This is a genomic window from Methylobacterium indicum (assembly GCF_017347565.1).
Classification (GTDB): Bacteria; Pseudomonadota; Alphaproteobacteria; order Rhizobiales; family Beijerinckiaceae; genus Methylobacterium; species Methylobacterium indicum.
This window is the reverse complement of sequence record NZ_AP024145.1, coordinates 1,962,726-2,414,258: the sequence shown is the minus strand read 5'-3', so window position 1 is coordinate 2,414,258 and position 451,533 is coordinate 1,962,726. Positions and strand designations below refer to the sequence as shown.

Below are 451,533 nucleotides of genomic sequence, written 5' to 3'. Positions count from 1 at the left end.
TTCACCTCCGGCATGTCTCCTTTCGCCGCCCTGGTGTTCTCGTTCCTGTCGTTCATCGTGGCGGTGCCCTCGGCCATCAAGGTGTTCAACTGGACCGGCACGCTCTATCGCGGCCAGGTCGGGTTCGAATCGCCGATGCTCTATGCCCTCGGCTTCGTCGGGCTGTTCACGCTGGGCGGCCTCACCGGCCTGTTCCTCGCCTCGATCCCGATCGACGTCCACGTCCAGGACACCTACTTCGTCGTGGCCCACTTCCACTACATCATGGTCGGCGCCTCGGTCTCGGCCTATTTCGGCGGCCTGCACTTCTGGTGGCCGAAGATCACCGGCCGGACCTACCCCGAGACCTGGGCCCGGTTCGCCGCGATCCTGATGTTCTTCGGCTTCAACCTGACCTTCTTCCCGCAATTCGTCGCCGGCTATCTCGGGATGCCGCGGCGCTACCACGTCTACCCGCCGGAATTCCAGATCTGGAACGTACTCTCCTCCGCCGGCGCCGCCGTGCTCGCCGTGGCCTACCTGATGCCGCTCGGCTACCTGACCTGGTCTCTGCTGTTCGGGAAGCGCGCCACGAACAACCCGTGGGACGCGAGCGGGCTCGAATGGCGCACCACCTCGCCGCCACCACGGCAGAACTTCTTCGGCTCTCCTCAGGTTCAGGGCGGGCCGTACAATTACCATCCGGAAGGCGTCGCCCCGGTCCACGACCAGCCGCGGCTTCCCTCGCAGGGGTCGCTGACATGAGCGGCGCCGACGTCGAGGCCCGCCTTCGGGAACCGTGGAGTGACTTGGAGACCGATGACGCGACAGCCTTCGCGCGCCAGCGCGACGGCGCCACCTTGGGGATCTGGGTCTTCCTGGCGAGCGAAGTGCTGTTCTTCGGGGCCCTGTTCCTGACCTACACGGCGGCCCGGCTCGCCAACCAAGAGGCCTTCGCGGCCGCCGGCCGCGAGACCAACATCATCTACGGCACCCTCAACACCGCGATCTTGCTCACCAGCAGCCTCACCATGGCGGTCGCCTCGCAAGCCGCCGAGAAAGGGCTGTTCCGCCGCCTGACGCTCGGGTGCCTCGCGGCCACCGCGGCGCTCGGCCTCGCCTTCCTTGTCGTCAAGGGCTTCGAGTATCGCGAGGACATCGAGAAGCATCTGGTGCCGGGCGCGCATTTCGCGCTGAGCCAGGCTCCGGCCCAAATCTTTTTCGGCTTCTACTGGCTCGTCACGGTGGTGCACGCGATCCACCTCAGCATCGGCATCGCCCTGGTGACGCGCCTCACGATCAAGGGCTGGCGCGACGCCGACTTCCTGAAAGAGAACCCGCAGGTCGAGGTGACGGCCCTCTACTGGCACCTTGTCGACGTGGTGTGGATTTTCCTTTATCCGATGCTCTATCTGCCAGGACGGTCGGGATGAGCGCTGAGACCGAATCGTCGAGCACCGAGACTCCCGGCACCCTGTGGCTCCGCAACCTGTGGGTCTGGACCGCCCTGATGGCGCTCCTGGCCTTCAGCGCCTGGGCCGCCTACTGGCCGTACGGACGCATCGACACCGCCGTTGGGTTCGGGATCGCCGGTGCCAAGACGGCGCTCGTCGCCCTGGTCTTCATGCGCCTGAAGCACGCCAGCGGTCTCGTGCGCGTCGTCGCCGCCTGCGGCCTGTTCTGGGCCGCGATCCTGTTCACCTTGACGCTCGCCGACGTGCTGAGCCGGATGGTGAACCGGTGATGTCGTCGCGCCTCCGCGTCAGTGCCGGTCTCGAACGGTGTGTTCGCTTCTCGCCGTTTCCGCGCTGCCGCCCGTCAGCCCTGCCGTTTCCGTCGCTTCTCGACGTCGTGGGGGCTCGGATCGGGCTTGTCCGTCACGGTCATGTGCGGCCGGGCCGGCGGCCCGCCACGCCGCTGCTCCGCCTTTCGCGAGCGTTCTTCCCGTGCCTTCTCGTCAAGTGGCGTGCCGTCGTGATGCGTCTCTGTCATGGGACCTCCTTCGAGGACAATCCCGTAGCGGCTCGATAGTTCAGCAGCGCGCAAGTGCGCAATCGACGTAATTTTCGACCGATCATCATCGATGTGATCCTATGTCTACGCCGCAATCGATCTTTGCTGCTACGCGGGTTTGTCTCGCTGTCCCGAACCCCCTTCAGCGGGGCCGGCGGGCCGGGTCTCCAATCGAAGGGAACGCCCCGGCCCGCCGTTCCGACGCCACCAGCTGAACGATCGAGAGCACACCACCACAAGGATCGAGCAGCTAAGCGTCGAAGCGAAGGGTCCAGACGGGGCCGTCGCGGCGTACAGGCCGGCCTACATCCGCTCCTTGATGCCGGACCGCACCAGCCACCAGTTCACCGGATAGCTCGTGAGGAAGCCGGCGATCATCGCGCCCTGCATGGCAAACCAGAACTCGGCCGTGTTCACCGGCGCGCGGTGCCCGAGGAGGTGCTCGAACACATAGAACTGCGCGAAGGCCATGAAGCCGTACATGCCGACCTGCCAGGCGACCAGCGAGGCGGTATCGGCCTTGAGCGCCGCGATGATCCCTTCGCCCGGCGAGAGATCGCGCATCGGCACGATGGCGGAGTACTGAAACACGATCCCGAGCCCGAAGGCGAACAGGAAGTCGAGGATCCAGACGGCATACATCTTCTCGGAGAAGAGCGATTGCCAGCCGAACCAGACAGCCGCCGCCGGCACCAGGAAGGCCAGCCACTCGGCGGCGACGTCTCCCAGCATGCAGCCGCTTCCGCAATGCAGCGCGCCCTTGCCGACCATCACCGGGAAGGGCGTCTCGGTCTTACTTGAAGGCGTCTCGTGCCGCGCCTGCGCCGCGTGATGCGCCGCCATGCTCGCCAGCCGGCCGTAGCGAAAATACGTCCAGACGACCGCCACGGTGCCGAACAGCGCCGTAACCGGCCAGACGACGTTCATGACGGTCATGTGCTGCGGGTGCCGGATCACGTCGATGGAGACGATCAGCGCGCAGGCCGCCCCGACCAGCAGGGCGGCGAGGGAGAGGGCATCGAGCCAGGCTGGAAACACGCGAGCCCTTTCGGTGGTCAGGGGCGCAACGGAAGGCCGCTGTCCTTGTTCCGAAGCACGAACAACACCAGTCGGCGACTGTTGTCGCCTGCGAGGCCGCCATGGAACGCTCCTCCGTGGCGCGCCCGCCGAGAGACGCGAGTCGCGGAGGAGTCATGAGCGCCGAACCCGCCTCGAACCTGCTGCGCCGGCCCGGTCCGCCGGATCCCGTCCCCGATAGCGATCCGCCGAAGGCGTTCGACCCGCGCTTCACCGAAGTGGTTCGGCCCCAGGCCCGCCTCGTCTCGCTCTACGATCAGGCGGTCTTCAGCGAGGGACCGGTCTGGTGGCCCGCCCGGAACATCCTGGTGTGGTCGGACATCGAGGGCCGTCGCGTGCTCGGCTGGCATCCGGACGGTTGCGTGCGGGTCGTAATCGACGCGGCGCCCTTCATCAACGGCAACACGGTCGACCGGAACGGCGACCTGATCCACTGCGAGCACGGCAACCGTCGCCTGTCCCGCACCACGCCTGACGGACGCTCGTCGCCTGTGGTCGAGACCTACGAGGGTCGACGCTTCAACGCGCCGAACGACGTGGTCTGCGCCGCCGACGGCGCCTTGTGGTTCACCGACCCGGCCTACGGCCTGCGGCTACCCAGGCAGGGTGCGCTGGCAGAATCGGATCTCGGGCACCACAGCGTCTACCGGTTCGACCCGGGCACGGGCCGCGTGCGGCGGATCGTCGATCTCGGCCAGCCGAACGGGCTCGCCTTCGCGCCGGACGAGCGCACGCTCTATGTCAGCGACACCTCGCGCACCGAGGGCGGCGACGAGCACTCCATCCATGCCTACCCGGTGGGCAGCGATCACAGTCTCGGCGAGCCGCGCATCTTTGCCGAGATCGAGCCCGGCGTACCCGACGGCTTTCGCGTCGACCACCGTGGATGGATCTGGACGAGTTCCGGGTCCGGGGTGCAGGTCTTCTCGGCGGATGGCCACCGGCTCGGGCTGATCCCGACACCACAGACGTGCTCGAATTGCTGCTTCGGCCCGGGCGAACGGCGGCTGTTCATCACCGCGCAGGCGCATCTCTACGCCGTCGATCTCGCTGGCGGCTGAGGCGGATTCCGGAACGGCCCGTGCAGGCTGGATACACCTGACACGAGCCGGAAACATCTTGGCCAGGAACATCCCCAGAGTATGCCGGTTGGCCCAGCGACCGAGGCAATGCCCAAAGGACATGGGTCCAAGGGGCATGGTGAAGAGCCGCCGCCGCATCTGCCACAGGACCCGGATCGTGTCCGCGATGCCGCACGGCTTACGAGGAGCAGCCATGGCCGACGCCGTCGCCGATTTCTTCTGGAAGCGTCTCGCCGAGTGGGGGGTGAAGACGATCTTCGGCTACCCGGGCGATGGCATCAACGGCCTGCTCGGCGCGCTCCAGCGCAACGACCTGCCGTTCGAGTTCATCCAGGTCCGCCACGAGGAGATGGCGGCCTTCATGGCCACCGCCTACGCCAAGTTCACCGGCGAGGTCGGCGTCTGCCTCGCCACCTCCGGCCCCGGGGCGACGCACCTGCTGACGGGCATGTACGACGCCTATTCCGACCACGTGCCGCTGCTCGCCATCGCCGGCCAGCAGGCGCGCAACGTCAACGGCGCCCACTACCAGCAGGAACTCGACCTCACGAGCGTCTACAAGGACGTCTCGGCCTACGTGCAGCAGGCCGCCTCCCCGGCCGCGGTGCGCCACATCGTCGACCGGGCGATGCGCATCGCCAAGGCCGAGCGCAAGGTCGCAGCCATCATCCTACCGAACGACCTACAGGACGTTCCCTACGAGGCCCCGATCCGCAAGCACGGCAATACCTTCTCCGGCGTCGGCTGGACCGCCCCGAAGATCGTGCCGTTCGAGGCCGACCTGAAGCGCGCCGCCGACGTGCTGAACGCCGGCGAGAAGGTCGCGATCCTGGTCGGCGCCGGGGCCCTCCACGCCACAGACGAGGTGATCGCGGTCGCCAACAAGCTCCAGGCGGGTGTCGCCAAGGCGCTGCTCGGCAAGGCGGCCGTGCCGGACGACCTCCCCTTCGTCACCGGCACGATCGGGCTTCTCGGATCGAAGCCCTCCTCCAACATGATGGCCGAGTGCGACACCCTGCTGATGATCGGCTCGGGCTTCCCCTGGGCCGAGTTCCTCCCCGAGGAGGGCCAGGCGCGCGGCGTGCAGATCGACCTCGCGCCCGAGATGCTGTCCCTGCGCTATCCCATGGAGGTGCCGCTCCAGGGCGAGTCGGCCGAGACCCTGCGCGCGCTGCTGCCGCTCCTGGAGCAGAAGCCGGAGGGCGGCTCCTGGCGGGCAGGCATCGAGAGCGGCGTCGCCTCCTGGTGGAAGGAGGCCGAGGACCGGGCGATGGCCAAGGCCAACCCGGTCAACCCGCAGCGGGTGACCTGGGAACTCTCGCCGCGGATGCCCGACCGGGTGATCGTCACCTCGGATTCCGGCTCCTGCGCCAACTGGTACGCTCGCGACCTGAAGATGCGGTGCGGCCAGATGTGCTCGCTCTCGGGCGGGCTCGCCTCGATGGGCGCGGCGGTGCCCTACGCCATCGCCGCCAAGGTGGCGCATCCCGACAGGCCGGTGATCGCGCTGGTCGGGGATGGCGCGATGCAGATGAACAACATGGCCGAGCTGATCACGGTGTCGAAGTACATGCACCGCTGGCCGAACAAGACCTGGATCTGCTGCGTCTTCAACAACGAGGACCTGAACCAGGTGACCTGGGAGCAGCGGGTGATGGAGGGCAATCCGAAATTCGAGGCGAGCCAGACGATCCCGAACGTGCCTTACCACCAGTTCGCCGAGATGATCGGGCTGCGCGGCATCTTCGTCGACGACCCCGCGCGCATGGGCACGGCCTGGGACGAGGCGCTGGCGAGCCCGGTGCCGGTCGTGCTGGAGGTGAAGACCGACCCGGAGGTGCCGCCGCTGCCGCCGTTCTTCACCTTCGAGCAGGTGAAGAACTACATGTCGATGCTGGGCAAGGGCGACCCGAAGGAGCGCCACCTGCTCGTCGATACGGCCCGACAGGTGCTGAGCTCGGTCCTGCCCGGCAGCAAGTCGTAAGATCCGGCCCGGGTCACGACCATGCGCGACGATCCGATCATCCGGACGGTTCGGGCACGGGCCTACACCGTTCCCACCGACGCGCCCGAGGCCGACGGGACCTATGCCTGGGACAGGACGACGATCGTCGTCGTCCATATCGAGGCCGGGGGCGAGACCGGCCTCGGCTACAGCTACACCGATGCCAGCGCCGCGTCCCTGATTGAGCGGACGCTGGCATCGCGGCTCGCCGGCCTCTCAGTCTTCGACATCTCGCGGGCCAACGACATTCTTTGGGGCACGGTGCGCAACATCGGCCGCTCCGGCCTGGCGGCGAGCGCGATCTCGGCCCTAGACACCGCCCTGTGGGACCTGAAGGCGCGCCTCCTCGGGCTGCCGCTGGCGACGCTGTTCGGCCGGGTCCGGGAGCGCGCCGAGATCTACGGCAGCGGCGGCTTCACCGCTTACGACGACCGGCACCTCTGCGAGCAGTTCGGGGCTTTCGTCGCGCGCGACGGCTGCCGGGCGGTGAAGATGAAGATCGGGAGCGAGCCGGAGCGCGATCCCGCCCGGATGGCAGCGGCGAAGGGAGTGATCGGTTCCGCGGCGCTGTTCATCGACGCCAACGGCGCCTTCACGGCGAAGCGCGCGCTGGCGATGGCGCGGGCCGCCGAACGTTTTAGCGTGGCGTGGTTCGAGGAGCCGGTGACCAGCGACGATCCCCAGGGGATGGCCGCGGTTCGCGCCGCGGCTCCGGCCGGCATGGAAGTCGCCGCGGGCGAGTACGCCTACACCCTGGACGCCATGCAGCGGCTGCTGACGTCCGGCGCGGTCGACGTGGCGCAGGCGGACGTCACCCGCTGCGGCGGCTATAGCGGCTTCCTGAAGATGACGACGCTCTGCGAGGCGGCGCACACTGATCTCTCCGGTCACTGCGCCCCTGCCCTGCACATGCCCGTCGCGGTGGCAGCGCCCCGCTTCCGGCACCTCGAATGGTTCCACGACCACGTCCGCATCGAGCGGATGCTGTTCGACGGAGCGCCGGTGCCGCGGGACGGCGCGATCGCCCCCGACCTGACCCGGCCGGGCCACGGTCTCACCCTGAAGTCGACGGTCGCCGATGCCTACGCTGCCTGATAGGGCCCCCTGCCCGCCCGAGCGCCGGCACGGCGGCCCCGGGACGATCCTGAAGCGGCGCGTCGCCCCGGTACGGGTCGAGGCGGTACTCCATCCGGTCGTTGTCCTCGCGGCGGTCGCGGCCGGCGCCGGCCTGCTGACCTGGTTCGCCGCCGGGCGCTCGAAGCGCCTCGGGCCGGCCCCGTCGGAGGGGCGCCGCTACGCCCCGCGCGGCAGCGCCGTGACCGCGAGCGCCGCGCAGCGCCTCAATCACGCCTCTTCGATGCTCGCCGCCTCGGTGCTGTTCGATTCCGGCCTTGAGCATTACCGCGGCCAGTTCTTCAACCGGGCGATGTACACGCCGGTCATCGTGTCGAGCGTCACACTCGCCTCGTCGCTGCACGGCGCCGGCGACACCGATCCCGGCAGTTCCCAGGTCCGGCACGCGGCGCAGGCACTCGCCGGCCTCACCGGGCTGATCGGCTTCTGCTTCCACGCCTACAATGTCGGCAAGCGCGAGGGCGGGTACTCCCTCCAGAACCTATTCTACGCGGCCCCGATCGGCGCCCCGATGGCGCTGACGCTGGCTGGGCTGCTCGGCCTCGCCGCCGAGCGCGTGCGCGACGCCGATCCCGACAAGCCCCGGCTCGGCGGCTGGCCAGCTGGGCGGATGCTGGCGCTCGCCACCGCCGGCATGCTCGTCGGCACGACCCTGGAGGCCGGGCTGCTGCATTTCCGCGGCGCCTTCCAGAATCCGGCGATGCTCGTCCCCGTCACCCTGCCGCCGCTCGCCGCCGCGCTCCTCGTCCGCGCTGCCGGGCAGCCGGAGGGCGCGAGCCAGGTCGGTGCCAAGTGGGGGATGTGGGCGGTCTCGTCCATGGGCGTCGGCGGCGTCGCCTTCCACGCCTACGGCGTCGCCCGGATGATGGGCGGCTGGGACAATTGGCGCCAGAACCTGATCGACGGGCCGCCGCTGCCGGCTCCGCCCTCCTTCTCCGGCGTGGCGCTCGGGGGCCTCGCCGCCCTCGAACTCATCGAGCGCCGCCGTTTTCGCCTCTGACCCGAGGTCCGCATGCGACCGAGACAAGACCTGTACCCAGGCTACGACGTGCTCGCGAAGCGCGAGAGCCCATCCTGGAATGCCAAGACCCGGGCCGTCCTCGACGAGCGGCTCGCAATCGGGCCGGAGACGCACCGCTTCTTCGACGAGGCCGAGTGGCCGACGATGAAAGCCATTGCTACACGCATCGTGCCGCAGCCGGCCGACCGGACGACGCCGGTCCCGGTCGCGGCGCTCGTCGACCACAAGCTCGCGATCGGCGAGCATGACGGCTACCGCGATGCGGCGATGCCGGACGAGCGCGAGGCGTGGCGGCAAGGCCTGCGGGCGCTCGACGCCGAGGCGCGGGCGCGGTTCGGCGCACGCTTCCACCAACTCGGCGCCTGGGCGCAGGACCAGCTTCTGAGGCTCGCCGAGGCGGGCGGGCTCATGGACCCGGCGTGGCAGGGCATGCCGTCGAAGCTGTTCTTCAAGCATCGCATCCTCGGCGACGTGGTGAAGGCCTACTACGCCCACCCGACCGCCTGGAACGAGATCGGCTGGGGCGGCCCGGCGAGCCCGCGGGGCTACGTGCGGATGGATTTCGACCGCCGCGATCCCTGGGAGGCCGCCGAGGCGAAGCCCGGCCGCGAGGATGAGGCGTACGCGGAGAACCTCCGGGTCGGCGATTGAGGACGAGGTCACGGACATGCGCATCCCCGGCCTCGGCAACGCCGCCGACAACCCGAAGCACGGCACGCCCGGCGACGATCCCGAGCATCATCCCCGCGCCCGTGACGGCCGTGCCCCGAACGTCATGCGGATCGGCGAATGGGTGCCGATGCGCCAGCACCGCGACACGGACGAGGTCGATTTCGCGATCGTCGGCACCGGCGCGGGCGGCGGCACGCTGGCCTGCCGGCTCGCCGAGTACGGCTTCTCGGTCGTGGCCTTCGATGCCGGCCCGTATTTCCGACCATTGGAGGACTTCGCGTCGGACGAGAGCCACCAATCCAAGCTCTATTGGACCGACGAGCGCGTCGTCGACGGCGAGAACCCGCTGCAGATGGGCTCGAACAATTCCGGCAAGGCGGTCGGCGGCTCGACCGTGCATTACGCCATGGTCGCGCTGCGCTTCCGGCCGGACTGGTTCAAGGCGCGCACGCTGATGGGCTACGGCGCCGACTGGCCGATCGACTGGCGCGAGATGTGGCACTACTACGATCAGGTCGAGGACGACCTGAAGATCTCGGGGCCGGTCACCTATCCGTGGGGACCGCATCGCCGCCGCTATCATCGCCGCGCGCACGAAATGAACGCCGCCGCCAAGGTGCTGGCCCGCGGCGCCGAGGCGATGGGCATCGATTGGACGCCGACGCCGCTCGCCACGCTCTCGGCCCCGCGGGGGGACGCGCCGCCCTGCGTCTATCGCGGGTTCTGCACGCTCGGCTGCTCGACCAACGCCAAGCAGAGCGTGCTCGTCACCTACCTGCCCCGCGCCCTGAAAGCGGGCGCCGAGATCCGCGACCTCGCCATGGTGGGGCGGATCGAGACCAGGAACGGGCGCGCCACCGGCGTGCATTACCACCGCGAGGGCCGCTGGCGGTTCCAGCGAGCGAGGAACGTCGTGGTAGCGGGCTACGCCATCGAGACGCCGCGGCTGCTCCTGATGTCGGCCACCCCCGAATTCCCGGACGGGCTCGCCAATTCCTCAGGCCTCGTCGGCCGGAACCTGACGGTCCAGGGCAACCAGGCGGTCTGGGGCGTCTTCGACGAGGAGATCCGCAGCTACAAGGGACCGCCTTCGCTGGCCATCTCCGAGCACTGGAACTACGACGACAAGGGCAGCGGCCCCTTCGCGAAAGACTTCTTCGGCGGTTACTCCTACATGAGCCAGGGCCCGCTGCCGCAGCTCTGGGCCAGCACGCAGGCCTCGGCGCACGGCCTGTGGGGCGAGGCGCTGGTCGCCGAGATGCAGCGCTACAACCATGTCGCCGGCTTGAAGGTCGTGTCCGAGTACATGCCGCAGGAGCGCAACCGGGTGACGCTCTCGGACGTCAAGGACCGGTACGGGCTGCCCGTCGCCCGTATCACCTATTCGTGGTGCGACAACGACAAGGCGCTCAACCGGCACGCGCTGAAATTCCTGCGCCAAGCGCTTGAGGCCGCCGGCGGGCGCGAGGTCTGGGACCAGGGCGACGATACCTGCCACCTCAACGGCACCGCCCGGATGGGCGATGACCCGAGCACCTCCGTGGTCGATGCCGATTGCCGCTCCTGGGACATCCCGAACCTGTGGGTTTGCGACGGTTCGGTCTTCCCGACGGTGGGCGGGGTCAATCCATCGCTGACGATCCAGGCAGTCGCCCTGCGCACGGCAGACCGGATCTTCGCAACCCGGAGTGCGTGACGGCAGCATTCGTGCCGACATCGTGCCGCGCCAACGCCGACGGGCTCGACGGGCTTGAAGCGCGGCCGACATCTCGTCACCGAGGATGACCGATGTCGGAGACTGCGCTCGACCCATCGCGTCTCATGCTGGAACGCTTCGGACCTCGGACGTGCCGTCGGCTGGGCGCTCACGTTGCGTCGCCCTCCGGCAAGTCCTTCAGCGTCCGACGCGCGACGGCGCCCAGGGTGAGGCCTTGGACGATGATGGTGAACAGGACGACCGCGTAGGTCGCGGCCAGCACCACGGACTTGGCGTCGCTCTCCGGCAACGACAGCGCCAGGGCCACGGAGATGCCGCCGCGCACCCCGGCCCATGTCAGGAACGGCACGTTGCGAGGGCTGAGATGGCCGCCCCACCGGAACGCCAGAAGCGGCGCGGACACGGCGACGAGGCGGGCGACGAGGACGATGGGCACGGCGCAGGCGGCGAGCATGAGCCCGCTCGCCTGGAAGCGCAGAACCAGCACCTCCAGGCCGATGAGCAGGAACAGAACCGAGTTCAGCACCTCGTCGATGAGCGTCCAGAGCGACTCGACGTAGCCCTGCGTGCGCTCGCTCATCGCGTCGCGCGGCGCGCGATCGCCCACCAGCAGCCCGGCCGCGACGACCGCGAGCGGGCCGCTGGCATGCAGCTTCTGGGCGAGCGCGTAAGTGCCGGCGACCAGCGCCAGGGTGATCAGCACCTCGACGGGGAAGTCGTCGATGGCCCGCATGGCCCGGTAGGCGAGGTAGCCGGTCACGACACCAAGCAGCAGGCCGCCACCCGCCTCCTGCAGGAGGAGCTTGGCAACGCCGCCGGCGGTCGTCGCCTCTCCGCCGGAGCCGGCTGCGAAGGCGACGAGCACCGTGAACAGCACGATGCCGATGCCGTCGTTGAACAGGGCCTCGCCCTGCATCTCGATCTCCAGGGCCTCGGGGACCCGCACGTTCTTGAGGGTCGCCAGCACCGCCACCGGGTCAGTCGGGCTGATCAGGGCGCCGAACACCAGCGCCCAGGCGAGGGGTAGCGGCTGGCCGAGCGCGCTCGCCGCCACCCAGAAGGCGCCGCCGACGACGGCGGTGGAGATGAGGGTGCCGACGAGCGCCAGCGTCGCAACGGCCCCTGCCCGGTTGCGCAGGGCCCCGAGGTCGAGGCTCATGGCACCGGCAAACAGCAGGAAGGCCAGCATGCCGTCCATCACCACTTTGGTGAAGTCAACCTGCCCGAGCACGCGGGTGAGGTCCTCGTAGAGGTGCTGCTCGGGGAAGGCGATGTCGAGGACGACGAGGGCGACCGAGGCGGCGAGGCCCATGACGAGCAGGCCGACGGAATGCGGCAGATGCAGCAGCTTCCGGTTGAGCCAACCGAACAGGGCCGAGAGCGTCAGCAGCAGGGCCGCGAGATCGAGGATGGAGATCACGGTCGTCCCCTGACGAAGAGCGGTCAAGTGGCCGCCGCGGGCTCGCCGAAGGTCAGCGCCTATCCCGCGGCAGGTGCTTCAGCGGGTCGGTCCGGCCCCCATCGTCCTTGCCTTGCACGGAGCCCTCGAACCGCATCACGTCCGTGGACGCCTGGATCGCGCTCGGAGGCGCCACTTGGCCGGTGGCCCGGTCGCGCGGCCCGGCATTGCTCTCGACCGTCGACGTGCCCGGGGGCAGGGTCCCGGCGGTCGGCTGGTCGATGGCGCTGGCTGCCGATTGAGCTACCGCCCGACCGACCGTGACGGTCGTCGCGCCGAGACCGGCGACGGCGCCGACGAGGAGGGTGGCGATGCTCCGCATGCGGCGGACACGTCGGTGGTCGGTCATCGGTTCGCGGAACTCCCGGTCGGATACCCGCGCTCGGGCCCGTCGTCCAGCAAGCCCCTCGCGTGGCCTTGGTTCCTGACCGGGCCCGGTGCCATCCGCACAGGCCGTGTCACAGCCGGCACCGGGCGAAAATCCGAGGCGACGAGATGCATGGCGCCGCCCGTCGGGCCATGCTGCCCCCGACGATGGTCGAATCCCCCTGAACGCATTCGGGCCTCGGGCGTTGCCGAGCGCGATCCGAAGTTCGCACGGACGTATCCTGGCCCCGTCACCCGAATGATCGGGTGCCCCTATCCAGGCCGGACCGAAGGAGCATCACCTTGCAGAAGACCATCCTCGCATCGGCGTTTCTCGCCGGCCTCGGCTTGGCCGCGTCCGCCCTGCCGTCCGCGGCGCTGCCCGTGAGCACCACCGGCGTGGCGCCCACGGCCAACGCCGATGTCGTGCAGGTGCGCATGAACCGGCGCTACCGGATGCGGCAGGGCTCCGCCAGCCGCGGCAACGCCGGAATGCCGTCGCGGGGCGCCCGGGGGCAGCAATACGGCGGGACGAGCGGCGGCCCGCGCCGCTGACGGCACGTGATGGGGGCTCCTCGCCCCGCGGGTGACAACGCGCCGCCGTGGGGCATCACCGCCTCCGGCGGCTTTTCCTTGGGATGGGAGCAGAAATGATCTTCGCGGAAGCCCTCGGACGCCTCGAAGGGCTGGGTCGGTCGGCGGCGGCACTGCTGCCGGGGCTCGCCGTCGCTCTCGTTCTGTTCGGCCTCGGCCTCCTCGTTGACCGCCTGGTGCGCGCTGCCGTGCGCCGGGCGGCGTCGATGCGCGACGCCTCGCCGGGATCGGCCGCGGTACTCGGGCGCATCGCCGGGGGGATGACCATCCTGGTGTCGTTCCTGGTCGCCGCCTCGGTGGCCTTCCCGTCGGTCTCGGCCGCCGACCTGTTCAACCTGCTCGGCATCGGCGGCGTCGCCATCGGTTTCGCCTTCCGCGATGTGCTTCAGAACCTGCTCGCCGGCATCCTGATCCTGCTGACACGGCCCTTCGTCATCGGCGACCAGATCCGCGCCGGCTCCCACGAGGGCACGGTCGAGGACGTCTGGGTGCGCGCCACGGTGCTGCGCACCTACGACAACCAGCGGGTGCTGATCCCGAACGCCACCCTGTTCGTCGACAAGATCACGGTCATCACCGCGCACGACAAGCGCCGCCTCGCCTTCCCGCTCACCATCGGCAACGGCGACGACATCCGCGAGGCGCGCCGCGTCATCGTCGAGGCACTCAAGGGCACCGCGGGCGTGCTGGCCGACCCGCCGCCCGAGGCCCTGGTCACGGGCCTGGGTGCGGCGGGCGTCGACATGACGGCCCGGCTGTGGATCGACCCGCCCCGGCGGCGCGACGCGGTCGACGCCCTCGACCACGCCATCGCCAACGTGAAGGACGCGCTCATCGCGGCCGGCATCGACCTGCCGTACCCGACCAGCCAGGTGCTGTTCCACGACCAGACCGAGGAGACCGACGGCGACCGGGCCCACCAGCGCGAGGGCTGGCCCGCCGGCCGGAATCCCCCGCGAGCGCGCTGGCAGGCCGCGCGGGAGCGGAAGGAGGCCGACGAGGAGGAACGTGCGTAAAGACCCGCCTCAATCGGCGCCCTCGTCGGGGATGTTGAGGCCGGTGCCGCAGGCCTTGCAATGCACGGCGTCGGTCTCATGCCGCTGCAGGCCGCAGGTCGGGCACGGGAAGCGCACCTTGTACGGCCGGAACAGCACCTGGGCGAGGCGCAGGAACAGCGTCACCCCGCAGATCATCACCACGACCGAGACGAGGCGACCGCTGGTCCCCTGCAGGGTGACGTCGCCGTAGCCGGTCGTCGTCAGCGACGTGACCGTGAAGTAGAGCGCGTCGACGTAGTTGCCGATGGCGGGATTGCGCCCGTGCTGCGTGGCGAAGACGATCCCGGTCATCACGAACACGAACACAGCGAGGTTCACCGCCGCGATGATCACCTCCTCGTTGCGCCGGAAGAACGAGAAGTCGGCTCGCAGGCGGTCGAGCAACTGGTAGGTGCGCAGCAACCGCAGGATGCGCAGGAAGCCCGCGCCCTCGCCGACGATGGGCGCGAGGAACGACGCGATGGCGGCGAGGTCGGCCCAGGTGGTCGGGCGCAGGAACTCGCGGCCCGGCCGCGGGCAGATGGCGAGCCGGGATAAAATGTCCGCGGTCACCGCCGCCCCGATCAGGACGTCGACGCCCTCGACCAGCGGCTCCCGGGGCATGAACGAGGAGACGACGATGAACAGGAGCGTGGCGAGGTCGAAGGCGAGCAAGCCGTAGCGGAAGCGGTGGGGACGGTCGCTGTCGCCCTCGTAGAGGGTCCGAAGCCTCTCAGTCAGGTCTGTCATGTCAGGATGCGGTCGCTCGCGGGGTTCCGAGGCGAAACCTGTACCGTGAACAAGGCGACGGCAATCTGAACGGTGCCTCGGCCTAAAGCATGCCTCGTGAGCCTTAGGACGAAAAGGTCGTCGGCTTTGCCTTGCGAGAGTCTGTCCACGACCCAACTCGGACATTTGAGTTCCCACGTCGCAGCGGTCGGAATTGAACGAAAAGCGGCCCTTTGGCGATGCATCAGCAGCCTCTTCGAAACTCATGGGTTGGCACCTCGGCGACCGGCTCAGGCATCAGTGCTGGGTCTCGGGAAAGAAGATCCCCTCGACGAGAAATTTGCCTCGTGCACAATTATGTTACGCCTCAGTCAAAAACGATTTCTGCATAAGCTACTTAGAATTCAATGATAAACTGAAGCCAAGGTGTCATTTGTGATATCAATGGCATAATTTATGTGGGATAGTGCTCTTATCATTAGCGATCGCCACAGGTGCTAATGGCCGGGAGAGACATGTGCTTCCACCTGCAACGCAAGGGGAAGCCATGACAGCTACACCCCATTCCGCATCAATACTCCTGCGCAAGCTTGAGCGTTTCGGAACGTTCTCTGAGGTGGAGCGCCGCGCCATCACGGAACTTCCTGTGACCATCCGGTCATTAGGCGCAGGTCAGGATATCGTGCGCGATCACGAACGGCAGTCGCACTGCTGTCTGATGCTTGACGGATGGGCCAGTCGATATCAAGTGTGCAGCAGAGGTAAGCGCCAGATTTTCTCATTTCATATTCCGGGTGATCTGACAGATTATCAGAGCTTACATCTACCAGCTAATGACTATAGTGTATGCACCCTGACATCCGCCATAGTGGCCTTTATACCACATGAGCGATTGCATGAACTGATATCTATATTTCCCCAGATTGCAGTAGCGCTTTGGCGTGACGCCCACGTAGATGCTGCGATTTCCCGTTCGTGGTTGGTCGGCATGGGCGTTCGCACAGCCTGCGAAGCGCTCGCACACCTGTTATGCGAACTTTATGTTAAATTGGAAGCCGCTGGATTGGCAGCAAATCTCCGATATCACCTTCCAATCACGCAGGGGGTATTGGCAGATGCTCTTGGCCTTTCAAATGTGCATGTAAATCGTGTGCTTTCAGAATTAAGAACAAGGGGGATTTTTACCTTGAGTAATCATGTTTTACAAATCCATAATTGGAATGATCTAACTCGGTACTGCGATTTCGATCCGTCTTATCTTCATCTAGTGCCACAAATAGCGGAAGCGTGACCAAGTCTTAAATTGCGAAATCCTGGACGGATTGCCGGACTGTCTGCTTCCGCTTTCAATCCGGGCATTCGTCCAGCGGCTTGCGAATTTCTGCTATCCACCCCAAGCAGACGGCCCAGCCCAGCAGCGGAAAAGTGACGACTGCGTGGTCCGAGCGTCACGTCGATGATGAGGCTCGCGGCAACGCCGCGAGTGGTTAAACCTGCCGTCGTACAGCCACGATCGCATTCGAGCCTCGGCGAGGCTCTTGGGGTTGGAGCGGCGCATGTCGGACAATCAGCGAGAAACGCTTCGCCAAGAAGCGTTGGCCGAGATCGCGCTCCTCGACACTCCGCCAGAACGCGAGTTCGACGTGCTGGCGAAGCTCGCGCAACGCATGCTTGGCACAGGCATGTCATCGATCACGCTGGTCGATCCGGAAAGGCAGTGGTTCAAGGCGCGATGCGGACCGCTAGCACCCGAAACGCCGCGGGCAGGGGCGTTCTGCCCTATCGTGGTGGAAACCGAAGTACCGCTCACCGTGGCCGATGCCCGTCTCGACCCACGCTTCGCCGAAAGCCCGTTCGTCACAGGAGCACCACACATCCGCTACTACGCGGGTGTCCCGGTTCGTGTCCGGCGGCCTACTGGTGACGTGGTGACAATCGGCACGCTCTGCGTGCTCGACGAACGGCCGCGCGAGCCGTCGCCGGCCGATCTGGAAGTCTTGGAGGAACTGGCCTGCCTCGCCGAAGCTCTGATCGAAGCGCGAGCCGTCGCCCTTCGCGCGGCAAGGACCACTGAAGAGCACCGTCTGACCGTTGAGAGGCTGGAGCGCGAACGTCGCCAGTTCAAGCAGGCCGAGCGTATGGCCGAAATGGGGTCTTACCGGTACGATATCGAGAAGCAGTCTACTGCTTGGTCGGACGGTGTCTTCGCCATCCATGAACATCCCGTCAGCAGTGGCGTGCCGAACGAAAAAATCATGGACCATTTTCCTGAACCCGACCGCACCAGATTCATCGCCGCGGTGATGCGCACGATGGATACAGGCGAGCCGTTCGAGATGGATGCCGACTTCGTAACTGCAAAAGGCAACGCACGGCGGGTGCGATGCTCCTGTGAGATCGAGTTGGCCAAGGGTAGGCCCGTCGCCCTCATCGGCCTGATCCAGGACATCACCGACCGGCACAGCCTGGAACAGCGTCTGCGCTACCAAGCCCGCACCGACGACCTGACCCAACTTGCCAACCGAGTCGAGTTTCACCGCGTTCTCGATGCACGGCTGCGCGAGGCACGCACTGCGGACGACGACGTGGCAGTGCTTCTGATTGACCTCGACGGCTTCAAGGGCGTCAACGATACCCTCGGCCATGCAGCGGGCGACGCAGTATTGCGACAGGTCGCCGACCGGCTGCGCGCGTCATGCGATAGCCGATCCTTTCCAGCGCGGCTGGGTGGCGACGAGTTCGCGGTCCTGATGTCGGCCGATTTCGATCGCATTGGACTTGACCGGAAGGTGCAGCGGCTCCTGCACGACCTTGAGATCGTTGTAGACGGACATGGTCATATCGCCCGAGTGACGGGGACAATCGGTATCGCGTGGTCGAGAGCGGCTGGGCAGGACCGCGATATGCTCCTGCGTCAGGCCGATGCCGCGCTCTACGCCGCCAAACGCAACCGGAAGGGAACGGCGCAGACCTACCGGGTTGATGGGAACCACCGGCAGGCTAGTTGAACGTGCCCTCGGATGACCGGGAATCGATGCTTCATGACCCAGGCTGAACCAGCGAACTTCTCAGCATCCGCGGATGGATGATGGATAGGCAGCCAAGGGTCCACTTCCCACGCTCGAACGCCATTCTGTTGGTCAAGCTGTTCGAGTTTTGACCTTGGCAGTGCTGGTTGTGCCAGCCGCGCTTCAGTGCGATAGCGTGCACGAGGGTGCGCGGTCCATCTGTCGGACCGGCAGGACGAGCGCTGGTCGGGCCGCCAGTGCCGGAGACCCGCGCCCGTGCCATCCTCCTCGCATGCCGCACCGCGGCTTCGCCGCCGTCCCCTGTCGGCCCTACGCGACATGCTCGTCAGCGAGGCCGGTGGCGGGCTCGTCCTGATGGCATCCGCGGCGCTCGCGCTGGTGGTAGCCAACTCGCCGCTGGCGGACACCTACTTCACCGCGCTCAAGGCCTATCTCGGCCCGCTCTCGGTGCTGCACTGGATCAACGACGCCCTGATGGCGGTGTTCTTCCTGCTCGTCGGGCTGGAGATCAAGCGCGAGGTGCTCGACGGGCGCCTGCGCACCTGGCCCGACCGGGTGCTGCCGGGATTGGCCGCCCTGGGCGGGATGGCCGCTCCGGCCCTCGTCTACGTCGCCGTGAACTGGTCCTCGCCCGAGACGCTGCGGGGCTGGGCGATCCCGGCGGCCACCGACATCGCCTTCGCGCTCGGCGTGCTGGCGCTGCTGGGCTCGCGGGTGCCGGTCTCGCTCAAGGTGTTCCTGACGGCGCTCGCCATCATCGACGACCTCGGTGCGGTGCTCATCATCGCGGTGTTCTACACCGCCGACCTGTCGCCCCCGATGCTGGGCGGGGCCGCAGTGACGTTCGCGGTACTGTACGGGCTGAACAAGGCCGGCGTGGCCAAGCTCTGGCCCTACCTGCTGCTCGGCGTCGTGCTCTGGGTCTTCGTGCTGAAGTCGGGCGTGCACGCGACGGTGGCCGGCGTGCTGCTCGCCATGACGATCCCGTTGCGGCTGAGCGTGGGCAAGCCGGACGACCCCACCTCGCCGCTGCACATTCTCGAACACGCGGTCCATCCCTGGTCGGCCTACCTGATCCTGCCGGTCTTCGGCTTCGCGAACGCGGGCGTGTCGCTCGTCGGGTTCACCCCGCACATACTGCTCGATCAGGTGACACTCGGGGTGGCGCTCGGCCTGTTCATCGGCAAGCAGGCCGGCGTGTTCGGCCTCGTGCTGGCCGCGGTGCGGCTCGGGCTGGCGCAGCGTCCGGCCCACGCGACCTGGGCGCAGGTCTACGGGGTCTCCCTGCTTTGCGGGGTCGGCTTCACCATGAGCCTGTTCATCGGCCTGCTCGCCTTCGCGGACGCGCCAGCCCTGGAGGCCGAGGTCAAGATCGGCGTTCTCGCCGGTTCCGTCGCCTGCATGATCGCCGGGGCGCTCGTCCTCCTGATCGCCGCCCTGAGGGAACGCCGCGCGCGGCCGGTCCCGGCCTGAGCCGAGCGGGCCGATTCGGGAAAGGGGAGCGGCCGGTGCGTGTTGACCCTCGACACCTCGCCAGACCTCCCGGGAGCCGGACCCGCTCATGCCTCTCGACGCCACCACCCTCTCGTTGACGGACATCCTGCTGCGACTTGGCGCGGCCACGGCCTGCGGCCTGGCACTCGGCTTCGAGCGGGAGCGCAAGGGCAAGGATGCCGGCATCCGCACCCATGCGCTCGTCGCCCTGAGCTCCGCAGTCATCACCACCTCGGCGCTGAGCCTCTACGCCGACGTGCAGGCCCGCGGCGGCGACGCCGATCCTCTGCGCGTCATCCAGGGGCTTGCGCAGGCCATCGGCTTCATCGCCGCCGGTACGATCTTCGTCGCCAAGGGCGACGCCGAGCGGACCGTCCGGAACCTCACGACGGCCGCCAGCGTCTGGCTCGCGGCCTCGGCCGGCATCGTGGCCGGCGCGGCGCAGTTCACGCTGCTTGCCGTGGCGATGGGCTTCGGGCTGGCCATCCTGGTGCTGATCACCGCGCTCAAGCGGTTCGGTCTCGCGCGGGCGGAAGCGGAGGAGTGAGAGCGATGTCGGTCGACGGGACGGTGCCACCCGCTCGGGTCCGGGCGGCGGAACGAGGGGATCGCCGGTGAGGGCGAGGATACGGGCCTGGATCGAGTTCCTGGGCGACCAGTTCTGGCTACGGCCGGCGCTGGTCGTGCTCGCCTGCATCGGCTTGGCGCAGGGCGCGATCTGGCTGGAGACCGCCCGCATCGCCGGGTACGACCCGTCCTCCCCGGACGCCAGCTGGGGCTGGGCCGGTGGTGCCGAGGGAGCCCGGGCCCTGCTCAGCGCGGTGGCGTCGTCTACCATCGGGGTTGCGGGCACCACCTTCTCCATCACCATCGCGGCACTGACCCTGGCCTCGAACCAGATGGGGCCGCGGCTCCTGCGCAACTTCGTGCGCGACGCTCGCAACCAACTCGTGCTCGGCGTCTTCCTCGGCACCTTCGCCTACGCGCTGATGGTGCTGCGCACGGTGCGCACCGTCCAGGAGGAGACCTTCGTCCCGCACCTCGCCATCTCGGGCGCTGTGCTGCTGGCGCTGGTCTGCCTCGGAACGCTGGTCTGGTTCGTCCACCACGTCGCCACCAGCATCAACGTCGAGACGGTAGTCGATGCCGTCCATCGCGACCTGTGCAGGGCGGTCGAGGCGCGGACCCGCGACGAGGCCGATAGCCAGCCGCCGGTGGGGTCGCCGCGCGGCGCCCCGGTCGCGCCGGCGGAGGGCGGATACCTGCAGGCGGTCGATACGGAGGGGCTCGCCGACTGGGCGCACGAGCACCGCATCGTCCTCGCCCTGCGGGTGAGGCCGGGCGATTTCGTGCCGAGGGGATTCCCGGTCGTCGTGCCGTCCGCGGGCGTCGAGGGCACCGGCGATGCGGTGGCCCGCTCGCTCACCTTCGGACGCCGCCCGGCGGCGCTGCAGGACCTGGAATACTCGGTGCGGCAGCTCGTCGAGATCGCGGTGCGGGCGCTGTCGCCCGGCATCAACGACCCGATGACGGCGGGGAGCGTGCTCGACCATCTGGGGGACGCCCTGTGCCGCATCGCCCCGCGCCACCTGCCCACCAGCGCCGTCGCCCGCGAGGGCCGCGTCGTGCTCGTCCATCCGGTGACCGATTACGACGGGCTTTGCGACGCGATGTTCCACATGATCCGCCAGAACGCCGCCGGGTCGGTGCATGTGCTCGCCCGGATGCTCGACGTGCTGGCTCGGGTCGCGGAGGTCGAACGGCTGACCTCGCGACTGGCGGAGCTCGGACGCCATGCCGACCTCGTGCTCGCCGCCGCGCGGCGGGACGTCTCCGACCCGAGCGACCTCGCCGACCTGGAGGAGCGGCACGCCCGTTTCGTTCGGGTGTGCGCCGGGATCGGACCGGGCTGATCCCCACGACCACGACCAAGCCCGCTCCAGCCATCGCCGGGCGGGTCGGTGATGGGCGGAGGCCGGACCCCGGTGCCGCGAGGCGATGAGGATGCCGCTACCGCAGGGCGAGCGCGTCGAACCAGCCATGGGCGGCGCCGTAGCGGATGATCTCCGCCCGGGTCTTCAGCCCGAGCTTCTCGGCGGCCCGCGCCTTGTAGGTCTCGACCGACTTCACGCTGACGTCGATGCGCCGCGCGATCTCCTTATTGCTGAACCCTTGCGCGATGAGCCGCAAGGTCTCGGTCTCGCGCGGGCTCAGCGGCTCGCGCCCCTCCGCCATGCCCGGGCGCCCGTCCGCCCCGGAGGGCTCCGCCAGGGCGTGGCCGGCGATCGAGGGGTCGAGATAGACGCCTCCGGAGGCCACGGCCCGGACCGCGCGGAGCAGGTCGTCGGCCGCCGAGCGCTTGAGGAGGTACCCGCGCGCACCGGCCCTCATCAGTGGCTGCACGTAGGCGGCATCCTCGTGGACCGTCAGCACCAGCACCCGGGTCCCCGGGCACTCGCCCGTCACCCGCTCCGTCAGTTCGAGGCCGTTCAGGCCGGGCATCGAGACGTCGACCACGGCGATGTCGGGCGCGATGGTGCGGATCATCGGCAGCGCCTCGCCGCCGTCGGTGGCCTCGCCGACGAGTTCGATCTCGGGGTCGGCGTTGAGGAGCGCCCGGATGCCCGCGAGGACTACGGGATGGTCGTCGGCAAGGACGACGCGGATACGATCCATGACGGCTCCTCTCGTGCGTCAGGCGGCCGGCGCCACCGGGATGCGGACGAAGAGCGTGGTGCCGACGCCCGGGGAGGTTTCCAGGGCGAGCGTGCCGCCCAGTAGGGTCAAACGCTCGCGGATGCCCGAAAGGCCAAGCCGCGGCTCGGCCGGCCTGCGCCCGTCGGACGGGGAGGTGCCGGAGGCGGGCTCGCAACCGACGCCGTCATCCTCGATGATCACCTGGACCTCGTCCGGGCGGTGGTCGAGACAGACGCTGACGGTGGCCGCCCGCGCGTGCTTCAGGACGTTGGTGAATGCCTCCTGCACGATCCGGTAGATCGCACTCTCGACGGCCGCCGGCAGGCGCGACGCCTTGCCGATGATTTCCAGGTCGGACCGGATGCCGTGGCGCTGGCTCCATTCGCGCAGGAGCGTCGCCAGCGCCTCGCGCAGGCCGAGGTCGTCGAGGGCGGTCGGGCGCAGGTCGACGGCGGCGCGGTGGATGTCGCGCCCGACCTCGCCGGCGAGCCGCTGCAGCCACTCGATCTGCCGTCCGGCTTCGGTCGAGGTCCCATCCGCGGCGAGCAGCCGTTCCAGCCCCTTGAGGCCGAGCGACAGGCCGGTCACCGTCTGCCCGACCTGGTCGTGCAGTTCGCGGGCGATCCGGCGCTGCTCGTTCTCCTGCGCTTCGCCGAGGCGGCGCAGCAGGTCGAGGCGCTCCGCCTCGGCGCGTTTGCGTGGCCCGACATCCGAGACGACGCCGTAGACGAGGTCGGCGGGGTCATTCTTCCGAAGCCGGGGCGCACGCCCGGTCAAGCGCACCCACCGCGGCTCCGGGCTCCGTTGCGAGACCCGGAACTCCACGTCGAGGGGCACGCCCTCGGCGAGGCTTCGCCGCAGTTCCGTGACCAACCGCTCGCGGTCGGCGGCGTCGACCGCCAGCAGGGCGATGTCGGCATCCGCCGTCATCTCGCGCCCCTCCGGCACCTGCGCCTCCCAGCCCAGGAGCTCGGCGGCGCGTCGGGAGGCCGTCACGGTCTCCTCCACCGTATCCCATCGCAAGGTGCCGAGTTCCGCCGCCTCGGCGGCGACCGCGCCCTGCTCCTCGCTCGACCGCAGGGCGAGGGCGAAGCGCGCCTGTTCGCCCGCCCGGCGCTGGGCCATGTCGTGGCCGACAAGGGCGACCAGCGCGAGGCCGAGGCCGATGCTGAGCACGCTGCCGCCGGCCAGCACGAGGTAGGAGCGCGAGACCGGCGCGTTCAGCGTGGCGGCCGGCAGGCCGAAATGCACCGACCAACCGCCCGTCTCCGTCAGCGTGCGGTAGACGACCTCGACGTCCGGTCCCTCCAAGGTGGAACCGGTGTAGAAGCCCTGCGGCGCCCGCCGGATGGCGGCCCGCAGGGCGGCGTTGGCCGGGTGGCCGAGTTCCTCCGCCTCGGCCCGGGTGCGGGCGATGGTGTTGCCCTGCGCGTCCACGATGGTCCCGACCCAGCCCTCTGGCGCGCCCGCATCGCGGAGGATCGAGCTGACCGCGTTCGTCGCGAGGCCGACCGAGAGGACGTGGCGGAGCGTTCCGTCGCGGACGACCGGGACCCGCAGCGCAACGAGGCGCTTGCCCGAGATCCGTCCGACCGGTCCGATCCCGCCGACCACCGGCCACTTCGTCCGTACCACCGCGTCGAAGCTCACGCGGTCGGCGGTGGGGCCGAGCTCGTCGTCGAGGGAGCGGAGTAGGTTGACGACCTGGGCCCCGTCAGGGCCGGCGAGCTCGACAGTCTCCCAGAGCGGGTGCTCCTGCCTCAGACGCTCGGCCTCGGCGTAGAAGGCGGCGAGGTCCGGCCGGTCCAGGCTCGCCGAGGCAGCCTCGGCCCGGAGGACCGCGACCTGGGTCGCGATGTCGGAGGCGACGCGCTCGGCGACGCGGGCCGCGCTCGCCACCGCGGCGCTGCGGGTCAGCCCGCGCTGCTGCTGCGCCATGAGCGTCGCTACCCAACCGCTGAGGAGCAACACCGGGATGGCGGCCGCCACGGCGAGCGCGACGACGGTGCGTCCATTTCCACGATGGATCTCGGGGCGGCCGGCGTCGCCGTCGTCAAGCCTTGGGATCATACAGGGGCTATCGGGTGGGCTCGTTCGCGGCAGTCGTCCCGGTCGAGGAAGCGGGCCTTTCCGCGTCGGGACCATCGGCCGAGATCGTCGCATCCTGCAAGGGCGCCCCGGCCGAGGGCGCCTGGACCGTCTCTGGGTCGGTCGGTGCGCCCGGGCCGGTCAGGGCCTGCCCATCGCCGAGCAGGCGCCGGCCCGACGCGATGACCTGGAGGATCTGGCGGTCGCCCCCTGCGGCCATCGTAGTCCGCTGCAGGTGCCGTAGCCGTTCGATGAGGTTCGGCGGCGCCGCCGCAGGGTCCTGCAGGCCTGCCTCGACCAGGGTGGTCACCACCCGTTCCAGGCGACTGAGGGTCCGGCCCTCGACACAGTGGGTTCGCTTCCGTCCCATCGCCCTCTCCGCTGCCGTCCGGACCGGCGCCGAAGCCCCGCAGGCTCGAGGGCGACGTCCACGATTTAGATCGAGGTCGGGTTGGCCGCCGCGTCCCGGGTCGTGCGGCTCCGGGACGCGACTGCCGGATGGGTGACCCGCTCGGCGAAATCCCAGGTCGAACCGTCGTAGCCCTCGTACCAGGCCCGGCGCTCGCGGGAATCCAACGGGTAGTTGCAGGCATCCCGCGGGCGCCCGAGGGCCCTGGCGCGCGCGCCCTGCTTGATGATGTCCATGATCATCGCCGCTCTTTCCGCTGTCTCGATGTTGATGACGCAGTTCAGAGTAGCGTCCGGATCCTGGCAGGCGACAAGAGGTTTCGCTGAGCCTCGCCGTTCTCACCGACGCCTGTAAGGTTCATCCCGACAGGACCCGCGCGTGGAAGTTCTTGAGCGTGGCTCCGCGGTCACGGAGCCACGCGCGACGATCAGGTGTTCCGGTTGTACTTGAACTCGGGTGCGTTCTTGAGGGCGTCCTTGTCGGTGTCGACCATCGCCTTGAGCTTGCCGTCCGTCTTGTGCAGGAAGATCGACGAGGGGTCGACCACCACGTAGCGCTCGCCCATGCCGAGGAAGCCGCCGACGCTGACGACGACGCCGGTGACCGTCTTGCCGTTGTCGATGACGAGGTCCTCGATCTCCCCGACGGTTTCGTTCTTGTTATTGTAGAGGTTCTTACCGACGAGCCTGGACGAGGTCACCTCGGCTGGCTTGGCGGTGACGAACTTGATCTTGGCGGTCGCGGTGTCGGCCATGGTCATGCCGCCCGTGTTGCCGGCCGGGGCCGGCATCGCGGCGCCGGCCGGCGGCGACGTCATCGGTGCGGTCTGAGCACCGGCGGGCGGCTGCGCCGCCTTGTCCTGGGCGAGCGCGGGGCCGGCGAGCAGGGCAGCGGCGAGGGTGGTCGCGAGAAGCGTCTTCATGGGTTCGCCTCGGTCATGTGGGAAGGGAGCTCCCGGCGGGACGGGACCGCCAGGATCCGGGTGCGGGTCCGATGGACGAAGGGACTCAGTAGCCGCAGCTGCAGGCGGGCTGGCCGTAGCCGTACCCGTAGCCCACCGGGGCGTAGCGGTAGCCGTATCCGTAGCCGCCGTAATAGGCAGGCCTGGCTGCGGCCGCGGCGAGGCCGAGACCAAGGCCGGCCGCCAGCCCGAGGCCGCGATGGCCGCGACGGTACCCATAGCCGTAGCGTCCGTAGGGGCGCCCATAGCCGTACCGGGCCTGCGAGAGGCCGTAGCGGCGGTACCCGCCGAAGCGCCGGGTGTGGGGGCGCAAGCCGATCGAACGGTGCCCGCGGAAACCGTGGCGGAGCCCGCCGTGATGGCCGACGAAGCCGCCATGGTGGAAGCCGTGCCCATGGCTGCGCCCGAAGGGCCGGGCCTCGCTCGCTGACGAGAACAGCATCAGGCTCGATGCGGCCGCGAGGGCCAGTGCGAGACGTTTCATCGGTTTCAACTCCGTGATGGTGGTGGCTGACCCTTGCGGGCCACGACCGTGACGGGTTCGACGGGGTGGCCTGTGGCTTGGCCCGCGGGTGGCAGGGTTCTCTCGCGCCGGTCCCTGCAGCGACCGAGCTCGGTGCCTCGGTCTCCCCGCTCACCGAGTGATCTGTGGCGCCGGGGGTGGAGGCGCAGTCGGAGAAGACCGCAATCCTGTCGGGACAAACCTGACACGCCCCTGGACGCGCCTTCGCGGGCGGCTTGCGCCGACCGGGTTGGTTTACGAAAGCTTAGGCTCGAACCTCCGACCCTTGCTGCGCCAAGGCACGGTCGGCGGTTCCGGGTCCGCCTCAGCCACCGAGACGGGAAAGCGACATGAAGAAGGCCATCGTTCGGACGGCGCGGTTCGCTTGGGGCGGCTGGGCGGGGCCAGGCCCCGTGGCCGGAACGGCCGACGCATCGGTCCCCACCCTCCCGACGGACGGGTCGATCGAGGATTGGGCACGCCTCGGCGGCGGCCTGGCCTCGACCCATCCCGATCTTCTGTCCGGCCATGGCGGCACCGCCACGGATGAGTACGGCACCGGATATCCCGGTCATGTCGTGCCGCCATCACCCTGACGCCGGCTCGGTCTCGTCGGTCCTGCAGGCCCCGTCGACCTGTCGACGAGGGCGGCGCGGGCCGAGCGCGCTGCCGCATGCTCAAGGCCGCTGCTGCCCGCATCTGCCGGAATGTTCGCCGGGACCTCATCGGCGGAAGGTGTTGCATCCGAGGCGGAACGCTGCCGTCATGACTGGCACGACTTCCGGACGATGACGCCCGGCGCTTGTCTCAGGGGAAGAGAAACATCCCGCGATGCGAAGACGGAGTATTTCCGCTCCACTCCCAGTCGAGTTCCGAGCTGACATCGACGAGATATGACGCGATCCGTCGGAGCGCCCCGGGATCCCGGCCGGCGACCGTGAACCCGATCCCGGGGGAATGTCCCCCGTGGCGGCGCAGCACCGACTCCGCCATCAGCGCGACCTCACGCTCTGCCTGAGCCGTCAGGACGCGCAGGCCTGCCGGCGTAGCCAGCGTCACCTCGTAGTCGAAAGCAACCGTCACGGATCAATCTCGTCGGCGCAGCGGTCCGGGACTGCCCCGGATCGAAGGCCCGGTAACGGTCGAAGTCCGGATATCGATCCATTGTCGCCCACCGCGCTCAAACTACAGCCTAGCCCGACAAGACCCTGTGGCGGGCCGTTGAACCTTAAATTCCCTGTCATTCAGGAACGTCGGGTGGGCCTCGTTCGTCCTTTTCGACCGGGCAGGACCTTCGGCCTGCTTCATCCGGCATGATGCTCACCCAAGGTTCCCCATGACCCGCTCGATCCCGTCCCTTGCGTTCGGACTTTTGCTCGTCTCGACGGTCCTGTCGCCCGCGCTGGCCCGTGATGCCGCCCTCGCCCAGGCCACGGGGACCGCCCCCTCGGCCAGCCAGATCCTCGCCCGCGTTCAGGTCGCCCAGGCCGACCGGACCGCACCCGCGGCGGACCCACAGGCCTCGGGAGCGCGGACCGACGGCGTCCGCCAGTCCTCCCAGACCCAGGTCGGCAGCCGCCAGCCGACCGGCGCCTTCCCGACGAACGAGATCAGCCGTCAGCCGGTCATCGACCTCGGCGCCGGCGAGGACGGGATGAAGAAGGACGTCGCCGCCCTGCAGCAGACGCTCACCGAGCTGCAGCAACTCCAGCTCCAGACCAAACAGGCGCACTGGAACGCGTCCGGCACGCTGTACTACCCGCTGCACCTCCTTCTTCAGGAGCACTACGAGGGGCTATCGAAATATGCCGACACCATCGCGGAGCGGCTGCTCGCCGTCGGCGCCTCGGCGGACGGGCGGGCCAACACCATCGTGAGGACGTCGGGCGTCCCGGAAATCCCGGGCGGCTTCCTCGACGACGCCCAGATCCTCGCCTGGTTCACCAACGCCTACAAGCGCGTCGGGGAGGAGGTGAACGCCGCGATCAAGGCGACCGAAAAGGTCGACCCGACCACCTCCAACCTGCTCCAGGAAGTCGAGCACGGCATCGCAAAGTACCAGTGGCAGATGCGCGCTCAGCTCCAGCGCACCGGCACCGATCCGAATACCGGGTGGGACCTCAACGACAACAAGCCCGTCGACCTCCAGGGACAACCGGGCACGGGCCAGAGCCCGAACCCGGGGCAGAGCAAGCCGTGACGAAGCCCCCGGACCGTCGCGCCGCCGGCCCGTCCCTTCCGTTGGCCGTGGCCCTGCTTCATGCTGCCGTGACACGGATGCATCATGACACGCGGCGCGATGCGGTTTCCCGCGCCTGCCCCCGGAGATCCCGACCCCGATGCGCCCCGTCCACGCCGAGAGGCACCTCATCGACCGTATCGGCTGGCTGCGCGCCGCCGTGCTCGGGGCCAATGACGGTCTCGTCTCGACCGCCAGCCTGATCGTGGGCGTCGCCGCCTCCGCGGCCGGGACCGGGGATGTCCTGGTCGCCGGCTGTGCCGGGCTCGTGGCCGGCGCGATGTCGATGGCGGCGGGAGAATACGTCTCGGTCAGTTCCCAGGCCGATACCGAGCAAGCCGACCTCGCTCGCGAGCGCCGGGAACTCGCCGACGATCCAGCGGCCGAGACGGAGGAACTGGCGCGGATCTACGTCGACCGCGGGCTCGACCACGCGTTGGCGGTGCAGGTCGCCGAGCAGCTCATGGCCAAGGATGCCCTCGGCGCCCATGCCCGCGATGAACTCGGCCTCTCGGATTTCACCACGGCCCGGCCGGTCCAGGCCGCCCTGACCTCGGCCGCCACCTTCTCGGCGGGGGCGGCGCTGCCGCTCCTCGTGGCGGTCGTCTCGCCGGCGAACCTCGCCGTCTACACCGTGTCGGGCGCCTCGCTCGTCTTCCTGGCCGTCCTCGGTGCCCTCGGTGCGCGCGCCGGCGGAGCGGCAGTGCCGAAGGCGACGGCGCGTGTCGCCTTCTGGGGTGCCCTCGCCATGGCGGTCACCGCCGGCATCGGGAGCTTGGTCGGCAAGGCCGTGTGAGGCGACGTGGCACGCAGTCGACGGGCTGTGTCGTCCAGCAAAGGACCGGTCCGATCTCGGTTGCGCTCATCGGAACCGGCACGCCGGGGATGTCCCGTCGGGAGGTAGGACGCGGGCGGGGCTTCGGCGGTCGTCAGGCCGGCTCGACCACCCCGCCGGCCTTCTCAAGCGCGGCGAAGCCCCCGGCGACGTGAGCAACCGGAGCAAGCCCCATCTCCTGGAGCGCCTTGGCGGCGAGCGCCGAGCGATTGCCCGAGGCGCAGTAGAGGATCAGGCTCCGGCCGCCCCCGAGCTCGGCCTTGTGGGTCGGGCTCGCCGGGTCGGCCTGGAATTCTAGCACGCCGCGCGGCACGTGGACCGCGCCGGCGATCCGGCCGGTCTTGGCCAGTTCCTCGCTCTCGCGCACGTCGATGAGCACCGTATCCGTCCGGGCGAGGCGGGCCAGCGCCTCCTCGGCCGACAGGGTCGTCACCTCGCGGCTGGCCTCGGCCACCAGGTCCTTGGCGCTCTTCGTCGTCATGCTCGCCTCCATCGCTCGCCCCATGCCGCGCCCTCGACGGCGTCGCGCGGGGTCTTCGGGTAACGCCGACCGTCCGCTTCGGGCCCGGTCACGCGCCTCGCGCCTCAGGACGGACGCCGCCACGGCCGGCGTCTCGATCGGTTGCGGGTTCGGGCACGAGGCGGACCAGCAGCATGCCGGCGACCATGGCGGCCACGAAGGTCGCGGCCTGGTCCGGCGCCACCGTCAGGAGGGTGAGGGCCGGCCCCGGGCACAGGCCGGCGAGGCCCCAGCCGAGGCCGAAGATTGCGGCGCCGGCGACCAGGGGCAGGTCGAGGTCGCGCCGGGTCGGGATCTCCAGCCTGGGCGCGAGGAGCGGCCGGCTGCGCCGCCGCGCCGCCAGGGTGCCCAGGGCCGAGACCGCGACGGCTCCCGCCATCACGAAGGCGAGGCTCGGGTCCCAGTGGCCGGCGAGGTCGAGGAAACCGAGGACCTTGGCCGGGTCGCTCATCCCGGAGACGAGGAGGCCGAGGCCGAACAGGAGGCCGGCGGCGAAGGCGGAGACGGTTCTCACGGCTCAGGCTCCGATCAGGTGACAGGTGACGAGGACGGTGAGGATGGCCACAGTCATGAAGGTGACGGTCGCGGCCATCGAGCGGGGCGACAGGCGGCCGAGGCCGCAGACGCCGTGGCCGCTGGTGCAGCCGGAGCCGAGGCGCGAACCGAACCCGACCAGCAGGCCCGCCACCGCCAGGAGGGGGAGCGAGGCGCCGACCGTCACGGCAGGCAGGCGCGCGACGAGGCCGTAGGCCAGCGGCGCCAGGACGAGACCCGCGAGGAAGGCGACCCGCCAGCCGGTCTCGCGCGAGGGCGCGGCCAGAAGCCCGCCGAGGATGCCGCTGATGCCGGCGATGCGCCCGTTGAGAATGAGGAACAGGGCGGCGGAGGTGCCGATCATGGCGCCGCCGATGAGGGCGCTGACAGGCGTGAAGCCATCCATCGTGGTCGCTCCCGAGCGTCGGTCCGGGCGATGCCCGGATGCTTCGCGGAGGACGCCGTCCCCCGCGAAGTCATAACATTAGGCGATACTCAATTAGCATATCCTAATGCTTTGGCAAGAGCGGCTGCGGCTCTCCGGCCTGGAAGGCGTGCGCCGGTGCGCGAGCGGCGCTCATCCACCCTCGGTGCCGGATCAAGGGTGGATGTAGGAGAAGCCCATGCCCTGCAGGCGCGCCAGTTCGGCGACGCCGCTCGGCACCACGTCGTCCTCGGTCACGCCGTAGAGCGTCCCGCGGTCGATCCTGCGCTCCCGCAGGGTGTTGGCGCAGACCAGGAACCGGACGCCCATCGCCTTGAGGGCGTCGATCCGCCCGGCGAGGTCTTTGTCGGTCGCGGCCGCCTGGAACAGCGCGACCCCGTCGCCGTGGCTCACCACGCGGATCTCGACATGCGTCCGGCCGACGGCCTCGACGTGGTTGCGCAGGTTGCCGAGCAGGCGCCGGACATAGGCGGGGCCGTCGGGGCCGCCGTCGTTGTGGTAGACGACCTTCTGGTCGGCGTAGTACCCGGCGGGCGCCTCCGAGCCGGCCTGGACCGGCCCCGCGCCCAGGGCTGCGAGGACGATCGCGAGCACCAGCCCCTTAAAGACCTTCATCATTCGCCACTCCCTCTGGTATCGGCGCTTCCGTGGCCTCGCGCGACAGGCCGTCGAGCCCGGCATGATCGAGACCGTCATCCGGTTGCAGCCCGGCGGGCACGCCCCGCCCGAGGCTGCCGGTCGTCACCGGCCCGGCCGGCCGCGCCGCATGGGCGGTGCCCCGCGATCCCAGCACCACGACCCTGGTGCCGGTGGGCACGCGGCGATGCAGGTCGATGACGTCTTGGTTCAGCATGCGGATGCATCCCGAGGAGACCGCCTCGCCAATGCTCCACGGCTCCGTCGTGCCGTGGATGCGGTAGAGCGTGTCCTTGCCGTCTTTGAACAGGTAGAGCGCCCGCGCGCCGAGCGGGTTCCTCGCCCCGCCCGGCATGCCGCCGGCCCAGCGCCCGTTCCGCTCCGGGTCGCGCCGGAGCATGTCGGGGGTCGGCGTCCAGCGCGGCCACGACGCCTTGCGGGCGACCGTGGCCTCGCCGGTGAACTCGAAGCCGGCCTTGCCGACGCCGACCCCGTAGCGCATCGCCTTGCCGCCCTCCATCACGAGGTAGAGGAAGCGCCGCTGGGGGTCGACCACCAGGGTGCCGGGCGGCTCCCGCGTCGGGTACGCGACGACCTGGCGGACGTTGCGGGCCTTGAGGTCGTGCGGGTCGACCGCCTCGACGGGAAAGGGCTCGTCGGTGATCGCCGCGTAGCGGCGCGACACGTCAGGGGGCACCTGCGGCCGGGCCTCCGCGACCGGGCCTTGTGCCCCCATCGAGGTGGTGCAGGCGCCGAGCATGGCGGCGAGCGCGACCGGCGCCGGGAGACGGAGGAGCCGCCGCCTCACGAACGGCCTCCGTTGGGGGCCTTGGCGCGGGCCTGGGCGGCCGCCTGCCGGAAGCCGTCGTAGTCGAGGGCCGCCGCGACTTTCAGCTGGCCGATCAGGAAGACCGGCGTCCCCTGCAGGCCCAGCGCATCGGCCTGGTCGAGGTTGCGCTGGAGCAGGGCCGCGATCTCGGCCCGATGCGCCGTCGCGTCCTCGTCCAGGCGGGCCATGTCGATGCCCGCGGCGGCCACCGCGTCCCGCATCCGCTCCTTGGGGATCTTGCGGCCCGGAATGGCCATGAGGGCGCGGTGCACGATGTCGTAGCGGTCCTGGTAGCGCGCCGCGAGGGCGAGCTGGGCGCCGTAGACCGAGGCGTCGCCGAGGATCGGCCAGTCCTTGTGGACGAGGCGGATGCGCCCGTCCGTCTTCACCAAGCGGAGTAGGTCGGGCTCGGCCTTCTTGCAGAACGGGCAGTTGTAATCGAGGAAGGCGACGATGGTCAGGTCGCCCTTCGGGTTGCCGGAGACCGGCGCCTCGGGGTCGTTGAGGATCGCGTTCGTGTCGATCCCTTGGGCGAAGGCCACCTCGGTCCGCAGACCGGGCGAGAGCAGGGCGGGCGCGAGCGTGGCGGCGGGCAGAAGGGCGAGCAGGGTCCTGCGGTCCATGACAATCTCCATGGCTGGTGGTGGGTCGAAGGGGCGGATCAGGCGCCGACGAGGGCGAGGCGGCGCGTCAGGTCCTCGACCGTGAGCTCGCCCTCGGTGCGGGCTTCGCGGACCTCGCCGCCGTCGGGGCGCAGCAGGATCAGGGTCGGCGGTCCGACGACCGCGAAACGCTGCATCAGGGCGCGGGCGTCGGTGTCGTCCCGCGTGACGTCGGCCCGGATGACCGAGACGGATCGCAGCCGCTCGCGGATGCCTGCATCGGCCATGACGGTCCGCTCGTTCGTCCGGCAGACCGTGCACCACGCGGCGGCGAATTCGACGAGCGCCGGCTTGCCCTCGGCCCGCGCCGCCGCGAGGGCCGCCTCGAGCGCCGGGACGGAGGTGATCGTCCGGGCCTCCGCGACGCGAACCTCCTGCCCTTGGCCGAGGCCGGCGAGCGGCCGCAGCGGGTCTGTCCCGCCCGAAGCGGCGCCGACGAGGAGGGCGCAGCCATAGGTCACCGCGACGATGCCGGCGGTCTTCGCGAGACGGGACGCGACCCCGACCCCGATCGGGTCGAAGGCGCCGACGAACACGCCGGTGCCGACCGCCAGCAGGCCCCAGAGCGCGAGCGTCGCCTCGGGCGGTGCGAGGCGGGACACCATGGTAACCGCCAGGCCGAGGAAGACGACGCCGAAGGCCTGCTTGGCGGCGACGAGCCAGGGGCCGGAGCGCGGCAGTATCCCCGCCCCGAACGTGCCGACCAGGATCAGCGGCAGGCCCATGCCGAGGCCGAGCGCGAACAGGGCGGCGGCGCCGCGGGCCACGTCCCCGGTCCGGGCGACGTACAGGAGGGCCGCGGCGAGCGGCGGGGTCACGCAGGGGCCGACGATCAGCGCGGAGGTGAAACCCAGGATTGCGGCACCGCCGAGCGCACCGAACCGGCGTCCGCTCAGGCGGGACAGGCGGGCGGCGACGCCCGAAGGCAGCGCGAGGTCGAACGCGCCGAACATCGACAGGGCCAGCGCGGCGAAGGCCGCGGCGAGCAGCCCGAGGGCCGCGGGCGTCTGGAGCGCGACCTGAAGGTTGCGTCCGGACCAGGACGCCGCCACGCCGAGCGTCCCGTAGGCCAGCGCCATCGCGAGCACGTAGGTGCCGGACAGGACGAAGCCGCGCCCGGCCGAGAGACGCTCCCCGGAGCGGGCCAGCATGCCGGCCAGCACCGGCACCATCGGCAGCACGCACGGGGTGAAGGCCAGGAGCAGGCCGAGCCCGAGGAAGGTCGCGAGGACCCCCGCGAGCGGGCCCGCGAGCCATCCGCTCCCCGCCCCGGGGGGCTCCGCCGGCGCGGGCGCATCGGCAGGGGGAACCGCCGTCACGGCCGCGCTCTCCGGGCCGGGCGCGGGCACCGCGACGACCCGGGTGACCGGCGGGTAGCAGATGCCCTTCTCGGCGCAGCCCTGGTAGGTGACGCGCAGGCCCGCTACCCCGGCGAGTGACGCGGCCGGCACGACGGCTTCGGCCGTGCCGTGGTAGATCTCGGTCGGCCCGAAATTCGGGTCGTCCTTGGTCTCGCCGGGCGTCGTGCGCAGGGGAAGCTCGCGTCCGTCGGCATCGGCGGCGGCGAGCTTGTCGCGGTAGAGGTAGGTGCCGGGGGCGATGGTCCAGCGCAGGCGCAGCGACAGGTCGGCGTCGCGGGTCGCCGCGAGGGTGAACGGCATCGGCCGTGCGGCCGGCTCGCCGCACTGCCCCGGCGACCACAAGGCGGATCCTGCCCAGAGCAGGGCGGCGAGGACGAGGTGGGCGAGAATGGTCGGCATCGGCGGGGCCCGGGTTCGGATCGGCCCGCCGCAGGTCGAAAACGCACCTTAAGCCAGGCTTAAGGTCAGGCCGGAGGATGCGGGGCGGGACGGAGGGACACGCATGCGCATCCTCGTCGTCGAGGACGACACCATTCTGGCGGACGGGCTCCGGGCGGGCCTGAGCCTCGGCGGGGCGACCGTCGATTGCGTCGCGACCTGTGCCGATGCCGAGGCGGCGCTCGCCACGAGCACCTTTTCGGCGGTCGTCCTCGACCTGATGCTGCCCGACGGCTCCGGCCTCGGCGTGCTGCGCGGCCTGCGGCGTCGGGCGGACCGGACGCCCGTCGTCCTGCTGACCGCCCGCGACGCGGTGGCCGACCGGATCGCCGGGCTCGATGGCGGCGCCGACGACTACCTCGGCAAGCCCTTCGACCTCGACGAACTCTCGGCCCGCATCCGCGCCGTCGTCCGGCGGGCTTCGGGGCGGGCGGCGGGTATCCTGGAGCATGGCGGCATCCGGCTCGATCCCGGCAGCCTTGCCGTCACCGTCCACGGGACGCCCGTCATCATCTCCCGGCGCGAGGTCATGGTGCTGGCGGCCCTGATGGAGCGCCCCGACGTGCTGCGCTCGAAGGCGGAGCTGGAAGAGCGCCTCTACGGCTGGCAGGAGGAGGTCGCGAGCAATGCGGTCGAGGTCCACGTGCACAACCTGCGCGCCAAGATCGGCCGGCACGCCATCGAGACGGTGCGCGGCCTCGGCTATCGCATGAGGGCCCTGGCATGAGGTCGCTTCGCGTCAGGCTGTTCACCATCCTGCTCCTCGCCACCGGCCTGATCTGGCTCAGCGCGGTCGCCTGGATCTATCTCGGCTCGAAGCGCGAGGTGGAGCAGGTCCTCGACAACCGCCTGCAGGAAGCGGCCCGCATGGTCGGCTCCCTGGTCGGCGCGATCGGCGGCACGGGTCCCGGCGAGGCGCCCGGCGCCATCCCGGCGCCGATGTCGTACGAGCGGCAGCTCTCCTGCCAGATCTGGTCCCTCGACGGCCGGATGGTCGCACGGTCGAGCGGAGCCCCCGAGCGGCGCCTGACCGACGCCCCGGCCGGCTTCTCGCAGCGCGAGGTCGACGGCGAGGCCTGGCGGGTCTTCACGCTGGAGGATGCCGGCAAGGGCGTGCGCGTGATGGTCGGCGACCGGCTCGGCCTGCGCGAGCGCCTCGTCACCGACCTCATCATGGGCCTCGTTGCTCCCACGCTCCTGGTGGTGCCGCTGCTCGGGATGCTGATCTGGGCGAGCCTCGGGCGGGGTCTGCGCCCGTTGCGGCGGATGGCGCGCGACCTCGCGGGACGCGACGCCGACGACATGAGCGCCATCGACGCCGGACGCGCCCCCGCGGAGGTGCGTCCCCTGGCCGACGCCCTCAACGGACTCTTCCTCAAGGTCGAAGCGGCCCGCCGGCACGAACGGGAGGTGACGGCGTTCGCCGCGCACGAGCTGCGCACCCCGCTCGCCGGCCTCAAGCTCCAGGCCCAGGTCGCCATGGCCGCCACCGACCCGGACGTGGCGAAGGCGGCCTTGCGCCAGATCCTGGCGGCCGTCGACCGGACCACCCGCCTCGTCCGCCAGCTGCTCGACGCCGCCCGGCTCGATGCTGCGGGAGAAACGCCGCCCCTCGCGGAGGTCGATGTCGGCGCGCTGGTGGCCGAGACCGTGGACGGCATGCGGACGCCGACCGGCGTGCGAACCCAGATCGATCCTGGGCTTCGCGGCTACAGGCTGCTGGCCGACCCGGAGGGCTTGCGTCTCGCCGTCCGGAACCTGCACGAGAACGCCGTGCAGCACATGCAGACCGGCACGGTGGCCTGGAGCGTGCGGCCGGATGGCGGGGGCATCGTCGTTCGCGACGAGGGACCGGGCATTCCCGAGGACGAGCTGCCCCACGTCACGACACGGTTCTTCCGGGGGCGCCACAAGAGCGCGACGGGAAGCGGCCTCGGCCTTGCCATCGCCGAGATGGCGTCCCGCCGGAGCGGCCTGAGCCTTCGGCTGCGCAACCGGACGGATCGTCCCGGCATCGAGGCGGAGATCGCCCGGGGCTGAAGCCGATCAATCGAGATCCGGGCAGAAGATGTCCTTGAGGGTCGCCAGCACGCGCGCAGCCCGGGGGTCTTCGAGCCGGTAGTAGATCGACTGGCTCTCGCGCCGGAACGCGACGAGCCCGTCCTCGCGCAGCTTGGCGAGATGCTGCGACAGGGCCGACTGGCTGAGCTCGACTTCCCCGGCGAGGCTGGTCACGTCCATCTCGCCGCGGGCGACCAGCAGGCACAGGATCAGCAAGCGCTTCTCGTTGGCGAGCAGGCGGAGCAGGCGGGCTGCATCGGCGGCCTTGTCCTGGAACCGTGTCAGGTCGGTCGGTGTCGGCGCGTCCATCGGCTCCTGTCCCGGACTGTCGGATTCCGGTTTTTTAGCTTCCCCTAATATAGCGCCGTGGGACGTATCTGTCTCCCTCCCGACCGCGCCGAGGCCACGAGCGTCGCCGGAATGCCCCGGTCCCCTGCAGCCGCCCGTTCCGCGATTTGAGGCGACTGGACCGACGGGTGAGGCCGCCGTCAAGTCTCCCGATGTTCGAGACGTCAGGCAGAGCGAAGCAGCCAGCGGAGCGGCAAGGCGATCGCCGTCAGGCTGGCGACGCCGAGCGACCAGAGCAGGAGAAACCATCCGAGCCGGCGCAGGCCCGGGGCCCCCTGCGGGAGGCGGCCGGTGCGGTCCCGGGCGCCTCCCGTCGTGGTGTCGGGGTCGGCGCGCATCAATGGTACCCCGCTCCGGCCGTCACCTTGCCGCGGAACAGCCAGTAGACGTAGGCCGTGTAAGCCAGCACCAGCGGCACCAGCACCGCTGCCCCGTAGAGCAGGAAGGCCTGCGACTTCGGATGGGTCGCCGCCTGCCAGATCGTGATGTCCGGCGGCACGATGTACGGCCACATGCTGATCCCGAGCCCGACATAGGACAGCAGGAAGATCCCGAGCGCGCAGAGGAACGGCATGACCTCCTCCCGCCGCTCCAGGGCTACGGCGAAGCGCCAGGCCAGGAGGCCGACGAGCACCGGCACCGGGGCGCCGACCGCCATGCCCGGCAGGCCGAGCCAGCGCTCGCGGAACGGCGCACTCACCGCGAGCATGGTCGCCGAGACCACCGCGATGGCGACGAGGGTGGCGAGCCCGAGGGGCCGGGCGAGCGCGTAGGCGCGCCGCTGCAGGTCGCCTTCGGTCTTCCAGATGAGCCAGCAGGCGCCGAGAAGGCCATAGCCGACGACGAGGGCGAACCCGGTCAGGAGCGAGAACGGCGTCAGCCAGTCCCACCAGCCGCCCGCATAGGCGCGGCCCTCGACCCGGATCCCCTGCACGAAGGCGCCGAGCGCGATGCCCTGGCAGAACGCCGCGACGTAGCTGCCCCAGGAGAAGGCCCGGTCCCAGGCGCGCTGCCCGCGCGGCGTGACGACCCGGAACCGCATCTCGAAGGCGACGCCGCGGAACACGAGGGCCAGCAGCATCAGGATCAGCGGCATGTAGAGGGCCGGCAGGATGGTGACGTAGGCGAGCGGGAAGGCCGCGAACAGCCCGCCGCCGCCGAGCACCAGCCAGGTCTCGTTCCCGTCCCAGACCGGGGCGACCGAGTTCACCATCACGTCCCGGTCGACCTTGTGGGGCAGCGCCGGGAACAGGATACCGATGCCGAGGTCGAACCCGTCCATCGCCACGTAGAGGAACACCGCCGTCGCGATCAGGACGGCCCAGATCAGGGTGAGGTCGACGCTCATCGGATCCTCCTCATTCGGCCGGCATCGGACGGGGATCGGCGGCGAGCGCCGGGGCGGGGGTGATGCCGGCGGTCCGCACCGGCTGGCCGACCGGCGGTCCCGGCTCGTGCGGGCGCGGCGCCTGGTTGAAGAGGTGCATCAGGTACCAGATGCCGGCCCCGAACACCGCGAAGTAGACGACCGCGAAGGCGGCGAGCGAGGTCGCCACCGCGGGCGCGGCGACCGGAGACAGGCTGTCGGCGGTCCGCAGCAGGCCGTAGACCGTGAAGGGCTGGCGGCCGGCCTCCGTCACCACCCAGCCGGCGGTGACCGCGACGAGCCCCGAGGGCCCCATCGCCACCGCGAAGCGGTGCAGCCAGGGCGTCTCGTAGAGCCGGTCCTTCCAGCGCAGGTAGAGCGACCACAGGCCGAGGCCGATCATCAGGAGGCCGAGGCCGACCATGACCCGGAAGGCCCAGAACACCAGCGGCAGGTTGGTCGGCCAGGTGTCGCGCGGCAAAGCCTTGAGGCCCGTCACCTCGGCATCGAGGTCGTGGGCGAGGTAGAGGCTGGCGAGACCGGGGATCCCGATCTGCCACCTGGTCGATCCACTCTCGGCATCGGGCCAGCCGAAGAGGATCGAGGGGGCCCGGCGCTCGCTCTCGAAATGCCCCTCCATCGCCGCCACCTTGGCCGGCTGATGGTGATAGGTATTGCCGCCATGCAGGTCGCCGAGGACGAGCTGTACTGGGGCGACGAAAGCCGCCATCCACATCGCCATCGAGAACATCAGCCGGGCGCGGGGATTGAAGCGGTCGCGCAGTAGGTGCCAGGCGCCGACCGCGCCGACGATCATCGCGGTCGTCAGGTAGGCGGCGGTGACGGTATGGGCGAAGCGGTAGGGGAAGGACGGGTTGAAGATCACCGCCCACCAGCTCTCGGGCACGAAGCGGCCATCGGCGTCGAGGACGTGGCCGGCCGGGGTCTGCATCCAGGAATTGGCGGACAGGATCCAGAAGGCCGAGAGCAGCGTGCCGCCGGCCACGAGCGCGGTAGCGAGGAAGTGCAGGCGCCGCCCCACCCGCTCGAGCCCGAACAGCATCACCCCGAGGAAGCCGGCTTCGAGGAAGAAGGCGGTGAGCACCTCGTAGCCGAGGAGCGGGCCCAGCACCGGCGCGGTCTTGTCCGAGAAGACCGACCAGTTGGTGCCGAACTGGTAGCTCATCACCAGCCCCGAGACGACGCCCATGGCGAAGGCGACGGCGAAGATCTTGAGCCAGTAGCGGTAGATGTCGAGGTAGACGTCCCGGCCGGTGGCGAGCCAGAACGCCTCCAGCACGGCGAGGTAGCTCGCCAGCCCGATGGTGAAGGCCGGGAACAGGAAGTGCCAGACGACTGTGAAGGCGAACTGGCTGCGGGCGAGGTCGAGTGCGCTCGGGAGATGGTCGGCCAGCATGGGATCGATCCGAGGGGACAAGCCGGGAGAAGGGGCCGGATCCGAAGGTGGGCCGGCCCTTTGCGAGGCGACGCGACCTTCCTCGACCCTCGCCGCACCCCTGTCAATCCACGTTTCGCGGCGTAATCTGTTACAAAATATGAAACCACATATTGACGTTCCAACCGCTCGGCGGCAGTTGGTCGTTCAGCGCCCTAACCATGCCCGTCGGAGCCTCGCTTCATGACCGCCGAAACCGACGCTCCTCCCCTTCCGCCGCCATCCTGCCCGCCGATCATCGGGGACGTCGCGCCGAATTTCCGGGCCCGCACCACCTTGGGCCCTCGCACCCTCGCGTCCTACCGGGGCCGCTGGCTGGTGTTCTTCTCGCACCCGGCCGATTTCACCCCGGTCTGCACCAGCGAGTTCGTCGCCTTCGCCGAGGCCCATGCGGCGTTCCAGGCGCTCGATTGCGAACTCCTGGCCCTCTCCGTCGACAGCCTGTCCTCGCATCTCGCCTGGGTCCACAGCATCGCGCAGCGTTTCGGCGTCGCGATCCCGTTTCCCATCGTCGAGGACCCGACGATGGGCATCGCCCGAGCCTACGGGATGCTGCCTTCGGGTGCGACCTCCAGCGCCACGGTGCGGACGACCTTCGTCATCGATCCGGACGGCATCGTGCGCGCCCTCGTCGCCTATCCGCTCAGCGTCGGGCGCAGCGTCGCCGAACTCCTGCGCCTGGTGAAGGCGCTCCAGACCTGCGATGCGGCGGAGGTCTCGACGCCGGAGGGGTGGCAGCCCGGCGAACCGGTCCTGGCCAATCCGCCGGTCACCGCCGACGGCCTCGCGGAGGCCGGAGCGAACGGAACCGATTGGTATTATCGACTGGGCAGCGTCTGATGGGGCCCGGCACCGACGAGGCGAACGCCGCCCGGATCGCGGACCTACTCAAGGTGGCGGCCAATCCCAACCGGCTGCGCATCCTGTATCTGCTCGCCGAAGGCGAATGCGCGGTCTCGGAGGTCGAGCAGCGGCTCGGCATCCGCCAGCCGACCCTGTCGCAGCAGCTCGGCGAGTTGCGAAACGCCGAGGTCGTGGCCACCCGGCGCGAGCACAAGGTCGTCTTCTACAGCCTGAGCGATCCGCGGATGCGCGCCCTGCTGGAGGCGCTCGACGACATCCTGATCGCCGAGCGCCCACGGCGGGCCCCGTCCCGTTCTCCGGACGCGCGGCTGCGCGCCCTCGGGCAGGCCGCCCAATTCGCGAAGGTCGGCGACGAGCCCTGAGCACCGGCCCCTCGCCGGAGGCCGCAACCGCCCCGACGACCGGGCTAGGGCCTGCGGGAAGCGGCCCCAGCTTTCCGGGGGGGGCTCAGGCCGCCCGCCTGCCGGCTCCCTGCGGCCCGGGACGAGGCGTTGCCATCCACTCGCGGCCCTTCAGCATCGCCTTCCAGTAGATCGGCGGCAGCATTCGCTCCTTGAGGAGCCAGGCCATGTGGCTGGGCTTCGTCCCGTCGATGAGCCAGGCCGGAAAGCTCGGCAGCAGCTTGCCGCCATAGCCGAACTCGGCGAGCAGGATCTTGCCGCGCTCGACCGTCAACGGACACGAGCCGTAGCCGTCATAGGCGACCTCGTCTCCGCGCAGGTATCCCATGTCGAGGAGCAGGTTGTGGGCCAACACGGGAGCCTGCTTGCGGGCCGCCGCGGCGGTCTTGGCGTTCGGGGCATTGGTGACGTCGCCGAGCGCGTAGATCCCGGGATGGCGCGCGTGGCGCAGGCTCGCCGGATCGACCTCGACCCAGCCGCCGGCATCGACGAGCGGTGAGGCCCTCACGAAGTTCGGTGCCCGCTGCGGGGGAACGACGTGGATCATGTCGAAGTCGGTCTCGACCGTCTCGGTTCCGCCATCGCCGGTCGTGCGAGTGAACCAGGCGCGACGGCCCGGGCCATCGATCCGCGTCAGCCTGTGCTGGAAATGGAGCTGCGCGTCGTAGCGCGTGACATACTCCATCAACGGCGCGACGTAGTCCTTGACGCCGAACAGGACCGCGCCCGCATTGTAGAACGCAATGTCGATGTCCTTGAGCCGTCTCTGGCGCAGCCAGTGATCGGCGGACAGATACATCGCCTTCTGCGGCGCGCCCGCGCATTTGATCGGCATCGGCGGCTGCGTGAACACGGCGCGGCCGGTGCGCAGGTTCTGCACCAGATCCCAGGTATAGGGAGCAAGATCGTAGCGGTAGTTCGAGGTCACGCCGTTCCGCCCGAGCGTCTCGGGGAGGCCCTCGATGCCCGCCCAGTCGAGACTGAGGCCCGGCGCCACGACGAGGCGGTCGTAGCGGACCACCCGGCAGCCCTCCAGGACGACGGCCTTGCGCTCCGGCTCGAAAGCCGCCACGGCCGCCTTGATCCAGCGCACGCCCGCCGGGATCAGCGAGGCCATGGTCCTGGCCGTCTCGGCCGGCGAGAAGATGCCGCCGCCGACCATCGTCCAGCCCGGCTGGTAGTAATGCATGTCGGCGGGGTCGATCAGCGCGATGTCGAGGTCGGGCTTGCGCGCCTTGAGGCTCGCCGCCGCCGCGATGCCGCCGGCCCCGCCACCGACGACGACGACGCTGTGGAAGAGGTCGGCGGCGTCCCCGGGGGCCCGGCCGCCCGTGGCGACGCGCCGGACCGCTCCGGTCATGTCGTAGCCCGCCGCCTCGGCCGCCGAGAGGATGTCCGGCAGCGGCCGCCCGCGGGCCGCTTCGCTGAGCGACCACAGCGTCGTCGAGCGGGTGCCTGTCCGGCAATAGGCGAGAACGGGCCCGGGCAGGCCGGCCAGCAGCACGCCGAAGGCGGCCGCATCGCCGTCCGAGACCCGGCCCGACACGACCGGCAGATAGCGGGCCTCGATCCCAGCTGCGCGCGCCGCCGCCTCGATCTCTGGAAAACCCGGCTGGTCCGCTCCCTCCCCATCGGGCCGGTTGCAGATGACCGACCGGAACCCGGCCCGTGCCAGGGCCGCCAGGTCGGCGGGCCGGATCTGGCCGGCGACCGACAGGTCGGGGGCGAGACGCTTGACGTTCATCACCACGCTCCTTGGTATATAAATATATATTTTGATGTCGCATAATCATCAAAACGCATATTGACAACGCGGTCAAGCGGCGCGATGTGTCTGCCATCAAGCCGGTTCGGCATCATTATATATAGTTTGCAATCTATATCCCGGATGCACGGCCGTGCCTGCGTCGGGCTTCGCGGAGGAGAGACGTCCATGAGCGCATTGCCTGCCCTCCTGTCCGGCTCAGGGGTCGGCTTCACCCTCGGCCTGATCGGCGGGGGCGGCTCGATCCTCGCGACGCCCCTCCTGCTCTACGCCGTCGGCGTCGCGCAGCCGCATCTCGCCATCGGCACCGGGGCGCTGGCGGTGGCCGCCAACGCCTTCCTGACGCTCGCGGGGCATGCCCGGGCCGGCAACGTGCGGTGGCGCTGCGCCCTGGTCTTCGCCCTTATCGGCATCCTTGGCGCCTTCATCGGCTCCTCGCTCGGCAAGGCGGTGGACGGGCAGCGCCTGCTGTTCCTGTTCGCGCTCCTGATGGTCGTCGTCGGCCTTCACATGCTGCGCGGCCGGCGCGGGACGGGCGGCACCGCCGAGCCGGTCGGATGCGGGCCGGTGCCGAGCCGCACGGTGGTCGGTGTCGCCTTTGGGGTCGGGATGCTGTCGGGCTTCTTCGGCATCGGCGGCGGCTTCCTGATCGTCCCGGGCCTGGTTTTCGCCACCGGCATGCCGCTCATCACCGCGGTCGGCACCTCGCTCTTCGCTGTGGGTGCGTTCGGCCTCGCCACGGCGCTCAACTACGCCCTGTCGGGAATGGTCGACTGGGTCGTCGCCGGGCAGTTCATCGCCGGGGGGCTGGTCGGGGGCTTTCTCGGCATGCGGCTCGCCAACCGGCTCGCCGGCTTCAAGGGCGCTCTCAACACGGTGTTCGCCACCGTCATCTTCGCGGTTGCCGGATACATGCTCTACCGCAACGCCGGCGCCTTCGCGGCGACGCCGTGACCGGGAACGCGGCCAGGCAGTCGGTGCCACGCCTGGTCGGGCTCCTCCCCGGCACCGTTCGGGAGACCATGATGAACGTCAATATCGGAACCCTGGACCGCATCCTCCGCCTAGTCGCCGGCCTCCTGCTCGCTGGGATCGGCGCAGCCATGGCCTCCGGCGGATGGGCGATCGCCGCCTTGGCCATCGGCGCCGTGATGATCCTGACCGCTGTCGTCGGGTTCTGTCCCGCCTATACGCTGCTCGGTATCGACACGCGCAGCCGCCGCCCTCGCGCCTCCTGATCAACGCCTCTCGCATTCGGAGACATGCCATGTCTGCCTCGACCCAGTCCGAGCCGATCATCCGCGCCTTCTTTGACGAGCCCACCAACACGGTGAGCTACATCGTCGCCGACCCCGAGACTCGGCAGGCCGCCTTCATCGATCCCGTGCTCGACTACGACCACAATAGCGGCAGCGTCGACACCCGCTCAGTCGAGGCGATGCTGAAAGCCGCCGACGAGGCCGGCTACACCGTGGTCTGGACGCTCGAGACCCACGCCCATGCCGATCACCTCTCGGGTTCCCCCTACGTGAAGGCGAAGACGGGTGCAAAAATCGGCATTGGCGAGCATATCCGTGAGGTCCAGAAGATATTCCGGCCGGTCTTCAACGCCGTCGACCTCAAGACCGACGGCAGCGACTTCGACCACCTCTTCGTCGATGGCGAGACCTTCGCGATCGGCAACCTCGCCGTCGAGGTGATGTACACGCCGGGCCATACTCCGGCCGACATCTGCTACCGGATCGACCACCACGTCTTCGTCGGCGACACCCTGTTCATGCCCGATTTCGGCACCGCCCGGGCGGACTTTCCCGGTGGCGACGTGCATGCGCTCTACCGTTCGATCCGTCGCCTGCTGTCGCTGCCGCCCAAGACGGTCCTTCACATGTGCCACGACTACAAGGCGCCCGGGCGGGACGCCTATGCCTGGGAGACGACGGTGGCCGCGCAACGGGCCGGCAATGTCCACGTCAAAGAGGGTGTGAGCGAGGAGGCGTTCACGGCGATGCGCACGGCACGCGACGCCACCCTGGCCGCGCCCCGGCTGCTGCTCCCCTCGATCCAGGTCAACATCCGGGCCGGCAAGTTCCCGCCCGCCGAGGCCAACGGCGTGCGCTACCTCACCATCCCCGTTACCTTAAGAGGTGGCGCAGGCATCGGCCTGTGATGGCGGAGGCCCCCTCGGGAAGAGCTTCGCAAATTACAGGATGCGAATGCCGCCACTTACGTTTCGCCGGGCCTATGGGCCCATGGCCGGGGGGGGCGGGCCCGGCGGCCGCCGCGGGCCGGACGGGCCGACGCAGGGCGGCAGGAAGGGCCGCGATCGCGGCCCCTGCGGGCGCGGTGGTGGTGGCGGGGCAGGCCCTGGGTGCCGTGATGGCCCCGCCCCGATCGAGGGGGCGGCCGCATGGCCGGGGTCGGGCGTCGCCTCGGCCGTCCACCACGTGCCCCGCTACATCACCTCCCCCGGGTTCGAGGTTGCCGCCCTGCGCTGGCTCACTCCCGTGGCACCGTGGCGTCGGCATCTGTTAGCCCGTCGAGGGTGCGGCCCGACCCGTCACGCGTTCTAGATCAAAGCCAGGGCGGAGAGCAGGGCCCACCAAGCGACCTGGAAGGCGATGTGGAGGGCCTGGTCCTGGCTGTAGGTCGGGAGGCCCGCGCACTTGGCGGCATCGATCCCGGCATGGGCGACGACCCCACCGGGGAGGTTTCCGTAAGCGTTGCGGTGATGCCCTGCGTCAGCAGGAGGTTGCGCCAGTTGGACACGAGGATCCGGTTCTGCGCCAGGCCAACGTCGCCGGGACGGCGGATCTGGGGACCGTCGCCCATCTCATATTTGAGGACGATGCTCTGGGACGGCTTCGTGTGGAAGTCGGCAGAGACCACGTCGCCAATTCTGGTCAAGGCGCGGGTGTAGCCGAAGGCCCGCGACATCCATGGCGTCGGGTTCGAGAAGGCTCGGTCGATCCCCGAGGTCGCATCCACGGAAGCGCTCTTGGCGACCTCGGAGGCAGTCCAAGCGCAGGCGCGGCGGTAGCGGTCGAGGGACGCCTCGGAGATGAACGCGTCCTGCCAGGCGGCCACGGCGTCGCACACGTCGGTGAGGAGGTCGATGCTCATGGGGCGACGGTAGGACCCGTTCCGTCACCCCTTCCAGGCCACGGGGTCATGAACGAGAGAGAGGCCCGCACCGGTTCGCCGGGGCGGGCTCCTGAACCGCGGGCGTGTCCCGGTCAGCCCTACGGCACCCCGGAAAAACGGAGGGCCCCGAGATCGCTCTCGGAGCCCTACAACGTGTGGTGCACGTGTCCTCGGCCCTTCGCCAGGTGACAGTATTCTAGGACACCCGCCCGCCCGTCACAAGGGCGATTGGGTCACCAGCCCTGCTTCATGCGGCGATACTGGTTTTCCGAGGTCGAGGCGGAAAGGAAGGCGGCGGCCGGCGAGTAGGCAGGAGGACGGCGCCGCTTGACCGGAGGGGAGTAACAGTCGGGCACCTTCACGTCCTCGCAACCGCCGAAGGGGATGACGAGACGGCCCCAGAACTTGTCCTCAAGGATCGTCACCCCGACCCCCGGGGAGAACTCGATGGAGGTCGAGATCGACGAGTTCCGACGGATGCGGGGCGTAGGGAACGGGATCACGCGGTCCTCGGCCGGTGGGGTCGGGGTCTGAGCCACGGCCCGATCCGGGGTCTGAGCCGGGGGCGGGGCTTCGCCCCCGATAAAGCGTCCCGAAGACCGAACTGCCGGGATAGCGGACTTCCGGGGGGCGACGGCGGGTGCCGGGGTCTCGACGGCGGCCTCAGCCGCCGCCGCCTTCATCGCCTCGATCGCCCACGTCCGCCCGCGCCCGGTGGAGGCCTGGATCGCCGCCACCGCCTCGGCGAGGCTCTTCCCCTCGGCCCTCAGCGCGAGGCCCTGGCGACCGGCCGCGAGCTTCGCATCGGCTCGATCCGAGCGCGGCACCGCGCCGTCGCGAGCCCTCTTGGCCGCCTTGCGCTCGACCGCGGTCAGCGCGACGGCCTTGCCGGGGCGGAGGATCCTCAGGCCAGCCGCGTTCGCCTCGGCCTCGGTCACGCCGAGGATGTCGGCCATCCGGGATCCGCTGTAGTGATAGAGCGGGTTCCAGGCGCGATCGCCGTGCTCGATGGTCTCACCGGCCTCGTGGCGCTTCTGGCGACGGCCGAGCGTCCCAAGGCAGTCGAGGGCCTCGACTGTGGTCAGGCCGGCCAGCGGTGCGAGCAGCTCAGCCCACGTCTCGGGCGAGCCACCCTTGGCCTGGGCGTACGCGTTGGCGGTCAGGAACGTCCAAGCGTGCCGCTGCCCGATGGCGATCCGTCCGCGGTGCTCACGCAGGCGGAGGAGCTCGCCGAGCCGCGTCTCCCACGAGGCGATCTTGCCGGCATAGGCACGGGCCGCGGGCGGCTTGTTCGAATTCGCAGGGGCCGGCATCGAGGCCTTCTCAGCCAACCTCGCACGGAATGCGGCCCCGGTGAGCGGCAGGACCGCGTCGGCGAGCGCGTCGAGCCGGCAGCGCTGGATGTCCTCGATTGCGGACGGCCACGCCCTCCTGCACAGGGTGCCCGACTTCGGGTTCACGGATCCCCAGATCCGGAGAATGCGGGTCGCGTCCTGCGTCCCACGATCCAGGCCTGCGTCGCGGAAGGTCCGCCACATCGGAGCGAGGCGGGCCTCCTGCGCGTCGCGGTCGGGATCGGCGCGGCGGCGGGCGGGCACCGAGCCATCGGCGTTCAGCGTCGGGCCGTAGAGCGCGTCGAGGATCTTGCGCAGCTTCGGCGCGGCACGCCCAGGCAGGGCCTCGCAAATCCACACGGCATGAAGGCCGCGGCCCGAGGCGGTCCAATACGAGGGAGCCGGCAGACCCGCCGCCGCGATCGCCGCGGCGAGGAGGACGCGCAGGTCCTCGATCGGCAGGTCACGGTAGGGCAGCGCCTGCCCGCGTGCGTCCTCGGCGTAGGGATCGAACTCCAGCCAGACGTGACCCACGGCGGCGAGGAGCGAGCCCGACCGGTGGCGCATGAAGCGGTTCATCGACGCGAACTGCATGCCCTGGAGCTCGGCTCGGCCGAGGGCATGCCGGCAGTCGTAGGAGGCCTCTCGGTACGCGCCGCCCTGCTTGGTCGCCAAGACGAACACGCCGTCTCTGCCGCGCGGGTGAAGCAGAGCGATGTGCTCTCGCATCTCGCCGAGGTCCGCGACGGGACCGGCGGGCAGCGCGGCGAGGCGTGCCCTGAGCGTCGGATCGTCGAGGAAGGCAGGGCGGACTGCGGGCATGGACCTGGCGTGAAACTGAAGGGACATCCGCGGGCACCACACCGCGAATACCCACAGGTTACCCCCGACCTTGGCCAACTCCAAATGGCCCAGCCCCACGGCTGCCCTCCATGGGGCCTGCGCTACGGTGACGCTATCCCCGAGGTGTCGCGGGCCCGGCCCCTGAGGCCTCGGGAGCGTGCGAATCGGTACGCGCGCGCGAGGGCGACCGTGCCCCTGACGGCGAGGGGAACGACTGCGACCCGCATGCCTCCCCAAATCAGTCGACCCGCCTGAGGCTCTCCTGACCACCACAGGAGATCCCGCCGTGTCCGCAGTCCCCGCCGTCAAGCCGGCCTCGCCCCCGCCGCCCTGCTGCGAGCACGACCACTCGGACGGCGTGAGGGCCAAGGTGACCCTGCATGCGATCCGCAGGTACGGCGACAGGATCCTCGGACTGGAGGAGACCCTCGAAGGCCTGGACGACGCCGAGGCGGTGGACGCCATGGTGGGGATGCGCCTCGACGTCCCGGCGATCCGCGAGTGGCTCTCCTTCTATGGGGGCGTGGGCAAGCGGCATGGGGCCGTAGGCGTCTGCCGGGACGGCGTCGGGCTGGTTCTGCAGGGCGGCCGGGTCGTCACGGTCATCTCGAAGCGCGGGGAGCGCCGCCACCGCGCGTGACCTGGAACGCGTGACGGGCGACGCGGGAGGCTCCGAGCGTCCGGCCGCGTGAGGCGGCCCTGCCCGCAGGCCTCCCGTGTACCGCGCCACCGCCACCTTCCGCGAGCTTCACGACGACGGCTTCATTGCCGCCGTGGCGATCGATCCGCCCGCCGAGCCTACCCTGACCGTACGCCTGTCCGACGGCTCGACCCGGCAGTGCCCGGCAACCGGCCAGCGCTTCGCCGCCCTGCTCGCCGAGCTCAAGGCGCAGCAGGACGCCATCCCGCTGCCCGCGGTCACGGGGCGATCCCTCATCGTCGACGAGCTCGACACCACGAAGGCCGCTCCCAATGGGTAAGCTCCCCGCCGCCTACGCCTGGCTCGCCGCCGAGACCGCCCCGCGCGTCCTCGTCGAGGCCCTCGCCCTGTTCGAGACCAAGGAGACGCCCGGCGCCGCCTCCAACCCCGCGATCCTCGCCTGGGCGAAGGAGGTTGGCGTCGGCCGCGACTACGTGAATGACGGCATCGCATGGTGCGGGCTGTTTTCGCCACGGTGACGAAGCGCGCCGGCTTCGATCCGGTCGCCAACCCATTGTGGGCCCGCAACTGGGGCTCCTGGGGTCAGAAGGCCGACAAGCCGAGCCTCGGCGACATCCTCGTGTTCGAGCGCGCCGGCGGCGGCGGCCATAACGGCCTGTACGTCGGCGAGGACGCCACCGCCTACCACGTGCTCGGGGGCAACCAGAGCGACCAGGTCTCCATCACGCGGATCCTGAAGTCCCGCTGCCTCGCGGTCCGCCGCTGCCCTTGGAAGCTCGCCCAACCCGCCAACGTCTGCCCGGTCCGGCTCGCCGCCGGCGGCGCCCTCTCGACGAACGAGGCCTGAGCCGTGACCGAGCTCCTCGGCCTCTTGGGATCCGGGCTCGGTCCCGCCGGCATCGTCGCCGCCCTCGTGGCCGCGACCGTCGCTGCGTGGGTCTACCTCGGGAAGGCCGGGGCGCTCGCCGTCGGGCTCGGGGGGCTGCTCATCGTCGCCTACGTCGCCGGATCGCACAGGCGACCGCCGCGGCGGACCTCACGACCGCGAGGGCGGCCGCCGCACGCGCCACGGCCGCCCTCGCCGAGGAGCGCCGGCAGGTCCTCGCAGCCGCCGGGATCGCCGCGGCCGACGCCAGCCGCGCGCAGGCCGCGGAGGATCAGGCCGCGGAGGCCGCCTCGCGGATCCGGGACCTGGAAACCGCGCTCGCGGCCAACCCGGCCGGCGACTGCGCCACGGCCGACGACGCCCGCCGGCTCAGGGGGCTGTGATGCGCATCGCCGCCGCCCTCTCGATCGCAGTCCTCGGCATCGCCCTCGGCGGGTGCCCGAGGGAGGCCCCCGACCTCGCCGCCCTGCCGGCGATCCCCCAGCCGCCCGCGGATCTCGCCGCGTGCTTCGCCCGCACCTTCCCGGAGATACTGGACCGCGCCTTCGGTCGCGCCGAGGCCGTCCGGATCATCGCCAACGCCAAGCACCTCGATCGCGCCAAGACAGCTTGCGGCGAGCGTGCCCTCACATGGATCGACGGCGTCCGCGCCGCCTACGGGAGACACTGACGTGGACGCCGTTCTCACCACCCTCATGGGCGACGCGAAGCCGATCGGCCTCGTCGCCATGCTCGTCGCCGGGCTCGTCTTCGCCTACCCCTGGATCCGGAAGAGCTTCCGCGAGATCTCGGACGCCGAGGCCATCCGGGTCGCCTCCGACGCCTTGCGGAAGGAGCTCGGCGAGCTCCTCGACAAGGAGCAGGCCAAGGTCGCGACCCTCACCGCAAGCCTGGACGAGGCCTCGACCCAGGTCCGCGCTCTGCGGGACGAGAATGGGGGGCTCAAGGCCGACATCGCCTCCCTGCGCCGTGAGGTCCGCGCCATGCTGCGGATGTGCACCTCGATGCGGTCCGCGATGCAGAGGGCGGTCGACACCGGCGACTGCAGCCCCCTGCGCCTCTGGCTGGAGCTCAACCCGGCCGAGGAGCAGGTCGACGCGCGGCCGGCAGCGTGAGCCCCGAGCTCATCGCCTTGCTGGCCGTCGCGGCCTGCCTCGCCCCGCCCACCGAGCCTGCCCGCCCGGACCCCGCGCTGGGGGCCGCGATCGCGGCCCTTCTGGGTGCGCCCGTCCCGGCAGGACCGACCCGAGCCGACGTCGCCGCGGCGATCGCGGCCGTCACACCTCATCACCGGAGATCCCGCCCGTGACCGTCACGCTGGCCGCCTGGTGCCTGCCGCTCGCCGCGAGCCTCATCCTGTTCGCCTGGGCGCTCCTCACGCCGGCCAGCGGGACGTGGGATTTCGCGCCCGTGTTCCGGCTCGCCGGAGCCGTCGTCGGGTCGCTCGTGGCCTGGCTCGTGTGGGCGCTCCTTCGGTGACCCCGGAGGTCCAGGCCGTCCTCTCGGCCGCGGCCCGGGCTCGGACGGCCGATCCCGAGCCCCGGCTCGACGGGATCTGACCTCGCAGCGGGGCCGGATCCACGCCGGCCCCGCCCCTGCATCGAAACGATACCGAAGCCGCGTTCGATTGCATCAAGCGGAAAACATGAGCAATTCCAACGGCGGCCCCAGGATGCCATCCCCCGAGGCCGAGGCGATCGCCTCCCTTGGGCAGGCGATGTACGGCTCAAGGTGGCAGGCCGAGCTCGCGGCCGACATTGGGGAGAACGTCCGCACGGTCCGGTTCTGGCTCGCCGGCGAGCGCACCCCGCCGGCGATCGCCCTGAAGCGCACCAGGCTCGCGGCGCAGCGGCAGGTCGCCCGGATCCAGCGCGTCCTAGCCCAGCAGGAGCCCCCGGCGGCCTAGCGGACCTGGCGGATGAGGACGGCCCTGCCGTTCGCCGGGCATCCCTGCAGCCAAATCTGGAGGTAGGGCGAGAGGCCACGCGTCGCGAGGACGAACCGGCCGGGCACGGCGACGTCATCGGCTCGCCCTTCGACGAAGCCGACCTCGGCCGGCGCGGTCCCCCGGTACGTGAAGAGCTCGTCCGGCTTGCGCGGATCCGACGTGTCGAGGCAGCTGAGGCTCCATCGCACGCCGCCGGTCCCGGGCTCCCAGCGGAGCCACGCCTTCCGCCCCTGCCCGTCGTCCAGGGATGTGACGAAGGCGGCCGCGGCGGGGACGGACGCCCCGATGAGGAGGGCGGCCGCGAGGATGGTGCTGCGCATCGTCAGAGCTCCAGTATCAGGCCAGGGTCGAAGGCGGGGTTCTCCAGCTCCTGGACCCAGACCCCATCCCGGCGCCGGTGGGAGGTGTCGTGACCCCTCGGGTTCGCGATGATCCTCGTCCGGCCAACTGTGTAGTCGACGCTCCGGTGGATGTGGCCGTGTATCCACAGGTCCGGCGCATGCGGTCCTTCGAGTATATCGGTCAAATCCGAAGCATAGGCGGCATCGATCATCTCGCGAACCTCCCCGTGCAACAACGACCGCGGATGCGGGGCGTGGTGGGTGACGACGATGCGGGGCCCGTCCCACGGCTCCGCCAGGGCGCGCTCGATCCGCCCCCGGTGCTGCAGGTGGAGCGCCTCGGCCGCGAGCGGCCTGAAGGGCGCGGGAGTCCCCCGGGCATCGCGGCCCTGGATCAGCCGATGGTCCCGCATACCGCCTTGGCGATCCCCTGCAGTAGAGAGCGCCATGGATCGGTTGCCGGTGATCCGGTAGTCAGTCCACAGGGTCGCACCGATGACCTGGATGCCCTCGAAGCTGACGGCCTGCCCGCAGTCGAGCATGCGAATACCCGCGATGATCGAGGCTTCACGCGCGGCTGCGATCTCGTCGGGGAGCCTAGTCCTCCAGAAATCGTGGTTGCCCGGGACGTAGACCGTGCCCCGGGCGCGAGGGACGACGTTTTCGGCGAGCCACGGGATCGCCCGTCGGCACAGGCCGTCGGCGACGTCGCCGGCGACGAGCGCGAGGTCGCAGGTCAGCCCCGCCGGGGGCGTCCAGGGGGACGCGTCGACGTGGAGGTCAGACAAGATCCAGATCCGCATGCCCACCTCCCTCAGATCGCTGCGCCCGTGCACTTCAGGCACCGGGACCGCATCCAGCCCCTGATCTCGATGATCTCTCCAGGCGCTCCGCATTTCTCGCAGATGAAACCTGACAGAAAGTCAACGCAATCGATGTGTTCTTCAATGTCGGACGAGAATTCGCTCGTCGAGATCTGCCACCTAAGCGTGCCGTACTTCTCCTTGATCTCGTGCGTGGTGATCTTCACGCCGCCCGAGAACTGCGTCAGGTAGTCGGCCGCGCCCGCGAGAAGCCATGACCACCCGGGGCCGACGGCCGGGAGCCCGGAGACCAGGTCGGGGTAGCCGCGGTGCAGCCGCATCGCCCAATCGACCGGGCAGAGCGGCATCCCGGTGCTCCAGCGCAGCGCCAGCGTCCGCGCGAGGATGTTGAGGACCGTGCTCGCGCGGGGATGGTAGAAGCCGTCGTTGTCCTGGGTCTTGACGTCCAAGGCGCGCGACGACGTCCACTCGATCATGGGGCCCAAGCCAGTTGGGGAGATCCTCTCGATCTGGATAGTCTTGGCGAAGCGGTTCTCGCTCAGGGCGCGGCCCGCGATGCTGTAGAACTCGTCATCGATCACAGGTCGTCTCCCACAGGAAGAGGCAAGAAGCAGAGGGCCAGCGCCTCCGCCTCGCGGGCCATCTGAAGGGCCTCCACCGGCGACAGGCGCCCGGCGGCGGCGAGGCGACCGATGCGGACGACCCTGGCCCGGCAGCCCCGGCCGACGAGCGCGCAGACCCGGCCGGCCTCCCACGTGGCCTGGATCCTGGCTGCGATCGCATCAAGAGTGTCGCGCTCCATCGAGGCCTCCATCAGTGCCGGGGGGCCAGGCGGTCGCGCCCGGCGACCAGGGTCTCCACGAGCCTCCTGAGAGGGCGGAGGCTCCCGCCCTTCCAGTGCCGCGCCAGGAGGGCGAGCTCGTCCTCGTCGAGGTCCGGCACCCACGCCTCGTCCAGGCCCCGTTCGGCGCGGATCTCGGCGACGAGGTTCGCCGCCACGATCGGCAGGTGCTCCGGCCGGGGGGACGGGACTTCAAGGATCCTCAGGCGGTCCCGGAGGGGGCCCGGGACGCCATCCAGAGTATTCGCGGTGACGATGAAGCTCACGGCCGACAGGTTCACGTTGGCCTCGATGAACGTGTCGAAGATCTGCCTGGCGCTCTCCCGCTCCAGGAACGGCAGCAAGGCGTCTTGGAGCGAGCCGTTCCTGCGGTCAGGCGACGACTTCTCGATCTCGTCGATCCCGACGACGAAATTCGCGACGCCCTCTGCCAGTGCGGTCTGGAGCGGGATTGACCCCCTGCCGGTCGACCATTGCCTGGACGTGGACCCGAACGAACCGTCGGCCGCCCCGGCGGCGTTGTAGACGCGCAGCGCCAGGCCGAGGCCCTGCGCGACCGCGCGGATCGCCGCCGTCTTGCCGGTGCCGGGGCGGCTGACGAACGCGGTCGGCCGGATCCGGGCGTACGGCGCGCCGACGAGGTCCTGCGCCAGCACCTCGAACACGGGCCGCAGCCAGGGGGCCCGGGCCGCGCCAGCCTCCGCGAACGCGTGCGGGTCGGGCGCCGGGAGGAGCGGCAGCGGCTTGTTCTCGATCCGCTCGAACTCGGCGCGCGGGCTGTCCCGCCGGTCCCGCGTCGACTTGGCCGGCTCGGGCAGGTGCGCGAGCGATGGGACAACGACGAGCCCCGGCGCCGGCCGGGAAGCCAGGGCCGACGGCCGCGCAGCGTCGAGGATCGCCCCGAGCGTCGGCAGGTCCTCGTCCAGGCCCGGGAGGTCACCCGCCCGCGCCATGTCGCTTGCCGACGCCCCGGCGCCCCCGCGCAGGATCGCGTCCTCGTCGGAGATCATCTCCTCCGCCTTCGCGATTGCTGCGAACGATCTCGCGAAAGTCATCGCTTGCAGGTCGAATGCTGTCAGCCTGTCAAACAACGGCCTTGGCTTGTACTTGACGTCCGAAAGGTCTTCCTGCGCGTCACTCGCCCACAGCAGAGCTGCCCTCAGCGCGAGCCAACCTCGCCCGACGTCGGAGCCGCGCAGGTACGTCCAAGCGACGTCCAGGCTTCGGGCCGAGATGCGAGCCGCAGCCTCGGCCGATCCGAGGGCCGCGGCGTGGTACGGCAGCAGCCTGGCGGCTTCGAAGAGCGCCGTGGGCAGCCCGTCGGGCAAGCCCTCTCGGTTGCAGGCCGCGAGCAGCGCCCGCTCGGCCCGGGTCGCGGTGGCCGCGCTCGGCTTCGTGATCGCCGCCTGCAGGGCGTGCTTGCACTCGCCCGGCAGCCCGTCGCGTCGGGCCAGCGGTCGCAGGACGGCGTCCATGTCCACCATGGCGTCCCACTGCATGTGCTCGCCCCCGAACACGCGATTGATCGCGGCGAGGGGCGCTCTCGGCTCTCGGGGGCCGGCGACGAGGACGGGGTTGAGGATCAGCGCGCGGATCTCCGCGGCCGCCTTGTAGGCAGTGCTCGACATCGGGGGCACTCTCTGAAACGGGGACGCAGCGAGGCGCGCCGAGCGGGTGGCTCAGGCGGCGGCGGTCGGTTTCCGTTTCAGCGAGGCAAGCATCGGCGGGGGCTTTCCCGTTCGAGTGGACGCCCAACCTGCCGGCGATCGGGCGCCCCGGCAAGCGGCCTCTCTCCGACTGGTGAACTTTTCCCTGGCCGGATTGCCGATTTTCGGAAACAGAATAAGACACTTGGGCGGATCTGTCTTAATCCGTTTCCGAAATCCCTGGACCCTCCTGGCGATCCCTCTCGACGAGGTCCTCCCCGGGGCCGGGCGGCTGCCCCTCCAATTCGTCTATCGAGGCGTCCAGGCGACCTCGCTCGGCGAGGAGCTCCTCCAGCCGGGCGTCCAACTCGGCGAGCGACTTCCGCATTCGCCTGAGCGTTCCCTGCCGGACCTGCTCCCTCAGCTCGCTCATGCCGCCCTCCGTGAGGGAGGCATCCTCGGGCCGGCCGGGGCCCGGGGCAAGCCCGGGCGGGTGCGGATGGCTAAGGCTTCTCGTCCCGTATCCCGATTTCGCGATCGTAATCCCCGTAGAACACCTCGACCGCGTTCTCGATATACCGCTTGACGACCTGCTTGTCCTTGAACTTTGCCGCATATCGCGAGACCGCGATCAGAGCTTCCGCGAGCTCCTCGCCGTCGTCCGCGCTTGAAACGTAGGCGATGATCGCGAGGACCCGGGGCGGCAGGAGGGCCTTCGCGACCCTGTCCCGCTGGACGGTGCGGCGGTTGAGCGCGAAGATCTCCCCGATCGACGAGTTCCAGGAGTGCCCCCACAGGCGTTCGCAGGCGTCCTCCATCGCCTGGAAGATCGCGGGCCCGACCTCCTCCCTGTCTAGGGGCGTCGCCTTGTCCCCGTCCACCATGAAGGCGCCTCGCCGGTCGTCGAGGGCGAGGGCGTGCCAGTCGTCGTCCTCGTCCCTCCTCACGATCCCGATCGGCATGAGGCCCATGCCCTCCCAGTCCCGGTCGCCGTCCGGGAACGCGAAGTTGTCCTGGTGCATCATCCTGGCCTCCATCTCACGCGTCCTCGTCGGCGAGGGCGAGCGAGGGATCCGCGGCCTCGCCTTCGACGGCGACCCACGAGCGCGAGAACGGCTGGTTCGCGAACAGCGCCGCGATGCCGGTTTGCGCCTTGAGCCGGATGAGCTCGTCCGCCGTCAGCCCGAGCTGGCGGGCGATGGCCTGATCAGATTGGCCGAGGTTGACGAGCTTCACCACCATCTCGCTCATGAGATCCACCTGATGCTTGCCGCGGGCGCGGTTGTGACGGACGGTCGAGGCCATGCGCGCCGCTAGCGGCTTGTCGATCCCTACGACCGGCAGATACCCATGGACGCGCTCGCGCACATCCGCCTTCTCCTTGCCGACCCGGTGCCGGTGGAAGCCGTCGACGACGACGGCAGCCTCGCCGGCGAGGAACGTGACGATCGGCTGCGTGTAGCCGTCCTCTTTGATCGAGCGGTGCAGCAGCGCCATCTCAGGCGAGGCGACCTTGTTGGGGTTGTACTCGTTCGCCGTCACCCGGTCGTTCGGGATCCACGTCACGAGGTCCACCGGCTCGGACCGGAACGGGGAAACCTCGTGCAGCGCCCGGCGGGCGGCGTTGAGGGCCTCGATCTTCTCGGCCAGCGGGAGCGCCGAGATCTCGGCGGCGAGGGCGGCGGAAAGGGTTTCGATGCGGGTCATCACAGGAGTTCCATCCACTTGGCGAGCGAGGCCCGCGGATCCTTCACGGTGGTGTCGATGGTCAGGTTGCCCTCGTGGTCGTTGAGGAGGAGCGCCCGGCACTGCGAGCGCGCCACGTTCTCCGCCTCGGGCTGCCGAGCGAAGCGGGTACGGAACTTCCCTACGTCGACCGGCAAGGTGCCGAGGAGGAATTCGCGATAGGCGCGCCAGGTCTTGTAGGCCTTGGGCCGCGTGAGGGTCTGGTAGACCGATTGCTCCCCGGCGTAGAGCGCGGCCGCGTGGACACCGGCGATGCGGCGCTGCAGGGCCTCGAACGTGTCGTGCTCGAACTCCTGGAGGGTCGAGAGGCTGTGGAAGGCCTGCTCGTGGATCAGGTTCGAGACACGCATCTCCTGGATGCCGTGCCCCTTGGCCCACATCCAGTCGTATGCCCGGTTGTAGGGGACGCCGAACTTGCCGAGGTAGGTCCAGATGTCCTCGAACGTGAAGTCGTAGAGCGGATAAAGCTTCACGGCCGCGCCCTTGGTCCGGCTTGACCACGGCACGCCGGGGACCGCCTCGTGCTTCGTGACGGCGCGGTACCGGTTGAGCGCCTCCTCGGCCCGCAGGCCGACGAGGAAGCAGGTGTCGGCGCCGCACTGCGCCTCGATCCACTCGAAGAAGGCGTGGAACCGGTCGGGCGCGCCGGGAGCCTCGTGGATCGCGTCCGCCTCCTTCGGGCGCATCCACTCCGCGCCGGGCTCCCACGCGTGCAGCCAGGCCTCCTCGAAGGACGTGGCGTTGGTCATCTTCAGGGGCACCTGGTACCAGGCCGGCAGGACCCCCGGCAGGCCCATGATGTGGCGGACGTGCTCGATGGTGGCGGCATACTCCGCCTCCTGATCGAGGAAGAAGGCGGTCACGTTCGTGCCCCGGCGCAGGGCCTCACGGCGGGCGGCGTCGAGCAGCACGGTGCTATCCTTGCCGCCCGAGATCGAGACGACGACCGTCGGGTAGGTGTCGAAGATCCAGGCCATGCGCTCTTCGAGGGCGGCGTCGACCGTCTTGGGGAGGTACATCTTACGCGGCATGGCGGACCTCCAGCAGGGCGGCGGTGAGGGCGGAGATGGCGCCGGTCTCCCGGCCCCACCGGTCGTGGAGGAAGGCGTCGACGCGGGTGTCGCCCCGCACGTCGGTGACCGTCGCGTCCCGGCGCATCGCCGCCTTGACGTCGAGCGCGAGGTAGCTCTTCACGATTGGCGCCTCGGCGTAGACGAGATGGTCGAACCCGCCGAGGTCGTCGCGCTCGACCGCAAGGGAGAACGAGGTCGCGACCGCGTCGCGAGCTCCGGCCTTCGCCAGGGCCTTGCCGAGACGATCGGCATAGGAGCCCAGGTTCGTCAGCACCAGTGCCCGGCCCGGCAGGCCACGGACGTGGGAGACGACGGCGCCCGTGCGCGACTTGAAGGCGTGGGCGTGGTCGGCGAGCCGGGTGACGATCTTCGTCGGGTTCGTGTGCTCGGCGAACAGCGCCGCCTTCCGCTCAGCGTAGCCGGCGTGCTCCCCGGCGTCGGACACCACGTCCAGGGCTGACCGAGAAGCCAGCAGGGCCGAGCCGTCGCAGGTCGTCACCGGCGCGATCTTGCGGGCGACGACAGCCGGGTCGTGCGCCGACACCGTCTCGCCGTCAGGCCCCTGCTCCAGGTTGTTCTCCCGAAACGCATACCAGTGCGCGTAGCCGAGGATCCCGCGGTCGAGGTAGCTGTAGGGCGTGTAGACGAACTCCATGCCAAGGGTCAGCGGGACGACGTCCACGAGGCACCGGTGGCCGCAGAGCTTCGACAGCCTCTGCAGGTTCACGAACTTGCCCGAGGAGATCTTCGGGTAGCGGGCGACGCCTTCCATCACGAGGGCAGTGTCCGGGCCCGCCATGCTGTTGAGGGTCAGCCAGGTGTCCCGGTCCTCCAGGCGCTCGAACGGGACGACGAGGGCGCGGGGCGCGATCCACGTGGCCCGGGCGGCGTAGGCCTCCGGGCAGACATAGGCGACCTGGCGGGCGCCGCAGGCAGCCAGGAATCCCTCGACGGCCCGGCGCCGGGAGGCGGCGTCGGGGGAGATGTGGGCGCTGACCATCTCAGGCGACTTTCGGGAGCTTGCGCTCCAGGACGACGTAGGAGCCGCGCTTGGCGACCTGCTTCAGCCCCTTGTCGGCGTAGAGCCCGGCCGAGGCGGGGGCGCAGACCACGCGGATGACGCGGGCCAGGGAGACCATGTCGAGGCGCTTCTCGACGAGGGCCTCGGCGATGCCGCGGGAGCGGAACTCCGGGATCACGAACAGCGAGCAGAGCTCGGACACGCCGTTGCGGTGCGGGATGATGCCGGCGAACCCGACGACGCGGCCGGCCTCGTCCCTTGCCAGGAGCCACACCTTGCTCGGCAAATCCTTCAGGTACGGGAGCTCGCGGCGCACGGCCCCGTCCATGAAGAACGGGCCGATGTCGGCATAGAAGTCTCGCGTGCGCCCGGCAGGGGCGACGACCTCGATTGCGATCGATTTCGACATGACGGTCTCCAGCAGAGCGGCCCATGCCTGCCCCTGCATGTCTACTAATGTGGGACATCGACCGGCTTCCGTCAAGGGAGCTAGAGCGTCATGACGAGCTCCCGGATGCGATTGCGCATGCCCTTCCGCTTGCATGCGTCAAGCTCATCCCGGAATGCGGTGAGGGTGGCGCCCTTGCTCTCCACGGCGGAGATGATCCGGCGATCGATACCACAGTCAACTGCGACGTCGAGGTACGTACAGGGGCGATTTTGTCCTATCCGGTGGATGCGATCCTCCGCCTGCGCCCTCTCCGAATACTTGAAGCTGGTGCTGTAGAAGATGGCGTGACTGGCCTCGACGAGCGTCAAGCCGTGTCCTCCGGATTGCTGAGTGGCGACAAGAAAGCGCGCCTCCCGGCGCCAGGCATCGATCTCACGGTTGCGCGCCCGCTCGTCGAGGCCCCCGTGGAACTCCCGGCACGAATCGGTGCCGTATGAATCCCGGATCGCGCGCGCGAGGTCGCCGAGGCCCTGCCGGTACTTCGTCCAGACGACGACCTTCTCGCCCTCCGGGATCCGCTCGATGGCATCGATCAAGCCGTCGATGCGGCGGTGCGGGACAGGGCACCCGCCGGCGAAGCCGCAGGCGATCGCTTGGAGGCGCGAGAACAGCCGGAAGATTGCGATGTGCGGACTATCGTACAGCCCCTCGTCGGCGAGGACCTCCTCCTTGGCGGTCCGCGCCGCCTCCATCTGCTCCAGCGTCTGCGGGACCCAGCGTTGCTCGTAGAGCTTTCCCGGCAGGTCCAGGCACTCGTCCTTACGGATCTGGTAGACGTAGGGCGCGATTTTGGCGGCGAGGTAGCCGGTGTTGTGGGAGCGAATGATCCTTCCTGTGACCCGGCCCGTCTTGCGGTCGGTATCGTATTCGAGGTGGTTGTTGGCGAAGGACCAGAACGAGTTGTATCCGAGGATCTTTGGGCTGAGAAACGACATCTGCGCGTAGAGATCGACGACGCCCTGCGTGAATGGCGTGCCGGTCAGCACCGCGCGGTACCGAGCCCGGCGCGACATGTCCGTGATCCGCCGGGTCCGCGTCGAGTGCGGCCCCTTGATGAATGTGCTCTCGTCCACCGCGACGAACGTTCGCTCGTCGAGGAGGGCGTCTAAGGCGGAGACCACGCGCACGCTCGATGACAGGCTCTCGATGCCGACGACGTACCAGGGCCTGTCGAGCGGGATGGTCTCCGCGTCGGTCTTGTCGTCGAACACGTACACGTCGTCCTCGCCGCATGTCGTGTGCTTGAGGATCTCTTTCCGCACGGTCTCCTTGATCGAGACCGGGCAGAACCAGACCACCCGGTCGATCTTGGCCCGCCGCCGCGCGGCGAGCTCGATGAGGCACCGGGATTTCCCAGTGCCCATCTCCGCGAAGAGGCCCCCCACACGGGAGGGCAGGAGCTTCGCGACGGCGTCCGCCTGGTGCGGCAGGAGCTCAGTCGTGGTCGACCAGGGCATCGTGCAGGCTCACGACCTCGGGAGCGGCGAGGTGGGCGGGGGCGCTTCCCCGGCGCGTCGTCTCGGCCTTCCGGCTGGCCTTGGCGTCGACGACGAGACCTCGCTCGCGCCGCTCCAGTACCTCGGCCGCCCTGGCCTCGGCCCCTGTCGTGAGGCGGAAGCCGTGCGCCTCGGCGAAGTCGAGGACCTCGTCGCGGGACGTCGCCGGGACCGTGCACGCCTTGCCCCTGTACGACGCGCCCTTCAGACCCCGGAACTCGCGGTAGAAATCCTCGCCGCGCCCCCACGTCAGCCGGAACCGGCCCTTGTGCTCGCCATCGGTGACGAGGCTGACCCAGCGGCGGTGCTCGGGCTCGTAGGACCGGTCGATCGCCTTGGCGCGGGCCTCGGGGTCGTGGAGCGCAACGACGATCCCCGCCGCCACAAGCTCGTGTGCCGTCTCGGCGAGGCGGTCGATGGCCGCCCCCATCATCGCCGGCTGGTACGTGCGGCACCAGCAGCGGGCCGCCGGGTCCCAGCGATAGCCGAGGTCCTTCACGAGGGCGTTGAACGCCTCGGACCGCTCATCGTAGCTCGCCTTGATCAGGCCGTCCCGGAACGAGAGCTCGGCGATCGTCTCCGACACCGGGACGGCCGGGCGGAGCGTCGCCTCCGTCATGGCCTCGTGCTCGGCCGCCGCCTCCGCCTTGCCCTCCGGAGACAGGGCACGGTCCTCCGCAGCGATGCGCTCGACGACGGCGCGCAGCCGCGCGTCCATCGCGTCTTCCCGCCCGTCGATCCAGAACCGTGCGTCTGTCTCGGCCCGCATCGCATCGATGGCGCGATCGACCGCCGGTTTGCCGACGTCGCGGATGAGGACCGCCATGGCGACGGCGTCGGCGTTGTAGCCGAAGGCGTCGCCAACCAGGGACCGGATCCATCGCGCGCTCTGCACGAGCTGATCGATCCGACGGAGCGTCGAGTTCCGAAGCCCATTCGCCCAAGCGACCTGCTTCTCGGTGCCCTCAAGCGCGGGCAGCCCGGCCGCCGCCGCGGAGGCGGCCGTCTCGCGATTGTCGCATTCGCGGCAGGTCCAGCCGCGCTCGACCAGTTTTTTCGCCCGGTAGTCGGCGTCCCGGCGGTTGTTGCCTTGCACGTCCATCTCGCCCGCGCACCCTTCGGTCGCGCAGCTGATCGTCGTCCTCGCCATTTCAGGTCTGCCCTTGGGAACCCCGGTGGCCCATGCCGACCGGAATTGACGGCCCCCATCGAGGCGCCCCACGGAGGCGCCTCGATGGGGGCCGGGGCGCACGCGCCCCGACCGGATCGGTCGTCGTTTAGGAGCGGGCGAACCCGGCGACGTAGCGGCGCAGCGCCATGGGGGCCGGGCGGTCCCGCACGATCTCGCGCTCGTACCAGTCCCAGTCCCTCAGCGCGTCGTCTTCGAGGTAGACGCCACGCGCGAGGCAGTTGCAGATCCAGGATAGACGCTGCGGGGAGATGCCGGCGGCACGCAGGCGCCCGAGGTTCTCCCGGCGCTCGGCCTCCTCGCGCTCGTCTCTGGCGACGCCGACGGCGGCGAGCCTGGCGCGGAACGCCCTGGTGTCAACGAGGTGCGCCTGGTGCTGCGCCGTCGTCTGCCGGAGGGCGTGAAGCACCCGTCCGATAGAGTAGGTTCCGTCGAGCTCGCCCTGGGCGCAGTCGACGACCTTGACGCGGATCGTCGGGCGACCCGACTGGTCGCGCCCCGCGTATTCGGCCAGGCTCACCCTGACGTCGCCGCGCATCTCCTGGATCGCCAGGGCGACCTCATCGTCGGTCACCGTCTCGGCGCGTTTGTCCGCCAGCAAAAATACTGTGCCGCTCATCATGGCAGTCGGTCTCCCCGGTACGGAGCGGCCCATGCCGCCTCTCGTGTCCGATTAAGTGAGGCACCGCCGCCCTACCTTCAAGGGGCGAAATGCAGCGTGGTTAACGTGGCGAGCCAGGGCTTGGCTCTGTCAACGCGGGATGAGAGCCTGGCCTCTCACGCCCGCCCGAGCGTCGAATTCGGGCGGCGCGGACGGCAAGCGTGCAGAAAAGTCCGCCCGAGTTCCGCCCGAACAGCAAAAAGCCCCGGACGGGAAGTCCAGGGCCTCGGCTCTAAGTGCCTGTTCAGGCAGAAGGATTTTGGTAGCGGAGGAGGGATTTGAACCCCCGACACAAGGATTATGATTCCTCTGCTCTGACCAACTGAGCTACTCCGCCCCGCTGCGGCCGGTCCGTGTGCGCCGCTGCGATGGCCGCGGTATAGGGGGAGGCCGGCGGGGCTGTCAAGGAACCGTCGCAGGCCTTTTTGCGCCGCGCCATCCTGGGCGCGGCGCGCGGGGATCAGAGGGTGTCGCCCAGGATCTCGGCGACCTGGGGGATGTCCTTGTCGCCGCGGCCCGAGAGGTTGACGACCATCAGGTGGTCGCGCGGCAGGCTCGGGGCGAGCTCGGCGACCTTGGCCAGCGCGTGGGCGGGCTCGAGGGCCGGGATGATGCCCTCCATCAGCGAGCAGAGCCGGAAGGCCTCCAGGGTCTCGGTATCGGTCGCCGACAGGTAGGTGACGCGGCCCATCTCGTGCAGCCAGGCATGCTCGGGGCCGATGCCCGGATAGTCGAGGCCGGCGGAGATCGAGTGGGCGTCGGCGATCTGGCCGTCGCCGTCCATCAGCAGGTAGGTGCGGTTGCCGTGCAGCACGCCGGGCTTGCCGCCGGTGAGGGACGCCGCATGCAGGCCGCTCGAGACGCCGTGGCCGGCCGCCTCGACGCCGTAGATCGCGACCTCGCGGTCGTCGAGGAAGGGGTGGAACAGCCCCATCGCGTTCGAGCCGCCGCCGATGCAGGCGACGAGCGAATCCGGCAGCCGGCCTTCCATCTCCAGCATCTGCGCCTTGGTCTCGGTGCCGATGATCGACTGGAAGTCGCGCACCATCGCCGGGTAGGGATGCGGCCCCGCCACCGTGCCGATGCAGTAGAAGGTGTCGGCGACGTTGGTGACCCAGTCGCGCAGGGCCTCGTTCATCGCGTCCTTGAGGGTGCGGGTACCGGATTCGACCGGCACCACCTCGGCGCCGAGCATCTTCATCCGGAAGACGTTCGGCTTCTGCCGCTCGACGTCGACCGCGCCCATGTAGACGACGCATTTGAGGCCGAAGCGGGCGCAGAGGGTCGCGGTGGCGACGCCGTGCTGGCCCGCTCCCGTCTCGGCGATGATCCGCGGCTTGCCCATGCGCCGGGCGAGCATGATCTGGCCCAGGACGTTGTTCACCTTGTGCGAGCCGGTGTGATTCAGCTCCTCGCGCTTGAAGTAGATCTTGGCGCCGCCGAGGTGCTGGGACAGGCGCTCCGCGTAATAGAGCGGGCTCGGCCGACCAACGTAATGGGTGAGGTAGCCGTTCATTTCGGCCTGGAAGGCCGGGTCGGCCTTGGCGGCGGCGTAGGCCTGCTCAAGGGCGAGGATGTTCGGCATCAGGGTCTCGGCCACGAAACGGCCGCCGAAGATGCCGAAGCGGCCGCGCTCGTCGGGGCCGGTGCGGAACGAGTTCGGATTCTGGGGAGCGGTCACGGCGGGAGCTCTGCCTCTGGACGGGATCGTGAAAAAAATGTGTCGGCGGGGCTTACGCCCTTCGCGCCGCAGGGGCAATTTCCGGCGCGGTCGCACCCCCGACGGCACGGGCGGCGGACCCGTCCGCGCCTGCGACGGCTCTGGCGGCCGCCACGAAGGCGGCGATGCGCTCCGGGTCCTTGCGGCCGGGCGCGGTCTCGACCCCCGACGACACGTCGACCGCCTGGGCGGCCGTCATTGCCACGGCGTCGGCCACCGTCTCGGGCGTCAGGCCGCCCGACAGCATGAACGGGTCGGTCCGGCCGGCCCCGGCGAGCAGCGACCAGTCGAAGGCGTGGCCGTTGCCCCCGGGCAGGACCGCGCCGGGCGCCGGCTTGGCGTCGAAGAGCAGCCGGTCGGCGACGCTGCGGTAGGGGGCGGCGCGGGCGAGATCGTCGGCGGTGGCGATGCCGAGCGCCTTCATCACCGGCAACCCGGTCCGGGCGCGCAACTCCGCCACCCGCTCCGGGGGTTCGCTGCCGTGGAGCTGGAGCCAGTCGGGGCGGAACGCCGCCACCACCGCCGCGACGAGGGCGTCGTCGGGATCGACCAGCAGCACCACCCGCTCTGTCCGGCCGAGGGCCTGGCGCGACAGGGCGGCGCCGTGGTCGAGGTCGACGTGGCGCGGGCTCCTGGGAAAATGGACGAGGCCGATCTGGTCGGCCCCGGCCGCGATGGCGGCCTCGAGCGTCTCGGGCGTGCCGAGACCACAGATCTTGACGAGGAAGGGTGCGGGCGACATGGGCCGTTTATAGGGCGTCGGATGCCGGACCGCACGGGTTTCGCGGCTCAAGCCGACGGCGTCAGGCTCTCCCAGACCGCGATGGCCGCAGCCAGATCCTCGATCGCGGCCCCGACCGACTTGAACACCGTGATCTCGTCCGGTCCCTGCCGCCCGGGCGCCTCGCCCCGGCACAGTGAGGCGAGGTCGCCCGTCACCGCCTCGGGCGTCAGCGCGCCGGCGGCGATCGCCACCGCCACGTCGCCGCCCTTCTTGAGGGCGTCGGGCGTGTCGACGTAGAGCGGCCCGCGCCGCAGGGCGGCGTCGTCGGCCTCGCGCATCGCCGGCGTGAAGGCGCCGACGAGGTCGAGATGGGTGCCCGGCCGCAGCCAGTCGCCCCGCACCAGCGGTTCGGTCGACAAGGTGGCGCAGGAGACGAGATCCGCCTCCCCCACCGCGGATGCCAGGTCGGTCACCGGCTCGGCGTCGAACCCCTCGGCGGCGAGCGTCGCGGCGAGCTGCGCCGCGCCCTCCGGCCGGCGGTTCCAGATTGCGACGTGGCGGATCGGCCGTGCGGCGGCATGTGCCCGCACCAGGAACGGCGCGAGGGCACCCGCCCCCACCATCACCATCCGGGCCGCGTCGGGTCGGGCGAGGTGGCGGGCGGCCAGCGCAGAGGCGGCGGCGGTGCGCCACAGGGTCAGGCGGGCGCCGTCGAGGAGGGCGAGCGGCCGGCCGTCGCGGCCGCCGCAGAGCAGGACCCCGCCCTGGATCGTGTCGAGGCCGTTCGCACGGTTGCCCGGGAACAGGGTCAGGATCTTGATGCCGACATAATCGAGCGTCCAGGCCGGCATCAGCAGCAGCGAGGCGCCGTCGGGGGCGGTCTCGATCGCGTGATGGTGGCGCGTCGGCACCGTGGCGCCGGCCCGGAAGGCGGCGGCGAGGGCATCGGCCAGGCGGGCGTGGTCGAGCGCCGCGTCGATCTCGCCCTCGCCGATCCACCGCATGGTCAGGCGCGGCCGACCGGGGCCGGCAGGGCGGTGCGGCCGATCGTGGCGGGGGCCGGCGCGGCCTGGCGCAGGCGCTCGGCCTCGTGGCGCAGGCGGGCGAGCTCGCGGCCCTTGGCGCGGCGGTCGCGGCGGTTGTCGCCCTGGCCGAGCCAGGAGCCGACACCGCCGACCACGATGCCGAGCGCCACCGCGGCGAAGATCAGCGCGTAGAGCGGCATCGCCATGCTGAAGGCCGGCGTGCCGTTGGTGAACGGATCGAAGGACAGCATCACCGGCTGGCGGTTGGCCACCGCCAGCAGCACGACCACGATCGCGATGGGCAGCAGGATCAGGCCCTTGAGGAAGCGGATCATCGGGAAACCCGGTCTTTCGTCGGTGATGCGGGAGGGGATCGGGACCGCCGGACGGAGTCCCGCGGAGGAAATTGTAACGCGCGGGCGCGCGGGCGCCAGGGTCGCGGCGTCCGCCTTCAGCTCAAGGCGGCCTCGGCCCGGCTCGGCTCGTCGGCGCCGATCCCGGCGGCGTTCAGGCGCAGGCGCATCTCCTTGCCGGTCTTGAAGACCGGGATCGCCTTCTCGGCCACCGCCACGGCGGCGCCGGTGCGCGGGTTGCGGCCCCGCCGCGCCTCCCGCCGCTTGACCGAGAAGGCGCCGAAGCCCCGCAGCTCGACCCGGTCGCCCCGCGCCAGGGCGTCGGCGATCGTGTCGAGGATCGCGTTGACGATGTTCTCGACGTCGCGCTGGTAGAGGTGCGGGTTCTGCTCGGCGATCTTGAGGACCAGCTCTGACTTGATCATGGAGTATCGTCTCGACTGAGGCGGGGCCGGCCGGGGATGCGTGGGGCGGATGCGTCTCGCGGGGAGGCGGGTCGGCGCCTTACGGGCGCCAGACCGCGAGCAGCCCGCCCTGGGTCAGGGCGGCGGTCTCGGGGGCGGCCTGCCGCAGCCGGGCGGCCAGATCGTCGTAGCCGAGGAGGCCGGCGCCGAAGGCGGCGGCCGAGAACAGGCCGAAGCGGTTGTCGGAGCGCGGTTTCCAGTCCCGCACCGGCAGGTTCTTGGCCACGCCCTTCTCGCGCTCGAGCCAGGCGACGGCCTGGCGCTCGCTGCCGGTCTCGTCGATCAGGCCGAGGGGCACGCTCTGGCGCCCGCTGAAGACCCGGCCGTCCGCCACCGCCTTGAGCTGGTCGGGATTCATCTTGCGGCGCTCGGCCACCAGGTCCTTGAACCAGCCGAAGGTGTCGCCGACGATCGCCTGAAGGGCCTCGCGGGCGGCCGGCGGGGTCGGGTGGAAGCCGCTCGGCTCGGCCTTGAGCGGCGAGGACTTCACCTCCTCGACCTTCACCCCGACCTTGTCGAGGAGGCCGGACACCTCGGGATACTGGAACAGCACGCCGATCGAGCCGACGAGGGAGGTCTCGCGGGCGACGATGTGGTCGGCGGCGATCGCCGTGATGTAGGCCCCCGAGGCCGCCGTGCCGTCCACGAAGGCGACGATCGGCTTCTTCTCGGCGAGCGCGCGGAGATTGCGAAACAGCTCTTCCGAGCCGGTGGTGGTGCCGCCCGGCGAGTTGATCGAGACGACGACGCCCGAGACCGCGCTCGACTCACCGACGCGCTTCATCAGCTCGCGGGTCTTCTCGCTGCCGGCGATGAAGCCGTCGATGCTGATGCGGGCGATCTGCGGCGTGACGGCGGAGAACCCCGTGCCCCCGGCCGCCCGCCAGCCGACGGCGCCGGCGGCGACGATCAGCGCCCCGATCCCGACCGCGCGCCAGACAGACAGCTTCCGGCGCAAGGAACGCCGGTCGAGGAGAAGTTCAGCATCGATGGCCATGCGGCGCCCGTATCCTGGTCCGACCTCCGGGTGCGCCCGTCCGGCAGGGGCGTCCCCTGCAAGTCCTTGGCGCACCTCGCTCCCGGCGTGTTCTACCCCCGCCCGTCGCGCAGCGGCAAGACCGGTTTGGGGCCATCCCCCTCCCCGATCGGGAGAATACGGATACGAGAACGCCCGCGCGGAGGGGTCTCTCCGCGCGGGCGTCCGGATCGTGGAGGGGTGCCCGGGCCTTCGCGGCCCGGGCGGATCCCTTACTTCTTGTCGGCCTGGCGGGCCTTGAGGGCCGCGCCGAGGATGTCGCCGAGCGAGGCGCCCGAATCGGCGGAGCCGAACTGGGCGATCGCCTCCTTCTCCTCGGCCATCTCGAGGGCCTTGATGGAGAGCTGGACGCGGCGGGCCTTGCGGTCGAACTGCGTCACGCGGGCGTCGAGCTTCTCGCCGGCGGCGAAGCGCTCGGGGCGCTGGTCGTTGCGCTCGCGGGCGAGGTCCGCGCGGCGGATGAAGGCCTGGAGATCGGAATCGACGATCTTGACCTCGATGCCCGAGTCCTTGACCTCGAGCACCTCGCAGGTGACGACCTGGTTCTTGCGGATGCCGTCACCGGCATCGGCGAAGGGGTCGCCGGCGAGCTGCTTGATGCCAAGCGAGATGCGCTCCTTCTCGACGTCGACGTCGAGAACCTGGGCGCGCACCACGTCGCCCTTCTTGAACTCGTCGATGACCTGCTCGCCCGGACGGTTCCAGTCGAGGTCCGAGAGGTGGACCATGCCGTCGACGTCGCCCTCGAGGCCAATGAACAGACCGAACTCGGTCTTGTTCTTGACCTCGCCCTCGACCTCGGTGCCGGCAGGGTGCTTCTCGGAGAAGGCCTCCCACGGGTTCTGCAGGGTCTGCTTGAGACCGAGCGAGATGCGGCGCTTGACCGGATCGACTTCCAGGATCTGGACCTCGACCTCCTGGGAGGTGGAGACGATCTTGCCCGGATGGACGTTCTTCTTGGTCCAGCTCATCTCCGAGACGTGGATCAGGCCCTCGATCCCCGGCTCCAGCTCCACGAAGGCGCCGTAATCGGTGATGTTGGTCACGCGGCCCTTGAGCTTGGCGTCGACCGGGTAGCGGGCGGCGATGCCCTCCCACGGATCGGCGAGCAGCTGCTTGATGCCGAGCGAGATGCGGTGCGTCTCGTGGTTGATCTTGATGATCTTGACCTTGACGGTCTGACCGATGTTGACCACCTCGGACGGGTGGTTGACGCGACGCCATGCCATGTCGGTGACGTGCAGCAGGCCGTCGATGCCGCCGAGGTCGACGAACGCACCGTACTCGGTGATGTTCTTGACCACGCCGTCGATGACCTGACCCTCTTCGAGGTTGGCCACCAGCTCGGAGCGCTGTTCGGCCCGGCTCTCCTCGAGCACGGTGCGGCGCGACACCACGATGTTGCCGCGGCGGCGGTCCATCTTGAGGATCTGGAACGGCTGCGGCGTGCCCATCAGCGGGGTGACGTCGCGGACCGGACGGATGTCGACCTGCGAGCGCGGCAGGAACGCCACGGCGCCGTCGAGGTCGACGGTGTAGCCGCCCTTGACCTGGTTGAAGATCGTGCCGCTGACGCGCTCGTTGTTCTCGAACGCCTTCTCGAGCTTGACCCAGCTCTCCTCGCGGCGCGCCTTGTCGCGCGAGATGACGGCTTCGCCGAGGGCGTTCTCGATGCGGTCGACGTAGACCTCGACCTCGTCGCCGACGCCGATCGGCTGGTCACGGCCGGGGCCCGTGAACTCCTTGAGGGCGACGCGGCCCTCGGTCTTCGCCCCGATGTCGATGACGGCGACGTCCTTCTCGATCGCCACCACGCGGCCCTTGACCACGGAACCTTCCGTGATCTCGTGCTCGCGGAACGACTCTTCCAGAAGGGCGGCGAAATCTTCGCGGCTCGACGAGGCGCCTTGCAAACCTGCGGACATCTATGCTCCTTTTCGCCCCGCTCTCTCCGAGGGGACGGCGCCGGCGGCTCGTATCGACGGGCCGCTTCCGCCCGCCGGAGTCCCAAAGCGGCCCCGCCTCGGGGCTTCTCCAGAACCGCCGCCCCCGAAACGGGAAGCGGGCCGGCGCGTGATCGACGGGCAGAAACGTGTGCTCCGAAGGTCCCGGCCGGGGCGCGGTGCGGACGGGCGAGGGCCCGGCACGCGGCATCCCGGCATGGGACGACCGGAGTTGCGGCCGATACACGAAAACGGAACTCGCGGCAAGGCGTTGCAGCGGCCCGGCGCGGCAACCTGACGGTGAACTGGCGGCTTGCCGACACGCGGGGGTCCGGGTTACCCATCCCTAGCCTTAAATCATTCTCATGTTCGGGCGTGGTGCGGGGCTCCGACGATCGGCTCGCGGGACGTGTCCCGGGGCGGCGACGTCCACGATGCATGAATGCACGCCGCATGCACGGCGTGAGGGAGGAGAGCGGCGCCGTCCGGTCCGGGGGGCCGGGGCGCCGAGACCGCAATCGACGAGAGGGAGGTGGCGCCGCGACCGGAAGCGTGTCCGCGGGGCGCCGGAAGAGCCTCCCGAAGCCGGAGGGCGACGATGATCAAGCTCAACGTGAACGGGGAGGAGCGCCGCTTCGACGGCGACCCCGAGATGCCGCTGCTGTGGTACCTGCGGGACGAGCTCGGCCTGACGGGCACCAAGTTCGGCTGCGGCGTCGCGGCCTGCGGCGCCTGTACCATCCATGTCGGCGGCACCGCGATGCGGGCCTGCCAAACCCCGGTCTCGGCCGCCGACGGCCAGCCGGTGGTGACGATCGAGGGCCTGTCGCCGGACGGCAATCACCCGGTCCAGGCGGCCTGGCGCGAGCTGAACGTGGCGCAGTGCGGCTACTGCCAGACCGGGCAGATCATGCAGGCGGCGGCCCTCCTCAAGGAGACCCCGAAGCCGACCGATGCCGACATCGACAACCAGATGAGCGGCAACCTGTGTCGCTGCGGCACCTATCCGCGCATCCGCGCCGCCATCAAGCAGGCGGCGGGGCTGACCCCGAAGGCCGGCCAGGGAGATCGCCTGTGATTCACGACCTCTCCTCCTTCCTCAAATCCGCCCCGGCCGACGAGCCGGAATCCGCGATCGACAAGGTCTCGCCCGGCCAGCTCAGCCGCCGCGGCCTCATCGCCGGGGCCGGCGCCCTGGTGCTCGCCCTGTCGCTGAAGCCGCAAGGCGCGCTCGCCGCCGATCCGCCGAAATTCGGCGCCGACGGCATGCCGCATGGCTGGCGCGACGACCCGACCCTGTTCGTGGCGATCGGGCCCGACGGCACCGTGACGGTGACCTGCACCCGCTCGGAGATGGGCCAGGGCGTGCGCACCTCGGTGGCCTTCGTGGTCGCCGACGAGCTCGATGCCGACTGGGCCAAGGTCAAGGTCGCCCAGGCGCACGGCGACGAGGAGCGCTTCGGCAACCAGGACACCGACGGCTCCCGCTCGCTCCGGCACTTCTTCATGCCGCTGCGCCGCGCCGGCGCCGCCGCGCGCGCCATGCTGGTCGCGGCCGCCGCCAAGCAGTGGAACGTCCCGGCCTCCGAGGTGACGACGGAGAACCACGCCCTCGTTCACGCCAAGTCCGGCCGCCGGATCGGCTTCGGCGAGGTCGCGCAGGCCGCGGCCTCCATGCCGGTGCCCGACCGCGCGACGGTGACGCTCAAGGACCCGTCGGCCTTCCGCTACATCGGCAAGGGCCGCGTCGGCCTCATCGATAATGTCGGCATCACCACCGGCAAGGCGCAGTACGGGCTCGACACCCGCGTCGAGGGGATGCTCTACGCCGTCGTCGCCCGGCCGCCGGTCTTCGGCGGCAAGGTCAAGAGCTTCGACGAAGCCGCTGCCATGAAGGTGCCGGGCGTCGTCAAGGTCGTGACCATCGATCCGCCGGCCCCGCCCTACGAGTTCATGCCGACCGGCGGCGTCGCGGTCATCGCCCGCAACACCTGGGCGGCGATCAAGGGCCGCGAGGCCTTGAACGCCTCCTTCGAGGACGGGCCGAACGCGAGTTACGACTCCGACGCCTACCGGGCCACCCTGGAACAGGCCGTGCGTAAGCCCGGCAAGGTGGTGCGCCAGGAAGGCGACGTCGACGCGGCAATGAAGAAGGCGGCCAAGCGCCTTGAGGCCGAGTACTACATCCCCCACCTCGTCCAGGCCCCGATGGAGCCGCCGGCCGCGACCGTCAGGATCGCCAAGGACGGCACGATCGAGGCGTGGGGCTGCGTGCAGTCGCCCCAGGCCGCCCGCGACCGGATCGCCAAGCGCCTCGGCGTCGACCCGAAGACCGTCACGGTGAACGTGACGCTGCTCGGCGGCGGCTTCGGCCGCAAGTCGAAGCCCGACTACTTCGTCGAGGCGGCGCTCTGCTCGAAGGCGATGGACGGCGCCCCGGTCAAGATGACCTGGACCCGCGAGGACGACCTCCACAACGGCTACTACCACACGGTCTCGGTGGAGCGGCTGGAGGCCGGCCTCGACGACAAGGGCATGCCGATCGCCTGGCTGCACCGCAGCGCGGCCCCGACCATCGGCTCGACCTTCGTGGCCGGCGCCAACGAGCAGATCCCGATCGAGCTCGGGATGGGCCTCGTCAACGTGCCGTTCGCCATCCCCAACATGCGGATGGAGAACCCGCCGGCCGACGCCCATGTCCGCATCGGCTGGTTCCGCTCGGTGTCGAACATCCCGCGGGCCTTCGCGGTGCAGTCCTTCATCGACGAGCTGGCCCAGATGGCCGGCCGCGACCCGAAGGACTACCTCCTCGACGTGATCGGCCCGGCCCGGATCATCGATCCGGTCAAGATCGGCGATGCCTGGAACTACGGCGAGGATCCCTCGCGCTATCCCATCGATACCGGGCGCCTGCGCAACGTGATCGAGGCGGTGGCCAAGGGCGCCGGCTGGGGCCGCAAGGTGGACAAGGGCCGCGGGCTGGGCATCGCGGCGCATTACAGCTTCGTGACCTACACGGCGGCCGTGGCGGAGGTCTCGGTCGGGCCGAAGGGCGAGGTCACCGTCGAACGGGTCGACATCGCCATCGACAGCGGCCAGCAGGTCAACCCGGAGCGGGTGCGCTCGCAGCTCGAGGGCGCGGTGGTGATGGGCATGGGCCTCGCGCTCACCGCCCAGATCACCTTCAAGAACGGCCGCGCCGTCCAGGACAACTACGACACCTACGAGCTGACCCGGATCAACGAGGCGCCCAAGATCATCAACGTGCACCTCGTACAGGGTGGGTCCTGGGACAAGCCGCTCGGCGGCGTCGGCGAGCCCGGCGTGCCGCCGGTGGCGCCGGCCATCGCCAACGCGATCTTCGCGGCGACCGGCCGGCGCATCCGCCAGCTGCCGATGCGCGACAAGCTGAGTGCGTGAGCCGAGATTCCGCGGGGCGTTCAGCCCCGCGGATCTCGACGAGACGAGGGGCCGCCTCCCGCCGGGGGCGGCCCCTTTTTTCTGAGCCGTCTCTTACTTTCGCCGGAACCCCCGCCCCCGGGCCGGTGTTCGCGGACCGAAGCCCTTCGCGCCAAGGTTCGGGAACGGGCGCGATTCAACGACAGGGAGAGACGCCATGAAGCTCATCCTCGCCGCCGGCCTCATCGCCGGTCTCGCCGGTCCGGCCTTCGCCGGCGCCTGCGGCACCGAGATCTCCTCCCTGGAGCCGCGCCTCGACGCGAAGGGCCGCGAGACCATCGCGGCCTCGAGCGGCGGCAAGGAGGTGGCGTCGCGCCGCGAGGCCCAGGCCGAGGCGGCGACCGAGAAAGGCACCAGCCCCTCCGCGCTCCCGAAGGGCCCCGCCCCGGGCTCGGCCGAGACGCAGGCCACCGCCGAGGTCGCCAAGGCGAGCGGCGGCGGCACCGGCGTGATGGAGGCCCGCGCCAGCCTCAACCGCGCCCGCGAGCTCGACAAGAAGGGCGACGAGGCCGGGTGCATGAAGGCGGTGTCGGACGCCAGGGAGCAGATGGACAAGTCGTGACCCGCGGCCCGCTTTCATCCCTCTCGTGAGGTGAGGCAGCGCACATCGCGGGACGCGGCCGCAGGGTTCGCCCCTGGTCTGCTGCGCTGCACCACCCACATCCCACCCGCATCGCCCGGCCCTTGAAGCCGGGCTCGATCCGGAGATTGTCCTTCCGTGCCTTCCCTGTTCGACCCGATCCAGCTCGGCGCCATCCAGGCGCCGAACCGCATCCTGATGGCGCCGCTGACCCGCGGCCGCGCCTCGCGGACCCACGTCCCAACCCCGATCATGGCGGAGTATTACCGCCAGCGCGCCGGCGCCGGCCTGATCATCAGCGAAGCCACCGGCATCTCGCAGGAAGGCACCGGCTGGCCCTTCGCGCCGGGCCTGTGGGCGCCGGAGCAGGTCGAGGCCTGGAAGCCGGTGGTCGCCGCGGTCCACGAGGCCGGCGGGCGCATCGTCGCCCAGCTCTGGCACATGGGCCGGGTGGTCCATCCGGACTTCCTCGGCGGGCAGGCGCCGGTCTCGGCCTCCGCCACCACGGCGCCCGACCAGGCCCACACCTACGAGGGCAAGAAGCCCTATGCCGAGGCGCGGCCCCTGCGCGAGGACGAGATCCCGCGGCTGCTCGCCGACTACGCCAAGGCCGCTCGCAACGCGATCGAGGCCGGGTTCGACGGGGTGCAGATCCACGCCGCGAACGGCTACCTGATCGACCAGTTCCTGCGTTCGGGCACCAACCTGCGCCAGGACCGCTACGGCGGCCCGGTCGAGAACCGCATACGGCTGCTGTCCGAGGTCGCCCGCACCGTCGCCGATACGGTCGGGGCCGACCGCACCGGCGTGCGCCTGTCGCCGAACGAGCCGATCCAGGGTGTCGACGATCCCGAGCCCGAGACCCTGTTCCCGGCCGCCGCCGCCGCGCTCTCGCAGATCGGCGTCGCCTTCCTCGAACTGCGCGAGCCCGGCCCGAACGGCACCTTCGGCAAGGCCGCCCGCCCGGCCGTGGCGCCCGCGATCAAGGCCGCCTTCCGGGGCCCGCTGGTGCTGAACTCCGACTACGATGGTCCGAAGGCGCAGGCCGCCCTCGACGAGGGCCGCGCCGACGCGATCGCCTTCGGCCGCACCTTCATCGCCAATCCGGACCTGCCGGAGCGGATCGCCAAGGGCGCGCCCCTCAACAAGGACAACTACAAGACCTGGTACAGCCAGGGCCCCGAGGGCTACATCGACTATCCGACCCTCGACGCCGCCTGACGGCCTTCCCTCCACGCTCGCCGCCGCCCTGACGGCGGCGTGCCTTCGATCGCCGCCTGACACGGCGGATTGCCCTGGATCGCCGCCTGACGGCGGCCTGCCCGGATCATGGCGCGCACGAGGCCCGGCCGCGTGCACCGCACCATGATCCGGCTTGACGCGCGGTCCCGCGTTTGCGACGCCGCTCGGCGCCTGCCCACCACCGGGCAGGCGCCGTCCGCCGGATCGGACGGGCGGCATCATCGCGGCACGCGGAGTCGATGCGCATGAGCAACCCGGGCAACACTCCCGCCAGCTCCCAGGAGCCCAAGCAGCTCCTCCACCTCGTGTTCGGGGGCGAGCTGACCGACCTCGACAGCGTCACCTTCCGCGACCTCTCGAAGCTCGACGTGGTCGGCATCTTCCCCGACTATGCCAGCGCCGCCATGGCCTGGAAGGCCAAGGCCCAGCAGACGGTCGACAGCGCGCAGACGCGCTACTTCATCGTGCATCTGCACAAGCTTCTGCAGCCCTGAAGCGAATTTCCGCCGCCAGGTATGACGTCCCCGCGCATGTGAAACGCGGGGACTTGTGAAACGCGGGGACTTGCGCATTCCGGCGCACATGAAAGCATTGTGACGATATCCCGGCGCTGGTAAGAGCCTCGCCCGTCACACATGAGAGCATCGCCGCGCGAGGGGCCCGCAATCGCGCGCCGCGCGATGCGATCCCCTCCCCTCGCACCGGCGCGCGCGGTTCCCCAAGGGCATCGTGCGGCAGCGCCGGGGCTCTCGGCGCGGGCCACGATGGAAGCACGATGAAATCCTCGATCAAGATCGTCGCCGGCAATGCGAGCCGCCCGCTGGCCGAGGCGATCGCGGCCTATCTCGAAAAGCCGCTGGCGGTCTGCTCCGTGCGCCGCTTCGCCGACATGGAGATCTTCGTCGAGCTCCAGGAGAACGTGCGCGGCGAGGACGTGTACATCGTCCAATCGACCTCGTTCCCGGCGAACGATCACCTGATGGAACTTCTCATCATGATCGACGCGGCGCGGCGCTCCTCGGCGCGGCGCATCACGGCGGTGATTCCGTATTTCGGCTATGCCCGCCAGGACCGGCGCACCTCGGGCCGGACCCCGATCTCGGCCAAGCTAGTGGCCAACCTCATCACCGAGGCCGGCGCCGACCGGGTGATGACCCTCGACCTGCATGCCGGCCAGATCCAGGGCTTCTTCGACATCCCGACCGACAACCTGTTCGCCGCGCCCGTGATGGTGCGCGACATCAAGGAGCGGCTCGACCCCGCCGACATGATGGTGGTGTCGCCCGACGTCGGCGGCGTGGTGCGGGCCCGCGCGCTCGCCAAGCGCATCGACGCACCGCTCGCCATCGTCGACAAGCGCCGCGACCGGCCGGGCGAATCCGAGGTGATGAACATCATCGGCGAGGTCGAGGGCCGCTCCTGCATCCTCGTCGACGACATCGTCGATTCCGGCGGCACCCTCGTCAACGCCGCCGAGGCGCTGCTCGCCAAGGGCGCCAAGGACGTCTCGGCCTACATCACCCACGGCGTGCTCTCGGGGGGCGCGGTGTCGCGCATCGCCTCCTCGAAGCTCAAGGAGCTGGTGATCACCGACTCGATCCAGCCGACCGCCGCGGTCAAGCTCGCCCGCAACATCCGGGTCGTCACCATCGCGCCGCTCCTCGGCGAAGCGATCGGGCGCACCGCCGACGAGTCGAGCGTGTCGAGCCTGTTCGCCTGATCGCGCCGCGACGCCCGCCGGCCTCGTCCGGCGGGCGCAAGATGATCCGGACCCGAAAGCCGGTCCGAATGCCCGCACGTCCCCCGCGAAACCGGTTTGCACCGGGCCGGCGACGCGCCTATATATCGGACGATTCCCTCACAGCGTGAGACAGGCCGTCCCGATCATCCCGGGACGCCGGCGGGGCCGAAAGGCTCCGCCCCGGGCGCCCTGTCGCCGCCGAGGGGCCCGTGTCGCAAGGCCGCTTCCCGAGTAGCGGCCGCCGCGCTTCCGCCGGGCGGGAGCGCCCCGAGGAGGTGTGTATGTCCCAGGGTCCGTTGATGCCGAAGGCGACGGCCGTCTGGCTCGTCGAGAACACGTCGCTGTCCTTCGATCAGATCGCCGATTTCTGCAAGCTCCACCCCCTCGAGGTGAAGGGCATCGCCGACGGCGAGGTGGCGGCCGGCATCAAGGGCCTCGACCCGGTCTCGACCGGCCAGCTCACCCGCGAGGAGATCGAGCGGGCGCAGACCAATCCGAACCACCGCATGAAGGTGGCGGTGTCCAAGGTGAAGCTGCCAGAGGTGAAGCGCACCAAGGGCCCTCGCTATACCCCGCTGTCGCGGCGCCAGGACCGGCCGAACGCCATCCTGTGGCTGCTGCGCAACCACCCGGAGCTGAAGGATGCCCAGGTGATGCGCCTCGTCGGCACCACCAAGTCGACGATCCAGCAGATCCGCGAGCGCACCCACTGGAATTCCGGCTCGCTGCAGCCGATGGATCCGGTGACCCTCGGCCTGTGCTCGCAGATCGACCTCGACTTCGAGGTCCAGCGCTCCGCCAAGGACCGCCCGCTGGTCGATCCCGCCGAGGGCGGCGCTACCCTGATGCCGCCCGAGTTGTCGGTGCTGCCCGAGCCCGAGGATCACGACGAGCGTCGCCCCGGCCGCGGCGACGAGCGCCTCGACGCCGATTCGGTCTTCGCCCGCCTCAAGCCGATGCGCAAGGGCGAGCAGGACGAGGACGACGACGAGTATTGAGCGGCGGACCGGCAGCCTTTCGAGGCGAACGCGAGGCGTCCGCGCCCGAACCCTCCCCCCGCGGGGGGAGGGTTCGGGTGTGAGCCTTCGGAGCCGGTCAGCTCTCGAACAGCGACCCCTGCACGGCGCCCTCCACGGGCGCCTTTTTCGTCTCCGCCGCCGGCTCCTTGCGCTTGGCCGCCCGACGCGGCGCCGGGCGCGCCGGCAACGGCGGGGTCTCGGGGGCGGCTGCTCCCTCCACCGCAGCCGCCACCCGCCCGTCGGCGAACTCCACCGTGAGGCGGCCCGCCACCCGCGCGGCTTTTGCCGAGCCGACCGGCGTGCCGGCGGGATCGAGCACCAGCGCGTAGCCGCGGGCCAGCACCGAGCGGTAGTTGAGGCTGGAAAACAGGGCGGTCGCCCGCGACAGGCGCCCGGCGAGGCGCTCCAGCCCCTGCCCCGGCGCCCGGTCGAGCCGGCGCGACAGCCCGTTCAGCCGCTCGCCCTGCACCGCCAGCACGCGCTCCAGGGCGTGGCGCGGGCGGTGGTCGATCGCCGCCAGCCGCTCGCGGGCCCGCGCCAGCCGCAGGGAGGGCGGGTTGCGGGCGAGCCCCTGGAGCGCCCGGTTGAGGCGGCCTTGCGCGTCGCGCGCATTGGCGGCGAGCGCGGGCGCCAGGCGGGCCTCCGCGAGGTCGAGGCGCTGGCGCTTCTGGGCCAGCAGCGCCTCCGGGCCCGGCAGGGCCCGGGCGAGGCCGCGCAACTCGCCCCGGCGCTGGTCGACGAGGCGCGACAGGGCGCCGGCATGGCGCCGGCTCAGGGAATCGAGATCGGCGAGCAGCTCGTGCAGCACCGGCACCGCCATCTCGGCGGCCCCGGTCGGGGTCGGGGCGCGCCGGTCGGCGGCGTGGTCGATCAGCGTGACGTCGGTCTCGTGCCCGACGGCGGAGATCAGCGGGATCGTGCTGGCGGCGGCGGCCCGCACCACGATCTCCTCGTTGAAGCACCACAGGTCCTCGATCGAGCCGCCGCCGCGGGCGACGATCAGGACGTCCGGCCGCGGGATCGCGCCGCCGGGTTCGAGCGCGTTGAAGCCGTGGATCGCCGCCGCGATCTCCTCCGCGGCGCCCTCTCCCTGCACCCGCACCGGCCAGACCAGGACGGGGCGCGGGAAGCGGTCGGCCAGCCGATGCAGGATGTCGCGGATCACCGCGCCGGTCGGCGAGGTGACGACGCCGACGACCGTGGGCAGGTACGGCACCGGCCGCTTGCGGGCGGCGTCGAACAGCCCTTCGGCGGCCAGCAGCCGGCGGCGCTCCTCCAGGAGCGCCATCCAGGCCCCGGCCCCGGCGGGCTCCAGCGAATCGACCACGATCTGATAGGCGGACTTGCCCGGATAGGTCGTGATCCGCCCGGTGACCACGACCTCCAGGCCCTCCTTGGGCTTGTGGCGCAGCCGCAGCATCGTGCCCTTCCAGATCACGGCATCGATCTTGGCGCCGCCGTCCTTGAGGCTGAAATAGGCGTGGCCGGAGCCGTGCGGGCCGCGATAGCCCGAGATCTCGCCCTTGAGGCGCACATGCCCGAACGCATCCTCGAGGGTGCGCTTGAGGGCGGTCGCCAGTTCGGTGACCGACCATTCGGGCACGTTGGCGATCGGGGCGGAGAAGGCGGAGGCGGACATCGGGCGGGACGCTAGCGGCTTGGCCCGAGTCGCGGAAGGCCGCCCCGCCGCTTGCGGCCGTCCAGTGTCCCCCGCGCATCAGTCCCGGTTGCCGCGCCGCGCCCGCACCCCTAAACGTCTCGCGCTAAGACTGACCTTCCGTTCCGGGACCGGCGATGCGCGACCAGCACCCCCTCACCCTCCTGCTGATCGGCTCCGGCGGGCGCGAGCACGCGCTCGCCTGGAAGCTCGCCCAGAGCCCGCTCTGCCGGCGCCTGCTCATCGCCCCCGGCAACCCCGGTACGGCCGCCCACGGCACCAACCTGTCCCTCGACGTCACCGACCACGCCGCGGTGATCGCGGCCTGCCGGCAGGAGGGCGTCGATTTCGTCGTCGTCGGCCCCGAGGCGCCCCTGGTGGCGGGCCTCGTCGACGCGCTCTCGGAGGCCGGGATCCGGGCCTTCGGCCCGAACGCGGCCGCGGCCCAGCTCGAAGGCTCGAAGGCCTTCACCAAGGAACTCTGCCGGGACTTCGCGATCCCGACCGCCGCCTTCGCGCGCTTCCGCGCGGTCGAGCCGGCGCTCGCTCATCTCCGTGCCGGCCGCATTCCGGTCGTCGTCAAGGCCGATGGCCTTGCCGCCGGCAAGGGCGTGGTGGTGGCCGAGACGCTGGAACAAGCGGAGGCCGCGGTCGAAAACATGCTCGGCGGCGGGATGGGCGCCGCCGGCGCCGAGGTGGTGATCGAGGCGTGCATGGTCGGCGAGGAGGCGAGCCTGTTCGCGCTGTGCGACGGCACCCGCGCCGTGCTGCTCGGCACCGCGCAGGACCACAAGCGCGTCCACGACGGCGACCTCGGCCCGAATACCGGCGGCATGGGCGCCTACTCGCCCGCCCCCGTCCTGACGCCGGAGCTCGAAGCCGAGGTGATGGAGCGGATCATCCGCCCGACCCTCGACGGCATGCGGGCGCGGGGTACGCCGTTCTCGGGCATCCTCTACGCCGGCCTGATGCTGACGGACGAGGGCCCGATGCTGATCGAGTACAACACCCGCTTCGGCGATCCCGAATGCGAGGTGCTGATGCCGCGCCTCGCCTCCGATCTGGTGCCGCTGCTGCTCGCGGCCGCCGAGGGCGACCTCTCGGGCGTCGTGCCGGAGTGGCGCGACGAGGTAGCGCTGACCGTCATCATGGCCGCCCCCGGCTATCCCGGCACCGTCGCCAAGGGTTCGGAGATCCGCGGGCTCGCGCAGGCCGAGGCGGCCGGCGCCCTGGTGTTCCAGGCCGGCACGAAGCGCGACGGCGCGCGGCTCGTCGCCGATGGCGGCCGGGTGCTGGCGGTGACGGCGCTGGGCCGCGACGTGCGGGAGGCGCAGAGCCGGGCCTACGCGGCCCTCGACAGGATCGACTGGCCGGAGGGGTTTTGCCGCCGCGACATCGGCTGGCGCGCGGTGGCCCGCGAGACCTGAGCCTTCCTCGTGCGTTAGCCCCGACGAGGGCCCGTGTCCCGGCGCGGGCCCGACGACCCTTGGGGAGCGCCCGATGCCCGCCGACCTGTTTCCCGGCTTCACCTCGCACTGGATCGACCTGCCCGACGGGCGCTTCTTCGCCCGGGCCGGCGGCGCCGAGGGCGCGCCGCCGCTCGTGCTGCTGCACGGCTTTCCCCAGACCCATGCCTGCTGGCACCGGATCGCCCCGGCGCTCGCCCGCACCCACCGGGTGATCTGCCTCGACCTCAAGGGCTACGGCTGGTCGGCGGCGCCGAAGGGCGATCCCGCCCACCAGGACTATTCCAAGCGCCAGATGGGCCGCGAGGTGGTGGCGGTGATGGAGCGGCTGGGCCATGTCCGCTTCGGGCTCGTCGGCCACGACCGCGGCGCCCGGGTCGGCTACCGCCTCGCCCTCGACGAGCCGGGCCGCATCGACCGCCTCGCCCTCCTCGACATCGTGCCGACGGTCTCGCAATGGCGGACGATGGAGCGGGAGCCCGACGCCTACCCGCATTGGCGCTTCCTGGCGCAACCCGCGCCCATCCCCGAGACGGAGATCGGCAAGGCGCCGATCCCCTACTACGAGGACCTGCTGCGCCTCTGGACAGGCTCCGGCACCCTCGACGCCTTCTCGCCCGGCGCCCTCGACCTCTACCGCCAGAGCTGGAACGTGCCCGAGCGCATCCACGCCAGCTGCGAGGATTATCGCGCCGGGGCCGGACCCGACCGGGCCGCCGACGAGGCCGATCTCGCCGAAGGACGACGCCTCGCCGGTCCTCTCCTGGTCCTGGTCGCCGACCGTTTCGTCGGCAGGAACGGCCTCGACCCGGTGCGCCAGGCCTGGACCGGCACCTTCGCGCCGGAGGACACGACCTTCGAGATCGTCCCCTCGGGCCATTTCGTCGCCGAGGAGAATCCGGGGGCGACGCTGCCGCTCCTGGAGCGGTTCTTCGGCGCGTGATCTGCGAGGCGACACGGTATGGGAGGACGCGCGGGTTTTTCCTCTCCCCGCGGGCGGTCGGCGGTAGGGCTGTCCGGGAAGAAAATAGAGCGGCTCCCCTCTCCCGTGTGGGAGAGGGGCCGGGGGATCGAAGATCCCGCGTGAGGGTGACACGCTTCCGAGTCAGGCTCTGACCGTCCCGCTGTCAGCACGACGTTCAGTGCTTGGATAAGAACCGTATCTCCCTCGCGCGATCTTCGATCGCCCCTACCCCTCTCTCACACGGGAGAGGGGATCCCGCGCTTGATTTTTGAAGGGCTTTTCCCCGAACAGCCCTTTGCCACCGGGAAGAGGCGAGAACCCGCGCCGATCTCGTGCTGTAGTCGGGCGTCCCGTCCCGCCCCAGACCCGCGCCGGGCGGATGACCGCTCCCCGCCCGGGACCGTAGCGGGCGCGCGGCCCCTGCGGCACAACCCGGGCGGGCGGATGATCGCATTCGCCCGGGGGAAACATCCGTGGGTCTGATCTACGCGCTCGGCGCCTTCCTGAGCTGGGGCCTCGTCGTCCCGGTTCACTTCCGCCTGCTCGACGGGGTGCCGGCCTGGGGCATCCTCGCCCACCGCATTCTCTGGTCGAGCGTGTTCGTGACCCTGCTGCTCGTCGGTCTGCGGCTGATGCGGCGGGGGCCGGTGATCGGCTTCCAGCGCCGCCACCTCTTCCTGCTGCTCTCCGCCCTGATCGTCGCGGGCAACTGGTCGTTGTACCTGTGGGCGGTGCAGAACGGCCGGATGCTCGACGCGAGCCTGGGCTACTTCATCAACCCCCTCGTCAACGTCGCGCTCGGCGCCCTGGTCCTGCGCGAATCCCTGCGTCCGCTCCAGCTCGCCGCGGTGGCGCTCGCGGCCATCGGCGTCGTCGCGGCGGTGGTGGCGGCGGGCGCGCTGCCCTGGATCGCGCTCGCGCTCGCGGTCAGCTTCGCGGTCTATGCCCTGATCCGCAAGCTGGTGCCGATCGACCCGATCCTCGGGCTCGGCGCCGAGACCTTCGCGCTCCTGCCGCTGGCGCTCGCCTACCTCGCCCTCACCCCGACGCCGCCCGGGCTCGGGACCGGGCAATGGCTGCTCCTGATGCTCACCGGCGTCACCACGGCCGTCCCGCTGATGTGGTTCGCGGCCGCCGCCTCGCGTCTCAAGCTCTCGACCATCGGCCTGCTGCAATACCTCTCGCCGTCCTGCCTGCTGGGCCTGAGCGTGCTGGTCTACGGCGAGTCCCTCCCGCTCTCCCGGGTGCTGGTCTTCGGGCTGATCTGGGCGGGACTGGCGCTCTACGCGCTCGACGCGGCGCGCCCACGCCGCGTGGTCGCGCCGGCTCCCGAGAACAGGCCAGCCTGACGCAAGCCTCACCGGTCAAGCTTCCCCCGTCCAACCATAATCGCCGGGCTTTGTCGCCTCACGCGACGAATCGGCGGGGGCCGCGATGATCCTGGGCGATGTGAATGTGGGCGACGTGCACCTGGGTGACGCGAACCTGGACGACGTGAAGACGAGGGGCGGGACGGGGCCCCATCCGGTCTGGCTGGTGGTCGGGCCCTGGGCGATGTTCGCCGTGGTGGTGGGCGGCTTCCTCGCCCGCTGGTGGCCGTGACCGGCAGCCGCCGCGGCGGGACCCGATGCAGGCCGGAGACCGGACAATCCGGGGCACGGGAGCAGCGCCCGATCGCGGTGCAACCGGGCGCCGCTCCAGATCTCCGATTTCAAGGCTCGAGGCGACCGCTCTACGTGAGCATCTGCAGGTCGCCATCCACCGCCAGCGCCTGGCCCGAGATGGTCTTGCCGCGCGCCGAGGCGAGGAACAGGATCTGGTCGGCGAGCTGGCGGGCCGTGACGTAATCCTTGATCGAGGCCGCCGCGAAGGCCGCGCTCTCCATCTCGGAGAAGCTGATCCCGCGCTGCTGCGCCTTGGCCTCCAGCACCCGGCGTTGGCGGTCGCCGGCGACGATGCCGGGGAGCACCGCGTTGACCCGGATGCCGTCAGGCCCGAGCTCCCGCGACAGCGACTTGGTGAAGCCGATCACCGCCCATTTCGCCGCCGCGTAGGGCGTGCGCAGCGGGAAGCCGAAGCGGCCCGCCGCCGAGGACAGGTTGACGATCGACGGGTTGGCGCTCCGGCGCAGCTGCGGCACCGCCAGGCGCACGCAGTTGAACTGCCCGGTGATGCAGATGTCGAGGGTGCGGTCCCAGTCCTCCGGGTTGATCTCCTCGACACGGCCCGTCGGCCCGGCGATGCCGGCATTGTTGACGAGGCAATCGAGGCCGCCGAGCGCCGCGTCGGCTTCCGCGAACAGCCGGGCGACGTCCTCGCGCGCGGCGACGTCGGCATGGGTGCCGGTGATCCCCGTCGGCAGGGCCGCCAGGGCGTCGCGGTCGACGTCGCAGATATGGACCTGCGCGCCCTCCTCCCGGAAGGCCTGCGCCACCTCGAGCCCGATGCCGCCGGCCCCCGCGGTGACCAGCACCTTCAGGCCGCCCAGTCCCATCTCCATGATGATCCTCCGTTGTGGGGCGCCGGGCTCAGGAGGCCAGGCGACCGGTCGCTTCGATGAAGGCGGCGCTGCCGGCGATGTCGGCGGCGAGCGCGGCGCGGGCGCCCTCGGGGTCTCCCGTCGCGAGGGCTGCCACGAGGCGCGCGTGGTGCGCCTCGGCCCCGCCCTCGGCGAGGCGGCGGGGCGAGGAGCGCATGTCGAGGTTGAGCACCGGGCCGATGCGCAGCCACAGCCCCTCGATGATCGCGACGAGCGAGGGCAGGCCGCCGGCGGCATAGACGGCGAAGTGCAGGTCGCGGTTCGCCCGCATCGCCCGCTCCAGATCGGGCGCGTCGGCCCGGACCTCGCTGCGGAACGCCGCGTCGTGGGCCCGGATCGCCGCGAGGTCGCCTGGTCCGCAGGCCTGGGCGGCCTCTGCCGCCGCGAATCCTTCGACGGCGATCCGCACCCGGGTCAGCTCCCGGAATTTTTTGAGCGTGATCACCGGCACCCGGACCGCGCGATTCGGCAGCACCTCCAGCGCCTCGTCGGCGACGAGGCGCGACACCGCCTCGCGGGCCGGCATCATCGAGGTGCCGAGCCGCTCCGCCACCGTGCGCAGGGACAGCCGCTCGCCGGGCGCCAGCTCGCCGGCGATCAGGAGATCGCGCAGCGCGTCGTAGACCTGGGTGCCCAGTGTGATCCGCCCGGGAGGCGGGAGAGCCTCCGGGTCGGGCCGAGCGCGCGCCTCCACGGCAGCGCCATGCAAGTCCCGCCTCTGCAAGCGCGGACCTCCTCCCTGCGTTTCCCTCCGGCGCTCCGGCGGCTTCAAGACCGTCTCGACAGGCGCGCCGTTTGATGCCAGCCTAAGTGTGATCACAGATCACGGCAACCCAAACGACCGTGATCGATCTCGGGCAGGATACGCACCATGACGCAGGGCTTCACCCCCACGCGCCACGCGATCACGCGCCGCCGCCTCGTGCAGGGCGGTCTCGCGGTCGGCGCCACGCTCGCGATGCCGGGCCTCGTGCGGGCGCAAGGCGCGCAGCCGATCCGCATCGGCCACCTCACGCCGCGCACCGGCTTCCTCGGGCCGCTCGGCGAATACGCCGTGATGGCGGCACAGCTCGCCGTCGAGGAGATCAACGCCGCCGGCGGCATCGACGGCCGCAAGGTCGAGCTGCTGACCGAAGACTCGGTCAACCCCCAGACCGCGTCGAGCAAGGCCGAGCGCTACATCGAGCGCGACAAGGTCGCGGCGATCGTCGGCGAGATCTCGTCGGCCTCGGCCCTCGCCATCGGCCAGGTCGCGCAGCGGGGCAAGACGATCTTCCTCAATACCGGCGCCAACTCGGACGCCCTGCGCGGCCAGGATTGCAAGCGCTACATGTTCCACGTCGAGGGTGCGAACTCGATGTACGTCAAGGCGGTCGGCCGCTCCTTGACCGAGCAGGGCCTCGTCAAGGGCAAGCGCTGGTACTCGCTTACCGCCGATTACGCCTTCGGCCACGACCTCCTGCGGGTCGCCAAGGGGTTCATGCAGGGGAACGGCGGCACCTTCGCGGCCGACGAATTGGTGCCGACCGACGCCACCGATTTTTCCGCCTACCTGATCAAGATCCGGCAGGCGAAGCCCGACCTCGTGATCTCGAACCTCGCCGGCAACCAGATCACCAATTTCCTCAAGCAATACGCCGAGTACGGCCTGCCCTTCCCGGTCGCCGGCTTCGGCTTCGACACGGCTTTGGCCTGGGGCGCCGGCCCCGGCAACTTCGCCGGCACCTGGCCGTGCCTGTGGCACCACAAGATCGATACGCCGTCGTCCAAGGCCTTCGTCGCCGCCTTCACCAAGAAATACGGCAAGCCGCCGGAGAACCAGGCCTGGGGCGACTACAACGCGGTCAAGATCGTCGCCAAGGCGATGGCCGATACCCGCTCCACCGAGGGGCCGAAGCTGGTCTCGTATCTGGAGGGCGGCGCCAAGTTCGACGTGCAGAAGCCCCGCCCCGGCTATTTCCGCGCCCGCGACCACCAGTTCATCAGCGAGATGTACGCGATCACCGCACTCCCCGCCGACAAGGTGAAGAACAAGTGGGACCTCTTCACCTCGACCCCGGCGATCCCGGGACCCAACGAGGACATGGAAGTGCTGGCGCCGACGGAGGAAGAGGCGGCGTGCCGGATGGAGGGGTGACCTCTGCCGTTGCACCGAGGCTGGCAAGGTAAGACGCACCTCCCCTCTCCCGTGTGGGAGAGGGGCTGGGGGTGAGGGTGCTACGGGACTGAGTCGGGCTCGAACTGCCGTGCTGGCAGCTCAACGCCCAACGTCTCATTCGGAAGCGTGTCACCCTCACCCCTACCCCTCTCCCACACGGGAGAGGGGATCCCGCGATCTCTGTCGAAGCGGGTGGCGATCTGAAAATGACGCGAGTCCTTTTGAATCGGAACTAACCCCGTGCTCCTCCTCACCCTCGCCGTCGAGCAGGTCGTGAACGGCCTGTTCCTGGGCGCGATCTACCTGCTGATCGCGCTCGGCCTGTCGCTGATCTTCAGCTTGGGCGGCATCGTCAATCTGGCCCACGGCGCGTTCTACGCGATCGGCGCCTACCTGACGATCCTGCTCTCGCCCGCACTCGGCTTCGGCGGCTCCCTCGTCGTCGCGCCCGTCCTCGTCGCGGTGATCGGCCTCCTGGTCGAGCGGTTCCTCTTCCGGCGCTTCTACCGCTCCGACCCGATCCTCTCGCTGCTCCTCACCTTCGGCCTCGCCATGGTGGCCGAGCAGGCCTTGCGGATGATCTTCGGAGCGCCGCCCCTGCCCTATGCGATCCCGCAGACCCTGCGCGGACAGGTCTTCCTCGGCGACTTCGTGCTGTCGCGCTACCGGCTCACCATCGTGGCGGCGGTGGTCGTGGCGGTGGCGGGCGTGTGGGTCCTGCTCCAGCGCACCACCTTCGGGCGGGTGGTCCGGGCGGGCGTCCAGAACCCCGACATGGTGGCGGCGCTCGGCATCTCGCTGAAACCCTACATGGCGACCGTGGTGGGCCTGAGCGTCGGCCTCGCGGCGCTGGCCGGGGTGATGCTGGCGCCGATCTCCGGCGTGCATCCGGCGATGGGCGCCGAGGTGCTCACCGGCGCCTTTGTGGTGGTGGTGATCGGCGGGCTCGGCTCGTTCTGGGGCGTGGTGCTCGCCGCCCTCATCGTCGGCATCGTCCGCGGCCTGATGGTGCTGGTCTATCCCGGTTTCGCCGAGGCCGCGATCTACGCCCTGATGGCGGTCATCCTGCTCGTGCGGCCCCGCGGCCTGCTCGGCGAGCGCATCCTGCGGTTCGAGTGACGACCATGACCGATCGCAGCGAGAGACTGACCCTGCCGCTGATGGCGCTCGCCCTCGTGGCCCTGCCGCTCGGCCTGTCGGCGCTGGGCCTCACCCTCACCTCGGCCACCGACGTGGTGGTGTTCGCGGTGGCCTGCCTGGGCCTCAACATCCTGGTCGGGCAGACCGGCCTCGTCTCCTTCGGCCACGGCGCCTTCTTCGGTCTCGGCGCCTACGCGGCGGCGATCGGCCAGCGCCAGCTCTTCCCCGGCACCCTGCTGCCGCCGGTCCTGTTCGCCCTCGTCGTGGTGGCTCTCGTCGCCGCGCTCCTCGGCCTGCTGATCCTGCGGCGGCGCGGCGTCTACTTCTCGCTGCTGACGCTCGCGCTCTCCGCCCTCTCCTTCACGGTGGCGTTCCGCTGGACCGCGCTCACCGGCGGCGAGAGCGGCTATGGCGGCGTCGAGCGGACGCGTGTCCTCGGGCTCGACCTCGACGAGGCCTGGACCTGGTACGGACTCGTGGCCCTCGTCGGGTTCGTGGTGGTCTACGGGCTCGCGCGCTTCCGCCGCTCCACGCTCGGCACCGTGCTCGAGGCGATCCGCGAGAACGAGCAGCGGGCGCGCTTCCTCGGCTATCCGACCAAGCGCTACAAGCTCGCCGCCTTCACGGTCTCGGCCACCGTGACGGGGCTCGCCGGCACGTTGAGCGTCTTCACCCACCGCTTCGCCTCGGCCGAACCGCTCGGCACCGCCTTCTCGGGCGAATTGCTCGCCATGGTGGTGATCGGCGGCATGCGGGGCTTTGCCGGGCCGGCGATCGGCGCCCTGTTCTTCATCCTGTTTCGCGAGATGCTGTCGATCTGGACCGCGAACTGGCTGTTCTGGTTCGGCCTCCTGTTCGTCGGCTTCATCCTGTTCTCGCCCGACGGGCTCGTCGGCATCGGCCGGCGCGTGTGGCGCATGGTGCGCCCGCCCGCCACCGAGGATGCCGCGATGGCGGGCCGCAAGGCCGGGCTGCCGGAGAACCTGCCGGCCTTCCTGCGGCCGGAGGGGATCGTGGACGGCGTGATCCTGGCAGCACGCGGCATCGCCAAGCGCTTCGGCGGCCTCAAGGCGGTGGACGGCGTCACCATCGTGGTGCGCGACCGGACGCTGCATGCCCTGATCGGCCCCAACGGCGCCGGCAAGACCACCGCCTTCAACCTGATCTCCGGGATGTACAAGCCCGATTCCGGCACCGTGACCCTCGCCGACCGGTCGATCGCGGGCTTCGCGCCGGAGCGGATCTGCGAGGCCGGGATCGGCCGCTCGTTCCAGATCACCAACCTGTTTCCGGCCCTCACCGTCGAGGACAACATCCGGCTCGCCGTGCAGGGGCGGCGGCCCGGCCGGTTCGACCCGTGGCGCGACGCCCGGACCGACCGGGAGGTGGCGGCCGAGACCGCCGAGATCCTGCGCTGGCTCGGCCTCGCGGGGTTGGAGCGGGCGGAGGCCGGCTCGCTCTCCTATGGCGGCCAGCGCCTCCTCGACATGGGGGTGGCTCTGGCCACCAAGCCCCGGGTGCTGCTCCTCGACGAGCCGCTGGCCGGCCTCGCGGCAGCCGAGCGCACCCGCATCGGCGACATCATCAAGCGGGTCTCGACCGAGGTCCCGGTCCTGATGGTCGAGCACGACATCGACCGGGTCTTCCAGATCGCCGACGCCGTGACGGTGATGAACGAGGGCACGGTGCTGGTCGACGGCACGGTCGAGGATGCCCGCACCTCGCCGCGCGTGCAGGAGGTCTATATCGGCTCCGGCACCGCCGCGATGGCGGCGCGGGCCCGGCCGAGCGCCGCCGAGCCGCAGGTGCTGCTGTCGCTTCAGGGTGTCGACACCTTCTACGGCAAGAGCCACATCCTCTCGGGCGTCACCTTCGACGTGCATGCCCACGAGATCGTGGCGCTCCTCGGCCGCAACGGCGCCGGCAAGTCGACCTGCCTCAAGACCATCACGGGGCTCGCCCCCCACGCCGCCGGGCATCTCCGGCTCGGGGACGACATCCTCGACGGCCGCTCGGCGGCCTCCATCGCCCGGGCCGGCATCGGCTACGTGCCGCAGGGCCGCGGGCTCTTCGCCGGGATGAGCGTCGCCGAGAACCTGGAACTCGGCCGGCTCAAGCGCCGCACCGGCAACGGCGTGCACTGGGACGAGGAGCGGGTGCTCTCGTACTTCCCGCGCCTGCGCGAGCGCTGGCGCACCCCCGCCGACTACCTGTCGGGCGGCGAGCAGCAGATGGTGGCGGTGGCCCGCGCGCTCTCCGGCGACGTGCGGGTGCTGCTCCTCGACGAGCCGTTCGAGGGGCTGGCCCCGGCGGTGGTCGAGAGCCTGTTCGAGACCTTCGATGCCTTACGCCGCGAGGTCGCGATCGTCATCGTCGACCACAACCTCGACCTCGCGCTCGCCCTCTCCGACCGCACCGTGGCCCTGGAGCGGGGGCGCGTGATGCATGCCGGGCCCTCGCAGGCCCTGCGCGACGATCTTAGCCTTCGCCGTCAGGTGCTGTGGCTGTGAGTTCTTGTCTATGATCCGCCCCGAGGGAGAGTCGCCAACAATGCCGACCGTCGCAATCGTCGGGGCCGGGCTGATCGGCCGGTCCTGGGCCGTGGTCTTCGCCCGGTCCGGCTTCACCGTCCGCCTGACCGACATTCACCACGCGGCGCTCGACGCCGCGCCGGGGCATATCGCGGAGGCCCTGCGCCAGCTCGAGATCCACGGCCTCGTGGCGGACATCCCGGCGATCCTCGCCCGGATCCGGACCTGCCCGACCCTCGCCGAGGCGGTGGAAGGGGTCGACCTCGTGCAGGAGAACGGCCCCGAGACGGTGGAGGCCAAGCGCGCGCTCTTTGCCGAGCTCGACGCGCTGTGCGGGCCCGACACGATCCTCGCCTCGTCGACCTCGGCCATCGTCGCCTCGCTGTTCACCGAGGGGCTGGCGGGGCGGGCCCGCTGCCTCGTCGGCCACCCGGTCAACCCGCCCCATCTCGTGCCGGTGGTGGAACTCTGCGGCGCGCCCTGGACCGATCCGGCCGTGATCGAGCGCGCCCGCGCCCTCTACGAGGCCGCCGGCCAGGCGCCGGTGACGGTGAACCGGGAGGTCGAGGGCTTCGTGCTCAACCGCCTCCAGGGCGCCCTGCTCTCGGAGGCCTTCCGCCTCGTCGCCGAGGGCGTGGTGAGCCCCGCCGACCTCGACCGGACGGTGGCCGAGGGGTTGGGCCTGCGCTGGTCCTTCCTCGGCCCCTTCGCCACCATCGATCTCAACGCGCCGGGCGGCGTCGCCGATTACGCCGCGCGCTATGGCGGCTTCTACGGCCGGCTCGCCGCCGATCCGGCCCCCGCCTCGGTGTGGTCGCCCGAGAGCGCCGCCCGCATCAATGCCGCCTGGGGCGGCGGCCCCGATCCCGCTTCACCGGCGGAGCGCAGCCGCCGCCGCGACGCGCGCCTCGCGGCGCTCATGGCGCACAAGCGCGCCCAATCCTAGGAGGAATTCCCATGGCCAAACGGAAAGTCGTCATCACCTGCGCCGTCACCGGCGCGATCCACACCCCCTCGATGTCGCCGCACCTGCCGGTGACTCCCGACGAGATCGCCGAGGCCGCGATCGGCGCGGCGGAAGCCGGCGCGGCGATCGTCCACCTGCACGCCCGCGATCCGAAGACCGGCAAGCCCGACCAGTCGCCGGAGGCCTTCGAGCCGTTCCTGAAGGTCATCAAGCAGCGCTCGAACTGCGTGGTGAATCTCACCACCGGCGGCGCGCCGACGATGGGCATCGACGAGCGCCTCGGGCCCGCAGCCCATTTCAAGCCGGAGGTCGCCTCGCTCAACATGGGGTCGATGAATTTCGGCCTCTACCCGATGCTGGAGCGTTTCAAGACCTTCCAGCACGACTGGGAGCAGCCCTACCTGGAGGGCTCGCGCGACCGGATCTTCAAGAACACCTTCGCCGACATCGAGCACATCCTGACCACCTGCGCCGAGAACGGCACCCGGTTCGAGGTCGAGTGCTACGATATCGGCCATCTCTACACGCTGTCCCACTTCGCCGATCGCGGCGTGATCAAGCCGCCCTTCTTCGTCCAGAGCGTGTTCGGCATCCTCGGCGGCATCGGCCAGCACCCGGAGGACGTCCAGCACATGAAGCGCACCGCCGACCGGCTGTTCGGCGCCGATTACCGCTGGTCGGTGCTGGGGGCGGGCCGCAACCAGATGACCATCGCCGCCCAGGCGATCGCGCTCGGCGGCAACGTCCGGGTGGGGCTGGAGGATTCGCTGTGGATCGGGCCGGGTCGGATGGCCGAGTCGAACGCCCAGCAGGTCTTGAAGGCGCGCCAGATCATCGAGGGCCTGGGGCTCGACGTCGCGACGCCGGACGATGCGCGGGAGATTCTTGGATTGAAGGGCGGGGATCGGGTGAATTTCTAGCCACCGCTCCCGCATTTTGATTCTCACCTCCGGCTATTGGAGCACCGCACCGATAGCCGGAGTGGGGCGACCTGCGTGATGGCGCGGAGGATTCGTCGACCGGGCGTTCCCCTGCCCGGCCGCCGACCGGGCGGTGGTGGCCGAAGCCCAACGCCATGACTACCGTTTTCGATCGCCCCGAGAGAGCGGCGCGGTCACCCTGGTCCGAGATCGCAAGGGCTTTGGACGGTGCCCGGACGATCGTCTCGCTCCGACATGCGAGCGGTCTTCAGATCATCGGCTTGCCGCCGGTCACCGCCACCGTGGCACCCGAGACGTAGCTCGCCTCCTCGCTCGCCAGCATCACGTAGACGGGCGCGAGCTCGACCGGCTGGCCGGGGCGCTTCATCGGCACCTGGGAGCCGAACTGGCGCACCTTCTCCTCGGGCATGGTCGAGGGGATCAGCGGCGTCCAGACCGGGCCGGGGGCGACGCAGTTCACCCGGATCTCCTTCTCGGCGAGCAACTGGGCCAGCCCGCCGGTGAAGTTCTGGATCGCCCCCTTGGTGGTGGCGTAGGCGAGCAATTGCGGGCTCGGCGCGTCGGCGTTGATCGACGTCGTGTTGATGATCGCCGCGCCCGGCCGCATGTGCGGCACCGCCGCCTTCGTCAGGTAGAACATCGCGTGGATGTTGGTGCGGAAGGTGACGTCCCACTCCTCGTCGCTCAGCTCCTCGATCGAAGACACGCTGGCCTGATGGGCGGCGTTGTTGACCAGCACGTCGACCCGCCCGAACGCCGCCACCGCCTTCTCGACGATGGCGCGGCAATGGGCCGGGTCCTTGATGTCGCCCGGAACCAGTACCGCTCGGCGGCCGGCGGATTCGACGAGCTTGGCGGTCTCGCGGGCATCCTCGTGCTCGTCGTAATAGGCGATCAGCACGTCGGCTCCCTCGCGGGCGAAGGCCAGCGCCACCGCCTTGCCGATGCCGCTGTCGCCACCGGTGATGATTGCCTTGCGGTCGGCAAGCCGCCCCGAGCCTCGGTAGCGGGTCTCGCCGTAATCCGGCCTTGGATCCATGTCGGCATCGCGGCCCGGCATCGGGATCGGCTTCTGGCGCCCGAACGGGGGCTTCGGGAAATCGGTCATCGTCGGGCTCCGTCAGGTCCGGGAACGTCCAGCCAACTGGTGGGGAGTATCAGTGTTCCGGTCCCGCGCCTGCCTCGTGCACGAGCATCTTGCCCAATGGGCAACCAAGTCGGGGGAGCGGCGTTTCCGGTGTCCCTGATGGATGGCCTCACACGCCCCCGGAGACCACGATGCTGACCCGTTTCCTCGCCACCGCCGGCGCCCTCGCCCTCACCACCGGCCTTGCCCTGGCCCAGACCACGGCCCCGACCGCCCCGACGGCGCCGGGCACCGCCCCGATGGCCACGACCGCCGCGCCCGATGCGACGAAGGACATGAAGGAGTGGCAGGCCGTCAAGCTCGCCAAGATCAGCCTGGCCGACGCCATCGCTACCGCCGAGAAGAAGGACGGCAACGGCCGCGCCATCGACGCCGACTTCGAGAAGGCCGACAGCAAGAACCCGATGCACTGGTCGATCAAGGTCGTCTATCCGGACGGCAAGCTGGTCGAGCACGGCATCAACGCCGAGACCGGCGCGCTCTACAAGAGCGAGAACCAGCCGATCGAGCGCTACTTCACCCGCCTGAAGGTCGCCGACTTCAACAACGCCAAGGTCTCGCTGAAGGACGCCCTGGCGATCGCCGAGAAGCAGGCCGGCGGCGGCAAGGCCTACGAGGCCGAGGTCGAGCGCGAAGGCTCGGCCGTCGCCTACGAGATCAAGGTGGCGCTGGCCGACAAGGAGCAGGAAGTGAAGGTCGGGCCGGACGGTCAGATCATGAAGGACTAAACGGATCGGTCTCGGCGCCCCGGCCCAGCGACGGGGCGCCGGCCTGTCCCGAGGCCGTCGCGCCGCAGCCGTGAAGGTGGGTGCGACGGCCCCCCGGCCCCCATGCTAGGAAGCCGCAACGGCCCTGAAGGGCCGAAGGGCCAAGGGGGAAATCATGAGCGTCTTCTTCGGCGAGAGCCATCGCCGCCTTCAGGACGAGCATGGCACGCGCCGCCTCGCCGACCGGCTGGAAGCGCACGCGCACGACGCCTTCGAGGCACCCGAGCGCGACTTCATCGCCGGCGCCACGATGGTCTTCCTCAGCACCGTCGACGGCAACGGCCAGCCCACCGTGTCCTACAAGGGCGGCCCCCCGGGCTTCGTGCGCATCACCGGCCCGAGCGAACTGGTCCTTCCGAGCTACGACGGGAACGGCATGTTCCTGACCCTCGGCAATCTCGGGCAGAATCCCCGCATCGGCCTGCTGTTCATCGATTTCGAGAACCCGCACCGCCTGCGGCTGCACGGTACCGCGGCGCTCGCCGACGATCCCGACCTGCTCGCGCTCTATCCCGGCGCCGACCACGTCGTGCGGGTCTCGGTCGAAAGAATCTTCGTCAATTGCGGCCGCTACATCCACCGGAGCCGGGCCACCGAGCTGTCGCCCCACCTGCCCGACGCGGACGGGCGCCAGCCCTTCCCGGCCTGGAAGCGGATCGACCTCTTCGAGGGGGCCCTGCCGGCGGGCGACGAGCAAAAGGTCGCCCGCACGGGCGGGACGATCCCGCTCGAGGCCTATCGCGGCGAGGCCGATCCGGGCTGAGGCGTCAGGCTCCGCCGACGACGCTGCCGCCGGCCTCGGCAAGCGCCCCCTCGCGCAGCTCGAGACCCAGGAACCGGCCCGGATCGACCGGGCCCGGCAGGATGAGCTTGCGCGGCGGCAGCACCCGGAAGCCGAAGCGGGCGTAGTAGGGCGCGTCGCCGACCAGGATGACGAGGCCGTGCCCGCCCTCGCGCGCCGCATCGAGGGAGGCGCGCATCAGGGCGCCGCCGATGCCGCGGCTGCCGAAGGCCGGATCGACGGTGAGCGGCCCGAGCACCAGGAGCGGGCTCGATCCCGCCCGGGCCGGCGAGACCCGGATCGAGCCGACGAGCAGCGTGCCGACGAGGGCGGTGAACGAGAGGTCGGGGAGGTGGGGCACGCCCTCGCGCAGCCGGAAGGCGGTGCGGGCGTAGCGGCCGGGGCCGAAGGCGCGCTCGTGCAGGCGCTCGATGGCGTCGCTGTCGCGCGGGGATTCGGGCCGGATGACGAGGGGAAGCGTGGTCACGGGCACACTCTGGGCGGGGCGTCGATGAGGAAGGGCGGATCGGTCAGCCGATCCGTCGTCGCGCCTCTGCCCTCGGGGCCATCGTTCTCACTCCTGGCGAGCGGCGCGCCCGCGGCGGGCGCATCGCCCGCGGGGGCGCCATAGCAGCGCTTTCCTGTGAGTGCAAACCGCCGGTGGCATGCCGCTCGCATGCCACAAGCCTGCAAGCGCTTGCCTTGAGGGTCGCCTTGCGGGTTAGCTGCGTGTGGGAACGCCTCAACGGTCCGGGAACGACGCCACAATGACAATCAGGTCTGCTCTCGCCCTCGTCCTCTCGCTCGCCCTCGGCACCGCCGGGGCGGCCAGGGCCGACGACACGGTGCCGGAGACGGTGCGGATCGCCACCGAGGGGGCCTATGCGCCCTACAACTTCACCAAGCCCGACGGCACCCTCGACGGCTACGAGATCGAGCTCGGCCGCGAGATCTGCGCCCGCGCCAAGCTGAAATGCGAGTTCGTGGCCCAGGACTGGGACGGCGTGGTGCCGGGCCTCAACGCCAAGAAGTTCGACGCCATCATGTCGGGCATGACCATCACCGATGCCCGTCTGAAGGTGGTGGATTTCACCAAGCCCTATAGCGGCGATTCCTCGGGCTTCGCCGTCGACCGCAACGGGCCGCTCGCCAAGCTTCCCCTGGGCGGCCAGAAGTTCAGCCTGACGAACGAGGCCGAGGCGCAGAAGGCCCTCGATACGATCAAGCCGCTCCTCAAGGGCAAGACCGTCGGCGTCCAGGTCTCGACCATCCACGCCGCCTTCATGGACAAGTACCTCAAGGGCACCGTCGAGGTGCGCGAGTACAAGACCACCGAGCAGCACGACCTCGACCTCGCCGCCGGCCGCATCGACGCGATCTTCGCCAACGACGCGCCGCTCCGGGCCACCGCCGAGAAGCCGGAATTCGCCGGCACGGTGATGCTGGCCGGTCCCCGCTTTCGCGGCGGCATCCTCGGCCGCGGCGTGGCGATGGGCCTGCGCAAGGGCGAGGCGAAGCTGAAGGCCAAGCTCGACGAGGGCATCGACGCGGTGATCGCCGACGGCACCCTGAAGAAGCTCTCGCTCAAGTGGTTCAAGGCCGATATGACCCCGCAGGGCTGAGGGTGCGGTCCGCGTGAGCGCCTTCACCCTTCTCGGCTTCGGCCCCGGCGGCTGGGGCGGCGCGCTGCTCGTCGCCGCCGGCACCACCCTGGGCCTCGCCCTGTGCGGCTTCCTCCTCGGGGCCGTGCTCGGTGGCCTCGCCGCGAGCGCCAAGCTCTCCGGCCTCCTGCCCCTGCGGGCGCTCGCCGAGGGCTACACCACGCTCCTGCGCGGCGTGCCGGACCTGCTCGTCATCTACCTGATGTATTTCGGCGGCAGCGCGGCCCTCGGCGTGGTCGGGGGCTGGTTCGGCGCCGAGGGCTTCATCGGCGTGCCGGCCTTCGGGGTCGGCGTGGTGGCGCTCGGGGTGATCTCCGGCGCCTACCAGGCGGAGGTCTTCCGCGGCGCCTACCTCGCCCTCGACCGCGGGCAGATCGAGGCGGCCCGGGCGGTGGGCATGCATCGCGGGCTGATCCTGCGCCGGGTCGTGGCGCCGCTCGTCGCCCGCGACGCCCTGCCCGGCCTCGGCAACGTCTGGCAGATCCTGCTCAAGGATTCGGCCCTGGTCTCGGTCACGGGCCTCGTCGAGCTGCTGCGCCAGGCCCAGGTCGGCGCCGGCTCGACCCGCCAGCCCTTCACCTTCTACCTCGCGGCCGGCGCCCTCTATCTGGCCATCACCTCGCTCTCGACCTGGGGTTTTTCCCGGGCCGAATCCCATGCGAGACGGGGGACCCGATGATCGACGTCGCGTTCCTCGATGCCACCGTCCGGACGCTGCTCGGCGGCGTGCCCCTCACCTTGAGCCTCACCGCCGGCTCGGTGGCGCTCGGCGGCGTGCTGGCGGCTCTCGCCGCCTGGGGCCGGCTCTCGGGCATCGTCCCGCTCGACTGGATCGCCCGGCTCTACATCTTCGTGTTCCGCGGCACGCCGCTGCTCGTGCAGATCTTCCTGATCTATTACGGGCTCGGCCAGTTCCGGCCGGCGCTCCAGGCCTGGGGCCTGTGGACCTTCTTCCGCGAGCCGTATTGGTGCGCGCTGCTGGCGCTGGCGTTGAATACCGGCGCCTATACGGCCGAGATTTTTCGGGGTGCGGTCCTCTCCGTGCCCTACGGGGCCCTGGTGGCGGGGCGGGCCTGCGGCATGCCGCGCCTCCTGCTGTTTCGCCGGGTCACCCTGCCGCTCGCGACCCGCCAGGCCCTGCCGGCCTACGGCAACGAGGTGATCTCGGTGGTCAAGGCGACCTCGCTCGCCTCCACCATCACGCTGATGGAGATCACCGGCCTCGCCCAGAAGCTCATTGCCCAGAGCTTCCGGGCGCTCGAGGTCTTCGTCTGCGCCGGCGCCTTCTACCTCGCCCTCACCTTCGTGATCATCGGCGCCTTACGGCTCGCCGAGGCCTGGCTGTCGCCGGACCTGCGCCCGCGACCGGCAGCCCGCCCCGCCTGACCCCGGACCCGACCATGCTCGCCCCCTCCCCCATCCGTCCCGAGGCCGTCGCGGTCCGCGACCTGCACAAGCATTTCGGCCAGCTCGAAGTCCTGCGCGGCGTCTCGCTCTCGGCCCGCGAGGGCGAGGTGGTGGCGATCCTCGGCTCGTCCGGCTCCGGCAAGTCGACGTTGCTCCGCTGCATCAACCTGCTGGAGGTGCCGGAGGCCGGCGAGGTCGTGGTCGGCGACGAGGCGGTGGCCTGGCGCGCCCGCCGCGGCGGCCGGGTACCGGCGGATACCCGACAGGTCGACCGCATCCGCGCCCGGGTCGGCATGGTCTTCCAGAGCTTCAATCTCTGGTCGCATCGCACGGTGCTGGAGAACGTGATCGAGGCGCCGGTCCACGTCCTGGGGCGCAACAAGGCGGACTGCATCGCCGAGGCCGAGGGATTGCTCGCCAAGGTCGGCATCGCCGACAAGCGCGACCATTACCCCGCCCACCTCTCCGGCGGCCAGCAGCAGCGCGCCGCCATCGCCCGGGCGCTGGCCATGCACCCCCGCGTCCTGCTCTTCGACGAGCCGACCTCCGCCCTCGATCCCGAGCGGGTCGCCGAGGTGCTGCGGGTGATGCGGGCGCTCGCCGAGGAGGGCCGCACCATGCTGGTCGTCACCCACGAGATGGCGTTCGCCCGCGACGTCGCCCACCGGGTCGTCTTCCTGCACGAGGGACGGATCCTGGAGGACGGCCCCTCCGAGCAGGTGTTTTCCGCGCCGACATCGGACAGGTTCCGGCAGTTCCTGGCCCGGGGGGAGTGAGCCGGCGCCGGATGCGCCCTCAGCGCGCGGCGAGGTCCCGGCGCAGGGTCGGCAGGCCGATGCCGGCGGCGTCGAAGCCGCCATCCACCGCCAGGGTCTGGCCGGTGACGTAGCTCGCGCGCGCGCCGCACAGGTACACGATGGCGTCGGCGATCTCGCGCTCCAACCCGTAGCGGTTGAGCGGCACCGCGTCGTGGTAGTCGGCCCGGATCGCCGCGCTGTGGACCTTCTTGGCCATCGCGGTGTCGACGGGGCCCGGCGCCACGGCGTTCACCCGGATGCCGAGATGCGCGAGCTCGACTGCCTGCTGCTTCGTGAGGTGCTTGAGCGCCGCCTTGCTGGTGCCGTAGGCGACCCGCAGGGTCGAGGCGCGCTGGCCCGAGATCGACGTGATGTTGACGATCGCCCCGCCGCCGCCCCGCGCCATCACGGGGGCGGCCGCCTGCACGCACAGGAACGGGCCGGTCAGGTTGACGGCGAGCACCCGGGCCCACTCGGCCGGGGTGGTGTCGAGGAGCGGCTTGAACACCGCGGTGCCGGCATTGTTGACCAGCGCGTCGAGGCGGCCGAACCGGGCCTCGACGGCCGCCACCGCCGCCGCGACGGCCTCCGGGTCGGCGACGTCGCCGGTGAGCGCGAGGGTGTCGTCCGGCCGGGCGATCTCGGCGACGGCCGCCTCCTGGGCCGGGCCGTCGATGTCGAGCAGCGCGACGCGCCAGCCCTCATCCAGGAAGAGCCGCGCCGCCGAAAGCCCGATGCCCCGCGCCGCTCCGGTGACCAGGGCCACCCGGCCCGCGCCCGTCCCGCTCACGCCCGTCATGCCGCGTCCTCCTGCGTTTTTGTGCTCCGTGCATCGCGGCAGGAGCCCGGGAGGTCAAGCCGGATCGGGGTTGGCCGCGTTGCGCGCCATGAAGGTCTCCGCCGAGCCAGCCGCGGCATCGACGAAGATCACGTCGGTCGGCGCACGGCGCGGCGTGTCGACGGACAGGAAGACCACCGGCTCCTCGATCAGCCGCGGCAGGGCGTGGATGACGCCGCGCTCGAAGAACAGGAGCTGGCCCGGCCCGAACTCGGCCTCGTCCGAGGCGTCGCCGATCCAGAACGTGCCGCGGCCCGAGAGCACGTAGAGGTACTCGTCGCACCCCTCGTGGTAATGCGCCGGCGTCGGCCGGTAGACGCGAAACACCCGCGCGCTCGCCGCCGGGCGGTCGGTCAGGTAGGTGTCGACCAGCATCGTGGCGGCGCTCGCCGGCAGGGCGTCGGCGATCGCCTGGACGTCGAAGCGGCCCCGGGTCGGCGGTACGGTCGGATCGGGCTCGGCCATCGCGAAACTCCCTTTGTCGATCGGGACGTGCCTTGCGGGGCGCCGCGCTCCCGGCACCCTGGGCATCGTTCGACAGCTAGGGCGGTTCGGCTGCTCCCGCGAGAGGTCGCCCACCCGGCCGATCCGTCGCGGGCAATTTTTATGCGAGCCTTATAATAAGACCTTGACGACGCGACCCCGACGGCTACCCTCACCGACAAGTCGCCGCCAAAAGGCGAAGCTGACACGAGAGGGAGGATAATGGATGTCGCCATCCATGTCGCGCCTTGACGCCGGGACGGCTACGCCATGCCGTCGATGAAACCGTCTCTCGATTGCCGGACGCCCGCGCTCAGCGTGGCCTTTGCTGTGTTGCTGGGCTGTATCCCGGCCCTGGCTGGCGAGATCGACGTGCTGCACGCCTCCGTCGCCCCCACCGAGAAGGTCGGGTCCGACGTCCCCCTGCACCTGACGGTGATGAACCGCGCCGCCGAGGCCGATTCGCTGCTGCGCTTCCGCTGCCCGTTCGCGAATTTCAGCGAGCGCGTGACCGTCGACAAGGGCGGCGAGGGTCCGCCCTCCAAGCGTCCGATCCAGGCCATCGCCCTCAAGGCCTCCGGCGAGACCGCGCTGACGCCCGAGGGCATGCACGTGATGCTGCTGCAGACCCGCCAGCCGCTGGTCGCCGGCGAGCGCTTCACCTGCTCGGCGAGCTTCCGCAAGGCCGGCTCGGTCGAGGTGCCGGTCGAGGTCCGCGCCGCGAAATAGGATTTATTTCTTAAACGAATACGCCGGTCGCGAGGCTGCCCGCGTCGCGGCGACATATCCCAAAAGACGGCGGCCCGGAGGAGACCCCCATGACGACGTCCCGGACGGTGCGGCGCATCCTTGCCGCGACCTCTCTCGCCGCCCTGACGGCCGGCGCCGCGCCCCTCGCCCCGGCGCTCGCCGCCGATGGCGGCGTCACGCAGGAGCGCCTGCTCAATGCCGACAAGGAAGAGGGCAACTGGATCCAGCACCACAAGAACTTCGCCGGCCACCGCTACTCGACGCTGAACCAGATCAACAAGGACAACGTCAAGAACCTCAAGGTCGCCTGGACGATGGCGCTCGGCGGCATCGAGTCCGGCGGCATCTGGAGCCACGGCGGGCTCGAAGGCACGCCGATCGTCGAGAACGGCATGATGTACGTCACCGACGGGTGGGGCTCGGTCTACAAGATCGACACCCGCGGCGGCGAGGGCAAGCTCCTCTGGAAGATGGACCCGAAGACCGACCGCGAATGGGCCGGCGCGGTCGCCTGCTGCGGCGTCAACAACCGCGGCGTCGCGCTCTGGGGCGACCTCGTGGTCAGCCACACCCTCGACGGGCGCCTGATCGCCACCAACAAGGAGACCGGCCAGGTCGCCTGGCAGCGCCAGGTCGCCGATCCCGACAAGGGCGAGACCATCACCGGCGCTCCGCTGATCGTGAAGGGCATGGCGATCTCCGGCGTCGGCGGCGCCGAGTACGGCATCCGCGGCTGGATCGCCGCCACCGACCTGAAGACCGAGAAGGAGGTCTGGCGCACCCACACCATCCCGGGCAAGGGCGAGCCGGGCTCCGAGACCTGGAAGGGCCCGAACAACGCCGCCGTCAGCGGCGGCGGCTCGACCTGGGTGACCGGCACCTACGATCCCGAGACCGACACGATCGTCTGGGGCGTCGGCAATCCGGGCCCGGACTGGGACAACGCCTACCGGCCGGGCGACAACCTCTACACCGACTCGACACTGGCGCTCGATGCGACGACCGGCAAGATCAAGTGGCACTTCCAGCACACGCCGAACGACCCTTACGACTATGACAGCGTGTCGGAGAACCTGCTGGTCGACGCCAACGGCCGCAAGCTCGCCATCGAGGCCGACCGCAACGGCCACGCCTACGCGGTCGACCGCACCAACGGCCAGTTCGTCTGGGCGACGCCCTTCGTCAAGAAGGTGACCTGGACCAAGGGCATCAACCCCGATACCGGCAAGCCGTTCGAGTACGACCCGACCAAGGACGTGCAGCGCTACAACCCGGCGGCGACTCCGAGCGCCGAGAACAAGAACGCCGATTTCTGCCCGGGCAACATGGGCGGCAAGAACTGGCCACCGACCGCCTACAACCCGAACCTGCAATACTGGTACATCCCGGTCATCGAGAGCTGCAACCGCGTCACCCACGAGGCGATGACGCAGGCCAACCTGAAACCCCGCGAGTTCTTCACCGGCGGCGGGCCGAGCCAGCCGTTCCGGATCACCGGCAGCGTGACGGCGATCGACGTGAAGACCGGCAAGGTCGCCGGCAAGCACGAGACCCAGTTCCCGCTGCTCGGCGGCATGCTGGCCACGCCCGACCTCGTCTTCACCGGCGAGCCGGGCGGCGGGGTGATGGCGCTCGACGCCAAGAGCCTCGACAAGCTGTGGGAGTTCCGCACCGGCAGCGGCGTCAACGCCCCCCCGATGACCTTCACGGTCGACGGCAAGCAGTACGTCGCCATCCTGGTCGGCCTCGGCGGCGCCTGGGACAAGTGGTTCATCGATTCGACCCCGGAGCTGAAGAACATCCAGACCGGCTCGATGCTCTACGTCTTCGCGCTCTGAAGCGAGATCCTTCCAGGCGGGGCGCAGCGGCGCCCCGCCGCGCACGAGGTTTTGACGGATGCGGAAATCGATGCTGCCGGTGGTGCTCGCCGGCCTCGCGCTCGCCTCTCCGGCCTGGGCGCAGGGCGCCCGGACCGCCGCGGGCGAGGGCGATCTCGCGGTGTTCAAGAAGGCCTGCTCGGGTTGCCACAAATGGCATGGCGGCGGTGGCGGCGGCTATGGCGGCGACGCGCTGTCGCTGCGCAAGACGCAGCTCGACAAGGACCAGGTCGCCGAGGTGGTGCGCTGCGGCCGGCCCGGGACCGGCATGCCCTACCACCTGCGCGGCGCCTACGATTCGGTGAAGTGCTACGACTCGCTCAAGGCCGACATGGCCGGCAACATGCCGCCGGAGACGGCGGTTTTCTTACGCCCGGCGGAGATCGACGCGGTGGCGACCTACGTCGCGACCCAGCTCAAGGGCAAGGGCGATCCGACCTTCGAGGAATGCACCGCCTTCTTCGGCACCACCTCCCGGGCCTGCGACGTCTACCGCAAGAAGGAGGGCTCCGATGCGCCGACCGTCTCGCACTGACCTGGCAATCCTCGCCGCCCTCTTCTGCGCCGGCCCGGCCCTGGCCGCCGGCCCGGAGGCGGCGGACCTGCGCGACATCAGGGTCGGGATGCCGGTCTCGGAGATCGCATCCGGGAGCTACGGCGACCTCGCCTGCCGCGAGGGTCCGGCCAGGAGCCTTAATGGCTGGACCGATTGGCGCGCCTGCCCGGCCGATGCGAAGGGGCTGCACGCCATCGGCTTCGCGTATGCCGACGGCACCACGCGCAACGGCACCCGCGTCGCCGGCCATCCGGCCCGCCTCACGCTCCTCGTCGGGGACGACGCCCGGGTGGACGGTCTGGTGATCGAGACCGACGACGCGGTGCCGCTCTACCTGCGCAAGAAGGGCCACCTCCTCGGTCTCCAGGCCCGCAGCCACTGGGGCGACGACGGCTGGACCTGCGCCGAGGGCAAGCCCACCGGCGACGAGACGCCGCTCGGCGAGACCTTCGTCAAGGAGGAGTGCCGCAAGGCGCTCGGCCCCAAGAGCGTGACGGTCACCCGCGACCTCTACGGCCACCAGGGCGCCGACCCGCGCGCCTTCATCAGCCGAACCCGGATCGTGGTGGCGGCGACGAAGTAGAGCGGGCGGGAGCCGGTCCTCCCGCCCCGAAACCTGACGGTTCGACAACACCCGCTTCAGCCCTGGTTCAACGCCACGGCGCGACAGTGGCGACATGCCGGCGGTGACCACCGCCCGAGCGTTGCCCCGCTGAAGAGTCGCCCGCCATGTCCGCGCGCTCCCTGATTCTCGCTACCCTGGCGCTCCTCGCCCTCGCGGGCCCGGTCGCCGCGGCCGATCTCGACGACGATCCGCCGCCGCGCTTCGAAGGCCGGGGCGAGTGGCGCCCGACCCCGCCGCCGCCTCCCGAGCCGCCCCGCTTCGAGAGCCGAGGCGAGTGGCGCCCGGCGCCCCCTCCTCCGCCGCGCTTCGCGCAGGGGCCGGGACCGTGCCGGGTCTTCGTCAAGCGCCGCATCGATCCGGATGGCGAGGAGGTCGTGCGCCGGATCCGGGTCTGCGACGAAGGCCCCGGATACCGGGAGGGCGGCTATCGCGACGGCTCGCGCTGGGGCGGCCCGCCGCCCTGGCACCGCCACCGGCACTGGGACGACGAGCCCGGCCCCGGACGCTGGTAGACCGTTCACCCGACGATCGGGATCTCGTTCCCGATCGTCACCTCGCTGCGATCGATCCGGCACGTGAAGGCGTGCGCGCCCACCCCGGCGTCCCGGGCGCGCCGGAACGCGGCGGCGAAGCCGGGATCGAGGTCGCCGGCCACCGCGAAGCGCTCGGCCCGCATCTGCACCACCCAGATCACCAGGGCGCGCCCGCCGAGCCGCACCACCTCGGCGAGCTCGTCCATGTGGCGGGCGCTGCGGGCGGCGACGCAGTCCGGGAACTCGGCGAGGCCGGGCTCCCGCATCAGGTGGCAGTTCTTGACCTCGACGTGGATCGGGCCGTCCGCGTCGCCGGCGAGGAAGTCGACCCGGCTCGCCTTGCCGTAGGGCACCTCCGCCCGCCAGGAGGTCGCGCCGGCGAGCGGCGGGAGGCGCCCCTCGTGAAAAGCCTCCGCCACCAGGGCATTCGGGCGGGCGGTGTTGATGCCGATCCATTGCGGTCCGCCCGGCAGGTCCGCCTCGACCAGCTCCCACGACCAGGCGAGCTTGCGGGCCGGGTTGGTCGAGGCCGAGAGCAGCACCGGCCGGCCGGGCGCGACGAGCCCGAGCATCGCACCCGGATTGGCGCAATGCGCGGTCACGAGGCGGCCGTCGGACAGTTCGACGTCGGCGAGGAAGCGCTTGTAGCGGCGCACCAGCCGCCCCTCGGTCAGCGGGCCGGGGAAACGCATCGGATCGCGTGCATGGGCGAGGAGATTCCGGTGGACATGCCCGGCGCTTAACCCGGTGGGCGCCGGGGTGTCACGCTTGAGCCCCGCGAGGCGCCGCGATAAGGCGGGCGTAACCCTGTGGCCGTCGCCGGGCGGCGGGCCGTCGAGAGAGCCTCCGAGATGTCTGACGCCAGCCCCGCCCCGGTCACCGCCGCCATCCTGGTGATCGGCGACGAGATCCTGTCCGGACGCACCAAGGACAAGAATATCGGCTACATCGCCGAGTACCTGACCAATTCCGGCATCGACCTGCGCGAGGTGCGGGTGGTGCCCGACGTTGCCGAGGAGATCGTGGCGGCGGTGAACGCGCTTCGCGGCCGCTACACCTACCTGTTCACGACCGGTGGGATCGGCCCGACCCACGACGACATCACGGCCGATTGCGTCGCGCAGGCCGTCGGCGTCGGGATCGACGTCGATCCGCGGGCGAAGGCGATGCTGCTCGAGCGGATCAAGCCCGAGGACCTGAACGAGGCCCGCCTGCGCATGGCCCGGATCCCGTTCGGGGCCGAGCTGATCGAGAACCCGATCTCGAAGGCGCCGGGCTTCATGATCGAGAACGTGATCGTGATGGCGGGCGTACCCTCGATCATGCAGGCGATGATGGATTCGGTCGCCCCGCGGCTGAAGACCGGCGCGCGGGTGACCGCCGAGACGATCGAGGCCGGCAACCTGCCGGAGGGCGGCTACGCCGAGGGGCTCGCCGTCATCGCCAAGGCGCATCCGGGCGTCTCGATCGGCTCCTACCCGTCGATGACGCCTGCGGGCTTTCGCAACCAGATCGTGGTGCGCGGCCGCGAGCCCGAGGCGCTGGCCGCCGCGCGCACCGAGATCGAGGCGCTGCTGGCGCGCCTCCAAGCAGAGCGGACCTGAGAGACACAATGGCTGCCCCGAGCGACAAGGCGTTTCCCGTTTCCTGGGACCAGTTCCACCGCGATGCCCGGGCCCTGGCCTGGCGGCTTGCCGGCGCCGGCCCGTTCGAGGCCATCGTGTGCATCACCCGCGGCGGGCTGGTGCCGGCCGCGATCGTGGCGCGCGAGCTCGGCATCCGGCTCATCGAGACCGTGTGCGTGGCGAGCTACCACGACTACCAGGAGCAGGGATCGCTCCAGGTGCTCAAGGACGTGGCGCCGAGCATCCGCGCCATCGGCGACGGCTCGGGCCGCGGCGTGCTCGTCCTCGACGACCTGACCGACACCGGCAAGACTGCCCAGGTGGTCCGCGCCATGCTGCCGGACGCGCACTTCGCCACGGTCTACGCCAAGCCCGCCGGCCGGCCCCTGATCGACACCTTCGTGACGGAGGTGAGCCAGGACACCTGGATCTACTTCCCGTGGGACATGGGCCTGTCCTACCAGGCGCCGATCCAGCCGGGAACCTCCGGTTAAGCTCACCGACCGGTGAACGCGAATGTTCGCTTTCACCGGATCAGTTGAGCGGGGTCTTGGTCCTGTCGCCGCGCCGGTCTTTCCGGCGGCCGATTCGATAAAATTGCGCGGATCGATTTCAGCGCGGGCCAGCAGGTCGGGCGGCACTCTCCTTCCTAACGAAGGGGATGGCTCAGATGACCACGGGTTTCGGGCGCAACGTGAAGCGGGTTCTGGTCGGCGCGGCCCTCGTCGCGGCGGCCTCGTGCGGGGCCGCCTCGGCCCAGACCCTGGCCGCCCTGCCGGTGCCGAGCGTCGGCGCCCCCGAGCTCGGCCATGCCCGGCCGATCGTCGGCTGGATCGAGTTCTGCGCCCGCTACGCCTCGGAATGCGCCGTGGATGCGAGCGAGCCGGCGCAGGTCACCCTGACCCCGCGGCTGTGGCAGACGGTCACGACCGTCAACCGCCAGGTCAACACCTCGCTCCGCGCCGTCACCGACCAGGAGCACTGGGGCGTGCCCGACCGCTGGGACCTCGCCGAGGATGGCTCGGGCGATTGCGAGGACTTCCAGCTCCTCAAGCGCAAGCTCCTGGCCCAGGCCGGCCTGCCCCGCCGCGCCATGCGCATGACCGTCGTCATCGACGAGAAGGGCGAGGGCCACGCCGTCCTGATGCTTCGCACCGACCGCGGCGACTTCGTCCTCGACAACAAGACCAGCGCCGTGCTCCCCTGGCACAAGACCGGCTACACCTACATCAAGCGCGAATCTCAGGACGCCACCGCCTGGGTGTCCCTCGGCGGCGCCACCGCCCCGACCGTCACCGCCAACCGCTGAGCTGGCGAATCACCGAAAAAATTCTGCGTTCCGAATTGGAACCAAAGTGCGGCAGGACCGTTTACCAGGGTTTAAATTTTTCGGTTGAGCCCCGCCCGGCCCCGTGGCAGCTTGGATGCAAGAACCAAGCTCAACGAAGCGATGGGGCAATGCGGGCAGTGTTGGACGGCCTGGGCCGGGCGAGCCATGTCGATTTCCGGATCGACCGCCAGGGCCTCCTGATGCGCGGCGCCCGTGCGGCGCAGCTCGGACTTCTCGGTGCCCTGCTGCTCGTCGGCGGTGCCACCACCCAGGGTCAGACCCAGACCCTCGCGGCCCTGCCCGATGCCAGCGCGGCGATCGAGCGCGGCGGTTCCGCCAAGCCGGTCAGCGCCTGGAACGACTTCTGCAACCGCTATCCGGCGGAATGCGCCGTCGATCTCAAGGAGCCGACGACGCTGGCGATGACGCCGGCCCTATGGCGTACGCTCACCGCCGTGAACCGTCGGGTCAATGGCCGCATCCGCCCGATGATCGACCAGGACCATTGGGGCGTGGTCGACCGCTGGGATTTCCCCGACGACGGCATGGGCGATTGCGAGGATTACCAACTGCTCAAGCGCCGCATGCTGGTCGAGCGCGGCATCGCCCGCCGGGCCCTGCGCATGACCGTCGTCATCGACGAGATCGGCGAAGGCCACGCCGTTCTGATGGTCCGCACCGACCGGGGCGACTACATCCTCGACAACAAGACCAACGCGATCCTGCCCTGGCAGCGCACCGGCTACACCTACGTGAAGCGCGAGGGCCAGGACGGCCTCGCCTGGGTGGCGCTGAACGGCGTCGCCTCGCCGGTCACCACCGCGAATCGCTGACGGCCGGCTTCGACCACCCGGTCAGGCCCGGCGCAGAACCTCCTCGGCGAGGTGGCCCCACTCCGCCTGCAGCTTGCGGACGTGGGCCGGCGCCCGGCGCAGCCGCTCCCGAATCTCCCCGGCGATCCGGCGCGCCTCGTCGGGCCGGTCCGCGGCGGCGAGGACGGCCGCGAGCCGGGCCCGCGCCTCGTAGCTGTCGTGGTGCCGCGAGATCGTCTCGAAGGCGTCGCACGCCTCGGCGGTGCGGCCGACGGCCGCGAGCGCCCGGGCCCGGAGCAGCTCCGCGCGGGCGCTGCCGTAATCGGGTTCCCGTTGCTGGAGCGCTTCGAGAACCGCCAGCGCCTCGGTGGGCCGGCCCAGTTCGAGATCGGCCTCGGCCCGTCCGAGATGGAAGAGCGGCTCGTCGCCGTTCGGCCGGCGCAGGATCTCGTCGTACTGCTCCCTCGCCTCCTGCCACCGGCCGAGCACCGCGCATTCCTCGGCGAGGGCGGCCCGATTGGCGACCGTATCGACGTCGAGGAGCTGTTGGCGCAGGGCCCGGTAGGTCTTCTCGGGGTTCACCTGCCGGGCGATCCTGCGCCCCGCGACGCGGGCGCGTGGCGAGCCGAGCAGCTCCGGCAGGACCTCGATCAGCAGGTAGGCGATGCCGCCCAGCGGCGGCAGGAAGATCACGATCCAGCCCCAGGGAGAAAAGCGCCCGGTCCTGGCGGCATGGACCGCGAGACCGACGGTGAAGCACAGGGTGAGAAAGGCGATCGGCATCGTGCGCGTCCCGGAACCGCGAGATCACGAACGAAGTGGGACCTTGCTTCCCTTGGGTCAAGAATGGGACGTCGGCACACCGATGGGTCGGGCCCGGCGTCAGGCACCCGAGACGAGATGCGCGAGGTCGAGCACGACCCGGCCGGAGACCAGGCTCCAGCCGCAGGCGAGCATCGTCGCCAGCATCACGAACGGGATCGGGCGCCCTTCCACCCGCCGGCCCCGCACGGTGTTGCGCAGGATGATGAACGGGGCCCCGAAGGCCAGGAGCGGCAGGGAGGCTACCGCCACGAGGCCGCCCTTCGCCAGGAGCCCGAAGCTCGCCCGCCGCGCCGTCGCCCACTCGAAGGCGCTCGCCAGCAGGCCCGCGAAGGCAAGGCCGAGCACCAGCGTCTGGATGTTCTCGAGGGCAGAGGGCGAGAGGTTCATGGATCGTTAAATCCCCGGTGGCGTGGTTGTCCCACCCTGCGCCAGTCGCGATTTTCGGTTATGGTTAATATTGAGTTATCCACAGATCTCTTTGCGGCGTCCTAATGTGGGACTTGCGCCGGCATCGCGATCGTGGGGCGCGGAAATCGGGTGAGGCCCGATGCGGCGGTAAGCAGCGGTTAAGGACAGTGGCCGAACGTTCGCGAGAGCCCCGTCCGGGGGCATCGTTCGAACGAATCGGAGGCGGGCGCCATGGGGCCTGCACTGAGCGCCGCGACGGCGGGTCTGGATCGCGACGGCGCGCGGCCGGGCCGGGCGTTTCCGGAACGGCACGGCGCGCGTCACGCCGCTCCCCGCGCCCTCGTCCATCTCGACCGCCCCTTGATGCTCGGGGCCGTCCTCGGCCTGGCCGGCGCCCTCGCGCTCACCGGGCTCGCGGCGGCCTGGCTCGCGCGCCCGTCCAAGCCGGCCGGCCCGGTGGTCGTGGGCATGCTGGCGCCCCGGCCGGTAGTGCTGCCGGCGGCGTGGTTCGTGCGGCCGGGCGCCGGCGCCGAGACCGGGGGCGACCGCATCGACCTCGCCATTCCATGGAGCGATTTGACCGGCGGCGCCCTGCCCGGCCTGATGCGGGTGACCGCGACCCGCGCGCCGGAGACCGAGGCGCCGCTGAGCCCGGCCCGGCGCTACGCCCGCTTCCTCACCGCGGAAGCGCAGCCGCTGCCCGAGGGGCTGATGCGCCGGCGCTTCCGCGCCGGGACGCCGTTCGAGGGCGAGGATCTCTACCTCGCCGAGGGCGAGGGCGGCCGGTTCGCGGCGCGTTGCGCCACCGGCCCCAGCCCGGAGCCGGAGGCCGCCTGCCTCAGCGAGGTGCGGATCGGCGCGCTGAGCCTGCGCCTGCGCTTCGCGGCCGAACGGCTCCCGTCCTGGAGCGCCGGCCTCGCCGGGCTGGAGCGGCTGTTCGGCTCCGAGCCCTGACGGGCCCTGGACGGGGCCCGCGCGTCCAAGGACTACTCGTCCAAGAACTACTCGTCCGAAAACTACTCGTCCAAGTCGGTGTCGAGGATCGCCATCGAGAAGTTGAACGAGCGGTCGCCGTCCTCGTCGTCGACCGACAGGACCCCGACGAACTCCTCGCCGATATAGACCTCGGCCGAGTCCGTCTTCTTGGGACGGGCGACCAGACGGATGTTGTGGTTCGCGAAGGTCCGGCGAAGGTAGCCTTCGACCTTCGTCATCTCGGTCTTGTTCACGCTGGCCTCTTCAGGTGCTTGCAGTCGGCGTCCGCGCCCGGAGCGATCCGGCGCGGCTGCGTTCCGCCTTGATCGAGGATCCCGAAGCCGCGGGCCGGGCTCGGGACACGACAACGCCTCCTCCCCGCCGGGCGTGCCGCGGGGGCGGTGCAGGGGCGGTAGGCCCCCGCCTTGCCACGACGGGACCGGGCGGGCAAGGCGGCGCGGCGATGACCCGGTCAGATCCCGTCCATCAGGTGGATGAACTGGTCCATCGCGCGGGCCGGATCCGAGCAACCGGCCGAGCCGACGACGCGGGCGGGCACCCCCACCACGGTGGTGCAGGGCGGTACCGCCTGGAGCACGACCGAGCCCGCGGCGACCCGCGCGCAGGCGCCGACCTCGATATTGCCGAGGATCTTGGCACCGGCGCCGATCATCACGCCGTGGCGGATCTTCGGGTGCCGGTCGCCCCCCTGCTTGCCGGTGCCGCCGAGCGTCACGTCGTGCAGCATCGAGACCTCGTCCTCGATCACCGCGGTCGAGCCGACGACGAGGCCGGTGGCGTGGTCGAGGAAGATGCCGCGGCCGATCCGGGCTGCCGGGTGGATGTCGGTCTGGAAGACCTCGGAGGAGCGGCTCTGGAGGTAGAGCGCGAGGTCGCGCCGGCCGCGGGTCCAGAGCCAATGGCTCAGGCGGTGGGCCTGGATGGCGTGGAAACCCTTGAAGTACAGGACCGGCTCGATCGCCCGGCCGGCGGCCGGGTCGCGGTCGATCACCGCGCCGATATCGGCCCGGAAGGCCTGGCCGATGCCGGGATCGTCCGCCACCGCCTCGCCGAAGCTCTGGGCGATCAGGTCGGCGGTGAGCGCCGGGTGGCCGAGCCGCGAGGCGACCCGGTGCGCCACCGCCGATTCGAGGGTGGCGTGGTTCAGCACGCTGGCGAACAGGAACGAGGCGAGGCGCGGTTCGTCGCGCATCACCGTCTCGGCCTCCTGGCGCAACCGCCACCAGACCGGGTCGACGGTGCCGGCGACCGGATCGGCGGCGGTGATGGCGGGACTGGACGACAAGGGCCTTCTCCGAAGCTGCGGGGGCAGGGCGAACGAGTCTCGCGCCCGCCGCTCCGATGCGCGACGATCTTCTCTCCGATAGCCTGGAGAGGCCGGCCCGGTTCATCAAGCCCCTGCGACGCAGGCCCGCCCCTCAATCGCCGTCGGGACGGAAGACGTAGCCGAGGCCGCGCACGGTCCGGATGAAGCGCGGATGAGCCGGATCGGGCTCGACCTTCTTGCGGATCCGGTTGATCCGCACGTCGATCGCCCGGTCGAAGGCCTCCGGGTCGCGGGCATCCGCGAGGTCGAGCAGCCGCTCGCGAGTCAGCACCCGCCGGGGATTGTCGAGGAACGCCTTGAGCAGGGCGCATTCCGAGCGGGTCAGGATCTGCTCGGATCCGGTCTCGTCGCGCAGCCGCAGGGTCTCGGTGTCGACCGTCACCCGGCCGAAGCGCAGGCCGCTGGCGGGCCGGGGCGGCTCGGGAGGGGCCGTGCGCGCCTGCGCTGCCCGGCGCAGCACCGAGCGGATGCGGGCCACCAGCTCGCGCAATTCGCAGGGCTTGGGGAGGTAATCGTCGGCGCCGAGCTCGAGGCCGACCACCCGGTCGATCGGACTCGCGGTCGCGGTGAGCATGATGATGGGCACGCTCGACCGGCCCTTGAGGTCGCGCACGATCGAGAGACCGTCCTCCTCCGGCATGTTGAGGTCGAGGACGATCAGGTCCGGCGTCACCTCGTCGAGGCGCCGCCGCAACGCGCGGCCGCCGTCGCACAGGCTGACCTCGAAGCCGTGCATCCGCAGGTAGTCGCCCACCATCGCCCGGGCATCGGCCTCGTCGTCCACCACCACGACGTGGGAAACGGGGCCCGTCACGGCGCCACCCATCGACGGCGGGCCACCCCCTTCGCGCCGCGCCACTCCCTCATCCCGCGCCCCCGTGCCGGAGCGGCGCCGACAGGCGGGCGCCGCCCGCCGACAATGCCGTGCCGGGCGCCGTCCGTCCACGGACTGTGCGGCAACAGTCCGGAGGGGCAGTGAGGAGTGTCAATCCAAGAGGATCAGTCCAAAAAACTCAGTCCATGAGGGCGGCGAGCCGTCCGGCGATCCGGGCCCGGGCGGCGGGCGAAAGGGCGCCGGGCGCCTCGGCCTCGATCAGGGCGGCGATCTCGGCGCGGCTCGGGCCGCGGGAGCGCGACGCCTGCAGCAGGGTGTCGAGGGCGGCGAGATCGTTCCGCCAGGGCGCGTCGTCGGACAGTGGAACGGCGCGGGCGCCGGTTCGTCCCGGGACAACGTGAAGCATCGTCTGTCTCCCTCTTCCGCGGGCGGGACGCTTATCGACGCGCTCTGCTGCCCGGATACCGGTCCGTTCCGGATGGCCGAAGCGTCGCCCGTGCGATGTGCTCTCGCGCACAGGGCGGACCGCCGCGTACTCCGTCCGTCGCGGGTCCAGCGGCCGCGTCCCGTCCGGTGTGTCGACCGCGATCTTGCCGGGACACTCCGGCCCGGCCAGGATACCGGCCCGACGACTTGCGGACTGCCGCCGCTGTCGCGGACTGGTCTACGGACGGTCGATGAGCGACGACGACACCCTCTTCCTCCTGCCGGACGACGAACCCGGCGAGGATCTGCCCGCCGCGCCCTGGCCGGTGCTCCTGGTGGACGACGACCCGGCGGTGCACGAAGGCACCCGCTTCGCGCTGTCCGGCTACAGCCTCGACGGGGCGCGGCTCGATCTCGTCTCCGCCTATTCCGCGTCCGAGGCCCGGACCCTGCTGGCGTCCCGGCCCGGCATGGCGGTGATCCTGCTCGATGTGGTGATGGAGACGGACGATGCGGGCCTGCGGCTCGTCGACCACATCCGGCACGAACTGAAAGACGAGACCGTGCGCATCATCCTGCGCACCGGCCAGCCCGGCCAGGCGCCGGAGCGGCGCGTCATCGTCGATTACGACATCAACGACTACAAGGCGAAGACCGAACTCACCGCCGACAAGCTGTTCACCAGCCTGACCGCGGCCCTGCGGGCCTACCAGCAGCTCAAGCGCCTGGAGGAGACGCGGCGCGGGCTCGAGATCATCATCGACGCGGCCCCGATGCTGCTCGACTACAAGTCGATGCAGCGCCTGGCCGAGGGCGTTCTGACCCAGGTCGCCTCGCTGCTCAACGCGACCTGCGCCGGCATCCTGGTGCTGCGCGAGCAGGCCGGGCCGCAGGACGCGCTCAGCGTGCTCGCCGGTTCGGGCTGCTACCAACACCTCGTCGGGACGGATGCGGGGCGTCCCCTCGACGACGACGTGCGGGTGATCGTGGCCGGTGCCCTCGCGGAGCGGCGCCACACCTTCGGCGACCAGTGGTCGACGCTCTACGTCCACACCGCGAGCGGCAGCGAGATCGTCGCCCTGCTCAAGACCGACCGCCCGCTCTCGGAGACCGACCGCGCCCTGATCGGGCTGTTCACCTCGCGCCTCTCCGTCGCCTTCGACAACGTGATCCTCTACGAGCAATTGCAGCGGGCCAATGTCGGACTGGAGCAGCGCGTGGTGGAGCGCACCGGCGAATTGATGCGCGCCAACCGCCGTCTCGCCATGCAGCGCTCGGACCTGCGCCGGGCCAACCAGCTCAAGACCGAGATCCTGGGCACGGTCGCCCACGACCTGAAGAACCCGCTCGCCGTCATCCTGGGCCGGGCCGAGATGCTGCGCGACATGATCGAGGCGCAACCGCAGCCGATCGAGGCGATGCACGCCCAGATCGGGCATATCCGCGAGACGGCGCGCCGCCTCACCGGCATGATCGAGACCCTGATCGCCGATGCGATGAACGACGCCCACGACATCGCGGTGCGGCGCGAGCCGATCGACGTCGCGGCCCTCGCCCGGGAGGTGTCGCAGGCCAACGCGCCGCTGGCCGAGACCAAGGGGCAGAGCCTGCGCTCCGAGATCCCCGCCTCCCTGATGCTGCACGGCGATGCCGAGCGGCTGCGCGAGGCGATGGACAACCTGATCTCGAACGCCATCAAGTACTCGCCGCCCGGCGGCGAGATCACCGTCACGGTGGCCCGCGACGGAACCGAGACGGTCTACGCCGTGCGCGACCGCGGCCCCGGCCTGTCGCCGGAGGATCTCGGACGCCTGTTCGGCCGCTTCCAGCGCCTCTCGGCCAAGCCCACCGGCGGCGAGGGCTCGACGGGCCTCGGCCTCTCGATCGTCAAGCGCATCGCCGAGCTGCATGGCGGGCGGGCCACCGCCGAGATGCATGGGGAGGAGCCGGGATCGACCTTCGCGATCCGCCTACCGAACGGCGACGGCGAGGCGGTGTAAGCGGACTGCGTCGATCGACGGCCGAGGAGTCGTCGAGGTGGTAGTCGTCGAGCTGGTACCTGGCACGCGCCGCCCTACCCCGCGTCGCTCGCGCCCAGCCCCTGCTCGTGCGGATCCGTCACCGCGTCCGGGATCGGGCTGCGCGCCTTCGGGGTGACCTCCAGGGCAGTGAGCGCCAGCGGATCGAGGCCGTGGTCGCCGTCCGCGCAGTAGGCCACGAGCTGCTCGCGCATGCGCGGGGTCCAGAACGCCACGATGTGCTTGTGGATGCCCGCGACCGCCTCGTCGTCCGGATAGGAGCGGAAGAAGGCGGCGATCTGGTTCGCCATGCGGACGAGTTTTTCGGCGGGATCGGCGGCGCTCATCGGGAAACACTCACGCGTTGGTCAGGCGCTCGGGGGCGGTGAACAGGGTGACGGTGTCGTGGCGGGCGATCGCCGCCAGGGTGAGGCCGTGGAGCGCGGCGCGCTCGACGGCGAGCGAGGTCGGGGCGGAGATCGCCACCAGGATCGCGGCGCCGAAGCTCGCGGCCTTCTCGACCATCTCGAACGAGCACCGGCTGGTGATGACGAGGAAGCCCGCGGCCGGATCGGTGCCCGCCCGCAGGAGCGCGCCGATCAGCTTGTCGAGAGCGTTGTGGCGCCCGACATCCTCGCGCACCGCCAGGACGGCGCCGTCGCGGTCGGCCCAGGCGGCGGCATGGACCGCCCGGGTCTCGCGCCCGAGCACCTGGAGGTCATCGAGAGCCTGGAGCGCCCGTTCGACCGCGGACAGCCGGACCGTGACGCCGTCCGCCGCGCGCCGCTCGGCGCGGGGAATGTCCTTCAGGTCGTCAATGCCGCAGACGCCGCAGCCGGTGCGGCCCGACAGAGCCCGCTTGCGGGCGAGGTGCTCGCGCAGCCGCCCGGGGGCGAGATCGACGACGAGGCGAAGGCCCCCTTCGCCGTCCTCGACTGCGGCGCCCCGGATCTCGTCGGCTCGCGCCACGATGCCCTCGGTCAGGCTGAAGCCGTAGGCGAAGTCTTCCAGGTCGGCCGGCGTCGTCATCATGACGGCGTAGGGCACGTCGCCGTAGATCACGTTCACCGGCATCTCGACGGCGAGCGGGCGCATCCCGTCCCGCTCCTCGCCGCGCCCGTAGGCGACGACGCGGGTCGGGACGGTGGCGCTCGTCGCGACGCCGCTACTCGGCGGCATCGAGGGTTTGGGCGATGCGGGTGAGGGAGATGTCTTCCTCATAGAACCGGGCCTGCCAATCGGAGGGCCGGTTCGTACGCCGCACCTGCACCGCCGTCACCTTGTATTCCGGGCAGTTGGTGGCCCAGTCCGAATAGTCGGTGGTGATGACGTTGGCGCCCGTCTTGGCATGGTGGAAGGTGGTGTAGACCACCCCCGGCTGCATCCGCTCGGTGACCCGGGCCTTGAGGGCGATGTCGCCCGACCGGCTCTCGAGGCTGATGAGGTCGCCGTCGACGATGCCGCGGCTCTCGGCGTCGAAGGGATGGATCTCCAGCACGTCCTCCGGGTGCCACAGCGAGTTCGCGGTGCGCCGGGTCTGCGCCCCGACATTGTACTGCGACAGGATGCGGCCGGTGGTGAGGATGAGCGGGAACTTGCGCGTCGTGCGCTCGTCGGAAGCCACGAACTCGGTGAGCATGAACCGGCCGAGGCCGCGCACGAAGCGGTCGACATGCATCATCGGCGTGCCCTGCGGCGCCTTGTCGTTGCAGGGCCACTGGATCGAGCCGAGCTCCTCGAGCTTGGCGTAGGACACGCCGGCGAAGCTCGGGGTGAGCGACGCGATCTCGTCCATGATCTGCGACGGATGCGTATAGTCCATCTTGTAGCCGAGCGCGTTGGCGAGCAGCACCGTGCCCTCCCAGTCGCCGTAGCCGCCCATCGGCGCCATCACCTGGCGCACCCGGCTGATCCGCCGCTCCGCGTTGGTGAAGGTGCCGTCCTTCTCCAGGAACGAGGCGCCCGGCAGGAAGACGTGGGCGTATTTCGCCGTCTCGTTCAGGAACAGGTCCTGGACGACGATGCACTCCATCGCCCTGAGGCCGGCGGTGACGTGGTGCGTGTCGGGGTCGGACTGGGCGATGTCCTCGCCCTGGATGTAGAGGCCCTTGAACGTGCCGGCGACGGCCTCGTCCAGCATGTTGGTGATGCGCAGGCCCGGATTCGGCGAGAGCTGGGCGCCCCACAGCGCCTCGAAGGTCTCGCGGGTCGCGTCGTCCGAGACGTGGCGGTAGCCGGTGAGCTCGTGCGGGAACGAGCCCATGTCGCAGGAGCCCTGGACGTTGTTCTGGCCCCGCAGCGGGTTCACGCCGGCGCCCGGCTTGCCGATGTTGCCGGTGGCCATGGCGAGGTTCGCCATGCCCATCACCATGGTCGAGCCCTGGCTGTGCTCGGTGACGCCGAGCCCGTAATAGATCGCCGCGGCGCCGCCCTTGGCGTAGAGCCGGGCGGCGGCCCGCACCTCGGCCGGGTCGCAGCCGGTCAGCTCCTGCACCGCTTCCGGCGCGTGGCGCTCGTCGGCGATGAAGCGGGCCCAGATCTCGAAGTCCTTGAGGTCGCAGCGCTCGCGGACATAAGCCTCGTCGATCAGCCCCTCGGTGACGATGACATGGGCCAGCGCGTTGACGAGGGCGACGTTGGAGCCCGGCTTCACCGGCAGGTGATGGGTCGCCTTGATGTGGGGAGACTTGACGAGGTCGATCCGGCGCGGGTCGGCGACGATGAGCTTGGCGCCCTGGCGCAGGCGCTTCTTCATCCGCGAGCCGAAGACCGGGTGGCCGTCGGTCGGGTTGGCGCCGATCACCAGGATCACGTCGGCATCCTCGACCGACTTGAAGTCCTGGGTCCCGGCCGACGTGCCGAGCGTCGACATCAGGCCGTAGCCGGTCGGCGAGTGGCAGACCCGGGCGCAGGTATCGACGTTGTTGTTGCCGAAGCCCGCGCGGACCAGCTTCTGGACGAGGTAGGCCTCCTCGTTGGTGCAGCGCGACGAGGTGATGCCGCCGATCGAGTCACGCCCGTACTGGGCCTGGATCCGCTTGAACGCGGAGGCCGCGTGCTGGATCGCCTCCTCCCAGGACACCTCGCGCCAGGGATCGGTGATCTTGTCACGCACCATCGGCTTGGTGATGCGGTCCTGGTGGGTGGCGTAGCCGTAGGCGAAGCGGCCCTTGACGCAGGAATGGCCCTCGTTGGCCTTGCCGTCCTTGTAGGGCACCATGCGGACGATCCGGTCGCCCTGCATCTCGGCCTTGAAGGCGCAGCCGACGCCGCAATAGGCGCAGGTCGTGACCTTGGAATGCTCGGGCTGGCCCATCGCGATGACGGACTTCTCCTGGAGCGTCGCCGTCGGGCAGGCCTGCACGCAGGCGCCGCAGGACACGCATTCGGAGTTGAAGAAGTCGGTCGGCCCGGCCGCCACCCGCGAATCGAAGCCGCGACCGGCGATGGTCAGCGCGAAGGTGCCCTGCACCTCCTCGCAGGCGCGGACGCAGCGGTTGCAGACGATGCACTTCGACGGGTCGTAGGCGAAGTACGGGTTCGACTCGTCCTTCGGGAGATACAGCTCGGAATTCTTCGAGACGTGGTTGGCGCCGTCGTAGCCGTAGCGCACCTCGCGCAGGCCCACCGTGCCGGCCTGGGTCTGCAGCTCGCAATCGCCGTTCGCCGAGCAGGTCAGGCAGTCGAGCGGGTGGTCGGAGATGTAGAGCTCCATCACCCCCTTGCGCAGGCGCGCGAGCTTGTCGCTCTGGGTGTGCACCACCATGCCGTTCTCGGCCGGCGTCGTGCAGGAGGCCGGCGTGCCGCGCCGCCCGTCGATCTCGACGAGGCAGAGGCGGCAGGAGCCGAACGGCTCGAGGGAGTCGGTGGCGCAGAGCTTCGGGATCTGCGTCCCGGCATGCATCGCCGCCGCCATCACCGAGGTGCCGGCGGGCACGGTCACGGATTGGCCGTCGATCGTCAGCGTCACCGACTGGTCGGAGACGCGGATCGGGGTGCCGTAGTCGATTTCCTTGATGAGGGCCATCGGACGCGTCCTCACTCGGCAGCCAGCGGCAGCTTGGCGCCGCGGCCGGAAAAATCTTCCGGGAAATGGGTGAGCGCGCTCATCACCGGGACGGGCGTGAGCCCGCCCATGGCGCAGAGCGAACCGTCGGTCATGACCTCGCAGAGGTCGGTGACGAGGGCGAGGTTTTCGCGCGGCGACTCGCCGGCGAGCACCTTGTCGATCGTCTCCATGCCGCGCACCGCGCCGATGCGGCAGGGGGTGCACTTGCCGCAGGACTCGGCGGCGCAGAACTCGAAGGCGAAGCGGGCCTGGCGGGCGAGGTCGACGGTGTCGTCGAACACCACGATGCCGCCGTGGCCGAGCAGGCCCTTCTTGGCCGCGAAGGCCTCGTAGTCGAGGGGCGTGTCGAGGAGCGATTCGGGGAAGTAGGCCCCGAGCGGCCCGCCGACCTGCACGGCGCGGAGCGGCCGGCCCGAGGCGGTGCCGCCGCCAAACTCCTCGATCACCTCGCGGAGCGTGAGGCCGAAGGCGGTCTCGATCAGGCCGCCGCGCTTCACGTTGCCGGCGAGCTGAATCGGCAGGGTGCCGAGCGAACGGCCCATGCCGTAGGCGGCGTAGGCCGGGCCGCCATGCTCCAGGATCCACGGCACGGCGGCGAAGGACAGCACGTTGTTGACCAGCGTCGGCTGGCCGAACAGGCCCTTGAGCGCCGGGATCGGGGGCTTGGCCCGCACGAGGCCGCGCTTGCCCTCCAGGCTCTCCAGCAGCGAGGTCTCCTCGCCGCAGATATAGGCGCCGGCCCCGAGCCGTGCTTCGAGGTGGAAGGCGTGGCCGGAGCCCATCACGTCCGCGCCGAGATACCCGGCACGCTCGGCCGCCGCGATGGCGGTTTCCAGCGCCGCGAAGGCGTGCGGGTACTCGGACCGGCAATAGATGTAGCCGCGGGTGGCACCCACCGCGACCGCCGCGATCGTCATGCCCTCGATGAGGGTGAGCGGATCGCCCTCCATCAGCATCCGGTCGGCGAAGGTGCCGGAATCGCCCTCGTCGGCGTTGCAGACCACGTATTTCTGCGGCGCTTGCGCCAGCATCACCGTGTTCCACTTGATGCCGGTCGGGAAGCCGGCGCCCCCGCGACCGCGCAAGCCCGAGGCCTTCACCGCCTCGACGGTGCCGGCCGGACCGGCCGCGAGCGCCGCCTCGAGGCCGCGATAGCCGCCATGCGCCCGATAGGACTCGACCGAGGCCGGATCGATCACGCCGCAGCGGCCGAAGGTCAGGCGCTGCTGGCGGGCGAAATACGGCTGGTCCTCCGGCCGGCCGATGCGCAGGCGATGCGCCCCGCCCTCCGGCAATCCGGCATCGAGCAGGGATTCGACGTCGCCGGGCCGTACCGGGCCGTAGGCGATGCGCCCCTCCGGCGTCTCGACCTCGAGCATCGGCTCGAGCCACAGCATGCCGCGCGAGCCGGTCCGGACCAGGGTGACGTCGAGGCCGCGAGCCTGGGCCGAGCGCTGGAGCGCCCTGGCGACGCGATCCGCACCGAGCGCGAGGCTGGCGGCGTCCTTGGGGAGATAGAGGGTGATGCTCACGCGGCCCGCTCCGTCAGCGCATCCGCCAGGGTGTCGAGATCGAGGCGGCCGACGGGCTCGCCATCGACGAGGGCGGCGGGGCCGCAGGCGCAGAGCCCGAGGCAGAAGACCGGCTCGACCGTCACTTGCCCGTCCCGGGTCGTGCCGTGCCAGGCGACGTCGTAGCGGCGCAGCACGTCCTCGTGGAGCGCATCGGCGCCGACCGCCTGGCAGGCCTCGGCCCGGCACAGCTTCACGGTGTGGCGGCCCGCCGGCTCCTTGCGGAAGTCGTGGTAGAAGGTGAGGCAGCCATGCACCTCGGCCCGCGACAGGTTCAGCGCCTCGGCGATCAGCGGCACCGCGGCGCCGTCGACGTAGCCGAACGTCTCCTGGAGCGCGTGCAGGATCGGCAGGGTCGCGCCTTCGCGGTGGGCGTGTTCGGCGATGATCCCGGTCGCCCGGTCGGCGTCCCAGGGTTCGTATCCCGGCATGGTTTCCAGCCCAGATCGTTGTCGTTCTAATCTCCAACCTGATCCCCGCCCGACGGAGAATCAATCGTGCGGTTCGGTGGTCCGACAAGGAATTTTTGTTGAACGCGGCCGCAGCGACATCGTTTCGCCGAATGACGACAGACGCGGACGTTGCGCCGGACTGCGCGGGTACAACTTTCAAGACATTGGGACAGCGTCGGTTTTCGGCCGTTCACGGCCTGCCGGCGGTATGGGTCGAGAGGATCTCACAACGCCGCCACTTCGGCGGCCAGGTCCGGGGCGATCGTCCGCGCCTCGGCCAGGAAGGCGGCGACGAGGGGGGTCATCGGATCGCGCTCGGGCACCACGAGGCCGATCGTGTGGCTGACGTCGGGGTCGGTGATCGGCACCGCCCGGACCCGCTCGGTCAGCCGGAAGGTCTCGGCGAGGGCCGCCGGCATGATGCTCGCCCATTTGGCGGTGCGCACATGGGTGACGAGCACGATCATCGAGTTCGATTCGAGCAGCGGTGCCGGCTCGGCCCCGGCGGCGCGCAGGTGGCGGTCGATGATGCGGCGGTTCTGCATCGCCGGGGTGAGCAGGCAGAGCGGGATGCGCCCGACCTCAGCCCAGGTCACGCTCGCCCGCCCGCCATAGATCCCGTCCGCCGCGGTGAGCAGCCGGTAATGCTCGCGGTAGAGCGGCAGCGCGGTGACGCGTCCCAGCGGCTCGTCCTCGATGTAGGTGAGGCCGGCATCGAGCTCGAGATTGGCGATCTGCCGGACGATCTCGTGGGAGGTCGAGGATTGCACCGAGAACCGGACCGCCGGGTGGCGGGCGCGGAACGGCGTGGTCAGCGCCGCGACCATCGGGGTCGCGGTCGGCACCGCCGCCATCCGGAGCGTGCCCGAGAGGCCGCGCCGCAAGGCCGCCACCTCCTGGCGCATGGCGCGGGCGTCGCCGACGATGCGCCGCGCCCAGTCGAGCACCCGCTCGCCCTCCGGCGTGAAGCCCTGGAAGCGCGAGCCGCGTTGCACCAGAAGCACACCGAGGCGTTCCTCGAGTTGCTTGACCCCCGCCGAGAGGGTCTGCTGCGACACCCCGCAGGCCTGGGCGGCCCGGCCGAAATGCTGCTCCCGGGCCAGTGCCAGGATGAATTCGAGACGGTCGATCATCGGAAAATCGCGGTTCTGCCGGCCGATGCGGCTGGGCGCCGGAGGTCATCCAGACGGGCACGGCGGGATCGCGCACGTTTCGCGGAATCATTCGAGCATCACGACGAATGTCCAGTGCCTACAGGCGAATTCCCGGCGTCGATGCGACGCCAACGCCGTTGCGCTTGCGGCGGCATTGTGGTGAGAGACGGCATCCGGGTCTCGGCCGGTTTCCGGCCGCAGGGCAGCGGGCCGGCATCGCGCGGCCGAAACGAGGACGGCGCTCCGCCCCGCGGGCAGCCGTTGCCGGCAGACAGCCTGTTGGGGAGCATCGAGGGCACCATGGGGATGGCGAGGGCGCAGATACGGCCGACTTCGGGCCGGGGCATCGGGGGACGCGCCGCGGCGCTGGCGACGACCGGGCTCCTCGGGCTCGCGGCGACGGCCACGGCCGCCAGCGCGGCCGGCATAGGCCAGCCGGTGCCGTGGCAGATGGACCTGCAGCGGCCGGTGACCGAGGTGGCGACGGAAATCTACAATTTCCACCACCTCCTGAACTGGATCATGCTCGGCGTCGTCCTGTTCGTGCTCGCCCTGCTGATCGCGGTGGTGGTCAAGTTCAACGAGAAGAAGAACCCGACCCCGTCGCGCACCACCCACAACACGATGCTGGAGGTCGCCTGGACGATCGTCCCGGTGCTGATCCTGGTGGCGATCGCGATCCCGTCCTTCCGGGTGCTGCGCACCCAGCTCTCCGACCCGAAGGCCGACCTGATGGTCAAGGTCATCGGGCATGCCTGGTACTGGTCCTACGAGTACCCGGAGGCCGTCGGCGGCTTCAAGTTCGACGCCAACCTGCTCGAGGGCGAGGACCAGGAGAAGTCCGGCCAGCCCAAGCTCCTCGCCACCGACAACGAGATGGTGGTGCCGGTGAACAAGATCGTGAAGATCCAGGTCACCGCGGCCGACGTGATGCATTCCTGGGCGATGCCGTCCTTCGGCTTCAAGATCGACGCGATCCCCGGGCGCCTCAACCAGTTCTGGTTCAAGGCGGACCGCGAAGGCACCTATCACGGCCAGTGCTCCGAGCTGTGCGGCCAGCGCCACGCCTACATGCCGATCACCGTGAAGGTGGTGAGCGACCAGGCCTTCCAGGCCTGGACCGCCGAGGCCAAGACCAAGTTCGCCCGCACCGACGGCGGCGCCAAGTTCGCCGAGGCCAACCGGTAAGCTTCGCGGGCGCGCGGTCACGCGCGCCGACCTCATGACGCGGGACGCCGCCGGCGGCGCGCCCCGCACCTCCCGACAGACCGACCGAGACATACCTCGAAGAGGCTGACCATGGCTCAAGCCGTCACGGCAGGGCACGACCACGCCCACGACCATACCCCACCGTTCTTCCAGCGCTGGTTCAACTCGACCAACCACAAGGACATCGGCACGCTCTACCTGCTGTTCGCCTTCTCGGCGGGCATCGTCGGCGCGTTCCTGTCCTTCGGCATCCGGATGGAGATGGAGGCCCCCGGGCTCCAGTACTTCTCCAACCCGCAGACCTACAACGTGTTCGTGACCGGACACGGCCTCATCATGGTGTTCTTCATGGTGATGCCGGCGCTGATCGGCGGCTTCGGCAACTGGTTCGTGCCGCTGATGATCGGGGCGCCCGACATGGCGTTCCCGCGCATGAACAACATCTCGTTCTGGCTGACGGTCGCGGGCTTCATGAGCCTCGTCTGCTCGCTGTTCGTCGAGGGCGCCCCGGGCGCCACCGGCGCCGGCACCGGCTGGACCGTCTACCCGCCGCTCTCCACCGCCGGCCATCCCGGCCCGGCCGTCGACTTCGCGATCTTCGCCCTGCACCTGTCGGGCGCCGGCTCGATCCTCGGCGCGATCAACTTCATCACCACCATCCTGAACATGCGCGCGCCGGGCATGACCCTGCACAAGATGCCGCTGTTCGCCTGGTCGATGCTGGTGACCGCGTTCCTGCTGCTCCTGTCGCTTCCGGTGCTCGCCGGCGCGATCACGATGCTGCTGACCGACCGCAACTTCGGCACGACCTTCTTCGATCCGGCCGGCGGCGGCGACCCGATCCTGTACCAGCACCTGTTCTGGTTCTTCGGCCACCCCGAAGTCTACATCATGATCCTGCCGGCCTTCGGCATCGTCTCCCACATCATCTCGACCTTCTCGCGCAAGCCGGTCTTCGGCTACCTCGCGATGGCCTACGCGATGGTGGCGATCGGCGTCGTCGGCTTCGTGGTGTGGGCGCACCACATGTACACCGTGGGCCTGACGCTCCAGACCCAGTCCTACTTCGTGTTCGCCACCATGGTGATCGCGGTTCCCACCGGCGTGAAGATCTTCTCCTGGATCGCCACGATGTGGGGCGGCTCGATCCGCTTCACCGCCGCCATGCACTGGGCCGTCGGCTTCGTGTTCCTGTTCACCGTCGGCGGCGTCACCGGCGTGATCCTGGCCAACGCCGCCGTCGACCGCTACCTGCACGACACCTACTACGTCGTCGCGCACTTCCACTACGTGCTGTCGCTCGGCGCGGTGTTCATCATCTTCGCCGGTGTCTACTACTGGTTCCCGAAGATGACCGGCCGCATCATCCCCGAATGGGCCGGCAAGCTGCACTTCTGGCTCGCCTTCATCGGCGCCAACGTGCTGTTCTTCCCGATGCACTTCCTCGGTCTGGCCGGCATGCCGCGTCGCTATGCCGACTACCCGGAGGCCTTCGCGGGCTGGCATTGGGTGGCGACCATGGGCGGCCACATCTTCGCGCTCGGCATGGTCGTGTTCGTGATCGGCGTGGTGCTCGCCTTCCGCTCCAAGGAGCGGGCCGCGGACAACCCGTGGGGCGAGGGTGCCACCACCCTCGAGTGGACCCTGTCCTCGCCCCCGCCCTTCCACCAGTACGAGACCCTGCCGGTGATCGTGGACGAGCCGTCCCACGCCCACTGACCGAGACGAGAGGGGGCCGCCCGTAGGCGGCCCCCGCTCTTCCCCCGAGCGCCCGCGAGCGGGCGTTCCGGCGAGGAGCGCGACACCTCAGAACCCCTTCAGACGATGGCCGCGACACCCAGCATGACCACCCTGTCGAACACCGCGATTCCCGACCGTCCCTTCGTCGAGGCCAGCACCTCCGGCGGCGAGGTCGCGGATTACTTCGCGCTCCTGAAGCCGCGGGTGATGGCGCTGGTGATCTTCACCGCCCTCGTCGGCATGACGGTGTCGCCCTCGCACGTGAACCCGGTGATCGGGGCGATCTCGCTGCTGATGATCGCCGTCGGGGCCGGCGCCTCGGGCTGCCTCAACATGTGGTGGGACGCCGACGTCGACGCGGTGATGACCCGCACCCGCACCCGGCCGATCCCGGCCGGGCGGATCCAGCCGGGCGAGGCCCTGTCCTTCGGGCTCACCCTCTCGGTCGGCTCGGTGCTGGTGCTCGGGCTCGCGGCGAACTGGCTGTCGGCCGGGCTTCTCGCCTTCACCATCGTGTTCTACGCCGTCATCTACTCGATGTGGCTGAAGCGCTCGACGGCGCAGAACATCGTGATCGGCGGCGCCGCCGGCGCCCTGCCGCCGATGATCGGCCAGGCCGTCGTCACCGGCTCGATCGGGATCGAGGGCACGGTCCTGTTCCTGATCATCTTCATCTGGACCCCACCGCATTTCTGGGCGCTGGCGCTGGTCAAGGCCGGCGAGTATGCCCGCGCCGGCATCCCGATGATGCCGAACACGGCGGGCCCCGATTCGACCCGCCGCCAGATCCTCGCCTATTCGGTGCTGCTCGCGCCGCTCGGCCTCGCCCCGGTCTTCCTCGGCTTCGGCGGCCTGATCTACGGTCTCGTCGGCCTCGTCGGCGGCCTGGCGATGGTGGGGCTGAGCGTCCAGGTGCTGCGCCGGCGCGAGGGCGAGGCGGCCAACAAGGCGGCCATGAGCCTGTTCGGCTTCTCGATCCTCTACCTGTTCCTGCTCTTCTCCGCCCTGCTGGCGGAGCAGGGCCTCGGGCTGTTCCGGCCGGTCCTCGGCTGAAAGCGCCCTCCCCTCAGGTCGACCCGGTGATGAGTACGGTGCCCCAGCAACTGACCCCCGAAGAGATCCAGCGCCGACGCAAGCGCTCCGTCGCCATCGCGATGGTGCTCGCCGCCCTGGTGCTGATCTTCTACGTGCTGACGATCGCCAAGCTCGGCCCCCAGGTCCTCAACCGGCCGCTGTGACGCGAGGAGGCGACCCGCCATGACCGACCCCCGCATCGCCGATCCGCGCTCGCGCCAGCGGCAGGCCCGCAATACGGCGCTCGCCTGCCTCGGCATCGTGGTCGGCATGACGGCGCTCGCCTTCGCGTTCGTGCCGCTCTACGACCTCTTCTGCAAGGCGACCGGCTTCGACGGCACGCCGCTGCGGGGTGCGGCCGCCTCCGGCCCGGTGAGCCAGGACAAGATGGTGGTGCATTTCGACACCAACGTCGCGCCCGGCCTCCCCTGGCGCTTCGTGGCGGAGAGCCCCCAGGTGGAGGCGCAGCTCGGCGCCACCCAGACGGTGTTCTTCCGGGTCACCAATACCGGCACCACGCCGAGCACCGGCATCGCCACCTTCAACCTGCAGCCGGCGCTGACCGGCAGCTACTTCGTCAAGGTGCAGTGCTTCTGCTTCAACGAGCAGACGCTGAAGCCCGGCGAGACCATGGACTTCCCGGTGGTGTTCTACGTCGAGCCCGGCATCAAGGCCGATTCGAACACGCGCGACCTCACCGAGATGACGTTGTCCTACACCTACTTCGCGTCGAAGAACGGCCAGCCGCAGGCCGCGCTTGCGACGCCGACGGGGACCCGCGCCAATTGATGGGGCTGGGCCAATTGACGAGGTGACAATCGCGGCGGGGCGGCTTTAAAGCGTGACCGTACGAGGCCGGCGTCGAATCCGCCGGCAGCGGGCCCGCCCCGCGCGAGAACGAGATCCACGGCCGGCGCGGGGCGCGACCGGTCCGAGACGATAGGCAGGAGACCCGACACGATGGCCGAGGCGCACGGGAAGCACCACGACTACCACCTCGTCAATCCGAGCCCGTGGCCGCTCGTCGGCTCGATGAGCGGCTTCGTGATGACGTCGGGCGCCGTTCTGTGGATGAAGAGCCTGACGATCGCGAACCTCGCGCTCGGGCCCTACATCTTCTTCGCCGGCCTGATCGGCATCCTCTACACCATGCTCAGCTGGTGGCGGGACGTCGCGCACGAGGCCAATACCGGCGACCATACCCGCGTGGTGCAGCTCTCGCACCGCTACGGCATGATCATGTTCATCGCCTCCGAGGTGATGTTCTTCGTCGCCTGGTTCTGGGCCTATTTCGAGGCGGCGCTCTACACCTCCGACCCGATCCAGGCCTCGCGCGTCGAGTTCACCGGGGGCCTGTGGCCGCCGAAGGGCGTCGAGGCGTTCGATCCCTGGCACCTGCCGCTGCTCAACACCCTGATCCTGCTCACCTCGGGCACCACGATCACCTGGGCGCACCACGCGCTGCTGAACAACGACCGCAAGGGGATGAAGTACGGCCTCTGGCTGACCATCGCCCTCGGCGTCCTGTTCTCCTTCGTCCAGGCCTACGAGTACGGCCACGCCCATTTCGGATTCTCGGGCAGCATCTACTCGGCCACCTTCTTCATGGCGACCGGGTTCCACGGCGCCCACGTCATCATCGGCACGATCTTCCTCGCGGTCTGCCTCTACCGTCTCTATCTCGGCCAGTTCACCGCCAAGCAGCACCTCGGCTTCGAGTTCGCCGCCTGGTACTGGCACTTCGTCGACGTGGTGTGGCTGTTCCTGTTCGCCGCCATCTACGTCTGGGGTTCGGGCGTCGGGCACGCCGCCGCGCATTGATCCGTGACGCATCCGCGTCGGGAACATGAGAGGGCGGCGCAAGCCGCCCTTTTTCTTATGGCGCGCAGGGTCCAGATCGGGTCCATCGCGCGGACCATCTCGAGGAGCAGGGCCATGGAATCCAACCGCACCGTCGATTCACCGGCGACCGTGGGTCTCCGCGGCCGCTGCCCGCGCTGCGGCGAGGGGCACCTGTTCAAGGGCTTCCTCAGCTTCCGTCCCTCCTGCGAGATCTGCGGCCTCGATTACCGCTTCATCGATTCTGCCGACGGGCCGGCCTTCTTCGTGATGTCGATCGTCGGCATCGTCGTGGTGGCGCTGGCGATGTGGGTCGAGTTCGCCTACGAGCCGCCGATGTGGGTCCATGCCGCGCTCTGGGTCCCGCTCTCGATCGGCCTGAGCCTGATCCTGGTCCGCCCGCTCAAGGGCATGATGGCGGCGCTGCAATATTCCAACAAGGCCGCGGAGGGACGCTTCCGGTGACGGCGCCCGCCCCTGGGGCCGGCGCGGCGGAGCGGCGCGCGGCCCTGCGCGACCTCGTGGCGCCGGCCCTCGCCAGCCTCGTCTGCTTGGCCATCCTGATCGGTCTCGGGGTCTGGCAGCTCGAGCGCAAGGCCTGGAAGGAAGCCTTGATCGACCGGATCGTCGCCCGCTCGCGGATCGATCCGCCCGCCCCCCTTCCGGCCTTCGACGCCTTCGATCCGGCGCGGGACGAGTTCGAGCGGGTGCGGGTCCACGGCCGGTTCCTGAACGACAAGGAGACGCTGGTCCACGGCCTCGCGCCCGGCGACACGCCGGGTCGGGCGCTCCAGGGCTATTACGTGATCACGCCGCTGCGCCTCGACGACGGTCGCATCGTGCTCGTCAATCGCGGCTTCGTGCCGACCGAGCTCAAGGAGGTCGCCCGCCGGGCCGCCGGTCAGGTCGAGGGCGAGGCCACCGTCACCGGCATGCTGCGCCAGAGCGAGGTGCGGGCGATGTTCGTGCCCGCGCCGAACCCGCAGACCGGCGAGTGGTTCAACCGCGACGTGCCGGGCATCGCCGCCGCCAAGGGGCTCGCCACGGCCGGGCCGTCGGGTGTCGCCCCCTACCTGATCGAGGCCGACCAGACGCCCAATCCCGGCGGCTGGCCGAAGGGCGGGCAGCTCCGGGTCGACCTGCCGAACAACCACCTGCAATACGCCTTCACCTGGTTCGGCCTCGCGCTCTGCCTCGTCGGCGTCTTCACCGCCTTCGCCCTGCGGCGGCTGCGCGGTGAAACCGGCAACGGGGAGACCGGGGAGAACCCCGCTTCCGCCACCGCGACCCCGCCCCGTCCTTAAAACAGCCGCGTTGTCGATGTCCGGCTGGGTCAAGTCCGGTTCAGGCCGCCGGGCGCGTCCTGCCCCCGGCCCTCCCCGGCTCTCTGGTCATCGATGAACGCGATCCTCATCAAGCTGTTCGCCACGGCCCTGACGCTGAGCCAGGTCACCACCCGGCCGGACGCGATCCGCACGCAGTTCGATCCGGCCAAGGACGGGCCGGAGGTGGTGCAGCTCCTGCGCGACGGCTGCGCCCACATGCGCAAGGCCTTCGACATCGAGGACATCAACCTCGACGACCTGATCTCGACCGCGATGGAGGACCCCAAGGCGGTCGCCGGCGAGTCGAAGCTCCTGCACGGCCTCGACATCGGCGAGCTCAACACGAGCTACAAGCAGTTCTGCAAGGGCGAGAACCCGGCGAACTCGCCCTTCGTGGCGCGGGACGTGATCGAGTTCTACAACAAGGCGGTCACCGACCTGCCGGACGCCAACGCCCTCAAGACCCTGCGGCTGCCCGGCGCCACCACGATCCTCGACGAGCGCGGCAAGCGCTTCTCCGAGACCTTCGAGCCGAACGGCCGGCGCATCGCGGTGCCGATCGGCGAGGTCCCGGCGCTGGTCCAGAAGGCGTTCATCGCGGCCGAGGACAAGCGCTTCCTCACCCATCACGGCATCGACGAGCGCGGGGTGATCCGCGCGTTCATCGGCAATCTCGCCTCGCCGGGCCGGCCCCAGGGCGGCTCGACGATCACCCAGCAGGTGGTCAAGAATCTCTCGGTCGGCGACGACGTCACCTACGAGCGCAAGATCCGCGAGATGATCGTCGCGGCCCGCGCCGAGCGGGTGATGACGAAACCCGAGATCCTCGGCCTCTACCTCAACGGGATCTATCTCGGCCGCGGCGCCTACGGCGTCGAGATGGCGGCGCGCAGCTATTTCGGCAAATCCGTGCGCGACCTGAGCGTCGCCGAGGCGGCTCTGCTCGGCGGCATGCCGAAGGGCCCGAACTTCTACAATCCCGACCGCTATCCCGAGCGGGCGCGGGAGCGCCGCGCCTACGTGCTCACCCGCATGAAGGAAGAGGGCGCGATCACCGAGGCCGAGATGAATACGGCGCTCGCCGCGCCCCTCGGCCTCGCCCCCCTGGAGCGCCTGCGCCAGGATGCCGGTTTCCACTTCGTCGATCACCTGACCCGCGAGGCGCGCACGCTCGCCGGCCTCGATTCGCTGACCGCCGGTGCCTACACGGTACGCTCGACCCTCAATGCCGGCCTCCAGGAGGCCACCGAGGGCATCCTGCAGGAGAGCCTGTCGCGCTACGAGGCCTCCACGGGCCGCGCCCGCTACGAGGGACCGGAGGCGAATCTCGCCGACGCGGTGCGCCGCATCGAGGCCGCGGCGCCCGCCCCCGAGCCGGCGCCCGCTCCTGCTCCGGAGCCCGCGCCGAAGGGCAGGAAGGGGTCGAGGCAGGCGAAGGCGGTCAAGCCCCCCGGCCCGAAGCCCGCCTGGCAGCGGGCCCTCGAGACCGCGCGCCTGTCGCTCTACGACGTGCACTGGCCGGCGGCCGTGGTGCTCTCCACCGGCGGCCAGGCCGGCATGCGCGTCGGCCTCGCCGACGGGCGGGTCGCGAGCCTGAACCCGGGCGCCGCCCGCGGCCGGCTCAGCCCCTACGACGTGGTGCGGGTCAAGCTCTCGGAGGGCAAGGGCGCTCCCCGCGCCGACCTGCGCATCCGCCCGCAGGTCCAGGGCGCGGTGCTGGTCATGGAGAACCGTACCGGGCGCATCCTCGCCATGGCGGGCGGCTTCTCCTATCCGCTGAGCCAGCTCAACCGGGTGACCCAGAGCGTGCGCCAGCCCGGCTCGACGCTCAAGCCCGTCACCTACCTCGCCGCGCTCAATGCCGGCCTCCAGCCCAACACCCTGGTGATGGATGCCCGCGTGACCCTGCCGCCGATCGGCGGAGTGGGCGATTCGTGGTCGCCGAAGAACTACGAGGGCGGTGGCTCCGGCCCCACCACCCTGCGGCGCGGCCTCGAACACTCGAAGAACCTCGTCACCGCCCAGCTCCTCAAGGGCGGCATCGCCGAGAAGGCCCCGGCGAGCCTCCAGAAGGTCTGCGACATCGCGCTGGAGGCCCAGCTCTACGCCGAGTGCGAGCGCTACTATCCCTTCGTGCTCGGGGCCCAGCCGGTGCGGATGATCGACCTCGCGGCCTTCTACGCGGCGATCGCCAACGAGGGCCAGCGCCCCTCGCCCTACGGGCTCGAGAGCGTGACCCAGGGCGAGAAGGTGCTCTACCAGCATGCCGACCGGCCGCCGGCGCGCATCGGCTCGGCCGACCGGGTGGCGTTCTACCAGCTGAAGAGCCTGCTCCAGGGCGTGACCCAGCGCGGCACCGCGGCGGCGCTCGCCCGGTTCTCGCCCTTCGTCGCCGGCAAGACCGGTACCTCGGAGGACGAGAACGACGCCTGGTTCTCCGGCTTCACCAACGAAATCACCATCGTGGCCTGGGTCGGCTACGACAATGCCGACGGAAAGCGCCGGACGCTCGGCCGCGGTCAGACCGGCGGCCATCTCGGGGTGCCCATCTTCGCCCAGGTGCTCCAGGCCGCCTGGGCCAACGGGGTGGCCAAGACGCCGCTCTCGGGCCCGAGCCCGGAGGCCAAGCCCCTGATCGCCGATGCGGCGATCGACCTGCGCTCGGGCAACCGGGTGTCCGGCGGCGGCTTCATCGAGCATTTCCGCCTCTCGGTCGACGGGCGCCTCGCCGATACCCGCTTCCGCCTCGTGCCGCAGGAGCAGATCTACGCGATGCGGCCCGACGGCGACCAGGACGGCGACGCGATGGAGGGGGGGCTCCCTGGCGAGAATCCGGGCCGCGCCCCCGACGAGGCGCCGGATTCCGACCGCTTCGACCCGTTCGGCAACCTGTTCGGCCAGCCCGAGCCGCGTCCCTATATCCGGCGCGCCCAGCCGATCCAGCCGCCCGATCCGGTCTGGCCCGGCGCCCGCAGCCGCTCGCCCTTCGGCGACGACGACGAGTATGTCCGCCGGCCGCGCCGGCGCGATCCCGACTACCCGTTCGGCGACGACCCGACCTACTGACCCTCAGACAGGACCTACCCCCGTGCGTGACAGCCTCACGGCGCGCCTGCGCCCCGTTCCGCTCGTGCTCGCCGCGGCGCTCGCGGCCTCCCCCGCCCTCGCCGAGTACCGCACCAAGGACGTGCCGGCGGTGACCGGGCTCGACCCGGGGACGATCGCCCCGAACACGATCGCCTTCACCGATCACCGCGACAATCCGGCGAGCCCGGAGAGCGGCCTCGTGCCGTTCACCGAATGGGGCAAGCGCAGCCCGGCCCAGAAGGCCCTGCTCTCCCCTCACCCGGCCTATGTCGAGCCGGATTACGTGCAGACCGTGAACGGGGTGGCCAAGCCCCGGCACGAGGCCTTGAAGGTCTACGTCGCCGAGGCGCGGTTCATCGTGCCGCGCCCGGCCGACCGGATCGACCTCAAGCGCTTCGCCACGATCCCGTTCGTGTCGCGGATGGACCCGGCGATCAAGCACAAGCCCCTGAGCCCCGCGGACGCCACCCCGACCAAGGACCCGGCCGCCGCCTTCGCCCGCCGGCCCGACCGGCCGTGGTGCGAGGCGCCCGACACGACCTGCATCGAGTCGCGCTACGATCTCGAGGGCAAGCTGCCGCTCGGCGTGAAGCTCGCCAACAAGCTCGAGGACGGCGCCAAGAAGATCGCGGAGTTCGTCTCGTTCCAGAGCGAGCTGCGGGTCCTCCCGCCCGACGAGGCCGCCAAGCTCGTCCAGCTCACCAAGATCGAGGCGCCGGTGGCCGGCGCGATGGAGCAGAACATCTTTTGGGTCAACCAGATCCTGCGGTTCGGCAAGTTCCTGGCGGTACTCCAGCCGGTGGCGAACGACCCGAACAGGACGGTGGTCACCGCCTACATGACGCTCGGCATCAAGGCGGACGTGCTCGACCGCAAGAAGGAGTACGAACGGGTCCCTGTGCTGCGCAACCTGCTGCCGGCCCAGGTGCTGATGGGCAATTCCTCGTTCAACACCGGCACTTCGATCAGCGCCGGCCTGCCGACCTACGCCCGCAACCGCATCGCCGCCTTCGCGGACGCGCTGGCGAAGGAGTGAGGCGGGGGGCGCCGGTAGGGTGGCCGGTCCGGTGACGGCCGCGACCTCGGGCTGAATTCTCCCAGCCTCCGACGGATCGGGCGCCTCCGGGGCGGTCCCGGCATCGCCGGGCCGCCGCATCCGACGGCGAACGCGCATCACTGTCGCGTTCGCCGGACCCGGTGATGCCCGAATCGTCGGACGGCGGTCCGCGAGCGGCTCCTCCGACGGGATCGCGCGGGAACGCAGCTTTCCCGTCCCGCCGGGTGCGATGCGTCGACGGGCCAATGGGCGACGCCCCGACGGGCAACAGCGCCAATCGGCCATCGGCCTACCACTTACGGCTTGTCTGCGTTGGCGACGGGCCAAATCGTACGTCTTTTGATATTACTTGACTGTTAAATCCTGATATTTCGCCCGCTATTCACCGTCTTTGCAAGACTTTAACCAAAAATTAACTAATTTGGGCAATAGATCGAGTCGGGTAGGAGACTAATATCGTGACGAACATGCTTGCCGTTCATGCGTGCGCTACGAGGGATCAGGCTTTCATGAGCCCGATGGACCACTGCACCGTTTCCCGCTTTTTCCTCGATCTCGAAGGAAAGGATACGACCATCTCCGACGAGGATGGTGTCGAAGCGCAAGATGTCGATTATGTCGTCGCGGAAATCCAGGCAGTGATTGGCGAGAAGGATAGCGTATCCTTTATCGATCCCCAAGAGTGCTGGAATATTGCGATCCGTAACGAGAGTGGGATGATCGTCAAACGTATTCCGATCATAAAATAGTTCAATATAACATACATATGAAAGATTTTATTAAACAATACAATAATCACCATGATCTTCCATCGACATAGCTCGTCGTTGCGTCGCGCCAGTGCCGTATCCGCGGTGCGATACGGGCAACGATCGTCGCGATGACATGGCGATCCACGGACGGACACGGCGGCGGCCTGCCGACGAAGATCTGGTCTGTCCACCGGCTTGCAGCATCAACCTCAGGCAGGCCGGCTCGTGCGGGCGGAGGGATGCGGTGCCGCGAGGGGAGCGGGCTCCGATTTGAAGAGACCGGCAGGCCGGATCGATCATGCCGGATCGATCTCCCTGGCGCCGCGGCCACCGACGAGGTGTCGCCCGACGCAGGAATCGGACGTATCCGCAGCTGGGCCCGGCCCTTTCAGCCTGCCTGGGCGGAGCCGGACGATCGTAAGGGGCGGCTGGACGGTTCGTTGGATCGGTGCCCCGGTGACGGGCCGGGCGGATATCCTCGACGCGCGCTGTCGCGCGATACCCCGTCGGGTGATCGTGAGGAAGCGGGCTGTGCGCGTTCCGCTTCAGCCCGTCGCCGCCATCTCGGTCGCCTTGAAGGCGAGCTCGGTGCGATTGCGGGCATTGAGCTTCTTCATGACGTTGCGGATGTGCACCTTCACGGTGCTTTCGCACATGTTGAGTTCATAGGCGATGATCTTGTTGGGCTTGCCCATTCGGATCCCCTCGATGACGGCGACCTGCTTGGCCGTGAAGTTGTCCTGCCAGCAGGCATCCGGGGGGCGCGCGATCTCGGGATCCTTGGCGCCGAACAGGCAGTTGGGCGGAATGTAGACTTCTCCCGACAGGACCAGCCGCATCGCCGCGACGACCTGGCTCACGGTCGAGGCGGTCGGGACGTAGCCGCGGGCGCCGTGCTCGATCGTCGCCATCATCGACTTCAGGCTGCCGACCGGCGAGATCACGATGACCTGCGTCGCCCCGACTTGGTGGAGGCCGTCGAGCATGCGGCGCCGTTCCTCGATCGTCCGGTCGCAGTACAGCAGGACCAGGGCCACGGCCGGCCGATCCTCGGTCTGGCGCCAGGCTTCGACACTGGAGAGACAGATCACGCGAAATCCCGCCATCGCCAGACGAAGTGCAAGGCATTCCCGCTCGAGTGCCCGTCCGTCGATCAGCAGGATTGGCGTCCCGGCGCCCGGGTCGCCGGCGCTGAAAGTGCCCTCGGGGGAGTTCCAGGCAACTCCGTGGGCGGCTCCATCAGCCATTTCCGCTCTCCATGCGACTAGACTGTTCGGATTATGCGGTACGATCCTGCTGCCGTGAAGTGGTAATTTTCCGACATAGACTGCTGAGGCAGCTTGATCTGGATTTATCCAGGACCGAGTGAGAGCGGTGATTAAGTCAAATTAACTCATGATCAGCAATTCCTAGATACGATACTTGTCAGAATTGATGCGAATCGGCACGCTGACGTCACGTATCGCGCCAGCATGTATGTAACGATCCAGAAACATTGGGAAAAAAGACTGCATTTATTAGTTCGAAATTTACATTCTGGTCCGGACGCCTCGGTCGAGCATCCCTATCTACACTCAAGAAGATCTACGGGGAAAATAAAAGGCACCTCCATATTTGGTAAAATTGTATCATGGATAGGAAATACTGACCCTATTCATGTAAATATGGCATCAATTATTTTGATAATCAGATGTCGAAGCGGCATAAGGCCATCCTGAAAAGACAGGAAAATCTTCTTCATAAGTCAATCGAAGAATACATAGATGCAAGTTTATCCCGGCACCGTCCGGTCTATCGCCCGTCGTCGCATCAGTCGCGAGTGCATGCGACCATGCGACGCAAGTCGTGGAAGCGCAGTCCCGTACCAGCATGACGTGCCGAAGTGGTCGAAAGTTCCCGCTCCACTCCGTCCACGGGGGCATCGGCGGACGGTTTTCACAACCAGTGTTTTTATATGTTTCGCATAATGGTTGCATGATTGCTCGGGGTGGGCGTGCTGGTCCGTCCCGCGCGATCCTTCACTGGGACGTTCGGCCGGGGATCGTGGCGGTCTCCCCGTTCACCTGGGGCAAATCCCGCGATCGTTCGGGCCGTCGTCTCTACGACCGCTGTGTCGGTGCTGCGCGCATCTGCGGGTTACCCTCGAGCCGCGCGGTCTCAAGCCACGCGGTCTCTCGGGGCCGCAGTGCGCTGGTCGCCGATGCGCGGGTCGGGTTGCATCGATCGCGGATGGCGCTGGCGCCGATCGCACCGGCGGCGCTCCTGATGTCCGGCCAGGGAGGCGCGCCGGCTCGACGGACATGGCGCCTCGCGGCAAGGCTTCGTCGCAGCGCCGCTCCTCGGGGACCGGCAAAGCCGAGCCGAGTTCGGGTTTCGCAGCCGTCGCCAACTCGCCGGAGACGCCGAGGGGCGCGGGCGGCCCGAGAGTCTCGGGCCGCCCGGACGATCGCTCCTGGACCCGTGCCCGATCGCGTTGCAACGGGCGCTGAGGTCTAGAGCGCTTCACGATCGCGTTGCCATCGCGAAGCTCTCTAAGTCTTTGTTTTGCCGCATTTTCCGACGAACTGGCGTCCACTTCGTCGGAAAATGCTCTAGATCTCCAAATCAGACGGAAATTTCCCCGACGAAGCGGTCCCCGCTCGGTCGGACAAGGCTCTAGACGACGAGGATGTCGGACGCCGCGAGGGTCGTCGCCTTGGCGAAGGCGGTGATCTCGACCGCCCCCGTGCTTCCGGTGCCGTCCGCGTCCCAGGACAGGATCCGGGTCGTCGCGTCGTAGAGGAACTGCCCGTGATCTCCGGTGGTCGCCACTTTGCCGGAGACCAGCCAGTCCGCCGCCAGGGCGCCGGGAGCCACGCCGCCGAATCCGGAGCCCGTGATCCCGATCTTGTCGCCCTGGCTGCGGGCGAAGTCGGTGATCAGGTCGGCGCCCTCGCCGGGGGCGGAGAACAGAAAAAGGTCGGCCCCCTGCCCGCCCGTGAGCGTGTCGCGGCCGAGTCCGCCCGACAGGGTGTCGTTGCCGGCGCCGGTGACCAGGACGTTGTCGAGCCCGTTGCCCGTCGCCCGGAACGCCGCCGTGCCCGAATAGGTGAGCTTCTCGACGAACGGGGCCGCGGCGAGGTCGTAGGCGGTCAGGCCCGTCTTGATCTGGATCGTGTCGATGCCGCCGGCATCGCCGCTCGTCGGATCGCCCGGGATGCGGAATTCCGAGACGGTGTCGCCGGACGCGTCGAGGATGTAGGTGTCGTTGCCGGCCCCGCCCACCAAGAGGTCGTTGCCGGTGCCGCCGTCGAGAGTGTCGTCGCCGGTGCCGCCGACGATCAGGTTGTTCGAGGCGTTGCCCGTCCCCTTGAAGGCGCCGGTCCCGGTGAAGATCAGGTCCTCGACCTCCGTCGCGAGCTTGTAGGTCGCGAGCGCCGTCTGCACCGTGTCGTGGCCACCCCCCGCGGCCTCCGTCACGGTGTCGCCGATCCGCACCACGTAGACGTCGTCGCCCGCCCCGCCGCGCAGGGAATCCTTCACGAGGTCGTCGCCCCCGTCGAGCCGGTCGGCCCCGGCGCCCCCCGTGATGGTGTTGGCCAGCTCGTTGCCGGTGCCGGTGAACGCGCCGGTGCCGGTATAGGTCAGGTTCTCGACGTTGCTGCCGGTCAACAGGACGTAGCTCGCCAGGGCGGTCTTGATCGTGTCGGTGCCCGCATCGGCCTCCTCGATCACGACGTCGCCCGCATCGTCGACGAGATAGGTGTCGTTGCCGAGGCCCCCCCGCATCGTGTCGTGGCCGAGGCCGCCGTCGAGGATGTTGTTGCGGGCGTTGCCGACCAGCAGGTTGTCGACGGCGTTGCCGGTGGCGTTGGAGGCGGTACCGACCAAAATCAAGGCTTCGAGATGGGCGCCGAGGGTGAAACTGACGCTGCTCTCGACGGTGTCGAAGCCGCCGTTCGGCCCCTCCACCGGCAGGTCGCGGGCGTTGTCGACGATGTAGCGGTCGTCGCCGAGCCCCCCGGTCATCGTGTCGGCCCCGGCGAGCCCGTCGAGGACGTCGTTCTCGGTCGTGCCCGTCAGCGCGTCGGCCGACGGCGTGCCGGTGACGGTGAGGCCGCCGACGTCCTCGATCGCGATGGTGAGCGCCTTGGCGAAGACGTGCCCGGCGGCGTCGGTGACCCGCACGGTGACGGTCCGGGTCGGGGTCGCCTCGTAGTCGAGGGCGGCGCCGGGGGCCACCACGAGGTCGGCGCCGCGCAGCGCGAAGGCGCCGCCGGAATCGTCGTCGAGGGCGAAGGTGAAGAGGTCGCCGGCATCCGGGTCCACGGCCGACAGGGTGCCGACCGGGGTCTCGCCGGGGCTGTTCTCGGCCACCGCCGCGTGGCTGAGGGCGAGGTCGGTCGGGGCGCTGCCGAGCGGGACCAGGATGCTGCCGTCGGCGAATTTCAGGACCTCGACGCCGACGAGGGTGTCGGTGCCCTCGTCGCCGTCCGAGGCGTCGATGTCGGTGATCGAGGCGCGCCCCGCGCTCAAGGTGAGCCGGTAGCCGGATTTCAGCCCGGCGAAGACCGCCGTGTCGGTGCCGAGGCCGCCGTCGATCAGGTCGTTGCCGAGGCCGCCGGTCAGGCTGTCGTTGCCGAGCCCGCCGAGGAGGGTGTCGTTGCCCGCGTCCCCCTTCAGGGAGTTGTTGCCGTCGTTGCCGGTGATCGCGTTCGCCAGCTCGTTGCCGAAGCCGGCGATATCCGCGGAGCCGGTGAGGATCAGGTTCTCGACGTTGCTCTTGAGGGTGAAGGTCACCGGGCTGACGACGGTGTCGATGCCCTCGTTCGCCTTCTCGATCACGAGGTCGCCGGTGAGGCCGACCGCCGTGGTGTCGACGTAGTAGGTATCGTTGCCCGCGCCTCCTTCCAGCCGGTCGGAGCCCGCACCGCCGTCGAGGACGTCGTCGCCCGCGCCGCCCTTGATCCAGTCGTCGAGGGCACCGCCGTAGACCGTGTCGTTGCCCGCCCCGGCATCGAAGGCGCGGGCCGGGTCGAATCCGGCGGCGGCCGCCGCCGCCGTGGTCCCGGCGAGCCGGACGACGTCGTCGCCGAGCTGGCCGTCGTACTGCGTGCCGTCGAGGTAGTCGCCCGCCCGCACGGTCGAGAAGTCGATGGTGTCGGCGCTGTTGATGAACAGGCCGTTGGGAATGTTGACGATGTAGGTCCCGTCGAGGAACTTCAGCACCTCGACGTTGTGGAGGAGGTCGGTGCCCTCGTCGGTGCCGTCGGCGACGTTGAGATCCGTGATGGTGACGGTGCCGCCGACATCGCTGATCCGGTAATCCGCCATCCGCCCGGCATAGAGCGCGGTGTCGCGCCCGAGCCCGCCGTCGAGGGTGTCGTTGCCGAGCCCGCCCCGCATCTGGTCGTCGCCCCCCATGCCGATGAGGACGTCGTCCCCCGCATTGGCGTTGAGGATGTTGGCGGCGTCGTTGCCGGTCAGGACGTTGGCGAGCTCGTTGCCGGTCCCGTTGATCGCGTCGGGGCCGACGAGCGTCAGGTTCTCCACGTTGCTCTTGAGGGTGAAGGTCACCGTGCTGATCACGGTGTCGATGCCCTCGTTCGGCTTCTCGACCACGAGGTCGCCGGTGGTGCCGACCGCCGTGGTGTCGACGTAGTAGGTGTCGTTGCCCAGCCCCCCTTCCATCCGGTCGGAGCCGCCGCCGCCGTTGATGATGTCGTTGCCGGCCCCGCCCCGGATCGTGTCGTTCAGGCTGCCGCCGATGACGACGTCGTCGCCCGCCCCGGCATCGAAGATCGCCGTGACGTCGTAGCCGGCGGCCTGGGCGGCCGCGGCGTCCTTGGGCAGGTAGACCTCGTCGTTGCCGGCAAGCGCGGCGTAGAGCGAGGTCGGGGCGTAGGTGCCGGCCGTGATGGTGGCGAAGTCGGCGAAGTCGTCGCTGCCGGAGAAGAGCGGCGGCAGGCCGGTGCCCTTGGTGTCGTAGATCCGGTCGGAGAAGCTCAGGAACTCGAAGCCGTCGAGGAAATCCGTCCCGTCGTCGCCGTTGGCCGGGTTGAGGTCGCGCACCGTGGCGGTGGTGCCCGAGATGACGATGCTGTAGTCCGAGAAGGCCCCGGCGAAGACCGCGGTGTCGATGCCGCCCCCGCCATACAGCACGTCGTTGCCCGCGCCGCCGATGACGAGGTCGTCGCCGGCATCGGCCCAGATCTCGTCGTTGCCGGCCCCGCCGGCGATCGTGTCCTCGCCGTCGCCGCCCGAGATGACGTCGTCGTCCTCGCCGCCGTCGATGCTGTCGTTGCCGGCGTCGCCCCGGATGAGGTCGATCCCCGCCCCGCCCACGATCGTGTCGGCGCCCCCGCCCCCGAGGAGCACGTCACTGCCGGCCCCGCCCACCAGGCTGTCGGCCCCGTCCTGGCCGCGCAGCTCGTCGCGGCCCGAGCCGCCGGTGAGCGTGCCGCTGCCGGTCTTCACCGTGCGGGAGACGTCGATGCCCTGCAGGGCCAGGGCGGCCTCGAGCAGGCGGTCGGCCGCCATCACCCGCGAGGCGCCCGAGAGGTGGATGCCATCCTCGATGGTGTTGAGGTCGGTGGTGATCGCCCCGATCTCGACGCCCGCCATGGCGTCGGCGACCTGATGCTGGGCGAGGCGGACCGCGTCGTACTTGCCGTCGTTGCTGCCGCGGGGGCCGAGCTCCTGGATCAGCACCCGGTCGACGCCGAAATCGCCCAGCACCCGGGTCATGAAGGTCGTCAGCGCCTGGGCGTAGGCGGCGGTGCCGATGCCCCCCGAGGCGTCGGTCTCGCCCTGCGCCCACAGGACGACCTCCGCCGACCCGCCGACGGCCGACAGCAGCGACAGCGCCTTGCTGTAGAGCGAGCCCGCCGAGGTATCGAGCCAGTAGCCGTTGCCCTTGTCGGCCTCCCGGGTCAGCGCGGTGCCGCCCTTGGCGGCGGCGACGATCAGCACCGGCACGCCGGTCGCGGCGGCGTAGGAATTGGCGAAATAGGTCGAGGCGCCGCCGTCGATCTGCGGGCTGATCGAGCCGTCCGCCTCCATCATGTAGGTGCTGGCATTGCCGTCCGGCACCGCGGTCGGGGTGTTGAACCAGCGCTCGATGTTCGACTGGCCGATGGTGAACACCACGGCGCCGACCGCCAGCCGGTCCGACCTCACCGTCGATCCGGTCTGGATCTGGACGGTGTAGCCGTCGCCCTGCGGGATGTCCCGCAGGGTGCCGCCGGCGGTCCAGTCGATGACGACGTTGCCGTTCGCGTCGAGGATGCGGGCGCGGTCGCCCGTGAAGGCCAGGTTGCCCGTGGTGCCGTCGCGCTGAACGAAGATCATGATCCGAGCCTTCCTGACGACGGCTGTCGGTTCGCGCCGTCTGGTTCCATCCCGTCCGGCCCGCTCCCCGCGGGCCGGGTCGTTCGCCGGATCCGGCCCGCCGGGGCGGGCCGGGGCCCCGTCACCGCAGGTGGTCGCGGATGCCGAGGACGATGAGCAGGGCGGTGAGCCAGGCCAGCAGGGCGAAGCCGGCGACCAGCGCGATGGCGGCCGGGCGGCTCGGATACTGCGCGCTCTCGGCCAGGGCCGGGCGGGCGAAGGTGGCGAGGTAGACCTGCTGCCGGTCGGCGAGGCTGCGGGCGCTGCGCAGGGCCTCGACCGCGACGCCGTAGCTCTTCTCGGCGAAGCCCTGCTCGGCCTCGAGCGCGGCGTAGCGGGAGACGAGGCTGCCCATGTCGGTGCCCTCGCCGCCGCCCTCGCGCCGGCCCTCGGCCTCGACCAGGCGCAGCTGCCGCTCGGTCGCCTTGATGCGGCTCGTGAGGGCCTGGAGCACCGGGGCGTTCGGCTGCAGGGCGCTCGCGAGCGCGGTCGCCTCGGCCTGCATCGAGGATAGGTCGGAGCGCAGCTTCGCCAGGAGGTCGGCGTTGCTGGTGGCGAGCCTGACCGGGTCGAAGGTCCCCTCCTGCCGGCGGAAGTCGCCCAGCGCCTTCCGGGCATTCCCGAGCCGGGCTTCGGCCCGGACGAGCTCCGCCTCGGCAAAGCGCACGAAGTCGCGCCGGCCGCGCTCGGTCATCTCGTTGGCGAGGCGTTCCGAGCCTTCGAGCACCGCCTCGGCGAGGCGGACGCTGTCCTGCGCGGTGTAGGCCCGCACCTTGACGGTCAGGATGCCGGTCGAGAGGTCGTAGCGCGACACCACCACCGAGCGCCAATGGTTGACCAGCGCCTCGACCGGGGCCTTCGGGTCGAACCGGGACCAGAAGTCGGCGGCGGGATCCGAGAAGATCCGGCGCAGGTCGAGCTGGCGGTCGATCTCGTCGACGAACTGCCGGGTGGTCACGTAGTCGGCGAGGATGAACGAGTCGGTGTTGCCCGCCACCGCGTTCGGCGGGCCGTTGACCACGTTGATGGCGTCGTGGCCGGTGTTGCGCTCGACGGCGCGCACCGCGAACTTGACCTCGGAGACGTACTGGTCGCTCGCGAGGAACAGGTAGTAGATCGCCGCGGCCAGTACCGGCAGGGCCACCATCACCAGGAACGAGGCGACCACGCCGCGCCGTCCCCGCCGCCGCGCCCGCCGCCGCTCCTCGAGCCGGGCGGCGGCCTCGCCCGACAGGGGCGGGATCGGGGCCGGCATCGGCAGGACGGCCGGCGCCTCGGCGACCCGCAGCAGGCCCGGTGCCTCGGCGCCGGACTCGCCCCCCCTCGCCTCGCCGCCCTTGACCTCGCGGAGCCGCGGCCGGCGCTCGGCCGGCTCCTCCTCGTCCTCGGGATCGAGGGGCGCGATCCCGGCCGGGACCGGCCGGCGCTGCTTGAGGACGCTGAGCAGCGGCGAGATCCGCGGGCCAGCCTGTCGTGACGGGTCGCTCATGACACCTCCGCCATCCGCAGCCCGGATCCCTCGATCTCGGTGCGGTAGATCTGATTCTGGTAGACGGCGATCGCGTCCTCGATCCGGTCGAACATCAGGATCCGGCCGCCGTCGAGGATCGCCCCCCGGTCGCAATACTGGCGGATCATCTTGACGTTGTTCGAGGTCATGATGATCCGCGCCGCGCGCCGGCGCTCGGCGAAGAGCTGGTTGCACTTGCGCTTGAACTCGACGTCCCCGGCCGCCGTGACCTCGTCCACCAGGTAGACGTCGAAATCGATCGCCATGCAGAGGCTGAAGTACAGCCGCGCCCGCATCCCGTTGGAATAGTTGCGCATCGGCTCGTCGAGGTAGACGCCGAGCTCGGCGAAGTCGTCGACGAAATCGACCACCCGGCCGACCTCCTCGCCGTAGGCCCGGGCGATGAAGGCGACGTTCTCGCGCCCGGTCATCATGGTGCTGACGCCGATGGAATGGCCGACCGGGAACGACACCCGGGCGTCGCGGTAGATCCGCCCGCGATCGGGCAGCTCCGAGCCCGCCAGCATCCGCATCAGGGCGGTCTTGCCCGAACCGTTCCGGCCGAGGATGCCGAGGTTCATGTCGGTGGGCAGGCCCCCGTCGAACCCGTGCAGGATGCGCTTGAGGCCGAGCGCCGTGCGGTAGCTCTTCGAGACGTCGTCGAACAGGATCATATCGCCTCCGCCTTCCTGCGGCCCAGCCGCTCCAGGGCGAGGCCGAGCACGAACGCGACGACGGCGCACTGGACGAGGTAGGCCTTGTCCAGGGTGACGGCGCCGTAGGACGGGTAGAAGGACATCCGCACCCACTCGATGCCGTGGACCAGCGGATTCCAGACCAGGAAGCGCTGCGCCGTCGCCGGCACCTGGTCGACGAGGTAGAAGATGCCGGAGGACAGGTAGAGCGGCCGGGTGACGATGCCGAAGACGTTGTGCCAGGATTGCAGCAGCGCACTCATCGTCGCGTTGATCATCCCGACCCCGACGGCGAGCAGGAACAGCGCGCCGATGGCGCCGCAGAGCGAGCCGAGGTCGTCCGGCCAGGGGCCGAAGCCGATGGCGACGAGCAGCGCGATCAGGATGCTCGAGACCACGAGCCAGGTCGCGCCTTCGAGGAGCGCGCGGGCGATCAGGATGTCGAGATGCGTCACCACCGGCACGTTGAGGAGCGGCCGGTCGGAGGTGAAGGCCGAGACGAGGCGGGAGGAGACCTTGCTCCAGAGGAAGAACGGCAGCAGCCCGGTCATGAAGAACAGGGCCATGCTGCCGCCCAGGGGCGAGCGCCGGCCCAGGGCGTAGTGCACGAGCGAGAGGCCGACCGCGTGGGCGATGGGCTCGATCAGGACCCACAGGTAGCCGAGCCGCGTGCGTCCGAAGCGGATATGGGTGTCGCGCAGGATCAGGGCGCCGACGACTTCGGCCTGGAGCCTCAGGGCGTCGCGCATGCCGGAGGCGGGCGGGGTGGGCCGGGAATCGGCAGGCAGGGAACGGGCGGGCATGGTGGGGGTCGTCGCTCCTCGTCCGTCCGGCGGCTCACGGCCGCGCTTCGGTGAGCTGGGTGGAGGAGAAGGGGCCTTGGACGGCCCCCTGCGCCGCCCCCTGCGGGCTCCAGGGACGGGCGGCGGAGGGGACGGCCTCGGCCGGGGGCGGCGGGAGCTGGCCCCGCCCGGCCATCACCACCCGGACGATGTCGCCGGGCGCGACCGGGGCGGTCTCGGCCACCGCGCGCTCGCGCATCCGGTCGCCCTCGCGGCGCAGGATGGCGTAGGCGGGCTGCGCCTCGCCGGTGCGCCGCGCCACCTCCCCGGTCGCGTGCTCGACGACCCGGCCGTTGCTGGCGATCTTCTGGCGCACCTGCTCGAGGTTGCCCTGCGCCTCCTTGATCTGGTCGAGGATCTCGGTGCGCCGCGTGGTCTTCAGCTCGACGGCGGTCTGCTCGGCGCGGGTGACGTCCTGCGCGTTCTTGAGCATGTCGGAGTGGAGCTGGCGCTTCTTGCCCTCCGCCTCCGCGAGGCGCGATTCGATCGGGAACAGGACCGGCCGGCGCGACAGGCCGCGGGAGACGAGGTCGGTCTGGTCCTCGAGTTCCTTCTTCGCCACGGCGATCTGCCGGTCGATCGCGGCGGACTGCCCCTCGATCGCCTTGTTCTGGTTCTCCGCCAGGACCTTGATCTGCTGCTGGTTGGCGACCGCCGCGGCGAGCGCCGCCTGGCGCTGCTTCAAAAACTTGGTCTCGTCGGCCATCGCCCGCACGACCCCCGGGTCGCCCTTGCGGGCCGCGAGCTCGTCGGGGAGCGCGACCGCGTCCCGGCCGGCGAGCTCGGCCTCGAGCCGGGCGATCCGCGCGAGCAGGATGTCGCGGTTGACCGCCTGGACGGCGGTGTCGCCGGTGGCGCTCATCAGGTCGCGCTGGTAGCGGCCGAGCTCCATGTCGGGCCGCCGGTAGAGCCCGCCGGCGATGCTCAGCGCATGCAAGACCGTCATCCCGGGGCGGAACGGATAGCTGCCCGGCCGGTCGACCACCCCGACGATGTAGAACGGCCGGTACTCGATGATCTCGACCGAGGCGCTCGGCGCCGTGAGCGTGCCGAACTTGCCCTGGAACAGGGCGGCGATCGCCGCGCCCAGCTCCGCGGTGCTGCGCCCTTCCGCCGGCACGTCGCCGACCATCGGCAGCGAGACGCGGCCGTCCGTGTCGATCGCGAAGGTGCCGTCGAGCCTTGTCTGGAAGTCGCCCCCGGGCGAGGCCCACGACTGGCTTCCCCCCGGGGCGGGCGGCGCCGCCGACCATTGCGAGACCGTGACCCGCACCTTGTCGGCCGGCCCGAGGGCATAGGGTTCGGCGGCGCCGGCCGCATCGGGGACGGTGCCCGCGCACAGGGCCGCGAGGCACGAAGCCGCGAGGGCCGTGGCTCGGAGAGGGGCGCGGAGCGGCATCGGGCATCCCTTTTGGTTCTGGCGGCAGGATTCCGTGGGCGCGCCCCATCGGCGCGCCGTCCGAAGGCGCGGGGCCTTCCCGGAGCCGTGTCGATTGTCTGATGCTTGGGATCCGATCGTTTCGTCTTCGGCGACGAGGCGAAGACTGTCGGATGATTGAGCCGGATGGTGGAAGCGAGGCGTTGCGCGGGCAATATGACCAAACGAGGTAGCCGGTGCGCGCCTCAGGGCAGGTCGGCGTCGAAGACGATGCCGCTGTCGTGCAGGGCCTGTCCGCATCCCGTCGCCATCGCCGGGTGAAGCTGGAACCGGGCGCTGCCGCCGCCCGGCAGGTCGAGCATCAGGACGACGAGGCGGTGGTCCCGCACCAGCCCGGTGCGCCAGGCGGCGACGGGCAGGTCGCAGGGCTCCACGGTCCCCTCGCCGTCCGGGGCGACGGCGAGCCGGACGCTCGCGGCCAGCAGAGCGCGTCCCAGGAGGGCCGCCTGCTCGCCCGAGATCGGGACCGGGATGCTCTTCGTGGCGATCTCGAGCCGCAGGCGCAGCGCGCCGTTCTCGATCTCGACCCGGTAGTCGATCGGCGTCGCGGCGGCCGGTGGCGTCTCCGACATGGCGGCTCCTGTCCTGATGGTCGCCGGGGTCCGGGCGCCGCGGCGGCATCCCCCGCGCGGGTCCGGCCGGCCCCTCGACCGCTCCCACGGCGCAGCCTGCCCCGCCCGGCCGGTCGACGGGAACACGCCTCTCGGCCGGGGCGGCGTCGCGAATGGCCGATGCCGTTACGCCTTTCGGGCTCGCCGGGCCCCGAAAGGCGAGGTCGCCCCGGCGCGGCCAGCGTGGCGATATGGCGGGGCAGGAGACGGCCGGGAGGCGGGACCGAGACCTCGAGGCCGCATCCCTTCCGCTCTCCTGCGACGCCTCGAGCCCGGTGCCCGGGCCTCCAGAAAGGATCTCGCAGGTGCGCATCCTCGTCACCGGCACCGCCGGCTTCATCGGCTTCCACGTCGCCAAGCGCCTGCTCGCCGGGCACGAGGTCGTCGGCGTCGACGGCATGACGCCGTACTACGACGTGAGCTACAAGCGCCGCCGCCACGCCAGCCTGCTCCAGTCCCCCGGCTTCACCGCCCACGAGACGATGCTCGAGGACGTCGAGGTCCTGGGCCGGATCTGGGAGGAGACCGCGCCCGACGTGGTGATCCACCTCGCCGCGCAGGCGGGCGTCCGCTACAGCCTCGAGAACCCGCGCAGCTACGTCGAGTCGAACCTCGTCGGGACCTTCAACATCCTGGAGCTGGCGCGCCGGATGCCGCCCCGGCACCTGCTGCTGGCCTCGACCAGCTCGGTCTACGGCGCGGCCGACAAGGTCCCGTTCTCCGAGACCGACCGCGCCGACGAGCCGATGACGCTCTACGCCGCCACCAAGAAGGCGACCGAGCTGATGGCGCATTCCTACGCCCACCTGTTCGGGATCCCGACCACCGCCTTCCGGTTCTTCACCGTCTACGGCCCGTTCGGCCGGCCCGACATGGCCCTGTTCAAGTTCGTCGACGCCCTGCTCAAGGGGCGGCCGATCGACATCTACAACCATGGCCGGATGGAGCGCGACTTCACCTATATCGACGACCTCGTCGAGGGGATCGTCCGTCTCGTCGACACGCCCCCGGTCCTCGGCGAGGCCGGGCGCCACGAGGGCGACACGCTGTCCCCGGTCGCGCCCTACCGGACGGTCAATATCGGCAATTCCGATCCCGTGCCGCTGATGCGCTTCGTCGAGGCGATCGAGGACGCGGTCGGCCGCAAGGGCCGGCACAACTACCTCGACATGCAGCCCGGCGACGTGCCCCGCACCTTCGCCGACACGCGCCTCCTGCGCAGTCTCACCGGCTACCAGCCCTCGACGCCGGTCCGCGAGGGCGTCGGCCGCTTCGTCGGCTGGTACCGCGACTATCACGGGGTCTGATCCGGGCGGCGTCGCCCGCTCTCGAACCCCTCCCCCTCCCTCTCCCCCCTCCCGACCCTGACCCCTGGAGACCGGGATGCTCGACGCGAGAGCCGACCTGAGCCGATCCGCCCCACCCGCCGGCCTCCCCGCCCGGCCGGGCGCGGTTCCAGCGCCGCTCCGCTCCGATCCGGTGAGCGCGGCGGTCCGGCTCGGCCTGCGGGCGGGCCGGGGCGGAGCGCCGGCCGAGGCCGCCCTGCTCGCCCGCGCCGCCGGGGTCGCGGCGCTCGCCCGCGGCAGCGGCGAGGCCGAGATGGCCCTCAAGATGATGCTGCGGCTCGTCGCCGACCATCCGGGCAGCGAGCGCCTCCAGGTCCTGGCCGCCCGGATGGTCGAAACCGAGGCCCAGGCGGCGGGCCCGCTGGCCCTGCACGGAGCCGCCGGCGCCGGGGCGGCCGCGGTCTGGGACGGCCTGCACGAGCGCTTTCCCGACGCCGTCGAGCCGTTCCGCCTGTCCCTGCGCTGGACGATGCGCCGGACCGGCCGCGAGGCGGCCCTGCGCGCCCTGCGGGACCGCTTCCCCGCCCCGCCCGACGAGGCGGCCGCGCTCCTTCTCTACGCCTGGGGCCAGGACGAGCTGCGGGCCCATGCCGAGGCGGATGCGGCCTTCGTGCGCCTTCTCGCGCTCCACCCGCGCGAGGATGTCTGCCTGCACTTCGCCCAATCGCTGCTCCGGCGCGGCGAGGTCTGGCGCGCCTGCGCGGTGCTGCAGGACGGGATCGCCCGGCTGGGCGCCGGCCCGCGCCTGGCGCGCCTCGCCGGCGAGGCGGAGGCCGAGCGGGCGCGGCTCGCGCGCCTCGCCCCCCGCGCCCGGTCGGGCCGCGCCGCCGACGCGGTCCTCACCGAGCTCTTCGGACGCATCGGGCCCGAGCGCCGCGCCCCGCGGCGGACCCGCCGCGCCGGCCGGGTGATGATGGTCACCGGCTCCCTCGGCGCGGGGGGCGCCGAGCGGCAATTCGCCCTCACCGCCCGGGAGCTGCAGGGGGCCTTCGCGCGCGGGGCGCGGATCGGCGGCGTCGCGGTGGCCGGGCCGGTCGAGGTCGTGTGCCGCTCCCTCTCGGCGCGGCCCGGCGGCGACTTCTTCGCCCCCGACCTGCGCGCCGCCGGGGTGCCGATCCACGAATTCGCCGTCGCTCCCCCCGAGGCCGGCCTCGCCGGGGTGCCGGCACTGGCCGGCCTCGACGGAGCCCTGCGCTTCCTGCCCGAGCCGATGGTCGAGGGGGCGACGCGGCTGTCCGGGCTGCTGCGGGCGGCCCGGCCCGACGTGGTCCAGATCTGGCAGGACGGCAGCGTCTATGCGGCCGGCCTCGCCGCCGTGCTGGCGGGGGTGCCGCGCATCGTCCTCAACGTGCGCAGCCTGCCGCCGGTCGACCGGCCGGAGCGATTCAAGCCCGAATACGAGGTTCTCTACCGGGCTCTGCTCGCCGCCCCCGGGGTGCGGCTGACCGCCAATTCCCACGCCGCGGCGAGGCGCTACGCGGACTGGCTCGGCGTGCCGGCGCGGCGCATCCGGGTGATCTACAACGGCGTCGATCCCCTGCCGGAGGACGGCGCCCCGGACGACGAGGCCCTGGCCGCGCGCTTCCGGGCGGCGACGGGCGAGAGCGACTTCACCCTCGGCACGGTCATGCGCCTCGATGAGAACAAGCGCCCGCTCCTGTGGCTGGAGGTCGCCGCGCGGCTCCTGCGCCGCGCGCCCCGGGCGCGTTTCGTGATCGTCGGCGACGGCCCGCTGCGGGAGGCCTGCCAGGCCCGGGCGCGCCAGCTCGGCATCGCCCAGCGGGTCCTGTTCGTCGGCCGCTCGCACCGGGTCGGGTTCTGGCTCAGGCAGATGGAGGCCTTCCTGCTCCTCTCCCTCGTCGAGGGCCTGCCCAACGTCCTCGTCGAGGCGCAGGGCGCGGGCCTGCCGGTGATCACCACCGATGCCGGCGGCGCCGCCGAGACGATCCGGCCCGCCACGACCGGCCTCCTGCTGCCCGGAGGCCCCGACCTCGACCCGGAGGCGGTCGCCGGCGCGATCGCCTCCCTGCGCGCCGACCCCGCCCGCCGCGCCGCGATGGGCACGGCCGCCCGCCTGTGGGCGCGGGAGACGTTCTCGGTCGAAGCGATGCTGGCCCGGACGGTGCGGACGTTCACGGCGTGATCCCGACCTGCGCACCGACACCCGGCTCGCACGCCGCACGATCGTCGGATGCCGCCCGTTACACCGAGTGCCGAGAGGGAAGGGAAACGGGATGGCCGATCCGTCGAAGTCGCCACGCTGCCGAACCGCCGTCGTTCAATGGTGGTCGCAGCATGATCGACGGTCTCTTGTTTATCGTGCGCAACATAGATGCCCTCGATAAAATCAAGTTAGAAATAAAATGACGTGTTGATCTGCGATGCTTTGCGTGTCGCGGGGAGCTGACCTATAGAGATGCGGCGCAGCCGCACCTGCTCGAACGGACGCTCCACGCCCTTGTCGGTTCCCATCGATCCTCTGTGCGACGGAGAAGCCGAGCGGTCAGCGGCCCTTCATGCCTACAGGCTGCTCGACGCCCCGCGCGAGCAGGATTTCGACGACATCGCCCATATGGCCTCGCGGGTCTGCGAGGCCCCGATGGCGGTCGTGAATCTCGTCGACACCCGCCGGCAGTTCTTCCTGGCCGAGGTCGGGCTCGGGGTGCGCGAAACGCCGCTCGACACGTCGTTCTGCGGCCACGCGATCCTCGAAGAGGACGTTCTCGTCGTCCCGGATGCCCGCCGCGATCCCCGCTTCGACGGGAACCCGCTCGTCCATGGCACGGCGGGCCTGCAATTCTACGCCGGCGCGGTGCTGAAGACCCCCGACGGTCAGCCCGTCGGGACGATGTGCGTGCTCGATACCAAGCCGCGCCAGCTCACTGCGCTGCAGATCGACATGCTGCGCTTCCTCGCCCGCCAGGCGATGACGCAGATGGAGCTGCGGCGGTCCCTCGCCGTGCGGGACCGTCTCCTCGTCGAGGCCCGCGCCGCGGAGGCCCGCCGCCGGGATCTCGCCCACGAGATGGCGCATCGGATGAAGAACCTGCTCTCCATGGTCCAGGCCGTCGCGACGCAGACGCTGCGGCAATCGACCTCGATGGAGGAAGGACGGCTCGCGATCTCGCAGCGCCTGACGGCCCTGGCCCGGGCGCAGGACATCCTGATCCTGTCGGATTACGAGGAAGCGACGATCTGCGAGGTCGTCGCCGCCACGATCGCCCCCCACCAGACGGCCGACCGGCGCATCCGCTTATGCGGCCCGGACATGCTGCTGACCTCGCAGCAGGCGCTCGGCCTGTCCCTGGCCATCCACGAACTCGCGACCAACGCGGCGAAGTACGGCGCCCTCTCGAACGGCAGCGGCACGGTCGACGTCGGCTGGACGAACGAGCATGGCACCTTCGTGTTCGACTGGATCGAGCGCGGCGGCCCCGCCGTCGCGGCACCGCAACGACGCGGCTTCGGCTCGAAACTCATCGAGCGGATCGTGGCATCCTACTTCAACGGGGAGGGCCGCATCGACTTCGCCCCGGGTGGAATCGCGTTCAGGCTGGTCGGGAAGCCGGATGCCCGTCCGGTGGGCCGCGTGAAGGCCGGCGATCCGTGATGGGGCAGTCTTCCCGGCATTCGCATTTCGCCGTCCTGATCGTCGAGGACGATGCCCTCGGCCGCGCGGAAGCGGTCGACCTGTGCGAGGAAGCCGGTTTCACGACCCACGAGGCTCGCGATGCCGACGAGGCGCTTCTGCAACTCGAACGCCATCCCGAGATCCGCGTCCTGTTCACGGATATCGAGATGCCCGGCACGATGGACGGATTGACGCTGGCCCACGGCATGCAGGGTCGCCGCCCTCCCCTCTCCATCATCGTCACGTCGGGACGCATCATGGTGGCTGAGAAGGACCTGCCCCGGAACGGCCTGTTCGTCGCCAAGCCCTACCCGCCGGACGCGATCCTTCGTGCCCTCCACGACATCGCCGCCGGCCTGGGCGACGAGGCGGGGCGATAGACCCCGCGGCGGCGTCCCTCACCGGCATGCCTGCGGCCATGCCGCCGTCGCTCCCTGCGGCCCGGCGATCCGCAGGAGGCAGGTGGCGAGGGCCTCGGGGCCCTTGTCGGAGACCCGCAGCACCGCCCCGGCCTGGATCGGGACCGCGCGGGCGATCTCGGGCCGGTTCTCGACCACCCGGATGTTGCCGACCGTGACGTTGTCGCCCGCGGCCACGACCCCGTCGGCCTCGTGCCCGCCGCCGGTCGAGGCGCGGACCACCGAGATCGGCCCGGCGCCGATCCGGCCGGCCCGGTCCGGGTTGACGAAGATGTTGCCCTCCGCGACCAGCACGCCGCCGGTGCCGGTGGCCGAGCCGTAGACGGCGCTGTCGGCCCCGTTGGAATAGGCGGTCGGGCTCAGCGCGAACAGGTTGTTGGTCAGGTGGACGGCGGCGTTCGAGACCACCTTGGGGTGGCGCTGGCTCGTGCCCGCAAAGACGTTGCCGGCGACCGTGACGAGGACCCGGGGCTCCATGACGTCGCCGAGATGCGCGAGCGGGTCGGCGCAGCCCTCCGCCGCCGCGTCCTTGTAGCAGGTCAGCGTGCCGATCAGCATGACCTTGTTGTGCTGTGCGAAGTGGTTGAACGCGACGGTCGCCCGGGCGCCGGAGGCGAAGCGCTCCTTGCGCACGATGTCGACGCAGCCGTCGCCGCAGCGGTGGAAGGCGTTGTGCAGGATCGCGACCTGGTCGAACTGGTCGGTGAGCGCGATGGCGTCGCCGGTCTTGTCGGCCTTGTCGTCGTAGGCGTCCTTGGTGAAGGTCAGGCCGCTGACGATGACGTTGCGTGCATCGGTCAGCGTCAGCTGCGTCGTGCGCGGCGCCGCCGTGAGGGTGATCCCGCCGCAGCCCCCGTCGAGGGTGGTGTCGGAGGGCAGGTGCAGGCCGGCCTCGAGGTGCAGGGTTCCGGTCAGGCCCGGCGCGAAGGCGATCCAGCCCCCGCCTTGGCGCGCCGCCTCGACGGCCCAGCGCAGTGTGCCCTCCGGGCTCGGCCGGCTGCGCGAGGCCTTGGCGTCGTCGAGGCGCGTCACCGTGTAGAGGCGCCGGCCGAGCCCACCGGTGGTGCCGGCGGCGGCGCCCTGGATCATGGCCGGCAGGGGGCTCTCCGTCACGCGCCCGTCGGCGCCCGTCCGCGCCGTGGCCGCGCAGGCCGGCGGGGCGCGGTCGGCCGCCTCCCGGGCGGCCGCGAGGAAGCGGTCGGGCGGGACCGGCGACTGGGCCGCCCGCGCGTCGGACGCGAGGAAGGCGGCGAAGGGCGCGGCGAGCCCGAGCAGCGCAGCAGCGGCCAGCGGGAGCGACGGGATCGGGCGGCGGGAGATCGGGGCCGGCATCGCGCGGGGTTCCTTTCAGGTCTGGCGAGCGCTCGCATCCGCCAGCCTAGCGGAGCGGTCCTCCAGCTCCGCCCGTCCGTGCGGGCACGGACTCTCCCCCAGCCGACGGGGCCTCCCCCTTTCGGCAGCCTCGCGGCTACGCCTTTCGGCCCCGTCCGCCGCCCCGCCTGCCCCCGCCTACTGATAATGGGCAGTTTGATCGCACCGGACCTCAAAAATACGTTCGATGACAGTAAAGGATCCGTAAATCGGCATCGACTGATTTAGATTTGATCTGGATCTGAGGAGTGCGGCTTTGTCCCAGAAAGATATCGTCTACACCACGATCGGCACCTGCCGCGTGGCCGAGCCGTTGGGAGCAGCCGTGCAGATCCGCCATCTGCGGCGCAACACCACCAACATCTACGGGTTCATCCATACCGCCCGCGAGGCGTTGCAGCAGATCGACTACCTCGACGGGCGCGAGATCCCGGCCGAGCTCGGCCGTTTCCTGTCGCAGGACGGCGTGCTCATGCGCAGCCCGCGCCCGCGCACCGACGTCTTCGTGGTCGAGATCTCCTCGGCCAAGGAGATCGTGTTCGACCAGTGGCTGCTCCAGATCAATCACCTGGAGAAGAACTTTCGCGATCGGCCCGGGCTGATCGACGCCTTCTTCCGGCTGAAGGGCGAGCGCGACCCCGACCTCCGCCTGCAGCGGCTCTCGGCGCTGCCCGGCTTCGCGCAGGTCGACGACCTCGAGCGGCGCATTCTCCTCGAGGGTTACGTGCGCACCACCACCCGCGACGAGCTCGAGGCCGAGATGGCCGAGATCGTCGCGCGGCTGAAGCCGACCCCGGTGGTGTTCGTCAACCACATCAACGTGCCGGATGCGCAGGGGCACCCGATCGAGAGCCGCGCCCGCCTGTGCGGCTGGGTGCAGGAGATCTGCGCCGAGGCCGGCTATCCGAATTTCGACCCGACCCCTCACGTGACGGCGCATGGCCAGGCGCGGGCTCTCGCCGAGGCGGGCCGCGACCTCAACCACTACGAGGCGTCGTTCAAGCCGGTCCTCGGCGGCATCCTGGTCGACGAGGTACTGGCCCCGCTCCTCGGCCGCGCGGCGGCCGCCGGCCGCGTGACGCTCGACATCCTGTCCTCCACGCCGGTCCAGGCCCCGGCCGGGCAGTTTCCGTCCGGGTCCGCCGTGCCGGCCCAGATGGCGCCGGCCCAGATCGTGGCCGGTCTCAACGAGGCGAAGAAGCGCATCGCCGACGGCGATCTCGACGAGGCCGAGGTGATCCTGCACGGGCTCGCCGCCGAGGACGGCCGACACGCGGGCCTGCACACCCTGCTCGGCACCGTCGCGTTCCACCGCGGCGACACCACGGCGGCGACGGCCGAGTTCCGCGAGGCGGTCGAGCTCGACCCGGCGGCGCTGGAGCCCCGCGCGATGCTGGTCAAGAGCGCCCTGCGGATGGGCAAGGTCGAGGAGGCCTGCAGCATCGCCGCCGACCTGGTGCGGCGCTCGCCCGACGACCTGCGCATCCTCCTCGTCTCGGCCAAGGCGATGATGCGCGGCAGGTTCTTTCCCGAGGCGATCGCGATCTGGCGCCGCATCGCGCTGATTCGGCCGGAACTGGTGCTGCCGCTGATCGAGACCGCGCGCTGCGAGATGAAGGCGCGCAACTTCGAGGCGGCGCTCGCGGCCGCCGACGAGGCGCTGGCCCGCGACGCCCAGGAGGCCGGCGCCCTCGTCATCAAGGCCGACGCCCTGCTCAAGCTGCGCCGGATGCGCGAGCTGGCCGCGGTCTCCCTCGACCTCGCGGGGATCGAGCCGAAGGCCGCGATGGCGGCGATCCCCGCCCTGATCTCGGCCCGCTACCCCGAGGAGGCCGCCGCCATCGTCGCCACCGCCCGCGACACCGGCGAGGTCGATATCGATGCGGTGATGCGCGCGGCCCTGATCCGCACCCTCGAGCAGCGCGGCAAGGTGGCGAGCGAGCGCGAGGACACCCCGGCGGCGGCCGCCGCCTGGAAGGCGATCCTGCTGATCGATCCCGACAGCGCCCGCGCCGCGCAAGGCCTGCGCCGGCTGTTCAGCCCGCTCATCGCCGCCGCCCGCGCCCGCGCCGCCGAGGGCGACGTGCCGGGCGCCGTGGCGGCCTACGAGGCCGCCCTGGCGATCCAGGGCGACAACGTCCGCATCCTGCGCGAGCTGGCGCTCACCCACGACAAGGCCGGGCAGTGGCTGCGGGCGAGCCAGCGCTGGGCCCAGCTCGCCCGGCTCTCGCCCGACACGACCGATTACGAGAAGCGAGCCGGCCGGGCCGCGATGCGGGCCGAGCGCTACGACCTCGCGGTGCGGATCTACCACGAGCTCGACGCGGCGGGCGACGAGCAGGGAGCGAGGCTCCTCACCTCCGCCCTGCGCCGCCTGGTGCGGGCGATGCGCGAGGATTTCGCCGCCGGGCACCTCGAGGTCGCCGCCTTCAAGGCCGCGATCGTCCTCGAGGTCTCGCCCGGGAGCGAGGTCGGCCAGCGCACCTTCCGGCGCGTGATGTCGAGCTATTCGCGCCGGCTGCGCGAGGCCGTGGCGACCGAGGACGCGGCGCTCCAGGAGGAGATCTGCCGCAAGATGCTGGAGCTGGAGCCGAACCGCCCCGACGCCCTGAAGGTGCTCTCGCGGCTCTACCGGACGGCGAAGCGTCACCGCGACGGCATCGAGGTGCTCCAGCGCCTGACCGAGATCGAGCCCGACGACACCCGCCACTGGGTGAAGCTCGCCCGCTCGTGCCGGGCGATCCGGCTCTACGACCGGGGCGTGCCCGCGGCCCTGCGGGCGCTCGAGATCGAGCCGGGCGATGCCGCCACGGTGAGCCTCCTCAGCGACATGCTCAACCGCCAGGCCGCGGCCTGACGCCGGACGGCGCGCCCGCCTCTGCCCGGGCGCGCCTCCCCTCCTCCCGCCCTCCCTCTCGTCTCGCCAAGGAACGACACGCGATGCCTGGCCTCGCCGGAATCCTGCTGACGGGCGACGGTGCGCTGTGCGGCGACGACCTGCGGGCCGCCGCGCGGGTGCGGGCCGGTCTGGCGCGCGGGGGACGCGGCACCGGCATCCTGCGCCAGGCCCGCGCGCTCCTGCTGGGAGAAATCCCGGCCGGCCCCGCCGCGCTGGGCGGCGCGGCGCTGGGGGTGGTCCTGGCCGGCCGGATCGACAACGCCCGGGCGCTGCGCGACGAGCTCGCCGGCCGCGGCGAGAGGCCCGACGAAACCGACCAGGCCGGGCTCCTCCGGCTCGCCTATCGGCGCTGGGGCACGGAGGTCGCGGCCCGGCTGGAGGGCCGCTTCGCCTTCGCGATCCACGACGCCGCCGACGGGACCCTCCTGTGCGGGCGCGACCGCTTCGGCGTCGAGCCGCTGCACTACGCGGTCCTGCGCGACCGCGTCGTCTTCGCCTCCGACCTCTCCGCGCTCCTGTCCTGGCCCGGGATGCGGCGCGTCCCCGATGCCGACGTACTCGCCCACTACCTCGCCTTCGGCTTCTGCCCGGTCGAGCGGTCGCCCCTGAAGGGCGTGCTGCGCCTGCCGCCCGGCCACTGGCTCCGGGCCGGACCCGGCGCCGCGCTCCGCTGCGAGCGCTACTGGTCGCTCCCCGCCCCGGGGCCGGGCCGGCGCCCGGCGGCGCCCGGCGAGGCGGCGGTCCGGCTGCGCGCCCGCCTCGCGGACATCGCCGCCCGGGCCGTGGCGGATTCTCCCTCCGTCGCGGTGCTCGCCACCGGGGACGCCGCATCCGCGGCCCTGGCCGGCGCCGTCGCCCGGGCGGCAGGGGCGGCCGGGCGGGACGGGATCGCCGTGCTGGGCCTCGGCCCGGCGCCCCGCGGGGTGCCGCACTGGTGCGAGGTCACCCCGACGGCGGCGGCCGCCGCCGATGCGCTCAGCACGATCCCGCTCGGCGGCGAACTCGTGGCCGACCCCGACCTGCTCGGGCTCCACGCCCTGCTGGCGGCGGCCTGGGACCGGGCCGGGCATGGTCTCGTCGCCACGGGAGGGCCTGAGCTGTTCCTCGACCGGCCGCGCTACGCCGCCTTCGAGGCGGCGGTGAAGCGCCGGCGGGACGGGCGGATCCAGCCCGCGGTCCGGCAGGGGTTCCACGCCACGATGCCGTTCGTGCGCGACCTCTACGGCGACATCGTCGGCGTCGCCAGCGACGCCCAGCGCCTCGCCCTGTGCGGTCCGGCGCTGATCGGCTCGCTGCTGTTCTCCCCCGTCGACGATCTCGGCACCTCGCTGGAGCGGGCGGACGAGTCCAGCGCCCGCGACCTCGCCGCCCGGCTCGACCTCACCCACGGGGCGCCGCGCCTGCTCGCCGGGCTCGAGGCCGCGCGCCTGCGCGACGGGCCGGCCCTGGACGCGCCGTTCCTCGGGCGGGACTTCGCGGAATGGTGCCTGTCCGTGCCGGCCGAGCAACGGACCGGCAGCTGGACCCGGCCGGGGCTCCTCCAGGCGGCCATTCCGGAGGCCAGCGCCGCGGCGATGCCGCCGGCCGCCGGTTGCCTCGACCACTGGCTGCGCACGAGCCTGCGCGAGCTGCTGGAGGACACGGTGGCAAGCAGCGCCTTCCGCGGCCGCGGCCTCTTCCGGATGTCCTGGGTCGATCGCCTGGTCGCGCTCCATCTCGACGGCAAGCAGGCGGGGGGAACCCTGATCTGGACCCTGCTCTGCCTGGAGACCTGGTTCGCCGGCGTGATCGACGCCGCCCCGCCGCTGCGGGTCGAATGCGGCCTGGACCCCGCGGGCGACGCGCATCTCGCCCAGGGAGCCGCCGCATGATCCCGGCCCGCGACCACCCGCCGGTCCCGACCGCGCCCGGGCGCCGGCGCGCCGGCGTCAAGGACCGTGCCGGCCCCTCGACCGCTCCGCGCGCCGGTGCCGCGACTCCCCGACCCGACCCCGCGGCGGAACGTGCCCTGGCCCTGGAGAATGCCGGCGACCGCCACGGCGCCGGCCTGATCTGGCTCGAGGTCGCGGCCTCGGCGGGGCCCGCGACGCTGCGGCGCTACGGGGTCCATCGCCGCCTGGCCAAGGCCGCCGAGGCGCGGGGCGACCGCGTTCAGGCGACGGTGCTGCTCGAGCGCCACCTCGCCCTGGCGCCCCGGGATGCCGGCGCCGCCGAGCGCCTGCTCAAGCTTCGCCTCGCCGCGGCCGCGCCCGGCGAGGAGGCCGAGGCCTACGCCGCCCACGTCGCCCGCTTCGGCGAGACGGCCGCCGCCCTCGTCCTGCGGGCGACGCGGATCGAGGCACCGCACGATCCCGACGCGGCGCTGGCGACCCTGGCGACGGTCGAGGCGCGGTGGCTCGACGCCGACGGCACCCGGCTGCGCCTCGCCGGGGCCTACGAGCGCCTTGGCGATCCGGCCCGGGCGCTCGCCCTCCTCGACGGGGTGCGCGGGCCGGAGGCCGCCTCGCCGCAGGCCGTCAAGACCCGGCTGCGCCTGGCCCAGGCGGTCGGCGAGTCGAAGGACCACAGCGCCGCCCTCGCCCGGCGCCTGATCGAGGCCGAGCCGGACGTGGCCGCCCATCACGCGCTCCTCGGCCGCACCCTGAAGCGGTTCAACGACTGGGCCGGCGCCGCCGCCGCCTTCGAGGCGGCGCTCGCCCTCGATCCCGGCGATCTCGCGCATTGGGAGGGCGCCCTCAGGGCGCTCGGCGCCCTGGAGCGCGACGAGCGCATCGCCGAGCTCACCGCCAGGGCGCGCCGGGTCTTCGGGGCCGGCGGCGGCGAGGGCCTGCTGGCGCTCGCCCGCATCGAGCTCGCCGGGGGCGATGCCCGGGAGGCGATCGGCGTCGCCCGCCGGGCCCTCGCCCACCCGATCCTGCGCACCAGGACCCGCCCCGTCCTGGCCGAGGCGCTCATGGAGGTCGGCGCCTACGCGGAGGCCTGGACGCACCTCGCCGCCTCCCTGGAGGCGCCGGACGCCGAGGCGGACCTGCAGCGGGCGGCGGCCCGTTGCGCAGCGGCCTTCGCGGTCGGCGCGCCGGCCGGCGGCGCGCTCCCGGTCTTCCCCGGGGCCCTCTTTCTGCGTGCGCTCGGGAGCCCGCCGCCCCGCCCGCTGCTGACGCCGACCGACACCGTGATGCTGGTCTCCTCCTCGCTCGGCGCCGGCGGGGCCGAGCGCCAGGTCGCCCTCACGGCGGCCGGGGTGTCCCGGGCCCGGGGCGGGACCGGGCGCACCGTCCTCGTCGGCCTCGATCTCACCCCCGCCCGCGGCCGCTCGATGATGCGCAGCCTCGCCGAGACCGAGTTCCTGACCATCGAGGACCTCGCGCATGTCAACGAGGCGCAGGTGTTCCGCACCCTGGCGGCGGAGGAGCCGGCCCTGCGCGAGACCCTGCGGCTGATCGGCTCGTTCCCGCGCAACCTCTCCCGCGACATCCTCAAGCTCTTCGACAGCTTCCGCCGCCACCGCCCGTCCTGCGTCCACCTGTGGCAGGACGGGGTCATCTCCACCGGCGCCGTCGCGGCGGTGCTGGCGGGCGTGCCGGCGATCGTCTGCTCCATGCGCAACGTCGTGGCCGGCGAGGGCGACCGGCGCCGCTACCGGGCCTATCTCGCCACGATGTACCGGGCGCTGGCCGAGCGGCCGGAGGTGCGCTTCACCGCCAATTCGGCGGCCGGCGCCCGGGACTACGAGGCCTGGCTCGGCTTCGAGCCCGGCCGCATCCGGGTGCTGCGCAACGGCGTCGACGTCGCGAGCATCCGCGCCCGGGCGCCGGCCGGCGCCCGCGAGGCGGTGCGGGCGCGCCTGAACCTGCCCGAGGGGGCGCTCCTGATCGGCGGGGTCTTCCGCCTCGCCCCGGCCAAGCGGCCGCATCTGTGGCTCGACGTCGTGGCGCGGATCGCGGGCGCCGACCCGCGGGTCCACGGCGTCATCGTCGGCGACGGCGCCCTGCGGGCCGAGCTGCAGGAGGCGATCGACGCCCGGGGCCTCTCGGGGCGCATCACGCTCGCCGGCCGCCAGAGCCCGGTCGAGCCCTGGATGGCGGCGATGGACGTCCTGCTCCTCGCCTCCGAGGTCGAGGGATTGCCCAACGTCCTCCTGGAGGCCGAATCCCTCGGCGTGCCGGTGGTCACCACCGAGGCCGGCGGCTCGGGCGAGGCCCTGCTCCAGGGCGTCACCGGGATGCTGGTCAAGGACGACGCGCCCGAGACCCTCGCGGCCGCCCTCGTCTCGGTCGTGCGCGCCAAGAGCCTGCGCCACCGCGCCCGCGTCGGCGCCCCCGTCTTCATCGAGCAGCGCTTCGGCATCGAGCGGATGATCCGCGAGACGCTGGCCGTGTTCGGCGAAACCGACCCCACCCGCGGGGATGCCGCCCGCATCAGGAGTGCGTCATGAAGATCGCGATCATCGGTTCCGGCTATGTCGGCCTCGTCTCGGGGGCGTGCTTCGCCGATTTCGGCCACGACGTGACCTGCGTCGACAAGGATCCGCGCAAGATCGCGGCCCTGAACGAGGGGCGGATCCCGATCTACGAGCCCGGCCTCGACGCCCTGGTGGCGAGCAACGTCCGCTGGGGCCGGCTCACCTTCACCACCGAGATCGGCCCGGCGGTGCGGGACGCCGACGCGGTGTTCATCGCGGTCGGCACCCCGTCGCGGCGCGGCGACGGCTTCGCCGACATGACCTACGTCTTCGGGGCCGCCCGGGACATCGCCCGCAACCTCGCCGGCTACACCGTGGTGGTGACCAAGTCGACGGTGCCGGTCGGCACCGGCGACGAGGTCGAGCGGATCATCCGCGAGGCCAACCCGGAGGCCGAGGTCGACGTCGTGTCGAACCCCGAATTCCTGCGCGAGGGCGCGGCGATCGAGGACTTCAAGCGGCCCGACCGCATCGTCATCGGCCTCGACGACCCGCGGGCCGACGCGGTGATGCGGGAGATCTATCGCCCGCTCTACCTCAACCAGGCGCCGATCCTGGTCACCGGCCGGCGCACCGCCGAGCTGACCAAGTATGCCGGCAATGCGTTCCTCGCCACCAAGATCACCTTCATCAACGAGATCGCCGATCTCTGCGAGCAGGTCGGCGCCGACGTGCAGGAGGTCGCCCGCGGCATCGGCCTCGACAACCGCATCGGGGCGAAGTTCCTGCATGCCGGCCCGGGCTATGGCGGCTCCTGCTTCCCGAAGGACACGCTGGCGCTGGTCAAGACCGCCCAGGATGCGGGCAGCCCGGTGCGGCTCGTCGAGACGGTGGTGGCGGTCAACGACCAGAGGAAGCGCGCCATGGCCCGCAAGGTGATCACCGCCTGCGGCGGTTCGGTGCGGGGCAAGCGGATCGCGGTGCTGGGCCTGACCTTCAAGCCGAATACCGACGACATGCGCGACGCCCCGTCCCTGTCGATCATCACCGGGCTCCAGGATGCCGGCGCCACGGTGACGGCCTACGACCCGGAGGGTATCGAGCAGGCCCGTCCGCTCCTCGCCGACGTGGACTACGCCGCCGACGCCTATGCCTGCGCGGAGGGCGCCCACGCGGTGGTGATCGTGACCGAGTGGAACGCCTTCCGGGCCCTCGACCTCGAGCGGATGGGCGCCCTCATGGCCGCCCGGGTCATGGTCGACCTGCGCAACGTCTACGGGCCCGAGGAGGCGACGCGGTACGGGTTCCGCTATCTCGGCGTCGGCCGCCGGCGCGCGGCGGCGACCGCTCCCGCCGCTCCCGCCCGGGAGAGCGTCGATGCTTGACCACGGTCGGCACGACATCGCCATCGAGGCCGGGCCGTCCGACGGGACGGCCCCCACCCTCGCCCCCGCCCGGGCCCGGGCGGGGGCACCGGCCCATGGCCGCCGGATCGCGGTGATCGGCCTCGGCTATGTCGGCCTGCCGGTGGCGGTGGCCTTCGCGGCCTCCGGGGCCCCGACGGTCGGCTTCGACATCGATGCCGGCCGGATCGCCGAATTGCGGCGGGGCCGCGACCGCTGCGGCGCCGTCGACCGGCGCGCCCTGCGGGAGGCGCCCCTGCGCCTCACCGCCCGGCCGGAGGTCCTGCGGGGCGCCGACTTCTTCGTCGTCGCGGTGCCGACGCCGATCGACGCGGCCTGCCGGCCGGATCTCGGGGCGCTCCTCGCCGCCTCGGCCTGCGTCGGCGCCGCGCTCCGTCCGGGTGCGATCGTGGTCTACGAATCGACGGTCTATCCGGGCGCGACCGAGGAGGATTGCGTGCCGGTGCTCGAGGCCGCCTCCGGCCTCGTCTGCGGGCGCGACTTCACGGTCGGCTACAGCCCCGAGCGGATCAATCCGGGCGACGTCGTCCACACCTTCGAGGCGGTCGCCAAGGTGGTGGCCGGGCAGGACGCCCGCACCCTCGACGTCGTGGCGGAGGTCTACGGCTCGGTGGTGAGCGCGGGCGTCCACCGCGCCCCCTCGATCCGGGTCGCCGAGGCCGCCAAGGTGATCGAGAACACGCAGCGCGACCTCAACATCGCGCTGATGAACGAGCTCGCCATCATCTGCCACCGGCTGGCGATCGACACCGCCGACGTGCTGGAGGCCGCCCGCACCAAGTGGAACTTCCTGCCCTTCACTCCGGGGCTCGTCGGCGGCCACTGCATCGGGGTCGATCCCTACTACCTGACCCACCGGGCGCAGCGCTGCGACTACCACCCGGAGGTGATCCTCGCCGGGCGGCGCATCAACGACCGGATGGCCGAGCACGTCGCCCGCGAATGCATCCAGCGCCTCGCCGCCCGCGGCATCGCCCGGCCGCGCGTCACGGTGCTGGGCCTCACCTTCAAGGAGAACGTCCCGGACCTGCGCAATTCCAAGGTCGCCGACCTCGTCGAGACCCTGCGCCGGCACGGCTGCGAGGTGCGCGTCCACGATCCCCTCGCCGATCCGGCGGCGGCCGAGCACGAATACGGCATCGCGCTCCAGCCCCTCGACGGCCTGCGGGACGCCGACGCCGTCGTCCTGGCGGTCGCCCACCAGGCCTACCTCTCGGCCGGCTGGGACCTCGTGCGGGGCTGCCTGCGCGACGGGACCGGCCTCGTCCTCGACGTCCGCTCCAGCCTCGACCGCGCCACCCGGCCCGAGGGGATCGTCCTGTGGCGGCTGTGACGGTCCCGGGCCTCGCCCGGACCGAGGCGGCGCGGCTCCCGTACCCGGCCCGGCCTCCCGTCTGAGCGGGCCCGTACCGCCTGCCGGCCCGGGACGCCTCCGCCAGAGAAGCCTCCACGAGAGGCCTCCGCGAGAGGCCTCCACGAGAAACCTTCACGAGAAGAAACGCCGAGGGACCTCCACCATGATCGAGCCGTTGAGTGTCACCGCCCTCGGCAGCTGCCGGGTCGTCAACCCGATGCGCCTCGCGACGCAGAACGGCCAGGCCCGGCTCTGCAACGGCGACGTCTACGGCTACGTCCACACCGCCCGCGAGGTGCTCCAGCTCCTCGACATCCGCGACGGCCTGGACCTGCCGGACGGGCTCGTGCCCTACCTCGCCGGGAGCCGTGCCCTGCCGTTCCCCGCCCGCGACCTGCGGGCCGCGGCGAGCGCGCCCGGCGCCTACCTGGTCGAGATCTCCTCGCTCAAGACGGTCGTGCTCGGCGAGTGGGTGCTCCAGCTCAACTACTTCGCCGAGCGGTTCCGCACCGCGCCGGAGGTCCTGCGGACCTTCCTCGCCGCGGCTTTGCCCGAGCAGCGCGACGTCCGCGCGGCCGAGCTCGCCCGCCTGCCCGCCTACCATGCCCTCGCGCCCTTCGACCGCCATGTCCTCGCCGAGGCCTTCATCCTGGCGACGACGCGCCAGGATCTCGAGCGCGACGTCCTGGCGATCGCCGGGCGCCTCGCCCGGCCGACGGTGTTCGTGACCCACTGCAACATCCCGGACGCGCGCGGGCTCGAGATCGAGAGCCGCGCCCGGATCGCGGACTGGCTGCAGGAGATCGGCGTCCGGCACGGGCTGCCGGTCTACGACCCGACCCTGAGGGTCCTGGCCTTCGGCATCACCGCCGCGATGGCCGAGGGCGGCGAGAGCCGGGCGCACTACACGCCGGAATTCGAGGCGGTGCTGACCGAGGACCTCCTGTGGGCGCTCTGTCGCGCCGCGGAGGCGGGCCCGGCGCCGGAGACGCGCGCGGCGCCCCCGGTGCCGCAGCCGCGCATGCCCCCGCTGCCGGAGGCGAGCGCCGGCTCGACGCGGGCCGGGGCCGCGGCCCTGCTCCAGGTCGGGGACCTGCCCGGCGCGGCCGCCCTCGCCCGGGCCGCGATCGCGGCCGAGCCCGCGGGCGGCGCGGGGCTGGCGGTGCTGGCCCAGATCGCCATGCGCCGGGGCGATCCCGCCGCGGCCCTGGATTTCGCCGGCCAGGCCCGCGCCGCGGCCCCGTCCGATTCCGCCGCCATCGCGGTCGCCGCCAAGGCTCTGACCAAGCTCAAGCGGTTCGAGGAGGCGGCCGCGGCCTGGCGCGACATGGCGGCCTGCCGTCCGGCCGCGGGCTGGGCCCTGGTCGAGGCGGCGCGCTGCCTCCTGCGCGCCCGGCAGCCGGAGGGCAGCCTGGCGCTCGCCGAGGCGGTGCTCGCCCGCGAGCCCGGCGACCCGGTGGCCCTGGCGGTGAAGGCCGAGGCCCTGCGCATGCTCGGCCGCCTGGAATCCCTGCCGGCGGTAGCCGAGGCCCTGGCCGCGACGACGCCGGAGGCCGCGCTCGCGGTGATGCAGTGGATCATCGCGGCCGGGCGCGGCGACGGACTCGCCCGCATCGCCCGCACGGTCTGCGCCGCGCCGGGCGGCGTGCCCGAGCCGTACCGGGACGACGTCTGCCGCCAGCTCAGGGCGGCGGCGGAGCACACCCTGGCGCAGCAGGAATGGGAGACCGGGGCCGAGGCCCTGCGGGCGCTGCTGGCCTTCGCCCCCGGCGACCGGGAGGCGGCGCGGGCGCTCTCCCGGCTGAAGAGCCGCTGGCTGGCGCCGGCCCGGTCCGCCCTCCAGGCCGGCGACGTCGCGGGCGCGGCCGAGGCCTACGAGCGCGCCCTGCGGATCGATCCCGACGAGATCCGCACCCTGCGCGAGGCGGCCTCCGCCGCCGAGAAGTGCGGCGCCTGGGACCGGGCCGTCGATCTGTGGCGCCAGGTCGACCGGGCCGGGGGCGCCGATTCGTCCACGCTGGCCCGCGGCGCCCGCGCCGCCGAGCTCGCCGGCCGCGAGGAGCAGGCCCTGGCCTGGTTCCGCCGCGCCCTCGACGCCGACCCGGGCAACGCCAAGGCCCGCGCGTCCACCGCCTCCCTCGCCCGGCGCCTGGCCAAGCGCGCCCGGGCGCTGGAGGCCGGGGGCGAGGTCGACGAGGCCCTGCGGCTCGCCGGGATCGTGCTGGCGGCCGAGCCGCAGGACGCGGTCTGCACCCGCCTCGTCCGCCGGGGCGGCGCGCACCTCGCCGGGCAGCTCCGGCAGGCGGTGGCGCTCGGCGATGCCGGCCGCCAGGAGGTTCTGGCGACCCGCCTCCTCACCCTCGATCCGCAGCGCTTCGACGCCCTGCGGGTGCTCTCCAAGGCCCGCCTCGCCGACGGGCGCTTCGGCGAGGCCGCGGACCTGCTGCGGCGGCTCACCGCCGTCCAGTCCGACGTCGCCGCCCACTGGATCAAGCTCGGGCGCTGCCTGCGGATGATGAAGAGCTACGACGCGGCCCGCGACGCCGCCGAGGAGGCCCTGCGGCGCGATCCCCACAGCCCGGCGGCCCACAAGATCCTCGCCGATCTCGGCGAGCGGCGGGCGAGCTGACGCGGCGCGAGCCGCCCCACGGGCGAGGACGAGGCGGGCCGGGTCGACGAGAGCGGGTGGAGCGGGATGGCGCAGCGGCAGGAAGGGAGCAGGCCCGTGACCGAACGGTCGCCGCATCGGCCCCGGGGCGCGGGCGACCCCGCGCATTTCGTGCTCAAGCGCGGCCATCACGGCCGGTTCCGCTTCACGCTCCGCAATGCCCTCGGGGGAATCGGCGGCGAGGTGTTCGTGCGCGGCGAGGACGGCCCCCGCGACGAGAGGGAGCGAGAGGCCCTGCGCCGCATCGAGCGCCTCGCCCGCGACCTCCTGGCCGAGATAGACCAGCTCGGCGGCAGTTCATGATTGCTGTCGCTTGAAAGCGACAGTAAATCGATCTTGGCTGTGCGCCGGATTTATTCACTCTTATTTCTGCCTCACTGCGGTAGGATCACCTTGTTCGGCGTCCGGACCGGGCGCGAATGCTTGATCCTCCTGTCCGCCCGACTGCACGACGCTGCGCAGTTCGGCGGGCGATTGCGCGAAGGCGAACCCGAAGTGAGCAACCGAGAAGGGAGGCGATCCCCGACCGGCGGACGCGTGCCGTCCCGGCGGGATCGTCGGAGCCAGGACCTTGCGACGCCGGCAGGCCGTCCGCCTCCGGTACCGGGGCCCGTCTGCTGACCGGGTGCCGGCCCCCGGGGCCGGCCGCGTCCCGCTAGGATCCGGCCCCCGGCCGGCCTCGTCTCACCTGATCCGGAACCCGAACGGGGCCGACCCGGCACGCCGGCGGAGCGCCCGTGCCGCGGGAGCGCGACCGCGCGGGCTCCCCCCGGACGACCACCACCCCATCCACGATCACGGCTCGCGTTCCGCGAGGTCGGCCGCCGATGGCCGGCTTCCACCCGGGACGCGCCACATCCCCTCAGACAGGTCTCTCTATGGCACAGAACCTCGCGCACGGCTTCGCGGCGATGAACGGCGGCACCTCCGGCGGCAGCGGCGGTCCCACCGTCCACGTCTCGACCGGGGCCGAACTCCAGAAGGCGATCGACGGCGTTTCGGCGACGTCCGGCCCCCTGACCATCGTGGTCGACGGCAAGATCACGCCTGCCAACAGCGGCGTCGACGCCATCTCGATCGCCGGCCGCAACAACATCTCGGTGATCGGCGGCGGGTCCGGCGCCGAGTTCGACGGCATCGGCATCCGCATCAGCGGCGGCTCGTCGAACCTCATCATCCAGAACCTCAAGATCCACAACGTCGCCACCGGCCCGAAGGACGCGATCGGGATCGAGGGGCCGTCGCGCAACATCATGATCGACCACAACGAGCTCTACAGCTCGATGGCGGTCGACAAGGATTATTACGACGGCCTGCTCGACATCAAGCGTGGCGCTGAGTACATCACGGTCTCGAACAATTACATCCATGATCACCACAAGGCGTCGCTGGTCGGCTATGCCGACGAGGATACCGGCGCCCGCTTCGTGACCTACGATCACAACGTGTTCGAGAATCTCGGCTCGCGCACGCCGAGCGTGCGCGACGGCCACGTCCACATCTACGACAACTACTTCAAGGATATCAGCGCCTCGGCCATCAACCTGCGGATGGGGGCGGTCGGGCTGATCGAGAACAACGTGTTCGAGAACGTCCGCGACCCGATCGTGAGCCTCGACAGCACGGCGCCGGGCTACTGGGACCTGCGCGGCAACGTGATGAGCGGTGTGACCTGGAGCCAGACCGGTGCGGGCGAGGCGAGCGCCCAGGACGGTCGCTCGACGGCCTCCTACAGCGTGCCCTACGCCTACGGCCTCGACGCGGCCGCCGCCGTGAAGGGCGAGGCCCTGGCCCAGGCCGGGGTCGGCCGGCTCGACGGAGCCGCCCCCGCCACCGGGGCCCCGGCGCCGGTTCCCGCTCCCGCGCCGGAGCCGTCTCCGGCCGTCACGCCCGCGCCGACTCCGAGCGAGCCCGCCCCGATCCCGGTGCCGCCCGCCCCCGAGCCCGCGCCGGCCCCGACGGCGGGCAGGCCGGGCGATGGCGGCGACCTCCTGACCGGTACGGACGGCGACGATACCCTCGACGGGGGGGCCGGACGCGACGTGATCCACGGGGCGGCCGGGGCCGATACGATCCTGGGCGGCGCCGGCCGCGACACCCTGTTCGGCGAGGGCGGCAACGACGTCCTGTCGGGTGGTGCGGGCAACGATTCCCTCGACGGGGGAGCCGGCGACGACAGCCTGTCGGGCGGAACCGGCAGCGACACGCTCGTCGGCGGGATCGGCAACGACACGCTGGAGGGCGGGGCGAGCGCCGACACCCTGATCGGCGGCGACGGCGACGACTGGCTCGACGGCGGCAGCAACGCCGACGCGATGAGCGGCGGCGCCGGGAACGACACCTACGTCGTCGACATCGCCCGCGACACGATCGTCGAACTCACCGGCGAGGGCATTGATACCGTCCGGGCCTCGACGAGCTACAGCCTCGGCGCCAACCTCGAGAACCTGGTCCTGACCGGAGCCGGCAAGCTCAACGGGACCGGCAACGAGCTCGCCAACCTCCTCGTCGGCAACGACGGCGACAACCGCCTCGACGGCGGAGCCGGGGACGACACCCTCGTCGGCGGCGCCGGCAAGGACACGTTCGCGTTCACGGCGGGCCAGGGCGGCCACGACCGGATCGACGACTTCCGCTTCGGCGAGGACATGCTGCTCCTCAAGGGCTACGCCCCCGCGCAGGTCATCCTGACCGACGGCGCGGCCGGCACCACGCTGCACATGCAGAACGAGACCGTCGACCTGCTCGGCGTCCACCTCGACGCCCTCGGCAAGGACTGGATCAAGTTCGCCTGACGAGGCGCGGTGCCGCCCGGCGGTCCACCGAGGCCGTCACCGCCACCGGACGGCGAGACCGTCGGGGCGACCTCTCGGTCGCCCCGACTTCCCTGCCCTCACCCGCGGGCCGAGACGGTCTCCGGTATGCGGCGGACGGTCTCGCGTCGAATGACGCTCTCGCGCAACGCCGCCGCGCCAGGCCCGGTCTCGACGCGGGCCGCCGCATGGCCCGCCTCGCACTCGCCGTTCGACATGTACGTGTCGAACGGCTTCAGCACGTCGCGAAACAGCCCACCGACGCCGAGGGCGTCCGTGATTTCATGGAGCAGCATGACGGTTGATCCGGATAAGGGGTGTGGGCCGTGGATCGCACGGGCCCGGTCTGCCCGGATGACGGGCGAGGGCTCGATCCGTTCCAGCGCTCACGGAAACGTTGCCTGCCGATGCTGCCGTCGCCGGTATCACCGCGGGCGCGCAGGCGCCGGGACCCGGCGGCTCTCGTCGCTCTGTCGCGGCAGGGTGTTCCTGTCGGCGCTCCGAGTCGGTCCGATGTCTCGACGTCGCGCCATGGCGACCCTGCAGCTTCGATGTCGGGCGCGACGGACCGGGACCTGACCTGAACGGCACAGCGTGCAGAGGGCGGGGCAATCCAAACCCGGGCGGCATGGGCCCGAAAGGCTGGAGCGGGTGAAGGGAATCGAACCCTCGTATTCAGCTTGGAAGGCTTGTTGACCACCTAGCGCCCACGCCGGCGCGCGGCCATCAGTCGTTAACCACCCATTGAATCCATTGAGGTTTTCCCGCTTACCGGCCTACGTCGGGCTTGCGGGGGCTCTCGGGACCCGCGTTGTATCGATGTTGTATCGCGGGGGACGGGCATGGCGGCGTGCGCGGCGACGAAGAAGGCGAAGCAGGGGTACACGCGCGAGACGGTGAAGATCACGATGACCCACGTGAACAGGGCCGAGCGGCTGCTGCTCAGGGGCGAGGTCCCCGGCCGGGGCATGGAATGGGGCGACACCGAGGAGCGCGGGCTGACGCTGCGCCTCACGCCTCAGGCGCTGACCTGGTACCTGCGCACGCGGACCGACACGGTGAAGCTCGGCGCCTACCACACGCTCGACGTCGCCCAGGCGCGGTTCGCCGCCGAGAAGGCGAAGGTGGGCCTGCGGCAGGGCGAGAACATGAAGGCCGAGATGGCCGTCTTCCATAGCATCCTGCAGCGGACCGGCGGCGACCTCAACGCCGTCGGCGACGTCGCCTTCCCGGACCGCTCGGAACCGCCGCCGGTGCCGAGCATGATCCGGCGCCGGAACGGCCCCTGGCTATGGGAGGACCTGATCGAGGAGTTCCTCGACTACAAGGCTACCAAGGTCGAGGCAAGCTATCTACCCAAGTATGCCAAGTATCTGCGGCACCCAGGCTACGAATGCCTGGTGGGCATGCCGCTCTTCAGCGTCACGGTCGCGAGGCTGCAGGAAATCCGGGACGAAATCATCGCCAACTATTCCCTGTCGACCGCCGCCCGGTGCGTGAACCAGGCCAAGGACGCCTTCGATTGGGCCTGGCGGACGCACAGCGGCAAGAGCGGCTTGGCCAGGGCCGAGGAGAAGTGGCCGATGTGGCGCGAGCAGTGGAGCGTCGAGTACCAGTCGGGCAAGCGTAAGCACACGCCGACGCTCACGGAACTTGCCCGCACGCTCGCCCTCGCCGAACGGCACCGCTCCCTCGGGCAGACGGAACACGGGACGTCGGCCGGCACGCTGGGGTTGCTCTGGTTCACGGTCCTGACGGGCCAGCGCACGGGCCAGGTCGCCAAGACAGAGCTCTCGCAGGTCGGCAACATCTCGCAGGACACCGGCGTCCCGGGGGACAATTGGTTCGCGGTGACGTGGCAAGGCCCCCAGATGAAGTCGCGGCGTCAGCACGTCCTGCCACTGCCCCCCGCGGCTTGGCGGGAGCTCGAAGGGTTGCTCGCGCCGGCCCGCGCCAAGTCGAACCAGTGGCTCTTCCCGCCGAAGCGGGGCGCGGGCCATGCGAGCGCCGGGTCGATGAACCAGCTCCTCTTCCGCCTCGCTGGTAAGCGCCACAAGCGGAAGCCCGATCCGAAGCGGGTCTCGCCAGAGGTACCCCTCCCGGACCTCCTGACCGAGCACGGCATCCGCAAGTGGACCCTCCATGATGTGCGGCGGTCGATCACGGAGTTCCTCGTCGACCGGAGGCTGGGCGGCGCGGCCTCGGCCATCCTCGACCACGAGATCGCCGGCGCGAAGGACCTGCGGGAACAGACGGCTTCCGTGACGCGGCTGCACTACGACACGGCGCAGCGGATCGCGCTAAAGGCCGAGGGCATGGCGCTCTGGTGCGCCGCGGTCCTGGAGGCGGTCGAGCGGGAGCGGGCCGAGCTCGCCCTGCAGCCGCTGCCGGCGCCGCGGCCGCGCCCGAAGCGGAAGCCTGCCAAGCGCAACCCCGGCCGCCCCCGGAAGATCGCGGCCTAACCGGCCAGCCGCCGCAGCCGGCGTTCGCGCCGGTCCCGGCCGAGCGTCCTCGCCAGGTCGGCCGGGCGCTCGGCCGGGAGGAATCCCCTCCCTCCCCTACTGCGTCGGGCCGTCTCCAGGTCCTCCGCCATCGCCCGCCGGAAGGCGTCCCGCTCCTCGCCGGCGGCCGCGGCCACGATGTCGTCTAGGCTTGGCATTGACCGTCTCCCCATTAAGAACAGATAGGGAACGAGCGAGGCGGTTCAACGGAGGGGAAGCGATGCGGATACCGCGGACGCTGGGCGAGTTCCCCTACCGGCGCGTGCGCCTGGTCTGCCCCTGGTGCCCGGGGCGCCGGGGGGACTACTGCGTCGAGCGTCTGACTGCGCGCCTCGGGCCCCGGGCGACCCCGGAGGACGTCCTCGCCGCCCTCGTCCGGTGCCGGTGGCCGGCTCCGTGGCACGTCAGGCGCCCGGGAAAATATCTGCCCTGGTGCCGGGCGCGGTTCGCAGAGCTCGGGGGCCGCAGGGCCCCCGACCGCCCAGGGTTTCCGTTAACCGTGCCCGACGACCCCGCTTGACCGGGGGAATCTGGAGCTGCGATCCCTGGCCCGTCACCCGCGAGGTCACCGTGAAACGAATAGCGCGCCCCACCCGACCAGAGACCCATCCCGGGGCGTAACCGCGCGGCGGCAGCCCCTGCTACGGAGGCCGCCTTCATGACCAACCGAACCTTCTTCACCGCCGACACTCACTTCGGCCACCGCGGCGTCCTCGGCATGTGCCAGCGCCCCTTCACCGACATCGAGGAGCACGACGCCGCCCTGGTGGCCGCGTGGAACGCCGTCGTCGGTCCGTGCGACACCGTCTGGCACCTCGGCGACTTTGCGCTGGGCGCCAGCTCGGAGCGGTGCGCAGACCTGTTTCGGCGCCTGCGGGGGCGCAAGCGGCTAGTCCGGGGGAACCACGACCGGAAGCGGGTTCTCGAATTGGCGTGGGAATCCCAGGACGACATCGCGTCGGTCGTCGTCGAGGGGCAGCGGCTGATCCTCTGCCACTACGGCATGCGGGCCTGGCCGGGGGCGTTCCGGGGCGCGCTTCATCTCTATGGGCACACGCACGGGCTCCTGCCCGACACGGCGCAAAGCTGCGACGTCGGCGTCGACCGGTGGGGCTACCGGCCGGCCAGCCTGGAGGAGATCAGGGAGCGCATGGCGGCGACGCCCGACGTGCCGGAGGAGATCCGGCTCGGGCGCGCCATGGAGGCGGAGGGCGGGGACGACTAGCCCCGCCTCGTGCACCTGCGGTTCGGTTTCGACCGCGCCGCAGGGCCTCCCGGCGGGCAGCGCGTTTGTGGCCACGTTGACCCGTGTGTGGCCGTCACGGAGAGTAATCGGGCCCTGCAGAGCCCTATATGTATCCGTGCTCAGAGGCACGGGGCATAGAGGTGCGTATTGCCAACTCCATGCTCAGGTTAATCCGTGCCATGGGCACGGCAGAGAAGCACAGTCAGATGATCGGGCGCACCGAGGTTCATCCGAGCCGGAGCTCGGTCGTCAAAACTTACTTGCCGTCGATGCCCAGTTCTAGCTGCTCGCCCCCGTTGTCCACAGGGATCGGCCCGCCCTCCGCGGCCCACCGTTCAAGCGCAGGGCGCGCCGGGAGGGCCGGCTCCTCGAACGCGCCGAGACGGCCGAGCGCGCGTAGCCGCTCGCACTGTCGCGTCCACTCGGCGATGAAGTCGGACCGCTCGTCCTCGTCGAAGGCCTCCTCGTCGTCGATCCCGCTGGCCTCCTCGAAGAGCCGCGCGAGGTGGGCTGCGCTCTCGTCCGAGTCCGTCGCTAGCGCGAGGATGTGACGCCATTCTCCCTCGTCCGTCGGCACGTCGAGGAGGCGGGCGTAGGCCATGCTCTCCATCAGGCTCTTGACGTGCCAGTCCTCGACCGGCTCGTCCTCACCCATCGGGCGACCGATGCCGGCATTGCCGAGGGCGCAGTAGACCGGGTCGTAGCGGTGTTCCTCGGCAGTGAGAGCCGTGAATTCGCGGAGACGCTCGCGCTCCGCCTCCGTCACGTGCTCCCAGACGTAGTCCCCGACCGGGTAGCGCTCCCGGCGCAGTCCATACTCCGACATGCAAAAACTCCCACGCGAGGCTGTTTGCCCCATGCGTAGGAAGAAGGGCCAAGCGGCCTAGACAGTCGAGTCGATCTTGACGTCGTGGTTACCGTTGACGCCGGACCACTAGATGCCTCAAAACGGCGCCGCCCCGCAAGTCTTGAGCGGTCCGGCGACCGTCCGGTGCTTGAACGCGGTTAACGACTGGTTAACTCGCCAGCGCCACGTGCTCGTCGTAGACGTCAAGGAACTCCGCCGCCCCGCCGTCCCCGGCGACCACGTGGAGATAGGCCGAGAGCTCGCTGTGCCGCGTCTCGTGCTCGCGGCCCTGCAGGGCCTCCCGCAGGACCAGGTGCCGCTCCCCCGGCTCGATGACGCGCCTCGTCCAATGGTCCCTCACGGCGGTGCCGCAGGTGACGACGCGGCGCGAGAGCTCCGTGATCTCCTCTCCATCGAAGGGGTCCATCTTCAGCATCTCGGCGTCCGTCATGGCGGCGGCGCGGACCTCCAGCCATTCGATATCGACCTCGTCGTAGGACCCGAGGCGGATGCGGGCCACGATGCGGGAACGGCGTGTCTCCTCGCGCTCGGCCTCGGACAGCACCCGGTCGGACAGGATGGCCTCGACGGTCTCCATCATGCTCTCGATGGCGTCGGGGTCGTCGTAGGCGCCGCCCGCCACCGACGCGGCGTAGAGGACGCGGTGCGGGCCGGCATGCCGCTCCATCCCCTCGGCCACGCGCACCAGGGCCTCCGCCGGCGTCAGTCCCTCCAGTTGCAGGCGCAGGCCCCATGCCGCGGCGCGGGCGTAGCCGTCCTCGGCGGATAGGGCCGCCAGCCACTCACGGAAGTGCTCGGCCGCGCCGTCGCGGAGTTCGTCGATGTAGTCCATGGTCCGCTCGCGGAAACCGGGGTTGCGGGGGAATCGGCGCCCCTGCCGCCGGGCGCGTCGACGGGGGAGCGTCAGGTCCGGCGCCGGCCGGAGACCGTCCACCAGTGCCTCTCCTCGGAGGCCAGGCGCTCCATGAGCTCGGCGGCCTGCCCCTGCCAGGGATGGTCCATGCGGAGATGGGGCCGAATCCGCGCCTGCAGGCCCGCGAGCCCCGCGGCGCGGAGGCCTGCGTAGCGCTCGACTTCATGGGCGACGACCGGCTTGCCGAGGCCGTCACGGAGCTCGCGCCCCTGCGCGAGGCGCTCCAGGGCGATGATGACGCCCTGCTCGAAATCCAGGTCGTCCATGCTGCACGTGACATGGGCGCGGCCGCCGGGCGGGACCGGGACGCGGTCGTCGTTCTTCCTCGGCGCGAGCCGGGATTCGTGCGCCCCGAACGCGGACGTCGGGACGGGGAGCTCGCGCTGCACCGGCGGAGGCGCGTACGGGCGCGGCATGGCGGGCTCGGGCGCCGGCGGGGCGGAATCGGAGACGAGGCGAAGATGGGACATGCGGAGGCTCCTGGTGGGGTGGTGTCAGGCGACTTGGCGGTAGATCGGCCCGTGCTCCGTGACCTCGACGGTCTCCGGTCCGTCGAGCAGAGCCGCGCGGAGCGTGGGCCCGATGCGGGGCCGTCCGGCGGTGACAGGCGCCCACTCCGACACCGTCGTCTCCCGACCGCGGTGCCTGAGCGTCGAGAGATCCAAATGCGGAATCTCGCTGGCGTAGGCGAAGACGCGCACCCCGATGACGGTGCCCTGGGGCCGCGCGACGTTGACCATGGCCCACATGAGCGCCCCCTCTCCGATGGGGATGCCGTCGGCGGGGATGACGCGGACCGGGACTTCGGGAAACTCGACCGTAGTGCGGACGCTGTTGGTGCTGATCATGGCGAGGTCCTGGGAGTGAGGCGTGGAAGGCGGGCGTAGCGAACCGGCGGTGGCGTCGGCTCCGCAGCCGGGGTGTCCGGCGGCGGGCCGCGGTCGCGCTCGTGCAGCGCGAGCTCCGTCGCGAGCGTCTCCACGGCGCGCTGCGCGGCGTAGAGAAGATCGGCGTCGACGCGAGCGAGCGCGGCATCGAGTTCCTTGTCCCCGCCGGCCTCGATGGAAGCGGCCCGGCAGGCGGCCCGGACGAGGGCGAGGCGGCGCTTGGTCTCGACGAGATCGAGACGCCAGAGAGCGTCGACGAAAACCCCGCGGGGCTGGACGGCGGTCACGGGTAGCTCCTCCCGCCGACGCCGGGATAGGTGGCGCAGACCCAGCACAGCGTCGGCATCTCGGGGTGCGCCCCCAGGACGACGCGGTCTTCCACGTCATGCTCCTCGGCGCATCCCTGGCAGACGAAAGTCGTCGCCGCGTGCAGATCGTCCTCGTGCGCCTGCTCGGTGGAACGCTGGCGGGAATCGAAGTCGAAGTCGTCGGAGGCGCGCCGGGTCATGCCGCGGCCCTCGCCGCGCGGGCCTTGGCCATCCCCGCCGCGCGCTGGCGGAGGCGCTCCTCGGCGGATAGCCGGGGCATCTCCGTGACGCCGCGCTCGCGCAGGAGCGTGTAGACCTGCGTCGACCGGAGGCCGTGCGCCAGGGAAGCGCGGTGGACGCCCTCGCGCATGGCGAGGGCGCAGATCTCGTTCTCCTGCTCGACAGTCGTCTTGCGGCGGGCGTTGCGGACGGGGACCTCGCCGGCCTTGGCGCGCATGACGCGGCGCCCGTCGGACGCCATCCTTTCAAGGGCCCACCGCCCGAGCCAGGACCAGCGCTCCGTGCAGGCTTCCCAGCCGTGCGAATCCCAGAGACGGGCGACGGTCTCGACGGACGGGCGGACGTAGCAAGCGGCGTCGAGATCGGAGACGGCGACCGTGCCGACATCGTCGAGGGTCGCGCGGGTGCGGACAGGGCGGGGCATCAGAGCATCTCAGCCGTCAGAAGCGTGACACCGTGCTCGTCGTAGATCGCGACCTCGACCGGACGGCGGGCGACGTAGCGCACGTCTCGCTCCAGGCCGAGCGGCCTCAGGACGGCGTCGCCGGGAGCGCGCCGTCCGAGCAGCACATCGGACACGTACTGGGGCGTGACGCCAGCGGCGGAAGCCCAGCGAGCCTGGCCCCCGGCTTCTTTACACGCCGCCCGCAGACGCGAGACGACGTCAGTCTCTCGAAGTGCCCGTGCCACCCGCCACCCCCAAATCCTGCTGTACGCGGATAAAGGTAGGCCTCGTCCCGATATATGCAAGAGCTTCTTTCGAGGTTGATCTCAGAAAATCAAGTCGGCCGATTAAGTGGTATCATTAAACTGTTTAATGGTGTCATTTAATGCTCAACATGCCGCAGGTCATGCCCCTTGGATACTTTCCGGCACGGGTGGCAGGATACCCCTGTCAGCGGATTTCGGGAGCATGCCGATGAGAGAGACACGCCTATGGACCGTGAGGATGGAGGGTGGCGTTTTCGGACGCCTCCGTCGCGTCGAGCTCCTCGAATCGGTGCCGTCCAACGGCACGGTCGTCGACACGCGCCGCGGCCACGCCGTCGTCCGGGATGGCGTGTTGGTGCCGGTGTCCGAGCAGGCGGCGGAGGACCTCGTCGACCCGGCCGGCGCCCCGGAGCGCCGGTACCGCGCGGCATGCCTCGCCGCCGGATGGACCGACCGCCTCAAGCGAATCGTGACCGCGCCCGGCGACGATTGGGAGGCGGGCACGGCCTACCCGACCGGCGACGGCCCCGCCCTCGTCTACTGCGAGCGCGTCCGCGGCAGGCACGTCTGGGTCCGTCGCGCGACATACGCCGAGGCCGTGGCCCTCGGCGTCACCGCCTAGTCGATTTCGACCGCCCCCAGCAGCATCCCCAACACGTCAAGGAGACACCGATGTCCGTTCGTTCGTTCTTCGCTTCCGTCATGCGGGCCGTGGCCGCCGCCCTCGCCCGCGCCCCCCGCCTCGTCTGGGACGGCACGCGCTTCGTCCTGCGCGCCGCGGCCGCGCTCGTGCCGACGCCCCCGCAGGAGGAGGCGCTCGCCGAGGAGGAGCTGATGGCCGAGCTCAACCGTCCGCGCCAGCTCGTGAAGGCCGACGTCGCCGAGGTCGATCCCCGCGAGGAGTGGGGTTACGCGGCCGGCAACCATCTCGTGTCGTGCGGCGAGCCGACGAAGGGCGTCCTCGACGAGCGCGCCATGGCCTACCTCGACAGCCTCGACATCGAGGAGCGGGCCGCGCTCCTCGCCTACGAGGCCCGCCACATCGGCGCGTTCCTCCTCGGCGAACGCAAGCTGAAGGGCCTGCCGCCGGTGCCGACGGCGGCGCAGTGGACGGACGCCGAGAAGGCCCGCCTCGCCGCGCTGGCCGGCCCCGTCCGCGAAGGCCGCGCCCTGATCCAGGCCAAGGTCGACGAGGTCGCGGCGGTGATGCGCGAGCACGGCTACGAGCCCGTCCCGGCGCCACGCCCCCGGGCCGCCTGACGCCCGCAGCCCCCACCGGAACGAAGAAGGCCGCCCCATCCCGGGCGGCCTTCTTTATTTGCGCTGGCGGCCCGCCGGGCCTGGACTCTTGCTGCGTGCGCACGATTCGTGCGCAGCGCGATACGTGTTAGCCCCGGGCGCGCTTGGCCGCCAACGCCGCCAGAGCCCGCTGCATCCGGAAGCGCTCGGCGCGCTCGGCCTGCTCGGCGCGGGCGGCCTCGGCGCGATGGGCGGCCAACTCCTCGGCGAAGACGCGGTCGTAGACGAGGCGCGCCGTCTGGGCGCGGATGGCGTTCGCGGCCTGGCGGTCGGCCTGGCGCGCCATGCGCTGCTCGATGAGGACGGTGCCGAGGCTCATGGCCATGCCCTGCATGCCGCGGTCGAATGCGCCGGCGACGTCGTGGGCGGTGCGGTGATAGCTCATGACGGGCCTCCTCGGTGCGGCGTGTGCATTGGAGATCGCAGCTCGCGAATCCGGGCTCAAGAGTCCCCGGCCGAAAGGCTGTGGTCTCGGTAAAAGAACCCCTGGGCCCAAGGGGAAAACGTGCCCCCAGAGGGCGAAATCTCCCTGCAAGGACACTCCCGTTACTTCGGCGTACGGCACGCCCTGCGGCCCGGAGCGCACGTCACGGGGCCGCCGCGAACGTCACGGCGGCGGGCATGTGTTGGCCGGTGCAGCCCTGCGCGCGAGGCTGCTGGGATGGCCACCGAGATCCGCTTCGCCTTCGACGGCGCCTCATTCTCCAGGCGGGCCCGCGAGTATGTCCGCGGCATCCTACGCCCGGCCCTGCAGCAGGCCGCCGACTATCTCGGCGCCTACGCCAGGCTGCGCCTCATGGCGGCGACCCAGGTCTACCTCGACGACCCCATCCAATGGACCGTCAACGCCTTCGCCTACCGCCGTGGCGACGGGGGGCAGCCCTCGACGGTGGTGTTCGTGCGCGAGAGCCAGGCGGCCTACCTGGGCCTGGAGGTGCGCGGGGGCGTACGTCACGCCGGGGACTACGCGACGACACGTGACGGACCGCTCGTCCCGGGGCGTGACGCGACGCTCGACGAGAACGGCAACCTCCCGCGCGACGCCGTCGCCGAGGCCCTAGCGGCCGGGGCCCGGTGGGCGCGCCTCACGCCCGGCAAGCCCGCGGCCCTGGTGCTGCCCGGGCGCGACCGCCTGCAGGTCCTCGCCGTCATCGTCGAGGAGACGACCTATAGGCCGCGGTTCCCGTTCAACGACATCGTCCGCGACGCGGTGCTGGCCAAGGCGCCCGAGGCGCTGGCGAAGCACCTGCCCCGCTAGGGCAGCAGGGGCTCCAACGGGCTCGGCGGCACGTTCACCACGGCCAGCGCCCCGCCGACCGTCTGGTTCTCGTAGAACGTCACCGTCGACCAGGACGCCCCGCGGTCGAGGCTAATGTAGCCCGTGCCGCTCGATGACGCTCGGGCCACGAGCGCATCCAGGCCGTGCAGCCCGAAGATTGTCGATTGGTTGAGGGTGAAGGGCAGCGTCCTGGCCTGGACGACGTTGCCGTCGCTCCAAGCATACCCGCCCCCGGTGCGGGCGGAGAACAGGCCGGTGCGCGTCAAGGCTAAGGGCGAGAGGCCTGCGGCCGGGCGCGCGACATCGAAGCTGACGCCCGTCGAATGGAAACCGGAATCCGCGGGTGCGACACGGTTGGTGTATCGCGTCGGGTCGCCGTCGAGGAAGGCGATGTAGTCGTAGGTCCTCCGGTTGACCGCGATGGCGTGGATCTCCAGCCCCACGCTGCCGCCCTGGATGTTGAGAACCCCGACGAAGTCGGTGCGCGCGATGCGCACCGTGCGGTAGCCGAGCGGACTGGGCGGGCCGCCGGCGGATTTGTCGGACAGGCCATTCGGCCCGTCGTCGACGACCTCGACGGTGGAGCCGTAGACCGCGACCCGAAGCGCCCCCGGCAGGTGCGCGACGCCGGGAAGCCACTGGTTCGAGATCGGCTGGCCGACGCTCAGGTTGAAGGCTCGCGCGAGCGTGGTCCCGCCCGTCAACTGGAAGGGGATGTTGGCGAGGGGCGCGACCAGGCCCTCCGACGAGGCGATGTGGGCGACGGCGGTACCGGCGTTGTCGCCGGCCGTGAACGTGTCGTAGCTCCGCCCGGTGTTGTCGGTCACGAAGGCGGTCCGGACCGGGTCGGCGGCGACGACGGCGGGTAGGGTCACTACGTGGTCGCCGTCGAGCAGGTACTCCGCCGCCCTGCCCGCACCCCCTTGGGGAATCTGGATTTCGCTGCCGAGGGCACCGGTAAGGCCGTTGGCGAACCGGAGCCCGAGCACGCCCCGGGCCGGGCTCCGGTAGAACGCCATGTCGCCGCCGGGCAGGCTTTCGCCGACGGTGAAGCCGGACGGCGTGGCGGGGCGGACGTACGTATCGACCGGCGAGCCGGTGATGCCGCGGTTCGTCACGCGATAGCGCCGGGTCGTGTACCTGTTCGAGGCGAAGGTCTCGACCGCCGCGAGACGGCCGGACGACACGAGGCCCGGCGCGCCGGCGCCGCGGCGGATGAACTCAAGGCGCCCGCGAGCCGCGTCGTGGTTGACGTCGTAGGCGTCGAACTTGGTCGTGTACGAACCGATGGCGGGCTGGAGCCGCGACCGCCTCGGGTTCGTCATGAGGGACTGGAGGACGTGCACGTCACGACCCCGACTGCTGCGTCCCGGAGCGCGACGAGAGGAATCCCCACGTCGCGATGCCGGGGACGACGATGAACGAGAGGACGTCCCACGTCGCCTTCGTGGCGTTGCCGAGCAGGCTGTCGGTCTGGGTGCCGTCGCCGTCCGGGTCGACGACGTCCTCGGACCAGAGCACCGCCGGCCACGTGACCTTGGCCCCCACCGTGCGGAGGACCCAGACCTTCACGCCGTAGAGGAACGTCTGCGCCGGCGCGTACGGGTCGGTCGAGGCGGCCGCCTCCGCCGCGGCGAACTTGATGGTCAGCGCGCCCGAGGTCCTGACGAAGAAGTTCGAGGCTTGGTTCGGGTCGAGGGTGACGGTCTCGCCGGCGGCCGCCGTCCCCATATCGACGAAGCCCTCCCGGTGCGCCTTGACGGTGAACTGGTCTAGGTCGGCCCAGGCGAAGGCGTTCGGCTGCCCGCGCATGGCGGGGCCGGTCGCGTCCCGGTCGAGGCGGCCGGTCGACCCGGCCTCGGTGCGGTTCGAGCCGGTGCCGAAGCCGGTGTCGTACGCGCCCGGCGCCTGGCTCTGCTTGTCGGCCGGGGGCGTCAGCCCGGCGTCGCGCTCGGTCCCCGCCATGTAGCTGCGGACGAGGCGCGCGAAATCGAAGTCTGCCATGTGGGTGCCTCAGACGCTCGGCGGGACGCACTGCCGCGGCCCCTGCCACGGCGAGCAAAGCGCGGGGATGTAGTGCTGGAGGGGCGGCCCCCCGTTGATCGGCGCGGCCGCGAAGCCGACCCGGGTGGGCACCTGGCGGAGCAAGGCCTTCGGGTCGTTCTTGGTTTTGTCGCCACGGACCGGGTCGCCGCGGCGGTAGTCGTTGGCCTGGACGAATGCCAACTGCTCGGCGACGTTGTTCTCGACGCTCGCCGTCACGCCGATGACCGGGTCGTCCGGCGGCGGCACCGCGAATCCCGACACCGCGACGACGTCCCAGGGCTCGTCGAGGTAGCCCACGCGGACCTCGCCGCCCGCCGCGCCCGCAGCGCCGGTGCCGTCGCAGGACGCGATCCGGATCGAGGCCCGCGGCCAGCCGTCCCCGTCGGCGCGGTCGCGCACGCGGAAGGAGGTCACCTTGCCTTCGGCGAATCCCCCCGGCAGGTCGAGGTCGTCGGCCTCGACGCGGGCGTGCCAGGCGGTCGACATGCCGACCACGTCCTCGAAGGGCACGTCCCAGCCGACCGCGACGCGGCGCTGGCTCAGGGCGATGATCTTCAGGGCCTTGAGGATGCCGGCGATGAAGGTCGCGTTGCCGCCCGGCGACGGGAAGAAGGTGTTGCCGCTCGGGCCGCCGATGTAGCTGCCGTCGGTCTGGGCGACCTTCCAGTTTCCGGCGTCGACGTCGGCCCGGAAGCTGGTCGATGACTTGTGGGCCTTGAGCGCGATCCACGAGTACCAGCCGAACCGGCGCACGTCCCCGGCCGCGTACTGCGTCGCGGGCAGCCACGGGGTCGTGGTCCGGTCGACGGTCGGGTCCTCGCAGCGCAGCGTGAGCGTGCGAACCGGCGCGTCGTCGTCGGTGCACGCGCCGTTCGGCACGAAGACGGAAAAGGTCTCCTCGCGGCTCTGGCGGCACGTGAACGCCAGGACGAGCTGCGCCACCAAGTAGGTGATGTCGAGCGCGAACTCGGTCGGGTCGTCGGGATTGTTCTTCGGCTTGGTGTAGTCCGGGTACCGCTGGTGCGAGCCATGGACGGGCCCCGCCTGCTTCGGTTGGTTCGGCTGCGCCAGGCCGGTGAAGGAAGCCGCGGAAGCCTTGTCGATGGTCGACGCCACGACGACGTAGCCGGACTGCCCGCCTACGGACGAGCCCAGCTTGGGCCAGCCGGCGATGAGCTCGTCCGGCGTCAGCGTCGCGATGAGGCCCTTGCCGACGATGACGTCGGGCGGCGTCGACAGGCCGGTCGCGACCTGGTCCGGGGACCACTCGCCTGGCGCCATCTCGTACCGGAAAAGCTGGTCGACGGTCGTGGGCTGGCCGGGCGCCCGCAGGTTGAGCTCGGGGAACAGGTCCGCGATGGAACCCGACATCTCGAACAGGCCTTCGAGAAGCTGCATCCATGCGGTCGAGATGGTGAGCTGCACGCCCGCGATGGGCTCGCCGGTGCTCTCGTACGAGATGCCGCCGCCGCTCTCCCAGCCGACCCAGTCGTCGGGCGTGAACGTCCGCGACGGCAGCCCCTGTCCGAGGAGCTCGGGGGTCGAGTATTCCCCGGTGACGCGGTCGAAGTGGCCGATCACGCGGTGCCCGTCGAGGATCTCGGTCGGGTCGCCCTGGCGGGTCGGCGACACCAGGATGGCCGCGTAGGCGCCCTGCGTCTTCAGTTCCGCCAAGCCGGCGTCGCGCAGGTCCTTCCAGCCAGGCAGCAGGCCGGCCTCGAACCGGAGCGTCGTCACGCCGTCGCGGGCGCCCGCCGGGACCGGCAGGCGCTTCATCCGCGCGACCGGGTAGAGCGTGCCGTTCGGGTGCTGGAACGAGAGCATGGCCCACGTCTTCCCGACGAGGTCGGACGAGGGCATGCGGGCCGTGACGATGGTCACCGACGTCGCGTCGGCGCCCTCGCTCTCCGTCAGGTCGAGCTCGGCCCACGGCAGGTCGGCCCGCTTATGGGCGACGGGGTCGAACGGCTCGGTGGGGGTCGCCAGCCAGGCGATGTACCAGTCGCGCGCGCCCACGGTCACACCTCCTCCCAGGGGAACGACCATTTCACGCTCGCGGCCCACGGGTCGTGCCGCATCTCCCAGCCCTCGGCGGTGATCATGAGCTCGAACCGGGGCTGGTAGCGGCGCTGGACACCCTGCGCCTGCGGGACCTCGAATCCCGCGGCGTCGAGGAAGTGCAGGCTCCCGGGGACGTGCGGCCGGACCTGCGGCTGGTTGATGGGCTCCTCGACGAAGTCGAGGTAGTCGACCGTCAGGCGGGACCCGATCCACAGACCGAACAGCGGGGCGCCGCGCAGGTCCTCGCACTCGATGATGCCCTTGAACTTGCGGGCGCTCTCGCGCGTCATGTCCCGCAGCACGCCGCCGCCCATGCGGACGACGACGCCGTTCTTCACGAGCCCGATGGTGCCCTGGACCCCGCGGGCGGAGCCGGCGGGAAGCCCCCGGCCGGCGATGTTGAACTCGGCGAGGCGCATCGGTCAGGTCTCCCTTGGGCGCGGCGTCTTCACCGCCACCCCGGCCTCGATGGCTTTCTTGATGACGTTCTCGACGGCCTCGGGCGTGCCGTAGAGGGTGTCGGGGGCGGGCGTGAAGTTCGGCGCGAACGGCACCAGGCCGCCGGCCCCGCCCTGCGGCAGGGCGAGCGGCGCCTGCGCGAACGGGGTCGTCAGCGACAGCCCGCCGCCCAGCGCCCGCAGGGAGTTCAGGAAGTCGCCGAACGTGCCCTGCGCCATGCCGGGCGTCACGCGGTCGGCGCCGATCTCGCCCTCCTCGCGGCCGCCGCGCAGGCTCGCCATCATGGAGGCCAGGGTGCTGGCGCGCATGGCCTCGGTCTCGGCGCGGGTGCGCGCGGATTCCTCCTCCATCCGCCGGCGGCCGGCGGCGCCCGTCCCGGTGCGCTCCTCCTCGTCCTCCATCTCGCGCCAGGTGCCGTCGGTCCCGAGCACGATCTGCCCGGAGCGCTGCGGCGCGGCGGGCGCGGCCGGTTGCTCGGGCATCGGGACGTCGGCCACGGGAGACTTCTTCTCGCCGATGCCGAAAGCCGGAAGCACCTCGCCGGTGAACCAGGCCTTCAGCCGGGTCCACTTGTCCCTGACCCAGTCGGCGGCGTTGCCGAGCGCGGTCTTGATCTCGTCGCGGTACTTGATGGCCAGCAGGCCGAGCCCGGTCAGGCCCGCCGCGATGGCCGCGCCCATGAGGCCCGGCAGGCCGACGAAGGCGAGGAAGGCACCCGCGAGCGCGACCACGCCATAGATGAGCAGCCCGAGCGCCAGGGCGCCGATGGCACCAACCTTGAGCAGCGCGTCGGCGGTCTGGCCGATGGCGCTCACGACGTTGCCGATGCCGATGACCTGGCTGATGAGCCACGTCACGAACAGGACGATGCCGAGCTCCTTCCAGTCCTTGAACCCGAGCGCCTTGGCGACGCGGTCGAGCACGCCGATGAGGAACCCGACCACGGCCTCGATGCGCGAGTAGGCCGACATCACCGTCCGGACGACGGTCTCCCAGGCCTCGGCGACGCCGGCCTTGAAGCTCTCCAAGCTGACGCCCTCGAACAAGGTCGCCAGCTTGGCCCGGACGAATCCGTAGAGGGCCGTCACGACGCCGGCGACCGCGTCGAAGGCGGCCTTCGCGTCGGGAAGGAAGCGGTTGATCCAGGCGAAGGCGTTCTCCGGGGCGACGGCGCCCTCGAAGAATACGTCGCGCATCGCCTTGAAGGCGTCGGCGACGAACGCGAACGCCGTCGCCAGGTAGGGCCCGACGAACCGGCCGACCCGCACCGCGACCTCGCCGACCGCCACCAGGGCGGAGCCAAGCTGGCCGAGCACGGAGCCGAGGGTCCGCGCCCACGGCACCGCGGCCTCGCCCTCCTTGCCCGCGAGCCCGGCGCGGAAGCTGGCGTAGGTCCGCTGCACCGCGCGCATGGCGCCGTCGAGCGTCGGCAGGTCGGCGGCGGTCAGGCCGAACAGGGCCAGCGCGGCATCGCGCGCCGAGATGGCCGCGTCCCCGACGGCGTTGAACGCGCCCTGTATCCACTGCACCGTCATCGAGCGGGCGCCCAGGCCCTTGCCCGAGAGCGCGTCCCAGACGTCGAGGCCGAGGCGGCGGAGTTCCTGCGCCGGCTCGTACAACGCCGCGATGAAGCCGTTCGAGAACCGAAGCGCCTTGGCGTCCTGCGAGGTCACGCCGTCGAGGGCGGTCGATACCGCGTCGGACAGGTAGGCGAGGATCTTGGCCGCGTTCGACTTGGCGACCTCGACGCGCTTGCCGTCTATCTCGATATACTTCTTCTGCAGCTTCTCGTCGTAGACGATCTTCTGGTTGCCGACTTTGATGAAGGATTCGAGCTCCTCCTCGTCGAGGTCGATGCGGCGCATAGCCGAGTCCTCGGCCGCCTCCTCGCCGTCCTCGGCCGCCTCCTCCATGGCCTCGCCGGCCTCGCGCCCGATGCTGACGAGGTTGCGCAGGCGCTCCTTCGTGAGGTCGATCTCCTTGCCGTCGACGGAGAGCTTCGTGACGCGCTCGGATAGCGGGGCGTTGAACAGGCGCGTCACGTCGTTGAACAGGGTCGTCACCGTCTCGGCGGCGCCCTCGGCGAACTCCTGGATTGCCTCGGACTTGCCGTTGATCCACGCGGCGATCTTGTCCGACCCGTCGGCGACGAAAGGGAAGAACGCGTCGACGATGGTGTCCTTGATGCTGCCGATGGCCGTGTTCAGCCGGCGGATGTCCTCCAGGCGCTTGGTGTTGTCGGTGAGGTCCGAGGTCGAGGTCTCGCCGAGCTTCTTGGCCTCCTCCTGGAGCGCCTTGAGGTCGCCGGTGCTCTTGGTGAAGACGGGCAGCAAGTCACCGGCGCCGGCGCCGAGCAGGTCGAACGCGGCCTTCGCCCGGCGAGTGTCGTCGGGGATCTTCTTCAACTGCTCGCCCAGCCGCGCGAACACCTGCTCTGCGGTCCGCAGCTTGCCGGTCTCGACCTCCTTGCCGAGGCCGACCTGGGTGAACAGGCCGAGGCTCGCCTCGTCGCCGGTGTCCTGGAACTTGATCAGGGCGTCCGACACGCGCTTGAAGGCGCCGGCGACGCCGTCGCTTTTCCCGGCCGCGATGTCGGCGGCGTACTGGTAGCGGGTCAGGGCCTCGACGCTGACGCCCGACGCACGGGATAGCTGGAGGAGCTCCTCGCCCTCGCGGGCCGACTTCTGCGACAGGGTGCTGAGGACGCCGTAGCCCGCGGCGACCGCGGCCACGAGGCCGGCGCCGGCGATGGCCGCGCCCTTGGCGATGGCGCCGACCTTGTCCGCCACGTAGCCGGCGGAATCCCCCAGCGCCTGCGCGACGCGCTGCAGGGTGCCGATTTGCTGCTCGCTCGTCTGCACGACCGCGGCGGTCTCGACGGTCGCGACCTTGGCCTGGTTCTGCACCGTGACGGCGGTCTGGCGCGCGGCGGTGTCGATGCGCCCGAACGACTGCTCCGCCTTGACGCGCATGCGGTCGAAGGCCGCCTCGATCTCGTCCGAGCCCGAGAGGGTGATCTTGGTCTGGATCTCGGGCGCGTCGTCGCTCACCGCTTCCTCCAGAGGCCATCGGTCTCCGCCAACAGGGCGGCGACATGGGCCTGCTCACTCGTGTCGAGGGGCTTGGGCTTCTCCGCCGGGGGCTCGGCGCCGGAACCGGCTCGGCCGGCCCGGGAACCGCGCGGGCGCTCGGCCTTGGCCAAGGCCTCGTCCATCGCCTCGAAGGCCTTGCCCTTGTCGACCGTAACCGCAGCGGCGGTCACGAGGACGTGGAGCTGCTCCCGAAGCCTGGACGTCCGCTTGCGCAGAAGCATGTCGTAGTAGTGCCAGAGGTCGCGCGGGCAGAGGCTGTCCACCCACTCGCGGTCCCCGGTATCCATCAGGAGCTCGAAGGCGGCCTCGTCCACCGCGGGCCAGAATCCGCGGTAGACCGGCCGTTCGGCCTCTACGCTGCGAGAGGCGCCGGCTCCGGAACCGGCTCCATCGCGGTAAGGGTTCCGACCGGCTCGGGCTCGGGCGATTGCGGCTGCTCGGTCGGGGCGTCCTTCGCGCCCGCCGACATCCCGTCGAGCGCCATCCGCCCCTTCACCAGCCACTTCGCCGTCAGGTCGACGAAAGGGCCATGGAGCTCCGGCAGGTTCAGGCGCACCCAGCCGCTGACGGCATCGAGGATGCCGCGCGGGCCGAGGGTGTCGAGCCACGCCCGGTAAGGGCCGCGCTCGTCCTCGGACGCGAGGATGGTGTCGTCGGCGATGAGGTCGAGCAGGGCCGGGATGAGCTTGGGCGCCAGGTTGCGGGCGACCTTGCCCGGCGACGAACCGCCGACCGAGGCCGCGGCCTTGAGCGCGCCCTTGATGGCCGCCTCGACCGCGGAGCTCCGCTTCTCGGGGTCGGTCTCCTTCATGGCGGCATCGACCACCGCCTCGAAGAGCTCGCCCAGACCCGGGGTGCCCCAGATCGTCTTGTTGAGGTTTCCGATGCCGCGCTTGCCGATAGTGACGTTGACGCCGTCCACCGGCACCAGCGCCACCCGCCTCTGCGCACCCCAGTCCATCGCCTCGACCATGGTCCCGTCCCCTTGCTGTCCCTAGACCTGGCCCGCGCTCACGCCGCCCGGCGGATGAGCGGCACGTGGTAGCCGATGCCGAGCTGCGTGATGGCGGCGCGGCCTTTCAGGGTGACCCCCTCGAAGTCGTCGTTGCCCGAGATGAATCCGAGCTCGCCGTCGCCGGCCGCGTTGAACTGGTGGAGGTGCAGCACGGCGTGCGTGCCCACGTCCGACAGGTTGCGGACCATGATCTCCATCGCGATCTGCGGCTCGGTGCCGATGTCGACCTTCCGGATGCCGTCAGCCTCGGTGATGGCCGTCGGCACGACCGTGATCTCGCCCTTGAGCAGACCCTCGTCGTTGACCACGGCGTCGTTCGGCAGGTCGACGATCTTCACGACCCCGAGGGGGGCGTCGGTGATGCGGAGGTACTTCGGGTCGAGCGGCTTCAGGCCGTTCGCCGTGGTGTACTTGGCGGTCGCCGAGACGATGCCGTAGCGCCCGATGGGGTAGAGGTCGCCGGGCACCAGGTTGACCGGGAGGGTGAAGGGGTCGGCCGACTGCGTGAATAGGACGGCCTCGCCGTACAGCGACGCGGCACGGATGTAGTCCGTCTTCTGCATCGCCTTCATGGTGAACTCGGTGTCGAGCCTGGTCGTAGCCTCCAGCGCCAGGTACGAGACGGCGCCGTTCTTGGCGTACCTTTGCTTCCTGGTTGCGGTGACCTTGAGGTTGGCCATCTCGACGTCACCGAACGTGCGCCAGCCGCCCGAGTAGTTCAGGAGCTTGTAGAGCACCTCGCCGTACGGGATCTCGTAGGTCCCGGGGCCGATGCGGTCGTAGGAAGGTGCGGCGAAGGCTGCGCCCATGGTGCTCTCCGTCAGAACTGCTCTTGGGGAAGGGTGACGTCCGGCGCGCCCTCGACGTGATGGGCGACGGCGACGATGGAGACGGCCGCGAGGGCCAGCGTGGCGCCGCGGCTCTCGGGGTCGAACCCGGTGCCAGCCTGCGTCACGTAAGAGTCGGAGAGCAGCGGGATGCCGCTGCGGCTCAGGTGCGGGTCGGCGGCGAGGAGGCGCTCGACGACGGCCAGGGCCTCGCCCTGCTGGGCGGAGAGCGTGTTGACGGTGGTGACCGGCTTCACCGCCACGTGGGTGACGATGAAGTTCATGAGGCGCTGCACGATCCGCTGCCCGGGGATCTTGCCGCTCTTCCGGGTGACGACCTCGTTGGCGAAGTAGATGCCGAGGATCGGCTCGTCCCGCTCGTCGAGGATCCACACCGCCGACTGCACCACCTCCGTGACGCCGCCCACGCCGACGACCCCGCCGAAGGTCTCGGCGAGCCGGTCGAGGGTCGTGTTACGGCAGTGGTTCACGCGGAATGGGCCCCTGCAGAGGCAGGATCACCCAGACCGCACCGTCGTCATCCGGAGGCTGCGCGACGGTCCAGGAGTGCCCTGCGACGTCGACGGTGTCCCCCTGCCGTGCATCCGCCAACACATGCCGGGGCACGCGGACGAAGGGTCCGCTCACCTTCGCCTTCTCGGTGCGCCCGTTCGCGGTCGCGGTGGCGGTCCGCCGCGGTCCCCGGAAGATGACGGTGATGTCGAGGGGCGCGCCCCCGGCCTTCGGCCTGTACCGGGCCTCGGTCCCGTAGACCTCCAGGAGCGCCTCGGCGACCTCGGCGGTCGGCCCCGAATCGCCGTACGTGAAACCGCTCATGTCAGGCCGCCATGGCTGCGGCGAGGGCGGCGTCGACCTGCTCAGCCGTCGTCACGGTCCCGGCGGCGATGCCGGCGCCAACGGCATAGAGGGCGCCGAAGCTGCGCTTGACGTGGGCCCTCATGGCGACCGCCACAGCCTGCATGTCCGCGTTCGACAGGGGCCGGAAGACGCCGTCAGCAAATTTGAAGGGCTCGCCGTCCTTCCGCTCGGCGAGGTCAATGGCCTGGAGTTCACCGCTGACGAGCGTCTTACTCCGGTCGTCCGTGGCGACCGGGAAGCCGTTCCACGTCGTCCCGCCGACCTCGATCCGCCAGCGTGCATCTGCCGCGTAGGCGATGAGGTCGACGGCCGGCACCCGCGGGTCGACGAAGGCGCCGCCCTGCCACCGCCAGCCGAGCCAGACGCCCTGGGCCACAAGGGCGGCATCTAGGGGCACCGCGACAGCGCCAGCTGGGTACCGGTCGAGGTGAGGCTCGCCGACGACGACGGCGCCGTCGGCGGCGAGGACGAGATTATCCGAGCTCATTGGGCCACCGACTTGTAGATGAAGAGGTCCACGCAGCCGTTGCCGCCAGCGCCGGGAGATGAGTTGTAGTTCGAGTAGTTTGCGTAAGCGGAGGCATTGCCGCCGCCGCCGCCGCCCGGGAATCCGCCCTTGCCGCCGGCCGTAGCGTAAGGCCCGCTAGCAATGACCGCACCGCCCCCACCTCCGCCACCGAAAGAGCCGGGACCACCGTTCGCGCCGGCGGCGCCGTCGCCGGGATAGCCTCCGGCACCGCCCGCAGTCTGCGCGCCGGCAAGGTCGCCAACCCCGCCAGCGCCACCGCCGGCGGGATTGGCGCCTGAGCTCCAAGCCCCGCCCCCGCCGGCGCCAGGGCCAAGCGAAGGCGTGGCCCCGTAGCCATAGGAGGTATTGGGCGCGCCCCACCCTCGCAGCCTATCCGTACCGCCCGGCTGCCCGGCCTCGTAATCGCTGCTGGCAGGCTGGAGCATATAGGTGAAGAACGCGGATCCCTGCAGGCTGTAGGCGTTGAAGCTCACGCCCGCCGCCGACCGCACATAGCTCCCGAAGCTCGATCCTGCCCCGCCATTGGTCTTGGCGTTACTGTCCACGCCTGGCGCGGCGCCACCGGCACCGACGGTCACGGGGACGGAGCCGCCGGCCGAGACGAGATCGGCGCGTCTCAGGCCGAGGCGGGAGGCGACGGCGCCGGGCGCGCCACCGAAAGCGCCGCCGCCGCTCGCCACGGGCTGGGCCCAGCCCGAGGAGCCACCGCTGATGCAGCGCGCGTCGAGCTCGTCCCATCCCGGATACGCCGCGTCGGTGTCGGCGACGGTCCACGTGCCGGACGCAGAGATGCGGAGGATGCCGAGAAGCATTCGCCGGGTGACTGTGGAGGGGGCGCTCGATCCGGACGCACCGGCCGGGATGCCGAGGTCGATGGCGTAGGCGCCGGTACCAACGGCGCGCACCGCGGCGGACGCGGCGGCGCCGGCGGCCAAGGATGTGACGTTGCCGATTTGCAGGGTCGGGGCGTCCCCCTTGGCGCCGGCGGCACCGACCGGCAGGCCCAGGTCGATGGCGTAGACACCACCCCCGAGGGCGCGCACGGCGGCGGTTGGCGCGGCGTTCGACGCGAGCGCGGTGACGTTTCCAGCCTGGAGCGTTGGGGTCGCACCGGGGGCACCGTCCTTCGCCAGCGGCCAGGAAACGTCGAGTGCGTAGGTGTTGGCCGCCGTCTGCCGCAGGGCGACCTGCGGGGGCGAGCCGTACGGGAGGGCCGCGGCGTTGCCGGCCTGCAGGACGGGCGTGGCGCCGGGGGCGCCGGGCTTCCCGGGCCTGCCTGCGCCTCCGGTTGAGGGAGAGAATCCCACGGGTCAGGCCCCCTTGAAGATGCGGAACTGGGTGGCGGCGGTACCGCCATCGGTTCGAGGACGCCGGCGAACCGCGATCCGTTCGTCGGCGCGGACGCCCCACTCGGAGTAGGGTCCGTCGTGGGCCTTCGCGGCCCCGGCGCTCATCACGGCCGGGTCGACCGAGCCGCCGTCATCGCCGGCGTTCAGCCAGAGGGGACCGTCGGACCAGACCACGTAGATGCCCTCGCCGAGGGGCGCGGTGACGAAGGGGGCGTCGGTCGCGAGCTCGCCGACGGCGACGGTCGGATTCGAGAGCCACGAAACCTCAAGCGGCGTCCGCTCCGAGGTGCCGCCGTCGGTGATGGGAGGGTAGATGCCGGGCTTCATGCCGCCTCACTCGGCGGGAGGCTTCGCCCCGCCCTTCTTGGCCTTGGGCTCGACGGCGGGCGCGGCCGCGGGGGCCGGCGCCGCATCGTCGTCGACAATGGTCAGGTATCGGCCGCGCTGCAGGGCGACGGCGTCGGTGCGGGGAAGGAGGAACTCCTCCCCCGCCGCCTTCCAGCCCTCGTCCGTCTTCACGGCGCGGAGGGCACGGCAGATGACCTCGGCGGCCATCTCAGAACACCTTGAGCGACCAGGAGGCGTTCTCGCGCAGGACCACCGGCAGCGGGGCGCACTGGCCCTGCATGTACTTCACGCCGCTCTCCTGGTCGTACCAGACCTTCACGAAGAGCTCGGTGGCGGCCATGCCCATGTCGATGGCGAGCTGGTCCTCCAGGGCGCCGAACAGGCGGAAGCCCTGAAGCTGCGGGCCGACGCCGATCACGGTGCCGGGCTCCAGGACGGGGACGCCCTCCTCGACCGTGTACTGGCCGGTGATGGGGTCGATGTGGATGACGTCCTTGAAGTCGGAGTAGACCCAGATGCGGTAGTCGCCGAGCTCGGCCACGAGCACCGCGTCGGTGGCGTTGTAGTTCTTCGGGCCGATGTCGGCGGTGTTGCCGCCGGTCGCGCGCCTGAGCTTGATGATCTCGCGGAGCTCCGGGTCCTTGCGGCAGAACGCCCAGGCCTCGGGATCCATGATGACGTCGGTGATGGTCGCACCGTCGATCTTCGAGACCAGCTTGCCGCGGGACTCGATGTCAGCGAGCGGCGAGGCCATCTCCTTGTTCCACTGCGCCGTGCCGACGAGGGCGCCGGTCAGGTCGGGGTGACGGCCGAAGTCGATGACGACGGGCTCGTCATAGCCCTCGCCGGTCACCGTGATGGAGCCCTGCACGGCGCCTTCGATGGCCATGTGCTCCTGCGAGCGCGTGGTCAGCGTGCGGATCTCGTTCAGGGTCTCGACCTGGATGGCCGCGGCGCGGGCCTGGGGCGTGAGGGCACCACCGATGGGCTCGCCGGCCATGCGCGCCAGCGAGGCCCTCGGGTTGAGGTCGCTCGTGAGCTTGATGGTCGGCGGGGTGAAGGTCTTGGTCCGGTTGCCGGGCAGGCGGATCGAACGGGCCTTCGAGCGCGGCGCGACGAAGGGCGCCGACTTGCGGTGGCCCTTCTTGACGTCGAACTTGATGTCGGTCGTCGGCTCGACGATCTTCATGGGGTAGAACCGGTCCATGAAGAAGGTCTTGAGCGGCTTGGCCTGGTCGAGCACCCCCATGATCCGCTGGGTGTCGTTCAGGTTCACTTGGGGCTCGGTGGCCATGAGGGGCTCCCTGCTGTCGGCTGTCTGCTAAGGGGTGGGGTCGGCGTCAGGCGGGAGCCCGGCTCAGGTGACCGGGAAGCCGTAGAAGATGTTGTTGGCGCGCAGGGCGTCCTTGACGCTCGGGAACGTGTGCCCGCGGCCCAGCTTCAGGAACGTCGTCAGGAAATGCCCGGTCAGGTAGACGGCCGGCTGCTTGTCGCCGTCGGTCGCGTCGCAGTCCCGGAGCAGGACCACGCTCGGCTTCTCGGAGCCGTCGGTGACCAGGTCACCGTTCTCCTTGGTCCTGCAGGAGAGGACGTACTCGCCGGTCGCCGTGACCTTGCCGAGGACGGAACCCTCCTTGAGGTTCTGCCCGGCCGAGAGCGGCACGACGCCCTCCATGTGCGGGTACGGGCTGGCGAAGCGGTAGTCGCTGTTGTCCCAGTCGACGGTGCTGCTCTTGGGGTACGGCATGAGGGGCTATCCTAGCGTCAGGTGCTACGGGCGGGGCGAAGGCGGCGGCCGGTCAGTCCTTGCTGTCCCGGTGGAGGCCCGCGGCGCGCAGCGCCTTGACGAGCTCGTCCTCCTCGGCGGCCGGGCCGCCGCCGGCGCCGAGCTTCGGGTTAGGGGCCTCGGCGTTCATCGCCTTCCGGAAGGCGTCGCCCTTCGGCGAATCGGCCGCCTCGCGCGCCGCCGGGGCCTCGACGGCCGAGGTGTCGACGTCCTGCAGCACGGCCTCGAAGAGGCTCGCGGCGCCCTCGGCCGACAGGTCGGTGCTGTAGGCGATGGCGGCGGCGAGGTTCGGGAACACCTTGCCATTGGCGGACTGGGTGATGGCCCACATGCGGGCCTTCTCGCCGGACGCGCCGACGGGCGGCTTGGCGGCGGAGGCGCCGGTCTCATCCTTTTTGTCCTGCTCGCCCTCGTCGGCCTTGCCCTTGCCGTCCTTCTTCTCCTCGGTCGGCTGGCCCTCGGCCTTGCCCTTCCCGTCCTTCTTCTCCTCGGTCGGGCTGGGCTCGGACGCCGTGGGGGCCGCGGTGGCCAGCTTGGCGCGGAGTCGGGGGGCGGACATGGGCTTCTCCGGGGTGCGAGGAGGCCCGTTTCGGGGGCCGGAATCCTGCTGTCCCGGTCAGGCTCAACCCCCGCCGTGCATCCGCCAACACATGCCGGGCGAGGAAATCTCCGAGGAAAACGGTCGCTTGGCACACCCACGCGCGGCTAGGCCCGCCCAAGGCGCAGGCGTTACAGGCGCGCTCAGCGGTCGGATATCCAACCGCGGCCGACGCCATCAAACGCCGCCTGACGCCGATAGACAGCACTCTTCGGGGCTTGACATGCCACCGGCAAAATTCCCGGCGCTGGGTATAACCGGCGTTTGAAGGGGCTTTCGGGCTTGCGCTTCTATCCGCCGTGTGCCCTTATGAACGGACTATGGACGCGCTCGATAAACTAATCGCCGAGAAGCGGCAGGCCATATCGGCCGTAGAAGCGGAAATCGCTTCTCACGAGGCTAAGGTCGCCTCCCTGCGCGAGAGCATCCTTCTCGCCACCGTGGAGTTGGCTGCCTTCGAGAGGGCAGCCGCCCTTCGACCGTTTTACTTGACGGGCGGCGACGAGGATTCCTCCGACGCACACGACAGCGACGGGAAGCGCCGCGGGCGCCAGAAAGGCGCCATCTCGCTCTCGTGGCGGACGGCCCTCGGCTACCTCTACATGATGGATGAGCCCTTCGACCACGAGAAGATGCTCGAAGTCGCTCAGGGCTGCGGTATCACAACCAGCTTGGCGTCCATTCGCGACCGCGCGCGCGACTACGTCGACCGTGGCTTGCTCGACCGATCTGGCGACGCCAGCTTTGTCGTGACTGAAAAGGCCGCGAAGCAGTTCAAGTTCGATCAGGCGCCGGTTGCCGGCCACGGGGGGACCGCCCCCGAGATGCCTGAGATCGAGGAAGAGGATAACGACGGCTCGGACGCCGAGACCCTGCGCGAGCAGGGCGCGTCAGGCGACGCGTCGTTCCTCGGGGATTCCGATGGAGGCGGTATGGCCTCATAGAAGATGCTTCGACGGCTGAGGTCCTGCCGGTCGAAGTAACGGAGCCGGGCGCTACCAACACCCGGCTCCGTATGGACCATCCACGATAGCCGCTTCCGGGGGGAAGCTGCGCTGAAAGTCGACGGCTCCGCAGCCCCAAAGTCGCACTTTCAGCCGCAGTTTTCAACTCGGAAGCCCATCAATCCTGTATATCAACAGGAGGGCTTGCCTTGCGCGGCCGCTTCCCCTGCACGTTCGAGATGGCGTGCCACGTTCTCTACCTCGTTGAAGTTCTGGGCCTCACCCAGACCGAGGCCGCCCTCGTCGTCGGTCTCAACGTCGGCTCGGTGAACCACGTCGTTCACCGCCGCCGCCACCCTGGGGCCTATCCGGTCCCGATCCCCATGTGAGCATGTCGGACCGGGGTGGCGCACATCTCGGCTCCCTAAGCGACATGGAGCAGGCCCTCGTTGGCCTGCTCCATGTCGGTGACAATTTCCGCCATGACTTCGTCGAAGGTTGCGACTTCGTCGGCGAGCCCGGCGTCGACCGCTTTCGCGCCGATGAAGACCGCGCCCTGGCCGAACTGCTCGGACGAGACGACCTCCAGGCTGAGGCCGCGGTACTGGGCGACCTGCGCCAGGAAGACGGCGGCAGTGTCGTCGGCGATGCGCTGGATGGCGGCCCGCCCCGAATCGGTCGCAACGTCCGGCCGCTTGTTCGGGGTCTGGCTGGAGATGATCTCCCAGGTCTTGATGCCGGCCTTCTCGTCGGCCGCCCGGCGGTCGACGATGCTGCAGCAGCACCCGAGCGACCCGATGGCCGAGGTCGGCGTGACCGCGATATGGTCGGACGCGGACACGACCCAGAGGGCCGCGCTGCAGGCGTCGCCGACCACCATGGAGACGACGGGCAGGAACTCGGTCGCGGCCTTCACCGCAGCCGCCGCCTCGCTGCAGCCGGCGACCTGGCCGCCGGGGCTGTCGACCTCCAGGATGACGGCGGCGACCGAGGCATGGCTGACCGCCGCGGCGAGGTCGGCCTTGAGGCTCTGGTACGAGGTCATGCCGCAGCTCTCAAGCCACGACGCGTAGGCGATGAGCGGCCCGATGACGGGGATGACCGCAACCCCGTTCCGGATGACGGCCCGGCCGTACTCGCGCAGGTACTCGTCCCCGCCCGAAAGCGCCGCGCGCTTCGGGGGGCCGTCGCCCTCGTCGTCGGACATCCCGGCGGAGACGCCACCGGTGACGTGGCCCTGCGCGCGGGGCGCGAGGGCGCTGATCTCGACGGTCTCGCGGCGCGCCAGGGCGACGAGCTCGTCGAGTCCCTCGCTGGTGATGGCCCACGGCCGGCTCAGCGCGGTGGCGATGTGGGCGAGGTCGCGCGCCATCTCAGTGCTCCCTGTCAGAGTTTCCGTCGCCCTCGCGCGGGTCGCCGGCGGCGCCCGCCAGGGCGCGCGGGTTCCGGGCCGCGACGTCGAGCGGGTATTCCATCTTCTTCGAGTGGTAGTAGGCCCGCTCGATCTCCTGCTGGTCGGCGGTCTCCATCCAGTCCTCGCCCGTGTCGCCGCACTCGGACAGCATGGTGGTGGTGTAGTTCCCCATGCGCGTCGTCTGCGCCTGGGCTTCCTTGAGGGGGTCGATCCAGCCCTTGCCGCTGCCGAGCCAACGGCACGCCGTCCAGGCCGTCGCCATGCCCGGGGCGTAGAGGAGCTCCGGCGTGCAGTCGGGAATCAAACCCAAATGGACCGCCTCCTCGAACCAGCACTGGAACACGGGGTCGAAGAAGCGCTGACCCATCCAGGTCCGCTTCGTGTAGAAGGTGCGCCAGGCGTCGAGCAGGATGGTGCGGGCGTTCGAGTAGTTCAGGCCTCCGTAGTCCCTGGCCCCGATCTCGTAGGGGATGTCCAGGCCGGCCATGACTTGGCGCCAGGACGCCTTGAGGAAGGCCTCGAAGTTCTGGGCGTTGCGCTGGGCGTTGAGGGTGGTGACCTCCGTTCCCGGAGGTGCGACGACGGTGGCGCCGTCGTCGGTGACCTGGGGGCGGAACTCCTTGTCGTAGTACATCTGCCAGTACCCGTAATTGGGACTGGACTTGAACATCTGCATGACCTGTTCGGGGTTCAGGCTCGACTTGACGATAAGCGCGAGGGCGCTCGTCACCACCTGGTTCCTGAGCTCGGCCCGGCGGATCTTGCCGATGTCCCGGACCTCGCCGCCGACGGACGCGAGCTGCGAGATGCCGAAGGACTGCTCCGGCCGGCGCCGGGGATAGACGTGCACCAGGCGACGGCGCCCCCACGACGTGAAGGCGGGGATGTAGGTCCACTCGCGCTTCACCCCCTGCGCGAGCATGCCGAGGGCGTCCCCGGGATGGGCCGAGCAGATCCAGTACCCCTTGGGCGCGCCGGTCTCGGGGTCGAGCTCGATGCCCCGGCGGCGGGTCGCCGTGTCGGGCAGGAAGTCCGGGTTCGACAGGCGGTCGGCCTCGACCACCCTGAAGCAGGTTCCGAACCGGGTGAGCCCGTTGTCGGGGAGGTAGTACGGGACGGCCACGCCGGATCCCGACACGATGGTCGAGGTCAGGAGTTCCGACCCCATGAAGCCCAGGGTCTCGGTGCGGGAGGCGTCGCAGTCGGTGGTGCGGGCCCAGTTGCGGAACAGGCCGCGGACGACGCGCGACCACTGCTCCGCCCAGAGCTTGTCCTTGCCGAGGGTCTTCCAGTCGGGGGTCGGGACGGCGTCGAGTCCCTCGCCGACGATGGCGAGAACCTGCTGCTGGATGGCCGAGTAGACCTGCCCCTCGTGCCGCTCCAGGTCGCGGCCGCGCCAGGCTGCGATGTCGGCCTCGGGCCCGTTGTCGCCGTCGGCGCTGCCGCGCGAGACGCGCCAGTCCCGCATGCCGCGGGCGAACGAGGCGCCGGGCCAGTTGCTGTCGACGGCGGCGTCGCGCCGGAGGGGCGTGAGCCCGTCGGCCTTGACGAGGGCGGGGACGCGAGGCTGCATGCCGGGCCTCAGCGGATGTAGATCGTGCCGAAGCCGCCGGGCTCCGACAGGCGCACGCGGGTCTCCAGGTCGGAGATGATGTCGCGGAGTTCGGTCACCGTGGCCTTGGCGTAGGCCACGGTCTCGCCGCCGGTCCCGGCGGACTGGATGTCCTTGCCGAGGCGCCGGCGCAGGGCGGCCTTCGCGAGGGCGAGGTCGGACTTGGCCTCGTCGAGTTCCTGAGCGTTCATGGCGGGTCCCGGGCTGTGGACCCCAGGCTCCCGGCCGGACGTGCATCCGCCAACACATGCCCCGGGCGGGTCAGTCCTCGTCGTAGGCGGAGGAGCGACCGAGGCCCGCGCCACGCATCAGGGCGCGCATGTCGACCTTCGCGGACGGGCCCGCGAGGCCTGGCGCGTCGTCGCCCGGGGTGGCCTCGCCCCGACCCTGCCAAGGGGTGCGCAGCCCCGGCGGGACGCGGATGGCGTCCGCCGTCGGCGCGGGCGGGACGGGCGGGCGGACCACGCGGCGGACGATGCGGTCCTCGGGCGCGGCCTCGACCGACGGCGTGGCGGCGGGCTCGGGGGTCTCGTCCATCGGCGCGCCCTCCTCGGCGGCATCGTCCTCGCGGGCGTCCTCGGAATCCCCCGCCTCGACCGGGAGCGCGAGGAAGGGGTGGATGTCGCCGACGCCGACCGGCACGGGGTTGCCGGCCGAGGTCCGCTCATGCTGCCGGCGGACGATGGCCTGGCGAAGCTCCTCGGCGGCCTTCTCCAGCGCGACCTCCTCGCGCCGGAACTCGGCGTCGGCCCATTCGTCCCAGCCCTCGTCGTAGGCCAGGGCCCGGGCGTAGACGGCGCAGTCGAGGGACTCGTGACGCCGGCTCTCGATGCCGACGTAGACCCCCTTCATGCGACCGTCCCGGCCGGCGCGATAGACCATGCGCTCGGACACGAGCTGGCGGCAGAACTCGGCCGACACGTCCGCCGGCAGCCCGACCCAGCCGTAGGGCTCGCCGTCCTCGCGGCGCTCCAGGTTGAGCGCGCCGAAGAGCTCGCCCTTGATCATGGTGGTGCCGACGGCGAGGTAGACGAAGGCGCTCTTCGGGTCGAAGGTCCCGGCCTTGTTCGCCTCGCGCCGGGTCGCCCAGGTCGCCAGGCCGTCGAGGTTCCAGCGGCCGCGCACGGCGCAGACGCGGTTCTGGTCGCAGGTCTGCACGAAGGCGTCGACGACCTCGGGAAGGTGGCCGCGGTCGATGCCGGTCCGGCGGATGGGGAGCACCGCGCCGCACTTGTGGAGGTAGCGCCGGTTCAGGGCGTCGCGCACCCGGTCCCAGGTCGACGGCTCGGTCGCCCGGCCGGAGATGCGCACCCACTCGATCAGCCAGCGCTTGTTGTCCCGGCCCCATCCCCAGACGTGGAGCTCGACGTGATCGACGCCGACGTCGCCGCCGCAGGTCAGGAACAGGACGCCCGGCGGAAGCTGGCGGCGGCGGTACCCCTTCGAGCGCCGGCCGTAGACGTATTCCCAGTCTGGCGCCTGGCCGGCGTCCTCCCAGGGCATGCCGTCGATGGAGTTGCAGACCGTCTTCGAGCGCGAGTAGTTGCCCGCCGCGCGGTCCTTCTGGGACGCGATCTGCGGCCACGACAGCCACCCAATGGGGCTGAGGTAGGAGGGCATGTAGTAGGAGCGGTGCTCGTGCTCGTCATGGTTCTCGGCGGTCGGTATCCACCGGCCCTCGGCGAGCATGTCGGTCTTGTGCTGGTCCTCCCAGATCTCGCCCTCGCAGTTGCGGCAGACCATGTGCGCGCTGCGCGGCTTGCCCTGCTCCCACCGGAACTGCGAGGGGTGGTAGACCGTGCCCTTGCCCTCGAACCGCGATCCGGCCGCACCCCATCCGCAGTGCGGGCACGGCATGCACCAGTGCCGTTGGTCTCCCCGCAGGTACTCCGCGTAGACGACGCTGGTGGCCTTCAGGCCCGGCGTCGACAGCACCACCTTCTTGCGGCGGAAACCGAACGTGCGCGAGCGGGCGTCGGCCTTGTCGAGGGGCGAGCCCTCGCCCGAGACGTCGACCGGGTACTTGTCGACCTCGTCGAGGACGAGGAAGCGCATGGGCGAGGAATCGAGCGAGGCCGCCGACCCGGCCCAGCCGAACCGGAACACGCCGCCCTTGAACCGCTTCGACAGCTTCGTGTTGCCGCCGCCCCGCTTGCCCGCCGGGGGGACCTTCGCCCGCAGCGAGGGGCAGGCGTCGATCATGGTGTCGATGCGCTGCTTCGAGAACTCGCCCGCGGTCGCGCGGTCCGGCAGCACGTAGAGGATGGCGCACGGCGAGGCGTCCATGTGGAAGCCGACGGCGTTCAGGGCGCTCTCGCTGGCCCCGATCTGCGCACCCTTGAGCTCGGTCGTCTGCACGCACGACGAGCTCGGGGACAGGTTGTCCGACGGCTCGATCAGGTACGGGGTCTTCGAGGACCGGTACTTGTCCGGCGCCGCCGACGCCTCGGGCGAGAGGTAGCGGTTCCCGTCGGCCCACTGGGTGACTGTGATGTCGGGGTCGGGCTGCAGGCCTGCGCGGAAGGCCGCGAGGACCTCCTCCATCCCCTCGTAGGCGAAGACGCCCTCGGGCAGCGGGAACGGGTCGTCCGGCGTCTGGAAAGGGGCTCCCATCAGGCCAGCCCGCCGCCGTACCGGGTGTCGGCCATGCGCTCGAACATCATGCGCACCCGCTTGTCGAGGACGCGGTGCACGTCATGGACGCGGTCGCTCAGGCCGAGCTCGGCGGCCATCTCGGCGGCGTTGCCGTCGACGAACGCCTTCCACTGGTCCTGGAAGGCGCGGGCCATCGCGTGCACGTGTGAGAGGTGCGGGTCCTTCATGATCCACTCGCCGCGGTCGCGGGCGAACTCCCACTCCTCCCGCTTGTACTTCTGCATCTCGCGGGCGGTCTGGATCTTGAGCCGGTTCGCCGTCATGGGGGTCGCGCCCCCGGCGCCGTCGACCGGGGCGGGAGGCTCAACCTCGTCGACCGGCGGGGGCGGCCGCACCGCCGCGGGCTTGCCCCGGGACGCGAGGACGCCGTCGCCGACGGCGGCGCCGTCCCGCTGCAGGGCGGGGTTGGTGTTGCCGAGCCAGAGGGAATCCGCCTTGGCGACGTCGATGGTCCCGTCCCCGTTGACGGCGCCGTGCAGGCGCCCGTCCCGGATGGCCTTGCGGACCGCCGCGTCGGACCCGCCGACGAGCCCGCGAGCCTTCCGCTGCCGGGCGTATTCCCTGATGCTGACGCCAGCCATCGTCACCCGGCCTTAGTGCGGGCCCGCTGCGACTTCGTCGCCGGCCGGGTGAACTCGATGCCGCGCGCCGCGGCGGCCGCCTTGAACGCCATGCCGGAGGACGCGAGCGTCGCCTCCTCCTTGGTCTCGCGCTCCCACATGCGGACGATGAGGTCGGCGTCTCGGGCGGCCTCGCCCCCGCCGACGGTCAGGCGGTGGTTGCCGAGGCACCAGGTCTCGCCCTGCTGGCAAACCGCGGGCTCGTCCTCCATCTCGACCTGCCGCGGCCCCTCGGGCTCGGGTACCGGCTCCAGGAGCTTGTCGAGCCCGGCGAGGTCGGCGGCCGAGAACCCGATGACGCCGATGTCGAGGTCGAGCTCGCCGACGTCGGCGAGGGCGCGGAGGTCCGCGATCTCGCGCGCGACCATCGCCTCGTCCCAGGTGGCGTTGAGGGCGATCTTGTTGTCGGCGAGGATGAGGGCGCGCTTCTCGGCGTGGGACAGGCCGGTGACGCGGAGGCAAGGCACCTCCTTCAGGCCGAGCCGGGTGGTCGCGGCCTCGACCCGGCCGTGCCCGGCGAGGATCATGTCGGCCTCGTCGACGAGGACCGGGTTGGTCCAGCCGAAGGTGCGAACCGCACCGGCGATCTGGTCGAGTTGCTGGGCGCTGTGCTGGCGTGCGTTGCGCTCGTAGGGGCGCAAGTTCGCAGTCGGGCGGAGTGCGAACTCCATGTGGAAGAGGGCGTTAGCCGTCATCGGTGCGAACCTGCGAACCTGGTGCGAACCCCGATTTCAGGCCTGGGATCAGCCGAGGCCCGGAATCGCGAAACCTGCCGCTCAGGCCCCCCGCCCGGAAGGACCCGTGACCCCACCCCCCGGCGGTCCCCGGGCACCCACGCGTCCGCGTCCACCTCGTCGGCGGCCACCGTGCGCCCGGTCATCTCGGACAGGGGACGGGATGCGGTCGGCGCCATGGTCGCGAGGCGACGGGCCAGCAGGGCCGCAGGGTCGCCCTGACCCTCGAAGCCGACGTAGCGGGCGCGGCCATCACGGACGGCCTGAGCGACGTCGGCGGGGACGGTGCGGGCCCTCAGGTCCGACGGGCGGACGATGACGGGGATGGAGCGGTAGCCGGCCATGGGATGCGACCTGAAAAGGGAGAGGCCGCCCCCGCATGAGGACGGCCTCCCAGGCAGGAAGGACGGCCTCAGCGTCGAGCCCGCCCGTGCATCCGCCAACACATGCCCCGGCCGGGCGCCCGTCCCCGGCTACGGCTTGGCGGCCGGGGGCTGGGCGGGCCTCAGGAGCTTCATCGTCAGGGCCTTGCTGGCCAGCTTCCGGTCCCAGCCGCAGAGTTCCACGAGGTAGCGCATGGCCTCGCCGAACACGGGCTCGACCCTCACGGCGATGCCGCTGAACTCCTCGCCGTCCTTCATGCGCTCGTAGACCCGACGCGCCCTCATGATGGACCGCAGACCTTGCACGATGGCGGCGTCGAGCTCGTGCAAGCGCTTGGCCTTGGCTCGGGCACGCTGGGCGCGCTTCCTCGCGTTCTCCTGGCTCTGGGTCAGGCGCGTCGCCGGGGACAGGGGCATGCCCGCCCCCTCGTCCTCGGCGACGTAGGGGCCGGGCTCGAACCCGGCCAAGGTGTCAGCGAAAGCGGCGGCCCAGCGGGCCCTATCGGCGATGGCGTCGGTCATGGCGACAGGATGCCGGGACGGGACGCAAGGGACCAGAACGCAGAACCCCCGCCGGCGCGAACGCAGCAGCGGGGGTTCGAGGCGTGGTGCGCCTACCGGGTCACCGGATGCCGCCAGTGTAGGGCTATGCCCCGCGAGGGACAATGCCGGAGGGCAGGCCGGGCGCGACTTTCGGAGGGGGCGCGGCGGGACGGGCGTAGGGGTCGTGCCCCTGCGCGATCAGGTCCTCCGCCATGGGCCTGAGCATGACGGGCGCGCCGCGGACCTCGGAACCGTCGACGTCCCAGATGCGGTGGGGGTGCGGGTCGGGGATGGTGACGACGACTGGACGAGAAGCGGTCATGTCGAGCCTCATGGCGCAGGGGCGGTCAGGGACGGCAAGAGAACGGGTGAACGGGTCTGGGAAGGGCGGCGAGGTTGAGGGCGCTGTACGGCGCTCCCAGGACGAACGGTGGAGATCAGGTGCGGAGACTGACGAGGACGGTCCGGGAGGGACGTCCTGAGGGGACCAGGCAGCGGCAAGGACGGCAGGTGCGAGGGACGGGGTAGAGACACGAGGGAGCGCGGTAGAGCCCTCGTACGAGCCCGGCAGGACCGCTCCAGGGCCTTCTATTAGGGGCGCGGGTACGAGGACCGGACGGGAGACCGCGAGGGCCGCCGGAGGGCCTTCTACAACGGGCGCGGGTACGAGGACCGGCGGGGAGGCAGGGGGGACGGACGACCCCTCTCCGGCAGGGGCGGCGACCTCCACCGAGGGACGGGAAAGGGACGGGTCCACGAGGGGGGCGTTATGAAGGAACGGGAGAGCCGAACTCACTGAAGTCTTTGGGGAAATCGTGACACGGGTTTTGTCCAGCACCTCGCCCATGATGGCGCGGACCTGCCCGGCCTTGCCGCCCGGGGCCATGAAGCTGTCGTGGACCGGGAGGGCGGGGATGTCGGCCTTGCGGCAGGCCTTCAGCACGTCCAACGCCATCCGGCTGTCTATAGCCATGAGCCGCACCCCGGCGTCGCTCCCGAGGAACTCGCGGATGGGTTCGTTGCGCTTAGCCACCTCATCGACGAGCTTCCGGGTATAGGTCCAGCTCTCGGTCCAGTCCGGCTTGGCCATGAGCGCGTCGACAGCCCCCTTGAGCCCGCCGTCGGCGTTGACGCCGATGTTGAGGGCCCACTTGCCGTGCTGCCGAGGGAAGCCCCAGACGTCGTAGGGGTCGAAATCGAGCCGGATGCCCTTCATGGCGTAGAGCAGCGTCGGGTGGAGGCTGGCGAAATCCTCCTCGATGAGCACCTCGCCATTCAGCAAGAGCTCACCGCGGCGGTCCTTGGGTAGGCCCTGCCACCATCCATAGAGGCGCCCGTGCCGGTCGAGGCGCCCCCGACCGAAGATGCGGACGACCTGCGGGACGGGCGTCGGGACCGTGCAGGCCCAAGTCTCGGAGCCGTCCTTGCGCACCTTACGCCCGTGCAGGTGATAAGCGGTGCGCTTCCAGTTTGCCGGGTCAGCCCCGGGGTCCACCTCGACGTCGAATCCCGCGAACCAGGTGTTCAGGTCCTCGACCTCGCGGGTGGCGCGCGCCCCGCGCTCCGTCCGGGGGAAGGCGATCCGATTGCCGGCCTCGTCCTTCATGATGACGGGCGGGCGCTTGACCGGGTCGAGGCGCAGGCCGCCGAGGCGGTTGACGAGCGCAGGCCACGCTCGGAAGGCGCTCTGCACGCGCTCCGCCTCGTTGGAGAGAAGGTGGGCACCGGGCATCTGCACGAAGCTCTCGACGAGCCCCGCCCTGGCCAGTCCCTCGACCGCGTTGATGACGCGCTTCATGGTCACCGGGGTGCCCTCGTAGCGGCCGGCGGCCCACCAGTCGTGCGACCGGGAATAGCTGATCCAGCGCCCCTCGCCGTCGTGCTCGATGGCGGCGGCCGCGATGACGGCGGCCTGGACGGCGCGGTCCGCCTTGGTCCGACCCGGCTCCAGGCCGAGGGCCTCGATGGCCGCCTCGGGGGCGGCGTAGCGGAACGAGAATGGGGCGTCGGCGCCCCTCTGAAGCTGCATGGAGATGTACCCGGCTGACCCGATCTCGCGGCTCGTCGAGGCACCACACCCGACGCGCGAACACCGCTAAGGTCCGCGCGTCGCTGGCTTTTTTGAAGCCCCCCTCCAGGGGCGGCGCGGGGCCTCAAGTGCCCTGAATCCGACGAGGGGCAGGCCACTGGCGGGCCGGTCGAAACGGAGCAGCGGGCCTCGCCGGCTGGGGTTCAGACTGGCAGGGAGAGTGATTTCCCAAGCGCCCCCGCCAAAACGGCCAGCGGGCTTCCCTGGGCCTCGAAATTTATTTTCGGGGGGTGCCGGGTCGGGGCAAGGACCGGATGGCCAGTCCTCGGAACAGGCCCACGACTCAACCGGAAGCCGGGGCGGCTGGCACAGTCACGCTCCCGCGTCAACCCGCGCCGCTTGAATTTCGCCACCTTCCAGGCACCCTGGGGTCACGCCGGCGCAGATCGGCGATTCGTGTTCCGCCGGCGGGGCTTACGCGCATGTACCAGGAAGACACCAGCGGCCAGGGCCGTTCGCACGACGCTTTCGACGACCTCCCCGACGCCGGGGTCGAACGCCGGCCGGACAACCGGCCCATCCTCCTGCCGCACGTCACCTCGCATAACACCGAGGAGTACAAGAGCGACCGCGGCGACATCCTCGACCTGGTGCGCGCCCGCATCAAGGAACGGGGCCTGAAGCCCATGGACCTGCGCCGGGCCGGCATCTCGAACTGGAACGCGCAGAAGCACTGGCGCCTGCAGGAAGGGTCCTACGACGACATCTCCCCGCGCGTCATGTACCAGCTCTGCACCGCGGTGCGGCTGCGGCGGACCAAGCAGCTTCCGTGGTCGCTGTGACCGGCGCCTCCCCCGAGACCGAGGAGGCGCTGGCGAGCTCGACGCGCCTCGTCATGATGCTCGCCCGCATCCTGGGGGAATCCCTGCACGCCATCGACGAGGTCCTGGAGCGCGAGGCCGGTACCGCGCACTGACGCGGCCGGCATGTGTTGGCGGATGCACGCGGCAGCGGTCCCCTCAACGTAGCCGCCCCCGGCGCCCGGTGACGCCCCGACACGTCCCCCCGCTGGCTGACGTCCCCCGAACCCGGGGGCGGTCCCAGCCAAGGGGACGTCATGAATCTCGCCAACACCATCATCGCGGCCATCCTGGCCGCCGCGCCCGCGCAGGGCGTCGAGCCGGCCGGGTTGCTCGCCGTCGTCCAGACCGAGACCGGCGGCCGCCCTTTCGAGACCGCGGACCTCGACCCGTCCGACGGCATCGAGCCGTGCATGCTCTACGAGCGCCACGTCGCCTACCGCCTGTTCAAGGCCAAGGGCGCGGCCGCGCTGAAGGAGGCCAAGCGCCAGGGACTCGTGGTGCCGAAGTGGCAGGGCCCCGGCAGCCCGCAGTATGCCGACCAGAAGACCTCGGCCGGCCGGCTCGCGCTGATCGCCCGCGCCGCGGCGCTCGACCCCGAGATCGCCTACGCCTCGTGCAGCATCGGCCTGTTCCAGGTCATGGGCGGCAACCACGCCGCGGCCGGCTTCGGCTCCGCCAAGGAGATGCACGACGTCCTGACCCGCGGCGGCATCGAGGCCCACATCGCCTGCGGCATCGCCTTCATGCGGTCGAAGGGCCTGCTCAAGCACCTCGCGGCGCGGGACTGGGCGGCCTTCGCGAAGGGGTACAACGGCACCGCCTACAAGAAGAACGCCTACGACCGGAAGCTGGCCGACGCCTACGCCTACTGGTCCACCAAGCTCCGGGCGAAGCCGGCCGGACCCAAAGCCAACGTCGCCGGCGACGTCAGCACCCTGAAGCTCGGCGACCGCGGGCCCCGCGTCCGCGCCCTGCAGGAGAGCCTCGCGGCCTTCGGCGTGGCGGTGAAGGCGGATGCCGTCTATGGGCCCGCCACCCGCCGGGCGGTCGCCGCGGCGCAGGTCGAGCTCGGGCAGGCCGGCGACGGCGTCGCGTCCCCTACCTTCGTGGCCGCGCTGGAATCGGCGCCCGCCCTCGCCAAGGGCGCTCGCGAGGTCGCGACCAAGGCCGAGGTCAAGCAGGTCTCGTTCGCCGCCCGGCTGGGCGACCGCATCCGGAAGGGCGGGCTCGCCGGCCTCGGCGCCGTCGGCACCTACCAGGCGTCGCTCGCCTCGTTCCAGTCGACCGCCGACACGGTGAAGGGCGGCGTCGACCAGGTCCGGGCCGCCCGGGACACCGTCACCGGCATCGTCGGCGAGACCGTCGCTTCCGCGGCGACGTCCTGGCTCCTCGACCATTGGCAGGCCATCGCGCTCGCTGGGGGATGCGCCACCGCGGTCGTCGTCGGGGGCACGCTCCTCAAGAGCGCGGTCTGCGCCTACCGCGAGGGGAGGCTCGTCGCCTGATGTCGGCCTGGCTCCTCTTCTCCGCCGGCGTCCCGGCCGCGGTCCTCGTGGCCCTCATCTTCACCCCGTGGGGGCCGGCGCTGCTGACCCTCCTCGCCCGGAGCAAGGCCGCCCGCGCCGTCGGCGTCGCCCTGGCGGTCGCGTGGGCCCTGTTCGTCGCCGCGACCCGCCTCAAGCGCGCCGGCCGGGCCGAGGCCCTCGCCGAGGTCGCCCGGGCCAACGCCGCGGCGCGCGCCGACCGCGAGCGGATCGAGCGTCAGGTCGGGCGGCTATCCGACGCCGATCTCGACCGCGAGCTCGCCAGGTGGGAGGCCAAGCCTTGAAGACCGTCATCATCCTGGTGGCCGCGCTGGCCGCCCTATCGGTCGGGGGCTGCGCCAGCCCCGGCGACTTCTGCACGGTGGCACAGCCCCGACGCGCGACCGCGGCTCAGCGCCAGGTCATGACGCGCGAGCAGAAGGAGCAGGACCTCACCTTCAACCGCTACGGCGCCGAGCACTGCGGGTGGCGGCCATGAGGACGATCCGCGTCATCCCGACCGTCTACACCCCGGCCCGCGACCTCGAATGGTGCGCGGCCGCCATGGCGTTCGCCTTCGGGCTGGTGCTCGCCCTGCCGGGCAACACCTTCTCGACCGGGGCGCACTGGCTCCGTTTTGCCGCCATCATGCCCGAGGGCGGATGGGCGTTCATGATGGTGTCGCTCGCCCTGGTGCGGATGGCGGCGCTGACCATCAACGGCCGCTGGCGCAGGACGCCGTTGCTGCGCGCGATCTGCGCCGTCCTCGGCGCCGCGGTCTGGGGCTACGTCGCGCTCCTCATGTACGCGCCCTTCGCCGGCGGCATCCAGACCGGCGTCGGCGTCTACACCGTCGCCGCGCTCGCCGACATCTGGTCCGCCTACCGCTCGGGCCGTGACATCCCCGTTGCCGCACGCGTCCATGCCTGGATGCGAGACAACCCGCCCGCACCGCTTCCGAGGGGTTTCGTGCCGTGAACGCCATCATCGCCGGCGTCGTCGAGGCGCTCACCCCCTGGAAGGAAGTCATCGGCTCCGCGTTCGCCGCGCTCGCCGCCGTCGGCGCGCTTGTGAGCGGCGTCCTGAAGCAACGCGGCCGGACCGACACGACCTTCGCCCCGCCGGTTCCGGCGCCGGCCGGCACGGTGCGGCTGCATGCCGACGACCGGGAATCTCTCACCGACTTCCGGTCGACCCTCGGCGACCTGCGCGAGGCCGTCGAGGACCTCACGCGGGTGACGAGGCAGAACACGAAGGCCACCGAGGACCACCAGGAGGCCATCGAGCGCATGCCGCGCGGCGGCGGGGGGCGTCGGTGAGCCTGCCCCCGCTCAGCCTCCGGGAGCAGATCGAGCTCCTCCGGCGCGGCCGGTCGGAGGATGAGCGGGCCCGGTCTGATGCCGCCATCGCCCAGGTGCTCGCCAGGGTCACGGCCCGCCTCATGGCGGAATCCTACGGGAAGCCGAACCGGTGAGCGCCTTCCACGTCACGCCCCGGCCGGCGGTCGTGGCGGAGATCTGGGACACCTGCGGCGGGCATGCCGCCTTCGAGAGGTGGGGCTGGCTTCACCCCCACTTCATCAACGACCTCGCCCGCAAGGGCCGCGGCGGCCGCGGTCCCGTCCGGGGCGACCTCCACCATCTCGGCGCCTATCGCGAACGCCTCCTCGACCGGGGCTGGGACGGCGCCCCTCCCATCGGGCCCGCCGCCGCGGCCGCGCTCGGAATCCCCCTCTCGCACCTTCAGGGACCGTGACGTGCCCCAGGCCGCACCCCGCTTCTCCGACGCCGATCTTGCCGCCGCCGTCGACGCCGGCGAGGACCTCGACGCCTTCGCCGCGCGCCATGGGCAGACAAGCGGTTGGGTTCGCGCCCGTCTACGGAAGCTGCGCATCGCGCGGGGCGAGGCCGTCAAGGAGAGCGGGGATTTCCCGTGGGAGGAGAAGCTGAGATTTCAGCCCACCCGCCAGGCGGTCGAGCGGCTCTACTTGACGCACGGGCGCGAGGCGGTCGAGGAGCGATGGGGCCGGGGCATCAGCCGGATGAGGGGGCTCAAGCTGGCCTGAGGCACGGAGACCAGGCGAACGAAATGCGAATCGCTAGAATCGCAGTTAACGCGCCGCCGGCGCGCGGCCCCCGGAGGTGGTGGAACACCTCGACGGGGGCCTGACCCGAACACGGATGGACCCCGTGAATCAGGCTGCTCTCCTTTCTACCACGACCACCCTTCCCGCCGTCACCCTGGCCGGCGACAAGGCTGTGGCCGACACCCGCGACATCGCCGCCTACTTCAAGCGGACCCACAAGGCCGTCCTCGTGGCGGTGCGCACCGCCCTGGCTCGCAGCCCCGAGATGCTTGGGCACAAAATTGTGCCGATGTTCGACGAGGTCGGGACGGGCAACGGCGCATCCCGGGAGGTCATGGCCTACCGGCTCGACCGCGACGCCTTCAGCCTCATCGTCATGGGCTTCACCGGCGAGAAGGCCTTCCAGTGGAAGCTCGCCTACATCGACGCCTTCAACGCCATGGAGGCCGAGCTCCGGCGCCGGCAGTCCCCGGCCGTCGACCTCAACGACCCCGCCAGCCTCCGGACCCTGCTGCTCGGCTACTCGGAGCAGCTCATCGCCGCCCGGGCCGAGGTCGCCGAGACCAAGCAGGCGCTGGTGGTGACCGAGAAGCGCGCGGCGTTCGCCGAGGCGGTCATCGAGGAAGTCCGCCCCAAGATCGAGGCCTACGAGGCGTTCCTCGACGCGGACGGGCTCTGCACACTGTCGACCGCGGCCCGGGCCATCGACGCGCCCCAGAAGCTGTTCTTCGCCTGGCTCCGCGAGAAGGGATACCTGTTCGACGCCGACGGGTTCGCTCAGCCCCGCGCCGACCTGCGCAAGGCGGGGTACATGAAGATCCGCTGGCACGACGTGACGCCGACGAGGCGGGAGTGGCGGACCTACGCGACGAAGCCGGGCCTCGAATGGCTCCGGCAGCGCTGGTACGTCGGCCCCGGGCAGGCCCTCCGGCTCCAGGCGGCGGTCGCGAACCGCCAGGGCGAACTGCCGGGATTCGAGCGCACGAAATAAGTAGCCAAGTCGGCTTGGCTACCTGGAAGGCCCGGTTTCCCTAGAGGGGACCGGGCCTTCCCATGCGAGCCGCCGGAACCGTGACGAGCGGCTCGCCGGCATGCGCGGTGGTGACGCCGGCGGGCGCCGGGCGGGCCGCGGCGACGCCGGCGACCGCCAGGCCGAGGGCGCATAGCGCGAGCGCGGCGGCGAGCTCGCGGTCGATCATGGGGCCGGCCTCCGGACGGGACGGCCCAGCTTGCCCCGGTCAGTCGCCAGACGAAAGGTCGCCCGGTCCGGAGGCGCACCGCTTGTCCGTGAACTGGCTCCGCTTAGCCTCGGTCCTCTCGTCGATGAGGAAGCTGCCGCCGGGCCGGGGGGAATCCCAGCCCCCTCCGATGGCGATCATGCGCCCGCGGCCGGCCTCGCCGCGGGCGGTGAGCACTGTCGTCTCGCGTCCCGTGCGCGTGTCGACGAGGCCGCACGTCACGGTCACGCGCCAGCCCTGCGCCTGCCCGGGGACCGCGTCGACCCGGCTGAACCGCTGCCGACCGGGCCCCGCCGGAACGCGCACGTCGTAGAGCCACCGGTCCGTCGGTGTCGGGAAACGGTCGGGCTCCACGGCGGCGGCCGGGGCCGCGGCGAGCACCAGGACAAGGGTCAAAGCACGGCCCAGCATGTGGCATCCTCCAGGAAGTGAACGAGGCTGGCTCGGAGGACGACGGTGCCGTCCGGGGTGGTGAAGTTGGGACCCGCGTAGGGGTCGAAGCGAACCCGCACGGCAGACGGGTACCGGGGCGCCTCGCAGGGCGTCCCCCGGGCATAGGCACAGACCGCGCGCTGGCGCAGGCGCTGCACGCGGGCGACGGCGGCGGCATGGACCACGAAGGTCACGTCCATGAGGGCGATGGCGCGCACGTGCCGGCTGACGCGGCCGCCCTCGCGGACGGACCACGCCCGAGGGCGGATGCGCCTGTTCCAGTAGACGTCGACCTCACTCATGCGGCGGCTCCGGAAGCGGGGCGAAGGAAGTCGCGACGCCCTCGGCCTCCCGCGCGACCTGGCGAGCCTCCGCGGGCGTCAGGCGCCCGGCCTCGACGAGGCGACCGGCCCGCAGGACCCGGGCGCGCATGCCGCGCCCGACAAGGCTGCAGATGCGGCCGGCTTCCCACATGGCCTGGATGCGGTCGGCGACCGCGGCGAGGTCGTCACGAACGGGGGGCATGGCGGTCCTCCGGAATCTCGGGCAGCGACAGGGCCAGCGACAGCGCGCGGTTCGCGGCGACGAGCGCCTCGGGACCGGAGAGGATGCGCGCGTCGGCCAGCCGGATGACGTTCTGCATGTAGCCGTCGACGCCGTTGGCGACGTCGGCATGGATGCGGCCCGACGCACGGTGGGCCCGGAGGGCGGAGAGGAGGTAGTCGAGGACGGGAGCGTGCATGGTCGGCCTCCCCATCACATGCGGGTCGCGAGGGCGTCGCGCGCGGCGACAATGCCCTCGACGAGCTGACGCAGGGTCCGCACGCTGCCGTCCCGCCAATGGGCGGCCAGGACGGCCTCTTCCTCCGGATCAGGCCCGGGAAGCCACGCGTCGTCGAGGCTGCGCTCGGCACGAATGTCGGCGAAGACCGAGCGCGTCAGGGCCGGGAGCGAGGCCAGCGTCCTCGGCCCCATCTCCAGCACGCGGAACCGCGAGAGCAAGGCGGGGTCGAGGCCCGCGCGGCTGTTCGCCGTCGCGATGTAGCTGACCGCCGACAGGTCGACCGGGCATTCCAGGTAGGGATCCTGGTACGCCCGCGCGGTCTCTCCTTCGGTCAGTGCCAAAATTCCGTCGGTGAGCAGGCCATTGTCGCGGCGCGTCCCGGCGCGGGAGAGCTCGTCGAGGACGACGAGGACCGAGGCCGCATCCGCGCGCCGGATGGCCTGCAAGGGCACGCAAGCCCGGCCTGTCGACCACTGGCGCGACGTGCCGATGAAGCTCGAATCCGAGACGCCCGCGCAGCCGTAGACCGTCACGGCCAGCCCGAGCACCTCGCCGAGCCGACGGGCAAAACGGCTCTTGCCGGTGCCGGGCGGCCCGAGCAGAAGCGTCGGCGGGATGGCGACGTACGCCCGCCCGGCCAGCGGCGCGAGGATGGCGTCGATGACCGCCGTGTCGTCCGGGAACTCTGCGGCGAGCGTGGCGCGCGCCGCGGCGAGGTCCGGGACGGTGACGAGGCGGAGCCGCCGGCCGGCAATGGGCGCCCACTCCGCCCGCGGCGTCGCTCCGACGGAACCGCCGGGCTTGCCCTCGCCCGCCTTCGCCAGCCCGGGCAGGTGGTCGACGCCGGCCAAAACCATCAGGCTCGGCCCGCTCTCCACGGCCGTCTTGGCCGCCTTCTCCGCGGCGGCCTTCTCCCGGGCCGCGGTCGCCCACGCGGGCGACGGCGCCGGCGCGCCCACGTAGGCGTCTTCGAGAAGCCGGGCGCCACGAGCGAGCGCGGTCTGAAGGCTGCCGAGAGCCCCGCGGCCGGGCCTCCAGTCCAGCGCGACGTGCACGTCCTCCGCCAGGCCGATGCTCGCCCGGACGTAGCGCCAGCCATCGGGCCCGCCGAGGAGCTCCGGCATCAGGCCGCGGACATACTCGCGGGCCGGGACGTAACCGGCCTCCCAGAGGCACAAGGCCAGCACCCCGGCGACGAGGCGCATGTGCTCGTCGGCATCCTGCTGCTCGTCCGTGAAGTCGAAGCTGAAGTCGGCGCGGAAGCCGCCCTCGCGCAGCCACACGAGCGTCTGATCGAACGCGGCCGCGAACTGCACGGCAAGCGTCTGCTCGGCCTCCCGGCGGTCACGCTTCACTTCGTGCGCGTAGCCGTCAAAGGCGAGCTTGAGGCTGCGATAGATGCCGACGACGCGGACGTCCTCGCCGGCCCCGGCGGCGGTCCGGAGCGAGGGAATCGACCGACCGTAGCGAGCCGTCAGCAGCAGGGCGGCGGGCGCGAAGGGGAAGGCGCCGCGGCGGGGAGGCTCGGCCTGACCCGAGAGGTAGCGTTCGAGCGCGCAGCAACGCGCGCCCTCGTCGAGGGGTGCGGTCATCTCTGGTGTTCCCTTCCGGGGTATCCAGCGCGCCGCTGAAAAACGGAGCGCACGTGCCTCGACCATAAGGCCGAGGCGTTAAGGGTTCGTTACTTGATCTTGCTGCTGGGGTGGGGAGCGATCTTTCCGCGCTCACTGCTGACGTAGCGGATCATGTCGATGCCGTCTTCGAGGATCTGCGTCGCGAGCCTCTGCATGGAATCCCTCTCGCGCGCCTCGTCCCGGCCGGCGGAATCCCGCAAGCCGACCAGGGACAGCAGGATGAAACCCAGGCTGCGGGGATGTCGGTGAGCGGCGGCCTTGCCGACCAGGGCCAGAACCCAGGGAGCGAGGCCGTAGCGCATGATGCGGTCGTGCGTGACCGTGCGGCGATTGATGCCGGTCACCCTCGACAGGTCACCGTTCCACTCGCCGCCGAAGACCCGGGTCGCCGCGGCGTCCATGGCGTCGGCGAGGGGCTCGGCGATCTCGGCGTGCGTCGTCGGCTCCGTCCCGATGTACGGCGTCCGCTCGACGTACGACAGCGGGAGGCCGTCGGCGGTCCCGACGCAAAGGGCGCCGGGGACGGGGGAATCGATGCCGGGGCGGAGCTCGATGCGCACGGGGTCAGGTCCTCGTCTAGGGGGGCGGGACCCGTAGGCCCCGGCAGGGTAGCCGGCTTAGACGTCGGTGCCGATGGTGCCGATCTCGCGCCGCACTTCGAGGAAGTGCTCGTTGTCGAACTGCGGGATCGCGCCGCTCGGCCGACGCACAGCGCCGACGACGATGAGCGCCTCGACGTGCTCGCGGTAGGCGCTGTCCGTCAGGCTGCGGAGATGCCCGGCATGGCGGGAAACAGTAACCCATTCAGAGCCATTCCCGGCAGGTTCGATGAAGTACGTGGCCCTGTCGCGGAGGAGTCCCAGGATCTTGAGGGTCTTCGCGGGCAGGTCTGCTTCCCGCGTCGTGGCCGTGGCAATCGGCGTCGAGCTTCGCCAGACGCGGCCGAAGTCCTCGCCGAGCGGCCGGTAGAGGCCCCTGTGCGTCAGCTCCTCGACGCACTCGCCGTACAGGCCCTTTGAGATCCCTGACGGTGGGCGCCCGAGCATGACCTCCGCCCAGCGGTAGCCGTCCTGATCACCGTCCTCGGGCCACGAATCGGCGGTGCGACGGAGCGCAGCGAGGACGCGGACCGCCTCGGACGAAAGGCGGGCCTCGGCGGCGAGACGCTCGGCGGGAGAAAGGCCGAGGTCGACCTGGAGGGGGGTGGATGCTGTCATGTGTCTAGTGTCCTCTCGGGGTCCAGCGACCCGATGAAGACCGGGTTCGCGTTATCTCGGGACCGGTGCCGTAGCCCCGGGGTCTCAGAGTCCGAGGCGCTCCCGCATCTCGGCGACGGTCTCGTCCCGGTGCGAGAGGAACCGCTCGACGCCCCTGTAGGCGGTGTCGAGAGCGGCCCGGGCTGTCCGCTCCCTCTCGGCGCAGTCGCTCCGAAAGGCATGGGCCGCCTGGGCGTCGGGGCTGTTGTCCCCGGTCGGGATCTCGCTGCACCGCTCGATGGCCATTTCGAGCTCGTCGTCGGCCGTGTCGTGGGCTGCGCGAGCGGCGTCGTAGGCGGCGAGAGCGGCGGTGGGGGTGGCTACCTTGCGCTTGGTCATGACGCCCTCTCTCAGGCGGCTTCGGACTGGAGGGAGCGGAGCTCGGCGCGCAGGTCCTCGCGCTCGTCCCAGAATCCTTCCATGCGGGCGACGGCGTCGAGGTTGCCGCGCGTATCCCCGGAATCGAAGCGGGCCTGGGCGATGCCCGTCCAGAAGTCGACGTCCCACGTGAGGCCTTCGATGCGGGCCTGCAGGGCGGCGGTGGCGGTGGTCATGGCGCCCTCCCTTAGGCCCAGAGGACGCTGCGGCGATTGTCGATCCAGTAGCTCGCCGTGGTCGCTGTCTTGAGCGCCCGGTCGGACGGCGTCTTGGCCTGGACGGCGGCGCGAATCTTGAGGGCGTACGCGACTTGCTTCGGCGAGCCGGTGAGCGACGGCAGCCCCTCGACGGCCGGCTGGCCGTCGCGCTCGATGCGGGCCGCTTCGTCGGCGAGGGCGGCCTTGCGCGCCTCGGCCTCCGCCTTGAGGCGCTCGACCTCGCGACGCTCTGCCTCGATCCGGGCCGCCTCGACCTCGGCGCGGCGGGCTTCTTCCTCGCCGGCCCGGTGGGCTTCGAGGGGCCATAGGCGGGCACAGGCGGCGCGGTACTCGTCGAGCGTGAGCTCCGTCAGCGTGCCGTCGAACGTCGAGAGATAGTAGTCGGCGGAGCGCGACGAGTTGTAGGCGACGCGGGCCAGCGAATAGAGGCGGTCGGGCTTGAGGGTCCACACCACCGAACCAGAGCGGCCCGAGCCGGAGCGGCGGTCGTCGGTCCAGCGCATGCGGTCGCTCGACTTGAACCCCGTCGCGACGGAGACAATGCCGGGGCCGTGCGCGCCGCCGCCGGTGACCTGCCCGTAGAACCGCAGTCCCTTCTCGTCGAGGACGGCGCGACCGCGTCCGAGGTCCAGATGGAGCGGCTCGGGGGTCGTCGGCTCGGGCTCGGACTGCTGCGGCGCAGGCGTCTCGGCCGGCGGCGTCGCGTCGGAACCCTCGCTGTGGCCGATGACGCGCAGTGCCTCCGCGAGGACGGCCTGCGGACCATCGTAGTCCTCGGAGTAGATCAGCACCGAGCCGAGCGTGCGCATGGTGCCGTCAGAGAACGTGAGCAGCACCGTAACCTCGTCTTCGCCGTCGGCGCCGGGGGTCGTGACGGTCGTGTAGGCACCCGTTTCGAATCGGCGCGGGGCAGGGGCCACGGGCGGAAGCGCGGCGATGAACTCGACGAGGTCGAGTTGCACCGGGGCGGGCGCGGGCGGCGTGGCGAGGACGCCTTTGGCGGCGGCCCAGGCGGCGCGCATGCCGGCGCCGATGAACTGGCGGACGGGCTCGGCGGCCTTGGCGGCGGCCTGGCGGGCGCGGGCCCAGGCGTCGCGGAATATGGCGGGGCGGTCGTAGGTGGCGGCTGTGGCCATGGTGTCTGGTCTCCTCGCGGGTTCCAGCGACTCGCTGAAAAACGAGTTCGCGTGTCTCAAATATGTAGACACTGTTAACGGCCTGTCAAGCTCCCTCCAGCTGCCGTGTAGGTCCCTCGCATCCGCTGTCCGTACGCTGTCCCAATCAACGATTCGCGGGGACGGACATGGGTATGGGCAAGGCCATTCAGGTGTCGGAAGGCGCCATCAGGGAAGCGCTCATCAAGGCGGAGGACGATCTCCTCGCCAAGACGGGGCACCGTTTTTTCTTCCGGCTCGACCGGACCGACGAGGCTGGCCTCGAACTTTCGGTGGCCCGCGATGACGGCGCCGAAGCCGAGTTCGAGGTGCCCTATCCCCGGCTCAAGAGGGGAGACGTCTGGCAGGCGCGACCCTGGCTCCGGGGTGAGATGGACAAGATCGTCGAGCGCCTCGCCCTCGGCCTCGACGAGGACGAGCCCCCGCCGCCCGAGCAGCGCTTCGCCGTCGCCATCGTCTTCGGCGGCCGCCCCGACGTCGTCCTGACGCCAGAGCGCGGCGTGCCGGCCGACGAGGCCGTGCGGGTCTACTCGGCCTTCCTCGCCGGGGCCGCGGCCATCGGCGGCCGCCCCGCTCTCCTGCCGCTGGGGGCCTGAGCATGGGCACGTACTGGCACAAGCCCGCCTACGTCGCCGCCGACCGCGACGAGGCCGGCGAGATCCGCGCCGACGCCCTGCGGCCGGGCATCTACTGCGAGGACGAGGCGGCCCTCGCGCAGCTTCGCCGCGGCGCTCACGAGCACAGCCGCATGATGATTGCCACGCAGTTCGGGTGGTCCCTCGAAGGGCGGCCGTCTACCTCTGCACCTCGGCGCAGGCCGAGTTCTTCCGCGCGACCGCGACGAAGGGACCGCCCCCGGAGCCGGAGCCCGATCCGCTCGCCGAGGTCGTGCGGAAGGCCGCCGAGATGCGGCGCCTGATGGAGGCGGCCGAGCGGGCGAAGGACAGCGTCTACGGCCCCGACGGCAAGGTCCACATCGGGGACAGGCGAGGCCGCGTGCGGAGCGTCAGCCTGCCGGAGTTCGGCAAGCGCATGGCGCGGCACACGGAGACCGATGTCGAGCTCGCCATGACGAACCTGCAGATGACGCCCGCCGTCCGTGCGCTGGCCGGGCTTGGGAAGCCGCTGGGGCCGAACCGAGCCGCCCGGCGCGCCGCGGCCGCGCAGGCACGGAGGGGCACATGAGCGCCATAGTGACCATCGAAGACCTGGAGCGCATTCGCGGGGCGGACATGACGGTCGTCGCCTTCCCCGCCTTCGAGCAGATCCGCTCTCTCGTCGCCCGCACGAATCCCGCCGTCGCCCGGGGCGCCGCCCAAGACCGTCTCTTCGCCGACCTCGCCCTTGCCGCCGGCGACCCGGCCGCGACCGCGCGCGCTTGCCGCCGGGCCGACCTCCGCCGCGTCGAGATCGAGCTCATCGCCCCGGCGAGCGACGAGACCCCCGCTTTCGTCCTCGACGCCGTCCTGGATCTCCTCGCCCATGGGGGGTGCATCCGGGACGAGGCGGCCGCCCTGCGGGACGTGCCCGCCTACACGACGTCCCTCGACGCCGCCCGGGCCTACGTCGCCCGCGTGCTCCCCGGCTTCTACCTCGTGTCGGGTTCCTGCGGCGCCACCGGGCACGCGTCCGTCGGCCCCGACTACGACGGCCCGGACGGCGAGCGCCTCCTGCGGGAGTGGCCCCGTGACGGCGTGGCCGAGGTCGGCTGGCACGAGGAGCTCTCCCACAGCGACGGCCCTCACAGGGAGCCGAGGGCCATCCTGGCGGCCGCTGTCCGGGCGCTCGCCCACGCCAACGAGAGGACCTGAGGGCTAATTGGACTTTGCTAGGAGTCCGGGAGGGAATCAGATACGGCCGCTAGGTTGCCCCTTGTCCCAGGACGCCTATGCCGAAGCAATCAGCTGAATCGAAGCCGCAGAAGCAAACGAGCTTCTTAGCGCCGATGCCCTTGTTGAAAATTGATGTCGACGCTCTAAAAATTTGGGGCGAAACGTGGAAAGGTTCCGAAAATTCATCGCCCAGCGACGATATAAAGAAGTCAAAGTCTGATGATCGGTTCGCGATATTTAATGCCGCACAAAAAATCAGGAAAAAAAGCAGAACCACATCACCGGATGCCGAACCGAAGAAGAAGAAGAGTGTCGCAAGTTTTAATAAACAACAAGGCATGCGATTTGGGTTGATTTTTGACGAAGCATTTTCGCTGGCGCTGTCCGATATGCTTGGGGAAATACCTCTTGTTCCTCCGGTAAACAACAGTCTACTGCCTCCGCCACTTTATCCCAATTCCGTTGAATTGGGTAAAACTCGTATCGTAGGTGGGATTCGTCCGCAGAACTATGATGCTGCCTATAGGCCAGACGGACCTCGCATTGTCTATGATAGCAAAACATTAAACGATGCAGAAAGCATTCGCAAGAATTGGCAAAATATGGTCAACGACCTTGCAACTGAGGCATCAACGGTACATACGAGATTTCCCTACTGCATCGTTGCATTCATTGTTGTACTTCCCGAGCCGGCGCTGCACGATCCACAAAAGATGGCCATTATAAGGACGTTGGAGCGTCTCGGGTCACGCGACAATGAGTTGGATCAACATCACCTAGCCGAATCGATTGCACTATGCGTTTGGAATCCAGACACCGGCCAGATAAATCCAAATATTCCGCTTCCAACCAGCAGCCTTCGCATTGAGAACATGCCAAAGAGAATTTATGAATCCTATCTTGATCGCTATCGCAACTTGCCGCCCCACGAGGCGGAGGATGCCGTCGTCTCCGGCGAAGACGAATAAGAGGGCACCATTCTAAAGCAGCAAATCTTTTAGGCTTTGGCCCGGGCCGCTTTGCCGCGTGAAAAGCGGCGGCCTCGCATCCGGTCCCACGCGCCCTTGAGCGTAGCGACGTCACCTTCAGAGAGGCCCATAGCGTCCCGGAGGATCAGGCGGTCGTTCTCGGCGAGCACATCGTTGAGTTTGCCTGCCCGAACGAGCTTATCGCACTCCGCCAGGGGCAGCGCAGCCGCGAGCGCCTGGGCGTCCGGGACGAGCAGTCGCTCGGCTTCGGTGGGTTCGAGTTCAAGCACGCCGCCGCCATAGCTACGACCCTCGATCTCAGCAGAGGCCGCGGTCAGGTGAGTGTAGCTACCGGCCACCAGGACTGCGGCATCGACTGCCCGAGCACGTACGCGGTGGATGGTGTCGGTTGCGGTCGCGTTGGCGCCGTTGAGAACCAGCCGTGGGAAGTCGTGGATCTGGCGGAAAAGGAAAGCGTCCGGGGACCAGATGGCCGGGACGTGGAACCAGGGCTTCCTGATGCTGCACTTGTAGCCGCGGTGGACGTCGTCCGCCTCGCCTTGGGCCACATACGCCGCAGCCGCTGACCCGGGCGTTAGCCCAGCCACGCCCGCCCGGATATCCAGCAGCGTGACCCGCTCGTCGCCGGCTTCGAGCGCAACCCAGTCCTCGTTTGAGAGGCTGGCGCCGCGCAGGTGCGCCGAACGGGATACCAGCCGGCGGGCGAACTTCTTCAGGCGGCGCTGCTCGATCTCGCTGCGCCGGAGGACGAAGAAGGCGTTCGCCCCCGTGACGATTCCTACGTCGACGTCCGCGAGCGTCCCCAGGGGGACGACCCGGCCGTGCTCGCGCAACTCCCGTAGCAGCCCGATCTCGCGTCCGCTTAGGAAATACTTGAGCCACTTCTCCTTGTCGCCTCGGACGTCCTTCTCCTCGGACCGGGACAGCAGGTCGGTCGGTTCCGAGACGAGCAGGTCCCCCACCGTCGCGACCTCGGTCACGGCGACGCGGCAGACGTTGTTCGGCAGCCGCTCCGGCAGGGCGCCGTCGGCCATGAGGAGGACGACCTCCTGCTCGGCCCCCTCGAAGAAGAGCTCGTTGCAGGCGACGATGTCGATGTGCCGGAACTTAGCAGTCAGATAGCTTCGCAACTGCGCGGCGTAGGTCACCTGCAGGAGCTCGGCAGGGATGACCATCGCGAGGCGGCCTCCGGGGCGAAGGGCCTCCGCGGCAGCCACTACGAAGGGCACCCAGATGTTTGTGAGCCTGTTCGGCTTGAACCCGAGCCGCTCCATCATCGCCATAGCGCGGCTGCGGGCCGGTTCCGGAAACGACTGGTACCGGATGAAGGGGGGATTCCCGACGACGGCGTCGAACGCCTCGCCCTCGCGGTTGTCCCACCATGCGAAGAAATCGCCTTCGACGACGGCCTTCGATGCCGCCTTGCCCAAGCTCTCCGCAAGGCCATCCCGTGCCTTGGCGGCTTCGGCCTCGACGAGCTCGACCGCGGTGAGTTGCCGAGCGGATGCTGCAGCGGTTGCCTTGAGCGCCCTCAGACGGCGAGCAGCAGCCGTCGCGAAGGCGCCAGCGCCGCAACTCGGTTCCAGGACCTCGTCGCCCTTCTCGCGGATGGCCCAGGCGCACAGCCACTCCGCCACGCGCGGCGGCGTGTAGTAACCCCCTCGGAGCTTGTCCGCGCTGAGCGCCGCGTACCGACCCTTCGGGTCCGCGGGCTCCGCAACGGGGAACATGAAGTTCATCGGTTGTTCCTGGCCGGGGCGGCACCCGGCGGTGTGCATGCTGATCCCTGGGCTGCCACGATCCGCGTTCCCGATGAAGAAACCTTAACCCACGCGACAGAAGGGCCACGCTGCGGGACTCCGGTCAATCCGGAACCAAGACGCACCTTCGGGATCCAAAGCTTTGTAGCGCGGCCGCCGCATATCGACCCCCGCCGCGATTCGTTCACGCGCTGCGCGGGGCGGCCCCTATCAGGAAGGGCCGCCCCGCGATGCCGCCGAGGTGGGCGCCCGCTACGCCCGGCGGGATGCCGAGCGGTGGGCGGGGAAGGCCGGGCCTACCGGTCGGTGGTCAGGTGCTCGCTGAGGAGGTGGCCCGGACGCTGGTTCTGAGCCCGCCCGTCGCCGAACTGCTCCCAGTGCATCTCCGCGACATCGTAGTCGAGGAGCCGGATGTGGATCATGCGCAGCGCCTGCGACCGCTTGGCCTGCGACATGAGCTGGAGCTTGCCGGCCCCCTTAATGATGCCGAAGTCGGCTCCCCGCCAGGTGCTGGGCTCGCGCCAGACCGCAAAGATCACGTCCGTCTGAGGAGCGATCCGCTTCATGGCGTCGAGCCACGGCTCGCCGCTCGCGTTGACCGCGTCGGTAAATTCGTTCGCCTTGTCGGCGAACTCCTGCACCTGGGCTACAGTCCAGTTGTCCGTGTCGATGATGTACACCATTGCCGCTCTCCCCTGTCTCTCGATGGGGCCACGATGCAGGTGCGCCGTTCGCATTTACCTGAATCGAATTCTTAAAATTCTACTCGTTACTCAAGAATCTGCGTTCACTATTTGGAAAGCTTAACGCCTTCCCGAACAGCGGACGATGACCGTCGACCGGTCCGGGCCGACCATGACGCGGACCACGACCTCGACGAAGCGCCCGGCGCCGGCTCTCCCACGCCCGGGGTCCGGCTGACGGCTTCGACGGGCTCGCGAACGTCCCCGGGCGCCACCGCGGCGCTCCCGCCCTTGAGGTGCCCCGGCCGGACTAGGCGGCTGCCGGGGACCCTGACGCTGGCGGTCGACGGGCCGAGGATCGACCTCGAATCGGCGCACCGCAAAGGGCGCCGCCGACGGGGTAAGACGAGCTATCCCCATGAATTGCGCGGTCGCAGCAGCATGGGCCGCGTGTTGTATCGATGTTGTATAGCGGGGTTTCGGGCCAGAGACGGAGCCATGCGGGGACGGCGGCTAAGCACCTGTCCAGGCTTCAGTAAACGGCTCTGGGGAGAGTGGAGCGGGTGAAGGGAATCGAACCCTCGTATTCAGCTTGGAAGGCTGCTGCTCTACCATTGAGCTACACCCGCGGCCGCCGCTGAGGTAGCACGGCGGATCCGGTTTGAGAAGCGCGGCGGCCGAGGGAATTCCGGCTCCCGACCGCGTCGCGCTCCCCTACTCCACCACCAGCTTGTAGGGCTGGCCGGCGCGCAGGGGGCCGCCCTTGTCGAGGCCGTTGAGGACCTGGAAGCGTTCGAGCGGGCGGTCGACCGCCGTCATGCGCTGGGCCAGGCTCTCGGCGGTGTCGCCGGGGGCGGCGGTGACGATCTGGATGCGCAGGGGCTTGAGGCTGCGCGCCTCGTCCGGCGTCACCAGGGCGATGCTGGACAGCCAGCGGCCGAAGGCCGGCTCCGGGTCGGTGGTGCCCTTGGCGGCCATGATCATCCGGAAGGTGTTGGTGCCGACCCGGATCGCCGCGAGGCGGAAGAACCACTCCTTCCCCTTCGAGACCGCGGTGACGGTCGGGAAACCGTTCACGATCCGGTTCTCGATGCTGCCGGTCTCGATCGCGTCGCTCCAGGTCGCCTTCAGCACCTCCTCGAGCCCCTGGCCGGCATTGGTCTCGACGGCGTCGAACAGGAGGCGGCGGGAGCCGTCCGGCGTGGTGCCGAGTACGGCGCGCGCGGTGTTGTCGAGCCCGAACCCGTCCGGCGCCTCGAAGGCGACGCCGAGGCGCGGGTGGATGAACCGGCGGCCGCGGATCAGGCCGTCGGCCGGGTTGTCGCCATAGGCGATGCCGTCGATCGCCGCGAGGTAGCGGTTGCGGTCGTCGGTGCCGAGGCCCGGGGCGCCGATGCGGCGGGCGGCCTGGGTCACCTGGGTGATGCGCTCGGGCGTGCTCGGATGGGTCGCCAGCATGTCGGGCTCGGCGTTGAGCCCGCCCCCGGCGCGGAGCGCCGTGGTGCGGTTGAGCGCGGTGAGGAAGCGGGCGGCGCCGAACGGGTCGTAGCCCGCGCGGGCGAGCGTGCGCACGCCGGTCTGGTCGGCCTCGAATTCCTGGCTCCGCGAGAAGCGCGCCAGCACGAACCGGGACTGGTCCTGCAGCAGGGCGCCGGTCGCCGGATCGTTGAGCACGTCCGCCACGACCTTGCTGACGAGCTCGGAGCGCAGCGCCATCTCGGTCCGTGCGCTGGCATGGCGCAGGGTCACGTGGGCGATCTCGTGCGCCAGCACCGCGGCGAGCTCCGAGGTGTCGTCGGCGAGGGCCAGCAGGCCGCGGGTGACGTAGATCCGCCCCGTCGGCAGCGCGAAGGCGTTCACCACCGGCGAATCGAGCAGCGTCACCGCGTAGGTCTCGTCCGGGCGCTCGGTCGCCTTGACCAGGCGGTCGGTGACGTCGCTGACGAGGCGGAACGCCGAAGGCGCCCGGTACTCGCCGCCGAACGAGGCGACGAGCTTGGCGTGATCGGCATCGTTGGCCGGCCGGTCGCGCCCGGTGGTGCGCGGCGCCTCCGCCGGCACGACGGCCGCCACCGGCGCCAGCGCCCCGGTCTGGTCCGCGGTGCAGGCGGCGACGAGCAGGGCGAGCGCCGTCGCAGGTCCTGCGACCGCCGCCTGCCCGGCCGGGTTCGTTCGCGTGAAAAGCCACCCCATGGCGTCAGCGCCGCGGCGCCTGCTCCTCGTCCAGCATCTCGATCATCTCGGCCGCGCCGACATCCAGGGTCGGCCCGCGCCAGAGCTCGACGATGCCGCGAGCCCGCACGCGCCGCCCCCGAAGCGCAGCCACAGAGAAACCACGTTCGAGCATGGTCCGCCAAGTGCGTTTCGACACCGTGACCGTCGCACCCTCAGTCCCGAAAGGGGCGAAGTTGAGGTAGGTGCGCCGCGCGCGCTCGCCGACGTTGCGGACGCGGCCCTCCACGACCACAAATCGACCGGCCAAACCGGCGAGACGCGCGCCCTCCTCGGCCGGCACCGGCGGCGCCCCGGCCCAGAGGCCGCGGCCGGCGCGCCGCGCCGTCTCCTCGATCGCCAGGAGGCCCGGGCGGCACAGGCTGTCGCCCTCCCCGGCATCGACCGGCACGAGTCCCATCGCGACCAGCCCGCCCGCGAGGTCGACCGGCGAATCGTCACCGACGGCGTCCTGCGTCACGGCATCGAGGGTGATTCGGCCCCAGCGGTCGGCCTCCGGCGCCTCGCGGGTGGAGAGCGGCCGCCCGACGAGGCGCGACAGCCACGCCCGCGCCGCTTCGGCCGCCGCCGGGTCGTCGGGCCAGCGCACGCCGTCGAGGCGGGCCCGCCGGCCGGAGGCGAGGACGAGCTCGCCCCGGGCGACGACCGAAACGAGCCGATCCTGCCCGGAGACCCGCCCCCGGCAGGCCGGCGGCTCGCGCCCGCGCGGGGCCGCCGCCTGCGCGGCGCCGGCGAGGAGCAACAGGAGACCGGCCATCCCTCCCCGCATGATTCGACCGCCCGCTCCTGGTGGATGCCCGCCCCGTGGCGCGCGCGGCGAGGTTGGCGGAAGCCGGCCGGGATGGTAAGAGGCTCCCCGTGGGTCTCCGTAGCTCAGCTGGACAGAGCACAGGTTTCCTAGGTTCAAATTGGGCGTCGCGCCGGGAAACCGCGCGGCGGATCCGCTCAAAGTCGGGGAAAGCGTCGAGCCGCCTTGGCCTCACGCCGATCCCGAGCCAAGCCCGGACCGCCAGGCCGGGAAGGTGTAGAGACTAGACGGGCGGCACCTAAGGGCATGCAGGCGGACCTGCGGGCCTACGGTGAAGGGATAGTCCAGACCACGAACGCCTCGCGGCGGCGGCGAAAGCCGAAGTGGTATGAAACCTGGGGTCGCAGGTTCGAGCCCTGCCGGGGACGCCACATCCCGCCAAGCCGTCGTGCCGGCTGAGAGTCTGCTGAAATCGGTGCCTTGCGGGCTGCCGGTCCTGCTATCGGTTGGTGCAGACGGGCCATGGGCCTGTTGAACGACATCCTGCGAGACAGGCACGGCACCTGCTATTTCCGGCGGGTGATCCCGGCCGAGCTGTGTCCCTTCATGCCCGCCTCGTAGAGCGGGCAGGCCAGCCTTCGGATCAAGGACCCGGCTGCCGCCAACCGAACTCACGCCCGCCCCCTCCCCCGCTGCGTGGCAGACTTCGAGGACGCCGAGAAGATCAAGCGCGAGGGTCCGGCACGGCCCGGAATGAGGCAGTGGGCCGCTCTCTCCACGGTGGCGGAGATCGAAGTGGACTTCCTCTTCGGGTTCACGGGGCGGAACTGCTCGAAGGCACTCCGCGGCAAGTTTCAGGGCGGTATCCCATGCGACCTCGTCAACGTCCCCGCGTCTAGGAGAGGCTGCTTCCAAACGCTCGGGATAAGGTGCTTGCCGTGGTCAAGCTGCACGAGGATGAGACCTCGGCGGCCTTCAAGCTTTACAAGCCCGACGCCTAGCCCTCCCCCGGGCCTGCACTCACCACCAGCCTCCATGCGCGTCGCTTATCCCAAAGGTCCCACCCGCAGCGATCTCTCCCCCTGCACCCCGGGCCCATCAGGTCTGCGCCGGCTCGGTGGCAGCCTGGTGCCCGCGGCCCCTTCGGGTGCAGGGCTGTCGTCTCTTCGCCCTAGCCCTCATGCCGCTTCCAAACCCTGGATCAGCAGTCCTAACTGTTAACCCGACAGAGGCGCTATACCTTGCCCATGAGTTTGGATTATGGTCAAGTTCGGGGTCAGGATAATCATAAATCATGCTTCCAAATAAAATAGATAATTTGCGTATCGATCTTGAAGAAATCGCGCCTGGAGAGTTTGTAATATTTGCGCATTTTCAGAATAGAAAGATTGCTAGTTTATATCTCAAAGGGGGTCGGCAATATGCTATCGACTGCCTAGAGCTGGCCAGACGGCGCATCTTGTTGACTGTCACCGGAGAGGATGTGGGTGATCTAGGCGAAAAGGTATCGCTGGAACTCGTACGCCTGAGTGCAAACGACTCATAGCTTGCAGGTAAGTTGGTATCGCCTCAATTCTCCCACCGCGCCAGGACCGCCTCTGCCTCCCGTCGGGTTCCCTTTATGCGATAGACCGTCTGCCTGCGATGAACCGTCTGCCGGCCGAGGTCGGTTGCGATGGCGACCTCCGAGACCCCGTACCCCTGGTCTACGCCCTTGCACGGCCTCGAACTGTTCCCGGGTGAAGCTGGGCTTCACCAGTGGCCTGCGCCTGGACCTGTGTCCCGGCTGCCATGACGCCGATCAGGCATCCCTCGTGGATTGCGGCACCGGGTCACACGATCTGTGTACGGAGTTGAGTCCGCAGAGCATTGCTTCATAAGCAAGATTTCAGCCGGACGTCGCTCCCTGGCGGAAAACCACGCATCGCCAAGTCGTTGTTCGGGGTGACATCCTGCCGAGAACCGGCGGGCTGGCACCCTCCGGTCGTGCGTCGGTGGCTGCCTTCGCATCGTGCTTGAAGAGCGAATCGCAGCGCGGCAGGTACCGCACCTGCCATTTTGGTCCCGCCTTCCAGCTGATGCAGGTCCCTGGATGCCTCTCATGGCGCGGGCCAGGCGCTCAAATGCAAGACCTGAGGACGGGGAGTTCTGACGGCCGCCCCGCGATCTCACGCCGCCGGTGCGCAGCCGCGAGCGGGAGGCGCGACAGATGTGCCGTGCTCGATGTGCCTCACCTGCGTCCCGTGCGGGACGGCCGGCATCGCTTGGCTCGCATTGGCCATGTCCGGTCGTCCGGCTTGGGCTCCCTGCCGGTAAACCAAGTTTTCGCATGCAAACGTCTTTTTTAATTGTCCACAGCCAAGGCTCATGTTTTGGAGGATCTAAGTTCAATTAAATGGCCGGCAATAGACCATAAAATTCCTTATCTGGAATTTAATTGTGCAATAAAAAAGGTTATTATACGGGATGACGGCAGTGATATATTTTGCATATAATTAAAAACTTGAGTAGATATTTCATTTTTGGATAATATACTTTCAGATTTCGCGCAGAAGAACTTAGAGCGCGGGGTGTCGAGTCCGAGTCGGTGGCGGCCGCGGCATAGCCGAGCGTTCTGTCATACGTTGCGTGCGGGGTCCCGGCGTGAGTTGTGGCCGCGATGGCCGCACCTGTGGTGCTGCCGCTCGTGGTTCCGGCTGCATCGGTCGTCGGCGCGCAGGCTCTGAAGGGCGCCGTCGTCCCTGCGCTCCTGGCGTGGCTCAGGGCCGGCGATCGGCATTTTGAACTCTACCGGGTGTGGGCGGCAGGCGGACAAAGCAGGCTGCCCCGCTCATCACGAGGCACCGGCCATCGACCTGACGACCGGCCCCTCACTCCTCGCCGAAATCGTCCTCCCCCTCGTTCCCCAATCCGTCCAGCACGTCCAGGCAGCCCTGCAGGATGTAGGCGGCCGCCAGCTTGTCGACGAGCGCGCCGCGGCGCGCCCGGGAGGCGTCGGCCTCCAGCAGGGTGCGGGTGACGGCGGCGGTCGACAGGCGCTCGTCCCAGAAGAGCACCGGCAGGGGCAGGATCGGCTTCAGGTTGCGCACGAAGGCGCGGGTCGATTGCACCCGGGGGCCCTCGCTGCCATCCATGTTGAGGGGCAGGCCGATCACCAGCCCGCCGACGGCATGCTTCGTGGCGATGGCCGCGAGCGCGGCGGCGTCGGGGGTGAACTTGACCCGCTTGATCGTCTCCAGCGGCGAGGCGATCCGGCGCTGCACGTCCGAGAGGGCGAGCCCAATGGTCTTGGTGCCGAGGTCGAGCCCGAGCAGGCGGGCGCCGCCGCGGGATTCGGCCGCGAAGGCTTCGATCGTCTCCCGGTTCACGGACGGCCTCCGCGCCTTAGGTAAGGGGTGCCGGCCCCGCCCCGATGCAGCGCCCGGGCGGTCGGCCGCCGATTCCCGTTCCGACAACATTTTTGCCCGGAGCTCGTCCGATGCGCATCACCTGGTTCGGCCATTCCGCCTTCCGCCTCGATTTCGGGTCCGCCCACGTGTTGATCGATCCGTTCTTCACCGGCAACCCGGCCTTCGAGGGCGACCGCAAGGCGGCGACCGAGGGCGCGACCCACATCCTGGTCACCCACGGCCACGGCGACCATGTCGGCGACACGGTCGAGATCGCCGCCGAGACCGGCGCCAAGGTCGTCACCAACTACGACCTGTGCATGTGGCTCGGCTCGAAGGGGGTCAAGCAGCTCGAGCCGATGAACACCGGCGGCACCGTCGATGTCGGCGGTTTCCGGGTCAGCCTGGTGCGGGCCGACCACTCGGCCGGGATGAGCGAGGCCGGGGTCACGGTGCCGCTCGGGCTGCCCAACGGCGTGATCGTGCGGGCCGAGGGCGAGCCCACCATCTACCACATGGGCGACACCGACATTTTCGGCGACATGGCGCTGATCCAGGAGATCTACCGCCCCGACGTGCTGATGGTCCCGGTCGGCGACCGCTTCACCATGGGGGCCGACACGGCGGCGCTCGCGGTCACGCGCTTCTTCCGGCCGAAGGCGGTCTTCCCCTGCCATTACGGCTCCTTCCCGATCGTCGACCAGAGCGCCGACCGCTTCGTCGCCGCCCTCGACGGCAGCGGCGTGCAGGTGATCGTGCCCCACAAGGGCACCGCCGTCACGGTGCAGTAGGCCGCGTCCGCGGCCGCCCTCCCCCGGGGGCGGCCGGTTCCGATGCGGCGGGCACCGTTAAGGTTAACGAAAGGTTGACGTGGCGGGACCGGACCGGTTGAGATTAACAAACCGTTAATCCGCCGTGTCCCCGCTTCGAGGTCGCCTTGGCCGCCGTCATCCTCCCCTTCGCGCTCTCCTCCGGTCCTCCTCCCGCGCAGGAGGCCGTCCCGCCGGCACGGGGCGCGATGACCCTCGATCTCGACGGGACGGTGAGCCCGCTGCGGGGCCCCCTGCCGGCGGCCAACGGGCGCTTCGGCCACGAGCCCGCCCCGGCCCGCCGGGTGCCCGCCGAGGCGATCCTCGCCATCGGCCGGCGCATCCGCCGGGCGGCCGCCCCGCCGGCGACGGCGCCGGCCGTGGCGGCCGCCCGCTCCGGCATGCCGCGCAAGCACAAGCTGATGCTGCTCACCGCCGCCGCGATCCTGTATACCGGCAGCATGGAGGCGCGCCGGCACTTCAAGCCGCGGGCGGTGCTGATCGAGGTCCCGTCGACCCGGGCGCATGCCATCGCGGCCCTGCCGCTGCGGATGCCGGCCGCCTGAGGCCGGGTGCGCCCGTTGCGGCGGCGCGAAGCCCGGTGCTATAGCGCCGGGCGACCGGGACCCGTGCCCGGATAACGGAATTCCCCCCGAACGGAGTGCCCATGTCGGTCGACGCCAAGACGGTCCGGCGCATCGCGCACCTGGCGCGGATCGCGGTCACCGACGAGGAGGTGGCCCCGCTCCAGGACGAGCTCAACGCCATCCTGTCCTTCGTCGAGCAGCTCGATGCGGTCGACGTGTCGGGCGTCGAGCCGATGACCTCGGTGACCCCGATGGCGATGAAGAGCCGCGAGGACGTGATCACCGATGGCGGCCATGCCCGCGAGATCGTCTTCAACGCGCCTTTGACCGAGGACAACTACTTCGTGGTGCCGAAGGTCGTCGAGTAACCCTCGGGCGTCCCCGCGAGATTCAGGCATCCAGGCGGCCCGCACGGGCCCGCGACAGGACGAAACGATCGTGACCACCAAGCCGGCAGAGCTGACCGACCTCACCCTGGCGCAGGCCCGCGACGGCCTGCGGGCGAAGGAGTTCTCCGCCCGCGAGCTGGCCCAGGCCCATATCGACGCGATCGAGAAGGCCCGCGTGCTGAACGCCTACCTGCTCGAGACGCCCGACCGGGCGCTGGCCATGGCCGACGTCGCCGATCAGAAGCTCGCCGCCGGCGAGGCCCGGCCGCTCGAGGGCCTGCCGCTCGGCATCAAGGACCTCTTCTGCACCCACGGGGTCACCACCACGGCGGCCTCGAAGATCCTCGAGGGCTTCCAGCCGCACTACGAATCCACCGTCACCCACAACCTGTGGCGCGATGGCGCGGTGATGCTCGGCAAGCTCAACCTCGACGAGTTCGCCATGGGCTCGTCGAACGAGACCAGCGCCTATGGCCCGGTGATCTCGCCCTGGCGGCGCAAGGATTCCGACACCAAGCTGGTGCCCGGCGGCTCGTCCGGCGGCTCGGCGGCAGCCGTCGCCGCCCGCCTCTGCCTGGGCGCCACCGCGACGGATACCGGCGGGTCGATCCGCCAGCCGGCGGCCTTCACCGGCACGGTCGGCATCAAGCCGACCTATGGCCGCTGCTCGCGCTGGGGCACCGTCGCCTTCGCGTCGTCCCTCGACCAGGCCGGGCCGATCGCCCGCACGGTGCGCGACACCGCGATCCTGCTCTCCTCGATGTCCGGCCACGACGACAAGGACACCACGTCGGTGAACCTGCCGGTGCCCGATTTCGAGGCGGCGGTGAGCCGCGGCGTCAAGGGCCTGACCATCGGCATCCCGAAGGAGTACCGGGTCGAGGGCATGCCGGCCGAGATCGAGCGGCTGTGGCAGCAGGGCGCCGACTGGCTGCGCGATGCCGGCGCCAAGGTGGTCGAGGTCTCGCTGCCCCATACCCAGTATGCGCTTCCGGCCTACTACATCGTCGCCCCGGCCGAGGCGTCCTCGAACCTCGCCCGCTACGACGGCGTCCGCTACGGCCTGCGCGTGCCCGGCAAGGACATCGCCGGCATGTACGAGGCGACCCGCGCCGCGGGCTTCGGCCGCGAGGTCAAGCGCCGGATCATGATCGGCACCTACGTGCTCTCGGCCGGCTACTACGACGCCTACTACGTCCGGGCCCAGAAGATCCGCTCGCTGATCAAGCGCGACTTCGAGGAGGTCTACGCCTCGGGCGTCGACGCGATCCTCACCCCCACCACCCCGTCGTCGGCCTTCGGGTTCGGCGAGAAGGCCAAGGCCGACCCGGTCGAGATGTACCTCCTCGACGTATTCACCGTGACGGTGAACATGGCCGGTCTCCCGGGCCTCGCGGTGCCGGCGGGCCTCGACGCGCAAGGCCTGCCCCTCGGCCTCCAGCTCATCGGCCGGCCCTTCGACGAGGAGACGCTGTTTGCCGCCGGTCAGGTGATCGAGGAGGCGGCGGGCCGCATCGCCCTGCCGCAGGCGTGGTGGGCGTGAACCACCCCACCGTCCCCTATTACCCGCCCGCCGTCTGGATCATGGCGGCGTTCGATCCGGTGCTGATCGGGCTCGCGCTCTATCTCGGCTGGAAGGCGGACCAGTTCGGCAAGGTCGTTCTTGTCGCGATCATCGCGCTCGTCGCCTCCGTGCTGGTGTCGTGGGTGCTGACCGGGATCGGCGTGCCGTGGCCGGCGCCGATCGGACGCGAACTCCCGACCTTCTTTCCCGTCCGCACCGGCGCGGCGCTGATCTACGCGATCATCGGCTACTCCGCCCGGCGGGTGATCGCGCCGCGCGCTTGACCGGGTGGCATCGCCCTTTCTACTAGGCGCGACCTACCCCTCTCCCGTGTGGGAGAGGGGTAGGGGTGAGGGTGACACGCTTCAGTGTCAATCGCCGAGCGTGGTGCTGGCAGCGGAACGGTTGGAGCCTGCCTTAGAACCGTAGCACCCTCACCCCCTGCCCCTCTCCCACACGGGAGAGGGGGGAATCGCTTGAGAGACCTGACCCTCATGAACGCTCCCGTGAACCCCAAGAAGCTGATCAAGGGCGCGCTGGGCGACTGGGAGGTGGTGATCGGCATGGAGATCCATGCTCAGGTCACCAGCCGCTCGAAGCTGTTTTCCGGCGCGCCGACCGCCTTCGGGGCCGAGCCGAACGACAACGTCTCGCTGGTCGACGCCGCGATGCCCGGCATGCTGCCGGTGATCAACCGCGAATGCGTCGCGCAGGCGGTGCGCACGGGTCTGGGCCTCAAGGCGCAGATCAACCACCGCTCGGTGTTCGACCGGAAGAACTACTTCTACCCGGACCTGCCCCAGGGCTACCAGATCAGCCAGTACAAGAGCCCGATCGTCGGCGAGGGCGAGGTGCTGGTCGATCTGCCCGACGGCGAGAGCATCACGGTCGGGATCGAGCGCCTGCACCTCGAGCAGGATGCCGGCAAGTCCCTGCACGACCAGTCCCCCACCATGAGCTTCGTCGACCTCAACCGGTCGGGCGTGGCGCTGATGGAGATCGTCTCGAAGCCGGACCTGCGCTCGTCGGAGGAGGCCAAGGCCTACGTGACGAAGCTGCGCACCATCCTGCGCTACCTCGGCACCTGCGACGGCGACATGGAGAAGGGCAACTTGCGCGCCGACGTGAACGTCTCGGTGCGCAAGCCCGGCGAGCCCTTAGGCACCCGCTGCGAGATCAAGAACGTCAACTCGATCCGCTTCATCGGCCAGGCGATCGAGGTCGAGGCCCGGCGCCAGATCGCCATCATCGAGGATGGCGGCACGATCGACCAGGAGACCCGCCTGTTCGACCCGACCAAGGGCGAGACGCGCTCGATGCGCTCGAAGGAAGAGGCGCACGATTACCGCTACTTCCCCGACCCGGACCTGCTGCCGCTCGAATTCGACCAGGCCTTCGTGGACGGGCTCGCCGCCGGCCTGCCGGAACTGCCCGACGCCAAGAAGGCCCGCTTCATCGACGCTTACGGCCTGTCGCCCTACGACGCGACGGTGCTGGTGGCCGAGCGCGCCTCCGCCAACTATTTCGAGGCCGTCGCCAAGGGCCGCGACGGCAAGATCGCGGCGAACTGGGTCATCAACGAGCTGTTCGGCCGCCTGAACAAGGAAGGCAAGTCGATCGAGGACAGCCCGGTCTCGGCCGACCAGCTCGGCGCCATCGTCGACCTCATCGGCGACAACACCATCTCGGGCAAGATCGCCAAGGACGTGTTCGAGATCGTCTGGAGCGAGGGCGGCGAGCCGCGCCAGATCGTCGAGAGCCGGGGCCTGCGCCAGGTCACCAATACCGGCGCGATCGAGGCGGCGATCGACCAGATCATCGCGGCCAACCCCGACAAGGTCGAGCAGGCCAAGGCCAAGCCCACCCTGCTCGGCTGGTTCGTCGGCCAGACCATGAAGGCGACGGGCGGCAAGGCCAACCCGGCGGCGGTGAACGCGCTGCTGAAGGCGAAGCTCGGGATCGAGTAGCGCAAGCTCGACGGTGCCCGCTTGAACCCTCCCCCCTCTGCGGGGGAGGGTGGCGCGCGGATGCGAGCGCAGCGGGATCGAAGTCCCGCCGAGAGGGGCAGCGCGACGCTGATCCAGCGAGAGCCCTTCAGAACGGTTCAGTCAATTCTGGAGGCGGTGTCCCCTCTCCCGCCCCGCAGAGGGGGGAGGGTTCGGAGCGTCGCGCCTCGTCCCGCGGCGGATCGCCCCCAGCGCCGACGCTCCCTTGCCGGCCCCCGCCCCGGCTCCATACCCTCGCGGGCGGCCTCCCGGCGGGACGGTCCGCACCTCCCGCGAGGCCGCATGCCCGACCTGTTCAGCCCCTTCACCCTGAAGGACGTCACGCTCCGCAACCGGATCGCGATGTCGCCGATGACCATGCATCGCTCGGTCGACGGGGCGGTGGGCGACTACCACGTCATGCTGTACGGCTCGCGGGCGGCGGGCGGGTTCGGCCTCGTCTTCCCCGAGCAGATCGCCATCACGCCGGAGGGCCGCACCACCAGCGCCTGCGCGGGTCTCTGGGACGACCGGCACGTCGAGGGGCTGGCCCGCGTCACCCGCATCATCAAGGAGATGGGCGGGGTCCCGGCGATCCAGCTCGGGCATACCGGGCGGAAGGGCAGCGAGCAGAAGCCCTGGGAGGGCAAGCTGCAATTGCCGCCCGACCACCCGGACGGTTGGCAGCTCAAGGCCCCCTCCCCGATCTCGTATGGCGGCCGCTACACCTACCCGGTCGAGGCTTTGAGCGTCGCAGAGATCGCCGGCATCCACCGGGCCTACGCGGACGCCGCGCGCCGGGCGGTCGCGGCCGGGTTCGAGTGGCTCGAGATGCATTTCGCCCACGGCTATCTCGGCGCCAGCTTCTTCTCGCCGCTCGCCAACCAGCGCGACGACCGTTACGGCGGCTCCTTCGACAACCGGCTGCGCTTCCACCTGGAGGCGCTCGACGCCGTGCGGGCGGTGTGGCCGGAGCGCCTGCCGCTGACGATGCGGCTCGGCTCCGACGACCTCCACCCCGACGGCGTGCAGTTCGACGAGGCGGTGGCGGCGGTCGCCCGGATGACGGCGCACGGCCTCGACCTCGCCGACCTCTCGATCGGCTTCAACACCGATGCGATGACCGATCCCCCCTTCGCCCGGATGGCCTTCATGGTCGAGCGCGGCGCGCGGGTGCGGCGCGAGGTCGGGATCCCGGTCGGCGTGAGCTGGAATCTCGGCCTGCCGGCTGTCGCCGACCGGGTGATCCGCGACGAACTGATCGACCTCGTCTTTCTCGGCCGTCCGGCCCTCTCGAACCCGCACTGGCCGGTCTGGGCGGCGCGGGAACTCGCGCATCCCGATCCGTTCGCCCTGGTGCCGGAGGATTGGGGCTGGTGGCTGCGCAACTTCCGCGCCCACGAGGCCTGCATCGGCTGGCCTGCCCCGGGCACCGGCGCCGCCTGACCGACCCCGTCCGGGCGAGGCTCGAATCGCCAGCGTCGGCAGCGCCTTGAGCGATAAAATCTCGCGATCGACCGCCGGTTTTTCGGAGATTGTCCGATCATTCCGGCGGTGATGCCAAATATTTTTGGCCATGGCTTGCTATCTGATCTCGCATCAATTATTGATGATAGATCGATTGTTGGCCTGATTACCGAGCCTCTCCGCCGCCTTCCTGCTGGCGCAAGCTCTGCCATTCGCTCCAAATCCGTCGATTGAACCGAGCCTTGGCGCCGCCCGACGGCGTGCCGAGCTCTCTCCTACGCTTGCAGATCATGGATACGACAATGACGACCGGCACCGTGAAGTGGTTCAACGTCCAGAAGGGTTTCGGCTTCATCCAGCCGGATGACGGCGGCAAGGACGTGTTCGTGCACATCTCCGCCGTCGAGCGGTCGGGCATGCAGACCCTCAACGAAGGCCAGAAGATCTCCTACGAGATGGAGACCGACCGTCGCAGCGGCAAGCAGTCCGCCGGCAACCTGCGCGCCGCGTAAGGTCCATCGCTATCGGGATGCGGGTGGCTTCAGCCGCATCTCTCGTCCCGCGCCGCGGCGCGGGCCCGACCTCCAGCAGATTGTTCCTGAGTGAATTTCACGTTCAGTTCCCATTCCCGTCCCGACCAGGCGCGCATCGAGCCCGCCACGTTTCAGGTCCAGCAGATCTGGCAGCATGTCGGCGGCTCGCCGCGCGACGTCAGCCACCTGATCGACCGGACCTACCGCTACCACTCGGTCCGGGAGCTGCATTGGCACCTCGCCGACCGGTTCTCGCGCCCGATCCGCTCCCTCGCCCTCAGCCGGGTCTGAGCGATGGGCAAGTTCAAGGAAGCCCCCCTGGGCGATCGCCTCGGTACCGCCGCGGCGGCCCGGCGGGCGATGCTCGGCCGATTCCAGTCCCGCAGCACCGCCGACGATCCGGCCCTCATCGCCCGCCGCGCCGAGCGCCAGGCCGTCGCGGAGGCACGGGCCACCCGCCAGGCCGAGCGCGACGCCGAGCGCGCGGTCCAGGAGGCCGAGCGGCTCATCCGCGAAACCGAGGCCCGGGCCGAGGAGGCCCGTCAGCGCGAGATCGCTGCAGCTGACGAGATCCGGCTCGCCGCCGAAGCCGCGGTCGCAGCCGAGCAACGCGAGATCGACCAGAAGGCGGCACGCGACGCCCGCTACGCCGCACGCAAGGCGCGCAAGGCGCGCAAGCGGGGCTGATCCCCGGCACCGGGGGCTGCCCCGGCCCCACGTCAATCAGGAAGGGACCGGCCCGATGCCGTACAAGTTCAAGCTTCACCAGCAGGTGCGGATGGTGCGCTCCGGGATCTCCGACGCGCTCGCCAGCGACATCGACGTGTTCGAGGTCGTGCGGCTGATGCCGGAGGATCGCAGCGGCGAGGCCGCCTACCGCATCCGGTCGATGAAGGGCGAGCGCGCCGTGCGCGAGAGCGAGATCGTCGCGCTGCACTGACGGTCGGCACATGGGCGGGGGCAGGCGTCGAGCCTGCGCCTACAGGTAGCTCAGCGCCGGGTGGCGCCCGCCTCGCTTCACCCCCACCATCCACCGGCAGGCCCCGTAGAGCGGCACGGCGAGGAGCGCCGCGATCAGCCAGAGCTGCCACGGCGAACCCGCCGAGACCCGGCCCCCCGCCCCGAAGCCGAGGGCGACGAGGAGGTCGTGGAGCCCGCGCAGCAGCCAGAGATGCGCCAGGTAGAAGAACAAGGGCGCGCCGCCGAACACCGTGAGCCAGGCCAGCCGCCAAGCCGGCAGCGCTTCGAGCAGCACGAGCAGCACGAGGCCGATGCCCAGGGTCGCGAGCAGGAAGTCGGCCGAGGGCGGGTACTTGGTGAGGTTCAGGAACGACAGGATGGTCGCGCCGAGATCCGTCCCGGCCCGCCACGGCGTCGGATCGCCGTAGCCGTTGAGGCCCCGCAGCACGAGGAACGACGCCATCGCGGCGGCCCCGAGGGCAAGCAGCCGGCGTCGGCGAGCCCCCGCCTCCAGGGCGTAGTACGGCCCGAGCGCGAAGCCCGCGGCTGCGACGCCGATCCACGGCAGGACCGGGTAGGAGGTGCGGGCGACGCCCCAGGGCAGCGGGATGAAGCCGCGCTGGTGGAGGATCGACCACGGGATGATGCCGGGGTGGTCGGGCGGGAGCACGATTCCGTCGAGGAGGTTGTGCCCGAGCATCAGGACGAGCGCGACCGCGATCAGGACCGGGCGGGGCAGCCGGATCAGACCGGCGAGCGCGATCATGCTGAGCCCGATCGCCCAGATCACCTGCAGGTAGAGGATCGGCGGCAGCAGGCTCCGGGTCCAGGCGAGGTTCACGAGCGTGAGCTCGAGCACGATCAGGAACAGGCCGCGGGTGAGGAGGAAGCGCTCGGTCGCCCCCGGCCCGTGGCGGCCGGCATGGAGGTGGGCCGACAGCCCGGTGAGCAGCAGGAAGACCGGCGCGCACAGATGCGCGGTGAGCCGCGTCGCGGCGAGGCCCGGCGGCGTCACGGCGAGGTCCATCGGATCGCGGACCTGGGCGTGCAGGAAGAAGAACTCCCGGACGTGGTCGACCAGCATTAGCAGCATGACGAGGCCGCGCAGGGCGTCGATCGCGGCGATGCGCGGCGGGCGGAGTCCCGTGGTCACGAGGCGGTCTCGTCGGCGAGGCGCGACAGGAGCCGGCGCACGTCCGGCGGCGTCCAGACCCGGCCGCCGCGGGGCTTGGGGATGCCCCGCCGGGTCAGGGACGCGGCGATGCCCTCGGGCGTCGCCCCGGCCTCCGCCGTGATGGCGGCGAGCACCGGGGCGAGGCGCTGGCGGTAGTGCCGGGCGCGGGCGGCGGCGGCGTCCCGGCCGGCATCGCCCCGGCGGGCGGGCGCGCCCACATCGCCCCGGCGGACGGGCATGCCCATCAGAACCGCACCGACAGGGTGCCGGTGAAGCGGCGCGGCGTACCCGGAAACACCCGGAAGACGTTGAGCGAGCTCGCGTAATAGGTGGTGTCGAAGACGTTCTCGACGTTCAGGCCGAAGCGAAAGTTCTCCCACTTGTAATAGGCCAGCGCATCGACGGCGATGTAGCCCGGAAGCCGGAACGCGCCGCCATTCGCGTCGCCGGCCCGCTCGCCGACCGCCCGCGCGCCGCCGCCGATGCCGAACCCCTTCCAGGGGCCCTCCTGCGCCTCGTAGACCGCGAGCAGGCTGCCGGAATGGCGCGGCACGTTGATGAGGGGAGCGCCGACCGGCAGCACGTTGTCCTTGGTGACCACAGCGTCGGCGAAGACGTAGCCGGCCAGGACCTTGACCGAGGGCGAGAGCTGGCCGGCCGCCGTGAACTCGAAGCCCTGGCTGCGCACCGCGCCGGCGGCGATCGAGAAGCCGCTGTTGTTGGGATCGGCGGTGAGCACGTTCTGGCGCTCGACCCGGAAGGCGGCGCCGGTCAGGCTCAAGGCGCCGCCGAAGAGGTCGAGCTTGGTGCCGACCTCGTAGCCGAGGCCGGTCTCCGGCGCGAACGGGCCGTTGAACGACGAGGCCGCGGCGTCCGGCCCGATATTCGGCCGGAAGCTCGTGCCGACATTGGCGTAGAGCGACAGCTCCGGCAGCGGCTGGTAGACGAGGCCGGCGCGGGGCGTGGCGGCAAAGTAGGTCTGGTCGTTCCGGACCCCGGTGGTGCGCTCGCGGAACGCCTGCTCGAAGAAATCGAACCGCACGCCGACCATCGCCTTCCACTCGGGCGACAGCGCGATCTGGTCCTGGGCGTAGAGCGCGGTGTTGGTGACCTGCTCGAAGCCGTTGGTCTGGCGCGTGTAGTTCGGAAGCGGCCGGCCGTAGACCGGGGCGTAGATGTCGAGCGAATACGGGTTCTGGCGGGTATTGGAGCGGATCTGCTGGTAGGTGCCGTCGGTGCTCTCGCGCTCGAAGCCGAGCAGCAAAGTATGGCCGATCCCGGCGGTGTCGAAGCGCCCGACCAGTTCGGCCTGGCCGAGCGCGATGTCGGCGCGGTAGTTGCGGTAGTTGCGGTCGCGCAGGACGGTGCGGTTGTCGGCGGCGATGCCCCGCACCTCGACCGCCTCGCCGGTGAGCGAGTTGGAGTTGAGATAGGTGGCAAGCCGCATCTGCCAGTCGGCGTCGAAGCGGTGGTCGACCCGGATCTGCATCGAGTCGTTGGTCTGGTAGATGCTCTGGCCCGGCTCGCCGAGGAAGCGCGAGATCGGCAGGAAGCCGAGCCGGTTGTCGATCGCGATGACGCCGCGGTCGAACACCGTGCGGTTGCGCAGGAACTCGGTCTCGACCGTCACTTTCGTGTCGGGCGTGATCTGCCAGCTCACGACGGGAGCGACGAACAGCCGGTCGCCGTCGACGAAATCGCGGAAGCTGTTCTGGCGCCCGGCCGCGAGGTTGAAGCGGTAGAGGAGCGTGCCGTCCTCGTTGAGCGCACCGCCGGAATCGACCGTGCCGCGGACCTCCTCGAACGAGCCCCACAGCCCGCCCATCTCGACGAAGCGTTCGCGCGTCGGCTGCTTGGTGATGATGTTGACGAGGCCGCCCGGGTCGCTGCGCCCGAACAGGCCGCCGCCGGGACCCTTCAGCACCTCGATCCGCTCGACGTTCTGGGTGTCGGGCGGCGGCGGGAAGCCGCGGTTGAGCGGGAATCCGTTCTTGTACAGTTCCGAGGTGGTCACGCCCCGGATGGCGTAGCTGAAGATAGTCAGCCCGCCGAAATTGTTCTGCAGGGCGACGCCCGGCGTGTAGGTCAGGACCCGATCGACGCGGGTGGCGGCGAGATCGGTGATGACCTCCCGCGGCGCCACGGTGACGACCTGCGGCACGTCGCGCTGGGGCGTGTCGGTCTTGGTGCTGCTGACCGCCCGGTCGGCCCGGAAGCCCGCACTCGGACCGATGAGGCCGATCGTGCCGGCGGCGGTGCTCGCGGGTATCGGCCGGCCCGGCGCCGGGGCGGCCCCCTCCACCACCACCTCGTCGAGGGCGATGCTCTCCTGGGCGCCCGCCGGCTGTGCCGCGAGGCCGAATGCCATCGCGCCCGCCAGGGCGGCGCCGGGATGACGACGGCGGGAGCGTGCGGGGGTGGGGAGACGCGAACGGGTTCTCACGAAACACACTCGAAGTTGCCGTGCCGTACGGTTCGAGCGAGCGACGGGCCCTGCCCCGCACCTGTCGCGCGGCAGCCGGATCCGGGCGCTCCCCCGGGCCGCACCGCCCGCAGGACGTGACCGCGCCGAAACGCGGCGCGTACCGAAGGCAGGTCTCCTGGCTCGCGGATCGTCGCTCCCGCCTGGCCTTCCCGGTGCAGCGCACCAGTGACCGTCGGCGGCGGGATCTCTCCGCTCACAGTTGCGGGGGCAGCCTCGGCATCGCTCGCGACGAGCTCACCGAGTTCCCTCTTAGCCCGCGGGCATGACGCCCGGGGAACCTTGGCGGCAACAGCCATGCCATGACAGTCCGGCGGCAGCAATATGCCAGATGCGAATTGTAATAACGTTGCGCGCTTTGTGTCCGTGGAAACACACGGGGTTGCGCGCCGTCGGGGTCAGGGCTGGTCGGTCTGTCGCAGGTAGGAGGCCGTGGCCGGGTGGAGCCACTCCGCCGGGACGGCGGCCGCGAGGTCCCGGGGATCGCTCGGCCGCTCGTTCGGCAGGCGCCGGGCGAGCGCCGGCTTCGCCTTGTCGATCGCCGCGACGAGACGGGCGACGGCCGCCGGATCGAGGCCGGGCTTGCCCAGGACGAAGCTCCAGGACCCCACCGTGTCGATCGCCTCGGTCTGGCCCGGGAAGGTGGCGGGCGGCACGGTCATGCGGCGCAGGGACGGGCTCGCGGCCAGGATCGCCGGAATCGCGCCGGCCGGCGGACCGAGGAAGCGGGCCCCGCCCGGGGCTTGCGCGACCGCCCGGAAGCCCGGCCAGCCGGTGCCGCCGCCGAACAGCGCCGCGGCGCGCCCGTCGCGGAGCATCGCCGGGCCGTCTCCGGCATGGTCGAGGAGGATCGGGCGGATGTCCTGCTCCGGGTCGAGCCCGGCGCCGCGCAGGATGGTGCGGGCCATGGCGGTGAGGCCGGAGCTGCGGGTCCCGAGCGCCACCGGCCGGCCGCGCAGATCGGTAAAGGCCGTGACCGGCCCGTCCGCCGGCACCACGAACAGGCCGGGCGCCGCGTAGACCGGGGCGACCACGGCGATCGCCGGCGCGGCACCCTGCCCGGCCAGGGCCTCGTAGGCGTACTCGCCCTGGACGAGGCCGAGATCGACCTGCCCGCTCCGCAGGAGGTCGAGGTTCTCGGTCGAGCCCTTGCTCGCCCGCAGATCGAGGGTGATGTCCGGGTTCACCTCCCGGATCGCCGCCGCCAGCGCCTCGCCATAGGCCGGAAACCCGCCACCCGGCGTGGCGGTCGCGAGGACGAGATGCAGGTTTTCGCCGGCCCGATGCTTCTCGGCGAGAGGTTCCTCGGCATGAGCGGGCGGGCCGGCGAGGCCGAGCAGGGCCAGGACCGCGATCACGCGACCTCGCGACGGGCGCCTCGACCTCCGGGCGGCGCGGCGATGCTCACTCATCCGAGACCTCGTCCCACGCCCCGGAGATCGGCGGCGTCGAGACGAGTCATAGATCCCTCACCAACCGCCGACCAACCGATTCGGTGCCCGGCGCGACGGCTGTCCTCAGGCGCTGAGCCGGCGCGTCGTGAACGGATCGGCGGCCACGAGGTTGCGGGTCATGGCCTCCTGCTCGGCATCAAGGATCGCCTGGGCGATGCGGCTCACGAGGTCGCAGCTCGCGGCCTCGAGGGCGGCATCGTCGCCCGCCCGCGCGGCCACGGCGATCGCGGAGCCTTCCTGCATGACGATCGAGCGGGCGGTGCGGATCGCATCCGCGACGGCTTCGTAGGGGCGGGGCATCGGCCAACTCCACGGGTTGACGGACAGCGCCGCACGGCTGCCGTCGGGTCATCGAAACCCCGAGGCCTGGGAAAGTGTTCCAGGGTGCGGCGTCCCGGCCCGCCGCCCCGGACGATCGCCGCGCGGTGGCGGCCGCCTGAAGCTCCCAGCCGGGCGTCCCGGGTCACGAATGACCCATCGCCGCCAGCGTCGCACCGTCGCTGCCGATATCGTCCGGGCCGGTCATCCCGAGCAGCTCGATCAGCCGGCCGCGCGCCCGGCTCACCCGGCTCTTGATCGTCCCGACCGCGACGCCGCAGATCTCGGCCGCCTCCTCGTAGGTGAAGTTCTGGGCGCCCACCAGCACCAGCGCCTCGCGCTGGCTCGCCGGCAGGGTGCTCAGGGCCGCCTGGAAGGCCGACAGCTCGACCCGCGCCTCCTGGTCCGGCAGCGCCGTGAGGCGGCCGGCCATCACCCCGTCGGCATCCTCGACCTCGCGACGGCGCTTGCGCTGCTCGGAATAAAAGAGGTTGCGCAGGATGGTGAACAGCCAGGCATAGAGGTTGGTGCCGGGGGTGAAGCTGTCGGCCTTGGTCCAGGCCCGCACCAGGGTGTCCTGCACCAGGTCGTCGCTGCGGTCGAGGTCGCGGGTCAGCGAGAACGCGAAGGCGCGCAGGGCGGGGATCGCGCCGAGCAGGAGCGCGCGCATCTCGGGATCGACCTGTGTCATCGCGGATGTCATCGCGCGTCCTCCTGGCCGGTGGGCTCGACGGCGGGCGCGTCCGGCGGGGCCGGGCCTCCCGCGGCGGCGGCTTCGAGCCCGGCGAGCAGAGCGGCGAACCGATCCGGCACCGGGGCGTTGAGCAGGTCGGCATAGTGGGCTCGCAGCGCCCGCCCGAGGCGGCGCTGGGTCTCGGTGTCGAGTTCGCCCCGTCCGTCGGGCCGGCCGCGCGATCGCGGCGTCGGTCCGGCCGGAGCTTCGGTGTCGGTCTCGTCGTCGCGCATCGCCGCCTCAGCCTCGCGGCTGACGGTGGCCGAGCCCGCGGCGGACGGGCTTGTCCACCGAGGCCCGGGCGCGCCGATCGAGAGCCGCCTCTTGCTTCGTTGGCGCCGCAATAAAGCCGTGGATTTTAATGCGATCTGAAAACGGTATTCAGCCAATCTTAATCAAGGCTTGGCTGTAGAGCGACGGATCGTCTGGAATTCGACGTGCGGTTCGACCTGAGCAATATGACGGCGACCTGAGTCAAACCTGGGCCGGACGGTGCGGCGCGGGACGGACAACGGCGCGGTGCGGCAGCCGGTCCGGGGGCCGTTGCACATCGGCACCGGGGAGCGACGCCGCACGAGGGTGTGACCTGACAGCGCTTGCCGGGCGGCTCGCGGCATCTACCCTAGGGAGCCATGATCTCCATCGGGAATGCCACCTTGACCCCGACGTCGTTTCGTCTGCCCGCCGCCGCGGCCCTCCTCACGCTCCTGGTCGCCACGCCCGCGCTCGCCCAGCGAGACGATCAGGGCCTGCAGATGAATTGCGCCGGCGACTACTTCAAACTCTGCGCCGGGGCCGATCCGGACAGCCCCGAGGTCGAGCGCTGCTTCGCCCGCAACCGCGCGAAGCTCTCGGCCCAGTGCCGCGCGGCGATCACCGCCTATGACCGCAAGACCGGCGGCAAGGGCGACGAGCAGTAAGAGGAGCCGAGCCGCGAACTGCCGCGGCGACGGGGGATCCGCGAGGTCCCCCGATCTCCCGGCCGGCTCACCGGCCGCTAGAGCGTCCGGTCGAGCCGCAGGATGCGGCACGGGTCGCCCGCCCGGGCGGCCGGCGCGTGGGGCTCGCGGATCAGCAGCGCCTCGGAGCGCGCGAGCACCGAGAGCATCGAAGAATCCTGGCGCTCGGCCGGGTGCACCACCGGCAGCCGGTCCGGCGCGGTATCGAGGGCGGCGCGCATGTAGTCCTGGCGGCCGTCATTGGCCGGCAGGTCGCGGCCGAGCAGCGCCGGCTCGCTGCGGTCGGCCCCGGCTTCCGGATCGCCGACGAGCGCCCGGATCAGCGGGTGAACGAAGAGCAGCCCGCACACCACCGACGAGACCGGGTTGCCCGGCAGCCCCAGCACCGCCATCGGGCCGAGGCGCCCATGCATCAGCGGCTTGCCGGGCCGCAGCGCGATGCGCCAGAAACCGAGATCGAGCCCCTGGCGGGTGAGCGCCGACTGCACGAGGTCGTGGTCGCCGACGGAGGCGCCGCCGAGCGTCACCAGGAGGTCGGCCCGCGCGTCGCGGGCGCGGGCGATCGCGGCCTCCAGGGCGGCGAAGCTGTCGCCGGCGATGCCGAGGTCGATCGCCTCGGCGCCCGCGGTCTCGGCCATCGCGGCGAGCGCCAGCCCGTTCGAGGCGACGATCTGGTCCCATTCCGCCGGCTCGCCCGGCCGCACCAGCTCGTCGCCGGTGGCGAGCACCGCGACCCGGGGCCGCCTTCGAACCCGCAAGCTCGGGTGACCGCCGGCGGCGGCGAGCGCCACCCGCCAACCGTCGAGGCGCTCCCCGGCCGCGAGCAGCCGGTCGCCCTCGCGGAAATCGAGGCCGCTGCCGCGGATGTGGCGGCCGGGCGGGTTACCGGCCCGCGCCAACACGGCGTCGCCTTGCGTCTCCGTATCCTCCTGGATCACCACCGTGTCGGCGCCGGCCGGCAGGGGCGCGCCGGTGAAGATGCGGATCGCCTCGCCCTCCCCCACCGGGCCCCGGGCGCCGTGGCCGGCGGCGCTGGTGGCGGTCACCCGCAGCCGGACCGGCGCCTCGGGCGAGGCGCCCGCCACGTCCGCGGCCCGCACGGCGTAGCCGTCCATGGCGGAGGTCGAGAATGGCGGCTGGGTGCGGAGCGCCCGGACGTCCTCGGCCAGGGTGCGGCCGGCGGCCTGGGTGATCGGGACCGCCTCGGCCTCGACCGGACGGGCGCCGGCGAGGATGCGCGCCAGGGCTTCGGCGACGGGCAGGAGGGCGCTCATTCGCCGGCCTCGCGGCCGGAGGAGGCTTCCCAGACGCCGGAACGACCGCCGCTCTTGTGCAGCAACCGCACCCCCTCGACCCGCATGCCCCGGTCGGCGGCCTTCACCATGTCGTAGACGGTGAGGCAGGCGACCGACACGGCGGTCAGCGCCTCCATCTCGACCCCGGTCGGCCCCTGGACCCGCACCTCCGCGATGATCCGGATGCCCGGCAGCGCCTCGTCGGGCTCGCACTCGACCCGGACCTTGGTCAGCAGCAGCGGGTGGCAGAGCGGGATCAGCTCGTGGGTGCGCTTGGCCGCCATGATGCCGGCGAGGCGCGCGGTGCCGAGCACGTCGCCCTTCTTGGCGTCGCCCTCGCGGATCAGCCGGAGGGTCTCGGGATTCATCACCACCAGGCCCTCGGCACGGGCGGCGCGGTCGGTCGCCGCCTTGTCGGTGACGTCGACCATGTTGGCGGCGCCGGCGGCGTCGAGATGGGTCAGGGTCGGCATGGCCGGGCTCCGCGGTAACGTCCCCCGCGCTTAGCACGGGCGAAGCCGGCCCCGCCACTTGCGCGGCGGCCGGGCGTCAGCCGTTCAGGGCCTCGCTCTCGGCATCGTCGAACAGGCGCGAGCGCAGGAGGAAGCGTTGTCCGGTGCCGTTCTCGAGCGAGAACATGCCGCCGCGGCCCGGCACCACGTCGATGATGAGCTGGGTGTGCTTCCAGTAGGCGAACTGGGGGGCGCTGATGAAGAACTCGGCCCCGCCGATCGCGCCGAGATGCACGTCGCTGTCGCCGGTGAGAAAATCGCCGACGGCGTAGCACATCGGCGCCGAGCCGTCGCAACAGCCGCCGGATTGGTGAAAGAGAATCGGCCCGTGCTCCCGGCGCAGGGTCTCGATGAGGTCGAGGGCCGCCGGGGTCGCGACGACGCGGGGCGGCAAGGTGATCGCGGGATCGGTCATGGCGCGTATCCTTCCAGGAGCGGGGCCGGTTGAGCCCCTCCGTCGTCCCGCCTTCGTCCCGGGCGGATTCGTGGATCGGGGCGGCGCCCGAACGAGCGCCGCCCCGTTTCGTCATAGGGGGAGTTCCGGCTCAGAAGAAGCCGAGCTTCTTCGGCGAGTAGCTGACCAGCAGGTTCTTGGTCTGCTGGTAGTGGTCGAGCATCATCTTGTGGGTCTCGCGGCCGATGCCGGACTGCTTGTAGCCGCCGAAGGCCGCGTGGGCCGGGTAGGCGTGGTAGCAGTTGGTCCAGACGCGGCCGGCCTGGATCGCGCGGCCGAAGCGGTAGGCGCGGGTGCCGTCGCGGGTCCAGACGCCGGCGCCGAGGCCGTAGAGGGTGTCGTTGGCGATGGCCAGCGCCTCCTCGTCGTCCTTGAACGTCGTGACCGACAGGACGGGCCCGAAGATTTCCTCCTGGAAGATCCGCATCTTGTTGTGGCCGCGCAGGACCGTGGGCTCGACGTAGAAGCCGCCGGCCATCTCGCCGTCGCGCATCGAGCGGCCGCCGCCGGTGAGCACCTCGGCGCCCTCCTGGCGGCCGATGTCGATGTAGGACAGGATCTTTTCGAGCTGCTCGCTCGAGGCCTGCGCGCCGATCATGGTCGAGGGGTCGAGGGGCGAGCCCTGCTTGATCGCCTTCACCCGGGCGACCGCCTTCTCGATGAAGCGGTCGTAGATCGATTCGTGCACCAGAGCCCGGCTCGGGCAGGTGCAGACCTCGCCCTGGTTGAGGGCGAACATCGCGAAGCCCTCGAGCGCCTTGTCGAGGAAGTCGTCGTCCTGCGCCATCACGTCGGCGAAGAAGATGTTCGGCGACTTGCCGCCCAGTTCCAGCGTCACCGGAATCAGGTTCTGCGAGGCGTACTGCATGATCAGCCGCCCGGTCGTGGTCTCGCCCGTGAACGCGATCTTGGCGATGCGGGGCGAGGAGGCGAGCGGCTTGCCGGCCTCAAGACCGAAGCCGTTGACGATGTTGAGCACGCCCGGGGGCAGGAGGTCGCCGATCAGCTCGGCGAGCAGCAGCACCGAGGCCGGGGTCTGCTCGGCGGGCTTGAGCACCACGCAGTTGCCGGCGGCGAGCGCGGGCGCGAGCTTCCAGACCGCCATCAGGATCGGGAAGTTCCACGGGATGATCTGGCCGACGACGCCGAGCGGCTCGTGGAAGTGGTAGGCGACCGTGTCGTGGTCGATCTCGGAGAGCGAGCCTTCCTGCGCCCGGACGCAGCCGGCGAAGTAGCGGAAATGGTCGATGGCGAGCGGGATGTCGGCGTGGGTGGTCTCGCGGATCGGCTTGCCGTTGTCCCAGGTCTCGGCCAGCGCGATGAGGTCGAGGTTCTCCTGCATCCGGTCGGCGATGCGGGTGAGGATCAGGGCGCGCTCGGCCGGCGCGGTGCGGCCCCAGGCCTCCTTGGCGGCATGGGCGGCATCGAGCGCGCGCTCGATGTCCTGCGCGTCGGAGCGGGCGACCTCGCAGATCACGCCGCCGGTGATCGGCGAGGTGTTCTCGAAGTAGCGGCCCGCCACCGGGGCCACCCACTGGCCGCCGATGAAGTTGTCGTAGCGGGCCGAGAACGGGGACTTCGTCTTGGCGTCGGCGAAGAATTCCGGCTTGTTCATGCTTTCCTCCCAGTCACCCCGGTGACGAGGTGCGGCGAGATCGTCATGGCAGGCCGCATGCCAGGGCGCGGACACGGGCCGTCCGGCGCACGCGACATCTCGGCAATCTCTTGAAATAGAAAACATTTTTCCTCTGCCGCGTGCGCCCTACGACCAAAATCCACCCTCGCCTCACCCCCGCCGTCCTGGACCGGACGCGCGACACCTGCGACACCTGTCGCAAACAGCGACACCTCGTGCGTCGTCCGACAAACCGGGAGGAGGCCGGGCATGCAGAGCCGCGTGAGCACCCCCCGCACCCTGCTGGCCGCCCGGCGGCAGGCCTTCGGGCCCGGGGTGGCGGAGCCGCCGCCGCCGATCCTGCGCTCCTGGGAGCGCTGCGCCGCCCTCGGCCTCGATTTCGGGGCGCGCCCCCGGGTCGAGCCCCTGAGCTCCGCCGAGATGCGCGCCGCCTTCGACCGCAACGAGGCTTTGCGCCAGCGCTGCCGGCCGGAGATCGAGGCCCTGCACGCCGATGCCCGGGCGACCGGCGGGCTGGTGATCCTGACCGATGCCGACGGGCTGATCCTCGATACGCTGGGCAACGACAGCTTCGCCGGCCGGGCCGCCCAGGTGGCGCTTCGCCCCGGCGTGCCCTGGAGCGAGAGCCTGACCGGCACCAACGCCATCGGCACCGCCCTCATCGAGCGCCGCGCCGTCGAGGTGCGGGGCGCCGAGCATTATTTCGAGCCGCACCGCATCCTGAGCTGCGCCGCGATGCCGATCCTCGGCCCGGACGGCGCGGTCCTGGGCATCCTCGACCTCACCGGACCGTCGGGCATCCACCAGGGCCACGCGCTCGGTCTCGTCGGGCTCGCGGTCGACGCGATCGAGCACCGCGTCCTCGACGCGGTGCCGGCGGGCTGCGAGGTCCTGCGCCTGCACCGCGACCCGGCGCTGCTGGGCACCCCGCGCGAGGGCGTGCTGGTCTTCGAGGGGCGGCGGATCGTCGGCGCCAACCGGCACGGGCTCGCGCTCTTGGGCCTCGGCTGGGACGCGATCGGGGCCGAGGCGGCCGATCGCCACGGCGGCGACCTCGCACCCGGTCCGCTGGCGCTCCGCGACGCGCACGGCGCCCCGCTCTACGGCCGCCTCCAGGGCGCATCGGCCCCGGTCCGGCGGCGTTCGACGGCCGAACCCCCGCGGCCCGGCCTCCCCATACCGGGCCCCGAGGCGCCGATTCTCGATCCCGCCACGCAAAAACTCCTCGCCCGCGCCGTGCGGCTGATCGAGGCCGGCATCCCGGTGGTGGTCGAGGGCGAGACCGGGACCGGCAAGGAGGTGTTTGCCCGCGCCGCCCACGCGGCCTGCGCGCGATCGCAGAAGCCGTTCGTGGCGGTGAATTGCGCGGCTTTGCCCGAGACGCTGATCGAGGCCGAATTGTTCGGCTACGAGCCCGGCGCCTTCACGGGCGCGGCGCGCCACGGCGCCAAGGGCCTGCTGCGCCAAGCGGAGGGCGGCCTGCTCTTGCTCGACGAGATCGGCGACATGCCGCTCGCCCTGCAATCGCGCCTGCTGCGGGCGCTGCAGGAGCGCGAGGTCCTGCCGGTCGGCGGTACCCGTCCGGTCCCGGTCGATTTCGCGCTGATCTGCGCCACCCACCGCGACCTGTCCCGGATGGTCGAGGACGGCGCCTTCCGGGCCGATCTCTTCTACCGCATCGCCCCCTACCGGGTGCGCCTGGCCCCCTTGCGCGACCGGCCCGACCGCCTCGCCCTGGTGCGCGACCTCTGGGCCCGGACCGATGGCCCGGCCCGCGGCGTGAGCCTGTCGCCGCCCTGCGAGGCGGCGCTCGCCGACGCGTCCTGGCCCGGCAACCTGCGCCAGCTCGCGGCCTGCCTCAAGGCGCTGGCTGCCTTGGCCGAACCCGGCGAGGTGCTGGGTCTCGACGCCCTGCCCGAAGGGGTGACGGTCCCGGTCGCACCCGCGGCAACGCCGATGCCCGAGCCGGAGCCGGCGACCGGCCGCCTCGACACCCTGGCGCAGGACGCGATGCGCGCGGCGCTCGCGGCCCATGGCGGCAATGTCAGCAAGGCCGCGCGCAGCCTCGGCATCAGCCGGAGCACCCTCTACCGGCGGTGCTTGGGGCAGCGCGTCGAGCCGTAGACCGGCGCGCTTCCTCTCGGATGCCTCCCGACGATCGACGTCCGCAGCCGGTCGCCGGCGCGCAGCAAAGCGTACGCTGGGATTCTTAAAGCTGCGGATCCTCCGCCGCCTCCAGCCGCCCCGACGCGATGGCGTCGAGGAAGAGCCGGTGATCCTCGGCATTGCGCTCGCCATAGGCCCGCGCCCAGTCGGCCACGGCCTCCCGGAGGTCGCCGTGGCGGTCGCGGCCGCAATAGCCGGCGATGGCCGCCGCGTCGCCGGTGCGGGCGTGCGCGCGGGCCAGCAGCGCGCCGTAGGCCCAGGAGAAGTAGACCAGCGGCTGCCCGCGCATGCAGCTGATCGGGATCTCGCCCTTCATGTTCTTCATCTGGCGGACGTAGAACGGACGGTCGTGGATGGTGGTCCAGCCGAGCAGCGGGTCGCCCACCGCCTGGAGCAGGCGCTGGCCGTAGATCACCCGCTCGCCCTCGTGCGAGGCGTAGGGCTCGGGCATCCCGGCGACGTAGGGGGCGTGGGCGGGGCGCACCGCCTCCTTGACCTGGAGGAAGAGCACGTCCTGGTCCGAATTGCCGCAGAGCAGCGCGACGTAGGCCCGGGTGCCGACGCTGCCCACGCCGACGACCCGGTGGGCGACGTCGACGACGTGGTAGCGGTTGAGCATGAACCGGCGCTCCGGCGGCAGGGTCTCGGCGTAGCGCTCGAGCCCGGCGGTGACCGCCTCGCGGGTGTCGTCGTCGACCCAGGTCAGGATCGGCGGCTCGTCGCGGAAGCGCCACCCGCCATCGACCCGGCGCTCGCCGAGCTGGCCGAGCAGGCTCTTGTTGTGGCGCTTGCGCGCCTTCTCGACCGCCCGGTGCACCACGTCGCGGGATTCGTTGTCGATGGCGATGCCGCTGAAATCGAGCTCCTCCGCCTTGGCGGCCCGGTGCCAGACGTCGAGGGAGCCCTGGGGGGCGAGGTCGGTCATCGTGTGCTGGTAGCCGTGGGCCGCCGCGATCACCGCCTCCCGCCGCTCGGCCGGCGGCACGTCGAGGTCGCGGGCGGCGACTTCGATGCTGGCGCAGAGCCGCTTCAGGTCCCACTCCCACGGGCCGATCGTGACCTCGTCGAAGTCGTTGAGATCGAGCACGATGTCGCGCTGCGGCGTGCCGAACAGGCCGAAATTCGAGATGTGGGCGTCGCCGTTCATCACGACGTCGATGCCGCTCGTCGGCGTCTGCGCCAGGTCCCAGGCCATCACGGTCGCGGCCCCGCGCAGGAACGCGAAGGGCGAACTCGCCATCCGGGCGACGCGCAGGGGGATGAGGTGGTCCTGGCGGCCCTCTTGCGCCTCCTCGATCAGCCGCACCGGGTCGGGGCGGTCCTCCGGCACCGGCGCCGGGCCGTGGCCGTCGTGCGGGACCTTGGCGCGCAGGCATTTGCCGGCGGCGCGGCGCTTCTCCCACGGTTCGCCGGGCGTGCGCAGGTCGATATGCGGAAAGTCGGCGAGCGGCTCGAGGACGATGTCCTCGGCCGGCCCATCCACCCGCGCGCAGGATTCCATGACGCTCTCGTTCGCCACGGCGTCCGGCAAATGGGACGACGGCAGATCGGACGAGGAGATGTCGGGATGTCTGTCCATGGGATCGGTCCGCGGGCGGCCCCGAAGCTGCGGGGTCGGGGAGTCAACCTTGGCCATGTGCGATCGTTCCGGCCCCGGGGGATGAAACCCCGGCGCCGAACGTATCATCCTCAGCCCTGGTGGTCGCGGGCCTCCTGGATCAGGTGCAGGAACTCGCCCGCCTGCTCGCCGCGCCGGTCCTGGTCGTCGCAGGGACGGCGCAGGATCAGCCGACCCTCGCGGGCGGTCAATTCCTCGCCGAGCGGCATCGCCGCCGGGGCGCAGCCGGGCCGGAAGTCGACCGCCAGCCCCTGCGGCCCGCCGGTGAGACGGGCGATGCCGAGCCGCAGGCAGGCGACCCGCAGATGCGCCAGCGCGAACAGCGCCCGCACCCCGGCGGGCGGCGGCCCGAACCGGTCCTCGACCTCGCCGCGCAGAGCCTCGACCTCCTCGGCCGCGCCGAGGCGCAGGAGCCGGGTGTAGAGACTCAGGCGCACCTCGGGTTCGGGCACGTAATCCTCCGGCACGTCGCCCGAGAGACCGAGATGGATCTCGGGGGCCCAGTCCTCCGCTGGCTCGCCCTTGGCGGCGCGGAGCGCCAGGTGCAGCAGGTGCTGGTAGAGGCCGAGCCCGATCAGCTTGACGTGGCCGGCCTGGTTCTCGCCGACGAGGTCGCCGGCGCCGCGCAGGTCGAGGTCGCGGGCGCTGATGGCGAAGCCCGCACCGAGCCGGTCGAGGGCCTCCAGGGTCCGCAGGCGCTTCTCGGCGGCCGGGGGCAGGTCGCGGTCGGGCCGGGTCAGCAGGTAGGCGACGCCCCGGCGCTGGCCGCGCCCGACCCGGCCGCGCAGCTGGTGCAGCTGCGCCAGGCCGAAGCGTTCCGCATCGTGGACCAGCATGGTGTTGGCCCGCGGCACGTCGAGGCCGCTCTCGATGATCGAGGTGGCGAGCAGCACGTCACCCTCGCCGTCGGCGAAGCGCACCATGATCTCGTCGAGCTCCGCCGGCTTCATCTCGCCGTGGGCCACGACGGTGGCGAGCTCCGGCACCAGGGCCTTCAGCCGCTCGGCCATCGGGCCGATCTCCTCGATGCGCGGGCAGACGACGAAGCTCTGGCCGCCGCGGCCCTTCTCGCGCATCAGCGCCGCCCGCACGGTGTCGTCGTGGAGCGGGGTCAGCAGGGTGCGGATCGGCTGGCGCACCGCGGGCGGGGTGGCGATGACGCTCAGCGACTTCAGGCCGACGAGCGCCGATTGCAGGGTGCGGGGGATCGGCGTCGCGGTCAGCGTCAGGACGTGGGCGTCGCCCGCCATGCCGCGCAGGCTCTCCTTGAGGGCGGCGCCGAAGCGCTGCTCCTCGTCGATCACCACGAGGCCGAGATCCGCGAAGGCGACACCGCGCCCGGCGAGCGCCTGGGTGCCGACGACGAGGCGGATCGCGCCGTCGGCGAGGCCCTGGCGGACCTTCTTGGCCTCGGCCGGCGGAACGAGGCGCGAGAGCTGCGCCACCTCGATTCCGAACCGGGCGAAGCGCCGCGCGAAGGTGCGCAGGTGCTGGCGCACCAGCACGGTGGTGGGCGCGACCACCGCCACCTGCTTGCCGGCGAGCAGCGCCGCGGCGGCGGCGCGCAGCGCCACCTCAGTCTTGCCGAAACCGACATCGCCGCAGACGAGGCGGTCCATCGGCCGCGCCGAGGCGAGGTCGGCCAGCGCCCCGTCGACGGCGCGGGCCTGGTCGGGGGTGAGCGGGAAGCCGAAGCCGGCGCCGAAGCGCTCCATCTCGCGCTCCGGCGGGACGAGAGCCGGGGCTTTCGCCTTCGCGCGCAGCCCCGCGGCCTCCAGCATGGCCCGGGCCGCCCGGGCGAGGCCGGCCTCCGTCGTCAGCCGGCGCCGGGCCCAGGTGCCGCCCTCGAGCTTGTCGAGGGTCACCGCCTCCTCCTCCGAGCCGTAGCGCCAGATCCGGTCGGCCTGGGCCACCGGCACCATCAGGATGGCATCGCCGGCAAAGCGCAGGCGCAGGGCCTCGGTGGCGCCGCCGTCGCCGGTCGTGATGCGCTCCAGCCCCTCGAACACGCACAGGCCGTGGTCGCGGTCCACCGCCACGTCGCCGACCCGGAGATCGACCTCGCCCATCGGCAGGATCACCGGCTGCCCGGTGCCGGGCTTCGCCGAGGCGCCGCCATGGACGTCGGGAGCCGCGATCACCGTCGCGGCGAGTTCCGGCACCCGGAATCCCGCGTCGAGGGGGGCGGGCAGCGCCACGATCTCGCCGGGCTTGGCGGCCACCGCCTGCGCCCAGTCGGCGACCGGCCTCACGCTGCGCTCCGCCGCCCGGGCCGCCTGGCGCGACAGCCGCTTGAGCGCCGCCGCGTCGCCGGCCAGCACCACCCGCTCGCCGGCCTTCAGGCGCTCGCGAAGATAGGCCGAGAAGGCCGAGCCGGGCCGGCGCTCGCGCAGGAAGGCCGGGACCGCGATCGCGTCCCCCTCCTCCTTGGTCGCCACCGCCACCTCGCGGGCCTCGCGGGCCTCGTGCCACTCCTCGGGGGCGAGGTAGAGCGGCGCCGCCTTGCCGCGGGCGCTCGTCGCGGCGCCGCGCCCGTCGGCGATCTGCTCGAAGAAGGCGTCGGCGCGGGCCTCCGCGCCGGCCTCGACCACCAGGCGGGCCTCCGGCACGTAGTCGAGCACGGTGGCGAGCCGCCCGTAGAGAGTCGGCAATTGGTGTTCCTGGCCGCTGAACGGCTTGAGCCGCACCGGCGCGTCCGGGGCGAGCACGATCTCGGTCGCCGGATCGACCACCAGGGTCCCGACCTCGTCGAGGGAGCGCTGCGACACCGGATCGTAGCTGCGGATCGCCGTGACCTTGCCGCCGTCATGCTCGATGCGGCAGGGCCGTGGCGCGGCGGCTGGGAAGACGTCGACCGTGCGCCCCCGCACCGCGACCTCGCCGGGCTCGTCGACCCGGTCGTCGAGGATGTAGCCGAGGCGCTGGAGTTCCGCGGTGAGCCGCCCGGGATCGAGGGGATCGCCGGCCTTCAGCTCGACCCGGGCCCCGGCCCAGGTCTCGGGCGGCGGCACCCGCTGGATCAGCGCCGGGGCGGTGGTGAGCAGGATGTCGGGCAGGTTCGCGGCATCGGTGAGCCAGCGCAGCACGCCGGCCCGCGCTCCCATCGTGCCGCGCGACGGCGAGGCGCGGTCGAAGGGCAGGCAGTCCCATTCCGGGTAGACCGCGACGCCGATCCCCGGCGCGAGCGCGCGCAGGAGGGCGGCGATCTCCTCCAGCCGGCGGGTGTCGCGGGCGACGTGGACCAGCGGACGGCCCCGGTCGCGCAGGCCGAGGAGCGCCACCGCGAGGGCGCCGGGCGGCACCAGCGGCGCCACGCTCTCCTCGGTTCCCGCCTGTGCGCGCCGTTCCACCCTGCGCTTCGCCATCTGGCCCCGCTCCTTGTTCGCAGCGGGAAACGTCCGGAGGCTTGAGCGGGTCCGGTGCGGGCTGTCGCATGCACAGGAATACCGTGGGGGTGTTCGCTGGGACACGGCCGTGGGCCGTCCGCGGCATCGTCCCGGGGCAGCATCGCAGCCCCGGGACGATGGGGTCGCCGCTCAGGCTCGCGGTCGCTCTCTCACTTCGCCGGGTCGATCAGCGTCAGCTTGCCGGTGAACGGCTTGTCCTGCTTCGAAGTGGCGGTGCAGCCATAGGTGTACTCGCCGGCCGCGATGGTGCGCAGGCGGATCTCGCCCTTGCCGTTGGCCTTGACCAGGTAGGCGTCGTTGCTCGCGACGTGCACCACGTCGCCGTCGTGGTGCAGCACGTTCTTGTTCTGGAAGATCTGCGGCGCGGTGAGCGACACCTGCTCGTTCGACTGGTTGACGACGTGGAGATCGACGTTGCTCTGCGCCGGCAGGCGCAGCTCGGCCGGCGCGCAGGCCGGCACGCCGTTCTCGGCGGTGATCGTCACCTCGACCGGCGGCATCGCGTCGGTCTTGGGCGGCGGCAGGTCGTTGGCCGCATGGACACTCCCGGTCAGGAGGGCGAGGGCGGCGGCGGCGAGCGTCGTGCGGGTGAGGGACGGCATCGGGGGCTTCTCTCGGAGAGGTTGAACGAGGTCGAGGCCAGAACGCCAGGTGGTGCCCGATGTTTCACCGCCGGCCCCGCTCCCACCTGCGACCCGATGCCGGCCCGCCTTTCGACGGCGTTGCGCGGGCCTTCGGCGAGCCCCGTCGCGGAGCCCTTCGCCGAAACCCCTCACCGAAACCCCTTGCCGAAACCCCCGCCGCGGCCAAGTGACGACACGAATTCTCCGGATCGCGCCGCCGGGAGACGAATCCTCTCCGGGCAACCTGGAAATTGCCACGCTTCGTCCATTGCGCCGGCGCTGCGTTGCAGCAAGGATGGCGCCCGAACGACGACAGGGATGCCCCGATGATCATCGACCGCCGCGACGCCCTCAAGCGGGCCGGCCTCCTCGCGCTCGGCACCGCGGCCTGGAGCCCGGCGGCCCTGACGCAAGCGCTGGCGCAAGCGGCGGGTCCCAAGGGCGCCGCCCCCCGGCGCGGCGGCGTGCTGACGGTGCAGCTCAACGGCGAGCAGCGGGTGCTGAACCCGTCGATCCGCGCCTCGACCGGCGTCTACGTCATCACCTCGAAGATCGTCGAGCCGCTGGTCGACCTCGACCAGGACGGCAGGCCGGCCGGTGTCCTCGCCACCGCCTGGGAGGCCGCGCCGGACGGCAAGACCGTGACCTTCAGGCTGCGCCAGGGCGTGACCTGGCACGACGGCAAGCCCTTCACCTCCGCGGACGTGCAGTACACCGCGATGGAGATGTGGAAGAAGTACCTGAACTACGGCACCCAGCTCCAGCTCTACCTGGAGGCCGTCGACACCCCCGACGCCCACACGGCGGTGTTCCGGTACTCCCGGCCGATGCCCCTCGACCTGCTGCTGCGGGCGCTCTGCGACCTCGGCTACGTCGCGCCCCGGCACGTCTTCGAGGGCACGAACGTGCTCGAGAACCCGGCCAACACCGCGCCGATCGGCACCGGGCCGTTCAAGTTCGTGTCCTACGAGCGCGGCCAGCACGTCATCGCGGAGCGCAACCCGACCTACTGGCGCGAGGGTTTTCCCTATCTCGACCGGATCGTCTGGCGCTTCATCACCGACAAGGCGGCGGCCTCCGCGGCGCTCGAGACCGGCCAGGTCCAGCTCTCGACCTACAACGCGCTGGCGCTCGCCGACCTCGACCGGCTGAAAACCGATCCGCGCTTCACCGTGTCGAGCAAGGGGCTCGAGGCCAACGCCTTCAACAACACGCTCGAATTCAACACCCGCCGCAAGGAGCTCGCCGACGTGCGGGTGCGCCGGGCGATCGCGCACGCCATCGACGTGCCGTTCTTCATCGAGAACTTCATCTACGGTCTCGGCAAGCCGGCCACCGGGCCGATCCCGTCCTCCTCGACGGCGTTCTACCCGGACAACCCGGTCCCCTACCCGTTCGACCCCAAGAAATCCGCGGCACTCCTCGACGAGGCCGGGTTCAAGCGCGGCGCAGGCGGCACCCGCTTCTCGCTGAAGCTCGTGCCGATCATGAACGGCGAGGACGTGCCGCTGCTGGCCACCTTCATCCAGCAATCGCTCCAGGCGGTCGGGATCAAGGTCGAGATCGTCAACCTCGACACGGCCGGCGCCCTCTCCACCGTCTACCGCGACTGGAACTTCGACCTCGCCACCGGCTGGCACCAGTACCGCGGCGATCCCGCGGTCTCGACCACCGTGTGGTACCGCTCCGGCTCGCCGAAGGGCGCGCCCTGGACCAACCAGTACGGCTGGCAATCCGACCTCGTCGACCGTCTCACCGACGAGGCGGCGAGCGAACTCGACCCGGTGAAGCGCAAGGCGCTCTACGCCCGGTGGGTGCAGGCGGTGAACGACGAGATCCCGGTCTGGATGATGACCGAGCGCACCTTCCTGTCGGCGACGAGCAAGCGCGTGCACGGCGATCACAACACCCCGCGCTGGGGCTCGGGCGATTGGCACGACACGTGGATCGAGGCGTGACGACCCCGTTCGCGAGGCACGCCGCCCCGACCCAGGCCATCGCATGACGATCCTTCTCCTGGCGCTGCGCCGCCTCGCCGCCAGCCTGCCGACGCTCCTCGTCATCCTGGCGGGGCTCTTCCTGCTGCTCCAGCTCGCCCCCGGCGACACCGTGGACGCCCTGATGGCCCAGATGGGCGGCGGCGACCCGGCGACCGCCGAGGAGCTGCGCCGTTACTACGGGCTCGACCTGCCGGCGGCGGCGCAACTCGGGCGCTACCTGTGGCGGCTGGTGCAGCTCGACCTCGGCCAGTCGGCGATCTACGGCAAGCCGGTCGCGATGGTGATCGCCGAGCGGCTGCCCGTGACCCTGCTGCTGATGGGCGCGTCCCTCACCCTCGCGTTCCTCGGCGGGACGTTCCTCGGCGTGCTGGCGGCGCGGCGGATCGGGCAATGGCCCGATACCCTGATCTCGACGCTCGGGCTGATGTTCTACGCCACGCCCTCGTTCTGGTTCGGCCTGATGGGGATCGTGCTGTTCGCGATCCATCTCGGCTGGCTGCCGGCCGGCGGTTTCGAGGAGGTCGGCGCCGGCTATACCGGTCTCGCCCACGTCCTCGACGTCGCCCGCCACCTCGTGTTGCCGACCCTGACGCTCGCGCTCGTCTTCCTCGCCACGTATCTGCGGATCATGCGCGCCTCGATGCTGGAGGTGATGAGCCTCGACTACGTCCGCACCGCCCGCGCCAAGGGGCTGGGCGAGACCGGGATCATCGTGCGCCACGCCCTGCGCAACGCGTTGCTCCCCATGGTGACCCTGGTGGGTCTCCAGGCCGGGACGATGCTGGGCGGCTCGGTGGTGGTCGAGAGCGTGTTCGCGCTGCCCGGCCTCGGGCGGCTCGCCTACGAATCGGTGGTGCAGCGCGACCTCAACACCCTGCTCGGCATCGTGTTCGTGTCGGCGCTCCTCGTCATCACGGTGAACTTCTTGGTCGATCTGATCTACGGCCGGCTCGATCCGCGCATCGCGGCGGGGCGCTGACGCGATGGCGGCCCTCCGGCGCTACGCGCGCAACCCGGCGGCCCTCCTGGGCGCCGTGCTCCTCCTCCTCGTGATCGCGGTGGCGTTGTCCGCGCCCCTGCTGTTTCCCAAGGACCCGCTCGGCCTCGCCGGCCGGCCGCTGCAATGGCCCTTCGTGAATCCGAAGGTCTGGCTCGGGACGGACGCGAGCGGGCGCGACATCGCCGCCCAGATCTTCCACGGCGCCCGGGTCTCGCTCCTGATCGGCCTCGTCGCGACGGTGATCGCGATCGCGATCGGCATCGCGGTCGGCGCGGTGGCGGGCTTCTACGGCGGCCTCGTCGACGACGTCCTGATGCGGGTGACGGAAGCGTTCCAGACCCTGCCGAACTTCCTGCTGCTCCTCGTGCTCGTCGCGGTGTTCGGCTCGGACATCACCACCGTCACGGTGGCGATCGGCCTCGTCTCCTGGCCGGCCCCGGCGCGGCTGACGCGGGCGGAGTTCCTGACCCTGCGCAACCGCGAATTCGTCCAGGCCTGCCGGGTGCTCGGCATGGGCGATGCCCGCATCATCGCCCGGGAGATCCTGCCCAACGCCCTGCCGCCGGTGATCGTCTATGCCAGCGTGGTGATGGCGGTGGCGATCCTGCTCGAGAGCGCGCTCGCCTTCCTCAACCTCTCGGACCCGAACGTCGCCTCCTGGGGCAACCTGATCGGTGCCGGGCGCGGCGTGCTGCGCACCCAATGGTACGTCTCGGCGATTCCGGGCGTCGCGATCCTGGTGACGGTGCTCGCCGTATCCCTGGTCGGCCAGGGCCTCAACGACGCCCTCAACCCCCGCCTGCGCGGCCCCGCGCCCGTGAAGGCCCCGGCATGAGCGAACTTCTCTCGGTCAAGAACCTCTCGGTCCGCCTGCCGCCGGGGGCCGACCGGAGCCACGCGCTTTCCGACGTTTCCCTCACGCTCGCGGCCAACGAGATCCTGTGCGTCGTCGGCGAATCGGGTTCGGGCAAGTCGGTGCTCGCCAACACGGTGATGCGGCTCCTGCCCCCCGGCGTGCGGCCCGATGCCGGCGCGGTGCTGTTTCAGGGCCGCGACCTCGTCGGCGCGTCGGAAGCCGAGATGCGGCGCCTGCGGGGGGCGAAGATCGGCATGATCTTCCAGGAGCCGATGACGGCCCTGAACCCGCTGCGCCGGGCCGGCGACCAGATCGCCGAGACCTTCCGCATCCACACGAGACTCGGGGCCCGGGCGATCCGGGACAAGACCCTGGCGCTGCTCGACGAGGTGCGGATGCCGGACCCGCGCGCCGCGCTCCGGGCCTATCCGCACGAGCTCTCGGGCGGCCAGCGCCAGCGGGTGATGATCGCCATGGCGCTCGCCCTGGAGCCCGCGCTCCTCATCGCCGACGAGCCGACCACCGCGCTCGACGTGACGACGCAGGGGCGCATCCTGGCGCTGATCCGCGAGATCCAGGCGCGGCGCGGCATGGGCGTGCTGTTCATCACCCACGATTTCGGGGTGGTGGCGGAGATCGCCGACCGGGTCGCCGTGATGCAGGCCGGACGCCTCGTCGAGGAGGGCCCGGCTGACGCCGTGCTGAACCGGCCGCAGGCGCCCTACACGCGGGCGCTGATCGGCGCGGTGCCGCCGCTCCTGCCCCGCGCCCCGCGCCCCGGCACCGACGCCGCGCCGATCCTGACGATCGAGGGCGTCTCGAAGACCTACCGCAAGGGCGGCGGCTTCCTCTCCGGCCGTCCCCGGGTGACCCACGCCGTGCGGGACGTGAGCCTGTCGCTGCCCCGGGGCACGACGCTCGGCATCGTCGGCGAATCGGGTTCCGGCAAGTCGACGCTCGCCCGCTGCATCGTCCGCCTGCTTGATCCCGAGACCGGCACGATCCGGCTCGGCGATACCGGCGCCGGTCCCGTGGACCTGGCCTCGCTCTCGCGCCGGGCGATGCGTGCCGAGGCCCGCCGGGTGCAGATGGTCTTCCAGGACCCCTTCGCCTCGCTCAACCCGCGCCGCCGCGCCGGCGAACTGGTGGCGCAGGGGCCGATGCTGCACGGCGTCTCCCGCGCCGACGCCATGGCGAAGGCCCGCGAGCTCTTTAGCCTCGTCGGGCTCGATCCCGCGGCGATGGACCGCCTGCCGCATGAATTCTCCGGCGGCCAGCGCCAGCGGATCGGGCTCGCCCGGGCGCTGGCGCTGGAACCGGATCTCCTGGTCGCCGACGAGCCGGTCTCGGCCCTCGACGTGTCGGTCCAGGCCCAGGTGCTGGCGCTGCTCGACGGTTTGCGCGACCGCCTCGGCCTGTCGATGCTGTTCATCACCCACGACCTGCGCGTCGCCGGCCAGATCTGCGACCGGATCGCCGTGATGAAGGACGGTGCCGTCGTCGAGGCCGGCCCGACCGCGGAGGTCTTCTCCGCCCCGCAGGCCGCCTATACCCGCGCCCTCCTGGATGCGGTGCCCGGCCGCGGCTGGATCCCCGGCCGTGCTCCGATTCCCGCCGCCGTGTCGGCCGTCTGAAGAGGAAACCCGATGTCCCTCACCCTCGACCACCTGGTGATCGCGGTCGCCGACCTCGACGCGGCCTTCGCGGATTACTCCAGCCTCGGCTTCACGGTGATCCGCGGCGGCGAGCACCAGAACGGCGTCACCCACAACGTGCTGGTGGTGCTGGAGGACGGCGCCTACCTGGAGCTGATCGCCTTCAAGAAACCCGAGCCCGGCAACCGCTGGTCGGAGGTCTACCACCGCGCCGGCGAGGGCTTCCTCGACCACGCGCTCCTGCCCGGCGACATCGACGCCGACGTGAAGGCGGCGCAGGGGCGCGGGCTCGACATCGCGGATCCGGTGGCGGGCGGCCGCTTCCGGCCGGACGGCGCGCGGCTCGACTGGAAGACCGCCCGCGCGCCGGGCTCCGACGTGCCGTTCCTGTGCGGCGACGTCACGCCCCGCTCCTTGCGCGTGCAGGAGGGCGACGTGCGCCGGCACGACAACGGCGTCACCGGCGTCGCCTCCGTCACGGTGGCGGTGCGCGACGTCGAGGCCTCCCGCGCCCGCTACGCCGCGCTGCTGGGCACCGGGGCCGACGCGCCGGTGGTGGAGGCCGAGATCCTGGGCGGCCCGGCCCGCACCGCGACCCTGCCGCTCGGCCCCCGCACCACCGTCACCCTGGCGAGCCCGTCGGGCACGGATGGCGCCCTGGCCCAGGCGCTGGCGAGCCGCGGCGAAGGCCCGGTGGCCGCCGTGTTCCGGGGCAAGACGACCGGCAACCTCGATCCGCGCCTCGCCCACGGCGCGCAGCTCGCCATCACGACGGCCTGACGACTCCCTGCGCCGAGCCGGCCGCTTCGGCGGCACCGGCGACGCGGGCACATCCGGCGGAGCGCGTGCCGCCCGTCAGTACGTCCGGCGGCTCTCCGGTGCCCGAGGCACCTCGTCGGCCGCGAGGTGGCGGCCGATCTCCATCAGCAGCATGTCGGCGAGGCGCCGCAGGAACGGATCGTGCCAGTCGTCGACCGCGCGGCGGACGGCGAGGCCGTGCTCCGCGGCGCGTTCGAGGGGATGCGCTTCGGCGCCGGTCAGGTCGATCACGACGCCCCGCCCTTCCGTCGGCCGACCCGCCGCATCGTGGGCGCAGCGGCCGCAGGACAGGACCCAGCGGATCCGACCCCCGGGTGCGAGCAGGCGATAGGGCACGACGTAGGACCCGCCCTCCTCCGCCGCCCGGCGGATGCGGGCCGCTACCGTCCCGCGGTCGTCCGGATGGATGCAGTCGAAGAGGACCGGGACCGGCGTGCCGCCGCGCAGGCGAGCGGGATCGACTCCGTAGAGAGCCGCCATGCGGTCGTCGCCCCACAGGATGTCGGTACCGATGTCCCATTGCCAGGTCGCGACCGCGTCCGACGCCGCGGAGGCCGCCGCCAGTGCACCCGGCGGAGGCTCGTTCCATTCCGTCCCTCGTCCCCGCACGCACGACCTCCGCCGATTTCGCGATCACGGGCGGGCGTTGTCCGCACCGGACCTTGCAACCTCAGCGAGTGCAAATATTATTATAATAATCTATCGTCAAGCGTCGATGGACTCATGGTTGGCTGAACCAATCCATCACCCGCAACCTTGACGGGCAGGTCAGAGTTGTCAGGTTTCGTACGCGTGGGACCCGACCGGCAATAGGCTGGATCTTTCTTGCGGCGCCCGCCTTACATTCTGGCAGGTCGACCCAAGACTGCTCTGTTGAAAGAGTGCTTTCCCAAACGTCAGGACCGTGCGATCCAGGTCCGTCCCGGCCCATTCCTCCCGAGTTGCATGATTCCCTCCGCCGATCCGTCCCAGGTCGATTCGACCGCCCACATCATCCAGGTCGCCCTGACCCCGGTGTTCCTGCTCTCCGGCATCGCGACGCTGCTGAACGTCTTCTCGACCCGCCACGCCCGCATCGCCGACCAGGTCGAGAAGCTCGCCGACCGCATCGCCGAGCGGCCCGGCGACCAGGCGAGGCTGCGCGACCTGCGCCGACGCAGCCTCGCCCTCGACGTGGCGGTGGTGATCGCGGCGCTCGGCGGGGTGGCGATCTGCGGCGCGGTGCTCACCCTGTTCCTCGGCACCCTGCGCGACGCCGCGGTGGCGAGCCTGCTGTTCAGCCTGTTCGGGGCCGCCATCGTCTGCACCCTGGCCTCCCTCACCGCCTTCGCGGTCGAGATGATGCTGGCGAGCCGGACCGTGCGCTCCGAAGTGGCCGAACGACAGGACGAGGAGGGCGAGCGGTCCCGTTGAGCGCGGAACCCTCGTCGGGCCGGACGGTTCCCCGAAGACTGGTTTGACTGCGTCACGGAGCCCGCCATGCCGACCGAACTCCCCAACGAGCGCGCCCTGCGCGAGCCCGGCACGATGGAGCTCGACCCGTCCGGCGACGGCCTCGCCCTCGACGAGACCCGCCGGTTGATCGCCTCGAACAAGGTCGAGGGCACGGCGGTCTACGACCGCAAGGGCGAGCATCTCGGCAGCGTCTACAACTTCATGGTCGACAAGGTGACGGGCCAGGTCGCCTACGCGGTCCTGTCCTTCGGCGGTTTCCTGGGCTTCGGCGAGCACCATCACCCGGTGCCCTGGAAGGCCCTGACCTACGACGTGCGCCTGGGCGGCTACGTCATCGACATCGATCCCGGCACGCTGGCCGAGGCGCCGCGCCACGGCCCGGACGAGGATCCGTTCACGGACCCGGCCTATGGCGGGCGCCTCGACGACTATTACGGCGGCCGCGCGCCGACGATCTGAAGGAGCGATCTGAGGGCTGGCATGTCCGAGGGCGGGCAGGACGAGGATCGACCGGGCGACGCGAGCGCCCCCGAGGGCGAGGTCGCCCGCGGGGCGGGCTTCGCGGTGGCGCCCGGCACCGCCAAGCGCCCCGGCGTGCTCGTGGCGATGCCGTTCGACCGTGCGCTCCTCGCCCGCTTCAAGGAGAGCTTTCCGACCGCCCGCTGGCGGCGCAAGCTGCGGCGCTGGTTCGTGCCCGGCACCACCGCCGAGCAGCGGGCCGATGCCTGGATTGCCCGCGAGATCTCGGCGCTCGACGCCTACGGCGACGACAAGGGCCGGGACGCCTACGCCTTCGAGCCGCTGGAGAGCCGCTATCTCGACGCCGCTCCCGAGGCGCTGCTGGTCCGCACGCCCTATTCCCGCAGGGTGGTCGACACCCTGCGCACCATCCCGTTCGCCGCCTGGGCGCCGGAGATCCGGGCCTGGCGGGTGCCCTGGCGTTCCTACGAGGCGTTGAAGGCCGCCTGGGGGGCGATCGAGGAAGCGGCCGCCGCGAACGAGCCCGAGGCGAGGCGCGCCCGGCGCGAGGCGACCCGCGATCCCGCCGCCGAGGCGGAGCGCCGCCGCCGGCGCCATCCGGTGCCGCGCGGCGATCCCCCGCCCCTCGGGGCGGCGGTCGAGGCGGCCGGCGCCGGGGTGGTGGTGTTCGAGGCGCTGGACGACGCCCCCCTGGCCGAGACGGAGGCCCTGGCCCATTATCCCGCCATCACCGCGCCGGGACCGCTGGTCTGGGCCTGGTGGCGAATGCCGACCTTCGGGGAACTCACCGAGACGGTACCGGCTGCCGCCGCCGACGCTCCCGACCGCGGCTGGTGGCCGGCGACCCGGGCCGGTCTCGAGGAGCGCCGGCGGCGCCTGCGGGAAAACACCCGGGCCCGGGAAACGAGGGTGAAGAAGGACGCCCGGGCGAAGCGGGCCGTCATGCAGGCCGGGATGGATCCCGGCGATCCGTGACGCTGCCGCGCCTCGCAAGGCACGTGTCCGTGTGGACCAGTCGAGAGGCCGTGCCCGACGTCAGTTGTCGCCCTTGACGCCGTCGCAGCTGGTTTCCTGGGCGGCGCATATGCCGCGCACCCACATCCGCTTCTCGTCCTGCGGCGTGCCGTAGCCGATCTGCGCCCATTCACCGAGGCAATCGGTGACGGCCAGCCAGTCCCTCGGATGGGAGAGTTCGCCGAACCTGTAGACGACCTCGGACGTGGGATCGGGCTTCGCGAAGCCCTTATAGGTCTGGAGGCCGAAATAGATGGCCCGGCCCGGGATCCAGCCCGTCACGTTCAGGGGCACCTCCTCGACGTCGTCCTCCTTGACGGTCTGCACGTAGACGTTCGCGATCCGGAACCAGCCGCCATCGGCTTCGACGATCGAGAATTCCGGCCCGCGCCCGGAAAAGAGGCCGCCCTCGTAATCGACCGCGGGCGGCAGCCGGCCGACGATCGGGGCCCCGGGCGACGGGCCGGCCCGCACCGGCACTCCCCCCGCCTCCGTGACGATCGACCATCCGCCGATCGTGCAGCCGTTGGGTGCTGCCGCAGCGACGGCGGGCATCATCCCGATCGTCAGGACCGAAATCGCAAGCAGAGATCGGGTCATCGAGCGCAGTCCGGGGCGTGGCGCAGCCGTCGCGCGACACCCTATGGGACGCGCCGAGCAACGCAATCCACCGTTCCGGCGGAGATCGTCGTCCGGCGCGAAGTCGTCGTCCCGTGTGCGGACGGGCCCCGGACACCCGGATTCCCGTGCGCGCGGGGCATCGCATCGTCGCCGGGCGCGGGCGCCGCCCGGCGGGGCGGTCCGGGGACTTCGCGCGAGGCGGGCTCCCCCGAAGCCGTGCCCGATCGCATCGCAACCGGGCACGGCTTCAGAACTTCGACTTGAAAGTCTTTGGCTTCAAAGTCTTCGGCTTCGAAGCTTTTTCCCTCGACGAGCCGGTGCCCGCCTCGCCGGAAGAGGCTCTAAGCAGACTTGCGTTGGCAGGCCAACGCTTCGCCCGCTTAGGTTCTTGTTTTGTCGCAGATTTTTGGCGCCGAACCGGTAACCACTTCGGCGAAATCTGCTTAGAACTTGCCGCCGAGGCCGACCGAGCCGCCCGAGCCGATGGTCGGCGAGAAGCCGCCGTTGCTGCCGCTGGGGCCGCCCTCGCCCTCGATCTCGTCGCGGCGGATGCGGCGGGGCGGAGCGCTCAGGGTGTCGCCGGACGCGCGGGTGCTCGTCGGGACGTTGAGACGGCGGGTCGGCTCGGTCGCGGCCTGCGCGAGGTCGCCGTTGCTGCGGGCCGGCAGCTTCACGTCGCCGCGCAGGGAGGGCGGCGGACCGACATCGCCCGCCGGCAGCACGCCGCCGACCTGGCCGAGGGGATTGTTGATGCAGCCGCCCGCGAGCGCGGCCACGGCCGCGACGAGGCAGGCTCTGGACAGGACGGACATCGGCACTTCCCACATCTGACGTCAGGGGCGCTCCCGCATCGAACGGGGCGCGGCGTTGCAGGAAGCTCTAATGGCCGGGGCCCCCGAAGGCCAGCGGCCCCGCTCGTCCGCCGGGGAACTCCGGCGCTTTGCCGGGCTTTCGTGCCTGGCGGCAACAGACGAAGGGCGTTTCCCCGTGATCCGAAACCTGATCTTCGACATCGACGGGACCCTGCTCGACAGCGTCGACCTGCATGCCGCGGCCTGGGCGGAGGCCTTTCGCCACTTCGGAATCGCGGTCTCGCCGGACGAGGTCCGCGGCCAGATCGGCAAGGGCGGCGACCAGCTGATGCCGGTCTTCGTGCCGAAGGAGCGCCTGGAGCGCGACCGCGAGACCATCGAGACGTTCCGTTCGACGTTGTTCACCGACGAGTACCTGCCGAAGGTCCGGCCCTTTCCCGGCGTGCGCGCCCTGTTCGAGCGCCTGAAGGCGGAGGGACACGTCCTGGCGCTCGCCTCCTCGGGCAAGGCCGACGAGGTCGAGCGCTACCAGGAGATCGCCGGCATCCGCGACCTCGTCGACGTCGCGACCAATTCCGACGAAGCCGACCGCTCGAAGCCGCATCCGGACATCTTCGAGGCCGCCCTCGGGAAACTCGGCCATCCCGCCAAGGGCCAGGCCGTGGTGATCGGCGATTCGCCCTACGATGCCGAGGCCGCGGTGAAGGCCGGGCTGCCGGTGATCGGCGTCCTGTGCGGCGGCTTCCCGGAGGCGCAGCTCGGCGAGGCCGGCTGCATGGCGATCTATCGCGACCCGCAGGACCTGCTGGACGGCTACGACAGCTCCATCCTGAGGCGCGGATTGCCGTAGGGGCGCCGGCGGGGGGATGTCTTGCCGGATGGGATCCATCGTGCGAATCGTGCGGATCTCGTGCCGACAGGATACGGTTCATTGCCCGGCCCGCGCCGCCTCGCCGCCCTGCCCCTGGTCTCCCTGGCCGTCGGCCTGCCGACGTCCGTCCTCGCGCAGCAGCCGGCGCCCCCGAGCGCCGACGCCTCGGACTTTGCCCGGATGGAGGCGGCCCAGAATGCCGCCAACGCCGTCGCGGGCCCCCGCACGGTGCCGGGCCGGCGCATTCCGGTGCCGGGCACGGTGAGCCCCGAATTCCAGGCCGCGATCGCGGCGCCCTACCGGGTGCCGGCCTGGAACGCCGATCCGGGCAGCGCCGCGGAGTGGAAGGCGCTGGTGGCCAAGCTCGCGGCCCAGACCGCCGCGCCGCTTCCGGCCCTGCGCGAGCGCCTCGGCGTCGTCTCGACCCCCGAGGTGATCGGCGGGGTCAAGGCCTGGATCGTCGCCCCCAGGGAAGTGCCGGAGCGCAACCGCCACCGGCTGCTCGTCCACATCCATGGCGGCGGCTATGTCTACAACCCGGGCGAGGCCGGCACCCTCGAGGCGGTGCTGATGGCGGCCTTCGGCGGCTTCACGGTGATCTCGTTCGATTACCGCATGCCCCCGGACGCCCCCTACCCGGCGGCGATGGACGACGCCATGGCGGTGTGGAAGGCCGCGCTCGCCCTGCAGCCCGCCGCCAACATGGCGGTGTTCGGCACCTCGACCGGCGGCGGCATGGCGCTGGCGCTGATGCTGCGGGCCAAGCGCGAGGGGGTGCCGCTCCCGGCCGCCATCGCGCCGGGCACGCCGTGGTCCGACCTGACCGAGACCGGCGACAGCTACAAGGCCAACGAGTGGCTGGACAACGTGCTGGTCTCCTACGACGGCGTCCTGACCCGGGCGGCGAAGCTCTACGCCGCCGGCCGCGACCTGCGCGACCCGCAGCTCTCGCCGATCTACGGAGACCTGCGCGGCCTGCCGCCCACCATCCTGACCACCGGCACCCGCGACCTCTTCCTGTCGAACACCGTGCGCACCCACCGCAAGCTGCGCCAGGCCGGGGTCGAGGCGTCGCTTCAGGTGTTCGAGGGCATGAGCCATGCCCAGTACCTGTTCAACCCGGACGCGCCGGAGACCCGCGAGGCCTTCGGCGAGATCGCGGCCTTCCTCGACAAGCATCTCGGGACCGAGCCCAGAAAACCGTGAGGACGGCGTGAGGGGCGCCCTGCGCGCGCCTCACGTCCGCCGAGACGGACTCACGCGGCCCGCACATTGTCCAGGAAGCGGTGCACCTCGGCCGAGAGGTGCTCGGACTGGCGCGACAGCTCGGAGGCTGCCGACAGAACCTGGCTCGCCGCCGCGCCGGTCTCCTCGGAGGCGTGGGCGACGCCCGTGATGTTGTGGGTGACCTCGCTCGTGCCGGAGGCGGCCTGGCTGACGTTGCGGACGATCTCCTGCGTCGCCGCGCCCTGCTGCTCCACCGCCGAGGCGATCGAGACCGCGACCGTGCTGATCTCGCGGATCCGCCCGGTGATCGCCCCGATGGCCGAGACCGCCTGATCGGTCACGCCCTGGATCTCGCCGATCTGGCCGGCGATCTCCTCCGTCGCCTTGGCGGTCTGGTTGGCCAGTTCCTTCACCTCCGCGGCCACCACCGCGAAGCCCCGCCCCGCCTCGCCGGCCCGGGCCGCCTCGATGGTGGCGTTCAGCGCCAGCAGGTTGGTCTGGCTCGCGATGTTCGAGATCAGCCCGACCATGTCGCCGATCCGGGCCGACGTGGTGCGCAGCGCCTGGACGAGCTGGCCGGTCTTGTCCGCCTCGCCGACCGCCGCCTGGGCCAGACCGGCCGAGCCCTGCACCTGGCGGCCGATCTCCTGCACCGAGGCGCCGAGTTCCTCGGCCGCCGCCGCCACCGTGCCGACATTCGAGGCCGCCTCCTCGGCCGCGGCCGCGACCGCGGTCGATTGCGAGGCGGTCTGCGTCGCGGTCGCGGTCATCGTGCCGGCGGTTGCCTGAAGCTCGGTGGCCGAGGAAGAGACCAGGCCGACGATCCCGCCGACGGCCCGCTCGAACCCGTCCGCCAGCTCCACCATCGTGCGCTTGCGCTCGGCGGCGGCGGCCGCGTCGGCCACGCGGCGGATCTCCGCCTGCTCGGCCGCCTTCTGGGCGACCATGGCCTTGATGCCGTCCACCGCGCGCCCGACGGCGCCGATCTCGTCGCCGCGGGCGGCCTCCTTGATCTCGGCATTGGTCTCGCCCGTCGCCATGCGCTGGAGCACCCCGACGAGGCGCCCGAGGGGCCGCGTGATGCCGAAGACCACGATCAGGATCGCGACCGACAGCGAAGCCAGCAGGGCCAAGACCGCGGATGCGGCCAGGACCAGCCCGGCAGAGGCCGCGGCCTGGTCGGCCTTGTCGCTCGCCTGCTGGAACTCCACGGTCAGCAGGTTGATGCGCGTCTGCACGAAGTCGCGGACCTTCCGCCGCAACGGCGAGGCATCGACCAGCAGGATCTTGCCGGCCGCGTCGTTCTGGTTCTTCAAGCCCAAGGCGTTCGCCCGCTCGGAGATCGCGAAGAACTCGTTCAAGGTCTCACGCAGCCCCGTATTCGCGGCCTTGCGCTCCGGCGTATCGGACAGGGCGATCAGCGTGTCGGCGCTGGCGAGAGCGGATTTCTTCGCGGCATCGTAGCGCTGGACGTAGCCGGCCATCTCCTCCTGGCGGAACTCCATGGCCAGGTTCCGGCTCAGGACGCTGGCCTCGGTCGCCGTGATCTGCACGTTCATGATGTTCTGGAGACGGGCGGCCTGCACCTCGACCAGCTGGCGCGTCTGCACGGCCATCTGCGCCAAGTTACTCCGAGCATAGACGACGAGTCCGCCGGCGACGCCCGCGACGATGACGAGTGGCAACGTGGCCTTGATCAGGATGCGCGTATTGCCGAGGAGGTTCATCGACATGGCCCGGGTAAAGACTAAGGATTAGAAACACATCAGAAACGGGTTAATAAATTCTGAGACTCTGCGACAATTCGATGACTGCGGCGGCTTAACAAGTTAAGCGCAAATCGACTCTGAGAATAAATACCGTTTCGATTGGAGAGAATGGAGATGGAGGTGGGCCATGGCGGATGCCGCTCCCCGCCTCGGGAGACGCCGCTCACGGCCGGGCAGGCTGCCTGTCGCGGATCCACGCCGAGGCGTCCGCCGCCACCCCTTCCCGCGCCTCGGCCACCGTCATGGCCCGATAGGCCTGGACGGCGGCGCCCGCATGCTCGGGCGTGAGGGCGGCGCCGGCGCGGGCGCGCAGGAGGGCGCCCAGGGTCGCGAGCCGCAAGCCCGCCGCGCGGACGACCAGGGCTAGGGCCGCCGGGTTCGCGGCGCGATACGCGGCCTGTGCCCGCTCCGGCGAACAGCCGGCGAGGTGGGCGAGACCCAGGATCGCCTCGGCGATCCGGCCTTCGGCGAGCCAGAGGCGGATGTCGGGTTCCTCGAGCCCGAGGCGGACCCGCAGGGCGACCGCCTCGACGGCGCGGCGGGGCGGCCCCTGGCGCTCGGATGGGCGAGGCCGCACCAGGGCGTCGCGTTGGGCCGGACGCAGGCCGGGACGCGCCGCGAGCCCACGGGCGAGGCCGTCGCGGTCCTCCATCCGCTCCGACAGCAGCGAGAGCGCGGCGAGCGAGAGCCGCGCGCCGGCATTGCGCAGCAGCGTGCCCATCACCGCCTCGTCGCCCCGGTCGGCCAGGATGTCGGCGACCCGGGCCGCCACGGTCTCGCGCCGGGCGATGGCCGCGAGATGCACCGGCCCCCGGCTGCGGGCGACCTGCATCAGCACGGTGTCGGGCAGCGCGGCGCAGCGCGCGAGCACCGGCACCGCCACGCTGGGCTCGGGATCGCAGGCAAGGAGCCGCGCGAGCCGGCGCGGCGGGCGGGGCAGCGGGCCGAGCCGCCGGGCGAGGCGCCCGCGCGCCTTCGTGCCGGCGCCCGCCGCCAGCACCGTCATCACCTCGTCGAAGGCCCCGACCTGCGGGATCGAGAGCTGGCCGGCCCGGGCCACCAGGAGGTCGGCGACGCCGTCGAGGACCTGGGCCGCGTCGCCGACACGCTCGGCGGCGTCGACGAGATCGGCGAGCGCCGCGGCGGCGGATGCTCGCGGCGGGGTCGTCACGGGTCGGGGGAGAGCGGCCGACGCCATCGGGCGAAACAATCCTGTCGCGAACGCTGCGGCAACCTTAAGGGGCCGATGGTTACCCGCGGCTTATACCCTCGGCCTCGGCATCGACGCATCAGCGCCGACCCCCGTTCGAAGGCGCTGCGGTCCTGGCGCGTCGCGGCGTTCGGGAATCCCGCCCTTGCCCTTTCCCCGAAACCTGCTATAGGCGGCGCCTCGCGTTCGCTCCGGCCGGGGGCTGAACGGACGGCGGCGGGTCTCCCACCCGCCGCAGGGGCTCGCCCCGTCGTCCCGTGTCTCCGCCTTCGAACAACCGCTCGGGCCTTTGCAGGCTCGAAGGGCTTGGCGCCGTGCGACGCGAGGACGAACCGGCCCGACACCCGACACCGCTTTGCCGCGTTATCAGGTCGAGGGCCTAGTCTCCCTGAGAAAGGCCCATCATGGCTCTGTACGAGCATGTGTTCCTGGCTCGCCAGGACGTGACCTCGCAGCAGGTCGAAACGATGATCGAGACCTACAAGTCCGTCATCGAGCAGAACGGCGGCAAGGTCGAGAAGACCGAGATGTGGGGCGTGAAGTCCCTCGCCTACCGCATCCGCAAGAACCGCAAGGCGCACTTCACCCTCCTGAACATCGACGCTCCCCCGGCGGCCCTCGCCGAGATGGAGCGCCAGATGCGCATCTCCGAGGACGTGCTGCGCTTCATGACCGTGCGCGTCGAGGAGCTCGAGTCCGAGCCGTCCGCGATGATGCAGAAGCGCGACCGCGACGAGCGCAAGGACCGTGAGCGCGGCCGTCGCCGTGACGACGACGGCTTCGGCGGCGGCTTCGGCGGCGGTGACCGCCCCGAGCGTGGCGATCGCCCGGACCGCGGCGACCGTCCGGAGCGCGCCGAGCGCGCCGAGCGCAACACGAACGAGGAGCAGTAAGCCATGGCTTTCGGTGCTGGTGGCGGCGGTGGCCGTCGTCCGTTCTTCCGTCGGCGCAAGACCTGCCCGTTCTCGGGCCCCAACGCCCCGAAGATCGACTACAAGGACGTGAAGCTGCTCTCGCGCTACGTGTCCGAGCGCGGCAAGATCGTGCCCTCGCGCATCACCGCGGTGTCGGCCAAGAAGCAGCGCGAGCTCGCCCAGGCGATCAAGCGCGCCCGCTTCCTGGGCTTCCTGCCCTACGTGATCCGCTGATCATTTGACCAATCAACCCGGCGGCAGCGCGCCGCCGGGTCGCTGGGGCGAAAAAAGTCGCCTCTAACCCCGCCCTGACCGGGCGGCGGGACAGCGGACAGGGTTTCATGCTTCGTCACACCGGCATCGGCGTCGTCGCCGGCCTCGCCTCGGCGCTCCTGATCGGGGTCGTCGTCCAGGCGACGCCGCTCGCGCTCGCCCTTTACCTGCTCGCTCCGCTGCCGATCCTGATCGTGGCGATGGGCTGGAGCCACCGGACCGGCCTCGTCGCCGCGGCGTCCGGCACGCTCGCCCTCGCCCTCGCCGCCTCTCCCCTGCGCGGCCTCGCCTTCCTGGTCTCCACCGCCCTCCCCGCCTGGTGGCTCGGCTACCTCGCCCTCCTCGGCCGCACGCGGGCCGACGGCGGCATGGAATGGTACCCGACCGGGCGGCTGCTGGCCTGGGTCGCCGTCACCGCCGCCATCGCCCTCGTCGTCGTGGTGATGCTCTCGTCCGGCGACCATGCCGCCTACCAGGAGCGGGTCCAGCGCCTCGCCCGGGGGATGCTGCAGCTCCAGCTGCAGGAAACCCCCTCCCGCGGGGCCGGCCTCGACGAGGACGACCTCGCCCGGATCGCCGAGCGGGTCGCCGGCCTCGCCCCCGCCATCATGGCGACGACCTTCACGTTGCTCCTGACCTTCTATCTCTGGGCCGGCGCCCGTGTGGTGCAGATCTCCGGCCGCCTCGCCCGGCCCTGGCCGGACCTCGCCGCGACCGCTTTGCCGCGGCGCGCCCTGTGGGGCCTCGCCGCCGGGGCGATCCTGGCGGTGGCGCCGGGCTATGCCGGCGCCTTCGGGGTCGCGCTCGTCGGCGCCTTCGCGGCCGCCCTGGCGCTCCAGGGCCTCGCGGCGATCCACGACCGCAGCCGCGACAAGCCCGGCCGCACGCCGCTCCTGATCGGCCTCTACGTCCTGGTTTTCCTCACGCAGGGGGTGGCTCTCGCCGCCCTCGCCCTGTTCGGCCTCGTCGACGCCCTCACGGGCCGGCGCCGGCCCGCCCAGCCCCCGGCCGGTGACCCGACCCCCCGCCGGTGACCTGAGCGACGACGCGAATCCCCGGGCCGCCCAGGCGGTCCGGATCCCCGACGGCGGAGCGAGTTCCGCCATCACCACCCCGGAGGCCCGCGCGGCCTCCCCAGACGAAGGACGACGACGATGGACGTGATCCTGCTCGAGCGCGTGGCCAAGCTCGGCCAGATGGGCGAGACCGTGAAGGTGCGCCCGGGCTTCGCCCGCAACTACCTGCTCGCCCGCGGCAAGGCCCTGCGCGCCACGGAAGGCAACAAGAAGCGCTTCGAGGACCAGCGCGCCCAGCTCGAGGCCCGCAACCTCGAGCGTCGCGCCGAGGCCGAGAAGGTCGGCGAGACCCTGAACGGCAAGAGCTTCGTGCTCATCCGCCAGGCCGGCGAGACCGGCGTGCTGTACGGCTCGGTCTCCCCGCGCGACCTCGCCGAGGTGGTGACCCAGGAGGGCTTCACCATCAACCGCGACCAGTTCAGCATCGCCCAGCCGATCAAGACGCTCGGCCTGCACACCGTCCCGGTCGTGCTGCACCCCGAGGTCGAGGTCTCGGTGACCGTCAACATCGCCCGCAGCCCCGAGGAGGCCGAGCGCCAGGCCCGCGGCGAGTCGGCCACGACCCGCGAGGAGTTCAACCTCGACGATCTCGGCCTCGAGGTCGGTGCCGCCCTGGCCGAGGCCGGCCCGGACGCCGACGATCGCTGATATCCCCATTCTCTCTCCCGCCCACGGGCGGGAGAACCGGGACAGCGGGGACAAGCCCGGCCCTCGGGCTTGACTTGTTCCTACTTTGTTCCAGCATGGCGGGGTCCGCGACGCGAGTCGCGGGCCCCGCCTTCGTTTCGGGAGCCGGCAACGGTTCTCCGGGCAAGGCGCGGTTCAGCAAGGTTTGGTCAAGGATGCCGGTGCGATGGTCGCCGCAGCGGCTATGATCTGACACTCGGACCCCGCGTCACCCCTCTCGCCCGGAGCCCCGCCGGATGGCCATCCCCAGCACCCTGACGGCGAACCTCGAGCCGGTGCAGCAGGAATACCGCGTCGCCCCCCACAACATCGACGCCGAGCAGGCGCTCCTCGGCGCGATCCTGGTCAACAACGACGCGTTCTACCGGGTCTCGGACTTCCTGCTCCCCGAGCACTTCATGGAGGAGGTGCACCGGCGGATCTACGAGGTGTCGATCACGCTGATCAAGGCCGGCAAGCTCGCGAGCCCGATCACCCTCAAGACCTATCTGGGCGACGCCGACCTCGGCGGCCTCACCGTCGGCCAGTACCTCGCGCGCCTCGCCGCCGAGGCCTCGACGGTCATCAATTCCGAGCATTACGGCCGGACGATCTACGACCTGGCGCTCCGCCGCCGGCTCATCACCATCGGCGAGGACCTGGTCAACGGCGCCTACGAGGCCCCGGTCGAGACCTCGCCGCGCGAGCAGATCGAGGCGACCGAGCGCCGGCTCTACGAACTCGCCGAGACCGGCAAGTACGACGGCGGCTTCCAAAAATTCTCCGACGCCCTGACGGCGGCGGTCGACATGGCGGCCAAGGCCTACCAGCGCGAAGGCCGCCTCTCGGGCATCGCCACCGGGCTGTCCGACCTCGACGCCAAGATGGGCGGTCTCCAGGCCTCGGACCTGATCATCCTGGCCGGGCGCCCCGGCATGGGCAAGACCTCGCTCGCCACCAACATCGCGTTCAACATCGCCAAGGCCTATGTCGGCGAGAAGCAGCCGGACGGATCGATCGCGACCAAGAACGGCGGCATCGTCGGCTTCTTCTCCCTCGAAATGTCGGCCGAGCAGCTCGCGACCCGCATCATCGCCGAGCAATCGGGCGTCGCCTCCTACAAGATCCGCCGCGGCGACATCCGGCCCGAGGAGTTCTACAAGATCACCGACGCCGCCCGGGACATGCAGACGATCCCGTTCTACATCGACCAGACCGGCGGCATCTCCATCGCCCAGCTCGCGGCGCGGGCCCGCCGGCTCAAGCGCCAGCGCGGCCTCGACCTGCTCGTCGTCGACTACCTCCAGCTCCTGTCGGGCTCGTCCAAGAAGGGCGACAACCGGGTGCAGGAGATGACCGAGATCACCACCGGCATGAAGGCCCTGGCCAAGGAACTGGCGGTGCCGATCATCGCCCTGTCGCAGCTCTCGCGCCAGGTCGAGGCCCGCGACGACAAGCGGCCTCAGCTCTCGGACCTGCGCGAATCGGGCTCGATCGAGCAGGACGCCGACGTGGTGATGTTCGTGTTCCGCGAGGAATACTACGTGAAGAACAAGAAGCCGCGCGAGGGCACGGAAGAGTTCTTCACCTGGGAGGCCGAGATGAACCGCGTCTACGGCAAGGCCGAGGTGATCCTGGGCAAGCAGCGCCACGGCCCCACCGGCATGGTCGAGCTGCAATTCGACGCCGAGATCACCCGATTCTCGAACCTCGCCCAGTCCGACCGGCTGCCCGACAACCACTGACCTCCGGGCGACGCCTGCCGCAACGGCGCCGACACCCGCCGCGTCGTCCCGGGCCCGCGCAAGCGGAGCCCGGGCCGACACGGTGAGCGGTCGAACGGAAAGCCGAGACGATCGGCAGCCTGACTTTCGGTCACTCGGGCCCCCTCTCGCCCCTTGGCTCCTCCCCCTTGCGGGGGGTAGACCGGGCGCATGCGCGATTCGAGCCCCATCGGCCATGGCGGCCGCCTCACCATCGACCTCTCGGCCCTTCGGGCGAACTGGCGGATTCTCGCCGACGCCGCCGCGTGCCCGGAAACGGCGGCCGTCATCAAGGCCGATGCCTATGGCTGCGGGATCGCCGAGGCCGGCCCGGCCCTATGGCGGGAAGGCTGCCGCACCTTCTTCGTCGCGCACCTGTCCGAGGGCTTGAGCGCACGGGCCGCCCTGCCCGAGGCCGCGATCTACGTGCTGAACGGCTTTCCGCCGGGCAGCGCACCGGCCTACCGGGAGGCCGGCCTGCGCCCCGTGCTCGGCTCGCGCGAGGAAGTGGCCGAGTGGGCGGGTGCGAACCGCGCCGAGGGGACGATCCGCCCGGCGGCGCTCCATGTCGATACCGGCATGAACCGCCTCGGCCTGTCGGTGCCGGAGGGTCTGGCCCTCGCCGGCGACCCGGTCGTCGCCGAGGCCGGCATCGACCTCCTGATGAGCCACCTCGTCAGCGCCGAGGTCGAGCACGATCCCCTCACCGACCATCAGGCCGCCGAGTTCGCCCGGGTGCGCGCCGCCTATCCGGGGATCCGGGCCTCGTTGGCCAATTCCTCCGGCGATTTCCTGGCCTCCTGCCGCACCGACCTGGCGCGTCCGGGCTACGCCCTCTACGGCGGCAATCCGCGGCCGGGGCGCGACAACCCGATGCGGCCGGTGGTGCGGCTCGAGGCCGGCATCCTCCAGGTCCGCGAGGTCGCCTCCGGCGACACCGCCGGCTACAACGCCCGCTGGACCGCCCCGGGACCGCGGCGCCTCGCCACCCTGTCGCTGGGCTACGCCGACGGCTATCCGCGCGCCTCGACCGGCCGCGGCGAGGCGGTGGTCGGCGGCGTGCGCTGCCCCTTCGTCGGCAACGTCTCGATGGACCTGATCATCCTCGACGTCACCGAGGCGCCCGCCGACGCCGTGCGCCGGGGTGCACCCGCGACGCTGATCGGCGACGGGCTCGACCTCGACACGGTAGGGCTCCATGCCGGCACGATCGGCTACGAGATCCTGACCGGGCTCGGGCGGCGCTATGCGCGGGTCTACCGGGACTGACATTCTCCGGGCCATCCCGGGGCTCGCCGAGCGGACACGGGATGCCATCGAGGGTATGAGCCACCTCGAGCGGACGGGGGCACCTTCGAAACTCCGGTACGGCTTCGCTGCGGCCCAGGCATTCCGCCTCTTTCGAAAAGGCGGTTTTGCTCGAGCCCGGTTGGCGCTAGGCTCCCGCCCGGGAATGCCGGGGCCGAAGACCCCGGCGACGGGAGGTTTCGCGCATGGACTTCACCCTCTCCGAGCAGCAGCGCCACTGGCGCGACCGGGTCCGGGCCTTCATGGACGAGCATGTCCGTCCGGCGGTGCCGACCTACAAGGCCGAGACGGAGGCCTTCGGCGCCGATCGCTGGCAGCCGGTGCCGGTGATCGAGCGGCTGAAGCCCAAGGCCCGCGAGGCCGGGCTGTGGAACCTCTTCCTGCCGCCCTCGGCCGAGCACGACGACGGCGATTTCCGCGGCGCTGGCCTCACCAACCTCGATTACGCGCTCTGCGCCGAGGAGATGGGCCGGATCCAGTGGGCCTCCGAGGTGTTCAACTGCTCGGCGCCGGATACCGGCAACATGGAGGTGCTGCACCGCTACGGCACCAAGGCGCAGAAGGAACGCTGGCTCACCCCCCTCATGGCCGGCGAGATCCGCTCGGCCTTCCTGATGACCGAGCCGGACGTGGCCTCGTCGGACGCCACCAACATCGAGACCAAGATCCACCGCGATGGCGACCATTACGTCATCAGCGGCCGCAAATGGTGGTCGTCCGGCGTCGGCGATCCGCGCTGCGCCGTCGCCATCGTGATGGGCAAGACCGACACCAGCGCCCCCCTGCACCAGCAGCAATCGCAGATCCTGGTGCCCCTCGACACCCCCGGGATCGAGGTGGTGCGGATGCTGCCGGTCTTCGGCTACGACGACGCGCCGCACGGCCATGCCGAGGTGGTCCTCAACGACGTCCGGGTGCCGGCCGAGAATCTTTTGCTCGGCGAGGGCCGCGGCTTCGAGATCGCGCAAGGCCGCCTCGGGCCGGGGCGGATCCACCATTGCATGCGGACCATCGGCGTCGCCGAGGAGGCGCTGGAGAAGATGGCCAAGCGCCTGCTGACCCGCGTCGCCTTCGGCAAGCGCATCGCCGACCATTCGGTCTGGGAGCAGCGCATCGGTGAGGCCCGCACCGACATCGAGATGACCCGCCTCCTCTGCCTCAAGGCGGCGGACATGATGGACAAGGTCGGCAACAAGGGCGCCAAGCTCGAGATCGCGATGATCAAGGTCGCGGCCCCCCGCATGGCGCTGAAGATCATCGACGACGCGATCCAGGCCCATGGCGGCGCGGGCGTCAGCAGCGATGCCGGCCTCGCCTATTCCTATGCCCGCATCCGCACGCTCCGCCTCGCCGACGGGCCGGACGAGGTCCATAACCGCTCGATCGCCCGGCTGGAGCTGGCGCAATACGGCAACCGCGAGCGCCCGAAGGCGTAGCGGAAGATCGTCCGCGCGAAGGCCGCGTTCGGGAGAACGGGCTCCCCGCGGAGGCGATAAAAAAGCACGACGATGCTTTTGACGGCGCGGAAGCGGCCTCCGATACTTGGGGTCGACCGCGCCGTTTTCTTGAATGGCGCCGGCTCTTCTTCACCATGGACGAGCGAGGATCCGCCATGACGCAGCACAATCCCGAGCCGATCCGCTTCGCCTATTGGGTGCCGAACGTCTCCGGCGGCCTCGTCATCAGCAAGATCCCTCAGCGCACGAGCTGGGACGCCGACTACAACCGCGAGCTGGCGCGGATCGCCGAGCGGGCCGGCTTCGATTACGCCCTGACCCAGATCCGGTTCACCGCCGGCTACGGCGCCGAATACCAGCACGAATCGGTCGCGTTCAGCCACGCGCTGCTCGCCGCCACCGACCGGTTGAAGGTCATCGCCGCGCTCCTGCCCGGGCCGTGGAACCCGACGCTGGCGGCCAAGCAGGTGGCGACGATCTCGCAGCTCACCGGAGGGCGCATCGCCGTCAACATCGTCAGCGGCTGGTTCTCGGGCGAGTTCCGGGCGATCGGCGAGCCCTGGCTCGATCACGACGAGCGCTACCGCCGCTCGGAGGAGTTCATCCGCAGCCTGCGCGGGATCTGGACGCAGGACAACTTCACCTTCCGGGGCGATTTCTACCGCTACTCCGATTACACGCTGAAGCCGAAGCCGGCCGAGCCTCTCCCCGAGATTTTCCAGGGCGGCTCCTCGCGGGCGGCGCGGGACATGGCGGCCCGGGTCTCCGACTGGTACTTCACCAACGGCAACACCCCGGAGAACATCCGCGCCCAGGTCGACGACATTCGCCACAAGGCGAGCGCCGAAGGCCGGAGCGTCAAGATCGGCGTCAACGCCTTCGTGATCGCCCGCGACACCGAGGAGGAGGCCCGGGCCGTCCTCGCGGACATCATCGCGCAGGCCGATCCGGACGCGGTGCGCGCCTTCGGCCACGAGGTCAAGAATGCCGGCGCCGCCTCGCCGGAGCGCGAGGGCAACTGGGCGAAGTCGAGCTTCGAGGATCTCGTCCAGTACAATGACGGCTTCCGCTCGAACCTGATCGGCACGCCGGACCAGATCGCCGAGCGTATCCTGGCGCTCAAGGAGGCCGGCGCCGATCTGGCGCTTCTCGGCTTCCTGCACTTCCAGGAGGACGTGAAATATTTCGGCGACGAGGTGATCCCGCGGGTGCGGGCCCTGGAGGCGGCGCGGGCCGAACGGAAGGCGGCCGCCTGACGGGCCGCCGCGTCGCGACGATGAAGTGCAATTTAATCGACCCGTCGCGCCGTTGAACCGATCATCGGGCCGCTCGACATGGCGGCCCGGTGATGATCGTCCTTCGCTCCTTTACGGTACTCCTCCTCGCGTTCGCCGCCATGCCCGCCCCGGCCATGCCCGGCGCGGAGCGGACGCGGGTGCTGACCGAACCGGTCTACATCCGGCCGATCTACGGCTCCTACCGCCAGTGCGGCGGCGCCTGCCTCAAGAGCGGCAGCCTGTCGTGGTTCTGCGGCGCGCGCCAGCAATGCAGCCTCGATTGCGCGATCGCACCACCTGTCCGGCGCTGCGCCTCGCCATAGATCGGCAGCACGAGGCAGCCGGAGGCGGACATGACCGAGGCGGATGCAGGACCGATCCACGCCTTTCTCGCCGGTCGCGGCCGGGACGGCAGCGGGCGCGACCTCGCCACGGTGCTGGCCTTCGACGACCCCCGGATCGAGGGCGTGCACGATTTCATCCAGTGGCTGTTTCCGCTCACCGAGCCGAGCCGGGCGGTGCCGGGCGCCCCGGTGCTCCGGCCGGCGGAGGCGGCGGTGATCCGGGCCGATCCGGCAGCACGGGCCGGGCTGCTCGCCGCCCGCGACCGGATGCTGCGCTTCTACGCCGGGACGACGGGCTGGCGGCGGGCCTTCGACCATAACCACCTGCGCATCACCCGCATCCTCACCGCATTGCGCGACCTGGCCGGGATCGACGAGGCGCGGGCCTTTCACGAGGCCGTTCTGCGCCTCGACGACGAGGCGGGCTCCCCGGTGAACCCGGAGAGCCGCGAGTATTGGCGACGCGCCTTGGCCTAGGGAGCGTCACGATCGCGCTGCAATCGCGAAGCTCTCTAAGTCGTTGTTCTGTCGCATTTTCTTCGACGAACCGGCATCCGCTTCGTCGGAAAATGCTCTAGAAGAACGCCTGCAGCCCGGTCTGGGCCCGACCCAGGATCAGGGCGTGGACGTCGTGGGTACCCTCGTAGGTGTTGACCGTCTCGAGGTTCTGGGCGTGGCGCATGACGTGGTACTCGCCCATGATGCCGTTGCCGCCGTGCATGTCGCGCGCCTCGCGGGCAATCGCCAGCGCCTTGCCGCAATTGTTACGCTTGACGAGCGAGATCATCTCCGGGGCCATCCGACCCTCGTCGAACAGCCGGCCGACTCGCAACGAGCCCTGAAGGCCCAGCGCGATCTCGGTCTGCATGTCGGCGAGCTTCTTCTGCACCAGCTGGGTCTGAGCCAGCGGCCGGTCGAACTGCTTGCGGTCGAGGGTGTATTGCCGCGCCCGGTGCCAGCAATCCTCGGCCGCGCCGAGCGCCCCCCAGGAGATGCCGTAGCGCGCCCGATTGAGGCAGCCGAACGGCCCCTTCAGCCCGGAAACGTTGGGCAGGAGCGCCGATTCCGGCACCTCGACGCCGTCCATCACGATCTCGCCGGTGACCGAGGCGCGCAACGAGAGCTTGCCCTTGATCTTGGGCGCCGACAGCCCCTTCATCCCCTTCTCCAGGATGAAGCCGCGGATCTGGTTGTCGTGGGACGGCGACTTCGCCCAGACCACGAACACGTCGGCGATCGGGGAGTTGGAGATCCAGGTCTTGGCGCCCGACAGGCGGTAGCCGCCGTCGATCTTGTCGGCCCGGGTCTTCATGCCGGCGGGATCGGAGCCGGCATCCGGCTCGGTCAGGCCGAAGCAGCCGACGAACTCGCCCGAGGCGAGCTTCGGCAGGTACTTTTTCCGCTGGGTCTCGTCGCCATAGGCGTAGATCGGGTACATGACGAGCGAGGATTGCACGCTCATCATCGAGCGGTAGCCGGAATCGACCCGCTCGACCTCGCGGGCGACGAGGCCGTAGGCGACGTAGGACGCACCGGCGCAGCCGTATTCCTCCGGCAGGGTGACGCCGAGCAGGCCCAGCTCACCCATGGCGTTGAACAGTGAGCGGTCGGTCTTCTCCTCGGCATAGGCCTCGACGATGCCGGGCAGCAGGCGCTCCTGGGCGAAGCTGCGGGCCGAATCGCGGATCAGGCGCTCGTCGTCGGTGAGCTGATCGTCGAGCAGGAAGGGGTCGTCCCACCGGAACGCGCCGCGGGTTCCCTCATGGGGCTTCACCGGGCTGAGGTTGGTCTGGGTCGCGACCGCGGCGGACGGGGGGGTCATGGCGTCTCCTCCTTGCATTTCGGGCGGGACGTTACCGCGGGTGCGCCGCCTCCGCCAGGATGCGAAACCGCATTCCGCACGCCCCAGCCATGCGGGATTGTTCAGGCGCGGCGGGCCTACTTGACCTGCTGCTTGTCGAGCTTGCGGGCGAGCGTGCGCCGGTGCATCCCGAGCCGGCGCGCGGTTTCCGAGATGTTGAAGTCGGTCTCGACCAGGGTCTGGTGGATGCGCTCCCATTCGAGCGTCTTGATCGAGGTCGGTCGCCCGTCGAGGGAGACGTCGACGTCTCCCGCCGCCTTGGAGAACGCCGCCTCGATGTCGTCGGTGTTGGCGGGCTTCGCCAGGTAGTGGCAGGCGCCGAGCTTGATCGCCTCGACGGCGGTGGCGATGCTGGCATAGCCCGTGAGCACGACCGTCAGGATTTCCGGGTCGTGGTCGTGGAGCGCCTTGACGCAGGCCAGACCCGATTCGCCGTTGAGCTTCAGGTCGACCACCGCGTAGGCCGGGGTGCGCTCGGCGAGCAGCGCCTCCAGGGGGGCGAGGCCGGGAAGGCTCACCACCGTGTAGCCGCGGCGCTCGAACGAGCGGGTCAGGGTGGCGGCGAAGCGGTCGTCGTCCTCGACGATGACGAGCAGGCGATCCTCGTCGGCCATCTCACACCGTCAGGCTCGCGAGCGGCAGGCTGATGGTCACGACGGCGCCTCCATAGCTGCGGTTGCGGGCCTCCACGGTGCCGCCGAGCTTGCGCACGACGTTCACGACGAGGAAGAGCCCGAGCCCGCCGCCCAGGCGGCCCTTGCTCGATGTATAGGGCTGGCCGAGGCGCGCCAGCATCTCGGGCGCGAAACCCGGGCCGCGATCGGTGACCGAGAGCCGCAGGGTATCGCCGTCGCGCAGGAGCACCAGTTCGACGAAGGTCGGCGACATGTCGAGGGCGTTGTCGAGGACGTTGAACAACACCTGCTTCAAGGCCGTGTCGGAGACGATCTCCTGGTCCTCGCCGAACTCGTCGCGGACCTGGAGGCAGAAGCAGGAGCGCATCCGGCGCCAGTCGCCGGCAAGCTCGGTGACGAAGCTCCGCACGGTGGTGAGGTGCGGCGCCTCCCCGCGGGCCGCGCCGGCGGCGAGCAGGATGCCGGTGACGATCGCCTTGCAGCGCCCGACCGCCTCCTGCATCTCCTCGATCTCGCGGGCGATATCGGCCGAGGCGGTGAGTTCCGGCATCCGGCGCCAGTCGCCGAGGATCACCGAGAGCGAGGAGAGCGGCGTGCCGAGCTCGTGCGCGGCGCCCGAGGCCAGAAGCCCCATCCGGACGATGTGGTCCTCCTCGGCCGCCCGCTGGCGTAGGTCAGCCAGACGCGCGTCCTGGCGGCGCAAATTGCGCGAGATCCGGGTGACGAACACCGCGATCAGGGCCGCGTCGATCACGAAGCTCACCAGCATCCCGACGAGGTAGAGCCGAAACAGCTCGGTCTCACCCTCGCCCTGGGGCAGTACCAGCGGCCGGTAGGCCAGCATCAGGACGCCGAGCGCACCGGTGGTGAGCGCCACGAGGGCGATCGTCGCCCGACTGCTCAGGAGCACCGCCGCCAGGGTGAGCTGGAGCAGAAACAGCGAGGTGAACGGGTTGGTGGCCCCGCCGCTGAGCGAGAGCTGCACCGTGAGCGCCACCACGTCGAGGAGGAGCGCCACGAACAGCGCCCCCTCGGTGACCGGGCCGCCGCGGGCGATCCAGCCGAGGCTGACGAGGTTGAGGAGGACGAGGCCGGCGAGCACCACCGCCATGGCCCCGAGCGGCAGGGCGATGCCGAGGCCGCCTTGCGCCACCGCGATGGTGACGACCTGACCCGCCACGGCGATCCAGCGCAGCTGCACTAGGAGCAGCAGATTCTGGCGGCCCCCATCCTGGTCGTCGTCGGAGGGCCCCGCCTCGCCGAGACCCGCGAGCGAGCCGATGCCGAGGTGCCGGGCGGTCGCGATCAGCGTGGCGCGGGCGGTGCGGTGCAAGTCAGCCCAGTCGGTCACGAGCGTACAGCCCGCGCGGCCGACCCCCCTCCCCGCTCTGCGGGAGAGGGCTGTACGGGGAGACTTTCGAGACGAGAAGAGCGCGGGCTTCTCCTCTCCCCGCGGGCGGGGAGAGGGCCGCGTGTCCGTTCAGGAGACGCGGCAAGCGCAGGCGCAGCCGAAGCGGGGGTGAGGGGGTCTCGACGCGTGAGGCTCCTTCGGCAGCACCCCCTCACCCTCGCGGCGAACCTGCGGTTCGCTGCTCCCTTCGCCCCCGACAAGGGGGGCGAAGGCCTCTCCCCGCCCGCGGGGAGAGGGGAAACCCGCGCATTTTCCTTCCCTCGGACAGCCCTGGGCGAAGAGGGGAAGGTTCTCACGCGCACGTCCCGTCTCGAACTCATCACGTCGGAAAGACCCGCCTCACCGCTCGCGCAGCAGCCGATAGACCGCATACCCCGCCATCAGGGCGAGCCCGAACCAAGTCAGCGCGTAGATCAGGTGATGGTTGCGGAACGTGACCACGGTCAAGCCGGCGACCGGCGCGCCGGGGGCGTTGGCGGAGGCATCGGCGTCGATGAAGTAGGGCGCCACGTCCGTCAGCCCCTTGGCCGCGGCGATCGCCGCGACGTCGCGGGAGTACCAGCGGTCGTGGGCGGGGTCGTTGCCGCGCAGGAAGCCGCCGCCCGGCTCGGTCATCCGCAGGAGGCCCGTCACCGTGACGGTCCCCTCCCCGTCTCCGGCCGGCGCGCTCCAGTCGGGCGGCACGAAGCCGCGATTGATCAGGATCGTCTCGCCGGCCCGCGTGACGAGAGGCTCGACGAGCCAGGAGCCGGCGCCCTTCTCGGTCAGGGCCATGGTGCGCACGGCGCGGTCCGGCAGGAGATGGCCGGTCGCCGTCACGCGCCGATACTCGTCGGCGTCGCGGGTGATCCTCGGCCAGTCGGCCCGGCCCGGCGCCGGAACCGGGGGGGCGGCGAGCCGGGCCTCGACGCGGGCGATGAGATCGAGCTTCCAGGACCGACGCTCGACCTGCCAGATCCCGAGGGCGACGAATGCCGTCGTCGCCAGGAGGCAGAGCGCCACCAGCAGGAGGCGCTTCGACCGGGGCGGCGGTGCCGTCCCGGCGGGGTTCGTCAGGTCTCGGCCCGTCACCGTCACGGCATGTTGCGCATGTCGCCCGGCGACATCGGCATCATGTTGGTGTTGAGGTGGTACATCACCCAGAGCGAGCCCGAGAGCGCGATCACCACGAGCACGACCGTGAAGATCAGCGCCATCATGGTCCAGCCGCCTTCCGAGCGGGCGTTCATGTGCAGGAAGTAGATCATGTGAACTACGATCTGCGCCACCGCGAAGGCCATGATGACGAGCGAGGTGACGCGGGAATCCGAAAAGACCTCCGCCATCACCAGCCAGAACGGGATCGCCGTCAGGATCACCGACAGGACGAAGCCGGTGATGTATTCCCGCCGGCTGCCGTGGCCGGCCTCGTGGTGGTCGTGGACGACCTCGACGTGCACGTTGTCGGAGACGGGAGCGCGGGCGCTCATTTCAGGGACCCCATCAGGTAGACGAAGGTGAAGACGCCGATCCAGATCACGTCGAGGAAGTGCCAGAACATGCTCAGGCACATCAGCCGGCGGCGGTTGGCCGGGATCAGGCCGCGCTGGTGCACCTGCACCATCAGGGTCACGAGCCAGATCAACCCGAAGGTGACGTGGACGCCGTGCGTCCCGACCAGGGTGAAGAACGAGGACAGGAAGGCGCTGCGCTGGGGCGTGGCGCCCTCGTGGATCAGGTGGGCGAACTCGTAGAGTTCGAGGCCGATGAAGCAGAGGCCGAAGGCTCCCGTGATCGCCAGCCAGCGCTGGGTCATGCGCTGGTCGCCCTTCTCCATCTCCAGCATGGCGAAGCCGTAGGTGATGGAGGAGAACAGGAGCATGGAGGTGTTCACCGCCACGAGCTTGAGGTCGAACAGGTCCGCGCCGGACGGGCCCGCCGCGTAGTTCCGTCCGAGCACGCCGTACGTCGCGAACAGGATCGCGAAGATCAGGCAGTCGCTCATCAGGTAGAGCCAGAACCCGAGCATGGTCCCGCCCTCGGCGTGACCGTGCTCGTCGGCGACGTAGAAGTGCAGCTCGCCGTCGTCCGCTGCGGCCGTGTGTGACTGTGCCATGTCGGGGTCCTCAGGCCTTCACGAGGGCGAGGGTGCGGGTGCGCTCGGCCTCTGTCCGCGCGACCTCGTCGGCCGGGATGTAGTAGTCGCGGTCGTAGTTGAAGGTATGGATGATGGTCGCCGCGATCGCGCCCACGAAGGCCAGGGCCGCGAGCCACCAGACGTACCACACCATGGCGATGCCGAAGACGGTGGCGATGGCCGAGATGATCACGCCCGCGCCGGTGTTCTTGGGCATGTGGATCGCCTTGTAGCCGTCCACCGGACGCTGGTAGCCGCGGCTCTTCATGTCCCACCAGGCGTCGCCGTCATGCACCATTGGCGTGAAGGCGAAGTTGTAGTCCGGCGGCGGCGAGGAGGTCGCCCATTCGAGGGTGCGGCCGCCCCAGGGATCGCCGGTGAGGTCGCGCAGCTGCTCGCGGCGCAGGATGCTGACGGCGAACTGGACGATCATCGCGCCGATGCCGCAGGCGACGAGTGCCGCGCCGAAGGCCGCGATGACGAAGAGCGGCTGGTACTCGGTGCCCGAGAACGAGCTCATCCGCCGGGTCACGCCCATCAGGCCGAGGATGTAGAGCGGCGTGAAGGCGACCCAGAAGCCGACGACCCAGCACCAGAACGAGACCTTGCCCCAGAACGGGTCGAGGCGGAAGCCGAAGGCCTTCGGCCACCAGTAGTAGATGCCGGCGAAGAGGCCGAACAGCACGCCGCCGATGATCACGTTGTGGAAGTGCGCGACCAGGAACAGCGAGTTGTGCAGCACGAAGTCGGCCGGGGGCACGGCGAGCAGCACGCCGGTCATGCCGCCGACGACGAAGGTCAGCATGAAGGCGACGGTCCACATCATCGGCAGATCGAAGCGGATCCGGCCGCGATACATCGTGAACAGCCAGTTGAAGATCTTCGCGCCCGTCGGGATCGAGATGATCATCGTGGTGATGCCGAAGAACGAGTTGACGCTCGCCCCCGACCCCATGGTGAAGAAGTGGTGCAGCCAGACCAGGTAGGACAGGATGGTGATGACGACCGTGGCGTAGACCATCGAGGCGTAGCCGAACAGGCGCTTGCCGGAGAAGGTCGAGGTCACCTCGGAGAAGATGCCGAAGGCCGGCAGCACCAGGATGTAGACCTCGGGGTGACCCCAGATCCAGATCAGGTTCACGTACATCATCGGGTTGCCGCCGAGATCGTTCGTGAAGAAGTTGGTGCCGACGTAGCGGTCGAGGGTGAGGAGCGCCAGCACCGCGCCGAGGACCGGGAAGGACGCGACGATCAGGATGTTGGTGCAGAGCGAGGTCCAGGTGAAGACCGGCATCTTCATCATCGACATGCCGGGCGCCCGCATCTTGACGATGGTGGCGATCAGGTTGACGCCCGATAATGTCGTGCCGATGCCGGCGATCTGGAGCGCCCAGATGTAGTAGTCGACGCCGGTGCTCGGCGAGTAGGCGATGTTCGACAGCGGCGGATAGGCCAGCCAGCCGGTCGCCGCGAACTCGCCGATGAACAGCGACATCATCGTCAGCACGACGCCGCCGGTGGTCATCCAGAAGCTGAAGTTGTTCAGGAACGGGAAGGCGACGTCACGCGCGCCGATCTGCAGCGGCACGACGTAGTTCATCAGCCCGGTGACCAGCGGCATCGCCACGAAGAAGATCATGATCACGCCGTGGGCGGTGAAGATCTGGTCGTAGTGATGCGGCGGCAGGAAGCCGTCGGAGCCGCCATGCGCGATCGCCTGCTGCGAGCGCATCAGCACCGCGTCGGCGAAGCCCCGCAGCAGCATGACGAGCCCCAGGACCATGTACATGATCCCGATCTTCTTGTGGTCGACGCTGGTGAACCAGTCGCGCCAGAGCACGCCCCACAGCTTGTAGCGGGTGACGAGGCCGAGGACGGCGAGGCCGCCGACGGCGACCGCCAGGAAGGTCACCACCACGATCGGCTCGTGGAGCGGCAGGGATTCGAGGGTGAAGCGGCCGAACAGCAGCCGCCACCAATGCGGATAGGTGTCGATCGGGTTGGGTTCGGAATTCATGGCTCAGCCTGGAGTGCAGGTAGCGTCGTCGGGGTCCGGGCCGGCGGACCCGCACGGGGCGGCTCCGGACGGCTCGTCGTTCCCGCGTCGGTGTCGCCGCCGGACCGGTGACCGGCCCGGCGGAAGCGGCTCAGTTCACGCGCGGCGTCGCGTTCGCGGCGGCCGTCTTGGCGGCGTTGCCGAGACCGTAGGCGTCGGCGGGGGTGCAGAGCGCGGTGACGAAGGTCGCCTGCTGGGTCGCCCCGGTGCCGCGGCGGACGGCCTTGTCGTAGGTGAGGCTCATCACGCTGTGCAGGCCCTCGCGGCCGCCGCCGCCGCGGGCATCGATCGCCGCCATGTCGTGCATGCACATCTTGGCGCGGTCGACGCACATGTTGAGGATCGCGTCGTAGAGGTCGGCGTCGACGGTCTTGTAGTAGCGCACCGGCTCCTTCTCGCTCGGGCGCTCGAGCTTCAGGTAGTCGGCCCGGTCGAGGCCGCCGCCCTCCTGCTTGACCTTGGCGACCCAGGCGCTGAACGCGCCCTCGTCGACGCCCTTGAAGGTGAAGCGCATGTGCGAGAACCCGGCGCCGCTGTAATTGGCCGAGAAGCCCTCGTAGTCGCCGGCCTTGTTGATCACGGCGTTCAGCCGCGTCTGCATGCCCGGCATGGCGTAGATCTGGCCGGCGAGCGCCGGGATGAAGAGCGAGTTCATCACCGACGAGGAGGTGATGCGGAACTCGATCGGCCGGTCGACGGGGGCGGCGACCTCGTTGAGCGAGGCGATGCCCTGCTCGGGGTAGAGGAACAGCCACTTCCAGTCGAGGGCGACGACCTGGATCACCAGGGGCTTGCCCGAGACCATCGGATCGCCGACGCTCGACACGATCGGCTTCGAGGCGCTGATGCGGGTGACCGGCCGGTAGGGATCGAGCAGGTGGGTGCCGAGCCAGGTCAGCGCGCCGAGGGCGACGATGATCAGGAGCGGCGCCGACCAGATCACCACCTCGAGACCGGTCGAGTGATGGAAGTCCGGGTCGTAGACCGCCTTCTTGTTGCCCTCGCGATAGTGCCAGGCGAAGGCGATGGTGAGCGCCATCACCGGGACGATGATGAGGAGCATCAGCACCGTGGAGGCGATCAGCAGGTTACGCTGTTGCAGCGCCACGTCGCCCGACGGCGAGAGCAGCACCATATTGCATCCTCCGGTGAGGAGGATGAACGGAAGTACGAGGAGGAGGCGCAAGTGTTTCACGGGCAGCCCGGACGATCAGCTTTCGGCTCCTGTCGTGTACGCCCGCCGGCCCCCTTGCGGGATTGGACGTTTTGTCCAGGCCCCCAGAGGGCCGGTTCTCCTCTAAGGAAGGGACCTTCGTAGAGTGACGAAGCAGGATTCCGATATGGCCACGATCACGGCGGATCCCGCCGCCGCCTCCTCCTCCAAGCCGGAACGGGACGCCCGCCTGGTCTCGTCGGAGCCGGGACACGTCGCCCCCGGCGAGATCGCCCTCGGGGTCATCATCGGCCGCACGTCCGAGTTCTTCGACTTCTTCGTGTTCGGCCTCGCCTGCGTGCTGGTCTTCCCGCGCCTCGTGTTCCCGTGGGCCGACGCGGTGACCGGCACGCTGTATGCGTTCGGGCTCTTCGCCCTCGCCTTCGTGGCGCGCCCGATCGGCTCGGTGCTGTTCATGGCGATCGACCGGCGCTACGGCCGGGCCACCAAGCTCACCATCGCGCTGTTCCTGCTCGGCCTCTCGACCTGCCTCATCGCCTTCCTGCCGGGCTACGAGACGATCGGGCACTGGTCGGCGGTGCTGCTGGCGGCCTGCCGCATCGGCCAGGGCCTCGCGCTCGGCGGCGCCTGGGACGGGCTCGCCTCGCTGCTCGCCCTCAACGCCCCGAAGAACCGCCGCGGCTGGTACGCGATGCTGCCCCAGCTCGGAGCCCCAGTCGGCTTCATGCTGGCGAGCGGGCTGTTCGCGTTCTTCCAGCTCCAGCTGTCGGATGCCGACTTCATGGGCTTCGGCTGGCGCTACCCGTTCTTCGTCGCCTTCACGATCAACGTCGTGGCCCTGTTCGCGCGGCTGCGCCTCGTGGCGACCGAAGAATTCCGCCGCCTGCTCGAGGCCGACGAGCTCGAGCCCGAGCCGGTCGTCGACACGGTGCGGGCCACCGGCCGCAACATCGTGGTCGGCGCCTTCGTGCCGCTGGCCTGCTACGCCCTGTTCCACCTCGTGACGGTGTTCCCGGTCAGCTGGATCAACCTGTTCACCGGCCGCTCGGTCGGCGAGTTCCTGATGGTGCAGTTCGCCGGCGCCGTCATTTGCACGATGACGATCGTCATGTCGGGCCTGATCGCCGACCAGATCGGGCGTCGCTCCACCATCGCCCTCGCCGCCGCGCTGATCGGCCTGTTCGCGCTCGGCAGCATCATCGCCCCGCTGCTGTTCGGCGACAGCATGCCCGGCCAGACGATCTTCGTGGTGGTCGGCTTCGCGCTGCTCGGCCTCGCCTACGGCCAGAGCTCGGGCGCCATCGCGGAGAATTTCGGCACCAAGTACCGCTATACCGGCTCGGCGCTGACCTCGGACCTCGCCTGGCTCGTCGGCGCGGGCTTCGCGCCGCTGGTCGCGCTCTACGCGTCGAGCCATCTCGGGCTGCCGTGGGTCGGGGTGTACCTGCTGTCGGGTGCGGTCTGCACGCTGGCGGCGCTGGGGCTCAACCGGCGGCTGGGTACGACGGCTTAACGCAAGGTAAGTCGATCGGAGCGCGGGATCCCCTCTCCCGAGTGGGAGAGGGGTAGGGGCGATCGAAGATCGCGCAGGGTGGCTCGGCTTCCACAATGACCCTGAACAGTCGAGCTGCCAGCACGACGGTCACAGCTTCATACGGAAGCGTATCACCCTCACCCCTGACCCCTCTCCCACACGGGAGAGGGGATCGCGCTTTTTCTTGAAACGTTGCTTCAAGACCTGATTATGGTCTACCCCTCCCCCACCCGGAACCGCGCCGCGTGGCTGCCGATCTCCTCGAAGGCCCCCGGCGTCGCCCCGGCCTTCGCCAGCGCCGCCTGCGCCTCCTCCGGGCTCACGCTCCCGGGCAGCGCCAGGAGCTGGCTCAGGCCCCCGCCGATTCCGGCGCTCGCCACCACCTCGCCTCCCAGCTCCGCCACCGCGTCGGCCGCCTCGTCGCGCCAGCGCTCGAACCTCGCGGCGTAGAGCACCCAGTCGCGCTGGGCCGCGCTCGGGTCGTCGAGAGGCTTGGCGACGCAGAAGACGGGCGTGCCGGCCGGATGGCCGGGCCGCTCGATGAAGGGCAGCCGGGCGATCACCTTCGGGCGGCCGGGGCCCGCGAGCTGGCGCCACCAGGCCCCGGCGGTCACGCCCTGGTCGAGGCGAAAGACCCCGAGATCGCCCCGCGAGGCGGCGACCGCGGCGATGACCGCCGCCGCGCTCGGATGGGGCCGGTACGGCACCGTGAAGCCGAAATGGAACCGGGCCGAATCGCGCATCGGCGCGTCGCCGCCCGAGACGTCGGCATGGACCGCGAACGGGGCCTGCACGTAGGTGAAGGTCGCGATGATGACGCGCCAGATCCCCTCCACGGTGTCGAGCGGCAGGAGCCCCTGGTGGCGCTCGGCGATCATGCGCATCATCGAGGCCTCGCGGCCGGGCCGGAAGGCCGAGCCGGAGGCGGAGGTCTTCTTGACGGCGATCAGCCGGTCGATGATTCGGCCGCGCTCCATCAGGAGGTCGTGCATCGCCGAATCGATGCGGTCGATATCGGCCCGGAGGGCGGCGAGGTCGGTGGGCGGGGGCGACGTCATGGCTTCGCGGGATGAGGCGGCGGGAAGATCCGTCTTACGACCGCCGCCGCCCGCGGGCCAGGGCCGGCATCGTGCGGGCCTCCGGAGATCGTTCTTCCGTCGATTGACGGCGCGACAGCGAAGCCCTACCTCTTTCGTCCGTTGAAGCGGAAATTTCGGACGCTTTAACGGCCGGTCCGGTTTGGAGAACGAACGACTTCCGGATTTTTCGTTAACGCCCGCCATCCGGCGCCAGCCCCGTGAGAAGCATGGCCACACCTCTCCTGAAGCCCGGGACCGAGGCCGCCTCCCAGGCGGTCGAGCCGACGAGCCCCGTCGCCCAGTTCGGGCCCGACGCGCCGCTGATGATGGATGCCGGGGTGGAACTGGCGCCCTGGCAGATCGCCTACCAGACGGCCGGGACGCTCAATGCCGAGCGCAGCAACGCGGTGCTGGTCTGCCACGCGCTGACCGGCGACCAGCACGTCGCCAACACCCACCCGGTCACCGGCAAGCCCGGCTGGTGGGAGCGCCTGGTCGGCCCCGGCAAGCCGGTCGACACCGACCGCTACTTCGTGATCTGCGCCAACGTCGTCGGCTCCTGCATGGGCACGACGGGACCGGCCTCCCTCGACCCGGCGACCGGCCGGGCCTACGGCCTCGACTTCCCGCTGGTGACGATCCGCGACATGGTCCGCGGCCAGGCGATGCTGCTCGACCGGCTCGGCATCAAGGACCTTTTTCTGTGCATCGGCGGCTCGATGGGCGGGATGCAGGTGCTGCAATGGGCAGCGAGCTACCCCGACCGGGTCTTCGCCGCCATGCCGATCGCCACGGGTGCCCGCCACTCGGCCCAGAACATCGCCTTCCACGAGGTCGGCCGGCAGGCGATCCTGGCCGATCCGAACTGGCATGGCGGGCGCTACCTCGATGTCGGCACGCGCCCCGCCAAGGGCCTCGGCGTCGCCCGGATGGGCGCCCACATCACCTACCTGTCGGAACCGGCGCTGCACCGGAAGTTCGGCCGCCGCCTGCAGGACCGGGACGCCCCGACCTTCTCGTTCGACGCCGATTTCCAGATCGAGAGCTACCTGCGCCACCAGGGCATCACCTTCGTCGAGCGCTTCGACGCCAACGCCTACCTCTACCTGACCCGGGCCATGGATTACTTCGACCTCGCCGCCGACCACGGCGGCGTGCTCGCCAACGCCTTCCGGGGCACCAGGACGCGGTTCTGCATCATGTCCTTCACCTCCGACTGGCTGTTTCCGACCGCCGATTCGCGGGCGATCGTCCACGCGCTCAACGCGGCGGCGGCGCCGGTCGCCTTCGTCGAGGTCGAGAGCGACAAGGGCCACGACGCCTTCCTGCTCGACGAGCCGGCGATGACCTCGGCGGCCAGGGGCTTCATCGCGGCGGCGGCCCGGGAGCGCGGCCTGTGAACGCCTCCGCGCCCCTCGCCCCCGCCATCCTGCCCCAGGACGCCACCGGCTCCTCGCGCATCGACCACCTGGTGATGCTCAACCTCGTCGAGCCCGGCTCCCGGGTCCTCGACGTCGGCTGCGGCGACGGCTCGCTGCTCGCGCTCCTGCGCGACCGGCGCGGCGTCGACGGCCGGGGCATCGAACTCTCGCGCGAGGGCGTCAATGCCTGCCTCGCCCACGGCCTGCCGGTGATCCAGGGCGACGCCGACACCGACCTCGCGGCCTACCCGGACGACGCCTTCGACTACGTGATCCTGTCGCAGACCATCCAGGCGACGCGCCAGCCCAAGGAGGTCCTGGAGCACCTGCTGCGCATCGGCCGGCATGCCATCGTGTCGTTCCCGAATTTCGGCCATTGGCGGGTGCGCAGCGAGCTGATGCTGCGCGGGCGGATGCCGGTGACCGACACCCTACCGGATCCCTGGTACGCGACGCCGAACATCCACCATTGCACGATCCGCGACTTCGTGGGCCTGTGTCGCCTCGTCGGCGCCCGGATCGAGCGCGCCTCGGCGCTCGACGCCTCGGGCCACCCGATGCGCTTCGCCCTGCCCTGGTGGGTGTGGAACCTCGTCGGCACGCAAGGCGTGTTCCTGCTCCGGCGGGAGTGACGGCCCCTTGCCGACCGGCGGGCTGCCGTCGCCAGGGCGAGCGGCACCAGGGCGAACGGCACCAGGGGACTCACGTCGGCCGTCCGGCCTCCCGGGGGCCGATCCCGGCTCGCTTCAGCGTTCCGGCAAGAAGCTCCACCTGCGCGGCGATGCGGCCGAACACCGCCGAGTCCGCCCCCTCGGGCTTCGGCGGCAGCCTCTCGCCGGCGGCGGTGGCGGCGAGCGCCCGGGACAGCCAGTCGCGCCAGGCCCGCCACGTCGCGGCCTCGGCGCCCGCGGGCTCCGGTTCGTGGCGCAGGATCGCCAAACGCCCGGCCATGCGGCGGAGCGTGGCGTCGGCGACCATCGCGGCCTCGATGCGGGAATGCCCGCGGCGGCGCGGCTCCTGCAGGGCGCGGGAGAGCGCCGCCTCCAGGTTGTTGCTCGCGAGCCCCGCCGCCCGGGCGGCGGCCTCGGCGTCGGCCGTCGTCGCCTCGCCGAGATGCTCGGCCACCACCGCCTCGGCGTAGCGGGCATGGGTCTGGAGCGCGCTGCGGAGCGCGTCGCGCACGCGGCCCGGCTCCCAGAGCGGCCACAGCAGCAGGCCGGCCAAGACCGCCACGGCACCGCCCAGCACCGTGAACAGGGCCCGCATCCCGACGATCTCCCAGGACGAGTGCCCGGGCTCGACGAGCTCCACCAGCACCACGACCAGCGGCGTCAGGCAGGCGATGAAGGTGCCGTAGCTGACGCCGCGGGCGGCGAAGCCGAGGACGCTGAGCGGCACCATCATGGCGGCGAGGACCGGCGGCGACGTGGCGTAGAACGCCAGCACCGCCCCGATCAGCCCGCCCAGCACCGTGCCGCCGACGCGCTCCAGCGCCCGCTGCCAGGTGGCGGCGTAGAAGGGCTGCATCGTCAGCACCACCGTGATGGTGAGCCAGTGGGTGAACGGGCCCGGCCACCAGACGGTGACGGCGAGCGCCGGCAGGGCCACCACGGTCGCCCGCACGGCGTGGCGCAGGTTGGCGGAGGACCAGGTGAGGTTGGCACGCATAGGGGCCAGCACGATCTCGCGCCAGGGCGGGGCCGGCGCCCCGGCGAGCCCGCCGCCGCCGGCCAGGTCCTCCGGCCCCGACAGCTTGGCGCCGATCCGCACCCGGTCGAGGATGCGCTCGGCCATCCGCCGCAGGGCCGGATCGGCATCGGGGCCGGGCTTGGCCCGGACGAGCGCCCGCTTGATGCGCGCGAGGTCGACCGGCCGGTCGCGGCGGATCGCCCGCGACAGCACCTTCAGCATCGGCGGCAGCAGCCGCAGGAGCCGGGCAGCCTCCGCCCGCTGCGCCGGGGTGGCGCGTTCGAGATAGTCCGAGAGGGCGATCATCACGCCGAAGAGCTGCTCGGCGGCCTCCAGCCGGATCAGCGCCCGGGCGTTGCGCTCCGACAGGCGCGCCCGGCTGCGGGCGAGGTCCAGCACCAGGGTGCGGGCGGCCTCGATCGCGTCCCGCACCGCCCGGCGATGGCCGCGGGCATGGGCCTCCCACACGGTGGGGTCGGTGCCGTGAGGGTCGGCCGAGAGCCGGCGCAGGTCGCGGGCGAGGCGTGACAGGCCGCGCCACACGCCCCCGATCGCCGTGTGGGCCGGCCGGTACGGGTGGAGCCGCCACACCACGAGTGCCAGGAAAGCGGCCCAGAGCCCGCCGGCCCAGAACATCGCGGCGACGATCGCCCCCTGCTCAATAGTGAGCGCCCGGTCGAGGGCGAGGCAGAGTACCACCACCAGGACGTTGCCGACGGTCTGGGCGGGCACGCCCCAGACCCGCGCGAAGGTGCAGCAGAAGATGACGAGAAGCGCCACCGGCAGCACCAGGGCCGGGCCGTAGCCCTCCATCACCCCGAAGGCGCCCCAGAACAGACCGCCGAGGCCCGCGAAGGCGAGGAGCGCCCGCAGGCGCGGCCGGATCGGCCCGCCGATGTCGCAGAAGCAGGTGAGGTTGGCTGCGAGCGCCATGGTGAGGAGCGGCGGCCAGGCGATCCAGGTATGCAGCAGGATGATCGACCCGAAGGCCAGGGCCGCCCGCAACCCCTCGATCATGCTGATGCCGGTGAGGTCGGGCGCGACCGGCAGCCGGGCGAGGTCGGGGCCGGGCTCGCGTAGGGTCCCGCGGCGGATCGGGACGGGCTTCATCGGGCGGGACGGGGCACGGCGGGGGCGCTCGGGTCGCGAAGGCGGACAGGGTCTCGCGGTCCGCGCCGGAGCAAGCCGCATGCCCCGCAAGGCAGGCGACCCTCGGCGCAAGGCGGGTCCCGTCCCCGTTATAGGATTCCGGGCGGCGGCGTGAACCGGACCCGGTCGGCGGTAAGGCCGGGGCACCGGCATCGCGATGGTCGAAGCGGCCTTGAGGCCCGGACTCGATGGGGAACGGGGATCGGCGATCTCGGCGCGGGGGCGACGCTGTCCAGATCGCCCGCCGGATCGCCGATGGTCCGCCCGGGTGCGCCCGGCTGGGGGCGTTCCGGGAGAGAGCAGTCCCGGGATGAGGCGGCAATCCCTCCGAGCGTCGCCCTGGCGTCCGGGAGGGTTCGCGCTATGTCGCGTCGGGTCAGCGAGCCCGGCCTTAGACCGGGCCGTTCCTGTCGGAGGATCTGTCTGCCGATGCGCCCGTCCCGCCTCCCCGCCCTCTCGGGAATCCTCCTCGCGCTCGCCTGCGGCGGGGCCGCCGCCCAGGGCATCCGCAACGCGCCGCCGCCGCGGGCCCTGGAGACGGCAGCCTACGTGTTCGCGGCGGCCAATGTCTGCGGCTATCGCATCGGCACGGAGGCGTTCGAGGCGCTGCTCGCCCGCTACCAGGTGACGATCGACGACGTGCGCCCGCCCCGCGGGCCGTTCGGCGCCAAGGTCCAGACGATCTTCACCCTGATGTCGAACCAGATGATGCAGAACCGCGAGGCCGCCTGCCTGGCGGTGGCCGGCGAATACGGCCCCGAGGGCAAGGTCGTTCCGGGCATCCTCCTGCTCGCCGCCCCGGCGGAGGCACCGGCCGCCCCGAAGCAGCCTTGAGTCGAACAACCCCGAATACGGAGACACGAATGAGCGACGAGACCCGCCCGCACGGGCGCTACGGCTACAGCCCCCTGCCGCGCCGGCCGGTCTACGACTGGCCCGGGGGGAAGCGGCTCGCGGTCTACGTCGCCCTCAACGTCGAGTGCTTCGCGTTCGGCGGCGGCCTCGGGGCCGAGCTGGCCCCGGGCGGGCCGCAACCCGACGTGCTGAACTACGCCTGGCGCGACTGGGGCAACCGCGTCGGGGTCTTTCGCCTCGCGGCGCTGTTCGACGAATTGTCCCTGCCGGCCTCGGTTCTGGTCAACAGCCGGATCTACGCCGAGTGCCCCGGCCTGATGGAGGTGTTTCGCGCCCGCGGCGACGAGGTGGTGGGGCACGGCCGCAGCAATGCCGAGCGCCAGGGCACCTTGGCCGAGGACGAGGAGCGGGCGCTGATCGCGGAGGCGACCGCAGTCCTGGCGCATGCCGAGGGCAAGGCGCCGGCCGGCTGGCTCGGCCCCTGGATCTCGCAGAGCCGCGCGACCCCGGACCTGCTCGCCGAGGCCGGCTACCGCTACCTCCTCGACTGGTGCCACGACGACCAGCCGACCTGGTTCCGGACCCGCGGCGGCGGCCGCATCCTCTCGGTGCCCTACCCGCAGGAATTGAACGACATCCCGTCGATCGTCGGGCGCAAGGATTCGGGGTCGCAATTCGCCGAGATGATCGTCGATACCTTCGAGGAGATGCGCGCCGCCTCCGAGGCCGCCCCGCTGGTGATGGGCATCGCGCTCCATCCCTACCTGGTCGGCCAGCCGCACCGGCTGCGGCCCCTGCGCCGGGCGCTGGCGCATATCGCCGAGGCCCGGGACGCGGTGTGGATCACCCGCGCCGGGGACATCGCCGATCATGCGATGACGCTGCCGGACGGGATGGTGCCCGGATAGGCGCTCCTCGCGAAGGGGTCAGCGCCCGGTCCAGCGCGGCGGGCGCTTGCCCAGGAACGCCTCCATGCCCTCGCGGAAATCGGCGCTCGTGTAGCAACTGAGGATCAGGTCGTCCCCGGCCTCGGACGGCGCCGCGTCGCGGACGCGGCGCAGCCCCTCCTTGGTGGCGGCGAGCGTCAGCGGGGCGTGGCCCGCCACCAGATGCGCCAGGGCGGTCGCCCGCTCGGCCAAAGCCGCGGCATCCTCCACCACCTCGCTCACCAGCCCGATCGCCCGGGCCTCCTCGGCCTCGACCAGGCGGGCGGTGAAGATCATCTCCTTGACCCGGGCGGCGCCGACGAGGGCGGAGAGCCGGCGCAGGTTGGCGACCGACAGGCAGTTGCCGAGGGTGCGGGCGATGGGAAAGCCGAACCGGGCGTCCCGGGTGGCGATGCGCAGGTCGCAGGTCGCGGCGATCGCCGCGCCGCCCCCGGTACAGGCCCCGGCGATCGCCGCGATGGTCGGCTTGGCGCAGCGCTCGAGCGCGCCGAGCACCCGGTCCATGAAGCGCTCGTAGCCGAGCGCGTCCTCGGGCGTCGAGAAGGCGCGGAACTGGGCGATGTCCGTACCGGCCGCGAAGGCGCGGCCCCCCGCCCCCTGGATCACCACCGCGCGCACCGCCGGGTCGGCGTCGATCGCCTCGGCGAGGCCGTGCAGGCGCTCGTACATCGCGAAGGTGAGGGCGTTGCGCGCCTGCGGCCGGTTGAGGGTGATGCGGGCGATGCCCGCCTCGTCGACCTCGTGCAGCAGTTCGTCGGTATCGGTCATGGCGGACGCATCCGGGTGGGCGGGTGCGCGACCCTAAGCAGACTTGCGTTGGTAGGCCAACGCTTCGCCCGCTCAGGTTGTTGTTTCGTCGCAGATTCTTGCCGCCGAACCGGTGTCCATTTCGACGAAATCTGCTGAGCGCCTGCACGCCCCACCGTCTGCCGCGAATCCACAAGGCAACGACGAACGCCCGGGCGCCAGTGGCGTTGATGCGCGACTGGATCGAGGACGAGGCGAGACATGAGCAAGCAGGCGGCATCGCGGACGAGCGACGACGGGAAGACCGACCACGGGAAGACCGACCATGAGGAGACCGGCCATGAGGAGACCGGCCATGAGGAGACCTGGCAGGCCTTCCGCGAGGCGGTGAACATGAGTCCGGGCGAGCTGGAGAAATGGCTCGACAGCGAGGAGAGCCGTTCGGTCGGCTGGAGCGACGGCGCCAAGAAGGAGAGCGCCAAGGGCGGCGAATCGGTCGGCCATCACCAGGGACGCCGGATCGTCGAGATCAAGCACACCAAGAAGGCGGATCTCACCGACGACGATTATGCCGACATGCGCAAGGTCGCGGCTTACGTCAAACGCCACCTTGCTCAGGGCGGACCGAAGGAGGACGCCGAGACCTCGCGCTGGCGCTACTCTCTCATGAACTGGGGCCACGATCCGCTGAAGGATTGAGGCAAACCCGCCACAGCGACATGGTGGCGCGGGCCGGAGCGCAAGTTTCTCCCGCGCCGCCACATTCCGACAACTCTGTCCGCTCTCGGGCCGCACTGAAGGGACGGACCCCACTCTGGCCCCAGTTCGGCCCGGATCTTGCTGATCCTTGCCCATACCTCAAGGTCTTCGCATCGCCGCGGCGATGTGGCTGACTTGGGGGTCAAGCCGTAAGGCAACGCGACAAGCGGGTCATGGGGGTCCGGGATGACGGGAGCGGATGTGCGGCGGCGCCGGGCATGGTCCGGCGTGCGGGTGGGCCTGTGGGCGGGCGTGCTGGGTCTCGTCCTCGCCGGTCTCGGTGTGGCGGGTCACGGGCTCCCGACCCTCGCCGCCCTGCCCCGCCCCGCCGCGGCGCCCCCCGACACCGCGGCCGAGGGGTCGTCGACCCGGATCACGCTCGGCCCCGGGGGGCGCGACGTGCGCCTGTGGGGCGACCTCGACGACGGCGCCGCCGACCGCCTGCGCCGGCTCCTCGATGCCCATCCGGGGGTGGTGCGGCTGCACCTCACCAGCGACGGCGGCCTCGTCGACGAGGGAACGGCGATCGGCGAGCTCGTGGCCGAGCGGGGCCTCGTCACCTACGTGCCGGATTACTGCGTCTCGGCCTGCACGCTCGCCTTCGTACGCGGCCGCGAGCGCCTGATCATGGAAGACAGCCGCCTCGGCTTCCACGCCCCCTACGAGCCGGGCGCGTTCGGCGCCATGATCCCGGTCGATGCGAGCGAGGAGCGCGGCCGCTACCTCGCCGCCGGCCTGGAGCCGGCCTTCGTCGATCAGGCGCTCGCCACCCCCTCCCGCGACATCTGGATTCCCGACGCGGCGCGACTGCGCGCTGCCGGGGCCGTCACCCGGGTGGTCGGTCCCGGCGACCTGCCGGATTCGACCCTCGACGACGACGATTCCCTCGCCGGCGCCCGGGCGGCCGTGATCCGGGCCGTCGACCTTCTCGCACCGCTCGCGTCGCGCCGGCCGGGAGCGCTCGACGGAATCGCCGCCCGCTACCGGAACTCCTACCGCCAGGGTCGCAGCGAGAGCGACGGCCTCGACCTCATCCGGGCCGAGGCGGTGGGGGCGATGCGCGCGGCCTTCGTCGGCGCCGACGACGCCACCCTGGCGGATCTCGGCCGCCTTGTCCTCGACGCCATGGCGGCGAGAGGGGGCGAGGAGACCTGCCGCGCCATCGGGCGGGACGGCGATCTCGTGACGGCGGCCGAGGCCCTGCCGGATCGGCAGGGCGGCCGCGCCCGGATGCGGGACCTGCTCGATCGGGCCCTCGCCGGGTCGGCGCCCCTCGTCGCGTCGTCCGTTGCGACGCCGCCGCTGCTGGCCTCCGCCTCGTCCCTGCACGCGTCCGGCTGCGCCGCGCTGCGCCATCGCCTCTCCGGGATTCTCTCGCGGGGCGACGCGCTCCGGCTGCGGGAGGCCCTGCTCGGCCGGACGGCCCGGCGGCTGGAGGCCTCGGCGCTGCCGGGAGAGCCGTGAGTTCGGCGGGTTGCGGCCGATCCGCCCAGTTCCGCGCCAGCATTCGGACCGAACGCTGCCGCGCCGGTGCGGCGGCCTAGATCTCGGGTCATGCCTCACCCCGTCATGACCCGGGCCGCCGGCCTCGACGCCCTCGCTTCCTTCCTCGCCGGTTCCGGTGCGGATTACGCCGCCACCCGCAACACCGATCCCGGCCGGGACGACGCGCCGACGACCTCCTGCCTCTCGCCCTACCTGAGCCGCCGTCTCCTGACCGAGGAGGAGGTCGCCCGGGCGGCGCTCTCGGTCTTCGGCGAGCGCGGAGCGGACAAGTTCGTCTCGGAGGTCTTCTGGCGCACCTACTTCAAGGGCCATCTCGAGACCCATCCGGAAGCCTGGGCCCGCTATCGGGCCGGGCGCGACGCGGCGCGGGCGCGCCTCGCCGACGAGCCGGGCCTGCACCGGACCCATGACCGGGCGGTGGCGGGCGAGACCGGCCTCGACGGGTTCGACGCCTGGGCGACGCAGCTCGTCGAGCAGGGTTTCCTGCACAATCACGCCCGGATGTGGTTCGCCTCGATCTGGATTTTTACGCTGCGCCTGCCCTGGGAGCTCGGCGCAGCGTTCTTCCTGCGCCACCTCCTCGACGGCGACCCGGCGAGCAACACCCTGTCCTGGCGCTGGGTCGCCGGCCTGCACACGCGGGGCAAGCCGTATCTCGCCCGGCGCGACAACATCCGCGAGTTCACGCAGGGACGTCACGATCCGGCCGGCCTGAACGAGGACGCCGCCTCCCTGGCGGAGGAGATCCCGCCCCGGGAGGTGCCGCTGGCACATGCCGATACCGCCCCCGACGGGCCGGTCGCCCTGCTCCTCCACCTCGACGACCTCGCGCCCGAGACCCTGCCTCTCGGCAATGCCCGGGTGACGCGCGTCGCCGGCCTCCTCGCCTCCGACGAGGAAGCCTCCGACACGGTGCGGGCGGCGGATGCGGCGGGAATGGCGGATGCCCTGGCCCGGGCGGCGGCGCATTTCGGCTGCCCGGCCGAGCCGATGCGGGACGGCTGGGCCGGCGGCCTGCCGGTCGTGACGCCGTGGGCCCCCGTCGGCCCCTCCGCCGACGCCCTGCCGGCAGGCTGCCGCCGAATTCGGCGCGCCTGGGACGAGCGGGCCTGGCCGCTGTCGAACCGGGGCTATTCGCGCCTGCGCGGCGCGATCCCGAAGGTGATGGCACCCTGACGGTGCGGGGTCCCCTCTCCCGGGTGGGAGAGGGGGTGCTGCTTCACGGGAACGACGCTCCGCTCACGCGGCCTTCGGCGTCCCGGCGTCGGTGCGCTTCACGTCGTAGCGGTCGAGCATCATCAGCTTGTGCCAGACCTTGACGAAGTCGCGCACGAACCGCTCCTGACCGTCGCGGCCGGCATAGATCTCGACCACCGCCCGGAGCTGCGCGTTCGCGCCGAAGACGAGGTCGCAGCGGGTCGCCGTGAACTTCGTCTCGCCGGTCTGCCGGTCGTCGAGGGTGAAGGCGTGGCCTGCCGCATCCGCCTTCTTCCACTCGTAGTCCATGCTGGTCAGCACGGTGAAGAAGTCGTTGGTCAGCACGCCGACGCGGTCGGTGAAGATCCCGTGCCGCGAGCCGTCGTGGTTGAGGTTGAGCGCCCGCAGGCCCCCGGTCAGCACCACCCATTCCGGCGCGGTGAGCGCCAGGAGGTTGGCCTTGTCCAAGAAGACCTCCTCGGGCGCGACGCGGCCCTTGGCGATCTCGGCGAAGGACGGGTCGACATAGTTGCGGAACCCGTCGACCAGGGGCTTCAGCCACTCGAAGCTGTCGGCGTCGGTGAGCGCGTCGGTGGTGTCCATCCGGCCCGGCACGAAGGGCACCGGCGTCGCCGCACCCGCCGCCTTCGCGGCCTCCTCGACGGCGGCGCAGCCGCCGAGCACGATGAGGTCGGCGAGCGAGACCTTCTTGCCCCCGGCGGCCTTGCCGTTGAACCCGGCCATGATCGTGCGCAGGCGCTCGATCACCGGCAGGGTGCGCCGGTTGACGGTCCAGCCCGATTGCGGCGCCAGCGCCAGCCGCGCGCCGTTGGCGCCGCCGCGCTTGTCGCTGTTGCGGTAGGTCGCGACCGACGAGAAGGCCGTGAAGGCGAGATCGGAGACCGACAATCCGGTACCCAGGATCTCCGCCTTCAGGGCGGCGATGTCGGCCTCGTCGATCAGCGGATGGTCGACCGGCGGGATCGGATCCTGCCAGATCAGGTCGTCCTCGATCTTGGTCTCCGGTCCGACGTAGCGCTCCTTCGGGCCCATGTCGCGGTGGGTGAGCTTGTACCAGGCCTTCGAGAATTGCAGCGTGAAGTAGTCGAAGTCAGACAGGAATTTTTCGCAGATCTCGCGGTAGACCGGGTCGGTCTTGAGCGCGATGTCGCTCGTCATCATCATCAGAGGATGCGACTTGCCCGGGATATGGGCGTCGGGCGTGCGCGGCGCGTCCGGGTCGGTCGGCTCCCATTGCAGCGCGCCGGCGGGGCTGCGGGTCTGCTTCCACTCGAACTTGAACAGGTTCTCCAGGTAGCTGTTGTCCCAGGTCGTCGGATTCTGCGTCCACGAGCCCTCGATGCCGTTCGTCATCGTGTTCTCGGCCGCGCCGGTGCCCTCCGGGTTGTGCCAGCCCAGGCCCATCGCCTCGATCGGGGCGATCTCCGGCGGCGGGCCGATCCGGTCGGCCTTGACCATGCCGTGGCTCTTGCCGAAGGCGTGGCCGCCGGCGATCAGCGCCACGGTCTCCTCGTCGTTCATCGCCATGCGGGTGAAGGTCACCCGGATGTCGCGGGCCGAGCCCATCGGGTCGCCGTTGGCGTAGGGGCCTTCCGGGTTGACGTAGATCAGCGCCTGGTGCGAGGCCGCGAGCGGATTCTCGAGGTCGTAATCGGCGTCGCCGTTCTTGCCCTGCCAGCGCTTGTCGCGGTTGACCATCTCGTCGAAGGACTTGACGTTGGTCGGGTCCCACAGCTCGGGGCCCCAATAGGTTGCGTTGTCGGCCTCCCAGGCATCCTCGCGGCCGCCGGCGAAGCCGTAGGTCGGGAAGTTCATGATCTCGAGGGCGCAGGTGCCGGTCAGCACCATCAGGTCGGCCCAGGAGAGGGCGCTGCCGTATTTCTGCTTGATCGGCCAGAGCAGGCGGCGCGACTTGTCGGTGTTGCCGTTGTCCCACCAGCTGCTGATCGGCGCGAAGCGCTGCAGGCCCTGGCCGGCGCCGCCGCGCCCGTCGGCGATGCGGTAGGTGCCGGCGGAGTGCCAGGCCATGCGGATCATCTGCGGGCCGTAATTGCCGTAATCGGACGGCCACCACGACACCGAGCTGGTCAGGAACTGCTTGATGTCCCGCTTCAGCCCCTCGTAGTCGAGGGCCGCGAAGGCCGCGCGGTAATCGAAGTCCGGGCCGAGCGGGTTCGCCTGAGGGCCGTTCTGGTGCAGCGTCTCGACGCGCAGGCGGTCGGGATACCACTCCTCCAGGGTGGGCGGCGTCGCGAGGGCGCCGCCGACGCGGTCGCCGCCGAAGGGGCACTTGCCGGACAGGACGTCTTTATAGGTTTCCACGCCGTCGATCCTTCTGTGCCGACCGCGCCTGAGCGATCGGGAGGGGCGAGCGGGCGGCCTTCCCCACGGAAGCCGTCCCGCCCGGAAATCGTGCGATGAACCGTCTGGCGATCATACTAGTATGGGGTATGCGAAGGAGGCTGCCCCGCCGGGCGATGGACGAACCCGTCCTCGGCATCGACTCTGGACAACGATCCCTCATCCCGGCCCCGGACCGACCATACGGTGCGCGGACGCAGATAGGCGCCGCTTCCGTTGCGGCCACTAAATTCGCGTTCACCGCGGCACGCGGTCTCGGGCCGCTTCCCGGACGTCGCGGGCTTTCGGGGTTCGGCGCCTTTTGGCTACCGGCCAGCGCGCGCGCAGGCCCATGCCCCGCGCTCCCGCAGGCCGGCCGACGCCCAGCAGATTTCGCCGAAGTGGACACCGGTTCGGCGGCAAAAATCAGCGACAAAACAAGAACCCGAGTGTCTGTCCGGGATCATGTTGATTCCTGGCAGAGCTTTCCGAGCATGATGCGGACCGAGGCAAGGCGCAGGAAAACCCGCGCCTTGCGGGTGCGGCACGCCCAATCCTTTGCCAGCCGTCGGCATCGCTCGAGCCGGCCGATCGTCCGCTCGACGATCCGACGCCCGGGCAGGACCTCGAACCCGACCGCCCGATCCGAACGTTTGACGATCTCCACCGTCACGGACCGGCATACCCGTTCCAGAGCCTCCCGGAACGCTGGCCCCCGGCAACCGCCCTCCGCATACGGCGTCGGCAGGAACGGGCAGAGGCTCGCCCGACTCGGACCAACTGCCCTCACATCGCTGCGACACCCAGTGCTAGAGATCAAGAATCCTCGGCGTGTCGCAGGCGGGTTCGACGGAGGATCCGCTCAGAACGGGCTCACCGGAAAGAACCGCAGGTACAATTCAGCGTACTTGCCCTCGTCCCACAGGCGCTGGAGCGCGTCGTCGAGGGCGCGGGCCAGCGCCTCGTCCTCCTTGCGGGTGACGAAGCCGATACCCTCGCCGAAGTAGCGGTTCTCCAGGTAGTCGCCGCCCGAGAAGGCGCAGCAGCCGGCGGCATCGGTACCGCCGATCCAGAGCGCCAGCGCCAGCCCGTCGCCGAACAGGTAGTCGATCTCGCCCCGGCGCAACGCCGCCTCGGCGGTGCCGAGGTCGGGATAGGTCTTCGGGGTGACGTGGAAGAAGGCGCGCAGATACGCCTCGTGGGCGGTACCGGAGATCACCCCGGTCGGGTGCTCGGCCAGCCCCTTCGGGTCCGGGGCCGGCAGCCCCTTGTCGCCGCGCACGGCGAAGCGGGCGGGCCAGCGGAAATACGGCCGGGTCGTTTGGTGGCCGGCGCGGAGCGAGGCGGTGAGCGGGATCGCGGCCGCCACCACGTCGCCCTGGTTGGCCTGGAGCGCGTCGAGCAGGGTGTCGAAGCGGCGCGCCTGCACGGTGCAGGTCAGGCCGAGCTTCTCGCAGGCGGCCCGGGCGAGCTCGACCGCGAAACCGGTCGGGTTGCCGTCGGGCCCGGCGAAGTGCAGCGGCGGGTACTCGTCGTCGGTGAGGAAACGGATCGGCCGGGTGGCCTGCGGCGGATCGGGCCGTTCCAGCCGGGCGCGGGGATTCCAGAAGTTCGGAATCGTCACCGGCTCGGCCGCCGCGGCCGGACCCGCCGCGAGCATCAGCAGGACCGCCGCTTGCAGCAGGGCTGCCATTTGGACGCGCCACTGACGCTGCGGCATACGCGCCACGATTGCGAAAAAACCGCCGGTCGGGCGGCGGGGCGCTGTTGCGGGAACGGGACGAGCCATAGGCTCCCGATACCACGAACCTCCGCCGGAGGGAGTCGGCAAGTTCGGAGCCCGCATGTTCGTCGAGGTCCGCTCTCCCCACGGCGCGACCGCCATCGTCCTGCCGGGCGAGCTGGCCTTCCTGCTTGGCCAGGGAGTCGACCTCGCGGTCGTCCGGGAGGCCGCCATCCTGGCGCGGCAGGAGGGGACGGAGCCCGCGGCGGCCCTGCTGCGCGCCGGCCTGATGAGCGAGGCCGCCTACTATGCCGCCCTCGCCCGCGCACTCGGGCGGCCGTTCCGCGACACCGGGCTCGCCCTGGACCCCGGGGCGCGATTCCCCGAGGACGTCCGCCAGGGTGCGACGCGCGGGGCCGGCGGGGAGTGGCTGCTCGCGCCGCCCCCCGGCGCGGTCGCCGCCCTGCTCGCCACCGGCGCCCCGCCGAACGCGGTATTCACGACGCCGGCGGCCCTCGCCGCCGCGGTGCTCGCCAGAGCCGGACCCCGCGCGGCAGCCCGGGCCGCCGAGGCGCTGGAGGTCCGCGCCCCCGACTGGGCCTACCGCCCCGGCCTTCATCCGGGCCAGATCCTCGCCCTGATGCTCGCGGGGGCCGCGTCCCTGCTCCTCCTCGACGCCGCGCCCTGGATCCAGCTCGCCGTCCTGTCGCTCCTCAACCTGACTTTCCTGGCGGTGATCGTGTTTCGCCTCGCCGCCCCGCTCCTCGTGCCCGATCCGCCGCCGGATTTCGGCCAAGTGCCGGACGCGGAGCTTCCGGTCTACACCGTGCTGGTGGCGCTCTACCGCGAGGCCGAGGTGGTGCCGCGCCTGGTCGCGGCGCTGAAGCGCCTGGACTATCCGGCCTCCAAGCTGGACCTCAAATTCGTCATCGAGGCCGACGACACCGCCACCGCGGCGGCGCTCGCCGCGCAATCGCTGCCGGCGCGGTTCGAGATCGTGACGGCACCGGCCGGCCTGCCCCGCACCAAGCCGCGGGCCCTCAACGTCGCCCTGCGGCTCGCCCGCGGCGAACATCTCGTGGTCTACGATGCCGAGGACGTCCCCGATCCCGGCCAGCTCAAGGCGGCGGCCGCCCTGTTTCGCGCCGGTCCCGCCCGCCTCGCCTGCCTCCAGGGGCGGCTGGTGATCGACAACACCGCCGATTCCTGGCTCACGCGCTGCTTCACCCTCGAATATTCCGCACTGTTCGACGTGCTGCTGCCCCTCCTGAGCGCGGCACACCTGCCGGTGCCGCTCGGGGGCACGACGACGCATTTCCGCACGCGGGTGCTGCGCGAGGTCCACGGCTGGGACGCCTGGAACGTCACCGAGGATGCCGATCTCGGCATGCGGCTGGCGCTCGCCGGCTACCGGGTCGGCGACCTGCCGCTCGCGACCCTCGAGGAGGCGCCCGCCGACCTGTATCCCTGGCTGCGCCAGCGCGTCCGCTGGATGAAGGGTTTCGTCCAGACGGCGATCACCCACAGCCGGCACCCGGTCCGGGCGCTCCGGTGCCTCGGCCCCCTCGGCCTGCTCTGCGCGGTGGCGATGGTGCCCGGCACGGTGGTCTCGGCGCTCGCCTACCCGTTCGGGATCCTGCTGGCGGTCTGGTTCCTCGCCGCAGGTCCGCTGCCGGATGCGCCCGACTTCCTCGCCAACCTCGTCACGGCGACGGGCGCCACGGTCTTCCTCGCCGGCCTCGGCGCGATGTGGCTGCCGGCGCTCGCCGGCTGCCTGCGCCGGGGCTGGTGGAGCCTCGCGCCCTGGGCGATCACCCTGCCGGCCTACTATCTCCTCGTCAGCCTCGCCGCCTGGCTCGGCCTCGTCGAGCTGCTGCTCGCGCCCTATCGCTGGAACAAGACCGCGCATGGGCGCGCCGTCACCTCTCGCAGCGGGGCGATGCAGCGCGACGGGCCTTAGAGCTGGCGCGCCACCTCGGCGGCGGCATCCGCGGCCGGACGCATCAGGTTGAGCGAGCCGGCGAAGTGGCCGCGTCCATCCATGATGTAGACGAGCGCGGTATGCTCCATCGTGTAGTCGCCGTCCTTCAGCGGCACCTTGCGGCTGTAGGCGCGGTAGGCCTTCACGGTAGCGGCGACAGCCTCGGGCGAGCCGGTCAGCCCGACGATGCGGGGATCGAAGCTCGACAGGTACTCCTTGAGCGCCGCGGGCGTGTCGCGCTCGGGATCGACGCTGACGAACAGCGCCTTCACGTCGCGGCCCTTGGGGCCGAGCGCCACCAGCACGTCGGAGATCTGCTGCAGGGTGGTCGGGCAGATGTCCGGGCAGTGGGTGAAGCCGAAGAACACCAGGTGCGGCGTGCCGGAAAAGTCGCGGTCGGTGACGGTGCGGCCGTCCTGGTTCACCAGGGTGAACGGTCCGCCGACCGCGCTGGTGCCGGTGGCCGGGCGGCCGAGCATCAGGCTGGCGGCGAGCCCGAGCACCGCGAGGCCGAGGGCGAAGACGAGGAGCGGGATCGCGGCGCTGCGCATCCGGGGCGTGAGGGGCATCGGCGGTCTCTTCCTGGCTTGCCGAGAGCGGACGGCGCCGGTGGACCACCGCCGGACCGCGGCGGCAAGGGGGCACGGGGTCGCCCCGGGAGAAAGTCGGCACGGGGTCGCCCCCGGAAATGGCGGCACGAGCTTGGGCCGTGGGGCGTGACACGCAGCGGATGCCCGCGCGATGGGCGCAGCACTGCCCTGCGTATGGGCAGTCCTCCGCGGCCGGCCCCCATGTTGCGTTGCGGCGCGGCCTCTCCTATCGCTCGCGCTCCGCGGTGCCGCGTCTGACGTGGTGTCCGACCCCGTTTCCAAGACGACCTGCCAAGAAGACCGCCATGGCCGACAAACTCTCGCTGCCCAAGGACAAGATTCGCGTCCTGCTGCTCGAAGGCATCAACGACAGCGCGGTCGCGCTGCTCGAGGCCTCGGGCTACGTGACGGTGACCCGGCTGGCCAAGGCGCTCGATCCCGCCGACCTGCGCCAGGCGATCAAGGGCGTCCACATCGTCGGCATCCGCTCGCGCACCCAGCTCGACGAGGCCGCCTTCGAGGCTGCCGACCGGCTGATGGCGGTGGGCTGCTTCTCGGTCGGCACCAACCAGGTCGATCTCGAGGCGGCGCGCCGGCGCGGCATCCCGGTCTTCAACGCGCCGTTCTCCAACACCCGCTCGGTGGCCGAGCTCGTGATCGGCGAGATCGTGATGCTGCTCCGCCGCATCGTGCCGCGCTCGGTCTCGGCCCATGTCGGCGGCTGGGACAAGTCGGCCAACGGCTCGTTCGAGGTGCGCGGCAAGACGCTCGGCATCGTCGGCTACGGCAATATCGGCTCGCAGCTCTCGAACCTCGCCGAGGCGATGGGCATGCGGGTGATCTTCCACGATCTCACCGACCGCCTGCGCCACGGCAACACCGAGCCGGTCGACAGCCTGAACGCCCTGCTGTCGCAGAGCGACGTGGTCTCGCTGCACGTCCCCGAGACCGCCTCGACGCACAACATGATCGGCGAGGCCGAGATCCGGGCGATGAAGCCGGGCTCGTACCTGATCAACAATTCCCGCGGCACGGTGGTCGATCTCGACGCCCTGGCCTCGGCCCTCAAGGACGGCCACCTGCGCGGTGCGGCCGTCGACGTCTTCCCCGTGGAGCCGAAATCGAACCAGGACCGCTTCGTCTCGCCGCTCCAGGGCCTCGAGAACGTGATCCTGACCCCGCATATCGGCGGCTCGACCGAGGAGGCGCAGGAGCGCATCGGCGCCGAGGTGGCGCGCAAGCTCGTCGATTACTCGGATATCGGTTCGACGGTCGGCGCGGTGAACTTCCCGCAGGTGCAGCTGCCGGCCCGCCCGACGGGCCTGCGCTTCATCCACGTCCAGCGCAACCTGCCGGGCATGCTCGGACGCCTCAACGACACCTTCGCCCGCAAGCAGATCAACATCGCGGCGCAGTTCTACCAGACCGACGGCGAGGTCGGTTACGTCGTGGTCGAGACCGACGCCACCGACGTCGACCCGGAGGCCCTGCTCGAGGAGCTGCGCGCCATCGACGGAACGATCCGGGCCCGGCTGCTCTACGAGCGCCGCTGACCAGGCAGCGGCGCCCGGCCGAAAAGCCGGGCGCCGCTCTCACGGAGACACCGTTCGCAACGCCCCGGCCCGCCGGGGCTTTTTTTTTAGTGTGCGGCCGAGGCCAGCGCCTCGGTCATCACCGCCTCGCGCTCGCCGCGGCCGAGCGCATCGCCCACCATCACGATCGCCGGTCCCTCCAGCCCCGCCGCCTCGACCCGGTCGGCGAGGTCGTGGGCCGTGGCCTGCACCACCGCCTGATCGGGCCGGGTGGCGTTGAACACCACGAGCGCCGGGGTCGCCGGCGGCAGGCCCTGGGCGACCGCCTGCGCCAGCAGCGCGCGCATCGTGCGCTTGGGCATGTAGATCACGGTGGTCACGGTGGGGTCGGCGAGCGCCGCCCAGTTGAGGTCGTCCGGCAGGGTGCCGCGGCGGTCGTGGCCGGTGACGTATTGCAGGCGCCGCGCGGCGTCGCGGTGGGTGAGCGAGATGCCGAGCGAGGCCGCCGCCCCTTGCGCCGCCGTGACGCCGGGCACCACCGTGACCGGGATGCCGGCCTCGCGGCAGGCATCGATCTCCTCGCCGGCCCGGCCGAAGACCAGAGGATCGCCGGACTTGAGCCGCACCACCCTTTTGCCGCCCTTGGCGAGCGACACCATCAGGGCGTTGATGTCGTCCTGGCGGCAGGACGGGCCGTGGCCGGTCTTGCCGACCAGCATCGTGCGGGCCTCGCGCCGGGCGTAATCCAGAATCTCGGGCGCCACGAGATCGTCGTACAGGATCACGTCGGCGCTGCGGAGCGCCCGCAGGGCCTTGAGGGTGAGGAGTTCGGCGTCGCCCGGGCCGGCACCGACCAGGACCACGCTGCCGCCGGTCGGCGCGGCGTCGCTCTCGGCGATCAGCGCGTCGAGGTCGGCGCGGACCGGCGCCCGCTCCGGGTTGGCGAAGGCGAGGTCGGTGAAGCGCTCCCAGAACGCCCGGCGCTCGCCGAACACATGGTAGCGGGCGCTCACCTCGGCGCGCCAGTCGCGGGCGGCGGCGACCCAGGTCTTGAAGCCCGCCGGCAGCATCGCCTCGATGCGGGCCCGCACGGTCTGTCCGAAGACCGGGACCGCGCCCTCGGTCGAGATGCCGACGACCAGCGGCGAGCGGTTGACGATGGCGCCGAACGACACGTCGCAGAGATGCGGCCGGTCGATGGCGTTGACGATCGCGCCCGCGGCGCGCGCCGCGCCGACGAAGCATTCGCACTCGCACTCATCCTCGAAGGCCGCGATGGCGAAGGCGGCGCCGTCGAGATCGGCCGGCGACCAGTCGCGCTCGTGCAGCACCACCGTGCCGGCGACGGCTTCCGCCGGGGCGCCGCGCATCTCCTCGGTGGGTTCGGGGGCGAACACGTCGACATGCGCCCCGGCGGCGGCGAGCAGCTTCACCTTCCAGGCCGCGCCGCCATTGGCGCCGGCCAGCACCGCGCGCTTGCCCGTGAGCGTCACGAAGACCGGCAGCACGGCCAGGGGCTCGAGACCCGGGGAGCGGGTCTCGCGGGGAGCACGGGGGGTACGCATGGGAGGGTGAGCTTCTGCAACCAGTCTCGGGAAATCCGGTTTCATCAGATGCGCCTATGCGGAAGCCGGTGCAAGTTCCGAGGCCAGCAGCTTGCGGATCTCGGGGATGCACGAGCCGCAATTGGTGCCGGCCTTGCATGCCGCGCCGACCGCCTCGACCCCGTGCGCCCCACCCTTGATCGCCGCCCGGATCGTGTCGAGCCCGACGGTGTGGCAGGCGCAGACCAGCGGGCCGGTGCCGGCGCTCTCGGCGCGCCCCGAGATCAGCGCCCGGCGGGCGGAGGGCTCCAGGAGTTCCTGGGTGCGGAAGAACGCCTTGGCGGCGTCCCAGGTCGGGCGCTCCGAGGCGGGCGCCAGCGCCAGCACGCCGAGGAGCCGCCCGTCCCGGAAGGCGGCGGCGCGGTAGCGGCCGCGGGCTGGATCGGCGTACTCGCTGAACGTCGCGCCGGGGAAGAGGTCGCGCATCAGGGCGCCCGCCTCCTGGGCACCGTCTTGGGCGGCGAAGATCAGGCCGGTCGCGCCCTCCAGGCTCGCCCGCGCCCACCACCAGCCGAAGGGTGCTGCCACCGTGTCGCGGGTGATGAGGTAGCCGCGGGAGCGGTAGGGCTCGGGGGCGATCGAGGCCGGGGTCGCCTTGAGTTCGGGCTGGCCCGAGACCGGGTCCACCGCGCCTTGGGCCAGGGCACCGACGCGGCCATCCGAGGTGTTCGCCTCGCTCCAGTGCATGGGCGCGAACAGCATTCCGGGTTGGGCGCCGGGCGTCACCATGACCTCCAGCACCGCGGCGGCGTGGGCGGTGCGGACCCGGGCGAGGTCGCCGTCGGTGAGACCAGCCGTTGCCGCATCGTCGGGATGGATCTCGACGAAGGGCACGGCCCGGTGGGCCGAGAGGCGCGGGCTCTTTCCGGTGCGGGTCAGCGTGTGCCAGTGGTCGCGCACCCGCCCGGTATTGAGGCGCAAGGGCAGCGCGTCGCTGGTGGCTTGCGCCAGCGCCGGCTTCTGCACCGCGACGAAGCGGGCCTTGCGGTCCCGGGTGAAGAAGCCGCCCTGGGCGAAGAAGCGGGCCTGCGGCGCCTTGGCCTTGCGGGTCAGGGGCCATTGCACCGGCGCGGCGGCGTCGTAGGCGGCGTCCGTGATGTCGGAAAGCCCGCCGAGGTCGAAATCGCGGCTGCCGCGATTCTCGAACTCCGACAGGGCGGCGTGCTCGCGAAAGACCGCGGCCGCGCTGCCCCAGGCGAAGGCCTTGGCATGGCCGAGCCTCTTGCCGACCTGCGCCATGATCCACCAATCGGCCCGCGCCTCGCCGGGGGCCGCCAGGAAGGCGCGCTGGCGCGAGATGCGGCGCTCGGAATTGGTCACCGTGCCGTCCTTCTCGCCCCAGGCGAGGGCCGGCAGCAGGATCGCGTTGCGGGCCCGCACCGTGTCGGTGTTCGCCACCACCTCGGAGACCACGTAGGTGTCGAGTTTGGCGAGCGCCGCCCGCACCCGGTCGGCCCGGGGCATCGAGACGGCGGGGTTGGTGCCCATCACCCAGAGCGCCTTGATCTTGCCCCGCTCGATCGCTTCGAACAGCGCCACGGCCTTCATGCCCTCGCCCGTGATGATGGTCGGCGCGTTCCAGAACCGACGCACCAGATCCACCTCCTCCGGGGTGAAGTGCATATGGGCGGCCAGCATGTTGGCGAGCCCGCCGACCTCGCGTCCGCCCATCGCGTTGGGCTGGCCGGTGAGCGAGAACGGGCCCATGCCGGGCCGGCCGATGCGGCCGGTGGCGAGGTGGCAGTTGATGATCGCGTTGGCCTTGTCGGTCCCTTGCGCCGACTGGTTCACCCCCTGGGAGGTGGCGGTCACCACCCGTGGCGTGCTGCGGAACAGCGTGAAGAAGGTCTCGACCTCGGCCTCGGTCAGGCCGGTGGCGGCGGCGGTCGCCGCGACGCTCGGGGCGATCTGGCGGGCGCGCTCGAGCGCCGGCTCGAAGCCGGCGGTGTGCTCGGCGATGTAGCGCGGATCGAGGGCGTCGTTGTCCGCGAGATGGACCAGGAGGCCGGAGAACAGGGCCGTGTCGGTGCCGGGCCGGATACCGAGGAAGAGGTCGGCCTCCTCGCCGGTCTGGGTGCAGCGGGGATCGATGGCGACGATCTTGGTGCCGCGCTTCTCCCTCGCGTCGAGCATGCGCCGAAAGAGGATCGGGTGGCACCAGGCGGTGTTCGAGCCGACGAGTACCAGCAGGTCGGCCTCGTCCAGGTCCTCGTAGCAGCCCGGCACGGTGTCGGAGCCGAAGGCGCGGCGGTGCGCCGCCACCGAGGACGACATGCAGAGCCGCGAATTGGTGTCGACGTGGGGCGTGCCGATGAAGCCCTTCGCCAGCTTGTTGGCGACGTAGTAATCCTCGGTGAGCAGCTGGCCCGAGAGGTAGAACGCCACCGAATCCGGCCCATGCGCCGCGATGGTGCGCTTGAAGCCCTCGGCCACCGCGTCGAGCGCTTCGTCCCAGGTCGCCCGCCGCCCAGCAATCTCCGGGTGCAGCACCCGATCGTCGAGGGAGAGGGTTTCGCCGAGCGCCGAGCCCTTCGAGCATAGCCGGCCGAAATTCGCCGGGTGCTGCGGATCGCCCGCGACGCTCGCGCCCCCCTGCCCGTCCGGCCGGGCGAGCACGCCGCAGCCGACGCCGCAATACGGGCAGGTGGTGCGGACGGGGGCGGCCTCGGGAGCGAGGGCCGGCACGTGCAGGTTCATCGCGGGAGCCTTTCGCCGGGCGTGGGGTGGGGCCGGTGGGTTGGGGCAAGCAAGGGGTAGGCCGCCGGGGTCACCAGCCTACTCGACGGAACTGCCGCCCTCTGCGTCATCCCGGGGCTCGTCGACGACGAGAACCCGGGATCCATAACCGCGGACGGTGCCGAACCTGGCGGATCGCGTCCCGATTCATCCTGAAACCAGCGGTTATGGATCCCGGGTTCCGCTGCGCGGCCCCGGGATGACATCGAGGGTTTCAAAACTGTCGAGAGGGTCGAACAGGGCCGTAGACGCCCTCAATACACGTCCGCCTGATACCGGTCCGCCTTCTTGAGCGCGGCCAGATACGCCACTGCCTCCTCGGGGCTCTTGCCGCCGTGGGTCGCCGCCACGTCGATGATCGCGCGCTCGACGTCCTTGGCCATGCGCTTGGCGTCGCCGCAGACGTAGAAATGGGCGCCCTCCTCCAGCCAGCGCCACAGCTCGCGGCCGTTCTCGCGCATCCGGTCCTGGACGTAGGTCTTCTCGGCTCCGTCCCGCGACCAGGCCAGCGACAGGCGGGTCAGCACGCCCTGGTCCTTCAGGCCGTTCAACTCGTCGCGGTAGAAGAAGTCCGAGGCCTGGCGCTGGTGGCCGTAGAACAGCCAGTTCCTGCCCGGCGCCGCGGTGGCGGCGCGCTCGCGCAGGAAGGCGCGGAACGGCGCGATGCCGGTGCCCGGCCCGACCATGATGACCGGGGTCTCGGGCGTGGACGGCAGGCCGAAGCCGTGGGCCTTCTGGAGGTAGACCTTCACCTTCGCGGTCTCGGCCAGGCGCTCGCCGAGATGGGTCGAGGCGACGCCGAGCCGCAGGCGCGAACGATGGCTGTAGCGCACCGCGTCGACGGTGAGCGAGACCCGGCCCGGATCGGCCTTCGGCGAGGACGAGATCGAGTAGAGCCGCGGCTGCAACTCGTCGAGGGCCTCCAGGAAGACCTCGGCATCGGGCCGGGCGCCCGGGAACTTGTGCAGGGCCCCGAGCACGTCGAGATAGGCGGCATCGCCGTCCGGATCCTCGCCGGCGCTGAGCGCCTGGGCCTTCTTGCGCTGCGCGCCGGAGGTGAGGAGCGACAGGAGCTGGAACAGCCCGTCGGGGGCACCGCCCAGCGAGTAGTTGGTCAGCAGGTGATCGCGCAGCGTCTTCTCGCCGAGCTTCGTCGCGATGACCCGCTCCGGCCGGGCGCCGAGCTCGGCGATGACCGCATCCGCCAGGGCCGGGGCGTTGGCGGGAAACAGGCCGAGCGAATCGCCGACGACGTACTCGATGCCGGTGCCGGCGAGATCGATCTCGACGTGCCAGGTCTCCTTCTCGCCGCCCGGCGCGTTGAGGCGGCGGCGCGACAGGAAGACCGCCTCGGCCGGGTTCTCGCGGCAGAGGCCGTAGGGACCGACCGGGGCGTCGGCCTTCGGGGCATCGTCGGAAGCCGGCGCCGCGCCGGCCGGTGCCGTCGTGCCGAACTCCGCCTCCAGCTTCTTCAGCATCCGGAGCGTCTCCTTGCCGCCGGGCTGGCAGAGGTTCAGGCGCTCCTCGGTCTTGAGGAAGAGGGCGTTGGCATAGTCGGCGCAGTTGTAGCCGCACTGGCCGCAATCCTGCTGGGCCATGGCGGCCATCAGCTTCTGCGGTTCGGAGCGGTCCTTGGCCAGCACCATGCGGTCGTCGAGGGGCATCGACGGGTCGTGCCAGGGCGCGTCGCCATTGTCGGCCAGAGCCGGCCCGCCGGGCGCCGCCCCGGCCGGCAACGCCGTCGCGCCCTCGACCGCCGGCCCGAGCAGGGCCGCAAAATAGCCCGACAGCCAGGCGCGCTGGTCGGTGGTGAAGGGGGCGGATTCGGGGATCAGGACGAGCGGGGGAGCGACGTGCTGGGTCATCGGGGGTTACCGGAGAAGAGTGGCAGTCGACATCGGTCGGTAAGGCGCTGGCTTCTCCTCTCCCCGCGGGCGGGGAGAGGGCCGCGGCGACCTTGTCGTCGGCGCGGCGAGGCGTCAGCCGAGGGTGAGGGGGTGCTTCCGGAAGAGCCTCATCCGGCACGTCCCCCTCACCCTCGCGGCGAACCTGCGGTTCGCAGCTCGCTGCATCCCCTGAACGGGGACGCAGCCCTCTCCCCGCCCGCGGGGAGAGGAGAAGGGTGCCTTACTCGGCCGCCTCCAGCAGCCGGGCGTCGGCGAGGCCCTTCAGGGCCTCCGGCCCGCGGCGGGCGGTGTAGGCCTGGAAGCTCTCCTGCGGGCCGGTGCGGTTGGCGAGGTAGTCGGTGAGCAGGGCCTCGACCCGGCCGGGGCAGTCCTCGGCCTTCACGGCCTTCCAGATCTCGGTGCCGATCCTGGCCGCCTCGCCGAAGCCGCCGCCGACGACGATGTCGTAGCCCTCGACGGTGTCGCCCTCCTCGCTCACCGTCACCTTGGCGCCGATGAGGCCGATATCGCCGATATAGTGCTGGGCGCAGGAATGGTGGCAGCCGGTGAGGTGGACGTTCACCGGCACGTCGAGCCCCGGCACCGCCGCCTCGACGTGGTCGGCGATGAGGAGGGCGTGGCCCTTGGTGTCGGCGGCGGCGAACTTGCAGCCGCGGTTGCCCGTGCAGGCGACGAGGCCGGCGCGGATGCTCGACGCCTTGGTGGAGAGCCCGAGGGCCGCCACGCGGGACTCGACCTCGGCCACCTTGTCGTCAGGCACGCCGGAAAAGAGGAAGTTCTGCCAGACGGTGAGCCGGATCTGACCGTCGCCGCACTCGCGGGAAATCTCGGCGAGGGCCCGCATCTGGTCGGTGGTCATCTTGCCGACCGGCAGCACCACGCCGATCCAGTTCAGGCCCGGCTGCACCTGCTTGTGGACGCCGACATGGGCGTAGCGGTCGAAGCCGCCGCGGGGCTTCACATGGGAGGGATCGACCCGCTCCAGCTTGCGGCCGAGTTTTTCCTCGACGGCGGCGAGGTACTTGTCGTAGCCCCAGGCGTCGAGGACGTATTTCATCCGCGCCTTGCTGCGGTTGGTGCGGTCGCCGTTCTCGATGAAGACCCGCAGGATCGCGTCGGCGATGGCGTTGCACTCCTTCGGCCGCAGCACCACGCCGGTGTCGCGGGCGATGTCGCGGTGGCCGGTGATGCCGCCGAGCACGAGCCGCATCCAGATGCCCGGCTCGACCGCGGCGCCCTCCATCACCTCGACGGCCTGGAAGCCGATGTCGTTGGTCTCCTCCAGCACCGGCAGCACGCCGCCGCCGTCGAAGGCGACGTTGAACTTGCGCGGCAGGCCAAACAGCGAGCGGTCGTTGAGGATGTGGTTGTGCCAGGACTTGGCGAGCGGCCGCGTGTCGAGGAGTTCCTGGGCGTCGATGCCCGCCGTCGGCGAGCCGGTGACGTTGCGGATGTTGTCGGCCCCCGCGCCCCGCGCCGTCAGGCCGAGATCGACGAGTCCGTCGAGGAAGGGCTGGCCGTGCTCAGGGCTGATCTCCCGCACCTGGAGGTTCGCCCGCGTCGTGACGTGGCTGTAGCCGCCGCCATGGGCATCGGCGAGATCGGCGATGCCGGCGAACTGCCAGTGGTGCAGGATGCCGTTGGGGATCCGCAGGCGGCACATGTAGGAGTTCTGGGCCGGCGCGACCCAGAACAGCCCGTGATAGCGCCAGCGGAAATTGTCCTCGGGCTTCGGGGCCTTGCCGGTCTCGGCCTCGGCGATCAGCCGGTTGTGGCCGTCGAAGGGGCTCTCGGCCCGCTTCCACTTCTCCTGGTCGGCGAGCTTGCCGCCGTTCTTCACGGTGCGGTCCTGCGCCTTGATGTGGATCGCATCCGGCCCGGTCGGCTCGGCGGCGGGCGCAGGCGCAGTTCCGCCGCCGGCGAGGCCGCCGGTCATGCGGATCGCGGCGATGCCGTGGGAGAAGCCTTCGAGGTAGCGCTTCTGCTCGGCGTCGAAGTCGTCGGCCATTGCGGGCTCCTTCACGCTGCGAGGGGTTGGGGGGCGGGAAGCTCGGGGGAGACCGGGCGCCCGAACATCAGGTCGTCCCGGTCGTCGGACGTGATCGTCTCGCCGGTGCGGATCAGGGCCTTGCACCAGCCCTGCTCGGCGACGTCGCCGACGAAGACCGCGCCGATCAGCCGGTCGCCGTCGATCACGAGCTTGCGGTATAGGCCCGTCGCCGGGTCGCTCCAGGTCACGGCCTCGGCGCCGTCGGGCACGTCGACGGCTCCGGCGGAGAAGACCGGCAGGCCCGACACCTTGAGGCTGGTCGCGAGCGAGGTGCCGGCGTAAGTTGCCTCGACGCCGCAGAGATGGCGGGCCAGCACCTCGGCCTGCTCGTAGGCCGGCTCGACGAGGCCGTAGGTCTGGCCGCGATGCTCGGCGCATTCGCCGAGCGCGTAGATGCCCGGCACCGAGGTCGCCATCGTGTCGTCGACCCGGATGCCGCGGCCGACCGCGAGGCCGGCACTGGCCGCCAAAGCCGTCGAGGGACGCACGCCGACCGACATCACCACGAGATCGGCCGGCAGCACCGTGCCATCCGAGAGAACCAGGCGCTCGACACGGCCGTCGCCCTCGACCGCCATGGTGTCGGCCTTCAGGATCACCCGGACGCCGCGGGCCTCCATCGCCTCGCGCACGAGGCCTGCGGCGGCGTGGTCGAGCTGGCGCTCCATCAAGCGGTCCATGACGTGCAGCAGCGTGGTGTCGACGCCGAGCCGCGCCAGCCCGACCGCCGCCTCGAGCCCGAGGAGCCCGCCGCCGATCACGACCGCCCGGGCCCCCGCCACCGCCGCCCGGCGGATCGCCGCCACGTCGGCGAGATCCCGGAAGGTGATGACGCCGGGCAGATCCATCCCGGGCTTCGGCAGCCGGATCGGCACCGAGCCGACCGCCAGGACCAGCTTGTCGTAGGGCAGCACCAGCCCCTCGCCGACGCGGACGAGGCGCTCGGCGGTGTCGATCGCGGTGGCGGGCGCGCCGGTAACGAGGGTGATGCCGTGCTCGGCGTACCAGTCGAGCCCGCGGAAGGTGCAGGCCGCCTCGTCGACCTCGCCACCGAGGAGCGACGACAAGAGCACCCGGTTATAGGCCGCCACCGGCTCGGCGCCGATGCAGGTGACGGCGTAGCGCCCGGGGGCGGCCTCGCTCAGCCGCTCCAGGAAGCGGAGCGAGGCCATGCCGTTGCCGATGACGACGAGGCGATCGGTCATGCGCGTCAGGCCGCGATCGCGGGTTTGGCGTGGCGGGCGTAGAGGAATTCCAGCACCTCGGCCCGGGCATGGGTGTAGGTCGGGTCCTCGACGAGCTCCAGGCGCTTGCGCGGCCGGGCGAGCGGCACCGTCAGGACCTCGCCGATCGTCGCCGAGGGGCCGTTCGTCATCATGACGATCCGGTCGGAGAGCAGAACCGCCTCGTCGACGTCGTGGGTGATCATGATGACGGTGTTCTTCAGCCGCAGGTGGATCTCCATCAGCTGATCTTGCAGATGCGCCCGGGTCAGAGCGTCCAGCGCACCGAAGGGCTCGTCCATCAGCAGCACCTTCGGCTCCATCGCGAGCGCCCGGGCGATGCCGACGCGCTGCTTCATGCCGCCGGAGATCTCGTGCGGGCGCTTCTCGGCCGCGTGGGTCATGTTGACGAGCGCGAGGTTGTGCTCGATCCAGTCGCGCCGTTCGGCCTTGCTCTTCCTCGACTTCAGCACCTTGTCGACGGCGAGCGCCACGTTCTCGCGCACGGTCAGCCAGGGCAGGAGCGAGTGGTTCTGGAAGACCACGGCGCGCTCGGGGCCGGGGCTGTTGACCTCCTTGCCGTCGAGGAGGACGCCGCCGGTGGAGGCCTTGAGCAGGCCCGCCACGATGTTGAGCACGGTCGACTTGCCGCAACCGGAATGGCCGATCAGCGAGACGAACTCGCCCTTCTCGATCTTCAGGTTCACGTCGCGCAGCACTTCCGTGGTGCGCCCGCCGCGGGTGAAGCTGATGCCGACCTGTTCGAGGCTGAGATGGGTCATGATGGGCCTCCTCAGGCCGTGGCGGTGCCGCGGGTGACGAGGTGGCCGAGGCCGGCGACGAGGCGGTCGAGCACGAAGCCGATCACCCCGACATAGACCAGGGCCACGATGATCTCGCTGATATGCGAGGAGTTCCAGGCGTCCCAGATGAAGAAGCCGATGCCGACGCCGCCGATCAGCATCTCGGCGGCCACGATGGCGAGCCAGGACAGGCCGACGCCGATGCGAAGGCCGGTGAAGATGTAGGGAGCGGCGGAAGGCAGCATCACCTTGGCGAAGAACTCGAAGGCGTTGAGGCGGAGCACCGCGGCGACGTTGCGATAGTCCTGCGGAATGTTGCGGATGCCGACCGCGGTGTTGATGATGATCGGCCAGATCGACGTGATGAAGATCACGAAGATCGCCGAGGGCTGGCCGTCCCGGAAGGCGGCGAGCGACAAGGGCAGCCAGGCGAGCGGCGGAATGGTGCGCAAGACCTGGAAGATCGGGTCGAGCCCGCGCATCGCCCATTCCGACTGGCCGACCAGCGTCCCGAGCAGCACGCCGGCGATCACCGCCAGGGTGAAGCCCAAGGCCACGCGCTGGAGGCTGGCGGCGATGTGCCAGAAGAGCCCCTTGTCGGTGCCGCCATTGTCGTAGAACGGGTGGACGATGATGTCCCAGGCATCGGTGACCACCCGCGAGGGCGGCGGCAGGCCGGCGCCGGGGCGCCCGCACAGGACTTCCCAGACGAGCAGGAAGACCGCCAGCACAACGAGCGGCGGCACGATCCGGAGCGCCAGGCCCTTGAGGACGGCGCGGGTGACGAGGGGAGCCCGCGCCCCCTCCCGCTTGGCGGCGACGACGCGCCCGAGGGTGGTTCCGAGAGCCATCACGCCACCTTCTTGATGCCGAGGCTGTTGAGGTAGGCGGCGGGATCCGCCGGATCGAAGACCTTGCCGTCGAAGAAGGTTTCCTGGCCGCGCGAGGTCGACGCCGGCGCCGTGACGCCCATGCCCTTGGCCACCTCGCGCCAGATGTCCTCGCGGTTGACCTTGTCGATCAGGGCCTTGGTGTCGGTCTGGGGATCGAACTTGCCCCAGCGGATGTCCTCGGTGAGGAACCAGAGGTCGTGCGACTTGTACGGATACGAGGCGTTGTCGGCCCAGTACTTCATGATGTGCGGGCTATTCGACACCTTGCGGCCGTCGCCGTAATCGAACTCGCCCTTCATCCGCTTGACGACGTCGCTCGCCGGGACGTTGATCCACTGGCGCTTGGCGACGATGCCGGCGAGCTCGTCGCGGTTCTCCGGCTTGTCGCACCATTGTTGCGCCTCCATCACGGCGGCGAGCAGGGCTTTCGCGGCGTTCGGGTACTTGTCGACCCAGGCGGCGCGCATGCCGAGCGCCTTTTCCGGGTGGTCCTTCCACAATTCGCCGGTGGTCAGCGCGGTGTAGCCGATGCCTTGCGTGATCAGCTGCTCGTTCCACGGCTCGCAGACGCAGAAGCAATCCATCGTGCCGACCTTCATGTTCGCCACCATCTGGGCCGGCGGCACGACGATGGTCTCGATGTCCTTGTCGGGATCGATGCCGCCGGCGGCGAGCCAGTAGCGGATCCAGAGGTCGTGGGTGCCGCCCGGGAAGGTCATGGCGGCCTTCACCGACTTGCCCGACGCCTTCTTGCGCTCCAGAGCCGCCTTGAAGGGCTTCGTATCGAGGGCGACCTTGTCGCCCATATGCTCCTTGGCGACCGAGATGCACTGGCCGGCGAGGTTGAGCCGGGCCAGGATGTACATCGGCACGGGCACGTTGTTCTGCGTCACCCGGCCGGCACTGATCAGGTAGGGCATCGGGGTCAGGATGTGGGCCCCGTCGATGCCGTTGCCCTCCGAGCCCAGCACCAGGTTGTCGCGGGTGGTGCCCCAGGAGGCCTGCTTCAGCACCTCGACGTCGGGCATGCCATGCTTGGCGAAGATGCCCTTCTCCTTGGCGACGAAGAGGGGGGCGGCATCGGTGAGCGCGATGAAGCCGAGCTTGGCGCCCTTCACCTCGGGTCCGGCTCCTTGCGCGAAGGCGCCGCCCGGCAGGGCGACGCGGCCGGCCGCCGCCAGCGACAGGGCGCCGGCCGCCCCCTTGAGGAGACCGCGACGCGTGGTGTGCTCAACGCTGCTCATCGATGACTCGCCCTCAAGTCCTAGCGCCGCCCAGGCGCTCGATCCGGTTCGGAACGCAAAAAGCCGCCGCCCAAGGTCTTCCGCCGGCCACGCGATGCGGGGCCCACAGGGGAACTCGGGTCAGCGGCTTTGCTGACGGTCGGTGCCCGTCGACGCTGACGGACGAGGGGAAGAGAGCAGGTTTCGTGCCAATCGCCTCGGGGGCGATTCAAGTGATTGAAATCGGATCGATTCCGAGCTTGGCCGGACAGGGCGCCAGGCCGGCCTGGCGGATGGATGCGATGCACAAACGGCAGGCTGCGGGCTATGGAAACAGGCAGCAGATGCAGCAGCCGAAAAATTGAGCAGAGAGGGGAGCGGCGTCACGCCGCCGTCAGCAGGTCCGGCCGGTACAGGCCCGCCGCCTCCGTCCGCACCGCCCCGGCCGCGACCTGCCCCGCCGCCGCCATCTCGTCGGCGAGCCAGTCGAGGGAGGCCGGGTCGGGGGTCAGTTCCCGCTCGCCGAGCACGAGGTAATCGGGCGCCGGAACCAGCGGCCCGCCGGGCGCGAGGCGCAGGCGGCCCGAGAGGCCGCGGGCGATGAGCGCCGGGTCGAGGCCGAGATGGCGCCGGCTGCCGAGGAGCGCGGCCAGGTCCTCGCGGTTCTCCGGGTCGCCACACCAGCGGGCGCTGCGCTTCAGGGCGCGCAGGAGCGGGGCGGCGCGGTCCGCCATGTCGGCGGTCAGGGCCAGCACCTTTTCCGGGCAATCCGGCGCGATGTGGGCGCCGAGCGCCGCGATGCGGCCGACCCCGGCCTCGACCGCGACGGTGCTCCAGGGCGCGCCGACGCAGAACCCGTCGATCAGCCCGCGCTCCAGCGCCTCGACGGTGCGGGGCGGCGGCACCACGATGAGGCGCACGGCCGAGAGGGAGCCGCCGCCGAGCGCCAGCAGGCGCCGCAGCTGGTAGGTGTGGCTGGAATAGGGATGGACGGTGCCCAGCGTCAGCGGGCACCCCTCCCCGGCCCGGGCCTCGGCCACCCGGGCGAAGGCGCGGGCGACATCCGCCAAGGCGTCCGATCGGGCATCGAGTGCCTGCCAGAGCGGCAGCGACAGGGTCACGGCGTTGCCGTTGCGGGCGAGCGCCGCAGGCGCGATCAGGCGGGCCTGCGGTCCGCTCAAGCCCAAGTGGCAGGCGAGCGCCAGCGGCGCCAGCATGTGGGCGCCGTCGAGGAGACCGAGCGCCAGGTGGTCGCGCAGGGTGGCCCAGGACGGCGCCGGGGCGAGATCGACGCCGAGCCCCTCCTCCTCCGTGAAGCCGCGCTCCACCGCGGCGATGAGCACCGCGGCGTCGGTGAGCGGGACGTAGCCGAGCTGGAGCCTCATCCGAGCAGGTCCGCGGCGGTGACGATGGCGCGGGCGATGTCGACGATCTTGCGCTTCTCGTTCATGGCCTTGCGCCGGAGCTGCTTGTAGGCCTCGTCCTCGGTCAGGCCCTTGGCGCTCATCAGGATGCCCTTGGCGCGCTCGATCAGCTTGCGGTCGGCCAGCTCGCCCTTGGCCTCGCTGAGCTCGCGCTGGAGCCGCGCGAAGGCGTTGAAGCGCAGGATCGCGATCTCGATGATCGGCTTGATCCGCTCGGCGCGCAGGCCGTCGACGATGTAGGCCGAGATGCCGGCATCCACCGCCGCCTGCATCATCGGCGTGTCGGAGCGGTCGACGAACATCGCCACCGGCCGCTCGACGAGGCGCGAGACCCCGAACATCTGCTCCAGGAGGTCGCGGCTCGGGCTCTCGAGATGGATCACCACCACGTCGGGCGAGACGGCCGACAGCCGGTCGAGGAGATCGGCGGTGTCGGGAATGACGACCACCCGGGCGCCCTCGACGGCGCGCAGGCCCTCTTCCAGGATCGCGGCCCGGGCGCGGCTCGGGTCGACGACGGCGATGGTCAGGGGGTCGCCCGGGGACGGGGCGGGGGTCGCGCGGTCGGGCATGTCGGCGTCGGATCACGCAAGTGTCGGGCCGTGCGGACGGTGCTTCGCCCGGGGCCCGGGAATGGGGCGGTCTCGCCCGCTCCCTACCGCAAGGACTGCGCCCTGGCATCCCCGCCCTCCGTCCTGGCCGGCCTCGATCCCATCCAACCGACCGGCGGACACGAAAGCGCAAAGAAACGGCCCCGCTTCGGCCCGAAACCCGCGCTTCACTGCGGCATCGATCGGCCAGGAGGTTCGGATGCGGGACAAGGGGCGGATGCGCGAGACGGCGGCGATCGGCGCCATCGGAAGCCTGCCCGGCGCCTCGCGGGGCTACCTGCCGCTGCTCCCCACCGCCTGCGTGGCGATCTGCCTGGCGGCGGGCTCGCTGTACTGGCGCGAGCCGGAAGCGCGGGCGCCGGAGGGCCAGGTCGTGGCGATGCAGCCGCTGCCGCCAGGGTCCGACCTGTTTCGCGGCGCCCCCGAGGGCGACGGACGGGTGCGCGCCCCCTACCCGCTCGAGTTCGAGCGGCAATTCCCCCTGGTCGCGACACTCCCGCCCGAGGCCGCCATGCCGGTGCTGCCGGTGCTCGCGGAGGCCAAGGCCGTCGAGAAGACCGCGGAGGACAAGCCGGAGGGCAAGGCGCCCCGCCGTCTCGCCGCGCCCCACCGCACCCGCGCGGTGCCGGCGCTCGCGGGCCTGCGCCCGCCGGCCCGGCCCGAGATGCCGCGGGCGGGCAAGACCCAGCCCGAGACCGCGACGGAATCCGGGCGCATGCCCGCGACCCGCACGGCGAGCACCGACTCGGAGACCGGGCGGTCCTCGCCCTGGCTGCCCTTCATGCCGACCGGCCGGGTGGTGACGCAGACGGTGGCGGCGGTCGGTGACGGCGTGGTGAATGCCGGCGCCGCGATGATCGACCTGATCGACCGCCGGCGATAGAGCGGAGGCCGGGCGCGGGGCGATCCGACGCGGCGGCCCTCGGCACGCCGCATTGCCACGGGATCACGATGTCCACCCTTGTCGTCAGGCCCGCGGATCGGTCCGATCTGCCGCGCCTCCTCGATCTCTACGTCCATCTCGACCCGGACGATGCGCGCTGCCAGCCCGAGGAGGCCGCGGCGATCCTCGATCGCCTGTCGCGCCTTGAGGGCAGCGCGGTCCTCGTCGGGGCCGTCGGGGACAGGCTGGTCACGACCTGCACGCTGGTCGTCATCCCGAACCTGACCCGAGGCGGCCAGCCCTACGCGCTCATCGAGAACGTCGTCACCCACGCGGACCATCGGGGCGCCGGGTTCGGTCGGGCCATCCTGGGCGCGGCCGTCGAGCGGGCCTGGGCGGCCGGTTGCTACAAGGTCATGCTGATGACGGGATTGAGGAAGCCCTCCACGCTCGCGTTCTACGAGGCGGCCGGGTTCGCGCCGTCGAAGACCGGATTCCAGGTCCGGCGGATCGCCGTCCGGCCCGAGTGAGGTCGCGCGGCCGAGCCGCGAGCGCCGAGCCGCCAGCCATGGTGCAGCGCCGTCGATAGCGCCGAACCCCCGGGTTGGCCCAAGGGGAGGCCGCTCTAGCTACGGGCGTCACAGCTCTGTTCGGGACGCATCATGGCGTTGCTCATCGAGGATTACGCGCTCGTCGGGGACGGGCGCAGCGCGGCGCTGATCGGGCGCGACGGCAGCGTCGACTGGCTGTGCTGGCCGCGCTTCGACGCGTCGGCCTGCTTCGCGGCCCTGCTCGGCACCCGCGAGGATCACGGCCACTGGCGCATCGCACCCGCGGGCGCGGCCACCACCACCCGGCGCTACCTGGAGGACACCCTGGTCCTCGAGACCACCCACGAGACCCCCGAGGGCGTGGTGCGGGTGCTCGACTACATGCCGGTCGAGGACGGTACCCACTTGGTGCGCCTCGTCGAGGGCGTGCGCGGCCGGGTGGCGATGCGCATGGACCTGGTGGTCCGCTTCGATTACGGCTCCGCCGTCCCCTGGGTGTCGCGCAGCGAGAACGACGACCTGCGCGCCATCGCCGGGCCGAACAAGCTGGTCCTGCGCACCCGCGCAGCCCTCAAGGGCGTCGGGCAGTCGACGGTCTCGGACTTCACGATCGAGGAAGGGCGCAGCACCGCCTTCGTCCTCAGCTACGGCCTCTCCCACGAGGAGGACCCGCCGCCGATCGAGCCGCGCAAGGTGCTCTCCGGCACCGTCGATTACTGGCGCTCATGGTGCCGGCGCTGCCGCGGCGGCACGCCCTGGGACGCGGTGTTGACGCGCTCGCTCCTGACCCTCAAGGCGCTGATCTACCGGCCGACCGGCGGCATCGTGGCGGCGCCCACCACCTCGCTGCCCGAAGAGATCGGCGGCGTGCGCAACTGGGACTACCGGTTCTGCTGGCTGCGCGACTCGACCTTCACGCTGCTGGCGCTGATGGATGCGGGCTATATCGACGAGGCCCGGGCCTGGCGCGACTGGCTCACCCGGGCGGTGGCGGGCAGCCCCGCCCAGGCCCACATCCTCTACGGCATCGCCGGCGAGCGCCTGCTGCCCGAGATCGAGCTCGACTGGCTGCCGGGCTACGAGGGCTCGCGCCCGGTGCGGGTCGGCAACGCCGCCGCCCAGCAATTCCAGCTCGACGTCTACGGCGAGCTGTTCGACGCCCTCTATCAGGCCCACCAGCGCGGCATGCGGGCCGACGAATCCGGCGTCCGGGTCGGACGCGCCCTCCTCGACCACTTAGAGCGGGTCTGGCGCGAGCCGGACGAGGGCATCTGGGAGGTGCGCGGCGGGCGCAAGCACTTCGTCCACTCGAAGGTGATGGCCTGGGTCGCCTTCGACCGGGCGATCAAGTTCTACGAGGAGCACGTCTCCGACAACGAGCCGACCGCCGGGGACGAGGCCTCGGTGGCGCGCTGGCGCGCCACCCGCGACGAGATCCACCGCGAGGTCTGCGACAAGGGCTTCGATAAGGAGCGCAACAGCTTCGTGCAGTTCTACGGCTCGAAGGACTTGGACGCGAGCCTGCTGCTCATCGCCCATATGGGCTTCCTGCCCCAGGACGACCCGCGGGTCGTCGGCACCGTCGAGGCGATCGGCCGCGACCTGATGCATGACGGCTTCGTGCTGCGCTACGACACCAGCGGCCAGAGCACCGACGGCCTGCCCGCCGGCGAGGGCGCGTTCCTGCCGTGCAGCTTCTGGTACGCCGACAACCTGATCGGGCTCGGCCGCTGCGAGGAGGCCCGCGCCCTGATCGAGCGGCTGCTGGCGCTCTGCAACGACGTCGGGCTGCTCGCCGAGGAGTACGACCCCGTGCGCAAGCGCCAGGTCGGGAATTTTCCGCAGGCGTTCAGCCATGTCGCGCTCGTCAACACGCTTCTGAACTTCAGTCGCGCCGTCGGACCCGCTAAGGAGCGCGGCGGAGACCCTGACGCGGCGGCGGAGCAGGCGGGCGAGCGCCCGGTGATGCTGGCGCAGGCGGCCCAGGGCGCGGCGTCGTAAGACGGCGCATCCCGACACCCCATTTGGACGAGGCCCAGACATGAGCGCAGCCGACACCAAGGCGAAGGCCGGCACCAGCGAGATCGACCAGCGCAGCATCGACACGATCCGCACGCTGACGATCGATGCCGTGCAGAAGGCCAATTCCGGCCATGCCGGCGCGCCGATGGGCCTCGCCCCGGTCGCCTTCACCCTGTGGAACCACTACCTCCGCTACGACCCGGCGAACCCGCACTGGCCCAACCGCGACCGCTTCGTGCTGTCGGTCGGCCACGCCTCGATGCTGCTCTACAGCCTGCTCCACCTCGCCGAGGTGGCGGAGAAGGACGGGGGCAACGCCCCGGCGGTGAGCCTGGAGGACATCAAGAAGTTCCGCCAGCTCGACAGCCGCACCCCGGGCCACCCGGAATACCACTTCACCACCGGCGTCGAGGTGACCACCGGGCCGCTCGGCCAGGGCGTCGCCAACTCCGTCGGCATGGCGATGGGCGGCCGCTTCCTCGGCGAGCGCCTGGCCCATGGCGACCGGCCGCTCTTCGACTACAACGTCTACGCGCTGTGCAGCGACGGCGACCTGATGGAGGGCGTCTCCGCCGAGGCCGCCTCGATCGCCGGGCACCTGCGCCTGTCGAACCTGTGCTGGATCTACGACAACAACACCATCACCATCGAGGGACACACCGACCTCGCCTTCAGCGAGGAGGTCGCCGCCCGCTTCCTGGCCTATGGCTGGCAGGTTTTGCGCGTCGCCGACGCCAACGACACGGTGGCGGTGTCCCACGCCCTCGAGACCTTCCTGCAATCGGGCGACCGCCCCACGCTCATCATCGTCAACTCGGTGATCGGCTACGGCGCACCGACGAAGCAGGGCACCCCGAAGGCCCACTCGGACGCGCTCGGCCCCGACGAGGTCAAGGGCGCCAAGCGCGCCTATGGCTGGCCGGAGGATTCGCAGTTCCTGGTGCCGGACGGCGTCTACGACAACTTCCGCAATGGCATCGGCGCCCGCGGCAAGGCCCTTCGCGAGGAGTGGCTGGCGCTGGTCGAGGCGGTGAAGGCCGATGATGCGGGCCTCGCCCAGGACCTCGCCACCTATCTCGCCGGCGGCCTGCCGGAGGACTGGGATGCCGACATCCCGGTCTTCCCGGCGGACCCCAAGGGCCTCGCCACCCGCGAATCCTCGGGCAAGGTGCTCAACGCCATCGCCAACCGGGTGCCGTGGCTGCTCGGCGGCTCGGCCGACCTCGCGCCCTCGAACAAGACCAAGCTCGAGAGCCCGGAGGCCGGCACCCTCGGCCCGTTCACGCCCGGCGGGCGCAACATCCATTTCGGCGTGCGCGAGCACGCGATGGGCTCGATCGTGAACGGCCTCGGGCTCGTGGGCCTGCGCGCCTACGGGGCGACCTTCCTGGTCTTCTCCGACTACATGCGCCCGCCGATCCGGCTCGCTGCCCTGATGGAGGTGCCGGTCTTCCACGTCTTCACCCACGATTCGATCGGGGTGGGCGAGGACGGGCCGACCCACCAGCCGGTGGAGCACCTGCTGGCGCTGCGCGCGATTCCCGGCCTCGTCACCTTCCGGCCGGCGGACGCCAACGAGGTGGCGGAAGCCTATCGCGTCATCATGCAGCTCAAGCACCAGCCGGCCGTGCTGGCGCTCAGCCGCCAGCCCCTGCCGACCGTCGACCGGGAGAAGTATGCCCCGGCCTCCGGCACCGCGAAGGGCGCCTACGTGCTGGCCGGGGCCGAGGAGGCGAAGCCCGACGTGATCCTGATCGGCACCGGCTCCGAGGTGCAGCTCTGCCTTGGCGCCTACGAGACGCTGAAGGCCGAGGGCGTGAAGGCCCGGGTGGTGTCGATGCCGTCCTGGGACCTGTTCGAGCAGCAGGACGAGGCCTACCGCAACAGCGTGCTGCCGCCCGAGGTGACGGCCCGCGTCGCGGTCGAGCAGGGCTCGGTGATCGGCTGGGACCGCTACACCGGCAGCACCGGCACGATCCTGGGCATGCACACCTTCGGCTCCTCGGCGCCGATCAAGGACCTCCAGACCAAGTTCGGCTTCACGCCGGAGAAGGTGCTGGAGGCGGCGCGCGCCCAGCTGGCCAAGACGAAGAGCTGAGACGACAGGGAGCCCGCCGGGTCTCTCCGGCGGGCGTCACGCCCTCCCCGTCATGCCGGAGCTGCGAAGCGGCGTGCGGGACGACCGGGTGGGCGTGAGACAGTCCGGCGCAGAATCATCGAATATCTTGCTTCGCCGCCAGGACCACAACAGCACGGTCGAACCGGCCATGACCGGAATCGAGGGGTTGGGGGCTCTGGCGGATCCGGATGGGTGGCAGTTCGCCCCAGCCGCCTTTCCGTCCAGGCGGCGTCCGGTCAGGCGACGGCCTGCACCCGGTGGGGCGCCCGCGCCGCCTCGGCATCGAGGTAGTCCAGGGTGTCGGAGAAGCCCATCGGCCGGTGGAAGTGATAGCCCTGCATCTGGACGCAGCCGAGGCTTTCGAGGAGACGGGCCTGCTCGGCGGTCTCGATGCCCTCGACCACGCAGCAGAGCTTCAGGTTCCGGGCCAGCGCCAGGATCGACGTGACGATGTCGCGGCTCGCCGGGTCGGTGGTGATCTCGCTGATGAAGCTGCGATCGATCTTGAGCTTGTCGAGCGGCAAGCGGTGAACGTAGCTCAGGGACGAGTAGCCGGTCCCGAAATCGTCCAGCGCGATGGCGATGCCGTTCGCCCTCAGGGTCCTCAGCACCTTCTGGGCCTGGTCCACGTCCTGGATCAGGGCCGTCTCGGTCGCCTCCAGGACCACCCGGCCGGGGGCGAGGCCGCTCGCCTTGACGGTCGCGACGATGTTGGCCGCGGCCTGGGGCGAGGCGATGTCCGCCATCGACAGGTTGAAGGACAGGGCGATCGAGTCCGGCCAGGCCCGCGCCGCGGCGAGCGCCTGCCCGAACAGCACCGCGGTGATGCGGGTGATGAGGCCGGACCGCTCGGCGATCGGCACGAACACCGCTGGGGAGATCTGGCCCAGTTCCGGGCTCTTCCACCGCGCCAGCGCCTCGAACGCGATCGTGCGGCCGTTCCGCACGTCGACGATCGGCTGGTAGACGAGGCTCATCTCCCGCGCGAGATCGGCATGGCGCAGGGCCTGCTCGATTACGCTCTGGGTGCGCAGCAGCCGCTCGTGCTCCTCGGTGAACAGAACGGCGGAGCCCCGGCTGTTCGCCTTGGCATAGTACAGGGCGTAATCCGCACGCTCGACGAGGATCGCCGACTTGTACCCGGCCTCCGGGCAGGAGGCGAAGCCGATCGAGGCGGCGATCTGCGCGCTGCCGCCGTTCGGTAGCCGGAACGGCGCCGCCAGGGCACCGCAGAGCGCCTCGCCGGTCTTGGCCAGGGCGGTCGCGCCGTGCGCGCTGGACAGGATCAGGCCGAACTCGTCGCCGCCGAGGCGAGCCACCACGCCGCTTTCGCCCAGGACTGCCTGGAGACGCCCGGCGGTTTCCTGGAGAACGGCATCGCCGGCACCGTGACCGTGGGCGTCGTTCACCGGTTTGAAGCCGTCGAGGTCGACGAGACCGACGACGAAGCCGTCTCCGCGGGCCTCCGCCGCCTGCGTCGCCGCCTCCAGGGAGGTAAAGAAGCTGCGCCGGTTGGGCAGGCCGGTCAGGGTGTCGATATTGGCCAGCCGCAGGTTGTCCCGGCTCAACCGTTCGAGCTCCACCTGCTGGCCGATGAGCCGGGTGAAGTCGCGGTGATACGTGAGCAGCACGAAGGCGAGGGCACCGCTCACCACCAGCAGGTTGAGGGCGATCGCCCGCATCACGTGGTTGTCGAGGTAGCCGACATACAGGCAGAACGGGACGACGACGATCGCGATCACCAGGAGCGACGCCGCCCGCAGATGTGCGAGGCAGAAGGCGCAGGCGATCATCGTGTTGCCGACGTAGAACAGCACGTGGGCCTGCGCGTAGACGTCGCCGTACCGCAGCAGCGCGACGCCCCAGGCCATGAAGGAAGCCGCCAGGAGCCCGGCGAGCGCTATCGTGGCGCGCAGCTTGGCCGGGGTCGCCTGCGCGTCGAGGGGCCGTTGGCGCCGACGCAGCCACAGCCCGAGTCGCAGGGCGCAGACCGACAGCAATCCGACAAGCGGATAGACGGTGATCCAGTTCGGGGCGACGCCGAGATGGGTGACGGCCACCGCCGTCGAGTTGATCGCCAGGATCAGGTAAAGCAGAGGGACATGGTTGTGCAGGGCGCGCATCTGCGCCTGCATCAGGTCCGGGTTCGAGGTATCGACCCGGAAGAGGTCGAGGATCGTCAGAATCCGCCGCACTGCGTATCCACCCCGCTCGGCCGAGCCGACCACCGTATCCACGTCACTCCTATCAGTAATCAGAAGCGGTTGAATCAAAAGTTACGCGGGTCATCGAGTTCTCCGTGCGACAGTAAGATATGGGTAAGCCGGTGGATCGAACCGACCCGGGACGCCGAAGCCCCGCAATCCGGCAGCCCTCCGCGACGCCTCGTGCAACCTTCCCCAACGGAGACCGCTCGCGCCAGCTTGCCCGGCCGTCGTCGCGCGTCGCTCGAAATTATCGCGCATTTTAGGAATACCGTCCGCCCAGGAGCATGCACGCCGGGCGGCACCCGGCTCGCCCCCTGACCGCGACATGATGTCTCCTCCCCACCCCGGTTTTGGCGCCTCGCCGCGGTTGCGATTCGGGGCTGCCTCGCCAATTCCCGTCGCAGGACGAGGCGCCGGCCCGCACCCACGGCGCCGGGGCTTCGCTCGGCGCAACGAAGCGGGATGCGGGCCGGTCGTGGCGTCGCGACGGCCCCTGACACCGACGGGAGACCCGATCCCTTGACCGACACCGCCTACGCCCTCTTCCTCGACTTCGACGGCACCCTGGTGGAGATCGCGTCCCGGCCCGACGGCGTGGTCGTCCCCCCCGCCCTGCCCGCCGGACTCGCGCGGTTGCGCGGCCGCCTCGGCGGTGCGCTCGCCCTGGTGACCGGGCGGCCGGTCGCCACCATCGACGGCTTCCTCGACCCGGAGCGCTTCGACGTCGCCGGCCTGCACGGCGTCGAGCAGCGGCGCGACGGCCGGCTCACGGGTGGCGACCCGGCGGCGCATCCCGCCCTGCGGGCCGGCGTCGCGACCCTGCAACGGGCGGTGGCCGATCTCGACGGCGTGCTGATCGAGGACAAGGGCTGCTCGGTCGCGGTGCATTGGCGCCTCGCGACCGAGGCCGATGCCGTCCGGGCGCAATCGGCCGCGTCGTCCGTCGCCGGCATCCTCGGCGAGGCCTACCGGCTGCAACAGGGCAAGGCGGTGGCCGAGATCCTGCCCGCCAGCGCCACCAAGGGCCACGCCATCCGGGCCTTCCTGGCCGAGGCGCCCTATGCGGGCCGGCGCGCGGTGTTCATCGGCGACGACCTCACCGACGAGAAGGCCTTCGTGCCGGTGAACGAGGATGGCGGGATCACCATCCGGGTCGGGCCCGGCGAGACCGTGGCCCGCCACCGGGTGGCCGATCCGGCGGCGGTGCGGGACCTGCTCCTGGGCTGGGCCGCGGGCGGGGCGATCGACCCGGAATCCCTGCCCCCGGCCTGAGGCCGATGCGGCGCGGCCTATCCGCCGGCGCCGCGATGCCCTAACTCACCTCCGACGTCACGCACAGGACCGATCCCGTCGATGCGCCGTTCCCTCTTCCTCGCCGGAGCCCTCACGATCGCCATGACCGCCTCAGCCTCCGCCGCCTCGTTCTCCACCACCCCGTCCGGCCTCCAGGTCAAGGACGACGTGGTCGGCACCGGTCCGCAGCCCAAGGCCGGCCAGACCGTCAGCGTCCACTATACCGGCTGGCTCTACCAGGACGGCAAGAAGGGCGCGAAGTTCGACAGTTCCCTCGACCGCAAGCAGCCGCTGAACTTCGCGGTCGGCACCGGCCAGGTGATCAAGGGCTGGGACGAGGGCCTGTCGACCATGAAGGTTGGCGGCAAGCGCACCCTGATCATCCCGCCGGAGCTCGGCTACGGCGCCCGCGGCGCCGGCGGCGTGATCCCGCCGAACGCCACGCTGATGTTCGACGTGGAACTGCTCGGCGTGCGCTGAGCCCGATGCCCCGGGCGCAGAGCGCCCGGGGTCATTTGCTACACCTCCAGCCACTCCCGCCGCACCGCCTCGTTGGCGGAGAGTGCCGCGGGGCTGCCTTCGAACACGACGTGGCCGTGGCCCATGACGTAGAGGCGCTGCGACAGCTTCAACGCGATGGTCAGCTTCTGCTCGACGAGCAGCACCGAGACGCCCCGCGCGGCGATCTCGCCGATCATCTCGGCGACGCGGGCGACCATCTGGGGCGACAGGCCTTCCGTCGGCTCGTCGATCATGATGAGGTCGGGATCGCCCATCAGGGTACGGCAGATCGTGAGCATCTGCTGCTCGCCGCCCGAGAGCACGCCGCCTGGCGTGTCGATCCGCTCCTCCAGCCGCGGAAACAGCCGGAAGATGTCGGCGTAGGACCAGCGCCCGCCGCGCTTACCGCTCTTCTCGCCGAGCGCCAGGTTCTGCCGCACCGTGAGCTTGGGGAAGATCGCCCGCTCCTCCGGCACGTAGCCGAGGCCCCTTCGGGCGACCGCGTAGGGCTTGAGGCCGGCGATGGCTTGGCCCTTGAAGCGGATCTGGCCGCGGGGCGGCACGTCGCCCATGATCGCCTTGAGGGTGGTGGAGCGGCCCACCCCGTTGCGGCCGAGGATCGACACGATCTCGCCGGCCCCGACCGAAAAACTCACCCCCTGGAGGATGTGGCTCTTGCCGTAATAGGCGTGCAGGTCCTCGACCTCGAGGAGCGCGGGTGCGGTGCCGGCAGCCGGCATGGCCGGGGCGGCGCTCACGCGGCCTCCTCCCCGGTGGCGACGCCGAGATAGGCTTCCTGCACGGCGCGGTTCTCCCGGATGCGGGCTGGCGTGTCGGTGGCGATGATCCGGCCGTAGACCAGCACGGAGATGCGGTCGGCGAGCCCGAACACCACCGCCATGTCGTGCTCGACCATCAGGAGCGTGCGGCCCGTCGTAACCTCGCGGATCAGCTGGGTCGCGTGCTCGCTCTCGCTGTGGCTCATCCCGGCCATCGGCTCGTCGAGGAGGATGACCTTGGCGTCGCTGGCGATGGCGATGCCGATCTCGAGCGCCCGCTGATCGGCATAGGCCAGGAGCCCCGCCGCCACCGAGGCGCGATGGCCGAGGCGGATGCGGGCGAGAATTTCTTCCGTGCGCTCGGCGACGCCCGGCAGCCCCTCGACCCCGCGCCAGAAGGACGGGCCATGGCCCATGGCGCGGAGCACCGCGCAGCGCACGTTCTCCCACACGCTGAGCTTGGGGAAGATGTTGGTGACCTGGAAGCTGCGGGCGAGCCCGGCCTTGTTGATCGCCGCCGGGCGCCAGCCGGTGATGTCCCGGCCCTCCAGCTTGATCGTGCCGCTCGTCGGCGCGAACCGGCCGCTGATCAGGTGGAACAGCGTCGACTTGCCGGCACCGTTCGGCCCGATGATGGCGTGGCGCTCGCCCGCCGGGACGGCGAGGTCGACGCCGTTGATGATCTTGGCCGGGCCGAAGCTCTTGTGGACGCCGGACAATTCGATCGCGGGGGCGGTCATGCCGGGGGCCTTCATGCCAGCGTCTCCTTGGCGGCGTCGGAGGCGTCGTGCCAGGCGGCGTTCACCCGCGGCAGGACGGCGCGCAACGCCAGCCCGCCGCCCACCGCCATCGCGCCGGCGATGATCCAGGGCAGGAGATGGGCGGCGTCGAAGGAGATGCCGACGAGGCTCATCTCGGTGCCGTCGGAGGCCTTGACCAGCACCCGGAACGCCATCTCGATCAGCGCGATGGCGCCGGCCAGCAGCAGCAGGAACGGCCCGAGCGCCAGGAGATAGGCCGGCAGCAGCCGGTGCGCGGTGCCGGCGCGGATCAGCGGGCCGTGCATGAGGGCGAGGCCCGCGATGCCGCCGGGAGCGAACATCACGATGGCGATGAACAGGAGCCCGAAATAGAGCTGCCAGACCTCCGTGAGGTCGCTGAGCGAGACCTGGAGCAGCGTCACCACGACCGCGCCGACCACCGGGCCGACGAAGGTGCCGATGCCGCCGATGAAGGTCGCGAGCAGCACCACGCCGGACTGGTGCACACCGAGATAGGCCGAGTTGGCGATCTCGAAGTTGATCGCCGCCAGCGCACCGGCGACGCCGGCGAACATCGCGGACAGGCAGAAGGCGGTGATGCGGATCGCCTGCGGCTCGTAGCCGAGGAACTCGACCCGCTCCGGGTTCTCCCGCACGGCATTGCACAGGCGGCCGAGCGGCGTGCGGGTGATCGCGTACATCGCCACCGCGCAGATCAGGCACCAGGCGGCGATCAGGTAGTAGACATGGATCTGCGGCCCGAAGCTGAGATCGAAGACCCGCAGCATCTTGGTCCGGTTGGCGGTGATGCCCTCCTCGCCGCCGAAGAAGCTGTGCAGGATGTGTGAGCCCGACGAGACCAGTTCGGCGATGCCGAGCGAGATCATGGCGAAGACGGTGCCGGCCCGCCTCGTCGAGATCGCCCCGAACAGGATGCCGAAGGCGAGGCCGGCGAGCCCGCCCACCACCGGCATCAGCGGCAGGGGCACCGGCAGGCGCAAACCGGCCACGAGGTTCATCGCGTGGACGGTGAAGAAGGCGCCGAGGCCGTAATAGACCGCGTGGCCGAAGGACAGGAGCCCGGTCTGGCCGAGCAGCATGTTGTAGGACAGGGAGAACACCACCATGATGCCCATCAGGCTCATCATGGTCAGCGCCGTGCCGCTGGTGAAGACGAGGGGCGCCGCGACCAGGATCGCCGCGGCCGCGAGCCACGGCAGGACCTGCGCGGCGACGCTGGCGCCCTTGGGCCGGATCGACGGGCGGGCGCCGGCCTGCGCGAGGGCCCCGGACGGCGCGATGTCGGCGAGGTCGCTCATGCTTCGCGGTTCCCGAGCAGGCCGGTCGGCCGCGCGATCAGCACGAGGACCAGCAGGAGATAGGGGATGATCGGCCCGATCTGGGCGATCGTCACGGTCCAGAGGTCGCCCAGCACCCCGCCCGAGGGCGCGGCGTCGATGCCGATGGCCTGGAACACGGTGGCGACCGAGACGTCGAGGGAGATGGCGAAAGTCTGGACCAGCCCGATCAGCAGCGAGGCCACGAAGGCGCCGGTAAGGGAGCCCAAGCCCCCGACGACGACGACGACGAACAGGATCGGCCCGAGCAGGCCCGCCATGTTGGCCTGGGTGACGAGCGCCGGCCCGGCGATGACGCCCGCGACCGCGGCCAAGCCCGTGCCGACACCGAAGACCAGCATGAACACCTTCGGCACGTCGTGGCCGAGCATCGCCACCATGTTGGGATGCGTCAGCGCCGCCTGGATGATCAGCCCGACCCGGGTGCGGGTCAGGGCCACCAGGAGGGCGATGAAGATCGCCACCGAGATCACCAGCATGAACAGCTTGTAGGCCGGGTAGTTGGTGCCGAACACCGTGAAGGCCGGGAAGTCGAGCACCGCCGGCACCCGGTAATCGACCGGCAGCTTGCCCCAGACCATCTGCACCACCTCCTCGATCACGTAGGCGAGGCCGAAGGTGAAGAGCAGTTCCGGGACGTGGCCGTGGCGGTGGACGTTGCGCAGGCCGTAGCGCTCGACGAGCGCGCCGATGCCGCCGACGACGACCGGGGCGGCGACGAGGCCGACCCAGAACCCGGTGAACTTGCTGATCTGGTAGCCGAAGAACGCCCCCAGCATGTAAAAGCTGGCATGGGCGAAATTGAGCACGCCCATCATGCTGAAGATCAGGGTCAGGCCGCTCGCCATCAGGAAGAGCAGCATCCCGTAGAGCACGCCGTTCAGCGTCGAGATGATGAGGAGTTCGAGCACGCGGGGGTCTCCTGCCGGTGCGGGGTGCCGGAATGGCGGGGGCCGTGCAGAAAACACCCGTCTCGGCTTTGAGTTTTGATCAACCCCGCCCTTTCCCGGACGACTGCAGCGTCAGCGGAAGGAGATCCGGGATCCAGCGTTAAAATTCGCGAAGCGTCCGTTTGTCTGCAACGTTGCAAAGATAGAGCCGCTTCGCGGCACTTCTTGTGCTGGATCCCGGATCTCATTCCGCTTCGCTGCAGTCGTCCGGGAAAGGGCCGTTCAGCTCAGATCGTTCGCAACGCGTGAAGCGGCACCCCATTCTCTTGAGACGCCGCCCGATTCGGCCTCAGCTCGGCCGGTCCATCTTGCAGGTGGTCGGGAGGATGGTGTCCTTCGCCTCGACCACGCCGTCGCCGGTCCAGCCCCAGCCGGTATTCTCGCTGTCGAGGACCGTCTTGGTGTCGACCGGCCCGAAACGCGAGATGTAGATCGGCTGGAAGATCTGGTGATCGTCCGGACGCATGAAGCTGTCCTTGCCGTAGAGCGTGTCGTTGTGGATCGCATCCATCGCCTTGGCGACGGCCTTCGGGTCGGTCGACTTCGCCGCGAGCGTCGCCTTGGCGAGGATGTTCATCAGGTTGACGACCCGCGGATAGGTCAGCTCCTGGCCCGTCTTGGCGCGGAAGGCGATCTCGAAGTCGTGGCCGGCCTTCGAGTCGATGTTCGGATAGCCCTCCGAGATCTGGTAGACGTGGTCGGGCAGGTTCGCCTGCTTGATCGCGGTCGGACCGCCGGCGCCGCCGCCGTAATAGGTGTAGAACTTGGCCTGGAGACCGGCATCGCCGGCGGCCTTGAGCAGCAGCGCCATGTCCTGCGCCCAGTTGCCGGTGATCACGGTGTCGGCGCCCGAGGCCTTGATCTTGGCGATGTAGGGCGAGAAGTCGTTGACCTTCTGCAGCGGTGCCACCTCGTCGCCGACGATCTGGATGTCGGGCCGCTTCTCCTTCAGCATCGCCCGGGCGGCGGCGCGCACCGCCTGACCGTGCGAGTAGTCCTGATTGATCAGATAGACTTTTTTGATCTCCGGCTTGCCCTTGATGTAGTTCGTCAGGGCCGCCATCTTGATGTCGGAATTGGCGTCGAACCGGAAGTGCCAGTAATTGCACTTGGCGTTGGTCAGCGCCGGATCGACCGCGGCGTAGTTGAGATACAGGATCTCCTTGCCGGGATTACGGTCGTTGTATTTGCCGACGAAGTCGATCAGCGCGGCACCGACCGAGGAGCCGTTGCCCTGCACCACCACGCGGGCGCCGGAATCGATCGCCTTCTGAAGCTGGACGATGCTTTCCTGCGGGTTGAGCTTGTTGTCGTAGCCCGTCACCTCGAGCTTCAGGTCGGGGTTCTTGGCATTGAGCTGGTCGGCCATGAACTGAAAGGTCTTCAGCCCGGCCTCGCCGGTGCTGGCGCCGCCGCCGGAGAGCGGATCGACGAAGGCGATCTTCAGGCTCATCGGCGCGGCGAGCGCGGTCGAGGCCGCCAGGGCCATGAGGCCGGCGGCCGTGATGCGCGCGAGGGTCTTGACCAAGGCGTCCTCCTGGAATGGCGTTCCGGATATTCTTGGTGACGCGCCGTGTTCGGCGTCGCCCGGGGGTCGATGCCCCCTTGTCGTCACGACACTGCCTCCCCGTCTCGGACCGGTCAAGTCGCGAAATGTCGATCCGCATCGCGAAACAGGTTGCCGATTCGGTGTCCGCCGGTCACCCTGGGCTGCAATCCGGGGCGCGCCGACAAGCCCCGGGGCGAGAGGGAGGCGGCAGCATGGCACAGGCGATGGCGGCGCGCGCCGGCACGGTCACCCGGAGCGCGGCCAAGGACGGTGTGGCCAAGGACGCGCCGGCCAATGACGCGGCGGCCAAGGATTCCCTGGTCGAGGACCCTTCGGTCAAGCACGCCGCGGTGGATATCGTGAAGGAGGAGGCGGCGGAGCCCGAGGACGGCGATCGCCAGTTCGTCACCGCGCTGGCCCGCGGCCTTCAGGTGCTGCGCGCCTTCCGGGACGCCGCCGAGATGCTGGGCAACCGCGAGATCGCGTCCCGCACCGGCCTGCCCAAGCCCACGGTCTCGCGCCTGACCCATACGCTCCTGTCGCTGGGCTACCTCGTCCACGATTCGGAGGGCGAACGGTACGGGCTGGGTCCCGCGGTCCTGGCGCTCAGCTCGGCCTTCCTGCGCCAGAACTCCTTCCCGCAGATGGTGAAGCCGTTCCTGCAGGACCTCGCCACCGCGGTGCAGGCCCACGTGGCGCTGGGGCTGCTCGACGGGCTGTCCAGCGTCTACGTCCAGCTCTGGCGGGGCCAGGGCCAACGCATCGTCTTGTCGAGCGAGGTCGGCTACCGTCTGCCGCTCGCCCGCAGCGCCATGGGCATGGCGACGCTGTCGAGCCTCGACGAGACGGAACGGGCGGCCCTGATGCTCCGCCTGCGTCGCGACGGCGCCGACGGCGCCCGCCTGGACGAGACCTACCGGCGCTGCGCCGACGAGATCGCCACGCACGGATTCTGCGTCGGAATCGGCATCTGGCACCAGGACATCAATGCCGTCGCGGCACCGATCCAGGCCCCTGGCGGGCGCGGCCAGTTCGCCCTCAACATCAGCGGTCCGGCCTTCCTGCTCACCGAGGAGGTGCTGCGCACGGATACCGGTCCGCGGCTGATGGAGACGATCGGGCGCATGCGCGCGCTGGGCATCGTCGATTGAGGGCGCCCTACCCCTCGCCTGCCTCCCCCTCGATCGCGGCGAACCACGCCGCATAGGGCGTGTTGCGGGCGAGGTGCCGGTTGTAGTCCGGCGTCCCGTCGGTCCACCACGGGGGGCCGCGCTCCCCGAGGCCGTGCTTGGCGGCATCGACCGCGGCGCGCGCCTCGGCGAGCGCCGCGCCGCCCTCCGCCTTGGCGTCGCTCACCGCCCGGCGGGCCCGCATCAGGGCGGCCACCAGGGCCTCGCGCTCCGCCGGCGCGAGGCCCGGATCGCTGCGCCGCCACAGCCGCCCGCGCACCACGATGTAGCGCCCGTCCGGCGTGACCGGGGGGGAGGACGGAGCCGTGGCCGTCGTCGACGGGGCGTGGCGCTGCGTCACCGTAAGCTCCACGATTGTGCGGGCCGCCTTGAGGCGACGTTAAACCTTCGGGCGCAACCTTTTCGCGGGATGCGGGGGCCTTTCCTCCTGCCCGGGGGCGTCATGCACATCGTCGTCGTCGATCCGAGCCGGGTCGTGCTCAAGGTCATCAGCGGGCTCCTGACGCCGCGCGGCCACACCGTGGACACCTTCACGGATTCGCGCGAGGCGCTGGACTTCGTCACCGACAACGCCTCGGTGACCGCCCTGATCACCAGCCTCGAGGTGCGGCCGATCGGCGGTCTCGAACTGTGCTGGTCGGCCCGGCTGCTCGCGGATGCGCATCGCCCGCTCTACATCATCACCATGTCGTCGGCCCGCAACGCCCGCAACCTGGCGGAGGCGCTCGACAGCGGCTCGGACGACTTCATCGACAAGCCGCCGAGCCCGGAGGAGCTCTACGCCCGCCTGCGCGCCGCCGAGCGGATGACCGGGATGCAGCGGGAGCTGATCCGCCTCGCCGAGACCGATTCCCTCACGGGGCTCCTCAACCGGCGCGCCTTCCTGCAGCGGGCCGGCGAGGCGGCGGACCGGGCCGGCGCCCACGGGCGGATCTCGATGATCCTGGCCGATATCGACCAGTTCAAGTCGGTCAACGACCAGCACGGCCACGATGTCGGCGATACGGTGATCCGCGGCGTCGCCCAGGAACTTTTGACGGAGGCCGGCGGCCTCGCCGGGCGCCTCGGCGGCGAGGAATTCGCCCTCGCCCTCCCCGGCCGCACCCTGGAGGAGGCCGAGGCCGCCGCGGGCCGGCTGCGGCTGCGCTGCACGCAGCTGCGCTTCAAGGGCCAGCGCGGCCCGGTGCAGATCACCGCGAGCTTCGGCGTCAGCACCTGGTCGGAGGGCGAGACGATCGGCGGCCTGCTCAAGCGCGCCGACATCGCGCTCTACGAGGCCAAGACCACCGGCCGCAACCGGGTCGTCTCGGCCGCCACCGACCTGATCCTGGCGCGGGCGGGGTAACGCCCCGCGCAACCGGTCCGGCCGGGAGGCGGCGCGCCCGAGAGCCGGCGGCGCCCCGGCCGGGCGCAGTGCGGGTCCGACCCTGCGACGGGCCCCGATCCGGGATCGATCACCCTCGGCGGAGCTGTACGGCGCAACCCTGCCGAGTTTGTCTTCGCTCCCTTAGTCGCCGCGCCGAGCCGGCGACCGCTTGCGAGACTGTGGCTCAGGGTGGCGCGTCATTCGCGCTCTGCTGCCCGCATGGCCGCACCCGTTACGATCGGCGTCGAGACGCCCCTGCAAGCCGAGGTGTCGGCCCTCCTGTCGGAGGCGGGCGACGTGGCGGCACGCCTCTATCCGGCCGGAGAGCATCGCCCCATCGCACCGGAAAGCCTGGCCGTCCCGGGCACCCGTCTCCTCGTCGCGCGCATCGCCGGCGAGGCGGTCGGCCTCTGCGCCCTGATCGCGCGCGGCGGGGGCACGATCGAGCTGAAGCGCCTGATCGTGAGCGCCGCCGCCCGCGGGGCCGGCGTCGGATCCGCCCTGGTGCGGGAGGCCGAGACCGAGGCGCGCCGGCGCGGCGCCCGGATCGTCGTGCTCGAAGTCGGGACCCGCAACGTCGAGGCCCGAAGGCTCTACCGCCGGGCGGGCTTCGCACCTCGCGACCCGTTTCCCCCGTACCGGGCGCCGCCGGCCAGCCTGTTCCTGGAAAAGGTTCTCTGACGGCCGGCGACGCCGTGCCGGCCCGGCCTGATCCAATGCGGGAAAGTACCGAGGCCGACGTTCCAAACCGGGGCGGTGCGGCGGCCCCTGCCGGACCGGTCACCGACGCTCCGAACCGCTCCATTCGCGACATCCTGCCGCGGAGTCGGTCTACCTAGGCACTCTTCCCCTCGGCGCCAGCGTCCCGACGCCGCTCGCCCGCCCGAACGCGGCCCGTCCCGGCCCGGGTGGAACGCCGCTTGAACAGTCTCCGGCATGGACACCGCGCCTGTATCGCGCTGGAACGGAGGCAAGCGGCATGAGTGACGCCGTCAAGGTTCTGATGATCAACGAGCCGTCGGATCTCGGCGCCGCCTTCCGGGCGACGCTGGAGCACGACCCGGCCCTGCGGACCATCGGCGAGGAGGAGCTGGCGGAGGCGGATGCGCCCTGCATCGTCCTGGCCTTCGCGCCGGAGGTCGGCCCGGCGGCGGTGGCGGCGCTACGCGAGCGGGCCCCGCAGGCCCGGATCCTGGTGGCGTTCCAGGCCGCCGACGCGGCGGAGATCGGCCGGTTCGCGGCCTCGGGGGCCGATGCCTTCGTGGCCCGCTGCGCCCCCGCGCGCGAGATCTGCGCGGCGATCCTGGCGCTCGCCCGCGGCCTGCCGCTGCACGCGGGCGAGCCGGAGGTCCCGGCCTCGGAGGCGATGGACGCCGAGAGCCTGGGTCTCACCCCCCGGGAGGCCGAGGTGCTGCGCTTCCTCAGCGCCGGCTTCAGCAACAAGGAGGTGGCCCGCCGCCTCACGGTCAGCGTCCGCACCGTCGAGACCCATCGGCTCAACCTGCGGCGCAAGACCAAGACCGGCCGGTTGAAGGACCTGGTGCAACTCGCCCGCCAGATCGGCCTGGCACCGGTCCTCGACAGCGAGGCACGCCCCCTGCGGCGCATCGCCCACGAGGCGCACCGGGCCGCCTCTCATTGAGACGCGGCCCGGGATCCGGCGATCCGTTCGGGATCGCCGTCGCTCTAAGGCCGGCCTGGTGGCCCCGGTCGGATGCGTGGAAGTCGGGAGGCGACATGCGATCGACGCGCCCGCCGGCCCGGGCAGGGGATCAGAGGTGAGCAATCGGCCGCCAAACTTGTCCGTTCGTCGCCCGGCAAGCTCGTCGACTCGCATCAAGGCAAGACACGAGCGACGGCCGAGCGTTGCGCACATCGGATTGCCGACAATAGGGCGCACCGTCGAGTGCTATATTTGACGTTCGATCTTTAGAATATGGACCCATCCGCGGGTAAGCAGGATGAATGTGGTGCCGCGCCTGCCGGACGGTGACGCTCGACGAGGCGGAGCGACCGAGATCAGCGTGCCGGCTTCTCCCACTCCATCATCAGGAACCACGGCACGCGCATGTAGCGGGCGACCTTCGCCGGATCGCCGCCTTGCGGCATCGGCTCGTCGAAGTGCCGCAGGACCAGTCCCTCCCCCAACAGGAGACCCATGGAGAGCGAGAGCGGCCGGTGCCAGTTGTGGACGCGGATGCCGTGCCACTCCGCCCATTCCGCCCGCTCCTCCAGGTAGCGGTCGATCCGGAAGTGCCGGTCGCCGTCGGGATCCTCGGTCCAGCGGCCGGCGGTGGCAAAGCTGTTCAGGTTGGCGATCAGGAGGGTCCCGCCGGGGGCGAGCACACGGGCCATCTCGGGGATCGCCGCGCGGATGTCAGGGATGTCGATCAGCGTCAGGTAGCTCACCACGAGATCGAAGGCCCCGTCGGCGAAGGGCAAGGCCTCGGCGCGGCCCGGGAGGTAGGTGCCGGCGGGATTGCGGTCGCGGGCCCGGCGCAGCAGGGCGTCGGTCGGGTCGATCCCGACGCTGGCGATCCCGAGTTCCTGCATCCGGCGGCAGAAGCGGCCCTCGCCGCAGCCGACATCGAGCGCCCGGCGAAAGCCCCGTCCCCGGAGGCGGTCGAGCATCGGGGCATCGAGCACGCAGGCGCGGCCGAAATCACCCGTCTCGCCCATATCGGCGATCCAGGCGGCGGCGGACTCGTTCCAGCCATCGCTCATCGTCTGCCTCGCTGATTCCCCGACGGCAGAGGTTCGCATGCCCCGGCCTCGCGGGCCATGGCCCGGGTGACGTGGGGTCCATGCTTGATTATCGATAATTCCATGACGACAGCCAAAGACGAACCGATCGCCGTGCGGATCAGCCGGGCCCTGGCCGAGCGCATCATCTCCGGAGGCCTGGCGGCGGGGTCGCGCCTGCGGCAGGACGCGATCGCAGAGGAATTCGGCGCCAGCCACGTCCCGGTCAGGGAGGCGTTCCGGCGCCTCGAGGCGCAAGGGCTGGTGGCGAGCGAGCCGCGCCGCGGCGTGCGCGTCGCCGGCTTCAGCCCCGACGAGGTGCGCGAGGTGGCCGAGATGCGCGCCGCCCTCGAAGTGCTGGCCCTGCGCCACGCCGCCCCGCACCTCACCCCGGCGATCCTCGACCGGGCCGAGGCCGCGACCCGGGCCGGTGACCGGGCCGGGGGCGACGTCCAGGCCTGGGAAGAGGCCAACCGCGCCTTCCACCGCCTCCTCCTCGCGCCCTGCGGCATGCCGCGCCTGCTGAAGACGATCGACGACCTCCAGGCCGCCAGCGCCCGTTTCCTGTTCGCCGGCTGGCGCGCCGAATGGGAGGCGCCGACCGACCGCGACCATCGGGTGATCCTGGTCGCCCTGCGGGCCGGCGATATCGACACGGCGGCGGCCGTGCTGGGCCGGCACGTCCAATGGGTCGGGAACCGGCCCGCCCCGGCAGCGAACCGCCACGGCGGCTGATCGGTAATTATCTATTATCCGAAGTCGATATTGCGTTTGAATCGCGGCTGTGGATCTCTCGCGTCGTCTCGACACGAAAATTATCTATGAAATGGAGATCCCGATGAGTGCCCTCGCCGTCGGCGTCGCGCCCCTGCGCGTCGCCCGCACCCTTGCCGTCGTCGTCGCCGGCGTGCTGCTCGTCACGCTCGCCGCCAAGGTTCAGATCCCGTTCTGGCCGGTGCCGATGACGCTGCACACCCTCGCCATCATGGCGCTGGCCGTGGGGCTGGGGCCGCGCCTCGCCGTCGCGACGATGCTCGGCTACCTCGCGGCGGGTTCCATCGGCCTGCCGGTCTTCTCCGGCACGCCCGAGCGCGGGATCGGGCTCGCCTACATGGCCGGGCCGACCGGCGGCTACCTCGCGGGTTATCTCGTCGCGGCCGGACTGACCGGGGCGCTGAGCACCGGGCGCGGCCTCTTCGGGCGGATCGCCGCCATGCTGGCCGGCCTCGCGGTGATCTACGCCCTCGGCCTCGCCTGGCTGGCGCTGTTCGTGCCGGCCGACCGGGTCGTCGCCCTCGGCCTCCTGCCCTTCCTCCTCGGCGACCTCGTCAAGGTCAGCCTCGTCGCCGCCGGGGTCTCGGTCCTGCCGGGCCTGCGCCGGGCCCTCGCCCGATGAGTGCGACCACCGGCACTCCGGAGGACGGGGCGATCCGGCACGACTGGCGCACCGACGAGATCGTGGCGCTCCACGACCTGCCGCTCCTGGAGCTCATCGGCCGCGCCAACGCCGTCCACCGCCGCCACCACGACCCGAACCGGATCCAGCGGGCGAGCCTCCTGTCGGTGAAGACCGGCGGCTGCCCGGAGGACTGCGCCTATTGCCCGCAATCGGCCCATCACCGCGAGGTCGACCTGACCCGCGACCGGCTGATGGACCCCGCCGTCGTCCTGGCCCAGGCGGCCCGGGCCAAGGCGGCGGGGGCCGACCGCTTCTGCATGGGGGCGGCCTGGCGCCAGGTGCGCGACGGCGCGGAATTCGACGCCGTGGTCGCGATGGTCGAGGGCGTCCGGGCGCTCGGCCTGGAGGCCTGCGTCACCCTCGGCATGCTGAAGGCCCACCAGGCGGCGCGGCTCGCCGAGGCCGGGCTCACCGCCTACAACCACAACCTCGATACCGGCCCCGACTTCTACGACCGGATCATCACCACCCGCACCTACCAGGACCGGCTCGACACCCTGGCGACGGTGCGGGAGGCGGGAATCGGCCTGTGCTGCGGCGGTATTGTCGGCATGGGCGAGGCGGTCACGGACCGGGCCGGCCTGCTGCGGGTGCTCGCCGGGATGACGCCCCATCCCGAGAGCGTACCGATCAACGCCCTGGTGCCGGTGGAGGGGACGCCGCTCGCCCGGCGCCCGCGCATCGATCCCCTCGACCTCGTGCGCATGGTGGCGACGGCGCGCCTCGTCCTGCCGGCCTCGATCGTCCGGCTGTCGGCGGGCCGTGCGCAGCTCGGGCGCGAGGCGCAGATCCTGTGCTTCCTCGCCGGCGCGAACTCGATCTTTGCCGGCGACACCCTGCTGACGACCCCGAACGCCGAGCCGGACGAGGACGCGCTCCTGTTCGCCGCCCTGGCACCCCGGACCGGGGCCGAGGCGATGCCGGCCTGACGAAGTCCCGGCGGCGTCCCACGATCGGCGCCGCCGTCGTCATCCCGCTCTCGACACGACGATGTTTGCCGCGCCCGGCTTGCGGCCCGGGCGCGGCGCATCGTAATCTTGATCCGATCTTGATTCGCGAGGCTTCGATGAGCGTCACCGCCCATTTCATCCCGCCGATTCATCCCGACACCGTGACGATGTCTCTCGCCGGCTACCTCGCCGCCGCGGTGCTCTGTGCCGACCGCAGGGCGGTCGCTCAGGCGGCGAGCCGCGGGCGGTCCTGACGGTAGCTCTCCATCAGGGCAGCGGGAATCGTCTCCAGCACCGCATCGACCGCGGCCTCGCTCGCGAGCGCACGGGCGAGGCCGCGGGCCTCCTCCCGCGCCGCCTCGGCATCGAAGCGGTTGAGCAGGGCGACGATGGCGTGCGCCTCCGCGAAGGGCAGGCGCTCGCAGGCCGTCACGGCGCGCTCGATCATCCGGCGCGACAGGCCGGCGGTGCCGCTCTCGCTCAGGCCCGTCGCCTCCTCGTGCCAGGCCGACATCGCCGCCGCGAAGGCGGGTTCGAGGGCGGGCGGCAGGCCGGCCCGGCGATAGAGCGCCGCCATGCCGCTGCCGCGGGGATCGTGCAGCAGCCCGGCGACCCGCGCGGCCGCCAAGCCCGAGAGGTCGGTCAGCGCCGCCTCGGTGAAGGCCATCCGGCCCGAGAGCATCGCCCGCAGGATCAGGCCCGGGGTGAGTTGGCCGGCCTGGCGCAGATAGGCGACGAGACGGGCGAGGTCGGTGCGGTCCGAGCCCTCGGCGAGGCCGAGCGTCGTGCGTTCCCGCGCCTCCCGGGTGACCCGCTCGCTGCGCTCGGCCGAGAGCCAGCCGCAGCCGGTGACGAAGGCCGAGAGCGTGCTGGCGAGGCGCGCGGTCACCGCCTGACGCACGTCGACCGGCAGGTCGGCCCGGGCGAGCAGGGCCTCGCGCAACGCGGCGTCGTCGCCGTGGCGGTCGACGATCCGCATCAGGCTGTTGCGGGTGATCTGCGCGCCGGGATTGTCGGCGAGCGCCCGCAACGCCGTCGCGCCGGCGATCTCGGAGAGCGCCCCGCACAGCATGGGCGAAACGGTGGGCCGGTTGGCGATGGCGATCCGGCCGGATTCGTCGCCGACGGCGGCGCAGTCGACGAGATCGGCATCCGACAGGACCGGCGAGCGGGCGAGCACGAGGCCCGCGATCTCGGCCTGGTCCTGGGCCAGAGCCACCACCAGGGTGCGGGGCGCCTCGGCGGCATTGGCGCAGGCCTCGGCGAGCGCCCGGCGCACCAGGGGCGAGGGATCGTCGAGCAGCGCCGTGATGGCGGTCTTGGCCTCCCAGCGGGCGGCGGCGTCGAGATTGGCGTAGAGGTAGGCGCGGGCGAGCGACGAGGCCGCCTCGGCCCGCCGGCCGGCGGATTCGTGCTGCGTCCAGAGCAGGAACTGGCGGATGATCATCGGCGCGGCCCCATGGTGACGGTCAGGACTGGGACGGAAGGTCAGGATTCGATCGATGTCGGCGCGAGGGCGGCGGACCGGCCGCGCCCGCCATATTCCGGCGGTCGCGGCGGCGGCAGCGGCACGCCGTCGGCGGGAGCGTCAGGCACCGCGGGCGCGGAGGCCGGCAGGGTGACGGAGACGGAGGCCGCGGCGACCAGCGGCCGTTCGGAGGAGCGCGGGAAGTAGCTTGGCGCGGGGCTGCCCCCGCCCCCGCCGCCCCGGTTGCCCCACAGCCGGGCGACGCTGTCGGAGACCGGGCCGCGGCGGGCATCGGTCTGGAAGAGGGTGCCGATGCCGCTGCCGGCTTCGGCCGTGTAGGCGGTCGGCGCGTCGGCCTGGGCGACCCGCGTGGCGGCCGGGGTCGGGCTGCCGGGGCTGGTACCGAGCACGGCGTAGAGTTCGGAGGCGCTGCGGGCCCGGCCGGCGCGGTCGTAGAACAGGCCGCGGTTGCCCGACGCCGCCTCTGGCAGGTCGGCGGCGGCCGAGCGCCCCGGAGCGGTTTCGGCGTTGCGGATCAGGGTCAGCGCCCCGCGCACCCCGAGGAGGTGGGCGGCGTAGAGGTCGGCCTTGTTGGGCTCGCGCCCGAGCGCCGCCGAGAGCGCCTCGGCGTTGCGGCGGGTGAGCGCGCCGGCCATCGCGGAAGCGACCTCCGGGTCCCGGCGCAGGTCGAGGATCGCCTGCCGGGCGGCCGGGTCGCTCACCGTGTAGCCGCCCGAGCCCCGGGCCGTGATGGCGTCGGCGTAGGAGCCGAGCCCGAGGGACGGACCGTCCTGCTTCATCACCCCGAGCCAAGTCTGCTCGATGAACTGGAACAGGCCGGTGGCCGAGGACGAGCCGGCCTTGGCGCTCGGGTTGAGGCTCGATTCGCGCTGCGCGGTCGAGAGGAGGTAGTCGAAGGCGGCCCCGGTCTTCTCGGCGCCCTGGCGGATCGCGTCGATCACCGGGTTGCCCGCCCCCGTGCGGCCGGCGCCCGAGGCTCCCGGGCCGGTCGATCCCTGCGAAGGCGTGCTGCTGAACAGGAACATGGCGGCCCGCTGGAGCGGCACCGCGACGCGCGGGCCGGCTCTCTCATGGGCCGCAGGATGCTGGGGTTATGGTAAAGAAAGGTTGAAGCGGGCGCATCGGCGTCAGTCCCGCATAAACCGTTCCCGAAGCTGGCGTCCCATCGGTCGAAAGCGGTACGGGACTTCGACGTTCCGGCCGCCAGGGGACACGGTCGGCGGCGGCCCCGCGCCAAGCGGCACGGGGCCCCAGCCTCACCGCCGCGGCACGTCGCCCCCGCCGGCCGGGCGGCGCATCTCGAAGCGGTTCTCGGATTCGACCGTGAAATAGTCGAAGTAGCCGCCGCGCATGATCGGCCGCATCGCCCCGGTATCGACCCGGCCCTCCGGCGTGACGAAGCGGTCGTCGATGTACATCGACACCACCTGGCCGATCACCATGAAATAGGCCGCCTCGCCCCCGCCCGCCGGCACGAGCGGGATGGTCTGGAGCCATTTGCATTCGAGGGCGGCCGGGGCGTCCGCGACCCGCGGCGGACGCACCTTGCGCGAGGGAGCGGTGGCGAGATGGGCGAAATCGAACTCGCTCTCGCCCCGCGGCAGCGGCGCCGAGGACTGGTTCATCCCCTCGCGGGTGTCGAAGGTGGCGAGGCTGCACACGAACTCGCCGCCCTCCTCCGCGAAGGTGAGCGCGTCCTTGCGGCCGAAGGACGAGAACATCACCATCTCGGGGTTGTCGCCGATGCCGTTGAAGAACGAGTAGGGCGAGAGGTTCAGCGCCCCGGAGGCGCCGATCGCGCTGACCCAGCCGATCGGGCGGGGCGCGACGAGCGCCTTGAACGGGTTGTGCGGCAGGGTGCGGGTCTCGGCGTCGTAATGCATCGGCGGCCTCTCTCGGCGGCGGCCCGTCGCTCGCGGGCCCGCCGCCGCCAGTTAGAGCATCCCGGGGCCCGGCGTCAGTACCGGGCGACGATCTCGGCGAGCGCCGGACGCGGCCGGTCGGGCGGCACCTGCTCGGCCCGGCCGACATGGACGAAGCCCGCCAGGCGCTCGGTCGGGGCGAGGCCGAGCGCGTCGAGGATGCGGCGGTCGTAGGCCATCCACTCGGTGAGCCACGCCGTGCGGAAGCCGAGGGCGTTCGCCGCCACGATCAGGTTCATCGCCACGGCGCCGGCCGAGAGCACCTGCTCCCAGTCGGGAATCTTGGCGTGGGGGCCGGCCCGCGACACGACCGCGATCACGAGGGGCGCGTGGGCGAGGCGCTTGGCCTCGAGGGCGAGCCGGGCCTCGTCGGCCTCGGGGTGGTCGGCCCGGTAGGTGTCGGCGATCACCCGTCCGATGCGCTCCCGGCCCTCGCCCTCGATCAGGACGAAGCGCCAGGGCGCGAGCTTGCCGTGGTCCGGCACCCGGGCGGCCGCCGCCAGGATGGCGTCCAGCTCCTCGGGGGACGGGCCGGGGCCGGCGAGCTGGATCGGCGGGACCGAGCGGCGGGTGTGGAGAAGGTCGAGGGTCGCGTTCATCTCGGCTTCAGTGGCTTGAGCTACATCGTGCGGGACGGTGGAGGACAGGCTGCCATCCTGGCGCCCCGATGCTCCCTTTAAGCACCATTCCGCCCCGGCCGCACGGCCGGGCCGTCCCGAGACGCCCCGGGCCCCTCCGGTGCCCAGGATGCCGACTGCCCCCATGCCGATCGCCCCCATGACGCGCTCCGCCCTCCCTTCCCCCCATCCGCGCCACGCCTGGACCGCCCGGGACTTCTGGCTGGCGCTCGCCGCCGTCATGCTGTTCTGGGCCGCGGCGGCCGCGGTCTGGCCGCTCACCGGCGCGGTGGTGCCGTGGGATTCCAAGAACCACTTCTACCCGATGCTGCGCTACCTCGGCGCGGCGCTGGCGAACGGCGAACTGCCGCTGTGGAACCCCTACCACTTCGCCGGCCACCCCTCGGTGGCGGATCCGCAATCGCTCCTCTTCACCCCGACCATGCTGTTCTTCGCGTGGCTCGACCCGTCCCCGTCGATGGAGCTGTTCGACGCGGTGGTGTTCGCCCACCTGATCCCCGGCGCGGTCGCAACGCTGCTGCTGTTTCGCCGCCGCGGCTGGCACCCGGTCGGCGCCGTGGCGGCCGCGATGGTGTTCGTGCTCGGCGGCTCGGCCTCGGCCCGGCTGCAGCATACCGGCATGATCATCTCGTACGGCTTCGTGCCGCTGGCCTGGTGGCTGCTGGAGGAGGCGCTGGCGCACCGCTCCTACGCCTTCGGGCTCGCCTTCGCGGTGGTGGCCGCCGTGATGACGGTGGGGCGCGACCAGGTGGCGTTCCTGTGCGGCCTGAGCCTGATCGGCGTCGCCGTCCACGCGATCCTGACCGCGCCGGCGCCGCTGTCCTACCTGCGCGCCCGGATCGGTGTGCTCGCCGCGATGGGCGTGGTCGGGGGCGCGCTGCTCGCCGTGCCCTCGCTCCTCACCATGCAGTTCCTGATGACCTCGACCCGGCCGTCCTTCGGCTACGGCGCGGCCATCATGGGCTCGCTGCCGCCCTCGAGCTTCGCCACCGCCCTCTTCGCCGACGTGTTCGGCTCGCTGCGCTGGACCTACGATTACTGGGGTCCCGACTGGCAGTCGATGGACGGCAACACCTGGACCGACCGGGCGGTGAACTACCTCTTCGCCGGCACCCTGCCGGCGGTGCTGATCCTCTGGCACGGCATCGCCGGCGGTCGCCTCGCCGCCCGCGAGGTCCGCTATCCGGTCATCGTGCTCGCGGCCGCGATCCTGTACGCGCTCGGGCGCTACACCCCGGTCTTCGCGCCGATCTTCGACCACTTCCCCGGCGTCGATCTCTACCGCCGGCCCGCGGATGCGACCTTCGTCATCAATATCGGACTCGCGCTCACCGCCGGATACCTCGTCCACCGCTACGTCATGGAGGGCGCGCCCCGGCTGCGCTCCACCCTCCCCGCCCTCCGCGTCGCCCTGCCTGCCCTGGCGGTCGCGGGCCTCGGCGGCATCCTGTTCGTGTCCTACGCCTATGCGGCGAAGGCCCACCACCTGCCCGACGCGCTGCGCGACGGCCTGATCGGCACCGGGATCGCGCTGGCCGCCGTGGCGGCGATGCTGTGGGCGGGCCCGCGCCGCCGGGCGCTCGCCGCCGCCGGCCTCGTCGCGCTGCTCGGCGCCGAGCTCGTCTGGCGCAACGCCGGCAACTCGCTCAACGCCGAGCCGGCGGGGCGCTACGCGGTGTTCCAGCAATTGCCGCCCGAGCAGCTCCAGGGGCTGACGCTTCTCAAGGCCGAGCTCGACGCGCGCCACGCCAAGGGCGAGCATCCGCGGGTCGAGATCCTGGGCCTCGGCGGCGCCTGGCAGAACGCCTCGATGGTGCTCGGGCTCGAGGACACGATCGGCTACAACCCGCTGCGCCTCGCCGATTACGAGCGCGCCGTCGGCCCGGGCGAGAACGCCGCCGACCCGAACCTGCGCCAGTTCCCCGGCCTCTTTCGCGGCTACCGCTCGCGGCTCGCGAGCCTGCTCGGCCTCGAATACCTCGTCCTCGACCGGCCGGCCGACCGCCTGCCGAAGCACTTCCCGCAGCTGACCGGCGCCAAGCTCCTCTACGGCTCGGGCCAGATGTGGATCTACCGCCTCGATCCGGCCAAGCCCCGGGCCTATCTGGCGACCCGCCTCGTCCCGGTCGATTCCGAGAGCGTCCTCGACCAGGACGAGCTGCCCGAGTTCGAGGGCAGCGAGACCGCCCTCGTCGACCGCGACAGCGTGCCGAAGATCACGGGCGAGTTCGGCCTCAAGGACCCGGCGGCGCCGGTCGTCGCGGCCAAGGGCACGGCGACGATCCTGGCCTATCGCCGCAATGTCGTCACCGTGGAGGTCGAGACCGACCGCGACAGCGTGCTGGTGCTGCACGACATCTTCTATCCGGGCTGGCAGGCCCGGGTCGACGGTGCCCGCCGCCCGATCCTGCGCACCAACCTGCTCTTCCGCGGGGTGGAGGTGCCGGCGGGCAAGCACGTGGTCGAGTTCAAGTTCCGCCCGCTCTCGGTCGGCAACCTGATGGCGGCGGCGAGCGAGCTCCTGACGAGGAACGACGATGAGACGGGCGAGACGGCGGTTCGGTGAGGCCCTGGCGCTGGCCGTCCTCTGGGGCGGTGCCGCCGCGGCCCAAAGCCCTGCCGTCCCCCCGGCGCCCACCGCGGCACCCGGGCAGGCGCCCGCGCTGCCGGCCGGCGTGGCTCCCCAGGGGGTCGCGCCCCAGGGCGTGACGCAGGGGCCGCCCCCGGCCCCGGCGCCCGCCGAGGCCAGCCTGTCCTTGCGGGCGGTGCTGACCAGCGAGGCCAAGCCCCTGCGCGGCGGCCTGACCTGGCGCATCTACGAGGACCGGCCGGAGGGCGGCAAGCCCGTGGTGCTCGCCCGCTCCGAGGAGGCGCAGCCGACCTTCCGGCTGCCGCCCGGCAGCTACCTCGCCAACGTCACCTACGGTTTCGTCAGCACCTCGAAGCGCGTGACCCTGAATCCGGGGGCGGCGAGCGACCAGCTCACCGTCAATGCCGGCGCGCTGCGCCTCTCGGGTGCAGTCGGCGAGGCGAAGATCCAGCCGGGCCAGCTCGCCTTCGCGGTCTTCGTGCCGATCGGCAACAACCCGGAGGGGCGGCTCGTGCGCGACGGCGTCAAGGCCGGCGAGATCGTGCGCCTGCCCGAGGGCACCTATCACGTCGTCTCGACCTGGGGCGATTCGAACGCGATCCAGCGCGCCGACCTGAAGGTCGAGAACGGCCGGCTCACCGACGCGACCCTCAACCACCGCGCCGCCACCGTGACCCTGAAGCTCGTCGCCGCCCCGGGCACCGAGGCCTTCGCGGGTACCGCCTTCAGCGTGCTGACGCCGGGCGGCGACACGATCCGCGAGGCGATCGGCGCCTTCCCGCAGGTGACGCTCGCGGAGGGCGAGTACCAGCTCATCGCCCGCCACGACGGCAAGGTCTACACCCAGGACTTCAAGGTCGAGAGCGGCGTCGACCGCGACATCGAGGCGATCGCCAAGGACCCCTGACCCGGGATGGCCGGCGCGAAGACGGTCCCCTCGCCGGCGCAGGAATTAGGCCGTTCGGCGCACTAACGGTTAAGCCGAACGAGGTGCGCCTCCGTCGCACCGGCAATGCGGCGGGGGAACCCCCGTGTTTAGACGGGCCGGTTATCCCGCCTTTAACGGCCTGACCCTACGGTCCGGCCATGCGACGCGCGCTTGGCATCATCCGTGACGAGAGGGGGTCGACCGCGGTCGAGTTCGCCCTGGTCGGCATGATGTTCCTGTCCGTGATCCTGTTCACGATGATCGTGGCGGAGATCCTGTACTTCGGCCAGAAGCTCGACTTCGCCACCGAGCAGGCGTCCCGGCAGGTGATCGTCGGCAAGGCGCAGACGCAGACGACGCCGCCCACCCTGGCGGACTTCACCCAGTCCCTGTGCGGCAAGCTCCCCGCCGCGATGTCCTGCAGCGACGTGATCGTGAACCTCTACGTCGTGCCGAAAGCGACGGCGCCGGGCTACTACGCCTACGTCAAGTCCGACCAGAGCGGCCTGACGTTGCCGGCGCTGACGCCGGGAAGCGGCCAGTTCACCCTCGGCAGCCAGGGCGACTACCAGTACCTGCAGGTCATCTACCCGGTGACCTTCCTGCCGTCGTTCATGACCGCCTGGCTCGACGGCTCGACGAAATACAACGGCAAGCCGGCCTACCTGATCATCTCGACGGCCGCCTTCCGCGTCGAGAGCTTTTGATGCGGCCCGGTCCCATGTCCCGCATCCGGCGCTTCCGAGCCGCCGAGGACGGCCTCGCGGCCGTCGAGCTGGCGCTGATCATGCCGGTCGTCCTGGTGATCATGCTCGGCGGCATCCAGGTCGTGTCGTACATCAACGCCGTGCGCAAGGTCGAGCTGGTGGTCCGCTCGATCAGCCAGATGATCTCCCAGACCCAGCCGCCGAGCGGCTCGACCGTCGCGATGGTCAACGCGGGCGACCTGCATTTCAGCTACGATTCCTCGCTGGTGCTGTTTCCCTACCTGATGGCCGAGGGACGACGCCGGGGCCAGGCGTGGTGGCAGGTCATCACGATCAACTACGCCAGCATCAAGTTCACCCAGACGGCGACGACCTGCACGGATTCGAGCGACCTGTCGGCCTGCTACCGCGCCGACGTGGTCTGGACCAGCACGGGCACGACCCAGCCCGCGACCGGGGTCGCCTACCGGCCCTGCGGCACGCCGCAGATCGCGGCGTCGAACACCGCCCCCCCGAGCCGCACCGCCCTGCCGCGCTCCCTGTTCGGGCCCGCGGCGGCGGTGGTGATCGACGTGGCCTTCACCTTCACGCCGACCTTCGGCGCCAACTACCTGCCCTCGCTGCGGATCGCCCGCACGGCCTACATCCAGCCGCGCTACGCGACGCTCGTCGATTTCGACACCACCAACAACGACGGAATCGCCTCGAAATGCTGACCTCCGCATCCCGGTTCGCCGCCGCGGCGGCATCGTTCCGCCGCTGCCGCCACGGCGGCATCAACATGCTGTTCGGGCTCAGCCTGATCCCGATGGTCGGCCTGATCGGGCTCGGGGTCGATTACGGCGTCGCGGTGACGAACCGCTCGCGGCTCGACCGGGCGGCCGATGCCGCCGCCCTCGCCGCGATCGTGACCGCCAAGAGCTACATCGCCGCCAACTCGTCGCAGAGCGGCGTGCTCGACGCCGCCAAGGCGGCGGGTCGGACCCAGGCGGTCAACAGCTTCAACATCAACGTCGGCAACGTGCCCCTCGGCAGCGCGAACCTGCAGACGCCGGATGTCCAGATCGTTGGCCAGACCATCACCGCCAAGATCACCTACACGGCAACGATCCAGAACAGCTTCTCGAAACTCTTCCTGGTACCGACCACGACGGTGGGCAACACGGTGACCGCCTCGGTCGACCTGCCGAGCTATTTCGATTTCTACCTGATGGTCGACGTGTCGGGATCGATGGGCCTGCCCACGACGGCGAGCGGCATGACGCAGCTCGCCAAAGACAACGACGACATGTACAGCGACTACAAGCAGGGCTGCCAGTTCGCCTGTCATTTCCCCGGCTACAAGGGCTGGGGCCTGGCGGCGGGCAAGATCCAGCTGCGCTCCGACGCGGTGAACAACGCGGTCTGCGCGCTCCTGCAGCGGGCCACCTTTCCGGTGGTGCCGAACCAGTACCGGATCGGCATCTACCCGTTCATCAACCAGCTCGCGACCCTGGCCGGCATCACCGGCGACGTGAATGCGCTGAAGACGTCCGCCCAGTGCGCCAATTCCTGGCCGCTCGCCTTCACCAACCTCCTCGATACCGGCGCGACCCAGCTCAACAGCCCCGGCGACCCGACCACCGGCGTCGGCTCGGGCGGCACGCATTTCGAGGTCGCCTTCCCGCAGATGAAGGCGATCGTCGGCCAGAACGGCTACGGCGACGGATCGACGAGCACGAGCCGCAAGCCGTTCGTCTTCCTCGTCACCGACGGCATGCAGAACGGCCAGCACTTCTTCGTCAAGCCGGGCACGCAATACGCCTATCCGGGCAACCCGTCGAAGTTCACGGGCTGGGGCAATGCCAATTGGGACGGCTCGCAGCCGTCGCAGATCGACGCGAAGAACTGCGACGCCCTGAAGGCCGCCGGGGCGACGATCTCGGTCCTCTACATTCCGTACAACCAGATCTCGTTCACCGACAAGGGCGGTGGCATCGCCTGGGAGAACAACCGGGTCAACGGCTTCAGCCCGACGCTGGCGGCACCGCTCCAGGCCTGTGCCTCTGGGACGAACTACTTCAGGACCGCCAATTCTCCCGACGACATCACCGCCGCCCTCAAGGCGATGTTCGACCAGGCGCTCAAGGTCGCCCGCCTGACGCAGTGACGGGCCGCATGCCCGCGAGGAACAACGCCACCGCCGCCCGGCGGCGCGCCTCCTGCGCCTCCGGGTCGATGGCGATGCCGTAGAGCGCCTGCCGCGAGGCCTTGCCGAGCACCAGGTTGAGGAAGAGGTCGGCGGCGATCTCCGGATCCTCGACGGCGATCTGGCCCTGCTCGGCCAGGACCGCGAGCAGGCGCGCCACCGCCCGCACGCCGCGCAGCCAGCCCTCCTCGTAGGCGAGCCGCGCGAGGTCGGGGAAGTGCAGCGCCTGCGCGACGATGCAGCGGTTGAGCGCGGCCGCTCCCGGCGCCTGGGCCCGGGCGAGCAGGACCCGGCTCAGTTCGTCCAGGACCTCCCCGGCCGGCCGGGACGCGCCCTGCGCCCCTTGCGCCTCTGCCGCCGCGGAGAGCGGGGCCAGCCAGTCCCGGATCCGCTCCTCCAGCACCGCCGCGAACAGGGCACGCTTGTCGCGGTAGCGGGCGTAGAGCGTCGGCTTGCTCACGCCCGCCGCTTGCGCGACCGCGTCGATCGAGGTCGCGTCGAAGCCCTGCTCCATGAACAGCTGCGTCGCGACGGCGACGAGCCGCGCGTCGCGGCGCGCCGCCTCCTCGCGGGTCGGGCGCCCACCGCCGCGCCGACCTGCATCCCTCGCATCGGCGAGCGTCGCGGGATTCATGGGTCGTCTCCTTGCTCGATCGCCGAGGTCGGCCTATCACAACGATACCGTATCGTTTCATTAACGGCCAGCCGCCATGCAGCATGATCCCGCGCCCTCCCCGGCGCCCTCCAAGCGGCGCAAGGGACGGCTCGTCCTCGGCCTCGTCCTTCTCGCGGCCCTGGGCGGCGGCGGCAGCTATGGCTGGCACTGGTGGACGATCGGGCGCTTCCTCGAGACGACGGAGGATGCCTACCTCCAGGCCGACAAGGTCACGGTCGCGCCCCGCATCGCCGGCACCGTCGCCGCGGTGCTCGTCGGCGACAACCAGGCGGTGAAGGCCGGCGCGATCCTGGCCCGCCTCGACGACCGCGAGTACCGGGTAGCGTTGAAGCAGTCCGAGGCCGAGGTCGAGAAGGCCCGGGCCCAGATCCTCGGGACCGCGGCGGCGATCACCCAGGCCCAGGCCCAGGTCGAATCCGCCAAGGCCGAGATCGAGAACACCGAGGCCGGGCTCGATTTCTCGACCAAGGAGTACGACCGCTACAAGAACCTGCTCCAGACCGGCTCCGGCACGGTGCAGCGCCAGCAGCAGGCCGATGCGGACCTGCGCCAGAAGCGGGCGGCGCGCGACAAGGCGGTGGCCTCGCTGCAAGCCTCGAAGAAGCAGGTCGAGAGCCTGCGCGCCCTGGAGGCCAGCGCCCGCGCCACCCTGGAGGGCGCGCAGGCCAAGGTCGAGCAGGCCCGGCTCAATCTCAGCTACACGACCGTGACCGCCCCGATCGACGGCACGGTCGGCGACCGCTCGCTGCGGGTCGGGCAGTTCGTCTCGGCCGGTACCGGGCTCCTCACCGTGGTGCCGATGGGCCGGGACATCTACCTGGTGGCGAACTTCAAGGAGACCCAGACCGGCCGCATGATCGAGGGCCAGCCGGTCACCTTCACGGTCGATGCGCTGGGCGAGCACGAATTCGGCGGCCGGATCGAGAGTTTTTCGCCCGGCACCGGCGCGCAATTCGCCCTGCTGCCCCCGGAGAACGCCACCGGCAATTTCACCAAGGTGGTGCAGCGCGTGCCCGTGCGCATCGCGCTCGACGCCGATGATCCCCTGCTGCCCCGCCTGCGCCCGGGTCTCTCGGTCGAGGCGACCGTGCATACCCACGGCCGGGTCGAGCCCGCCCCGGTGGACCGCCCGGCCGCCGCGCTCGTCAGCGAGGCGCTGCCGCGATGAGCGCCCCCGCGGTCAAGGCCAGCGGGCGCGACTGGCTCGCGGTGTTCGGGGCGATCCTCGGCGCCTTCACGGCGATCCTCGACATCCAGATCACCAACGCCTCGCTCTCCGACATCCAGGGCGCGCTCGGCGCCTCGACGGAAGAGGGCAGCTGGATCTCGACCGCCTACCTGATGGCCGAGATCATCGTGATCCCGCTCACCGGCTGGCTCTCCTCGGTGATCGGCCTGCGCCGCTACCTCGCAGTCAACACCATCCTGTTCACCGGCTTCTCGCTCGCCTGCGCGCTCTCGACGTCGTTGAGCCAGATGATTTTTTTTCGCGCCGGCCAGGGCTTCACCGGCGGGGTGCTGATCCCGACCGCGATCGTCATCGTGCGCACCCGCCTGCCGAAGAGCCAGCAGCCGGTCGGCATCGCGCTGTTCGGCCTCACCGCCACCTTCGCGCCGGCCATCGGCCCGACGGTCGGCGGCTGGCTCACCGACAACCTGTCCTGGCACTACATCTTCTACCTGAACCTGATCTTCGGGCCGCTCGCCGCCGCGATCCAGCTCGGCGCCTTCGAATCGGTGCCGGCGCGTTGGGGCGAGCTCCTGAAGGGCGACTGGATCGGCATCGGCCTGATGGCGACCGGGCTGCCGGCCCTGACCTTCGTGCTGGAGGAAGGCCAGCGCAAGGACTGGTTCGGCTCGCCGATCATCGTCAAGGCGAGCCTGCTGGCGGTTCTCGGCATCTCCGGCTTCGTCATCCGCGAACTGACCGCCGCGCGGCCCTTCATCAACCTCAGGGTGCTGGCCAACCGCTCGGTCGGCGGCGCCTGCGTGCTGATGACGGTGCTGGGCGCGGTCTCGTTCGGGTCGATCTACATCATCCCGGTCTATTGCGCCCAGATCCAGGGCTACAACGCCCAGCAGATCGGCTACGTGGTGATGTGGTCGGGCCTGCCGCAGCTCGTGCTGTTCCCGATGATGCCGCTGATCATGCGGGCGGTCGACGCGCGGCTCCTCGTCATCACCGGGACGCTGTTCTTCATCGCGAGCTGCTGGATCAACGTGGGTCTCACCCACGATGTCGGCGCCGACCAGCTGATCCTGCCGCAGCTGATGCGCGCCATCGGCCAGCCGCTCTTCACCATCCCGCTGTCCCAGCTCTCGACCGCGGGGCTGGCGCCGCGCGACACCGCGGACGCCTCGGCGCTCTCCAACATGATGCGCAACCTCGGCGGCTCGATCGGCATCGCCATGCTGTCGACGATGATCGACCGGCGCGAGCACATGCACTTCTCGGTGCTGGCCGAGGCGATCACCGTCAACGCCACCCGGACGCAGGCGCGGCTCGCGACCCTGGCGGCCGGCCTGCACGGCCACATCGCCGACCCGCTCGCCGCCAAGGCGGCGGCGGTGGGCATGCTGGCGCAACAGGTGCGGCGCGAGGCCTATGTCATGGCCTATGCGGACGGGTTCTGGCTCGTCGGGGTGAGCCTGGTTCTGAGCCTCGCGGTGGTGGCGGTGCTGAAGAAGCCGCCGAAGGTATCGGGGCCGGTCGAGGCGCATTGAGGAAGTCGATATCACGCGCCACTCCGCGCGCGTGAACCCTCCCCCGAAGAGGGGGGAGGGTTCCGAGGGCGCGCTACGGCACCGGCGTTTCCCCGTGCTGCCCGTCGAGCGCCACGCCCTCGCTCGGCACGCTGTCGGCGACGGCCTGCACCCGGCGCAAATCCGGAAAACTCGCCTCGGCGACGAGTTCGGCCAGCGCCTGGTCGAGCGGCAGGGTGCGGCTCTGCGGGCTGCCCAGGCGGCGGATCGAGACGGTGCGCTCCTCGCCCTCCTTGCGGCCGACGACCAGCATCACCGGCACCTTGGCGTGGGAATGCTCGCGGACCTTGTAGTTGATCTTCTCGTTGCGAAGATCGGCCTCGGCCCGCAGGCCCGCCGCATCCGCCGCCCTCAACACCTCGCGGGCATAGGGGTCGGCCTCGCCGGTGATCGTCGCGACGACCACCTGGAGCGGCGCCAGCCAGAGCGGGAAGTGGCCGGCGAAATGCTCGATCAGGATGCCGGTGAAGCGCTCCATCGAGCCGCAGATCGCCCGGTGGACCATGACCGGGGTCTTCTTCTGCCCGTCGGCATCGACGAAGAAGGCGCCGAACCGCTCCGGCAGGTTGAAGTCGACCTGCGTCGTGCCGCATTGCCAGTCGCGGCCGATGGCGTCGCGCAGCACGTACTCGAATTTGGGCCCGTAGAAGGCGCCCTCCCCTGGGTTGATCGCGGTCTTGATCCGGCCGCCGGACTGCTCCTCGATCTGGGCGAGCACCCGGGTCATCACCTCCTCGGCGTGGTCCCACAGGGCGTCCGAGCCGACGCGCTTCTCCGGCCGGGTCGAGAGCTTCACCACGATCTCGTCGAAGCCGAAATCGGCGTAGGTGGAGAGGATCAGGTCGTTGATCTTCAAGCACTCGGCGGCGAGCTGATCCTCGGTGCAGAAGACGTGGGCGTCGTCCTGCGTGAAGGCGCGCACCCGCATCAGCCCGTGCAGCGCGCCCGAGGGCTCGTAGCGCGAGACCGCGCCGAACTCGGCCATGCGCAGCGGCAGGTCGCGGTACGACTTGAGCCCGTGCTTGAAGATCTGGACGTGGCCGGGGCAGTTCATCGGCTTGATCGCGAAGACGCGGTCGTCCTCGGTCTTCGTGACGAACATGTTCTCCCGGTACCAGTCCCAGTGGCCGGAGGTCTCCCACAGCGCCTTGTCGAGGATCTGCGGCGCGTTCACCTCGGCATAGTCGCCCTTCAGGCGCCGGCGCATATAGGCGATCAGCGACTGGAACAGGGTCCAGCCCTTCGGATGCCAGAACACCACGCCCGGCCCCTCCTCCTGGAAGTGGAAGAGGTCCATCTCGCGGCCGAGCTTGCGGTGGTCGCGGCGCTCGGCCTCGGCCAGGCGGTTCAGGTAGGCGTCGAGGTCCGCCTGGTTGGCCCAGGCCGTGCCGTAGATCCGGCTCAGCATCGGCTTCGTCGAATCGCCGCGCCAATAGGCGCCCGCCACCTTCATCAGCTTGAAGGCGCTGCCGATCTTGGCGGTCGAGGTCATGTGCGGGCCGCGGCAGAGGTCGAACCACTCGCCCTGGCGGTAGATCCGCAGGTCCTCGCCCGGCGGGATCGCGTCGACGAGCTCGACCTTGAAGTTTTCGCCCTTCTGCTCGAACAGCGTGCGCACGTCGTCGCGGGCCCAGACCTCCTTGGTGAAGGGGGCGTCGCGGGCGATGATCTCGCGCATCCGCGCCTCGATCGCCGGGAAATCGTCCGGCGAGAACGGGGTCTCGCGGTGGAAGTCGTAGTAGAAGCCGTTCTCGATCACCGGGCCGATCGTGACCTGCGTCTCCGGCCACAGCGACTGCACGGCCTCCGCCAGCACGTGGGCGCAATCGTGACGGATCAGCTCGAGCGCCCGCGGGTCGGTGCGGTCGAGAAATTCGATGCGGGCATCCTGGGCGATCGTGTCGTCGAGGTCGCGGACGGTCCCGTCGAGGGCCATCGCGACGGTGCGCTTGGCGAGCGACTTGGCGATGCCCTCGACGACGGCGCGGCCGGTGACGGCGCCGTCGAACGAACGGGTGGCGCCATCGGGGAATGTCAGGATCGGCATGGTCTTCAAAGGGCTCCTCGGGGCTCACTCCTGCGCACGGTGCAGGTAAGCCGGGGGGTGGACACGAAGTCCGGCGGGCTCGATTCGGCCGCGCACCGGACCGGCGCCCTATACCAGCGATGACGGGACATGTCAGACACAGTTCCGCGCCTTCGCGCCCCTGGCTACCGTTAGCCCTCGACGCTCTCGCAGATCGGCGGCGGGGCGTTGACCCCGCGCCAGCGGGCATAGGCCCAGGGGCGGTGCCAGGCTCCGGGCGGGAGCGTCTCGGGCACGAGGTCGATGCCGTGGGTGCCGAGCGGGCCGCAGCGGCAGATCCGGGCGAACCCCATCCAGCCGCCGGCCCACAGGCCGTGGCGCTGGATCGCCTCGTCGGTGTAGGCCGAGCAGGACGGCCAGTGCCGGCACTGGCGCCCGACGAGGCCCGACAGCGAGAGCTGGTAGCCGCGGATGGCGAGGTGGGCCGCGCGGCGGGCCGGGCTCACGCCGGCACCGCCTCTTTCCCGGCGGCGATCTGGTCGAGCGCATCGACCACGGCGTCGAAGGTGAGCAGCGTCGAGGCGTGGCGGGCCTTGAAGTCCCGCACCGGCTCCAGCACGGCGAAGTCGGCGAACTTGCCCTCGGGCGCCGGTCCGCCCTCCTTGAGCATCCGCCGCACGGTCTCGCGCAACGCGCGCAGCTCGTCGGCGCTCGCCCCGACGGCATGGCGGGCCATCAGCGAGGAGGCGGCCTGGCCGAGCGCGCAGGCCTTCACGTCGTGGGCGAAGTCGGTGACCGTATCGCCCTCGGTGGCGAGGTCGACGGTCACGGTCGAGCCGCACAGCTTCGAATGCTTGGACGCGCTCGCTCCCGGCGCCGGCAACCGGCCGAGGCGGGGGATGTCCGCCGCGAGGGCAAGGATGCGGGCGTTGTAGATGTCGTCGAGCATGGCAGTCGTACTTTGGGCGAGAGGGGCCACCGGACTGACGAATCGGGCTTGACCGGACGGGTCCGACTTTGGCTTGACGGGCGGATGCATCGGGGCGCAAGGACCTGCCGCGCCCCCGGCGCATTGCGCGGCCGAGCCGGACCCGTGATATAGGCGGCGATGCCCGGTTCCGCGAGACGCGGCCGGGTCGCGGTGCGAATGACGCGACGGCAGGACGACCCCGACGAGCCGGATTTTCGGGTCGACACGATCTTGCCCACGATCTTGGAGGCGTGATGGACGCGGTGCTGAAGTCCTTGTCGGTCCGGGCCCCGGAGGCGGCCGACAAGCGCAGCGACGCCCCCCGGCCGGCGCCGGTCACCGAGCGGCCGACCCGCCAGGAGGCCGAGGCCGCCGTGCGCACCCTGCTGCGCTGGGCCGGCGACGACCCGGACCGCGAGGGCCTGATCGAGACGCCCAAGCGCGTGGTGAAGGCCTACGAGCAGATCTTCGGCGGCTACCGCCAGGACGCCGACGCCATCCTCGACCGGGTGTTCGAGGAGGTCGAGGGCTATTCCGACATCGTGCTGGTGCGCGACATCCCGTTCCACTCCCATTGCGAGCACCACATGGTGCCGTTCATGGGGCACGCCCACATCGCCTACTATCCCCGCCGCGGCGTCGTCGGCCTGTCCAAGCTCGCCCGGGTGGTCGACACCTTCGCGCGCCGCCTCCAGACCCAGGAGACGATGACCGCCCAGATCGCCGACGTCATCGATTCGGTGCTGCATCCCCGCGGCGTCGCCGTGATGGTGGAGGCCGAGCACCTGTGCATGGCGATGCGCGGCGTGCAGAAATCCGGCGTCTCGACCATCACCACCCAGTTCACCGGCGTCTTCAAGCAGGACCCGACCGAACAGGTCCGCTTCCTCACCCTCGTGCGCGACCGGCGATGACCCTGCTCCCCACCTTCGCCCCGCCCGGCTCCAAGCGCGAGCTGGAAGAAGGCGAGACCTTCACGCCGCGTTTCGGCCCGGACGGCCTGATCACTGCGGTCGCGGTCGATGCCGATACCGGCGAGATGCTGATGCTCGCCCACATGAACGCCGAGTCGCTGGCGCGCACGCTCGCCACCGGCGAAGCCTGGTACTGGTCGCGCTCGCGCGGGGAGCTCTGGCACAAGGGCGCCACCAGCGGGCAGATCCAGACGCTGGTCGAGATGCGGGTCGATTGCGACCAGGACGCGCTCTTGCTGCGGGTGCGCGTCGGCGGCGATGGCGGGTGCTGCCATACCGGGCGGCGGTCCTGCTTCTATCGCGGCGTGAGCTACAATCCCGAAAGCGGGGCGGTGACGCTGGCTCCCCGCGCCTCGTAGGGCACTGCGGCTCAACCCTCCCCCGCAGAGGGGGGAGGGTTTTTGGCGCTCACCGCTTCAGCGCCGCCAGGCCCTTCAGATAGATCTCCGGCAACCCGTTCTCCCGGCCCGCCGCGATCACGCCCTCGAGGTAGCCCGGTCGCGGCACGCCGCCATTGCCGCGCCCGAGATAGACCAGTGCCCGCCGCACCCCGCCCTCGGTCGAGACCGGCTGCTGCGCCTTGACGTAGAGCCCGCTCGCCACGCCCTCGTAGCGGTCGAGGGCGGGCACGTCGCTGAGCGCCAGATCCCACAGCACGCCCCAGACCGTGCCCGAGGGCCAGCGCTCCACCGAGGCGTAGCCCTCGCGCATGATGACCAGGCGGTGGCGGTTGAGCCGGCCGAGGCCGAGCACCCGCGAGGCGGGGCAGCGCCGGGCCATCGCGGCCCGGTCCATGTTGGAGCCGTAGGCGAAGTAGAGCGGCACGACCAACCGGTCAGGCGAATTCGAGGATCACCGCGTCGACCGCGAGGCTGTCGCCTTCCTTGGCCTGGATGGTCTGGACGGTGCCGTCGCGCTCGGCGCGCAGCACGTTCTCCATCTTCATCGCCTCGACGATCGCCAGCGGCTCGCCGGCCTTCACCTCCTGGCCGGGGATGACCATGATGCTCTTCACCAGCCCCGGCATCGGGCAGAGCAGCTGCTTGCCCGAGCCGCCGACCTCCTTGACCGGCATCAGGGCGGCGAGTTCCGCCTCGCGCTTGGTATAGACTCGGGCCTCGGCGGCAGCGCCCGCGTGGTGCAGCAGCACGCCGTTCAGGAGGGACCGGACCTGGACCGCCGCCATCTCGCCGTCGATCAGGCCGGTCCAGACCGGCTCGCCCGGCAGCCAGTCGCTGTCGACCTGCCACTCGGTCCCGTCGGCGAAGGCGACCGAGACCCCGTCGTTGGTGGTCTCGACGATCGCCTCGAAGCGCTGGTCGCCGAGCATCACCACCCGCTCATGCTCGAAGCGCAGCAGGTAGGGCTCGCGCATCTGGCCCGAGATGCCGCGCTTGCGCTCGTTCTGCAGGTGGTCGATCGCAGCCGCCACCGCCGCCATCCGGCGCGCCACCTCGCCCTCGGGCCTCGGGGCCTCGAACCCGTTCGGAAACTCCTCGGCGATGAAGCCGGTGGAGAGCCGGCCCTCCTGCCAGCGCGGATGGTGCATCAGCGCCGAGAGGAACGGGATGTTGTGGCGGATGCCGTCGATCGCGAAGGCGTCGAGGGCCTGGGCCTGCGAAGCAATCGCCTCGGCGCGGGTCGGCGCCCAGGTGACGAGCTTGGCGATCATCGGGTCGTAGTGGATCGCGATCTCGCTCCCCTCCTCGACGCCGGTGTCGTTGCGCACGATCGCCTCGCCGAACTCGCCCTCCTCCGGCGGCCGGTAGGTGGTGAGCCGGCCGATCGAGGGCAGGAAGTTGCGGGTCGGATCCTCGGCGTAGACCCGGCTCTCCACCGCCCAGCCGTTGAGCTTCACGTCGTTCTGGGTGACCGGCAGCGTCTCGCCGGCGGCGACCCGGATCATCAGCTCGACGAGGTCGAGGCCGGTGATCATCTCGGTCACCGGGTGCTCGACCTGGAGCCGGGTGTTCATCTCGAGGAAGTAGAACGACTTGTCCTGGCCGGCGACGAACTCGACGGTGCCGGCGGAATCGTAGCTCACCGCCTTGGCCAGCGCCACGGCCTGCTCGCCCATCTTGCGGCGGGTGGCCTCGTCGATGAGCGGCGAGGGCGCCTCCTCGATGACCTTCTGGTTGCGGCGCTGGATCGAGCACTCGCGCTCGCCGAGATAGACGACGTTGCCGTGCTTGTCGCCGATGACCTGGATCTCGATGTGGCGCGGGTCGGTGATGAACTTTTCCACGAAGACCCGGTCGTCGCCGAAGGACGAGGCGGCCTCGGAGCGGGCGCGGGCAAAGCCCTCCGCGACTTCATCCGCCGAATGCGCGATGCGCATGCCCTTGCCGCCGCCGCCGGCCGAGGCCTTGATCATGACCGGATAGCCGATCTCGTCGGCGATGGTGACGGCGTGCTCCGGGCTCTCGATCACACCGAGGAAGCCCGGCACGGTCGAGACCTGGGCCGCGGAGGCCGCCTTCTTCGATTCGATCTTGTCGCCCATGGCGGCGATGGCGCCCGGGTTGGGGCCGATGAACACGATGCCGGCGGCTTCGAGCGCCTTCGGGAAGGCCTCGCGCTCGGAGAGGAAGCCGTAGCCGGGATGCACCGCCTGCGCGCCGGTCTGCTTGCAGGCCTCCACGATCTTGTCGATGACGAGGTAGGACTGCGCCGCGGCGGCCGGGCCGATATGCACCGCCTCGTCGGCCATGGCGACGTGCAGCGCGTCGCGGTCGGCGTCGGAATAGACCGCCACCGTCTTGATCCCCATCCGGCGCGCCGTCTTGATGATGCGGCAGGCAATCTCGCCGCGGTTGGCGATCAGGATCTTGTCGAACATCGGAGCGCGCACTCGAGCCTTGAGGAGAAGCCGGGCCGGGGTGGATCACACCCAAGCTCATCCCCGTTAAAGCATGGCGCGCGCGGCGCAAAGCCGGCTGTTCTCGGCCAAAGGGGCGAACCCCTTCACGCGGCCCAGCAGGGCGAAGCCCGTCGTCACGCGGCGCAGAAGGGCGGAGTCCGTCTTCATGCAGCAATGGCGTAGGCCAGGATCTCCTCCGCCTCGTCGCCCCCGGCCCGCGCCCGGTTGGCCTTGAGGGCAAAGCCGATCAGCACCGCGTCGTTGGTCTCGGCCTCGCGCACCACCTCGACGGCGATGCGGGCGCCGGTCGCGGTCGGCCCGCGGCCGCAGCCCAGCGAGGCGGCGAGCCAGTGGGCGGTATCGGCGTCGATGTGCCCGGTCGGGCGCTCGCCCCAGACCGCGAAATCGACCACCGCGGCGACCAGCCAGTCGGCGAAGGCGGCGTCGGCCACCGGGACCGCCCGGTCGAGACCGAACAGCATGTCGGCCTCGTCGCGGCAGGTCAGCCCGTCGGGCAGTACGGTCCGGCCGAGCTCGCGCACGTCCTCCAGGCCGAGGGTGCCGGCCGCGAGGATACGGTTGCAGAAGTGTTGCAGCGAAGCGTTGATCATCTGCCTATGCCTCCCCGGCCTTTGTTGTGCCGGTGCTTGTCCCTGTGTGAGGAGGACTATGCGGGGCGGGAGGGCTTCGACAGGTTAACGGCGGGATCTGAATCCCTGTTCAGGTTAAAGCCCGGCAACGGGACGGCGTTTCCAAAGCGTTGCGCGGGTGGATCGACGGGAGCTGCGGGTCGCATGACCCCACGCGAAAGCTCTGGAGGCCGACGAGCGGGAGGTATATGCTTGGCATATGCCATTTCGAGGTGCCAGCATGGCGAGACCGACCCCGATACCGCAGGCGCGGGAGGTGAAGCTGTTCCGCAACAATCGCAGCCAGGCCGTGCGCATCCCGGCCGAATTCGCCTTGCCCGGGGACCGGGTCCGCATCAGCCGCGATGGCGACCGCCTCATCCTGGAGCCGATCGGCAAGAAGGACCTTCTGGAGGTCCTGGCGACCCTGGAGCCGATCGAGGAGGATTTCCCGGACTTCGACAAGACGCTGCCGCCCCTGGACGATGATCCGCTATGAGCGGCCCGCGCTTCCTGCTCGATACGAACATCCTCTCCGATCTGATCCGCAACCCGTCCGGTGCCGTGGCCCGGCAGATCGCACGGGTCGGCAGCAAAGGCATCGCGACGAGCATCGTCTCGGTCGCGGAACTCCGCTACGGCTGCGCGAAGCGGGGGTCGGCTCGCCTTCTCCGTCAGGTCGAAGCCGTGCTGGAAGCGATCGACGTGGTTCCGTTCGAGACTCCCGCCGATGTCATCTATGGAAGAATTCGCGCCGATCTCGAGGCTGCGGGTCGGCCGATCGGACCGAACGATCTCCTCATCGCGGCTCAGGCGCTCGCGCTCGAGGTTCCGCTCGTGACGGCGAACGAGGCGGAGTTTCGGCGTATCGGCGGGCTGTCGGTCGAGAACTGGCTCTGACGCAGCCCTGTGCCGTCACGCGGCGCGAAAGGGCGAAAGCCTGTCGTCACGCAGCGCAGCAGGGCGAAAGCCCGTCATCACGCGGCAATGGCGTAGGCCAGGATCTCCTCCGCCTCGTCGCCCCCGGCCCGCGCCCGGTTGGCCTTGAGGGCAAAGCCGATCAGCACCGCGTCGTTGGTCTCGGCCTCGCGCACCACCTCGACGGCGATGCGGGCGCCGGTCGCGGTCGGCCCGCGGCCGCAGCCCAGCGAGGCGGCGAGCCAGTGGGCGGTATCGGCGTCGATGTGCCCGGTCGGGCGCTCGCCCCAGACCGCGAAATCGACCACCGCGGCGACCAGCCAGTCGGCGAAGGCAGCGTCGGCCACCGGGACCGCCCGGTCGAGGGCGAACAGCATGTCGGCCTCGTCGCGGCAAGTCAGCCCGTCGGGCAGCACGGTCCGGCCGAGCTCGCGCACGTCCTCGAGGCCGAGGGTGCCGGCCGCGAGGATACGGTTGCAGAAGTGTTGCAGCGAAGCGTTGATCATCTGCCTATGCCTCCCCGGCCTTTGTTGTGCCGGTGCTTGTCCCTGTGTGAGAAGGACTATGCGGGGCGGGAGGGCTTCGACAGGTTAACGGCGGGATCTGAATCCTTGTTCAGGTTAAAGCCCGGCAACGGGATGGCGTTGCCAAAGCGTTGCGAGGAACGGGCGATTGCGATCCGGCATGGTCCCCGGCAGACCGGATCGTCTGCCGGGAAGCGGCCCCATACGAGGCCTGATCAAGAGGAGCCGTCCTACCGCACGATCACCTTCGCGTCCGCGCCGACCCGGTTGTACAGGTCGACCACGTCGATGTTGCGCATGCGGATGCAGCCGGAGGAGGCCGCCTGGCCGATCCGCTCCGGCTCGTTGGTGCCGTGGATGCGGTAGAGCGTGTCCTTGCCGGTACCGTCCGCCAGGTAGAGGGCGCGGGCGCCGAGAGGGTTGGCGGGACCGCCCTGCATCGCGTGGACGTGGGGCCAGCGCTTGATCATCTCGGCCGGCGGGTGCCAGTCCGGCCAAGCGGCCTTGCGGAAGATCCGCGCCGTGCCGGACCAGCCATAGGCCTCGTCGCCCACGGTGACGCCGTAGCGGATCGCCTTGCGGTCGGGCAGGACGTAGTAGAGTTGGCGCTCCTTCGTCTCGACCACGATGGTGCCGGGGGCCTCGGCCGTAGGATCCTCGATCATGTAGCGGGCGAAGCGCCGGTCGACCTCGGGCTCCGGCACCATCGCCATCCACTCCTTGTCCCGGGCCGACAATTCGGGATCGGGCGTGGCGCGATACATGCAGCCCGGCAGCGCCAGGAGGGCCCCCGTCAGAACGAGCGCGAGGGCGGGGCGGGGGCGGCGCATCGGGGAAAAACCTTGTCGAGCAGGCGAATCGGTCGTCCTCGACGGTAAAGCGTGGCCGTTGGCGCGCGAAGCGGAGAGGTGCGCCGCTGTGCACGATGCCGGCCGTGTGTTGCGTCGGGGCCATGGCCCTGCCACGGTGCTCCCCAGGGATGGGCCGTCGCACGACCGGCCCGGGGGAACGCGCGAAGCGGGCACGATGACGACGCTCTATCTCTGCCATCCGGCTTCCCTCGACCACGACACGCCGCCGGGCCACCCCGAGCGGGCCGACCGCATCCGGGTGATCGAGCGGGCCCTGGAGGACGAGCGCTTCGCGGCTCTCGTGCGCGAGCAGGCGCCGCTCGCCGACCTCTCGGTCGCGGGGCTCGCCCACCCGGAGAACTACGTCGCGGCCATCGCCGCCGTGGCGCCGGACGAGGGGCTGGTCGGCATCGATTCCGACACCGTGATGTCCCCGGGCTCGCTGGAGGCGGCGCGCCGGGCGCTCGGGGCCGCGGTGCGGGCGGTCGACGAGGTGATGGAGGGCCGCGTCGCCAACGCCTTCGCGGCGATGCGCCCGCCCGGCCACCACGCCGAGCGCGAGCGCGCCATGGGCTTCTGCCTGTTCAACACCGCCGCGGTGGCGGCCCGCCACGCGCGCCGGCACCACGGCGCCGCCCGGGTGGCGCTGGTCGATTGGGACGTCCACCACGGCAACGGCTCGCAGGACATCTTTTGGGACGATCCGAGCGTGCTCTACGCCTCGACCCACCAGATGCCGCTGTTTCCCGGCACCGGCGCGCCCTCCGAGCGCGGCGAGCACGACACCATCGTCAACGTGGCGCTGCATGCGGGGGACGACGGCGACACCTTCCGGGAGGCCTTCAGCCACGGCGTGCTGCCGCGCCTCGAGGCGTTCCGCCCCGACCTGATCGTGATCTCGGCCGGGTTCGACGCCCATTGGCGCGATCCTCTCGCCAACCTGAAGCTCACCGAGGCCGACTTCGCCTGGGCGACCCGGGCCGTGATGGAGATCGCCGACCGCCGCTGCGGCGGCCGGGTCGTCTCGCTGCTCGAAGGCGGCTACGATCTCATCGGCCTGTCGAAGTCGGTCGCCGCCCATGTCGAGACCCTGATGGGGCGGTGAGAGCGGGGGCGATCCGCGCCGCCCGTCGGATCGGCCCGGTCTCGACGACGCACCGCGACAGCCGGGGCTCGCCACGGACCGGAATCCCGGTCGCCCGAACACGAATGTCGCGAATCGACTGCAGCGTCCGCTCCTCCCTCCCCCGTGCCGTCGTCAGCCGGGAGTTTCGAACCCCCTTGAAACGGGCCCGGGAGGATACCGAGGACGGCCATAGGCCGGATCGTGCCGACGGGCACGCTCCGCTCGGCGCCGGTTCAGACCAGCAGCGCGTGGACCCCTCCGGCCAATCCCACCACAAGCCCGAAGCACACGAGCGTGACCAGCGCCGCGGCGGGCCCCGGCAGGTCGAGGATCGCCCGGGCGGCGCGACCGTGCAGCCATAGCGCTACCATCACGAAGGCGGCGGCATACAGTTCCGCGAGACCCGGCGTGGCGAGACCGAGGAGCAGCAGGCTGCCCGGCAGGGTCAGCACCACCAGCCCCGCCGCCAGGCACCAGTTGGTGACGACCACGAAGGGCACGTAGACCCGGGTCCGGCCGAGACGGCGCAGGACCGCGATCATGGCGAGCGGCACCGCGAGGAAGCCCGCGGCGATCCCGGCGATCGCCGCCAGGGTGACGTGGTCGAGCCGAAAGAGCGCCGTGCCGGTCCCGCGCTCCAGGGCGAGCGCCACCGTGAGGGCCGGGGCGGTCAGCCAGACGGCCCCGAAGGAGCGCCAGAAGCCGCGCTCGCTCATGTCGAAATGGCGCAGGGCATCGGGCCGTCGGCCCATCAGCCCGGCGGTGCCGCGCAGCGAGCGGGCCACATCGTCGGCATTCAGGAACATCGGCGACCTCCGGGATCGAGGCCGCCAGATTCAACTTTCGTCTAAGATCGGTCAAGCCTGACGCTGCGTCGCAGCATTCTGCGGAAAGTACGCGTCGAGCACGCGCCCGACGATCGCCGCCAGCCGGTCGAGGTCGGCGACCGCCACCCGCTCGTCGATCTGGTGCATCGTCCGCCCGACGAGGCCGAACTCGATCACCGGGCAGGCATCCTTGATGAAGCGCGCATCCGAGGTGCCGCCGGTGGTCGAGAGGGCGGGCCGGCGGCCGGTCTCGGCCTCGATCGCGTCCGCCACCTGCTCCACGAAGGCGTCGGGCTGCGTCAGGAAGGCGACGGAGTTGGTCGGGCGGATATCGAGGCTGTAGCGCACCGTGTTGCCGGCGGCGGCGGCCAGGCGCCGCTCCAGCTCGGCGGCCAGGGTTTCGGGCGTCCAGAGGTCGTTGAAGCGGATGTTGAAGGTCGCCCGCGCCTCGGCCGGGATCACGTTGGTCGCCGGATTGCCGACATCCATCGTGGTGAATTCGAGGTTCGAGGCGTCGAAATGCGCGGTTCCCGCATCGAGCGGCTCGGCCAGCAGCCCCTGGGCCAGGCGCAGGAGGCCGGGGATCGGGTTCTCGGCCCGGTGCGGATAGGCGACGTGGCCCTGGACCCCGTGAACGACGAGGTTGGCCGTCAGCGAGCCGCGCCGGCCGATCTTGATCATCTCGCCCAGCATGTCGGGGTTGGTCGGCTCGCCGAGCAGGCAATGGGCGAACCGCTCGCCCCGCGCCCGCGCCCAGTCGAGGAGCTTGACGGTGCCGTTCACCGCCGGCCCCTCCTCGTCACCGGTGATCAGGAACGCGATGGCGCCGCCGAAATCCGGCCCGCGCCGGCCGAGGAAGGCCAGCACCGCCGCCAGCATGCAGGCGATGCCGCCCTTCATGTCGACCGCGCCGCGGCCGAACAGCTCGCCGCCCTCGATGGCGCCGGCGAACGGGTCGTGGCGCCAGGCCGCGGCGTCGCCCGGCGGCACCACGTCGGTATGGCCGGCAAACAGCAGGCACGGCCCCTCGCCGAGGCGGGCATAGAGGTTCTCGATGTTGGGCGTGCCCGGCTCCGAGAAGACCGGCCGCTCGACCGTGAATCCGGCCGCGGCCAGGATCTCGGCCAGGTAGGCGAGCGCCCCGCCCTCCTGCGGCGTCACCGAGGGACAGCGGATCAGCCCCTGGGCCAGGGCCAGCGGGGAATGGGCGGAGGATGGGGCGTCGGTCACGGGGCGGGTCCGCGGGCTCGAGGATCGGTCGCCGCGAGCCGTAGCGCCGAACGCCGCGCAAGAGAACCTGGCAAGAGAACCTGACAAGACGACTGCGCAACGGAACCGTGCATCCCGAGGGCCTTCCCCGCGCCCGGCCTCTCGCTTAATCAACCCGGATGACCCCGCTCAGCCCCGACGAGATCGAACGCTACGCCCGCCACATCGTGCTGCGGGAGGTCGGCGGCCCCGGCCAGGTCCGGCTCAAGGCCGCCCGCGTGCTGGTGATCGGGGCCGGCGGCCTCGGCGCGCCGCTGATCCAGTACCTGGCCGCCGCCGGCATCGGCACGATCGGCATCGTCGACGACGACACCGTCTCGCTCTCGAACCTCCAGCGCCAGGTGATCCACGGCACGCCGGATATCGGCCGGCCGAAGGTCGAGAGCGCGGCGGAGGCGATCGCGCGCCTCAACCCGAACGTGCATGTCGAGATCCACGCCACCCGGCTGAACCCTGAGAATGCCGAGGGGCTGATCGCCGGTTACGACCTCGTCGCCGACGGCTCGGACAATTTTTCGACCCGCTACGCCGTCTCGGATGCCTGCTACCGCGCCCGCCGGCCGCTGGTGACCGCGGCGCTCGGCCAGTTCGACGGCTCGCTCACCACGATCCGGGCCCACGAGACCGGCGCCGACGGCCGGCCGAACCCGACCTATCGCTGCCTCTTCCCGAGCCCGCCGCCCGCCGGCTCGGTGCCGACCTGCGCCGAGGCCGGGGTGCTCGGCGCGCTCGCCGGCCTGATGGGCTCGCTGATGGCGCTGGAGGTGATCCGCGCCGTCGCGGGCTTCGGCGAGCCGTTGGTCGGGCGCCTGCTGATGGTCGATGCCCGGTCGCTACGCTTCGAGACCCTGTCCTATGCCTGGGACCCGGGCAACCCGCTGAGCGGGACGGACCGGTAGGTCCGCCCGGCCTCCGTCCTTACGCCGCCCGGATCTCGCCCAGGAAGCCGTCGACCTCCTGCTTGACGGTCAGCGACTGCGTCGCCAGTTCGGCGGCCGCCGCGAGCACCTGGGAGGCAGCGCCCCCGGTCTGGTCGGCCAGCGACAGCACGCGGGACACGCTCGACGAGACGTCCTGGGTCCCGCGGGCCGCCTCGGTGGCGTTGCGGGAGATCTCGGCCGTCGCCGCGGTCTGCTCCACCACCGTCGCCGCGATGGCGCTGCTGATCTCGTTGAGCGCCGCGATCGTACCGCCGATCTGCCGGATGGCGGCCCCCGCCTGACCGGTGGCGGCCTGGATCGCCGCGATCTGCCCGCCGATCTCCTCGGTCGCCCGCGCCGTCTGGCCGGCGAGTTCCTTGACCTCGGCGGCCACCACCGCGAAGCCGCGGCCGGCTGCTCCGGCCCGGGCCGCCTCGATGGTGGCGTTCAAGGCCAGCAGGTTCGTCTGGTCGGCGATGGCCGAGATCGTGGTGACGGCGGCGCCGATCTGGGTCGCCGCGGTGCCGAGGCTCGCCATGGCGCCGTTCGTGGCCTCGGCCTCCTTCGCGGCATGGCCGGCAATCTCGCGCGACTGGATCACCTGGCGCTCGATCTCGCGCAAGGAGGCCACCATCTCCTCCGCCGCGGAGGCGACGGTCTGGACGTTGGCGGAGGTCTCCTCGGCGGCGGCGCTGGAGGCGACCGCCTGGGCGTTGGTGCCGTCGGCGACCTGGTTCATCGAGCGGGCGGTGGCGTCGAGCTCGGTGGCCGCCGAGGTCACGATCCCGAGCGAGCCGGCGACCCGCTGCTGGAACGCGAGCACGAGGGCGTCGACCCGGTCGGCCCGGCGCTGGCGGGCGGAGGCCTGCGCCGCCTGGTCGGCCTCGAGCGCGAGCCGCGTGATCGCGTTCTGGCGAAACACCTCCACGGCGCGGGCCATCTCGCCCATCTCGTCGGTGGCGTCCTGGGACGGGATCGCGACGGCGGTCTCGCCCGCGGCCAGGCGGCTCATCGCGCGGGTCATGCCGGAGATCGGGCGGGTGATGCCGCGGGCGATCAGGATCGCCAGGGTGAGGCTGATCGCCAGGATCACCGCCAGGAGTCCGGCCTGCACCCCCTTGGCGGAGTCCATCGTAGCGAGGCTGTGATCGCTGATCGTCTCGAGCGCCGCGTCGAGCTTGCCGCGCACCAGCGTGCCGGCGGCGGCGATGGCCTCGGCCTGGGGCTTCAGGTTTCGGTCGTAGAGGGCCTCGCTCTCCAGCATCGCGGCGGCCGCCGCCGTGATGTGGCCGTTGAGGCGATGCAGCGTCTCCTCCAGGGTGCCGAGGTCGCGCTTCTGCGCCGGGCTCAGGTTCAGGGTCTTCAGCTTGCCGATCGTCGCCTCGGCGCTGGTGAAGTGTCCGGCCGAGAGCGTGCGGGTCTTCGGATCGGTGGTGGCGAGGAAGCGCCAGTTCATCACCCGGAACAGCAGCAGGATCCGCTCGATCTCGACCGCCTGGGCCAGGATCTCCTCGTCGCCACCCACACGCAGCTGGGCGACGAGGGCCCCCGAGGCCTTTGTCAGGTCGTCGCCCGCGGTGTAGACGCCGGCCTTGTTGTCGCGGATCTGCACGCCGAGCGCGACGAATTTCGGCACCTCCGCGGCGAGGCGGTTCGACCTCTCGCGCAGGTCGGCGTAAAGCGCCCGCCGCTCGTCCGACAAGGCGCGCTTCATCAGCCCGTCGGCGAGCTGCGAGGCCTCGGACAGGCTCGCCTGCATCCCGGCGGCCATCTCGGCGGTCTGCGTCGTCCGGTACTTGAGGCTCTGGGCCGCGAAGCGCTCGGTCAGGCCGTTCAGCGTGTAGAGCTCCCGCGCCGCCTGCTCGAGCTGCGCTTTCTGTGTGAACAAATCGTCGAGCTGGCCGGTCTGCCGGTACGAGAAGCCACCCATCACCGCGACCAGCACCGCCAGGATCGCGAAGCCGCCATACAGCCGCGCACGCAAGGGAACTCTCATCGGACCGTCCGTCACTATCGATCGCCAACGTGGACCGGACGCTACGACAGGTTCCGGAACGTTTCGTAAATTCAGCAATATTTTTTTGATCAAGTCCAATATTACTGGCGGCATGATCAATTCGGTACGTGGGATCGTCGAGACGCCTGTTTCCTCTCATGAGGCTGGGAACGCCCGAAGCGAAAACCAAGCATCGGCAGGATCAGGGCGTGTGGCTGACAGACTTGGCACTGCCTCATATGAAGGCAGAATGCGCAAATTTTGGCTCTACGCGAGAGCGGGCGCGTCGCGCATTGGTTGCCATGACTTCGAACGATTGCTCGGCGTGAGATAGGTGGACGGCGCACTGACGCCGGCTCACGGCGCATCCAGCAGTGTCCCATCGATCGCTCGGCGATCGCTGCGCGATGCGGAAACCGGCCCCGCTCGGGCATGCGGGACTTGCGGGTCCGCCGCGGGGGCTGGTGATCCCGTTGTCGGAAGGGATATTCCGAAAATCCGATCGTACCGCCGCTGGATCCTCAGCGCCCCCGCGGCAGCGGCGGCAGGGCCGCGAATCCCTGCTCGACCTTGTCGAGGCAGCACTTCTTGAACTTCTTGCCGCTGCCGCAGGGACAGGGATCGTTGCGGCCGACATCACGATAGGGATTGCGCTCGGGGATCGGGAAACCGTCCTCGTCGAGGTCGGGCCGATGAGCGTCGGCGCCCTCGCGGGTGTGCTCCAGCGCGCCGATCGGGTCGTCGAGATAGTCGATCAGCAGGTCGTCGAAGCGCTGGCGGCTCTTCGGGCGCAGGCGGGCCTCCTTCAGGGTCTCCTGCACCGTCTCCCAATCGACGACGTTGCCGGCGTTGCGGCCGTCCTTACGCGCGGCCTTGAGGCGGGGGACGAGGTCGTCGAAGCCCAAGAGCGAGACCGCGTCCTCCCAGCCCTGCCAGACTTCCTCGTCCTCGGGCGAGGCCAGCCGCTCGGTATCGAACCGGACCAGGAATGCCTTCGCCGCCTCGCGGTCGATGCGCCCGTCGGCGGTGAGCAGTGCCAGCGCGTGGAAGAGCTGCATCCGGGCGATGCCGACCGGCGCCTCGCCGGCGATGGCCCCGAGCAGGCGCGCGGCGTCGCCGTCGAAGCTGGCGGCGACGAGGCCCGACAGCGTGTTCGGATAATCCTCGCCGAGCGCCGCCGCGATCGCGTCGTCGTCACGGCGCAGGAGGCGCATCAGCGGCGCGTGGATCCGGGTGTCCCGGGCCGAGGCCAGGACGTGGATGCCCCAGAACAGCAGGGTCCGCTCGGGCTCGGTCAGGCTCTCGCCCTGGCCGTCGGCGGCCCGGTCGAGGATCGCCAGGACCGGCTCGGCGATCGTCTCCGGCGCCGCGAGCGCCCGCCGGAGGGCCTCCTCCGGCAGGTAGGTCGCCGCCGAGAGTTCCCGGACCGGATCGGGCGCCGCCATGTCCGTCCCTGCCATGCCCGTCTCCTCCTCGTCCGTCCCCGCCGGCGGCGCGCGACGCGCCGCCGGACGCCTCGCTCAGCCCCGCAGGGTCGCGCCGGTCTTGCGCGTCACCTCGGCGACGATCTTTTGGCTCACCGCCTCGATCTCGGCATCGGTGAGGGTGCGGTCGGTCGGCTGGAGCCGCACCGCCACGGCGACGGACTTCTGGTCCTCGCCGATCCCCGCGCCCTCGTAGACGTCGAACACCTCGATGCCGGTCACGAGGGTGCGCTCGGCGCCTTGCGCCGCCTTCAGGATGTCGCCGGCCGCGACCTGGCGCGAGACCACGAAGGCGAAGTCGCGGGCGAGCGGCTGGAAGTCCGGCAGGCTGGCAGCCGGCTTCATCTTGGTCGGCCGGTGCTTCGGGAGCGGCAAGGCGTCCAGCGTGATCTCGCACACCACCACCGGGCCCTTGATGTCGAGGGCCTTCAGCACCCGCGGATGCAGCTCGCCGAAGAACCCGACCGGGTTGCGCGGCCCGAATTGCAGCGTGCCGGAGCGGCCGGGATGCAGCCAGTCCGGCCCGCCGGCGACGACCTGGAGGCCGCCGGTCGGCACGCCGAGGGAGGTCAGCAGCGCCAGCGCGTCGGCCTTGGCCTCGAAGGCGTCGACGGGCTTGACCGCGCCGTCCCAGTGCCGGCCGGCGCCGCCATGGCGGGCGGAGCCGCGGCGGAGCGCCGTCGCCTTGGTGGTCTGGCCCTCGGGCTGGTCGGAGGCGAAGCACTGCCCGACCTCGAACAGGGCGACGTCGCCGTATCCGCGGTCGGCGTTGCGCTGCGCAGCGCGGGCGAGACCCGGGACCAGGCTCGGGCGCATGTCCGACAGGTCGGCGGCGATGGGGTTCGCCAGCGCCAGTTCCGGCTTGCCGCCGCCGAACAGGGTGGCGTCGTCATGCGCGATGAACGACCAGGTCACCGCCTCGACGAGGCCGCGGGCGGCGAATTCGCGCTTGGCCTGCCGGGTGCGCTTCTGCATCACCGTCAGGACCGGGCGGATCACCGTCGCCTCGATCCGCGGCAGGGGCTTGGGCTCGATCCGGTCGAGGCCGGCGATGCGCACGATCTCCTCGACGAGGTCGGCCTTGCCCTCCACGTCGGGCCGCCAGGACGGCGAGAGCACCTTCACCCGGTCGCCCGAGCCGGCGACGTGGAAGCCGAGCGATTCCAGCGTCACCTTCATCTCGGGCCGCGGCAGGTCGAGGCCGGACAGCCGGCGCACCTCGGTCCACGGGAAGTCGATGATGCGATCGGTATCCGGCACCTCGCCCGACACGGTGGCCTGGCTCGGGGTGCCGCCGCACAGGTCGAGCACGAGCTTCGTCGCGAGATCGAGACCCGGCAGGGCGAAGGCCGGATCGACCCCGCGCTCGAAGCGATAGCGAGCATCCGTCACGATGCCGAGGCGGCGCCCCGTGCGGGCGATGGTGAGCGGGTCCCACAGGGCCGATTCGATCAGCACGTCGGTCGTGCCCTCGTCGCAGCCCGAATGCTCGCCGCCCATGATGCCGGCGATCGACTCGACGCCGGCCTCGTCGGCGATGACGATCGCACCGTCGTCGAGCCGGTAGGTCCGCCCGTCGAGGGCCACGATCTCTTCGCCCTCGCGGGCGCGGCGCACGGTGAGGGCGCCCTTCACCTTGGCGGCGTCGAAGACGTGGAGCGGCCGGCCGCGGTCGAAGGTGACGTAGTTAGTGATGTCGACGAGCGCATTGATCGGCCGCAGGCCGATGGCGGTCAGGCGCCGGCGCATCCATTCGGGCGACGGCCCGTTCTTGACGCCGCGCACCAGCCGCAACCCGAAGAGCGGGCAGAGATGCGCGTCCTCCGGCGCGAAGTCGCGGGTGACGGCGACCGGGCAGGCCCCCTCCCCCCGCACCGGCGCCAGCTGCTCGCGCTTGAGGGTGCCGATGCCGGCGGCCGCGAGGTCCCGGGCGATGCCGGAGATGCCGGTGCAGTCGGGCCGGTTCGGCGTCAGGTTGATCTCGATCACCGGATCGTCGAGGCCGGCGAAGGCCGCATAGGCCTGGCCAACCGGCGCATCGGCCGGAAGGTCCAGGATGCCGTCATGGTCGTCCGACAGGCCGAGCTCGGAGCCCGAGCACAGCATGCCCCGGCTCTCGACGCCACGGATCACGCCGACCGACAGGGTGATGTTCTTGCCCGGCACGTAGGTACCGGGGGGCGCGAACACCGTCTTCATGCCGGCCCGCGCGTTCGGCGCGCCGCAGACCACCTGGACGGGGGCGCCCTCGCCGGTGTCGACGGAGCAGACCCGCAGGCGGTCGGCGTTCGGGTGCTGCTCGGCGGTGAGCACTGCGGCGATGCGGTAGGCCGAGAGATCCGCGGCCTTGTCCTCGACGCGCTCGACCTCCAGCCCGATGCGGGTCAGCGTCTCGACGATCACGTCGAGGGAGGCATCGGTGTCGAGGTGGTCCTTGAGCCAGGAGAGGGTGAATTTCATCGGGATAAAACCTCTCGGCTCAGACGAGCCGGGCCTTGGTGATGAGAAGGACGGCCAGGCGGCGGCACTGGTCGTCGTCGAGGGATTCGAGGTCGGCGACGGTCTTGCGGGCGCGGGCGACCACCGTGCGGGTCACGTCGCGGCTGACCTCCAGACTCGGCGGGCTGTAATCCGCCAAGTGCCGGCGCTCCTGAAGGTCGACAAAGGCGGTTCCGATGCCGGCAATCACCGAGCCGAGCTCGGCCGCCTCGCGCCCGGACAGGCGCCGCTTGACCTGACCGTGATCGAGCAGCCGGTAGATCGGCTCCGTCACCGAGACGTCGCGCCGCCATAGGCCGAGCGAACGGGTGCAGACAAAGCAGAGACCGTGGAACACCGCGTAATAGGCGCTGCTGACGGCGCGCCGCATCGCCGTCCTCTCCAGATTGCGGCGCCCGCGCTGCTCGGCCAGCGCTTCGGCGATGTCGAGGAGATCATAGACGAGGGGATTGCCCAAGCGCGGCATCAGGCGTTCTCTTCCTCGTCCCGATAATCCTCTTCCTCGTCGCCCAAGATTTCGTCGCCGGGAAATCGGAAATCGAGATAGGGGAATCGCTCCTCGCCTTTTCCCCATAGCGCGATCCGCAGCGCCGCGTGTGCGGCGTTGACTTCGCCCCCCCCGGGCAGGCCCGATTCGGGCTTGAAATGAGCGGTCACGAACAACGATGGCTCGTCGGCATGGTTGTAGCCGGCGCGCAGTTCGGCCCGCTCATAGCCGGAGGCGGCAAGGTATTGAGTCAGGACCTCGTCGGTGACCGCCAGGATCTCGCTCTCGGTCATGGTGTGTCTCTCAGCGCAAGCCGTCTCTCAGCGCAAGCCGTCTCTCGGCAGCGACGTCAGCCGGTCAGGCCGCCGACCAGGCTCGGGATGTCGAGGGGCCGGAAGCCGTAATGCTCGAGCCAGCGGACATCCGCCTCGAAGAACGGGCGCAGGTCCGGCATGCCGTATTTGAGCATCGCGATCCGGTCGATGCCCATGCCCCAGGCGAAGCCCTGCACGCTGTCCGGGTCGAGGCCGCAATTGCGCAGCACGTTGGGGTGGACCATGCCGCAGCCGAGGATCTCGAGCCAGTCGTCGCCCTCGCCGAAGCGGATCTCGCCGCCCTTGCGCGAGCACTGGATGTCGACCTCGGCCGAGGGCTCGGTGAAGGGGAAGAACGACGGCCGGAAGCGCATCTTCACGCTGTCGACCTCGAAGAACGCCTTGCAAAACTCTTCCAGGATCCACTTCAGATGGGCGATGTTGGCCTGCTTGTCGATCACCAGGCCCTCGACCTGGTGGAACATCGGGGTGTGGGTCTGGTCGGAATCGTGCCGGTAGGTGCGGCCCGGACAGATCACCCGGATCGGCGGCTGCACGTTGCGCATGGTGCGGACCTGCACCGGCGAGGTGTGGGTGCGCAGGAGCTTGCGCTTCCCGTCCCGGTCGGGCCGCAGGAAGAAGGTGTCGTGCATCTCCCGGGCCGGATGGCCCTCGGGGAAGTTGAGCGCCGTGAAGTTGAGGTCGTCGGTCTCGACGTCGGGCCCTTCCGCGATCGAGAAGCCCATATCGCCGAAGATCGCCGTGATCTCGTCCATCACCTGGGTGATCGGGTGGATGCGGCCGCGGGTCTCGGGCCCCTCGCGCACCGGCAGGGTCACGTCGATCCGCTCGGCGGACAGCCGCGCCGTCAGCGCGGCTTCCGCCAGCGTCTCGCGCCGCGACTGGATCGCACCCTGGACGCGGTCGCGCAGGCCGTTGATCAGCGGCCCCTGCTCCTTGCGGGCCTCGGGGCTCATGCCGCCTAGCGTCTTCAGCAGCTCGGAGACGGCGCCCTTCTTGCCGAGGGCGGCGACGCGCACACCCTCGAGCGCGGCCTCGTCGGCGGCGCCGGTGACCTGGGCGAGGAGATCGGTTTCGAGGCTGGTGAGATCGGTCATGGTCTGCTCAATCGGGCTCGCGGATGCCCTGCAACGCGCCGCCCCGCCCCGTCAACCCGGAGCGCCGGAAACGACCCGCGCAACGCAAAACGGCCCGCGCGGGCGGGCCGTGATGGTGGTCTCTTCGAAGGGCCCGCGCGAGGGTGCGGACCCGGACGCGACCGGTGTTAGGCCGCCTTGACGAGCTCGGCCGGCAGAGCGGACTTCGCCTTCTCGACCACGGCGACGAAGGCCGCCGGCTCGTGGATGGCGAGCTCGGAGAGCGCCTTGCGGTCGACCTGCACGCCGGCCTTGGCCAGGCCGTCGATGAAGCGCGAGTAGGTCAGGCCGTGCGGGCGGACCGCGGCGTTGATGCGCTGGATCCACAGGGCGCGGAAGTTGCGCTTCTTGTTCTTACGATCGCGGTAGGCATATTGCATGCCCTTCTCGACCGCCTGCTTGGCGATCCGGATCGTATTCTTGCGCCGGCCGTAATAGCCCTTGGCGGCCTTGAAAACCTTCTTGTGCTTGGCGTGGCTGGTCACGCCGCGCTTGACGCGGGCCATGGTGATCTCCTGGGATTTCTACGAAACAGATGCGGGACGAAGCGTCTTCTTTGGCGAAGCCGGTTCTTAGCGGGCGTTCGGCAGGAAGTACTTCTTCACGTTGGCGGCGTCGCCCTCGAACAGGGTGGTCGTGCCGCGCAGGTTGCGGATCTGCTTCGTGGTCCGCTTGATCATGCCGTGGCGCTTGCCGGCCTGGGCGTACATGACCTTGCCGGTCCCGGTGATCTTGAAGCGCTTCTTGGCGCCCGACTTGGTCTTCAGCTTGGGCATTTTGCTCTCCTGACGCGAACTCCACCTCCCGAGTCCCGCCACGGGGCGGATCCCGACGATCGTCGATCGATCGATGGTGGAGCGACACGAACCGCCACGGCAGCCCTCACGGCCGGGCGGTTCAGCGAGGCGCGTGCCATAGCAGGGACCTGGGCTTCACGCAATCGTCGCATCGTCGTGCGCTTCGCCCCTGTGGGAGGCGGGAACGATCGTCCGCTCGCCCTGGCGTTGTGCGCTGCACCGGAACAATAAGCGCGGGTACGCGGTTTCGTTCATGTCCCGCTCAGGCCCCATCCTGCTTAGTCCCCGCCAACGTTGATCCGCCCCCGTTTGGCGTCTCAGGAGATTTCCTCGTGCGCATTGCCCAGGTAGCCCCCCTCGCGGAGGCCGTTCCGCCGAAATTCTACGGCGGCACCGAGCGTGTCGTCTCGTGGCTCACCGAGGAACTGGTCCGCCAGGGCCACGACGTCACGCTGTTCGCGAGCGGCGACTCGGAGACGAGCGCCAAGCTGGTCGCCTGCTGCCCCGAGGGCCTGCGGCTGGCCGGCATTCGCGACCACGTCGCCAGCCACCTCGCCATGCTCTATCACCTGCGCCGGCGGGCGGACGAGTTCGACGTCATCCACTTCCACATCGACCTCCTGCAGTATCCGCTGTTCGAGGAGTTCAACCACAAGTGCGTCACCACCCTGCACGGGCGGCTCGACGTGCCGGACTTCATGCCGGTCTACCGGACCTTCACGGGCATGCCGCTCGTGTCGATCTCCGACCACCAGCGCGGCCCGATGCCCGGGAACGCGAACTGGCTCCAGACGATCCATCACGGCCTGCCGGCGGAGAATTGCCGCTTCTCGCCCAATCCGAAGGACGGTGGCTACCTCGCCTTCCTCGGCCGCATCTCGCCCGAGAAACGCCCCGACCGCGCGATCGAGATCGCCAAGGCCTCCGGCGTGAAGCTGAAGATCGCCGCCAAGGTCGACAAGGCCGACCAGGAATACTGGGATGAGGTCATCGAGCCGATGACCCACCACCCGCTGATCGAGTATATCGGCGAGATCAACGAGGATCAGAAGCACGATTTCCTCGGCAACGCCCTGGCGCTCGCCTTCCCGATCGACTGGCCGGAGCCCTTCGGCCTGGTGATGATCGAGGCGATGTCGGCCGGCACGCCGGTGATCGCGTGGCGCAACGGCTCCGTGCCGGAGGTCATCAAGGACGGCGTGTCGGGCGTCGTCGTCGAGTCGATGGACGAGGCGATCGCCGCGGTCGAGACCTGCAAGGCGATGAGCCGCGAGGGCGTGCGCCGCTACTTCGAGACCCGCTTCACCGCGAGCGTCATGGCCCGCTCCTACGTCGCCGCCTACGAGTCGCTGCTCGCCGGCGACCTCGACGCGATCAAGATCCCGGGCCTGACCCTCGGCGCCCCGGCGACCCTGAACGGCGCGACCAACGGCGTCGCGCATCCGGTGCTGCGCGCGGTCTGATCCGCCCCATCATCCCGTGATCGAACGGAAGGCCCGGTCCCCGTGAGGGGGCCGGGCCTTCTGTTTGCGCCGTACCTGCCCAAAATCCGAGCCTGCCCGATCGCAGCTCCCCCCTGGCGCCCGCCGCACGATGGCCCACTTTCGCTCTAGCGTGGGGTCCGACCCGCGAATCGCCGCGGGTTCCGCCCCCGCCGCCGTCCGGGCGCCCCGCCCGGAGTCCCGAGACCTCGCCCAGATCCCCGTGACGCCCCGCCCCGTGTCACGAAGCGAAGACCCCAGGAGTGAAGCCGTGCCGATGGTCGCGACCGCCCCCGACGACGAGACGCTGCCGCAGTACCACATCGAGGCCCAGACCTCGCTGGTGGAACGCCAGCTGCGCTCGCTCAAGCACGGCGACGCCTTCGCGGTGCTCGACAGCTACGGCGATATCGGCGTCTTCCCGGGTCCCGAGGGGCTGTACTTTCAGGATACGCGCTTCCTGTCGCGGCTGGAGCTGACCGTCGAGGGCCAGCGGCCGATGCTGCTCGGCTCGGTGGTGCAGGACGACAACGGCGCCCTCTCGGTCGACATGACGACGCCGGACATCCGGCTGGATGCCGGCGACGAGACCAGCATTCCGCGCGAGATCATCGCGCTGGAGCGGACCAAATTCCTGTTCCGTGGCACCTGCTACGACCGCATCGGCCTGCGCAACTACGACACCAAGCCGCGCCATCTACGCGTCTCCCTGAGCTTCGACGCCGACTTTCGCGATCTGTTCGAGGTCCGCGGCAGCGACCGGGCGCATCGCGGCAAGCGCAGCGTCGAGGTGACGGCCCCCAACGAGGTGACGTTCACCTATGACGGGCTCGACGCGCGGCGCCGCACCACCCGCCTGCGCTTCGGCCCGAAGCCCGCCCGGCTCGAGGCGAACAAGGCGGAGTTCGAGGTCAAGCTCGCCCCCGGCGGGCGCGCCTCGCTGTTCGTGCGGGCGATCTGCGACACGGTGGATCTCGGCCGCGAGGGCGTGGCGGTGATCGGCAGCGCCCTGCCGTTCACCCACGCGGCCTATCCGAATCCGCGCCGCGAGGAGGGCCACCCGAAGGGCGAGGGCATGACCTTCGCGCTCGCCTATCGCGACGCGCGGCGCGACCTGCGCAAGGCCACCGCCAACATCACCACGATCGAGAGCTCGAACGACCAGTTCAACGAGGCCGCCTGCCGGGCGACGGCCGACCTCTACATGCTGCTCAGCCGCACGCCGAACGGCGTGTACCCCTATGCCGGCATCCCCTGGTACAGCACAGTCTTCGGGCGCGACGGCATCATCACCGCCATGATGACGCTGTGGATCGACCCCGAGATCGCCAAGGGCGTGCTGCGCCACCTCGCGGCGACGCAGGCCACCACCGTGGATCCGGCCGCCGACGCCCAGCCCGGCAAGGTCCTGCACGAGACCCGCAACGGCGAGATGGCGATCCTCGGCGAGGTGCCGTTCAAGCTCTATTACGGCACGATCGACGCGACCCCGCTCTTCGTGATGCTGGCCGGCCAGTATTACGAGCAGACCGGCGACAAGGCGACGATCGAGAAGATCTGGCCGAACGTCCTGGCGGCGCTCGACTGGATCGACGAGTACGGCGACCGGGACAAGGACGGCTTCGTCGAGTACGCCCGCGAGACCGAGAAGGGCCTGGCCAACCAGGGCTGGAAGGACAGCCACGATTCGATCTTTCACGCCGACGGCCGGATGGCGCAGGGCCCGATCGCGCTCTGCGAGGTCCAGGGCTACGTCTACGCCGCCAAGAAGGGTGCCGCGAAGCTCGCTGCGCTCATGGGCGACGAGGCGCTGTCCGAGCGGCTGAAGGGCGAGGCCGAGCGGCTGCGCAAGGCCTTCGACGAGAAGTTCTGGCTGCCGGAGATCGGCACCTACGCCATCGCGCTCGACGGCGAGAAGCGCCCCTGCGCCGTGCGCTCCTCGAATGCCGGCCACGCGCTGTTCACCGGCATCGCCTATCCGGAGCGGGCCGAGAGCGTCGCCGCGGTGCTGATGTCGAAGGACGGGTTTAACGGCTGGGGCGTGCGCACGATCGCGGTCGGCGAGGCGCGCTACAACCCGATGTCGTACCACAACGGCTCGATCTGGCCGCACGACAACGCGCTCGTCGCGCTCGGCCTCGCCCGCTACGGCCTGAAGGCGGAGGCCGCGCGGGTGTTCGAGGGGCAGCACGGTGCCTCGCTCTACCAGGAGGGGCGGCGTCTGCCGGAGCTGTTCTGCGGCTTCATCCAGCGCAAGCAGCGCGGGCCGACGAACTATCCCGTCGCCTGCAGCCCGCAGGCCTGGGCGGCGGCGGCACCCTTCGCGTTCCTGGCGGCCTGCCTCGGATTGGAGCTGCGCCACGACCGCAACCGGATCCGCTTCCGCGACCCGATCCTGCCATCCTTCCTCGACGACGTGCTGATCCGCAACCTGAAGCTCGGCGACAGCCACGTCGACCTGCTGCTGCATCGCCACGGCCAGGACGTGACCGTCAACGTGGTCCGCCGGACCGGCGACGCGCAGGTGGTGCTGCTGAAGTAGGCCGAAAAAAGCGATGGGCCGGGACATGCCCGGCCCTTCGATGCTCCCCGCGCGGGTTCTCGGAAGGAGATACCCGCGCCCGGAGCGGTCAATCGATCCTAGCCGCGCAGCCACGCGGCGAGGCGCCGTGCGCTGGATTAGCGCGGCGCCAGGATCATGATCATCTGGCGGCCTTCGAGCTGCGGCTCGCTCTCCACCTTGGCGATCTCCTGCGTCTCGGACTTGACGCGCTCGAGCAGGCGCAGGCCCAGATCCTGGTGCGCCATCTCGCGACCGCGGAAGCGGAGCGTCACCTTGACCTTGTCGCCTTCCTCGAAGAACCGCTGCACGGCCTTCATTTTGACTTCGTAGTCGTGCTTGTCGATGCCCGGCCGGAGCTTGATCTCCTTGACCTCGACGGTCTTCTGCCGCTTGCGCGCCTCGGCCTGCTTCTTCTGCTCGTTGAAGCGGAAGCGGCCATAGTCGAGAAGCTTGCAGACCGGAGGCACGGAGTTCGGCGCGATCTCGACGAGGTCGAGGCCCGCCTCTTCGGCGACCTGCAGCGCTTCGAAGAAGCCCATGACACCGCGGTTCTGGCCGGTATCGTCGATGAGCTGGACCTCGCGGACGCCGCGGATGTCCCGGTTCGCGCGCGGCCCGTCCTTCTGCGGGGCCGGCATGGCTCTCATAGGTCTGCGAATGGCTTCAATCTCCTCAATCACGTATTCCGGCGGCGGCCCGCGGGCCGCATCCCTGTGAGGGCCGGCCCCGAACCACCGCGCGGGCATACTCGGGTGTACGATATCACCTTGGCGAGATCGCCCGATTTGTCAACTCGCGGAAGGCGGACTTGGTTGCGGGCCGGCTCCCCGGCCCCCGCAACTACCTCCCCTCCCCCGCCGGCGGCGCACCGAGGAGATCGGCGTAGATCGCCAGGGTGTCGGCGAGCATCAGCTCGAGGGAGAAATGCGCCTCGACGTGGCGGCGGGCGCGGCGCACCAGGGCGTCGCGGGCGCTGGCGCCGAGGCGCAGCGCGTCGGCCAGGGCGTCGGCGAGCGCCTCCGCGTCGCCGGCCGGCACGCGCCAGCCGGTGCGCTCGGAGGCCTGAACCTCCGGGGGAGCGAGCACCGTCTCGGGCACGGCACCGAGATCCGAGACGACGACCGGCGTGCCGAGCGCCTGGGCCTCGACCGCGGCGCGGCCGAAGGCCTCGGGCTCGGTCGAGGGCACCGCCACCACCGAGGCGGCCCGGTAGGCCGCCGGCATGTCGCTGCAATGGCCGACGCGCTTGACCTGGCCCGAGAGGCCGTGGGCGGCGATCATCGCGTCGATCTCGCGCAGGTAGGCGGTGCGGCCCTGGGGATCGCCGGCGAGCACCACCGTGAAGTCGCCGAGCCCCTGCGCGCGCATCGCGGCGGCGGCCTCGATCAGCACGCGATGCCCCTTCCAGGGGGTGAGGCGGGCGGCGAGCAGCACCACCCGCTCGTGCGGGGCGACCCCCCAGGCCCGGCGCAGGGCCTCGACCCGCTGCGGCGCGACCTGGCCGGGCGTGAAGGCGCCGAGATCGGTGCCGCGGTGGATCACCCGCACCCGGTCGCCGGCCACCTGCGGGAAGAGGCGGCGGATGGCGTCGGCGGTGAAGTGCGAGTTGGCGATCACCACGTCGCCCCGCGCCATCACCGAATTGTAGAGGAGCTTCGCCGGCGAGCGGCCGGCATAGCTGCCGTGATAGGTGGTGACGAAGGGCAGGCCAAGGCGCCGGGCCGCCCCGAGCCCGACCCAGGCCGGGGCGCGGGAGCGGGCATGGATCAGATCGACCCGCTCCGCCCGGCAGATGCGGGCGAGCCGCCCGACATTGAGCGCCATCCTGACGGGGTTCTTGCTGCGGGCCGGGAACGGCACCCAGGCGCCGCCCTTGGCCTGCAGCTCCCCGACGAGGCGGCCGCCCTCGGTGGCGACGAGGGCGCGGGCGCCCGCCGCGGCCAGGGCCGCCGCCACGTCGACGGCGGTGCGCTCGGCGCCGCCGGCGTCGAGCTCCGGGATGATCTGCAGCACGGTGCGGCCGGCCAGCGGGTGGCTCGCGGCCGGGAACGGCGTGGCCTGGCTCGACGGCATGGGACTCCGGGTCAGGGTTCTGATCGCAGCGCTCGCGGCATGACGGTGCCTGCTCGACGCAGGAAGTGGGGGTGCGCCGACGGCCGCCGGTGTAGAAGCCGCCGGACACGATCCGCACCGGGACGATGGATCAAAGTCGCCCGGCCTCGTTGCGGATCGGTAAACCTTGGGCGCCGCCGGCCTACGACCAGGGCCGGCACCGGAATAACGGGGATAACCCGCATGGCAGACACGATGGAGGATCCGATGGACGACACGGCACGCCCCCCCGCCACGATGCTGACCGTGCGGGGCCGCCGCCTCGCCACCCTGGTGCGCCCCGGCGCCGGACCGCCGGTGGTCTGGCTCGGCGGCTTCCGGTCGGACATGCGCGCCACCAAGGCCGAGGCGCTGGACCGGTGGGCGGCGCGGCAGGGCCGCGCCTTCGTGCGCTTCGACTATACGGGGCACGGCGAATCGGACGGCGCCTTCGCGGCGTGCACGATCTCGGACTGGCTCGCCGACGCGGAGGGCGTCGTCGCCGCCCTGGCGCCCGAGCGACCGATCCTGGTCGGCTCCTCGATGGGCGGCTGGATCGCGCTGCTCGCCGCCGCCCGGGTGAGACCGTCGGGCCTCGTACTGATCGCACCGGCCACCGACTTCACCGAGGCGCTGATGTGGGCGCAGTTCCCGGAGGCGATCCGCCGGCAGGTGATGGAGGACGGGGTGTGGCAGCGCGAATCGCAATACGCGCCGGAGCCGACGCCGGTGACCCGGGCCCTGATCGAGGACGGGCGGCGCCACCTGATGCTCGACCGGCCGATCGATCCCGGGTGCCCGGTCCACATCCTGCAGGGCATGGCCGACCCGGACGTGCCCTGGGCCCACGCGATGCGGCTCGTCGAGCGGCTGCCGGAGACGGGGGTGGTGGTCACCCTGATCAAGGAGGGCGACCACCGCCTCTCGGGACCGGCCGATCTCGACCGCCTGGTCGCAGCGGTCGAGGGCATCGCGCCGCGGACCGCGTAGGTCCCGCGGGTGGCCGTCGCACCCGCGACGGCCACCGCCTCGCTCAGCAGACTTGCGTTGGCCGGCCAACGCTTCGCCCGCTCAGGTTCTTGTCTGGTCGCAGATTTTTGCCGCCGAACCGGTATCCACTTCGGCGAAATCTGCTTAGTGGACGCTCATCGCCTGGAGGTCGTGTGCCCAGGCGTTGGCGAAGGCCGCGTCGCGGCTGTCGGTGAGCAGGATCGGCGCACCGCTGGCGGACAGCAGGGCGAACAGGTCGAGGCCGGGAGTGAGGTCCGGGGCCTCGGGGAAGAGGCGCTTGACCTCCTCCGAGCGCATGGCGCGGACATAGGCCACGTGGCCCTCGCCGAGGGCGGCGAGCGCGGAGGGATCGAGGTCGAGGGTCTGGGTGGTATCGGACATGATGCGCCCTCCTCTGAAAGGCAGCAGGCGGAGGCCGGGTTGCGCCCCGAAGCGGCGGGCCGGCCGGTGTGACAAACATATGGGGACGGTCAGTCGCCGTCGCGCGAGCCGATGTCGATCCGTCGCACGATGCGCTCCGGCTCGGGCCGGGCGAGGTCGATCGACAGCAGGCCGTTCGACAGGTCCGCGCCCAGCACCTCCATCCCGTCGGCGAGCAGGAAGGCGCGCTGGAACTGCCGCGCGGCGATGCCCCGATGCAGGAAGGTCCGGCTCTTGTCGTCGGCTTGGCGGCCACGGACGATGAGCTGGCTTTCCTCCAGGGTCACGTCGAGCTGGTCGCGGGTGAAGCCCGCCACCGCGAGCGTGATCCTCAGCCGCTCCGGCTCGCGCTCGGTGCGGGGCAGGCGCTCGATGTTGTAGGGCGGGTAGCCGTCATTGGCCGCCTTGGCGACGCGGTCGAGGGCCTGCTCGATCTCGTCGAAGCCCAGCAGGAACGGATGCCCGAACGGCGAAGGACGCGTCATGGTCTCGGCGAAGCCCTGTTGCGAGAGGCACTTCGGTCAGTCCGGGCCCGCCAGCGCAGCACCCGTCGAGGCCGACCGCAACTCCGCCGGCCCGGGATCAGATATGAGGAGGGGCCTCCGGCGCATCAAGGGGACGCGCCGGCCGCGACGCTCAGCGCTGCATCGCGCCGGTGAGCCGCTGGCTGATGCGCTCGCGCAGGGCCGAGGGCAGTTCGAGGTCGACGAGGCGCCAGGTCCAGCCGCGCAGGCGCAGGCGCAGGCGGAAGCGGTTCTCCAGCGGCCGGTCGGGGGGATAGCTCACCACCATCCCGCGGAACCCCCGCGGCTCGGCCGAGCGGAAGAGGGCGAAGAGCTGCGACAGGGTCGAGGCGTGCAGGCCCAGCCCCTCGCTCCGCCGTCCGGCCTCACCGGTCGTCGCGGGCACGTCCGGGTCGTGGGTATTCGGAGCTTGAGTGGCTTGGGTGTTCGGGGCTTGCGCGGCCCCGCCGGCGGAGGGCGCATCGGGCGGAGAGGTGTCGGGCGAGGGCGTCACGGAGCCGGGCTGGCGCGCGAGGCCGGCGCGCACCGGCCAGCCGTCGTCGAGGAGGTCGATCAGGGTCTCGGGCGTGACGAGGGATTCGACCAGAGGCTCGGCCAGGGCCCCGCTCGCCTCGGTCAGGATGGCGCGGTCCCGGGCCGAGAGGTCGCGGCGGGCCGTGATGGCGTCGAGGACCGCCGCGGTCGCCTGACGGGTCAGAGAGAGCCGCAGGGTGCGGAAATTGACCCGCTGGGCCACGGCCTGCGGGTCGTGCGCCTGCACCGCCTGCGACAGGCGGTAGAGCGCGACGTAGGGCGAGAGGCCGTAGGCGAACCACAGGAGCAGGGCCACCAGGCCCGCGAGCCACCAGCGCGTCATGCCGGCCGACCCGTGGGGCGGTCGCTCTCGAACCGGCCGCTCAATCGCGCGCGACCCGTCACGCCGGACGCGCGAGGTGGGCGAAGGCGGCGATGACCTGCTCGTAGACCGGGCGCTTGAACGGGATCACGAGGTCGGCGAGGTTCGCCAGCGGCTCCCAGCGCCAGCCGTCGAACTCCGCCTTGTGGGCGCCGCCGCCCGGCCGCAGGATGTCGATCTCGCGCTCGTCGCCCTCGAACCCGAAGGCGAACCATTTCTGGGTCTGGCCGCGATAGCGCCCCTTCCAGGGCTTGCCCGAGGCGAAGGTCGGCAGGTCGTAGGAGTACCAGCCCGGCGCCTCGGCGAGGAAGCGCACCGAGGACGGCGCGACGCTGGTCTCCTCGTAGAGCTCGCGCAGGGCGGCCTCCCGGGGGGCCTCGCCCTCGTCGATGCCGCCCTGCGGCATCTGCCAGGCATGGGCGCCGAGATCGGCCGAGTCGTGCCGCCGGTGCCCGGCGAAGACCAAGCCGTCGCGGTTGAACAGGGCGATGCCGACGCACGGGCGGTAGGGAAGTCCGGCGAGCGCGGTCTCGGGGCGGTGGAGCGGTGCCATGGGAAACGACCTTAGAGCAATTTCCCGCCCTGTGGACCGTGCCGGCGCGGAAAATACGGGAAGCACCCGGGCGGGGCAGCCATGCGGCGGCGGCCGGGGCCCCCAAGCGGGTGTCGCAGACCGGTTTGCCGGTTTTGCGACAGGATCGCTCGGTGGCGCGAAAATCCGGGCCGGCTCGCCGGCCGCGGGGCTGCCCGGCCGCAAGGCCGGCGGCCTCAGGACGGCTGGCGCAGGGCCCGGCTCGCCGGCACGAGGAGGATGCCGCGGGATTCGAGGTCGCGCGCCCAGCGGGCGATGCGGTCGATCGAGAGCGGCAGGGCGGTGGCGGAGCCGAGCACGAAGCCCGTCTTGCGCGCGACCTCCTCCAGGCGGGCGAGCTCGCGGTCGATCGCGTCGGGCCGCGGCACCGCGTCGACGACGATCTCGGCCCGGGCCACCGGCACCTTGGCCTTGCGGCCGACCTCGCGGGCGAGGGAGCGCGGCGAGGTGCCGTCGTCGAGGAAGCCGAGGCCGCGGCCGCCGATCTCCCGCAGGACCGGATCGAGGGCGGCGGCGTCGCCGGTGAGGCGTGCGCCCATGAAGTTCATCACCCCGATCGCGCCGGGCACCCGGGCGAGCACGAAAGCCAGGCGATCGACGTTCTCGGCGGGCTTCGACCCCGCCAGCAGGGTCTGGGGGCCCGGATCGTTGTCGGGATAGTCGAAGGGCTCCATCGGCGCCTGCACCATCACCTCGTGGCCGGCCTCGCGGGCGCGGGCGGCAAGCCGCGTGACGTCGGCGCCGTAGGGCGCGAAGGCGAGCGTGACCGCCGGCGGCAGCCGCTGCACCGCGTCCTGGGTCGCCGCCTGGCCGATGCCGAGGCCCGAGACCACGAGCGCGATGCGGCCCGCCACCGCCCCGCCCCGCTCCAGGCCGGCGGCCTCGGGGCGGGCATAGACGTCGAGGGCGCGGGCGCCGTCGGGCCCGATCTTCGGCAGCACGCCGCCGTAGCGGCCGCGCTCGCTCAGGCGCGGATCGGGGGCGGGCTTCAGCTGGATCGGGCCGGTTCCCGGCACCCGGATCACCACCGAATCGGGCGCGGAGGTGCCGTCGGGCCGGCTCACCACGACGCCGGAGGCGCGCTCGACCTCGTCGGCGCCGCGGCTCGCCGGGTCGGCGCGCGCGGAATCGGGGCGGCCCGGGACGACGGGCTCGGGCGGGGGCGCGACCGGGGCGCGGACCTCGATCGTGGCGACCGCGAAGGGCTCGCCGGCGAGCGGATCGTCGCCGAGGACCAGAAAGGCGGCGAGGCCCAGGCCGCCGAGGCCGAGGAGCGCGGCCGCGAGGGTGCGGGGCGTGAGGGCGGCGCGCCAGCGCGCGGCGCGGGCAGTCGCCTCGTCCCGCAGCCCGAGGGGACGGGTCAGGATGGTGTCGGACGCGAGCGGCACAGGCGTTACAGTCCCGCGACCGGGCGGCTGCATGAAAGCGGAAGGCCCGCAGCACCGGTCGTTCGACCGGTATTGCGGGCCTTCGTGGTAAACGCTGCGTTAAGACGGGCCCGGCGGAACTCCGAACCCGCCCGTGATCGCGGCGATCAGTTCTGGGTCGGGGCGGCCGGGGCCGGGGTCGTGGACTTCACGGTGTTCGCCGCGCCCTTCTGCACGCCGTGCAGGAGGTCGACCGCGGCGATCAGCTGCTTGTCCTTGGCCGGGTCCGGCGGGACGTAGGCCGACGAGCCGCCGCGCTCCTCGGTATCCTTCTGCTTCAGGTGGCCCTTCAGGCCGGCCTCGCCCTTGGTCTCGTCCTTGCCCTTCAGGTCGTCGGGCACGTCCTGCAGGACCTCCTGGTCGGGCTCGATGCCCTTGGCCTGGATCGAGCGGCCGGACGGGGTGTAGTAGCGCGCGGTGGTGAGACGCAGGGCGCCGTTGCCGCCGAGCGGGATGATCGACTGCACCGAGCCCTTGCCGAACGAGCGGGTGCCGAGCACCGTCGCCCGCTTGTGGTCCTGGAGCGCGCCGGCGACGATCTCGGAGGCCGAGGCCGAGCCGCCGTTGACCAGCACCACGATCGGCTTGCCCTTGGTCAGGTCGCCGGACTTGGCCGAGAAGCGCTGGGTCTCGTCCGGGTTGCGGCCGCGGGTCGAGACGATCTCGCCGCGGTCGAGGAAGGCGTCGGAGACCATCACCGCCTGGTCGAGCAGGCCGCCCGGGTTGTTGCGCAGGTCGATGACGAAGCCCTTGAGCTTGTCGCCCGGGATCTCGGTCGAGAGCTTGTCGACGGCGGCCTTGAGGCCGTCGTAGGTCTGCTCGTTGAACTGGGTCAGGCGGATGTAGCCGACATCGCCGCCCTCGACGCGCGAGCGCACGGGCTTGATGCGGATGAGGTCGCGGTTGAGCGTGACCTCGAGGGGCTCCTTGGCCTCCTTGCGGGTGATCTTGAGCTTCACCGGCGAGTTGACCGGCCCACGCATCTTGTCGACGGCCTGGTTGAGGGTCAGGCCCTGCACCTGGTCGCCGTCGATCTGGGTGATGACGTCGTTGGCCAAGAGGCCCGCGCGGGCGGCCGGGGTGTCGTCGATCGGGGTCACGACCTTGATCAGGCCGTCCTCCATCGTGACCTCGATGCCGAGGCCGCCGAACTCGCCCTTGGTCTGCACCTGCATGTCACGGAAGCTCTTGGCGTCCATGTAGCTCGAATGTGGGTCGAGCGAGGTCAGCATGCCGTTGACGGCCGCCTCGATCAGCTTCCCCTCGTCGGGCTTCTCGACGTAGTCGGTGCGGATCTTCTCGAACACGTCGCCGAACAGGCTCAGCTGACGGTACGTCTCCGCCGACGCGGCGACGGCGCTCGTGCTCGAGAGCAGGTGGGTCTGGGTCGCTACCGTGGCCGTCCCGGCGCCCAGGACGGCTCCGAACAGGACGAGGGAAACTTTGCGCATTATCCGCGAACCTTCTCGCTTGACCCTTTGGCCCACCAAGGATCCGGGTCGATGGAGCCACCGTCTTTCTTGAACTCGACGTACAGGACGGGATCGTTCCGCCCACCGGCTCCAGCCGAAGGTGCGGAGCCCGTGTCTCCCATCACGGCGACCGGCTCCCCCGCGAGCACGAACTGACCGACCTCGACGTTGATCTGGTCCATGCCCGCCAGGAGCAGATAGTAGCCGTCGCCCGCGTTGATGATCAAGAGACGACCGTAGGACCGGAACGCCCCTGCATAGGCCACCCACCCGTCCGCCGGAGAGGAAACGACGCCCCGCGGGCGCGTCATGAGCGATATGCCGCGGCTCGTGCCCCCCGCCCCGTCGGGGCTGCCGAAGGTCCGCACCACCTCGCCGCTCACCGGGCGCGGCACCAGGCCGCGCACCTGGGGGAACGGGACCTTGGGGCCGAGGCGAGCGGGATCGCGCAGGGCCGCCGCCGCGAAGCGCTCGCGGGTCTCCCGGGTCTCGGCCTCCGCCGCCTCCTTGGCGGCGTTGGCGGCGCGCCGCGCGCTGGCGAGATCGCCGTCGAGGCGGTCGACCAGGTCCTTGAGGGTGCGGGCCTGGCCGGCGAGGCCGGTGGCGCGCTCGCGCTCGGCGGCGATGCCCGTCTCCGCCTCGCCGAGGCGGGACTGGCGCGCGGCGATGAGGGCGGTGAGGCGCTGGCGCTCGGCGGCCCAGCCCTTGATGTCGCCGCGCAGGGTCTCCTGGTCGGTGGCGATCAGGCCGCGCAGGCGCACCAGCTCGGCGAGGTCGCCCGCCAGGGTCTCGGCCTCGCCCTGCAATTCGGGCACCACGGCGCCGAGCAGCATCGAGGTGCGGATCGCCGCCAGCACGTCCTCGGGCCGCACCAGCACCGCCGGGGGCGGGCGCCGGCCCATGCGCTGGAGCGCCGCCAGCACCTCCGCGATGACGCCGCGGCGGGCTTCCAGCGAGCGGCGCAGGGCCGTCTCGCTGCCCGCCATGGTCTGGAGCCGTCCTTCGAGGTCGGAGATGCGCCCCTCCGCCTCCTGCGCCTTGCGGGCGGCGTCGATCAGCGCCTGGTTGAGGCGGGCACCGTCGCCCTTGATCTCGGCCACCTCGCGCTCGAGCTTGGCCTTCGTCTCGGCGCTGGCCTGGAGCGCGGTCTCGATCGCCCGCAGGCTCTCGGCGCGGCGCTCCTTCTCGGCCTGGGCCTTCGCCACCGGGTCGAGGCCGGGATCGGCCGCCGGCTGCTGGGCGAGAGCCGGCAGCGCGCCGAGCGCCAGGGCGGCCGCGAGGGCGAGGATCGGGGAGAGGATCCGGGTCACGGGGCGCCGCGGTGGTAGGGGTGGCCGGAGAGAATCGTCATCGCCCGGTAGAGCTGCTCGAAGGCGAGGACCCGGACGAGACCGTGCGGCAGGGTGGCGGCGCCGAAGGCGAAGACCAGGTCCGCCCGCGCCCGGACTCCCGGATCGAGGCCGTCGGCGCCCCCGATCACGATCGCGAGACCGGGCCGGCCGCCGTCGCGCCAGGCACCGACCTGGGCGGCGAAATCGAGGCTCGTCACCGCCTTGCCGCCCTCGTCGAGGACCACCGCGGCGGCACCCGGCGGGATCGCCGCCAGGATGGCGCCGGCCTCCTCGGCGCAGCGGTCGGGCGCGCGACGCGCCCGGCTCTCCGGGATCTCGGTCATCTGCACGGCGGAGAAGCCGAGGCCGCGGCCCAGCGCATCGGCGCGGCCGCGATACTCCTCGGCGAGGTCGCGCTCGGGACCGCGCTTGAGGCGGCCCACCGCGACGAGGGCGAGCCGCATGGCGGCGTGTCCGTTCCCTGAGCTGCAGCCTCAGCCCGCGAGCCGGTGGGCCGTCTGATCCTTCGGCCGGTCGGCGCCCCAAATCTTCTCGAGGTTGTAGAAGTGGCGCACCTCGGGCCGGAAGATGTGGACCAGGATGTCGCCGGCATCGATCAGCACCCAGTCGCAGGCCGGCATGCCCTCGACGCGGGGAGCGCCGAAGCCGCGGGTCTTGAACTCCTGGATCACCTTGTCGGCGATCGAGCCGACATGGCGCTGCGAGCGGCCGGAGGTGATGATCATGGCGTCGGCGATGGAGGTCTTGCCGAGAAGGTCGATCTCGACCGTCTCCTCGGCCTTCATGTCCTCGAGGCAGGCGAGGGCAACCGACCTCATATCCGCGGCCTCGGGCGCGACGGTGCCGGACCCTTGCCCGGATTCCTGCGCCTGGACGTCAGCGGGAAGCTCGTTGTCCTGAGCTTCGTGAGAGATTGCGTCGTTCAGTGCCGGCCCCTGTCGATGAAGGCACCCGGTGGCGCCACGAGACGATATCGCCCGCGGCATGCGCGGTGCCGATGCCATTGAACGACGACAGTGGCGAACCGATGGCGGATTTTCAAGCGCGACGGCGGGAAATCCCGGGCAAGCGCCGCGATCAGGAGCGGATCGTTCCCGCACGGAGCGCCGTCGAGGACAGGCCGTTGCGCGGCCCGTGCAGAAAAACCCAGGCCGGCGGCGCCCGGTCGGCCAAGGTCGTGGCCGCGCCCTCGTCGATGCGTGACGAGGCCAGCGCACGAGCGGCGGGCGAGGCCATCGCCTTCAGGGTGTAGCCCGGCCGATCGATCACCGCGAAGGGCATCCGGGCGGCGATCTCGCGAAAGCCCTTCCAGCGGTGGAACGTGGCAAGGCTGTCGGCGCCCATGATCCAGACGAAGCGGACATCCGGGTGCCGAAGCGTCAGCCAACGCAGGGTGTCGACGGTATAGCGGATCCCGAGGCGGCCCTCCCCCAGCCCGGCCTCGAAATCGGTGACGGCGATCCTCGGGTCGGCCGCGACCGCGCGGGCGCCCGCGGCGCGGGCCGCCGCCTCGGGCAGGTGGCTGCGGTCCTTCAGCGGGTTGCCGGGGCTCACCAGCCACCACACCCGGTCGAGGGCGAGGCGGCGCAAAGCCAGCCGGCTGACATGCCGGTGGCCGGCATGGGCCGGGTTGAACGAGCCGCCGTAGAGGCCGACCCGCAGGCCCGGCGCGAGGGGCGGCAGGCGCAGCGTCACGGGCCTACCTCTCGCACAGGTGCATCCGAATTCGCCGCCCCTCGTCTCAGGCCGTCACGGCCGGATCTGCCCGGTGCCGCGGATGCGGTACTTGAAGGTGGTGAGCTGCTCGACCCCGACCGGGCCGCGGGCATGCATCCGCCCCGTGGCGATGCCGATCTCGGCGCCGAAGCCGAACTCGCCGCCATCGGCGAACTGCGTCGAGGCGTTGTGCGCGACGATCGCCGAATCGACCTCGGCGAGGAAACGATCGGCCGCAGCCTGATCCTCGGTCAGGATCGAATCGGTGTGGTGCGAGCCGTAGGTCTCGATGTGGTCGATCGCGGCGTCGAGGCCGTCCACCACCCGCACGGCGATGATCGCGTCGAGATACTCGGTGCGCCAGTCGGCCTCGGTGGCCGGCGTCACCCGCGGGTCGGCCGCCTGCACGGTCTCGTCGCCCCGCACGGCGCAGCCGGCCCCGAGGAGGTCGGTCACCAGGGGCGCGAGATGGGTGCCCGCGCAGGCCCGGTCGACCAGCAGGGTCTCGGCGGCACCGCAGACGCCGGTGCGGCGCAGCTTGCTGTTGCGCACCACCGCGCGGGCCATCCCGAGATCGGCCGCCGCGTGGACGAAGACGTGGCAGATCCCCTCCAGGTGGGCGAAGACCGGCACCCGCGCCTCGTCCTGCACCCGGGCGACCAGGCTCTTGCCGCCGCGGGGCACGATCACGTCGATGGCGCCGTCGAGGCCGGTGAGCATGGCACCCACCGCCGCGCGGTCGCGCGTCGGCACGAGCTGGATCGCCTCGGCCGGCAGGCCGTGGCGGGAGAGCCCCTCGCTCATCGCCTGCGCGATGGCGGTGGCGCTGCGGTGGCTCTCCGAGCCGGCGCGCAGGATCGCGGCGTTGCCGGCCTTGAGGCAGAGCGCGCCGGCATCCGCCGTGACGTTGGGACGGCTCTCGAAGATCACCCCGACGACGCCCAGCGGGGTCGCCACCCGGTCGATTCTGAGGCCGTTTGGCCGCACGTAGGTTTCCATCGCGCGCCCGACGGGATCGGGCAGGCCGGCGATGCTCTCGATCGCCTCCGCGATCGCCTCGACCCGGGCGGGGTTCAGCGCCAGGCGGTCGAGGGAGGCGGCGGTCAGGCCCTTGGCCCGGCCCTCGTCGAGGTCGGCCGCGTTGGCCGCCAGGATGGCCGGGGTGGCCCGGCGCAGGGCGGCGGCCGCCTCCCGCAGGGCCGCGTCCTTCACCGGGCCTGGGACCAGCGCCATCCGACGGGCGGCGGCGCGGGCGCGCCGGCCGATCTCGCGCATCAGCGCGTCGACGTCCTCGGGGCGGGGCTTCAGGCTGGTCACGGACACGGTCGTCATCCTGGCCGCCCTTCCGGGCGGCGATCCGGCCGCCATCGCGGGCGGCGTGTGGGCGGGTCCCCGTCATGCCACGGCCCAGCGAGCCGCGACAAGCCGCGCAACGACGCCTCCCCGCACGAGCCCGAACTCTATCGGGCAAGCCCGAACTCTATCGGGCAAGCCCGAACTCTATCGGGCAAGCCCGACTTGGCCGCTGCGCGAGCCGAGGCCCTGGGGCACCGGCACGTCGGTGTCGCCGTAGCGGGCGTTGATGACGAGGCGGGGCTGGCGGCTCAGGGCGATCCGGTGGGCAACGATGGCGGTGTACTCGGACTGGTCGGCCACGACCTGCATCGCCCGGACCGAGAAGGTCCCGCGCGGCAGGTAGACCGTTCCGACGAGGCGCCGGGCCCCGTCGCTCAGGATGTCGAAGCTGCGCCCGTCCGGCGAGCCGCGGTCCTCGAAGAACAGGAGCCCGGCCATGTCCCCGGTCCGCGGCGCCGTCAGCTCGACGAGCGAGCGCGGCAGGAAGACCATCGGCTGGACGCCGCCGGCCTTGTTGCGGGGGACGTTGCCGGTGAAATAGAATCCGACGCCCTCTCCCTTGAGCGAGCCGATCAGGTGGATCGACATCGCCTTGTGGCACGCGTCCTTGGTGGCCTTGTCCGGCGGGTGCAGGCAATCCGTCTTGAGGAAGATCAGGTCGGTGTCGGGCCCGACGACCAGGGCGCCGTCCTTGATCACGTAGATGCCCGGCATTATCTTGACCTGTGCGGTCTCCTCGATCCTGATCCCACCGCAATACGTGCCCGGATGGAGCGTGAACGACCCGTCGCGCAGCACGAGGTCCCGTTCGAGGCAGGCGCCCACCGGCGGCGCCGGCCGGGCCGCCAGTGGGTCCTTCAGCGTCGGGCAGCCGGTGATCGGCTGGGGCCGGAAGTTGAAGACCTGCCCAATGAAGCCGCCGACCGCACAGGTCGTCGCCGCCGACACGAAGCTCTGGTCGGCACCTTCGAGGCTGCCCGCGCTCGACGACATGGAATAGACCGCGCAATCCCCGGCCTCGATCCGTGCCTGGTCCTCCAGGCGGATCCCCTGCCGGCCCGAGGGGGCGAGGCCGACGACGCAGAGCCGCGCGCCGCCGACCGCCTCGGCGGTCGCCGTCACCGTCATGTCGGTGAGGTGCGGCGTGACGAGCCGGCTCATGATGGCGGCCTTGCGCTGCGTCAGGGTCACGGTGACGCCGGTCGGCGTCCGCCCGGTCGTGCCGCCGGCCTCGACGAAGCGGCCGCCGGGCCGCTCGCGGGCCACGGGCTTCGTCGCCACGGCGACAGGCCCGTCGCCGAAGCGCAGCGTCACGCCGCCCTTCATGTAGGCCTCCGCCAGCGACTCCATGCGCCGGGCATCGGCGCCGGAGACCTGCATGTCGGACACGACCGCGAGGGCGGCGGCATCCGCGGCCCGCTGCAGCGTCGCGAGCTGCAGGGTCCAGGTCCCGTAATCGACCGCGACCCCGACGAGGCCGAACAGCACCGGCGCCAGGAGAGCGACGAGGATCGCGACGTTTCCCGCTTCGTCGTTCCGCCACGCGATCCGACGCCACCACCCTTGTCCGATCATCGTCCCGGCGAGCCCTGCGTCATGGCACGAGAAAGCATCATTGATCGTTAAAGAGATCCTTGCGTCAGACATCCGATCTGATCGAGAGATCCACCAGTGTCGTTGGGACAACGAAAGATGAACAGCTTTCCTTTGTGTCCACGACCTTGCGACTGAACGGCGAGATTCCCGGCTGGGCCGCAGTCGCGCGCCGATCGGGCCCGCTCCCCCGCAGACCGTCCATCCCCGCGACCATCACAGCAACGATCATCTCCCTTGATGACCAGTATTGTTATAGCTTGAACATTGGTGAATGTGCCAAAAATACAACTTGTGCAGAGCATAATGGAAAACATCCGACCTACGCTTGATTGCACCCTCCGGTTCATGCCTAGAAATCGCCATCGTCCAACGAGGCGACGCGGGGGCATCCATGTCAGTCAAGTCTATCTCGACCGCGATCCTGATTGCGGCCAGTGTCGGCGCATGCGGCAGCATCGTGCGCGGCACAACGGAACCCGTCTCGTTCGTCTCGGTGCCGTCGGGCGCCGCGATGACCACGGACAAGAAGTATGCCTGCCCGACGACGCCGTGCACCCTCGAAGTCGAGCGCTCGGACGAGTTCGTGGCGACTTTCACCAAGCCCGGTTTCCATCCGCAGTCGATCCCGGTCCGGACCAAGGTGGTCGGCAAGGGTGCGGCGGGCTTCGCCGGCAACGTGCTGGCCGGCGGCCTGATCGGCATGGGCGTCGACGCCTATACGGGCGCCGCCATGGATCACGAGCCGAACCCGGTGATCGCCACGATGCGGCCCGCGGGCGGAGCCGCTCCGCAATCCCGCCGCCGCGGTCCGGGCCCGGGCGAGGCGGGCATGTAGAGAGACGCGGGAGGGGACGGCATCGGCCGTCCCCGAACGAAGAAGGCGCGCCGCCCGGGCCGGGCGGCGCGCCTTCCTGCTCTGGCGGGAGGGCCGAGGGCCGGCCTCAGCTGTCCATCTTGAGGGCGGCGATGAACGCCTCCTGCGGGATCTCGACCTTGCCGAACTGGCGCATGCGCTTCTTGCCCTCCTTCTGCTTGTCGAGGAGCTTGCGCTTGCGGGAGATGTCGCCGCCGTAGCACTTGGCGGTCACGTCCTTCGACAGCGCCCGGATGGTCTCGCGGGCGATGATCTTGCCGCCGATCGCCGCCTGGACCGGGATCTGGAACAGGTGGCGGGGGATCAGGTCCTTCAGCTTCTCGCACATCGCGCGGCCGCGGTGCTCGGCGCGGGTGCGGTGCACGAGCATCGAGAGCGCGTCGACCGGCTCGGCATTGACGAGGATCGACATCTTCACGAGGTCGCCCTCGCGGTAATCCGAGATGTGGTAGTCGAACGAGGCGTAGCCCTTCGAGATCGACTTCAGGCGGTCGTAGAAGTCGAACACCACCTCGTTGAGCGGCAGATCGTACACCACCATCGCGCGCTTGCCGACGTAGTTCAGGTCGATCTGGGTGCCGCGCCGGTCCTGGCAGAGCTTCAGCACGCCGCCGAGATACTCGTCCGGCGTGAGGATCGTGGCGCGGATCCACGGCTCCTCGATGGAGGCGATCTTCATCACGTCGGGCATGTCGGCCGGGTTGTGCAGCTCCTTCTGCTCCCCGTCGGACATGTTGAGGTGGTAGACCACGCTCGGCGCGGTCGAGATCAGGTCGAGGTTGAACTCGCGCTCCAGCCGCTCCTGGATGATCTCGAGGTGGAGGAGACCGAGGAAGCCGCAGCGGAACCCGAAGCCGAGCGCGGCGGAGGTCTCCATCTCGTAGGAGAACGAGGCGTCGTTGAGGCGCAGCTTGCCCATCGCGCCGCGCAGGTTCTCGAAGTCCGCGGCATCGACCGGGAAGAGGCCGCAGAACACCACCGGCTGCACCGGCTTGAAGCCCGGCATCGCCTCCTTGGTCTGGCGCTTGTCCTCGGTGATGGTGTCGCCGACGCGGGTATCGGCCACTTCCTTGATCGAGCCGGTGAAGAAGCCGACCTCGCCGGGGCCGAGCTCGGCCTTGTCCTGCATCTTGGGCCGGAACACGCCGAGGCGCTCGACGCCGTAGGCCGCGTCCGCGCCCATCATGCGGATCGTCATGCCCTTCTTGAGCACGCCGTCGACGATGCGCACCAGCACGACGACGCCGAGATAGACGTCGTACCAGGAATCGACCAGCAGCGCCTTGAGCGGCGCGCTCCGGTCGCCCTTCGGCGGCGGCAGGCGGGTGACGATCGCCTCCAGCACCGCCTCGATGTTGATGCCGGTCTTGGCCGAGATCGGCACCGCGTCCTTGGCGTCGATGCCGATCACCTCCTCGATCTGGTCCTTGACCCGGTCGGGCTCGGCCGCCGGCAGGTCGATCTTGTTGAGGACCGGGACGATCTCGTGGTTGGCGTCGAGCGCCTGGTAGACGTTGGCGAGCGTCTGCGCCTCGACGCCCTGCGAGGCGTCGACGACGAGGAGCGAGCCCTCGCAGGCGGCGAGCGAACGCGACACCTCGTAGGCGAAATCGACGTGGCCGGGCGTGTCCATCAGGTTCAGGACGTAGTCGCGCCCGTCCTGGGCCCGGTATTCCAGGCGCACGGTCTGCGCCTTGATGGTGATGCCGCGCTCCTTCTCGATGTCCATCGAGTCGAGCATCTGCTCGCTCATGTCGCGCGCCGCGACCGCCCCGGTGATCTGGATCAGCCGGTCGGCAAGGGTCGATTTGCCGTGGTCGATATGGGCGACGATCGAGAAGTTGCGGATGTTGTCGATGGGGGACGCGGTCATCGTGGGGCTGTCTCCGGCGCGCAGGCGCGGCGATGCGCGTGGCGCACGGCGGTGAAGGAAAGGGTCGAGGGGAGATAGCAGCGGCACCCCGCCGCGCCAAGACGGCGGCCGGACGCACGCGATTCTTGGTGGGGGTGGTCGGATCGGCGATCGATCGTCAGATCGGGGAGATACGCCAATCACGTGCTCTGGACGGCGTGCCACCCTCCGCGTCATCCCGGGGCCGCGGAGCGGAACCCGGGATCCATAACCGCTGACGATGCAGAATGAAGCGGAACGCTGCCGTCCTATCCTGTACCGTCAGCGGTCATGGATCCCGGGTTCTCGCCTTCGGCAAGCCCCAGGATGACATCGAGGGTTCGCGTCCATTCCGCTCCACTACGGGAACGCGGGATAAGGTCTACGCCCCCAACCGGTCCGCCACGTCCTGCGCCAGCGACAGGCTCGACGTCAGCCCCGGGCTCTCGATGCCGAAGAGATGCACGAGCCCCGGCAGGCCGTGCTCGGCCGGGCCGTCGATCAGGAAGTCGGCGGCCCCCTCCCCCGGCCCGGACAGTTTCGGGCGGATGCCGGCATAGTCCGGCACTAGCGCCCCGTCGGGGAGCGCGGGCCAGTAGCGGCGGATCGCGGCGTAGAACAGGCCGCCGCGGCCCGGATCGACCTCGTAGTCGGGCGCGTCGATCCACTCGACGTCGGGGCCGAAGCGCATCCGCCCGGCGAGGTCCAGGGTGAGGTGGATGCCCAATCCCCCCTCGACGGGGGCCGGGTAGATCAGCCGCGAGAAGGCCGGCCGGCCGGTGCAGCCGAAGTAATTGCCCTTGGCGAGAACGAGCCGCGGCACGCGCGCTTCCGGGTAGCCCTCGGTCGCCCGGGCGAGGCCCTGCGCCCCGAAGCTCGCGGCGTTGACCACGGCGTCGACCGTGATCTCCTCGGCCTCGCCGAAGCGGGCGGTCCAGCCCTCGGTCGAGCGGGCGAGGCGGGTGATCGGGGTGTTGAAGGCGAGCGCGCCGCCCGCCCCCTCGATGTCGCCCTGCAGCGCCAGCATCAGGGCGTGGCTATCGACGATGCCGGTCTCGGTCGAGAGGAGCGCGGCGTGGCAGGTCAGGTTCGGCTCCAGCCGCCGAGCCGCCGCGCCGTCGAGGAGCGACAGGCCCTCGACCCCGTTCTCGACCCCTTGCGCGTGGATCGCCGCGATCTTGGCGCCTTCGAGCTCCGTCGTCGCGACGATGAGCTTGCCGACCTTCGCGTGCGGCACCCCGTGGCTCTCGCAGAAGGCGTAGAGCCGGCGCCGCCCCTCGACGCAGTGGCGCGCCCGGGACGAGCCGGTCGGGTAGTACATCCCGGCATGGATCACCTCGGAATTGCGCGACGACACGCCGGTCCCGATGCCGCCCTCCGCCTCCGCCACGATCACCTCGTGGCCGCGCAGAGCCAGTTCCCGACCGATCGCGAGGCCGACCACGCCGGCACCGACGACGAGCACCATCATCGGCCGCTCCTCCCTTGGTTCTTCGCCCGATTCTTGCGGCACGACCCTACAACGAAAAAGGGCCCCTCTCCGGGGAGAAGGGCCCTCTGACGGTCAGAGCCTGAAATCAGGCGGCGATCGACATGGTCGGCTCGGCGGCCCGCACGTCGGCGTCGACATGGGCCTCGAAGCGCTTGAAGTTGTTGCGGAACATCTCGACCAGGCTCTTGGCGGTCTCGGCGAAGGCCGCTTTGTCCTGCCAGGTCTTGACCGGGTACAGGATGTGCGGCTCGACGCCCGGCACCGAGGTCGGCACCGCGAAGCCGAAATACGGGTCGCGGCGGAAATCGGCCTTGGCGAGCGAGCCGTCCAGCGCCGCGGTCAGCAGACGGCGGGTGACCCGGATCGGCATGCGGCGGCCGGTGCCGACGCCGCCGCCGGTCCAGCCGGTGTTGACGAGCCAGCAATCGACGTGGTGGCGGGCGATCAGGTCGCGCAGCAGGTTGCCGTAGACCGACGGGTGGCGCGGCATGAACGGCGCGCCGAAACAGGTCGAGAAGGTCGCCTCCGGGCCCTTCAGCCCCTTCTCGGTGCCGGCCACCTTGGCGGTGTAGCCCGACAGGAAGTGGTACATCGCCTCGGCGCCGGTCAGCTTGGCGATCGGGGGCAGCACCCCGAAGGCGTCGCAGGTCAGCATGACGATGTTCTTCGGGTGCCCGGCCTGGCCGGTGGTGCTCGAATTGCTGATGAACGGCAGCGGGTAGGCGCAGCGGGTGTTCTCGGTGCGCGAGGCGTCGTCGAAGTCCGGCAGGCGGGTGATCGGATCGATGACGACGTTCTCCATCACGGTGCCGAAGCGCTCGGTGGTGGAGTAGATCTCGGGCTCGGCCTCCTTCGACAGGCGGATCGTCTTGGCGTAGCAGCCGCCCTCGAAGTTGAAGATGCCCTTCGGGCTCCAGCCGTGCTCGTCGTCGCCGAGCAGCACCCGGTTCGGGTCGGAGGACAGGGTGGTCTTGCCGGTGCCCGACAGGCCGAAGAACAGCGCCGAGTCGCCCTCGCTGCCGACGTTGGCCGAGCAGTGCATCGGCATCACGCCCGCGCGGGGGAGCGCGTAGTTCAGGTAGGTGAAGACCGACTTCTTCATCTCGCCGGCGTAGGAGGTGCCGCCGATCAGCACGATCTTGCGCGAGAAGTCGACGGCGATGACCGTCTCGGTGCGGCAGCCGTGCCGGGCCGGGTCGGCGCGGAAGCTCGGCAGGTCGATGATGGTCAGCTCGGGCTCGAAGCCGGCCAGCGCCTCACGCTCGGGGCGGATCAGCAGGTTGCGGATGAACAGCGAGTGCCAGGCATACTCGGTGAAGACGCGGGCGCGGACCCGGTGGCCGACCTCGGCGCCGCCGAACAGGTCCTGGGCGAACAGCTCACGCCCCTCGGCATGGGCCAGGAAATCCTCGAGCAGGGTCTCGAATTGCGGGCGGGTGATGCCGCCGTTGTTCTCCCACCACACCTCGTTCTCGGTGTCGGCGTCGCGGACGACGAACTTGTCCTTGGGGGAGCGGCCGGTGTGGATGCCGGTCTCGGCGACCAGGGCGCCGCCGGCGGCGAGCTGGGCCTCGCCCCGCTGGAGGGCGTGCTCGTAGAGGCTCGGGGCCTCCAGGTTCCAGTTGACGCGCTTGAGGTTGCGGAAGCCGATCTTGTCGGCGCCGAACGCCTCGTTGAATACGCCGATGTCGTTCACGCCCGATCCTCCTGGCGCCGACCCGGGCAAAGCCGGATGGCTGCCGGTCCGAATCGGGCCGAATGACTGTTCAAGTCCGGCGCGACGACCGTGCTTGTACTTGCAAGCCGGTCCAGCGCGACGGGCCGCGACCGTTCTCCGACGGCCTCGGTGGGCAGCTGTAGTAGGCGGCGAAACTTCGCGGTTCAATCGAATTCACGGTATCCAACGGTGACAAGCTCGACTTTATGTCAGGTCCCGGGGAGCGCGCGGGCCTGGGCGGCCAGCGCCACCAGGGTCGGGCGCAGGGCGGCCGGACCCGCCAGCCGCTCCGGGAAGAGGATCCGGGCGGTGCGCTCGCCGGCGACGAGGTCGAGCCCGTCCGGGTCGATCCCGGTCAGGCGCCAGGGGCCCGGCTCCTCGCCGGCGAGCCGCGTGGCGTAGAGGGCGATGGCGTCGAGGTGATCCTCGTTCATGTGGGCGACCGCGCCGGGCTCGGAGTCTGCGAGGGTGTCGTGGCCGGAAAGATCGGTGAGGAGTTCCGCCCCGGTGAGCGTCGCGGCCCGGGCGAAGCCCCCGTTGAGGTGGCCGGCCCGGGCGACGAGACGGAAGAAGGCGAAGTCCGGGAAGTCGGCGTAGAGCGCGGCCTTCGGGTGGCGGGCGAGGAAGCGCGCCCGTATCCGGGGCTCTTCGCTGCGTTCCGCGATGCCGGTCACGGTCAGGCGCGGATGGGCCAGCGGGTCGCCCTTGCCACCCTGGGAGAGGAGCAGCGAGCAGCGCGGATCGACCTCGAGGTTGAGGGTGTGGGCCGAGAGGCGCGAGAGCAGAAGGAGCGGCGTGCCGTCGAGATCGGTCGCGACGGTGACCAGGGAGGCGAAGGGCGCGGCCCCGTCCCGCTCCAGCGTGGCGAGGGCGGCCGAGCGGGTCCGGCGCAGGAGCGCGCGGGCGAGCCCGATCGCGTCGAAGGGCGCCTCGGCGGCCGGCAGCGGCGCGGCCTGCTTCCTGTCTCCATCCGCCATGGTCTAACCCCCCTCGGCGATCGTCCCGCACCCCACCTTGGCGAGGTCCCGCGGGTCCGTCCAGGCTGCGCGACGCCGCGGCGTCGGTCCCGGGACCGGTCGCGCGAGATGGCGGCCTTCTCCCCCGGGATTCACCGCACGCGCGGCGTGCGCGTCGCGGATGCTCGCTTTTTCGGCGGGATGGCCTTAAGGGTGTCGGAATCGTGGCGCGACAGCCACTGTCCAGTCTTTTCGGCGAGAGTGGGACTGGTCGGGAGGTCGTGCCACCCGAGATCGACCGGATCGAGGTCCGCCGAGCCCGAAACGGTTTTCAGTCGGGCGTCGTTCAGCAGGACCATCGTGTTCTTGCGGACGACGCTTGCCCCCAGGGAATGCCCATGCCGACCATCGCCCTCGTCGATGACGACCGCAACATCCTGACCTCCGTGTCGATCGCGCTGGAGACCGAAGGCTACCGGATCCAGACCTACACGGACGGTGCGTCGGCCCTCGACGGCCTGAAGCACTCGCCGCCCGACCTCGCGATCTTCGACATCAAGATGCCGCGCATGGACGGGATGGAGCTCCTGCGCCGCCTGCGCCAGAAATCCGACCTGCCGGTGATCTTCCTGACCTCGAAGGACGAGGAGATCGACGAGCTGTTCGGCCTCAAGATGGGCGCCGACGACTTCATCCGGAAGCCGTTCTCGCAGCGCCTGCTGGTCGAGCGGGTCAAGGCGGTGCTGCGCCGCTTCGCCGCCAAGGAGGCGGGGCCCGGCGCCTCGGCCCGGGAGGCGGAGGCCGCCGCCGCCCGCTCGCTGGAGCGCGGCCAGCTGATGATGGATCCGGAGCGCCACACCTGCACCTGGAAGGGCGAGCCGGTGACGCTGACCGTCACCGAGTTCCTGATCCTGCAGGCGCTCGCCCAGCGCCCCGGCGTCGTGAAGAGCCGCAACGCGCTGATGGACGCGGCCTACGACGACCAGGTCTATGTCGACGACCGCACCATCGACAGCCACATCAAGCGGCTGCGCAAGAAGTTCAAGGTCACCGACAACAGCTTCGACATGATCGAGACGCTGTACGGCGTCGGCTACCGTTTCAAGGAAATGTGAGCGACTTGACCGCCAGAGTGACGATCGCGTGAGCGAGGGCTCGCCTTCCGGCGCCGTGCGCCGCCTCCTGGGCGGCCCCGGCCGCCTCCTCCAGGGCACGGGCCGCCTCCTGCGCAGCCCGGGCCGCGCCCGGGTCCGAGACCGGGTCCAAGACCGGTCCCAAGAGAAGACGGCGGATCTCAGAACCTCCGGCGAGATCGATCCGGATGCCGAAGCCGCGCGCGAGCCGTTCGGCTGGCGCTCGGTCCGGCGCTGGGTGGCACAGCGCTTCGCCTCGAGCCTGACCCGGCGCATCGTGGTCCTGAACCTCGCCGGGCTGATCGCGCTGCTGATCGGCTTCCTCTACCTCAACCAGTTCCGCCAGGGCCTGATCGAGGCCCGGGTGCAGAGCCTGCTGACCCAGGGCGACATCATCGCGGGGGCCATCGCGGCGTCCGCCACCGTCGATACCGATGCGATCACCATCGACCCCGACCGCCTGCTCCAGCTCCAGGCCGGCGAGGGCGGGTCCTTCGCCGACGAGGCGCCCTCGGGCCTCGAATTCTCCCTCAACCCCGAGCGGGTGGCGCCGCTCCTGCGCCGCCTGATCACCCCGACCGGCACCCGCGCCCGGGTCTACGACCGCGACGGCACGATGCTGATCGATTCCCGGGGCCTCTACATCCGGGGCGACCTCAGCCGGGACCCGCCGCCGCTGCGCAAGGACCGGTCGAGCTTCGTCGAGCAGGCCTGGAACGCCGTGCGCGGCTACGTGCCCTGGCTCGGCCGCTCCTCGGCGGCCGACGAGCCGGGCCCGGCGGACGGGCGCACCCTGCCGGAGGTGCAGCGGGCGCTCACGGGGGCCCGCGGCACGCTGGTGCGCCGCAACGGCCCGGGCGAGACCATCGTGTCGGTGGCGGTGCCGATCCAGCGCGGCCGCACCGTCCGGGGCGCCCTGCTGCTCTCGACGCAGGAAGGCGACATCGACAAGATCATCGCCGCCGAGCGGTTCTCGCTGCTGCAGGTCTTCATCATCGCGGCCCTCGTCATGGTGGTGCTCTCGATGCTGGTCGCCGGCCAGATCGTCGGCCCGGTCGGGCGCCTGGCGGAGGCCGCCGAGCGGGTGCGCACCGGCATCAAGTCGCGCCAGGAGATCCCCGACTTCACCCGGCGCACCGACGAGATCGGCCACCTCTCGGGGGCGCTGCGGGACATGACCCAGGCGCTCTACCGCCGCCTCGACGCGATCGAGAACTTCGCGGCCGACGTCTCGCACGAGCTGAAGAACCCGCTGACCTCGCTGCGCAGCGCCGTCGAGACCCTGCCGCTCGCCAAGACCGACGAATCGCGCGGCCGGCTGATGCAGGTCATCCAGCACGACGTGAAGCGCCTCGACCGGCTGATCAGCGACATCGCCGACGCGTCGCGCCTCGACGCCGAGCTCGCCCGGGCCGAGGCCGGCCGGGTCGATCTGAGGAAGCTCATCACCACGGTGGTGTCGGTCGCCAACGAGCGCCGGCGCCGGGGCGACGCGGCGATCGACCTCGCGGTCGAGCCGGCTCCGGCTAATGTCGAGGACCCGTTCGCGATCCTCGGCCACGACAGCCGGCTCGGCCAGGTGGTCAACAACCTCCTCGACAACGCCCGCTCGTTCTCGCCCAAGGGCGCCAGCGTCCGGGTGGCCCTGCGGCGTCGCCGCAACGCGGTCGAGCTGACCGTGGAGGATGACGGCCCCGGCATCCCGCCGCACGCCCTGGAGCGGATCTTCGAGCGCTTCTACACCGACCGGCCGGAGCAGGGCTTTGGTCAGAATTCGGGGCTCGGCCTCTCGATCTCGCGCCAGATCGTCCAGGCCCACCGGGGCACGATCCGGGCCGAGAACCGGCTCGGCCCCGCCGGGGAGGACGGCGAGCCGGCGCTGCTCGGTGCCCGCTTCATCGTCCGCATCCCGGCCCAGAGCCGGTGACCGGGGGGGAGGCGGCCACCGGCACCGTGCACGCGAGCTGCGTCGTCGTCGGCGAGGCCGGGATCCTGGTGCGCGGGGCGGCGGGGAGCGGCAAATCGACCCTGGCCCGTGACCTTCTCGGCCTCGGCGCCAGGTATGGGACGTTCGCTGCGCTGGTGGGCGACGACCGGGTCGTCCTAACCCAGCGTCACGGGCGGGTCGTGGCGCGCCCGCACCCGGTGCTCGCCGGGCTCGTCGAGGTTCGCGGTCTCGGCCTGCAAGCCGTTGACGCGACGGTGCCTTCGGCGATCCTGCGCCTCGTCGTCGACCTCGAGGACGCCGCGCCGCGGATGCCCGAGGAGGGAACGGAGACGGTCCTTCTCCGCGGGGTCCGGCTCCCCAGGATGATCCTGTCGCGAGGCCCCGGCCGCGCCGAAACGGTGTTGTGGCATTGGCGCCGCCTCCGTGTCATGATGATGACCGATTGATGCGGATTTCGCCGCATTGCTCTTGCGCTCGCCTTTGCGCTGCACAAAATGGCGGCTCGGCTCCAACGGGGCGTCGGAACTCGTGTCGATGATTGGAATGGTGCTCGTCACCCACGGCCTGCTCGCGACGGAATTCAAAGCCGCGCTGGAGCACGTCGTCGGGCCGCAAGAGCAGCTCGAGACGATCACCATCGGCCCCGAGGACGACATGGAGGTCCGTCGCAAGGACATCATGTCGGCGGTGTGCCGGGTGAATTCCGGCGAGGGCGTGGTCGTGCTGACAGACATGTTCGGGGGCACGCCCTCGAACCTCGCCCTCTCCTGCATGAACGGCGGCTCGGTCGAGGTGGTCGCCGGCATCAACCTGCCGATGCTGATCAAGCTCGCCAGCGTCCGCGACGAGGAGAGCCTCGGCGAGGCGGTGCTCCACGCTCAGGAAGCGGGGCGCAAGTACATCAACGTCGCCTCGCGGGTGCTCGCCGGCAAGTAGAGTCCGCCGGGGACCCATCGACGGGATCGACCCGAGGCCGGCCGCAACAGGCCGGAGCAGGGTGGCCCACGCGGGCCTGGCATCCTAGAGCATTTCCGACGAAGTGGATGCCGGTTCGTCGAAGAAAATGCGGCGAAACAAAGACTTAGAGAGCTTCGCGATTGCAACGCGATCGTGAAGCGCTCTAGAACGGCACGGCCGCCCCCGTTCCAGGCGGCGCCGATGCCGGGAGGCTCCGTGACTCAGGCCATCAACGACGACCGGCTGTCTCTCGACGCCGTGCCGGTCGAGGATTTGAACGCCGCCCTGCGGGTCTTTCGCCGGCTGCCGCTGGAACTCCTGGGCTTCCTGATCCTGCTGCCGGTCATCGGCATCGGCCTGTCCCGCCTCGGGACGGCCCTGTCGCCGCCCTACGGACTCTATCTCTTCGGGCAGAGCCTCGTGACCTGGGGCCTGCTCCTGATGCTCGTTCTGCTGTACGGGCTGCTGTGGTGGCGGGGACGGCAGGTCGGACGCCTCCTCAACGAGCCGAGCATCCTGGCCTCTCCGGTCGCGAGCCTGCTGTCGGTGCCCGGCGTGCTGGCCGAGCGCGCCCGGGCCCTGGGCATGGAATGGAGCGGCTTCTACGGGCCGCTCCGCCCGAGCCGGAAATAGCAGCATCGGTCGCCGCCTCGGCTCCGCCTCCGACCCTCGGTCGATCCCGGGCCCTCGCCGTCCCGATCCCGCGCTCTAGCTTTCTGCGCCGGCCCCGTTACCCTGGCGGAACCGACTTCCTCGAGACGTGCGAGAGCCGGACGACGGGCCTTTTGAGCCGGTCCCACCGGTTCCGAGCAGGTACCCCCGACCGATGACGCCCTTTGCCGACACGAACGACGAGGACGGCGAGCTGCCGCCGGTCCCCGAGGGCGCCAGCGCCCGCGACCTTCCGATCATCAACCGGCGCGGCCTGCACGCCCGGGCCTCCGCCAAGTTCGTCCAGACGGTGGAAAAATTCGGCTCGGACGTGACGGTGAGCCGGGGCGGCGAGACCGTGGGCGGGCGCTCGATCATGGGCCTTCTGACCCTCGGCGCCGCCCAGGGCACCAGCATCCGTGTCACGGCCCTCGGCCCCGACCAGGATTCCTGCATGGAGGCGATCACCGCCCTCCTCGCCAACCGGTTCGGCGAGGACGAGTAGCGGCAAGGCCTCACGTCAGGCGCGCAGGCGCAAGAGCCGCCGCAGGTCCGTCCGCTGCCGCGGCGCCCGGACGGTCCCGGCCCGCTCCACCGTCACCACCGCCTCGATACGGGCGGGCTCGGCGGCCGAGACCGGCGCCTGCGCGAGGCACAGGCCGGCCTGGCGCCAGATCGTATCGTGCCGTCCGGTCGCAAGATGGATGGCGGCCGCCACCACCTCGCCGTCGCGCCGCACGAGATCGACGCAGGCCTGCCGCCGATGGGCGAAGCGCCGCGTCACCACCCGGAAGGCCGTGGCGGTCGCCGGGTCGGCAAGGAGGCTGTCCGCGCCGCGCCGCGCGTCGAGGACCAGGAAATGCTCGACCGCGTCGCGCAGCCGCGCCGGATCCCGCACCCGCTCCAGGGAGGTCCGGCCCGCCGGCAGGGTCAGGGGCGCCGGCACGGCCGCGCGCGGGGCGGCCTGCTCGGCGAGCGTGAGACGCCGCCCGGTGCCGCCCGCCGCCTCGCCCAGCGCGACCGCCAGGGCCGAATCGGGCCGCAGGTCCGGCCACAGCAGGTCGACGAGATGGAGCGGCGAGCCGCGCAGGTGGTCGAGGGCGGCGCGCAGGACGACATTGGCGTATCCGGCATCAATCGCCGCTTCGGCGCTGCCGGCGAGCGGCAGGCGCCAGAGCCGGGCCCGTCCGGCCATCGCCTGGTGAGCGGGCAGCCGCAGCGGCAGTGCCCCGCGCAGGATCGGCGTCCGCAGCCCGTCCTGCCAGACCAGCAGCACCGCGAGGGTCTGCCCGTTGGCGAGGTGCTGAGCCATCGTCAGGGCGAAGTCGGGATCGGCGTAGACGCTCGGATCGAGCGCCCGCGCCATCAGGCTGCGCCAGGCCTCCACCTCCGGTTCCCGCAGCGAGGCGGGATGGCGCAGTTCCGCCCGCAGGCTCACCGCACCGGCCGCGGGAGCACCCTGGGTCAGCCCGCCCTGGATCAGCGTGAAGGGAGTGCTCATCGCAGCCTCGTTCCGGATCATCCGTCCCGAAACGGGACGCGGGCGCTGCCCCTGCGGCCGTGCCGGGCGGAGCGCTTCAAGACCCGTGCCGGAGCCGCGGGGCTCAACCCCCCGGGATCGCCAGCGGGTTGTCGGTCAGCGCCGCGGCGTCCGGCGCATCCACCGCCGGCCGGCCCAGGAAGGCATCCCAGAGCCGGCGCACGAAGGCCGGATCGAGGTCGCGCACGATCAGCACCAGCCGCGAGCGGGTGTCGTCGTCCGGCCAGGCCGGCAGCACCGCCGGGGTGTGGACGACGTGCTGCACCCCGTGCACCACCACCGGCCGCCCCGGATCGTCGGCGAGCGCCACCAGCCCCTTGAGCCGCAGGAGCTTCGGCCCGTGGGCGGAGCGCAGCAGGTCGAGGAACATCTCGAAGGTGCCCCGCGGCACCGGCGCGTCGCTCACCAGATGGAAGGCCCGGATCGCCGCGTCGTGCCGGTTGACGTCGTGGTGGTGGTGGCCGTGATGATGATGGTGGTGGTGATCCTGCGCCTCGGCGCCGAGCCACGCCCGCACGTCGGCGACCTTGCCGTCGAGGTCGAACAGGCCGCCCAGGAAGTCGTCCGCCGGCGCGTCCGGCGCCAGGATCGGCGCAGCCGGATTGATCGCCGACAGGCGCGCGCGCAGGGCCGCGGCCTCCGCGCCCGGAAGGTCGGCCTTCGTCAGCACCAGCCGGTCCGCGACCGCGACCTGGCGCAGGGCCTCCGGGTGGGCATCGAGCGTGCCGGGACCGTTGACCGCGTCCACCACCGTGACCACGCCCTGGAGCGCGTACCGCATCGCCACGTAGGGGTGGTAGAGGATCGCGTGCAGGATCGGCGCCGGGTCGGCGAGGCCGGTGGTCTCGATCACCACCCGGCGGAACGGCTGGATCCGGCCGTTGTCGCGCTTGCGCAGCAGATCCTCGAGGGTCGCGATCAGGTCGCCCCGCACGGTGCAGCACAGGCAGCCCGCGCCGAGCAGGATCATCCCCTCGTCCACCGTCTCGATCAGCAGGTGGTCGAGCCCGACCTCGCCGAACTCGTTGACGATGACCACGGTGTCGGCGAGTTCCGGCGCCCGCAGCAGCCGGTTGAGCAGGGTGGTCTTCCCGGCGCCGAGGAAGCCGGTGAGGATCGTGAGCGGGATCGGCGTCGGGCGGCCGGGGGCGTCGGTCATGAGGTGCGGTCTCGGGTGAGGTCGTGAGGGCGTCGCGCCCTGCAGATGGGAAGCGGAATGGCCATGCGGGATGGGTACGCCGCCTGTCGAGGGCCGGCGGCCGTCAGCCCCGGCCACGCGGCCGGAACCGGATGCCCCTCACGGGAGGTCGCGCCGCATCAGCGCGTAGGGCTTGTCCCGGTACGCGAACCGCTCGACCGTCCGCCATCCGATCCGGGCATAGAGCGGCTCGGCGGTGCGGGTGTAGAGCCACAGCGTCGCGACACCCGACGCCGCCGCCTCGACCTCGATCGCGGCGACGAGCCGGACGGCGTGGCCGCGGCCGCGAGCGTGGGGCGGAACGTAGACGCCGGCGAGCCAGGGGGTGAGGTCGGGCCGCGGGTCGAGGTCGTGGGCGACCAGGCTCGCCATGCCGACGGGCTCGCCGCCGGCGAGCAGGACCAGCGTGCGGGGCATCGGGCCCGGTCCGGCAGCGGTCGCGGCCTCGGCGGCGGCGACCTCGGACAGGCTGCGGCCCTGGCCCCGCGCAAACGCCTCCCAGCGCCAGCGCGCGGTGACGGCGGCGAGGTCGGGCCGCTCGGACGTGGCGACGATCATCGGCATCGCCAGTACGCGGGCCCGCTCCACGGCGCGAGCCGGGGTCGGAGGCCGCCCCATACCAGCCTTCGATTCAATGCCAGCCCTGGCCGAAGCGGCCGGTCGAATGCAGCAGGGTATGCCCGCAATCGAGGCAGAGGTAGCGGGTCTCGACACCGCCGCCGAAGGCTTCGACCACCGGCGTCGAGGCCACGACCATCAGGCGGGCATGGGGCCGCTCCTGCCAATGCGCGCGCATCTGGCCGCAGCAGGCGCGGCAGGCCGCGTCGTCCTCGCTCATCCGCGGTGGCCCGGGGCGGGCCTGGAAACTCTGCTGGGCCATGAAATTCTGACGGGCCATGAGATTCTGCTGGGCCATGAAATGCTGCCGAGCCGTACGGCGTCGGCCTCGTGCGGGGACGCCGCATCCGGACACGACCCCGGAGAGAATCGCCCGTCGGCCCCGCGGGATCGGCAAGATCGGGACCGGCAGGCCGGGCGGGCGAGGGATCGTCCGCACGACGGGACCGCGGCGCGGCTCCGCCGCCGGTCCATGACGGCCGAGCCTCACGGGGACCGCCGCAACAGCCCGGACGATAGCATTGTTTCGCAGGATTGCGGCAAGACCTTGCGGCAGACCGTGCGGTTCACCCCGGCGCTCATTCCGCCCGCGTCACCGCCGCCGCGGCGCGGGCGGGCCTGTCGCGGAACCTCGACGGGAGGCCCCGGTTGTCCCGCGTGCCGGAGGGCCCGCCCTCCATCGGAATCCTGTCGCGGGAAGGGCCGTGAGGCGTCGCCGGATCGCCGTCTGGCTGGGAGCGGCGGTCCTCGCCGGGGTCGCGGGCTTCGGGATTATCGCGTGGCGTTCCGCCATCGCGCCGGGCGGCCCCGCCGCGGGCGAGGTCGCGGCCGAGCCGGTGGCCCGGGGCGCGGTCCTCGCCGCGCTGGGCTACTGCGCCTCCTGCCACACGGCGGAGGGAGGCCGGCCCTACGCCGGCGGGCGCGGGGTCGCGACACCGTTCGGCACGATCTATTCCACCAACATCACGCCGGACGCCGAGACCGGGCTCGGCCGCTACACGCTCCCCGCCTTCGCCCGGGCGATGCGCGAGGGGGTCGACCGCGAGGGGCGCCACCTCTACCCGGCCTTTCCCTACACCCACTATGCCGGCCTGGCCGACGCCGACATCGCCGCCCTATACGCCTTCGTGATGACCCGCGAGCCGGTGCGGCAGGCGGCGACGCCGAACGCGTTGCCGGCACCGCTGTCGTGGCGCCCGCTGATCGCCGGCTGGAAGCTGCTCTTCGCAAGCGCCCCGGCGAGTCCGGTCGACCCGCGCCGCTCGCCGGACTGGAACCGCGGCGCCTACCTCGCCGAGGCGCTGAGCCATTGCGGCGCCTGCCACACCCCGCGCAACCTCCTGGGCGCCGAGATCCGCTCCAAGGCCTATGCGGGCGGCGAGGCCGACGGCTGGTGGGTCCCGCCGCTGGACCGCTCCTCGCCCTCGCCGCTCGCCTGGAGCGAGGACGACCTCGCCCGCTACCTCGCCGAGTGGGACCCGCAGCACGGCGGCGCCGGCGGGCCGATGCGGCCGGTGGTCGAGGCGCACCGTACCGTGCCGGCGGGCGAGATCCGGGCGCTCGCCGCCTACGCGGCGACGCTCTACGGCCCGGGCCCGGCCGGCAGCCGCACCGGCCCGGTCGACCGGGCGGTCCCGGAGAACGATCCGGCGCTGGCGCGCGGGGCCGCGACCTATGCGGGCGCCTGCGCGACCTGCCACGAGAGCGGCGGCGGCGCGGCCGGCGGCGTGCCCTACACCACCCCCTCTCTCGGTCACCGCACGACCCTGCGAGCGCCCGACCCGCGCAACCTGATCCTGACCCTGCGCGATGGAATTTCACCGCGAGAGCATGCGCCGGGGCCGATCATGCCGGCCTACGGGACGATGCTGACGCCGGCCCAGATGACCGACCTCGCCGCCTACCTGCGGGCCCGCTTCAGCCCGGACGGGCCGTGGCCCGATCTCGACGGGACGGTGCGGCGGCTGATGCGTGAGACGGCCCGGCCGGACGTCCGCAGGCCGGGCGCCAGAGCGGAGGCGACGCCGTGAGGAGATACCGCCGATGCCGACCCTGACGGTGAACGGCCGGGTCCGGACGGTCGCGGCCGAGCCCGACACCCCGCTGCTCTACGTCCTGCGCGACGAGCTGGGGCTCAACGGCGCCAAGTTCGGCTGCGGGCTCGGCCAGTGCGGCGCCTGCACGGTGGAGGTCGAGGGCCGGGCGGTCCTCTCCTGCCTCACCCCGATCGGCGTGCTGGAGGGGCGCCCGGTCACCACCGTCGAGGGCCTGGGCTCGCCGGAGGCGCCGGGCCCGCTCCAGGCCGCCTTCATCGCCGAGAACGCGGCGCAATGCGGCTACTGCATCGCCGGCATGGTGATGCGGGCCCACGCCCTGCTGCGGGCGAACCCGCATCCGAGCGAGGACGAGATCCGGGCGGCCCTGCGGCTCAACCTGTGCCGCTGCGGGACGCATATGCGGATCCTCGCCGCGGTGCGGCGGGCCGCCGGGGAACCCGGCCCGGCCGCGGGAGGCGGGTCGTGACAGCGCTCACCCGCCGGGCGCTGCTCGTCGGCGGCGCGCTCCTCGTCGGGGTCGGCCCGGCCCGGGCGGCGCTGCCCGGCAGCCTGGCCGAGGCGCCGCGGATCGACGCCTGGATCCGCCTCGACCCGGACGGCAGCGTCACGGTGCTCACCGGCAAGGCCGAGCTCGGCCAGGGGATCAAGACGGCGCTGATCCAGGTCGCCGCGGAGGAACTCGGGCTCGATCCGGCGGCCCTCCGCCTCGTCACCGCCGACACCGAGCTGACCCCGGACGAGGGCTACACCGCCGGCAGCCACTCGATGCAGGATTCCGCGACCGCGATCCGGCTCGCCGCCGCCGCCGCGCGGGCGCTCCTCGTGCAGGCGGCCGCGCTCCGGCTGGGCCTGCCGGCGGAATCCATGAGCGTGGCGGACGGGATGGCGGCAGCGCCGGACGGACGCCGGCTGCGCTTCAGCGAGCTGGCCGCCGAGGTCGATCTCGACGCGCCGGTGCCCGAGGCGACGGCGTTGCGCGTGCCTGCGGCCCATACGGTCGTCGGCCGGCCGCTGCCCCGGGTCGACATCCCCGCCAAGGTCGCGGGCGGACCGGCCTACGTCCAGGACATCCGCGCGCCCGGCATGGTGCATGCCCGGATCCTGCGGCCGCCCCGCCCGGGCGCCCGCCTCGTCGCGCTCGACGCCGATTCGGTAGAGTCCCGGCCCGGGGTGATCCGGGTCCACCGCGACGGCGACTTTCTGGCGGTGCTGGCCGAGCGGGAATACGCGGCCGTGACCGCGGTGCGGGCGCTCGCGGCGCACGCCGTCTGGCAGGGCGGCACCCCGGTGCCGGAGCCCGACGCGCTGTTTGCCGACCTCGCGGGGCGGGAGGCCAAGCGCACGATCATCCACGAGGCCGACGCCGGCACGCCGGTGCCGGCGGGGCGCACGATCACCGCGCGATACCGCCGACGCTACCAGATGCACGGCTCGATCGGCCCGTCCTGCGCGGTGGCGGAGTTCGACGGCACCCGCCTCACCGTCTGGTCGCACGCGCAAGGGATGTTCCCCCTGCGCAAGGCGCTGGCCGAGATGCTGGCGCTGCCCGAGGCACAGGTGCGCTGCATCCACGTCGAGGGCTCGGGCTGCTACGGCCATAACGGCGCCGACGATGCGGCGGGCGACGCGGCGTTGCTGGCCCGCGCCCTGCCGGGCCGGCCGGTGCGGGTGCAGTACACCCGCGAGCAGGAGCACCTGTGGGAGCCCTATGGCGGCGCCATGATGACGGAGGCCTCCGCCGTGCTGGGACCGGACGGGCGCATCGCCGACTGGGTCTACGCGGTGCGCAGCCCGACCCACCTCACCCGCCCGCCCGGCGCCGGCCAGCTGCTCTCGGCCCGGATGCTGGAGAGGCCGTTCCCGGCCCCGCCCCCGAAGGCGCTGCCGCAGCCCGAGGGCGGCGGCGACCGCAACGCCATCCCGCTCTACCGCTTCGCCCGGGCCCGGGTGGCGCACGATTTCGTCGCCGCGATGCCGCTCCGGGTCTCGGCCCTGCGCAGCCTCGGCGCCTACATGAACGTCTTCTCGATCGAGAGCCTGATGGACGAGGCGGCGGAGGCGGCGGGCGCCGATCCGGTCGCTTTCCGGCTCGCCCATCTCGACGACCCCCGTGCCCGTGCCGTGATCGAGGCGGCGGCCGAGCGGTTCGGCTGGGGAGCGGCGCTGCCCAAGGGCCGCGGCGCCGGCTTCGCCTTCGCCCGCTACAAGAACCTCGCCGGCTATTGCGCGGTCGCGGTCGAGGTGGCGGTGGAGCGCGAGAGCGGGCGGGTCCGGCTGGTGCGGGCGCAGGCGGCGCTCGATGCCGGCGAGATCGTCAACCCGCACGGGCTTCGCGACCAGATCGAGGGCGGGATCATCCAGGCGATGAGCTGGAGCCTGTTCGAGGCGGTGGCGCACGATGCGACGGGCCCGACGAGCCGCGACTGGAGCACCTACCCGATCGCCCGCTTCCCCGACATTCCCGAGCGCCTGGAGGTCCACCTGATCGACCGCCCGGGAGCGCCGTTCCTCGGCGCCGGCGAGGTCGCCCAGGGCCCGACCGCCGCGGCCCTGGCCAACGCGATCCGGCAGGCCGCGGGCGTGCGCCTGCGCGAATTGCCGATGCGGCCGGAACTGGTGAAGGCGGCGATCGGGGTGTGAGGCCGCCGCGTCGTCGAGCGGATTCGTTCGAAGGCGCCGGGCCAAGCCCGAACGGGCGCCGCCGCTAAGGCACGATGGAATAAAAGGGCCGGCCCGTCCCCGGGCCGGCCGCTCTGCCTTACCGCTGCGGATCGATCAGCGGCGACCAGGTCGGGTCGGAGGCGTAGGACGGGGTCGGGACCGGCTGCTCGACCTTGCCGGTGATGTCGACCATGTAGAGCTTGCCGCCGGCCTGGCCGCCGGGATCGCGGAAGAAGATCAGGTACTGGCCGTTCGGTGCCCAGGTCGGACCCTCGTTGTGGAAGCCCTCGGTCAGCACCCGCTCGCCGGTGCCGTCCGGTTTCATGACGCAGATCGCGAACGAGCCCTTCCGCTGGCGGGTGAAGGCGATGTAGTCGCCCCGCGGCGACCAGGCCGGCTGCGAGGCCGAGCCGTCGCCGAAGGTCAGGCGGCGCGGGTTCGAGCCGTCGGCGCCCATGACGTAGACCTGCTGCTGGCCGCCGCGGTCGGATTCGAACACGATCTCGCGTCCGTCCGGCGAGAAGGACGGCGAGGTGTCGATGGCGTTGGCGTTGGTGATCCGGGTCTGGGCCTTGGAGGCGAGGTCCATCACGTAGATGCTGGCATTGCCGCCATCCTGGTCGCTCATCACCAGGCGGCGCCCGTCCGGCGAGAAGCGCGGGCTGGTGCTCATCTCGGCGTTGGTGGGGATCACCTGCCGGGCGCCGGTCGCGAGGTTGATCACCTGCACCCGCGGCTGCTGGCCGGTGACCTGGGCCATGTAGGTGATGTCTTGCGTCGAGGGCGAGTAGCGCGGCGCCACCACCGAGGCCTCGCCGCTCGTCAGGTAGCGCACGTTGGCGCCGTCCTGGTCCATGATGGCGAGGCGCTTGCGGCGGTGCTCCTTCGAGCCCGACTCGTCGACGAAGGCGACGCGGGTGTCGAAGAAGCCGCCGATGCCGGTGATCTTGGTGTAGACCGCGTCCGAGATCAGGTGGCCCATCCGGCGGGCGTTGGCGCCGTCGCCCGCATATTGCTGGCCGACCATCTGCTGGCCCGACAGCACGTCCCAGAGCCGGAACTCGGCCTTGAGCTTGCCGGTGCCGTCGCGGGTGACGCGGCCCGTCACGAGGCCCTGCACGCCGATGTCCTTCCAGGCGGAGAAGTTCGGCGCGGCGTCGAAGTTCGGGCTCTCGGGGAAGCGGGCCTTCTCGACCGGCGTGAAGTAGCCCGAGCGCTTCAGGTTGTTGGTCACGATGCCCGAGAGCGTCGGGCCGAGGCTCGGATCGCCGGAAAAGTCCGCGATGGCGATCGGCATCGGCTGGAAGGCGCCGCCGGGGCCGATGCGCAGGTTGAGCTGGGCCTGGGCCGGCGTGGCGAAGCCGGGCATCAGGCCGGCGGCGAGGCACAGCCACAGGAGCGCGGCGAGCGCGGGACGCAGTCGCGAGGGGGAGTGCATGCAGGGGACGTCCGTCGTGTGGTGAGGCAGGCGGCCGGTGGGGTCTTTTCAAGCCCGCGGCAGCTCGAACTCCGCGTTGATGACCCGCCAGTCGTTGTAGAACGGCGCGAACTGGGCCGGGATGCGGAAGGGCGCGCAGCGCCGCACCGCCCGCACCGCGGCCTCGGCGATCGACCGGTCGACCGCGCTGCCGCCGGCGCGCAGGATGCGCGGATCGGTGGTGAGCGAGCCGTCCGGATTCAGGCGGATGTCGAGCTGGGGCAGCACGATGCCCTGCGCGGCGCCGGGCGGCGCCGAGTAGCAGCGCTCGATCTGCTGCTGCAGCAGGCCGACCAGGGCGTCGCGCTGGCTCGGGTTGAGCCGCTGCGAGGTGCCGGTGGCGGCGCCGAGCGCCGCCGTACGCTGGACCTCGCGGCCGGTGGCCCCGGTCGATTGCGACGGCCCGTGCGCCGCCAGCATGTCGCGGATCGAGCCCGAATTGAACTTGGCGGCGAGCTCGGCCTGGCGCTTGGCCTTGGCCTCCGCGGCGGCCTTGGCACGGGCATCCGCCACCGCCTTGGCCTTTGCGGCGGCCTCGGCCTTCGCCTTGGCTTCCGCGGCGGCGTGGGCCTTGGCTTCGGCTTCCGCCTTGGCTTCGGCCTTGGCCTTCGCGTCGGCCTCGGCGCGGGCCTTGGCTTCGGCCTTCGCCTTCGCGGCGGCCTTGTCCGCCGCGGCCTTCTCGGCAGCGGCCTTCGCTTCGGCCAGTTCCTCGCGCCGGATCGCCTCGGCCTCGGCCTTCTCGGCAGCCGCCTTCTCGGCGGCGGCCTTGGCGGCGGTCGCAGCGGCCTTCTCGGCCGCAGCCTTCGCAGCTTCCTTGGCGGCTTCCCTGGCGGCGGCTTTCGCGGCCTCCTTTGCTGCCTCCTTGGCGGCTTCCTTGGCCTCGCGCTCGGCTTCCGCCTTGGCCTCGCGCGCCTCGGCGTCGGCCTTGGCCTTCGCGGCGGCGGCCGCAGCCGCGGCGGCAGCCTTCTCGGCATCGGCCTTGGCGGTGTCCGGGCGGGCCGGCGGCATCGGGGCGGGCTCGGGCTGCTCGAGGGCCGGGCGCAGGGGCGGCGTCGGCATCTCCTCGGCGTTGGCGACCTTCATCTCGGGCGGGCGCGTCGGCGGGGTCGGCACGTCGGCCTTGGCCTCGCCGGGATCGTTCTCCCGCTGCTTGTCGGCGACGCGGTCGGCCCGCGGGCTCTTGGCCGGGGCGTCGCCGTCGCGCTGGCCCTTGGTCAGTTCGGAGAACTGGTTCTCGGTGATGACCTCGACCGGCACGCCCTCCTCGGCCTGCGGCAGCACGTGCGAGGCGGCGGCGAACAGCGCCAGCCCGATCAGCACCACGTGCGCGCCGGCCGACACCCAGACGCCGGGCTCGGACCTGTCGAAGGGAAACACCACGGCGAACCCCGCCCTACTAACGCTGGTCGGGCTCGGTCACGAGGGCGACTTTCTTGAAGCCGCCGCCCGTCACGATCGCCATCACCTGGGCGACGCGGCCGTAATCGACCCGCTTGTCGCCGCGCACGAAGACCCGTTCCTCGAAGCCGTCCTTGGCGGTGGCCGAGAGCTTGGCCACGATCGTATCGTCGGTCAGTTCGTCCTCGCCGAGGAAGACCTGGCCGGTCTGGCGGATCGAGAGGGTGACCGGCTTCGAGTCCTGGTTGAGCGGCGCGGCCTTGGTCTGCGGCAGGTCGAGGGGCACGCCGACCGTCATCATCGGCGCGGCCACCATGAAGATGATCAGGAGCACCAGCACGACGTCGATGAACGGCGTCATGTTGATCTCGTTGATCGCGCCGCCGCCCCGCCGGCCGCGCCGACGGCGCCCGCCGCCCTGGGCCGCTCCGGTGGCCATGCTCATTGGGTTCGATCCCTGTCCGAGAGGGGGGACGCGCGCCGGCTCAGGCCGCCAGCGCCATGCGCTCGTCGATCTGCCGCGACAGGATCGCCGAGAACTCGTCGGCGAAGCCCTCGAGGCGCCCCTGCGCCTTGGCGACCGAGGCCTGGAGCTTGTTGTAGGCGAGCACCGCGGGAATCGCCGCGAACAGGCCGATCGCGGTGGCGAACAGCGCCTCGGCGATGCCCGGCGCCACGACCGCGAGCGAGGTGTTCTTCGAGGCGGCGATCGACGTGAAGGCGGTCATGATGCCGAAGACCGTGCCGAACAGGCCGATATAGGGGCCCGCCGAGCCGATCGAGGCGAGGAACAGCAGGCGCGATTCCAGCCGCTCGACCTCGCGCTGGATCGTCACGTCGAGCACCTTGTCGATGCGCTGGCCGAGGCTGCGGATCGAGCGGCCCGAGCCCTCGTAGGAGCGGCGCCACTCGCGCATCGCGGCGACGAACAGGGCGGCGAGCCCGCTCGCCGGCTTGTCGTTGTAGGCGCGGTAGAGCTCCTCCAGCGGCCGGCCGGACCAGAACTCCTCCTCGAAGGCGTCCATCTCCGCCTTGGTGCGGCGAAACAGCAGCGTCTTGTCGACGATGATCGACCAGCACCAGATCGAGGAGCCGAGGAGGCCGAGCATCACCACCTTGACGACGAAATGGGCCTGCCAGAACAGGCCGAACATCGTGATCTCGGCCACGGGCATCGCCTGGGCGGCGTCGGCGGGATTCATGCGGCTTTCCTCGCGTCGCGGGCCGAGGGACGGACCGCTGGCACTCCAACCGGGATCGGGGCTTGTCGTATCGTGTCTCGATCGCGCCCGAATCTGTCGAAAGTATGGGCCGGCGCCCCGCGAGGGAGCGTTCGCCCGCCGCGAGTTAAGCCCCCGGCAGGGTTAAGGAATGGTGAGCGGGATCCCGTCGGCTCGCCTCAGGGCCGGCCGAGGCGCCGGCGCAGGGCCTCCGGCAGGCGCACCGCCCGGCCGTCGCGCACGCAGGCCACCACCACCTCGGCCCGCACCAGCACCTCGTCGCCGCGGCGCACCTCCTGGTCGAGATGCATCGAGGCGCCGCGCAGCTCGCGGGTGGCGGTCAGCACCGTGAGCGCGTCGTCCATGAGGGCGGGCTTGAGGTAGTCGAGGGTCATGCGCCGCACCACGAAGACGAGGCCGTCCGCCTCCCGGTGCAGGTCCGACTGGTCGCCGGCGAGCCCGCGCAAGAGCTCGGTCCGGCCCCGCTCCATGAAGCGCAGGTAGCTCGCATGGTAGACGAAGCCGGAGAAATCCGTGTCCTCGTAGTAGACGCGCACGGGAAGGGCGTGGGCATCCGGGGGCAGGGTTTCGGTCACGCGGGGTTCGTCCTCAGTCTCATCCATTCGCGCTTGAGGTGTCTCAGCCGAACTGAGGCCGACAAGTCGCGCGCTTCCCCTCTCCCGTGTGGGAGAGGGGTCAGGGGTGAGGGTGGCTCGGCTTCCGTGTGAAGCACCGAACGTCGTGCTGGCGGCGGTACGGTCGAGTTCCGTTCGGAAGCGTGTCACCCTCGTGCGATCTTCGATCGCCCCTACCCCTCTCCCACACGGGAGAGGGGATCCCGCGCTTTTTACTTCAAACGGGATCAGGGGAAAAATGCATCAGACGGTGGCATCCGCCCCCAGCTCCACCACCACGATCTCCGGCGGTACCCCGAACCGGATCGGCGCGACGCTGAGGCCGAGCCCCCCGGAGATCACGAGGTCGCTCGCCTCGCGGACATGGCCGTAGACGAAGCGGCGGGGGTAGCGCGACGGCACCACCGGCGACCAGCCGAAGAGCCGCACTTGGCCGCCATGGGTGTGGCCCGACAGGGTGAGCGCCACCCGGGCCGGAACGTGGGCGAAGATGTCGGGCTCGTGGGCGAGCAGGATCATCGGGGCGCCGTCCGGCACCGCCGCCAGGGTGGCGGGCAGGTCGTCCAGGCCGACCCGACCGCGGCTGCCGCGGCGCCGAACCGGATGCAGAGCGAGCTGATCCTCGAGCCCGGCGAGCCAGACCGGGCCGGCCCTGGTCGCGAGCGGCACCGCCTCGTTCGACAGGAGCCGGATGCCGTTGCGCATCAACGCCGTGCCGGCGGCGGTCGGGCCGCCGCCGCGGCGCAACGCCTCCGGATCCTCCCACCAATCGTGGTTGCCGAGCACCGCGTAGACGCCGAGCGGCGCCGCGAGCCGGCCCAGCACCGGCGCCCATTCGGCCGCCGGGATGACGCGGGTGACGTAGCGCTGGCCCACCATGAAGTCGCCGACGAGCACCACGAGGTCGGCCCCGAGTGCGTTGGTCGCGTCCACGATCCCGGCGATGCGCTCCAGGCTCATCCAGGGGTCGCAGGCGTGGATGTCGGTCAGAACCGCGATGCGTAAGGAGAGCCCCGCCGGCCAGGGTGCGGCGGGGTTCGGCCTGATCGCGTAGCGGGTCACGATCTGGCGGAACGGCTCGATCCCGGTGGCGTAGGCGCCGGTCGTCGCGCCCGAGAGCGCGACGAGGCCCGCCCCCTGGAGCACCCGGCGACGGGTGAAGAGGCGGTACCCCCTCCCCTGCTCACGCATCCTCGTCCCCGGTGAAGAGGCCGAACTGCACGGTGGGGTCGCGGTTCGGCTCCGGCAGGCCGAGATGGCGGAAGGCGTGGGCGGTGAGCACCCGGCCGCGCGGCGTGCGCTGCACGAAGCCCTTCTGGATCAGGTAGGGCTCGATGATCTCCTCGATCGCGTCGCGCGGCTCGGAGAGCGCCGCCGCGATGGTCTCGACCCCGACCGGCCCGCCGCTGAACGAATGGGCGATGACGGTGAGGTACTTGCGGTCCATCGTGTCGAGCCCGGCGGGATCGACGTCGAGCAGGCGCAGCGCCCGGTCGGCGATGGCGCGGGTGATGGTGGGGGCGTCCTCCACGATGGCGAAGTCGCGCACCCGGCGCAGCAGCCGCCCGGCGATGCGCGGCGTGCCGCGTGCCCGCTTGGCGATCTCGTTGGCCCCGTCCGGCGCCATGCCGATGCCGAGCACCCGGGCGCCGCGGCTGACGATGAGTTCAAGTTCGTCGATGTCGTAGAATTCGAGCCGGACCGGGATGCCGAAGCGGTCGCGCAACGGCGTGGTCAAGAGCCCCGCCCGGGTGGTGGCGGCGACCAGCGTGAACTTCGGCAGCTCGATCTTCACCGAACGGGCGGCCGGGCCCTCGCCGATGATGAGGTCGAGCTGGTAATCCTCCATTGCCGGATAGAGGATCTCCTCCACCGCCGGGTTGAGGCGGTGGATCTCGTCGATGAACAGGACGTCGCGCTCTTCGAGGTTGGTGAGCTGCGCCGCGAGATCCCCGGCCTTGGCGATCACCGGACCGGAGGTCGAGCGAAAATTCACGCCGAGTTCGCGGGCGACGATCTGGGCGAGCGTGGTCTTGCCGAGGCCGGGCGGGCCGACGAACAGGACGTGGTCGAGGGCCTGGCCGGTCTTCTTCGCCGCGTCGATGAACACCTGGAGGTTGGCGCGGGCCGCCTTCTGACCGGTGAAGTCGGCGAGGCTGAGCGGCCGGATCGAGGCGTCGGTGTCGTCCTCGCGGCGCTCGGGGGTGAGGAGGGCTTTGGGCTGCTTGCTCAAGCGGGACCTGGCGCGTGGCTCGTGTCGGCGGCGCGAGGCCGGCAGCCCCGTTCGCCGGATGTACTCGCCGGGTTCTGTCGCACAACGCGACCGATCGCGCTACTTTCCGGCTCCCCTGACCCGGAGAACCGACGCCCGTGACGACGACCGAGCCGGCCGCGCGCGACCGGGCCGCCCCTGCCCCCGTGACCCTGGCCGAGGCCCTGCCGGTCTGGGCCCGGATCGCCGCCCTGTCCTTCGGCGGGCCGGCCGGGCAGATCGCCGTGATGCACCGGGTGCTGGTGGACGAGAAACGCTGGATCTCCGAGAACCGCTTCCTGCACGCCCTCAACTTCTGCACCCTGCTCCCCGGGCCGGAGGCGCAGCAGCTCGCCACCTATGTCGGCTGGCTGATGCACGGGACCCGGGGCGGGCTTCTCGCCGGCGGGCTGTTCGTGCTGCCGGGGCTCCTCGCCATCATGGGCCTCAGCTGGATCTACGTGCTGTACGGCGAGGCCGGGCCGGTGGCCGGGCTGTTCTTCGGCCTCAAGGCCGCGGTGCTCGCCATCGTGCTCGAAGCGGTGCAGCGCATCGGCCGGCGGGCCCTGCGCGGCCCGGCGATGACCGGGCTCGCGGCCGCCGCCTTCGCCGCCCTGTTCCTCTTCGACGTGCCGTTCCCGCTCGTCGTAGTGGCGGCGGGCCTCGTCGGCTTCCTCGGCGGCCGGGCCGGGCATCCGGCCTTCCGCCCCGGGGGCGGCCACGCGGCGGGGGCGGGAGGCGGGCCCTACCTGTTCGGCGACGATGCCGGGCCGCGGGAGCGGGCGTCCTGGCGCGACACCCTCGTCACCCTGGCGGTCTGGGCGGGGGTCTGGCTCGTCCCGGTCGCCGCGCTCCTCCTCGTGCTCGGGCCCGACGACGTCTTTTCGCGCATCGCGGTGTTCTTCTCCAAGATGGCGATGGTCACCTTCGGCGGCGCCTACGCGGCCCTCGCCTACGTGGCGCAGGCGGCGGTGGAGCAGTACGGCTGGATGAAGCCCGGCGAGATGCTCGACGGGCTCGGCATGGCCGAGACCACGCCCGGCCCGCTCATCATGGTGACGCAGTTCGTCGGCTTCCTCGCCGCCTACCGGGCGCCCGGGGCGCTCTCGCCGCTCGCGGCAGGCACCCTGGGCGGCTTGCTCACCACCTGGGTCACCTTCGCGCCCTGCTTCCTCTGGATCTTCGTCGGCGCGCCCTTCGTCGAGCGGCTGCGCGGCAACGCCGCGCTCGCCGGGGCGCTCTCGGCGATCACCGCGGCGGTGGTGGGGGTCATCCTCAACCTCGCGGTCTGGTTTTCGCTCCACACGCTGTTTCGCGCGGTGCGTCCGGTGGCCTTCGGGCCGCTCCGGCTCGACGTGCCGGTTCCCGCGAGCCTCGACCCTTATGCGCTCGCCCTGGCGCTGGCGGCGGTCGTGGCGATCTTCCGCTTCCGGGCCGGGATGATCCCGGTGCTGGGCGCCTGCGCGGCGGCGGGGGTGGGGTTGCGGCTGGCGGGGCTAATCTGACGGGGGCGATCTGACGGGGCGGATCCTCGCGCGAACGGATCCGGCGCTCCATCCTGCCCCTCGCCACGGTACACGACATTGAAGAAAGTGGAGGCCACCACGCGGGCGTTCCACCCCCTTTCCCGGACGACTGGAGCGTCAGCGGAAGGAGATCCGGGATCCAGCACAGGAAATGCCGCGAAGCGGCTCAACTTGTTGCACCGTCGCAGACAATGAGACGCTTCGCGGCTTTTCGTGCTGGATTCCGGATCTCCTTCCGCTTCGCTTCAGTCGTCCGGAAAAGGGGTTGGTTTGCAATGGGTCATGAAGCCTGGCTGCACGGTTCCAGGCCAGGGTCGTGTACCGTGGCCCCTCGCAGGGTCATCCCGGGGCTCGCCGCAGGCGAGAGCCCGGGATCCGGAACCTCAGATGGTGCCGGACGCAGAGGAACGCGCCCCGCTCGCTTCCGAATGTCCTGCGGTTCTGGAGTCCGGGCTCCGCTTCGCGGCGCCGGACCGACGATGAGGCGGTGAACTACGGCGGCGAGAGGCTGTTTGATTGGCTGCTCGAGTCGATCTTGCACAGAAATCGCCACCTCACCTCGTCATCCTGGGGCCGCGCAGCGGAACCCGGGATCCATAACCGCTGACGGAGGAGAATCAGGCGATCAGCGTTCCGTCTCTTTCTGCTTCATCGGCGGTTATGGATCCCGGGTTCCCGTCTACGCCGGGCCCCAGGATGACGATGGAGGGTTTTGGGTCCGTTCTCGCAATCAAACAGCCTCGGACATTGAGGAACGTCTTCGAAAATCCAACAGGTCAGAACTCCATGTCCAGCTCCTCGATCTCCTCCGGCTCGTCCTTCGCCGCGGCGATCCAGTCCCGCATCAGGTCCCAGTCCATGATGGTGTCGCGGTAGGCGGCGCAGTCCGGCGGGAGATCGACGCCGTAGGTGACGAAGCGCGTGCAGACCGGGGCGTACATCGCGTCCGCCACCACCGGCCGGTCGCCGAACAGGTAAGGCCCCCCGTGGGCGCGCAGCGCCTCCTGCCAGATCTCGACCACCCGGGCGATGTCGGCCCGGGCGCCGCCCCAGAGCGTGAAGTCGGTGTAGCGGGCGCGCAGGTTCATCGGCAGGGCCGAACGCAGGTTGATGAAGCCGCCATGCATCTCGCCCGAGATCGAGCGCGACCAGGAGCGGGTGGCGAGGTCGTCGGGCAGAAGGCCGGCCTGGGGCCGCACCTCGGTGAGGTACTGGGCGATGGCGAGCACGTCCCAGACCCGCACGGCCCCGTGGGTGAGGCGCGGCACCAGGAACGAGGGCGAGAGGTGCAGGAGCTCGGCCCGGCTCGCCGGATCGCCCGACAGCACCTCGACCGCGAGGTCGAGCCCCGCCATGCGGCAGAGCAGCCAGCCCCGCAGCGACCAGGACGAGTAGTTGCGGCTCGAAATCGTCAGCGTCGCCTCGGCCATCCGATCCTCCCCCGGGCCGGGGGTGCCGGCCCGCCTTCTCCTTGCGGTCCGGACCGTGATCCAAGACTCGTGCCGGCCGCCGGCCGCTCCGCCGAAGGTCGAGCGCGCAAGAAACGCCAAGCTTTCGCCGGGCGCCGCCGCGGTTCGCCAAGACCAAGGGCTGCGCCGGATTGGCACGACCATCGCATCGCGCGGGCTCGGAGCGGCGGAGGCCGCCCTTCACCGAAAGTCCGGTCGCCGGGGACGAAGCCTTGCCATACGCTCGACGAAAGGGCCGCTTCCCGCGCGTGTCCGTGAGGGAGAGCGAGCGCCGATGCTCTACGATGCCTTCGAGGTCCAGTCGGACATGGCGAGCGCCACCCGCGCCTGGGGCCGGGCGCTGCATGCGGGCATGGCGCCGTGGATGCGGAGCGGCACCGGCGCGCCGGCGAGCTGGGTGTCGGCTGCCGCCCGGATGATGATGCGGGCCGGCCTGACCCATGCCCGGCCGGCCTACGGGATCGAGTCGGTGCGGGTCGGCAACCGCGAGACGCCGGTGACCGAGGAGCGGGTGCTCACGACGCCGTTCGGCACGCTGCTGCGCTTCCGCAAGGACATCGCCAGCGAGCAGCCCCGGGTGCTGGTGGTGGCTCCCCTCTCGGGCCACTTCGCCACGCTCCTGCGTGGCACCGTGCGAACCCTGCTGGCCGACCACGACGTCTACATCACCGACTGGCACAACGCCCGCGACGTGCCGCTGAGCGCCGGCCGCTTCGGGTTCGACGACTACGTCGCCCATCTGGTGCAGTTCCTGGAGGCGATGGGGCCCGGCGCGCACGTCGTGGCGGTGTGCCAGCCTGCCGTGCAGGCGCTCGCCGCCGCCGCCGTGATGGCGGAGAGCCGCAATGCGGCGCACCCGGCGAGCATGACCCTGATGGCCGGCCCGGTCGACACCCGGGTCAACCCGACCAAGGTCAACGAGCTCGCCACGTCCCGCCCGATCGAGTGGTTCGAGAAGAACCTGATCGCCACGGTGCCGCGCCGCCATGCCGGCGCCGGGCGGCGGGTCTATCCCGGCTTCATGCAGGTCACGGCCTTCATGTCGATGAACGCCGCGCGCCACATGCACGGCCACCTCGACCTCTACTGGCACCTCGCCGAGGGCGACGGCGACGGGACGGCGCGCGCCAAGGCCGAGCAGATCGAAAGCTTCTACGACGAGTATTTCGCGGTGCTCGACCTGCCGGCGGAGTTCTACCTCGAGACGGTCAAGACCGTCTTCCAGGACGCGACCCTGGCACAGAACCGCCTGACCTACCGGGGCGCCCCGATCGACATGCGGGCGATCCGCAGGACCGCCCTGATGACGGTGGAGGGCGAGCGCGACGACATCTGCTCCGTCGGCCAGACGGTGGCGGCCCACGACCTGTGCAGCGGCCTGAAGCCCTTCCGCAAGCGCCACCACCTCCAGGCCGGCGTCGGCCATTACGGCGTCTTCTCGGGCCGCAAGTGGGAGAACCAGACCTACCCGCTGGTGCGCAGCTTCATCCAGGCCAACGCTTGATCCCGCCGGTCCCCGGCCTAGCTACGGTGGCCGGCGATGCCCCGCGGAATGCCCGTGTCCGGGCCCCGCACCCGCTCAAATTTCGGTCAGGCGGCCACTCCGCGGTTGGAAGTCCTGGCGGAGTGGTGTAAGGCCGCGATCAGGCGCATACCGTGCGTCGACAGCTTGCGCCGGGCTCCGGTGCGACCGCGATGTAGCTCTAGCCCCTCCCGGTCCGTCAGGTCCGGGCCGTGGGGCGCATTTCGGTTGGTCGGGCAGGCAGCCATCCGGGCGCGTTCCGCGCAAGGTCGGCCACGTTTTCGGATTTAGACAAAAAGGACATACACCCTTGCAGGTACTCGTTCGGGACAACAACGTCGATCAGGCCCTCCGCGTCCTCAAGAAGAAGATGCAGCGTGAGGGCATCTTCCGCGAGATGAAGCAGCGCAAGGCCTACGAGAAGCCGTCGGTGCGCAAGGCTCGCGAGAAGGCGGAGGCCGTGCGCCGCGCCCGCAAGCAGGCCCGCAAGACCGCCATCCGCGAGGGCCTGATCGCCGCTCCGAAGCCGAAGCCCCGCGTCGGCGGCCCGCGCCGTCCGGGCATGGCCCCGTCGGCTGCCGCCCCGGCCGCCGCTCCGGCCGCCTCGGCCTAAGGGCCTGCCGGCCTCCCCGGAGGCCGCGTGAAACAAGCCCCACCCGCCGGGTGGGGCCACCCCGGGAGCCCGACGCCGCGAGGCGTGCGGGCTCTTCTTCGTTGATCAGCGTGCCGCCGGATCAGGCCGACGCATAGGCCGCCCGCTCCGCCTCGACGAGCACGTCGAGGGGCCGCCAGGGCTTCTGCATGTAGACGGCGTGGTCGGGCACGGTCTGGGCCGCGCCGGGCCGGGAGGTCACGACCAGGCGCACGTCGGGCCAGTCCCGCTCCACCGTGCGGGCGAGCGCCGCTCCGTCCATCTCGCCGGCGAGCTGCATCTCGGTGAACAGCAGCGCGACCTCCGAGCCGTGCTCGCGCATCACCGCCAGCGCGTCGGCGGCGCTGCGACACGCGATGACGTCGAGATCGGTCTCCTCGAGGATCGCCGCGGCGAAATCCCGAACGGATTCGTCGTCCTCCACCACGACGGCGATCGGAGCGACGGGTGCTGCTCTGCCCATAAGGCCTCCTGCTCGTTTTCGATGACTCTTGTCGGGGGTCCCGGGTCCTCGCGAGTGCTCGGGAGATTGCGGAATCGATCGGCCGTCCGACGACGCGCGGGCCGGCCCGGCGAAGGGGCAGACCAGACCAGCGGAACGGGGATCGAACCCAGCACGGCGGCCGGGGGAACGCGGGCGCAAGCCGGTGACGCGAACACGCCTGCGCGACCATCAACGACTCAATCCTGACATTGATCCCGGCGAGACGTCCAGTTCGGATCGTCGGTCGATGCGCCCCGCGCATGCCGGCTCCTTACGTTGCGCCATTGCCTGCTGCTTGGGCAGGTGGGGGAACCTTGGGCATGCTGCATCGCATTAACGGGCTGTTCACCGTCCGGCGCCGAATGTTACCGTTCCATGAAGGCGGCGGACGAGGCACGGCCCGGGGTGGGACCGGCACACGCCGCGGGAGGTGAAGAGCCGATGTGCCGCTTCCTCGCCTACCACGGCGACCCGGTCTATCTCGACGAGCTGGTCTGCGCGCCGACCCACTCCCTCGTGCACCAGTCGCTGCACGCCACGGAGGCCCAGACCGAGACCAACGGCGACGGGTTCGGCATCGGCTGGTACGGTGATCGGCCGGAGCCGGGCCTCTACCGCGACGTGCGGCCGGCCTGGTCCGACGAGAACCTGCGCAGCCTCTCCCGGCAGATCCGCGCCCGGACCTTCTTCGCCCATGTCCGCGCCTCGACCGGCACCGCGACCACCCGGGCGAACTGCCACCCCTTCGCCCATGGGCGCCACCTGTTCATGCATAACGGCCAGATCGGCGGCTACGCGCGCATCCGCCGGCGGCTCGAGGCGCTGATCCCGGACGCGCTCTACGAGGCGCGCCAGGGCTCGACCGATTCGGAGGCGCTCTTCCTGCTGGCTCTCGCGCACGGCCTCGACCGGGATCCCGTCGGCGCCATGGCGGCGAGCCTGTCGGCCGCCCGCGGCCTGATGCACGAGGCCGGCATCGACGAGCCCCTGCGCTTCACCGCCGTGCTCACCGACGGCGAGAGCCTGACCGCCTATCGCTGGGCCTGCGACGGCCGCCCGCCGAGCCTGTACTGGCGCGAGACCGCGACCGGCCTCGCGGTCGTCTCGGAGCCGATCGACGGCCTGCGCACCGGCTGGTCGGAGGTGCCGAAGGGCGGCACGCTCATCGCCCGGCCGGGCCAGCCGGTGCAGGTGCTCGGCGCGGACGCGGCGGGGTTCAAGAAGGCGGCCTGAGGGTCGCGCGCCCGGGCGGTCCGCGCCCCGGCGCGCGATGCACGGCACCCGCTTCCCGTCGCGACATGGCCGTGCGACATGGCCGTGCGACATGGCCGTCACGGTCGGGGATGCCGCGACTCCGCGCCCGGTGCCGGGGAGGAGAACGGATCCAGGCGCCGATAGATCTCGATCTCGAGCGCATCGAACACCGCCATGACGGCCACGGACGATAGGCCGACAGCAAGTGCGACCACGCCGGACGGAAGCTGTCCCAGGGCCGACCCGAGGCCCCAGCCCGCGACCAGGCCGAACAAGACGACGGGGAGTGCCGGGAGCATCGCGAGCAATCCTGCGAGGAGGATTTCCCAGACCTGCCCCCGCGTCGCGGAGACGACGGCCCGGAGGTCGATCGGCATGCCGTACAGGGCCAAAGCCGGGCCGACCAGGCAGAGCCGCACCTTCACCCAGATCGACAACGCGGCAATGCCCATCCGCACGAGCAGGAATGACGGCGACGCCGCCCAGCCCGCCTGGGTCCGGGCCTGGAGCCATTCGACGAGGACGCCGAGAAGCGTCCACCCGGCCAAGGCCAGGACGCGCGAAGGCCAGGCACGGCGACGAAGGCCCGTCTCATGCGCCGGCCAAGCGACCCGGGCCCAAGCGACCCGGTTCAGGGCAATGTCGTAAAACGCGACGCGATACGGCACGGTGAGGAGAGCGAGGCCGATCGCTGCGAGCAACGCCGGTGGTGGGATCGTCGTCACGTCGCCCGGGCCGGTCTTCGCGATATCCAGAAGCTCGCAGGCGACGAAGACCAGGAACAGGGCGAGGGTGGCCGGCCAGAGCGTCCGCGCCGTGTGCAGAGCCGTGCGGTAGACCGCAGGGACGATGCTCAGGGCATCGAGGGATGTCGTCACGTCCTCGCGGTTCCCTCGGACGCGGCACCGTCCGCGCTCGCTTGCTAACGTAGGGTCATGAAGCCACGACGGCAAGGCTGGGCCGGCTCACGCCGCCCGCACCTCGCCGAGGAACGCCGTCACCGATTCGGCGAGCAAGGCCGAGTTCTGGGCCAGTACCCCGGCCACCGCCCTCACCTGGTCCGACTGGGCCGCGCTCGCCAGCGAGGCGGCGCGGACCTGCTCGATGCTCTCGGCGACGCTGCGGGCCTCCGCCCCGGCCCGGTCGATGTTGCGGCCGATGCCGGCGCTCGTCACCGTCTGGTCCTGCATCGCGCCGCGGATCTCCTCGGCCAGCCGGCTCGTCTCCGCCACCGCATCGGTGATCGCGCCGATCTCCTCCGCGGTATGCCGGGTCGCGCCCTGGATCGCGGCGATCTGGGCGCCGATCCGGTCGGTGGCGGCCGCCGTCTGGCCGGCGAGCGCCTTCACCTCCGAGGCCACCACCGCGAAGCCGCGGCCGGCCACCCCCGCCCGTGCCGCCTCGATGGTGGCGTTGAGCGCCAGAAGATTGGTCTGGTCGGCGATGGTGCGGATCAGGTCGGCGGCCTCGCCGATCTCCGCCGAGGCCGCGACCAGCCGCTCCACCGTCGCGGCCGTGGCCCGGCTGCGGGCGAGCGTCGCGTTCGCCATCTCGCTCGTCCGGCCGACCCGGTCGCCGACGCCGGCAGCCGAGTCCGAAAAATGCCGGAAGGCGCCGTCCACTTCGGCGACCGCCTGCGCGGCGACGCCGGAGGCGCCGGTGACCGCGCCGGATTGCTGCTCGACCTCGTGGGCGGCCCGCGACAGCACGTCGGCGGTCAACTCCATCTCGCGGGTCGAGGCGTCGAGGGCCTCGACCGCCTGGCCCGCCCGCGCCTCGAAGGCCCGGCAGGCCTCCTCCAGCCGCTCGGCCCGCTGCAGCTCGATGCCGGCCCGGGCCCGCTCCGCGGCCTGCGCCGCCCCCTGCGCGCGGAGCGCCGCCTGGAACACCGCGATCGAGGAGGCCATCTCGCCGATCTCGTCGCGCCGCCGGGTGAACGGCACCGCCACTGCGAGGTCGCCGGCGGTCAGCGCCTGCATCGTGCGGCGCAGGGCATGGAGCGGGCGCTGCACCTGGGTCAGGCTCATCCAGACGGCACCCGCGACCGCGGCGAGGAGCGCCAGGGCCGGCACGGCGACGAGGGCGACCGCCTCGCGGTGGCGGGCCGCGTCCACCGCCTCGCGCTCCTCCTGGAGGCGCTCCAGCACGGTGTCGCCGAGCTTCAGGATCCGCGCCACCATCCGCTCGCGGCTCTTGATCGTCGCCTCGTCGGCGGCCTGGATCTGCGCGGCCTTCGGCGAGAGCGTCTGGCCGAGCTCCGCCGTGTCGCGCTGGTAGGCCAGGAACTCCTGAAGCGTGAGCGAGAGCTTTCGGGCCTCGTCCTCGTCGAGATAGGGCTGGAGGGAGGCGAAGAAGGCCGGCCGCTCCGCCTCGACCGCCTCCAGGGCCGTGCGCAGGGCGCCGAACTTCTGCCGGGCCTCGGCGACGTCCTCGGCCGCCACCAGGGTCTGCACCGTCACCACGACGTGCTCGACGGCCTGCGCCAGGTTGCGGGTGTGGAGCGCCGCTTCCCAGGCCGCCTCCACGGCCCCCGCGCGGCGCTGCTCGTTGTGGGAGAGCGAGATCGCGAAGGCCGCGATGCCGGCGGCGACGAGGATCGGCAGCCCGACCAGGAGGCCGAGCTTCTTGCCCAGGGTGAAACGCATGGGACGCACCAACACAGGTTCGGATGGCGAGCCCATACGTCGCGAGAGCCTTACACAGTCTTAAATTTAACCTTCAAAATAATCATTTCTTATTTTTATGACGATCCAGTGACATCGAAGCGTCGACCCACCGCCGATACGGATATTTTATCTCATGACTTGGCTCGATTGGTCAAGAACGACGTCAAAGCCTCGATCGAACACATGGCGCGGTCGCTCAGGCATCGAGGTACCGGCGGCGCAGATGGCCGAGAAATACCCCCGCATCGAGCGGCCGCCCGGTCGCGGCGGCGAGGATCTCCTGCGTGCCGGCGACGCTGCCCTTCGCGTGGACGTGGGTGCGCAGCCAGCCGACGAGAGGCGAAAAGTCGCCCCGGGCGAGGCCGGGGCGCAGGTCCGGCTCGGCCGTGCAGGCGGCGTCGAAGAGCTGGGCCGCCATCATCGCCCCGAGCGTATAGGTCGGGAAGTAGCCCCAGGCGCCGCCGGGCCAGTGGATGTCCTGCAGGCAGCCCCGGGCGTCGTCCGGCACGGTCAGCCCGAGGAGCCGGTGCAGGCCCTCGTCGAAGGCGCCCGGCAGGTCGCCGATCTCCATCTCGCCGCGGATCAGCGCCCGCTCCAGGCGATAGCGCAGCAGGATATGGGCCGGGTAGGTGCACTCGTCGGCATCGACCCGGATGAAGCCCGGCGCGACCCGGGTGTAGTTCCGGTGGAGCGCATCGGCCTCCCAGGCCGGGCCGGTGCCGCCGAAGGCCTCGCGCACCAGGGGCGCCAGGTAGGCGACGAACTCGCGGCTGCGGCCGGCCTGCATCTCCAGGGTGAGCGACTGGCTCTCGTGCAGGCTCATGCCGCGGGCCGCGCCCACGGGCTGGCGGCGCCAGGCGGCGGGACGGCCCTGCTCGTAGAGGGCGTGGCCGGTCTCGTGCAGCACGCCCATCAGGGCGCGGGCGAAATCCGCCTCGTCGTAACGCGTGGTGATGCGGACATCGTCGGTGGCGCCGCCGCAGAACGGGTGCAGGCTGACGTCGAGGCGCCCCCTGGCGAAGTCGAACCCCGCTGCCCGCATCAGCGCGAGCCCGACCTGGCGCTGGATCTCGACCGGGAACGGCCCCTCGGCGATCGGCGCCGGTCCCGCCGCCTCCTGGCGCGCCCGTGCCGCGGCGATCAGGCCCGGCAACTCCGCCTCCAGCACCGAGAAGAGCGGATCGATCGCCGCCTGCCGCAGGCCCGGATCGTAGCTGTCGAGGAGGGCATCGTAGGGAGAGAGCCCCAGGGCCTCGCCCTTCGCCCGGCCGATCTCGCGCTGGAGCGCCAGGACCTCGGCGAGGTCGGGCCGCAGAAGCGCGAAATCGGCGGTGCGGCGGGCCTCGCGCCAGGTCATCTCGGCCCGCGACACGGCGCGGGAACTCGCCTCGACGAGGTCGCGCGGCACCGCCGCGGCATGGGTGTGGGCCCGGCGCATCTCGGCGAGGTTCGCGCGGCTCCAGTCGTCGAGCCCGCCCGCCTCCTCGGCCGCGGCGAGACGGTCGGCGGTGGCGGGCTCGGTCAGGAGGTCGTGGGCGAGGCCGCGCAGCACCGCGATCTGGTCGCCCCGCCCCTCCGCCGCCCCGTCCGGCATCAGCGTCTGCGCGTCCCAGCCGAGGATGCCGGAGGCGTCCTCGAGGGCGCCGATGCGGGCGAAGGTGGCTTCGAGGGCGCGGTAGGCCTGCATGGGATGGTCCGTCGCTGTGGCTGGTCGCCCGATTGTCCGACGGCGGCCGAGCCCAGGCAAGAACCCGGGAGGGCGGATCCAACTCTTGACGCGAGGCGGATTCGCCGCAACCTATCAGCAAGCTGCGTATAGGATCAGGGACGTGGCGGTCTGCAAGGTCAGCATCGTGGTCGATCACGCCGCCAGCGACGATCCGATCTTCACCGTCGAACTGCGGACGCCGTGGGGAACGCTCGACGTGATGGCGCAAGTCACGCTCGAGGGACGCTCGCTCCGGTTGGACGGGATGCATATCGGCGGCGACGCATCGAAACGATGGGGCGCGGCAGCGCTTCGAGACGTCGCACAGGGCGTCGTGGAGGAACTGGATGTCGACGAGATCCAGCTTGTTGGCGGAGTTCGGACCACGGGTGCTCATCCGGGACGCGAACCCCGTCCCCGACGGCTCCGCCGAGCGCCTCAGCCTCAAGCGACGGCCGGACGCCCTCCTCGACACGGTGGCGGCGGCCCGCCTCCTGATCCGTAGGCACCTTCCGCCGAAGGCCGCGCACGCGGTCATGACCGAGCTGTTCGACGTGGGCGAGGCCTATGTCGAAGTTCCGAAGGTCGAGAACCTGGGCCGGCTGCAGGCGGAACTCGGCGCAGTCGGCATCGAGGCCCGCCGGCACGGACCGGACCCGATCTCCGTGCGGGCGGTGCGGGAGGCCCTGCACCTCTCGCAGGCCCAGTTCGCGCTGCGGTTCGGGTTGGAAGAGGCCACGGTCAAGAACTGGGAGCAGGGCAAGTCGAAGCCGAACGCCACGGCGATGACTCTGATCTGGACGATCCATCGCCATCCCGAGGCGGTCGTCGACGCCCTGGCGGCCGAAGCCGCGCGGGCCGAGCCGGCCCCCGCCGACGATCCCTGCCGGCCGGCAAGGTCGACCGATCGGGACTGAAGGCGGCCTCCCGGTGCCCGGATAGCCGTCGGCCTATCCGGGCCCGACGAGCGGCAGCCAAGCCGCCAGCGCGACGAGCGCCGCCAGCAGCACCGGCGGCGTGACGACGAGGCCGATCCGCATGTACTGGCCCCAGGTGATCCGCTGGCCCTTGGCGGCCAGCACGTGCAGCCACAGCAGGGTCGCGAGGCTGCCGATCGGGGTGAGCTTGGGGCCGAGGTCGCAGCCGATGACGTTGGCATAGATCATCAGCTCGCGGGTGAGCGGCGGTAGGTCCGGGGCCTGCTGGATCGCCAGCGCGCCGACGAGCACGCCCGGCATGTTGTTCATCACCGAGGACAGGATCGCCGCGGAAAAACCCGTGCCCAGGGTGGCGATCCAGGGCCCGTAGCCGGCGAGCCACACGAGGCCTCGCGCCAGCCCGTCGGTGAGGCCGGCATTCCGCAGGCCGTAGACCACTAGGTACATGCCGAGGCTGAACAGCACGATCTGCCAGGGTGCCCCGGCCAGCACCCTGCGGACCGGGACGACCCGGCCGCGGACGGCGAGGGCGAGCAGCAGCACCGCCCCCGTCCCGGTGACGGCCGAGACCGGCACGCCGAACGGGGCGGTGACGCAATAGGCGGCGAGCAGCAGGCCGAGGAGCGGAAAGGCGGCGCGGAACACCGCCGGGTCGCGGATCGCCCCGGCCGGGGGCTCCAGCACGTCGACCGGATAGGCGGCCGGCACCACCCGCCGGAAGCACAACCCCAGCACGAGGAGCGTGGCGGCGAGCGACACCAGGTTCACCGGCACCATCACGGCGGCGTAGCGGGCAAAGCCGATGGAGAAGACGTTGGCCGAGACGATGTTGACGAGGTTCGAGATCACCAGCGGCAGGGAGGTCGAATCCGCCACGAAGCCGCAGGCGACGACGAAGGCGAGGGCCGCCGCGGGCTCGACGTCGAGGCGGGTGAGGATCGCCAGCACGATCGGGGTCAGCAGGAGCGCCGCGCCGTCATTGGCGAACAAGGCCGCGATGGCGGCGCCGAGCAGGATCACCAGGGGAAACAGCCGCCGGCCCGACCCGCCGCCCCAGCGGGCGACGTGCAGGGCCGCCCAGTGGAAGAACCCGGCCTCGTCCAGGATGAGCGAGATGACGATCAGCGCGACGAAGGTGAAGGTGGCGTCCCAGACGATGTGCCAGACGACCGGGATGTCGCCGGGCTGGATCACGCCGGTGGCGAGCGCGACGGCGGCGCCGGCGAGCGCGCTCCAGCCGATCCCGAGCCCGTTCGGCTGCCAGATGACGAGGACGAGGGTGACGAGGAAGATGGCGAGCGCGAGCATCGGAAGGCGTATCGCGGGGTCAGGCGCCGGCGACGCGGCGGCCGCGCGCGTCGACGACCTCCTCGCCGTCCTCCTTGGCGAAGGCGCCCTGCTGCGCCGGCAGGAGGTCCAGCACCGCCTCGGACGGCCGGCACAGGCGCACGCCCTTCGGGCTCGCCACCAGCGGGCGATTGAGCAGGACCGGATGCGCCGCCACGGCATCGAGCAGCCGGTCGTCGCTCAGGGCCGGATCGCCGAGACCGAGCTCGGCGAAGGGGGTGCCCTTCTCGCGCAGCAGCGCCCGGATGGGGAGCCCGGCCCGCCGCGCCAGCGCCCGGATCATCTCCCGGGCCGGCGGGGTCTTGAGGTACTCCACGACGTGCGGCTCGATCCCGGCATTGCGGATCATCGCCAGGGCGTTGCGGGAGGTGCCGCAGGCCGGGTTGTGGTAGATCACGACGTCGATGGCTTCGGTCACGGGCGGTCTCCGGCGGGGCAGCAGGCGGCGAGGGCGAGGGCTTCGACCGCCGGGGCGCAAACCTCCGGCCGGCCCTGGCAGCAATCGCGCATCAGGAAGCGGATCAGGTCGGACAGCCCGGCATAGGCGGCCGTGTAGATCACCGACCGTCCCTCGCGCCGGGAGGCGACCAGCCCGGCATGCGACAGCTCCTTCAGGTGGAAGGACAGGGTGTTGCCGGCGATGCCCACCGCGTCGGCGAGGGCACCGGCCGCCACTCCGTCCGGCCCGGCGGCGACCAGGGCCCGCACCACCCGCAGGCGATGCTCCTGACCGAGGGCCGCGAAGGCCGCGAGGGCTTGTCGTTCGTCCATCGCTCCGCCAATACATCGATATTCGTTGAAATGTAGAAGGAAAAACCCGCATGGACAAGCCCCCGCCCGTCCCGTCCGCCCGCGACGGGTTCCCGAACCTGAGCGCCGCGCATGCCGAGAGGCCCAGTACCGCGCGCCTCGCGGTGGCCGAGCCCTTCGCCCATCCGCCGCGCTTCCTGATCCTGTACGGCTCGCTGCGCGACCGCTCGTTCAGCCGCTTCCTCGCCTACGAGGCGGCCCGGCTCCTGGAGGCGATGGGCGGCGAGGTGCGGATCTTCCACGCCGACGGGCTGCCGCTTCCCGACGACACGACCGCCGACCACCCGAAGGTGCGCGAGCTGCGCGAACTCTCGATCTGGTCCGAGGGCCAGGTCTGGGTCTCGCCGGAGCGGCACGGCACCCTGACCGGGGTGATGAAGAGCCAGATCGACTGGCTGCCGCTCAGCGAGGGCAGCGTGCGCCCGACGCAGGGGCGCACGCTCGCGGTGATGCAGGTCTCGGGCGGCTCGCAGAGCTTCAACGCCGTCAACGCCCTGCGGGTGCTGGGGCGCTGGATGCGGATGGTGACGATCCCCAACCAGTCCTCGGTGCCGATGGCCTTCAAGGAGTTCGACGAGGCCGGCCGGATGAAGCCCGGGCCGCTCTACGACCGGGTGGTGGACGTGTGCGAGGAGCTGATGAAGTTCACGCTGCTGGTGCGCGAGCGGTCGGACTACCTCGTCGACCGCTACAGCGAGCGCAAGGAACGCGCCCCCGACCGCCTGACGGCGATCGGCGCCGATGCCGGGTTCGGGGCGCGATAGGCCGGACGCGTTCCGGCACGGCCGGGCCTCACGGCTCCACCCGCCGCAGCACGAAGGTGGTGCCGATCTCGGGGTCGCGGCGCCAGCGCCCCTCCCCCACCGGGATCAGCTCGACGCTGTGGCCGCGCCGGGCGACGAGGGTGAGGCGGCCGGCCTCGTAGTGCCAGGCGGTCGGATCGAACAGGGCGAGGCCGGGATCGCGGCAGCCCTCCTGTACCTGCGCGGTCACCTGGGCGGTGTCGGCCCTGAGCACCACCCGGCAGACGTCCTTCTCGACGAAGCGATCGAGGGTGTAGAGGCCGGTCACCGCGGCGGCGGTCGAGGGTGCGCCGGCCCAGCTCTCCGGGGCGGCCCCGCGCAGGCTCGGCGGGGTCGTCAGCGCGGCCTGCGTCACCAGCGGCGCGGCCGGCCGCGAGCCGGCCTGGGTCATGCCCGCCTGAGCCAGGCTGTAGCGCTCGCCGCCCGGGGTCTCGGCGCTGCGCGGGCCGTCGCCCTCGGGGGTCGCGAAGGCCAGCACGGGCTGGCCCTCGCGGTCGAGGAGCTGGATCATCTCCCCCTCCTGGCGCCAGCCGACGATGCCGTTGATCATCGGCAGCGCCCGGCGGCAGCCGGCGGGGAAGCGCAGGACCCGGCCCACGCTCCCGGGCTCGGCTCCCAGCATCAGGCCGCAGCGGCGAAAGCTGCCGTCCAGCGCCAGCTCCCACGGCCCCGCGGCGTTCGGGGGCGGGCTCGCCTCCTGCGCCGCCGCGCATCCCGTCCAGGTCATCCATCCCACCGAGGCGAGACCGAGCAGGGGCAGGAGGCGGCGCAGGCGCATGGCGTGGCTCTCGGGTTCGTCAGGCCTTCCAGGGTGTCTCGGCCACCGGCGTCACCGGACCGTTGCCCTGGAACCAGGAGGTCAGGTTATCAACGACGAGTTGGCCCATCGCGTTGCGCGTGTGGTGCGACGCCGACCCGACATGTGGCAGCAGAACCGCATGCTCCTGGGCGATCAGGGCGTCGGGCACCTTCGGCTCCTCGGCGAAGACGTCGAGGCCGGCGCTCTGGATCGTGCCGTCGGCGAGCGCCGCGGCGAGCGCGTCCTCGTCCACCAGCGTGCCGCGGGCGACGTTGACCAGCACGCCCTGCGGCCCCAGAGCCTCCAGCACCTCGCGGCCTACGATGTTCTTGGTCTCCGGGCCGCCGGGCGCCACCACCATCAGCACGTCGCAGGCCTTCGCCATCTCGATGAGCGACGGGAAGTATTCGTAGGGAACGTCCGCCTGCCGGTTACGGCCGTGATAGGCGATCGGCAGCCCAAAGGCGACGAGGCGGTGGGCGATCGCCCGGCCGATGCGGCCGAGGCCGAGGATGCCGACCTTGCGCCCGCGCAGGGTGCCGGTGAGCGGATAGGGTTTCTCCATCCACTTGCCCTGACGCAGGTAGCGGTCGACCTGCGGGATCTGCCGCACGGTGGCGAGCAGCAGGCCGACGGCCAGATCCGCGACCTCGTCGGTCAGGACGTCGGGCGTATTCGTCACCATCACGCCGCGCCGGCCGCAGGCCGCGGCGTCGATCGTGTCGTATCCGACGCCGAAATTGGCGACGATCTCGAGCTTCGGCAGCCGGTCGAGCAGCGCGTCGTTCACGTGGACATGGCTCACCGCCATGCCGCGGATCCTGGGCCCGATCTCGTCGAGGAAACGCTCCTTGTCCTCGGCCTGATCGCCGCGATGCAGGGTGAAATGCCTCTCCAGGCTCTCGGTCACGAGCGGCATCATCGGCCGCATGATCAGCACATCTGTGGACTTCAAGCCCGTCTCCCGGTCGTTTCTGGTGCATCCGACGATGGACGCATGGCGAGGACGCTTGATCTTGCGCCCCGCGCGCCCGATGATGGCCGCCAACACGAGAGGCGGCAAGACAGGCTGCCCCGTTCGAGACGGGTCGAGGAAACCCCCATGAGCGCCAGACACCCCGATCGGGGCCCGCCTGTCGTGTGTTCGTCGTCTGCCTGTGGCAGCGCTGCCGTTTCGGTCCGCGCGCCGCGCGCGACCGTACTCTCATAGACACGACCACGAGGAGCCGATGGCCGGGCTGGAAATCAGGAACGTGCGCAAGTCGTTCGGGGCCACCCCGATCCTGCACGGCGTGTCGATCGACATTCAGGACGGGGAATTCGTGATCCTCGTCGGCCCGTCGGGCTGCGGGAAATCGACCCTGCTGCGCATGATCGCGGGCCTGGAGAACATCACGGCGGGCGAGATCCGGATCGGCTCGCGCGTCGTCAACGCGGTGCCGCCCAAGGAGCGCGACATCGCCATGGTGTTCCAGAACTACGCGCTCTACCCGCACATGACCGTGCGGGACAACATGGCCTTCTCGCTCAAGCTGAGGAAGGCCGCCAAGGAGGAGATCGACAGCCGGGTCGGCCGCGCCGCGGCGATCCTCGGCCTCGAGAAGCTCCTCGACCGCTACCCGCGCCAGCTCTCGGGCGGCCAGCGCCAGCGCGTCGCCATGGGGCGGGCGATCGTGCGCGACCCGCAGGTCTTCCTGTTCGACGAGCCGCTCTCCAACCTCGACGCCAAGCTGCGCGTGGCGATGCGGGCCGAGATCAAGGAGCTGCACCAGCGGCTTCGCACCACCACGGTCTACGTCACCCACGACCAGATCGAGGCCATGACCATGGCCGACAAGATCGTGGTGATGCATGACGGGGTGGTCGAGCAGGTCGGCGCCCCGCTCGAGCTCTACGACCGGCCCGACAACATCTTCGTGGCCGGCTTCATCGGCTCGCCGTCGATGAACTTCCTCAAGGGCAAGGTGGCGGGCCAGTCGTTCCGCACCGACAGCGGCCTGACGTTGCCGCTGCCGACCCGCGGGGCGCGCCCCGCCGACGGGATGCCGGCGGTGTACGGCCTGCGGCCCGAGCACGTGCGGCTGGCCGAGGGCGGCGTGCCGGTGGAGGTCGCGGTGGTGGAGCCGACCGGCTCCGAGACGATGGTGCTGGTCCGCCCGCCGGGCGGCGGCGCCCAGGACGTCGCCAACGAGGTCGCCCGCGACATCGCCTGCGTGTTCCGCGACCGGATCGGCGCCGGCCCGGGCGAGCGCATCAGCATCACGGCCGATCCGGCCCTCGTCCACCTGTTCGACGCCGAGAACGGCCGCCGGCTGAACTGAGCCGACGACCTCCGGCCGGCGGCGGGACGCCATCCCGCCGCCGGCCGAGACCGATCGACAACCACAAGGTCCCGGGAGAGACGCCACGATGTCAGCCTTCGATCGTCGCCAGATCCTCAAGGGGGGCGCCGCCCTCGGCCTCGCCTCCGCCGCGGGCCTGGAGGGCTTCGCCCGCGCCTGGGCGCAGGAGAACCAGTGGAAGCCGGAGGCCGGCGCCTCGCTCAAGCTCCTGCGCTGGAAGCGCTTCATCCCCTCCGAGGACGAGGCCTTCATGCGCCTCGTCGACGCCTTCACCAAGGCGACCGGCGTGCCGGTGAGCGTGACGAGCGAGTCCTTCGACGACATCCAGCCCAAGGCGTCGGTGGCGGCCAATACCGGCCAGGGCCCGGACATGGTCTGGGGCCTCTACTCCTTCCCAGCCCTCTTCCCGTCGAAATGCATGGAGGTCGGCGACGTCGCCGACTATCTCGGCAAGAAATACGGCGGCTGGCTGCCGGCGGCCGAGGCCTACGGCAAGGTCAAGGGCAAGTGGATCGCCATCCCGATGGCGTTCAACGGCGGCTACATCAACTACCGCATCTCGGCCATGAACAAGGCCGGATTCCAGAAATTCCCGGAGGATCATGCCGGCTTCCTGGAACTGTGCCGGGCGATGAAGAAGAACAATACGCCGGCCGGCTTCGCCCTCGGCCACGCCACCGGCGACGCCAATTCGTGGATCCACTGGGCCCTGTGGTCGCACGACGCCTACTTGGTCGACGCCAACGAGAAGATCGTCATCAACTCGCCGGAGACCGCCAAGGCGCTCGACTACGTCAAGGCGCTCTACGAGACCTTCGTGCCCGGCACGGCGTCGTGGAACGATTCCTCGAACAACAAGGCGTTCCTGTCCGGCGACCTCTACCTCACCGGCAACGGCATCTCGGTCTACGCCGCGGCCAAGAACGAGAAGAAGGATATCGCGGCGGACATGGACCACGCGGTCTGGCCGGTCGGCAAGTCCGGCAAGCCGACCGAGTTCCAGCTCGCCTTCCCGATCCTCGCCTACACCTACACCAAGGCGCCGAACGCCTGTAAGGCGTTCATGGCCTTCGCGCTGGAAGCCCAGAACTACAATTCCTGGCTCGAGGCGTCGCAGGGCTATCTCTGCCATCCGCTCCAGGCCTATGCCAACAACCCGATCTGGACCGCCGATCCGAAGAACAAGGTGTTCGGCGAGGCCTCGAGCCGGACGCTGGCCGCCGGCGGCCTCGCCCCGGTGAGCGAGAAGGTGGCCGCCGTCCTCGCCGACTTCGTCGTCGTCGACATGTTCGCCTCCTACTGCACCGGCCGCGAGGACCTGAAGGGCGCGATCAAGACCGCCGAGCGCCAGGCGCAGCGGATCTTCCGGTCGGCGTAGAAAGGGTCCCGCGCCCGTTTCGTGCACATCTCCCCCTCTCCCCGCGGGCGGGGAGAGGGCTGTGTCCCTGTCCAGGGGACACGGCGAGGCGGCAGCCGAGGGTGAGGGGGAGGCGCCGAAAGAGGCTCCTCCGGGAACACCCCCTCACCCTCGCTTCGGCTTTCGCCTGCGCTTGCCGCTCGCACGGCAAGGTGCAAGCGGCCCTCTCCCCGCCCGCGGGGAGAGGAGAAACCCGCGCCTCATGCGGCAGCGCAGGGCTGGAGCAGTCCAATCGTTCTGCCCTCATCCGCCCAGAGGCGCCCCCCAACCAAGAACACACCCGGAGGAGGCTCCCCGTGGCCGACATCGCCCTCGCCCGCCCCGCCGCGGCGGCGCCCACGACCGGCTCGGCCTGGAGCCGGCTGCGGACGAGCCGCGGCTGGCTGGGCTTCTGGTTCATGCTGCCGGCAGCCGCGATCCTGCTGCTGTTCCTGGCCTATCCCCTGGGCAAGGGCGTCTGGCTGTCGCTCACCGACACCCGCATCGGCCGCGGCGGCAGCTTCGTCGGAATCGAGAACTACGAGTGGCTGTGGGACGACAACGTCTTCTGGCTCTCGGTGTTCAACACCCTGGTCTATACGGGCTTCGCCTCGGTGGCGAAGTTCGCCATCGGCCTCTACCTGGCGCTGCTCCTCAACAAGCGGCTGCCGTTCAAGGCGCTGATCCGCTCGATCGTGCTGATCCCGTTCGTCGTGCCGACGGTGCTGTCGGCGCTGGCGTTCTGGTGGATCTTCGACAGCCAATTCTCGATCATCTCGTGGTCGCTGCGCCATCTCGGGCTGCTCGACCACAACATCGACTTCCTGGGCGATCCGACCATGGCGCGGATCTGCGTGACCTTCGCCAACATCTGGCGCGGCGTGCCGTTCATCGCCATCACGCTGCTCGCAGGGCTCCAGACCGTGTCGCCCTCGCTCTACGAGGCGGCGACGATCGACGGCGCGACGCCGTGGCAGAATTTTCGCCATATCACCCTGCCGCTGCTCACCCCGATCATCGCCGTGGTGATGACCTTCTCGGTGCTGTTCACCTTCACCGACTTCCAGCTGATCTGGGCGATGACCCGCGGCGGCCCGGTGAACACGACCCACCTGATGGCGACCCTGTCCTACCAGCGCGGCATCCTGTCGGGGAATCTCGGCGAGGGCGCGGCCATCGCCACCGCGATGGTGCCGTTCCTGATCTTCGCCATCGGGATCTCGTGGTTCGGCCTCCAGAACCGCAAGTGGCAGACCGGCTAGAGCATTTTCCGACGAAGTGGATGCCGGTTCGTCGAAGAAAATGCGGCAAAACAAAGACTTAGAGAGCTTCGCGATTGCAACGCGATCGTGAAGCGCTCTAACGAGAAGGATCGAGCACCCATGGCCGCGACCACGACCGCCGATACCCCCGACAACAGCGAAGGCATGGCCTATCTCGACACGCTGCCCAAGCGCGTCGTCACGGTCTACCTGCCGCTCTTCGTCATCCTGGTGGTGCTGCTCTTCCCGTTCTACTGGATGGCCCTGACCGCCATCAAACCGGACGACCAGCTCATCGACATGGAGACCTACAACCCGTTCTGGGTGGTCTCGCCGACGCTCAAGCACATCGCGAAGCTCCTGTTCCAGACCAACTATCCCCTGTGGCTCTGGAACACGATGATGATCTCGGTGGCGGCCACCGTGCTGTCGCTGTTCGCCAGCGTGCTCGC

General features: G+C 70.9%; 446 protein-coding genes, 2 tRNA genes, 1 pseudogene and 1 riboswitch (2 of these 450 running past the window's edge). Of the genes and pseudogenes, 206 read left to right on the top strand and 243 right to left on the bottom strand.

Going from position 1 to position 451,533, the window contains the following annotated elements; genetic code table 11:
* The 3 genes in view from ctaD (miv_RS11360) to miv_RS11350 are tightly spaced (each overlapping or abutting the next) and all read left to right on the top strand, a layout consistent with a single transcriptional unit that may run on beyond the window.
* Positions 1–744, top strand: partial view of a cytochrome c oxidase subunit I gene (gene ctaD / locus miv_RS11360; protein WP_207182854.1) — the final stretch only. Its footprint begins 948 nt before the window's first position; only the last 744 of its 1,692 coding nucleotides appear in the window; the start codon falls outside the window, past its left edge; the stop codon is at positions 742–744.
* On the top strand, positions 741–1,412 hold the full coding sequence (locus miv_RS11355) for a cytochrome c oxidase subunit 3 (RefSeq protein ID WP_207182853.1): 672 nt from the start codon (positions 741–743) through the stop codon (positions 1,410–1,412). The genes ctaD (miv_RS11360) and miv_RS11355 overlap by 4 nt, the downstream gene beginning before the upstream one ends.
* Positions 1,409–1,723, top strand: coding sequence for a cytochrome C oxidase subunit IV family protein (locus miv_RS11350; RefSeq protein WP_207182852.1), 315 nt, complete (start codon positions 1,409–1,411; stop codon positions 1,721–1,723). Before miv_RS11355 ends, miv_RS11350 begins: the two co-directional genes overlap by 4 nt.
* Positions 1,724–2,295: 572 nt before the next feature.
* Here miv_RS11350 and miv_RS11345 read toward each other — a convergent pair.
* Positions 2,296–3,030 carry a DUF4396 domain-containing protein gene (locus tag miv_RS11345; RefSeq protein WP_207182851.1) on the bottom strand — a complete coding sequence of 245 codons (735 nt, stop codon included), beginning with the start codon at positions 3,028–3,030 and terminating at the stop codon, positions 2,296–2,298.
* A gap of 155 nt (positions 3,031–3,185) precedes the next feature.
* On the opposite strand from miv_RS11345, the gene miv_RS11340 reads away from it, so the two are divergent.
* The 6 genes from miv_RS11340 to miv_RS11315 all read left to right on the top strand — a co-directional run bounded on the left by miv_RS11340 (position 3,186) and on the right by miv_RS11315 (position 10,679).
* Positions 3,186–4,130, top strand: coding sequence for an SMP-30/gluconolactonase/LRE family protein (locus miv_RS11340; protein ID WP_207182850.1), 945 nt, complete (start codon positions 3,186–3,188; stop codon positions 4,128–4,130).
* A gap of 214 nt (positions 4,131–4,344) precedes the next feature.
* Positions 4,345–6,135 (top strand): thiamine pyrophosphate-requiring protein, encoded by a 1,791-nt coding sequence (locus miv_RS11335; protein WP_207182843.1) that lies wholly within the window; start codon positions 4,345–4,347, stop codon positions 6,133–6,135.
* A gap of 21 nt (positions 6,136–6,156) precedes the next feature.
* Entirely contained in the window at positions 6,157–7,251 is a 1,095-nt protein-coding gene (locus miv_RS11330) for an enolase C-terminal domain-like protein (protein WP_207182841.1), read from the top strand.
* Positions 7,235–8,290 (top strand): hypothetical protein, encoded by a 1,056-nt coding sequence (locus miv_RS11325; protein WP_207182839.1) that lies wholly within the window; start codon positions 7,235–7,237, stop codon positions 8,288–8,290. Before miv_RS11330 ends, miv_RS11325 begins: the two co-directional genes overlap by 17 nt.
* A gap of 12 nt (positions 8,291–8,302) precedes the next feature.
* A complete protein-coding gene (locus miv_RS11320; RefSeq protein WP_207182837.1) occupies positions 8,303–8,962 on the top strand; it encodes a gluconate 2-dehydrogenase subunit 3 family protein in 660 nt (219 codons plus the stop codon).
* Between the two features lie 16 nt (positions 8,963–8,978).
* On the top strand, positions 8,979–10,679 hold the full coding sequence (locus tag miv_RS11315; protein ID WP_207182835.1) for a GMC family oxidoreductase: 1,701 nt from the start codon (positions 8,979–8,981) through the stop codon (positions 10,677–10,679).
* A gap of 169 nt (positions 10,680–10,848) precedes the next feature.
* On the opposite strand, the gene miv_RS11310 is transcribed toward miv_RS11315, so the two are convergent.
* On the bottom strand, positions 10,849–12,120 hold the full coding sequence (locus miv_RS11310; RefSeq protein WP_207182830.1) for a cation:proton antiporter: 1,272 nt from the start codon (positions 12,118–12,120) through the stop codon (positions 10,849–10,851).
* Between the two features lie 52 nt (positions 12,121–12,172).
* The gene (locus miv_RS33270) at positions 12,173–12,508 is read right to left on the bottom strand and encodes a hypothetical protein (protein ID WP_244748947.1); all 336 of its coding nucleotides are present in this window, start codon (positions 12,506–12,508) and stop codon (positions 12,173–12,175) included.
* A gap of 320 nt (positions 12,509–12,828) precedes the next feature.
* On the opposite strand from miv_RS33270, the gene miv_RS11300 reads away from it, so the two are divergent.
* Together miv_RS11300 and miv_RS11295 are read left to right on the top strand one after the other, a co-directional pair.
* The gene (locus miv_RS11300) at positions 12,829–13,080 is read left to right on the top strand and encodes a hypothetical protein (RefSeq protein WP_207182828.1); all 252 of its coding nucleotides are present in this window, start codon (positions 12,829–12,831) and stop codon (positions 13,078–13,080) included.
* A gap of 95 nt (positions 13,081–13,175) precedes the next feature.
* Positions 13,176–14,135, top strand: a complete 960-nt coding sequence (locus miv_RS11295; RefSeq protein ID WP_207182827.1) for a mechanosensitive ion channel family protein — start codon at positions 13,176–13,178, stop codon at positions 14,133–14,135.
* A 9-nt stretch (positions 14,136–14,144) separates the two neighbouring features.
* Here the strand turns inward: miv_RS11295 and miv_RS11290 are convergent, their stop codons facing one another.
* Positions 14,145–14,906 carry a potassium channel family protein gene (locus miv_RS11290; protein ID WP_207182825.1) on the bottom strand — a complete coding sequence of 254 codons (762 nt, stop codon included), beginning with the start codon at positions 14,904–14,906 and terminating at the stop codon, positions 14,145–14,147.
* Positions 14,907–15,432: 526 nt separating this feature from the next.
* Here miv_RS11290 and miv_RS11285 point away from each other — a divergent pair.
* The 5 genes from miv_RS11285 to miv_RS11265 all read left to right on the top strand — a co-directional run bounded on the left by miv_RS11285 (position 15,433) and on the right by miv_RS11265 (position 21,321).
* Entirely contained in the window at positions 15,433–16,176 is a 744-nt protein-coding gene (locus tag miv_RS11285) for a Crp/Fnr family transcriptional regulator (RefSeq protein ID WP_207182823.1), read from the top strand.
* A gap of 265 nt (positions 16,177–16,441) precedes the next feature.
* A complete protein-coding gene (locus tag miv_RS11280) occupies positions 16,442–17,893 on the top strand; it encodes a diguanylate cyclase domain-containing protein (protein ID WP_207182821.1) in 1,452 nt (483 codons plus the stop codon).
* A 276-nt stretch (positions 17,894–18,169) separates the two neighbouring features.
* A complete protein-coding gene (gene nhaA, locus miv_RS11275; protein ID WP_207182813.1) occupies positions 18,170–19,387 on the top strand; it encodes a Na+/H+ antiporter NhaA in 1,218 nt (405 codons plus the stop codon).
* Positions 19,388–19,475: 88 nt separating this feature from the next.
* Complete coding sequence (locus miv_RS11270) at positions 19,476–19,955, top strand: MgtC/SapB family protein (protein ID WP_207182811.1); 480 nt, start codon at positions 19,476–19,478, stop codon at positions 19,953–19,955.
* A 67-nt stretch (positions 19,956–20,022) separates the two neighbouring features.
* Positions 20,023–21,321 (top strand): DUF2254 domain-containing protein, encoded by a 1,299-nt coding sequence (locus miv_RS11265; RefSeq protein WP_207182810.1) that lies wholly within the window; start codon positions 20,023–20,025, stop codon positions 21,319–21,321.
* 97 nt (positions 21,322–21,418) lie between these two features.
* On the opposite strand, the gene miv_RS11260 is transcribed toward miv_RS11265, so the two are convergent.
* From miv_RS11260 to miv_RS11235, 6 genes are all read right to left on the bottom strand, one after another.
* A complete protein-coding gene (locus miv_RS11260) occupies positions 21,419–22,084 on the bottom strand; it encodes a response regulator transcription factor (RefSeq protein WP_207182809.1) in 666 nt (221 codons plus the stop codon).
* A gap of 18 nt (positions 22,085–22,102) precedes the next feature.
* Positions 22,103–24,175 carry a sensor histidine kinase gene (locus miv_RS11255; protein WP_207182808.1) on the bottom strand — a complete coding sequence of 691 codons (2,073 nt, stop codon included), beginning with the start codon at positions 24,173–24,175 and terminating at the stop codon, positions 22,103–22,105.
* 7 nt (positions 24,176–24,182) lie between these two features.
* Positions 24,183–24,503, bottom strand: a complete 321-nt coding sequence (locus miv_RS11250) for a hypothetical protein (protein WP_244748946.1) — start codon at positions 24,501–24,503, stop codon at positions 24,183–24,185.
* 125 nt (positions 24,504–24,628) lie between these two features.
* Positions 24,629–24,844 carry a hypothetical protein gene (locus miv_RS11245; protein WP_207182806.1) on the bottom strand — a complete coding sequence of 72 codons (216 nt, stop codon included), beginning with the start codon at positions 24,842–24,844 and terminating at the stop codon, positions 24,629–24,631.
* Positions 24,845–25,029: 185 nt separating this feature from the next.
* Positions 25,030–25,524, bottom strand: coding sequence for a PRC-barrel domain-containing protein (locus miv_RS11240; protein WP_207182805.1), 495 nt, complete (start codon positions 25,522–25,524; stop codon positions 25,030–25,032).
* An 85-nt stretch (positions 25,525–25,609) separates the two neighbouring features.
* Positions 25,610–26,047, bottom strand: coding sequence for a hypothetical protein (locus tag miv_RS11235; protein WP_207182803.1), 438 nt, complete (start codon positions 26,045–26,047; stop codon positions 25,610–25,612).
* Positions 26,048–26,415: 368 nt separating this feature from the next.
* On the opposite strand from miv_RS11235, the gene miv_RS11230 reads away from it, so the two are divergent.
* The gene (locus miv_RS11230) at positions 26,416–26,661 is read left to right on the top strand and encodes a hypothetical protein (protein WP_207182802.1); all 246 of its coding nucleotides are present in this window, start codon (positions 26,416–26,418) and stop codon (positions 26,659–26,661) included.
* Between the two features lie 211 nt (positions 26,662–26,872).
* Here miv_RS11230 and miv_RS11225 read toward each other — a convergent pair whose 3' ends face one another.
* On the bottom strand, positions 26,873–27,148 hold the full coding sequence (locus miv_RS11225) for a hypothetical protein (protein WP_207182801.1): 276 nt from the start codon (positions 27,146–27,148) through the stop codon (positions 26,873–26,875).
* 253 nt (positions 27,149–27,401) lie between these two features.
* On the opposite strand from miv_RS11225, the gene miv_RS11220 reads away from it, so the two are divergent.
* A complete protein-coding gene (locus miv_RS11220) occupies positions 27,402–28,265 on the top strand; it encodes a Dps family protein (protein ID WP_207182799.1) in 864 nt (287 codons plus the stop codon).
* 139 nt (positions 28,266–28,404) lie between these two features.
* A complete protein-coding gene (locus tag miv_RS11215) occupies positions 28,405–29,100 on the top strand; it encodes a VIT1/CCC1 transporter family protein (RefSeq protein ID WP_207182798.1) in 696 nt (231 codons plus the stop codon).
* Positions 29,101–29,233: 133 nt separating this feature from the next.
* On the opposite strand, the gene miv_RS11210 is transcribed toward miv_RS11215, so the two are convergent.
* The 7 genes from miv_RS11210 to dsbD form a co-directional block, all read right to left on the bottom strand.
* Entirely contained in the window at positions 29,234–29,620 is a 387-nt protein-coding gene (locus tag miv_RS11210; RefSeq protein WP_207182797.1) for a rhodanese-like domain-containing protein, read from the bottom strand.
* Positions 29,621–29,708: 88 nt separating this feature from the next.
* Positions 29,709–30,173: a YeeE/YedE family protein gene (locus miv_RS11205; protein ID WP_207182796.1), complete on the bottom strand. Its 465-nt coding sequence runs from the start codon at positions 30,171–30,173 to the stop codon at positions 29,709–29,711.
* A 3-nt stretch (positions 30,174–30,176) separates the two neighbouring features.
* A complete protein-coding gene (locus tag miv_RS11200) occupies positions 30,177–30,599 on the bottom strand; it encodes a YeeE/YedE family protein (protein ID WP_207182794.1) in 423 nt (140 codons plus the stop codon).
* Between the two features lie 192 nt (positions 30,600–30,791).
* Positions 30,792–31,256 (bottom strand): DsrE family protein, encoded by a 465-nt coding sequence (locus tag miv_RS11195; RefSeq protein ID WP_425312971.1) that lies wholly within the window; start codon positions 31,254–31,256, stop codon positions 30,792–30,794.
* Positions 31,240–32,082, bottom strand: a complete 843-nt coding sequence (locus miv_RS11190) for a L,D-transpeptidase (protein WP_483310130.1) — start codon at positions 32,080–32,082, stop codon at positions 31,240–31,242. Before miv_RS11190 ends, miv_RS11195 begins: the two co-directional genes overlap by 17 nt.
* Positions 32,079–32,726, bottom strand: coding sequence for a DsbA family protein (locus miv_RS11185; protein WP_207182792.1), 648 nt, complete (start codon positions 32,724–32,726; stop codon positions 32,079–32,081). The genes miv_RS11190 and miv_RS11185 overlap by 4 nt, the downstream gene beginning before the upstream one ends.
* Positions 32,727–32,764: 38 nt before the next feature.
* Positions 32,765–34,525, bottom strand: a complete 1,761-nt coding sequence (gene dsbD / locus miv_RS11180; RefSeq protein WP_207182790.1) for a protein-disulfide reductase DsbD — start codon at positions 34,523–34,525, stop codon at positions 32,765–32,767.
* Positions 34,526–34,628: 103 nt separating this feature from the next.
* On the opposite strand from dsbD, the gene miv_RS11175 reads away from it, so the two are divergent.
* Positions 34,629–35,291 (top strand): response regulator, encoded by a 663-nt coding sequence (locus tag miv_RS11175; RefSeq protein WP_207182785.1) that lies wholly within the window; start codon positions 34,629–34,631, stop codon positions 35,289–35,291.
* Positions 35,288–36,604: an ATP-binding protein gene (locus miv_RS11170; protein WP_207182784.1), complete on the top strand. Its 1,317-nt coding sequence runs from the start codon at positions 35,288–35,290 to the stop codon at positions 36,602–36,604. The genes miv_RS11175 and miv_RS11170 overlap by 4 nt, the downstream gene beginning before the upstream one ends.
* Positions 36,605–36,610: 6 nt before the next feature.
* Here the strand turns inward: miv_RS11170 and miv_RS11165 are convergent, their stop codons facing one another.
* From miv_RS11165 to miv_RS11150, 4 genes are all read right to left on the bottom strand, one after another.
* Positions 36,611–36,934 carry an ArsR/SmtB family transcription factor gene (locus tag miv_RS11165; protein ID WP_200601462.1) on the bottom strand — a complete coding sequence of 108 codons (324 nt, stop codon included), beginning with the start codon at positions 36,932–36,934 and terminating at the stop codon, positions 36,611–36,613.
* 203 nt (positions 36,935–37,137) lie between these two features.
* On the bottom strand, positions 37,138–37,311 hold the full coding sequence (locus miv_RS11160) for a DUF2474 family protein (RefSeq protein WP_207182783.1): 174 nt from the start codon (positions 37,309–37,311) through the stop codon (positions 37,138–37,140).
* Complete coding sequence (cydB, locus tag miv_RS11155; protein ID WP_207182782.1) at positions 37,311–38,321, bottom strand: cytochrome d ubiquinol oxidase subunit II; 1,011 nt, start codon at positions 38,319–38,321, stop codon at positions 37,311–37,313. Before cydB ends, miv_RS11160 begins: the two co-directional genes overlap by 1 nt.
* Positions 38,322–38,331: 10 nt before the next feature.
* On the bottom strand, positions 38,332–39,756 hold the full coding sequence (locus miv_RS11150) for a cytochrome ubiquinol oxidase subunit I (protein ID WP_207182781.1): 1,425 nt from the start codon (positions 39,754–39,756) through the stop codon (positions 38,332–38,334).
* A 222-nt stretch (positions 39,757–39,978) separates the two neighbouring features.
* On the opposite strand from miv_RS11150, the gene miv_RS11145 reads away from it, so the two are divergent.
* Together miv_RS11145 and miv_RS11140 are read left to right on the top strand one after the other, a co-directional pair.
* The gene (locus miv_RS11145; RefSeq protein WP_060850593.1) at positions 39,979–40,635 is read left to right on the top strand and encodes a peroxiredoxin; all 657 of its coding nucleotides are present in this window, start codon (positions 39,979–39,981) and stop codon (positions 40,633–40,635) included.
* Positions 40,635–41,021, top strand: coding sequence for an ArsR/SmtB family transcription factor (locus miv_RS11140; RefSeq protein WP_063920171.1), 387 nt, complete (start codon positions 40,635–40,637; stop codon positions 41,019–41,021). Before miv_RS11145 ends, miv_RS11140 begins: the two co-directional genes overlap by 1 nt.
* Before the next feature lie 85 nt (positions 41,022–41,106).
* On the opposite strand, the gene miv_RS11135 is transcribed toward miv_RS11140, so the two are convergent.
* Entirely contained in the window at positions 41,107–42,804 is a 1,698-nt protein-coding gene (locus miv_RS11135) for a bifunctional protein tyrosine phosphatase family protein/NAD(P)/FAD-dependent oxidoreductase (RefSeq protein WP_207182780.1), read from the bottom strand.
* A gap of 189 nt (positions 42,805–42,993) precedes the next feature.
* Here miv_RS11135 and miv_RS11130 point away from each other — a divergent pair, with 189 nt between their 5' ends.
* From miv_RS11130 to miv_RS11120, 3 genes are all read left to right on the top strand, one after another.
* The gene (locus miv_RS11130; protein WP_207182778.1) at positions 42,994–43,779 is read left to right on the top strand and encodes a sulfite exporter TauE/SafE family protein; all 786 of its coding nucleotides are present in this window, start codon (positions 42,994–42,996) and stop codon (positions 43,777–43,779) included.
* Between the two features lie 71 nt (positions 43,780–43,850).
* Positions 43,851–44,063 (top strand): YgaP family membrane protein, encoded by a 213-nt coding sequence (locus tag miv_RS11125; protein WP_200601495.1) that lies wholly within the window; start codon positions 43,851–43,853, stop codon positions 44,061–44,063.
* Between the two features lie 29 nt (positions 44,064–44,092).
* Positions 44,093–44,992, top strand: coding sequence for an MBL fold metallo-hydrolase (locus miv_RS11120; RefSeq protein ID WP_207182777.1), 900 nt, complete (start codon positions 44,093–44,095; stop codon positions 44,990–44,992).
* Between the two features lie 404 nt (positions 44,993–45,396).
* On the opposite strand, the gene miv_RS11115 is transcribed toward miv_RS11120, so the two are convergent.
* Positions 45,397–45,945, bottom strand: coding sequence for a hypothetical protein (locus miv_RS11115; RefSeq protein ID WP_207182775.1), 549 nt, complete (start codon positions 45,943–45,945; stop codon positions 45,397–45,399).
* A 254-nt stretch (positions 45,946–46,199) separates the two neighbouring features.
* A complete protein-coding gene (locus miv_RS11110; RefSeq protein ID WP_207182774.1) occupies positions 46,200–48,221 on the bottom strand; it encodes a bifunctional DNA primase/polymerase in 2,022 nt (673 codons plus the stop codon).
* 208 nt (positions 48,222–48,429) lie between these two features.
* On the opposite strand from miv_RS11110, the gene miv_RS11105 reads away from it, so the two are divergent.
* From miv_RS11105 to miv_RS11070, 8 genes are all read left to right on the top strand, one after another.
* Complete coding sequence (locus miv_RS11105; RefSeq protein ID WP_207182773.1) at positions 48,430–48,783, top strand: hypothetical protein; 354 nt, start codon at positions 48,430–48,432, stop codon at positions 48,781–48,783.
* A gap of 76 nt (positions 48,784–48,859) precedes the next feature.
* The gene (locus miv_RS11100) at positions 48,860–49,123 is read left to right on the top strand and encodes a hypothetical protein (protein ID WP_207182772.1); all 264 of its coding nucleotides are present in this window, start codon (positions 48,860–48,862) and stop codon (positions 49,121–49,123) included.
* Positions 49,116–49,322: a hypothetical protein gene (locus miv_RS11095; RefSeq protein ID WP_207182771.1), complete on the top strand. Its 207-nt coding sequence runs from the start codon at positions 49,116–49,118 to the stop codon at positions 49,320–49,322. Before miv_RS11100 ends, miv_RS11095 begins: the two co-directional genes overlap by 8 nt.
* Positions 49,295–49,651 (top strand): C40 family peptidase, encoded by a 357-nt coding sequence (locus tag miv_RS11090; RefSeq protein ID WP_207182770.1) that lies wholly within the window; start codon positions 49,295–49,297, stop codon positions 49,649–49,651. The genes miv_RS11095 and miv_RS11090 overlap by 28 nt, the downstream gene beginning before the upstream one ends.
* Before the next feature lie 421 nt (positions 49,652–50,072).
* A complete protein-coding gene (locus miv_RS11085) occupies positions 50,073–50,360 on the top strand; it encodes a hypothetical protein (RefSeq protein WP_207182768.1) in 288 nt (95 codons plus the stop codon).
* A 1-nt stretch (position 50,361) separates the two neighbouring features.
* Positions 50,362–50,805: a hypothetical protein gene (locus tag miv_RS11080; RefSeq protein WP_207182766.1), complete on the top strand. Its 444-nt coding sequence runs from the start codon at positions 50,362–50,364 to the stop codon at positions 50,803–50,805.
* Positions 50,806–50,995: 190 nt separating this feature from the next.
* Positions 50,996–51,169 carry a hypothetical protein gene (locus miv_RS11075; protein WP_207182764.1) on the top strand — a complete coding sequence of 58 codons (174 nt, stop codon included), beginning with the start codon at positions 50,996–50,998 and terminating at the stop codon, positions 51,167–51,169.
* Positions 51,170–51,335: 166 nt separating this feature from the next.
* On the top strand, positions 51,336–51,596 hold the full coding sequence (locus miv_RS11070; protein WP_207182758.1) for a helix-turn-helix domain-containing protein: 261 nt from the start codon (positions 51,336–51,338) through the stop codon (positions 51,594–51,596).
* On the opposite strand, the gene miv_RS11065 is transcribed toward miv_RS11070, so the two are convergent.
* From miv_RS11065 to rpsA, 22 genes are all read right to left on the bottom strand, one after another.
* A complete protein-coding gene (locus miv_RS11065) occupies positions 51,593–51,958 on the bottom strand; it encodes a hypothetical protein (RefSeq protein ID WP_200646703.1) in 366 nt (121 codons plus the stop codon). The two genes, miv_RS11070 and miv_RS11065, sit on opposite strands and share 4 nt — an antisense overlap.
* Before the next feature lie 2 nt (positions 51,959–51,960).
* Positions 51,961–52,782: a metallophosphoesterase gene (locus tag miv_RS11060; RefSeq protein WP_244748945.1), complete on the bottom strand. Its 822-nt coding sequence runs from the start codon at positions 52,780–52,782 to the stop codon at positions 51,961–51,963.
* 11 nt (positions 52,783–52,793) lie between these two features.
* Entirely contained in the window at positions 52,794–53,384 is a 591-nt protein-coding gene (locus miv_RS11055) for a hypothetical protein (RefSeq protein WP_207182757.1), read from the bottom strand.
* Positions 53,381–53,605 carry a hypothetical protein gene (locus tag miv_RS11050; RefSeq protein ID WP_207182756.1) on the bottom strand — a complete coding sequence of 75 codons (225 nt, stop codon included), beginning with the start codon at positions 53,603–53,605 and terminating at the stop codon, positions 53,381–53,383. Before miv_RS11050 ends, miv_RS11055 begins: the two co-directional genes overlap by 4 nt.
* An 11-nt stretch (positions 53,606–53,616) precedes the next feature.
* A complete protein-coding gene (locus miv_RS11045; protein WP_207182755.1) occupies positions 53,617–55,272 on the bottom strand; it encodes an AAA family ATPase in 1,656 nt (551 codons plus the stop codon).
* Positions 55,273–55,510: 238 nt separating this feature from the next.
* Positions 55,511–55,723, bottom strand: coding sequence for a hypothetical protein (locus miv_RS11040; protein ID WP_207182751.1), 213 nt, complete (start codon positions 55,721–55,723; stop codon positions 55,511–55,513).
* Positions 55,724–55,793: 70 nt separating this feature from the next.
* Positions 55,794–56,327, bottom strand: a complete 534-nt coding sequence (locus miv_RS11035; protein ID WP_207182750.1) for a hypothetical protein — start codon at positions 56,325–56,327, stop codon at positions 55,794–55,796.
* A gap of 1 nt (position 56,328) precedes the next feature.
* Positions 56,329–56,997, bottom strand: a complete 669-nt coding sequence (locus miv_RS11030) for an IbrB-like domain-containing protein (RefSeq protein ID WP_207182749.1) — start codon at positions 56,995–56,997, stop codon at positions 56,329–56,331.
* A complete protein-coding gene (locus tag miv_RS11025) occupies positions 56,997–58,067 on the bottom strand; it encodes a phosphoadenosine phosphosulfate reductase domain-containing protein (RefSeq protein ID WP_207182747.1) in 1,071 nt (356 codons plus the stop codon). Before miv_RS11025 ends, miv_RS11030 begins: the two co-directional genes overlap by 1 nt.
* Complete coding sequence (locus tag miv_RS11020; RefSeq protein WP_207182745.1) at positions 58,057–59,109, bottom strand: hypothetical protein; 1,053 nt, start codon at positions 59,107–59,109, stop codon at positions 58,057–58,059. Before miv_RS11020 ends, miv_RS11025 begins: the two co-directional genes overlap by 11 nt.
* Before the next feature lies 1 nt (position 59,110).
* On the bottom strand, positions 59,111–59,539 hold the full coding sequence (locus miv_RS11015) for a GNAT family N-acetyltransferase (RefSeq protein WP_207182743.1): 429 nt from the start codon (positions 59,537–59,539) through the stop codon (positions 59,111–59,113).
* A gap of 80 nt (positions 59,540–59,619) precedes the next feature.
* A complete protein-coding gene (locus tag miv_RS11010) occupies positions 59,620–61,038 on the bottom strand; it encodes a helicase-related protein (protein WP_207182741.1) in 1,419 nt (472 codons plus the stop codon).
* Positions 61,016–62,179, bottom strand: coding sequence for a hypothetical protein (locus miv_RS11005; RefSeq protein WP_207182740.1), 1,164 nt, complete (start codon positions 62,177–62,179; stop codon positions 61,016–61,018). The genes miv_RS11010 and miv_RS11005 overlap by 23 nt, the downstream gene beginning before the upstream one ends.
* A 175-nt stretch (positions 62,180–62,354) precedes the next feature.
* Positions 62,355–62,888, bottom strand: coding sequence for a hypothetical protein (locus miv_RS11000; protein ID WP_207182739.1), 534 nt, complete (start codon positions 62,886–62,888; stop codon positions 62,355–62,357).
* Positions 62,889–63,187: 299 nt separating this feature from the next.
* Positions 63,188–63,264 (bottom strand) — tRNA-Met (locus miv_RS10995).
* A 123-nt stretch (positions 63,265–63,387) separates the two neighbouring features.
* Complete coding sequence (gene trpB, locus miv_RS10990) at positions 63,388–64,608, bottom strand: tryptophan synthase subunit beta (RefSeq protein ID WP_058619995.1); 1,221 nt, start codon at positions 64,606–64,608, stop codon at positions 63,388–63,390.
* Positions 64,609–64,660: 52 nt separating this feature from the next.
* The gene (locus miv_RS10985; protein WP_207182738.1) at positions 64,661–65,389 is read right to left on the bottom strand and encodes a phosphoribosylanthranilate isomerase; all 729 of its coding nucleotides are present in this window, start codon (positions 65,387–65,389) and stop codon (positions 64,661–64,663) included.
* A gap of 47 nt (positions 65,390–65,436) precedes the next feature.
* Positions 65,437–66,375: a bifunctional Delta(1)-pyrroline-2-carboxylate/Delta(1)-piperideine-2-carboxylate reductase gene (gene lhpI / locus miv_RS10980; RefSeq protein ID WP_207182737.1), complete on the bottom strand. Its 939-nt coding sequence runs from the start codon at positions 66,373–66,375 to the stop codon at positions 65,437–65,439.
* Positions 66,376–66,377: 2 nt separating this feature from the next.
* A complete protein-coding gene (locus miv_RS10975) occupies positions 66,378–66,731 on the bottom strand; it encodes a LapA family protein (RefSeq protein WP_058619997.1) in 354 nt (117 codons plus the stop codon).
* A 116-nt stretch (positions 66,732–66,847) separates the two neighbouring features.
* Complete coding sequence (gene ihfB, locus miv_RS10970) at positions 66,848–67,174, bottom strand: integration host factor subunit beta (protein WP_048428041.1); 327 nt, start codon at positions 67,172–67,174, stop codon at positions 66,848–66,850.
* Between the two features lie 79 nt (positions 67,175–67,253).
* Positions 67,254–68,210: a signal peptide peptidase SppA gene (sppA, locus tag miv_RS10965; protein ID WP_048428042.1), complete on the bottom strand. Its 957-nt coding sequence runs from the start codon at positions 68,208–68,210 to the stop codon at positions 67,254–67,256.
* A 251-nt stretch (positions 68,211–68,461) separates the two neighbouring features.
* Positions 68,462–70,174: a 30S ribosomal protein S1 gene (gene rpsA, locus miv_RS10960; protein ID WP_048428043.1), complete on the bottom strand. Its 1,713-nt coding sequence runs from the start codon at positions 70,172–70,174 to the stop codon at positions 68,462–68,464.
* Positions 70,175–70,790: 616 nt separating this feature from the next.
* On the opposite strand from rpsA, the gene miv_RS10955 reads away from it, so the two are divergent.
* The 7 genes from miv_RS10955 (at position 70,791) to miv_RS10925 (ending at position 78,212) form a co-directional block, all read left to right on the top strand.
* Positions 70,791–71,270, top strand: a complete 480-nt coding sequence (locus miv_RS10955; protein WP_048428044.1) for a (2Fe-2S)-binding protein — start codon at positions 70,791–70,793, stop codon at positions 71,268–71,270.
* Complete coding sequence (locus miv_RS10950; protein ID WP_425312970.1) at positions 71,267–73,612, top strand: xanthine dehydrogenase family protein molybdopterin-binding subunit; 2,346 nt, start codon at positions 71,267–71,269, stop codon at positions 73,610–73,612. Before miv_RS10955 ends, miv_RS10950 begins: the two co-directional genes overlap by 4 nt.
* A gap of 196 nt (positions 73,613–73,808) precedes the next feature.
* Complete coding sequence (locus miv_RS10945) at positions 73,809–74,213, top strand: hypothetical protein (protein ID WP_207182736.1); 405 nt, start codon at positions 73,809–73,811, stop codon at positions 74,211–74,213.
* Between the two features lie 156 nt (positions 74,214–74,369).
* Complete coding sequence (locus miv_RS10940) at positions 74,370–75,452, top strand: alkene reductase (protein WP_207182733.1); 1,083 nt, start codon at positions 74,370–74,372, stop codon at positions 75,450–75,452.
* 266 nt (positions 75,453–75,718) lie between these two features.
* Positions 75,719–75,967, top strand: a complete 249-nt coding sequence (locus miv_RS10935) for a DUF4170 domain-containing protein (RefSeq protein ID WP_048428101.1) — start codon at positions 75,719–75,721, stop codon at positions 75,965–75,967.
* Positions 75,968–76,248: 281 nt separating this feature from the next.
* Positions 76,249–77,193 carry a ribose-phosphate pyrophosphokinase gene (locus tag miv_RS10930; RefSeq protein WP_048428047.1) on the top strand — a complete coding sequence of 315 codons (945 nt, stop codon included), beginning with the start codon at positions 76,249–76,251 and terminating at the stop codon, positions 77,191–77,193.
* 302 nt (positions 77,194–77,495) lie between these two features.
* Complete coding sequence (locus miv_RS10925; RefSeq protein ID WP_048428048.1) at positions 77,496–78,212, top strand: DUF1013 domain-containing protein; 717 nt, start codon at positions 77,496–77,498, stop codon at positions 78,210–78,212.
* Positions 78,213–78,309: 97 nt separating this feature from the next.
* On the opposite strand, the gene xseA is transcribed toward miv_RS10925, so the two are convergent.
* Positions 78,310–79,872: an exodeoxyribonuclease VII large subunit gene (gene xseA / locus miv_RS10920; protein WP_207182731.1), complete on the bottom strand. Its 1,563-nt coding sequence runs from the start codon at positions 79,870–79,872 to the stop codon at positions 78,310–78,312.
* A gap of 155 nt (positions 79,873–80,027) precedes the next feature.
* Here xseA and purD point away from each other — a divergent pair, with 155 nt between their 5' ends.
* The 4 genes from purD to miv_RS10900 all read left to right on the top strand — a co-directional run bounded on the left by purD (position 80,028) and on the right by miv_RS10900 (position 83,922).
* Positions 80,028–81,317: a phosphoribosylamine--glycine ligase gene (gene purD / locus miv_RS10915; RefSeq protein ID WP_207182729.1), complete on the top strand. Its 1,290-nt coding sequence runs from the start codon at positions 80,028–80,030 to the stop codon at positions 81,315–81,317.
* A 73-nt stretch (positions 81,318–81,390) separates the two neighbouring features.
* On the top strand, positions 81,391–82,299 hold the full coding sequence (locus tag miv_RS10910) for an alpha/beta fold hydrolase (protein ID WP_207182727.1): 909 nt from the start codon (positions 81,391–81,393) through the stop codon (positions 82,297–82,299).
* A 494-nt stretch (positions 82,300–82,793) separates the two neighbouring features.
* Positions 82,794–83,669: an EamA family transporter RarD gene (rarD, locus tag miv_RS10905; protein ID WP_048428052.1), complete on the top strand. Its 876-nt coding sequence runs from the start codon at positions 82,794–82,796 to the stop codon at positions 83,667–83,669.
* Between the two features lie 106 nt (positions 83,670–83,775).
* Entirely contained in the window at positions 83,776–83,922 is a 147-nt protein-coding gene (locus miv_RS10900) for a hypothetical protein (RefSeq protein WP_207182725.1), read from the top strand.
* A 130-nt stretch (positions 83,923–84,052) separates the two neighbouring features.
* Here the strand turns inward: miv_RS10900 and miv_RS10895 are convergent, their stop codons facing one another.
* Both miv_RS10895 and miv_RS10890 read right to left on the bottom strand, forming a co-directional pair.
* Positions 84,053–84,820 (bottom strand): SDR family oxidoreductase, encoded by a 768-nt coding sequence (locus miv_RS10895; RefSeq protein WP_207182723.1) that lies wholly within the window; start codon positions 84,818–84,820, stop codon positions 84,053–84,055.
* Positions 84,821–84,848: 28 nt separating this feature from the next.
* Positions 84,849–85,553: a GntR family transcriptional regulator gene (locus miv_RS10890; RefSeq protein WP_207182722.1), complete on the bottom strand. Its 705-nt coding sequence runs from the start codon at positions 85,551–85,553 to the stop codon at positions 84,849–84,851.
* Between the two features lie 177 nt (positions 85,554–85,730).
* On the opposite strand from miv_RS10890, the gene miv_RS10885 reads away from it, so the two are divergent.
* The 5 genes from miv_RS10885 (at position 85,731) to kce (ending at position 92,575) form a co-directional block, all read left to right on the top strand.
* Positions 85,731–86,996, top strand: a complete 1,266-nt coding sequence (locus miv_RS10885; RefSeq protein ID WP_207182720.1) for an ABC transporter substrate-binding protein — start codon at positions 85,731–85,733, stop codon at positions 86,994–86,996.
* Between the two features lie 261 nt (positions 86,997–87,257).
* Positions 87,258–88,136: a branched-chain amino acid ABC transporter permease gene (locus miv_RS10880; protein ID WP_207182719.1), complete on the top strand. Its 879-nt coding sequence runs from the start codon at positions 87,258–87,260 to the stop codon at positions 88,134–88,136.
* Positions 88,137–88,141: 5 nt separating this feature from the next.
* A complete protein-coding gene (locus miv_RS10875; protein WP_207182718.1) occupies positions 88,142–90,667 on the top strand; it encodes a branched-chain amino acid ABC transporter ATP-binding protein/permease in 2,526 nt (841 codons plus the stop codon).
* Positions 90,668–90,707: 40 nt separating this feature from the next.
* Positions 90,708–91,634, top strand: a complete 927-nt coding sequence (locus tag miv_RS10870) for a 3-hydroxyacyl-CoA dehydrogenase (RefSeq protein ID WP_048428056.1) — start codon at positions 90,708–90,710, stop codon at positions 91,632–91,634.
* Positions 91,635–91,645: 11 nt separating this feature from the next.
* Complete coding sequence (kce, locus tag miv_RS10865; protein WP_048428057.1) at positions 91,646–92,575, top strand: 3,5-dioxohexanoate:acetyl-CoA acetone transferase; 930 nt, start codon at positions 91,646–91,648, stop codon at positions 92,573–92,575.
* A gap of 268 nt (positions 92,576–92,843) precedes the next feature.
* On the opposite strand, the gene miv_RS10860 is transcribed toward kce, so the two are convergent.
* On the bottom strand, positions 92,844–93,704 hold the full coding sequence (locus miv_RS10860) for an SDR family oxidoreductase (protein ID WP_048428058.1): 861 nt from the start codon (positions 93,702–93,704) through the stop codon (positions 92,844–92,846).
* 170 nt (positions 93,705–93,874) lie between these two features.
* Between miv_RS10860 and miv_RS10855 the strand changes: the two genes are divergently transcribed.
* Positions 93,875–94,471, top strand: a complete 597-nt coding sequence (locus miv_RS10855; RefSeq protein WP_058618675.1) for a PepSY domain-containing protein — start codon at positions 93,875–93,877, stop codon at positions 94,469–94,471.
* A 154-nt stretch (positions 94,472–94,625) separates the two neighbouring features.
* Entirely contained in the window at positions 94,626–95,273 is a 648-nt protein-coding gene (locus miv_RS10850; RefSeq protein ID WP_048428060.1) for a pyridoxamine 5'-phosphate oxidase family protein, read from the top strand.
* Positions 95,274–95,277: 4 nt separating this feature from the next.
* Here miv_RS10850 and miv_RS10845 read toward each other — a convergent pair whose 3' ends face one another.
* Positions 95,278–95,778: a GNAT family N-acetyltransferase gene (locus miv_RS10845; RefSeq protein ID WP_207182714.1), complete on the bottom strand. Its 501-nt coding sequence runs from the start codon at positions 95,776–95,778 to the stop codon at positions 95,278–95,280.
* Positions 95,779–96,058: 280 nt separating this feature from the next.
* On the opposite strand from miv_RS10845, the gene miv_RS10840 reads away from it, so the two are divergent.
* The 4 genes from miv_RS10840 to miv_RS10825 are packed head-to-tail and all read left to right on the top strand — an operon-like array spanning position 96,059 to position 99,135.
* Complete coding sequence (locus miv_RS10840; protein WP_207182712.1) at positions 96,059–96,913, top strand: transporter substrate-binding domain-containing protein; 855 nt, start codon at positions 96,059–96,061, stop codon at positions 96,911–96,913.
* A gap of 13 nt (positions 96,914–96,926) precedes the next feature.
* Complete coding sequence (locus tag miv_RS10835) at positions 96,927–97,631, top strand: ABC transporter permease (protein ID WP_207182710.1); 705 nt, start codon at positions 96,927–96,929, stop codon at positions 97,629–97,631.
* On the top strand, positions 97,628–98,338 hold the full coding sequence (locus miv_RS10830; protein WP_207182708.1) for an ABC transporter permease: 711 nt from the start codon (positions 97,628–97,630) through the stop codon (positions 98,336–98,338). The genes miv_RS10835 and miv_RS10830 overlap by 4 nt, the downstream gene beginning before the upstream one ends.
* A gap of 14 nt (positions 98,339–98,352) precedes the next feature.
* Positions 98,353–99,135: an ABC transporter ATP-binding protein gene (locus miv_RS10825; protein WP_207182706.1), complete on the top strand. Its 783-nt coding sequence runs from the start codon at positions 98,353–98,355 to the stop codon at positions 99,133–99,135.
* 19 nt (positions 99,136–99,154) lie between these two features.
* Here miv_RS10825 and miv_RS10820 read toward each other — a convergent pair whose 3' ends face one another.
* Complete coding sequence (locus miv_RS10820; RefSeq protein ID WP_207182703.1) at positions 99,155–99,955, bottom strand: SDR family NAD(P)-dependent oxidoreductase; 801 nt, start codon at positions 99,953–99,955, stop codon at positions 99,155–99,157.
* A gap of 54 nt (positions 99,956–100,009) precedes the next feature.
* Positions 100,010–100,459: a cupin domain-containing protein gene (locus miv_RS10815; protein ID WP_207182701.1), complete on the bottom strand. Its 450-nt coding sequence runs from the start codon at positions 100,457–100,459 to the stop codon at positions 100,010–100,012.
* Positions 100,460–100,747: 288 nt separating this feature from the next.
* Here miv_RS10815 and miv_RS10810 point away from each other — a divergent pair, with 288 nt between their 5' ends.
* The 5 genes from miv_RS10810 (at position 100,748) to miv_RS10790 (ending at position 104,797) form a co-directional block, all read left to right on the top strand.
* Positions 100,748–101,206, top strand: a complete 459-nt coding sequence (locus tag miv_RS10810) for a copper chaperone PCu(A)C (RefSeq protein WP_244748944.1) — start codon at positions 100,748–100,750, stop codon at positions 101,204–101,206.
* 89 nt (positions 101,207–101,295) lie between these two features.
* Positions 101,296–103,065 carry a PQQ-dependent dehydrogenase, methanol/ethanol family gene (locus tag miv_RS10805; RefSeq protein ID WP_207182699.1) on the top strand — a complete coding sequence of 590 codons (1,770 nt, stop codon included), beginning with the start codon at positions 101,296–101,298 and terminating at the stop codon, positions 103,063–103,065.
* A gap of 58 nt (positions 103,066–103,123) precedes the next feature.
* Positions 103,124–103,639 (top strand): c-type cytochrome, encoded by a 516-nt coding sequence (locus miv_RS10800; RefSeq protein WP_244748943.1) that lies wholly within the window; start codon positions 103,124–103,126, stop codon positions 103,637–103,639.
* Positions 103,617–104,243, top strand: a complete 627-nt coding sequence (locus miv_RS10795; RefSeq protein ID WP_207182697.1) for a hypothetical protein — start codon at positions 103,617–103,619, stop codon at positions 104,241–104,243. The genes miv_RS10800 and miv_RS10795 overlap by 23 nt, the downstream gene beginning before the upstream one ends.
* 146 nt (positions 104,244–104,389) lie before the next feature.
* Entirely contained in the window at positions 104,390–104,797 is a 408-nt protein-coding gene (locus tag miv_RS10790; protein ID WP_207182695.1) for a hypothetical protein, read from the top strand.
* 5 nt (positions 104,798–104,802) lie between these two features.
* On the opposite strand, the gene sfsA is transcribed toward miv_RS10790, so the two are convergent.
* Entirely contained in the window at positions 104,803–105,510 is a 708-nt protein-coding gene (gene sfsA, locus miv_RS10785; RefSeq protein WP_207182693.1) for a DNA/RNA nuclease SfsA, read from the bottom strand.
* A gap of 159 nt (positions 105,511–105,669) precedes the next feature.
* On the opposite strand from sfsA, the gene miv_RS10780 reads away from it, so the two are divergent.
* From miv_RS10780 to miv_RS10765, 4 genes are all read left to right on the top strand, one after another.
* Positions 105,670–106,422 carry a competence/damage-inducible protein A gene (locus miv_RS10780; RefSeq protein ID WP_048428107.1) on the top strand — a complete coding sequence of 251 codons (753 nt, stop codon included), beginning with the start codon at positions 105,670–105,672 and terminating at the stop codon, positions 106,420–106,422.
* 8 nt (positions 106,423–106,430) lie between these two features.
* Positions 106,431–106,937, top strand: coding sequence for a xanthine phosphoribosyltransferase (gene gpt / locus miv_RS10775; protein WP_048428071.1), 507 nt, complete (start codon positions 106,431–106,433; stop codon positions 106,935–106,937).
* 176 nt (positions 106,938–107,113) lie between these two features.
* Positions 107,114–107,752: a transglutaminase-like cysteine peptidase gene (locus tag miv_RS10770; RefSeq protein WP_048428072.1), complete on the top strand. Its 639-nt coding sequence runs from the start codon at positions 107,114–107,116 to the stop codon at positions 107,750–107,752.
* Positions 107,753–107,901: 149 nt separating this feature from the next.
* A complete protein-coding gene (locus tag miv_RS10765; RefSeq protein WP_048428073.1) occupies positions 107,902–108,606 on the top strand; it encodes a transglutaminase-like cysteine peptidase in 705 nt (234 codons plus the stop codon).
* Positions 108,607–108,627: 21 nt separating this feature from the next.
* Here the strand turns inward: miv_RS10765 and miv_RS10760 are convergent, their stop codons facing one another.
* Positions 108,628–109,368 (bottom strand): tetratricopeptide repeat protein, encoded by a 741-nt coding sequence (locus miv_RS10760; protein ID WP_207182691.1) that lies wholly within the window; start codon positions 109,366–109,368, stop codon positions 108,628–108,630.
* A 99-nt stretch (positions 109,369–109,467) separates the two neighbouring features.
* Complete coding sequence (locus miv_RS10755) at positions 109,468–109,797, bottom strand: DUF6949 family protein (protein WP_048428075.1); 330 nt, start codon at positions 109,795–109,797, stop codon at positions 109,468–109,470.
* A gap of 252 nt (positions 109,798–110,049) precedes the next feature.
* On the opposite strand from miv_RS10755, the gene miv_RS10750 reads away from it, so the two are divergent.
* Positions 110,050–110,772, top strand: coding sequence for a hypothetical protein (locus miv_RS10750; protein WP_244496345.1), 723 nt, complete (start codon positions 110,050–110,052; stop codon positions 110,770–110,772).
* Positions 110,773–110,834: 62 nt separating this feature from the next.
* Here miv_RS10750 and miv_RS10745 read toward each other — a convergent pair whose 3' ends face one another.
* From miv_RS10745 to miv_RS10730, 4 genes are all read right to left on the bottom strand, one after another.
* A complete protein-coding gene (locus miv_RS10745) occupies positions 110,835–111,032 on the bottom strand; it encodes a DUF3126 family protein (RefSeq protein WP_210344710.1) in 198 nt (65 codons plus the stop codon).
* 233 nt (positions 111,033–111,265) lie between these two features.
* Positions 111,266–112,099 (bottom strand): serine O-acetyltransferase, encoded by an 834-nt coding sequence (cysE, locus tag miv_RS10740; RefSeq protein WP_048428077.1) that lies wholly within the window; start codon positions 112,097–112,099, stop codon positions 111,266–111,268.
* A 133-nt stretch (positions 112,100–112,232) separates the two neighbouring features.
* Positions 112,233–112,967 (bottom strand): response regulator, encoded by a 735-nt coding sequence (locus miv_RS10735; RefSeq protein ID WP_089504138.1) that lies wholly within the window; start codon positions 112,965–112,967, stop codon positions 112,233–112,235.
* Between the two features lie 187 nt (positions 112,968–113,154).
* Positions 113,155–113,382 carry a hypothetical protein gene (locus miv_RS10730; protein ID WP_207182689.1) on the bottom strand — a complete coding sequence of 76 codons (228 nt, stop codon included), beginning with the start codon at positions 113,380–113,382 and terminating at the stop codon, positions 113,155–113,157.
* Between the two features lie 271 nt (positions 113,383–113,653).
* On the opposite strand from miv_RS10730, the gene miv_RS10725 reads away from it, so the two are divergent.
* The gene (locus tag miv_RS10725) at positions 113,654–115,402 is read left to right on the top strand and encodes an ATP-binding response regulator (protein ID WP_207182688.1); all 1,749 of its coding nucleotides are present in this window, start codon (positions 113,654–113,656) and stop codon (positions 115,400–115,402) included.
* 74 nt (positions 115,403–115,476) lie between these two features.
* Here the strand turns inward: miv_RS10725 and miv_RS10720 are convergent, their stop codons facing one another.
* The 6 genes from miv_RS10720 to miv_RS10695 all read right to left on the bottom strand — a co-directional run bounded on the left by miv_RS10720 (position 115,477) and on the right by miv_RS10695 (position 122,645).
* The gene (locus tag miv_RS10720; protein ID WP_207182686.1) at positions 115,477–115,767 is read right to left on the bottom strand and encodes a formate dehydrogenase subunit delta; all 291 of its coding nucleotides are present in this window, start codon (positions 115,765–115,767) and stop codon (positions 115,477–115,479) included.
* A 10-nt stretch (positions 115,768–115,777) separates the two neighbouring features.
* The gene (gene fdhD, locus miv_RS10715; RefSeq protein ID WP_244748942.1) at positions 115,778–116,599 is read right to left on the bottom strand and encodes a formate dehydrogenase accessory sulfurtransferase FdhD; all 822 of its coding nucleotides are present in this window, start codon (positions 116,597–116,599) and stop codon (positions 115,778–115,780) included.
* On the bottom strand, positions 116,586–119,447 hold the full coding sequence (gene fdhF / locus miv_RS10710; protein WP_207182684.1) for a formate dehydrogenase subunit alpha: 2,862 nt from the start codon (positions 119,445–119,447) through the stop codon (positions 116,586–116,588). The genes fdhD and fdhF overlap by 14 nt, the downstream gene beginning before the upstream one ends.
* An 11-nt stretch (positions 119,448–119,458) precedes the next feature.
* Positions 119,459–121,021: a formate dehydrogenase beta subunit gene (locus tag miv_RS10705; RefSeq protein WP_207182683.1), complete on the bottom strand. Its 1,563-nt coding sequence runs from the start codon at positions 121,019–121,021 to the stop codon at positions 119,459–119,461.
* Positions 121,018–121,491, bottom strand: coding sequence for a formate dehydrogenase subunit gamma (locus tag miv_RS10700; protein ID WP_207182682.1), 474 nt, complete (start codon positions 121,489–121,491; stop codon positions 121,018–121,020). The genes miv_RS10705 and miv_RS10700 overlap by 4 nt, the downstream gene beginning before the upstream one ends.
* Before the next feature lie 245 nt (positions 121,492–121,736).
* Positions 121,737–122,645 (bottom strand): LysR family transcriptional regulator, encoded by a 909-nt coding sequence (locus miv_RS10695; RefSeq protein WP_048428085.1) that lies wholly within the window; start codon positions 122,643–122,645, stop codon positions 121,737–121,739.
* 321 nt (positions 122,646–122,966) lie between these two features.
* On the opposite strand from miv_RS10695, the gene coxB reads away from it, so the two are divergent.
* From coxB to miv_RS10640, 11 genes are all read left to right on the top strand, one after another.
* Positions 122,967–123,854 (top strand): cytochrome c oxidase subunit II, encoded by an 888-nt coding sequence (coxB, locus tag miv_RS10690; protein ID WP_425312980.1) that lies wholly within the window; start codon positions 122,967–122,969, stop codon positions 123,852–123,854.
* A 111-nt stretch (positions 123,855–123,965) separates the two neighbouring features.
* Entirely contained in the window at positions 123,966–125,594 is a 1,629-nt protein-coding gene (gene ctaD / locus miv_RS10685; RefSeq protein ID WP_048428086.1) for a cytochrome c oxidase subunit I, read from the top strand.
* A 123-nt stretch (positions 125,595–125,717) separates the two neighbouring features.
* Positions 125,718–126,668 (top strand): heme o synthase, encoded by a 951-nt coding sequence (locus tag miv_RS10680; RefSeq protein ID WP_048428087.1) that lies wholly within the window; start codon positions 125,718–125,720, stop codon positions 126,666–126,668.
* A 29-nt stretch (positions 126,669–126,697) separates the two neighbouring features.
* Positions 126,698–126,853 (top strand): hypothetical protein, encoded by a 156-nt coding sequence (locus miv_RS10675; RefSeq protein ID WP_048428088.1) that lies wholly within the window; start codon positions 126,698–126,700, stop codon positions 126,851–126,853.
* A 19-nt stretch (positions 126,854–126,872) separates the two neighbouring features.
* Positions 126,873–127,478 carry a cytochrome c oxidase assembly protein gene (locus miv_RS10670; RefSeq protein WP_058618656.1) on the top strand — a complete coding sequence of 202 codons (606 nt, stop codon included), beginning with the start codon at positions 126,873–126,875 and terminating at the stop codon, positions 127,476–127,478.
* 171 nt (positions 127,479–127,649) lie between these two features.
* Positions 127,650–128,510, top strand: coding sequence for a cytochrome c oxidase subunit 3 (locus miv_RS10665; protein ID WP_048428090.1), 861 nt, complete (start codon positions 127,650–127,652; stop codon positions 128,508–128,510).
* Positions 128,511–128,624: 114 nt separating this feature from the next.
* Entirely contained in the window at positions 128,625–128,993 is a 369-nt protein-coding gene (locus tag miv_RS10660; protein WP_207182680.1) for a DUF983 domain-containing protein, read from the top strand.
* Entirely contained in the window at positions 128,990–129,832 is an 843-nt protein-coding gene (locus miv_RS10655) for an SURF1 family protein (protein ID WP_048428092.1), read from the top strand. Before miv_RS10660 ends, miv_RS10655 begins: the two co-directional genes overlap by 4 nt.
* 93 nt (positions 129,833–129,925) lie before the next feature.
* On the top strand, positions 129,926–132,919 hold the full coding sequence (locus miv_RS10650; protein ID WP_207182679.1) for a penicillin-binding protein 1A: 2,994 nt from the start codon (positions 129,926–129,928) through the stop codon (positions 132,917–132,919).
* Between the two features lie 22 nt (positions 132,920–132,941).
* On the top strand, positions 132,942–133,976 hold the full coding sequence (locus tag miv_RS10645) for a hypothetical protein (RefSeq protein ID WP_082171666.1): 1,035 nt from the start codon (positions 132,942–132,944) through the stop codon (positions 133,974–133,976).
* Positions 133,977–134,464: 488 nt separating this feature from the next.
* Positions 134,465–134,746, top strand: a complete 282-nt coding sequence (locus miv_RS10640) for a DUF6894 family protein (protein ID WP_425312979.1) — start codon at positions 134,465–134,467, stop codon at positions 134,744–134,746.
* Between the two features lie 548 nt (positions 134,747–135,294).
* Here miv_RS10640 and miv_RS10635 read toward each other — a convergent pair.
* From miv_RS10635 to miv_RS10605, 7 genes are all read right to left on the bottom strand, one after another.
* Positions 135,295–135,996: a response regulator transcription factor gene (locus miv_RS10635; protein WP_082171665.1), complete on the bottom strand. Its 702-nt coding sequence runs from the start codon at positions 135,994–135,996 to the stop codon at positions 135,295–135,297.
* Between the two features lie 1,408 nt (positions 135,997–137,404).
* A complete protein-coding gene (locus tag miv_RS33715) occupies positions 137,405–142,078 on the bottom strand; it encodes a beta strand repeat-containing protein (protein ID WP_207182670.1) in 4,674 nt (1,557 codons plus the stop codon).
* A gap of 121 nt (positions 142,079–142,199) precedes the next feature.
* On the bottom strand, positions 142,200–143,606 hold the full coding sequence (locus tag miv_RS10625; protein ID WP_207182668.1) for a KpsE/RkpR family capsule polysaccharide export protein: 1,407 nt from the start codon (positions 143,604–143,606) through the stop codon (positions 142,200–142,202).
* Complete coding sequence (locus miv_RS10620) at positions 143,603–144,301, bottom strand: ABC transporter ATP-binding protein (protein ID WP_058620316.1); 699 nt, start codon at positions 144,299–144,301, stop codon at positions 143,603–143,605. The genes miv_RS10625 and miv_RS10620 overlap by 4 nt, the downstream gene beginning before the upstream one ends.
* Positions 144,298–145,125: an ABC transporter permease gene (locus tag miv_RS10615; protein WP_207182666.1), complete on the bottom strand. Its 828-nt coding sequence runs from the start codon at positions 145,123–145,125 to the stop codon at positions 144,298–144,300. Before miv_RS10615 ends, miv_RS10620 begins: the two co-directional genes overlap by 4 nt.
* 34 nt (positions 145,126–145,159) lie before the next feature.
* Positions 145,160–146,563 carry a polysaccharide biosynthesis/export family protein gene (locus miv_RS10610; protein ID WP_207182664.1) on the bottom strand — a complete coding sequence of 468 codons (1,404 nt, stop codon included), beginning with the start codon at positions 146,561–146,563 and terminating at the stop codon, positions 145,160–145,162.
* A 224-nt stretch (positions 146,564–146,787) separates the two neighbouring features.
* A complete protein-coding gene (locus miv_RS10605; RefSeq protein WP_048429910.1) occupies positions 146,788–147,174 on the bottom strand; it encodes a hypothetical protein in 387 nt (128 codons plus the stop codon).
* A gap of 344 nt (positions 147,175–147,518) precedes the next feature.
* On the opposite strand from miv_RS10605, the gene miv_RS10600 reads away from it, so the two are divergent.
* The 4 genes from miv_RS10600 to miv_RS10585 all read left to right on the top strand — a co-directional run bounded on the left by miv_RS10600 (position 147,519) and on the right by miv_RS10585 (position 152,570).
* Entirely contained in the window at positions 147,519–148,520 is a 1,002-nt protein-coding gene (locus miv_RS10600) for an NAD-dependent epimerase (RefSeq protein WP_207182662.1), read from the top strand.
* A 76-nt stretch (positions 148,521–148,596) separates the two neighbouring features.
* Positions 148,597–150,702 (top strand): glycosyltransferase, encoded by a 2,106-nt coding sequence (locus miv_RS10595; protein ID WP_207182660.1) that lies wholly within the window; start codon positions 148,597–148,599, stop codon positions 150,700–150,702.
* A gap of 315 nt (positions 150,703–151,017) precedes the next feature.
* Positions 151,018–152,169 carry an HWE histidine kinase domain-containing protein gene (locus miv_RS10590; RefSeq protein ID WP_244748941.1) on the top strand — a complete coding sequence of 384 codons (1,152 nt, stop codon included), beginning with the start codon at positions 151,018–151,020 and terminating at the stop codon, positions 152,167–152,169.
* Entirely contained in the window at positions 152,169–152,570 is a 402-nt protein-coding gene (locus miv_RS10585; RefSeq protein ID WP_048429491.1) for a response regulator, read from the top strand. The genes miv_RS10590 and miv_RS10585 overlap by 1 nt, the downstream gene beginning before the upstream one ends.
* 18 nt (positions 152,571–152,588) lie before the next feature.
* On the opposite strand, the gene miv_RS10580 is transcribed toward miv_RS10585, so the two are convergent.
* Entirely contained in the window at positions 152,589–153,941 is a 1,353-nt protein-coding gene (locus tag miv_RS10580; protein WP_207182657.1) for a hypothetical protein, read from the bottom strand.
* A 295-nt stretch (positions 153,942–154,236) separates the two neighbouring features.
* On the opposite strand from miv_RS10580, the gene miv_RS10575 reads away from it, so the two are divergent.
* The 8 genes from miv_RS10575 (at position 154,237) to miv_RS33710 (ending at position 169,522) form a co-directional block, all read left to right on the top strand.
* The gene (locus miv_RS10575; RefSeq protein WP_207182655.1) at positions 154,237–156,837 is read left to right on the top strand and encodes a tetratricopeptide repeat protein; all 2,601 of its coding nucleotides are present in this window, start codon (positions 154,237–154,239) and stop codon (positions 156,835–156,837) included.
* A gap of 83 nt (positions 156,838–156,920) precedes the next feature.
* Positions 156,921–158,750 (top strand): asparagine synthase-related protein, encoded by a 1,830-nt coding sequence (locus miv_RS10570; protein ID WP_207182653.1) that lies wholly within the window; start codon positions 156,921–156,923, stop codon positions 158,748–158,750.
* Positions 158,747–161,314 (top strand): glycosyltransferase, encoded by a 2,568-nt coding sequence (locus miv_RS10565; RefSeq protein WP_207182652.1) that lies wholly within the window; start codon positions 158,747–158,749, stop codon positions 161,312–161,314. The genes miv_RS10570 and miv_RS10565 overlap by 4 nt, the downstream gene beginning before the upstream one ends.
* A complete protein-coding gene (locus miv_RS10560) occupies positions 161,311–162,666 on the top strand; it encodes a UDP-glucose dehydrogenase family protein (RefSeq protein ID WP_207182651.1) in 1,356 nt (451 codons plus the stop codon). Before miv_RS10565 ends, miv_RS10560 begins: the two co-directional genes overlap by 4 nt.
* Positions 162,659–164,038: a nucleotide sugar dehydrogenase gene (locus tag miv_RS10555; protein ID WP_207182650.1), complete on the top strand. Its 1,380-nt coding sequence runs from the start codon at positions 162,659–162,661 to the stop codon at positions 164,036–164,038. Before miv_RS10560 ends, miv_RS10555 begins: the two co-directional genes overlap by 8 nt.
* 184 nt (positions 164,039–164,222) lie before the next feature.
* Positions 164,223–166,688 carry a tetratricopeptide repeat protein gene (locus tag miv_RS10550; RefSeq protein WP_207182647.1) on the top strand — a complete coding sequence of 822 codons (2,466 nt, stop codon included), beginning with the start codon at positions 164,223–164,225 and terminating at the stop codon, positions 166,686–166,688.
* Positions 166,689–166,784: 96 nt separating this feature from the next.
* Positions 166,785–167,030 (top strand): hypothetical protein, encoded by a 246-nt coding sequence (locus miv_RS10545; RefSeq protein ID WP_048429497.1) that lies wholly within the window; start codon positions 166,785–166,787, stop codon positions 167,028–167,030.
* Between the two features lie 575 nt (positions 167,031–167,605).
* A complete protein-coding gene (locus tag miv_RS33710; protein WP_207182646.1) occupies positions 167,606–169,522 on the top strand; it encodes a pectate lyase family protein in 1,917 nt (638 codons plus the stop codon).
* A gap of 98 nt (positions 169,523–169,620) precedes the next feature.
* On the opposite strand, the gene miv_RS10535 is transcribed toward miv_RS33710, so the two are convergent.
* Positions 169,621–169,836 carry a hypothetical protein gene (locus tag miv_RS10535; RefSeq protein WP_048429486.1) on the bottom strand — a complete coding sequence of 72 codons (216 nt, stop codon included), beginning with the start codon at positions 169,834–169,836 and terminating at the stop codon, positions 169,621–169,623.
* A 546-nt stretch (positions 169,837–170,382) separates the two neighbouring features.
* Between miv_RS10535 and miv_RS10530 the strand changes: the two genes are divergently transcribed.
* A complete protein-coding gene (locus miv_RS10530) occupies positions 170,383–172,002 on the top strand; it encodes an integrase arm-type DNA-binding domain-containing protein (protein WP_207182645.1) in 1,620 nt (539 codons plus the stop codon).
* Here the strand turns inward: miv_RS10530 and miv_RS10525 are convergent.
* A complete protein-coding gene (locus miv_RS10525) occupies positions 171,999–172,199 on the bottom strand; it encodes a hypothetical protein (RefSeq protein WP_207182644.1) in 201 nt (66 codons plus the stop codon). The two genes, miv_RS10530 and miv_RS10525, sit on opposite strands and share 4 nt — an antisense overlap.
* A 500-nt stretch (positions 172,200–172,699) precedes the next feature.
* Here miv_RS10525 and miv_RS10520 point away from each other — a divergent pair, with 500 nt between their 5' ends.
* The gene (locus miv_RS10520; protein WP_207182642.1) at positions 172,700–173,266 is read left to right on the top strand and encodes a metallophosphoesterase family protein; all 567 of its coding nucleotides are present in this window, start codon (positions 172,700–172,702) and stop codon (positions 173,264–173,266) included.
* Between the two features lie 277 nt (positions 173,267–173,543).
* On the opposite strand, the gene miv_RS10515 is transcribed toward miv_RS10520, so the two are convergent.
* The 8 genes from miv_RS10515 to miv_RS33235 form a co-directional block, all read right to left on the bottom strand.
* On the bottom strand, positions 173,544–174,113 hold the full coding sequence (locus miv_RS10515) for a hypothetical protein (protein ID WP_207182641.1): 570 nt from the start codon (positions 174,111–174,113) through the stop codon (positions 173,544–173,546).
* Positions 174,114–174,303: 190 nt separating this feature from the next.
* Positions 174,304–174,987 (bottom strand): hypothetical protein, encoded by a 684-nt coding sequence (locus miv_RS10510; protein WP_207182640.1) that lies wholly within the window; start codon positions 174,985–174,987, stop codon positions 174,304–174,306.
* A gap of 71 nt (positions 174,988–175,058) precedes the next feature.
* Positions 175,059–175,538 carry a hypothetical protein gene (locus miv_RS10505; RefSeq protein WP_207182639.1) on the bottom strand — a complete coding sequence of 160 codons (480 nt, stop codon included), beginning with the start codon at positions 175,536–175,538 and terminating at the stop codon, positions 175,059–175,061.
* A gap of 24 nt (positions 175,539–175,562) precedes the next feature.
* The gene (locus tag miv_RS10500) at positions 175,563–175,916 is read right to left on the bottom strand and encodes a hypothetical protein (protein ID WP_207182638.1); all 354 of its coding nucleotides are present in this window, start codon (positions 175,914–175,916) and stop codon (positions 175,563–175,565) included.
* Entirely contained in the window at positions 175,913–176,242 is a 330-nt protein-coding gene (locus miv_RS10495) for a hypothetical protein (protein WP_207182637.1), read from the bottom strand. Before miv_RS10495 ends, miv_RS10500 begins: the two co-directional genes overlap by 4 nt.
* Positions 176,239–176,463 carry a hypothetical protein gene (locus miv_RS10490; protein ID WP_207182636.1) on the bottom strand — a complete coding sequence of 75 codons (225 nt, stop codon included), beginning with the start codon at positions 176,461–176,463 and terminating at the stop codon, positions 176,239–176,241. Before miv_RS10490 ends, miv_RS10495 begins: the two co-directional genes overlap by 4 nt.
* Positions 176,460–176,927 (bottom strand): hypothetical protein, encoded by a 468-nt coding sequence (locus tag miv_RS10485; RefSeq protein ID WP_207182634.1) that lies wholly within the window; start codon positions 176,925–176,927, stop codon positions 176,460–176,462. Before miv_RS10485 ends, miv_RS10490 begins: the two co-directional genes overlap by 4 nt.
* Positions 176,927–177,082, bottom strand: coding sequence for a hypothetical protein (locus tag miv_RS33235; protein ID WP_244537658.1), 156 nt, complete (start codon positions 177,080–177,082; stop codon positions 176,927–176,929). The genes miv_RS10485 and miv_RS33235 overlap by 1 nt, the downstream gene beginning before the upstream one ends.
* 370 nt (positions 177,083–177,452) lie before the next feature.
* Here miv_RS33235 and miv_RS10475 point away from each other — a divergent pair, with 370 nt between their 5' ends.
* Positions 177,453–177,836 (top strand): hypothetical protein, encoded by a 384-nt coding sequence (locus miv_RS10475; protein ID WP_207182632.1) that lies wholly within the window; start codon positions 177,453–177,455, stop codon positions 177,834–177,836.
* Between the two features lie 50 nt (positions 177,837–177,886).
* Entirely contained in the window at positions 177,887–178,474 is a 588-nt protein-coding gene (locus tag miv_RS10470; protein ID WP_207182630.1) for a hypothetical protein, read from the top strand.
* 127 nt (positions 178,475–178,601) lie between these two features.
* Here the strand turns inward: miv_RS10470 and miv_RS10465 are convergent, their stop codons facing one another.
* Positions 178,602–178,898 (bottom strand): hypothetical protein, encoded by a 297-nt coding sequence (locus miv_RS10465; RefSeq protein ID WP_207182628.1) that lies wholly within the window; start codon positions 178,896–178,898, stop codon positions 178,602–178,604.
* Positions 178,899–179,174: 276 nt separating this feature from the next.
* Here miv_RS10465 and miv_RS10460 point away from each other — a divergent pair, with 276 nt between their 5' ends.
* A complete protein-coding gene (locus tag miv_RS10460; protein ID WP_207182626.1) occupies positions 179,175–179,771 on the top strand; it encodes a hypothetical protein in 597 nt (198 codons plus the stop codon).
* On the opposite strand, the gene miv_RS10455 is transcribed toward miv_RS10460, so the two are convergent.
* From miv_RS10455 to miv_RS10375, 17 genes are all read right to left on the bottom strand, one after another.
* Positions 179,768–181,117 carry a hypothetical protein gene (locus miv_RS10455; protein ID WP_207182624.1) on the bottom strand — a complete coding sequence of 450 codons (1,350 nt, stop codon included), beginning with the start codon at positions 181,115–181,117 and terminating at the stop codon, positions 179,768–179,770. The two genes, miv_RS10460 and miv_RS10455, sit on opposite strands and share 4 nt — an antisense overlap.
* 22 nt (positions 181,118–181,139) lie before the next feature.
* Complete coding sequence (locus tag miv_RS10450) at positions 181,140–181,796, bottom strand: hypothetical protein (protein WP_207182622.1); 657 nt, start codon at positions 181,794–181,796, stop codon at positions 181,140–181,142.
* A 9-nt stretch (positions 181,797–181,805) separates the two neighbouring features.
* On the bottom strand, positions 181,806–183,854 hold the full coding sequence (locus tag miv_RS10445) for a hypothetical protein (RefSeq protein ID WP_207182620.1): 2,049 nt from the start codon (positions 183,852–183,854) through the stop codon (positions 181,806–181,808).
* 2 nt (positions 183,855–183,856) lie between these two features.
* Positions 183,857–184,318: a hypothetical protein gene (locus tag miv_RS10440; RefSeq protein WP_207182618.1), complete on the bottom strand. Its 462-nt coding sequence runs from the start codon at positions 184,316–184,318 to the stop codon at positions 183,857–183,859.
* 3 nt (positions 184,319–184,321) lie between these two features.
* Positions 184,322–187,408, bottom strand: coding sequence for a hypothetical protein (locus miv_RS10435; RefSeq protein WP_207182616.1), 3,087 nt, complete (start codon positions 187,406–187,408; stop codon positions 184,322–184,324).
* Positions 187,405–187,764: a hypothetical protein gene (locus miv_RS10430; RefSeq protein WP_207182614.1), complete on the bottom strand. Its 360-nt coding sequence runs from the start codon at positions 187,762–187,764 to the stop codon at positions 187,405–187,407. The genes miv_RS10435 and miv_RS10430 overlap by 4 nt, the downstream gene beginning before the upstream one ends.
* Before the next feature lie 38 nt (positions 187,765–187,802).
* A complete protein-coding gene (locus miv_RS10425) occupies positions 187,803–188,423 on the bottom strand; it encodes a hypothetical protein (RefSeq protein ID WP_207182612.1) in 621 nt (206 codons plus the stop codon).
* Between the two features lie 38 nt (positions 188,424–188,461).
* The gene (locus miv_RS10420; protein ID WP_207182610.1) at positions 188,462–189,274 is read right to left on the bottom strand and encodes a hypothetical protein; all 813 of its coding nucleotides are present in this window, start codon (positions 189,272–189,274) and stop codon (positions 188,462–188,464) included.
* Positions 189,275–189,285: 11 nt separating this feature from the next.
* Positions 189,286–189,783, bottom strand: a complete 498-nt coding sequence (locus miv_RS10415) for a hypothetical protein (protein WP_207182609.1) — start codon at positions 189,781–189,783, stop codon at positions 189,286–189,288.
* On the bottom strand, positions 189,767–190,129 hold the full coding sequence (locus tag miv_RS10410; RefSeq protein WP_207182608.1) for a head-tail joining protein: 363 nt from the start codon (positions 190,127–190,129) through the stop codon (positions 189,767–189,769). The genes miv_RS10415 and miv_RS10410 overlap by 17 nt, the downstream gene beginning before the upstream one ends.
* Position 190,130: 1 nt before the next feature.
* Positions 190,131–190,658, bottom strand: coding sequence for a DUF4376 domain-containing protein (locus miv_RS10405; RefSeq protein WP_207182607.1), 528 nt, complete (start codon positions 190,656–190,658; stop codon positions 190,131–190,133).
* Entirely contained in the window at positions 190,655–192,007 is a 1,353-nt protein-coding gene (locus miv_RS10400) for a hypothetical protein (RefSeq protein WP_207182606.1), read from the bottom strand. The genes miv_RS10405 and miv_RS10400 overlap by 4 nt, the downstream gene beginning before the upstream one ends.
* Before the next feature lie 3 nt (positions 192,008–192,010).
* Positions 192,011–192,376: a hypothetical protein gene (locus tag miv_RS10395; protein ID WP_207182605.1), complete on the bottom strand. Its 366-nt coding sequence runs from the start codon at positions 192,374–192,376 to the stop codon at positions 192,011–192,013.
* 6 nt (positions 192,377–192,382) lie between these two features.
* The gene (locus miv_RS10390; RefSeq protein WP_207182604.1) at positions 192,383–192,604 is read right to left on the bottom strand and encodes a hypothetical protein; all 222 of its coding nucleotides are present in this window, start codon (positions 192,602–192,604) and stop codon (positions 192,383–192,385) included.
* Position 192,605: 1 nt separating this feature from the next.
* Positions 192,606–193,691 carry a major capsid protein gene (locus miv_RS10385; protein WP_207182602.1) on the bottom strand — a complete coding sequence of 362 codons (1,086 nt, stop codon included), beginning with the start codon at positions 193,689–193,691 and terminating at the stop codon, positions 192,606–192,608.
* Positions 193,692–193,754: 63 nt separating this feature from the next.
* Positions 193,755–194,144 (bottom strand): head decoration protein, encoded by a 390-nt coding sequence (locus miv_RS10380; RefSeq protein WP_207182601.1) that lies wholly within the window; start codon positions 194,142–194,144, stop codon positions 193,755–193,757.
* A 52-nt stretch (positions 194,145–194,196) separates the two neighbouring features.
* A complete protein-coding gene (locus miv_RS10375; RefSeq protein ID WP_207182600.1) occupies positions 194,197–194,742 on the bottom strand; it encodes a hypothetical protein in 546 nt (181 codons plus the stop codon).
* A 359-nt stretch (positions 194,743–195,101) separates the two neighbouring features.
* On the opposite strand from miv_RS10375, the gene miv_RS10370 reads away from it, so the two are divergent.
* Positions 195,102–195,725 carry a hypothetical protein gene (locus miv_RS10370; RefSeq protein ID WP_207182599.1) on the top strand — a complete coding sequence of 208 codons (624 nt, stop codon included), beginning with the start codon at positions 195,102–195,104 and terminating at the stop codon, positions 195,723–195,725.
* Positions 195,726–195,934: 209 nt separating this feature from the next.
* The gene (locus miv_RS10365; RefSeq protein ID WP_207182598.1) at positions 195,935–196,114 is read left to right on the top strand and encodes a hypothetical protein; all 180 of its coding nucleotides are present in this window, start codon (positions 195,935–195,937) and stop codon (positions 196,112–196,114) included.
* Between the two features lie 35 nt (positions 196,115–196,149).
* Here the strand turns inward: miv_RS10365 and miv_RS10360 are convergent, their stop codons facing one another.
* From miv_RS10360 to miv_RS10325, 8 genes are all read right to left on the bottom strand, one after another.
* Positions 196,150–197,097, bottom strand: coding sequence for a S49 family peptidase (locus miv_RS10360; RefSeq protein WP_207182597.1), 948 nt, complete (start codon positions 197,095–197,097; stop codon positions 196,150–196,152).
* A 1-nt stretch (position 197,098) separates the two neighbouring features.
* Positions 197,099–198,712 (bottom strand): phage portal protein, encoded by a 1,614-nt coding sequence (locus tag miv_RS10355; protein ID WP_207182596.1) that lies wholly within the window; start codon positions 198,710–198,712, stop codon positions 197,099–197,101.
* A gap of 8 nt (positions 198,713–198,720) precedes the next feature.
* On the bottom strand, positions 198,721–198,942 hold the full coding sequence (locus miv_RS10350; protein WP_207182595.1) for a hypothetical protein: 222 nt from the start codon (positions 198,940–198,942) through the stop codon (positions 198,721–198,723).
* A gap of 70 nt (positions 198,943–199,012) precedes the next feature.
* On the bottom strand, positions 199,013–201,364 hold the full coding sequence (locus tag miv_RS10345; RefSeq protein WP_207182594.1) for a phage terminase large subunit family protein: 2,352 nt from the start codon (positions 201,362–201,364) through the stop codon (positions 199,013–199,015).
* The gene (locus miv_RS10340) at positions 201,364–201,987 is read right to left on the bottom strand and encodes a hypothetical protein (protein WP_207182593.1); all 624 of its coding nucleotides are present in this window, start codon (positions 201,985–201,987) and stop codon (positions 201,364–201,366) included. The genes miv_RS10345 and miv_RS10340 overlap by 1 nt, the downstream gene beginning before the upstream one ends.
* Before the next feature lie 2 nt (positions 201,988–201,989).
* Positions 201,990–202,721 (bottom strand): ParB/Srx family N-terminal domain-containing protein, encoded by a 732-nt coding sequence (locus miv_RS10335; RefSeq protein ID WP_207182592.1) that lies wholly within the window; start codon positions 202,719–202,721, stop codon positions 201,990–201,992.
* 512 nt (positions 202,722–203,233) lie between these two features.
* On the bottom strand, positions 203,234–203,665 hold the full coding sequence (locus miv_RS10330; RefSeq protein ID WP_207182590.1) for a hypothetical protein: 432 nt from the start codon (positions 203,663–203,665) through the stop codon (positions 203,234–203,236).
* A gap of 124 nt (positions 203,666–203,789) precedes the next feature.
* Positions 203,790–205,715 (bottom strand): hypothetical protein, encoded by a 1,926-nt coding sequence (locus miv_RS10325; protein ID WP_207182588.1) that lies wholly within the window; start codon positions 205,713–205,715, stop codon positions 203,790–203,792.
* 482 nt (positions 205,716–206,197) lie between these two features.
* On the opposite strand from miv_RS10325, the gene miv_RS10320 reads away from it, so the two are divergent.
* The 11 genes from miv_RS10320 (at position 206,198) to miv_RS10270 (ending at position 211,178) form a co-directional block, all read left to right on the top strand.
* The gene (locus miv_RS10320) at positions 206,198–206,557 is read left to right on the top strand and encodes a hypothetical protein (RefSeq protein ID WP_207182586.1); all 360 of its coding nucleotides are present in this window, start codon (positions 206,198–206,200) and stop codon (positions 206,555–206,557) included.
* Positions 206,545–206,691, top strand: a complete 147-nt coding sequence (locus tag miv_RS10315) for a hypothetical protein (RefSeq protein WP_207182583.1) — start codon at positions 206,545–206,547, stop codon at positions 206,689–206,691. The genes miv_RS10320 and miv_RS10315 overlap by 13 nt, the downstream gene beginning before the upstream one ends.
* 141 nt (positions 206,692–206,832) lie before the next feature.
* Positions 206,833–208,083: an N-acetylmuramidase domain-containing protein gene (locus tag miv_RS10310; RefSeq protein WP_207182581.1), complete on the top strand. Its 1,251-nt coding sequence runs from the start codon at positions 206,833–206,835 to the stop codon at positions 208,081–208,083.
* Positions 208,083–208,406, top strand: a complete 324-nt coding sequence (locus miv_RS10305; RefSeq protein ID WP_207182577.1) for a hypothetical protein — start codon at positions 208,083–208,085, stop codon at positions 208,404–208,406. The genes miv_RS10310 and miv_RS10305 overlap by 1 nt, the downstream gene beginning before the upstream one ends.
* The gene (locus miv_RS10300; protein WP_207182576.1) at positions 208,403–208,600 is read left to right on the top strand and encodes a hypothetical protein; all 198 of its coding nucleotides are present in this window, start codon (positions 208,403–208,405) and stop codon (positions 208,598–208,600) included. Before miv_RS10305 ends, miv_RS10300 begins: the two co-directional genes overlap by 4 nt.
* Entirely contained in the window at positions 208,597–209,079 is a 483-nt protein-coding gene (locus miv_RS10295; RefSeq protein ID WP_207182574.1) for a hypothetical protein, read from the top strand. The genes miv_RS10300 and miv_RS10295 overlap by 4 nt, the downstream gene beginning before the upstream one ends.
* Complete coding sequence (locus tag miv_RS10290) at positions 209,076–209,420, top strand: hypothetical protein (RefSeq protein ID WP_207182572.1); 345 nt, start codon at positions 209,076–209,078, stop codon at positions 209,418–209,420. The genes miv_RS10295 and miv_RS10290 overlap by 4 nt, the downstream gene beginning before the upstream one ends.
* Entirely contained in the window at positions 209,417–209,575 is a 159-nt protein-coding gene (locus tag miv_RS10285) for a hypothetical protein (RefSeq protein WP_207182565.1), read from the top strand. Before miv_RS10290 ends, miv_RS10285 begins: the two co-directional genes overlap by 4 nt.
* Entirely contained in the window at positions 209,572–209,856 is a 285-nt protein-coding gene (locus miv_RS10280; protein WP_207182563.1) for a hypothetical protein, read from the top strand. Before miv_RS10285 ends, miv_RS10280 begins: the two co-directional genes overlap by 4 nt.
* A 1-nt stretch (position 209,857) precedes the next feature.
* Complete coding sequence (locus miv_RS10275; RefSeq protein WP_207182561.1) at positions 209,858–210,166, top strand: hypothetical protein; 309 nt, start codon at positions 209,858–209,860, stop codon at positions 210,164–210,166.
* 115 nt (positions 210,167–210,281) lie between these two features.
* Positions 210,282–211,178, top strand: a complete 897-nt coding sequence (locus miv_RS10270) for a phage regulatory protein/antirepressor Ant (protein WP_207182559.1) — start codon at positions 210,282–210,284, stop codon at positions 211,176–211,178.
* Between the two features lie 40 nt (positions 211,179–211,218).
* Here miv_RS10270 and miv_RS10265 read toward each other — a convergent pair whose 3' ends face one another.
* The 11 genes from miv_RS10265 to miv_RS10215 form a co-directional block, all read right to left on the bottom strand.
* Positions 211,219–211,386, bottom strand: a complete 168-nt coding sequence (locus miv_RS10265; protein ID WP_207182557.1) for a hypothetical protein — start codon at positions 211,384–211,386, stop codon at positions 211,219–211,221.
* A 39-nt stretch (positions 211,387–211,425) separates the two neighbouring features.
* Positions 211,426–211,836 carry a hypothetical protein gene (locus miv_RS10260; protein ID WP_207182556.1) on the bottom strand — a complete coding sequence of 137 codons (411 nt, stop codon included), beginning with the start codon at positions 211,834–211,836 and terminating at the stop codon, positions 211,426–211,428.
* On the bottom strand, positions 211,818–212,159 hold the full coding sequence (locus tag miv_RS10255) for a hypothetical protein (RefSeq protein WP_207182554.1): 342 nt from the start codon (positions 212,157–212,159) through the stop codon (positions 211,818–211,820). The genes miv_RS10260 and miv_RS10255 overlap by 19 nt, the downstream gene beginning before the upstream one ends.
* Entirely contained in the window at positions 212,152–212,382 is a 231-nt protein-coding gene (locus miv_RS10250; protein ID WP_207182552.1) for a hypothetical protein, read from the bottom strand. The genes miv_RS10255 and miv_RS10250 overlap by 8 nt, the downstream gene beginning before the upstream one ends.
* Complete coding sequence (locus miv_RS10245) at positions 212,366–212,599, bottom strand: hypothetical protein (RefSeq protein ID WP_207182551.1); 234 nt, start codon at positions 212,597–212,599, stop codon at positions 212,366–212,368. Before miv_RS10245 ends, miv_RS10250 begins: the two co-directional genes overlap by 17 nt.
* Before the next feature lie 14 nt (positions 212,600–212,613).
* On the bottom strand, positions 212,614–214,233 hold the full coding sequence (locus miv_RS10240) for an AAA family ATPase (RefSeq protein ID WP_207182550.1): 1,620 nt from the start codon (positions 214,231–214,233) through the stop codon (positions 212,614–212,616).
* An 89-nt stretch (positions 214,234–214,322) separates the two neighbouring features.
* Complete coding sequence (locus miv_RS10235; protein ID WP_207182548.1) at positions 214,323–214,835, bottom strand: hypothetical protein; 513 nt, start codon at positions 214,833–214,835, stop codon at positions 214,323–214,325.
* Between the two features lie 57 nt (positions 214,836–214,892).
* Positions 214,893–215,492, bottom strand: a complete 600-nt coding sequence (locus miv_RS10230; protein WP_207182545.1) for a hypothetical protein — start codon at positions 215,490–215,492, stop codon at positions 214,893–214,895.
* A gap of 84 nt (positions 215,493–215,576) precedes the next feature.
* Positions 215,577–215,870: a hypothetical protein gene (locus miv_RS10225; RefSeq protein ID WP_207182544.1), complete on the bottom strand. Its 294-nt coding sequence runs from the start codon at positions 215,868–215,870 to the stop codon at positions 215,577–215,579.
* An 11-nt stretch (positions 215,871–215,881) separates the two neighbouring features.
* Positions 215,882–216,085: a hypothetical protein gene (locus tag miv_RS10220; RefSeq protein WP_207182542.1), complete on the bottom strand. Its 204-nt coding sequence runs from the start codon at positions 216,083–216,085 to the stop codon at positions 215,882–215,884.
* Between the two features lie 11 nt (positions 216,086–216,096).
* Entirely contained in the window at positions 216,097–217,263 is a 1,167-nt protein-coding gene (locus miv_RS10215) for a hypothetical protein (protein ID WP_207182540.1), read from the bottom strand.
* Between the two features lie 173 nt (positions 217,264–217,436).
* Between miv_RS10215 and miv_RS10210 the strand changes: the two genes are divergently transcribed.
* The 4 genes from miv_RS10210 (at position 217,437) to miv_RS10195 (ending at position 220,102) form a co-directional block, all read left to right on the top strand.
* Positions 217,437–217,898 carry a hypothetical protein gene (locus miv_RS10210; RefSeq protein WP_207182538.1) on the top strand — a complete coding sequence of 154 codons (462 nt, stop codon included), beginning with the start codon at positions 217,437–217,439 and terminating at the stop codon, positions 217,896–217,898.
* Between the two features lie 175 nt (positions 217,899–218,073).
* Positions 218,074–218,487 carry a hypothetical protein gene (locus tag miv_RS10205; protein WP_207182537.1) on the top strand — a complete coding sequence of 138 codons (414 nt, stop codon included), beginning with the start codon at positions 218,074–218,076 and terminating at the stop codon, positions 218,485–218,487.
* Positions 218,484–219,113, top strand: a complete 630-nt coding sequence (locus miv_RS10200; RefSeq protein WP_207182535.1) for a hypothetical protein — start codon at positions 218,484–218,486, stop codon at positions 219,111–219,113. Before miv_RS10205 ends, miv_RS10200 begins: the two co-directional genes overlap by 4 nt.
* Positions 219,114–219,190: 77 nt before the next feature.
* The gene (locus miv_RS10195) at positions 219,191–220,102 is read left to right on the top strand and encodes a hypothetical protein (RefSeq protein WP_244748940.1); all 912 of its coding nucleotides are present in this window, start codon (positions 219,191–219,193) and stop codon (positions 220,100–220,102) included.
* A 29-nt stretch (positions 220,103–220,131) separates the two neighbouring features.
* On the opposite strand, the gene miv_RS10190 is transcribed toward miv_RS10195, so the two are convergent.
* The 5 genes from miv_RS10190 to miv_RS10170 all read right to left on the bottom strand — a co-directional run bounded on the left by miv_RS10190 (position 220,132) and on the right by miv_RS10170 (position 225,555).
* Entirely contained in the window at positions 220,132–221,862 is a 1,731-nt protein-coding gene (locus miv_RS10190) for an Eco57I restriction-modification methylase domain-containing protein (protein WP_207182533.1), read from the bottom strand.
* A 317-nt stretch (positions 221,863–222,179) separates the two neighbouring features.
* Positions 222,180–222,566, bottom strand: a complete 387-nt coding sequence (locus miv_RS10185) for a hypothetical protein (protein WP_207182531.1) — start codon at positions 222,564–222,566, stop codon at positions 222,180–222,182.
* 555 nt (positions 222,567–223,121) lie between these two features.
* Positions 223,122–223,195 (bottom strand) — tRNA-Gly (locus miv_RS10180).
* Between the two features lie 85 nt (positions 223,196–223,280).
* On the bottom strand, positions 223,281–224,759 hold the full coding sequence (locus tag miv_RS10175; protein WP_048429485.1) for a M48 family metalloprotease: 1,479 nt from the start codon (positions 224,757–224,759) through the stop codon (positions 223,281–223,283).
* Positions 224,760–224,763: 4 nt separating this feature from the next.
* On the bottom strand, positions 224,764–225,555 hold the full coding sequence (locus tag miv_RS10170; RefSeq protein WP_244748938.1) for a DNA-binding protein: 792 nt from the start codon (positions 225,553–225,555) through the stop codon (positions 224,764–224,766).
* A 1,285-nt stretch (positions 225,556–226,840) separates the two neighbouring features.
* Between miv_RS10170 and miv_RS10165 the strand changes: the two genes are divergently transcribed.
* Complete coding sequence (locus tag miv_RS10165; RefSeq protein ID WP_207182527.1) at positions 226,841–227,092, top strand: hypothetical protein; 252 nt, start codon at positions 226,841–226,843, stop codon at positions 227,090–227,092.
* Positions 227,093–228,416: 1,324 nt separating this feature from the next.
* Here the strand turns inward: miv_RS10165 and ruvX are convergent.
* On the bottom strand, positions 228,417–228,914 hold the full coding sequence (gene ruvX / locus miv_RS10160) for a Holliday junction resolvase RuvX (protein ID WP_048429483.1): 498 nt from the start codon (positions 228,912–228,914) through the stop codon (positions 228,417–228,419).
* A gap of 110 nt (positions 228,915–229,024) precedes the next feature.
* On the opposite strand from ruvX, the gene miv_RS10155 reads away from it, so the two are divergent.
* From miv_RS10155 to miv_RS10105, 11 genes are all read left to right on the top strand, one after another.
* Entirely contained in the window at positions 229,025–229,726 is a 702-nt protein-coding gene (locus miv_RS10155) for a metal-dependent hydrolase (RefSeq protein WP_207182526.1), read from the top strand.
* A 146-nt stretch (positions 229,727–229,872) separates the two neighbouring features.
* The gene (locus miv_RS10150; protein WP_207182525.1) at positions 229,873–230,310 is read left to right on the top strand and encodes a hypothetical protein; all 438 of its coding nucleotides are present in this window, start codon (positions 229,873–229,875) and stop codon (positions 230,308–230,310) included.
* 101 nt (positions 230,311–230,411) lie between these two features.
* Complete coding sequence (gene gatC, locus miv_RS10145; RefSeq protein ID WP_048429481.1) at positions 230,412–230,699, top strand: Asp-tRNA(Asn)/Glu-tRNA(Gln) amidotransferase subunit GatC; 288 nt, start codon at positions 230,412–230,414, stop codon at positions 230,697–230,699.
* Between the two features lie 70 nt (positions 230,700–230,769).
* On the top strand, positions 230,770–232,263 hold the full coding sequence (gatA, locus tag miv_RS10140; RefSeq protein WP_207182524.1) for an Asp-tRNA(Asn)/Glu-tRNA(Gln) amidotransferase subunit GatA: 1,494 nt from the start codon (positions 230,770–230,772) through the stop codon (positions 232,261–232,263).
* Positions 232,264–232,304: 41 nt separating this feature from the next.
* Positions 232,305–232,568 carry a hypothetical protein gene (locus miv_RS10135; protein ID WP_048429488.1) on the top strand — a complete coding sequence of 88 codons (264 nt, stop codon included), beginning with the start codon at positions 232,305–232,307 and terminating at the stop codon, positions 232,566–232,568.
* A gap of 210 nt (positions 232,569–232,778) precedes the next feature.
* Positions 232,779–234,251 carry an Asp-tRNA(Asn)/Glu-tRNA(Gln) amidotransferase subunit GatB gene (gatB, locus tag miv_RS10130; RefSeq protein WP_207182523.1) on the top strand — a complete coding sequence of 491 codons (1,473 nt, stop codon included), beginning with the start codon at positions 232,779–232,781 and terminating at the stop codon, positions 234,249–234,251.
* Positions 234,252–234,572: 321 nt separating this feature from the next.
* Positions 234,573–235,715, top strand: a complete 1,143-nt coding sequence (locus tag miv_RS10125) for an oxidoreductase (RefSeq protein WP_048431134.1) — start codon at positions 234,573–234,575, stop codon at positions 235,713–235,715.
* A gap of 323 nt (positions 235,716–236,038) precedes the next feature.
* Positions 236,039–236,248, top strand: a complete 210-nt coding sequence (locus miv_RS10120) for a cold-shock protein (protein ID WP_048431135.1) — start codon at positions 236,039–236,041, stop codon at positions 236,246–236,248.
* Between the two features lie 90 nt (positions 236,249–236,338).
* Entirely contained in the window at positions 236,339–236,560 is a 222-nt protein-coding gene (locus miv_RS10115; protein WP_048431136.1) for a hypothetical protein, read from the top strand.
* Positions 236,561–236,563: 3 nt separating this feature from the next.
* A complete protein-coding gene (locus tag miv_RS10110; protein ID WP_207182522.1) occupies positions 236,564–236,956 on the top strand; it encodes a DUF6481 family protein in 393 nt (130 codons plus the stop codon).
* Between the two features lie 55 nt (positions 236,957–237,011).
* Positions 237,012–237,209: a hypothetical protein gene (locus miv_RS10105; RefSeq protein ID WP_048431137.1), complete on the top strand. Its 198-nt coding sequence runs from the start codon at positions 237,012–237,014 to the stop codon at positions 237,207–237,209.
* Positions 237,210–237,248: 39 nt separating this feature from the next.
* Here the strand turns inward: miv_RS10105 and miv_RS10100 are convergent, their stop codons facing one another.
* From miv_RS10100 to miv_RS10070, 7 genes are all read right to left on the bottom strand, one after another.
* Complete coding sequence (locus miv_RS10100) at positions 237,249–238,322, bottom strand: acetyltransferase domain-containing protein (RefSeq protein ID WP_207183453.1); 1,074 nt, start codon at positions 238,320–238,322, stop codon at positions 237,249–237,251.
* Between the two features lie 56 nt (positions 238,323–238,378).
* A complete protein-coding gene (locus miv_RS10095) occupies positions 238,379–238,648 on the bottom strand; it encodes a hypothetical protein (protein WP_207182521.1) in 270 nt (89 codons plus the stop codon).
* On the bottom strand, positions 238,648–240,771 hold the full coding sequence (locus miv_RS10090; RefSeq protein WP_207182520.1) for a TonB-dependent siderophore receptor: 2,124 nt from the start codon (positions 240,769–240,771) through the stop codon (positions 238,648–238,650). The genes miv_RS10095 and miv_RS10090 overlap by 1 nt, the downstream gene beginning before the upstream one ends.
* A 205-nt stretch (positions 240,772–240,976) precedes the next feature.
* A riboswitch (cobalamin riboswitch) is annotated at positions 240,977–241,185 on the bottom strand.
* A 98-nt stretch (positions 241,186–241,283) separates the two neighbouring features.
* Positions 241,284–242,243: a TAXI family TRAP transporter solute-binding subunit gene (locus tag miv_RS10085; RefSeq protein WP_244748937.1), complete on the bottom strand. Its 960-nt coding sequence runs from the start codon at positions 242,241–242,243 to the stop codon at positions 241,284–241,286.
* Positions 242,244–242,402: 159 nt separating this feature from the next.
* Positions 242,403–242,639, bottom strand: coding sequence for a hypothetical protein (locus miv_RS10080; protein WP_207182517.1), 237 nt, complete (start codon positions 242,637–242,639; stop codon positions 242,403–242,405).
* A 163-nt stretch (positions 242,640–242,802) separates the two neighbouring features.
* Positions 242,803–243,348, bottom strand: a complete 546-nt coding sequence (locus miv_RS10075; RefSeq protein WP_048428881.1) for a sigma-70 family RNA polymerase sigma factor — start codon at positions 243,346–243,348, stop codon at positions 242,803–242,805.
* Between the two features lie 8 nt (positions 243,349–243,356).
* Positions 243,357–243,623 (bottom strand): NepR family anti-sigma factor, encoded by a 267-nt coding sequence (locus tag miv_RS10070; protein WP_207182515.1) that lies wholly within the window; start codon positions 243,621–243,623, stop codon positions 243,357–243,359.
* Positions 243,624–244,046: 423 nt separating this feature from the next.
* Between miv_RS10070 and miv_RS10065 the strand changes: the two genes are divergently transcribed.
* Positions 244,047–244,310, top strand: a complete 264-nt coding sequence (locus tag miv_RS10065; RefSeq protein ID WP_244276479.1) for a hypothetical protein — start codon at positions 244,047–244,049, stop codon at positions 244,308–244,310.
* Positions 244,311–244,387: 77 nt separating this feature from the next.
* Here the strand turns inward: miv_RS10065 and miv_RS10060 are convergent, their stop codons facing one another.
* The 4 genes from miv_RS10060 to adh all read right to left on the bottom strand — a co-directional run bounded on the left by miv_RS10060 (position 244,388) and on the right by adh (position 248,225).
* Positions 244,388–245,623 carry a molybdopterin molybdotransferase MoeA gene (locus tag miv_RS10060; protein WP_207182514.1) on the bottom strand — a complete coding sequence of 412 codons (1,236 nt, stop codon included), beginning with the start codon at positions 245,621–245,623 and terminating at the stop codon, positions 244,388–244,390.
* Positions 245,620–246,117 (bottom strand): cyclic pyranopterin monophosphate synthase MoaC, encoded by a 498-nt coding sequence (gene moaC, locus miv_RS10055; RefSeq protein ID WP_207182512.1) that lies wholly within the window; start codon positions 246,115–246,117, stop codon positions 245,620–245,622. Before moaC ends, miv_RS10060 begins: the two co-directional genes overlap by 4 nt.
* 76 nt (positions 246,118–246,193) lie before the next feature.
* A complete protein-coding gene (locus miv_RS10050; RefSeq protein ID WP_048428877.1) occupies positions 246,194–246,571 on the bottom strand; it encodes a DUF779 domain-containing protein in 378 nt (125 codons plus the stop codon).
* 130 nt (positions 246,572–246,701) lie between these two features.
* Positions 246,702–248,225, bottom strand: a complete 1,524-nt coding sequence (adh, locus tag miv_RS10045) for an aldehyde dehydrogenase (protein ID WP_058619454.1) — start codon at positions 248,223–248,225, stop codon at positions 246,702–246,704.
* Positions 248,226–248,495: 270 nt separating this feature from the next.
* Here adh and miv_RS10040 point away from each other — a divergent pair, with 270 nt between their 5' ends.
* On the top strand, positions 248,496–250,370 hold the full coding sequence (locus miv_RS10040; RefSeq protein WP_207182510.1) for a sigma-54-dependent Fis family transcriptional regulator: 1,875 nt from the start codon (positions 248,496–248,498) through the stop codon (positions 250,368–250,370).
* A gap of 85 nt (positions 250,371–250,455) precedes the next feature.
* Here miv_RS10040 and miv_RS10035 read toward each other — a convergent pair whose 3' ends face one another.
* The 3 genes from miv_RS10035 to miv_RS10025 form a co-directional block, all read right to left on the bottom strand.
* Positions 250,456–251,913, bottom strand: a complete 1,458-nt coding sequence (locus miv_RS10035) for a DUF2252 domain-containing protein (RefSeq protein WP_048428882.1) — start codon at positions 251,911–251,913, stop codon at positions 250,456–250,458.
* Positions 251,914–252,101: 188 nt separating this feature from the next.
* Positions 252,102–255,395, bottom strand: coding sequence for a helicase-related protein (locus tag miv_RS10030; protein ID WP_207182508.1), 3,294 nt, complete (start codon positions 255,393–255,395; stop codon positions 252,102–252,104).
* A 191-nt stretch (positions 255,396–255,586) separates the two neighbouring features.
* Complete coding sequence (locus miv_RS10025; RefSeq protein ID WP_207182506.1) at positions 255,587–256,039, bottom strand: cupredoxin domain-containing protein; 453 nt, start codon at positions 256,037–256,039, stop codon at positions 255,587–255,589.
* Positions 256,040–256,386: 347 nt separating this feature from the next.
* Between miv_RS10025 and miv_RS10020 the strand changes: the two genes are divergently transcribed.
* Genes miv_RS10020 through miv_RS10000 form a run of 5 tightly spaced genes read left to right on the top strand, consistent with a single transcriptional unit; the run spans position 256,387 to position 262,351 of the window.
* Entirely contained in the window at positions 256,387–258,018 is a 1,632-nt protein-coding gene (locus miv_RS10020) for an ABC transporter substrate-binding protein (RefSeq protein ID WP_207182504.1), read from the top strand.
* A 43-nt stretch (positions 258,019–258,061) separates the two neighbouring features.
* The gene (locus tag miv_RS10015) at positions 258,062–259,039 is read left to right on the top strand and encodes an ABC transporter permease (RefSeq protein WP_207182503.1); all 978 of its coding nucleotides are present in this window, start codon (positions 258,062–258,064) and stop codon (positions 259,037–259,039) included.
* A gap of 4 nt (positions 259,040–259,043) precedes the next feature.
* A complete protein-coding gene (locus tag miv_RS10010; protein WP_207182500.1) occupies positions 259,044–259,895 on the top strand; it encodes an ABC transporter permease in 852 nt (283 codons plus the stop codon).
* Positions 259,892–261,550: an ABC transporter ATP-binding protein gene (locus tag miv_RS10005; RefSeq protein WP_207182498.1), complete on the top strand. Its 1,659-nt coding sequence runs from the start codon at positions 259,892–259,894 to the stop codon at positions 261,548–261,550. Before miv_RS10010 ends, miv_RS10005 begins: the two co-directional genes overlap by 4 nt.
* A gap of 12 nt (positions 261,551–261,562) precedes the next feature.
* Positions 261,563–262,351, top strand: coding sequence for a VOC family protein (locus miv_RS10000; protein ID WP_048425546.1), 789 nt, complete (start codon positions 261,563–261,565; stop codon positions 262,349–262,351).
* A gap of 75 nt (positions 262,352–262,426) precedes the next feature.
* Here miv_RS10000 and miv_RS09995 read toward each other — a convergent pair whose 3' ends face one another.
* Positions 262,427–262,999: a PAS domain-containing protein gene (locus miv_RS09995; RefSeq protein WP_207182497.1), complete on the bottom strand. Its 573-nt coding sequence runs from the start codon at positions 262,997–262,999 to the stop codon at positions 262,427–262,429.
* Positions 263,000–263,335: 336 nt separating this feature from the next.
* Here miv_RS09995 and miv_RS09990 point away from each other — a divergent pair, with 336 nt between their 5' ends.
* The 3 genes from miv_RS09990 (at position 263,336) to miv_RS09980 (ending at position 265,300) form a co-directional block, all read left to right on the top strand.
* Positions 263,336–263,803 (top strand): DUF2721 domain-containing protein, encoded by a 468-nt coding sequence (locus miv_RS09990; RefSeq protein ID WP_058620463.1) that lies wholly within the window; start codon positions 263,336–263,338, stop codon positions 263,801–263,803.
* Positions 263,804–263,869: 66 nt separating this feature from the next.
* A complete protein-coding gene (locus miv_RS09985; protein ID WP_048425544.1) occupies positions 263,870–264,304 on the top strand; it encodes a PRC-barrel domain-containing protein in 435 nt (144 codons plus the stop codon).
* A 21-nt stretch (positions 264,305–264,325) separates the two neighbouring features.
* Positions 264,326–265,300 (top strand): hypothetical protein, encoded by a 975-nt coding sequence (locus miv_RS09980; RefSeq protein WP_207182496.1) that lies wholly within the window; start codon positions 264,326–264,328, stop codon positions 265,298–265,300.
* 60 nt (positions 265,301–265,360) lie between these two features.
* On the opposite strand, the gene miv_RS09975 is transcribed toward miv_RS09980, so the two are convergent.
* A complete protein-coding gene (locus miv_RS09975; protein ID WP_207182495.1) occupies positions 265,361–265,894 on the bottom strand; it encodes an SH3 domain-containing protein in 534 nt (177 codons plus the stop codon).
* Positions 265,895–266,403: 509 nt separating this feature from the next.
* A complete protein-coding gene (locus miv_RS09970; RefSeq protein WP_048425541.1) occupies positions 266,404–266,772 on the bottom strand; it encodes a hypothetical protein in 369 nt (122 codons plus the stop codon).
* Positions 266,773–266,950: 178 nt separating this feature from the next.
* Here miv_RS09970 and miv_RS09965 point away from each other — a divergent pair, with 178 nt between their 5' ends.
* Together miv_RS09965 and miv_RS09960 are read left to right on the top strand one after the other, a co-directional pair.
* Entirely contained in the window at positions 266,951–267,622 is a 672-nt protein-coding gene (locus tag miv_RS09965) for an HAD family hydrolase (protein ID WP_244749046.1), read from the top strand.
* A gap of 81 nt (positions 267,623–267,703) precedes the next feature.
* On the top strand, positions 267,704–268,849 hold the full coding sequence (locus miv_RS09960) for an alpha/beta hydrolase (RefSeq protein ID WP_058619305.1): 1,146 nt from the start codon (positions 267,704–267,706) through the stop codon (positions 268,847–268,849).
* Positions 268,850–268,899: 50 nt separating this feature from the next.
* On the opposite strand, the gene miv_RS09955 is transcribed toward miv_RS09960, so the two are convergent.
* Together miv_RS09955 and miv_RS09950 are read right to left on the bottom strand one after the other, a co-directional pair.
* Entirely contained in the window at positions 268,900–270,597 is a 1,698-nt protein-coding gene (locus miv_RS09955; protein WP_207182492.1) for a methyl-accepting chemotaxis protein, read from the bottom strand.
* Between the two features lie 205 nt (positions 270,598–270,802).
* Entirely contained in the window at positions 270,803–271,837 is a 1,035-nt protein-coding gene (locus miv_RS09950; RefSeq protein WP_207182490.1) for a DUF2336 domain-containing protein, read from the bottom strand.
* Positions 271,838–272,253: 416 nt separating this feature from the next.
* Between miv_RS09950 and rpsF the strand changes: the two genes are divergently transcribed.
* From rpsF to miv_RS09900, 10 genes are all read left to right on the top strand, one after another.
* The gene (gene rpsF / locus miv_RS09945; RefSeq protein ID WP_048431271.1) at positions 272,254–272,742 is read left to right on the top strand and encodes a 30S ribosomal protein S6; all 489 of its coding nucleotides are present in this window, start codon (positions 272,254–272,256) and stop codon (positions 272,740–272,742) included.
* A gap of 3 nt (positions 272,743–272,745) precedes the next feature.
* On the top strand, positions 272,746–272,997 hold the full coding sequence (gene rpsR / locus miv_RS09940) for a 30S ribosomal protein S18 (RefSeq protein WP_012332436.1): 252 nt from the start codon (positions 272,746–272,748) through the stop codon (positions 272,995–272,997).
* 107 nt (positions 272,998–273,104) lie between these two features.
* A complete protein-coding gene (locus miv_RS09935; RefSeq protein ID WP_207182489.1) occupies positions 273,105–274,070 on the top strand; it encodes a DUF2232 domain-containing protein in 966 nt (321 codons plus the stop codon).
* 120 nt (positions 274,071–274,190) lie between these two features.
* A complete protein-coding gene (rplI, locus tag miv_RS09930; protein WP_048461103.1) occupies positions 274,191–274,760 on the top strand; it encodes a 50S ribosomal protein L9 in 570 nt (189 codons plus the stop codon).
* A 275-nt stretch (positions 274,761–275,035) separates the two neighbouring features.
* Positions 275,036–276,523: a replicative DNA helicase gene (locus tag miv_RS09925; protein ID WP_058618431.1), complete on the top strand. Its 1,488-nt coding sequence runs from the start codon at positions 275,036–275,038 to the stop codon at positions 276,521–276,523.
* Between the two features lie 189 nt (positions 276,524–276,712).
* Positions 276,713–277,810, top strand: a complete 1,098-nt coding sequence (gene alr / locus miv_RS09920; protein WP_207182487.1) for an alanine racemase — start codon at positions 276,713–276,715, stop codon at positions 277,808–277,810.
* 224 nt (positions 277,811–278,034) lie between these two features.
* Positions 278,035–279,285 carry an acyl-CoA dehydrogenase family protein gene (locus miv_RS09915; RefSeq protein WP_207182485.1) on the top strand — a complete coding sequence of 417 codons (1,251 nt, stop codon included), beginning with the start codon at positions 278,035–278,037 and terminating at the stop codon, positions 279,283–279,285.
* A gap of 176 nt (positions 279,286–279,461) precedes the next feature.
* Positions 279,462–280,562: a dimethylsulfone monooxygenase SfnG gene (gene sfnG / locus miv_RS09910; RefSeq protein WP_207182483.1), complete on the top strand. Its 1,101-nt coding sequence runs from the start codon at positions 279,462–279,464 to the stop codon at positions 280,560–280,562.
* Positions 280,563–280,654: 92 nt separating this feature from the next.
* Complete coding sequence (locus miv_RS09905) at positions 280,655–280,906, top strand: hypothetical protein (RefSeq protein ID WP_048425772.1); 252 nt, start codon at positions 280,655–280,657, stop codon at positions 280,904–280,906.
* Positions 280,907–280,936: 30 nt separating this feature from the next.
* Positions 280,937–281,404: an opioid growth factor receptor-related protein gene (locus miv_RS09900; protein WP_207182481.1), complete on the top strand. Its 468-nt coding sequence runs from the start codon at positions 280,937–280,939 to the stop codon at positions 281,402–281,404.
* Between the two features lie 97 nt (positions 281,405–281,501).
* On the opposite strand, the gene miv_RS09895 is transcribed toward miv_RS09900, so the two are convergent.
* From miv_RS09895 to cyoA, 8 genes are all read right to left on the bottom strand, one after another.
* The gene (locus miv_RS09895; RefSeq protein ID WP_244748936.1) at positions 281,502–282,749 is read right to left on the bottom strand and encodes an acyl-CoA dehydrogenase; all 1,248 of its coding nucleotides are present in this window, start codon (positions 282,747–282,749) and stop codon (positions 281,502–281,504) included.
* Positions 282,750–282,865: 116 nt separating this feature from the next.
* The gene (locus miv_RS09890) at positions 282,866–283,402 is read right to left on the bottom strand and encodes a response regulator transcription factor (RefSeq protein ID WP_048425770.1); all 537 of its coding nucleotides are present in this window, start codon (positions 283,400–283,402) and stop codon (positions 282,866–282,868) included.
* A 1-nt stretch (position 283,403) separates the two neighbouring features.
* Positions 283,404–284,729 (bottom strand): ATP-binding protein, encoded by a 1,326-nt coding sequence (locus tag miv_RS09885; protein ID WP_425312978.1) that lies wholly within the window; start codon positions 284,727–284,729, stop codon positions 283,404–283,406.
* Between the two features lie 444 nt (positions 284,730–285,173).
* Positions 285,174–285,905, bottom strand: coding sequence for an SURF1 family protein (locus miv_RS09880; RefSeq protein ID WP_425312968.1), 732 nt, complete (start codon positions 285,903–285,905; stop codon positions 285,174–285,176).
* A gap of 2 nt (positions 285,906–285,907) precedes the next feature.
* Positions 285,908–286,303 (bottom strand): cytochrome o ubiquinol oxidase subunit IV, encoded by a 396-nt coding sequence (gene cyoD / locus miv_RS09875; protein WP_207182479.1) that lies wholly within the window; start codon positions 286,301–286,303, stop codon positions 285,908–285,910.
* On the bottom strand, positions 286,300–286,929 hold the full coding sequence (gene cyoC / locus miv_RS09870; protein ID WP_048425768.1) for a cytochrome o ubiquinol oxidase subunit III: 630 nt from the start codon (positions 286,927–286,929) through the stop codon (positions 286,300–286,302). Before cyoC ends, cyoD begins: the two co-directional genes overlap by 4 nt.
* Positions 286,930–286,939: 10 nt before the next feature.
* Positions 286,940–288,967, bottom strand: a complete 2,028-nt coding sequence (gene cyoB, locus miv_RS09865; protein WP_207182476.1) for a cytochrome o ubiquinol oxidase subunit I — start codon at positions 288,965–288,967, stop codon at positions 286,940–286,942.
* Positions 288,968–289,097: 130 nt separating this feature from the next.
* The gene (gene cyoA / locus miv_RS09860) at positions 289,098–290,201 is read right to left on the bottom strand and encodes a ubiquinol oxidase subunit II (protein ID WP_207182474.1); all 1,104 of its coding nucleotides are present in this window, start codon (positions 290,199–290,201) and stop codon (positions 289,098–289,100) included.
* A 145-nt stretch (positions 290,202–290,346) separates the two neighbouring features.
* Here cyoA and miv_RS09855 point away from each other — a divergent pair, with 145 nt between their 5' ends.
* Positions 290,347–291,693 carry an MFS transporter gene (locus tag miv_RS09855; protein ID WP_207182473.1) on the top strand — a complete coding sequence of 449 codons (1,347 nt, stop codon included), beginning with the start codon at positions 290,347–290,349 and terminating at the stop codon, positions 291,691–291,693.
* A gap of 236 nt (positions 291,694–291,929) precedes the next feature.
* Here the strand turns inward: miv_RS09855 and miv_RS09850 are convergent, their stop codons facing one another.
* Positions 291,930–292,772 carry a chorismate mutase gene (locus miv_RS09850; RefSeq protein WP_207182472.1) on the bottom strand — a complete coding sequence of 281 codons (843 nt, stop codon included), beginning with the start codon at positions 292,770–292,772 and terminating at the stop codon, positions 291,930–291,932.
* Positions 292,773–293,020: 248 nt separating this feature from the next.
* Between miv_RS09850 and metX the strand changes: the two genes are divergently transcribed.
* Positions 293,021–294,193 (top strand): homoserine O-acetyltransferase MetX, encoded by a 1,173-nt coding sequence (metX, locus tag miv_RS09845; RefSeq protein WP_207182471.1) that lies wholly within the window; start codon positions 293,021–293,023, stop codon positions 294,191–294,193.
* Positions 294,190–294,846 carry a methionine biosynthesis protein MetW gene (gene metW, locus miv_RS09840; RefSeq protein WP_207182470.1) on the top strand — a complete coding sequence of 219 codons (657 nt, stop codon included), beginning with the start codon at positions 294,190–294,192 and terminating at the stop codon, positions 294,844–294,846. Before metX ends, metW begins: the two co-directional genes overlap by 4 nt.
* Before the next feature lie 70 nt (positions 294,847–294,916).
* Here the strand turns inward: metW and miv_RS09835 are convergent, their stop codons facing one another.
* The gene (locus miv_RS09835) at positions 294,917–297,013 is read right to left on the bottom strand and encodes an FUSC family protein (RefSeq protein WP_207182469.1); all 2,097 of its coding nucleotides are present in this window, start codon (positions 297,011–297,013) and stop codon (positions 294,917–294,919) included.
* A gap of 468 nt (positions 297,014–297,481) precedes the next feature.
* Between miv_RS09835 and miv_RS09830 the strand changes: the two genes are divergently transcribed.
* Together miv_RS09830 and miv_RS09825 are read left to right on the top strand one after the other, a co-directional pair.
* Positions 297,482–297,886, top strand: coding sequence for a hypothetical protein (locus tag miv_RS09830; RefSeq protein WP_207182468.1), 405 nt, complete (start codon positions 297,482–297,484; stop codon positions 297,884–297,886).
* A 29-nt stretch (positions 297,887–297,915) separates the two neighbouring features.
* Complete coding sequence (locus miv_RS09825; RefSeq protein WP_048425760.1) at positions 297,916–298,815, top strand: polysaccharide deacetylase family protein; 900 nt, start codon at positions 297,916–297,918, stop codon at positions 298,813–298,815.
* 18 nt (positions 298,816–298,833) lie between these two features.
* Here miv_RS09825 and miv_RS09820 read toward each other — a convergent pair whose 3' ends face one another.
* Positions 298,834–299,622: an enoyl-CoA hydratase gene (locus tag miv_RS09820; protein ID WP_207182466.1), complete on the bottom strand. Its 789-nt coding sequence runs from the start codon at positions 299,620–299,622 to the stop codon at positions 298,834–298,836.
* Between the two features lie 372 nt (positions 299,623–299,994).
* Here miv_RS09820 and miv_RS09815 point away from each other — a divergent pair, with 372 nt between their 5' ends.
* From miv_RS09815 to miv_RS09805, 3 genes are all read left to right on the top strand, one after another.
* Positions 299,995–300,300 carry a DUF3140 domain-containing protein gene (locus tag miv_RS09815; RefSeq protein WP_244749043.1) on the top strand — a complete coding sequence of 102 codons (306 nt, stop codon included), beginning with the start codon at positions 299,995–299,997 and terminating at the stop codon, positions 300,298–300,300.
* 246 nt (positions 300,301–300,546) lie between these two features.
* Complete coding sequence (locus tag miv_RS09810; protein WP_207182462.1) at positions 300,547–301,824, top strand: COG3904 family protein; 1,278 nt, start codon at positions 300,547–300,549, stop codon at positions 301,822–301,824.
* Positions 301,825–301,914: 90 nt separating this feature from the next.
* Positions 301,915–303,042 (top strand): FAD-binding domain-containing protein, encoded by a 1,128-nt coding sequence (locus miv_RS09805; RefSeq protein WP_244748935.1) that lies wholly within the window; start codon positions 301,915–301,917, stop codon positions 303,040–303,042.
* A gap of 63 nt (positions 303,043–303,105) precedes the next feature.
* On the opposite strand, the gene katG is transcribed toward miv_RS09805, so the two are convergent.
* From katG to miv_RS09790, 3 genes and pseudogenes are all read right to left on the bottom strand, one after another.
* Positions 303,106–305,415 (bottom strand): catalase/peroxidase HPI, encoded by a 2,310-nt coding sequence (katG, locus tag miv_RS09800; protein WP_048431403.1) that lies wholly within the window; start codon positions 305,413–305,415, stop codon positions 303,106–303,108.
* A gap of 472 nt (positions 305,416–305,887) precedes the next feature.
* A pseudogene (locus tag miv_RS33815) lies at positions 305,888–306,184 on the bottom strand (transposase); the annotation flags it as partial.
* Between the two features lie 102 nt (positions 306,185–306,286).
* The gene (locus tag miv_RS09790) at positions 306,287–307,117 is read right to left on the bottom strand and encodes a transporter substrate-binding domain-containing protein (protein ID WP_179945937.1); all 831 of its coding nucleotides are present in this window, start codon (positions 307,115–307,117) and stop codon (positions 306,287–306,289) included.
* A gap of 151 nt (positions 307,118–307,268) precedes the next feature.
* Here miv_RS09790 and miv_RS09785 point away from each other — a divergent pair, with 151 nt between their 5' ends.
* Positions 307,269–309,107, top strand: a complete 1,839-nt coding sequence (locus miv_RS09785) for a glycosyltransferase family 2 protein (RefSeq protein WP_207182461.1) — start codon at positions 307,269–307,271, stop codon at positions 309,105–309,107.
* Here miv_RS09785 and miv_RS09780 read toward each other — a convergent pair.
* Positions 309,104–309,697, bottom strand: a complete 594-nt coding sequence (locus miv_RS09780) for an SCO family protein (protein WP_089504301.1) — start codon at positions 309,695–309,697, stop codon at positions 309,104–309,106. The genes miv_RS09785 and miv_RS09780 overlap by 4 nt on opposite strands.
* 326 nt (positions 309,698–310,023) lie before the next feature.
* Here miv_RS09780 and serA point away from each other — a divergent pair, with 326 nt between their 5' ends.
* Complete coding sequence (gene serA, locus miv_RS09775) at positions 310,024–311,271, top strand: phosphoglycerate dehydrogenase (RefSeq protein WP_048429831.1); 1,248 nt, start codon at positions 310,024–310,026, stop codon at positions 311,269–311,271.
* An 86-nt stretch (positions 311,272–311,357) separates the two neighbouring features.
* Here serA and cysG read toward each other — a convergent pair whose 3' ends face one another.
* The 10 genes from cysG to miv_RS09725 form a co-directional block, all read right to left on the bottom strand.
* The gene (gene cysG / locus miv_RS09770) at positions 311,358–312,815 is read right to left on the bottom strand and encodes a siroheme synthase CysG (protein WP_207182460.1); all 1,458 of its coding nucleotides are present in this window, start codon (positions 312,813–312,815) and stop codon (positions 311,358–311,360) included.
* Between the two features lie 54 nt (positions 312,816–312,869).
* The gene (locus tag miv_RS09765; RefSeq protein ID WP_207182459.1) at positions 312,870–315,551 is read right to left on the bottom strand and encodes a nitrate reductase; all 2,682 of its coding nucleotides are present in this window, start codon (positions 315,549–315,551) and stop codon (positions 312,870–312,872) included.
* A 293-nt stretch (positions 315,552–315,844) separates the two neighbouring features.
* Positions 315,845–317,455: a sulfite reductase subunit alpha gene (locus miv_RS09760; RefSeq protein ID WP_207182449.1), complete on the bottom strand. Its 1,611-nt coding sequence runs from the start codon at positions 317,453–317,455 to the stop codon at positions 315,845–315,847.
* A 262-nt stretch (positions 317,456–317,717) separates the two neighbouring features.
* Positions 317,718–319,505: a NirA family protein gene (locus miv_RS09755; RefSeq protein WP_207182448.1), complete on the bottom strand. Its 1,788-nt coding sequence runs from the start codon at positions 319,503–319,505 to the stop codon at positions 317,718–317,720.
* A gap of 11 nt (positions 319,506–319,516) precedes the next feature.
* Positions 319,517–320,752, bottom strand: a complete 1,236-nt coding sequence (locus miv_RS09750; RefSeq protein ID WP_207182447.1) for an NAD(P)/FAD-dependent oxidoreductase — start codon at positions 320,750–320,752, stop codon at positions 319,517–319,519.
* Between the two features lie 5 nt (positions 320,753–320,757).
* Positions 320,758–321,552, bottom strand: coding sequence for an ABC transporter ATP-binding protein (locus miv_RS09745; RefSeq protein ID WP_207182446.1), 795 nt, complete (start codon positions 321,550–321,552; stop codon positions 320,758–320,760).
* Positions 321,553–321,563: 11 nt separating this feature from the next.
* Complete coding sequence (gene ntrB, locus miv_RS09740; protein ID WP_207182445.1) at positions 321,564–322,424, bottom strand: nitrate ABC transporter permease; 861 nt, start codon at positions 322,422–322,424, stop codon at positions 321,564–321,566.
* Entirely contained in the window at positions 322,424–323,710 is a 1,287-nt protein-coding gene (locus miv_RS09735) for a CmpA/NrtA family ABC transporter substrate-binding protein (protein ID WP_207182443.1), read from the bottom strand. Before miv_RS09735 ends, ntrB begins: the two co-directional genes overlap by 1 nt.
* A gap of 362 nt (positions 323,711–324,072) precedes the next feature.
* A complete protein-coding gene (locus miv_RS09730; protein WP_207182441.1) occupies positions 324,073–325,074 on the bottom strand; it encodes a CmpA/NrtA family ABC transporter substrate-binding protein in 1,002 nt (333 codons plus the stop codon).
* Positions 325,071–325,685 (bottom strand): ANTAR domain-containing response regulator, encoded by a 615-nt coding sequence (locus tag miv_RS09725; RefSeq protein ID WP_207182439.1) that lies wholly within the window; start codon positions 325,683–325,685, stop codon positions 325,071–325,073. Before miv_RS09725 ends, miv_RS09730 begins: the two co-directional genes overlap by 4 nt.
* A 238-nt stretch (positions 325,686–325,923) precedes the next feature.
* Here miv_RS09725 and miv_RS09720 point away from each other — a divergent pair, with 238 nt between their 5' ends.
* From miv_RS09720 to tkt, 4 genes are all read left to right on the top strand, one after another.
* The gene (locus miv_RS09720; RefSeq protein WP_207182438.1) at positions 325,924–326,607 is read left to right on the top strand and encodes a hypothetical protein; all 684 of its coding nucleotides are present in this window, start codon (positions 325,924–325,926) and stop codon (positions 326,605–326,607) included.
* A gap of 68 nt (positions 326,608–326,675) precedes the next feature.
* Positions 326,676–327,137: a GNAT family N-acetyltransferase gene (locus tag miv_RS09715; RefSeq protein WP_207182436.1), complete on the top strand. Its 462-nt coding sequence runs from the start codon at positions 326,676–326,678 to the stop codon at positions 327,135–327,137.
* A 132-nt stretch (positions 327,138–327,269) separates the two neighbouring features.
* Positions 327,270–329,159, top strand: coding sequence for a glycoside hydrolase family 15 protein (locus tag miv_RS09710; RefSeq protein WP_207182434.1), 1,890 nt, complete (start codon positions 327,270–327,272; stop codon positions 329,157–329,159).
* Positions 329,160–329,199: 40 nt separating this feature from the next.
* Positions 329,200–331,278 carry a transketolase gene (gene tkt, locus miv_RS09705; RefSeq protein ID WP_207182432.1) on the top strand — a complete coding sequence of 693 codons (2,079 nt, stop codon included), beginning with the start codon at positions 329,200–329,202 and terminating at the stop codon, positions 331,276–331,278.
* 257 nt (positions 331,279–331,535) lie between these two features.
* Here the strand turns inward: tkt and miv_RS09700 are convergent, their stop codons facing one another.
* Complete coding sequence (locus tag miv_RS09700) at positions 331,536–333,494, bottom strand: putative bifunctional diguanylate cyclase/phosphodiesterase (RefSeq protein ID WP_207182430.1); 1,959 nt, start codon at positions 333,492–333,494, stop codon at positions 331,536–331,538.
* 531 nt (positions 333,495–334,025) lie between these two features.
* Between miv_RS09700 and otsB the strand changes: the two genes are divergently transcribed.
* A complete protein-coding gene (gene otsB, locus miv_RS09695) occupies positions 334,026–334,778 on the top strand; it encodes a trehalose-phosphatase (protein ID WP_058620277.1) in 753 nt (250 codons plus the stop codon).
* An 81-nt stretch (positions 334,779–334,859) separates the two neighbouring features.
* Positions 334,860–335,279 carry an FKBP-type peptidyl-prolyl cis-trans isomerase gene (locus miv_RS09690; protein WP_048427651.1) on the top strand — a complete coding sequence of 140 codons (420 nt, stop codon included), beginning with the start codon at positions 334,860–334,862 and terminating at the stop codon, positions 335,277–335,279.
* Positions 335,280–335,317: 38 nt separating this feature from the next.
* Here miv_RS09690 and miv_RS09685 read toward each other — a convergent pair whose 3' ends face one another.
* The 5 genes from miv_RS09685 to miv_RS09665 form a co-directional block, all read right to left on the bottom strand.
* Positions 335,318–336,040, bottom strand: a complete 723-nt coding sequence (locus miv_RS09685; RefSeq protein ID WP_048427654.1) for an ABC transporter ATP-binding protein — start codon at positions 336,038–336,040, stop codon at positions 335,318–335,320.
* Positions 336,041–336,054: 14 nt separating this feature from the next.
* On the bottom strand, positions 336,055–336,819 hold the full coding sequence (locus miv_RS09680) for an ABC transporter ATP-binding protein (RefSeq protein WP_048427655.1): 765 nt from the start codon (positions 336,817–336,819) through the stop codon (positions 336,055–336,057).
* Positions 336,820–336,830: 11 nt separating this feature from the next.
* Entirely contained in the window at positions 336,831–338,159 is a 1,329-nt protein-coding gene (locus tag miv_RS09675; protein ID WP_207182428.1) for a branched-chain amino acid ABC transporter permease, read from the bottom strand.
* On the bottom strand, positions 338,156–339,109 hold the full coding sequence (locus tag miv_RS09670; protein ID WP_058620278.1) for a branched-chain amino acid ABC transporter permease: 954 nt from the start codon (positions 339,107–339,109) through the stop codon (positions 338,156–338,158). Before miv_RS09670 ends, miv_RS09675 begins: the two co-directional genes overlap by 4 nt.
* A 328-nt stretch (positions 339,110–339,437) precedes the next feature.
* Positions 339,438–340,637 (bottom strand): branched-chain amino acid ABC transporter substrate-binding protein, encoded by a 1,200-nt coding sequence (locus miv_RS09665; protein ID WP_207183448.1) that lies wholly within the window; start codon positions 340,635–340,637, stop codon positions 339,438–339,440.
* A gap of 272 nt (positions 340,638–340,909) precedes the next feature.
* Here miv_RS09665 and miv_RS09660 point away from each other — a divergent pair, with 272 nt between their 5' ends.
* Positions 340,910–341,848 carry an IclR family transcriptional regulator gene (locus miv_RS09660; protein ID WP_244748934.1) on the top strand — a complete coding sequence of 313 codons (939 nt, stop codon included), beginning with the start codon at positions 340,910–340,912 and terminating at the stop codon, positions 341,846–341,848.
* Positions 341,849–341,855: 7 nt separating this feature from the next.
* Here miv_RS09660 and miv_RS09655 read toward each other — a convergent pair whose 3' ends face one another.
* Positions 341,856–342,227 (bottom strand): hypothetical protein, encoded by a 372-nt coding sequence (locus miv_RS09655; protein ID WP_207182427.1) that lies wholly within the window; start codon positions 342,225–342,227, stop codon positions 341,856–341,858.
* A 102-nt stretch (positions 342,228–342,329) separates the two neighbouring features.
* On the opposite strand from miv_RS09655, the gene miv_RS09650 reads away from it, so the two are divergent.
* From miv_RS09650 to miv_RS09640, 3 genes are all read left to right on the top strand, one after another.
* Positions 342,330–343,232, top strand: coding sequence for a GGDEF domain-containing response regulator (locus tag miv_RS09650; protein WP_048429785.1), 903 nt, complete (start codon positions 342,330–342,332; stop codon positions 343,230–343,232).
* Between the two features lie 240 nt (positions 343,233–343,472).
* Positions 343,473–343,934: a GNAT family N-acetyltransferase gene (locus miv_RS09645; RefSeq protein ID WP_207182425.1), complete on the top strand. Its 462-nt coding sequence runs from the start codon at positions 343,473–343,475 to the stop codon at positions 343,932–343,934.
* A gap of 298 nt (positions 343,935–344,232) precedes the next feature.
* Complete coding sequence (locus miv_RS09640; RefSeq protein WP_048429787.1) at positions 344,233–344,895, top strand: LuxR C-terminal-related transcriptional regulator; 663 nt, start codon at positions 344,233–344,235, stop codon at positions 344,893–344,895.
* A 377-nt stretch (positions 344,896–345,272) separates the two neighbouring features.
* Here the strand turns inward: miv_RS09640 and miv_RS09635 are convergent, their stop codons facing one another.
* Positions 345,273–345,977 (bottom strand): class I SAM-dependent methyltransferase, encoded by a 705-nt coding sequence (locus miv_RS09635; protein ID WP_207182423.1) that lies wholly within the window; start codon positions 345,975–345,977, stop codon positions 345,273–345,275.
* A gap of 102 nt (positions 345,978–346,079) precedes the next feature.
* On the opposite strand from miv_RS09635, the gene miv_RS09630 reads away from it, so the two are divergent.
* The 4 genes from miv_RS09630 to miv_RS09615 all read left to right on the top strand — a co-directional run bounded on the left by miv_RS09630 (position 346,080) and on the right by miv_RS09615 (position 348,658).
* A complete protein-coding gene (locus miv_RS09630; RefSeq protein ID WP_207182422.1) occupies positions 346,080–346,730 on the top strand; it encodes a GntR family transcriptional regulator in 651 nt (216 codons plus the stop codon).
* 103 nt (positions 346,731–346,833) lie between these two features.
* Positions 346,834–347,391, top strand: a complete 558-nt coding sequence (locus tag miv_RS09625; protein ID WP_207182421.1) for a biotin transporter BioY — start codon at positions 346,834–346,836, stop codon at positions 347,389–347,391.
* Complete coding sequence (gene bioB, locus miv_RS09620; RefSeq protein ID WP_207182420.1) at positions 347,388–348,383, top strand: biotin synthase BioB; 996 nt, start codon at positions 347,388–347,390, stop codon at positions 348,381–348,383. The genes miv_RS09625 and bioB overlap by 4 nt, the downstream gene beginning before the upstream one ends.
* Positions 348,384–348,520: 137 nt before the next feature.
* A complete protein-coding gene (locus tag miv_RS09615; protein ID WP_158004066.1) occupies positions 348,521–348,658 on the top strand; it encodes a hypothetical protein in 138 nt (45 codons plus the stop codon).
* Here miv_RS09615 and miv_RS09610 read toward each other — a convergent pair.
* From miv_RS09610 to miv_RS09595, 4 genes are all read right to left on the bottom strand, one after another.
* Positions 348,631–349,851 carry a DUF2336 domain-containing protein gene (locus tag miv_RS09610; protein WP_207182419.1) on the bottom strand — a complete coding sequence of 407 codons (1,221 nt, stop codon included), beginning with the start codon at positions 349,849–349,851 and terminating at the stop codon, positions 348,631–348,633. The genes miv_RS09615 and miv_RS09610 overlap by 28 nt on opposite strands.
* A gap of 41 nt (positions 349,852–349,892) precedes the next feature.
* Positions 349,893–350,918 (bottom strand): transglycosylase SLT domain-containing protein, encoded by a 1,026-nt coding sequence (locus tag miv_RS09605; RefSeq protein WP_048461345.1) that lies wholly within the window; start codon positions 350,916–350,918, stop codon positions 349,893–349,895.
* A 231-nt stretch (positions 350,919–351,149) separates the two neighbouring features.
* Positions 351,150–351,776 (bottom strand): flavin reductase family protein, encoded by a 627-nt coding sequence (locus miv_RS09600; protein WP_048431460.1) that lies wholly within the window; start codon positions 351,774–351,776, stop codon positions 351,150–351,152.
* A 74-nt stretch (positions 351,777–351,850) separates the two neighbouring features.
* Positions 351,851–352,414 (bottom strand): nitroreductase family protein, encoded by a 564-nt coding sequence (locus miv_RS09595; protein ID WP_207182418.1) that lies wholly within the window; start codon positions 352,412–352,414, stop codon positions 351,851–351,853.
* A 178-nt stretch (positions 352,415–352,592) separates the two neighbouring features.
* Between miv_RS09595 and miv_RS09590 the strand changes: the two genes are divergently transcribed.
* From miv_RS09590 to miv_RS09570, 5 genes are all read left to right on the top strand, one after another.
* Positions 352,593–355,019: a glycosyltransferase family protein gene (locus miv_RS09590; protein WP_207182417.1), complete on the top strand. Its 2,427-nt coding sequence runs from the start codon at positions 352,593–352,595 to the stop codon at positions 355,017–355,019.
* Positions 354,991–355,950: a hypothetical protein gene (locus miv_RS09585; RefSeq protein ID WP_207182416.1), complete on the top strand. Its 960-nt coding sequence runs from the start codon at positions 354,991–354,993 to the stop codon at positions 355,948–355,950. Before miv_RS09590 ends, miv_RS09585 begins: the two co-directional genes overlap by 29 nt.
* A 179-nt stretch (positions 355,951–356,129) precedes the next feature.
* Positions 356,130–356,678: a TadE/TadG family type IV pilus assembly protein gene (locus miv_RS09580; protein WP_207182414.1), complete on the top strand. Its 549-nt coding sequence runs from the start codon at positions 356,130–356,132 to the stop codon at positions 356,676–356,678.
* The gene (locus tag miv_RS09575) at positions 356,678–357,394 is read left to right on the top strand and encodes a TadE/TadG family type IV pilus assembly protein (RefSeq protein ID WP_207182412.1); all 717 of its coding nucleotides are present in this window, start codon (positions 356,678–356,680) and stop codon (positions 357,392–357,394) included. The genes miv_RS09580 and miv_RS09575 overlap by 1 nt, the downstream gene beginning before the upstream one ends.
* Positions 357,388–358,827, top strand: a complete 1,440-nt coding sequence (locus miv_RS09570) for a pilus assembly protein TadG-related protein (protein WP_207182410.1) — start codon at positions 357,388–357,390, stop codon at positions 358,825–358,827. The genes miv_RS09575 and miv_RS09570 overlap by 7 nt, the downstream gene beginning before the upstream one ends.
* Here miv_RS09570 and miv_RS09565 read toward each other — a convergent pair.
* Positions 358,802–359,500: a TetR/AcrR family transcriptional regulator gene (locus miv_RS09565; protein WP_048428134.1), complete on the bottom strand. Its 699-nt coding sequence runs from the start codon at positions 359,498–359,500 to the stop codon at positions 358,802–358,804. The genes miv_RS09570 and miv_RS09565 overlap by 26 nt on opposite strands.
* A 76-nt stretch (positions 359,501–359,576) precedes the next feature.
* On the opposite strand from miv_RS09565, the gene miv_RS09560 reads away from it, so the two are divergent.
* A complete protein-coding gene (locus miv_RS09560) occupies positions 359,577–360,710 on the top strand; it encodes an HlyD family secretion protein (protein WP_207182409.1) in 1,134 nt (377 codons plus the stop codon).
* A complete protein-coding gene (locus miv_RS09555) occupies positions 360,707–362,266 on the top strand; it encodes a DHA2 family efflux MFS transporter permease subunit (RefSeq protein ID WP_058618047.1) in 1,560 nt (519 codons plus the stop codon). The genes miv_RS09560 and miv_RS09555 overlap by 4 nt, the downstream gene beginning before the upstream one ends.
* A gap of 73 nt (positions 362,267–362,339) precedes the next feature.
* On the opposite strand, the gene thrS is transcribed toward miv_RS09555, so the two are convergent.
* From thrS to miv_RS09540, 3 genes are all read right to left on the bottom strand, one after another.
* A complete protein-coding gene (gene thrS, locus miv_RS09550) occupies positions 362,340–364,352 on the bottom strand; it encodes a threonine--tRNA ligase (protein WP_207182408.1) in 2,013 nt (670 codons plus the stop codon).
* A gap of 170 nt (positions 364,353–364,522) precedes the next feature.
* On the bottom strand, positions 364,523–364,837 hold the full coding sequence (gene yidD / locus miv_RS09545) for a membrane protein insertion efficiency factor YidD (RefSeq protein WP_207182407.1): 315 nt from the start codon (positions 364,835–364,837) through the stop codon (positions 364,523–364,525).
* On the bottom strand, positions 364,834–365,280 hold the full coding sequence (locus miv_RS09540; RefSeq protein WP_207182406.1) for an iron-sulfur cluster assembly scaffold protein: 447 nt from the start codon (positions 365,278–365,280) through the stop codon (positions 364,834–364,836). The genes yidD and miv_RS09540 overlap by 4 nt, the downstream gene beginning before the upstream one ends.
* Before the next feature lie 275 nt (positions 365,281–365,555).
* Between miv_RS09540 and folE the strand changes: the two genes are divergently transcribed.
* Together folE and hisI are read left to right on the top strand one after the other, a co-directional pair.
* Positions 365,556–366,215 (top strand): GTP cyclohydrolase I FolE, encoded by a 660-nt coding sequence (gene folE, locus miv_RS09535; protein ID WP_048428139.1) that lies wholly within the window; start codon positions 365,556–365,558, stop codon positions 366,213–366,215.
* Entirely contained in the window at positions 366,212–366,634 is a 423-nt protein-coding gene (gene hisI, locus miv_RS09530) for a phosphoribosyl-AMP cyclohydrolase (RefSeq protein WP_425312967.1), read from the top strand. Before folE ends, hisI begins: the two co-directional genes overlap by 4 nt.
* Before the next feature lie 49 nt (positions 366,635–366,683).
* On the opposite strand, the gene miv_RS09525 is transcribed toward hisI, so the two are convergent.
* The 3 genes from miv_RS09525 to miv_RS09515 form a co-directional block, all read right to left on the bottom strand.
* Positions 366,684–367,100 carry a gamma-glutamylcyclotransferase family protein gene (locus tag miv_RS09525; RefSeq protein WP_048428162.1) on the bottom strand — a complete coding sequence of 139 codons (417 nt, stop codon included), beginning with the start codon at positions 367,098–367,100 and terminating at the stop codon, positions 366,684–366,686.
* A 10-nt stretch (positions 367,101–367,110) separates the two neighbouring features.
* Positions 367,111–369,114: an acetyl-CoA carboxylase biotin carboxylase subunit gene (locus miv_RS09520; protein ID WP_207182405.1), complete on the bottom strand. Its 2,004-nt coding sequence runs from the start codon at positions 369,112–369,114 to the stop codon at positions 367,111–367,113.
* A gap of 185 nt (positions 369,115–369,299) precedes the next feature.
* On the bottom strand, positions 369,300–369,746 hold the full coding sequence (locus miv_RS09515; protein WP_048428142.1) for a hypothetical protein: 447 nt from the start codon (positions 369,744–369,746) through the stop codon (positions 369,300–369,302).
* Between the two features lie 259 nt (positions 369,747–370,005).
* Here miv_RS09515 and miv_RS09510 point away from each other — a divergent pair, with 259 nt between their 5' ends.
* The gene (locus tag miv_RS09510; RefSeq protein WP_048428143.1) at positions 370,006–370,263 is read left to right on the top strand and encodes an AbrB/MazE/SpoVT family DNA-binding domain-containing protein; all 258 of its coding nucleotides are present in this window, start codon (positions 370,006–370,008) and stop codon (positions 370,261–370,263) included.
* Entirely contained in the window at positions 370,260–370,664 is a 405-nt protein-coding gene (locus miv_RS09505) for a type II toxin-antitoxin system VapC family toxin (protein ID WP_207182404.1), read from the top strand. Before miv_RS09510 ends, miv_RS09505 begins: the two co-directional genes overlap by 4 nt.
* Positions 370,665–370,741: 77 nt before the next feature.
* Here the strand turns inward: miv_RS09505 and miv_RS09500 are convergent, their stop codons facing one another.
* Together miv_RS09500 and miv_RS09495 are read right to left on the bottom strand one after the other, a co-directional pair.
* The gene (locus miv_RS09500; protein WP_048428145.1) at positions 370,742–371,188 is read right to left on the bottom strand and encodes a hypothetical protein; all 447 of its coding nucleotides are present in this window, start codon (positions 371,186–371,188) and stop codon (positions 370,742–370,744) included.
* A 248-nt stretch (positions 371,189–371,436) separates the two neighbouring features.
* Positions 371,437–372,036, bottom strand: a complete 600-nt coding sequence (locus miv_RS09495) for a L,D-transpeptidase (protein WP_048428146.1) — start codon at positions 372,034–372,036, stop codon at positions 371,437–371,439.
* A 196-nt stretch (positions 372,037–372,232) separates the two neighbouring features.
* Between miv_RS09495 and miv_RS09490 the strand changes: the two genes are divergently transcribed.
* On the top strand, positions 372,233–373,162 hold the full coding sequence (locus tag miv_RS09490) for a histone deacetylase family protein (RefSeq protein ID WP_048428147.1): 930 nt from the start codon (positions 372,233–372,235) through the stop codon (positions 373,160–373,162).
* Between the two features lie 254 nt (positions 373,163–373,416).
* Here the strand turns inward: miv_RS09490 and miv_RS09485 are convergent, their stop codons facing one another.
* Entirely contained in the window at positions 373,417–373,989 is a 573-nt protein-coding gene (locus tag miv_RS09485; RefSeq protein ID WP_207182402.1) for a hypothetical protein, read from the bottom strand.
* 51 nt (positions 373,990–374,040) lie between these two features.
* Positions 374,041–375,240 carry a succinyl-diaminopimelate desuccinylase gene (gene dapE, locus miv_RS09480; RefSeq protein ID WP_207182400.1) on the bottom strand — a complete coding sequence of 400 codons (1,200 nt, stop codon included), beginning with the start codon at positions 375,238–375,240 and terminating at the stop codon, positions 374,041–374,043.
* 158 nt (positions 375,241–375,398) lie between these two features.
* On the opposite strand from dapE, the gene miv_RS09475 reads away from it, so the two are divergent.
* The gene (locus miv_RS09475) at positions 375,399–376,178 is read left to right on the top strand and encodes a HesA/MoeB/ThiF family protein (protein ID WP_207182398.1); all 780 of its coding nucleotides are present in this window, start codon (positions 375,399–375,401) and stop codon (positions 376,176–376,178) included.
* Between the two features lie 19 nt (positions 376,179–376,197).
* Here miv_RS09475 and miv_RS09470 read toward each other — a convergent pair whose 3' ends face one another.
* The 8 genes from miv_RS09470 to rpmI form a co-directional block, all read right to left on the bottom strand.
* Positions 376,198–378,195, bottom strand: coding sequence for a methyl-accepting chemotaxis protein (locus miv_RS09470; protein WP_207182396.1), 1,998 nt, complete (start codon positions 378,193–378,195; stop codon positions 376,198–376,200).
* Positions 378,196–378,716: 521 nt separating this feature from the next.
* The gene (locus miv_RS09465; RefSeq protein ID WP_244748933.1) at positions 378,717–379,655 is read right to left on the bottom strand and encodes a DUF1186 domain-containing protein; all 939 of its coding nucleotides are present in this window, start codon (positions 379,653–379,655) and stop codon (positions 378,717–378,719) included.
* A 60-nt stretch (positions 379,656–379,715) separates the two neighbouring features.
* Positions 379,716–382,139, bottom strand: coding sequence for a phenylalanine--tRNA ligase subunit beta (gene pheT, locus miv_RS09460; protein ID WP_207182394.1), 2,424 nt, complete (start codon positions 382,137–382,139; stop codon positions 379,716–379,718).
* Between the two features lie 19 nt (positions 382,140–382,158).
* Positions 382,159–382,644, bottom strand: a complete 486-nt coding sequence (locus miv_RS09455; RefSeq protein ID WP_207182392.1) for a hypothetical protein — start codon at positions 382,642–382,644, stop codon at positions 382,159–382,161.
* Positions 382,644–382,958: a hypothetical protein gene (locus miv_RS09450; protein WP_207182390.1), complete on the bottom strand. Its 315-nt coding sequence runs from the start codon at positions 382,956–382,958 to the stop codon at positions 382,644–382,646. The genes miv_RS09455 and miv_RS09450 overlap by 1 nt, the downstream gene beginning before the upstream one ends.
* 56 nt (positions 382,959–383,014) lie before the next feature.
* Positions 383,015–384,097, bottom strand: coding sequence for a phenylalanine--tRNA ligase subunit alpha (gene pheS, locus miv_RS09445; RefSeq protein WP_048428157.1), 1,083 nt, complete (start codon positions 384,095–384,097; stop codon positions 383,015–383,017).
* A gap of 167 nt (positions 384,098–384,264) precedes the next feature.
* The gene (gene rplT, locus miv_RS09440) at positions 384,265–384,642 is read right to left on the bottom strand and encodes a 50S ribosomal protein L20 (RefSeq protein ID WP_048428158.1); all 378 of its coding nucleotides are present in this window, start codon (positions 384,640–384,642) and stop codon (positions 384,265–384,267) included.
* A gap of 66 nt (positions 384,643–384,708) precedes the next feature.
* Positions 384,709–384,912, bottom strand: a complete 204-nt coding sequence (gene rpmI, locus miv_RS09435) for a 50S ribosomal protein L35 (RefSeq protein ID WP_007561407.1) — start codon at positions 384,910–384,912, stop codon at positions 384,709–384,711.
* 353 nt (positions 384,913–385,265) lie between these two features.
* Here rpmI and miv_RS09430 point away from each other — a divergent pair, with 353 nt between their 5' ends.
* Positions 385,266–386,396 carry a glycosyltransferase family 4 protein gene (locus tag miv_RS09430; protein WP_048428159.1) on the top strand — a complete coding sequence of 377 codons (1,131 nt, stop codon included), beginning with the start codon at positions 385,266–385,268 and terminating at the stop codon, positions 386,394–386,396.
* A gap of 295 nt (positions 386,397–386,691) precedes the next feature.
* The gene (locus miv_RS09425; RefSeq protein ID WP_207183444.1) at positions 386,692–388,956 is read left to right on the top strand and encodes an amylo-alpha-1,6-glucosidase; all 2,265 of its coding nucleotides are present in this window, start codon (positions 386,692–386,694) and stop codon (positions 388,954–388,956) included.
* Between the two features lie 137 nt (positions 388,957–389,093).
* Here the strand turns inward: miv_RS09425 and infC are convergent, their stop codons facing one another.
* The gene (infC, locus tag miv_RS09420) at positions 389,094–389,615 is read right to left on the bottom strand and encodes a translation initiation factor IF-3 (RefSeq protein ID WP_048430889.1); all 522 of its coding nucleotides are present in this window, start codon (positions 389,613–389,615) and stop codon (positions 389,094–389,096) included.
* Positions 389,616–389,817: 202 nt separating this feature from the next.
* Positions 389,818–391,050 carry a glycosyltransferase family 4 protein gene (locus tag miv_RS09415; RefSeq protein ID WP_207182388.1) on the bottom strand — a complete coding sequence of 411 codons (1,233 nt, stop codon included), beginning with the start codon at positions 391,048–391,050 and terminating at the stop codon, positions 389,818–389,820.
* 246 nt (positions 391,051–391,296) lie between these two features.
* On the opposite strand from miv_RS09415, the gene miv_RS09410 reads away from it, so the two are divergent.
* On the top strand, positions 391,297–392,058 hold the full coding sequence (locus miv_RS09410; RefSeq protein ID WP_048430381.1) for an alpha/beta hydrolase: 762 nt from the start codon (positions 391,297–391,299) through the stop codon (positions 392,056–392,058).
* 144 nt (positions 392,059–392,202) lie between these two features.
* On the opposite strand, the gene miv_RS09405 is transcribed toward miv_RS09410, so the two are convergent.
* From miv_RS09405 to miv_RS09350, 12 genes are all read right to left on the bottom strand, one after another.
* The gene (locus tag miv_RS09405) at positions 392,203–392,460 is read right to left on the bottom strand and encodes a BQ00720 family protein (protein ID WP_058619038.1); all 258 of its coding nucleotides are present in this window, start codon (positions 392,458–392,460) and stop codon (positions 392,203–392,205) included.
* A gap of 89 nt (positions 392,461–392,549) precedes the next feature.
* Positions 392,550–392,984: an Hsp20 family protein gene (locus miv_RS09400; protein WP_048430358.1), complete on the bottom strand. Its 435-nt coding sequence runs from the start codon at positions 392,982–392,984 to the stop codon at positions 392,550–392,552.
* Between the two features lie 151 nt (positions 392,985–393,135).
* Positions 393,136–393,879: a DUF2939 domain-containing protein gene (locus miv_RS33230; protein WP_244748931.1), complete on the bottom strand. Its 744-nt coding sequence runs from the start codon at positions 393,877–393,879 to the stop codon at positions 393,136–393,138.
* A gap of 58 nt (positions 393,880–393,937) precedes the next feature.
* A complete protein-coding gene (locus miv_RS09390; RefSeq protein ID WP_048430360.1) occupies positions 393,938–394,471 on the bottom strand; it encodes an RNA pyrophosphohydrolase in 534 nt (177 codons plus the stop codon).
* Positions 394,472–394,686: 215 nt separating this feature from the next.
* Positions 394,687–395,898 carry a divergent polysaccharide deacetylase family protein gene (locus miv_RS09385; protein WP_082171947.1) on the bottom strand — a complete coding sequence of 404 codons (1,212 nt, stop codon included), beginning with the start codon at positions 395,896–395,898 and terminating at the stop codon, positions 394,687–394,689.
* 146 nt (positions 395,899–396,044) lie between these two features.
* A complete protein-coding gene (locus tag miv_RS09380) occupies positions 396,045–397,388 on the bottom strand; it encodes a S41 family peptidase (RefSeq protein ID WP_048430362.1) in 1,344 nt (447 codons plus the stop codon).
* Positions 397,388–398,719 carry a murein hydrolase activator EnvC family protein gene (locus miv_RS09375; protein WP_082171946.1) on the bottom strand — a complete coding sequence of 444 codons (1,332 nt, stop codon included), beginning with the start codon at positions 398,717–398,719 and terminating at the stop codon, positions 397,388–397,390. The genes miv_RS09380 and miv_RS09375 overlap by 1 nt, the downstream gene beginning before the upstream one ends.
* On the bottom strand, positions 398,716–399,204 hold the full coding sequence (gene rlmH, locus miv_RS09370) for a 23S rRNA (pseudouridine(1915)-N(3))-methyltransferase RlmH (protein ID WP_058619035.1): 489 nt from the start codon (positions 399,202–399,204) through the stop codon (positions 398,716–398,718). The genes miv_RS09375 and rlmH overlap by 4 nt, the downstream gene beginning before the upstream one ends.
* A gap of 30 nt (positions 399,205–399,234) precedes the next feature.
* Positions 399,235–399,546: a ribosome silencing factor gene (rsfS, locus tag miv_RS09365; RefSeq protein WP_048430383.1), complete on the bottom strand. Its 312-nt coding sequence runs from the start codon at positions 399,544–399,546 to the stop codon at positions 399,235–399,237.
* A gap of 292 nt (positions 399,547–399,838) precedes the next feature.
* Positions 399,839–400,423 (bottom strand): nicotinate-nucleotide adenylyltransferase, encoded by a 585-nt coding sequence (locus miv_RS09360; protein ID WP_179945843.1) that lies wholly within the window; start codon positions 400,421–400,423, stop codon positions 399,839–399,841.
* A gap of 87 nt (positions 400,424–400,510) precedes the next feature.
* Entirely contained in the window at positions 400,511–401,800 is a 1,290-nt protein-coding gene (locus miv_RS09355) for a glutamate-5-semialdehyde dehydrogenase (protein WP_425312977.1), read from the bottom strand.
* A gap of 177 nt (positions 401,801–401,977) precedes the next feature.
* Positions 401,978–403,408 (bottom strand): pilus assembly protein TadG-related protein, encoded by a 1,431-nt coding sequence (locus miv_RS09350; RefSeq protein ID WP_207182384.1) that lies wholly within the window; start codon positions 403,406–403,408, stop codon positions 401,978–401,980.
* A gap of 412 nt (positions 403,409–403,820) precedes the next feature.
* On the opposite strand from miv_RS09350, the gene miv_RS09345 reads away from it, so the two are divergent.
* Positions 403,821–404,264 carry a hypothetical protein gene (locus tag miv_RS09345; RefSeq protein ID WP_048430367.1) on the top strand — a complete coding sequence of 148 codons (444 nt, stop codon included), beginning with the start codon at positions 403,821–403,823 and terminating at the stop codon, positions 404,262–404,264.
* A gap of 106 nt (positions 404,265–404,370) precedes the next feature.
* On the opposite strand, the gene lepA is transcribed toward miv_RS09345, so the two are convergent.
* From lepA to miv_RS09320, 5 genes are all read right to left on the bottom strand, one after another.
* Positions 404,371–406,176: a translation elongation factor 4 gene (lepA, locus tag miv_RS09340; RefSeq protein ID WP_048430368.1), complete on the bottom strand. Its 1,806-nt coding sequence runs from the start codon at positions 406,174–406,176 to the stop codon at positions 404,371–404,373.
* 400 nt (positions 406,177–406,576) lie between these two features.
* The gene (locus tag miv_RS09335; protein WP_207182383.1) at positions 406,577–407,665 is read right to left on the bottom strand and encodes an NAD(P)/FAD-dependent oxidoreductase; all 1,089 of its coding nucleotides are present in this window, start codon (positions 407,663–407,665) and stop codon (positions 406,577–406,579) included.
* Positions 407,666–407,771: 106 nt separating this feature from the next.
* A complete protein-coding gene (locus tag miv_RS09330; protein WP_048430370.1) occupies positions 407,772–409,382 on the bottom strand; it encodes a phosphoenolpyruvate carboxykinase in 1,611 nt (536 codons plus the stop codon).
* Between the two features lie 230 nt (positions 409,383–409,612).
* Entirely contained in the window at positions 409,613–410,380 is a 768-nt protein-coding gene (locus miv_RS09325; RefSeq protein WP_207182382.1) for a HugZ family pyridoxamine 5'-phosphate oxidase, read from the bottom strand.
* Positions 410,381–410,511: 131 nt separating this feature from the next.
* Positions 410,512–410,718: a hypothetical protein gene (locus miv_RS09320; RefSeq protein WP_207182380.1), complete on the bottom strand. Its 207-nt coding sequence runs from the start codon at positions 410,716–410,718 to the stop codon at positions 410,512–410,514.
* 39 nt (positions 410,719–410,757) lie between these two features.
* Between miv_RS09320 and miv_RS09315 the strand changes: the two genes are divergently transcribed.
* From miv_RS09315 to miv_RS09290, 6 genes are all read left to right on the top strand, one after another.
* Positions 410,758–411,474 (top strand): response regulator transcription factor, encoded by a 717-nt coding sequence (locus tag miv_RS09315; RefSeq protein ID WP_048430384.1) that lies wholly within the window; start codon positions 410,758–410,760, stop codon positions 411,472–411,474.
* A 196-nt stretch (positions 411,475–411,670) separates the two neighbouring features.
* On the top strand, positions 411,671–413,419 hold the full coding sequence (locus miv_RS09310) for a sensor histidine kinase (RefSeq protein ID WP_058619040.1): 1,749 nt from the start codon (positions 411,671–411,673) through the stop codon (positions 413,417–413,419).
* On the top strand, positions 413,416–413,886 hold the full coding sequence (locus miv_RS09305) for an HPr kinase/phosphorylase (protein ID WP_244748930.1): 471 nt from the start codon (positions 413,416–413,418) through the stop codon (positions 413,884–413,886). The genes miv_RS09310 and miv_RS09305 overlap by 4 nt, the downstream gene beginning before the upstream one ends.
* 88 nt (positions 413,887–413,974) lie before the next feature.
* The gene (locus tag miv_RS09300; RefSeq protein WP_048430373.1) at positions 413,975–414,376 is read left to right on the top strand and encodes a PTS sugar transporter subunit IIA; all 402 of its coding nucleotides are present in this window, start codon (positions 413,975–413,977) and stop codon (positions 414,374–414,376) included.
* A 237-nt stretch (positions 414,377–414,613) separates the two neighbouring features.
* The gene (locus tag miv_RS09295) at positions 414,614–415,030 is read left to right on the top strand and encodes an ABC transporter ATP-binding protein (protein WP_207182378.1); all 417 of its coding nucleotides are present in this window, start codon (positions 414,614–414,616) and stop codon (positions 415,028–415,030) included.
* Positions 415,031–415,223: 193 nt separating this feature from the next.
* Positions 415,224–415,553 carry an HPr family phosphocarrier protein gene (locus miv_RS09290; protein WP_207182376.1) on the top strand — a complete coding sequence of 110 codons (330 nt, stop codon included), beginning with the start codon at positions 415,224–415,226 and terminating at the stop codon, positions 415,551–415,553.
* Between the two features lie 15 nt (positions 415,554–415,568).
* Here the strand turns inward: miv_RS09290 and miv_RS09285 are convergent, their stop codons facing one another.
* From miv_RS09285 to miv_RS09270, 4 genes are all read right to left on the bottom strand, one after another.
* Positions 415,569–416,549 carry a GNAT family N-acetyltransferase gene (locus miv_RS09285; protein WP_207182375.1) on the bottom strand — a complete coding sequence of 327 codons (981 nt, stop codon included), beginning with the start codon at positions 416,547–416,549 and terminating at the stop codon, positions 415,569–415,571.
* A gap of 103 nt (positions 416,550–416,652) precedes the next feature.
* Entirely contained in the window at positions 416,653–417,747 is a 1,095-nt protein-coding gene (locus miv_RS09280; RefSeq protein ID WP_207182374.1) for a CobW family GTP-binding protein, read from the bottom strand.
* 138 nt (positions 417,748–417,885) lie between these two features.
* Entirely contained in the window at positions 417,886–418,404 is a 519-nt protein-coding gene (locus tag miv_RS09275) for a GNAT family N-acetyltransferase (RefSeq protein WP_207182373.1), read from the bottom strand.
* A 13-nt stretch (positions 418,405–418,417) separates the two neighbouring features.
* Positions 418,418–418,684: a hypothetical protein gene (locus miv_RS09270; protein ID WP_244276349.1), complete on the bottom strand. Its 267-nt coding sequence runs from the start codon at positions 418,682–418,684 to the stop codon at positions 418,418–418,420.
* Between the two features lie 424 nt (positions 418,685–419,108).
* On the opposite strand from miv_RS09270, the gene miv_RS09265 reads away from it, so the two are divergent.
* Genes miv_RS09265 through miv_RS09255 form a run of 3 tightly spaced genes read left to right on the top strand, consistent with a single transcriptional unit; the run spans position 419,109 to position 423,101 of the window.
* Positions 419,109–420,434 carry a cytochrome c gene (locus miv_RS09265; protein ID WP_244748929.1) on the top strand — a complete coding sequence of 442 codons (1,326 nt, stop codon included), beginning with the start codon at positions 419,109–419,111 and terminating at the stop codon, positions 420,432–420,434.
* Between the two features lie 13 nt (positions 420,435–420,447).
* On the top strand, positions 420,448–420,927 hold the full coding sequence (locus miv_RS09260; RefSeq protein ID WP_207182372.1) for a (2Fe-2S)-binding protein: 480 nt from the start codon (positions 420,448–420,450) through the stop codon (positions 420,925–420,927).
* Complete coding sequence (locus miv_RS09255; RefSeq protein ID WP_207182371.1) at positions 420,924–423,101, top strand: xanthine dehydrogenase family protein molybdopterin-binding subunit; 2,178 nt, start codon at positions 420,924–420,926, stop codon at positions 423,099–423,101. The genes miv_RS09260 and miv_RS09255 overlap by 4 nt, the downstream gene beginning before the upstream one ends.
* Before the next feature lie 118 nt (positions 423,102–423,219).
* Here miv_RS09255 and tolB read toward each other — a convergent pair whose 3' ends face one another.
* The 7 genes from tolB to ruvB all read right to left on the bottom strand — a co-directional run bounded on the left by tolB (position 423,220) and on the right by ruvB (position 430,085).
* Entirely contained in the window at positions 423,220–424,560 is a 1,341-nt protein-coding gene (tolB, locus tag miv_RS09250) for a Tol-Pal system beta propeller repeat protein TolB (RefSeq protein WP_207182369.1), read from the bottom strand.
* 48 nt (positions 424,561–424,608) lie between these two features.
* Positions 424,609–425,979, bottom strand: coding sequence for a cell envelope integrity protein TolA (gene tolA, locus miv_RS09245; protein ID WP_207182367.1), 1,371 nt, complete (start codon positions 425,977–425,979; stop codon positions 424,609–424,611).
* Between the two features lie 16 nt (positions 425,980–425,995).
* Positions 425,996–426,442 (bottom strand): ExbD/TolR family protein, encoded by a 447-nt coding sequence (locus miv_RS09240; RefSeq protein WP_060845632.1) that lies wholly within the window; start codon positions 426,440–426,442, stop codon positions 425,996–425,998.
* Between the two features lie 40 nt (positions 426,443–426,482).
* The gene (gene tolQ, locus miv_RS09235; RefSeq protein ID WP_048426904.1) at positions 426,483–427,199 is read right to left on the bottom strand and encodes a protein TolQ; all 717 of its coding nucleotides are present in this window, start codon (positions 427,197–427,199) and stop codon (positions 426,483–426,485) included.
* 197 nt (positions 427,200–427,396) lie between these two features.
* Entirely contained in the window at positions 427,397–427,840 is a 444-nt protein-coding gene (ybgC, locus tag miv_RS09230; protein WP_207182365.1) for a tol-pal system-associated acyl-CoA thioesterase, read from the bottom strand.
* A gap of 255 nt (positions 427,841–428,095) precedes the next feature.
* On the bottom strand, positions 428,096–429,043 hold the full coding sequence (locus miv_RS09225) for a metallophosphoesterase (RefSeq protein ID WP_207182364.1): 948 nt from the start codon (positions 429,041–429,043) through the stop codon (positions 428,096–428,098).
* A complete protein-coding gene (ruvB, locus tag miv_RS09220; RefSeq protein WP_122982833.1) occupies positions 429,036–430,085 on the bottom strand; it encodes a Holliday junction branch migration DNA helicase RuvB in 1,050 nt (349 codons plus the stop codon). The genes miv_RS09225 and ruvB overlap by 8 nt, the downstream gene beginning before the upstream one ends.
* Before the next feature lie 137 nt (positions 430,086–430,222).
* On the opposite strand from ruvB, the gene chrA reads away from it, so the two are divergent.
* Positions 430,223–431,608 carry a chromate efflux transporter gene (chrA, locus tag miv_RS09215; RefSeq protein WP_207182363.1) on the top strand — a complete coding sequence of 462 codons (1,386 nt, stop codon included), beginning with the start codon at positions 430,223–430,225 and terminating at the stop codon, positions 431,606–431,608.
* 797 nt (positions 431,609–432,405) lie between these two features.
* Here chrA and miv_RS09210 read toward each other — a convergent pair.
* Positions 432,406–433,059: a glutathione S-transferase gene (locus miv_RS09210; protein ID WP_048427997.1), complete on the bottom strand. Its 654-nt coding sequence runs from the start codon at positions 433,057–433,059 to the stop codon at positions 432,406–432,408.
* Between the two features lie 313 nt (positions 433,060–433,372).
* Here miv_RS09210 and miv_RS09205 point away from each other — a divergent pair, with 313 nt between their 5' ends.
* Complete coding sequence (locus tag miv_RS09205) at positions 433,373–434,602, top strand: polyhydroxyalkanoate depolymerase (RefSeq protein ID WP_207182362.1); 1,230 nt, start codon at positions 433,373–433,375, stop codon at positions 434,600–434,602.
* A gap of 328 nt (positions 434,603–434,930) precedes the next feature.
* A complete protein-coding gene (gene rpsU / locus miv_RS09200; protein WP_048427999.1) occupies positions 434,931–435,233 on the top strand; it encodes a 30S ribosomal protein S21 in 303 nt (100 codons plus the stop codon).
* A gap of 121 nt (positions 435,234–435,354) precedes the next feature.
* Here rpsU and miv_RS09195 read toward each other — a convergent pair whose 3' ends face one another.
* The gene (locus tag miv_RS09195) at positions 435,355–435,735 is read right to left on the bottom strand and encodes a response regulator (RefSeq protein ID WP_207182361.1); all 381 of its coding nucleotides are present in this window, start codon (positions 435,733–435,735) and stop codon (positions 435,355–435,357) included.
* A 462-nt stretch (positions 435,736–436,197) separates the two neighbouring features.
* Here miv_RS09195 and miv_RS09190 point away from each other — a divergent pair, with 462 nt between their 5' ends.
* On the top strand, positions 436,198–436,989 hold the full coding sequence (locus tag miv_RS09190; protein WP_048428001.1) for a class II glutamine amidotransferase: 792 nt from the start codon (positions 436,198–436,200) through the stop codon (positions 436,987–436,989).
* 98 nt (positions 436,990–437,087) lie between these two features.
* Here the strand turns inward: miv_RS09190 and miv_RS09185 are convergent, their stop codons facing one another.
* The 3 genes from miv_RS09185 to miv_RS09175 all read right to left on the bottom strand — a co-directional run bounded on the left by miv_RS09185 (position 437,088) and on the right by miv_RS09175 (position 441,363).
* Positions 437,088–437,888 carry a hypothetical protein gene (locus tag miv_RS09185; protein WP_207182360.1) on the bottom strand — a complete coding sequence of 267 codons (801 nt, stop codon included), beginning with the start codon at positions 437,886–437,888 and terminating at the stop codon, positions 437,088–437,090.
* A gap of 87 nt (positions 437,889–437,975) precedes the next feature.
* On the bottom strand, positions 437,976–439,655 hold the full coding sequence (locus miv_RS09180) for a methyl-accepting chemotaxis protein (RefSeq protein ID WP_207182359.1): 1,680 nt from the start codon (positions 439,653–439,655) through the stop codon (positions 437,976–437,978).
* Between the two features lie 217 nt (positions 439,656–439,872).
* Entirely contained in the window at positions 439,873–441,363 is a 1,491-nt protein-coding gene (locus tag miv_RS09175) for a carboxypeptidase M32 (RefSeq protein ID WP_207182357.1), read from the bottom strand.
* Positions 441,364–441,731: 368 nt separating this feature from the next.
* Between miv_RS09175 and miv_RS09170 the strand changes: the two genes are divergently transcribed.
* On the top strand, positions 441,732–442,301 hold the full coding sequence (locus miv_RS09170; protein ID WP_082171549.1) for a helix-turn-helix domain-containing protein: 570 nt from the start codon (positions 441,732–441,734) through the stop codon (positions 442,299–442,301).
* 33 nt (positions 442,302–442,334) lie between these two features.
* Here miv_RS09170 and miv_RS09165 read toward each other — a convergent pair whose 3' ends face one another.
* The 3 genes from miv_RS09165 to miv_RS09155 are packed head-to-tail and all read right to left on the bottom strand — an operon-like array spanning position 442,335 to position 444,440.
* A complete protein-coding gene (locus miv_RS09165; RefSeq protein WP_207182355.1) occupies positions 442,335–443,630 on the bottom strand; it encodes an arsenic transporter in 1,296 nt (431 codons plus the stop codon).
* 19 nt (positions 443,631–443,649) lie between these two features.
* Positions 443,650–444,075 carry an arsenate reductase (glutaredoxin) gene (arsC, locus tag miv_RS09160; protein WP_207183441.1) on the bottom strand — a complete coding sequence of 142 codons (426 nt, stop codon included), beginning with the start codon at positions 444,073–444,075 and terminating at the stop codon, positions 443,650–443,652.
* Positions 444,076–444,083: 8 nt separating this feature from the next.
* On the bottom strand, positions 444,084–444,440 hold the full coding sequence (locus miv_RS09155; RefSeq protein ID WP_048428005.1) for an ArsR/SmtB family transcription factor: 357 nt from the start codon (positions 444,438–444,440) through the stop codon (positions 444,084–444,086).
* Between the two features lie 50 nt (positions 444,441–444,490).
* Between miv_RS09155 and arsH the strand changes: the two genes are divergently transcribed.
* Complete coding sequence (gene arsH, locus miv_RS09150) at positions 444,491–445,243, top strand: arsenical resistance protein ArsH (RefSeq protein ID WP_207182353.1); 753 nt, start codon at positions 444,491–444,493, stop codon at positions 445,241–445,243.
* 28 nt (positions 445,244–445,271) lie between these two features.
* On the opposite strand, the gene miv_RS09145 is transcribed toward arsH, so the two are convergent.
* A complete protein-coding gene (locus miv_RS09145; RefSeq protein WP_207182351.1) occupies positions 445,272–446,060 on the bottom strand; it encodes an AprI/Inh family metalloprotease inhibitor in 789 nt (262 codons plus the stop codon).
* Between the two features lie 19 nt (positions 446,061–446,079).
* A complete protein-coding gene (locus miv_RS09140) occupies positions 446,080–447,036 on the bottom strand; it encodes a 2-hydroxyacid dehydrogenase (RefSeq protein WP_244748928.1) in 957 nt (318 codons plus the stop codon).
* 274 nt (positions 447,037–447,310) lie between these two features.
* Between miv_RS09140 and miv_RS09135 the strand changes: the two genes are divergently transcribed.
* The 4 genes from miv_RS09135 to miv_RS09120 all read left to right on the top strand — a co-directional run.
* Positions 447,311–448,402 carry an ABC transporter ATP-binding protein gene (locus miv_RS09135; RefSeq protein WP_058619741.1) on the top strand — a complete coding sequence of 364 codons (1,092 nt, stop codon included), beginning with the start codon at positions 447,311–447,313 and terminating at the stop codon, positions 448,400–448,402.
* Positions 448,403–448,490: 88 nt separating this feature from the next.
* A complete protein-coding gene (locus miv_RS09130; protein WP_048428009.1) occupies positions 448,491–449,801 on the top strand; it encodes an ABC transporter substrate-binding protein in 1,311 nt (436 codons plus the stop codon).
* Positions 449,802–450,136: 335 nt separating this feature from the next.
* A complete protein-coding gene (locus miv_RS09125) occupies positions 450,137–451,081 on the top strand; it encodes a carbohydrate ABC transporter permease (protein ID WP_048428010.1) in 945 nt (314 codons plus the stop codon).
* Between the two features lie 120 nt (positions 451,082–451,201).
* Positions 451,202–451,533 carry the 5' portion of a carbohydrate ABC transporter permease gene (locus miv_RS09120; RefSeq protein ID WP_048428011.1) on the top strand. 559 nt of this gene lie beyond the right edge of the window, so only the first 332 of its 891 coding nucleotides appear in the window; its start codon is at positions 451,202–451,204; its stop codon lies off the right edge, out of view.

Coding starts and splice junctions, on each gene's coding strand:
- miv_RS10245 (WP_207182551.1), bottom strand. CDS start 212,599: ATGCACGCTCCCGTCCTCGACTACCTCCTCTCCGCCCTCCGGGCCCAC.
- miv_RS10155 (WP_207182526.1), top strand. CDS start 229,025: ATGCGCATCACCTGGTTCGGCCATTCCGCCTTCCGCCTCGATTTCGGG.
- miv_RS11220 (WP_207182799.1), top strand. CDS start 27,402: ATGACCCGCTCGATCCCGTCCCTTGCGTTCGGACTTTTGCTCGTCTCG.
- miv_RS09520 (WP_207182405.1), bottom strand. CDS start 369,114: ATGTTCGACAAGATCCTGATCGCCAACCGCGGCGAGATTGCCTGCCGC.
- miv_RS11060 (WP_244748945.1), bottom strand. CDS start 52,782: ATGCGGATCTGGATCTTGTCTGACCTCCACGTCGACGCGTCCCCCTGG.
- miv_RS10560 (WP_207182651.1), top strand. CDS start 161,311: ATGAAGATCGCGATCATCGGTTCCGGCTATGTCGGCCTCGTCTCGGGG.
- miv_RS09750 (WP_207182447.1), bottom strand. CDS start 320,752: ATGACCGATCGCCTCGTCGTCATCGGCAACGGCATGGCCTCGCTCCGC.
- miv_RS10240 (WP_207182550.1), bottom strand. CDS start 214,233: ATGACCGCACCCCTCGACGAGGGCGCGCGTTGCTGCGCGCTCGAACGC.
- miv_RS10760 (WP_207182691.1), bottom strand. CDS start 109,368: ATGCCGATCGCCTTTCTCACCCTGTGCTTCACCGTCGGTCTCGCGGTC.
- miv_RS10680 (WP_048428087.1), top strand. CDS start 125,718: ATGACCACCCTGTCGAACACCGCGATTCCCGACCGTCCCTTCGTCGAG.
- miv_RS11245 (WP_207182806.1), bottom strand. CDS start 24,844: ATGATCATGGACATCATCAAGCAGGGCGCGCGCGCCAGGGCCCTCGGG.
- miv_RS11185 (WP_207182792.1), bottom strand. CDS start 32,726: ATGGACCGCAGGACCCTGCTCGCCCTTCTGCCCGCCGCCACGCTCGCG.
- miv_RS10745 (WP_210344710.1), bottom strand. CDS start 111,032: ATGACGAAGGTCGAAGGCTACCTTCGCCGGACCTTCGCGAACCACAAC.
- miv_RS09205 (WP_207182362.1), top strand. CDS start 433,373: ATGCTCTACGATGCCTTCGAGGTCCAGTCGGACATGGCGAGCGCCACC.
- miv_RS11340 (WP_207182850.1), top strand. CDS start 3,186: ATGAGCGCCGAACCCGCCTCGAACCTGCTGCGCCGGCCCGGTCCGCCG.
- miv_RS10335 (WP_207182592.1), bottom strand. CDS start 202,721: ATGACGGCTAACGCCCTCTTCCACATGGAGTTCGCACTCCGCCCGACT.
- cyoC (WP_048425768.1), bottom strand. CDS start 286,929: ATGGCACAGTCACACACGGCCGCAGCGGACGACGGCGAGCTGCACTTC.
- miv_RS09540 (WP_207182406.1), bottom strand. CDS start 365,280: ATGCTCGACGACATCTACAACGCCCGCATCCTTGCCCTCGCGGCGGAC.
- miv_RS10510 (WP_207182640.1), bottom strand. CDS start 174,987: ATGGACTACATCGACGAACTCCGCGACGGCGCGGCCGAGCACTTCCGT.
- miv_RS10230 (WP_207182545.1), bottom strand. CDS start 215,492: ATGACAGCATCCACCCCCCTCCAGGTCGACCTCGGCCTTTCTCCCGCC.
- miv_RS09210 (WP_048427997.1), bottom strand. CDS start 433,059: ATGGCCGAGGCGACGCTGACGATTTCGAGCCGCAACTACTCGTCCTGG.
- miv_RS09505 (WP_207182404.1), top strand. CDS start 370,260: ATGAGCGGCCCGCGCTTCCTGCTCGATACGAACATCCTCTCCGATCTG.
- rplT (WP_048428158.1), bottom strand. CDS start 384,642: ATGGCCCGCGTCAAGCGCGGCGTGACCAGCCACGCCAAGCACAAGAAG.
- tkt (WP_207182432.1), top strand. CDS start 329,200: ATGAGCGCAGCCGACACCAAGGCGAAGGCCGGCACCAGCGAGATCGAC.
- miv_RS11090 (WP_207182770.1), top strand. CDS start 49,295: ATGGTGCGGGCTGTTTTCGCCACGGTGACGAAGCGCGCCGGCTTCGAT.
- miv_RS11045 (WP_207182755.1), bottom strand. CDS start 55,272: ATGTCGAGCACTGCCTACAAGGCGGCCGCGGAGATCCGCGCGCTGATC.
- miv_RS11295 (WP_207182827.1), top strand. CDS start 13,176: ATGATCTTCGCGGAAGCCCTCGGACGCCTCGAAGGGCTGGGTCGGTCG.
- miv_RS10460 (WP_207182626.1), top strand. CDS start 179,175: ATGGCCACCGAGATCCGCTTCGCCTTCGACGGCGCCTCATTCTCCAGG.
- miv_RS10875 (WP_207182718.1), top strand. CDS start 88,142: ATGACCGATCGCAGCGAGAGACTGACCCTGCCGCTGATGGCGCTCGCC.
- miv_RS09240 (WP_060845632.1), bottom strand. CDS start 426,442: ATGAGCATGGCCACCGGAGCGGCCCAGGGCGGCGGGCGCCGTCGGCGC.
- miv_RS10675 (WP_048428088.1), top strand. CDS start 126,698: ATGAGTACGGTGCCCCAGCAACTGACCCCCGAAGAGATCCAGCGCCGA.
- rlmH (WP_058619035.1), bottom strand. CDS start 399,204: ATGCGGCTCGCCCTCGTCGCGGTGGGCCGCCTCAAGCGCGGTCCCGAG.
- miv_RS10615 (WP_207182666.1), bottom strand. CDS start 145,125: ATGCCCGCCCGTTCCCTGCCTGCCGATTCCCGGCCCACCCCGCCCGCC.
- miv_RS09725 (WP_207182439.1), bottom strand. CDS start 325,685: ATGCCCGACCGCGCGACCCCCGCCCCGTCCCCGGGCGACCCCCTGACC.
- miv_RS10930 (WP_048428047.1), top strand. CDS start 76,249: ATGAAATCCTCGATCAAGATCGTCGCCGGCAATGCGAGCCGCCCGCTG.
- miv_RS09975 (WP_207182495.1), bottom strand. CDS start 265,894: ATGCCCGCCGTCGCTGCGGCAGCACCCAACGGCTGCACGATCGGCGGA.
- miv_RS09400 (WP_048430358.1), bottom strand. CDS start 392,984: ATGACGCGTCCTTCGCCGTTCGGGCATCCGTTCCTGCTGGGCTTCGAC.
- miv_RS10795 (WP_207182697.1), top strand. CDS start 103,617: ATGCGCCGACCGTCTCGCACTGACCTGGCAATCCTCGCCGCCCTCTTC.
- miv_RS10200 (WP_207182535.1), top strand. CDS start 218,484: ATGAGCGCCATAGTGACCATCGAAGACCTGGAGCGCATTCGCGGGGCG.
- pheS (WP_048428157.1), bottom strand. CDS start 384,097: ATGACCGATCTCACCAGCCTCGAAACCGATCTCCTCGCCCAGGTCACC.
- miv_RS09780 (WP_089504301.1), bottom strand. CDS start 309,697: ATGCCCCTCACGCCCCGGATGCGCAGCGCCGCGATCCCGCTCCTCGTC.
- miv_RS11210 (WP_207182797.1), bottom strand. CDS start 29,620: ATGACGACGAAGAGCGCCAAGGACCTGGTGGCCGAGGCCAGCCGCGAG.
- miv_RS10790 (WP_207182695.1), top strand. CDS start 104,390: ATGTCCGCGCGCTCCCTGATTCTCGCTACCCTGGCGCTCCTCGCCCTC.
- miv_RS10060 (WP_207182514.1), bottom strand. CDS start 245,623: ATGAGCGCCCTCCTGCCCGTCGCCGAAGCCCTGGCGCGCATCCTCGCC.
- miv_RS10260 (WP_207182556.1), bottom strand. CDS start 211,836: ATGCTGGGCCGTGCTTTGACCCTTGTCCTGGTGCTCGCCGCGGCCCCG.
- miv_RS09680 (WP_048427655.1), bottom strand. CDS start 336,819: ATGACCGCCCCCGCGATCGAATTGTCCGGCGTCCACAAGAGCTTCGGC.
- miv_RS10015 (WP_207182503.1), top strand. CDS start 258,062: ATGACGATCCTTCTCCTGGCGCTGCGCCGCCTCGCCGCCAGCCTGCCG.
- miv_RS09170 (WP_082171549.1), top strand. CDS start 441,732: ATGTCGACGAGATCCAGCTTGTTGGCGGAGTTCGGACCACGGGTGCTC.
- miv_RS10585 (WP_048429491.1), top strand. CDS start 152,169: ATGGGGCAGTCTTCCCGGCATTCGCATTTCGCCGTCCTGATCGTCGAG.
- miv_RS10635 (WP_082171665.1), bottom strand. CDS start 135,996: ATGGCTGATGGAGCCGCCCACGGAGTTGCCTGGAACTCCCCCGAGGGC.
- miv_RS09785 (WP_207182461.1), top strand. CDS start 307,269: ATGTTCGTCGAGGTCCGCTCTCCCCACGGCGCGACCGCCATCGTCCTG.
- miv_RS10625 (WP_207182668.1), bottom strand. CDS start 143,606: ATGAGCGACCCGTCACGACAGGCTGGCCCGCGGATCTCGCCGCTGCTC.
- miv_RS11115 (WP_207182775.1), bottom strand. CDS start 45,945: ATGAGCATCGACCTCCTCACCGACGTGTGCGACGCCGTGGCCGCCTGG.
- miv_RS09615 (WP_158004066.1), top strand. CDS start 348,521: ATGAGCGTCACCGCCCATTTCATCCCGCCGATTCATCCCGACACCGTG.
- miv_RS09335 (WP_207182383.1), bottom strand. CDS start 407,665: ATGATGGTGCTCGTCGTCGGTGCCGGCGTGGTCGGCCTCGCGATCGGT.
- miv_RS10070 (WP_207182515.1), bottom strand. CDS start 243,623: ATGCGCGACGACGAGACCGACACCGAAGCTCCGGCCGGACCGACGCCG.
- miv_RS09145 (WP_207182351.1), bottom strand. CDS start 446,060: ATGCGCCTGCGCCGCCTCCTGCCCCTGCTCGGTCTCGCCTCGGTGGGA.
- rpsF (WP_048431271.1), top strand. CDS start 272,254: ATGGCTCTGTACGAGCATGTGTTCCTGGCTCGCCAGGACGTGACCTCG.
- miv_RS09745 (WP_207182446.1), bottom strand. CDS start 321,552: ATGACCCATCTCAGCCTCGAACAGGTCGGCATCAGCTTCACCCGCGGC.
- miv_RS10265 (WP_207182557.1), bottom strand. CDS start 211,386: ATGATCGACCGCGAGCTCGCCGCCGCGCTCGCGCTATGCGCCCTCGGC.
- miv_RS10380 (WP_207182601.1), bottom strand. CDS start 194,144: ATGCCGTACCCCAAGAGCAGCACCGTCGACTGGGACAACAGCGACTAC.
- miv_RS10850 (WP_048428060.1), top strand. CDS start 94,626: ATGAGCGTCTTCTTCGGCGAGAGCCATCGCCGCCTTCAGGACGAGCAT.
- miv_RS09935 (WP_207182489.1), top strand. CDS start 273,105: ATGCTTCGTCACACCGGCATCGGCGTCGTCGCCGGCCTCGCCTCGGCG.
- miv_RS10870 (WP_048428056.1), top strand. CDS start 90,708: ATGCCGACCGTCGCAATCGTCGGGGCCGGGCTGATCGGCCGGTCCTGG.
- miv_RS10395 (WP_207182605.1), bottom strand. CDS start 192,376: ATGAAGCCCGGCATCTACCCTCCCATCACCGACGGCGGCACCTCGGAG.
- miv_RS09580 (WP_207182414.1), top strand. CDS start 356,130: ATGCGACGCGCGCTTGGCATCATCCGTGACGAGAGGGGGTCGACCGCG.
- miv_RS09280 (WP_207182374.1), bottom strand. CDS start 417,747: ATGACCGACGCCCCCGGCCGCCCGACGCCGATCCCGCTCACGATCCTC.
- miv_RS10330 (WP_207182590.1), bottom strand. CDS start 203,665: ATGACCGACGCCATCGCCGATAGGGCCCGCTGGGCCGCCGCTTTCGCT.
- miv_RS09660 (WP_244748934.1), top strand. CDS start 340,910: ATGGCACAGGCGATGGCGGCGCGCGCCGGCACGGTCACCCGGAGCGCG.
- miv_RS10730 (WP_207182689.1), bottom strand. CDS start 113,382: ATGCTTCACGTTGTCCCGGGACGAACCGGCGCCCGCGCCGTTCCACTG.
- miv_RS09300 (WP_048430373.1), top strand. CDS start 413,975: ATGATTGGAATGGTGCTCGTCACCCACGGCCTGCTCGCGACGGAATTC.
- miv_RS10110 (WP_207182522.1), top strand. CDS start 236,564: ATGGGCAAGTTCAAGGAAGCCCCCCTGGGCGATCGCCTCGGTACCGCC.
- rpsA (WP_048428043.1), bottom strand. CDS start 70,174: ATGTCCGCAGGTTTGCAAGGCGCCTCGTCGAGCCGCGAAGATTTCGCC.
- miv_RS10770 (WP_048428072.1), top strand. CDS start 107,114: ATGACCACGGGTTTCGGGCGCAACGTGAAGCGGGTTCTGGTCGGCGCG.
- miv_RS11160 (WP_207182783.1), bottom strand. CDS start 37,311: ATGCGCGCCGACCCCGACACCACGACGGGAGGCGCCCGGGACCGCACC.
- miv_RS09130 (WP_048428009.1), top strand. CDS start 448,491: ATGTCAGCCTTCGATCGTCGCCAGATCCTCAAGGGGGGCGCCGCCCTC.
- miv_RS10475 (WP_207182632.1), top strand. CDS start 177,453: ATGGAGGGTGGCGTTTTCGGACGCCTCCGTCGCGTCGAGCTCCTCGAA.
- miv_RS09650 (WP_048429785.1), top strand. CDS start 342,330: ATGCACATCGTCGTCGTCGATCCGAGCCGGGTCGTGCTCAAGGTCATC.
- xseA (WP_207182731.1), bottom strand. CDS start 79,872: ATGTCCGCCTCCGCCTTCTCCGCCCCGATCGCCAACGTGCCCGAATGG.
- miv_RS09570 (WP_207182410.1), top strand. CDS start 357,388: ATGCTGACCTCCGCATCCCGGTTCGCCGCCGCGGCGGCATCGTTCCGC.
- miv_RS10660 (WP_207182680.1), top strand. CDS start 128,625: ATGGAATCCAACCGCACCGTCGATTCACCGGCGACCGTGGGTCTCCGC.
- miv_RS10910 (WP_207182727.1), top strand. CDS start 81,391: ATGCCCGCCGACCTGTTTCCCGGCTTCACCTCGCACTGGATCGACCTG.
- miv_RS10385 (WP_207182602.1), bottom strand. CDS start 193,691: ATGGCCACCGAGCCCCAAGTGAACCTGAACGACACCCAGCGGATCATG.
- miv_RS10295 (WP_207182574.1), top strand. CDS start 208,597: ATGAGGACGATCCGCGTCATCCCGACCGTCTACACCCCGGCCCGCGAC.
- miv_RS09390 (WP_048430360.1), bottom strand. CDS start 394,471: ATGGCACCGCTCCACCGCCCCGAGACCGCGCTCGCCGGACTTCCCTAC.
- miv_RS10340 (WP_207182593.1), bottom strand. CDS start 201,987: ATGGCTGGCGTCAGCATCAGGGAATACGCCCGGCAGCGGAAGGCTCGC.
- miv_RS10035 (WP_048428882.1), bottom strand. CDS start 251,913: ATGGAATCCTGCGCGCGGGTGGATGGGCCGGCCGAGGACATCGTCCTC.
- miv_RS11035 (WP_207182750.1), bottom strand. CDS start 56,327: ATGGAGGCCAGGATGATGCACCAGGACAACTTCGCGTTCCCGGACGGC.
- dsbD (WP_207182790.1), bottom strand. CDS start 34,525: ATGCCGACCATTCTCGCCCACCTCGTCCTCGCCGCCCTGCTCTGGGCA.
- miv_RS11145 (WP_060850593.1), top strand. CDS start 39,979: ATGACCGCCGAAACCGACGCTCCTCCCCTTCCGCCGCCATCCTGCCCG.
- miv_RS09790 (WP_179945937.1), bottom strand. CDS start 307,117: ATGGCAGCCCTGCTGCAAGCGGCGGTCCTGCTGATGCTCGCGGCGGGT.
- miv_RS09195 (WP_207182361.1), bottom strand. CDS start 435,735: ATGGGCAGAGCAGCACCCGTCGCTCCGATCGCCGTCGTGGTGGAGGAC.
- miv_RS11325 (WP_207182839.1), top strand. CDS start 7,235: ATGCCTACGCTGCCTGATAGGGCCCCCTGCCCGCCCGAGCGCCGGCAC.
- miv_RS09900 (WP_207182481.1), top strand. CDS start 280,937: ATGACCGAGGCGGATGCAGGACCGATCCACGCCTTTCTCGCCGGTCGC.
- miv_RS09925 (WP_058618431.1), top strand. CDS start 275,036: ATGGCCATCCCCAGCACCCTGACGGCGAACCTCGAGCCGGTGCAGCAG.
- miv_RS10500 (WP_207182638.1), bottom strand. CDS start 175,916: ATGATCAGCACCAACAGCGTCCGCACTACGGTCGAGTTTCCCGAAGTC.
- miv_RS10725 (WP_207182688.1), top strand. CDS start 113,654: ATGAGCGACGACGACACCCTCTTCCTCCTGCCGGACGACGAACCCGGC.
- miv_RS09635 (WP_207182423.1), bottom strand. CDS start 345,977: ATGAGCGATGGCTGGAACGAGTCCGCCGCCGCCTGGATCGCCGATATG.
- miv_RS10975 (WP_058619997.1), bottom strand. CDS start 66,731: ATGATCCGCTTCCTCAAGGGCCTGATCCTGCTGCCCATCGCGATCGTG.
- miv_RS11040 (WP_207182751.1), bottom strand. CDS start 55,723: ATGAGCGAGCTGAGGGAGCAGGTCCGGCAGGGAACGCTCAGGCGAATG.
- miv_RS09470 (WP_207182396.1), bottom strand. CDS start 378,195: ATGAGAGTTCCCTTGCGTGCGCGGCTGTATGGCGGCTTCGCGATCCTG.
- miv_RS10010 (WP_207182500.1), top strand. CDS start 259,044: ATGGCGGCCCTCCGGCGCTACGCGCGCAACCCGGCGGCCCTCCTGGGC.
- miv_RS10580 (WP_207182657.1), bottom strand. CDS start 153,941: ATGCCGGCCCCGATCTCCCGCCGCCCGATCCCGTCGCTCCCGCTGGCC.
- miv_RS09175 (WP_207182357.1), bottom strand. CDS start 441,363: ATGCAGGCCTACCGCGCCCTCGAAGCCACCTTCGCCCGCATCGGCGCC.
- miv_RS10640 (WP_425312979.1), top strand. CDS start 134,465: ATGCTTGCCGTTCATGCGTGCGCTACGAGGGATCAGGCTTTCATGAGC.
- miv_RS09475 (WP_207182398.1), top strand. CDS start 375,399: ATGACCCCGCTCAGCCCCGACGAGATCGAACGCTACGCCCGCCACATC.
- miv_RS10550 (WP_207182647.1), top strand. CDS start 164,223: ATGATCGAGCCGTTGAGTGTCACCGCCCTCGGCAGCTGCCGGGTCGTC.
- miv_RS09955 (WP_207182492.1), bottom strand. CDS start 270,597: ATGAACCTCCTCGGCAATACGCGCATCCTGATCAAGGCCACGTTGCCA.
- miv_RS10780 (WP_048428107.1), top strand. CDS start 105,670: ATGTCTGACGCCAGCCCCGCCCCGGTCACCGCCGCCATCCTGGTGATC.
- miv_RS10185 (WP_207182531.1), bottom strand. CDS start 222,566: ATGGTGTACATCATCGACACGGACAACTGGACTGTAGCCCAGGTGCAG.
- miv_RS09510 (WP_048428143.1), top strand. CDS start 370,006: ATGGCGAGACCGACCCCGATACCGCAGGCGCGGGAGGTGAAGCTGTTC.
- miv_RS10830 (WP_207182708.1), top strand. CDS start 97,628: ATGATCGACGTCGCGTTCCTCGATGCCACCGTCCGGACGCTGCTCGGC.
- miv_RS11085 (WP_207182768.1), top strand. CDS start 50,073: ATGCGCATCGCCGCCGCCCTCTCGATCGCAGTCCTCGGCATCGCCCTC.
- miv_RS10410 (WP_207182608.1), bottom strand. CDS start 190,129: ATGAGCGGTTTCACGTACGGCGATTCGGGGCCGACCGCCGAGGTCGCC.
- miv_RS10515 (WP_207182641.1), bottom strand. CDS start 174,113: ATGTCGGAGTATGGACTGCGCCGGGAGCGCTACCCGGTCGGGGACTAC.
- miv_RS09665 (WP_207183448.1), bottom strand. CDS start 340,637: ATGGCCCTGGCGGCCTCGACCGCGCTCGCCGCGCCGATGAGCCTGAAG.
- miv_RS09720 (WP_207182438.1), top strand. CDS start 325,924: ATGCGGGACAAGGGGCGGATGCGCGAGACGGCGGCGATCGGCGCCATC.
- miv_RS09590 (WP_207182417.1), top strand. CDS start 352,593: ATGACGCGCTCCGCCCTCCCTTCCCCCCATCCGCGCCACGCCTGGACC.
- miv_RS10955 (WP_048428044.1), top strand. CDS start 70,791: ATGATCAAGCTCAACGTGAACGGGGAGGAGCGCCGCTTCGACGGCGAC.
- miv_RS09495 (WP_048428146.1), bottom strand. CDS start 372,036: ATGCGCCGCCCCCGCCCCGCCCTCGCGCTCGTTCTGACGGGGGCCCTC.
- miv_RS10885 (WP_207182720.1), top strand. CDS start 85,731: ATGACGCAGGGCTTCACCCCCACGCGCCACGCGATCACGCGCCGCCGC.
- fdhF (WP_207182684.1), bottom strand. CDS start 119,447: ATGGCCCTCATCAAGGAAATCGACTACGGCACCCCGATCCGCGTCTCC.
- miv_RS09290 (WP_207182376.1), top strand. CDS start 415,224: ATGACGCCCTTTGCCGACACGAACGACGAGGACGGCGAGCTGCCGCCG.
- miv_RS09575 (WP_207182412.1), top strand. CDS start 356,678: ATGCGGCCCGGTCCCATGTCCCGCATCCGGCGCTTCCGAGCCGCCGAG.
- cysG (WP_207182460.1), bottom strand. CDS start 312,815: ATGCGTACCCCCCGTGCTCCCCGCGAGACCCGCTCCCCGGGTCTCGAG.
- miv_RS09985 (WP_048425544.1), top strand. CDS start 263,870: ATGCCGACCGAACTCCCCAACGAGCGCGCCCTGCGCGAGCCCGGCACG.
- miv_RS09465 (WP_244748933.1), bottom strand. CDS start 379,655: ATGGCAGGGACGGACATGGCGGCGCCCGATCCGGTCCGGGAACTCTCG.
- miv_RS10425 (WP_207182612.1), bottom strand. CDS start 188,423: ATGGTCGAGGCGATGGACTGGGGTGCGCAGAGGCGGGTGGCGCTGGTG.
- miv_RS09810 (WP_207182462.1), top strand. CDS start 300,547: ATGACGGGAGCGGATGTGCGGCGGCGCCGGGCATGGTCCGGCGTGCGG.
- gatC (WP_048429481.1), top strand. CDS start 230,412: ATGTCGGTCGACGCCAAGACGGTCCGGCGCATCGCGCACCTGGCGCGG.
- miv_RS10465 (WP_207182628.1), bottom strand. CDS start 178,898: ATGAGCTATCACCGCACCGCCCACGACGTCGCCGGCGCATTCGACCGC.
- miv_RS11150 (WP_207182781.1), bottom strand. CDS start 39,756: ATGCTGGCCGACCATCTCCCGAGCGCACTCGACCTCGCCCGCAGCCAG.
- lhpI (WP_207182737.1), bottom strand. CDS start 66,375: ATGCGGTGGATCGGCGAGGGCGAGATCGACGCGGCGCTCGACCACGCC.
- miv_RS10195 (WP_244748940.1), top strand. CDS start 219,191: ATGCCGAAGCAATCAGCTGAATCGAAGCCGCAGAAGCAAACGAGCTTC.
- miv_RS10505 (WP_207182639.1), bottom strand. CDS start 175,538: ATGTCCCATCTTCGCCTCGTCTCCGATTCCGCCCCGCCGGCGCCCGAG.
- cydB (WP_207182782.1), bottom strand. CDS start 38,321: ATGAGCGTCGACCTCACCCTGATCTGGGCCGTCCTGATCGCGACGGCG.
- miv_RS09675 (WP_207182428.1), bottom strand. CDS start 338,159: ATGAGCGACCTCGCCGACATCGCGCCGTCCGGGGCCCTCGCGCAGGCC.
- miv_RS10650 (WP_207182679.1), top strand. CDS start 129,926: ATGAACGCGATCCTCATCAAGCTGTTCGCCACGGCCCTGACGCTGAGC.
- miv_RS09350 (WP_207182384.1), bottom strand. CDS start 403,408: ATGATCGGACAAGGGTGGTGGCGTCGGATCGCGTGGCGGAACGACGAA.
- miv_RS09710 (WP_207182434.1), top strand. CDS start 327,270: ATGGCGTTGCTCATCGAGGATTACGCGCTCGTCGGGGACGGGCGCAGC.
- miv_RS09135 (WP_058619741.1), top strand. CDS start 447,311: ATGGCCGGGCTGGAAATCAGGAACGTGCGCAAGTCGTTCGGGGCCACC.
- ybgC (WP_207182365.1), bottom strand. CDS start 427,840: ATGGATGAGACTGAGGACGAACCCCGCGTGACCGAAACCCTGCCCCCG.
- miv_RS11215 (WP_207182798.1), top strand. CDS start 28,405: ATGCGCCCCGTCCACGCCGAGAGGCACCTCATCGACCGTATCGGCTGG.
- miv_RS11355 (WP_207182853.1), top strand. CDS start 741: ATGAGCGGCGCCGACGTCGAGGCCCGCCTTCGGGAACCGTGGAGTGAC.
- bioB (WP_207182420.1), top strand. CDS start 347,388: ATGAGTGCGACCACCGGCACTCCGGAGGACGGGGCGATCCGGCACGAC.
- miv_RS10735 (WP_089504138.1), bottom strand. CDS start 112,967: ATGGGTGGCGCCGTGACGGGCCCCGTTTCCCACGTCGTGGTGGTGGAC.
- miv_RS10800 (WP_244748943.1), top strand. CDS start 103,124: ATGCGGAAATCGATGCTGCCGGTGGTGCTCGCCGGCCTCGCGCTCGCC.
- miv_RS10075 (WP_048428881.1), bottom strand. CDS start 243,348: ATGACACAGGTCGATCCCGAGATGCGCGCGCTCCTGCTCGGCGCGATC.
- miv_RS10700 (WP_207182682.1), bottom strand. CDS start 121,491: ATGCCGGGATACGAACCCTGGGACGCCGACCGGGCGACCGGGATCATC.
- miv_RS11165 (WP_200601462.1), bottom strand. CDS start 36,934: ATGGACGCGCCGACACCGACCGACCTGACACGGTTCCAGGACAAGGCC.
- miv_RS10565 (WP_207182652.1), top strand. CDS start 158,747: ATGATCCCGGCCCGCGACCACCCGCCGGTCCCGACCGCGCCCGGGCGC.
- miv_RS09155 (WP_048428005.1), bottom strand. CDS start 444,440: ATGGACGAACGACAAGCCCTCGCGGCCTTCGCGGCCCTCGGTCAGGAG.
- miv_RS09890 (WP_048425770.1), bottom strand. CDS start 283,402: ATGGCCGACGAGGATCGCCTGCTCGTCATCGTCGAGGACGACGACCGC.
- adh (WP_058619454.1), bottom strand. CDS start 248,225: ATGAACAAGCCGGAATTCTTCGCCGACGCCAAGACGAAGTCCCCGTTC.
- miv_RS10170 (WP_244748938.1), bottom strand. CDS start 225,555: ATGGCCGGTCTCCTGTTGCTCCTCGCCGGCGCCGCGCAGGCGGCGGCC.
- miv_RS10025 (WP_207182506.1), bottom strand. CDS start 256,039: ATGCCGTCCCTCACCCGCACGACGCTCGCCGCCGCCGCCCTCGCCCTC.
- miv_RS11005 (WP_207182740.1), bottom strand. CDS start 62,179: ATGGACGTGCAAGGCAACAACCGCCGGGACGCCGACTACCGGGCGAAA.
- miv_RS09610 (WP_207182419.1), bottom strand. CDS start 349,851: ATGATCATCCGCCAGTTCCTGCTCTGGACGCAGCACGAATCCGCCGGC.
- miv_RS11170 (WP_207182784.1), top strand. CDS start 35,288: ATGAGGTCGCTTCGCGTCAGGCTGTTCACCATCCTGCTCCTCGCCACC.
- miv_RS09640 (WP_048429787.1), top strand. CDS start 344,233: ATGAGTGACGCCGTCAAGGTTCTGATGATCAACGAGCCGTCGGATCTC.
- kce (WP_048428057.1), top strand. CDS start 91,646: ATGGCCAAACGGAAAGTCGTCATCACCTGCGCCGTCACCGGCGCGATC.
- miv_RS10360 (WP_207182597.1), bottom strand. CDS start 197,097: ATGGCGCGCGACCTCGCCCACATCGCCACCGCGCTGAGCCGGCCGTGG.
- miv_RS10595 (WP_207182660.1), top strand. CDS start 148,597: ATGCTCGACGCGAGAGCCGACCTGAGCCGATCCGCCCCACCCGCCGGC.
- fdhD (WP_244748942.1), bottom strand. CDS start 116,599: ATGCCGCCGAGTAGCGGCGTCGCGACGAGCGCCACCGTCCCGACCCGC.
- miv_RS10765 (WP_048428073.1), top strand. CDS start 107,902: ATGCGGGCAGTGTTGGACGGCCTGGGCCGGGCGAGCCATGTCGATTTC.
- miv_RS09315 (WP_048430384.1), top strand. CDS start 410,758: ATGCCGACCATCGCCCTCGTCGATGACGACCGCAACATCCTGACCTCC.
- miv_RS09585 (WP_207182416.1), top strand. CDS start 354,991: ATGAGACGGGCGAGACGGCGGTTCGGTGAGGCCCTGGCGCTGGCCGTC.
- miv_RS11000 (WP_207182739.1), bottom strand. CDS start 62,888: ATGATGAGCGGCACAGTATTTTTGCTGGCGGACAAACGCGCCGAGACG.
- miv_RS09990 (WP_058620463.1), top strand. CDS start 263,336: ATGATTCCCTCCGCCGATCCGTCCCAGGTCGATTCGACCGCCCACATC.
- miv_RS09980 (WP_207182496.1), top strand. CDS start 264,326: ATGTCCGAGGGCGGGCAGGACGAGGATCGACCGGGCGACGCGAGCGCC.
- metX (WP_207182471.1), top strand. CDS start 293,021: ATGGCCACACCTCTCCTGAAGCCCGGGACCGAGGCCGCCTCCCAGGCG.
- miv_RS10220 (WP_207182542.1), bottom strand. CDS start 216,085: ATGACCACCGCCACCGCCGCCCTGCAGGCCCGCATCGAAGGCCTCACG.
- miv_RS09970 (WP_048425541.1), bottom strand. CDS start 266,772: ATGTCCGTCCTGTCCAGAGCCTGCCTCGTCGCGGCCGTGGCCGCGCTC.
- miv_RS10530 (WP_207182645.1), top strand. CDS start 170,383: ATGGCGGCGTGCGCGGCGACGAAGAAGGCGAAGCAGGGGTACACGCGC.
- pheT (WP_207182394.1), bottom strand. CDS start 382,139: ATGAAATTCACCCTCTCCTGGCTCAAGGACCACCTCGACACCGATGCC.
- miv_RS10345 (WP_207182594.1), bottom strand. CDS start 201,364: ATGGGAGCCCCTTTCCAGACGCCGGACGACCCGTTCCCGCTGCCCGAG.
- sppA (WP_048428042.1), bottom strand. CDS start 68,210: ATGGCCATCGATGCTGAACTTCTCCTCGACCGGCGTTCCTTGCGCCGG.
- miv_RS09850 (WP_207182472.1), bottom strand. CDS start 292,772: ATGACGTCGCCCCCGCCCACCGACCTCGCCGCCCTCCGGGCCGATATC.
- miv_RS09715 (WP_207182436.1), top strand. CDS start 326,676: ATGTCCACCCTTGTCGTCAGGCCCGCGGATCGGTCCGATCTGCCGCGC.
- miv_RS11175 (WP_207182785.1), top strand. CDS start 34,629: ATGCGCATCCTCGTCGTCGAGGACGACACCATTCTGGCGGACGGGCTC.
- miv_RS10985 (WP_207182738.1), bottom strand. CDS start 65,389: ATGTCGCCCGCACCCTTCCTCGTCAAGATCTGTGGTCTCGGCACGCCC.
- miv_RS10370 (WP_207182599.1), top strand. CDS start 195,102: ATGGACGCGCTCGATAAACTAATCGCCGAGAAGCGGCAGGCCATATCG.
- miv_RS10610 (WP_207182664.1), bottom strand. CDS start 146,563: ATGCCGCTCCGCGCCCCTCTCCGAGCCACGGCCCTCGCGGCTTCGTGC.
- miv_RS09605 (WP_048461345.1), bottom strand. CDS start 350,918: ATGTTCCTGTTCAGCAGCACGCCTTCGCAGGGATCGACCGGCCCGGGA.
- miv_RS11235 (WP_207182803.1), bottom strand. CDS start 26,047: ATGAAACGTCTCGCACTGGCCCTCGCGGCCGCATCGAGCCTGATGCTG.
- miv_RS10805 (WP_207182699.1), top strand. CDS start 101,296: ATGACGACGTCCCGGACGGTGCGGCGCATCCTTGCCGCGACCTCTCTC.
- miv_RS09805 (WP_244748935.1), top strand. CDS start 301,915: ATGCCTCACCCCGTCATGACCCGGGCCGCCGGCCTCGACGCCCTCGCT.
- alr (WP_207182487.1), top strand. CDS start 276,713: ATGCGCGATTCGAGCCCCATCGGCCATGGCGGCCGCCTCACCATCGAC.
- miv_RS10810 (WP_244748944.1), top strand. CDS start 100,748: ATGCCGTCGATGAAACCGTCTCTCGATTGCCGGACGCCCGCGCTCAGC.
- miv_RS10325 (WP_207182588.1), bottom strand. CDS start 205,715: ATGCAGCTTCAGAGGGGCGCCGACGCCCCATTCTCGTTCCGCTACGCC.
- miv_RS11130 (WP_207182778.1), top strand. CDS start 42,994: ATGAGCGCATTGCCTGCCCTCCTGTCCGGCTCAGGGGTCGGCTTCACC.
- miv_RS10405 (WP_207182607.1), bottom strand. CDS start 190,658: ATGAGCTCGGATAATCTCGTCCTCGCCGCCGACGGCGCCGTCGTCGTC.
- miv_RS10000 (WP_048425546.1), top strand. CDS start 261,563: ATGTCCCTCACCCTCGACCACCTGGTGATCGCGGTCGCCGACCTCGAC.
- miv_RS09765 (WP_207182459.1), bottom strand. CDS start 315,551: ATGAACCTGCACGTGCCGGCCCTCGCTCCCGAGGCCGCCCCCGTCCGC.
- miv_RS10840 (WP_207182712.1), top strand. CDS start 96,059: ATGACAATCAGGTCTGCTCTCGCCCTCGTCCTCTCGCTCGCCCTCGGC.
- miv_RS10215 (WP_207182540.1), bottom strand. CDS start 217,263: ATGGCCACAGCCGCCACCTACGACCGCCCCGCCATATTCCGCGACGCC.
- miv_RS10720 (WP_207182686.1), bottom strand. CDS start 115,767: ATGAGCGCCGCCGATCCCGCCGAAAAACTCGTCCGCATGGCGAACCAG.
- rsfS (WP_048430383.1), bottom strand. CDS start 399,546: ATGAAGGCCGAGGAGACGGTCGAGATCGACCTTCTCGGCAAGACCTCC.
- miv_RS09950 (WP_207182490.1), bottom strand. CDS start 271,837: ATGGCGTCGGCCGCTCTCCCCCGACCCGTGACGACCCCGCCGCGAGCA.
- miv_RS09565 (WP_048428134.1), bottom strand. CDS start 359,500: ATGAATCCCGCGACGCTCGCCGATGCGAGGGATGCAGGTCGGCGCGGC.
- miv_RS11200 (WP_207182794.1), bottom strand. CDS start 30,599: ATGGATGGCTTCACGCCTGTCAGCGCCCTCATCGGCGGCGCCATGATC.
- miv_RS09905 (WP_048425772.1), top strand. CDS start 280,655: ATGATCGTCCTTCGCTCCTTTACGGTACTCCTCCTCGCGTTCGCCGCC.
- tolQ (WP_048426904.1), bottom strand. CDS start 427,199: ATGAATCCCGCCGACGCCGCCCAGGCGATGCCCGTGGCCGAGATCACG.
- miv_RS09815 (WP_244749043.1), top strand. CDS start 299,995: ATGAGTCCGGGCGAGCTGGAGAAATGGCTCGACAGCGAGGAGAGCCGT.
- miv_RS09895 (WP_244748936.1), bottom strand. CDS start 282,749: ATGACCCCCCCGTCCGCCGCGGTCGCGACCCAGACCAACCTCAGCCCG.
- miv_RS10030 (WP_207182508.1), bottom strand. CDS start 255,395: ATGGCGAAGCGCAGGGTGGAACGGCGCGCACAGGCGGGAACCGAGGAG.
- miv_RS10350 (WP_207182595.1), bottom strand. CDS start 198,942: ATGAACGCTCAGGAACTCGACGAGGCCAAGTCCGACCTCGCCCTCGCG.
- miv_RS10485 (WP_207182634.1), bottom strand. CDS start 176,927: ATGCCCCGCCCTGTCCGCACCCGCGCGACCCTCGACGATGTCGGCACG.
- miv_RS11010 (WP_207182741.1), bottom strand. CDS start 61,038: ATGCCCTGGTCGACCACGACTGAGCTCCTGCCGCACCAGGCGGACGCC.
- cyoB (WP_207182476.1), bottom strand. CDS start 288,967: ATGAATTCCGAACCCAACCCGATCGACACCTATCCGCATTGGTGGCGG.
- miv_RS10080 (WP_207182517.1), bottom strand. CDS start 242,639: ATGCCCCGCCCCTACGAAGCCGTCGCGGATGCGATCCGCACCGCCCGC.
- miv_RS33715 (WP_207182670.1), bottom strand. CDS start 142,078: ATGATCTTCGTTCAGCGCGACGGCACCACGGGCAACCTGGCCTTCACG.
- miv_RS09165 (WP_207182355.1), bottom strand. CDS start 443,630: ATGCTCGCGCTCGCCATCTTCCTCGTCACCCTCGTCCTCGTCATCTGG.
- miv_RS11335 (WP_207182843.1), top strand. CDS start 4,345: ATGGCCGACGCCGTCGCCGATTTCTTCTGGAAGCGTCTCGCCGAGTGG.
- miv_RS09190 (WP_048428001.1), top strand. CDS start 436,198: ATGTGCCGCTTCCTCGCCTACCACGGCGACCCGGTCTATCTCGACGAG.
- miv_RS09320 (WP_207182380.1), bottom strand. CDS start 410,718: ATGGTCCTGCTGAACGACGCCCGACTGAAAACCGTTTCGGGCTCGGCG.
- miv_RS11260 (WP_207182809.1), bottom strand. CDS start 22,084: ATGGATCGTATCCGCGTCGTCCTTGCCGACGACCATCCCGTAGTCCTC.
- ihfB (WP_048428041.1), bottom strand. CDS start 67,174: ATGATCAAGTCAGAGCTGGTCCTCAAGATCGCCGAGCAGAACCCGCAC.
- miv_RS10820 (WP_207182703.1), bottom strand. CDS start 99,955: ATGACGGGCGTGAGCGGGACGGGCGCGGGCCGGGTGGCCCTGGTCACC.
- miv_RS09560 (WP_207182409.1), top strand. CDS start 359,577: ATGCAGCATGATCCCGCGCCCTCCCCGGCGCCCTCCAAGCGGCGCAAG.
- miv_RS10520 (WP_207182642.1), top strand. CDS start 172,700: ATGACCAACCGAACCTTCTTCACCGCCGACACTCACTTCGGCCACCGC.
- miv_RS11030 (WP_207182749.1), bottom strand. CDS start 56,997: ATGACCCGCATCGAAACCCTTTCCGCCGCCCTCGCCGCCGAGATCTCG.
- miv_RS10250 (WP_207182552.1), bottom strand. CDS start 212,382: ATGCCCCCCGTTCGTGACGACCTCGCCGCGGTCGCCGACCGCATCCAG.
- miv_RS09345 (WP_048430367.1), top strand. CDS start 403,821: ATGTCAGTCAAGTCTATCTCGACCGCGATCCTGATTGCGGCCAGTGTC.
- miv_RS11255 (WP_207182808.1), bottom strand. CDS start 24,175: ATGATCCCAAGGCTTGACGACGGCGACGCCGGCCGCCCCGAGATCCAT.
- miv_RS11290 (WP_207182825.1), bottom strand. CDS start 14,906: ATGACAGACCTGACTGAGAGGCTTCGGACCCTCTACGAGGGCGACAGC.
- cyoD (WP_207182479.1), bottom strand. CDS start 286,303: ATGAGCGCCCGCGCTCCCGTCTCCGACAACGTGCACGTCGAGGTCGTC.
- miv_RS33270 (WP_244748947.1), bottom strand. CDS start 12,508: ATGACCGACCACCGACGTGTCCGCCGCATGCGGAGCATCGCCACCCTC.
- miv_RS10050 (WP_048428877.1), bottom strand. CDS start 246,571: ATGACCGATCCCGCGATCACCTTGCCGCCCCGCGTCGTCGCGACCCCG.
- miv_RS10125 (WP_048431134.1), top strand. CDS start 234,573: ATGCCCGACCTGTTCAGCCCCTTCACCCTGAAGGACGTCACGCTCCGC.
- miv_RS10935 (WP_048428101.1), top strand. CDS start 75,719: ATGAGCAACCCGGGCAACACTCCCGCCAGCTCCCAGGAGCCCAAGCAG.
- miv_RS10095 (WP_207182521.1), bottom strand. CDS start 238,648: ATGGGCATGCCCGTCCGCCGGGGCGATGTGGGCGCGCCCGCCCGCCGG.
- miv_RS10005 (WP_207182498.1), top strand. CDS start 259,892: ATGAGCGAACTTCTCTCGGTCAAGAACCTCTCGGTCCGCCTGCCGCCG.
- miv_RS10105 (WP_048431137.1), top strand. CDS start 237,012: ATGCCGTACAAGTTCAAGCTTCACCAGCAGGTGCGGATGGTGCGCTCC.
- miv_RS10695 (WP_048428085.1), bottom strand. CDS start 122,645: ATGATCGACCGTCTCGAATTCATCCTGGCACTGGCCCGGGAGCAGCAT.
- miv_RS10440 (WP_207182618.1), bottom strand. CDS start 184,318: ATGCGCCTCGCCGAGTTCAACATCGCCGGCCGGGGGCTTCCCGCCGGC.
- miv_RS10455 (WP_207182624.1), bottom strand. CDS start 181,117: ATGACGAACCCGAGGCGGTCGCGGCTCCAGCCCGCCATCGGTTCGTAC.
- miv_RS10375 (WP_207182600.1), bottom strand. CDS start 194,742: ATGTCCGCCCCCCGACTCCGCGCCAAGCTGGCCACCGCGGCCCCCACG.
- miv_RS09730 (WP_207182441.1), bottom strand. CDS start 325,074: ATGAGGCTCCAGCTCGGCTACGTCCCGCTCACCGACGCCGCGGTGCTC.
- miv_RS10605 (WP_048429910.1), bottom strand. CDS start 147,174: ATGTCGGAGACGCCACCGGCCGCCGCGACGCCGATCGACTACCGGGTC.
- miv_RS10750 (WP_244496345.1), top strand. CDS start 110,050: ATGGGGCCTGCACTGAGCGCCGCGACGGCGGGTCTGGATCGCGACGGC.
- miv_RS10210 (WP_207182538.1), top strand. CDS start 217,437: ATGGGCAAGGCCATTCAGGTGTCGGAAGGCGCCATCAGGGAAGCGCTC.
- miv_RS10305 (WP_207182577.1), top strand. CDS start 208,083: ATGTCGGCCTGGCTCCTCTTCTCCGCCGGCGTCCCGGCCGCGGTCCTC.
- miv_RS09415 (WP_207182388.1), bottom strand. CDS start 391,050: ATGCCGTCGAGCCAGGCCACGCCGTTCCCGGCCGCGAGCCACCCGCTG.
- miv_RS09855 (WP_207182473.1), top strand. CDS start 290,347: ATGGCCACGATCACGGCGGATCCCGCCGCCGCCTCCTCCTCCAAGCCG.
- miv_RS10190 (WP_207182533.1), bottom strand. CDS start 221,862: ATGAACTTCATGTTCCCCGTTGCGGAGCCCGCGGACCCGAAGGGTCGG.
- miv_RS10895 (WP_207182723.1), bottom strand. CDS start 84,820: ATGGAGATGGGACTGGGCGGCCTGAAGGTGCTGGTCACCGCGGGGGCC.
- miv_RS09285 (WP_207182375.1), bottom strand. CDS start 416,549: ATGAGCACTCCCTTCACGCTGATCCAGGGCGGGCTGACCCAGGGTGCT.
- miv_RS09690 (WP_048427651.1), top strand. CDS start 334,860: ATGCGCCGTTCCCTCTTCCTCGCCGGAGCCCTCACGATCGCCATGACC.
- miv_RS09225 (WP_207182364.1), bottom strand. CDS start 429,043: ATGCGTGAGCAGGGGAGGGGGTACCGCCTCTTCACCCGTCGCCGGGTG.
- miv_RS09180 (WP_207182359.1), bottom strand. CDS start 439,655: ATGCGTTTCACCCTGGGCAAGAAGCTCGGCCTCCTGGTCGGGCTGCCG.
- miv_RS33230 (WP_244748931.1), bottom strand. CDS start 393,879: ATGACGCGCTGGTGGCTCGCGGGCCTGGTGGCCCTGCTCCTGTGGTTC.
- miv_RS11280 (WP_207182821.1), top strand. CDS start 16,442: ATGTCGGACAATCAGCGAGAAACGCTTCGCCAAGAAGCGTTGGCCGAG.
- miv_RS09825 (WP_048425760.1), top strand. CDS start 297,916: ATGAGCGACGAGACCCGCCCGCACGGGCGCTACGGCTACAGCCCCCTG.
- miv_RS11330 (WP_207182841.1), top strand. CDS start 6,157: ATGCGCGACGATCCGATCATCCGGACGGTTCGGGCACGGGCCTACACC.
- miv_RS11320 (WP_207182837.1), top strand. CDS start 8,303: ATGCGACCGAGACAAGACCTGTACCCAGGCTACGACGTGCTCGCGAAG.
- thrS (WP_207182408.1), bottom strand. CDS start 364,352: ATGCCGATCCTGACATTCCCCGATGGCGCCACCCGTTCGTTCGACGGC.
- miv_RS11095 (WP_207182771.1), top strand. CDS start 49,116: ATGGGTAAGCTCCCCGCCGCCTACGCCTGGCTCGCCGCCGAGACCGCC.
- rpmI (WP_007561407.1), bottom strand. CDS start 384,912: ATGCCCAAGCTGAAGACCAAGTCGGGCGCCAAGAAGCGCTTCAAGATC.
- rplI (WP_048461103.1), top strand. CDS start 274,191: ATGGACGTGATCCTGCTCGAGCGCGTGGCCAAGCTCGGCCAGATGGGC.
- miv_RS09755 (WP_207182448.1), bottom strand. CDS start 319,505: ATGGCCGACGACTTCGACGCCGAGCAGAAGCGCTACCTCGAAGGCTTC.
- miv_RS10135 (WP_048429488.1), top strand. CDS start 232,305: ATGGCGGCGTTCGATCCGGTGCTGATCGGGCTCGCGCTCTATCTCGGC.
- miv_RS33710 (WP_207182646.1), top strand. CDS start 167,606: ATGGCACAGAACCTCGCGCACGGCTTCGCGGCGATGAACGGCGGCACC.
- miv_RS10490 (WP_207182636.1), bottom strand. CDS start 176,463: ATGACCCGGCGCGCCTCCGACGACTTCGACTTCGATTCCCGCCAGCGT.
- miv_RS09325 (WP_207182382.1), bottom strand. CDS start 410,380: ATGGCGGATGGAGACAGGAAGCAGGCCGCGCCGCTGCCGGCCGCCGAG.
- miv_RS10270 (WP_207182559.1), top strand. CDS start 210,282: ATGGACCCCGTGAATCAGGCTGCTCTCCTTTCTACCACGACCACCCTT.
- miv_RS10825 (WP_207182706.1), top strand. CDS start 98,353: ATGCTCGCCCCCTCCCCCATCCGTCCCGAGGCCGTCGCGGTCCGCGAC.
- miv_RS10100 (WP_207183453.1), bottom strand. CDS start 238,322: ATGCTGCTAATGCTGGTCGACCACGTCCGGGAGTTCTTCTTCCTGCAC.
- miv_RS10855 (WP_058618675.1), top strand. CDS start 93,875: ATGCTGACCCGTTTCCTCGCCACCGCCGGCGCCCTCGCCCTCACCACC.
- miv_RS09405 (WP_058619038.1), bottom strand. CDS start 392,460: ATGTCCGATACCACCCAGACCCTCGACCTCGATCCCTCCGCGCTCGCC.
- tolB (WP_207182369.1), bottom strand. CDS start 424,560: ATGCACTCCCCCTCGCGACTGCGTCCCGCGCTCGCCGCGCTCCTGTGG.
- miv_RS10620 (WP_058620316.1), bottom strand. CDS start 144,301: ATGATCCTGTTCGACGACGTCTCGAAGAGCTACCGCACGGCGCTCGGC.
- miv_RS11025 (WP_207182747.1), bottom strand. CDS start 58,067: ATGCCGCGTAAGATGTACCTCCCCAAGACGGTCGACGCCGCCCTCGAA.
- lepA (WP_048430368.1), bottom strand. CDS start 406,176: ATGACCGCGTCCCCCATCGACAACATCCGCAACTTCTCGATCGTCGCC.
- moaC (WP_207182512.1), bottom strand. CDS start 246,117: ATGCCGACCCTGACCCATCTCGACGCCGCCGGCGCCGCCAACATGGTC.
- miv_RS09260 (WP_207182372.1), top strand. CDS start 420,448: ATGCCGACCCTGACGGTGAACGGCCGGGTCCGGACGGTCGCGGCCGAG.
- miv_RS11270 (WP_207182811.1), top strand. CDS start 19,476: ATGCCTCTCGACGCCACCACCCTCTCGTTGACGGACATCCTGCTGCGA.
- miv_RS10555 (WP_207182650.1), top strand. CDS start 162,659: ATGCTTGACCACGGTCGGCACGACATCGCCATCGAGGCCGGGCCGTCC.
- miv_RS10535 (WP_048429486.1), bottom strand. CDS start 169,836: ATGCTGCTCCATGAAATCACGGACGCCCTCGGCGTCGGTGGGCTGTTT.
- miv_RS10020 (WP_207182504.1), top strand. CDS start 256,387: ATGATCATCGACCGCCGCGACGCCCTCAAGCGGGCCGGCCTCCTCGCG.
- miv_RS10525 (WP_207182644.1), bottom strand. CDS start 172,199: ATGCCAAGCCTAGACGACATCGTGGCCGCGGCCGCCGGCGAGGAGCGG.
- miv_RS09820 (WP_207182466.1), bottom strand. CDS start 299,622: ATGACCGATACCGACGAACTGCTGCACGAGGTCGACGAGGCGGGCATC.
- hisI (WP_425312967.1), top strand. CDS start 366,212: ATGACCCTGCTCCCCACCTTCGCCCCGCCCGGCTCCAAGCGCGAGCTG.
- miv_RS09425 (WP_207183444.1), top strand. CDS start 386,692: ATGGTCGCGACCGCCCCCGACGACGAGACGCTGCCGCAGTACCACATC.
- miv_RS09555 (WP_058618047.1), top strand. CDS start 360,707: ATGAGCGCCCCCGCGGTCAAGGCCAGCGGGCGCGACTGGCTCGCGGTG.
- miv_RS09645 (WP_207182425.1), top strand. CDS start 343,473: ATGGCCGCACCCGTTACGATCGGCGTCGAGACGCCCCTGCAAGCCGAG.
- miv_RS10225 (WP_207182544.1), bottom strand. CDS start 215,870: ATGACCAAGCGCAAGGTAGCCACCCCCACCGCCGCTCTCGCCGCCTAC.
- miv_RS10175 (WP_048429485.1), bottom strand. CDS start 224,759: ATGGGGTGGCTTTTCACGCGAACGAACCCGGCCGGGCAGGCGGCGGTC.
- miv_RS11195 (WP_425312971.1), bottom strand. CDS start 31,256: ATGATGAAGGTCTTTAAGGGGCTGGTGCTCGCGATCGTCCTCGCAGCC.
- miv_RS11065 (WP_200646703.1), bottom strand. CDS start 51,958: ATGCGCAGCACCATCCTCGCGGCCGCCCTCCTCATCGGGGCGTCCGTC.
- rpsR (WP_012332436.1), top strand. CDS start 272,746: ATGGCTTTCGGTGCTGGTGGCGGCGGTGGCCGTCGTCCGTTCTTCCGT.
- miv_RS10040 (WP_207182510.1), top strand. CDS start 248,496: ATGCAGAGCCGCGTGAGCACCCCCCGCACCCTGCTGGCCGCCCGGCGG.
- miv_RS10815 (WP_207182701.1), bottom strand. CDS start 100,459: ATGGCCGAGCCCGATCCGACCGTACCGCCGACCCGGGGCCGCTTCGAC.
- miv_RS09830 (WP_207182468.1), top strand. CDS start 297,482: ATGCGCCCGTCCCGCCTCCCCGCCCTCTCGGGAATCCTCCTCGCGCTC.
- miv_RS09735 (WP_207182443.1), bottom strand. CDS start 323,710: ATGAGCAGCGTTGAGCACACCACGCGTCGCGGTCTCCTCAAGGGGGCG.
- miv_RS09455 (WP_207182392.1), bottom strand. CDS start 382,644: ATGCCGCGCTTGGGCAATCCCCTCGTCTATGATCTCCTCGACATCGCC.
- miv_RS09485 (WP_207182402.1), bottom strand. CDS start 373,989: ATGTTCCTGAATGCCGACGATGTGGCCCGCTCGCTGCGCGGCACCGCC.
- miv_RS10165 (WP_207182527.1), top strand. CDS start 226,841: ATGCTTCCAAATAAAATAGATAATTTGCGTATCGATCTTGAAGAAATC.
- miv_RS09410 (WP_048430381.1), top strand. CDS start 391,297: ATGGACGACACGGCACGCCCCCCCGCCACGATGCTGACCGTGCGGGGC.
- infC (WP_048430889.1), bottom strand. CDS start 389,615: ATGCCGGCCCCGCAGAAGGACGGGCCGCGCGCGAACCGGGACATCCGC.
- miv_RS09760 (WP_207182449.1), bottom strand. CDS start 317,455: ATGACCCAGCACGTCGCTCCCCCGCTCGTCCTGATCCCCGAATCCGCC.
- arsH (WP_207182353.1), top strand. CDS start 444,491: ATGGACAAGCCCCCGCCCGTCCCGTCCGCCCGCGACGGGTTCCCGAAC.
- miv_RS10320 (WP_207182586.1), top strand. CDS start 206,198: ATGTACCAGGAAGACACCAGCGGCCAGGGCCGTTCGCACGACGCTTTC.
- miv_RS11135 (WP_207182780.1), bottom strand. CDS start 42,804: ATGAACGTCAAGCGTCTCGCCCCCGACCTGTCGGTCGCCGGCCAGATC.
- miv_RS09270 (WP_244276349.1), bottom strand. CDS start 418,684: ATGGCCCGTCAGAATTTCATGGCCCAGCAGAGTTTCCAGGCCCGCCCC.
- miv_RS10355 (WP_207182596.1), bottom strand. CDS start 198,712: ATGCAGCCTCGCGTCCCCGCCCTCGTCAAGGCCGACGGGCTCACGCCC.
- coxB (WP_425312980.1), top strand. CDS start 122,967: ATGGGGATGGCGAGGGCGCAGATACGGCCGACTTCGGGCCGGGGCATC.
- miv_RS10755 (WP_048428075.1), bottom strand. CDS start 109,797: ATGAACCTCTCGCCCTCTGCCCTCGAGAACATCCAGACGCTGGTGCTC.
- miv_RS10255 (WP_207182554.1), bottom strand. CDS start 212,159: ATGAGTGAGGTCGACGTCTACTGGAACAGGCGCATCCGCCCTCGGGCG.
- miv_RS09835 (WP_207182469.1), bottom strand. CDS start 297,013: ATGAAGCCCGTCCCGATCCGCCGCGGGACCCTACGCGAGCCCGGCCCC.
- folE (WP_048428139.1), top strand. CDS start 365,556: ATGGACGCGGTGCTGAAGTCCTTGTCGGTCCGGGCCCCGGAGGCGGCC.
- sfsA (WP_207182693.1), bottom strand. CDS start 105,510: ATGCGTTTCCCCGGCCCGCTGACCGAGGGGCGGCTGGTGCGCCGCTAC.
- miv_RS11350 (WP_207182852.1), top strand. CDS start 1,409: ATGAGCGCTGAGACCGAATCGTCGAGCACCGAGACTCCCGGCACCCTG.
- miv_RS09500 (WP_048428145.1), bottom strand. CDS start 371,188: ATGATCAACGCTTCGCTGCAACACTTCTGCAACCGTATCCTCGCGGCC.
- purD (WP_207182729.1), top strand. CDS start 80,028: ATGCGCGACCAGCACCCCCTCACCCTCCTGCTGATCGGCTCCGGCGGG.
- miv_RS10090 (WP_207182520.1), bottom strand. CDS start 240,771: ATGGCATTCGGCCTCGCGGCACAGCCGGCGGGCGCCCAGGAGAGCATC.
- miv_RS09630 (WP_207182422.1), top strand. CDS start 346,080: ATGACGACAGCCAAAGACGAACCGATCGCCGTGCGGATCAGCCGGGCC.
- miv_RS09450 (WP_207182390.1), bottom strand. CDS start 382,958: ATGACCGAGAGCGAGATCCTGGCGGTCACCGACGAGGTCCTGACTCAA.
- miv_RS10670 (WP_058618656.1), top strand. CDS start 126,873: ATGACCGACCCCCGCATCGCCGATCCGCGCTCGCGCCAGCGGCAGGCC.
- miv_RS11070 (WP_207182758.1), top strand. CDS start 51,336: ATGAGCAATTCCAACGGCGGCCCCAGGATGCCATCCCCCGAGGCCGAG.
- miv_RS10310 (WP_207182581.1), top strand. CDS start 206,833: ATGAATCTCGCCAACACCATCATCGCGGCCATCCTGGCCGCCGCGCCC.
- miv_RS10420 (WP_207182610.1), bottom strand. CDS start 189,274: ATGGGCGCAGCCTTCGCCGCACCTTCCTACGACCGCATCGGCCCCGGG.
- miv_RS10450 (WP_207182622.1), bottom strand. CDS start 181,796: ATGGCAGACTTCGATTTCGCGCGCCTCGTCCGCAGCTACATGGCGGGG.
- sfnG (WP_207182483.1), top strand. CDS start 279,462: ATGACGCAGCACAATCCCGAGCCGATCCGCTTCGCCTATTGGGTGCCG.
- miv_RS11315 (WP_207182835.1), top strand. CDS start 8,979: ATGCGCATCCCCGGCCTCGGCAACGCCGCCGACAACCCGAAGCACGGC.
- miv_RS09275 (WP_207182373.1), bottom strand. CDS start 418,404: ATGGGGCGGCCTCCGACCCCGGCTCGCGCCGTGGAGCGGGCCCGCGTA.
- gpt (WP_048428071.1), top strand. CDS start 106,431: ATGGCTGCCCCGAGCGACAAGGCGTTTCCCGTTTCCTGGGACCAGTTC.
- gatB (WP_207182523.1), top strand. CDS start 232,779: ATGAACGCTCCCGTGAACCCCAAGAAGCTGATCAAGGGCGCGCTGGGC.
- miv_RS09595 (WP_207182418.1), bottom strand. CDS start 352,414: ATGAACGCGACCCTCGACCTTCTCCACACCCGCCGCTCGGTCCCGCCG.
- miv_RS11140 (WP_063920171.1), top strand. CDS start 40,635: ATGGGGCCCGGCACCGACGAGGCGAACGCCGCCCGGATCGCGGACCTA.
- miv_RS10120 (WP_048431135.1), top strand. CDS start 236,039: ATGACGACCGGCACCGTGAAGTGGTTCAACGTCCAGAAGGGTTTCGGC.
- miv_RS10925 (WP_048428048.1), top strand. CDS start 77,496: ATGTCCCAGGGTCCGTTGATGCCGAAGGCGACGGCCGTCTGGCTCGTC.
- miv_RS11125 (WP_200601495.1), top strand. CDS start 43,851: ATGAACGTCAATATCGGAACCCTGGACCGCATCCTCCGCCTAGTCGCC.
- miv_RS11230 (WP_207182802.1), top strand. CDS start 26,416: ATGAAGAAGGCCATCGTTCGGACGGCGCGGTTCGCTTGGGGCGGCTGG.
- miv_RS09685 (WP_048427654.1), bottom strand. CDS start 336,040: ATGCCGGCTGCCGGCACCGCACCCGCGCTCCTCGAGGTCGAGGACCTG.
- miv_RS10470 (WP_207182630.1), top strand. CDS start 177,887: ATGTCCGTTCGTTCGTTCTTCGCTTCCGTCATGCGGGCCGTGGCCGCC.
- miv_RS10860 (WP_048428058.1), bottom strand. CDS start 93,704: ATGACCGATTTCCCGAAGCCCCCGTTCGGGCGCCAGAAGCCGATCCCG.
- ntrB (WP_207182445.1), bottom strand. CDS start 322,424: ATGGCTCTCGGAACCACCCTCGGGCGCGTCGTCGCCGCCAAGCGGGAG.
- miv_RS10945 (WP_207182736.1), top strand. CDS start 73,809: ATGAAGCTCATCCTCGCCGCCGGCCTCATCGCCGGTCTCGCCGGTCCG.
- miv_RS11285 (WP_207182823.1), top strand. CDS start 15,433: ATGACAGCTACACCCCATTCCGCATCAATACTCCTGCGCAAGCTTGAG.
- miv_RS09380 (WP_048430362.1), bottom strand. CDS start 397,388: ATGCGCAAAGTTTCCCTCGTCCTGTTCGGAGCCGTCCTGGGCGCCGGG.
- ctaD (WP_048428086.1), top strand. CDS start 123,966: ATGGCTCAAGCCGTCACGGCAGGGCACGACCACGCCCACGACCATACC.
- miv_RS11020 (WP_207182745.1), bottom strand. CDS start 59,109: ATGGTCAGCGCCCACATCTCCCCCGACGCCGCCTCCCGGCGCCGGGCC.
- miv_RS09515 (WP_048428142.1), bottom strand. CDS start 369,746: ATGATCAACGCTTCGCTGCAACACTTCTGCAACCGTATCCTCGCGGCC.
- miv_RS10665 (WP_048428090.1), top strand. CDS start 127,650: ATGGCCGAGGCGCACGGGAAGCACCACGACTACCACCTCGTCAATCCG.
- miv_RS09625 (WP_207182421.1), top strand. CDS start 346,834: ATGAGTGCCCTCGCCGTCGGCGTCGCGCCCCTGCGCGTCGCCCGCACC.
- miv_RS09490 (WP_048428147.1), top strand. CDS start 372,233: ATGACGACGCTCTATCTCTGCCATCCGGCTTCCCTCGACCACGACACG.
- miv_RS09600 (WP_048431460.1), bottom strand. CDS start 351,776: ATGCATTACGACGCCGAGACCCGCACCCTGCCGCACAACCCGTTCAAG.
- miv_RS11050 (WP_207182756.1), bottom strand. CDS start 53,605: ATGGAGCGCGACACTCTTGATGCGATCGCAGCCAGGATCCAGGCCACG.
- miv_RS11015 (WP_207182743.1), bottom strand. CDS start 59,539: ATGTCGAAATCGATCGCAATCGAGGTCGTCGCCCCTGCCGGGCGCACG.
- miv_RS09915 (WP_207182485.1), top strand. CDS start 278,035: ATGGACTTCACCCTCTCCGAGCAGCAGCGCCACTGGCGCGACCGGGTC.
- miv_RS10570 (WP_207182653.1), top strand. CDS start 156,921: ATGCCTGGCCTCGCCGGAATCCTGCTGACGGGCGACGGTGCGCTGTGC.
- miv_RS11240 (WP_207182805.1), bottom strand. CDS start 25,524: ATGAAGACGCTTCTCGCGACCACCCTCGCCGCTGCCCTGCTCGCCGGC.
- serA (WP_048429831.1), top strand. CDS start 310,024: ATGGCCGACAAACTCTCGCTGCCCAAGGACAAGATTCGCGTCCTGCTG.
- miv_RS11120 (WP_207182777.1), top strand. CDS start 44,093: ATGTCTGCCTCGACCCAGTCCGAGCCGATCATCCGCGCCTTCTTTGAC.
- miv_RS10390 (WP_207182604.1), bottom strand. CDS start 192,604: ATGGCCGCCGAGGTCATCTGCCGTGCCCTCCGCGCCGTGAAGACGGAC.